This window comes from Myxococcus qinghaiensis (assembly GCF_024198215.1).
Lineage (GTDB): Bacteria > Myxococcota > Myxococcia > Myxococcales > Myxococcaceae > Myxococcus > Myxococcus qinghaiensis.
Genome location: NZ_JAKCFA010000003.1, coordinates 287,405 through 616,942, shown reverse-complemented (window position 1 = coordinate 616,942; position 329,538 = coordinate 287,405). Strand labels below are relative to the sequence as shown.

Annotated in this window: 280 protein-coding genes and 1 other RNA gene (1 of these 281 running past the window's edge); 171 read left to right on the top strand and 110 right to left on the bottom strand. The window is 69.3% G+C overall.

The features are described 5' to 3' along the window. Window positions 1-130 precede the first annotated feature (130 nt). Window positions 131-1,603 carry an SLC13 family permease gene (locus LZ199_RS07635; protein WP_253992974.1) on the bottom strand — a complete coding sequence of 491 codons (1,473 nt, stop codon included), beginning with the start codon at window positions 1,601-1,603 and terminating at the stop codon, window positions 131-133. 122 nt (window positions 1,604-1,725) lie between these two features. On the opposite strand from LZ199_RS07635, the gene ftsE reads away from it, so the two are divergent. From ftsE to LZ199_RS07590, 9 genes are all read left to right on the top strand, one after another. Further along, complete coding sequence (gene ftsE, locus LZ199_RS07630; RefSeq protein WP_163865347.1) at window positions 1,726-2,418, top strand: cell division ATP-binding protein FtsE; 693 nt, start codon at window positions 1,726-1,728, stop codon at window positions 2,416-2,418. After that, window positions 2,415-3,317, top strand: coding sequence for a cell division protein FtsX (locus tag LZ199_RS07625; RefSeq protein ID WP_253992973.1), 903 nt, complete (start codon window positions 2,415-2,417; stop codon window positions 3,315-3,317). Before ftsE ends, LZ199_RS07625 begins: the two co-directional genes overlap by 4 nt. Continuing rightward, complete coding sequence (locus LZ199_RS07620) at window positions 3,314-4,438, top strand: murein hydrolase activator EnvC family protein (RefSeq protein ID WP_253992972.1); 1,125 nt, start codon at window positions 3,314-3,316, stop codon at window positions 4,436-4,438. Before LZ199_RS07625 ends, LZ199_RS07620 begins: the two co-directional genes overlap by 4 nt. A 75-nt stretch (window positions 4,439-4,513) precedes the next feature. After that, window positions 4,514-5,374, top strand: a complete 861-nt coding sequence (locus tag LZ199_RS07615) for an alpha/beta fold hydrolase (RefSeq protein WP_253992971.1) — start codon at window positions 4,514-4,516, stop codon at window positions 5,372-5,374. A gap of 57 nt (window positions 5,375-5,431) precedes the next feature. After that, window positions 5,432-6,802 carry a S41 family peptidase gene (locus LZ199_RS07610; RefSeq protein WP_253992970.1) on the top strand — a complete coding sequence of 457 codons (1,371 nt, stop codon included), beginning with the start codon at window positions 5,432-5,434 and terminating at the stop codon, window positions 6,800-6,802. 92 nt (window positions 6,803-6,894) lie between these two features. Continuing rightward, complete coding sequence (locus LZ199_RS07605; RefSeq protein ID WP_407667175.1) at window positions 6,895-8,784, top strand: PEGA domain-containing protein; 1,890 nt, start codon at window positions 6,895-6,897, stop codon at window positions 8,782-8,784. Window positions 8,785-8,786: 2 nt separating this feature from the next. Continuing rightward, a complete protein-coding gene (locus LZ199_RS07600; protein WP_253992968.1) occupies window positions 8,787-9,086 on the top strand; it encodes a hypothetical protein in 300 nt (99 codons plus the stop codon). A 215-nt stretch (window positions 9,087-9,301) separates the two neighbouring features. Continuing rightward, window positions 9,302-10,282, top strand: a complete 981-nt coding sequence (locus LZ199_RS07595; protein WP_253992967.1) for a D-alanine--D-alanine ligase — start codon at window positions 9,302-9,304, stop codon at window positions 10,280-10,282. A gap of 327 nt (window positions 10,283-10,609) precedes the next feature. Beyond that, the gene (locus LZ199_RS07590) at window positions 10,610-12,133 is read left to right on the top strand and encodes a cellulose synthase family protein (RefSeq protein WP_253992966.1); all 1,524 of its coding nucleotides are present in this window, start codon (window positions 10,610-10,612) and stop codon (window positions 12,131-12,133) included. Between the two features lie 58 nt (window positions 12,134-12,191). On the opposite strand, the gene LZ199_RS07585 is transcribed toward LZ199_RS07590, so the two are convergent. Next, window positions 12,192-12,722, bottom strand: a complete 531-nt coding sequence (locus LZ199_RS07585) for a hypothetical protein (protein ID WP_253992965.1) — start codon at window positions 12,720-12,722, stop codon at window positions 12,192-12,194. 83 nt (window positions 12,723-12,805) lie between these two features. On the opposite strand from LZ199_RS07585, the gene LZ199_RS07580 reads away from it, so the two are divergent. After that, a complete protein-coding gene (locus LZ199_RS07580) occupies window positions 12,806-13,891 on the top strand; it encodes a PEGA domain-containing protein (RefSeq protein ID WP_253992964.1) in 1,086 nt (361 codons plus the stop codon). A 57-nt stretch (window positions 13,892-13,948) separates the two neighbouring features. On the opposite strand, the gene LZ199_RS07575 is transcribed toward LZ199_RS07580, so the two are convergent. After that, window positions 13,949-14,551 (bottom strand): hypothetical protein, encoded by a 603-nt coding sequence (locus LZ199_RS07575; RefSeq protein ID WP_253992963.1) that lies wholly within the window; start codon window positions 14,549-14,551, stop codon window positions 13,949-13,951. A gap of 52 nt (window positions 14,552-14,603) precedes the next feature. Here LZ199_RS07575 and LZ199_RS07570 point away from each other — a divergent pair, with 52 nt between their 5' ends. Beyond that, window positions 14,604-16,376, top strand: a complete 1,773-nt coding sequence (locus LZ199_RS07570; RefSeq protein WP_253992962.1) for a M1 family aminopeptidase — start codon at window positions 14,604-14,606, stop codon at window positions 16,374-16,376. A gap of 15 nt (window positions 16,377-16,391) precedes the next feature. On the opposite strand, the gene ftsY is transcribed toward LZ199_RS07570, so the two are convergent. After that, complete coding sequence (gene ftsY, locus LZ199_RS07565) at window positions 16,392-17,963, bottom strand: signal recognition particle-docking protein FtsY (RefSeq protein ID WP_253992961.1); 1,572 nt, start codon at window positions 17,961-17,963, stop codon at window positions 16,392-16,394. A 69-nt stretch (window positions 17,964-18,032) separates the two neighbouring features. Here ftsY and LZ199_RS07560 point away from each other — a divergent pair, with 69 nt between their 5' ends. Then, complete coding sequence (locus LZ199_RS07560) at window positions 18,033-18,587, top strand: hypothetical protein (RefSeq protein ID WP_253992960.1); 555 nt, start codon at window positions 18,033-18,035, stop codon at window positions 18,585-18,587. Window positions 18,588-18,608: 21 nt separating this feature from the next. On the opposite strand, the gene glsA is transcribed toward LZ199_RS07560, so the two are convergent. The 7 genes from glsA to LZ199_RS07525 all read right to left on the bottom strand — a co-directional run bounded on the left by glsA (window position 18,609) and on the right by LZ199_RS07525 (window position 26,043). Then, window positions 18,609-19,550 (bottom strand): glutaminase A, encoded by a 942-nt coding sequence (glsA, locus tag LZ199_RS07555; RefSeq protein ID WP_253992959.1) that lies wholly within the window; start codon window positions 19,548-19,550, stop codon window positions 18,609-18,611. Next, window positions 19,516-21,117 carry a putative glutamine/gamma-aminobutyrate antiporter GadC gene (gadC, locus tag LZ199_RS07550; RefSeq protein ID WP_253992958.1) on the bottom strand — a complete coding sequence of 534 codons (1,602 nt, stop codon included), beginning with the start codon at window positions 21,115-21,117 and terminating at the stop codon, window positions 19,516-19,518. The genes glsA and gadC overlap by 35 nt, the downstream gene beginning before the upstream one ends. 33 nt (window positions 21,118-21,150) lie before the next feature. After that, window positions 21,151-22,539: a DcaP family trimeric outer membrane transporter gene (locus LZ199_RS07545; RefSeq protein ID WP_253992957.1), complete on the bottom strand. Its 1,389-nt coding sequence runs from the start codon at window positions 22,537-22,539 to the stop codon at window positions 21,151-21,153. A gap of 143 nt (window positions 22,540-22,682) precedes the next feature. Beyond that, complete coding sequence (locus LZ199_RS07540) at window positions 22,683-24,011, bottom strand: APC family permease (RefSeq protein WP_253992956.1); 1,329 nt, start codon at window positions 24,009-24,011, stop codon at window positions 22,683-22,685. Window positions 24,012-24,229: 218 nt separating this feature from the next. After that, window positions 24,230-24,625, bottom strand: an RNA gene (gene rnpB, locus LZ199_RS07535) — RNase P RNA component class A. A gap of 52 nt (window positions 24,626-24,677) precedes the next feature. Next, window positions 24,678-25,304 (bottom strand): ribonuclease HI family protein, encoded by a 627-nt coding sequence (locus tag LZ199_RS07530; RefSeq protein ID WP_253992955.1) that lies wholly within the window; start codon window positions 25,302-25,304, stop codon window positions 24,678-24,680. Window positions 25,305-25,311: 7 nt separating this feature from the next. Further along, complete coding sequence (locus LZ199_RS07525) at window positions 25,312-26,043, bottom strand: zinc ribbon domain-containing protein (RefSeq protein ID WP_253992954.1); 732 nt, start codon at window positions 26,041-26,043, stop codon at window positions 25,312-25,314. 162 nt (window positions 26,044-26,205) lie between these two features. Between LZ199_RS07525 and LZ199_RS07520 the strand changes: the two genes are divergently transcribed. After that, entirely contained in the window at window positions 26,206-26,985 is a 780-nt protein-coding gene (locus LZ199_RS07520) for a cupredoxin domain-containing protein (protein ID WP_253992953.1), read from the top strand. A gap of 152 nt (window positions 26,986-27,137) precedes the next feature. After that, window positions 27,138-27,302 carry a hypothetical protein gene (locus LZ199_RS07515; protein WP_253992952.1) on the top strand — a complete coding sequence of 55 codons (165 nt, stop codon included), beginning with the start codon at window positions 27,138-27,140 and terminating at the stop codon, window positions 27,300-27,302. A 142-nt stretch (window positions 27,303-27,444) separates the two neighbouring features. Here the strand turns inward: LZ199_RS07515 and LZ199_RS07510 are convergent, their stop codons facing one another. Continuing rightward, window positions 27,445-27,738: an FYDLN acid domain-containing protein gene (locus LZ199_RS07510; protein ID WP_253992951.1), complete on the bottom strand. Its 294-nt coding sequence runs from the start codon at window positions 27,736-27,738 to the stop codon at window positions 27,445-27,447. 146 nt (window positions 27,739-27,884) lie between these two features. Here LZ199_RS07510 and LZ199_RS07505 point away from each other — a divergent pair, with 146 nt between their 5' ends. Continuing rightward, window positions 27,885-29,564 (top strand): AgmX/PglI C-terminal domain-containing protein, encoded by a 1,680-nt coding sequence (locus LZ199_RS07505; protein ID WP_253992950.1) that lies wholly within the window; start codon window positions 27,885-27,887, stop codon window positions 29,562-29,564. Window positions 29,565-29,945: 381 nt separating this feature from the next. On the opposite strand, the gene LZ199_RS07500 is transcribed toward LZ199_RS07505, so the two are convergent. The 3 genes from LZ199_RS07500 to LZ199_RS07490 are packed head-to-tail and all read right to left on the bottom strand — an operon-like array spanning window position 29,946 to window position 32,742. Beyond that, entirely contained in the window at window positions 29,946-30,200 is a 255-nt protein-coding gene (locus LZ199_RS07500) for a DUF3006 domain-containing protein (protein ID WP_253992949.1), read from the bottom strand. Beyond that, on the bottom strand, window positions 30,197-31,501 hold the full coding sequence (locus tag LZ199_RS07495) for a ComEC/Rec2 family competence protein (protein ID WP_253992948.1): 1,305 nt from the start codon (window positions 31,499-31,501) through the stop codon (window positions 30,197-30,199). Before LZ199_RS07495 ends, LZ199_RS07500 begins: the two co-directional genes overlap by 4 nt. After that, a complete protein-coding gene (locus LZ199_RS07490) occupies window positions 31,498-32,742 on the bottom strand; it encodes a ComEC/Rec2 family competence protein (protein ID WP_253992988.1) in 1,245 nt (414 codons plus the stop codon). Before LZ199_RS07490 ends, LZ199_RS07495 begins: the two co-directional genes overlap by 4 nt. Before the next feature lie 114 nt (window positions 32,743-32,856). Here LZ199_RS07490 and deoC point away from each other — a divergent pair, with 114 nt between their 5' ends. From deoC to LZ199_RS07470, 4 genes are all read left to right on the top strand, one after another. Beyond that, on the top strand, window positions 32,857-33,690 hold the full coding sequence (deoC, locus tag LZ199_RS07485) for a deoxyribose-phosphate aldolase (protein ID WP_253992947.1): 834 nt from the start codon (window positions 32,857-32,859) through the stop codon (window positions 33,688-33,690). A gap of 15 nt (window positions 33,691-33,705) precedes the next feature. Beyond that, on the top strand, window positions 33,706-34,098 hold the full coding sequence (locus LZ199_RS07480) for a TraR/DksA family transcriptional regulator (protein ID WP_253992946.1): 393 nt from the start codon (window positions 33,706-33,708) through the stop codon (window positions 34,096-34,098). Window positions 34,099-34,163: 65 nt separating this feature from the next. Beyond that, window positions 34,164-35,891, top strand: coding sequence for a phospho-sugar mutase (locus LZ199_RS07475; protein WP_253992945.1), 1,728 nt, complete (start codon window positions 34,164-34,166; stop codon window positions 35,889-35,891). A gap of 77 nt (window positions 35,892-35,968) precedes the next feature. Beyond that, window positions 35,969-36,607, top strand: coding sequence for a hypothetical protein (locus LZ199_RS07470; protein WP_253992944.1), 639 nt, complete (start codon window positions 35,969-35,971; stop codon window positions 36,605-36,607). A gap of 22 nt (window positions 36,608-36,629) precedes the next feature. Here the strand turns inward: LZ199_RS07470 and LZ199_RS07465 are convergent, their stop codons facing one another. The 5 genes from LZ199_RS07465 to LZ199_RS07445 form a co-directional block, all read right to left on the bottom strand. Beyond that, complete coding sequence (locus LZ199_RS07465) at window positions 36,630-37,712, bottom strand: sensor histidine kinase (RefSeq protein WP_253992943.1); 1,083 nt, start codon at window positions 37,710-37,712, stop codon at window positions 36,630-36,632. Window positions 37,713-38,132: 420 nt separating this feature from the next. Beyond that, on the bottom strand, window positions 38,133-39,062 hold the full coding sequence (locus LZ199_RS07460; protein ID WP_253992942.1) for an ABC transporter permease: 930 nt from the start codon (window positions 39,060-39,062) through the stop codon (window positions 38,133-38,135). Beyond that, window positions 39,055-40,200, bottom strand: a complete 1,146-nt coding sequence (locus tag LZ199_RS07455) for an ABC transporter permease (protein ID WP_253992941.1) — start codon at window positions 40,198-40,200, stop codon at window positions 39,055-39,057. Before LZ199_RS07455 ends, LZ199_RS07460 begins: the two co-directional genes overlap by 8 nt. Next, a complete protein-coding gene (locus LZ199_RS07450) occupies window positions 40,193-41,827 on the bottom strand; it encodes an ABC transporter ATP-binding protein (RefSeq protein WP_253992940.1) in 1,635 nt (544 codons plus the stop codon). The genes LZ199_RS07455 and LZ199_RS07450 overlap by 8 nt, the downstream gene beginning before the upstream one ends. A gap of 53 nt (window positions 41,828-41,880) precedes the next feature. Beyond that, window positions 41,881-43,074 carry a BMP family lipoprotein gene (locus LZ199_RS07445; RefSeq protein ID WP_253992939.1) on the bottom strand — a complete coding sequence of 398 codons (1,194 nt, stop codon included), beginning with the start codon at window positions 43,072-43,074 and terminating at the stop codon, window positions 41,881-41,883. A gap of 78 nt (window positions 43,075-43,152) precedes the next feature. On the opposite strand from LZ199_RS07445, the gene LZ199_RS07440 reads away from it, so the two are divergent. Next, window positions 43,153-44,457, top strand: coding sequence for a thymidine phosphorylase (locus tag LZ199_RS07440; RefSeq protein WP_253992938.1), 1,305 nt, complete (start codon window positions 43,153-43,155; stop codon window positions 44,455-44,457). Between the two features lie 337 nt (window positions 44,458-44,794). On the opposite strand, the gene LZ199_RS07435 is transcribed toward LZ199_RS07440, so the two are convergent. Beyond that, window positions 44,795-45,544, bottom strand: a complete 750-nt coding sequence (locus LZ199_RS07435; RefSeq protein ID WP_253992937.1) for an SDR family NAD(P)-dependent oxidoreductase — start codon at window positions 45,542-45,544, stop codon at window positions 44,795-44,797. Between the two features lie 163 nt (window positions 45,545-45,707). On the opposite strand from LZ199_RS07435, the gene LZ199_RS07430 reads away from it, so the two are divergent. The 6 genes from LZ199_RS07430 (at window position 45,708) to LZ199_RS07405 (ending at window position 49,355) form a co-directional block, all read left to right on the top strand. Further along, window positions 45,708-46,316 carry a TetR/AcrR family transcriptional regulator gene (locus LZ199_RS07430; protein ID WP_253992936.1) on the top strand — a complete coding sequence of 203 codons (609 nt, stop codon included), beginning with the start codon at window positions 45,708-45,710 and terminating at the stop codon, window positions 46,314-46,316. Window positions 46,317-46,414: 98 nt separating this feature from the next. Continuing rightward, window positions 46,415-46,825, top strand: a complete 411-nt coding sequence (locus LZ199_RS07425) for an SET domain-containing protein-lysine N-methyltransferase (protein ID WP_163865314.1) — start codon at window positions 46,415-46,417, stop codon at window positions 46,823-46,825. 165 nt (window positions 46,826-46,990) lie between these two features. After that, the gene (locus tag LZ199_RS07420; protein WP_253992935.1) at window positions 46,991-47,173 is read left to right on the top strand and encodes a hypothetical protein; all 183 of its coding nucleotides are present in this window, start codon (window positions 46,991-46,993) and stop codon (window positions 47,171-47,173) included. A 20-nt stretch (window positions 47,174-47,193) separates the two neighbouring features. Beyond that, entirely contained in the window at window positions 47,194-47,562 is a 369-nt protein-coding gene (locus LZ199_RS07415; RefSeq protein ID WP_253992934.1) for a PilZ domain-containing protein, read from the top strand. 31 nt (window positions 47,563-47,593) lie between these two features. Then, on the top strand, window positions 47,594-47,998 hold the full coding sequence (locus LZ199_RS07410; protein WP_253992933.1) for a cytidine deaminase: 405 nt from the start codon (window positions 47,594-47,596) through the stop codon (window positions 47,996-47,998). A 16-nt stretch (window positions 47,999-48,014) separates the two neighbouring features. Further along, complete coding sequence (locus LZ199_RS07405; protein ID WP_253992932.1) at window positions 48,015-49,355, top strand: 5'-deoxyadenosine deaminase; 1,341 nt, start codon at window positions 48,015-48,017, stop codon at window positions 49,353-49,355. Window positions 49,356-49,365: 10 nt separating this feature from the next. On the opposite strand, the gene LZ199_RS07400 is transcribed toward LZ199_RS07405, so the two are convergent. Next, entirely contained in the window at window positions 49,366-50,721 is a 1,356-nt protein-coding gene (locus tag LZ199_RS07400) for a sensor histidine kinase (RefSeq protein WP_253992931.1), read from the bottom strand. Between the two features lie 261 nt (window positions 50,722-50,982). Between LZ199_RS07400 and LZ199_RS07395 the strand changes: the two genes are divergently transcribed. The 3 genes from LZ199_RS07395 (at window position 50,983) to LZ199_RS07385 (ending at window position 53,800) form a co-directional block, all read left to right on the top strand. Further along, window positions 50,983-51,720 carry a PspA/IM30 family protein gene (locus LZ199_RS07395; protein ID WP_253992930.1) on the top strand — a complete coding sequence of 246 codons (738 nt, stop codon included), beginning with the start codon at window positions 50,983-50,985 and terminating at the stop codon, window positions 51,718-51,720. A gap of 48 nt (window positions 51,721-51,768) precedes the next feature. Further along, window positions 51,769-52,956, top strand: coding sequence for an ABC transporter substrate-binding protein (locus tag LZ199_RS07390; protein ID WP_253992929.1), 1,188 nt, complete (start codon window positions 51,769-51,771; stop codon window positions 52,954-52,956). A gap of 76 nt (window positions 52,957-53,032) precedes the next feature. Then, window positions 53,033-53,800 carry a hypothetical protein gene (locus tag LZ199_RS07385; RefSeq protein ID WP_253992987.1) on the top strand — a complete coding sequence of 256 codons (768 nt, stop codon included), beginning with the start codon at window positions 53,033-53,035 and terminating at the stop codon, window positions 53,798-53,800. A 35-nt stretch (window positions 53,801-53,835) separates the two neighbouring features. Here the strand turns inward: LZ199_RS07385 and LZ199_RS07380 are convergent, their stop codons facing one another. Beyond that, window positions 53,836-54,099 carry a hypothetical protein gene (locus tag LZ199_RS07380; protein WP_253992928.1) on the bottom strand — a complete coding sequence of 88 codons (264 nt, stop codon included), beginning with the start codon at window positions 54,097-54,099 and terminating at the stop codon, window positions 53,836-53,838. 287 nt (window positions 54,100-54,386) lie between these two features. On the opposite strand from LZ199_RS07380, the gene LZ199_RS07375 reads away from it, so the two are divergent. The 6 genes from LZ199_RS07375 (at window position 54,387) to LZ199_RS07350 (ending at window position 63,436) form a co-directional block, all read left to right on the top strand. Then, the gene (locus tag LZ199_RS07375; protein ID WP_253992927.1) at window positions 54,387-56,048 is read left to right on the top strand and encodes a hypothetical protein; all 1,662 of its coding nucleotides are present in this window, start codon (window positions 54,387-54,389) and stop codon (window positions 56,046-56,048) included. Further along, window positions 56,045-56,746 carry an ABC transporter ATP-binding protein gene (locus LZ199_RS07370; RefSeq protein ID WP_253992926.1) on the top strand — a complete coding sequence of 234 codons (702 nt, stop codon included), beginning with the start codon at window positions 56,045-56,047 and terminating at the stop codon, window positions 56,744-56,746. The genes LZ199_RS07375 and LZ199_RS07370 overlap by 4 nt, the downstream gene beginning before the upstream one ends. Continuing rightward, complete coding sequence (locus LZ199_RS07365; RefSeq protein ID WP_253992925.1) at window positions 56,743-58,026, top strand: ABC transporter permease; 1,284 nt, start codon at window positions 56,743-56,745, stop codon at window positions 58,024-58,026. The genes LZ199_RS07370 and LZ199_RS07365 overlap by 4 nt, the downstream gene beginning before the upstream one ends. Beyond that, window positions 58,023-58,835, top strand: a complete 813-nt coding sequence (locus LZ199_RS07360) for a hypothetical protein (protein WP_253992924.1) — start codon at window positions 58,023-58,025, stop codon at window positions 58,833-58,835. Before LZ199_RS07365 ends, LZ199_RS07360 begins: the two co-directional genes overlap by 4 nt. 121 nt (window positions 58,836-58,956) lie before the next feature. After that, window positions 58,957-61,593, top strand: a complete 2,637-nt coding sequence (locus tag LZ199_RS07355) for a serine/threonine protein kinase (RefSeq protein WP_253992923.1) — start codon at window positions 58,957-58,959, stop codon at window positions 61,591-61,593. A gap of 85 nt (window positions 61,594-61,678) precedes the next feature. Then, window positions 61,679-63,436 (top strand): ATP-binding protein, encoded by a 1,758-nt coding sequence (locus LZ199_RS07350; protein WP_253992922.1) that lies wholly within the window; start codon window positions 61,679-61,681, stop codon window positions 63,434-63,436. A 3-nt stretch (window positions 63,437-63,439) separates the two neighbouring features. Here LZ199_RS07350 and LZ199_RS07345 read toward each other — a convergent pair whose 3' ends face one another. The 4 genes from LZ199_RS07345 to LZ199_RS07330 form a co-directional block, all read right to left on the bottom strand. After that, window positions 63,440-64,597 (bottom strand): L,D-transpeptidase family protein, encoded by a 1,158-nt coding sequence (locus LZ199_RS07345; RefSeq protein ID WP_253992921.1) that lies wholly within the window; start codon window positions 64,595-64,597, stop codon window positions 63,440-63,442. A 162-nt stretch (window positions 64,598-64,759) separates the two neighbouring features. Continuing rightward, window positions 64,760-67,000, bottom strand: a complete 2,241-nt coding sequence (locus tag LZ199_RS07340) for a LysM peptidoglycan-binding domain-containing protein (protein WP_253992920.1) — start codon at window positions 66,998-67,000, stop codon at window positions 64,760-64,762. A gap of 141 nt (window positions 67,001-67,141) precedes the next feature. After that, on the bottom strand, window positions 67,142-68,725 hold the full coding sequence (locus LZ199_RS07335) for a multiheme c-type cytochrome (RefSeq protein WP_253992919.1): 1,584 nt from the start codon (window positions 68,723-68,725) through the stop codon (window positions 67,142-67,144). Window positions 68,726-68,730: 5 nt separating this feature from the next. Then, a complete protein-coding gene (locus LZ199_RS07330) occupies window positions 68,731-69,114 on the bottom strand; it encodes a response regulator (protein WP_163865298.1) in 384 nt (127 codons plus the stop codon). Between the two features lie 171 nt (window positions 69,115-69,285). Here LZ199_RS07330 and LZ199_RS07325 point away from each other — a divergent pair, with 171 nt between their 5' ends. The 7 genes from LZ199_RS07325 to LZ199_RS07295 all read left to right on the top strand — a co-directional run bounded on the left by LZ199_RS07325 (window position 69,286) and on the right by LZ199_RS07295 (window position 79,551). Then, window positions 69,286-70,950, top strand: coding sequence for a mechanosensitive ion channel family protein (locus LZ199_RS07325; RefSeq protein ID WP_253992918.1), 1,665 nt, complete (start codon window positions 69,286-69,288; stop codon window positions 70,948-70,950). A gap of 118 nt (window positions 70,951-71,068) precedes the next feature. After that, window positions 71,069-71,635, top strand: a complete 567-nt coding sequence (locus LZ199_RS07320) for a hypothetical protein (RefSeq protein ID WP_253992917.1) — start codon at window positions 71,069-71,071, stop codon at window positions 71,633-71,635. Between the two features lie 15 nt (window positions 71,636-71,650). Continuing rightward, window positions 71,651-72,478 (top strand): hypothetical protein, encoded by an 828-nt coding sequence (locus tag LZ199_RS07315; RefSeq protein ID WP_253992916.1) that lies wholly within the window; start codon window positions 71,651-71,653, stop codon window positions 72,476-72,478. A 14-nt stretch (window positions 72,479-72,492) separates the two neighbouring features. Then, on the top strand, window positions 72,493-73,101 hold the full coding sequence (gene lpoB, locus LZ199_RS07310; protein ID WP_253992915.1) for a penicillin-binding protein activator LpoB: 609 nt from the start codon (window positions 72,493-72,495) through the stop codon (window positions 73,099-73,101). Window positions 73,102-73,146: 45 nt separating this feature from the next. After that, the gene (locus LZ199_RS07305; protein ID WP_253992914.1) at window positions 73,147-74,403 is read left to right on the top strand and encodes a COG3014 family protein; all 1,257 of its coding nucleotides are present in this window, start codon (window positions 73,147-73,149) and stop codon (window positions 74,401-74,403) included. Between the two features lie 45 nt (window positions 74,404-74,448). Beyond that, the gene (locus tag LZ199_RS07300; RefSeq protein WP_253992913.1) at window positions 74,449-75,225 is read left to right on the top strand and encodes a ZIP family metal transporter; all 777 of its coding nucleotides are present in this window, start codon (window positions 74,449-74,451) and stop codon (window positions 75,223-75,225) included. Window positions 75,226-75,384: 159 nt separating this feature from the next. Then, complete coding sequence (locus tag LZ199_RS07295) at window positions 75,385-79,551, top strand: protein kinase domain-containing protein (protein WP_253992912.1); 4,167 nt, start codon at window positions 75,385-75,387, stop codon at window positions 79,549-79,551. A gap of 4 nt (window positions 79,552-79,555) precedes the next feature. Here LZ199_RS07295 and LZ199_RS07290 read toward each other — a convergent pair whose 3' ends face one another. Continuing rightward, entirely contained in the window at window positions 79,556-79,939 is a 384-nt protein-coding gene (locus LZ199_RS07290) for a response regulator (RefSeq protein WP_253992911.1), read from the bottom strand. 137 nt (window positions 79,940-80,076) lie between these two features. On the opposite strand from LZ199_RS07290, the gene LZ199_RS07285 reads away from it, so the two are divergent. From LZ199_RS07285 to LZ199_RS07270, 4 genes are all read left to right on the top strand, one after another. After that, the gene (locus tag LZ199_RS07285) at window positions 80,077-80,688 is read left to right on the top strand and encodes a sigma-70 family RNA polymerase sigma factor (protein ID WP_253992910.1); all 612 of its coding nucleotides are present in this window, start codon (window positions 80,077-80,079) and stop codon (window positions 80,686-80,688) included. Between the two features lie 137 nt (window positions 80,689-80,825). After that, complete coding sequence (locus tag LZ199_RS07280; RefSeq protein ID WP_253992909.1) at window positions 80,826-81,263, top strand: CBS domain-containing protein; 438 nt, start codon at window positions 80,826-80,828, stop codon at window positions 81,261-81,263. Window positions 81,264-81,279: 16 nt separating this feature from the next. Next, window positions 81,280-82,374 carry a lysylphosphatidylglycerol synthase transmembrane domain-containing protein gene (locus LZ199_RS07275; protein ID WP_253992908.1) on the top strand — a complete coding sequence of 365 codons (1,095 nt, stop codon included), beginning with the start codon at window positions 81,280-81,282 and terminating at the stop codon, window positions 82,372-82,374. Between the two features lie 74 nt (window positions 82,375-82,448). Continuing rightward, window positions 82,449-83,588 carry a class I SAM-dependent methyltransferase gene (locus tag LZ199_RS07270; RefSeq protein WP_407667173.1) on the top strand — a complete coding sequence of 380 codons (1,140 nt, stop codon included), beginning with the start codon at window positions 82,449-82,451 and terminating at the stop codon, window positions 83,586-83,588. Between the two features lie 73 nt (window positions 83,589-83,661). Here the strand turns inward: LZ199_RS07270 and LZ199_RS07265 are convergent, their stop codons facing one another. The 4 genes from LZ199_RS07265 to LZ199_RS07250 all read right to left on the bottom strand — a co-directional run bounded on the left by LZ199_RS07265 (window position 83,662) and on the right by LZ199_RS07250 (window position 90,425). Next, window positions 83,662-85,014 (bottom strand): TfuA-like protein, encoded by a 1,353-nt coding sequence (locus tag LZ199_RS07265; RefSeq protein ID WP_253992907.1) that lies wholly within the window; start codon window positions 85,012-85,014, stop codon window positions 83,662-83,664. Then, on the bottom strand, window positions 85,011-86,192 hold the full coding sequence (locus tag LZ199_RS07260; RefSeq protein ID WP_253992906.1) for a YcaO-like family protein: 1,182 nt from the start codon (window positions 86,190-86,192) through the stop codon (window positions 85,011-85,013). Before LZ199_RS07260 ends, LZ199_RS07265 begins: the two co-directional genes overlap by 4 nt. Before the next feature lie 83 nt (window positions 86,193-86,275). Next, window positions 86,276-86,935 (bottom strand): hypothetical protein, encoded by a 660-nt coding sequence (locus LZ199_RS07255; protein WP_253992905.1) that lies wholly within the window; start codon window positions 86,933-86,935, stop codon window positions 86,276-86,278. Window positions 86,936-87,002: 67 nt separating this feature from the next. Further along, window positions 87,003-90,425 carry a serine/threonine-protein kinase gene (locus tag LZ199_RS07250; protein WP_253992904.1) on the bottom strand — a complete coding sequence of 1,141 codons (3,423 nt, stop codon included), beginning with the start codon at window positions 90,423-90,425 and terminating at the stop codon, window positions 87,003-87,005. A 339-nt stretch (window positions 90,426-90,764) separates the two neighbouring features. On the opposite strand from LZ199_RS07250, the gene LZ199_RS07245 reads away from it, so the two are divergent. Both LZ199_RS07245 and LZ199_RS07240 read left to right on the top strand, forming a co-directional pair. Further along, the gene (locus LZ199_RS07245; RefSeq protein ID WP_323389308.1) at window positions 90,765-92,513 is read left to right on the top strand and encodes a sigma-54-dependent transcriptional regulator; all 1,749 of its coding nucleotides are present in this window, start codon (window positions 90,765-90,767) and stop codon (window positions 92,511-92,513) included. 82 nt (window positions 92,514-92,595) lie between these two features. Then, window positions 92,596-93,399, top strand: coding sequence for an SDR family NAD(P)-dependent oxidoreductase (locus LZ199_RS07240; RefSeq protein ID WP_253992903.1), 804 nt, complete (start codon window positions 92,596-92,598; stop codon window positions 93,397-93,399). Here LZ199_RS07240 and LZ199_RS07235 read toward each other — a convergent pair. The 5 genes from LZ199_RS07235 to LZ199_RS07215 form a co-directional block, all read right to left on the bottom strand. Beyond that, on the bottom strand, window positions 93,369-94,190 hold the full coding sequence (locus LZ199_RS07235; RefSeq protein WP_253992902.1) for a biliverdin-producing heme oxygenase: 822 nt from the start codon (window positions 94,188-94,190) through the stop codon (window positions 93,369-93,371). The two genes, LZ199_RS07240 and LZ199_RS07235, sit on opposite strands and share 31 nt — an antisense overlap. Beyond that, window positions 94,187-94,435 (bottom strand): hypothetical protein, encoded by a 249-nt coding sequence (locus tag LZ199_RS07230; RefSeq protein WP_253992901.1) that lies wholly within the window; start codon window positions 94,433-94,435, stop codon window positions 94,187-94,189. Before LZ199_RS07230 ends, LZ199_RS07235 begins: the two co-directional genes overlap by 4 nt. 94 nt (window positions 94,436-94,529) lie before the next feature. Then, entirely contained in the window at window positions 94,530-95,162 is a 633-nt protein-coding gene (locus LZ199_RS07225; RefSeq protein ID WP_253992900.1) for a GDYXXLXY domain-containing protein, read from the bottom strand. Then, window positions 95,162-96,268, bottom strand: a complete 1,107-nt coding sequence (locus tag LZ199_RS07220) for a DUF4401 domain-containing protein (RefSeq protein ID WP_253992899.1) — start codon at window positions 96,266-96,268, stop codon at window positions 95,162-95,164. Before LZ199_RS07220 ends, LZ199_RS07225 begins: the two co-directional genes overlap by 1 nt. A gap of 1 nt (window position 96,269) precedes the next feature. After that, complete coding sequence (locus tag LZ199_RS07215) at window positions 96,270-97,280, bottom strand: DUF2157 domain-containing protein (RefSeq protein WP_253992898.1); 1,011 nt, start codon at window positions 97,278-97,280, stop codon at window positions 96,270-96,272. A 134-nt stretch (window positions 97,281-97,414) separates the two neighbouring features. Here LZ199_RS07215 and LZ199_RS07210 point away from each other — a divergent pair, with 134 nt between their 5' ends. Genes LZ199_RS07210 through LZ199_RS07200 form a run of 3 tightly spaced genes read left to right on the top strand, consistent with a single transcriptional unit; the run spans window position 97,415 to window position 100,592 of the window. After that, window positions 97,415-98,245: a hypothetical protein gene (locus LZ199_RS07210; protein WP_253992897.1), complete on the top strand. Its 831-nt coding sequence runs from the start codon at window positions 97,415-97,417 to the stop codon at window positions 98,243-98,245. Then, window positions 98,242-99,159, top strand: a complete 918-nt coding sequence (locus tag LZ199_RS07205; protein WP_253992896.1) for a type VI immunity family protein — start codon at window positions 98,242-98,244, stop codon at window positions 99,157-99,159. Before LZ199_RS07210 ends, LZ199_RS07205 begins: the two co-directional genes overlap by 4 nt. Window positions 99,160-99,182: 23 nt before the next feature. Then, on the top strand, window positions 99,183-100,592 hold the full coding sequence (locus LZ199_RS07200; protein WP_253992895.1) for a M14 family metallopeptidase: 1,410 nt from the start codon (window positions 99,183-99,185) through the stop codon (window positions 100,590-100,592). Window positions 100,593-100,604: 12 nt separating this feature from the next. On the opposite strand, the gene LZ199_RS07195 is transcribed toward LZ199_RS07200, so the two are convergent. Beyond that, on the bottom strand, window positions 100,605-101,510 hold the full coding sequence (locus tag LZ199_RS07195; protein ID WP_253992894.1) for an alpha/beta fold hydrolase: 906 nt from the start codon (window positions 101,508-101,510) through the stop codon (window positions 100,605-100,607). Window positions 101,511-101,694: 184 nt separating this feature from the next. Here LZ199_RS07195 and LZ199_RS07190 point away from each other — a divergent pair, with 184 nt between their 5' ends. The 9 genes from LZ199_RS07190 (at window position 101,695) to LZ199_RS07150 (ending at window position 110,625) form a co-directional block, all read left to right on the top strand. Next, the gene (locus LZ199_RS07190) at window positions 101,695-102,684 is read left to right on the top strand and encodes an AAA family ATPase (protein WP_141648836.1); all 990 of its coding nucleotides are present in this window, start codon (window positions 101,695-101,697) and stop codon (window positions 102,682-102,684) included. An 18-nt stretch (window positions 102,685-102,702) separates the two neighbouring features. After that, complete coding sequence (locus tag LZ199_RS07185; protein WP_163865272.1) at window positions 102,703-103,584, top strand: DUF58 domain-containing protein; 882 nt, start codon at window positions 102,703-102,705, stop codon at window positions 103,582-103,584. Next, the gene (locus LZ199_RS07180) at window positions 103,581-104,579 is read left to right on the top strand and encodes a BatD family protein (RefSeq protein ID WP_253992893.1); all 999 of its coding nucleotides are present in this window, start codon (window positions 103,581-103,583) and stop codon (window positions 104,577-104,579) included. The genes LZ199_RS07185 and LZ199_RS07180 overlap by 4 nt, the downstream gene beginning before the upstream one ends. Then, on the top strand, window positions 104,554-105,564 hold the full coding sequence (locus LZ199_RS07175) for a vWA domain-containing protein (protein WP_253992892.1): 1,011 nt from the start codon (window positions 104,554-104,556) through the stop codon (window positions 105,562-105,564). The genes LZ199_RS07180 and LZ199_RS07175 overlap by 26 nt, the downstream gene beginning before the upstream one ends. Beyond that, a complete protein-coding gene (locus LZ199_RS07170) occupies window positions 105,561-106,619 on the top strand; it encodes a VWA domain-containing protein (protein WP_253992891.1) in 1,059 nt (352 codons plus the stop codon). Before LZ199_RS07175 ends, LZ199_RS07170 begins: the two co-directional genes overlap by 4 nt. After that, on the top strand, window positions 106,616-107,608 hold the full coding sequence (locus tag LZ199_RS07165; RefSeq protein WP_253992890.1) for a tetratricopeptide repeat protein: 993 nt from the start codon (window positions 106,616-106,618) through the stop codon (window positions 107,606-107,608). The genes LZ199_RS07170 and LZ199_RS07165 overlap by 4 nt, the downstream gene beginning before the upstream one ends. Further along, on the top strand, window positions 107,592-109,451 hold the full coding sequence (locus LZ199_RS07160; protein WP_253992889.1) for a BatD family protein: 1,860 nt from the start codon (window positions 107,592-107,594) through the stop codon (window positions 109,449-109,451). Before LZ199_RS07165 ends, LZ199_RS07160 begins: the two co-directional genes overlap by 17 nt. Next, complete coding sequence (locus tag LZ199_RS07155) at window positions 109,448-110,158, top strand: SH3 domain-containing protein (protein ID WP_253992888.1); 711 nt, start codon at window positions 109,448-109,450, stop codon at window positions 110,156-110,158. The genes LZ199_RS07160 and LZ199_RS07155 overlap by 4 nt, the downstream gene beginning before the upstream one ends. A gap of 98 nt (window positions 110,159-110,256) precedes the next feature. Then, a complete protein-coding gene (locus LZ199_RS07150; RefSeq protein ID WP_253992887.1) occupies window positions 110,257-110,625 on the top strand; it encodes an STAS domain-containing protein in 369 nt (122 codons plus the stop codon). A gap of 12 nt (window positions 110,626-110,637) precedes the next feature. Here the strand turns inward: LZ199_RS07150 and LZ199_RS07145 are convergent, their stop codons facing one another. Next, the gene (locus tag LZ199_RS07145) at window positions 110,638-112,089 is read right to left on the bottom strand and encodes a tetratricopeptide repeat protein (RefSeq protein WP_253992886.1); all 1,452 of its coding nucleotides are present in this window, start codon (window positions 112,087-112,089) and stop codon (window positions 110,638-110,640) included. Between the two features lie 370 nt (window positions 112,090-112,459). On the opposite strand from LZ199_RS07145, the gene LZ199_RS07140 reads away from it, so the two are divergent. Continuing rightward, complete coding sequence (locus LZ199_RS07140) at window positions 112,460-112,867, top strand: response regulator (protein ID WP_253992885.1); 408 nt, start codon at window positions 112,460-112,462, stop codon at window positions 112,865-112,867. 24 nt (window positions 112,868-112,891) lie between these two features. Here LZ199_RS07140 and LZ199_RS07135 read toward each other — a convergent pair whose 3' ends face one another. After that, window positions 112,892-113,218: a PilZ domain-containing protein gene (locus tag LZ199_RS07135; RefSeq protein WP_253992884.1), complete on the bottom strand. Its 327-nt coding sequence runs from the start codon at window positions 113,216-113,218 to the stop codon at window positions 112,892-112,894. 272 nt (window positions 113,219-113,490) lie between these two features. On the opposite strand from LZ199_RS07135, the gene LZ199_RS07130 reads away from it, so the two are divergent. From LZ199_RS07130 to LZ199_RS07080, 11 genes are all read left to right on the top strand, one after another. Beyond that, entirely contained in the window at window positions 113,491-113,922 is a 432-nt protein-coding gene (locus LZ199_RS07130) for a hypothetical protein (RefSeq protein WP_253992985.1), read from the top strand. A 17-nt stretch (window positions 113,923-113,939) separates the two neighbouring features. Next, entirely contained in the window at window positions 113,940-114,416 is a 477-nt protein-coding gene (locus tag LZ199_RS07125; protein ID WP_253992883.1) for an ATP-dependent helicase HrpB, read from the top strand. Window positions 114,417-114,429: 13 nt separating this feature from the next. Next, window positions 114,430-115,236 (top strand): flagellar M-ring protein FliF, encoded by an 807-nt coding sequence (locus tag LZ199_RS07120; protein ID WP_253992882.1) that lies wholly within the window; start codon window positions 114,430-114,432, stop codon window positions 115,234-115,236. Between the two features lie 319 nt (window positions 115,237-115,555). Continuing rightward, window positions 115,556-115,837 (top strand): hypothetical protein, encoded by a 282-nt coding sequence (locus LZ199_RS07115; RefSeq protein WP_253992881.1) that lies wholly within the window; start codon window positions 115,556-115,558, stop codon window positions 115,835-115,837. 148 nt (window positions 115,838-115,985) lie between these two features. After that, window positions 115,986-117,134: a FliM/FliN family flagellar motor switch protein gene (locus LZ199_RS07110; RefSeq protein ID WP_253992880.1), complete on the top strand. Its 1,149-nt coding sequence runs from the start codon at window positions 115,986-115,988 to the stop codon at window positions 117,132-117,134. Window positions 117,135-117,142: 8 nt separating this feature from the next. Beyond that, the gene (locus tag LZ199_RS07105; RefSeq protein WP_253992879.1) at window positions 117,143-117,556 is read left to right on the top strand and encodes a flagellar biosynthetic protein FliO; all 414 of its coding nucleotides are present in this window, start codon (window positions 117,143-117,145) and stop codon (window positions 117,554-117,556) included. A 14-nt stretch (window positions 117,557-117,570) separates the two neighbouring features. Further along, entirely contained in the window at window positions 117,571-118,275 is a 705-nt protein-coding gene (gene sctR, locus LZ199_RS07100) for a type III secretion system export apparatus subunit SctR (RefSeq protein WP_253992878.1), read from the top strand. A 4-nt stretch (window positions 118,276-118,279) separates the two neighbouring features. Then, window positions 118,280-118,549 carry a flagellar biosynthetic protein FliQ gene (locus LZ199_RS07095; protein ID WP_163865258.1) on the top strand — a complete coding sequence of 90 codons (270 nt, stop codon included), beginning with the start codon at window positions 118,280-118,282 and terminating at the stop codon, window positions 118,547-118,549. Next, the gene (locus LZ199_RS07090; RefSeq protein WP_253992877.1) at window positions 118,546-119,340 is read left to right on the top strand and encodes an EscT/YscT/HrcT family type III secretion system export apparatus protein; all 795 of its coding nucleotides are present in this window, start codon (window positions 118,546-118,548) and stop codon (window positions 119,338-119,340) included. Before LZ199_RS07095 ends, LZ199_RS07090 begins: the two co-directional genes overlap by 4 nt. Beyond that, the gene (locus LZ199_RS07085; RefSeq protein ID WP_253992876.1) at window positions 119,337-120,386 is read left to right on the top strand and encodes an EscU/YscU/HrcU family type III secretion system export apparatus switch protein; all 1,050 of its coding nucleotides are present in this window, start codon (window positions 119,337-119,339) and stop codon (window positions 120,384-120,386) included. Before LZ199_RS07090 ends, LZ199_RS07085 begins: the two co-directional genes overlap by 4 nt. Further along, the gene (locus LZ199_RS07080) at window positions 120,383-122,458 is read left to right on the top strand and encodes a flagellar biosynthesis protein FlhA (protein ID WP_253992875.1); all 2,076 of its coding nucleotides are present in this window, start codon (window positions 120,383-120,385) and stop codon (window positions 122,456-122,458) included. Before LZ199_RS07085 ends, LZ199_RS07080 begins: the two co-directional genes overlap by 4 nt. Window positions 122,459-122,464: 6 nt before the next feature. Here LZ199_RS07080 and LZ199_RS07075 read toward each other — a convergent pair whose 3' ends face one another. The 6 genes from LZ199_RS07075 to ligA form a co-directional block, all read right to left on the bottom strand. After that, window positions 122,465-122,815, bottom strand: coding sequence for an HU family DNA-binding protein (locus tag LZ199_RS07075; RefSeq protein ID WP_253992874.1), 351 nt, complete (start codon window positions 122,813-122,815; stop codon window positions 122,465-122,467). A 124-nt stretch (window positions 122,816-122,939) separates the two neighbouring features. Continuing rightward, entirely contained in the window at window positions 122,940-124,322 is a 1,383-nt protein-coding gene (locus LZ199_RS07070; RefSeq protein ID WP_253992873.1) for a YhjD/YihY/BrkB family envelope integrity protein, read from the bottom strand. 582 nt (window positions 124,323-124,904) lie between these two features. Next, on the bottom strand, window positions 124,905-127,769 hold the full coding sequence (locus tag LZ199_RS07065; RefSeq protein ID WP_253992872.1) for an Rne/Rng family ribonuclease: 2,865 nt from the start codon (window positions 127,767-127,769) through the stop codon (window positions 124,905-124,907). Window positions 127,770-128,322: 553 nt separating this feature from the next. Continuing rightward, entirely contained in the window at window positions 128,323-128,766 is a 444-nt protein-coding gene (locus LZ199_RS07060; protein ID WP_141645932.1) for a DUF3052 family protein, read from the bottom strand. After that, window positions 128,763-129,050 (bottom strand): acylphosphatase, encoded by a 288-nt coding sequence (locus LZ199_RS07055; protein ID WP_253992871.1) that lies wholly within the window; start codon window positions 129,048-129,050, stop codon window positions 128,763-128,765. The genes LZ199_RS07060 and LZ199_RS07055 overlap by 4 nt, the downstream gene beginning before the upstream one ends. 12 nt (window positions 129,051-129,062) lie before the next feature. Next, entirely contained in the window at window positions 129,063-131,087 is a 2,025-nt protein-coding gene (gene ligA / locus LZ199_RS07050) for an NAD-dependent DNA ligase LigA (protein WP_253992870.1), read from the bottom strand. 573 nt (window positions 131,088-131,660) lie between these two features. Between ligA and rho the strand changes: the two genes are divergently transcribed. Genes rho through LZ199_RS07035 form a run of 3 tightly spaced genes read left to right on the top strand, consistent with a single transcriptional unit; the run spans window position 131,661 to window position 134,186 of the window. Continuing rightward, window positions 131,661-133,286: a transcription termination factor Rho gene (rho, locus tag LZ199_RS07045; RefSeq protein WP_253992869.1), complete on the top strand. Its 1,626-nt coding sequence runs from the start codon at window positions 131,661-131,663 to the stop codon at window positions 133,284-133,286. A 23-nt stretch (window positions 133,287-133,309) separates the two neighbouring features. Next, entirely contained in the window at window positions 133,310-133,627 is a 318-nt protein-coding gene (locus LZ199_RS07040) for a hypothetical protein (RefSeq protein WP_253992868.1), read from the top strand. 58 nt (window positions 133,628-133,685) lie between these two features. Beyond that, a complete protein-coding gene (locus LZ199_RS07035; protein WP_253992867.1) occupies window positions 133,686-134,186 on the top strand; it encodes a tetratricopeptide repeat protein in 501 nt (166 codons plus the stop codon). 149 nt (window positions 134,187-134,335) lie between these two features. Here the strand turns inward: LZ199_RS07035 and LZ199_RS07030 are convergent, their stop codons facing one another. Beyond that, the gene (locus tag LZ199_RS07030; RefSeq protein ID WP_253992866.1) at window positions 134,336-135,571 is read right to left on the bottom strand and encodes an AI-2E family transporter; all 1,236 of its coding nucleotides are present in this window, start codon (window positions 135,569-135,571) and stop codon (window positions 134,336-134,338) included. Between the two features lie 220 nt (window positions 135,572-135,791). Between LZ199_RS07030 and LZ199_RS07025 the strand changes: the two genes are divergently transcribed. The 4 genes from LZ199_RS07025 (at window position 135,792) to LZ199_RS07010 (ending at window position 143,006) form a co-directional block, all read left to right on the top strand. Next, the gene (locus LZ199_RS07025; protein ID WP_253992865.1) at window positions 135,792-136,346 is read left to right on the top strand and encodes a GIY-YIG nuclease family protein; all 555 of its coding nucleotides are present in this window, start codon (window positions 135,792-135,794) and stop codon (window positions 136,344-136,346) included. A gap of 176 nt (window positions 136,347-136,522) precedes the next feature. Further along, entirely contained in the window at window positions 136,523-137,770 is a 1,248-nt protein-coding gene (locus LZ199_RS07020; RefSeq protein WP_253992864.1) for a DUF6361 family protein, read from the top strand. Then, window positions 137,767-139,563: a phospholipase D family protein gene (locus tag LZ199_RS07015; protein WP_253992863.1), complete on the top strand. Its 1,797-nt coding sequence runs from the start codon at window positions 137,767-137,769 to the stop codon at window positions 139,561-139,563. The genes LZ199_RS07020 and LZ199_RS07015 overlap by 4 nt, the downstream gene beginning before the upstream one ends. Then, complete coding sequence (locus LZ199_RS07010) at window positions 139,560-143,006, top strand: DEAD/DEAH box helicase family protein (protein WP_253992862.1); 3,447 nt, start codon at window positions 139,560-139,562, stop codon at window positions 143,004-143,006. Before LZ199_RS07015 ends, LZ199_RS07010 begins: the two co-directional genes overlap by 4 nt. Window positions 143,007-143,024: 18 nt before the next feature. Here LZ199_RS07010 and LZ199_RS07005 read toward each other — a convergent pair whose 3' ends face one another. The 4 genes from LZ199_RS07005 to LZ199_RS06990 all read right to left on the bottom strand — a co-directional run bounded on the left by LZ199_RS07005 (window position 143,025) and on the right by LZ199_RS06990 (window position 145,636). After that, window positions 143,025-143,483, bottom strand: a complete 459-nt coding sequence (locus LZ199_RS07005; RefSeq protein WP_253992861.1) for a hypothetical protein — start codon at window positions 143,481-143,483, stop codon at window positions 143,025-143,027. A 14-nt stretch (window positions 143,484-143,497) separates the two neighbouring features. Next, window positions 143,498-144,289 carry a lipase family alpha/beta hydrolase gene (locus tag LZ199_RS07000; RefSeq protein ID WP_253992860.1) on the bottom strand — a complete coding sequence of 264 codons (792 nt, stop codon included), beginning with the start codon at window positions 144,287-144,289 and terminating at the stop codon, window positions 143,498-143,500. 105 nt (window positions 144,290-144,394) lie between these two features. Further along, the gene (locus LZ199_RS06995; protein WP_253992859.1) at window positions 144,395-144,880 is read right to left on the bottom strand and encodes a hypothetical protein; all 486 of its coding nucleotides are present in this window, start codon (window positions 144,878-144,880) and stop codon (window positions 144,395-144,397) included. Between the two features lie 18 nt (window positions 144,881-144,898). Then, the gene (locus tag LZ199_RS06990) at window positions 144,899-145,636 is read right to left on the bottom strand and encodes a glutamine amidotransferase (protein WP_253992984.1); all 738 of its coding nucleotides are present in this window, start codon (window positions 145,634-145,636) and stop codon (window positions 144,899-144,901) included. Between the two features lie 106 nt (window positions 145,637-145,742). Here LZ199_RS06990 and LZ199_RS06985 point away from each other — a divergent pair, with 106 nt between their 5' ends. The 3 genes from LZ199_RS06985 to LZ199_RS06975 are packed head-to-tail and all read left to right on the top strand — an operon-like array spanning window position 145,743 to window position 149,939. Beyond that, a complete protein-coding gene (locus tag LZ199_RS06985) occupies window positions 145,743-147,233 on the top strand; it encodes an aldehyde dehydrogenase family protein (protein WP_163865242.1) in 1,491 nt (496 codons plus the stop codon). A 31-nt stretch (window positions 147,234-147,264) separates the two neighbouring features. Then, window positions 147,265-148,731, top strand: a complete 1,467-nt coding sequence (locus tag LZ199_RS06980; protein ID WP_253992858.1) for a glutamine synthetase family protein — start codon at window positions 147,265-147,267, stop codon at window positions 148,729-148,731. 23 nt (window positions 148,732-148,754) lie between these two features. Beyond that, a complete protein-coding gene (locus LZ199_RS06975) occupies window positions 148,755-149,939 on the top strand; it encodes an iron-containing alcohol dehydrogenase (RefSeq protein ID WP_253992857.1) in 1,185 nt (394 codons plus the stop codon). A gap of 49 nt (window positions 149,940-149,988) precedes the next feature. Here LZ199_RS06975 and LZ199_RS06970 read toward each other — a convergent pair whose 3' ends face one another. From LZ199_RS06970 to LZ199_RS06960, 3 genes are all read right to left on the bottom strand, one after another. Continuing rightward, window positions 149,989-150,585 (bottom strand): hypothetical protein, encoded by a 597-nt coding sequence (locus LZ199_RS06970; RefSeq protein ID WP_253992856.1) that lies wholly within the window; start codon window positions 150,583-150,585, stop codon window positions 149,989-149,991. A gap of 163 nt (window positions 150,586-150,748) precedes the next feature. Further along, the gene (locus tag LZ199_RS06965; RefSeq protein ID WP_253992855.1) at window positions 150,749-152,032 is read right to left on the bottom strand and encodes an Nramp family divalent metal transporter; all 1,284 of its coding nucleotides are present in this window, start codon (window positions 152,030-152,032) and stop codon (window positions 150,749-150,751) included. A gap of 304 nt (window positions 152,033-152,336) precedes the next feature. After that, entirely contained in the window at window positions 152,337-153,584 is a 1,248-nt protein-coding gene (locus tag LZ199_RS06960; RefSeq protein ID WP_407667172.1) for a macrolide family glycosyltransferase, read from the bottom strand. 78 nt (window positions 153,585-153,662) lie between these two features. On the opposite strand from LZ199_RS06960, the gene LZ199_RS06955 reads away from it, so the two are divergent. Beyond that, window positions 153,663-154,277, top strand: coding sequence for a TetR/AcrR family transcriptional regulator (locus tag LZ199_RS06955; protein WP_253992853.1), 615 nt, complete (start codon window positions 153,663-153,665; stop codon window positions 154,275-154,277). Window positions 154,278-154,284: 7 nt separating this feature from the next. On the opposite strand, the gene LZ199_RS06950 is transcribed toward LZ199_RS06955, so the two are convergent. Next, window positions 154,285-154,992, bottom strand: coding sequence for a hypothetical protein (locus LZ199_RS06950; RefSeq protein WP_253992852.1), 708 nt, complete (start codon window positions 154,990-154,992; stop codon window positions 154,285-154,287). Window positions 154,993-155,339: 347 nt separating this feature from the next. On the opposite strand from LZ199_RS06950, the gene LZ199_RS06945 reads away from it, so the two are divergent. Further along, the gene (locus tag LZ199_RS06945) at window positions 155,340-156,071 is read left to right on the top strand and encodes an HAD family hydrolase (RefSeq protein ID WP_253992851.1); all 732 of its coding nucleotides are present in this window, start codon (window positions 155,340-155,342) and stop codon (window positions 156,069-156,071) included. A gap of 30 nt (window positions 156,072-156,101) precedes the next feature. Here the strand turns inward: LZ199_RS06945 and LZ199_RS06940 are convergent, their stop codons facing one another. From LZ199_RS06940 to LZ199_RS06915, 6 genes are all read right to left on the bottom strand, one after another. Then, a complete protein-coding gene (locus LZ199_RS06940) occupies window positions 156,102-157,946 on the bottom strand; it encodes an ArnT family glycosyltransferase (protein WP_253992850.1) in 1,845 nt (614 codons plus the stop codon). After that, complete coding sequence (locus LZ199_RS06935; protein WP_253992849.1) at window positions 157,943-158,893, bottom strand: hypothetical protein; 951 nt, start codon at window positions 158,891-158,893, stop codon at window positions 157,943-157,945. The genes LZ199_RS06940 and LZ199_RS06935 overlap by 4 nt, the downstream gene beginning before the upstream one ends. Continuing rightward, a complete protein-coding gene (locus LZ199_RS06930) occupies window positions 158,880-159,392 on the bottom strand; it encodes a hypothetical protein (protein WP_253992848.1) in 513 nt (170 codons plus the stop codon). The genes LZ199_RS06935 and LZ199_RS06930 overlap by 14 nt, the downstream gene beginning before the upstream one ends. Window positions 159,393-159,465: 73 nt before the next feature. Beyond that, on the bottom strand, window positions 159,466-160,434 hold the full coding sequence (locus tag LZ199_RS06925; protein WP_253992847.1) for a CarD family transcriptional regulator: 969 nt from the start codon (window positions 160,432-160,434) through the stop codon (window positions 159,466-159,468). Between the two features lie 72 nt (window positions 160,435-160,506). After that, window positions 160,507-160,719, bottom strand: coding sequence for a hypothetical protein (locus tag LZ199_RS06920; protein WP_163865230.1), 213 nt, complete (start codon window positions 160,717-160,719; stop codon window positions 160,507-160,509). 88 nt (window positions 160,720-160,807) lie between these two features. Beyond that, on the bottom strand, window positions 160,808-163,138 hold the full coding sequence (locus LZ199_RS06915) for a protein kinase domain-containing protein (protein WP_253992846.1): 2,331 nt from the start codon (window positions 163,136-163,138) through the stop codon (window positions 160,808-160,810). A 236-nt stretch (window positions 163,139-163,374) separates the two neighbouring features. Between LZ199_RS06915 and LZ199_RS06910 the strand changes: the two genes are divergently transcribed. Together LZ199_RS06910 and LZ199_RS06905 are read left to right on the top strand one after the other, a co-directional pair. Beyond that, complete coding sequence (locus LZ199_RS06910; RefSeq protein WP_253992845.1) at window positions 163,375-164,262, top strand: phosphatase domain-containing protein; 888 nt, start codon at window positions 163,375-163,377, stop codon at window positions 164,260-164,262. A gap of 173 nt (window positions 164,263-164,435) precedes the next feature. Next, window positions 164,436-165,221, top strand: a complete 786-nt coding sequence (locus LZ199_RS06905; RefSeq protein ID WP_253992983.1) for a hypothetical protein — start codon at window positions 164,436-164,438, stop codon at window positions 165,219-165,221. A 4-nt stretch (window positions 165,222-165,225) separates the two neighbouring features. Here LZ199_RS06905 and LZ199_RS06900 read toward each other — a convergent pair whose 3' ends face one another. Next, on the bottom strand, window positions 165,226-166,539 hold the full coding sequence (locus LZ199_RS06900) for a hypothetical protein (protein ID WP_253992844.1): 1,314 nt from the start codon (window positions 166,537-166,539) through the stop codon (window positions 165,226-165,228). A 352-nt stretch (window positions 166,540-166,891) separates the two neighbouring features. After that, window positions 166,892-167,152 carry a hypothetical protein gene (locus LZ199_RS06895; RefSeq protein ID WP_253992843.1) on the bottom strand — a complete coding sequence of 87 codons (261 nt, stop codon included), beginning with the start codon at window positions 167,150-167,152 and terminating at the stop codon, window positions 166,892-166,894. A gap of 81 nt (window positions 167,153-167,233) precedes the next feature. Between LZ199_RS06895 and LZ199_RS06890 the strand changes: the two genes are divergently transcribed. After that, window positions 167,234-168,529, top strand: coding sequence for a hypothetical protein (locus LZ199_RS06890; RefSeq protein WP_253992842.1), 1,296 nt, complete (start codon window positions 167,234-167,236; stop codon window positions 168,527-168,529). Between the two features lie 223 nt (window positions 168,530-168,752). Next, a complete protein-coding gene (locus LZ199_RS06885) occupies window positions 168,753-170,555 on the top strand; it encodes an acyl-CoA dehydrogenase family protein (protein ID WP_253992841.1) in 1,803 nt (600 codons plus the stop codon). A gap of 12 nt (window positions 170,556-170,567) precedes the next feature. Here the strand turns inward: LZ199_RS06885 and LZ199_RS06880 are convergent, their stop codons facing one another. Further along, complete coding sequence (locus LZ199_RS06880; protein ID WP_253992840.1) at window positions 170,568-171,275, bottom strand: PilZ domain-containing protein; 708 nt, start codon at window positions 171,273-171,275, stop codon at window positions 170,568-170,570. Window positions 171,276-171,539: 264 nt separating this feature from the next. Between LZ199_RS06880 and mraZ the strand changes: the two genes are divergently transcribed. The 18 genes from mraZ (at window position 171,540) to ftsZ (ending at window position 198,858) form a co-directional block, all read left to right on the top strand. After that, window positions 171,540-171,992 carry a division/cell wall cluster transcriptional repressor MraZ gene (gene mraZ, locus LZ199_RS06875; RefSeq protein WP_141648205.1) on the top strand — a complete coding sequence of 151 codons (453 nt, stop codon included), beginning with the start codon at window positions 171,540-171,542 and terminating at the stop codon, window positions 171,990-171,992. Window positions 171,993-172,038: 46 nt separating this feature from the next. After that, entirely contained in the window at window positions 172,039-172,425 is a 387-nt protein-coding gene (locus LZ199_RS06870) for an STAS domain-containing protein (protein ID WP_253992839.1), read from the top strand. Window positions 172,426-172,429: 4 nt separating this feature from the next. Continuing rightward, window positions 172,430-173,344: a 16S rRNA (cytosine(1402)-N(4))-methyltransferase RsmH gene (gene rsmH, locus LZ199_RS06865; protein ID WP_253992838.1), complete on the top strand. Its 915-nt coding sequence runs from the start codon at window positions 172,430-172,432 to the stop codon at window positions 173,342-173,344. Continuing rightward, window positions 173,341-173,754: a cell division protein FtsL gene (gene ftsL, locus LZ199_RS06860; RefSeq protein ID WP_253992837.1), complete on the top strand. Its 414-nt coding sequence runs from the start codon at window positions 173,341-173,343 to the stop codon at window positions 173,752-173,754. Before rsmH ends, ftsL begins: the two co-directional genes overlap by 4 nt. Beyond that, window positions 173,751-175,769: a penicillin-binding protein gene (locus LZ199_RS06855; protein ID WP_253992836.1), complete on the top strand. Its 2,019-nt coding sequence runs from the start codon at window positions 173,751-173,753 to the stop codon at window positions 175,767-175,769. Before ftsL ends, LZ199_RS06855 begins: the two co-directional genes overlap by 4 nt. 51 nt (window positions 175,770-175,820) lie before the next feature. Beyond that, complete coding sequence (locus LZ199_RS06850) at window positions 175,821-177,344, top strand: UDP-N-acetylmuramoyl-L-alanyl-D-glutamate--2,6-diaminopimelate ligase (protein WP_253992835.1); 1,524 nt, start codon at window positions 175,821-175,823, stop codon at window positions 177,342-177,344. Between the two features lie 32 nt (window positions 177,345-177,376). Then, a complete protein-coding gene (locus LZ199_RS06845) occupies window positions 177,377-178,780 on the top strand; it encodes a UDP-N-acetylmuramoyl-tripeptide--D-alanyl-D-alanine ligase (RefSeq protein ID WP_253992834.1) in 1,404 nt (467 codons plus the stop codon). Continuing rightward, on the top strand, window positions 178,780-179,958 hold the full coding sequence (gene mraY / locus LZ199_RS06840; protein ID WP_141648328.1) for a phospho-N-acetylmuramoyl-pentapeptide-transferase: 1,179 nt from the start codon (window positions 178,780-178,782) through the stop codon (window positions 179,956-179,958). Before LZ199_RS06845 ends, mraY begins: the two co-directional genes overlap by 1 nt. 23 nt (window positions 179,959-179,981) lie before the next feature. Beyond that, entirely contained in the window at window positions 179,982-181,349 is a 1,368-nt protein-coding gene (murD, locus tag LZ199_RS06835; protein WP_253992833.1) for a UDP-N-acetylmuramoyl-L-alanine--D-glutamate ligase, read from the top strand. A gap of 4 nt (window positions 181,350-181,353) precedes the next feature. Beyond that, window positions 181,354-182,517, top strand: a complete 1,164-nt coding sequence (ftsW, locus tag LZ199_RS06830) for a putative lipid II flippase FtsW (RefSeq protein WP_253992832.1) — start codon at window positions 181,354-181,356, stop codon at window positions 182,515-182,517. Further along, window positions 182,514-183,659 (top strand): undecaprenyldiphospho-muramoylpentapeptide beta-N-acetylglucosaminyltransferase, encoded by a 1,146-nt coding sequence (murG, locus tag LZ199_RS06825; RefSeq protein WP_253992831.1) that lies wholly within the window; start codon window positions 182,514-182,516, stop codon window positions 183,657-183,659. The genes ftsW and murG overlap by 4 nt, the downstream gene beginning before the upstream one ends. After that, a complete protein-coding gene (murC, locus tag LZ199_RS06820) occupies window positions 183,656-185,074 on the top strand; it encodes a UDP-N-acetylmuramate--L-alanine ligase (protein ID WP_323389294.1) in 1,419 nt (472 codons plus the stop codon). The genes murG and murC overlap by 4 nt, the downstream gene beginning before the upstream one ends. A gap of 5 nt (window positions 185,075-185,079) precedes the next feature. Further along, window positions 185,080-186,015, top strand: a complete 936-nt coding sequence (gene murB / locus LZ199_RS06815; protein WP_253992830.1) for a UDP-N-acetylmuramate dehydrogenase — start codon at window positions 185,080-185,082, stop codon at window positions 186,013-186,015. After that, window positions 186,012-186,968: a D-alanine--D-alanine ligase gene (locus LZ199_RS06810; RefSeq protein WP_253992829.1), complete on the top strand. Its 957-nt coding sequence runs from the start codon at window positions 186,012-186,014 to the stop codon at window positions 186,966-186,968. Before murB ends, LZ199_RS06810 begins: the two co-directional genes overlap by 4 nt. Before the next feature lie 137 nt (window positions 186,969-187,105). Then, on the top strand, window positions 187,106-187,960 hold the full coding sequence (locus LZ199_RS06805; protein ID WP_253992828.1) for a cell division protein FtsQ/DivIB: 855 nt from the start codon (window positions 187,106-187,108) through the stop codon (window positions 187,958-187,960). 44 nt (window positions 187,961-188,004) lie between these two features. Then, entirely contained in the window at window positions 188,005-189,237 is a 1,233-nt protein-coding gene (gene ftsA / locus LZ199_RS06800) for a cell division protein FtsA (RefSeq protein WP_141648320.1), read from the top strand. A gap of 372 nt (window positions 189,238-189,609) precedes the next feature. Continuing rightward, complete coding sequence (agmC, locus tag LZ199_RS06795) at window positions 189,610-197,187, top strand: adventurous gliding motility protein AgmC (RefSeq protein WP_407667171.1); 7,578 nt, start codon at window positions 189,610-189,612, stop codon at window positions 197,185-197,187. Between the two features lie 438 nt (window positions 197,188-197,625). Then, window positions 197,626-198,858, top strand: coding sequence for a cell division protein FtsZ (ftsZ, locus tag LZ199_RS06790; protein WP_253992826.1), 1,233 nt, complete (start codon window positions 197,626-197,628; stop codon window positions 198,856-198,858). Window positions 198,859-198,882: 24 nt separating this feature from the next. Here ftsZ and LZ199_RS06785 read toward each other — a convergent pair whose 3' ends face one another. Beyond that, window positions 198,883-199,266, bottom strand: coding sequence for a hypothetical protein (locus LZ199_RS06785; protein ID WP_253992825.1), 384 nt, complete (start codon window positions 199,264-199,266; stop codon window positions 198,883-198,885). A 141-nt stretch (window positions 199,267-199,407) separates the two neighbouring features. Here LZ199_RS06785 and LZ199_RS06780 point away from each other — a divergent pair, with 141 nt between their 5' ends. Genes LZ199_RS06780 through LZ199_RS06770 form a run of 3 tightly spaced genes read left to right on the top strand, consistent with a single transcriptional unit; the run spans window position 199,408 to window position 201,787 of the window. Next, on the top strand, window positions 199,408-200,760 hold the full coding sequence (locus tag LZ199_RS06780) for an acetyl-CoA carboxylase biotin carboxylase subunit (protein WP_253992824.1): 1,353 nt from the start codon (window positions 199,408-199,410) through the stop codon (window positions 200,758-200,760). A gap of 44 nt (window positions 200,761-200,804) precedes the next feature. Continuing rightward, window positions 200,805-201,017, top strand: coding sequence for a biotin/lipoyl-binding carrier protein (locus LZ199_RS06775; RefSeq protein WP_141648351.1), 213 nt, complete (start codon window positions 200,805-200,807; stop codon window positions 201,015-201,017). Window positions 201,018-201,022: 5 nt separating this feature from the next. Continuing rightward, complete coding sequence (locus LZ199_RS06770) at window positions 201,023-201,787, top strand: enoyl-CoA hydratase/isomerase family protein (RefSeq protein WP_323389335.1); 765 nt, start codon at window positions 201,023-201,025, stop codon at window positions 201,785-201,787. Between the two features lie 30 nt (window positions 201,788-201,817). Here the strand turns inward: LZ199_RS06770 and LZ199_RS06765 are convergent, their stop codons facing one another. Beyond that, a complete protein-coding gene (locus LZ199_RS06765; RefSeq protein ID WP_141648350.1) occupies window positions 201,818-202,411 on the bottom strand; it encodes a response regulator in 594 nt (197 codons plus the stop codon). 82 nt (window positions 202,412-202,493) lie between these two features. After that, entirely contained in the window at window positions 202,494-204,326 is a 1,833-nt protein-coding gene (locus LZ199_RS06760) for an FHA domain-containing protein (protein WP_253992822.1), read from the bottom strand. Window positions 204,327-204,377: 51 nt separating this feature from the next. Here LZ199_RS06760 and LZ199_RS06755 point away from each other — a divergent pair, with 51 nt between their 5' ends. After that, window positions 204,378-206,036, top strand: a complete 1,659-nt coding sequence (locus tag LZ199_RS06755; protein WP_253992821.1) for a rhomboid family intramembrane serine protease — start codon at window positions 204,378-204,380, stop codon at window positions 206,034-206,036. An 18-nt stretch (window positions 206,037-206,054) separates the two neighbouring features. Here the strand turns inward: LZ199_RS06755 and LZ199_RS06750 are convergent, their stop codons facing one another. The 3 genes from LZ199_RS06750 to LZ199_RS06740 form a co-directional block, all read right to left on the bottom strand. Continuing rightward, on the bottom strand, window positions 206,055-207,053 hold the full coding sequence (locus LZ199_RS06750) for an RNA ligase family protein (RefSeq protein ID WP_253992820.1): 999 nt from the start codon (window positions 207,051-207,053) through the stop codon (window positions 206,055-206,057). Window positions 207,054-207,184: 131 nt separating this feature from the next. Further along, window positions 207,185-208,060 (bottom strand): hypothetical protein, encoded by an 876-nt coding sequence (locus tag LZ199_RS06745; RefSeq protein WP_253992819.1) that lies wholly within the window; start codon window positions 208,058-208,060, stop codon window positions 207,185-207,187. A gap of 2 nt (window positions 208,061-208,062) precedes the next feature. Beyond that, entirely contained in the window at window positions 208,063-209,322 is a 1,260-nt protein-coding gene (locus LZ199_RS06740) for a hypothetical protein (RefSeq protein ID WP_253992818.1), read from the bottom strand. Between the two features lie 237 nt (window positions 209,323-209,559). Here LZ199_RS06740 and LZ199_RS06735 point away from each other — a divergent pair, with 237 nt between their 5' ends. The 4 genes from LZ199_RS06735 to LZ199_RS06720 all read left to right on the top strand — a co-directional run bounded on the left by LZ199_RS06735 (window position 209,560) and on the right by LZ199_RS06720 (window position 214,863). Then, window positions 209,560-211,869, top strand: coding sequence for an ArnT family glycosyltransferase (locus LZ199_RS06735; RefSeq protein ID WP_253992817.1), 2,310 nt, complete (start codon window positions 209,560-209,562; stop codon window positions 211,867-211,869). Then, the gene (locus LZ199_RS06730; RefSeq protein ID WP_253992816.1) at window positions 211,866-212,783 is read left to right on the top strand and encodes an ABC transporter ATP-binding protein; all 918 of its coding nucleotides are present in this window, start codon (window positions 211,866-211,868) and stop codon (window positions 212,781-212,783) included. The genes LZ199_RS06735 and LZ199_RS06730 overlap by 4 nt, the downstream gene beginning before the upstream one ends. A gap of 2 nt (window positions 212,784-212,785) precedes the next feature. Continuing rightward, a complete protein-coding gene (locus LZ199_RS06725; RefSeq protein ID WP_253992815.1) occupies window positions 212,786-213,586 on the top strand; it encodes an ABC transporter permease subunit in 801 nt (266 codons plus the stop codon). Between the two features lie 230 nt (window positions 213,587-213,816). Further along, window positions 213,817-214,863 carry an SPFH domain-containing protein gene (locus LZ199_RS06720; RefSeq protein WP_163865199.1) on the top strand — a complete coding sequence of 349 codons (1,047 nt, stop codon included), beginning with the start codon at window positions 213,817-213,819 and terminating at the stop codon, window positions 214,861-214,863. A gap of 220 nt (window positions 214,864-215,083) precedes the next feature. Here LZ199_RS06720 and LZ199_RS06715 read toward each other — a convergent pair whose 3' ends face one another. Next, the gene (locus LZ199_RS06715; RefSeq protein WP_253992814.1) at window positions 215,084-216,859 is read right to left on the bottom strand and encodes a chromosome segregation protein SMC; all 1,776 of its coding nucleotides are present in this window, start codon (window positions 216,857-216,859) and stop codon (window positions 215,084-215,086) included. Window positions 216,860-216,889: 30 nt separating this feature from the next. Between LZ199_RS06715 and epmA the strand changes: the two genes are divergently transcribed. From epmA to LZ199_RS06700, 3 genes are read left to right on the top strand one after another with little or no spacing between them, the layout of a single operon-like run. Continuing rightward, on the top strand, window positions 216,890-217,894 hold the full coding sequence (gene epmA / locus LZ199_RS06710) for an EF-P lysine aminoacylase EpmA (RefSeq protein ID WP_253992813.1): 1,005 nt from the start codon (window positions 216,890-216,892) through the stop codon (window positions 217,892-217,894). Beyond that, the gene (locus LZ199_RS06705; protein WP_253992812.1) at window positions 217,891-218,634 is read left to right on the top strand and encodes a lysophospholipid acyltransferase family protein; all 744 of its coding nucleotides are present in this window, start codon (window positions 217,891-217,893) and stop codon (window positions 218,632-218,634) included. The genes epmA and LZ199_RS06705 overlap by 4 nt, the downstream gene beginning before the upstream one ends. Next, window positions 218,631-219,320 (top strand): inorganic pyrophosphatase, encoded by a 690-nt coding sequence (locus LZ199_RS06700; RefSeq protein WP_253992811.1) that lies wholly within the window; start codon window positions 218,631-218,633, stop codon window positions 219,318-219,320. The genes LZ199_RS06705 and LZ199_RS06700 overlap by 4 nt, the downstream gene beginning before the upstream one ends. A 60-nt stretch (window positions 219,321-219,380) precedes the next feature. Here LZ199_RS06700 and LZ199_RS06695 read toward each other — a convergent pair whose 3' ends face one another. After that, the gene (locus LZ199_RS06695) at window positions 219,381-220,451 is read right to left on the bottom strand and encodes a hypothetical protein (protein ID WP_253992810.1); all 1,071 of its coding nucleotides are present in this window, start codon (window positions 220,449-220,451) and stop codon (window positions 219,381-219,383) included. Window positions 220,452-220,573: 122 nt separating this feature from the next. Between LZ199_RS06695 and LZ199_RS06690 the strand changes: the two genes are divergently transcribed. Next, window positions 220,574-221,101, top strand: a complete 528-nt coding sequence (locus LZ199_RS06690) for a hypothetical protein (protein WP_253992809.1) — start codon at window positions 220,574-220,576, stop codon at window positions 221,099-221,101. A gap of 12 nt (window positions 221,102-221,113) precedes the next feature. Here the strand turns inward: LZ199_RS06690 and LZ199_RS06685 are convergent, their stop codons facing one another. Further along, window positions 221,114-222,916, bottom strand: coding sequence for a TonB C-terminal domain-containing protein (locus LZ199_RS06685; protein WP_253992808.1), 1,803 nt, complete (start codon window positions 222,914-222,916; stop codon window positions 221,114-221,116). 113 nt (window positions 222,917-223,029) lie between these two features. Here LZ199_RS06685 and LZ199_RS06680 point away from each other — a divergent pair, with 113 nt between their 5' ends. From LZ199_RS06680 to LZ199_RS06665, 4 genes are all read left to right on the top strand, one after another. Continuing rightward, window positions 223,030-224,475: a nicotinate phosphoribosyltransferase gene (locus LZ199_RS06680; RefSeq protein ID WP_253992807.1), complete on the top strand. Its 1,446-nt coding sequence runs from the start codon at window positions 223,030-223,032 to the stop codon at window positions 224,473-224,475. 24 nt (window positions 224,476-224,499) lie between these two features. Continuing rightward, window positions 224,500-225,471 (top strand): nicotinamidase, encoded by a 972-nt coding sequence (locus tag LZ199_RS06675; protein WP_253992806.1) that lies wholly within the window; start codon window positions 224,500-224,502, stop codon window positions 225,469-225,471. A 107-nt stretch (window positions 225,472-225,578) separates the two neighbouring features. After that, the gene (gene tssI, locus LZ199_RS06670; RefSeq protein ID WP_253992805.1) at window positions 225,579-228,059 is read left to right on the top strand and encodes a type VI secretion system Vgr family protein; all 2,481 of its coding nucleotides are present in this window, start codon (window positions 225,579-225,581) and stop codon (window positions 228,057-228,059) included. Between the two features lie 24 nt (window positions 228,060-228,083). After that, entirely contained in the window at window positions 228,084-230,996 is a 2,913-nt protein-coding gene (locus LZ199_RS06665) for a peptidoglycan-binding protein (RefSeq protein ID WP_253992804.1), read from the top strand. Window positions 230,997-231,020: 24 nt separating this feature from the next. Here the strand turns inward: LZ199_RS06665 and LZ199_RS06660 are convergent, their stop codons facing one another. From LZ199_RS06660 to LZ199_RS06645, 4 genes are all read right to left on the bottom strand, one after another. Beyond that, window positions 231,021-231,782 (bottom strand): hypothetical protein, encoded by a 762-nt coding sequence (locus LZ199_RS06660; protein ID WP_253992803.1) that lies wholly within the window; start codon window positions 231,780-231,782, stop codon window positions 231,021-231,023. Window positions 231,783-232,010: 228 nt separating this feature from the next. After that, window positions 232,011-233,129 carry a glycerate kinase gene (locus tag LZ199_RS06655; RefSeq protein WP_253992802.1) on the bottom strand — a complete coding sequence of 373 codons (1,119 nt, stop codon included), beginning with the start codon at window positions 233,127-233,129 and terminating at the stop codon, window positions 232,011-232,013. A 238-nt stretch (window positions 233,130-233,367) separates the two neighbouring features. After that, the gene (locus LZ199_RS06650) at window positions 233,368-233,865 is read right to left on the bottom strand and encodes a YkgJ family cysteine cluster protein (RefSeq protein ID WP_253992801.1); all 498 of its coding nucleotides are present in this window, start codon (window positions 233,863-233,865) and stop codon (window positions 233,368-233,370) included. 51 nt (window positions 233,866-233,916) lie between these two features. Then, complete coding sequence (locus LZ199_RS06645) at window positions 233,917-235,224, bottom strand: class I SAM-dependent rRNA methyltransferase (protein ID WP_253992800.1); 1,308 nt, start codon at window positions 235,222-235,224, stop codon at window positions 233,917-233,919. Window positions 235,225-235,254: 30 nt separating this feature from the next. Between LZ199_RS06645 and LZ199_RS06640 the strand changes: the two genes are divergently transcribed. Both LZ199_RS06640 and LZ199_RS06635 read left to right on the top strand, forming a co-directional pair. Next, on the top strand, window positions 235,255-235,791 hold the full coding sequence (locus tag LZ199_RS06640; RefSeq protein ID WP_253992799.1) for a hypothetical protein: 537 nt from the start codon (window positions 235,255-235,257) through the stop codon (window positions 235,789-235,791). A 77-nt stretch (window positions 235,792-235,868) separates the two neighbouring features. Beyond that, window positions 235,869-236,420 carry an FxsA family protein gene (locus tag LZ199_RS06635; protein ID WP_253992798.1) on the top strand — a complete coding sequence of 184 codons (552 nt, stop codon included), beginning with the start codon at window positions 235,869-235,871 and terminating at the stop codon, window positions 236,418-236,420. A 21-nt stretch (window positions 236,421-236,441) separates the two neighbouring features. On the opposite strand, the gene LZ199_RS06630 is transcribed toward LZ199_RS06635, so the two are convergent. After that, complete coding sequence (locus tag LZ199_RS06630) at window positions 236,442-237,548, bottom strand: acyltransferase family protein (protein ID WP_253992797.1); 1,107 nt, start codon at window positions 237,546-237,548, stop codon at window positions 236,442-236,444. A gap of 119 nt (window positions 237,549-237,667) precedes the next feature. On the opposite strand from LZ199_RS06630, the gene LZ199_RS06625 reads away from it, so the two are divergent. From LZ199_RS06625 to LZ199_RS06575, 11 genes are all read left to right on the top strand, one after another. Further along, window positions 237,668-238,537 carry a YfiM family protein gene (locus tag LZ199_RS06625; RefSeq protein ID WP_253992796.1) on the top strand — a complete coding sequence of 290 codons (870 nt, stop codon included), beginning with the start codon at window positions 237,668-237,670 and terminating at the stop codon, window positions 238,535-238,537. A gap of 185 nt (window positions 238,538-238,722) precedes the next feature. Beyond that, window positions 238,723-239,838, top strand: a complete 1,116-nt coding sequence (locus tag LZ199_RS06620; protein ID WP_253992795.1) for a cytochrome-c peroxidase — start codon at window positions 238,723-238,725, stop codon at window positions 239,836-239,838. Window positions 239,839-239,879: 41 nt separating this feature from the next. Then, the gene (locus tag LZ199_RS06615) at window positions 239,880-240,278 is read left to right on the top strand and encodes a hypothetical protein (RefSeq protein ID WP_253992794.1); all 399 of its coding nucleotides are present in this window, start codon (window positions 239,880-239,882) and stop codon (window positions 240,276-240,278) included. 265 nt (window positions 240,279-240,543) lie between these two features. After that, window positions 240,544-241,386, top strand: a complete 843-nt coding sequence (locus LZ199_RS06610; RefSeq protein WP_253992793.1) for a c-type cytochrome — start codon at window positions 240,544-240,546, stop codon at window positions 241,384-241,386. Then, complete coding sequence (locus tag LZ199_RS06605; RefSeq protein ID WP_253992792.1) at window positions 241,383-242,024, top strand: respiratory nitrate reductase subunit gamma; 642 nt, start codon at window positions 241,383-241,385, stop codon at window positions 242,022-242,024. Before LZ199_RS06610 ends, LZ199_RS06605 begins: the two co-directional genes overlap by 4 nt. Then, on the top strand, window positions 242,021-242,644 hold the full coding sequence (locus tag LZ199_RS06600) for a cytochrome c3 family protein (RefSeq protein WP_253992791.1): 624 nt from the start codon (window positions 242,021-242,023) through the stop codon (window positions 242,642-242,644). The genes LZ199_RS06605 and LZ199_RS06600 overlap by 4 nt, the downstream gene beginning before the upstream one ends. A 12-nt stretch (window positions 242,645-242,656) precedes the next feature. Further along, window positions 242,657-245,638, top strand: coding sequence for a TAT-variant-translocated molybdopterin oxidoreductase (locus LZ199_RS06595; RefSeq protein ID WP_253992790.1), 2,982 nt, complete (start codon window positions 242,657-242,659; stop codon window positions 245,636-245,638). Next, entirely contained in the window at window positions 245,635-247,119 is a 1,485-nt protein-coding gene (gene nrfD / locus LZ199_RS06590; protein ID WP_253992789.1) for an NrfD/PsrC family molybdoenzyme membrane anchor subunit, read from the top strand. The genes LZ199_RS06595 and nrfD overlap by 4 nt, the downstream gene beginning before the upstream one ends. Further along, entirely contained in the window at window positions 247,116-247,637 is a 522-nt protein-coding gene (locus LZ199_RS06585) for a DUF3341 domain-containing protein (protein WP_253992788.1), read from the top strand. The genes nrfD and LZ199_RS06585 overlap by 4 nt, the downstream gene beginning before the upstream one ends. Then, window positions 247,634-248,203 (top strand): c-type cytochrome, encoded by a 570-nt coding sequence (locus LZ199_RS06580; RefSeq protein WP_253992787.1) that lies wholly within the window; start codon window positions 247,634-247,636, stop codon window positions 248,201-248,203. The genes LZ199_RS06585 and LZ199_RS06580 overlap by 4 nt, the downstream gene beginning before the upstream one ends. Next, window positions 248,200-249,396, top strand: a complete 1,197-nt coding sequence (locus LZ199_RS06575) for a hypothetical protein (RefSeq protein WP_253992786.1) — start codon at window positions 248,200-248,202, stop codon at window positions 249,394-249,396. The genes LZ199_RS06580 and LZ199_RS06575 overlap by 4 nt, the downstream gene beginning before the upstream one ends. 672 nt (window positions 249,397-250,068) lie before the next feature. Here the strand turns inward: LZ199_RS06575 and LZ199_RS06570 are convergent. Next, entirely contained in the window at window positions 250,069-250,584 is a 516-nt protein-coding gene (locus LZ199_RS06570) for a hypothetical protein (RefSeq protein ID WP_253992785.1), read from the bottom strand. Between the two features lie 1,013 nt (window positions 250,585-251,597). Further along, a complete protein-coding gene (locus tag LZ199_RS06565; RefSeq protein WP_253992784.1) occupies window positions 251,598-252,083 on the bottom strand; it encodes a transposase in 486 nt (161 codons plus the stop codon). 398 nt (window positions 252,084-252,481) lie between these two features. On the opposite strand from LZ199_RS06565, the gene LZ199_RS06560 reads away from it, so the two are divergent. The 6 genes from LZ199_RS06560 to LZ199_RS06535 all read left to right on the top strand — a co-directional run bounded on the left by LZ199_RS06560 (window position 252,482) and on the right by LZ199_RS06535 (window position 259,754). Then, a complete protein-coding gene (locus LZ199_RS06560; RefSeq protein ID WP_253992783.1) occupies window positions 252,482-253,270 on the top strand; it encodes a hypothetical protein in 789 nt (262 codons plus the stop codon). Next, window positions 253,267-253,845, top strand: coding sequence for a hypothetical protein (locus tag LZ199_RS06555; RefSeq protein WP_253992782.1), 579 nt, complete (start codon window positions 253,267-253,269; stop codon window positions 253,843-253,845). The genes LZ199_RS06560 and LZ199_RS06555 overlap by 4 nt, the downstream gene beginning before the upstream one ends. 2 nt (window positions 253,846-253,847) lie before the next feature. Further along, the gene (locus tag LZ199_RS06550; protein WP_253992781.1) at window positions 253,848-257,249 is read left to right on the top strand and encodes a UvrD-helicase domain-containing protein; all 3,402 of its coding nucleotides are present in this window, start codon (window positions 253,848-253,850) and stop codon (window positions 257,247-257,249) included. Window positions 257,250-257,336: 87 nt separating this feature from the next. After that, window positions 257,337-258,092, top strand: coding sequence for a multiubiquitin domain-containing protein (locus tag LZ199_RS06545; protein WP_253992780.1), 756 nt, complete (start codon window positions 257,337-257,339; stop codon window positions 258,090-258,092). Beyond that, entirely contained in the window at window positions 258,067-259,242 is a 1,176-nt protein-coding gene (locus tag LZ199_RS06540) for a ThiF family adenylyltransferase (protein WP_253992779.1), read from the top strand. Before LZ199_RS06545 ends, LZ199_RS06540 begins: the two co-directional genes overlap by 26 nt. 29 nt (window positions 259,243-259,271) lie before the next feature. Then, window positions 259,272-259,754: a DUF6527 family protein gene (locus LZ199_RS06535; protein WP_253992778.1), complete on the top strand. Its 483-nt coding sequence runs from the start codon at window positions 259,272-259,274 to the stop codon at window positions 259,752-259,754. A 102-nt stretch (window positions 259,755-259,856) separates the two neighbouring features. On the opposite strand, the gene LZ199_RS06530 is transcribed toward LZ199_RS06535, so the two are convergent. Then, window positions 259,857-260,651, bottom strand: a complete 795-nt coding sequence (locus tag LZ199_RS06530; protein WP_253992777.1) for a hypothetical protein — start codon at window positions 260,649-260,651, stop codon at window positions 259,857-259,859. A gap of 298 nt (window positions 260,652-260,949) precedes the next feature. Here LZ199_RS06530 and LZ199_RS06525 point away from each other — a divergent pair, with 298 nt between their 5' ends. Further along, window positions 260,950-262,368: a hypothetical protein gene (locus LZ199_RS06525; protein WP_253992776.1), complete on the top strand. Its 1,419-nt coding sequence runs from the start codon at window positions 260,950-260,952 to the stop codon at window positions 262,366-262,368. Window positions 262,369-262,430: 62 nt separating this feature from the next. Here LZ199_RS06525 and LZ199_RS06520 read toward each other — a convergent pair whose 3' ends face one another. Continuing rightward, window positions 262,431-264,188, bottom strand: a complete 1,758-nt coding sequence (locus LZ199_RS06520; RefSeq protein WP_253992775.1) for an RCC1 domain-containing protein — start codon at window positions 264,186-264,188, stop codon at window positions 262,431-262,433. 88 nt (window positions 264,189-264,276) lie between these two features. Here LZ199_RS06520 and LZ199_RS06515 point away from each other — a divergent pair, with 88 nt between their 5' ends. Both LZ199_RS06515 and LZ199_RS06510 read left to right on the top strand, forming a co-directional pair. After that, complete coding sequence (locus LZ199_RS06515) at window positions 264,277-267,201, top strand: serine/threonine-protein kinase (protein ID WP_253992774.1); 2,925 nt, start codon at window positions 264,277-264,279, stop codon at window positions 267,199-267,201. 57 nt (window positions 267,202-267,258) lie between these two features. Beyond that, entirely contained in the window at window positions 267,259-268,095 is an 837-nt protein-coding gene (locus LZ199_RS06510) for a sigma-70 family RNA polymerase sigma factor (RefSeq protein WP_253992773.1), read from the top strand. Window positions 268,096-268,105: 10 nt separating this feature from the next. On the opposite strand, the gene LZ199_RS06505 is transcribed toward LZ199_RS06510, so the two are convergent. The 6 genes from LZ199_RS06505 to LZ199_RS06480 all read right to left on the bottom strand — a co-directional run bounded on the left by LZ199_RS06505 (window position 268,106) and on the right by LZ199_RS06480 (window position 276,139). Beyond that, window positions 268,106-269,638 carry a glycoside hydrolase family 5 protein gene (locus LZ199_RS06505; protein ID WP_253992772.1) on the bottom strand — a complete coding sequence of 511 codons (1,533 nt, stop codon included), beginning with the start codon at window positions 269,636-269,638 and terminating at the stop codon, window positions 268,106-268,108. Window positions 269,639-269,952: 314 nt separating this feature from the next. Beyond that, a complete protein-coding gene (locus tag LZ199_RS06500) occupies window positions 269,953-270,876 on the bottom strand; it encodes a hypothetical protein (RefSeq protein WP_256568871.1) in 924 nt (307 codons plus the stop codon). Between the two features lie 167 nt (window positions 270,877-271,043). Continuing rightward, window positions 271,044-271,667: a GNAT family N-acetyltransferase gene (locus tag LZ199_RS06495; protein ID WP_253992770.1), complete on the bottom strand. Its 624-nt coding sequence runs from the start codon at window positions 271,665-271,667 to the stop codon at window positions 271,044-271,046. Window positions 271,668-271,886: 219 nt separating this feature from the next. After that, complete coding sequence (locus LZ199_RS06490; RefSeq protein WP_253992769.1) at window positions 271,887-273,479, bottom strand: DUF1501 domain-containing protein; 1,593 nt, start codon at window positions 273,477-273,479, stop codon at window positions 271,887-271,889. 10 nt (window positions 273,480-273,489) lie between these two features. Beyond that, window positions 273,490-274,491: a hypothetical protein gene (locus LZ199_RS06485; RefSeq protein ID WP_253992768.1), complete on the bottom strand. Its 1,002-nt coding sequence runs from the start codon at window positions 274,489-274,491 to the stop codon at window positions 273,490-273,492. 1 nt (window position 274,492) lies between these two features. Continuing rightward, window positions 274,493-276,139 (bottom strand): hypothetical protein, encoded by a 1,647-nt coding sequence (locus LZ199_RS06480; protein WP_253992767.1) that lies wholly within the window; start codon window positions 276,137-276,139, stop codon window positions 274,493-274,495. Between the two features lie 853 nt (window positions 276,140-276,992). Between LZ199_RS06480 and LZ199_RS06475 the strand changes: the two genes are divergently transcribed. Beyond that, a complete protein-coding gene (locus LZ199_RS06475; protein ID WP_253992766.1) occupies window positions 276,993-277,328 on the top strand; it encodes a hypothetical protein in 336 nt (111 codons plus the stop codon). Between the two features lie 153 nt (window positions 277,329-277,481). Here LZ199_RS06475 and LZ199_RS06470 read toward each other — a convergent pair whose 3' ends face one another. Beyond that, a complete protein-coding gene (locus LZ199_RS06470; RefSeq protein ID WP_253992765.1) occupies window positions 277,482-278,108 on the bottom strand; it encodes a hypothetical protein in 627 nt (208 codons plus the stop codon). Between the two features lie 659 nt (window positions 278,109-278,767). Between LZ199_RS06470 and LZ199_RS06465 the strand changes: the two genes are divergently transcribed. From LZ199_RS06465 to LZ199_RS06440, 6 genes are all read left to right on the top strand, one after another. Then, window positions 278,768-280,045: a DUF4215 domain-containing protein gene (locus LZ199_RS06465; protein WP_253992764.1), complete on the top strand. Its 1,278-nt coding sequence runs from the start codon at window positions 278,768-278,770 to the stop codon at window positions 280,043-280,045. A 181-nt stretch (window positions 280,046-280,226) separates the two neighbouring features. Beyond that, window positions 280,227-281,408, top strand: a complete 1,182-nt coding sequence (locus LZ199_RS06460; protein WP_253992763.1) for a type III secretion system effector protein — start codon at window positions 280,227-280,229, stop codon at window positions 281,406-281,408. 337 nt (window positions 281,409-281,745) lie between these two features. Beyond that, on the top strand, window positions 281,746-282,246 hold the full coding sequence (locus LZ199_RS06455) for a hypothetical protein (RefSeq protein ID WP_253992762.1): 501 nt from the start codon (window positions 281,746-281,748) through the stop codon (window positions 282,244-282,246). Further along, on the top strand, window positions 282,243-283,349 hold the full coding sequence (locus tag LZ199_RS06450) for an oxidoreductase (RefSeq protein ID WP_253992761.1): 1,107 nt from the start codon (window positions 282,243-282,245) through the stop codon (window positions 283,347-283,349). Before LZ199_RS06455 ends, LZ199_RS06450 begins: the two co-directional genes overlap by 4 nt. A gap of 73 nt (window positions 283,350-283,422) precedes the next feature. After that, the gene (locus LZ199_RS06445; RefSeq protein ID WP_253992760.1) at window positions 283,423-284,166 is read left to right on the top strand and encodes a hypothetical protein; all 744 of its coding nucleotides are present in this window, start codon (window positions 283,423-283,425) and stop codon (window positions 284,164-284,166) included. Between the two features lie 133 nt (window positions 284,167-284,299). Then, window positions 284,300-285,598 (top strand): SEC-C metal-binding domain-containing protein, encoded by a 1,299-nt coding sequence (locus tag LZ199_RS06440; RefSeq protein WP_253992759.1) that lies wholly within the window; start codon window positions 284,300-284,302, stop codon window positions 285,596-285,598. Between the two features lie 45 nt (window positions 285,599-285,643). Here the strand turns inward: LZ199_RS06440 and LZ199_RS06435 are convergent, their stop codons facing one another. Continuing rightward, on the bottom strand, window positions 285,644-286,258 hold the full coding sequence (locus LZ199_RS06435; RefSeq protein WP_253992758.1) for a TetR/AcrR family transcriptional regulator: 615 nt from the start codon (window positions 286,256-286,258) through the stop codon (window positions 285,644-285,646). 172 nt (window positions 286,259-286,430) lie between these two features. On the opposite strand from LZ199_RS06435, the gene LZ199_RS06430 reads away from it, so the two are divergent. After that, window positions 286,431-287,663, top strand: a complete 1,233-nt coding sequence (locus LZ199_RS06430) for an acetyl-CoA C-acyltransferase (protein WP_253992757.1) — start codon at window positions 286,431-286,433, stop codon at window positions 287,661-287,663. 97 nt (window positions 287,664-287,760) lie between these two features. Here the strand turns inward: LZ199_RS06430 and LZ199_RS06425 are convergent, their stop codons facing one another. Beyond that, window positions 287,761-288,348, bottom strand: a complete 588-nt coding sequence (locus tag LZ199_RS06425; protein ID WP_253992756.1) for an SRPBCC family protein — start codon at window positions 288,346-288,348, stop codon at window positions 287,761-287,763. Window positions 288,349-288,727: 379 nt separating this feature from the next. On the opposite strand from LZ199_RS06425, the gene LZ199_RS06420 reads away from it, so the two are divergent. After that, window positions 288,728-289,144: a YciI family protein gene (locus tag LZ199_RS06420; protein WP_253992755.1), complete on the top strand. Its 417-nt coding sequence runs from the start codon at window positions 288,728-288,730 to the stop codon at window positions 289,142-289,144. A gap of 48 nt (window positions 289,145-289,192) precedes the next feature. Beyond that, window positions 289,193-290,008 carry a hypothetical protein gene (locus tag LZ199_RS06415; RefSeq protein ID WP_253992754.1) on the top strand — a complete coding sequence of 272 codons (816 nt, stop codon included), beginning with the start codon at window positions 289,193-289,195 and terminating at the stop codon, window positions 290,006-290,008. Window positions 290,009-290,034: 26 nt separating this feature from the next. Here the strand turns inward: LZ199_RS06415 and LZ199_RS06410 are convergent, their stop codons facing one another. The 3 genes from LZ199_RS06410 to LZ199_RS06400 form a co-directional block, all read right to left on the bottom strand. Then, window positions 290,035-290,571, bottom strand: coding sequence for a hypothetical protein (locus LZ199_RS06410; RefSeq protein WP_253992753.1), 537 nt, complete (start codon window positions 290,569-290,571; stop codon window positions 290,035-290,037). A gap of 162 nt (window positions 290,572-290,733) precedes the next feature. After that, on the bottom strand, window positions 290,734-292,539 hold the full coding sequence (locus LZ199_RS06405) for a DUF885 domain-containing protein (RefSeq protein ID WP_253992752.1): 1,806 nt from the start codon (window positions 292,537-292,539) through the stop codon (window positions 290,734-290,736). Between the two features lie 94 nt (window positions 292,540-292,633). Then, the gene (locus tag LZ199_RS06400; protein WP_253992751.1) at window positions 292,634-293,335 is read right to left on the bottom strand and encodes a sulfite exporter TauE/SafE family protein; all 702 of its coding nucleotides are present in this window, start codon (window positions 293,333-293,335) and stop codon (window positions 292,634-292,636) included. Between the two features lie 48 nt (window positions 293,336-293,383). Between LZ199_RS06400 and LZ199_RS06395 the strand changes: the two genes are divergently transcribed. The 8 genes from LZ199_RS06395 to LZ199_RS06360 all read left to right on the top strand — a co-directional run bounded on the left by LZ199_RS06395 (window position 293,384) and on the right by LZ199_RS06360 (window position 302,830). After that, on the top strand, window positions 293,384-295,969 hold the full coding sequence (locus LZ199_RS06395; RefSeq protein ID WP_253992750.1) for a heavy metal translocating P-type ATPase: 2,586 nt from the start codon (window positions 293,384-293,386) through the stop codon (window positions 295,967-295,969). Next, window positions 295,966-296,160, top strand: coding sequence for a cytochrome oxidase (locus LZ199_RS06390; protein WP_253992749.1), 195 nt, complete (start codon window positions 295,966-295,968; stop codon window positions 296,158-296,160). Before LZ199_RS06395 ends, LZ199_RS06390 begins: the two co-directional genes overlap by 4 nt. 4 nt (window positions 296,161-296,164) lie before the next feature. After that, complete coding sequence (gene ccoN / locus LZ199_RS06385) at window positions 296,165-298,531, top strand: cytochrome-c oxidase, cbb3-type subunit I (protein ID WP_253992748.1); 2,367 nt, start codon at window positions 296,165-296,167, stop codon at window positions 298,529-298,531. Continuing rightward, window positions 298,531-298,710 carry a cbb3-type cytochrome oxidase subunit 3 gene (locus LZ199_RS06380; protein ID WP_253992747.1) on the top strand — a complete coding sequence of 60 codons (180 nt, stop codon included), beginning with the start codon at window positions 298,531-298,533 and terminating at the stop codon, window positions 298,708-298,710. Before ccoN ends, LZ199_RS06380 begins: the two co-directional genes overlap by 1 nt. Further along, window positions 298,703-299,251 (top strand): cbb3-type cytochrome c oxidase N-terminal domain-containing protein, encoded by a 549-nt coding sequence (locus LZ199_RS06375; RefSeq protein ID WP_253992746.1) that lies wholly within the window; start codon window positions 298,703-298,705, stop codon window positions 299,249-299,251. The genes LZ199_RS06380 and LZ199_RS06375 overlap by 8 nt, the downstream gene beginning before the upstream one ends. Before the next feature lie 24 nt (window positions 299,252-299,275). After that, window positions 299,276-300,694 carry a cytochrome c oxidase accessory protein CcoG gene (ccoG, locus tag LZ199_RS06370; protein WP_253992745.1) on the top strand — a complete coding sequence of 473 codons (1,419 nt, stop codon included), beginning with the start codon at window positions 299,276-299,278 and terminating at the stop codon, window positions 300,692-300,694. A 116-nt stretch (window positions 300,695-300,810) separates the two neighbouring features. Continuing rightward, window positions 300,811-302,181 (top strand): oxygen-independent coproporphyrinogen III oxidase, encoded by a 1,371-nt coding sequence (gene hemN / locus LZ199_RS06365; protein ID WP_253992744.1) that lies wholly within the window; start codon window positions 300,811-300,813, stop codon window positions 302,179-302,181. Between the two features lie 106 nt (window positions 302,182-302,287). Next, window positions 302,288-302,830 (top strand): hypothetical protein, encoded by a 543-nt coding sequence (locus tag LZ199_RS06360; RefSeq protein WP_253992743.1) that lies wholly within the window; start codon window positions 302,288-302,290, stop codon window positions 302,828-302,830. Between the two features lie 82 nt (window positions 302,831-302,912). Here the strand turns inward: LZ199_RS06360 and LZ199_RS06355 are convergent, their stop codons facing one another. The 3 genes from LZ199_RS06355 to LZ199_RS06345 all read right to left on the bottom strand — a co-directional run bounded on the left by LZ199_RS06355 (window position 302,913) and on the right by LZ199_RS06345 (window position 305,190). Further along, entirely contained in the window at window positions 302,913-303,623 is a 711-nt protein-coding gene (locus LZ199_RS06355; protein ID WP_253992742.1) for a DUF4476 domain-containing protein, read from the bottom strand. A 94-nt stretch (window positions 303,624-303,717) separates the two neighbouring features. Beyond that, window positions 303,718-304,326 carry a 2,3-bisphosphoglycerate-dependent phosphoglycerate mutase gene (locus tag LZ199_RS06350; protein ID WP_253992741.1) on the bottom strand — a complete coding sequence of 203 codons (609 nt, stop codon included), beginning with the start codon at window positions 304,324-304,326 and terminating at the stop codon, window positions 303,718-303,720. 27 nt (window positions 304,327-304,353) lie between these two features. Beyond that, window positions 304,354-305,190 (bottom strand): helix-turn-helix domain-containing protein, encoded by an 837-nt coding sequence (locus tag LZ199_RS06345; protein WP_253992740.1) that lies wholly within the window; start codon window positions 305,188-305,190, stop codon window positions 304,354-304,356. Between the two features lie 82 nt (window positions 305,191-305,272). Between LZ199_RS06345 and LZ199_RS06340 the strand changes: the two genes are divergently transcribed. Further along, the gene (locus tag LZ199_RS06340; RefSeq protein ID WP_253992739.1) at window positions 305,273-306,175 is read left to right on the top strand and encodes an MBL fold metallo-hydrolase; all 903 of its coding nucleotides are present in this window, start codon (window positions 305,273-305,275) and stop codon (window positions 306,173-306,175) included. 82 nt (window positions 306,176-306,257) lie between these two features. On the opposite strand, the gene LZ199_RS06335 is transcribed toward LZ199_RS06340, so the two are convergent. Genes LZ199_RS06335 through LZ199_RS06325 form a run of 3 tightly spaced genes read right to left on the bottom strand, consistent with a single transcriptional unit; the run spans window position 306,258 to window position 308,808 of the window. Next, window positions 306,258-306,971, bottom strand: a complete 714-nt coding sequence (locus tag LZ199_RS06335) for an iron-containing redox enzyme family protein (RefSeq protein ID WP_253992738.1) — start codon at window positions 306,969-306,971, stop codon at window positions 306,258-306,260. Next, the gene (locus tag LZ199_RS06330) at window positions 306,941-307,861 is read right to left on the bottom strand and encodes a GNAT family N-acetyltransferase (RefSeq protein WP_253992737.1); all 921 of its coding nucleotides are present in this window, start codon (window positions 307,859-307,861) and stop codon (window positions 306,941-306,943) included. Before LZ199_RS06330 ends, LZ199_RS06335 begins: the two co-directional genes overlap by 31 nt. Beyond that, window positions 307,858-308,808 carry a DUF3419 family protein gene (locus LZ199_RS06325; protein ID WP_253992736.1) on the bottom strand — a complete coding sequence of 317 codons (951 nt, stop codon included), beginning with the start codon at window positions 308,806-308,808 and terminating at the stop codon, window positions 307,858-307,860. Before LZ199_RS06325 ends, LZ199_RS06330 begins: the two co-directional genes overlap by 4 nt. Window positions 308,809-308,883: 75 nt before the next feature. Between LZ199_RS06325 and LZ199_RS06320 the strand changes: the two genes are divergently transcribed. From LZ199_RS06320 to LZ199_RS06305, 4 genes are all read left to right on the top strand, one after another. Continuing rightward, the gene (locus LZ199_RS06320) at window positions 308,884-309,822 is read left to right on the top strand and encodes a fatty acid desaturase family protein (RefSeq protein WP_253992735.1); all 939 of its coding nucleotides are present in this window, start codon (window positions 308,884-308,886) and stop codon (window positions 309,820-309,822) included. Next, entirely contained in the window at window positions 309,815-310,714 is a 900-nt protein-coding gene (locus LZ199_RS06315; RefSeq protein ID WP_253992734.1) for a phosphatase PAP2 family protein, read from the top strand. Before LZ199_RS06320 ends, LZ199_RS06315 begins: the two co-directional genes overlap by 8 nt. 154 nt (window positions 310,715-310,868) lie before the next feature. Beyond that, on the top strand, window positions 310,869-311,258 hold the full coding sequence (locus tag LZ199_RS06310; protein ID WP_253992733.1) for a hypothetical protein: 390 nt from the start codon (window positions 310,869-310,871) through the stop codon (window positions 311,256-311,258). Between the two features lie 121 nt (window positions 311,259-311,379). Continuing rightward, window positions 311,380-312,993, top strand: a complete 1,614-nt coding sequence (locus tag LZ199_RS06305) for a flavin monoamine oxidase family protein (RefSeq protein ID WP_323389271.1) — start codon at window positions 311,380-311,382, stop codon at window positions 312,991-312,993. 91 nt (window positions 312,994-313,084) lie between these two features. On the opposite strand, the gene LZ199_RS06300 is transcribed toward LZ199_RS06305, so the two are convergent. From LZ199_RS06300 to LZ199_RS06290, 3 genes are all read right to left on the bottom strand, one after another. Then, window positions 313,085-313,825 carry a hypothetical protein gene (locus LZ199_RS06300; RefSeq protein WP_253992732.1) on the bottom strand — a complete coding sequence of 247 codons (741 nt, stop codon included), beginning with the start codon at window positions 313,823-313,825 and terminating at the stop codon, window positions 313,085-313,087. A gap of 121 nt (window positions 313,826-313,946) precedes the next feature. Continuing rightward, the gene (locus LZ199_RS06295; protein WP_253992731.1) at window positions 313,947-314,687 is read right to left on the bottom strand and encodes a hypothetical protein; all 741 of its coding nucleotides are present in this window, start codon (window positions 314,685-314,687) and stop codon (window positions 313,947-313,949) included. Window positions 314,688-314,804: 117 nt separating this feature from the next. Next, window positions 314,805-316,685: a Hint domain-containing protein gene (locus LZ199_RS06290; protein ID WP_253992730.1), complete on the bottom strand. Its 1,881-nt coding sequence runs from the start codon at window positions 316,683-316,685 to the stop codon at window positions 314,805-314,807. Window positions 316,686-316,940: 255 nt separating this feature from the next. Here LZ199_RS06290 and LZ199_RS06285 point away from each other — a divergent pair, with 255 nt between their 5' ends. Further along, the gene (locus LZ199_RS06285; protein WP_253992729.1) at window positions 316,941-317,858 is read left to right on the top strand and encodes an RluA family pseudouridine synthase; all 918 of its coding nucleotides are present in this window, start codon (window positions 316,941-316,943) and stop codon (window positions 317,856-317,858) included. 58 nt (window positions 317,859-317,916) lie between these two features. Here the strand turns inward: LZ199_RS06285 and LZ199_RS06280 are convergent, their stop codons facing one another. Next, window positions 317,917-318,402, bottom strand: a complete 486-nt coding sequence (locus LZ199_RS06280) for a hypothetical protein (protein ID WP_253992728.1) — start codon at window positions 318,400-318,402, stop codon at window positions 317,917-317,919. A gap of 184 nt (window positions 318,403-318,586) precedes the next feature. Between LZ199_RS06280 and LZ199_RS06275 the strand changes: the two genes are divergently transcribed. Further along, complete coding sequence (locus tag LZ199_RS06275; RefSeq protein ID WP_323389268.1) at window positions 318,587-319,243, top strand: cyclase family protein; 657 nt, start codon at window positions 318,587-318,589, stop codon at window positions 319,241-319,243. Between the two features lie 684 nt (window positions 319,244-319,927). Further along, window positions 319,928-321,319, top strand: coding sequence for a hypothetical protein (locus LZ199_RS06270; protein ID WP_253992727.1), 1,392 nt, complete (start codon window positions 319,928-319,930; stop codon window positions 321,317-321,319). Here the strand turns inward: LZ199_RS06270 and LZ199_RS06265 are convergent. The 6 genes from LZ199_RS06265 to LZ199_RS06240 form a co-directional block, all read right to left on the bottom strand. Beyond that, entirely contained in the window at window positions 321,273-322,358 is a 1,086-nt protein-coding gene (locus LZ199_RS06265; RefSeq protein WP_253992726.1) for a DUF3142 domain-containing protein, read from the bottom strand. The genes LZ199_RS06270 and LZ199_RS06265 overlap by 47 nt on opposite strands. Before the next feature lie 721 nt (window positions 322,359-323,079). Beyond that, a complete protein-coding gene (locus tag LZ199_RS06260) occupies window positions 323,080-323,724 on the bottom strand; it encodes a hypothetical protein (protein ID WP_253992725.1) in 645 nt (214 codons plus the stop codon). Between the two features lie 63 nt (window positions 323,725-323,787). Then, window positions 323,788-325,794, bottom strand: coding sequence for a YgiQ family radical SAM protein (locus tag LZ199_RS06255; protein WP_253992724.1), 2,007 nt, complete (start codon window positions 325,792-325,794; stop codon window positions 323,788-323,790). Window positions 325,795-326,120: 326 nt separating this feature from the next. Further along, window positions 326,121-327,032 carry a M48 family metallopeptidase gene (locus LZ199_RS06250; protein ID WP_253992723.1) on the bottom strand — a complete coding sequence of 304 codons (912 nt, stop codon included), beginning with the start codon at window positions 327,030-327,032 and terminating at the stop codon, window positions 326,121-326,123. A gap of 136 nt (window positions 327,033-327,168) precedes the next feature. Beyond that, window positions 327,169-327,894 (bottom strand): EcsC family protein, encoded by a 726-nt coding sequence (locus LZ199_RS06245; RefSeq protein ID WP_253992722.1) that lies wholly within the window; start codon window positions 327,892-327,894, stop codon window positions 327,169-327,171. 280 nt (window positions 327,895-328,174) lie between these two features. Continuing rightward, entirely contained in the window at window positions 328,175-328,312 is a 138-nt protein-coding gene (locus LZ199_RS06240) for a hypothetical protein (RefSeq protein WP_253992721.1), read from the bottom strand. A gap of 154 nt (window positions 328,313-328,466) precedes the next feature. Here LZ199_RS06240 and LZ199_RS06235 point away from each other — a divergent pair, with 154 nt between their 5' ends. Then, on the top strand, window positions 328,467-329,538 hold the beginning of the coding sequence (locus LZ199_RS06235) for an AAA family ATPase (RefSeq protein WP_256568890.1). 2,162 nt of this gene lie beyond the right edge of the window; only the first 1,072 of its 3,234 coding nucleotides appear in the window; its start codon is at window positions 328,467-328,469; the stop codon falls past the right edge of the window.

Here is a 329,538-nt window from a genome sequence, read left to right as displayed (position 1 = left end):
GGAGCCACCAACGCGGCGCCCTGGACGGCCTGAGCCAGCCCCATGTAGCGATCTCCAAGAGCGAGATCGCCACACCCTCAACCAGCTTGGTAGCCCCATGCAAGGGCTACCTAACTGATCAGCATTGCGACTAGGGCAGCACCCACGCCACCCAGGTCGCTCCGTACACCGTGAGCACCGCCGCGGCGAGCAGGTCCAGCAGCACTCCCACGCGCATCATCACCGGCAGGCGCACCACGCCGCTGCCGAAGACGATGGCGTTGGGCGGCGTGCCCGCGGGCAGCGCGAAGTCGCACGAGGCCGCGAAGGTGCTCACCGCCAGGAGGGGCCGCGAGGCGGGCAACACGTTGAGCATGACGTTCGTCGTGGCCGTGTTGGAGGCGATGGCCGACAGCAGGATGGTGGCGCTGGCGACGACGCCGTGCTGCACCAGGACTGGCAGCGACTCCAGGCCGGACAGGCGCGAGGTCATCCAGGAGGCCAGGCCACTGGCCTCGATTCCCGCCGCCAGCGCGAAGCCTCCGCCCAGCAGGAGCAGCGTGTCCCAGGGCACGCGCCGCAGGGCCGCCACGGACAGGCGCCCCAGCACGAGCAGCGTCACCGCGCCGACCATCGCCACCATGGCCTCGTAGTGCTTGCCTCCCAGCTTGAAGCCGTTGAAGGCGTGGGCCACGGGGCCGGCGAGCAGCGCGCGCAGCGGGTCGCCGAAAATCCACAGCATCGCGGCCACGAAGAAGACCAGGCCCACGGTGCGCTCGCCCCGGGAGAGGGGGCCCAGCTGGGCCAGCTCGCGGTGGATGACGTCCCCGCCCTGGCCGGGCCCCATCTTGTCGCGCCGGGCCCAGCGCCACAGCACCGCCCACGTCAGCGGCAGGAAGATGAGGACGAAGGGGAGGGCGGCCACCATGTACTCGACGAAGCCCACGTCGGTGCCCATCCGGCGCGACACCACGCCAGCGAAGACGGAGTTGGTGGGGCTGCCAATCTTGGTGCCGATGCCGCCGATGTTGGAGCCGTACGCGACGGCCAGCATGAGCGCCGCGCCGAAGTGCTCCAGGGGACGGCCTTCGGCGGTGCGCAGCTGGGCGAGCAGCGCCATGCCGATGGGCACCATCATCACCGCCGTGGCCGTGTTGGAAATCCAGAGCGACACGGCGGCGGTGGCCGCGAGCATGCCGAACAGCAGCCGCTCCGGCCCGGTGCCGACGGCGCGCATGATGAGCAGGGCGATTCTCCGGTGCAGTCCCCACTGCTCCATGCCCGCGCCCAGGGCCATGCCCCCCATGAAGAGGAAGATGTAGGGGTCCAGGAAGGGCAGGGTGGCGCGGCCCACCGCGACGGCGACGTTGTCCGTGTCGAAGACGCCCAGGAGCGGGAAGAGCGCCACCGGGAGCACCGCCGTCCACGCCATGGGGACGGCCTCGGTGAACCACCAGAGGGCCATCCACGCGGCGACGGCGGCCGCGGCGGCGGGGCGGTGGTCCAGGCCCGGCAGGGTGTGCAGCCCCGAGGGAACCCCGTAGATGAGCGCGGCGGCCACGGGTCCGGCGATGCGTCCCACCCACTGTCCCGTTGTCGCACGCCGCGCGGCCTGCTCGCTCATAAGGCGTGGCACCGTCGCACAGGTGGTGCCGAGGGTGGGAGGGGAAAGCCCGGCCTCCTTCCCGGCGTGCGTGGGTCGCCTCCGCCCGGGCGTGGTAGGTTGGCGCTCTCCCGCGTCGCGCCATGATTCAATTCTTCCACGTCTACAAGGCGTATCCCGGCGATCCGCCGGTGCTCTCGGACATCAACCTCAGTGTGGAGAAGGGCGAGTTCGTCTTCCTCACCGGCCCTTCCGGCGCGGGGAAGACGACGCTGCTCAAGCTCATCTTCTGCGCGGAGAAGGCCACCAAGGGGCAGATTCTGGTGGGGGGCCGCAACATCGCCCGCATCCGCGAGTCCGCCGTGCCCTACCTGCGCCGCAACATCGGCGTCGTGTTCCAGGACTTCAAGCTGCTGCCGCACCGGACGGTGGAGGACAACGTGTCCTTCACTCTGGACGTGCTGGGCGTGCCGCGCGCGGCGGCTCGCGACAAGGTGCGGCGGATGCTGAAGCTGGTGGGCCTGGAGCACAAGGCGAACTCGTTCCCCCTGCGCCTGTCGGGTGGAGAGCAGCAGCGCGTGGTGATTGCGCGCGCGCTCGTGAATGACCCCACCATCCTCCTGGCGGACGAGCCCACCGGCAACCTGGACCCGGCCCTCACCGTCGAAATCATGGACCTGCTCACCCAGGTGAACATCCGAGGCACCACGGTGGTGGTGGCCACGCACGACGCCACGCTGCTGGCGCGCTATCAGAAGCGCACGGTGCGGCTGGAGCGCGGGCAGATTGTCTCCGACGAGGACGGCGTCAAGGCGGCGCGACGGATGGTCGTATGAGCGCGCTGGCGAAGACGCGGTACTTCTGGCGCTCGGCGGCGGTGGGGCTCAAGCACTCCCCCTTCGTGCACTTCATCGCGGTGACGACCATCGCGATTGCCCTCTTCTCCGCGGGGCTCGCGCGGGGCAGCGCGCGGGTATTGGACAACCTGCTCGCGTCGCTGGGCGGCGAGGTCGAAGTCACGGTGTATCTGGCGCCGGAGCTGGGACAGGACGAGGCGCACGGCGTGCGCGCCCGCGTCGAGGAGCTCAGCAAGGGCCAGGTGACGCTGGTGCCGCCGGATGCCGCGCTCGAACGCCTTCGCACCGAGCTGGGCGACTTGGGCGAGGCCCTGGCGGAGCTGCCGGAGAACCCGTTGCCCGCGGCGCTGGAGCTGCGCGTTCCTCCGGAGCAGCGCACGCCCGAGGCGCTCCAGGCCCTGGCCAAGGAGCTGCGCGCGCTGCCGGGCGTATCCGGCGTGGACTACGGAGAGCAGGCGGTGGAGCGACTGACGGCCATCGCTCGGGCCCTGCGCTTCGGCTCGCTGGTGGCCTTCGTCGTCGTGCTGGGCGCCACCGTGGTCATCGTCGCGGCCACGCTCCAGCTCGCCATCTATTCGCGGCGCGAGGAGATTGAAATCCAGAAGCTCGTGGGTGCCACGGACCGCTTCGTCAAAGCGCCCTTCCTGTTGGAGGGGCTGCTCCAAGGACTGCTCGGCGCGGGCGTGGCGCTGCTCGGGCTGTGGGCCTTCGGTCGGCTGGTGGGGCCCACGCTGGGCTCGCTGTTCGCGTTCCTCCTGGGCCCGGGTGTGGCGGCGCCGTGGGTGGAGCCGCGATTGGTGATGGAGCTGGTGGGCGCGGGGTGCGGCCTGGGGCTGGGCGGCAGCTTCGTCGCGGTGGGGCGCTTCCTGCGCGTATGAGCCGGTCCTTCGCCCTCGCCCTGGTGCTGCTTCTGGCCAGCCTCCCCGCGCGTGCGCAGAAGCTGGAGGAGGCGGAGCAGTCCGCGCTGCGCGAGAAGCTCGCTGCTCAGCGCGCGACGCTGGCGCTCGTGGAGTCGAAGAAGCTCACGGTGCTCGAGGGCCTGGAGCTGATGGAGGAGATGGTCGCCTTCTCCCGTCGTCGCGTGAGGGCCCTGGACGCGGACCTCGCGGTGTTTCGCAAGCGCGTCATCCTGGCCGAGCGCGAGGAGGTGCTGCTGCGCGAGGCGCTGCGCGTGCAGCTTCGTCGCCTGTCTCCCCGGCTGCGTACGCTCTACCGCGTCATGCGTCGCCGGCCGCTGGAGGTGCTCCTGTCCGCCGAGGACTTCGCCGCGCTGGTGTGGCGGGCGCGCGCGCTGGAGGCGAGCATGTCGGGCGACTTGGACCTCTTGCGCGGCGTGCAGCGCGTGGCCCACCTGCAGCGCCAGTCCACGCTGGAGCTCAAGCGGCTCCAGTCGTCGCTGGCCGCGCGTGTCACCTTCCTCCAGGAGCAGGAGCGGCTGGCTCGCGCGCAGCATGAGGCGCTCGAGGAGGTGGTGGGCTCGCTCGCGGGAGAGGCGGAGCTGGCCCGCCGCGCGGTGAAGGAGCTGGAGCAGGCGGACGCGGAGCTGTCCCAGGTGGTGCGCGAGCTGAAGGAGGCCCCCGCCACGCACGGCTTCGGCGCCCTGCGCGGCAAGCTGCCGCAGCCCGCGCGCGGCATCATCGAGGTGGCCTTCGGCAAGGTGGTGAACCCGCGCTTCAACACCGTCACCGTGCAGAAGGGGCTCGACATCCGCGCGGCATCAGGGACGCCGGTCATCGCCGTGGCCGAGGGCACCGTCGTCTACGCGGGCTCGCTGCGGGGCTACGGCAACCTGCTCATCGTCGACCACGGCGACGGCTACCACACGCTCATGGCCCACCTGTCCTCCATCGCCGTGGAGCTGGGCGCCGCCGTGACGGCGGGCGAGATGGTGGGCGAGGTGGGGGACACGGGCTCGCTCAAGGGCTCGTACCTCTACTTCGAGGTCCGAAAGGCCGGGCAGGCCGTCGACCCGGCTCCCTGGCTGACCCCAACGCCATGACGCATTGCGGCGAAGTGGTCCACGGCTTGTTATCCTGAGGCAACGGACTCCAGCACGAGAGGAGCAGGCGGGCGCATGGACCTCATGGGCGGAATGCAGAAGGCGGTACGGCGCGTCCTGGTGGCGCGAGGTGTCCAGTCCTCGACAGTCGATGTCGGCGGGCAGTCGGTGCACTTCTACTCGCTGAAGGGGCAGGGGAAGGGGCCGCCGGTGGTGCTGGTGCACGGGCTGGGCGGCTCGGCCAACGGCTTCGGGCGGACCTTCTTCGGCCTGGCGAAGCGCTTCTCCCGCGTCGTCGCGCCAGACCTGCCGGGCCACGGCTTCTCCACCGAGTACTGCGGCGGACAGGTCTGCGTGCGCAACCAGTTCGAGGTGCTGCGCGCCTTCGTGGAGCAGGAGGTGAAGGAGCCGGCCTTCGTCGTCGGCAACTCGCTGGGCGGGGCGATGGCGGTGAGCCTGGCGTCCGAGTATCCCCAGTGGGTGCGCGCGCTGGTGCTGGTGGCGCCCGCGGGCGCGGAGCTGCCGGTGGAGGAGAGCACCGCGCTGCTCAACTCCTTCAAGGTGGGCACGCCCGCGGAGGCTCGCGCCTTCACCCGGCGACTGTTCCACCAGGCGCCGCTGCCGGCGCTGCTGCTGGCGACCGAGCTGCGCCGCTTCTATGACACACCCACCGTGAAGGCCCTCACCGCCGAGGCGATGACCTCCCGACTCAGCCTGGAGCCGGAGGCGGTGCGCAAGCTGTCCATGCCGGTGCTGTTCCTGTGGGGTGGCAGCGAGCGGTTGCTGCCGTCGCGCTCGCTGGACTGGTTCCGCGCCCACCTGCCCGCGCATGCGCAGGTGAGGGTGGTGCAGGGCTTCGGGCACGTGCCGCAGATGGAGCGTCCGGACGAGCTGGTGTCGCACCTGGTGCGCTTCGCGGATGCGTCGGGCCTCTGAGGGCCGGGTATAGACTGGGACGCCCCTTCGAGCTTCACCGCGAAAGGACGTACCGACGTGACGGGTCTCCACCAACCATGGCGCGCGGCGCTGGTCGCGCTGCTCCTCCTGTCCGGGCCCTCGGCCGCCGATGAGAAGAAGGGCGCGCCCGCCAACAGCGCGCGCGCGACGCGGGCGGAGAAGGACGACGCCACCTACCGCCAGCTGGAGACCTTCGCGCGCGTGCTGTCCTACGTGGAGAACAACTACGTGGAGGCGCCGGACCAGGAGCGGCTCGTCTACGGCGCCATCCAGGGGATGCTCGACACGTTGGACCCGCACACCGTCTTCATGCCGCCGGAGGTCTTCCGCGAGATGAAGATAGACACCTCCGGCGAGTGGGGCGGCCTGGGCATCGAAATCGCGCGCAAGAACGACCGCATCATCGTCGTGGCGCCCATCGACGACACGCCGGCGGCGCGCGCGGGAATCAAGGCGGGCGACGAGCTGGTGGGCATCGACGGAGAGAGCACGCGGGGCATGGACGTGGGGCGCGCCATGCAGAAGATGCGAGGCCCCGCCGGTGGACGCGTGCTCCTGAGCATCCTGCGGCACGGCTTCAGCGCCCCCCGCGAAATCGCCATCATCCGGGACCACATCCGCATCGTCTCCGTGGAGGGCGAGCTGTACGGCGGCATCGGCCACGTCAAGGTGAAGAACTTCCAGGAGCGCACGGACCAGTACCTGCGCAAGGAGCTGGACAGGCTGCGCGGCCTCAACGGCGGCAAGGAACTGCGCGGCCTGGTGTTGGACCTGCGCAACAACCCTGGCGGCCTGTTGGACCAGGCGGTGGCGATGAGCGACCGCTTCCTGCCGGGCAACCTGCCCATCGTCTCCACGCGGGGCAGGGATGGCCGCAACGCCACCGAGGAGCGCAGCAAGGACCGCGACACGGAGAAGAACTACCCCCTCGTCGTGCTGGTCAACGCGGGCAGCGCGTCGGCGTCCGAAATCGTGGCGGGCGCGCTCCAGGACCATGGCCGCGCCACCGTCCTGGGCACGCAGACGTTCGGCAAGGGCAGCGTCCAGACGGTCATCGAGCTGGAGGATGGCTCCGGCCTGAAGCTGACCATCGCCCGCTACTACACGCCCAAGGGCCGCAGCATCCAGGAGCGGGGAATCACCCCCGACTACGTCGTCCCGGACGAGCCCGGTGGCAAGCCGGGCCGCGAGACGCCGCGCGAGAAGGACCTCCAGCGCCACTTCCGCGCCGAGTCCACCGAGACGTCCGAGCCGCCGTCCTCCGCGCCTCGGGGCCTGCCGGAGAACCTGGCGCCGTGGGAGGCGACGGCGGCCCTCAAGGACTACCCGCTCAAGGTCTCGCTCGAGTATCTCAACGCGCTGACCACGACTTCGACACGGCCTCCGGCTCGCGCCGAGGGTCGTTGAGGACACCTTCCCCCTTGCTTTTCGGCGAGACCTCCGTTTGATGGCGGGCGGACAAAGGTGAACGAGTGATGCGACCTTCGAGCAAACGCGCGATGCACGCGGCCCTCAGCGGGTGGTTGGTGGGCATGCTGGCCGTGGGCCCCGCCGCCGCGCAGTCGAGCCTCCCCCTCCGACTGACTCCCCGAGCAGTACCCACCGCCTCACCGTCCTCCGTGACGGTGGTGGCCATCTCGCTGGATGCGACATCACGAACGGAGGCGGCGCGGCTGGCGTACTGGGCCGAGCAGTCGGTGGCGCGCTCCGGTCGACTGGACCTGGTGAGGCTCACCGACGCGCTGGATGCGCAGGGCAAGGCGGCGCGCGAGGCGAAGGCCGCCGAGGGCGCCGAGGCGATGAAGGCGGGCCAGACGGCCTACGACGAGCTGGACACGCAGAAGGCGCTCCAGCAGTTCGACGCGGCGGCTCGCGCGTTCGAAGCGAGTGACTTGTCGCGCAACTTCGGCGACCTGAGCCGCGCCCGGGTGATGAAGGCGGCCTCGCAGGTGGCCAACGGCGAGAGCACGGCGGCGCAGCTGGAGATTCGCGCGGTGCTGGCGGTGGACCCTCGCGCCCAGTTCTCGCCCAACTTCTTCCCGCCGGACGACATGGCCTTCGTGGACAAGGAGCGCAAGGCGGCGCTGGCCGGCTCCACGGGGACGCTGTCGGTGAGCACCGAGCCCGTGCCCGCGCAGGTGTACGTGGACGGCCAGTTCCGGGGCGTGTCTCCCGTCGAAATCAAGGGGCTGACGCCCGCGGACCACTTCGTGACGGTGATGGCGCCGGGCTTCGAGGTGGAGCAGCGCCGGGCGCGCGAGGGTGACACGAAGCTCACGCTGGCCCCCGCCGCGTCCATGCGCGCGCTGCAGACCATCACCGACCGCGTCGTGCGCAAGCCGGAAGGGTCGGAGCGGGACGTGGCCCTGCGGGAGCTGGGTGCGCTCGCGGGCGTGTCCCAGGTGCTGGCGCTGCTGGTGCGCGGCGGCACGGGCACCGCGCCGCTCCAGGTGACGGGCCTGCGGCTCGACGTCACGGACGGACACAACCTGGCCTACGCGGTGGGCGCGGTGCCCTCGGGCGAGGCCATGGCCACCGGCTCCGACGCGCTCCTGTCCTCCCTGGTGGGCGCGGACACGGCGCGGCTCGCCGGCAACAAGCCCGTCACCCACTTCTCGGGCGGCGGTGGCTCCAACCGCAAGACGATGGGCTACGTGCTCATGGCCACCGGCGTGGCGCTGCTCGCGGGTGGCATCTACTTCGGCATGGAGGCGTCCTCGAAGGAGGATGACTTCCGCCGCGCGCCGCAGACCAGTCCCCGCGCGCAGGACTTCAAGGACACGGGCAAGACGTACGCGCTCGTCGCGGACATCGGCCTGCTCACCGGCGTGGTCGCCGCGGGCCTGGGCGGCTGGTTCGCCTTCTCCGGCGGAGGCAGCAGCGGCGGTGACTCCAAGCCCGCCCCCGCCCCCACGCCCAAGAAGTCCCGGGCCACGCCGCCCCCGACGAAGAGCGACGGCAAGAGCGACTCCTTGAGCATGCCGCCGCCTCCCAAGGGCACCAGGCCCGTGGGCGAGTCCCTGCCCATGCCGCCTCCGCCGCCCCCGGCGAAGACGACGCCCGCGGCGCCTCCCGCGAAGACGACGCCCCCGGCCCCGGCGGCGAAGACGCCGCCTCCGGTGACCGAGCCCGTGGCGCCTCCTCCCGCGACGCGCACCCAGGACACGCGCCGCTCGAAGGACGACGAGGCCGCCCAGCGTGAAGAGGACCTGCGCAAGCGGCGTGAAGAGGTGGAGCGCCAGCGCCGCGAGCTGGAGGAGCGCCGCAAGCAGGAAGAGGCGGATGCGGAGGCCAAGCGCAAGCGCGACGAAGAGGAGCGGCGCAAGCGCGAGGAAGACGAGAAGAAGAAGCGGCCGTCCATCGACGAAGACGATCTCCGGAATTACTAGCCATGCGCCGTCCCCTTCGTTTCCTCATTCCCGTCGTGGCCCTGTCCCTGGGCCTGTCCGCGTGCAGCCTCCTCGTCGACTTCGACGAGGAGGGGCAGCCGTGCGACGACCGCAACCAGTGCCTCGAGGGCTTCGCCTGCGAGGACGACGTCTGCATCCGTGATGACTCCGCCATCCCGGACGCCGGCACGGGCACGGACTCCGGCACCGATTCGGGCACCCCCGGCCCGGGTCCGGTGGACGCGGGCCCCGTGGACGCAGGCCCGGTGGATGCGGGCCCCGTGGACTCGGGCCAGCCGTAGTCCTCGCCCGCGAGGGGCGGTAGTTCCTACAGCCCCTCGCTTCGCGTGGTCCGGTTGCCGCGCCGTGTCCTCGGAGACACGCCCGCCCGGCCGCCCCCCTGCCGACGCAAACCCCCGTCTCCACGGGGACTGTCGGGGCGAAGCCGGGGGGCTGCCCTCCCGGGAGGGGTTGGCATCCGTCGTGCTCTGTCGTGCGTCCAGGAGGTTTCATCGACATGGGCAAGCGCGTCGGAGTGCTGATGGGCGGGTGGGGCGAGGAGCGGGAGATTTCGCTCAAGACGGGAGAGGCCGTGGTCGCCGCCTTGGAGTCCCGCGGCCATCACGTGACTCGGGTGTTCGCGGGGCCGGGGTTGGACCGGGCGCTGCGCGCCGCGGAGCTGGACGTGGCCTTCATCGCGCTGCACGGGCGCATGGGCGAGGACGGCCGGGTGCAGGGCCTCCTGGAGCTCCTGGAGCTGCCGTACACCGGCTCGGGCGTGCTGGCCTCGGCGCTGGCGATGAACAAGCCCATGGCCAAGAAGCTCTTCCGCCTGCACAACCTGTCCACGCCCCAGGGCTACCGCATGGGCCGTGACGACGCCGGGCGCGCCCTGGAACTGCACGGCGATTTGGGCTTCCCCTGCGTCGTGAAGCCCGCGTGCGGGGGCTCGTCGGTGGGCCTGTCCATCGTCCACGCGCCGCAGTCGCTCGTCGAGGCGGTGGCCCAGGCGTGCCGCTTCGGCGGAGAGGCGCTGGTGGAGCGCTTCGTCCCCGGCCGCGAGGTGACGGTGGGCATTGTCGGCGACAAGGTGCTGGGCAGCTGCGAGGTGGCCACCCCGCGCGAGGGCTTCGACTTCGAGGCCAAGTACAAGGGAGGCTCCCGCTACTTCCTCCCGCCCCGCCTGTCCGCCACGCGCGTGGCCAACGTGGAGTCGCTGGCGCTCGCGGCGTACCGCGCACTGGGCTGCCGGGGCTACGGCCGCGTGGACCTCCTGTGCTCCGACACCGACAACGACGTCGTGCTGGAGGTCAACACGCTGCCCGGCTTCACCCCCACCAGCCTCCTGTCCAAGATTGCCGCCCATGCGGGCGTGGACTTCCCGGAGCTCGTCGAGCGCATCCTCACCCTGGCGACCCGGGACGAGGCGGGTGTCATGGACGCGCCCATTGTCGCCCCCGCTCCCACCGTGTCCGAGCCTCGCCGCGCGGTGAGCTGACCCCCCGGGTAGTACGGGCCCTGGCGCCGCCTCAGCCCCGGCGCCAACCCCTTGGATCTCCTCGAAATAGCGGTAACGCGAGGTGTCACCTTGGACCTGAACGGAACGTTCAAGGACCGGGAATAATTTGACACGCCCTTGACGCGTCCCTATTGTCCGGCGCCGATCAGTCCTGGATGGTTAAAGCCCTGTCTTTTCGGGCACATACGGGACGGGGGCTCAGCGGACCCAGCAGGCGGCGGTCGGCGTGAGACGGGATTCCGGAGCCGCCACGCAAGGAAGGACCGCGGGCCACGGGGGCTGCGCGGGAGGGGCTGAGCGTCACTGATGACCACCGTCGAGATCATCTTCCTGGGCGTCTATTTCAGCGTCCTGTGCGTGCTGGCGGTTTACGGCTCGCACCGGTACCGCATGGCGTTCCTGTATTACCGGCACAAGTTCAAGCTGCCGACGCCCAAGAGCCCTTTGAAGGAGCTTCCACGCGTCACCATCCAGCTTCCCATCTTCAACGAGATGTACGTGGTGGAGCGCCTGGTGGAGTCGGTGTGCCGCATCGACTATCCGCGTGACCTCCTGGAAATCCAGGTTCTTGACGACTCGACGGACGAGACGTGTGGCATTGCCCGGGCGTGCGTGGAGCGGCACCGGCAGAAGGGCCACGACATCGTCTACATCCACCGCGTCAACCGCGAGGGCTTCAAGGCGGGAGCGCTGGAGAGCGGCCTGAAGTCGGCGCGGGGCGAGTTCGTCGCCGTGTTCGACGCGGACTTCGTGCCGAGCCCGGACTTCCTGTTGCGCACGGTGCCGTTCTTCTCCGACGCGAAGGTGGGCATGGTGCAGGTGCGCTGGGGGCACCTCAACCGTGAGTTCTCCATCCTCACGCAGGCCCAGAGCATCTTCCTGGACGGCCACTTCATCATCGAGCACACGGCGCGCAACCGCTCCGGCTGCTTCTTCAACTTCAACGGCACCGCGGGCATCTGGCGCCGGGGCACCATCGCCGACGCGGGCGGGTGGCAGCACGACACGCTGACCGAGGACCTGGACCTGAGCTACCGCGCCCAGCTCAAGGGCTGGCAGTTCGTGTTCCTCCCGGAGGTCATCTCCCCGGCCGAAGTGCCGGTGGACATGAACGCCTTCAAGAGCCAGCAGCACCGCTGGGCCAAGGGCTCCATCCAGACGGCGAAGAAGCTGCTCCCCACCATCCTCAAGAGCGACCTGCCCCTGGCGGTGAAGCGCGAGGCCTTCTTCCACCTCACCAACAACATGGCCTACCTGTTGATGGTGCTGCTGTCGGTGTTGATGCCCATCAGCATGGTGGTGCGCTTCCAGCACGGCCTCTACGGCACGCTGTTCCTGGACCTGCCCTTCTTCGTCTCCGCGACGGCGAGCGTGTGCTTCTTCTACGTGGCCGCGCAGCGTGAGCGGGGCGTGACGGGCTGGGAGCGGGTGAAGTACCTGCCGTTCCTGATGAGCCTGGGCATCGGCCTGGCCATCAACAACGCCAAGGCGGTGGCGGAGGCGCTGCTCAACCAGCAGTCGGGCTTCGCCCGCACGCCGAAGACGGGCGCCGAGGGCAAGAAGGTCATCGCGGTGAAGAAGGCGTACCGCGGCAGCAAGACGCTGATGCCGGTGGTGGAGCTGCTGTTCGCGGCGTACTTCACCGGGGCGCTGTGGTTCGCCATCGACGCGCGCATCTACACGTCGCTGCCCTTCATCATCCTGTTCCAGGCGGGCTTCCTCTACGTCGGCATCTCCAGCCTGCTGCAGGGGCTGGCGGGCCGCGTGAAGCTCGCCGACGCCAGCCCCGCGGTGAATCCCGCCGAGGAGCAGGCCCGCCGCGCCGCCTGAGCGTGACTCGCGCCGCGCCCCTTCGTTTCGGGGCGCGGTGGCTGGAGTCGCTCTGGATTTAGAGACCCGCGTCCGGCGTGTCCCGCAGCAAGACCTGTCGCAGCCTCACCGGAGGCGGGCCGGAGCGGGAAGGCCGGCACCCCTCGTCGATGGACGTGCTGGCCACCGCGCGCAGCGTGAGGCCCGCGTCGTCACACGCCACCAGCTCCGTGGGGAACGCGACGGGGCAGGGGGCTCCCGAGCCGGTGAAGCCCGTGGCGCGCGTCTCGCCCACGAAACCTCCGGGCGTGCGCTCCAGGACGATGGACGCGGTGCTCGACTCGGAAGGCTCCGTGCCCGCATCGCCGTCCGCGCGGGCTCGCACGACGGCCAGGGACAGCGTCCCTCCATCATCCTCGCCGTGGTAGCGGAAGGCCGGGTTGTCGGCGTGGCGGTACTCGCCTGCCTGGCTGCTCTCGCATCCTGCCGGGACGCGGATGGGGGGCGCGGGTGGGGGACGCGTCTCCACGGTGGGCGGCGCCTTGGTGGGGCACGCCGTGAGGCAGAGGACACTGAAGCCGAGGGCCAGAGAGGGCAGGGCGCGGTGCATGGGGCGCGGATATTGGCTGAATGGACGGTTGGGGGGGACTTCGTTTGATTCCCCTTGGACGACTCTCTAACCTTCGGTCCGTCATGAGCATTCGACGCCTCGTCCTCTTTTCGCTGGTGGCCGTCCTCGCGGCTCCGTCTTCCGCGCTCGCGCAGGCCGACGACTTCCTGGCCCCCCTCACGCCGTCGAAGACGACGAAGGCGAAGCCGGCCAAGACGAAGGTGGTGAAGAAGAAGAAGGCGGCGGAGAAGGTGACGAAGAAGCCCGCGGCGCGCCCCAAGGCCACGGCGAAGGGCAGCAAGAAGAAGAACTTGCCGCCTCCCGATGACAGCATGCTGGCGCCCCTGGCCCCGGTGAAGACGGAGCTGGCGGTGGTCATCACCGGCACCGTCAAGGGCGCCAGGCTGACGCTGGATGGCCGCGACGCGGGGGTGCTCACGCCGACTCCCCTGACGCTGACGGTGACGCCGGGCGAGCACTCGCTGGTGGTCCGCAAGCCGGGCTACGAGGAGTACACGCGTCGGCTGGACGTGAAGGAGGGTTCGACAGCGGAGGTCAAGGTGTCGCTGGTCGCCACCATGGGCTTCGCGCGGGCGTTCGCGGACGTGGCCGGCACCGTGGTGCTGGTGGATGACATCGAGGTGGGCACGGTGCCGATGAGCGACATCCTGCTCAAGCCCGGCTCGCGTGAAATCGAGTTCCGCGCCCAGGGCTACAAGCCCCACGTCCACAACATCAACGTGCTGGCCGGGACGACCTACGAGCTGACCGGGCGGATGCGGCCCCTGGTGGACACGGGCGTGGCGAGCAACACGCCGCGCGTGGTGGACACGCCGCGTGCGCCGGTGCTGGACCCCTCGACGACGATGCCGGACGAGCCGAACCCCGCCCTGGCATTCGACAGCGAGTCGCCAGACGCTCAGGTGGAGGGCTCCAGCAAGCCCTGGTACGGCCGTTGGTACGTCTGGGCGGGTGTGGGCGCGGTGGTCGCCGCCGGTACCGTGGGCGCGGTGATGGCGACGCGGGACCCCACCATCAAGACGATTGATGACCCGAACACGATTTGCACCGGCGGGCGCTGCGACATCGTCTTCAGCAAGAACGGAAACCCGCGCTCCAAGGTGGGAGCAGGGGCCTACAGGCCCGTGGTCGGCGGGTTTCGCTTCTAGGCTTCGGTGGTCCAGGCCGCGCCCGGGCCGTTTCGGCGGGAGCGCGGCCTGTGGGGCTCATTCGCCGCGCAGGTCATCATCGACGGTGCGACTCCCGGGGGCGCTGAACACCAGGTAGACGTCCGACACGCGGCCCACGCCCCAGGAGTCCAGGATGGTGACGCGGACCCGGAAGGGCGTGGATTCCGGCAGCAGCTCGCTGACGTCAATCTCCCCGGGCTCGAAGCTGAAGGCGCGGCGGCCCAGGTTGTCGACCTGCTCATTGCCGATGTGGACGCTCTCGGTGAAGCCCATGACGGCGCGCCGCACCACCTTCTTGCCCTGTCCGTCGAGCACCTCCAGCAGCAGGAAGTTGTCCACGCTGAAGCCGAGCGTGCCCTTGGCGTCGCCATAGAGGCGCGCCCGCTGTCCGTTCCGACGCAGCTCCGCGGTTTCTCCGAAGGTGACGACGCGAGGGATGCGCTCGCCTTCGTCCGTATCGACCTCCACGTCATCACGCACCTTGTCGAAGGTCTCCGTCTCCTGGGGCGGCGTGTCGGCCACGAGGCGGACGGCGCGGGGCGCCGAGGAGTGGGAGGTGGTGGAGGCGGACGCGGGGACGTTCCGCGCACACGCCATCCACCCGAGGGCGGCGGCCAGGAGAAGCGTTCGAGAGTGCATGCCCAGGAAGGCTAGACGAGCCGTGGTGCCCCAGGTCAATTAGCATGCGCGCATGCGGACGCTCCTGACTGGCCTGCTGACGTGGTGCGTGCTCTTCGGGCCGTCGGCCCGAGGTGACGTCTCCCCGGAGGTGCAGTTGAGCCTCCAGCACCTGAAGCCCTCCGAGCGCGAGCGCGCGGCGAAGGCACTGGGCCCCCTGGAAGAGCTGCCCCGCTACCGGGTCCAGTTGGAGGTGGACCCCATCGCGCGCGAGGCGAAGGGGCGGGTGCAGGTGGAGGTGCTGGCCCGCGAGAAGCCCCTGACGGAGCTGTACCTCCGGGTGACGCCCAATGCCCAGGGCGGCAAGCGCGTGGTGTTGTCCGACGCGCGGCTGGGGCGCCAGCCCATCGTCCTGGAGCAGCCGGAGCCCACGCTGTATCGCTATCGCCTCACGGAGCCGGTGCCTCCGGGCGCGGCGGCGGTGCTGGATGTGGCCGTCCGGGCAGTGGTTCCCAAGGGGGAGAAGGCCTCGGGCACGCTTCTCGGCGGTGGTGGACAGGGGCCGAAGGGCGACCATGGGGCGTTCTCCGCCACGGCGGACTTCATGAGCCTGGTCGGAGTCGTCCCCCAGGTGCCTCCGCTCGACGACAAGGGGCAGCCCTGGGCGGGGCCGCAGGGCATTGGCGACCTGGCGTTGTACGCGCCGGCCCACGTGCTGGCGTCCATCACCGTCCCCTCCGGCTGGGTCGTGCACTCCACGGGCGCGGCGATGGGCGAGGTGCCCGAGCGTGACGGCCGTGTGCGCTTCGCCTTTGCCGCGGGCGCGGTGCGCGACTTCCCCATCCTCGTGTCCAAGGGCTACGAGGTGTCCACGGCCACGGTGAACGGCGTCACGGTGGAGAGCCACTACGCGGCGAAGAACAAGGAGGTGGGCGAGCGCGTGCTGAAGTACGCCTCGTCCGCGCTGGCGGAGTTCGAGAAGCGCCTGGGGCCGCTGCCGTACACGCACTTCCGGGTGGTGGAGGCGCCGCTGACCGGTGGGGCGGGCGGAATGGAGTTCCCCGGCCTCATCACCATCTCGAGCATGCTGTATCGCGGCGTGGTGGACCCGTTCGAACTGGTGGGCGGCCAGGTGGACGTGGAGCAGTTGAAGGAGGTGCTGGCGATGCTGGGGCCCGCGGGCTCCGCGCCCTTGTCGCAACTGAGTGGCTCGCTGGAGCGCACGCTGGAGTTCACCGTCGCGCACGAGGTGGCGCACCAGTACTTCGCGGGCCTGGTGGGCTCGGACCCCATCCACGCGCCCGTGGTGGACGAGTCGCTGGCCCAGTACGCCGCGCTCCTCTACATCGAGTGGAAGCACGGCAAGTCAGCGGCGGAGGCCCTCAAGCGCGAGCTGCTCGTGTCGCCGTACCACATGTACCGGCTGGCGGGCGGCGAGGACGCGCGGGCGGACCGTCCCACGGGCGCGTTCGACAACGAGACGGAATACGGGGCGCTGGTGTACGGCAAGGCGCCGCTGCTGCACCACGCGTCGCGCAAGCTGATGGGCGACACCGCGTTCTTCCAGGGCCTGCGCTCCTACGTGGACACGTACCGCTTCAAGTGGACGTGCAAGGAGTGCTTCACCAAGGAGCTGGCCAAGGCGAGCCCCGGGAATGCGAAGGCCTTGGAGAAGCTGCGCGTGCGCTGGTGGAACGAGGCCCGTGGTGACGATGACCTGGGCCTGCCCAGCCTGGACTCGGTGATGGGCACGCTGGGCGCCGGCGGCGGGATGGACATGGAGAGCCTGGACCCGCAGACGAAGGAGTTGCTGGAGACGATTCTGCCCTCGCTGCTGGGACAGTGAGGGCAGGGGGCTGCGTCAGTCGAAGAGGGCCTGGACGAACTCGCGCGGCTCGAAGCGGCGCAGGTCCGCGATTTTCTCCCCCACGCCGACCCATACGACGGGCAGCTTCAGCTCGTCGCAGATGCCGATGATGACGCCGCCCTTGGCGGTGCCGTCCAGCTTCGTCAGGGCAATCGCGGTGACGCCCACGGCCTCGTGGAACTGCTTGGCCTGCTGAATCGCGTTCTGCCCGTTGGTGGAGTCCAGCACGAGCAGCACCTCATGCGGCGTGCCGGGCATGGCCTTGTCCATGACGCGCTTGACCTTCTTCAGCTCCTCCATCAACGGAGCCTTGGTGTGGAGCCGGCCCGCCGTGTCGGCGATGACGACGTCGGCGCCCTCGGCCTGCGCCTTCCGGATGGCGTCGAAGATGACGGAGCCCGGGTCTCCGCCCTCGGCGCCCTTCACCAACTGCGCCTTCGCGCGCTCGGCCCACACGTCGAGCTGCTCGGTGGCGGCGGCGCGGAACGTGTCGCCCGCGGCCAGCACCACTTTCTTGCCCTCGCCCGTGAGCTTCGCCGCGAGCTTGCCGATGGTCGTCGTCTTCCCGGCGCCGTTGACGCCCACCACCATGACGACGTGCGGCGGGCCTCCGCCCTCCAGCGAGCGCGGCACCGGCAGGTCGACGATGCGGGCGACCTCCGTGCGGATGAGGTCCTTGATGCGATGGGAGTCACTCAGCTCGCTGCGCTTGAGCTTCTCGCGCGCCACCTCCACCAACTCGCTGGCCGTGCGCACGCCGATGTCCGCCGTGAAGAGAATCTCCTCCAGCTCCACCAGCACGGACTCGTCCACCTGGCGCTGCTGGCCGAACAGTCCGTTGAGGCGGGCCATGAAGCCCTGGCTCCGCGTCTTGTCCAGGCCCTGGGCCAGCGTGCGGCCCGCCTCGGCGTCCACCTTGGCGCGCGCCGCGGCCTCCTCGGCGCGACGGGCCTCCTCGATGACGGCGGCCTCCCGGGCGCGCTCGTCGTCCAGGAGCCGCTGGGCCTCGGTCTGCTCTCGCTTGCGCCGCTCACGGGCCTCCTCATCGGCGGCCTTCTTCGCGCGGTACTCGGCGCGCTTCTCCTCCTCCTCGCGCTCCTTGAGGACCCGGACCTGCTCCTCCAGCCGGGCCCGCTCGCCCGCGTCCGTGGTGGCCCTGGCCGCGCGAGCGGCCTCCTCGCGCTGACGGGCCAGCTCCTGGGCGCGGGCATGGGCCTCGTCCACCTCGCGCAGTCGGGCGGCCTCCTTCTCGGAGGGCGGCAGCTCCACGCGCAGCTCGGGCCGCTCGGCGGGCAGCGCGGGCTTCTGCTCCGGGATGGGGACGCCGGGCTTGCGGCCCGGCTCGGGGGCGCGCTTGCGGAAGAAGAGCTTCCGGGCGGCCAGCACCATCAGCAGGACGAAGAGGGCGGCTCCGCCAATGCCCACCGCGTCGCCCGTGGTGAGGCCGTCCGACGGAGGAACGCCCGTCCCCGGAGGCTGGGTGGTCTCTCCGCCCGGAGTCGGGGCGGGGGAGGGGGCGGGCGGCACCTGAGCGGTCAGGGCGTCGAGGGCATGGGGGGTCTTCATGTGCGCCGCTCCGCATACACCAACACGCCGGTGGATGCAGCGCCCGTGGCCGAGTAGAAACGCCCTGCCATGCGCCCCGAGCTCCCCACCGCCTTGTTGTCGGTCCTCCTGCTGGGAACTGCCTGCATCGTCGAGGCCCCGGGTGGAGCCAGCCCCGAGCAGCGGCGCGCCGCCACCGTCACCCAGGTTCCGCCTCTGTCCGTGCGCAACGGCGCCAACCTGGGCGGCAAGGTGGAGCTGGTGGCCGCCACCGTCCAGCCCGGGCGGCTGACGCCCGGGGAGCGGGCCCAGGTCACCGTCTACTTCAAGGTGCTCGACGCCCTGGACGCGGACTACCTCATCTTCGTCCACGTCGAAGACGCGGGCGGCCGCATGGAGCGGATGAACCTGGACCACATGCCCGCCGGCGGAATGTTGCCCACGTCACAGTGGAAGCCGGGCGAGACGGTGAAGGACGAGTTCTCCATCTATCTCCCCGCCGACGCCAACCCGAAGGCCCTCAACATCTGGCTGGGGCTCTGGGACCCGAAGACGGATGCCCGCCTGCCGCTGACCAACCGGGACGCGGTGCGCAACGACGGCAGGGACCGCATCCTCATCGCGCAGGTCCCCGTGGCGCAGTGACAGACGCGCCGCGTCGCGCTTTCAGCCCGCCAGGGGAGGCGCGAAGAGGTTGAGGCCGAGCACCTTCGAAAGGTGCTGGATGGCCCGCTGGCTCCTCACGCTGTTGCCGAAGCGGTCCAGCGGAGGGCTGAACGCGGCGATGGCGAGCCTGCCTGGGACGACGGCGAGGATTCCGCCACCCACGCCGCTCTTGGCTGGCAGGCCCACCTCGTATTGCCATGTGCCCGTGTTGTCATAGAGGCCGTTCATGGTCATCTCGGCGAGAATCCGAGGCACGTGCTCCGCCTTGACCGCGCGTCGCCGGGTGAGGGGGTTGAGGCCTCCCGCGGCGAGGGTGGCCCCCATCACCGCCAGGTCATACGTCGTCAGCCCCACCGAGCACTGGCGCGTGTAGACGTCCGTCGCCTCCATGGGGTCGCTGTAGAGGGTGTGGCTGCTGTCGAGCAGCCACGCGAGGGCGCGGTTGTGCTGATTGGTCGCCGACTCCGAGCGATAGACCTCGTCCATGACGGCGAGTTCGCGGCCCGCGAAGGCACACAGGGTGTCGTGAATCTTCGTCCAGCGCTGCGCCGCCGAGTCCGCGGGGACCAGGCTGACGGTGGCGATGGCCCCGGCGTTGACGAAGGGGTTGAGTGGCTTTCCGTCATGCACCACGAGCGCGTGGACGGAGGAGAAGGACTCGCCGGTGGGATTGTCGCCGACCTTCGCGAGGAGGACCTCCGAGCCCACCTCGTCGAGCGCCCGCGCGAGCGTGAACACCTTGGAGATGGACTCGATGGCGAACTCAGAGCGGGTGTCCCCGACCTCTGTCGCCTGTCCGTCCGCGGTGAGGACCACCAGGCCGAAGCGCTCGGGCTGGACGCGCGCGAGCACCGGGATGTAGCTGGCGTTCCGTCCCTCCTTCAGGTCCAGGTACCGCTGATGTGCTTCAGTGGTTGCCGCGCGGATGGTGGCCGGTGTCATCGGGCTGCCTCCTGTCGTGTGGAGTCGTGGGAGGCCAGGCCTCCTCGTCGTCTTGCGTCGGTTCCGCGCCAGGGTGGCCCGAGGCGCCGGGCTTCTCCCAATTGAAGGGGGCCAGGTCGCGCGCTCCCGCCGCCGAGCGCCAGTGGGCCTTGCGCCGTGCATAGAGGATGAGTGGGATGGCCACGAAGAGGACGTTGCCGCCGATGAGGATGAGCACGTACGTCGTCGGGCTGCCGACCTTGATTTGCGAGGGCGGGACGAAGCTGAGCACGAACGCGACGAGCGCCCCGATGAAGCCCGCTCCACCGATGACCCACATGCCCACTTCGCCGCCCGGTACCCGGTACGCGCGCTTCGTGTGCGGCTCGCTGGTGCGCAGGTAGATGGCCGCCGCGAACATCAGCATGTACATGATGAGGTAGAGCGTCGACGTGAGCTGGCTGAGGATTTGATACGCCGCCTGCACCGACGGCAGGATGACGAACATCAACGACAGGAAGGTGACCACCAGCCCCTGCACGATGAGGATGTGGCTGGGCGCGCCGTGCTGGTTCAGTCGCTGGAAGAACGGCGGCAGATAGCCTGCTCGGCCCACGACCCCCAGCGCCGCGGACGGGCCGGAGACCCACACCGTGACGCTGCCCAGCACCCCCAGGAAGAGGGCCGCTGCTATCACTGGTGACAGCCAGGCCAATCCAAATGTCGTGAAGAAGTCGCGGTACGAGACGAGCAGGCTCTGCGTCAGGTTTATCTGCGTCTTGGGGATGATGAAGCTGATGGCCAGCGTGCCGAGCACGAAGAGCACCACCGTCGTCACCGACGCGATGAGGATGGCGAGCGGATAGGTGCGCGAGGGGTTCTTCGCATCCACGACGTGGATGGCGTTCATCTCCATGCCCGCGTAGAACAGGAAGATGGACGCGGCGAGCACCAGGTTTCCGAACTGGCTGAAGTCGGGAATCACCTTGTCCCAGCCCAATTGAATCTGGAGCGGTCGTCCCGAGGCCAGGTAAGCGAGGCCGAACGCGATGAGCAGCAGGGCTGGGATGATGGTGCCGATGAGGCCCGCCCACTTGGAGATCTTCGAAGACGTCTTGAGTCCGCGCAGCGAGACGAACGTGGCCGCCCAGTACAGGGCCAGCACGATGACAATCGTGTAGAACTTGTTTCCGGAGAGCGACTTGTCCCACGTCTCGTTGGGGCCCACGAAGGCCAGCGCCACCGCGCCGTAGGTGAGCACCGTCGGGAACCAGATGGTCGACTCAATCCAGACCAGGAAGATGGCGAGGAAGCCCCACCGGGGACCGAAGGCCTCGCCGACCCAGCGGAACACGCCGCCCTTCTCGGGCCAGCCCGTGGCCAGCTCCGCCGCCACCAGCGACACCGGGATGAGGAAGAACACCGCGGCGAAGGTGTAATAGAAGAGGGAGGTCAGTCCGTATTCGGCTTCCGCGGGCAAGCCGCGCAGGCTGACGACGGCCGTGACGTTCATGATGGCCAGCGTGAGCACGCCCAGCTTGGGCGAAGCCCGAGCGGCATTGGTTGTTCTGGTGGTCCCTGACTCCATGGCGGCTTCCCTCGGTCCTGTTCGTGCGGTGTTTCAGTAGCGATACTGGAGGGTGAGCTGTCCTCTGACGGCCTGCCCGGACTGGCTGTCGATGGCGCGGTTGTAGCCCCACAGCCCCTCGACGCCGACCAGGACACCCTTCATGGGTCTGGCCACCAGGTTGAGGGACGCGTATTGCGACCGCCGGAAGCTCTTCGCATCGAGCGAGGCCTCGAAGTCCCGGTCCCAGAGCTTGAGCCACCCGTAGGTCGCCGTGGAGCTGAGCGTGTGGGTCCACGCGTAGGTGAAGCCCGCGTAGGCGCCGAGCAGGGGGATGGCCTTGAGGGCGCCCGCTGTATTCAGCGCGGCGTCGTACTGCGCGCCGCCCGTGTCGTTGAGGTACGCGCCCAGGCCCTGCCCGCCGGAGATGCCGGCGAGCAGCGTGTGCTTGTGGGAGAAGTGATAGGCGCCGGTCAGGTTGCCGCCGATGCCCAGCACCGTCTTGCTGTCCTTGCTGTCCCTGGACTGGATGCCCACCGCGCGCACCAGACCGGCGAGCTGCAGGTGGCCCCAACCTCCCTCACTGCGCCAGGCGACGACCCCGTCGGGGAGCATGTCGCGCGGCTCTCCCGCGGACGTGGGCACGTTGGAGCCGGGCTGCTCCAGGGCGACGTGGAGGGACATCCGTCGCTGCTTGTCGTGAGACAGCGAGTGGCTGTAGCGCGCCACGGCGTGCTTGGAGAAGACGAGCGCGTTGGGGCCCTCGAAGTCGAGGGTGTTCGGGTAGGCATCGACGTCCGCGAAGGTCGAATCTGTGAAGCCCGCGAGGACGCTCCCCAGCTGTGCGTAGGCGTAGTTCGGATGGAAGCCGAAGGCGGGCTTTCCCTGGGCGAAGCTCGTGTTGAAGAGCAGCCTCATCGGGCCCAGTTCCGTCTTGCCACGCATCTCCAGGGAGACGTCGGACGGGTTGGCGGTGGCCGTCGACTGGGCGCCCGGAGAGTGGAAGAAGGGCTGGCCGCGCACGGGGATGGCGGACGTGGTGAACCAGGTGGGCGTGCCCAGGAGCTTGGAGCTGACGATGAACGCGGTCGTGGCGCCGATGCCGAGCTTCAGGAAGACCTTCGTGGTTGGAATCCGGAAGTAGCCGGGCAGTGTGGTGTCGAACACCCCGTGGTCATGCCGTGGAGCGAAGGCCTGGGTGTTGTTGGGGCGCCCCAGGTCGAGGAAGGGCAACTGCGGGAGCGCCAGCTCCTCCCCGGGCGACAACAGCGCGGAGGACGTGTCCGTCCTTGCGTCCTGGCCCAGGGAGGACTCGGGTTGAGTGGAGCCTTCCGTGGAAGGCTCTTGGGCTTGGGCGTCCCAGGCGAGAGTGCTCAGCGTCGCCATCAGCACGATGGCGACGACGCGAACAGGAAATGGTTGGGAAGGGGCTGGGTCGGTCATTGGGTTCGTTGCCACCACTGCGAAGTGGCAGGAAACCTAGGGCCTTGCCGTAGCCTGTCATCCCATCCAGGAGGTCTTGCCCGACGTTGGAATGTTTGCTTTTTCCTCCACCTCCCCGAGCGGAAGTCGCGCGTGCGGGCTTGTCAGCGCGCGCGGGAGTGCGGCAGGCCGTGGTGCTGCGATTGGATGAGCCACTGGACGAGCGCGCTGCCCGCGACGGCGACCACGGTGAGGACGAGCGAGAGCGGCTGGGTCTTCGCGGAGCTGACGAGGAACGTGATGAGGACGACCCCCATCAGTGTCGCGCCCACGCCAACGACAGCGCGCGAGGCCCCCGCTGGGCGCGCGAGCTTCCAGCACGCGACGTGGACCGCCATGTAACAGATGAGAAAGGTCGCGCTGGCGACATTGGCGATGGCGCCGAGGCTCATGGTGTTGACCATCACCAGGATGGCGATGACGCCCCACATGAAGCCCTTCGTGCTCTTGCCCTTCATGGGCGTGCTGAAGGCCTGGGGGAGCTGGCCGGCGCGAGCCTGTGCGGACGACACGTTGAGGGCGGCGAAGAGCGTGGCGTTGATGGCCGACGCAGTGGCAAGCAAGGCCCCGAGCGCGACGACGGTGAATCCCGCGGAGCCAAGCACGGGCCGGGCAGCCTGGGCCACGGCGGTGTCCGCGTTACGGGCGAGCTCCGCGGGTGGTACCAGGGCCAGGACTGTCACGGCGAGCCCCACGTACAGCACGGTTACCACGCCGATCGCCAGGAAGATGGCCTGGGGAATGGTCTTCTTGGGATTGGCCACATCCGATGCGGCGTTGGCCATCATCCCGAAGCCCGAGTAGGCGAAGAAGCACAGCCCCACGCTCGAAACGAGGGCGGTGAGCCCGCCGTGGGAGTGCGTGTTCAGGTGCTGCGTCCCGCCCTGGGTCATGGAGTAGATGCCCACGGCGAGCAGGCCGCCCAGGATGGCGAGCTTGATGGACACGAGGGCGACCTCCGCCTTGCCCACCGCGCCCGAGCCGGCGGCATTCAGGACCGACAGCAGGATGACGATGGCCGAGCCGAAGAGGTTGAACCAGAGGTGTCCTCCGCTCGGGAGGAAGAGGCGGGTAGCGTAGGCTCCGAAGGTCTTGGCCACCATGGCGATGGTGATGGCCAGGGTGACGAGGTAGATGAGCGAGAGGGTCCCGGAAACGAGCCCTCGCCCGAAGCCTTCCTCGAAGAAGCGGGTGATGCCGCCAGAGCTTGGGTAGCGCGAGCCGAGCTTGGCGTAGGAGTAGCCGGACAAGAGGGTGACGACTCCCGCGAGCGCGAACGCGAGCCAGGTCCTCGGTCCGACGAGAAGCGCGGCTTGTCCTAGCAGCGCGAAGATACCGGCCCCCACCATGGAGCCGATTCCGAGCGAGCTGACCGCCCAGGTGCTCATTGTCGCCCGCCGGGCGGGCGGGCCCTTCGTTGATTGCTCTGCCATGGCGGTACCCTCGATGCCGGTGTTCCACCTGGCCCGTCCCCCCTCATGCGAGATGACGAGACGTGGGCCAGGAGAACTTGCGGGAAAATCAGGGGTATGGTGGGGGCGGTGTCCAGGGGCCACAAGACGAGCAGGGCTGCACAGCGGACCTCACGCCCACCTGGTCACCCGGACAGGGGGGATGGGGACGAGCGCGGCCTGGTGCTCACAGGGAAAAGCGCCGGAGTGGCCCTGTAAGCCGAGTTCTGTCCCCGTCCCTTTCGGAACGGGCGATGAACATTCATCTAGGGCCCTGGTTACCCAGGGGCCTCATCAGCGAGCAACCCGAACGCATGGGACGGGCAATCCCTGTCCCCCGGACAGCGGGGACGCGCTCCTATTGGCTCTTGCTCCAGGTGGGGTTTACCGTGCCGTCTGAGTCACCCCAGACGCGGTGCGCTCTTACCGCACCGTTTCACCCTTACCCGCCCCTTTCGGAACGGGCGGTCTGTTTTCTGTGGCACTTTCCTGCGAGTCGCCTCGACTGGCTGTTAGCCAGCACCCTGCCCTATGGAGCCCGGACTTTCCTCCCGCCACCCGTGACTGCGGTGACCGGCGTTCACCCGGACCACTCCGGCACCTGTCCCTTACAACAGCCTCGGGACAGCGGTCCACTCCAGGGGGGCGTTACATCCGCTCGTCGATGGCCCGGTTGCTCATCTCATCCGCCTCCGCGTTCTTCGCGCGGGGGATGTGGTGGAGCTTCACCTTGGAGAAGAGTGCCAGAAGCCGCCGCGCCTCCTCGAAGAGGGGCCTGAGCGTCATGCTCTTCACCTGGTACAGCCCGTCCAACTGGCGGATGAGCAGCTCGCTGTCGGCGTAGACGTCCACCTCGCGCGCGCCCATCGCCTTCGCGTGCTTCAGGCCCAGGAGCAGGCCCTGGTACTCGGCGGTGTTGTTCGTCTGCGTCCCGAGGAAGCGACCGAGCCGCGCCACCACGTGGCCCTCGGGGTCCGTCACCACCGCGCCCGCGCCCGCGGGGCCGGGGTTTCCTCTCGCGGCGCCGTCCGAATAGACGCGCACGCGAGGCAGGGGCTCAGAGGAGGGGAGCGGCTCCACCGCCCGGGAGGCGGGAGCCGAGCTCGCCGCCCCTCCGTCCCCGGCCCTCTCGGGAGGGCCCAGACGGGTGGCGGCTTCGTCGAGAAGCTGACCCAATCGCTCCCGCGTGAGTCCGCGGAAGGTGCGCACCGTCGACGAGAGCGGCTCCTCACGCGCGATGTGGCGGAGGATGTCGACGAGGGACGGTGCCGTCATCGGCGGCCTACTTCGCCGCCGCGGGTGTTTCCTCGAGGGCTTCCACCGCGTAGATGATGCGGTTGCAGGACGGGCAGATGTCCGTGCCCAGCGAGGTGCGCAGCTGGTTGTAGAGCTGCGGGGGCACGTTCATGTTGCAGCCCCGGCAAGTGCCCGCCACCACGCCGACCAGCGCGGGCAGCTTCTTCTTGCGGATGGACTCGTAGCGCCGCAGCAGGTTGGAGTCGACGGAGTTCGCCACGGCGGCGCGACTGCCCTCGAGCTTCTTCACCTGCTCCTCGGACTCGCCCAGCTTGCCGCGCAGCTCCGCCATTCGCGCCGAGAGGCCTTGCTGCTTCGTCCCGAAGTCGGCCTCCTTCCCCTTGAGGGCCTCGCGAGCCAGGCCGAGCTGTTTGATGAGCTCCACCTGCTCCTCGGCCATCGTCAGGTTGGCCTTCTTGGCGATATCGATTTCACGGGCCAGGGCGGAGTACTCGCGGGTGGAGCGCTGTTCGCTCAGCCGCGCCTCCCACTTCTTCACCTTGTCCTTCTCGTCCGTGATGTTCTGCTCGCGCTCCGCCTTCTGCCGCTCCATGTCAGTGACACGCGCGCGCTCAGCCTCGATAGCGCTGCGAGCCACACCCAGCTCGCGCTCCAACTCGGCAATCTGACGGGGGTGGACGTCCGCGGCCTTCCGGAGCGAAGCGACCTCCAGGTCCACATTCTGAAGCTCCGCCAGCGCCTTCAATTTCTCCCGCAAAGTTGCTGCCTCCCACAGAGCCGCACCGTGTACGGCCGCGCGCTCTTCTACCAACAAGGGTGATAAGGGTCCAACGCCCAAATGGACCATGAGTCATCCCCCGGGCCCTTGGATTGCTCCGCGCCATTTGAAAGAGCTTCACGCACCCGTTAGACCGGGCACGTGCTCCGCGCCACCTTTCATCGCCCGCTGCTCCTCCTCGCGCTCGTCTCCGCATGCCGCGAGACGCCTCCTCCCTCGGCCACCGACGCGCCCGTGGCGACGGCTCCCTCGCCCGCGCGCCCCGCCGCCGACGTGAAGTGGGGCACCATCGAGGGTCGCGTCCACCTCACGGGCACGCCTCCAGCCCCTACCTTGTCTCCCACCACCGGCACCGTCGTGTCCGTGTGCGGCGAGCAGGCGGAGGACCGCTCCCTCGTGGTCGGCTCGGCGGGGGAGCTTGCCCACACGGTGGTTTCCCTCAAGTCCGGCGCGGGGCTCCCCGCACCGACCCGTCCACCACCCGAGCCCGTGCTGGACCAGAAGAAGTGCGTCTACGAGCCGCCCGTCCTGGCCGCCCGGGCCGGCGGCTCCGTGACGCTGCGAAACTCTGATCCGCTCGTCCACAACGTGCGCGCCGCCTCTGGCTCCAACCGCTCCTTCTTCAACGTGGCCATGCCGCTGGAGGGGATGACGACGCGCAAGCCGCTCCCCGCCGAGCCGGGCCTCGTCCCCATCCGCTGCGATATCCACCCCTGGATGCGCGCGGTGGTTCGGACCTTCGACCACTTCTACTTCGCGACCACCAGCCCCGAGGGGCGCTTCAAGCTGGAGGTCCCGGAGGGCACCCACACCCTCGTCTTCTGGCACGAGCGGCTGCCCCCAGCCGAGCGGACGGTGACGGTCCGCGCCGGGGAAATCGCAGAAGTCGACCAATCCTGGGCGGTAGGCGACCTGAAGTAACGGGACTGCTCACGCCTGTAGCAAAAGGTTGAAAGATTTTCGGCGCTGCACGTTCTAGATGTCGAGGCGTGGGTGATCCGGATTTCATTTCCGCCCCGGTAGAAAAATTGCTACAGCACTGGCGAGCAACATCACGAGAGGGGGGCCGAGTCATGCAGCAGGCCAAGAAGCGGACGACTCTGACGAGCCAGGCACAGACGCACCAGGAGCCGACCCGCAAGGACATCCGTCCGGTGGGGATGCAGGAGATGGGACCTGGCCTCTACGAGCAGATCCGCCGCGCGATGATGGAGCTGTCGCTGGCGTCAGGGACTTGAGCGGAGCGCGGCCGGGCGCATCACGCTGAACGGAGCCTTGGCGGCGCCCCTCGACGGGCGCGCCTCGCTTCAAGGCCTCGCGGGTACGACCGAGGCGCAGGGACTCCCGGCAACCGCCAGGGAGTCCCCACCACCCCACGACTCAGGGTTCTTCTTCTTCGGTTTCCGCAGCCGCGGTCTCGTCGTCGTCGAACGAGTCGAGTTCTTCTTCCTCGTCCTCGCTCGCGGCGGCGGGCTCTTCGGGTTCAATCGGTTCGATGACCTTCGGGGCGGCGGCCAAGCGTCCGCGTCGTCCCTCGGGCTGGGGCTTGAGAGCAGGGCTTTCCCGCTGGTCCGCGCCGCACTTGGGGCACAGCGGGTCAGGCTTCTTCATGTCGTAGAACTTCGTCTGGCACTTGTAGCAGACGAACTTCGATCCGAGGTCCTTCGCCGGCATTCGCCACCTTCTGAATAAGGCCGAGAGAAGACAGAGGGCGGCTGCATAGTTGGCGCGCAAGACGGAGTCAACCGATGGTTTGCGCGGGAGATTTCTAGCGGTAGCATCCAGAACCCAGTCTCCCCCCAGTGAGCCGGACGCTCCCCTTGAACTTCACCTGCGACAATTGCCAGAAGCGGTACTCCATTGCGGACGAAAAAGTCCGCGGCAAGACGGTCAAGGTCCGCTGCAAGAACTGCCAGAACGTCATCACCGTTGAAGGACCCGCCGAAGAGGAGAGCACCCGCGTGGTGTCGCTCGCGGACGTGGAGCGGCTGCGAGCGCAAGAGCGCTCCCTGGCCGAGCCCGCCGCCGCGCCCGTCACCGCCGCGCCCGCCGTGGCCAAGGCGCCACCCGCCGCGCTTCAAACGCCCTGGGACGATGAGCCCACGCGTGCAGCACCCTTGCGGGCCACGGGTTCGCCCTGGTTCGTGATGGTGAAAAACAAGCAGGAGGGTCCCCTCGATGAGGGTGCGCTCCGGGAGCTCATCGCCACTGGCACCATCAGTGGCCGCAGCTTCTTCTGGCAGCAGGGCATGGCGGACTGGAAGCGCGGCGCGGATGTGCCGGAGCTCGCCGGGCTGTTCACCCCGCCGCCCGAGCCGGAGCCCCTGCCTCCACCGCCTCCGCCCGTGGCGGAGCCACCTCCTGCTGCACGTGCCCCGAAGAACGCGCCTGTTCGTCGGGAGCCGGAGCCCGAGCCGGAGCCGCAGCACTACTTCCCCGAGCCGGAGCCGCAGTACCCCCAGGAGCCGGAGCCCGAGCCGGAGCCCCAGCGCGCCTGGGTGCCCGAAGAGGACCCGGACACGACGTACTTCGGCGAGCCTGATCCACGGGGCCAGCAGCCCCAGGCCGCGGCACGACGGGGTGCGGCGCCCACCGCGGCCCCGCTGAACGAGCTGTTCTCCGACTTGGACCTCCCGGACAAGGGCGACCAGGACGACGTCCCGCAGGAGGATCCGCTGGCCTCGCTGGGCGGCGGTGACGAGGAGGAGCGTCAGCCTCGGGAGGACACGCGCCACTTCGCCAAGAAGGCGGGCGTCACCAAGCGCAACTCCGGCTGGAAGTACGCCGTCTTCGCGCTGTTGCTCATCATCGTCCCGCTGGGCGGTGCCTACGTGCTGTCGGAGTCGCTGGGTGTCATGCCGTTGCGCGTGACGACGGTGGACGCCTCGGGCACTCCGGTGGAGCAGTCCGTCTTCACCGGCGCGGGCATGGGCGCGCTGCGCGACAAGCTTCTGGGCAAGACGCCTCCGCCGGTGGTGCCTCAGCCTCCTCCCAAGGCGGCGCCCGAGCCGAAGGCCGCGCCGCCCGCGGAGCCTCCCACCGAGCCCAAGGCCGCCGAGCCTTCCGCGGGCGAGGGTGCCGCGGTGCCTGCTCCCTCCGAGGCGCAGGTCGCGGCCGTCTACAACGACGCGGAGAAGAAGGACGTCGCCCCGGAGGTTCGCGAGGGCGCGGACGTGGCCGCGGCGGATACGGAGGAGGTTGGCGGTCCTTCGGATGAGGAAGTGGAGCGCATCGTCGAGCAGACCCAGGTCTCGTTCCGCGACTGCGTGGAGCAGGAGCTGAAGCGCAACCCGTCCTTCAAGGGCGGGAAGGTGACGCTCACCGCCACGGTGGGGACGTCCGGCGCGGTGAAGGCCGCCACGTTCAGCCGCAAGGATTTGAACGGCTCCTCCAACGCGGTGGGCTCCTGCATCCGGGAGCGCGCCAAGCGCATGGTCTTCTCCAGCTTCTCGGGAGAGGACGTCGACCTGGAGATTCCGCTCGTCCTCTCCGGGCGGTAGTCGCGCTGGCCCCGGGCCTCTCCTCTCATCGAGGGGAGGCCTCGGGTTGAAGGCCCACGCAGCCGAGTGCGCGGGCCTCGGACTTCTCGCTTTGACGGGGGGAAGGCTTTGGGCTGGAGGTCCCGCATAGCTGCTGGCGATAGCCTCGCACGGGCCTCGGACCTCTCCCTCTCGTCGAGGGGAGGCTTGGGGATGGAGGTCTCGCACAGCCCCGGGAGATAGCCGCGTGCGCGGGCTTCGGACCTCTTCCTCTCGTCGAGGGGCGGATTCGGGCTGGAGGCCCGGGTCACCCCGGGCGATAGCTGTGCGCGTGGGCCCCGACCTCTCCCTCTCGTCGAGGGGAGGTCTCGGTCTGGGGCTCCGCGCAACCGGGGCCTCCGCTCAGAGGTCGAAGTCGCCCGGAGGTGGTTTCTTGCCTTGCATCGCCCGCTGACGCGCCAGGCGCACTTCCTCGCGCAGCGCCTCGGTGGCTTCGGCGTCGATGCTCATTGTCTCCAGGTTCAGCACGTCGCCTTCGCGCACGCCCGAGGGGAGTGACGAGAGGGGCCGCGTCACCTCGCGCCCGTCGACGATGAGCACCGCGACGTCGTCCTCGATGCGGTCCAACGTGGCCCGCGACATGGGTGCCTTCGTCATGGGTTGCAGTCCTGGGCAGGCTTGCGTCCGCTTTGGAGCGCTTCCTCGCGCGTCTTGTATTCGATGAGGTTCTCGTCGTGGATCTTCTTCGCCCCGTCGCAGTCCGGGAAGTGGAACTTATCGCGCTTGCGGCTGGCGACGTACTTGCCCTTGTACTTCTTCGAGCGGTCCGTGCGCCCCTCCGCCACGGGCGCGGGCGGCTCCGTCTTCGTCGTCTGGAGCGTCTCGACGGGCTGCACGTCCTCGGGAGGCGCAGGCGGGGGCGGGGCCTTCTTCTCGGGCAGGGGCTTGCCGGCCCAGTAGTTCGGCTCCGGCGTGGGACCCTGGCCCACGTGGGTGTAGCGCGTGTCGCTGGGCTTTCCCTGTGGCAGCCGCTGGGGCGTGACGACCAGCGACTTGCCATCGCTGACCACCTGCACTTCACCGTCGACGTCGGTGCGGAACACCTGGACGTGCGCGGCCTTCAATCGGTCCAGCGTGGCGGCGGCGGGCGCTCGGTGGTCGTTGTTGGCGCCGACGGAGATGACGGCGGCGCGCGCTCCCACGCGGGCAAGGAAGGGCGCGGTGGTGGCGCTCGCCAGCCCATGGGCCCCCACCTTGAGCAGGGTGGACTGGACGGGGACCTCGCGCGAGAGCAGGTACTCCTCCGTCTTCGCGAGCGCATCCCCGGCGAAGAGCACCGACGTCTCGCCGTAGGAGAGCCGCATGACGATGGAGTTGACCTCCGCGATGGCCGCCTCGGCGGAGCCGTCGAGGAGCGGCTCGGTGGGCGCCCGAGGCCAGAGGATGGTCAGCGAGACGCCGTCGCCCAGGTTGATGCGCTGCGGGGCATTGGGAGTGGACGTCGGCGGCGCGGGCGAGACGACCTGGATGCCACGCCCGCTGATGGCGGTGAGCAGGGTGTCGTAGTCGGGTGGTGCGCCGGGCAGCTGCGGCTCCATCAACTGGCGAGCGCCCACCCTGCGCAGCACGGCGTCCAGCGCGCCGTGATGGTCATTGTGCGGGTGGGTGAGGATGACCAGGTCCAACTGCTTGACGAGCAGCTCCGGGAGGCGATTCACCAGATGGCCCGCGGCGGTGGCGGGGCCTGAATCCACCAGCACCGTGTTGCCCTTGGGCGAGACGATGAGCGCGGCGTCTCCCTGGCCCACGTCGAAGAAGTAGACGTGCAGCTTCCCGTCGGGGGCGGTGCCGAAGTAGCGCCGGGCCTCCGAGGGGCGAGCGGTGGACGGGTCCGGGGATTCCTTGCAGGCCACCAGGGCCAGCAGGGTCCCCAGCAAGGCGAGATGGCGCGGGCTCATGGGTGGCAATCCTCGGCGGGGCGACGCTCGCGCAGGGCGGCTTCGCGGTTCAGGTAGAGCGTGCGTTCAGACTTGGAACGCTTCAGCGTGGAGCACGTCTCGCGGTGGAACACCTTGCTGTTCTTGAGTCCCACGTAGGGTCCGGAGCTCCCGGCGCTCGCGGCCGTGCCGCGCTCACCTGGAGGAGTGGGATCGGGCGAGGTGTCCCGGTCCTCGTTGCGAGGCTCCACGGAGGCGACCGTGCCTCGTTGCGTGCGGGAGGGATTGGGCACGACGGGGCCGAGCGCGATGGGGCCCGGCTTGAGGTTGCCGGGTACCACCAGCAGGGTGCCGGTGCCTCCGTTGCCCCGCAGCGTGACGCTGTGGCCGTCGCTGGCGGCGATGACTTCGCCATCCCGGTCCGTGCGCAGCACGTGGGCGCCGACGGCGTCGAGCCGCTCCAGCGTCTCGCGAGCGGGGTGGCCGTAGTCGTTCTTGGCGCCGACGGAGATGACGGCGGCCTGGGGCTTCGCCGCGGCGAGGAACGCGGCGGTGGAGGAGTGTCGTCCTCCGTGGTGGGCGACCTTCAGCACCGTGGCGGTGAGGTCGAGGGGGCGCTGGAGCAGGGCGGCCTCCGTGTCCGGCTCCGCGTCGCCGACGAGGAGGAAGGACGTCTTCCCATAGGTCAGCTTGGCGACGATGGAGTTGGAGTTGGCGTCCGAGCGCGTCCCCGTGAGGAATGGCTCCCGAGGCGCGCGCGGCCAGAGCACGGTGAGCGACACGCCTTCCCCCAGGCCGATGGTGAGCAGCGAGTCCGGGGTGGCGGGATTGGGCTCGGGGTTCATCACCTGGCCCACCGAGTCGCCGACGAAGCCGAGCAAATCCTTGTACGCCTCGCTGGGGTGGTTGAAGCCCGGGTCCATGAAGCGCTTCGCGCCGACGGCGCGCAGTGCTGCCGTGAGCCCGCCCAGGTGGTCCAGGTGCGGGTGGGTGAGGATGGCCAGGTCCAACGGCCCCGTCACCAGGGTGCGCAGGCGGGCGGCGAGTCGCTCCCGGGCCTCGGGAGGGCCGCCGTCGATGAGGACCGTCTTCCCGCTGGGGGAGATGATGAGCGCGGCGTCGCCCTGGCCCACGTCGAAGAAGTGGACCGTGAGCGGCTTGGTATCGGTGCTGAAGGTGAGAGAGGAGGGCGGGCTCGCGGCGATGCCTGGAAGCGCGGCGAGCAGGAGGGCGAGGAAGCTGGACAGCCGGAGACGGGACATCACGGTGCGGACTCTACCGCCACGTTCCCACCCTCGGCACCTCGGGTGCGAGCAGGAAACGCACGGGTCGCCCGAGCGCTTCCCGAGGACCTGGAAGTGGGCTAAGGGGCCGCCATGTCCGACTTCGAGGACCTCCTCAAGCACGTCGAGGAAATCGCCGACCAGGCTCGCCGCCGCCTTCAGGCGTGGACGGGCGCCCGGGAGGCCACCCCCACCGACGCCCGTCCCGACCCCTTCACCCGCCACGGCACGGGGCGCGTGGACATGGATTCCATCCGGTCCGCCGCGGACCTGGCGCCGTACATCGACCACACGCTGCTCAAGCCCGAGGCGCGCGAGGAAGACGTGGTGAAGGTGGCCGAGGAGGCGCGTCGGTACGGCTTCGCCACGGTCTGCGTGAACAGCTCGCACGTGGCCACCGTCGCCAAGGTGCTCGCAGGCTCCTCCACCGTGCCCATCGCCGTGGTGGGCTTCCCGCTGGGCGCGGCGCTGTCATCGGCCAAGGCGTTCGAGGCCCGTGAGGCCATCGCCGCCGGGGCGCGCGAAATCGACATGGTGGTCAACATCGGCGCGCTCAAGGCGAAGGACCACCTCGCCGTGTTCCTGGACATCGCCGCCGTGGTGGAGGCCAGCCGCCCGTTGCCGGTGAAGGTCATCCTGGAGACGTCGCTGCTCACGCGCGACGAGAAGGTCTTCGCCTGTCTGCTGTCGAGGTCCGCGGGCGCGGCGTTCGTGAAGACGTCCACCGGCTTCAGCTCGGGCGGTGCGACGGTGGAGGACGTGGAGTTGATGCGCACCGTGGTGGAGGGGGGCGTGGGCGTCAAGGCGTCCGGCGGCATCCGCTCCTCCGAGGACGCGATGACCATGCTGCGTGCGGGCGCCAATCGCCTGGGCGCCTCCGCGTCGGTGGCCATCGTCACCGGCCAGGTTTCCACCGCGAAGTATTGATTCGGCGGAGCCGACGTGAACGCGAAACAGCGAGATGAACTCAAGGCGCTGCTGCTGGCGCTGCATGCCGAGCTGACCGAGAAGACGCCCTCGAAAATCGAGCCCAACCGCACCGATGACGCGCGCATCGGCGGCGACGAGGACGAGCAGCCGCTCAACGAGATGATGCAGGCCATCGCCTCCAACCGGAACCGGAACATGGACGGCGTGCTGGCCCGCGTGCTCAAGGCGCTGGGCAAGCTGCGGGACGAGCCGGACTCCTTCGGTGAGTGCGAGGAGTGCGGGGACGAGATTCCGCTCGGGCGGCTGCGGGCCATGCCCTACGCGGAGCTGTGCGTGACGTGCCAGGGCGGCAAGGACGGCCCCAAGGGCCGCGCAACGCGTCGCAAGCTCACCGACTACAGCTGAAAATCCACTGGCGCCCGGGGCTGGTCTTCCGTGCGCGCCCAGATTGCACGAGGCTTCGAGGCTCCATGAACGACACCGGACTGAGAGAGCGGGCGGAGGCGTGGCGCCTGGCGGACCCGGACCCCACCACAGCCGAGGAACTGGCGAGGCTGCTCGCGCAAGGGGACCTCGCCGAACTGGCGGACCGCTTCGCCGGAGACCTGGAGTTCGGCACCGCGGGCCTTCGGGGCGTGCTGGGCGCGGGGCCCAACCGGATGAACCGCGCCGTGGTGCGCCGCACCACCGCGGGCCTGGCGCGCTACCTCAAGGAACACGTGCCGGACGCCGCCACCCGGGGCGTTGTCGTGGGCCGTGACGCGCGCAAGCTGAGCGCGGAGCTGGCCGAGGACACCGCCGCCGTGCTCGCCGCCGAGGGCATCCCCGCCCATGTCTTCTCGCCGCCGGTGCCCACGCCGCTCGCCGCGTTCGCCTGCCTCCACCTGAATGCCGCGGCGGCCATCATGGTGACGGCCAGCCACAATCCACCCGAGTACAACGGTTACAAGGTGTACTGGGGCAACGGCGCGCAAATCATCCCCCCGCATGACTCGGGCATCGCCTCCGCCATCGCCCGGGTGGAGCCCGCCAACCGCGTGCCGCTGCTGACGGTGGTCCAGGCGCGCGAGCAGGGCCTGTGGCGCGACATCCCGGACTCGCTGGGCGAGGACTACCTGCGCGCCATCCTCGGGTTGCGCGTGCACAAGAAGGGCTCAGACACGCTGTCCATCGTCTACACGGCGATGCACGGCGTGGGCGGCGTCTGGGCGGAGCGGGCGCTGCGCGACGCGGGCTTCCCGCGCTTCACGCCGGTGGCCGAGCAGCAGATGCCGGACGGGCGCTTCCCCACGGTGCGCTTCCCCAACCCGGAGGAGCCCGGCGCCATGGACCTGTCGCGCGCGACGGCCGAGCGCGTGAAGGCCGACCTGGTGCTGGCCAATGACCCGGACGCGGACCGGCTGGCCGTCATGGCCCGAGAGGCGGACGGCGGGCTGCGCATGCTCACCGGCAACGAGGTGGGCGTGCTGCTGGGCCACTATCTGCTGACGCAGGGGACGAAGCGGGGCCGTCCGTACGTCGTCACCACCATCGTCTCGTCGACGCAGCTGGGGGACATCGCCCGCTCGCTTGGCGCCGCCTATGACGAGGTGCTCACGGGCTTCAAGTGGATCGCCAACCGCGCGCTGGAGCGCGAGCGCTCCGAGGGCCTCCAGTTCGTCTTCGGCTACGAAGAAGCGCTGGGCTACACCGCCGGCACCGTGACGAGGGACAAGGACGGCGTCGGCGCGGCGCTCGTCATGGCGGACCTGGCCGCGTGGTGCGAGTCGCGCGGCACCACCGTGCTCGGCTACCTGGAGGAGATTCAGCGCCAGCACGGCCTCTACGTCGGCGCCCAGCGCAACGTCACGCTGCCCGGCGCGGCTGGCGCGCAGGTCATCCGGGGCATCATGGATGCCTTCCGCGCCCGGCCTCCTTCCCACGTCGGCACGGAGGCCGTCCGGGCCGTGCTGGACTACCAGCGCGGCGTCAATGGCCTGCCGCCGTCCAACGTCCTCGCGCTGGAGCTGGAGGGCGGTGGCCGCGTCACCCTGCGTCCGTCCGGCACCGAGCCGAAAATCAAATACTACTTCGAGCGCAAGGAGACGCCCACGGCCGGTGAGCCCCTGGCCCAGGCCCGCGCGCGCGCCGAGGCCCGGCTGGCCTCCTTCATCGAAGCCTTCATCGCGCTCGCACGTGAGCGTGGACAACCCACCTGAGTCCTGATTCACACCTCACCTCGCTCTTCGGCTTCCCCCTGGTCGCGCCTGGCGTGGCCCCCGTCGAAAGGATTCGTGTGAAGCGCCTCGTTCCTGGAGTCCTCCTCGCCTGCCTGTTGGCCCTTCCTGGCTCCGCGCTGGCGCGAGGGCAGGGCTGGTCCGTGCTCGCCGCCGACACGCTGGGGCGGGGCAACACCGCGTTCTCCGGGCAGATTGGCTGGCCGGGCCTCACGCTGGGCGTGCTCCATGGCACCTCGGAGCGCTTCGATATCGGCGGCAAGTTCAGCTTCAACTGGGGCCGCGAGGGCTGGGTGCGCCACACCGCGCCTGGCATCAAGCTGCAGGCGTGGATGCGGTGGGAGCTGGCCAAGACGAGCAAGGTCTCCTTCGCGCTCACCTTCCAGCCCGGGCCGCTCTTCTACTTCGACGACGGCGACACGGACGTGGGCCTGGCGCTGCCCGTGGCCTTCGTCGTGGGCATCCCCGTCACCAGCGCGCTGATGGTGAACGTGGGCATCGACATGCCCTTCCACGTCTACTTCGGGGAGAACATCGGCCCCGTCATCCCCATCCTGGTGGGCGGCGGGCTCGAGTACTTCATCGACAGCCGGCTGGCGGCCACCTTCAACCTGCGCATGGGGCCCGCGCTCATCCCCGACTGGGACGAGAGCGAGTTCGCCATGGAGGCCCTCTTCGGCATCGCCTACCGCTTCTAGAGCGGCGCGCCGGCTCGGGGGCCTACCAGGAGGACGTCTGCTCGGGCAGCTCCAGCGTGAAGGTGCTGCCCAGGTTGACGCGGCTCTGCACCGTCAGCTTGCCGCCCATGGACTCCACCAGGGCGCGCGCCACGGTGAGGCCCAGCCCGGCGCCCTTCTCCGGCGGCTTCGTCGTGTAGTAGGGCTCGAAGACGGCCTGCAGCTCGTCCTCGAAGATGCCGATGCCCGTGTCCTTGACGAAGAGGCGCGGGCCGAAGTCGCCGAACATGTCCGGCAGCTCCACGCCCACGTGGATGCGACGAGGACGGTCCATCACGTCCTCCACCGCCTCCGCCGCGTTGGCCAGCATCTCCACCACCACCTGCTCCAGCTGGCGGCGGTTGAAGACGACGGCGATGGGGTCCTCGGGCAGCACCACCGTCACCTCGGCCGTGCCCAGCCGGCCGTTGCCCCGCATGCGCTCCACGACGACGGGGACCAGCTCCCGCAAGTCGAAGCGCTGGATGTCCTTGGGGTTCGAGGGGCCGAGCGACAGGAGGTGCTGGCCGTACAGCCGCATCTGCTCGCCGGCGACGCCCAGCTTCTTGAGCTCCTCCACGTCCGGAGGCAGGCCCTGCATGGCGCGCTCGCGCACGTGCCCCAGCGCGCTCTGGAGGCCCTCGCCGATGTGGCCCAGGTTCTGGGCGACGTCCGCCGCCAGCGTGCCCACGCGCGCCAGCCGCTCCATCTCCACCCAGCGGGTGCGCGGGTCCAACAGCTCTTCGGCCCGCTGCCCACCGCGCTCGCGGTGCGCCTTGAGCTCCAGCAGCGTGTGCACGCGGACCTTGAGCTCCAGCGGGTCCAACGGCTCCGTCGTCAGCAGATCATCCACTCCGGCTTCCAGCACCTGTCGCCGCGTCTGGCGGTCCGCCCTGCGGGTGAGCATCAGCACCGGCACCGAGGGCGCACCCAGCTCCGTCAGGAGCCTTCGGTACGTCGCCAGCCCGTCCGTCCCCGGACGCTCCACGTCCAGCAGCACCAGGTCCGCGGCCTGACGGGCCGCCGGCCCACGTGCCGTGAGGACGTCGTAGCCCGCGGGGGCCAGGATGGAGCAGAGCCGCTCCATGCCTTCTGACTCCACGTCCACCGCCAACACGCGGGGTCTGTACGTTTCGGTCGTTCCCGTCGTATCGAGCATCACCCACCCCCGCCGTGTTGACCGGACCGACCGGGCCCGGGTTTCACAAGGAGTCCCTCCGGACCTTGCGTCAGATTGGATGAAGCCTCCCCCCGGTGGCCTGATTCCATTCCGGCGCGGTCCGACCTGGCCTCTATATGCGAGGCCTGTGCCGCCGTGCTTTCCGACGCCCTGTGTCTCAATCCCGGAGAAACCCGGAGTTCGTTTCAATAACCGCAGGGGGTTGGAGTGTCGTCTTTCTCCACCATTCGAACGAGGCGACGTTGGCCATCCGACACCTAGGGGTCACTTCTGACCAGGAATCATTCTATACCCGGGTATAGAATGACTCTAGTGAATCGGCTGACCTCAGCGGGACTCCTGCTCGTATGGGACGCCGAGTGAGGCCGGGGTGCTGTTGCGCTGGCCCTGGAAGGTGAGGACCAGGAGGGTCAGCAGGTAGGGCAGGGCGAGCAGGACGCCCTGGGGCACCACGTCCAGGAGGCCCGGGGCGCTGGAGGCCAGGCCGATTCGCAGCGCGTTGCCGAAGGCGAAGAAGGCCGCGGCGGCGAAGGCGCCCAGGGGTGTCCAGCGGCCGAACACCATGGCGGCCAGGGCCATGAAGCCCAGGCCCGCGGGCGTGTGTTGCTCGAAGCGGTCCAACACGGTGGTGGAGAGCACCGCGCCGCCCAGGCCCGCGAGCAGTCCTCCGCCCAGCACCGCGCCCCACCTCAATGCGGGAACGGAAAGACCCAGGGTGGCCACCGCGTGGGGTTTGTCGCCCACCGCGCGCAGGCGCAGGCCCAGGGGCGTGCGGGTCAGCATGCCCTGGAGCAGCAGGGGCAACAGCAGCGCGAGGTACGTGGGGGCCGCATGGCCGGAGAGCGCGCCCAGCAGGGGCACCGAGGCGAGCTCCGGCCAGTGGAGGGGCTGGAGCTGTTGGATGGGCGGCGTCCCGTTGGGCCCGAAGTGCGTCTCGAGCAGGAACGTCCCTCCGGCCAGGGCCACCAGGTTGAGGGCGATGCCGGAGACCACCTGGTCCGAGCGCCAGCGGATGCACAGGAAGCCATGCACCGCCGCCAGCGCCGCGCCCGCGAGCATGCCGATTCCGACGGCCGCGGGCGTGGGCATGACGAGCGCGGCCACCGCGGCGCAGAAGGCGCCCACGCGCATCATCCCCTCCACGCCCACGGCGACGACGCCCGCGCGCTCGGAGAGCACCGCGCCCAGGGCGGCGAAGACGAGCGCGGGGGCCGCGTCCAGCGTGGCGAACAGCAGCCGGTGGAGGATTTCAAGCATGGGGCACCTGCGCGGCGGGAGCGGGCGGCGCGGCCGTGGCGGGCTTCGGTGCGCTCCGACGGCGCAGCGCGGCCAGCCAGATGAGGCGTCCGGCCACGAAGAGCAGCGCGAGGCCCTGGATGAGCTCGGGGAAGCTCTTGTGCACGTCGAGCAGCTGCATGCGCGTGCCACCCGCGCGCAGCACGCCGAAGAAGAGGGCCGCGGCGCCCACGCCCAGCGGATGGTTGTTGCCGATGAGCGCGATGGCGATGCCGTCGAAGCCATAGGGCGCGCCCAGCGTGCCCGGGTAGCGGCCCTCGGTGCCCAGCACCAGCACCGCGCCGGCGAGCCCCGCCAGCGCTCCGGCCAGGGCCATGGCCAGCCCCGCGCGCCGTGCCACGGGGATGCCCGCGGCGCGCGCCGCCTCGTCACCCAGGCCCACCGCGCGCGTCTCGAAGCCGGAGCGGGTGCGCGTCAGCCACGCCCACACCGCCACGGCGGCGAGGGCGGCGATGACGAAGCCCAGGTTGAGGCGGGACATGTCTCCCAGCAGGCGCGGAAGCGTCGCGGTGGGGTGGATTTCGGCGGTGCCGGTGATGGACGCGCCGGCCTCGGCCACGCCGCGCAGGGGGCCCACGACGAGCCAGTTGTCCACCAGCCGCACCGCCACCCAGTTGAGCATGATGGTGGAGATGACCTCGTGCACGCCCCGGTAGAGCTTGAGCGCGCCGGCGATTCCCGCCCAGGCGCCTCCGGCCAGTGCGGCGGCGAGGAGCGCGGCCGGGATGTGCAGCGCGCCGGGCAGGGCCAGGTGCGCGCCCACCACCGCGGCCGCGAGCGCGCCGAGCAGCATCTGTCCCTGGGCGCCGATGTTGAACAGGCCCACCTTGAAGGCCACCGCCACGGACAGGCCGGTGAGGGTGAGCAGCGCGGCCTTCATCGCCGCTTCGCCCAGAGGCCGGGTGAGCACGGTGGCGGGGGCGCCGTCGAGGAAGCGGGGCCAATCACCCACGCCGCCCCAGAGCATCTGGAGATAGGCCGCCGTGGCGGTGGCCATGCCGTCCATGTCCCGGCTGAAGGCGATGAGCATCCAGCACACCAGGAGCGACAGCAGCACCGACAGCACCGAGGGCAGGGCCTGCCGTGTCCGCTCACCCATGGGCCTGCTCCGCACCGAGCATGCGACGTCCCAGCTCCCGCTCGTCGTACTCGGGCCGGGTGAACTGTCCCGTCACGCGGCCCTCGAAGAGCACGTAGACGCGGTCCGCCAGGGCCAGCACTTCTTCCAAGTCCAGTGACACCAACACCACTCCCGTACCCTGGGCTCGCGCCTCGCGCAGCCGCGCGTGCACCTGCGTCACCGCGCCGATGTCCAGGCCACGCGTGGGCTGCACCACCACGAGCAGGCGCGGACGGGCGTCCAACTCGCGCGCGACCACGACCTTCTGCTGGTTGCCTCCGGAGAGGGCCTGCAGGGGCAGTGTCGGCTCGGGCGGGCGCACGTCGTAGGCGGCGAGGAGCGCCTGGGCCCGCTCACGGCGGCCGGCGAAATCAATCCACATGCCCTTCGCGAAGGGCGGCCCGGAGTGGCGTCCGAGCGCGATGTTCTCCTCCACGCTGAGCGCCTTCACCACCGCGCGGCGCAGCCGGTCCTCTGGCACGTGGCCTACGCCGCGCGCCCGAGCTTCGGCGGGAGTGAGGCCCTTCAGGGGCCTTCCGAGCAGCGTGCCGCTCCCCGCCGTCAGCGAGCGCAGGCCGGTGAGCACTTCGGCCAGCTCGCGCTGCCCGTTGCCGTCGACACCGGCGATGCCGACGATTTCTCCCTCGCGCACCGTCAGGTCCACGCCGCGCAGAGCGGGACAACCGTTGTCGCCGAGTGCCTGGAGTCCTGTTGCTTCCAGCAGGAGGTCACCCGCGGGCTTCTCACCAACGCGGAGCGCTGGCCGTCCGTTGTCGCCGAGCGCCTGGAGTCCTGTCGCTTCGAGCAGGACGTCGCCGGGGGGCTTCTCACCGACGCGGAGCGCTGGCCGTGCGTTGTCCCCCTGTGCCGGGAACCCCACCGCTTCCAGCAGGGCCTCGCTGGCGAGCTTCTCCTCCGGCGTCGCCGCCGCGTTGCTCATCACGGCGCGCTGGCTCTCGCCCACCATGAGAGCGGCCAGCGCCGTCGCCGAGGTCTCCGAGGGCCGCACCTCCGCCACCAGCCGGCCGCGCCGCATCACTGCGATGCGGTCCGCGACGCCGAGCACTTCCTTCAGCTTGTGGCTGATGAGCACCACGGTGCGCCCCTGCGCGACCAGTCCGCGCATGACGCGGGCCAGCTCGTCGGCCTCCTGGGGCGTGAGGACCGCGGTGGGCTCGTCGAGGATGAGCACTCGGGCGCCCCGGTGCAGCGCCTTGACGATCTCCACCTTCTGCTGCGAGCCCACCGTGAGCGTGTCCACGCGGGCGCGCGGGTCCAACACGAAGCCGAAGCGCTCGCACGTGGCGGCGACTTCCTTGACGGCGCGCTCCCAGTCGAACAGCCCGCGGCGCGTGGGCTCTCGCCCGAGCACCACGTTCTCCGCCACCGTCAGCGTGGGCACGAGCATGAAGTGCTGGTGCACCATGCCAATGCCCAGGGCAATCGCGTCGCGGGGGCTCTTGAGGCGCACCGACTTGCCGCCCACGGACACTTCACCCGAGTCCGGATGATAGAGCCCGTAGAGGACGTTCATCAGGCTGGACTTGCCCGCGCCGTTCTCTCCCACCACCGCGAGCAGCTCCCCTTCGCGGATGTCGAGCGACACGTCGTCCAGCGCGTTGACGGCGCCGAACCGCTTCTGGATGTGTCGGAGGGAGATCAGGGCGCGGCGGCCTGGAAGGTGGCGAGGTCCGCCGGGACGGAAGGCACCTGGAGCTGTCCGGAGATGACGCGCTGGCGCAGCGCCTCCACCTTCTGGAGCGCCTCCGCCTTGCCGGGGAAGTCCACGCGCACCTCGGCCATGGCCACGGCGTTCTCCTTGAGGCCCAGCAGCAGCTCGGTGGCGGTGAACTTGCCGTCCACCAGGTCCTTCGCCGCCTGATACACGACCAGGTCCGTGTGCTTCAGCATGGAGGTGAGGATGGCCTCCGGCGCCACGTGCGACTGGTCCGAGTCCACGCCGATGGCGTACACGTTCTTGCCGGTGGCACGCGCCTCCTTCACCGCCTGGATGACGCCGATGCCGTCCGAGCCCGCCGCGTGGAAGATGACGTCCGCGCCCTTGGCGATGAGGTCCTGTGCCACCTGCTTGCCCGCGGCCATGTCGTTGAAGCTGCCCGTATAGACGGACATCAGGGCCTGGGCGGCCTCGGGCTTCGTCGTCTTCACGCCGGCGCGATAGCCGACCTCGAAGCGCTGGATGAGGGGCACCTCGATGCCGCCCACGAAGCCCACCTTGTTCGTCTTCGTGACGAGGCCCGCGAGCGCGCCCACGAGGAAGCTGCCCTCGTGCTCCTTGAAGAGGACGGTGCGCACGTTGGGCAGCCGCAGCGTCTTGCCCTGGGCGTCCAGCACCTGGCTGTCGATGAGCAGGAAGCGGGCCTGGGGGTTCTCCTGGGCCGACGTGCGCACGGCGTTGGCCAGCATGTAGCCGTTGCCGATGGTGAGCTGGGCGCCCCGGTCCACGAGGAGCTGGAGGTTGGGGATGTAGTCCTCCTGGGCCTTGCTCTGGAGGACGACGGGCTGGATGGGCAGCGGCTGGAGGGTGGCGGCGATGGAGGACAGGTGGCCGGGCAGGGACTTGCGCACGTCGTCCGGCGTGGCGTCCACGTACTTGCCGCCCTCGTAGCGCTTGCCGGCGGCCCACAGCTCCAGGCCGCGCAGCGCGGCGTCGTTGAACGAGTGGTCACCCCGGCCGCCCACGTCGATGACGAGGCCCACTGGGAGGGGCTTCTTCGCCTCCTGCTGAGCGGAGGCGGGGGCCGGAGCGCCGGAGGGGGGCGTCTCTTCCTTCTGCTTGGTACAGGCGCAGAGGAGCGCCGTGAGGGCGAGGACCTGAAGGCGAAGCGTCATGGCTGGCTATCTACCAGATGCGGCGGCGCCTTTCGCGGAAGTGCATGGGGGCCCGGGTTCCTGGTATGGGCAGTCCCCGTGCAACCCTACGAGCTCATCAAGTCGAAGCGGGACGGAGGCCGGCTGGAGCCGGCGGACATCCTCGCGTTCATCCAGGCGTATACGGCGGGGACGGTGGCGGACTACCAGATGGCGGCCATGTGCATGGCCATCTTCTTCCGGGGGCTGGACTCCCGGGAGCTGGGCGCCTGGGCGCGCGCCATGCTGGAGTCCGGCGAGGTGCTGGACCTGTCCGACACCCCGGCGGTGAAGGTGGACAAACACTCGACGGGTGGCGTGGGCGACAAGGTGTCGCTCAGCCTGGCCCCCCTGGCCGCCGCATGCGGGGTGCCGGTGCCGATGATTTCGGGCCGGGGCCTGGGCCACACGGGCGGGACGCTGGACAAGCTGGAGTCCATTCCGGGCTTCAATGTGAACCTGTCGACGGCCGAGTACCGCCGGCTGGTGCGCGAGGTCGGCTGCTGCCTGATTGGCCAGACGGCGCAGGTGGCACCCGCGGACAAGAAGCTCTACGCGCTGCGTGATGTGACGGCGACGGTGGACTGCATCCCGCTGATTGCGTCCTCCATCATGAGCAAGAAGCTGGCGGAGGGCATCGACGCGCTGGTGCTGGACGTGAAGGTGGGCAGCGGCGCGTTCATGAAGCGCGACGAGGATGCCCGCACGCTCGCCCGGACGATGATTGGCCTGGGCGCGGAGATGGGGCGCAAGGTCGTGGCGCTGCTGACGGACATGGACCAGCCGCTCGGGCGCAAGGTGGGCAACGCGCTGGAGGTGATGGAGGCGGTGGACATGCTCCGCGGCGAGGCCCCGGACGACTACACCGAAATCACCTACGCGCTGACGGCGGAGATGCTGGTGCTCGGCAAGAAGGCCGCCACCGTGGACGAGGCGCGCGAGAAGCTGCGCAAGTCCGTGGAGGACGGCAGCGCGCTGCGCAAGCTGAAGGAGATCGTCCTGTCGCAGGGGGGAGACCCGCGCTCCATCGACGACTACTCGCTGTTGCCCCAGGCGCGCTCCACGGTGGACGTTGTCGCGCCCCGGGATGGGTATGTGACGGGCATCGACACGGAGGGCGTGGGCCTGGCGGGCGTGGCGCTGGGCGCGGGCCGTCAGCGGGTGGACAGCAAGATCGACCCGGCCGTGGGCTTCACCCTCTTGAAGAAGACGGGCGAAGCGGTGACGAAGGGCGAGCCCGTGGTGCGCGTGCACTACAACGACGAGGCCCCCGTGGAGGGGGTGAAGGCCCGGCTGGTGGCCGCGTACCACTTCGGCGATGCCGCCCCCGCGCCCCGTCCGCTGGTGCGCGAGCGGGTGGAGTAGGGCGTTCCGACTGGGGCGGCACGCCGAGCGCGTGCTGGCCCCATGGGCGGCCCCAGGCTCCAGATGGCATTGAAGCCTCGGAGCCCATCGCGCGTGGGACTGTTCCGGTGGGCGCCTTGGTCCGTGGCAAGGCGCGAAGCGCGGGGGCCCGCCCTCCGAGGCTCCAGGGCCGGGCGGAACGGTGTCCGTCCATGCCGTGGGCCCGTGCGAGGAATACCTAAGTGGGTAGCCACAAGTTCCGAGACGGATGCGGGTGCCTTGCCTGCTTCCGCTCTGCCCTGGTTCGTTCAGGAACATTAGGCGACCTGCTTAGGTCTTCAGGGTGGTGGCGTGAACCTTACGCTCCGAGGCCTCCGTCGACGTCGATGACCGCGCCGGTGATGTACGCGGCGCCAGGGCTGGCGAGGAACGCGATGCTCGCGGCAATCTCCTCGGGGCGGGCGAAGCGTCCCAGGGCGATGGTCGAGTTGATGGCCGGTTTGATGGGCTCCAGCCCCACGGCCATGTCCGTGTCCGTGAAGCCGGGCTGCACCACGTTGATGGTGATGCCCCGGGGGCCCAAATCTCTCGCCGCGCCCTTGGTGTAGCCGACCACCGCGGACTTCGTCGCCGTGTAGTCCGCCATGCCGGCGAATCCCACGCGCGCGGCGAGCCCCGAGCCGACGGTGATGATGCGGCCTCCCTCGCCCATCACCTTCACCGCCTCGCGGATGGCGGTGATGACGCCGGTGACGTTGACGTGGTGCTGCCGCTCGAACGCCGCCAGGTCATTGCCAGGGTTGTCCACCGGGCCCTGCACTCCGATGCCCGCGTTGTTGACCAGGATGTCCAGCCGGCCGAAGCGCTGGGCGACGGCCTGGACGAGCGCCGTGACTTCCGTGGCCTGTCCCTGGTCCGCCTTGAACGCCGCCGCACGAACCCCCAGCGCCTCCAACTCCTTCACCAGCGCCTGAGCCTTGTCGGCCGCCGCCACGTAGCTGATGGCCACATCCGCACCGTCCTCCGCGAGCGCCCGCGCCGTCGCCGCGCCAATCCCCCGAGAGCCACCCGTCACCAACGCCACCTTCCCTGCGAGCTTCCTGGCCATGTCCATCCATCCTTGTGGTTGTGTACTCATCGGTATTTAATTGGGCGCACCCCAGGCGCGCCGAGCGCGGGTCCGCGCGGGCAGGGACCTGAGGATGTATACCGATTGGTATAGATGTAGAGCCGCTGGCCGGGAGCCGTCAAGGGGATTAGTATCGAACGGTATGAAACCGAAGACGGCAGCCGCCCAGGTGGGGCGTCCCCGGGGCTTCGACGTGGACGAGGCCTTGGACCGTGCGCTGCGCTTGTTCTGGCGGCAGGGGTACGAGGGCACCTCCCTGTCGGACCTGACGGAAGAGCTCGGCATCAACCGCCCCAGCCTCTATGCGGCGTTCGGCAACAAGGAGTCGCTGTTCCGCAAGGCGTTGGACAAGTACGTGGAGCGCCACCTGGTGCTCTACCACCAGGCGTTCGCGCTGCCGACGGCCCGCGCCGCGGTGGAACACCTGCTGCTCGGGCTGGCGGACGCGCAGACGCTTCCTCGCGGACCTCGGGGGTGCATCACCGTCCAGGGCGCGCTCGTGAGCGGGGCGGACGCTGTTCCCATCCAGAAGGAGCTCGCCGCTCGCAGGGCCGCGGGGGAGAAGGCCCTTCGCGACCGCCTGGAGCAGGGGCAGCGGGAAGGGGATGTGCCGGCCCATGTCGACTGCGCCGACCTCGCCCGCTACTTCACCACTGTCACCCAGGGCATGTCCGTCCAGGCCGCCACGGGCGCCAGTCGCGAGGAGCTGCGGCGCGTGGCCCGGACGGCGCTGTTCGCCTGGCCGGCCTGACGACGCAGGGGGCTCCAAGGCGCCTGGGGGCTTCGCTCGGTCCTTCACGTCCGCCCCGGAACGCGGCATCTTTCCGGTCCCAACGGCGGCAGGGACGCATGAACACGGGCGAAGCGCTGTATCTCCATCCGGGAGTGAAGGTCCGGCCCTGCGAGTGGGGCTTCGGCGTCTTCACCGATGAATTCATCAAGGCGGGCGAACTCATCGAGGAGTGTCGCTACCTCAAGATGCTGCAGAAGCACACGCGGCATCCCCCGCTCGACGACTACGTCTTCCAGATTCGCTGGGGCGAGCGCGAGCAGCAGCCCGCGGGGGACTGGGTCGCGCTCGTGCTGGGCTACGGCATGCTCTACAACCACGCGAAGGAGCCCACCGCCGCGTACTACCGAGCGGCGGACCGCGACATCTTCACCTTCTACGCCTTGCGGGACATCCACCCCGGCGAGCAGATCTTCATCAGCTACGGCGAGGAGTGGTGGGACACCCGGAACGAGGACGTCCCCCCTTGAGCCCTGGGGCGCACCCCGGGGCGTGAACGGGCCCTGGGCCGTCCGGGTTCGACGCGGGGCGGCAATGGGGCGCACTCCCGGTACAGGACATTCCCGGGGGAACGCGTCCGGGAGTCGAAATTCGGCGCCTCCCTGGCGGGTGGGCAAGCGTATGATGGGCGGCGGATGGTGCTTCATGAACACGTGACGGAGGCGGCCGTGGCCGTTCGCCGGGGGGCCTGGGAGCAGGAGCCGAGGGTGGGCTTCGACTTCCCGGACGATGCCCTGCTGGCGGGGCCGGGTGAGCCGCGCGCGTGGACTCGTGGGCGGGCCACCTCCCAGGCGCTTCCGACCGTGGTACGGGCATGAGCGTCAGGACTGGAACGGCGATGGCCGAGAGGAACAACTCGATGAGCGACAAGGCCGAGGACCGGCGCGACTCCCCCCGGATTCCCATGCGCCTGAAGGTGCGCCGGGCGGGCAGTACGGCGGACTTCGAGGCGCGGGATGGGGACCTGTCCCTGGGCGGCTGCGCCTGGAATGGCCCCGGACTGGAGGCGGGCGCGAAGGTGGAGGTGCGCTTCACGCTGCCCATCCTTCCCGATGAGGTGGAGGCCCGGGGCGAGGTGCTCCACGTGACGGACGGCCCGCAAGGCCCCGCCGCCCACGTGCGCTTCGAGGACCTGCCGGTGGAGGCGGAGCTGGCCATCGCCCGCCACCTGGACGACATGCGACTCAAGGGCGAACAACCTCGCTGAGGCCCACCCCGTCACCTCGGAAGGCGGCGACATGGCGGATGAGATTCCCTGGGAGCGGCTGTTCGAAGAGGCCACCCGGGTGCGCGAGCGGGCCCACGTGCCTTACTCCCGCTTCCCGGTGGGAGCGGCGATTCTGTACGCGGACGGCTCGGTGATGGCCGGCTGCAACGTGGAGAACGCCACCTATGGCCTCACCGTGTGCGCGGAGCGCAATGCCTTCGCCGCGGGCGTGGCGCAGGGCCGCTCCCAGCCCGTGGCGGTGGCCGTCGTGGCCAACACGGACACGCCCGTGCCTCCATGCGGCATGTGCCGGCAGGTGATGGCCGAGTTCGGTCCGCCGCAAATGCAGGTGCGCAGCCGCACCCCTCGTGGGGACGAGATGCGTTACTCCCTGGGCGAGCTGCTGCCGCACGCCTTCACCAAGGACTTCCTCTAAGAGAGCCTGAGCACCCGTGGATCTGCTTCTGACTGGCGGCACCGTGGTGACGATGAACCGCGAGCGCGAGGTGCTCGTGGGCGCGGACGTCCTCGTGCAGGACGGGCGCATCGCGAAGGTGGGCCGGGGCCTGAAGGCCCGTGGCACGCGACGGGTCATGGACATGGCGGGGAAGGTGGTGCTGCCGGGCCTCATCCATGGCCACCTGCACGCCTGTCAGACGCTGTTCCGGGGACGCGCGGATGGGATGGAGCTGCTCGACTGGCTCCGCGAGCGCATCTGGCCCTTCGAGGCCTCCCACGACGCGGCCTCCATGCGCGCGTCGGCGGACCTGACCTTCGCGGAGCTCATCCGCTCGGGCTCCACGGCCGCGCTCGACATGGGCAGCGTGCACCACTACGACGCCGTCTTCGAGTCCGCGCGGGACTCGGGCTTCCGGCTGGTGGGCGGCAAGGCGATGATGGACGCGGGCGCCAACGTGCCCGACGGGCTGCGCGAGTCCACCGCCGAGTCACTGGCCCATAGCCTGGCGCTGCTCGAGAAATGGCACGGCACGCACGAGGGCCGGCTGCGCTACGCCTTCGCGCCCCGCTTCGTGCTGTCCTGCACGCCGGAGCTGATGCGCGAGGTGGCGAAGCTGTCGCGTGAGCACAACGTGCGCATCCACACCCACGCCAGTGAGAACGCGAAGGAGACGGACGCGGTTCGCCAGTACTCGGGCGGCCGGGACAACGTCGACTTCTTCCACACGCTGGGGCTGACGGGGCGGCACGTGACGCTGGCCCACTGCGTGTGGCTGTCCGCGGAGGAGCAGGAGCTCATCCGCGAGACGAACACCGTGGTGTGTCACTGCCCCGGCTCCAACCTCAAGCTCGCCTCGGGCATCGCCAAGGTGCCGGAGCTGCTGGAGGCGGGCGTGACGGTGGCGCTGGGCGCGGATGGCGCGCCCTGCAACAACACGCTCGATATCTTCAACGAGATGCGGCTGGCGGCGGTGCTCCACAACCCGCGCGTGGGGCCTCGCGCGATGACGCCCATGCGCGTCTTGGAGATGGCCACGCTGAATGGCGCCCGGGCGCTGGGGCTGGAGGACGAGGTGGGCTCGCTCGAATCGGGCAAGCGCGCCGACATCACCGTGGTGGACGTGAGCGGCCTGCACTGTGGCCCGTCGTCCGAGGACGTCCTGGCGCCGCTGGTGCACTCCGCGCGCGGCAGCGACGTGACGCACGTCTTCATCGACGGCAAGCCGGTGTTGAAGGACGGCGTGCTCACCACGCTGGATGCGGCGTCGGTGATGGCGACCGCCCGCTCCAACGTCGAGCGCATCCTCCGCCGCCGGCAGCGCGCCCGCGGCTAAAGGCGGCGGGTCAGGCGGGCAGCCGCACCAGGAAGGACGTGGGCCAGTCCGGAACGTCCTCCACGGAGAGGCTGCCTCCGTGGGACTCCACGGCCAGCCGGGAGAAGTACAGCCCCAGGCCGTAGCCCCGGCGGTTGTCGCGCTCCTGGTCGCCCTGCACGTACTTGTCGAAGAGGCGCGCGCGCAGGTCCTCGGGAATCGGCGGGCCGTCGTTGCGCACCGCGAGCCACGGGCCTCGTGCGTCGGCGCCGCCCTCCAGCAGCACCCGGCCGCCGGTGGGCGCGTAGCGCAGCGCATTGGTGGCCAGGTTCTCCACCACGCGGAAGAGCAGCTCCTGGTCACCGTGCAGCGCCAGCGCCCGGGGCGAGACGACATCCAGGGTGAGCTTGCGGGCGCGGGCCACGTTCTCCAGCGAACCGCGCACCTCCTCCAGCAGCCGGCCCATGTCGAGCGGCACCTTGCGGGGCTCCAGCCGGCCCTGCTCCAGCCGCGTCACGTCCATCAAGTCGGTGAGCATCCGGTCCAGGCGCGCGGTGACGGCCAGGCCCGTGCGCGCGGACTCGAGGAGGTGGCCCTGGGGGAGCTCCTGCTCCATCCAGGCCAGCGTCATCGTCAAGGCCGACAGGGGCGAGCGCAGGTCATGGACGAGGAACTGCGTCAGCAGCTCCTTGTCGCGCTGGAGCGCCCGGAGCTCGTCGTTCTTCGCGTGCTCCTCGTCGAGCATCCTCGCGATGGTGCGCCGGGCCTCTTCCACTTCCTGGAAGCGGCGGGCCTCCAGGGCACTGTCCACTTCCACGCGGGTGAGGGCCCCCGCGAGCACGCGCAGCCGCCCGGTGCCGTAGTGCTTCACCGCGGCGACCATCATCAGGGTGACGACGGCGATGACCACGGCGCCCCAGCCCACGCCGGCCTCGCGCATCAGCGCCGCCTGGGCCACCGACGACAGCGCGGCGGTGCCGTAGACGACGGTAGGGCGCAGGGCGAGCCCGCTGAGCGTCACGACGAGGGCGAAGAGGCCCAGGCTGAAGCCCGCCACCCCGGCCGGGAAGGGGGAGATGGGGAGGGCCAGGTGCTGCAGGCCGTAGACGAGGGCGACGTCCACGGGGGACTGGACGATGCCCAGCCAGCTCGCCTCCGGGCGGTTCCTCACGACGAAGAGGATGGTGGCCACGCCGACATAAGGGGCCAGGAGGAGCGGGTAGGGGCTCCAGTCCTCGCCGCCGCTCAGCCACAGCGTCGTGGTGACGAGCAGGAAGAGCAGCGCGCCGACGAGGCGCACCGCCGCCCCCGTGCCCAGCACGCTTCGTCGCTGGGCGTCCACCGCTCGCGCCAGCGACTCATCGAAGGAGGAGTGGGTCCAACCCAACGCACTGTCCACGCGGGGAAGGTTTTCCCTGCTTCCCGGCGCCAGGGCAAGCCCCCGCTGGGGGAGGCCACTGGGGGACGGCTCGTGGGCTCCCTCTGGAGGCTTTCGAGCAGGGAGGTGCGATGGGACTTGTGGGTGGTCGGCAATCGCCTTAGGTGAGTTCGCGTAGCACTGATCAGAGGGGCGGATGCGGCTGCTTGCTCTTCCCTGAGTTCGTGTAAGGTGACTGCGAGTAGGTCTGGACGGAGGTAGACCGGCGACATGTGGGACAGACTCAAGAGGGCGTTGCGCAGCTTCGCGGGCTTCTTCGTCTCCTCCATCGAGGATCCGGAGCTCATTCTCGAGCAGAACATCCGTGACCTGAACGACCAGGTCCCGAAGATGAACGAGTCCATCGCCATGGTTCGGGCGAACGTGACGCTGCTGGAGAAGGAGAACAGCAAGTACAAGGACGACGTGCGCGGGCTGACGGCCAAGGTGAAGGCCGCCATCCAGGCCGGTCGTGACGACCTGGCGGCGCAGTACGCCACCAAGCTCCAGGTGGAGAAGGACGCGCTGGAGCGCAACGAGGCGCAGCTGGAGACGGCGCGGCTGGCGTATGAGAAGGCGCTGAACGTCAAGAAGGCGTTCATGCGGGAGAAGGACAAGAAGACGGCGGAGGCGATGACGGCCATCCGTGACGCGCGGCGCGCCAAGTGGCAGGCCAAGGTGGCCGACACGATGGAGTCCTTCACCGTCGCCGGCATCGACTCGACGCACGACGAGATGCTGCGCAAGGTGGAGGAGCGCACCGCCGTGAACGAGGCGCGCATGCAGATGGCGCTCGAGTCGGTGGACCACCAGTCCGCGCAGATTGAAGAAGAGGCCGAGAAGATCCAGGCCAACGAGCTGGTGAAGCAGTTCAAGATGGAGATGGGGCTGATGGAGAGCCCCGCCCCGGTGTCGGACGTCGGTGGACAGACGGGGAAGACCATCGGCAAGAAGGTCGGAGTCGAGTAGGCCCCGGCCGGTCGGCACGATGAAGGGAAGAGACCTGGGAACTGACGGATGAAGCTCCACCGTGGGCCAGGTCTCTTTCTCTTCTTGTTCCTGTGCGTGCTGGGCGCGAGCTGGGTGCTCGCGTCCCGCATGGGATATCTGGACACGCTCCAGGCGCGCTTCTTCCCCTCCGTGCGCGAGGCGGTGCGTCTGTCTCCCGGAGACTTTCCCGCGGGCGTGTCCGCGCCGGTGGCGGACGTGGCGTCCGTGCCGCTACGGCCGGTGCTCATCGGCTTCACGCCGCGAGGCTCGGCGGCGGGACTGCTCGTCGCGGCGGGCGGCGCGACGACGCTGGACAACCCGGCGGCCCCCCCCAACGCGGCGCAGGGCTTCCTGAAGACGGCCTATGCGCTGGATGCGCGGGCGGTGCTCTTCGGCCGCGAGGAGGAGCTGCGGCAGGCCCTGGCCATCGGCGCGGAGAACGGCGGCGTGGACATGGCCATGCTGTCGGTGGACCGGCTGGCGTCCTGGGCGCCAGGGCTGCGAGACGCGGCGCCGAGGACGATATTGCTGGCGGGGCGCAGCCGGGGGCAGGAGGCGCTCGCGGCGGTGGGCGTGACGGACCTGGCGAGCCTGCGAGGCAAGCGCGTAGGCGTCTACCCCTTCAGCTCCACGCACTACTTCGCGCTGTGGGTGCTGGCGCGTGCGGGGCTGCGGACGACGGACGTGCGCTGGGTGGACCTGCCCTCCACGCTGGACGCGGGCCGGGCGCTGCGCGAGGGCCGCGTGGACGCGGTGGTGGGGCTGTGGGGCGACGTGGAGCTGGCGGCGAAAGACAGGGGTGGGACGGTGCTCGCGACGACGGCGGACGCGCCGCACCTGGTGGCCACGGTGCTGGTGGCGCGGGGTGACTTCGCGGCGCGCTATCCGGACGCGGTGAGGCGGGTGCTGCGCGGGATGCTGGACGCGGGGCAGAGTGTGCTGAAGGACCCGACGGCGGGGGCTCGGATGCTGGGCGAGGTGGCGCCGTACCTGGGTGACCCGATTGAGGCCATCCGCAGCGCGCCGCCGGCGACACTGGCGGACAATCGAGCGTTCTTCGGCCTTTCCGGCGAGGCGCCGGTCACCTATGACGAGCTGTACCAGAGCGCCGCCGCGCTCTTCCAGAAGCTCAAGCAGGGACCCCAGGTGCCACTCGCGGAGGATACGAGGGACCTGGGAGCGTTGAAGTACGTGTCGGAGGCGCGCGGTCCCTGAAGCAAGTCGACCGGGCGCTGGGAAGGGGAGGTTGGACGTGGCGAAGAAGTCGCCGAACTACATCAAGGCCGCATTCATGCTGCCGGCCAACCTGGTGGGGTTGGGCACGGCGGCCGCCTCCGCCGCGCTGACGGGCGAGCCATTGCCCGCCTTGCTGGCGCTCGGGCTGGAGGGGCTGTACCTGGGCCTCTTCTCGTCGATGCCGCGCTTCCAGCGGGCCATCCGCTCGCGGGAGCAGACGGACCCGGAGGCCGCGCGCAAGGCGGTGGACTCGCTCCTGGCGGACCTGGCTCCGTCGCAGCGCGAGCACTACCAACAGCTCGTCGGGCTCAAGGAGAAGATTCTCGCCAACTACCGCAAGCTGCCGGGCGGCAAGGTGCTGGAGTCGGACAGCGAGCCTCGGCTGGACGCGTTGCTGACGTCGTTCCTGCGGCTCATCTCCACGCTGAATCAGTACCGCTCGTACCTCAACAGCTCCGACCGGGGGAATCTCGAGAAGGACGTGCGCGAGCTGGAGGAGGACGTGGCGCGCGAGACGAACCCCCGGTTGAAGGACGTGAAGCAGAACCGGGTGGACATCCTCCGCAAGCGGCTGGCGCGCTTCGAACAGGCGAGCGAGAGCAGGGAAGTGGTCAGCCACCAGCTCGCCGGCATCGAGGACATGATGCGGCTGACGCACGAGCAGTCGATTGCCATCCGGGACCCGGAAGTGGTGAACCGGCAGCTCACCATGCTGAGCGCGGAGGCCGAGGCCACCGACGAGTCCGTGCGGCAGATGGAGCAGTTCCTGGAGTTCACCGAGGAGACGCGCGGCCCGCTGCCGCATGGCTCGCGGGTGCGCTGACGCGTCGTCGCGGGAGGCTTCGCCCGGGTTGAGTCTCAGGGAGGCTGTTTGTCCCTTCCTCTGTCTCGCGAAGGCAGAAACTCCTTGAAGAGCTCTACGACTCCGCGCGGGCCCTCCGCCAAGAGGGTGATGACAGCCATGGTCACCATGAGAAGTCCCTGGCACGTGTAGATGCCCAGCCCTCCGCCGACGAAGAGGCCCACGAGGCTGACGGCGGGATGGATGCGCCACCCGAAGATGGCTCCGACGACGGCGCCCGCGAGGGCACCCAGAATCACTGTCAACTCGATGAGCGTCATGAGGCTCCACGGCGGGGATTGATGCCCCTCATGTTTCAAGCGCCGTGCCCTTGCTCCGCCGTGACGAGACTCCATGGAGGAGCCCATCTGGACCCGTCAGATTGGCAATGGCGCAGTGCCACTCGCTGACTAAATGGCCTCGGCTCGCCTTCCGGAGTCACGCTGGCGAGCCGGGCCTCTCCCGCGAAGTTGCCTGCCCATCATCCGGGTCCCTTGGCCGGGAGGCGGACGTACGCCCCGCACAGGAATACATTGACTCTCCGGCCCAGCCGTCCTGTCCTGCCGTCATGTTCCGCCGAGCCTGGCTTCCGACCCTCCTCCTCGTGCTCGCCGTCGCGGGCTGCTCACGCTGTGGCAAGGACGAGGGGCCCGTCGCGCCCACTGCCTCCGGCCCCGCGCGCTACCTTCCTCGCGATGCGCAAGCCTCCGTCGTCATCGCTGACTTGGGGGCGCTCGGAGAGAAGCTGGCGCGCTTCCAGAACCTGAAGGTCGCCTCCTTCGCCGCCCAGCTCCAGAGCTTCTCCTCGGCGGAGGGCTACGTGAATGCGGTGATGCGCCAGGTGGGCGTCGACCTGCGCAGCCGTCAGGCCCTGGAGGCCGCGGGCCTCGCTCCCGAGCGCGGCGCCGGAGCGGCCTTCCTCGGCGGCAATCGCGCCGTCTCCGTCGTGGGCGTCAAGGACGCGCAGAAGCTCGAGGAGACGTTCGCCGGCTTCGCGCGCACCCGACTTGGAGCCTCCGAGAAGAAGGAGGAGAGCGGCGCGGGCGGCAAGCTCGTCACCTTCAGCCGCCCGGGCTCCGCCGACGCGGCGCTGGGCCTGCTCTTCATCGACGGCGGACAGTTCGCCCTCCTGGGCGTGGGCCCCTCCGTCGCGGCGCTGCGCCCCCTGGCCAGTCAGACGGAGGACAAGTCGCTCGCGAAGGAGCCCATCCTGGCCGCCTCCCTCCAGCGCCTGCCGACGAAGCGAGACTTCCACGTGTTCCTCCCGGGCGGCACCGGCCTGCTGCTCCCCGCGGGCACCGTGCAGGGACTCACGTTGACCGGGCTCATCGACGAGCGCTCCGTCACCGTCCACGCGGACGCGCCGTGGCCGGACACGAAGGAGTCGCTGGCCGCGTTGGACCCGGTGACGGACGCGGCGGACCTGCGGGGCTTCCTGCCTCCGGACAGCTTCTTCGTGGCGCGGTTCCGGGGCGACCCGTCCCAGCTCGACGGCGTGTGGCCCTACCTCGTCGGCGACTACCTGACGCGCGCGGTGCAGAAGAGCGGGCTCGACGTGAAGGCGGAGGTGCTCGACAACTTCAAGCCGGGCACGGTGCTGGCCCTGTCGCTGTCGCCCAAGGTGCAGCTCGGCTCCGGCATGCCCGCGCTCGACTTGCGCCGCACCAACCCCTTCCGCTTCGTGAACCTCGTGGCCCTGTCGGACCTGGAGGATGCCGCGCGGACGCAGGCCCTCCTGGAGAAGCTGCCGCAGCTCTCCAGCGACTTCGGCGCCAAGGTGGAGGCCTCGGAGCTGAAGGGCGGCCAGCGCGTGTACCTCACGACGTATCGCGCGGGAGAGGGCGCCCACTTCGCGCTCGGTCCCAACGGCAAGCTGCTGGTGGCCTCGCCCCAGTCGCAGCTGGAGGCCTCGCTCGCCACCCTCGCGGCGAAGGCGGGTGAGGGACCCCTGTCCTCGGACCTGAAGGACGTGGGCCAGGACGCCGCTTTCAGCGCGGTGCTGGATTTGCGCCGGCTGGCGGACTCGGTGAAGAACCTGCCGTCGGAGGCCTGGGGCATTGGCGGCTTCGCCATCAAGGCCACCACCGTGCGCTGGCTGGAGGCCACCGATGACCTGCGCGCCGTGACGCTGTCCGTGTCGCGCAAGGAGCGCGCGCTCCAGGCGGAGATGTCCCTGCGCCTCACCCCCACCTCGCCGTCTTCCACCACCACCCAGCCGGCCACTCCGTGATTCACGCTCGAGACGTCACCAAGGAATATCTGGATGGAGATGGCACCCGGGTGCGGGTGCTCGATTCGATGTCCCTGGACGTGGAAGCCGGGGACTTCGTCGCCGTGGTGGGCCCGTCCGGCAGCGGCAAGTCCACGCTGCTGCACCTGTTGGGCGGCCTGGATGTCGACTACCGGGGCGAGGTGAAGGTGGGCGGGGTGACGCTCGGGGGCCTGAAGGACAAGGCCCTGGCGCGCTTCCGCAACACGCACGTGGGCTTCGTCTTCCAGTCCTTCCACCTCATCCCCAACCTGTCCGCGCTGGAGAACGTGCTGCTGCCCTCGTACTTCGGCCCGCGCACCTCGGATTCCGTCAAGCGCGCGGAGGCCCTGCTGGAGCGCGTGGGCCTGGGCGCGAAGAAGGACCGCGCCCCGGTGCGCCTGTCCGGTGGCGAGCGTCAGCGCGTGGCCATCGCCCGCGCCCTCTACGGCGGCCCCCGGCTGCTCCTGTGTGACGAGCCCACCGGCAACCTGGATGCGGCCACCGGTGACGGCGTCATCCAGCTCTTCCGCGAGCTGCACCGCGAGGGGCTCACCGTGCTCGCCGTCACGCACGAGGAGCGGATGAGCGTCGCCGCGCGGCGGGTGTTGCGGCTCAAGGAGGGCAAGCTCGTGGAGGAGCGCGCCACGGAGCGCGTGGCCCTGGGAGGTGCCCCGTGAGGCTGGACGCGCTGTCCCGACTGGTCCGACTGAGCCTCGCGCGCGAGCGCCGGGGCGCCTTCTTCTCCGCGTTCGGCGTGGCCATGGGCGTGGGCACGCTGGTGTTCTTCATCGGCCTGGGCCTGGGCGTGGGCCAGGTCATCCGCGAGAAGATCTTCCCCAACGACGCGCGCATGGTGGACGTGGTGCCCGCGGCGGTGTCGCTGGGCTCGCTCCTGGGCGGCGGCAAGCTGGACGCGGAGGCGGTGGAGCGCCTGCGCACGCTGCCCGGCGTGGAGGCGGCGCACCGGAAGATGAACGTGCGCGTGCCGGCGGTGACTCGCTACGACGGCGTCTTCTTCGGCACCAAGCTGCGCATGGGCATGGAGGTGCTGGCCATGGGCGTGGAGCCGTCGCTCGTGAAGGGCGACTCGCAGCTGGGCGAGTTCAAGGACCCGGGCGAGGGACAGCCGATTCCGGTGCTCGTCTCCACGCGGCTCCTGGAGCTGTACAACAAGACGTTCGCCCCGGCGCGCAAGCTGCCGCAGCTCTCCGCCAACATGATTGTCGGCTTCGGCTTCCCGGTGGAGTTCAACCGCTCCTACGTGTCGGCGAACTCCGCGTCGGGGCCCAGCCGCTCCGCGCAGACGCAGGTGGTGGGCGCGTCGGACCGGGCCATGTTCGCCGGAATCACCATTCCGCTGGAGACGGCGATGCGCATCAACCGCGAGGCGGGCGTGGACGCGGACACCTTCACCGGTGTCACCCTCGTCGCCACGGACCCGTCCAAGGTGCCCGCGCTGGTGGACGCCGTGAAGGCCATGGGCCTGGAAATCGACGACCAGGAGCGCCGCATGGCGGAGAACACGGGCGCGGCCGTCGCGCTCACGACCTCCGCGCTGGCGCTCCTGTCCATCCTCATCTGCATCCTGGCGGCGGTGAACATCGCCCACGCGCTGTCGGCCTCGGTGCGCGCGCGCGCCAAGGAGATTGGCGTGATGCAGGCGGTGGGCGCGTCGCGCTCGGACATCCGGGCCATCGTCCTGGCCGAGTCCGCCGTGGTGGGCCTGGCCGGCGGGGCCATTGGCACCGGGGTGGCGCTCCTCGCGTCCCTGGGCGTCAACCGCCTGGCCGCGGGCTACCTGCCCAACTTCCCGTTCAAGCCCGACAGCTTCTTCTCCTTCCCCTGGCCGGTGGTGCTGGGTGGGGTGGTGCTGGGACTCCTGGCCGCGCTGGCCGGGGCCTACTTCCCCAGCCGCCGCGCCGCCGCCACCGACCCCGCACGGACGCTCGCTGGATGACGCTCCCCTCCCGAAAGACGCTGCTGGGCAATGTGCTCAGCCTGGCCGCCATCGCCTGGATCTACGGAGGAGACCTGGCCGACGCGCTGCGCGCCCGGACCGCCGATGTCTCCGCCCTCGTGGAGCTGCCCTCACCCATCCGCCCCTCGGTGGTGCTGGCGCTGGCCGCCCTGGCGACGGTGGTCGCCGTCATGGGACTGGTGCAAGGCAAGGTCGAGGGCTTCAAGGGCTTCCGGCTCCTGCCCATCGTCCTCGTCGGCGCGCTCTTCGCGGACCTCGTGCTGGCGGAGAGCCGCATCCCCATCGACTCCACGGACATGGCGTCCATGAGCCTCCAGCGCTTCCACAAGCTGGCCCAGGCCCTGTCCACCCAGGACGCAGTGGCCGAGGACCCCCGCGTGCTCCAGCCCCTGCTGGAGGAGTTGGGGCGGCCGCCCTACCTGGTGCATGGGGAGCCGCTGACCGCCTACGCCCTCCAGGTCCGAAAGGACTGCGAGGGCCCGGTACGCGATGCCCCAGGCGTCCGTCCCGGGACGCTGTTGTACTGCGTCGCCCCCGAGCGCAAGGGCGCCTGGGTGACGCTGGTGGGCCTTGCCGCGGAGAAGCGCTTCGGGGCGCCGGAGCTGCTCTCCGCCGAGGGGAAGGTGCGCTTCCTGCTGGTCCAGCCCGCCATCGCCGAGGAGGACCCGCCCGAGCCGGGCACTGCGTTCCGGGATGCCCCGGCCGAGCCAAGCCCGGCGTTCCGGGATGCCCCGGCCCCCGCGGCCGAGGGCGGCACCGACGGAGGCACCTCCAGTCTTCAACCTTGAGAAAAATTGGCGCTGCTACGCGCCTGTTGCCTGCCTGCCTGGAGAGCGCGTGAGGGTCTCCGTGTGGTTGACCCTACAGAGGGGCGATCGCTAGGCTCCCATTGAACGGACCCTCCCCCACGTGACGACCTCTCAACCGAAGCGTCAGCCCATCCCATTTGGGAAGTACCTCCTACTGGACCGCGTCAACATCGGCGGCATGGCGGAGGTGTGGCGCGGCAAGCAGTTCGGCGCGAGCGGCTTCGAGCGGCTCGTGGCCATCAAGCGCATCCTGCCGAACATCGCGGAGGACGAAGAGTTCATCTCGATGTTCATCGATGAGGCGAAGATCAGCGTCCAGCTGAGCCACGCCAACATCGCGCAGATCTACGAGCTGGGGCAGATCGTCAGCAGCTACTTCATCTCGATGGAGTACATCCCCGGCAAGGACATGCGGGCCATCTTCGACCGCTGCCGGAAGAAGGGTGAGCCCGCGCCGGTGCCGCTGGTGGCCTTCTGCCTGTCCAAGATGTGCGAGGGCCTGGACTACGCCCACCGGAAGAAGGACGGGATGGGGCGGGACATGAACATCGTCCACCGCGACATCTCGCCGCAGAACGTCCTCATCTCCTTCGAGGGCGAGGTCAAGGTCATCGACTTCGGCATCGCCAAGGCGGCGGGCAAGGCGACCAAGACGCAGGCGGGCATCCTCAAGGGCAAGTTCGGCTACATGAGCCCGGAGCAGATCCGCGGCCTGCCGTTGGACCGGCGCTCGGACGTGTTCGCCATCGGCGTGTGTCTCTACGAGATGCTCACGGGCGAGCGGCTCTTCGTGGGCGACAGCGACTTCAGCGTGCTGGAGAAGGTGCGCAAGGCGGAGGTGCCGCCGCCGTCCACGTTCAACCGGCGAATCCCAGAGGCGCTGGAGAAGATTGTCATGCGCGCGCTCGCCAAGGACGTGGACGAGCGCTACCAGTACGCCAGCGAGCTGGGCGATGACCTGCAGCGCTTCCTCATCACCAGCGAGACCATCTTCGGCCGCAAGGACCTCATGCAGTACATGAAGTCCACCTTCGCGGAGGAAGTGGAGCGCGAGCGGCAGCGGCTGTCCGACTACGCCGACATCCGTCCTCCCGACGGCATGCTCGCCGCGCTGGAGGCGGCCACGGGCTTCAGCACGGGTGGCTCCGGCGGGATGATGGCCATGCCCGCGGCGGCTCCCTCGGCGCCGCCCCCGCAGGCGGTTCCCGTGGTGCAGCCGATGGGCGCGCCGCCCCGGTCCACCGCGACGATGGGCTCCGTGTCCCCCACCGGCGTGCGGCGCTCGCCCACGCTGGCCGCGCTGCCCCGGCTGACGGCGGCCACCGCCGCGCCCGCGCCGAAGGAGGACGAGGTCCAGGCCACGCAGCTGGTGTCCAGCGACCACGTCTTCGACGAGCGGCCGGAGCCGACGACCCAGCCGGGCGCCGCGGTGGGCCGCGCCGTCACTCCGCTGGAGTCGCGCAACCAGGTCCAGGAGGAGGACGAGGACGACGAGCCCACCACGGGCAAGACGGCGGTCCTCCCGCCGCAGGCGCCTCCTCGCAACAACTCCCTGCCGTCCATGCCCGTGCTGACGCCCGCGGGCGCGCCGGCCCGTCCTTCGGTGACGGTGCCCACGCTGATGCCCTCGGAGGTCGCCAACTCGGCGCCAGGACCGCGTGGCAGCCGTGGCGGTGGAGATGGGCTGCCCCGCATCGTCCGGGAAGGTCCCTCGCCGGACGTCTCCCAGGGGATTCCGCGCTCGGCGCTGCCGCCGGACGTCTCGCAGGGCGTCTCCCGCGCGGCGCTGGCGGAGGGGATGCAGGGCGGCCACTCGCGTCCGCCGCCCATGCTCGGCGCGGGGACTCCGCCACGGCCGCCTCCGGCTCGCCATGTCGAGCATGAGGACGACGACGAGCAGGAGGACCGGCCGACCGCCGCCGTGCCCGCGCTGGGCCGACGGGGCCTGGACAAGCGGGTGCTCTACGCGCTGGCCGGCGTGGCCGCGCTGCTGGTGCTCGGCCTCGTGGGGTGGATGGTGAGCCGGCCCGGGGTCGGCTACGTCATGCTGGACCTCCAGCGCGTGCCTCCCGAGGTGCGCGGCCGGATGCAGGTGACGTTGGACACCCAGCCCATCCCCGTGGAGGGCGCTGGCACCACGCTGTTGCGCGAGGTGACGGCCGGGCAGGTCATGGTCACGGTGAGCGCGGAGGGCTACAAGACCTTCACGCGGACCCTCCAGGTCAACAGCGGCAAGGGCGTGGAGCAGCTGGATATCGTCCTGGAGAGCCTGGTGCGCACCGCGTCACTGGTGCTCGTCACCCAGCCGTCGGATGCCCAGGTGAAGGTGGACGGCAAGGTCGTCCGAGCGCAGGGCGCCTCGGATGCGTTCATCAAGGGCGTCCCCATCTCCGGGCAGGAGTGGGTGGTGGAGATCAGCGCGCCGCAGCACAAGCCGGCGTCCAAGCGGGTGCCGCTGACGGGCGATGGCCCCTTCGAGGTGTCGCTGAAGCTGGAGCCCGTGGTGTCCAAGGTGTCGGTGAAGATCGACTCCAAGCCCGCGGGCGCCGTCATCTTCGCGAACGGCCAGGAGCTGGGCGAGACGCCGGCCACGGTGCTGGTGAATCCGAACGTGCGCCAGCTCACGCTGAAGCTGAAGTGCCACAACGACGCGGAGGTGGACGTGCCCGCGCCGGAGGCCGGAGAATCCATCGCCACGGCGACGGTTTCCCTCAAGCGTCAGCCCCGCTGCCGTTAGATTCCATGAAATCGAGCCCCGCTTCCCTCGTGGGAAGCGGGTGCGTCAGCTCCCCGTCCGGAGGAGCGACAGGAGGCGTGTGTCCGTGAGCAAGGTGCGCAAGGTTCACAAGGAAGATCCGCTGGCGGACCTCCCTCGTTGGGCGCAGCAACTGGCCCGCAAGTACTACACGAAGACGGTCAGCACCTTCCTGCTCTTCGGGGCGGTGAGGGACCTCCAGCCGCTCCAGTTGGAGGACGGCGGACGGGGCTTCGGCACGCTGAAGACCTTCCTCTCCGAGGAGCTGTTCGGCGGCAGGGACCACGTCCTCTTCTACGACCGCTCGTCGGGCATCCGCTCGGCCACGCCAGAGACGCAGAAGGACCTGGCGCGGACGATGGCCGGCTACGACGCGATGTACGGCACGGACTACTCGAAGGTGATGCCGAGAGACCCGGGTCGGGCGCTCCAGATTCTGGAGAACTTCCTGCGGATGCGGCTGAGCGAGGGGCGCTCGCTGGCGCTCATCATCGACTTCGCGGAGACGCTGGTGCCGGGCGGGGAGATTTCCCACCTGTCGTCCGAGGACCGCTTCGTGCTGGCCACGCTGGACAAGTGGGCGCATGACCCGCAGTTCCTCGCGGGCGACGTGTCCGTGGTGCTGCTGGCGGAGAACCTGGCGGACATCTCTCCGCGCATCTCCCGCAACCCCTACGTGGCGCCGATTGAGCTGCCGCTCCCCACCGAGGAGGAGCGGCTGGAGTACGTGCGCTACAAGCTGGAGGGCAAGCGGCTCCAGTCGCTGTCGGAAGTCCCGCTGGCGGGCCTGGCGAAGATGACGGCCGGCCTGTCGCGCATCAACCTGGACCGCGTGCTGACGGAGGCGCTGGAGCGGGAGATTCGCATCACCTCCGACCTGCTCAAGGAGAAGAAGAAGGAGATCATCCAGGCGGAGTGCCACGGCCTGCTGGAGTTCATCGAGCCCTCGCACACGCTGGACGCGGTGGCGGGACATGCCAAGGCGAAGCAGATGCTGCGGCAGGCGGCCTCCGCGCTGAAGAAGGGGCGCATTGAAGTCATGCCCATGGGCTACCTGCTGTCGGGCCCGGTGGGCACGGGCAAGACGTTCATGGTGAGCTGCTTCGCCGGGGAGATTGGAATCCCGGTGGTGAAGTTCCTGAACTTCCGCAGCCAGTGGCAGGGCGTCACCGAGGCGAACCTCGAGAAGATCTTCAACCTCCTCAAGGCGCTGTGGCCGGTGGCGGTGATGATTGACGAGGCGGACACCTTCCTCGGCAACCGTGACTCGGGCGGGGACTCCGGGACGAGCAGCCGCGTGTTCGGCTCGATTGCCTCCTTCATGGGCAACACGCAGTACCGCGGCAAGATTGTCTGGTTCCTGATGACGGCGCGGCCGGACCTGCTGCCCATCGACCTGAAGCGACAGGGTCGCGCGGAGGAGCACCTGGCGCTCTTCTATCCGCAGACGGACGCGGAGCGGGACGAGCTGTTCCAGGTCATGTCCAAGAAGACGGGCGTGTCCGTGGAGGGCATCGACTCCTTCTCCACGATGATTCCGGAGGGGATTCGAGCCTTCAGCGGCGCGGACATCGAGGCCGTCATGGTGCGCTCGAAGTTCCGCGCGCTGGCGGAGGGCCGCGAGTCCGTGGCGAAGGAGGACCTGGCCGCGGTGCTGGCGGACTTCGTGCCGCCCAGCTACCCGCTGGAAATCGAGCTCCAGAACCTCGTGGCCGTGCAGGAGTGCACCAGCCGGGAGCTGTTGCCGGAGGTCTACCGCTCGGTGGACCGCGACGCCATCACCCGCCGCGTGCGCGAGCTGAAGGCGCTGCTCGAGGAGGGGTAGCACTCAGGAGACCGGCACCAGGGCGCCGCCCAGGTGCGGGTCGTCCACGTGCTCCACGATGGCCACGCGGTCTCCCGCGGAGAGCGCGTCGTGGAGCACGACGATGGCCTCGTTCGAGTGACGGATGCAGCCACGGGACACGTCCCCACCGAGCAGGGCGGGGGCGTTGGTTCCGTGAAGCTCCTCGGCGGAGTGCCGCCCGTCGGCCCAGGACAAATCGAGGATGCGCGTGCCGAAGACGTGCCTGTCATTCCACAGGCGCGCCCCGGCTGCCTCGGCGGCGGCCTGGTCCAGTCGGGCTCGGACGACCTTGAGGCCCGCGCGCGTGGGTGTGGCGGTGGTGCCCGAGGCGTTCGGGAAGATGTCCAGGAGGCGCCCCTCGTTGTCGTAGAGGAACGTGCGGTGCTCGCGCAGCGCGACGACGACGCGCACGGGCTGGCCGTCGTAGACGGCGGGAGGAATCCCCTGGGACTGGCCCTTCAGGCCGGGCTCGGGAGCGAGCGCATCCAGGGCGCGCAGCGTGGCGGTGTCCAGCGTGCCCGTGGGTTTGAGGGTGGGAAAGTCGCGGCGCGCGTGCACCTGGAAGTTGCGCAGGGCGCGCACCGTCTGCGGGCCGAACTGTCCGTCCGCGCCGCCGTGGAGGGCGAAGCCCATGTTCAACAACGCCGTCTGCAGCGCGCGCGGGCCGTCACCTCGCGAACCCGAGCCGAGGACGACCTGGCCCGAGGCCACGTCTGCGAGCTGGGGCAGGCCGGTGAAGCGAGCGTTGGAGAGGGGAGGGGCGATGGGCACGGGCGGCCAGGAGGAGCTGCTCCAGCCACTCACGGAGGTGGGCTGCGCGGGAGCCGGACCGTCGCCCCGCGAGGTGGTGGGGCGCGTGGGTGGCCCGAGGGAGCTCGAAGCGGGCTCCAGCACGTTCGGCCCGGTGATGCCGTGGGCGAGCCTGTCGGCCTCAGGGCCGCGTTGAATCGTCCGTGTTTCGTGGGACGGGAGTCGCGAGACCTGGATGCGCGGTGCGGTCTCCAGGACGTTGTCGCGGGCTCGCGACGGAGGATGCGTGTGCGCCCAGCCGAAGCCTTCCTCACTCGGAAGCGCGACGTCCTGGGCGTCGAGTGGGAAGGGCAGGGTGAGCGAGTCGTTCCGCGAAATGGGCAAGGTCATCCCCCGCCCATTTGCAAATCACTCGCCCGACGGAGGGACGTCCGGAGACGCCCTCGCGCACAGGCTTACGGCGCGCTCAGCGAACGGGGGAGGTCATCCCCGTGCCGGTGTGCGGGACCTGCCCGAAGGCGGGACGGCCGGAGACGTCCTCGCGCAACAGGCTCACGGCGCGCTCAGCGAGAGCACCTTCCCCGTGGGGAGAGTGCGGTGGTCCTTGATGTTGTTCCACCGCATGATGTCCTCGACGGTGACGCCGTAGCGCTGCGCCACGGACCAGAGCGTCTCGCCCTCGGCCAGCGCGTGCACCTTGCTGCCCGGCTTCCCCGCGCTCGTGGCCACCTGCTTCGCCATCACCACCGTGCCCGCGCGCTCCTGGACCTGGGACGTCCCCTCGGGCCACACGTACACCAGCGAGCCCACCTGCAACGTGGGGTTGCGCCGCCGCAGGTTGTTCCACTTCTTCAGGTCATCCACCGACACGTTGAACTTCGTGGCGATGACCCAGAGGCTGTCGCCGGACTGCACGCCGTACGTCACGCGCTTGCGTCCATTGAGCGTCTCCGTCTTCACCGGGCCGGCGGCCACGGGTCCCTTCGGCGTTCCCGCGGGCACCTCGTCCTCGGGGCGGTGCACCACCACGCCGCTGCGGCGGGCCTGCGCCACCTTGCTCGCCAGCGCGCCGCCACCCGTGGGGCCCGCCTTGCTCGCCGGTACCGGAATCACCAGGTCCGTGCCGAGCTTCAACGTCCGCGCGCTCTTGAGCCGGTTCATCTGGAGGATGGCCTCCGACGCCGTGCCGTAGCGCTCCGCGATTTGCGACAGCGTGTCGCCCCGCTTCACGGTGTGCACCCGGAACGTCAGGCGCTCGGCCGGCGAGAGCTTCTTGAAGCCCTCCGCGAACCGGGGCGACGAGCCCGGGGGAAGCCGCAGCTTGTAGGGGTTCTTCGCGCTCGCCGGAGGCGTGCACCAGCGCTTTAGCTCCGGGTTCAGGTCCTGCACGTCCTGGATGTTCACCCCCGCCGCGCGCGCCACCACGTCCAGGTCCGTCGCGTCCGTCAGCTCCACCACGTCGAACTCGAGCGGCTGCTCGTAGTCGAACTCCTGCTCGGAGAAGCCGAACGCCGACGGGTTCTTCGCCACCAGCGCGGCGGCGATGAGCTTGGGCACGTAGTGCTTCGTCTCCTTCGCCAGGCCCTTCTCCTCCGACAGCACCCAGAAGTCGCGCGTGCCGTGGCGCTCCACCATGCGCCGCACGCGGTAGGAGCCGGTGTTGTAGCCCGCCCACGCCAGGTACCAGTGGCCCAGCTCCCGGTAGAGGTCCTTGAGGTACGTCGCCGCGGCGCCGGTCGCCTTGATGGGGTCCCTGCGCTCGTCCACCCAGAAGTCCTGCTTGAGCCCGTACTGTTTGCCGGTGCTGGAGATGAACTGCCACGGACCGGACGCGTGCGCCCACGAGTACGCGTGCGCGGAGAAGCCGCTTTCAATCATCGCCAGGTACACCGTGTCCCGGGGCAGGCCGTGCTTCTCCAAAATGGGCTGCATCACCGGCAGGTAGCGCGCGGAGCGGGACATCCACTTGCGGAACCAGCGCCGTCCGGGCCCCTGGAAGAACTGGATGTACTGCGCCACCAGCGGCTGCATCTCCACCGGGATGTCGTAGCGGTCCTGAATCAGCCCCACGTCGAACGCGGCCAGGTTGGTGATGAGCGGCAGCTGCTCCGGCGTGTCGTCCTCGCGGAAGGTGGGCTCCTCCAGCGCGTCCAACATGCGCATGCGCAGCGGGTTCGCGAGCCCCAGGCGACGCAGGGACTGCATCACCTCCGCGCTCGGCCGCGCCGCCGGGTCCAGCGTCGCGCCTTCCAGCGCGCGCAACTCCTCCAGCTCTGCGGACTCGGACTCCACCATCTCACGCGTCGCCTCGGGCTCATCGTCCGGGTCCTCCGCGTCCGCGCCGTTCGCTCCCGCGCGCTTGTCGTCAGCGTCGGGCCCGTCGCCATCCGCCTTGTCGTCTTCAGCCGCCCCATTGCCCGCAGTGGCGGCCTTGGCCTCGCCCGCACCCGAGGAGGCGGGCGCCTTCACCGTGTTGCCCGGAGCCGGCGTCACGGCGGTGCTCGCACCCGAAGGCGCGACGACCTGGGCCGTGGAGCCCACGGCAGGCGAGGAGGCGGAGCCCTCGGTCTTCGCGGCACCGGTGCTCGGAGGAGGCACGGGCTCGCTCTTCGTCACGGCGCCACCCGAAGTGGGCGGCGTATCCTTCACCACCGAAGGAGCGGTGGCCATGGCCCGTGTCTCCTCCGCGGCGAGCACGCGCATGCCGGGCGGCGGCGGGGGCATGGGCGGTGGCACTCCCCCCGAGTTGGGGAGCGAGGCCAGGTTCAGCACGAGCAGGCAGAGAGGCAGCATTTGGTCGCAGGAAGAGTGCGCCCAGAAGCAGGCGAAGGCCGAAGTATTCGCGCTTTTTCTTGACAGTCAAACTACGAGTCGCGCGGTATGGCTTATCTCTGCACGCTCCGTGGGTACGAGCGGCCAGGCGCTGACACGTGATTACGGTTTGACGGGCTTCGGTGCGTCCGCTGGCTTGCCCGGCGGCTGGGCGTCCACGGGCTTTCCGTGTCCCGGCCCCAGGATTCGCGGCAGGTACGTCGCGAAGTCGAAGTGGGGCGAGTTCTCCGGGTTGTGGCACGTGACGCACACGGCTTCACCGGGCGAGGCGATGATGTTGTCCGCGGTCGGCTCGTCCGAGTGCGCGGAGCCCGGGCCGTGGCAGCTCTCACAGCCCACGTCCTCGCGCCCGGCCACCTTGTCCAGGCGGCACACGCCTCCGGGCTGTTCCCAGCCCGTGACATGGCAACCCACGCAGTTGAGGTGGTGCTGCTTGCCCACTTCTTCCAACGTCTCCCAGGCGTGGTGGTGCTTGGACTTCTCCCACACCGGGAACGATTCCTCGTGGCACGAGCGGCACGGCTCGTTGCCGACGAAGGCCGACTGGCCCTTGGCGGGCACGGGGCAGTCCTGTCCGTGCTCCTTCGCCCACGCGAGGTTCAGCTTGCCGACCTCCGCGTCGTAGCGCGCCACCAGCGCCTGCGCGTCTGGCCGCGAGGGCAGCCCCGACTCCAGCGGCACGAAGCGCACCGTGAAGCCATTCACGTCCGGCGTTGACGCGGGCGGCGCCGTCACCAGCGCCTGCCTGCGCGCCACCAGCTCGTCGCGCTTGGCCTGCTTGAGCGCCTTGAGCTTCGGGTCGATGCCCGGGAGGTTGATGTCCTTGTCCAGGAGCGCGGTGCGCTGCTCCAGCGCGGCCACCTCGCGCTCCAGGTCGGCCTGGCCCTTCTGGAGCGTGAAGCGTCCCGGCTTTGGCGCGTAGCTCAGGTCCACGCGCACCAGCGAGCGGCCCTTGCTCTGCGGCGCGACGACGGGCACCGACGCCTTCACCAGCCGATTCTGCTCTCCGCTCATCTCCGTGGCGGAGCGCGTGGCCACCAGCACGTCCACCGCGAGCCCCGGCGTCTCCGCCGCCTTCTGCGCCTCTTCCAACGGCGCGTCCAAGAGCCCGAGCACGAAGTCCGCGCCTTCCGCGCGGGCCCTGGCGCTGGCCGCTACCAACTGGGCCGGCGAGTCCGCGGCGACGACGCCCACCTTGCGCGAGCCCGCCGGCAAGAGCTTCACCGCGCCGTCAGAGACCTCGGGCAGCCCCAGCCCCTGTCGGAAGTCCGGGCCGCGCGTGTCGTCCAGGGGACCTGTGGCGCGCACCGCCAGCCCCATCAGCCGCATGGCATCCGCCAGCGCCTTCGCCTTCAGCTCCTCCTGGGGAACCTGGCCGGGCTTGAGCGTGGTCTCACCGAAGAGGCTGTTGCCGCCGTCCACGTACAGCACGGGCAGGGTGCCCTGGCGCGCCTCGCGCACCTGGAAGGCCGCTCGGGCGATGCCGCCGCGCATGTTCTCGCTGCAGCCACAGGGGCCCAGGTAGCCGCGCGTGTCCGCGGAGACGAAGAGGATGGCACCGGGGGCCGACGTCGCGCTGACACCCGCCTCGGGCTCGGGCGGGTGGGGCGGCGGCTCCTTGCGCATGCATCCACCGAGCACCAGCACCAGGCCCCAGAGGGCGGCGAGGAGGACGGGGCGCCGCATGCGGTTCACCAGAGGATGCTCTGCACCAGTTCGTCGATCTTCTCGCCCATCGCCTCCAGCCCGTTCTCCTTCGACAGGAAGCCGTCGGCGCCGACCTGCTCGGCCAGCTTGGACAGCTCCACGTCGGGGAGGCTGGAGAACAGGACGATGGGGATGTCCTGGGTGCCGTACTCGTTCTTCAGCGTGCGGCAGATGTCGGTGCCCTTGGCCTCGGGCATGTGGATGTCCGTGAGGATGAGGTCCGGCCTCCACGTCTGGAGCGTCTTCTCGAACTCCATGAGCGTGGAGGTGGCGACGACCTCGTAGCCGCGTGCTTCCAGCACGGCCTTCTCCATGGCGAGCGTGATTTCGCTGTCGTCAATCAGGAGGATTCTTCGCTTCTCGGACACGTCGACCTTCCTTGGGCTCCGTTTCTATCCTACCCCCACCCGGCGCACCAACGCCTTTCCCGCGGGGTAAGACGGGGCGGTGTCGCGGACGTCCCCCTCCCGGTCGTCCGGCCGGGGGGGCGGGCCTGACTTCTTCCGGCAAAGCCACCGAAAAGGAGTATGGAGGGCGCCATGATGCACCGAGACCGCCGAGCCTGGACGGCCCTTCTCCTGGTGGGGAGTCTCCTCTGGACGCTGCCCGTCGCGGCGCTCAATTCGGGCCTGGAGCCACCCGCGTCCCCCGTGGACCGGCAGTCCCCCCATTCCACCACCCAGGGGTTCCTGGCCGCGGCCCACCGGGGGGACTACGCCACGGCGGCGCACTACCTGGACCTGGACTTCATCCCCCGCGCCCAGCAGCCCGAGCGGGGGGCCCAGCTGGCGCGCCGGCTCAAGTTCGTCCTGGACCGCAAGCTCTCCATCGACCTGTCCCTCTTGAGCAAGGCCCCGGAAGGGGACCCGGCCGATCCCCGCTTCGACCAGCTGGGCGTCATCCCCCTGGAAGGCGCCAACGTGTCCATCCGCGTCCAGCGGGTGGCCCAGGACGGCGGCCTGGTCTGGGTGTTCAGCGAGTCCACCGTGCGGATGGTGGACCCCCTCTTCGAGACGTACGGCCCCCGCGTGGCGGAGTGGCTGCCGCCGTTCTTCTTCTCCGGCACCGTGTTCGGCCTGGAGCCCTGGCAGTGGCTGGGCCTGCTCGTGACGCTGCTGGGCTCGGTGGGACTGGCCCTGCTCCTGGAGCGGCTGACGCTGGCGTTCGGGCTGAGGCTGGCGAAGTGGACGAACGTCACGCTGGATGACCAGCTGGTGGCGGCGGGACGGGGGCCTTTGCGGCTGCCGTACTTCGCCATCCTCCTGGCGGTCGGCACGGCCCTGCTGCTGCTGCCGCGCCCGGTGCAGACGCTGCTCAACCGGTTGAGCTACTCGCTCATCATCGTCGCGCTGGCGTGGTTCATCCTGCGCTTCCTGCGGGTGTTCGCCAACTTCGTGCAGAACCGCGTGTCGGGCGACATGCGCGACGCGGGACGGGCTCGCTCGCTGCGCACCCAGTTCGCGGTGCTGCGCGCCGTCTTCGAGGCGGCGACGTACGTGGTGGCCGCCGCGCTGCTCCTGATGCAGTTCGAGGTGGTGCGCAACGTGGGCGTGTCGCTGCTCGCGTCCGCCGGTATCGCCGGCATCGTCATCGGCCTCGCGGCGCAGAAGTCCATCGCCACGCTGCTCGCCGGCATCCAGCTCTCCATCACCCAGCCGGTGCGCATTGGCGACCAGGTGGTGGTGGAGACCGAGTTCGGCACCGTGGAGGAAATCACCCTCACGTACGTGGTGCTGCGCGTCTGGGACCAGCGCCGCATGGTCATCCCGATTACCTACTTCCTGGACAAGCCCTTCCAGAACTGGAGCAAGTCCAGCACGGAGATGCTCGGCGCCGTCACCCTCCAGGTGGACTACTCCACGGACGTGGACGCGGTGCGCGGGGAGCTGCGGCGCATCGTCGAGCAGGACGCCAAACACCTGTGGGACGGCCGGCTCCAGTCCGTCGTCGTGCTGGAGGCGCAGGACCGCACGCTCACCGTCCGCGCGCTCGTCAGCGCGGCCAACCCGGACAAGCTCTTCGATTTGCGCGCCCTCGTCCGTGAGCGCCTGGTCGCCTTCCTTCGGGCCCATCCCGAGTGGCTGCCCTTCACCCGCACCGAGTCCCGGCAGGCTCCCACGGCGGCACTGCCGCCCCCGGAGGCTCGGGACCCCCAGCCGGACGCCCCCCAGGATTCCCCGCCACCGGGCCCTCGCAGCTCCTGAGAGTCCGCGAGAGACGCAGGGGGCCCTTGCCTGCCGGGAAGGTGTTTTGAATATTGGGGCCGCCGCACCGTCGTTGCAGTTGGAATTTTCGCACCTACCGCATGTGGGAGTCTTCGAGATGAAGCGTCATTCCAGGTTGTGCGGAGCCCTTCTGTCGCTGGCCGTCGCGGCGCCGTTGACCGCCGCCGCGCAGGAACGGGGCCGCACGGATGGGCCCGAGGAATCCGAGTATGGCAAGGGCGGCTATTCCGGCTCGAACAGCCAGGGTGTGTCGCTGCAGCTCGACTGGGGCGCGGCCATCAACGACAGGGAGCCTCCCGAGGACGCGCCCTCCGGTCCTCCGCTGTACGTGGGCGCCACGCTGTCCTTGTGGGGCGCTGACTGGTTCTCGCTCGACGCGAGCGCCGCGTATGTCTTCGACGGTGGCCGCTTCATCGGCATGGTGGGCCCGCGCTTCCGCACGTGGGGCTGGCCGCTGGTGTTCACCGCGGGCCTGCGGGCCGGCGCCATCGTGATTCCGGAGGCCGAGGGCCTGCGCTTCGGCATCTCCCCGCAGCTGGGCGCAGAGGTGCTGATGGGCCACCGGGACAACATCCTCCTGGGGCTCAACTACAACCCGGACATCCCCATCGGCGGTGGCGGCGTGACGCACCGGCTGGGCATGTCCATCGGTTACAGGTTCTAGGAGAGGTCGCTCGCCATGATTGCCCAAGTGCTCGCAGCTGCCCTGACGTTGGCCGCCAGTCAGGCGCCCGTCGGTTTCTCCTCGAGTGGAGGCCCGCAGGTCGCCCTGCCTTTCCCCACGGGCACCACGCAGACCTACAACATCATCCAGTGGGACCCCAACCAGCTCCCGCGAATCTATGAGCGCTCGGACCAGCTTCCCCTCACGGACGACGAGCTGACCAAGCTGTCCCAGGCCGGCTTCGAGCCCGCGCAGCTGGTGAAGATGATTGAGGAGCGCCGCTGTGCGTGTGACGCCAGCGCGGACGGCCTCATCAAGCTGAAGAAGGCGGGCGTGGACAAGGCCGTGCTCTCGGCGGTGTCGCGCCACGGAATCGCGCCCAACCGGGAGCTGGACTTGCTGGTGACGATGGACTTCACCGGTGAGAGCCGCGTCGCGCGCGAGGCGTTCCTCTATTTCTTCGTCGACGACGGGGACCTCACCCGCGTCTTCAGCGCCAACATCACGGACCTGCTGCAGCGCCGCAACCGCCACGAGACGACGGTGGACCGCAGCGACATCCTCGTCGCGCGCACGGTGCGCCGCGTGCAGTTGTCGGGGCGGGTGCCGCTGAAGACGTACGGCAAGCACAACGTGCTGGTGGTCGCCAGCGCCAGCCCCACGCTCACCCATCCCTCTCAGCTCACGCCGCAGGAGCGGGCGAAGTCGCAGAGCTACACCTTCGACTATCCCCGCGCCTCGCTCATGAGCCTGTGCCGCCTGACGGCGGGTTACCGCCGAGACGCGGTGCTCAACTACAAGTGGAACTTCGAGGGCAGCCGCTTCGAATGCGAATGGAACTAGGAGTCATACGCACCATGAAGACCCATCGCCTCATCCTGACCGCCTGCCTTGTCTCCACGCTCGTCGCGTGCAGTGGCCCGCGCGCGTACACGCGCGGCTCATACGAAGACCCGAACGAAATCGAGATGCTGTCGGATCAGTTCAACGAGAACGACCTGCAGCTCATCGCCAAGAAGATGGCGGAGTCGCTGGCCACCTCGCCGCGCTTCTCCACGCCGCGTCCCGACGGCTCGCTGCCCATCGTCCTCGTGGGCAAGCTGAAGAACAGCACATCCGAGCACATCGACATGCGCTCGCTGGGCGACAAAATCCAGACGGCGCTCGCGCAGACGGGCCGCTTCGCCATGGTGGACCAGGCCGCGCGCCAGGACATCGCGGAGGAGTACGAGTACCAACAGTCGGGCTACGTGGACCCGAATGCCGCCAAGGGCCCGGGCGCGCAGGTCTCCGTCGACTTCATGATGACGGGCGATTTGGCCTCCATCATCCAGGAGGTCGGCCGCGACAAGCTCGTGTACTACAAGATGACGGCGAAGCTGAGCAACGTGCGCACCGGCCTCATCGAGTGGACGGACGAGAAGCAGATCCGCAAGAAGTTCGAGAAGCGCGGCGTCAGCTGGTAGCACGCTGATACCAGCCGCTGGCTCCACGCGAAGGCTCGACTGCTCATGACTCCTCCTCTCCGCCATCCGGCGCGCCCTCACGTGGGGGGCGTGCTCGTGCTGGCGAGCGTGCTGCTGCTGACGGGGTGCGCCGGTGACTACGTGGCGCGCACGCGAGGCGTCCGCGCGTCGTACCAGTCGGAGGACTATCCGGGCGCGCTGGCGCAGCTCGAGGCCGTGGAGAAGGAGGGCTCGGGGAAGGACACGCTGCTCGTGCTCCTGGACAAGGGCATGCTGCTGCACTCCGCGGGCAAGTGGACCGAGAGCAACGCGGTGCTGGAGGAGGCGGAGAAGCTCAGCGCGCAGCTCGACGGAGTCTCCGTCAGCGAGGAGGCGGGGGCACTCATCACCAACGAGCGTCAGCGGGCCTACCGGGGCGAGGACTTCGAGAAGCTGATGATCTCCGTCTTCCAGGCGCTCAACTACGCGGAGCTGGGGGACGACGAGGCGGCCATGGTGGAGGTGCGTCAGGTCAACGAGCGCCTCCAGAAGATGGTCACCGAGGAGAAGAAGCCGTACCAGCAGCTCGCGATTGCGCGCTACCTGGGCGGCGTCATCCGCGAGGACCAGCGCGACTGGGACTCGGCCTATATCGACTATGCGAAGGCGTACGAGCTGGAGCCCCGGCTGGGCTCGCTGGTGGAGCCGCTCCTCCGCCTGTCGAAGTACACCGGCCGCGATGACGTCTACGCGGCGCTGAAGGAGAAGTACCCGGAGGTGGCCCACCCGCCGCTCGGCCGCGACGAGTCCCAAGTCGTTGTCGTGGTGGAAGCGGGGCTGTCACCGGAGAAGCAGCCCGCGTCGCGCGACTATGGCAGCGGCGGCGGCAACCTCATCGAGGTGCCTGTCTACCGGGACCGGGGCAGTGCGCCGATGGTGCGCGTGAAGCTGGGAGACCAGGACGAGCGCGCGGTGACGGTGACGTCCCTGGCGGACGTCGCGCGGCTCCACCTGGACACCCGCATTGGAGGGATGCTCGCCAAGCAGCTCGCGGGCGCGGCGGTGAAGGCGGGCCTGGCGGCGGGCCTGGGCGCGGCGACGAAGAGCGAGGAGCTGGGCGTCCTGGCCTTCCTCCTGCTCAACGCCGGCAATGCCCCAGACCTGCGTTCCTGGCTTTCCTTGCCCGCGGAGTTCCAGGTGGCGCGCTTCCGGGTGCCGGCGGGGAGCCACACGGTGCGTGTGGAGGCGGGGGGACGGGTGACGGAGCACACGGTCGACGTCAAACCAGGCCGGGTGGGGCTGGTGGTGGTGCGGCGCTACTGAGTCAGCGGTTTTGTATCGGCGGTTTTGTTGTAGGGTGCGCGCCCCATGTCGGTCCTGGCCACGGTGGCCCTCTACTCCCTCATCGTCGTCGTCGGCGCGCTGTTGGGCGCGATGGTGGTGTTGTGGAACCAGCGGCCCACGCAACTGGTTCGCTTCCTCGCCTTCGCCGCGGGCGTGATGCTGGGCGCGGCCTTCTTCCACATGCTGCCGGAGGCGTACGAGGGCGGAGGCTGGTGGGCCTTCGCGCTGGTGCCCGGTGGCTTCGTGTTCCTGCTGGTGCTGGAGCGCTACCTCGTCGCGCACGCGGGTGAGGACCTGCCCGGAGACCACATGTCCGGCAGCGGGCGTCCTCCCGCGCAAGCCGGGCAGGTGCTGGGGCTCACCGCGTTCCTCGGCCTGTCCACGCACACGCTGTTCGACGGCATCGCCCTGGGCTCGGCGGTGGAGGAGGGCGTGGGGTTGATGGCGTTGATCGCCATCGTCGCGCACAAGGTGCCCTCCGCGCTGTCGCTCGCCTCCATCCTGAAGACGGAGGGGCGCTCGCGAAGCTCCATCCTCCTGCTCTCCGTGCTGTACGGGCTGATGGTGCCGGCGGGCGCGCTGCTGTACTTCGCCTTCGACGCGGTGCTGCGCTTCGAGAGCCTGGCGCCCAAGGCGCTGGCCTTCTCCGCGGGCACGTTCCTGTACATCGCCGTGTCCGACTTGCTGCCGCACGTGCACAGGCACGGCAAGGACCAGCCGGGCCGCAACGTGCTGGCGCTGTTCGTGGGCCTGGCGCTGATGTTCGGGCTGGCGCGGCTCATGGGGCATCCGGCGCACTGAGCCTGTTTGCTCGGGTGTCGAGCCTCGGCCGCGAAGTCTCCTCGTCACAAACCCTTCTCCGTCACAAACGCCGGCGCGTCGCCCTCTCTCTCTGGGAGGGGGAGCACCCGCCTGGGCTGACGGACGGGCGGGCGGTGGCCCCGACGGAGGGCCCGCGCGATGAGCACACCCAGAGGCATGGTGGAGGGGTCGGGAGCAGTCTCCCCGGAGGCGGCGAACTCGCCCACGCGCGCGGGCTCGGACTTCGAGGACGCGGTGCTGCAGGGGCTCATCCACGGGGGCGCCGCAAGTCCGGTGCCGCTCCTGGGAGACCGGCTGGGCGGACTGGACGGCCGTCGGTACGAGGTCCTGGGGCTTTTGGGCGGTGGTGGCATGGGGCAGGTGTTCCGCGCGGTGGACCACGAGCTGTGGCGCACGGTGGCGCTGAAGTTCCTCGCCGCGCACCGGGGGCTCGCCACGCCTTCGCTGCTGGCCGCGCTGCGCGAAGAGGCGCAGGCGATTGCCCGGCTGGACCACGAGAACATCGTCCGCATCCATGACGTGTCCGCGTGGAACACCGGCGCGCTGGCGCGAGGCGAGGAGGTGCCGCTGAGCGTGCCCTTCCTGGTGATGGAGTTCCTGGAGGGCGAGTCGCTGCAGCGCCTGCTGCGCCGGGAGCGGCCTGACCTGCGGCGCACGTTGGACTTGATGACGGACGTGGCGGCGGGGCTCGCGCATGCGCATGAGCGGCGCCTGGTGCATCGCGACCTCAAGCCCGCCAATGTCTTCGTGCTCGCGGATGGCAGGGCGAAGCTGCTCGACTTCGGCCTCGCGCGCTCACCGGCGGGGCCCGCCCTGGCGCCCGAGGCTGCTCGCGCCGGGACGCCCGCGTACATGGCGCCGGAGCAATGGCGGGGCGAGCCTCCGGACGCGCGCGCCGATGTGTGGGCCGCGGGTTTGTTGCTCTACGAGCTGCTCACCGGAGAGCACCCGCTGCCGCGCGCGAAGGCGCCGGAGCTGCGCCTGCACATCCCCACCGGACAGCCCATGCCCTCGGTGAGCCGGCGGTGTCCCGGGTTGCCGGAGGAGCTCGTGCGCCTGGTGGCTTCGGCGCTGGCGAAGGACCCGGCGGAGCGTCCCGCGAACGGAGGCGAGCTGCTGGAGCGGCTGCGCTGCCTGCGACGACTGCTGGGGCTGGACGCCACACCGGCCTCACGTTCGAGCGTCTCCGGTCGACGGCTGGTGACGCTGGTGTCGTGTCGGCTCGCGCAGGAGCGCGGCGGCATGGAGCGCCTGGACCCGGAGGATTGCAGCGAGCTGGAGGGCGCCTTCCACCAGGGCTGCACGCGCATCATCCACGAGCACGAGGGGGCGATGACGCTCGCGGTGGGCGCGGAGGTGCTCGCGTGCTTCGGCTTCCCCGTGGCGCGCGAGGGGGACTCGGAGCGAGCGGTGCGCGCGGCGCTGAAGCTTCAAGAAGTGCTGCCTGGTGAACTTGCGGGGCTGGGGCCTCCGGGCGTGGTGGTGAAGGTGGGGCTGCACACGGACCGCGTCGCGCTGGCGGATGCGTCGCCGCTGCTGCATGGCACCGCGCCTCCCATGCAGGGTGAAGCGCCGAAGGTGGCCTCGTGGCTGGCCGCGCAGGCCGGGCCGGACGCGGTGCTGCTCACGGAGGGCACGCATGCGCTGGTGCGAGGCCGCATCCGCACGCGCTCGCTGGGCGCCTGGGCCTTCGAGGGACTGTCGGGCACGTCGTGGCTGGATGTGCACGAGGCGCTGGGAGAGCGGCCCGGAGCGAGCCGCTTCGACCGGGCGCTCGTGGTCGGCGCGCTGTCACCGCTGGTGGGGCGCGAGCGGGAGCTCCAGCGCCTCACGACGTGGCGGGCGGAGGCGCTGGGAGGGCGCGGCGTGGGTGTCCTGCTGCGAGGGGAGGCGGGCATCGGCAAGTCGCGGCTCGTCCAGGAGCTGCATGACCGCGAGGCTCCGGGCACGAGCACCTGGGCGCGGTGTCAGTGCGGTGTGCGGGGAACGGGCAGCGCCTTCCACCCGCTCATCGACTGGCTCCAGCGCTTCCTGGGCTTCACGCGCGACGATGCGCCCGAGCGCAAGCTGGAGCGACTGGTGGAGCGCCTGGGCGTGCTGGGCGTGGACGTGGAGCTCTCGTGTCCGCTCGCCTCGTTCCTGTCGCTGCCCGTGCCGGAGGGCTCGCCCTTCCTTCACCTGTCCGGTGAGCGGCAGCGGGCCGCGATGATGAAGGCCCTGGTGGAGCTGTTCCGCCACGAGGACGTGCGCCGTCCCGTGGTGCTGGTGGTGGAGGACCTGCACTGGGCGGACCCCTCCACCCTCCAGTTCCTTGGCGTATTGCTGGAGCGACTGGAGGGGACGCGCCTGTGTGTGCTGCTCACCGGGCGCCCGGGCTTCGAGCATGCGTGGGGGCCGCGCGCGGCGCTCCATTCGCTGGATGTGGAGCCCCTGCCTCCAGAGGCCACCGCGGCCCTGGTGCGCGAAGTCGCGGGCCAGCGAGCCCTCGCTCCGAACACGGTGGCGCGGCTGGTGTCACGGACGGACGGAGTTCCTCTCTTCGTCGAGGAGCTGACGCGCGTGGTGGTGGAGCAGGAGGCCACGCGAGGGGACTCCGGCGAGACGCTCTCCGCCGTGCCCGCGGTGTTGCACGAGCTGCTCCTCGCGCGCCTGGACCAGCTGCCGCCTCGACAGCGCTCCCAGGTGCAGCTCGCGGCCACGCTGGGGCGCGAGTTCAACTACGAGACGCTGCGCGCGGTGTCCTTCCTCCAGGAAGACGAGCTGCAGCCGGAGCTGGAGCGACTGGAGCAGGCCGGGCTGCTCTTCCGCCAGGGCCAGCCGCCATGCACCACATACGCCTTCCGCCACGCGCTCATCCAGGAGGCGGCCTACCAGTCGCTCTTGCGCAGCACCCGCCAGCGCTACCACGGCCGCGTCGTCCAGGTGCTCTCCGAGCAGTTCCCCGAGGTGGTGGAGGAGCAGCCGGAGATGGTGGCCCATCACGCCACGCTGGCGGGGCTGACGCGGCAAGCGATGGAGCTCTGGCGGAGCGCGGGTCAGCTCGCGGGCGCGAAGTCGGCCTTCCCGGAAGCCATCAGCCACTACACGCGAGCGCTGGGACAGCTCGAGCTCCTGCCGCCCTCCCGAGAGCGGGATGAGTGCGACATGGTTCTGCACGTGGAGCTGGGACAGGCGCTGGTGGCCTCGAAGGGCTTCGGCACGCGAGAGGTGGAGGACGCCTTCACGCGAGCCGCCGCGCTGTGTGACCCGTCCCAGTGCATTCCGACGTCGCTCTTCTGGGGGCTGTGGAACATCGCGCTGGTGCGCGGCGATGGCGAGGGCATGGACCATCTCGCGGAGCTCTTCCGCTGTCAGGGCGACACGCACCTGGACCTGGAGGCGCGCGTGGTGTTGCACGGCGCGCTCAACAGCCAGGCGTTCTGGCGGGCGGACTACACGTCCTGTCGGAGCCATGGCCTGGAGGTGAAGGCGCTGCTGGGGCGGGAGGGCGTGGCGGAGCAGCTCGCGCAGATTCGCGGCGGGCGCCTGGGCCATGCCTCCGAGCAGTGCCTGCACGCGCTGATGTACCTGGCGGTGAGCGAGCTGGTGCTGGGCCACACCGACACCGCGCTCGCGACGCAGGCCCAGGCCTTCGCGCTCGCGGATTCCATGAACCATCCCTACGCCGTCGCCACGGTGTCCGTCTTCGGCGCGATGCTGGCGCTGGAGCGTGGAGACCCGGCGACGTTGCTGGAGGTGTCGGGGCGGGCCGTGGGCCTCTGTGTCGAGTACGGCTTTCCGTTGCCCCTGGTGGGGAGCATCTGCATGCACGGCCTCTCGCTGGCCTTCCTGGGCGACGTGGAGGGCGGCGTGGCGCGCATCCACGAGGGAATCGCGCTGATGACGGGGCTGGGGGCGACGCTGCTTCAGGGCGGGTGCCTGACGACGCTCGCTCGCGCGTACCTCGCGGGAGGGCGAATCGACGAGGGACTGGCCGCGGTGCGCGAGGCTCGGGTCCACGTGGAGGGGCGTGTGGCGCGTCACCACCTGGCGACGTTGCTGCGCGTGCAGGGACAGCTCCTGCTGCTACGAGGGGACGTGGGCGAGGCTCGCGAGTGCTTCCGACGCTCGCTCGCGGTGGCGCGTGACACCGGCGCTCGATTGCACGAGCTGGGGGCGGCCGTGGAGCTGGCGAGACTGGCGCGTCACACCGGCGAGGCGGCGGAGGCACGGGTGCTGCTGGAGTCGCTGAAGGAAGTCTTCTCTGGCAGCCAGGTGCTCGCGGATGCCTGGGCCGCGCGGGCGCTGCTGGCGGAGTGGGACTGACGCCTCACGCCGCGGAGGACAGCTCGGCGGACGGCGGGTCGCCGTGGGCGAGGCCCTGGGCGACACACCGCAGGAGCTCCGACAGCTCTCCGGACTTGCGCAGGAAGACCTCACCGGGCGCGCTGGGACGGCACTCCATGCTGCTGTGGACGATGCGCGGAATGCGGCACAGCCGCTCATCCGCGCGCAGCCGTCGGCACAGCTCCAGACCGCTCATCCCCGGCATCATCACGTCGGTGAGGATGAGGTCCGGCTTCAGCGACAGCGCGAGCGACAGGGCCATCTCGCCATCCGGCGCGGAGGCGACGTCGCAGCCCAGTTGTTCGAGAGCCTCGGTGTAGATTTCGAGGAGGGTCGAATCATCGTCGACGAGAAGGATGAGAGGCATGCGGGTGTCTCTGGGTGAGGCGGCCGTGCCGCTGTCCAATGAGATGGGGACGGGTCGGCATGGATGTGAATTCACTCGGACGCCGCGGCCGTCACGATGACGGTGGGCGCCATTCCATCCACCAGGAGGTGCGAGGAATGTCGCCAAAGGAGAGAGAAGCGTTGGAGCGGAGGATTCGCGAGCACTGCGGCCTGGGAGACACCGCGAGCGCGGTGGAGGTCGCCGTGGAGGGCTATGGCCCGGAGCTGCGCAGACTGCTGGTGACGCTGTTGAGGGAGCCGGAGCAGGCGCGAGAGGCCTTCAGCATCTTCTGCGAGAGCCTGGTGAGGGACTTGCCAGGCTTTCGGTGGGAGAGCTCGTTCAGGACGTGGGCGTATCGCGTGGCGCGCAATGTCGCGTACCGGATGTCCACCGCCTCCTCGCCACGCAGGGATAGGGGGGCGAGCCAGGAGCTGGTCGACCTCATGCACGTCGAGCGGTCAGGCACGGCGCCCTGGCTCCAGACGCCCGTGAAGGACCGCTTCCGCACCCTGCGCGCGAAGCTGGAGCCGGGTGAGCGCAACCTCCTGGTGCTGCGGGTGGACCGGCGGATGTCCTGGCTGGATGTCGCGCGTGAGCTGGATGGGACGCAGTCCTCCGAGGGGCTCCACAAGAAAGCGGCCGTCCTGCGGCAGCAGTTCAAGAGCCTGAAAGACAGGCTTCGCGAGCTCGCGCGAGATGAGCGTCTGATTTCCAGCGCCTCGGGGTAGGTGGGGACGCCGGCCCCCGCCCGCCTGTCCGCCGATGTGCTGCGCGAACCGGGGCGCGGGCGCACCCTGCAGAGGACTCGGCCCGAGCGGCGCATGGTGCGCGCGAGGCTCGTGGCTTGGGTGGAGGCAGTCTCATCATGCTCACCGTGGGCGACCTGATGACCCGTGATGTCGTCACGCTGGAGGAGACCGACAGCCTGAACCGCGTGGATGACCTGCTGACGCTCAATCACATCCGGCACCTGCCGGTGGTGCGCGAGGGCCGGTTGGTGGGGCTGGTGAGTCACCGCGACTTGCTTCGCGCGATGGCGCGCCAGTTCGCGACGCGGAACCTGGACCCCATCCCCGTCGCACGCATCATGTCGAGGGATGTGGAGATAGTGCGGCCGGACCTGCCGGTGCGCGACGCCATCTACAATCTGCTGGACCACCGCTTCGGCTGTCTGCCCGTGGTGGACCGGGACCGACGCCTGGTGGGAATCATCACCGAGGCCGACTTCATGCGCATGGCGGCGCGGCTGCTCGACTCCGCCGCGGCTCGCGCGGACGAATCGGCGGGAGCCGCTGCTCCTTGAGGGAGTGGGTGTGCTCATGCACGAGGGACACTCCGGCTCCGGTACCGAAGCCCCCTCCGCGTCGGCGGACGGCCCGTCGCGACGTCACAGCGTGTGGGGCTGGCTTCCAGGCGTGGTGTTGCTGGTGGCGCTCATCGTGTTCGTGGTGCTTCGCTTCGGGGAGGAGCGCCAGTTCGCCCTGATGTTGAAGCACGCCCGGCCGGAGTGGTTGCTGGCCGGCGCGGTGCTCCAGGTGTTCTCGTACCTCACGATGGCGGGCTGCTGGCTGGTGACGCTGCGCGCGGCGGGGGTGAAGGCCCCGTGGATGCGCACCGCGAGCCTGGCGCTGATGAAGCTCTCCTTCGACCAGCTCGTGCCCACGGCGGGCATCGGTGGCTCGGTGGTGGTGATGAAGGGGCTTCAGAAGGAGGGAGCCCCTCCCAGGGTGGCGACGGCGGCGCTGCTGGTGGACATGGTGTCCTTCTACGCGGCGCATGCCGTGGCCGTGGTCATCGCCATCCTCACCCTCTGGTTTCGTGCCCAACTGCATGCGGCCATCCTGGGCCTGGCCACGGCCTTCGCGGCGCTCGCGTGCGCGGTGCCGTTTGGAATCCTCTGGCTGACGCGGCATGGAGGCTGGCAGCCGCCGCGCTGGGCGCGTCGCATCCCCGGGCTCACGGGGCTGCTGGAGTCCATCTCCCAGGTGCCTCCCGAGCTGGTGCGGGACAAGTGGCTGCTGCTGCGCGCGGGCGCGTTGCAGTTCGCGACCTTCCTGCTGGATGCGCTCACGCTCTCGTGCATGTTCTTCGCGGCGGGGCACGCGGTGGACTTCCCGGATGTGTTCGCCGCGTTCATGCTTGCGACGCTGGTGATGACCTTGAGCATCATCCCGGGCGGCGTGGGGACGTTCGAGGCCACCGCGGTGGGGACGCTGAGTTCGCTGGGCGTGCCCGTGGAGGTGGGGCTCACGGCGGTGATGTTGCTGCGGGGCTTCACCCTGTGGCTGCCGCTGCCGCTGGGCGTGGTGTTGTTGAGACGGATGCTCGGGGTGCGGCTGCGTGACGCGATGTCGAGCCCCCGGTCCGAGTCAGCGGGCTCGCCAGCGGTGTCACCGGAACAGCGGACCGCGTGAGGGGATGACACGCTTTGACTTGGCTTTCGACGCGAGGGCCCTGAGGATGCGCGCGCCCGAGCGGGCACCCATCCATGGAAAAACGCACTGACTGGTACGAGCACCCGGAGTACTACGAGGCCATCTTCGGCACCGACACCGTGCGGGAGGCGGACTTCCTCCAGGCGCTCAGCGCGCGGCATGGCACGGGAGGCTCGCAGTGGTTGGAGCCTGCGTGTGGCGCGGGGCGCTTGGTGGCCGAGGCCGCCAGTCGCGGCATGAAGGTCGCGGGCTACGACATCTCCGAGGCGATGCTCGCGCATGCGCGCAAGCGGCTGACTCCGGCGGAGCGCCGACGGGTGAAGCTGGCCCCGTCGCGAATGGAGGAGTTCTTCGAGCCCGCGCTGGAGGGGAAGGTGGATGTCGCGCACAACCTGGTCTCCACCTTCCGGTACCTGGACAGCGAGGCGGCGGCGCTGGCGCACTTGAAGGGGACTCGGCGGCTGCTCAAGCCGAACGGTATCTATGTGCTGGGGTTCCACCTCACCGACTACTCGCGGAGCGTGCCCGAGCACGAGCGGTGGCTGGGGCGCGTGGGCAAGGACAAGGTCGTCTGCAACACGCACGAGGGCTTGCCGGACCGTGGCGCGCGCCGCTCGCCCATGCGCAACCGACTGCGAATCACGGGGCCTGGGAAGGACTGGCTCATCGAGACGACGTGGTTCTTCCGCACGTACGACGCGGCGCAGGCGGCCAGACTGTTCCGCAACGCGGGGCTGCGCGTGGTGGCCGCGTATGACTTCGACTACGACGTGAACTCACCCGTGGCACGCGGCAGTCGTCGGTTGGACCGGGTGTTCGTCCTGCAGCCGGAGCCGGGCGCGGTGGAGCAGGGGACTCCCACGAAGACGTCGGTACCGAAGGTCGTAGCGGCGAAGAAGCAGGCTGCGACGGAGAAGGCGACTTCGGTGCGGAAGGCCTCGGCGAAAAAGGCTGTGACGGAGAAGGCGACTTCGGTGCGGAAGGCCTCGGCGAAGAAGGCCGCGACAGAGAAGGTGACTTCGGTGCGGAAGGCCTCGGCGAAAAAGGCTGTGACGGAGAAGGCGACTTCGGTGCGGAAGGCCTCGGCGAAAAAGGCTGTGACGGAGAAGGCGACTTCGGTGCGGAGGGCCTCGGCGAAGAAGGCGAAGCTGGAGGCGGCACCGAAGAAGAAGCCGGCTCGGCAAAGAAGCTGACTCCTGCACGGGGCGGCCTGGTGAGGCCGCCTGCGTCGGAGTGAATGGCCCAGCACATGAGCTGGGCCGGGAGTCAGGCTGCCTCGCCAGCCTTCGCGAGCACGTAGCAGAGCTCGCGCAGCGCGGCCCGTCGCATGGAGTCCACGTCCGGGAAGCCTTCATCGCGCGCGGCCTGATGGAGTGGGCTCGGCACCATCCGCCCCTGGTGCTCCTCGAAGTACCAGGCCCACAGGGCGCCCTCGGTGATGCCCGCGTCCTCCAGGCGTGGCGCGGAGAGCCCCGCTTCCGCGAGGACCTGCTCCTTGTCTTGCGCCCGTTGAACCAGTGCGCCGTACTCGCCCGTCAAGCGCAGGTGGTCCGCCAGGTGGCGCAGCACGTCCGGCTCGAAGAGGGCCTCCACCCAGCGCACGTGCGACTCATCGCGCAGCAGGCGAGGGACGTCGTCGACGTACTGCTCCGACTTCCACCGCTCGAACGTTTCAGGGGTGAGCTGTCGCTCGTGCAGCAACGCCGCTTCTGTCGCGCGCAGATCTTCCGCCCCTGGCTCTCGCCCCAGCCGCCGCGCTTCCTCCACGGCGAGCGCGCGCGCCATGCTTGAGCGTCGTGCCTCCTTCAATCCGCCGCGCAGCCGCAGTTCATCGAGCAGCGCCTCGGAGGCCACGCCCTCCAGGGAACCCGCCGCGTAGCGCAACGGCTGTCTGCCCGCGCGCCTCCGTGCCTCCTCCCACGCGTCCGTGTGCTGGAAGGGGAAGCGCGTCTCCTTGGGTCCGAGTCCCGCCTCCATCCGCGCCCGAATCGTGCGCAGCAACGCCACCGCATCCGCGCGCTTCGCGTCCACGCGTCCCTCGGGCAGCCACGCCTTGAGCGCCTCCAGCTCCGCGCCAGGAAGTCCCTCGTGCGTGGCCCGGCTCAACACCGTGGGCCACACGCGCTCCACGTAGAAGAGGGACTTGGCCAGTCGCTCCAGCGCCGCGCGCGTGTCCTCACTCACCACCTGGGCGCTCTTCGCCGCCGCCAGCGTGGCGCGGACATTCACCATCGCCTCGGACAGCGGCCTGAAGTGGTCCTCGGCGCTGGCGTGCGCCACTGCCACCTCGTCATCGTCCTCCAGCACGCCGCGCTGGAAGTCCTCGAAGATGGCGCCGACGCCCTCCATGCCGAACGACACCAGCTCCGCGGCCCGCAGCGCGCCCATGCTCGCGGCGCCGAAGACATGGATGCCCTCCGACAAGGCCCAGAGGATCTCCTTGTGCCACACCGCGGGCACGTGCTCGAAGAAGCCGTCGATGATGCCGATGGCCGCCGGCTTCTCCAGCGTGGCCCGGTAGACATCTCCCTGCTGCACGGGCGGCAGGTACACCACATCCAGCTCCGCGCGGGCCTCTTCGGCTCGCAGCGTGGGACCCGTGAAGATGAACACCTTCATGTCCCGTCCCCTCGCATCACTCGCTGGGCGCGCGCGCCCGGGACGTAGCCCGGTGCCTCATGCGTGGGCTCCAGGCCCGGCACCACCACTCGCACCACGGGCAGCCCCAGCTCCGGCTTCGTCAGGTCCACCGCGACCACTTGAGTCACTCCCACCGCGAGCAGCTTCGCCAGCACCCACGCGAGGTCCTCTTCCAGCGTCTCCGCATCCTGATGAGGCGCGTCCTGGAAGCGACGCACCGGCGTCTCCTCTCGCAGCCGGGTCCGGAGCCGCTCCGCCGCGACGCCTTCCCGCGCGTCCTCGTACGCCTTGCGGTGCAAGTCATCCCGAGCCCCGCTGATGCGCGTGAGCCGACTCTGCGCCGCCTCCGTCAGCGCGCGCAGCAGCGCCACGCCGCGCGAAGGATGACAGCCCATGCCGCCCGCCACCGCGACGGGGCGCAAGGGCTCCGGCTCACGGTCGACGATGTAGCAGGTGAAGGCGGCCACTCCCACATCGCTGGTCGTCTCCCAGACCCCCACGGCTACACCGGCGCGCTCATAGGTCTCCAGCACCTCGCGGCACGCGGCGTCATCCACGGTGCCCAGGTCCAGCCGCGTGACGGCCTGACGCCGCTCACCTCGGGCGGACCAGAGCGCGGTGGCGTCACGCTCCACCACCTCGCACAGCCCATGGAGCGTCGCTTCGAGGAGGTGATTCCCCGAAGCCAGTCCATTGCTGCTCATGAGGAACGCGCCACTGCCGGTGGGAAGCGGCAGCGTGAAGTCGGTGTGCACCATGTCGAACGGCACCCACAAGGGGCCGTTGCCCAGCAGGTCCACGCCCTCCACCCAGAGCATGCGCCAGTTGGGATGGAACAGGCTCACCGACAGGCGCGGCAGCCCCGTCACGTCGACCACGGGCGAGCGGAAGCGCAGCTCGTTGTACGTGGCCAGCTTCAGCGGCAGCGAGATGTGCTCGGCGTGGTAGCCCTCCACGGACTCCATCACCCCGGACGCCTTCGCCGCCGCGAGCGTGAGGCCCTTGCCCTGCGACACGGCCAGCGAGCGCGCATTGGGCCGCGTCACCATGACGACGGGGATTCCAATCGTGTCCAACCCCGTGACGTTGGCGATGCGGGTGATGCCCATGACGGGCAGGAGCCGCTGCACACGCTCCAGGGTCTGCTCGGGCGACATCACCCGATGTGTTCCATGCCGGAACGGCTTGGGCGTCCCGGAGGAGGCAGAGGGGGTGGTGGAGTCGAGGGCGGCGGTGCGCATCAAGGTTGGCTGTCGGTGTTGGTGGAGGGACGTGTGGCGGGGTCCTGCTCCATCGGCCTGAGCAGCGCGCCCGGCTTGTAGCTGAGGAGGATGCTGTTGAGGTTGAGCAGGAAGCAGGTGATGGGCTCGGCCCTGGCGCCTCCTGGGCCCTCGTGGAAGCGGCCCTCCTGTGACACGGAGGGGTCCGCCTTCTCGGGGATGTTGGCCACGACGGCTTCGTTGTCGAGCAGCGGCTTGACGGAACAGCTCAGGCTTGGGCTGTCGATGGGAATCTTCTCCGCGTGCTGCCACTGCTCCGGCTTCACCCAGTAGAGGTTCCCATCGGGTGCGTAGATGAGGAGGTCCGCCTGGTCCACGGTGCAGTCCGCGCAAGCCTTGATGTCCGGGAACGTGCCGTCCTTGGACCTTGGCGTGGCGACGACGGACGAGGGCTTCGTGTTGGCCGTGACGCCGGAGACCTCCACGAGAGACGGGTCGGGCTGGTAGATGGCGATGGAGCTATCTCCGGAGTCGACCACGAAAGCCATCCGGTCCGTGACGTTCTCCAGGATTTTGGGGTTGTCCGTGGGAACGCCCCACACCGTGAGCTTCGTGGTGAAGCCCTCCAGGATGGTCACGCGGTCGGGCTTGAAGAAGAAATACGAGTACTTGCCTGCCATGCGCACCTCGGGAATGGGCCACGGGCCTTGAGCCCGTGACGAGAGAAGGAGCACGTCGGTCAATCCGTCACAGATAGCAGAGTCGCAGCGCTGACTCACACGCCTGTCGCAACATCGCCAGCGCGTCCTCCAGGCGCCGCTCGTCCTGGTGCTCCAGTGCCTTCGACAGCGGCTGGGAGAGCGCGTCGGGAAGCCGCTGCTGGTGGCTGGCGAGCAGCGCCCGGGCGTGCTCCAGGGCCTCGGGCAGTCGGCCCGCCTCCAGCTCCACGGAGAGCAGGGTCCAGCGCGCCAGCCACTGGAAGGGATACACGAGCGACAGGGGCTGCCACAGGCGCAGCGCCTCCGTGGCGGCTTCCCGCGCCAGCGCGGTGTCTCCGGCTCGCGAGGCCACCCAGGCCCGCTGGGCATGCGCCGCGCCCAGGTAGTCGGCCATGCCGGAGCGGGTGGCCAGCTCCAGGGTTCGCGTCGTCGTCTCGCTCGCGGCGGCCACCTGGCCTCGCAGCCGCAGGATGACGGTGAGGTAGCTGAGGCACCGCGTCTGCAACGTCACGTCTCCCAGGCGCTCGGCGCCCTTGAGCGCCTCTTCCATCCAGGACTGCGCCTCATCCAGGGCGCCATGGAAGAGCAACACCATGGCGACCACGCACCGGGCTCCCGCGTGCTCAGCGTCCCCCTCTGCCTCCAACGCGGCTTCCGCGTAGGCCCGGGCGTGGGCCACGGTCTCCGTCGATGCCTGGTAGCGTTCGCTGCGCAGTTGCATCTGTACCAGCGAGTTGAAGAAGCGCGCGCGCTGCAGGGGCGTGCCATGGGCCCGCATCACCGGGCGCACGCCCTCGACAAGGGCCCGCATCTCGTCGAGCTGGGCCAGCCAGTAGTGCACCGTGATTCGCTCGCCCTGCAGTTGCACCCACTCATGCCACCACGCGGCCTCACGCTGGCCGGGGGCGGAGGAGACGCTGTCGGGCATCGGGCCCAGCTCGACTTGAGCCCGGGCGTAGACGCGCAGCGCTTCCTCGTTCTGATGGTGCGTCTGCAAGGACTTGCCCACCTTCCGCAGCACGTTGGCGCGATGGACACGCTGGCTTTGCTCAATCCGTGCCAGGGCCTCCAGGAACGCCTGCCGTGCTTCGTCCTGTCGCCCGGTGAGCGCGAGCACCTCGCCCAATCCCTCCCAGACTGTGTCCAGCGCCAGCGTGCTCGCGTCCACGTCGGACGCGTCCGCGTTCCTGGCGGACGCCGCGGCCTCGCGGATGGCGGCCTCGTAGAAGGTGATTGCATCGCCGTTGGCGTACGCCGCGCGCGCCGAGTCACCCGCGCGCGAGAACCACACACTGGCTCGGCCCGGCACGCCCGCGCGAGACCAGTGGTGGGCGAGCCCCGCCGCATGAGGCGTCAGTCCCGTCGACGTGCCTGTCTGGCGCAGCTCCAACCCCTGGGCGCAGCGCAGATGCAGCACGCGGCGAGGCTCGGGGTCGATGCGCGCGTAGGCGACCTCGCGCAGCTTGTCGTGGACGAAGCGCAGTCGCCCGCCACCGGACTCCTCCAGCACCTGCCGACGGCGCAGCTCCTCCACCGCCTCCAGGCCCGCGCTCTCCGGCAGCGCGGCGGTGGCGAGCAGCAGCTCACCGTCCAGCTCGCGTCCCAGCACCGACGCCACCTCCGCCAGCACGCGGCCATCCGGGCCCAAATCGGACAGGCGTCGTTCGATGAGCTCGGCGATGCTGCCCGGCAGGGGCAGGGGACGGCTGCCCGCGCTGCCTCCGGCCTCGAAGAGCCACTCCCCAGAGGGCGCGCGAAAGAGCAGGCCGGCGTCGATGGCGGCGCGCAGGTACTCGGCGATGAAGAAGGGATTGCCGCTCGTCTCGCGCACCAGCGCGTCGACGAAGGGGCCGGGCACCTCGCGCAGCGCCAGCATGCCGCGCACCATCTTCCCCGCGCTGGTGGCATCCAGCCGGCCCACCTCCACGCTCACCGCGTCCGGCGCGCCCACCACCGCGCGCAGGGCCGCTCCCATCTCGTCCATCCGATACGTGCCGACGAGCAGCACGGGACGCGACGCCAGGTGTCGCGCGTCCAGCTCCAGCAGGAAGCTCAGCGTCAGCTCATCCGCCCACTGGAGGTCATCGAGCACCAGCAGCAACGGCTGCGCCTCCGCGAAGGCCCGCAGCGTCTCGCGCAGCGCCGCCAGCACGCGCGCGCGCGCCTCCGGAGCGGGCAGGGGCGCGGGCTCGGGTTGCTCGCGCTGGCCGGGGAGTTGAATCAGGGACGGCTCATACGCGGCGAGCACGCGGCCGCGCGGACCCAGCAGTCGCTCCGCTTCGGCGGCGCCTCGCTCGTTGCACCGGTCCGCCACCGCCAGCAGCAGCGGGCGCAGCGGATGGAGGGGCGAGGCATGCAGGTCCGCGCCGCCCATGGCCACCGGGACGCACTCGCCCGCCACCACCGTCATGCGCCGCCAGCCGGCCTCCGATGCCAGCTCCAGCGCCAGCCGCGTCTTGCCCGAGCCACTCTCTCCGCCGAGGAAGACGCGGCCTCCCTGGCCTCGCGCCGCCGCGTCCAGCGCCGCCGTCAGTCGCCCCAGCTCGCCTCCGCGCCCGGCCAGGTCCGGACGGTAGAGGTAGGCCGGCGTCCGGGGCATGGTGGTGGCGCCCTCGTCGCCTTCCTCCGCGCCCAGCGCCTCCAGCGCGGACGACACGTCCTCCGCGTAGCCCGGCCTGTCTTGGGGGCGCTTGGCGAGCAGCCGCAGCACCAGCACGTCCAGCTCCGCGGGCACCCCCTCCACTCGCAGCGATGGGGGGACCGGGGCCAGGTGCAGGTGCTGGTGGGGCAGCGGCCCCTCCCGGCCGGGGATGAAGGGTGGCCGGCCGGTGAGCTGCTCATAGAGGATGCAGCCCAGGGCGTAGAGGTCGGCGCGGGCATCCACGTAGTCGCCCCGGAGCTGCTCGGGCGCCATGTACGTGTCGCTCCCCACCACGGCGCCACTGACCTCCAGCGTCTCCCTTCCCCGCGAACCGCCGAACCGCGCGGCGATGCCGAAGTCCACCAGCACCGGCGTCCCATCAGGACGCAGGAAGACGTTCTCCGGCTTCAGATCTCGATGCACCAGGCCGTTGGCGTGGAGGAAGGACAGGGCCGAGCACAACCTCCGCGCCAGGGTGAGCGTTGCGTTCAACCGGGACGCAGCCAGTGGGCCGGGCGGGGGGGTGGAAGTGGCCCCCCGGAGCGTCTGTCCCCGGAGCAATTCCATGGCATACCAGGGCAGTCCCCCCGCCACGCCCTCCGCGACGATGCGTACGACTCCAGGGTGCCTGAGGCGTCGCAACGCATGGATTTCCCGACGGATGCTGGCCAGCGGCACCTCGGTGGCCGCACGCACCGTCTTGACGGCCACCGCCTCTCCGGACTCCGGATTCCACCCCCGGTAGACGACTCCCATGCCTCCCTGGCCGAGCACCTCGAGCAGCTCGTAGGGACCGATTTTCGCTCCCACGCCAGGCACCTCTGGGAGTCTCGCTGGCGCCGTCATAGAGGGGTTGAGCATAGCGACACCCCCTGGCACGTCCCATCTGCGTCGCGTCTGGACGCAGCTGCGTTCCACTTGGACGCGCTTTCGGGCCTCCAGCGCCCCCCTTCCACGTCAACCCCCTGAAAAGACATGGAACAGGGTGTTGGCATGAGTCACGCATGGTGCATTCGCGTGGCGCCGCGAGCAACCGGGCGCCCAGCCGTCAGCGAGTTCGGGAACGCGGAAGGAGGGGCCGCTCCTTCCGCGTTCTTCATCTCCGCTACACTGCCTCCTTCCGAAGCGGCCCTTGGCGGGTACTCTCGGATGGCACCGGACGGAGGCGAGTGGATGCACGAGGAGATGCCGCAGCTCATGAGCGCGCTGCGGGGGGCGAAGGATTTCGAGACGGCCGCGGCCACCACCCTGAAGCGCATGTTGGCCGTTGCCCAGGACGCTGTTGCGTCCAGTCGGTACGCAGCCCGCGCCCGAGTGCTCCGAGGAATCGTCCATTTGCGCCCCGGTGAGGCCTATCGTCGCCTCGCCGCGCTGGATGTGGGAGCCACTGAGATTACGGATGCGAGTGTGGGGACCCCGTTCTTCACCTCGGCCACGGCGTGGCGCGCTGTCGTCGAGCACCGCTGCGCGGTGTCCATCGACGTCAACGTGGGCACGGTGCAGCCGCACGCACCGGACGCGCCCGTGACGGGTGACCCGGGACTGGCGGGCTTCCACAGCAACGAGAGCCGCCAGCGCTTCCTGGGGCGCCATGCGACGCACGTCTGTGTGCTGCCGCTGCGCACGCCGGGCGGCAGCATCGAGGGGATGATCTCCCTGGAGGCCGACTGTCTGGCCGCGATGGGCCAGGAGTTCGTCTGGCGCGACGTCGGCGAGCAGCTCCAGTTGCTCGCGGACGTGGCCTCGCCGTACCTCGCGGGCCTGCCGCAGCGGCCCGTGGCCACGCCGGAGGTCGACGAGTATCTGCCCGTGGTGGGCCGCTCCATGGCGGAGCTGTTGCCCATCCTGCGCGTCTTCGCGTTGCAGGATGAGACCATCCTCATCAGCGGCGCGACGGGCGCGGGCAAGTCGCGGCTGGCGCGCTGGTGCCACGAGCGCTCCAACCGCCGCGCCAAGCCCTTCGAGACGTTGGACCTGGTGACGGTGCCCGAGGACCTCCAGATGGCGGAGCTCTTCGGCTGGAAGAAGGGCGCCTTCACCGGCGCGGTGAGGGACGCCCCCGGCAGCGTGGCGCGCGCGGATGGCGGCACGCTGTTCATCGACGAAATCGACAAGCTGTCGCTGAAGGCGCAAGCGGGCCTGCTGCACCTCTTGGAGTCGCGCAGCTACCGGCCGCTGGGCGAGGGCACCGGTGAGCGACAGGCGGACGTGCGCTTCATCATCGGCACCAACGCGGACCTGCACGCCGAGGTGCGCGCGGGCCGCTTCCGCGAGGACCTCTACTACCGCGTCAACGTGTTGCCGGTGCGCATGCCGGCCCTGCAGGAGCGCCAGGACGAGATTCCGCTCTGGGCCCAGTACATGGTGAACCGCCGCCACCGCGAGCGCTCACCCGAGGGCAACGCGCGGGTGACGCAGGACGCGGAGCGGCTGCTCGTGGGCAGCTCGTGGCCGGGCAACCTGCGGCAGCTCGACAACATCGTCCGCCGCGCCTACACGCTGGCCATGGTGGAGCACGCCGTCTCCGGTGGAGAGCTGGTGCTCCACGAGAAGCACGTCGCGCGGGCGCTCGACTACGAGCAGGCACCGGGGAGCAAGCCGTTGCCGGAGGCGCTGCGGGCCGCCGCGCAGGCGTTCGTCGCGGAGGCACGTCGTCGCAACGCGCCGTTGGACCTGGACCTCGCGGACGCGTTCCGCGGCCTGGTGCTGGGCATGGCCATCCGTCAGGTGGGCCGTGACGACGGCTTCAAGCTGCTCGGCCGCGAGAGCCTGGTGAAGAACCGCAACCACCACAAGGCGCTCAAGCGCGAGCTGGAGAAGGTGGAGGCGCTCTACAAGGCGCTCGGTGAGGAAAGCTCGCCCTTCGCGGACCTGCTCTCCGAGGACGAGGCGGCCTGAGTCCGGCCAGTGGCCCGCGGTACAATCCTCGTCGAGAGGAGCCGTTGCTAGCTTCCGGGTTCACGATGCCCGGGGGTGAACCGTGAAGCTCCTCTCGAACAGCGCCATCGTCACCGGTGGCGCGCAGGGAATCGGTCTGGGTGTCGCCTCGCGCCTCATGCGCGAGGGCACCAGCGTGCTGGTTTTCGGACGAACGGAGACGAAGGTGGCGGATGCCGCCGAGCGTCTCAATCGCGAGGCGGAGGGGCGTGCTCGCGCCGTGCCCTTCGCCGGCGACGTGTGTCGGGCGGAGGACGTCGCGCGCGCCCACGCGTTCGCCACTTCGCAACTGGGGCTGCCCGGCATCCTGGTGAACAACGCGGGCTCGCTCTCCCTGACGCTGCTCGTGGACCTGCCCGAGGAGGAGCTGGACCGCGTGCTCGCGGTGAACCTCAAGGGCCCCTTCCTGATGATGAAGACGTTCGCCCGCGCGCTCATCGCCGAGAAGCGGCCTGGCGCGGTGGTGAACATCTCCTCCGTCTGCCAGGAGGTGGTGACGGAGGGGTTCGCCCACTACTCCGCCTCCAAGGCCGCACTGGCTCAGTTGTCGCGGTCAGCCGCCGTGGAGCTGGGGCGCCATGGCATCCGCGTCAACGTCGTCGCGCCGGGCGCCACCCTCACGCCCGTGGCCGCCGCCTTCATCGAGGAGCCGTCGGTGCGCCGCGAGCTGCTCGCTCGCACCCCCCTGGGCCGCGCCCATGGGATGCCCGAGGACGTGGCCCGCGCCGTCGCCTTCCTGTGCTCCGAGGAGTCCTCCTGGGTGACGGGAGAGAGCCTCTTCGTGGACGGAGGCAGCCACTTGCGGGGCCTGCACAGCTACTGGGACACGCTGAATCCGCCCCGGTAGCCGCCGCTCGGAGCAGGCGCGATGCCCGTCGCGCCCCGCGCCAGCTCGTCACACACGAGCGCCTGGAGCCGGAAGGCCATGCGCGCCTCCTGGATGATTTCGCGCGCCTCGTCCTCCTCCAGCTCCAGCCCGTCGATGCGGGAGTGGAGCCGCACGCGAAACTCCGTCAGCTCCCCGGGCGTGGCCGCGCCGTGGAACAGGGTGCCGCGCGAGTCCTCCAGCTCGAAGGCCCGGGCGATGACGCGCGCGCGCTCCGGCGCCGCGAAGAAGTCCAGCACGCACCGCGCATAGACATGGGCCACGAGCAGGTGCGGCGCGTCCTCCGCCACCTCGCGCAGCCGCTCCGCGTGAAGGCGCGTCTCCACGCACGCGAAGGTCTCCGTGCGCGTCTCGCCGCAGAAGTAGGCCAGGTCCGCCTCCAGCGCGGTGGCCCGGCGCAGCTCCGGCATCAGCAACACGGGCGTCAGCGCGGTGCGCGCCACGCGCGGCAGCACGCTCTCGTACGTCGAGTAGAGCAGGTGGAGCTGGCGCAGGTAGCTGACGTAGTGCTGGGCCTGGACGAACTGGCCGTAGATGCCGTCCCAGGTGTCCACGAAGAGGGCCTGCGTGAAGACGGAGCGCTCGGCCTGCTCGTGGGCCCGCGCCGTGCCTTCCGCGAGCAACACGGACAGGGGCGCCGCCGTCACGCGGGGCGCATCCGGGGCGAGCGCCTCCGCCTCGCTCTCGTTCAAGCGCCGCACGCGCGCGGACTGCTCCGTCCGAGACACCCGCAGGGTGCCGGTGGCGCTCACTGCTTCCACCCGCCGAGCAGTGACGGCGCGGACTCGGAGTCGGACTCCTCGGCGTGCCTGCGCTCGGGCTCATCCAGGTTCTGTAGCGCCTCCGCCATCGTCAGGCCAATGGCGCGCAGCACTTCCTCCTCCACCCGAATCGTCACCGGCCCCAGGGCCAGATGGATGTGACCACAGGTGCAGCGCGTCACCTCGGCGCATGGCCCCCGCGCGAGCACCCTCTTGCCGCATCCCTGACCGAGCATCCCGTGTCTCCTTGATTTTGATTTTGATTATCGAAATCAACAAGATGATGCGCGAAACCCGGACGGGAGTCAATCCCGGGAGGTTCCGGTGGGGTTACGGCGTGTCGGTGGGAGACGGTGGCGTGTCGTTGGCGGGCGCCGCTTCAATTTCGGTGGGAGCCGCTTCCAGGTCGGTGGGCACCATTTCCATGTCGGTGGGAGACGGTGCCGTGTCGTCGGTGGGTGCCGCTACCGTGTCGGGCCCGGCGCCGAGCGGCTGGCGTTGCTCGTCCCTGAGTCCGACGAGGACGCTGGAGCCGTTGGCGGCGGCGCGCAGCTCGCCGTAGCGCGCCCGGGCGTAGCGGTCCGCGTGGCCTTCCTGGAAGAAGAAGGACTCGGCGCCCAGTCGTGTCCTGCCGTCGCGTCGGCGATAGCGCAGCTTGAACTCGCCGGGAGTGAGGGGCTGGTCGGGGCTGTCGATGCGCACGAAGCGGCCGACGCCGTGTTCATCCAGGTTGAGCACGAGCAGGCCGGAGCTGGGGCCGCTGGGGCCGTCGGCGTTGAGGGCGCGGCTGACGGCGTAGTCGAGCACCATGTAGTCGCCCTGCATCAGCGAGCGCGGGTCCCTGGGGGCCAGCTCCAGCAGCACCGTCTGCCCGGTGGCGAGGATGTGCTCCTTCTGGGCGACGAGACCCAACGGAACGAGGAGCGCGAGCGCGAGTCCGAGGAAGAAGAGCTTCGAGCGCATCAGTGTGCCTCCGCCGTCGTCGTGGGGGCCGTGGGGGGACGCCGCGAGAGGGCCTGGCGGAGCGCGAGGAAGACGAGGCCGCTGCCCGCCAGCGCGATGGCCTTGGCCAGCAGGGTGAGCCCCAGGTCGTAGTAGTACCAGCCGCCCGAGGCGAGCAGGAACGCGATGGCGATGCCGAGCAGGATGTTGCTGCGGCGGTGGAAGCCGAGCGTCAGCAGGCCCACGGCGGTGATGACGGCGGGCGTGTGAGGGGTGAGCAGGGCCGTCACGGTGAGCGCGGCGAAGACGGCGGCGCCCGCTCCGCCCGCGGGGTCCAGCTTCAGCTCCTTCATGACGCTCCACGCGGTGAAGAAGGTGATGGCGGTGAGGCCCAGGGTGAGGGCGGGGAGGGGCAGGGCCGCGCGCTCGAAGAACCAGGTGCCGACGACGTCGGGGATGCCTCGCGCGAGCAGCACCAGCGGGATTCCGCTCGCGAGCGCGAAGCCGACGGGGCCGACGAGGTCGCCGCGAGGGCCGGCCGTCAGGCGTGACTGGAAGAGGAAGAGGCCGTGCATGAGCGCCGCGCACGCGAGGATGCCCACGTCCAGGCCCACGCCGCCCAGTCCGTCCCAGAGGAGGAACAGCGCCGCGCCGCCCATGTTGAGCGTGGCGAGGAAGCGCAGGATGGGGTCGGGGAAGGTGAAGAGCAGCGCCGCGCAGACGATGAAGTGGGCGATGGCGGGGATGCTCTCGTCGCGGGCCAGCATGGCGACGCCGGTGGTGATGAGGCCCACGCCGGCCAGGGCGAGCGCGAGGGCGAGCTGTTCGAGGAACGCGCCCTGGCCCGAGCGTCGGAGGAAGGTGGCGCCGACGCCGAGCAGGACGCCGAGGACGAGGAAGGCGGCCTCTTCCTTGTAGAGGCCGGTGCAGCCGAAGAAGCTCAGCAGGAAGCCGGCGGCAATCCATGCGCCGAAGCCCGCGAGGGCTTTGACGAACCAGGGGGTGGCGGTGCTGGTGCGCTGGTGGACTTCCAGGGTGGCGAGCGCGCGGGCCTCGGCGTGTTCGTCGAGCTGACCTTCGCGTTGGAGTCCTTGGAGGACGTCTCGGAGGGAGGGACGCAGGGACATGTCAGGACTCCTCGGAGGCGCCGGTGGCGCGGGCCTCGGCGCGCAGCCAGCCGACGGCGAGCGCGACCTGACCGATGACGACGAAGGGAAGGATGAAGAGGGTGAGCTCGTCGGCATGCATGTCGGAGATGAGGATGCGGCCGACGGCGGTGGTGACGAGCGTCATCAGGCACAGCACACCGAGGGTGAGCAGGAACAGCTCGCCGCGAAGGTAGCGGTGGAGTGCGTAGTCGGCGGCGAAGGTCGCGAACAACAGGAGGAGGGCGACGACGGCGCCGGGGCCGACTTCGGAGGGGATGAGGATGAAGGCCTCCGCGGCGGCGAGGAGCGGGGCGATGGTCATCACCGCGAGCACGCGAGGCATCCACCGGTCCTGGAGCCAGGGGATGCGAAGGTTGGCGAAGTGTTCGTAGGTGGCCCAGGCGAAGCCGTTGAGGAGACCCAAGGCCACCGCGAGCCAGGTGATGAGCCGGTCCGAGTCTCCGAGGACCTGTTGTTGGAAGAGGATGAGGCCGGTGTTGGCGAGGACTGCGAGCAGCAGCCACAGGGGTGGGAAGCGCGACATGGCGACCCACGGGAGGATGAGGACGGCCCAGCCGACGAACAGCTCATACGGGTCCGCACCCGTCTGATAGGCCTGTCCGTAGACGGCGAGCAGCGCGCCGACGAGGACGGCGGAGGCGAGCAGGCAGAACTGGCCGGCGAGCTTGTCGCCGAGCTTGCGAGCGCCCAGCGCGGTGCCGGCGATGGCGGCGGCGATGAGGCCCATCTTGCCGAAGCGGTGCAGGGCGGCCCAGTTGTACGCGAAGAAGTAGATGACGCCGGAGAGCACCAGCAGCGAGCCGAGTGCCAGGAGCGTGGACGACACGAAGCGGCGCCACTCATCGGCGGGAGGCGAGGCGGTGGACAGGGAGAGCGCGCGCTCCAGGTTGGATGGAGGGATGACTCTGGCGTCCGTCAGCGCGCGGAGGCGCTCGGGTGTCGCATCGAGGTCGAGCAGGTCTTTCGGCACGGCCGGGCAGTGTAGCCAAGACGCGGTCGACGCGGGGGCCGCGCGGACGAAGGGGAGCCCAAGCAGGCGTGGTAGGTTGCCCGCGTCGCGAGCAGTCGAGGTCGGGTGGTGCCGTTCAAGAGGGAGCGGAGTCCATGTCCCAGGTCTCACGTGCCGCGCTTCGAGCCGTGACGTGGTGCATCTGCGTGCTGTTGGCCGGGTGCTCGACGACGGGCACGGGACGGCACGCACGGTCAGGTCGCTACGAGCAGACGGTGGACTCGGCGACGAACGCGTGTCTGCGAAATCCCGCTTGTTACACGCAAGTGGGAGAGGATGCAGTGTTGCCGTGGCTGTCGCGCGCTGCTTCGGTGGCGCGGACGGTGGTCGCGACGCTCCGGTTCCTGGAGGAGGCGGAACTGGCCCAGGTGGAGGCGGTGCTCATGGACTGTGCGAGGCAGGCCAACTTCGAGGTGAATGAACGGATGTTGGGGGAAGGGAAGAGGCCGACGCGGGAGTGGTGCGCGAAAGAGGCGCGGCGCGATGCCAGGAACAACGTGGTGACGTGGGCCATGGAAATGGGGAGCGCCAAGCACGAGGTCGCGCTGGAGTGCGCCCGAGCGCGATTGGGTGAGCGGTTCCCGGAGAACTTCAGCGTGGAGCCTCGTTACTACCCGGATGCGAGGACGGGGCTGCGACTGCTCGACCCGGACGAGGTGCGGCGCTGGCTCACGGATGGACTGTTCCATCTCCTCGCGGGCACTTTGGTTCCCGATGTCGTGATTCACGCGCAAGGGGACCCGCTGAAGGCGCAGACGGCCTATGACTTCAAGTTTCCCTGTGCGAGTCAGAGCGAACCTTTGTGGAGCCCCTATCCGAGGGGCGGTCCCCACTCGACGCAGGACCAGGGGGACGCCTACTTGAAGCTGCTGATGCTGCAAATGAAGCCGGCTCGTGTCTCTCCGGCATGGGGGATTTCACGATGAAACGCTCTCCTCGAATCCGCGCGCATCAAGACATCGAGGGCGAGGCCTTCATCGTCCTGCGAGACAGCGTGAGCATCACGTTCTATCTCCCGTGCGAACACGTCCTGATTTCCAATCGGGTCCGACATGCCTTGGACGTCTATCGCCGCGCAGTGGGAATGGACGCGTTGGACGAGTTCGACACCCAGGAGGGCGAATGGGACTATCTCGACGAAAAGGGCTGGGCGCGGGTTGATGAGTTGCTGGCGCGCCCCCACTCCTCGCGCGTTCATTTGAGAGGTCGCCGAGGAGATGAGCTGGCTTTTGGATTCACATACCTGGGCAAGTCACTGGAGGACCCGCTCGCACGGTCTTGGGGGCTCGTACCGACTTCCGCGGTGGAGTTCTGGCTGCCCACGGAGTTTCTGGAGACGCATGGACCCGAGCGGGTGCGCACCCTGGCACTGGAATTGGCGGAAGGGCTTCCATTCAACTCAGGCGAGGTCGGGCTCGCATTCCGGATGCGAGGATGGCTCCAGAGCAACACTCCACTGGTTCGTGCCGCTGCGGCTCGTTACCCTGGCATCAGTCTGTCTGGAATGGATGAACTCACCGACCGGTTGGGCAAGCGGATTCGTGGACCGGCCTGGCTTACATTCTTGGGTTCGCAGTTTCTGGACGAGCTGGGTGGGAGCTCAGGACTTCGTGACTGCTTGACGTCACAAAAGACCATGATGCGGGAGCTTGACGGTACTCGCGTCATGGTGTCCCTCGGCGAGGGGCCCGAGGCTGGAGACCTGGAGGCTGGAGACACACTGCCACACTACCGTGAGCTGGCACGCGTGCTGGAACCGTGGCTCTACAGGCACGAAGGTCCCTGGGGAAACCTCACCCCGGAAGAAATCCGTCGCTGGGAGCGCCGCTTCCTTGATTGACTCGCGACGGTAAGGACACCGCCATGCTCCACGTCGGACGCAGTCGCTACAGTCGCTTCGTCGCCCGCTGCTGCCTCATCGCCACCTGGAGTCTCGCCGGCGCCGTCCACGCCGCGCAGTCCGCCGCTCCCGCCATGTCCTCCTCTCCCTCCGTCACCATTCCCACACCCCAGGCGCTCGCGGCGCAGTGGGAACAGGTCCATTCAAAGGCGCTCCCAGTAGCGCCACTCGTCCAGCACCCCGACGTGGAGCAACACCTCAAGGCCCTCCAGGCCCGCGCTCCCGACCTCTTCCAATTGGAGGTCGCCGGACACTCGGTGGAGGGCCGCGCGCTCTACCACGTCACCCTGGGCACCGGCCCCCGTCACATCCTCCTCTGGTCGCAGATGCACGGCGACGAGCCCACCGCGACCACCGCGCTGCTGGACCTCTTCGAGTACCTCCGCACCCATCGCGAGGAACCCTGGGTCTCTCGACTGCTTTCCAGCCTCACCCTGCACGCAGTGCCCATGCTCAACCCCGACGGCGCCGAGCGCTTCCAGCGTCGCAACGCCCAGGGCATCGACATCAACCGGGATGCGCTCGCGCTCCAGACGCCCGAGGCCCGCACGCTCAAGTCCCTGCGCGACAAGCTCCAGCCCTCCGTCGGCTTCAACCTCCACAACCAGGGCTGGCGTCACGCCGTGGGTGACACCGGTCGTCCCGCCTCCATCTCCCTGCTCGCCCCCGCCTTCGACCGCGCCCGGAGCGACAACCCCGGACGCATCCTCGCGAAGAAGGTCTGCGCGGTGATTCGAGACGCCGTGGAGACGCTCGCGCCAGGGCAGGTGGGCCGCTACGACGACTCCTTCGAGGTGCGTGCCTTCGGCGACAACATGACGCTCTGGGGAACGCCCACCGTCCTCATCGAGACCGGCGCGTGGCTGTCCCTGCCGCCCGACGAGCCCCTCGTCCGCCTCAACTTCGTCGCGCTCGCCACGGCCCTCGATGCCCTCGCGAGTGGCCAGGCCGAAAAGGCCGACGTCGCCCGCTATGACTCCATCCCCGAGAACGAGAGCTCCGGCCTCGTCCACCTCCTGCTCAAGGGCGTCGGCATGTTCGGCGCGGACGGCAAGCCCTTCACGGGCGACGTGGGCATCGCCGTCAGTCGCGCTGTGCGAGGGCAGGGCAAGAAGCTCCAGCTCGCGCACGTCGGCAAGGTGGAGGAGCTGGGCGACCTGCGCATCCTCGGAGCGCTTGAGACCGTGGACGGCAAGGGACTCTTCGTCGTGCCGCTGACGGGCAAGGGCGCGAAGCCCGGGGACACGTACCGGCTCACGCGCCCTGCGAAGCAGTCCCTGTCCCTGGGCCAGCGCGCGGACCTGATGCTCCTGAAGCCGCTGGAGTCCTCCGACACCTACCGCATCGAGCGCGTCATCCGCTTCGACCCCTGAGCCGTCCGCGCGCTACGGCGCCTCCGCCTCCAGGAACGCCTTCAGCTCCGGGAGCACGCGCTCCGGACGCTCCTGGTGAGGACTGTGCGCCGCATCCACGCGCAGCAACCGGGCCCGAGGAAACCGCCGCACAGCCTCCTCGGCGAGCGACAGGGGCAGGACGTCCTCACGCTCACCCCAGATGAGCAGCACGGGCACCTTCACCTCCGCCAGTCGCTCCCTGTGGTGGAACACAGGCCCCGTCAGGGGCACCAGTCGATTGAAGGCCCGGGTCGCCGCGTCGCGCCCGCCCGGAGCAGACACCAGCTCGTACCCCAGCTCCCCGAGCCGCTGTCCCAGGGGCGTCGGCACCGGAGGCATCATCCGCGCCCAGGCCCAGGGACCCAGCGAGCGCGCGAGTCGCTCCGGCCCCGCGTGGAAGAAGACGCGCGCCTTGCGCTCCAACTCCGGACCCAACCCCATGCCGTCCACCAGCACCAGCCGCTCCACCGGCACGCGAGCCCGCAGCGCCAGCTCCAGCCCCACCAGCCCGCCCAGCGAGTGACCCACCACCGCCACCGGCCCGGGGGCGAGCTGCTCCAGCAGCGCCTCCACGGGGGCCGTGAAGAAGCGCACCCCCTCCTCGGCCGAGCGGACGGGCCCCTCGCCAGGAGACGACATCCCGAAGCCGGGCAGGTCCACCGCCAGCACCCGGTGTCCCCGCGCCAGGGCCGTCAGGTAAGCGAACCACGTGGAGGCCGCCCCACCGCGCCCATGGAGGAGCACCACCGTGGGGCCCTGTCCCCCCTCCAACACCCTCAGCGCGCCGCCTCCCGGCACCCAGTGCACCGTCGCCTTCACCCCGGGGGAGAGCTGAGCCAGGAGGCTGGCCTCCACCGGGCCCGCCGTGGGGGACTTCGCCAGGGGGGAGCCCTTCATGAGGGGCTCCGGGTCCCCACCAGGCGGCGCGGAGTGCTACAGAGGGTGGGGGGAGTGGGGGCCATGGGGTGGAGCCCTCCGGGGGGCCGGCTCGGAACTTACTGGAATGCCCGGCCTTTTGCGGTGTTGAGCCCGATACCCGGTCAACCCTAGGCTGCCCGCCGCCAGTCCTTACCGAGGCGTCATGAACACGGACATCCGCGCGCTAAACGAACGCGTGCAGCAGGAAAGCAGCTTCGTCGAGGTCCTCAACCAGGAAACCGGCAAGGTCATCGTCGGCCAGCGCTACATGCTGGAGCGCATCCTCATCGGCTTCTTGTGCAATGGCCACGTGCTGCTGGAAGGCGTGCCCGGTCTCGCCAAGACGCTCACCGTGCGCACCGTGGCGGACGCCCTCAGCGCCAGCTTCATGCGCATCCAGTTCACCCCGGACCTGCTGCCCGCCGACGTGGTGGGCACGATGATCTACAACCAGCAGGCGGCGAACTTCACCGTCCGCAAGGGCCCCATCTTCGCCAACATCGTCCTCGCCGACGAAATCAACCGCGCCCCCGCCAAGGTGCAGTCCGCCCTGCTGGAGGCCATGGCCGAGCGACAGGTGACGATTGGCGACCAGACCTTCGGGCTGCCCTCTCCCTTCCTCGTCCTCGCCACGCAGAACCCCATCGAGCAGGAGGGCACCTATCCGCTGCCCGAAGCGCAGGTGGACCGCTTCATGCTCAAGGTGAAGGTGGGCTACCCCACGCGCGACGAAGAGAAGGTCATCATGGACCGCATGTCCGGTGGCACGACTCCGCGCGCGCAGAAGGTCATCGCGGTGGAGCACCTCATCCGCGCCCGCGAGCTCGTCCACCAAATCTACATGGACGAGAAGGTGAAGGAGTACATCCTCAACGTGGTGTTCGCCACGCGCGAGCCCGGCAAGTACGGCCTCAAGGACCTGGCGGACTACATCCAGTTCGGCGCCTCTCCGCGCGCCACCATCTCCCTGGCGCAGGCCGCGCGCGCGCACGCCTTCCTGCGCCACCGCGGCTTCGTGACGCCCGAGGACGTCAAGGCCATCGCCTTCGACGTGCTCCGCCACCGCATCGCCATGACGTACGAGGCGGAGGCCGAGGACCTCACTCCGGAGAAAATCATCCAGCGCGTGTTTGATCGCGTCGAAGTTCCCTGACCGCCCGACGAGCGCCCCGTGCTGCCCAAGGACCTCATCCGCCGCATCCGCAAGCTGGAGATTCGCACCCGCAAGGTGGTCTCCGACATGCTCGCGGGCCAGTACCACTCGGTCTTCAAGGGCCGAGGCATGGCCTTCTCCGAGGTGCGGCAGTACCAGCCCGGGGATGAGATTCGCATCATCGACTGGAACGTCACCGCGCGCATGAATGAGGCCTACGTCAAGGTCTTCACCGAGGAGCGCGAGCTGACGGTGATGCTCCTGGTCGACGTGTCGGCCTCCAAGGAGTTCGGCTCGCGCGAGCGCACCAAGTCGGAAATCGCCGCGGAGGTCGCCGCGCAGATTGCCTTCAGCGCGATTGCGAACAACGACCGGGTGGGGCTCATCCTCTTCTCGGACCGGGTGGAGAAGGTGGTGCCGCCGCGCAAGGGTCGCACGCACGTGCTGCGCCTGGTGAGCGACATCCTCACCTTCCAGCCGGTGGGCAAGGGAACCAACCTGTCCACGGGCCTGACGTACCTGACGCAGGTGGCGAAGCGGAAGGCCGTCACCTTCCTCGTCTCCGACTTCCAGGCGCGCGACTACGAGAAGCCGCTGCGGCTGGTGGGGCGCAAGCACGACCTCGTCCCCGTAGTGGTGGAGGACCCGTTCGAGGAGGCCTTCCCGCGCCTGGGGCTGGTGGAGATGGAGGACCCCGAGACGGGGGCGCGCTTCGTCGTGGACACGAGCGACCCGGGCGTGCGCGGCCGCTATGCCCGGGCGATGCAGGGCGCGCGCGATGAGCGCCGCAAGCTCTTCAAGAAGCTGGAGCTGGACCACGTGGAGCTGCGCGCCGGAGATGACCACGGCAAGGCGCTCGCGCAGTTCTTCCGCGCGCGGGCCCGGAGGATGGCGGCATGAGCCGGTGGATGGCCCTGCTCGCGGTGCTGCTGTGCCTGGGGACACTTCCGTCGGGGGCCCAGGCCCAGCCGACTCCTCCCGGTGCGCCCGCGCATGAGGTGACGCAGCCCCTGGACGTGTCGGTGCGCGTGGACCCGCAGCAGGTCCGCATCGGCGAGCCATTCACGTACCACGTGGTGCTCACGCATCCGAAGGACCACCGCTACGAGCTGGCGGTGCCCAAGGAGACGGGCGACTTCGAGTTCCTGGACCAGACGCGCCAGCGTCATGACGGGGCGGACTCGGCCACCACGACGTTCGCCGTGCGCCTGTCCGCCTTCGCGCTGGGCACGGTGCAGGTGCCGCCGCTTGAGTTCGACGTGGCCACGCCGGAGGGGCCGCGTCACTACTCGCTGCCGGGCCGTCAGGTGGAGGTGGCCGCCACGCTGCCTCCCGACGCGGAGGGCAAGGGCGCGGACCTGTTCGACTTCCAGCCGCCGCAAGAGGTGCCCATCCGCTCGTGGCGGCTGGTGCTGACGCTGCTGGGCGTGCTCGCCGCGGGCCTCATGGCGTGGGCGCTGTGGCGCTGGTGGAAGAACCGCCCCACGCATGTGAATCTGCCGCCGCCCTTGCCGCTGGATGTGCGCACGCGCAAGGCGCTGGACTCGCTCAAGGCGGAGAACCTGCCGGGGCGCGGCCACGTGAAGGACTACTACTTCCGCCTGTCCGAAATCCTCCGAGGCTACCTGGGCGAGCGCTACGGCTTCGAGGCGCTGGAGTGCACCAGCACGGAGCTGATGGCCTCGCTGCGCAAGCTGTCGCCGCCCGGGCTCCCCGAGGACAAGCTGATGCGCTTCGTGTCCGAGTCGGACATGGTGAAGTACGCCCGGGCGGACTCCTCGCCCGAGAGCTGCCGAGACGCGCTGCTGTTCGGCTACGAACTCATCGACAAGACCTACGTTCCGCCCCCGCCGCCTCAGGCTCCCGCCAATGCCGCCGCTCCCCGCGTTCAATAACCCCGAGGCGCTCTGGGGACTGCTGCTCGTGCCGCTCCTGCTGGTGCAGGCCTGGCGGGAGCGTCGCAACCGCGCGCCCCTGCGCTTCTCCGCGGCGAACGTGTTCGCCCGAAGTGGCAAGGGCCTGCGCACGTACATGCTGCCGCTCCTGCCGCTCTTGCGCGCGGTGGCTGTCGCGGCGGCGGTGCTCGCCATCGCCCGGCCCCAGGTGCGCGACTCGCGCGTGCGGGACTTGTCGGTGGAGGGCATCGACATCGTGGTGGCGTTGGACCTGTCCACCTCCATGGAGGCGGGTGACTTCCGGCCGCAGAACCGCCTGCACGTCGCCAAGGAAGTGCTCAGCGAGTTCATCGCCAACCGGGTGAACGACCGCATCGGCCTGGTCGTCTTCGCGGGCGCGGCGTACACGCAGGCGCCGCTGACGCTGGACTACGGCGTGCTGAAGGAAGTCATCAAGCAGCTGCGCACCCGCGTGCTGGAGGACGGCACGGCCATTGGTGATGCGCTCGCCACGTCGCTCAACCGCCTGCGGAACTCGGAGGCGAAGAGCCGCGTCGTGGTGCTGATTACGGACGGCGACAACAACGCGGGGAAGCTGTCCCCCATGGACTCCGCGAACATGGCGCAGGCGCTCCATGTGCCCATCTACACCATCCTCGTGGGCAAGGGCGGCAAGGTGCCCTTCCCGCAGGGGACGGACCTGTTCGGCAACACCGTGTGGCGCGAGACGGAGATTCCCATCAACCCGGAGCTGATGCAGGACATCGCGGACCGCACGGGCGGCGAGTACTACCGCGCCACCGACCCCGAGGGACTGCGTCGGGGACTCCAGAAGGTGCTCGACTCGCTGGAGCGCTCCAAGCTGATGGAGGGTGGCGCGTCCGCGACGTACCGTGAGGAGTTCCATCCGTTCCTCCTGGCCGCCTTTGGTCTCGCCGCGCTGGAGCTTCTCCTGAGGGCCACTTTCCTGAGGGTCTTCCCGTGACGCCCGTGGAACCCTGGCGCTTCACCCTGCTCGGCTATCAGGCGGGAATCGCCCAGCCCGTGTTCCTGGGCCTCGTGCTGGTGGGCCTGTTGCTGGGGCTGCTCGCGCTGACGCTGTCGTTGCGGCGCCGCTCGCGGGTCCGCGCGGTGCTGCATGAGCGGCACGCCGAGCGCTTCACGCCGGGCATCTCCGTGTGGCGTCCGGCCACGCAGGGGAGCCTGTATGGCCTGGGGCTGGCGCTGTTCGGCTTCGCGCTGGCGCAGCCGCAGTGTGGCACCAAGAGCGAGCTGACGAAGCGGCGCGGCATCGACGTGGTGGTGGCGCTGGATGCGTCCAAGTCCATGCTCGCGCGCGACGTGCAGCCCAGCCGGCTGGAGCGCGCCAAGCTGGAGCTGACGACGCTCCTGGACGAGCTGAAGGGCGACCGCGTGGGCCTGGTCGTCTTCGCGGGGGATGCGTTCATCCAGTCGCCGCTGACGTCGGACTACTCGGCGGTGAAGCTGTTCCTGCGCGCGGTGGACCCGGAGGTCATGCCCCAGGGCGGCACCAACGTGGGCGCGGCGCTGCGACTCGCAAGCCAGGTGCTGGAGAACGCGGACCGCGGCTCGAAGGAGCGCGTGGTGGTGCTGCTGTCGGATGGCGAGGACCTGGTCGGCGAGGTGGGCGAGTCCACCGACGCGCTGAAGGAAGCGGGCGTCCAGGTGCTGGCGGTGGGCGTGGGCTCCGAGTCCGGCGAGCCCATCCCCGTCTACGACAGGCGCGGCGAGTTCGCGGACTACAAGAAGGATTCGGCGGGCGACACGGTGATTACGCGCCTGGACCGCGCGGGGTTGACGGCCATCGCGGAGGCCACGGGCGGGGCCTTCTTCTTCCAGCCGCGCGGCGTGGCGATGAGCCAGGTGGTGGAGCGCATCGACCAGATGCAGAAGAGCGAGCTCGAGAGTCGGGTGACGGTCCGCTACGACGAGCGCTTCCAGTCCTTCGCCATTCCCGGACTGGTGCTGCTCGCGCTGGGGATGATGTTGCTGCCGTCCACGCGCGGGAGGTCGTCATGAGCACGAACCTCGGGGCGCGGGTGCTGGTGTGCGTGGCGTGTCTCGTGCTGCCGCTGTCGGCGTTCGGCGCGGGTCCGCTGGAGAGAGATCATCCGTTGGTGCAGCAGGGCCGCGAGGCGTACCTGGCGGGCCGCTACGAGGAGGCGCTGAAGGCGTTCGAGGACGCGAAGAAGGAGCGTCCCAATGACCCGGCGGTGGACTTCAACCGGGGCGATGCACTGGCGAAGCTGGGCCGGGTGAAGGACGCGCAGGAGGTCTTCCGCGGTGTGACGGAGTCCAACCGTCCCGACCTGCGACAGAAGGCCTGGTACAACCTGGGCAACCTGGCCGCGACGACGGGCGACAGGGTGGAGGCGCTGAAGTCCTACCGACGCGCGCTGACCCTGGACCCGCAGGACATGCAGGCCCGGCACAACTACGAGGTGGTGCTGCGCAACCTTCCTCCGCCGCAGGACAACTCGGCGGATGGCGGCTCGGACGGGGGTGGCGACTCCGGCACGGATGGCGGGAAACCCGACGGCGGCGAGGACGGTGGCACCAAGGCGGACGGCGGCAGCCCCGTGGATGGCGGGGGCACCGACGGTGGCGAGGATGGTGGCTCGGACGGTGGTGCCGATGGCGGCGCTGACGGTGGCGCGGATGGCGGGGGAGATGGCGGCGCGGACGGTGGTGGGGACGGCGGCGCGGATGGTGGCGACGGCGGGCAGGAGGGTCCTCCGCAGAAGGGTGATGGCGGCAGCGACGGTGGCGCCGACGGCGGTGAGGATGACGGCGAGGGCGACCCGAAGGACGGCGGGACGGATGGGGGCAGCGAGTCGGAGGGTGACGCGGACGAGTCGCACTCGGATGGTGGAGTGAGTCCATCGGAGCTGGACCGGCAGGAAGCGGAGCGCCTGCTGGATGCGATGAAGCAGAACGAGAAGAATCTCCAGCTCTGGCGTTTCCAGCAGAAGAAGAAGCAGAGGAAGGCCAATGAGAAGGACTGGTAGCAGCGGCCCCGTGGCGGTGCTCGTCGGGCTGGCCCTGCTGGCCTCGTCGCCGGCGTGGGCGGCGGGCCTTGAGTTCTACCAGACGGTGAACCGCGAGGAGGTGGGCAGCGAGGACACCTTCCTGCTCACGGTGGTGACGGTGGATGCACCCGCCGACGCCAAGGTGAAGCTGCCGTCATCGGACGACTTCGAGGTCGTCAACAGCTCGCGCAGCACGCAGCGCTCCGTCTCCTGGTCTGGTGGAGGTCCCGCCAACATCCAGGACGTCACCAAGTACGTGCTGGTGATGCGGGCCAATCGCGCGGGGAAGCTGACGATTCCTCCGTCGGAGATGACGACGGGGGGCAAGACGCACCGCACGGAGTCCGTGCGCATCGACGTGAAGCCGGGGCGGCTGGGCCCGCCTCCCGCGCAAGCCGGGCGGCAGCGCCTGCCGGACCCGTTCTCCAACACGCCCTCGCGCCTGCCGGACCCGTTCGCGGACGAGCCGGAGGACGAGCCCACCATTCCCCGAGGAGACTCGGACCTGTTCCTGCGCTCGAGCCTGGACCGGGACGAAATCTTCGTGGGCGAGCAGGTGACGCTGTCGCTCTACATCTACTCGCGCGTGGACCTGTCCAGCGTGGACGCCGTCACCATGCCCAAGCTGGAGGGCTTCTGGACGGAGGAGGTGGAGAGCCCCACGCAGTTGTCGGGCGAGCAGAAGGTCGTCGACGGCGTGCCGTACCGCGCCTATCTGCTGCGTCGCCGCGCGCTCTTCCCGGTGAAGTCGGGCACGCTGAGCATCTCCCCGGCGGAGGCGGACATCACCACGGGCTTCCTCTTCGCGGGACACCGTGTGCACCGCGTGTCCAACGGGCTCAAGGTGAAGGTGGCGCCGCTGCCTCCCGGTGCGCCGCAGGGCATGTCCAACGCGAACGTGGGCCAGTGGCGGCTGTCGGTGGACGTGTCGCAGACGCGCGTGGAGTTGGGTCAGCCCGTCACGGTGAAGGTCATCCTGGAGGGCACGGGCAACGTGAAGAACGTCACCCCGCCGAAGCTCACGGGCCCCGCCGCGCTGAAAATCTATGACCCCACGACGACGGACAAGGTGACGCCGCAGCGCAACCGGGTGCAGGGCCGCCGCGTGGTGGAGTACCTGGTGATGCCCCAGCGCACGGGCACCTTCACGCTGCCGGGGTTGGAGTTTCCCTTCTTCGATGCGCGCACGCGCAAATACGAGGTCGCGAGCACGGACCCCATCACCGTCACGGTGGAGTCCGCGGCGGGCGGCACGGCGCCACCTCCCTCGACGTCCGCGCACGTGGCGGACTCCGCCAACGAGCAGAAGAACGTGCTGACGTCCGGTGGGCTGCGGCCGGTGCGCTACCAAGCGCGCTTCGTCGCGCCGTCCGAGCCGCTGTGGAAGCGCGGCTTCTTCGTGCCGCTGGTGCTGGCTCCGCTGGGGCTGCTGGCGGGCGCGGCGCTCCTGGGGGGCGTGCGGGGCCGCCTGGCGACGCGCACCGAAGCGGACAAGGGACGCCAGCAGGCGAAGGCCGCGCGCAAGCGACTGGCGGAGGCGGAGAAGCTGCGGGCCGGCGCGGACGCGGGGGCCTTCTACACCGAGGTGGAGAAGGCGCTGCACGGCTTCCTGGGCGCGCGCCTGGGCGGTCCGGTGATTGGCCTCACGCGCGAGGCGATTGGTGAGCGCATGACGGCGGCGGGCGTGGCGCAGGAGCGTCGCGCGCGGGTGCTGTACGTGCTGGAGGCCTGTGACTTGGGCCGCTATGGCGGTGGGGGTGATGCCGCCGCGCGACAGAAGGTGATGGATGCCGCGGTCGCGGCCATGGAGGGCTGGGCGTGAGCGAGTACTACTCACCGGAAGAGGCGCAGGACGTCTTCCTGAAAGCCAACGAGGCCTACGCGCGAGAGGACTACGCGGCGGCGCAAGCGGGCTACGAGAAGCTCCTCTCGCACGGCCATGGCGGCGCGGACGTCCTCTACAACCTGGGCACCACGCACCTGGCGCGGGGAGACCTGGGCCGGGCGGTGCTCTCGCTGGAGCAGGCCCGGAAGCAGGGCGGCCGCGCGCCGGACCTGGAGGCCAATCTGGCGGTGGCGCGCGCGCGTCAGGTGGACAAGGTGGTGGGCGCCACGGCGGAGGAGGAGTTCCTCCCGCGTGTGACGGCGGCTACCGAGGGCAGCGTGGTGGCGTGGACCTTCCTGGGCACCTGGGTGGGCGCGCTGCTGCTCCTGCTGGTGTGGCGGTGGCTGACGCCGGGCCGTCGCACGGGCGTGGGGGTGGTGGCCGCGCTGTTGTTCGCCGTGGCGGTGCCCTCGGGCGTGCTGCTGGCTGCGCACGCTTGGGTGGACGAGACGGTGCATGAGGCGGTGGTGCTGTCGCCCACGCTGGTGGCGCGGGAGCTGCCGCAGCCGAGCGCGCGCTCCATCTTCGAGGTGCATGCGGGCCTCAAGGTGCGGCTGCTGGAGGAGACCGGGCGCTTCGTGCGCATCCGTCTGCCCAACGGCCTGGAGGGCTGGGCCGAGCGCGAGGGCGTGGCGGAAATCTGAGCGTTCCGCCGCACCGTCACGAAACCTGGAAGCGCGCGCCCCGCCGGGAGTAGAGTGTCTTTAAGGAATAGCTTGTTTTCCTTGGAGGTCGTGGCCCCGTGTTCGAAGTAGAGGCCCTTGTCGGGAAGAACCGACTGGTGGTGCGCATCTGGGGAGACATCGCCAAGGAAGAAGCCCAGCGCGTCGGTGACGCGGCGGTGCGGGCCATTGACCGGCTGCATCCTCGGTTCGACCTGTTGTCGGACCTGAAGGGCGTGACGTCATTGGACCCGGAGGGCACGGTGCAGTTGCGGCGCATCATGGAGGCCGCGAAGGCCCGGGGGTTCGGTCGCGTGGTGCGGGTGGTGGGCCGCTCGCTGGATGCGGCGCTCGTGTTCGGGCGCACCAGTCGCGAGCTGGGCTACGACGCGCACCTGGCCTTCTCGCTGGAGGAGGCGGAGCGCCTGCTGGACAACGGCGCTCCTTGAGCGAAGGGCCGCTCAGCTCCGCTTGCCGGTGAGGCGGGCGAAGAGCCCGGGCTTGCCTCGGTCCTTGCGCTCAGCGGCGGAGGCCGCGGCCAGTCCGGCGACCTTCAGGAGGTTCTGCTGGAAGACGGTGTTGCCTGGCTCCAGCTCCACCGCGCGCTCCAGCAGCTTCGCCGCCCGGACGTAGTCCTTGCGCTGGTGGACGAGGATGAGGGCGAGCTTGCTGTGGAGCACGGCGGCCTCGGGGGCCTGGTCGATGGCCTTGGTGAGGACCTCGATGGCGCGGTCCACGTGGCCTCCCCGCTCCAGCCGCACCGCACGCTGGAGGAAGTCCTCCGTCGCCGACACGGGCACGGGCGCGTCCAGGGGCAGGGTGGGGCGCGCGGGGCGCGGGGCGCGCTCGGGCGCGGCGGGAGCGGCGGGCGCTGGGCTCGCCGTCGAGGGAAAGGGAGCGGCGGGCAGCGTGGGCGCCGAACTAGCGGTGAGGCGCGGGGCCGGTGCGGGACGCGGGGGCAGCGGCGGCACGGCGGGGGCCGTCACGGAGACTGGTGCGATGACGCGGGACGAGCCGCCCAACCCGTCAGGGCCTCCCCGCGTCGTCTGCGCGGGGCCGTTGCGCGAAGGGGTGGGCAAGGGCGGAGGGGCCTGTGGCGCCCTCGCGGGCGGCGCGGGCGTGCTGGGGTGGGTGACGTGCTCGGCGACATCGCCAGGCGGAGAGGGCTGACCGACGGCGGGCCGCATGTTGCGCGTCGGCTGCGGGCGTGACGCGGGCGGAGTGCTCGGGCGGGGCCGAGGGTCGGGCGTGGTGGCCCTGGGGGGGCGAGGCGCGGGTTGCGTGAGGGGCTCCTCGTCGCCGAGGGCCATCGGAGACAGCTCCTCGTCGCCGAGGGCCATGAGCATGGCGGGCCGCTCTCCCGTGAGCGTGGGGGCGTCCTCCTCCTGAAGGGTGGAGGGCTCCACGTCGTCGTCGAACCCGGGTGCCTCCGGGGTGAGGAACTCGCTGCCGTCCAACACGGGAAGCTCCTCCGTGCGGCTGCGCCGTGGCGGGCTGACAGGTGTGCGGTGCAGCTCCAGCACCCCCCGCTCCAGCAAGGCCTTGAGGACGACCTTCACCTCGATTTCAGGCAGCCGCGCCGCGAGCGCGAGCTGCGGGACGGCGTGAACTCCGTCGACGAAGGACGCGATGTGCGCCTCGAACGGGTGCAGGGGCTGCAACGCGATGTCCAGCCCGGCGCGCAGGTGCGGGACGGTGTTCGCATCCATGGGCACGGTGAAGCGCGCGGTGGCCAGGTCGTGCGCCGCGGCACGCTGGGGAGGAGGCCTGGGCACCTCCATGGTCCTGCTGCGCTGGGGCGGAGAGAGCAGGGCCCGGACGATGGTGGGCTCCGAGATGATGTACTCCCCGCTGGCCTGCTCCGGGTCCAGGAGCAACCCACAGTGCTCGCACTGGAAGTCGTCCCCTTCCACCGTCCCCCTGCACTCTGGACATTCTAGATTTGCGGCCATTTCAGACCCATCATAGCGCCCCAGGCCCCCCATCACCCGACGCCCCGGGGGGCGGGGTGGAGAGCAGGCCTGGGTGGGTGGTGCCGGGAGGGGAAGGCGGCTTCACCCCTCTGTCAGGCAGGCTGATGGGCGGGCGGGCGCGGAAGTCGGGCGTCCCAGTGGTCACGGGCTTACAGAGGGCCGATGCATGGTGCTCCACACAAATGTGGAGCGACCCTGGTGCGCGTGGTGTCGGCGGGGCTATACCGCGCGCGGCAGGTGGCACCGGCAGTGGGGGTGGCGCGCCCGCGAAGCTTTGTCCCTCTGAGGTCCAGAGTCGCGCCGGAGAAACATGGTTGGCATGTCCCAGGCACCCTTCCTCATCCTGCTCGTGGAGGACGAACCGGTCATCCGGGAGCTGGTGCGCTCGATGCTGAGCGACGGCACCGTGGAGGTGGTGTGCGCGGCCAACGGGCTGGAAGGGCTGAAGCTGGCGCGCAGCCGGAGCTTCAATCTCATCCTGATGGATGTCGTGTTGCCGCAGCTCGACGGCATCTCCGCGTGTCGCATCCTGAAGAGCGACCCCGTCACCGCGACGGTGCCGCTCTACATGCTCACGGCGAAGGCGAAGAAGTCGGACATGGAGAGCGCCACGCTGGCGGGCGCGGATGGCTACATCCACAAGCCCTTCCGAGGCGCGGAGCTGATGGCGCTGGTGGAGCGCCTGCGCCTGGCGCCGCCCCGCTCGGAGCAGGCCTGACGAGACGGGGAGGGACGTCCCCGCTCAGGGCAGGCGCGGGTGGAGGAAGCGCGCCAGGGCGATGAGGTCGTCCCAGTCGAGCTCGCCGAACTCCAGGGCCACGCCGTCCGCTTCGCGGCGGCGGATGGTGCAGGTGGTGACGATTTCCTTGTCGCCCGGCAAGGGCAGGCTCAGCGTGAGCTGACGTTGGGCGTCGCCGGGGTGCGCCAGCAGGAACAGGCCGGCCATGGAGACGTCTCGAGCGCGAGCCATGACGGCGCGTCCAGGCAGGAGCACCTTCACGGGAAGGGCCGCCTCGACGCGCGGGTGGAAGCGCTCGGCGATGGGGGGTCCGCCATTGGAAGTGTGCATCGGCTCGGCTCCTCACGACTGCGACAGGGTGCGACAACTCTGAGGCAGCTTGCGTGCGAGGCAAGTTTCCGTCCGTGTGGCTCCGTCCCATCGGCTGGACGCTCTTCCCGGGCCTGGGAGCTTCAGGCGCGCGCGTGTCGTGGCCAGGCGCGCGGGATTGCTTGGGTTTTCGGCTGGCACGTCGCCTGAACAGCCCCGCCGGCACCCGTTGCCGGAGGCAGCACTTGGAACCGAACCACCGCAGGCTTCAGTCCCTCAACATCACCGCCACGATGCCCCGGCAGACGCCGCGCAATGACTTCGGCACGGTGCTGGCGCACGCGGCGCATCAGGTGGTGAGCAAGGGGGCGGGAATCGTGGGCGGGATGATTCCGCAGGGGCCCATCCTGAGCGCGGCCGTCTCCAGCACGAAGATGGCCATCTCCTCGGTGGTGCCGATGGGGACGACCACGTCGGGAGGGTCCGCGTCGGCCGTGTCGACGTCGGCCGCGGGGGCCTCGCTGGGGACGCCGACGGGCAACGGGGACGCGTGGGACTTGCTGGAGGCGCAGAAGGCGCTCAGCGCGGACGGCCAGAAGTTCAACGCGGCCTATCTGCAGCTCCAGAACGAGATGCAGCGGGAGAGCCGTGAGCACAACGCCATCTCGAACATCATGAAGGTCCGTCACGACTCGGCGAAGGCCGCCATCAACAACATCCGCTGAGAGGGGCGCGGCGAGCCATGAGCGTGGACAAGGTGGGAGCAGTGGGCGGCGCGGGCCCGGCGTCGGTGGAGCCCGGCCGGGAGAGATTCGGCGAGGTGTTGGAAGGCGTCCGAGGGCCGGCGCGCGAGGCGACGCCGTCAGTGACGACAGAAGGCGCGGCGCGTCCGGCCGTCGAGGCCTCGCGTGGCGTGACGCGGGCCGAGGGGACGCAGGCGTCGGCGGGATGCGCGGAGGTGAAGCAGGGGACGCGAGTGGACTCCGTCCAGACGGCGCGAGAGCAGCAGGCCGCACAGGCCTTGGAGCGGGTGGGGCAGGCGCAGAAGCGGTTGGACCGCATCCTGGAGCTGGCGGAGTCGGGGCGTGACTTCACGCCCGGGGAGCTGCTCGCGTTGCAAGCCCAGGTCTATCGGGCGAGCCAGGAGCTCGACCTCGCTGGCAAGGTCGTCGAGAAGGCGACCGGTGGCGTCAAGCAGGTCCTCCAGACGCAGGTTTGAGGAGCGCGTGCACATGGCTTCGAGTGACCGACGCTGGCTTCTCTTCCTGTGTCTCCTGTTCGCCACCGCGTGCCGGGAGCGCATCCAGCACGGCCTGGATGAGCGACAGGCCAACGAGCTGCAATCCGTGCTCATCGAGCGCGGCCTCGATGCGCGCAAGGTGCCCGAGGGGGGCAAGAAGCCCTCCTGGGCCATCGAAGTCACCGGAGAACAGTCCTCGGATGCGGTGCGAGTGCTCGCCGAACTGGGGCTGCCGAGGCCGGCGGCGGAGGTCGGCTGCGACGTCTTTGGCGGCGGAGGCCTGGTGCGCACGCCGGTGGAAGAGGGGGTGTGCAGGGTGAGGGTGCTGGAGCGGGGGTTGGAGAAGACGCTCCAATCCGTGGAGGGGGTGCTGCTGGCGCGCGTCCACCTGATGGTGCCTCCCGTGCCCAGGCCCGGACAGGTCGCGGTGCCTTCCAAGGCGTCGGCGATGCTGCGCGTGACGCCGGGCAGTGTGGCGAGGGTGCGGCAGTCCTCGGACGTCTTGAAGGCGCTCCTGGCGGGAGGGGTGGAGGGGCTCTCCCCGGAGTCTGTATCGCTGCTCGTGGACGAAGTGGCCGTGAGGGTGGAGGTGGCTCCGGCGAGTGGCCTGTCGTCCCTGTCCAGGCTGCGGTGGTTGCTTGCGGTGCTGGGGGTGTTGGTGACGGGGCTGTCAGGAGCCTTGGTGTGGGTGACGCTGCGGATGCGCCACTATCGGGAGCAGCGCGTGGTGCCTCCCCCCGCGCCGCCAGTGCCCGCGCGTCCCGTGCTCTCGCCTGGAGCGGCTCGCAAGGTCGCCTGAGCAGGCAACGGAGGTTCTCATCATGGATGCGACACGTGTGGGCCGGGCCGCGCGCCTGGCGAGGAGCGGTGTGCCCGCTCCAGCGAGGGAGCTGGGACCTGCGCCAGGGGATGAGCAGCGACTTGTTCCTGTGGAGGAGCCGGTGCCTGTTCGGGCGGAGGAGGCTCCGTCTGTTCGAGCGCGGGTTCCACTGGCGGATCAGGCGACGACGATTCGACGTCAGCCTCCGAGTCTCCCGCTGGAACGCTATGCGCTGGTGACGTGGGTCCTGGGTCGAGAGCGGGCCGAGGAGCTTCTGGAGGGGTTGGGAACGGAGGCCTTGAAGCGAGCGAAAGCGCACCTGCGGCGCATCGTCGCGATGCCCTCGGCCCAGCGACAGGCGAAGGTCGCGAAGGAGTTCGGGGAGCGGAGCGACGCAGCGACACGGCTGAAGGCCTTGATGGACGAGGCGCCGGAGCCGCTTCGCAAGGAGGTGTTCCGGCGCCTCCCGCCCTATCACCGGACCCTGTTTCCCGGCCGGATGGAAGCGCCCGCGGACCCGTTGGCTCCTCCGCTGCTGGCCGCGCTCGCGGAGCGACTCATCCGGGAAGCCACGCGCTGACGTCCTCGCGTGTAGCCGTCCTGGCTCGCGTACCCGGCATCCCGCGTGCGGATGCCGATGCATCGCAAACCCGCGTCACCACGAGCGCGTCTCCTGGCGGGAGGCGTGCACGAGCGGGGTGTCACCTCTTGCCGCTCACGAACCTTCGATGAACCCCGATACCGAGCCCTCCCTGTCTCCTCCCATGCCTCGTCGACTGCGTCGGCTGGGGGCGCGCCGGTTGAGCCGAGCGCACCTCCTGCTTTCACGAAGGCCCCGTGTGGCCGGGCTCGGGCGCGAGGCTTTGGGCGATATCTGTGTGGCGTTGGCCCGGGAGCTGGGGTGTCCGGTGACAGCGGAAGCCCGGCTCTTGGATGCCGTGGTCTCGTCCGCGAGTGGGCTGGCGAGGCCCGCGGTCTTCATCCTGCTGGAGCTGTCGGCGGTGGGGGGCGTGGCCGTGCTGGAGTTGGAGCCCGCGCTGGCGGTCGCCGCGTTGGAGCGAATCGCCGGGTCGGGAGGCAGGTCCGGGGTGGTAACGGAGCTGGCGCGACTGGAAGAGGCGACGCTGGCGTACCTCGTGCTGGTGGCGCTCTCCGCCGTGCGCTCCAAGTCACCGCTGTATCCCGCCCTGGCGCCGCGTCTGTCCGCGATGACGATGCGGCGTGAAGACGTCGCGTTGCGCCTTCGGGGGCGACAGTCGCTGGTGGGTGTGGAGCTGGATGTGATGGTGGGGCAGGTGCGCGCGGGCGGACGGTTGTTGCTGCCTGCTTCCGTGCTTCAGGGCGTGGCTCAGGCGTTTCCCGTGGAGCGAGTCACGGACGTCGCCCCGCAGGTGCTCGCCGCGACGCTCAAGCTGAGGTGTCTCCTCGGGCAGACGCCGCTGTCGTCGCAGGCGATGGACGCGCTCGCGGTGGGAGACGTCGTGGTCTTCGAGGGCGTGCGTCGCGAGGACACGCGCCTCTTCGGCCCCGGGAGGCTGGTGGCCCGGGGCTTCTCTCTCTCGGGGACGTTTCAGCCCGAGGGTTTCTCGCTGACCCGCGCGCGTGTCCGCGCGCATTTCCAGGAGTCGAACATGGTGGTCGTGAATGAGCGGAGCGAGGGCATTCCCCCGCTCCCGGTGGACGTGGAAGTGGAGCTGACGCGGGTACTGGTCCCTCTCTCGGAGCTGGCGGCGTTGAGGCCGGGTGTCTTGCTTCCGCTGCACATCAACGCCAGCGAGCCGGTGTTGTTGCGCGTGGGAGACCGTGTGGTGGCGCGCGCCGAATTGGTGGACCTCGAGGGCGAGGTGGGTGCCCGTGTCCTGGCCCTGTTGCCGTGAGTGAGCCCATGCGCATTCCGAACGCTTCGCTCTCGCCCCGAGCGCGTCTCCAGGTCGCGACGCTGCTCGTCCTCGGGTTGGCCTTGCTGGGGCCCCTGGGCGGGGTGTCCGTGGTGTCCACGGCTCGATGGCTCCTGGTGCTGGCAGCACTCAGCGGCCTGGGCTGGTGGTGGTTTCGACGGGGCGCCTCGGGGGCACGCGTGGCGAGCGTGGAGCGGATGCAGGTCATCTCCCGAGCGGGGCTCTCTCCTCGCTGCGGCCTGGCGTTGGTGGAGGTCGAGGGACGGGGATTTCTCGTGGCCTTCGGAGATGCGTTCGCGGAAGTCCATGCGCTGCCCGAGCGGGAGGCGGAACCCGGGATTCTCGCTCAGGCACGTCGACCGCGTCCGGGGCGTGGGCTCCGCAAGGGAATGCAGTCATGACGGGGGGCTGGGGAATGCTCTCGCCGGTCCTGGCCGTGGCGTCGCAAGGCGCGCTCAGCCAGCAGTCCTACGCGGGAAGCCCGCTGTCGATGATGGGGATGTTGGCGATGATGTCCCTGTTGCCGTTCGCGGTGTTGATGCTGACGAGCTTCTCGAAAATCGCGGTGGTGTTGTCGCTGGCGCGCTCGGCGATGGGGACCCAGCAGGCGCCGCCCACGCTGGTGCTGACGGGGCTGGCGGCGGTGCTGACGGGCCACATCATGGCGTCGGTGATGGAGCGGACATACGACGCGGGGCAGCTCGCCTATCAGGAACTGGAGGCCGGCTCCGGCGTGAAGATTCTCGATGCAGCGGCCCGGGTGGCGGAACCGCTGCGGGCCTTTCTCGTGAAGCACGGGAGCCCCGAGGAGCGGGCTCGTTTCGTGGACCTGGCGCGGGAGCTTCGTCCCCCGGAGGAAATGGACGCGGTGAAGGAGACGGACCTCTTCGTCATCATTCCCGCCTTCGTCCTCACCGAATTGAAGGAGGCCTTCCAGATTGGCTTCCTCGTGTTCCTCCCGTTCCTGGTGCTCGACATGGTCATCGCCAACGTGTTGCTCGCGTTGGGGATGCAGACGCTGTCGCCCAGTCAGGTGAGTCTGCCTTTCAAGATTCTTCTCTTCGTGGCCGTGGATGGGTGGTCGCTGCTCGCGCGCGGCCTCATCCTCGGTTACCGGTGATGCGATGACCCAGGATGTGTTGTTGAGCCTGGGACGCGAGGCGTTGTTGTTGATGGTCCTCGCATCCTTGCCACCCATTGGCGCGAGCTTGGTGGTGGGCTTCCTTTCGAGTCTGTTCCAGGCGACGACGCAGCTCCAGGAGAGCACGTTGTCCGTGGTGCCGAAGCTGTGCGCGGCGGTGGTGGCATTGGTGCTCGCGGGGCCATGGATTGCCGCGCAGCTCACGCGATTCACCCACCAGCTCCTGATGCTCATCTCCGAGGTGTCGGCATGAATCTGGAATTGCTGCGCGCTCAACTGGAGACGCTGGGGCCTGATGCCGTCGCGGTGGCGCTGTGTGCCGCTCGGCTTCTGCCCGTGGCCTTTCTGTGTCCGCTGTTGGGGGGACAGGCCACGCCCACCCCGGTGCGACTGGGGTGGGTGTTGTCGCTGTCGCTCTTCTTGCGCGCGGAGGGAGGCGTTGGGACGGCGCAGCCTGTGACGTCGTCCTTGGAGTTGGGAGGTCTGGTGTTGCGCGAGCTGGCGTATGGCGTCTCGATGGGGCTGGTCGCGGCGCTTCCGTTTGATGCGGCGCGAATCGGCGGACGGTTCATCGACCTGCTTCGTGGGACGTCCGCCGAGGCGAGCCTGCCGCTCGCGGGGAGCCGGGAGTCGGCCACGGGCGAGGGGCTCTACCACCTGCTGGTGGGACTGGCGACGTCGGGGGCGGTGGCACCCCTGGTCCTGGGGGCACTGGTGCGTGGCTTTGGCGTGGTGAAGCTGGGGGCCTTCGTGCCCACGGAAGCGGCGACGTTGCACGTCGTCGTCCTCGCGGGTGGCGCACTGGCCACGGGGCTGGCGGTGGGGGCGCCGATGGCGGCGGCGATGCTGGCGGTGGACTGCTTCCTGGCCCTGGCCTCTCGCGCGGCGCCGCAGGTGAATCTTCAAGAACTGGGGGCTCCGCTGCGAATCCTGGGGGGCGGCGTGGTGCTGTGGCTGGGAATCGGGGTGCTGTGTGAGCGACTGCTGGCGGAGGTGCTCTCCTCGGAGGGGGCGCTCTCGTTGCTGGGGGCCCTGGCGCAATGAGTGGAGAGAAGACGGAGTTGCCGTCGGGCCGACGTCTGCGCGAGGCCCGACGCAAGGGGCAGATTCCCCGCAGCCGGTTGTTGTCCTCCAGCGCGGTGACCTTGGGCGGAGTGCTCGGCTTCGGCTCGGGAGCGGTCGGGATGTCCACTCGGCTCGAGGAGTGGACGTCGAGGTTGTTCCTGGAGCAGCAGCTCACGGGTGCCTTGGAAGAAGGACTCTGGATTTTCGTGCGCCTGAGCGCACCCGCGCTGGGGGGCGCATTCGCCGCGTCACTGGCGGTCTCCATGGCCACGGTGGGCTTCGAGATGGACCCGAGCCATATGTCGCCGAAGCTGGAGCGGGTCAGTCTCTCGTCGGGGCTGAAGCGTCTGTTCAGCGTGAAACCCGTGAAGGAGCTGGGCAAGGCGTTGGTGGTGGTGGCGGTGGTGGGAGGCCTCGTCTGGAGTGAGGTGGAGTCGGTCGGTCCGGACGCGCTGCGGACGGCCTGGCTGGCCGGGCGCGAGGGACTGCCACTCATGCTGGAGCAGCTCGTGGCGCTGATTCGCCGCGTGGCCTGGGTGCTCCTGGTGCTGGGCATCGGGGACTACGTGCTCGCCAGGAAGAGTCATTTGCGCGAGCTGATGATGAGTCGCGAAGAAGTGAAGCGTGAGCACAAGGAGAGTGAAGGGGACCCGCGCCACAAGGGGCAGCGAAGGGCCTTGCACCGTCAACTGGCGCAGGGCGGCCCGGCGCGCGGGGTGCAAAAAGCCACGGCGGTGGTGGTCAACCCGACGCACCTCGCGGTCGCCATCCGCTACGACGCTCGGGAGAGCGAGGCGCCCTACCTCGTGGCGAAAGCGCGAGAGGAAGACGCGCTGGCGCTGCGGGAGGAGGCCCAGCGGCTCGGGGTGCCGGTGGTGCGGGATATCCCGTTGGCGCGAAGCCTCATTCACTACGACATCGGGGAGCCCATTCCCGAAGAGCTGTACCAGGCCGCGGCGGTCGTCTTGCGCACGGCGATGGAGTCGCGGGACGCGGACGAAGCAGCACGGAGACAGACATCATGAAGGTGCTCGCGAAGTGGTTGATGAAGGTGCGCAGCTCGTCGGACCTCGTGCTGGCGGTGGCGATGGCCGTGGTGCTGGGAGCGCTCATCATTCCCCTGCCGGCGTGGCTGCTGGACGTGGGGTTGGCGGTGAACCTGGCGGTGGCTGTAGCCCTGCTGGTGGCGTCCCTGCGGGCCAAGGACGCGCTGAAGGTGACGTCCTTTCCTTCTCTGCTGTTGTTCACCACGCTGTTCCGGCTGGCGCTCAACGTCTCGTCCACGCGACTGGCGCTGGCGGAGGGGCACGCGGGCGACGTCATCCAGGCGTTTGGTGAGTTCGTCGTGCAGGGGGACTACGTGGTCGGTGGCGTGGTGTTCGCCATCCTCTCGTTGGTCCAGTTCCTGGTGGTGGCGAAGGGCGCTGAGCGCGTCGCGGAGGTGTCCGCCCGTTTCACCCTGGACGCGATGCCGGGCAAGCAGATGTCCATCGATGCGGACCTGCGCGCGGGGGCCATCGACCAGGCCCAGGCCCGGAAACGGCGGAGGGACCTGGAGCGGGAGTCGCAGATGTTCGGCGCCATGGATGGCGCGATGAAGTTCGTGAAGGGAGACGTCATCGCGGGCCTCGTCATCGTCGCGGTGAACCTGCTCGGCGGCTCGCTCATCGGCGTACTCCAAGGGGGGATGACGCTCTCCGAAGCCGCGTCGACCTTCGCGCTCATCGCCATCGGTGATGGCCTGGTCTCCCAGGTGCCCTCCCTGTGCATCACCGTCGCGGCGGGCCTCGTCGTCACCCGGGTCGCGTCCGAGCATGAGGACGACTCGCTGGGCTCCGAGATTGGTTCGCAGTTCTTCGGGGATGCCCGGACGCTCTGGGTGGTCGCGGGCCTGTGTGTCGCGCTCGCGCTGATGCCGGGCATGCCTCACCTGACCTTCCTGCTGTTGGCGGCGGGACTGGTCGGACTGGGGCGGGTCCTGAAGCGCGGTGTTCATCGAGGAGAGGCGGCGAAGGGGGCAGGCGCCGCGACAGGCTCCAAGGCAGGGGACTCGGAGAAGGAGGGCGCGGCTCCAGAGCGCACGGTGGTTCCGGTGGGCGTGTCTCCCCTTACGTTGGACCTCGCTCCGGACCTGACGGCGCTGGCCCAGGCGTCCGCTGGCGCCTTCGTCCACAAGACGTTGAACGCCGTGCGCGACGAGCTCTTCTTCGAGCTGGGGGTGCGCATCCCTGGCATCCGGGTGAGGACGCAGGCCGCATACCTGTCTCCTGGTGAGTACCGAATCCTGGTGGATGAAGTGCCAGCGGGAGGCGGACAGGTGCGCGTGGAGGGGCTCTATGCGCTGGCGCCTCCCGACGAGCTCGCATTCCTCCAGGTGAAGGCGGACCCGGCGGTGGAGCCCTCGACGGGAAGGACCATCAGCCACATTCCTGACGCCGGCCGGGGGCCGGTGGAGTTCGCTCAGGTCCAGGTCCTTCGTCCCGACGAACTGCTCGCGGACCATCTGCGAGGCGTGTTGCGGAGCCGGGCCGCGGACCTGCTGGGACTCCAGGATGTCCAGGCGCTGCTGGATGGCTTGGAGCCCCGCGCGCCAATGCTGGTGAAGGAGGCGCTGCAGAAAGTCCCCCTGCCGCTGCTGGCGGATGTGCTGCGAAAGCTCCTCCAGGAGGGAGTCAGCATTCGAGACCTGCGAGCCATCCTGGAGGCGCTCGTCTCACCCACCACGGAAGGCGACGCCGTCGCGCTCGCCGAACGTTGTCGCCAGGCCCTGCGCCGCTACCTCAGCCACAAGTTCGCGCCCACCGGGCCGCTGTACGCGTACCTCGTGGACCCGGAGGTGGAGGAAATCCTGCGGTCCACGGGTCCTCGGGGACCCGCGCCAGACCCGGAGCGCGTGGCGGAAATCCTGGAAGGCGTCCGACAGGTGGCCACCGGTGGAAAGGCCGTGCTGCTCACCGCGCCAGACGTCCGGCGGTCGCTGCGGAGGCTCTGCGAGGGGGCGTTTCCCGAAGTGGCCGTGCTCACCTATGGGGAGCTGGACGGGGCCCTTCAGATTCGGCCCATCGGCAGGCTTTCGCCCGTGCCGATGGGGTCCTGAATCGACTCAGAGGCCCGTGCCGGTGCTGCCGGGGCTCTTGGTCTCAGGGGAGGGCAAATCGCTCTGGGCCTGCTGGGGTGCGGGACGGTTGACCCTGTCGCGCAGCTCCTTGCCGGTGCGGAAGAGCAGGCCACGCTTGGGCTTCACCGGGATGACCTGACCCGTCTTCGGGTTGCGTCCCTGGTAGCCCTGGTAGTTCTTCACGTGGAAGGCGCCGAGACCGCGAATCTCGATGTTCTCACCGCGACACAGGGCATCCTTCATCGACTCGAAAATCGTCTCGATGGTGGCCTCAGCCTGCTTCTGCGTCACGCCTCGCTTGGCCACGAGGATGTTGATCAGATCGGACTTGAGCATCGGACGCTCCCGCAAACCCGGTGACCCCTTGGCGACAGGGCACTGTGGCCCGTGGTGAATCAGGAAAACATAACAGAACGCGCCGGCACTGCAAGCAGGGTGGACTCCCAACCACCTAGAAACTTTACGGATTTCCGCCTGCCGCCACCTTGGCGGGCGCCGAGGGGGGCGCTTCGGCCAGTCCAGGCCGCAGGGGCGCCACCAGGTCGGTCCACCGTGTCTGTCGCAGTCGCTCGACGCCGAGGCAGTCCGCCTCCTGGAAGAAGTGCTCGACCTGCTCGAAGCCCGAGGCTCGCGGTCCATCCCAGGTATCCGCGCCTCCAGAAATCATCACCCCGTGCACCGCGAGGGTGGTGTCGGCGAGGGTGAGAGAGGCCGGGTCCCTGGCGGGCCGCAGACCTCCCCGGCGCTGGCGCTCCAGGAGGCCGGCGGCTTCCATGCGGTCCACGACTTCGTGGACGAGCGACTCGGGGACCCGGAGCCGGGTCGCCAGCTCGCGAGGCGTGGGGGCCATGCCTCCGTCCACCCACGTCAGGGTGGTCTCCTGGGCGATGCGGGAGGCCACCAGCTCATGGGCGCGCGGGTGGGTGCCGAACGCGAAGAGCGAGTCCCGGAACGCGGTGTGCTCGACGGCGTAGGAGAGCCGGGCGCCAAAGAGCAGCAGCAGCCAGCTCACGTAGACCCACGCGAGGAAGAGGGGCAGGGCGCTCAGCGAGGCGTAGAGCAGGTTGTACTGGAAGCTGCGCGCGGCGAACTCGGCGTAGAGGGACTTGGCCACCATCCATCCGAGCCCCGCGACGAGCCCTCCCGCCAGGGCGGAGCGCACCCGGACGTGCGCGTAGGGCGTCCAGTAGTACAGCATCGTCAGGCCCACCACCGCGATGAGCGTGGTGCCCAGCGCGATGAATGCGCCGGGATACGGCAGGCTCTGCAGGACGCCGCGCACCGCCCGGGTTCCGGTGAAGGACGCGGCCAGGAAGATGGGACCCAGCAGCAACAGCCCGGCGTAGATGAGCAGGCGGATGCCCCACGGGCGCTGGCGCCGGATGCCCCACAGCTCATTCACCGCGCCGTCGATGTGGCGCAGCAGCGAACCGGCGGACAGGAGGATGGCCAGGAAGCCGATGCTGCCAATGGCCACCGAGTTGCCCTGGTCCAGCAGCCGGTTGAGCACCGCGGCGGACTTCTCCTGGACCCCCGGCGCGAGCAGCTCGCGGACGACGGAGCGCAGGCGCTCCTCGAAGCGGTCCTGGTGGAAGGCGTTCAGCAGCACCAGGCCCACCGTCAGCAGGGGCACCAGCGAGAACATGCTGATGTAGGTGAGGGCGGCGGCGCGAAGCCGGAGATTCTCTCCCCGAAACCCCTGCGTCACGGTGCTCGCGGCGAGCACCGTGTCCGTGGCGAAGCGGCCCAACGGCGTGCCTTCCACCGGAGCCCAGACGCGCAGGGCCCAGGCCCGCAGCCGGTCCCGGGTGGTTCTCAGCCACGAAAATGGAGACGGAGCCACGGCCAGCCTCAGGTGCGCCAGCCCGCGAAGGGACGAGCCCCTCGGTGGCAGGGGATGAAGAGGCTGAGGGAGGCTTCGAGCGGAGCGGAGCTGAGGGTCATCCGGGACTGAAGTGGGGCAGGGAAGCCGACGACGCTCCGCGACATGGAGCCGCAAGGCTAGCCAAACCCGAGCCTCCTGGGCCAGCCCACCCCCGGAACGCCGCTGTTCGGGGCACACCTCCCGACATCTCCGCCCGGCCCGGAGGGCGGGAGTGAGGTGAGAAGCCAGCACTGACTCGGCCCACGAATCGGAGCTGAGGGGGGGTGATGGTGGTGTCCTGGGGACGTCTCGACAGAGGACCTGACAGTCGTTCCGGGCTCGAACCTCGTTGCCCAGGCGCCGTGGGACCTTGCTGGCGGGAGTCCGCGCGCGAGCGTCTGGCTCTAGCGAACGGAGTCTCGAACTCGCCCCGGCTTCGAGCCTGGGGCAGGCCGCCCTCGTGTGAAAGAGGGCGGCTTCAAGCTCAGCCCCCGCCACTCAACGAGGCGGGGACTCGGTGGGATGGGGATGCGTTGGCATCACCCACCCCACCGGGGTGCATCAGGTCGTGCCGCCCGAGGGCTCCGAGCCGCCCTGGCCAGAAGAGGCCGGAGGCGTCGAGCTGCCACCGCCCTCGTTGCCGCCTCCACTTGATGAGCCCTGGCCACCACCGCCGCGCTCGCCACGGCGCTCGCCGCCACGGTCCGCACGCTCGCCGCGTTCTCCTCGGTCGCCGCGCTCGCCACCACCGCGTTCGCCGCGTTCGCCGCCACCGCGCTCGCCGCGCTGCTCGCCACCACCGCGCTCGCCGCGTTCGCCGCCACTGCGCTCGCCGCCGCGTTCACCGCGCTCACCACCACCACGCTCGCCGCGCTCGGCACCACCGCGCTCGCCACCACGGTCTGCACGCTCGCCACGCTGCTCACCGCCGCGCTCTCCTCGGTCGCCGCGCTCGCCACCACCGCGCTCACCGCCGCGCTCGGCACCACCGCGTTCACCACCCCGGTCTCCGCGAGGACGGTCTCCGCCGCGCTCCGGGCGTCGGCCACCACCGCCGCCACCGCCGCTGCCACCCCGGTCATCCCGCCGTTCACCGCCGCTACGGTCCCGGTCCCTGCCACCGCCTCGGCGGTTCTGGTCCTGGCGTCCGAAGCCGCCGCTGTCCGGCTTGCGATGCTGCATCGCCAGCTCGCCATCACCCGAGCCCGGCGATGAGGCCACCTTGTGCTCGGGCCCCGTGGCCGAGCGTCCATAGATGTCGTACTGCTCGCGGTGGTAGTTCTGCTGCGCCTTGACCTGGATGGACTTGTTGTAACGGTCCATCAGGTGCCGCAGCTCGTTGCGCTCCTCACCCTGGAGCAGGCGCGCCACTTCCGCGTTGCAGTTGATGACCAGCGTGGAGTCCTTGTAGCCCGGCGCCTCCCGGCGAATCTCCCGGAAGATTTCGTACGCCACCGTGGTGGCCGTCTTCACGAAGCCGTTGCCGTCGCAGTACGGGCAGTCCTCGTGCAGCACGCGGCCAATGGACTCGCGCACGCGCTTGCGCGTCATCTCCACGAGGCCCAGCTCGGAGATGCGCAGCACGTTCGTCTTCGCCTTGTCGCGGCCCAGCGCCTCCTGCAGCGACTTGAAGACCTTGTCCCGGTTCTGCGCCTTCTCCATGTCGATGAAGTCGCAGATGATGATGCCGCCGATGTTGCGCAGCCGGAGCTGGTAGACGATCTCCTTGGCCGCCTCGACGTTGATCTTGGTGATGGTCTCCTCGAGGCTCTTCTTGCCGACGTAGCGGCCCGAGTTGACGTCGATGGCGGTGAGCGCCTCGGCCTGGTCGATGATGAGGTAGCCGCCGCTCTTCAGCCACACCTTGCGCTGCGTGGCGCGCTGCAGCTCCTGCTCGATGCCGTACGCGTCGAAGACGGTGTCGTCACCCTCGTGCAGCGCCACCCTGTCCCGCAGCGCCGGGTCCTGCGCCGTCACGAAGCCGAGGATTCGCTCGTACTCCTCGCGGTCGTCGACGACGAGCTTCTCCACGTCGTGCGCGAACAAGTCACGCGTGGCGCGAAGGATGAGGTCCAGGTCCGGATGCAACAGGCCCGGTCCGCCCCGCTTCTCGTTCTTGCGGACGACCTGGTTCCACACCTCGATGAGGAACCGGATGTCGCTCTCCAGCTTCTCCTGCGGCACGTTCTCCGCCACCGTGCGCACGATGAAGCCCGTCCCGGGCGGACGCAGCCGGTCCACGATTTCACGCAGCCGCCGGCGCTCCTTCTCATTGGAGATGCGGCGGCTGATGCCCACGTGGTCCACCGTGGGCATGAACACGAGCTGACGGCCCGGAATCGAGATGTGCGAGGTGAGGCGCGCGCCCTTCGTGCCGATGGGGTCCTTGGAAATCTGGACCACGACCTCCTGGCCCACCTTCAGCAAGTCTTCAATCTTGTCCGTGCGGCGCTGCTTGACCTTCTCCTTGCCGCCCTCTTCGTGCTTGTCCCGGCGCTTCTCGTCGCCCTTGTGCCGGCCCTTGTCCTTGTCCTTCTCCCGGGCGCGCGGCTCACGCGCCTCCCGGGCCTCGCGCGGCGCACGGCGCTCGCCAGAGACCTCGGCCGGACGCGCGGCCACGGCCGACTCGTCGCCCGTCGGAGAGGGCATCAGCTCGCTCAGCGCGGTGGCCGCGTGCGGCGGCGGCTCGGGCGGCAGCATCGCCACGGCCAGCGCGGCGGCGGTGGCTTCGTCGGACAGGGGCGCGGCCTCGGCCGGAGCCTCGGACGGGCTCTCCGCCGCGGGGGCCTCGAGCACCGCGACGGCCACGGACGCCGTCTCCAGCGCGGGCGCCGCCGACTCGCCGGCGGACACGGTGACCTCCGTCACCTCCACCGACACGGACGCCTCGGCTACCGCCGTGGGAGCCTCGGCGGAAGGCTCGCCGCCCGGGGCGGGGGCCTCGGCGCCAGACGCCAGCTCGAGAGACGGGGCATTCGCCGCCAGCTCCAGGAGGGTGTCGCGCGGCAGGGACTCGGTGCGGTGGGCCTGGTCCTCACCCGCCAGCTCCGCGGCTTCCGCCTCCACGTCCACGACGTGGCTCGGACCCGCGTCCCGGGCCGCTTCTTCAGCGGCGTCGGCCTCGGACTCGGTGGGAACGTCGGGGGCGTCCTCGTGCTCTCCCTCCGTCAGCTCGAACTGGGCCCGGGCGAAGTCCGGGTCGTAGACGACATCGCTGACGTAGAGGAAAGCGGCCTTCTCCAGGCCGATGTCCACGAAGGCCGCCTGCATGCCGGGGAGCACCCGGACCACGCGGCCCTTGTAGATATTTCCGACGACGCCCTTGTCCTTCTTACGCTCGAGATAGAACTCCGCGATGTGCCCGTTCTCGACGAGCGCCACGCGGGTCTCCCGACCCGCGGCGTTGATGACGAGGATGCTGCTCATGGACGAATCCTGGACGCGCGCGCGGTAGGGCGGACCTCACCGGACGGGAGGCGGCAAGACGCCGCGCCTCCGAGCACGCTGCGAAGGGAGAGGCGGCCTCCGGTGGCACTCCAGTCAGGACGGCCTTCCCGGTCTGTCCGGGTACGGCTCGCATCACGCTGTCGAGGGCCAAGGGGACCACCGCCTGCTCCTCCGAATTTAGTCGCTCCGCTTTGCGACCGGCACCCTGCCGGGCGGAGCCTTGTCTTCAACCGCGTTCGAGGTCCTCCACCACGCGCGTGCCGCCCGCTCCTTCCTTCCACACCCGGTCGGTGCCCTTCAGTGGGCCACCTTGGGGGGGCGACTGGAGCCCCGGCGCAGCCGACGCGCCCGGAGGTATCCGGGAACGCAACCCGTCAAAAATTCACGACTGGGCGTGACCTTCGCCAATGCGGAGTGTCACACAAGCGCCCAGAAACACGGGGAGTTTTTCACGCCCCCGGCACACGTGTAAAGCCGAGAAACGGCATCCATCCACTGTCGGGCAGATGCCGGATGCCTCCCTGGCGGGTTCTCAGGCCTGGGCGGGGGCCTGCTTGCCGCCCGACGGCTTGTCCAATCGCCCGCGCGGCCGGCGCACCAGCCTCAGGCCCGTCCACGTCGAGTCGATGACGCAAATCTTGTTGTCGACCAGGCCGATATCCAGCGCCGCCTGGCGCACGAAGTCCTCGGAGAGGTTCGTCTTCACGCCCTCGCCGCCGGGCCAGCAGACCCAGATGCCCCCGGTCAGGGCCATGGCGCGCGCCAGCGCGGGCAGCCGCTGCACCAGCTCCTGGGCGTCCTGGGAGAAGAAGAGGATGACATCCAGGCCCGTCACCGCCGTAATCAGGAACTCCACCCCGTCCGGCAGCGGATTGAGCTTCTGCACGAAGCCGCGCGGCGGGTTGATGACGGAGACCTTGGAACCGGCCCGGATGCCCAGCATGGCCGGCAGGGATGCCAGCGCGTAGGGCGTCATGATGTGCGCTCCACGATGAAGTGACTGTACTCGCCGGTGGCCTCGGCGTCCGTGCGCGCGACGCTGTCGACTCGCGCCTGGGCCGGACCCCGGTGACACCAGCGGATGAATTCTTCCATCATTCCCGGCTCACCCTCCACCACCGCTTCCACGGAGCCGTCCGGGCGGTTGCGCACCCAGCCCACCAGGCCCAGGCGCGTGGCCTCCACACGGGCGCTCTCCCGGAAGAAGACGCCCTGCACCTTGCCCTGGATGCGCAGCGTGGTCCGCCGCGTGCCGCTCATGGACTGAAAGCCTCACCCTCTGGCGTCCGTCTGCAACAGCTGCAGGAACGCTTGCTCGTCCAGGATTCTTACCCCGAGTTCCTGGGCCTTCTTCAGCTTGCTGCCGGCATCGTCCCCGGCCACCACGAAATCGGTCTTGCGCGAGACACTTCCGGCCACCTTCCCACCCCGACGCTCCACCTCCTCCTTGGCCTGGTCCCGATTCATACCCGTCATCGAGCCGGTGAGCACCACCGTCTTTCCGACGAAGGGGCCGCCGGTGCTGACCTGAGGCGGGGCGGGGGAGACCCCGGCGTTGAGCAGGGCGAGGATGGCCTCCCGGTTCTGGGGCTCCTGGAAGAAGGCGTGGATGACCTGGGCCATGACGGGGCCCACGTCCTTGACCCGGCTGATGTCCTCCAAGGACGCCTTGAAGAGCTGGTGCACGTCCGGGAAGCCCTCGGCGAGCGCCTTGGCCGTCGCGTCGCCCACGTGGCGGATGCCCAGCGCGTAGAGGAAGCGGCGCTGGGTGGTGCCCTTGGAGTGCTCCAGGGACTCCAGCAGGTTGTCCGCGCTCTTGTCGCCCATGCGCTCCAGCGTCAGGAGCTTCTGCTTGGTGAGCGCGTACAGGTCCGCGAAGGTCTTCACCGTGCCGGTGGCCACCAGCTGCGCGGCCAGCTTGTCGCCCAGGCCCTCGATATCCATGGCGATGCGGCTGGCGAAGTGGCGGATCTTCTCCACCAGCTGCGCGGGGCAGGACGCGCCGGTGCAGCGGATGACCGCGCCGTCCTCGTCCTTCACCGCGGCGGCTCCGCAGACGGGGCAGTGCTTGGGGAACTCGAAGGGCTGGGAGCTCTCCGGGCGCTTGGAGAGCACCGTGGAGACAATCTCTGGAATCACGTCGCCCGCGCGGCGCACGAAGACGGTGTCGCCCTTGCGCACGTCCTTGCGGCGCAGCTCGTCCTCGTTGTGCAGCGTGGCGCGCGCCACCATGACGCCGCCCACCTTCACGGGCTTCAGGTGCGCCACGGGGGTGAGCGCGCCAGTGCGGCCCACCTGGATGCCGATATCGAGCACCTCCGTGGACTCCTCCTCCGGAGGGAACTTGTAGGCCACCGCCCAGCGGGGGCTCTTGGAGACCTGGCCCAGGCGCTTGCGCTGGTCCTCGTCATCCACCTTCACCACCATGCCGTCCACCTCGAAGGGCAGCTCATGGCGGCCCTTCAAGGAGGCGTCATAGGCCTGGCGCACGCCGTCGATGCCCTCCGCGCGCACGTAGCGGTTGATGGGCAGCCCCAGCGACTTCAGGTACTCCAGCTTCTCGATGTGGGACTTGAACGCGGGCACGCCCTCGGTGGGGACGCACTCGTAAAGATAGACGGAGAGGGGGCGCGCGGCCGTCTCCTTCGGGTCCAACTGGCGCAGGCTTCCGGCCGCCGCGTTGCGAGGGTTGGCGAAGAGCGGCTCACCTTCCTCCTCGCGCTTCTCGTTGAGCTTCTGGAAGTCCGCCTTGCGGATGAAGACCTCGCCGCGCACCTCCAGCACCGCGGGCACCTTCACGCCGTCCAGCGGGAACAGCTCCATGGGCAGGCTGCGGATGGTGCGCAGGTTGCCCGTGACGTCCTCGCCCGTGGTGCCGTCGCCGCGCGTGGCGCCCTGGACGAAGATGCCCTTCTCGAAGCGCAGGGCGATGGCGAGCCCGTCCAGCTTGGGCTCGCACACGTAGGTGACGGCAGGCTGGCCGAGCAGCTTGCGCACGCGCTCGTCGAACTCCACCAGGCCCTCGTCCTCGAAGAGGTTGGCGAGCGAGAGCATGGGGACGCGGTGGACCACCTGGCCGAACTCGTCGGCCGCCTTGCCGCCCACGCGCTGGGTGGGCGAGTCCGGCGTCTGCAGGGAGGGGTGCTGCTCCTCCAGCCCCTGCAGCTCGCGCATCAGCGTGTCGTACTGGATGTCGCTGATCTCCGGCGAGTCGAGCACGTAGTAGCGGTGGTTGTGGTGGGCCAGCTCACGACGGAGCTCGCGGGCTCGTGCTTCGGCGGTCTTGAAGTCGTCCACGGTGGGCGGTCCTTACCCCAAATCGCCCCCAGCGAGGGCGTGTCCAGTGCCGTGCAATCTAGAGCGTCCCCCCGACATCGCGTCGAGCCCGCTGTCGGACGTCGGACCGGGGGGTTCGCATACGCCCTGGGACGTAGGCTGGGAATCGCGCGGTGGGTGAGGGCGCGTCCCGAGTCGTGGTGCGGGGCTGCCCGGGACACCGGAGGCCCGGGCTCACGGACCGCGAAGCGACCTTCCGGGTCCTGGTCCCCGGGTCCGAAGTGTCCCTGGTGACGGTGGAAATGTCTGACGTCGGGCTCATGTTGCTCATGAGGAAGCGTCCGCGCCAAAGCCCCGCAAGATGCCTTGACAGGCCAGGAGGGGGTCAATAACGTCCCCGCGCGGTTCATTGGCGCAGGAGTTTCGACGGCGCCATCTCTTCCCCAAACCACCGGCCCGCGCCCGCGCAGTCCCGTTCAGGGATTCCGGTACGGCTGTCCTCCTGGAAGGTGCTTCCGAGGCCGCGCGGAATCTCCCCCGGCAATCGAGCGTCCGAGTCCTCGGGCACCCCACCAATCCCCAAGCGTTCCAGACATGCGCAAAGCCCGTACTTCGAGAGAGAAGGCCTCCGACGTCGTTGTTCCCGTCGAGGCCGACGACAAGCCCCGTCGCAAGCGCGCGGCGGCGAAGACCGCCGAAAGGGAAGATACCGAGAAGCCCTCCCGCACCCGTCGCCCCCGTCGCGACGAGGAAGTCAGCGCGGAGCCGGAGGCCGAGGTGAGCGCCGAGCCGCCCCGTCCGGTCCTGACCCCCATTTCCCGTCCCGTCCGCGACGACGACATCCAGGAGGCGCGTCTCTCCTCTGGAGAGGACGATTCGCCGGCGGCCACGCTGCCTCCCGCGCCGGAGGTCCCGGACGCGCCCGCAATCACGGAAGTCAGCCGCGACGGCGCGCCGATGCAGGTCATCAAGCTCAATGACCTGAAGCGGATGAAGATCACGGACCTGTCCAAGATGGCCCACGACGTGGGCATCGAGAACTACCAGGGTCTGAAGAAGCAGGACCTCATCTTCGCGCTGCTCGGCGGCATCGCCGACAAGCGCTTCGAGGTCCACGCCGAAGGCGTGATGGAGATGCTCAGCGACGGCTTCGGCTTCCTGCGCAGCTCCGACAGCGACTACCAGCCCAGCCCGGACGACATCTACGTGTCTCCGTCGCAGGTGCGCCGGTTCAACCTGCGCCCTGGCGACACGGTGACGGGCCCCATCCGCCAGCCCCGCGAGGGCGAGCGCTTCTTCGCGCTCCAGAAGGTGGACAAGGTCAACTTCACGGACCCGATGTCGGACGCGGCGCGCGAGCGCATCCTGTTCGACAACCTCACGCCGCTGTATCCGACGCGCAAGCTCAAGCTGGAGCACGAGTCGTCGGAGATGACCACGCGCATCATCGACATGTTCTGCCCCATCGGTCTGGGACAGCGCTGCCTCATCGTCGCGCCTCCGAAGGCCGGCAAGACGGTGCTGCTGCAGAACATCGCGCACGCCATCAGCCGCAACCACCCGGACGTGTACCTCATCGTGCTGCTCGTGGATGAGCGCCCGGAAGAAGTCACGGACATGGAGCGCAGCGTGCGGGGTGAAGTCGTGTCCTCCACCTTCGACGAGCCCGCCACGCGGCACGTGCAGGTGGCGGAGATGGTCATCGACAAGGCCAAGCGCCTGGTCGAGCAGAAGTACGACGTCTGCATCCTGCTCGACTCGATTACGCGTCTGGCGCGCGCCTACAACACGGTGGTGCCCGCGTCCGGAAAGATTCTCTCCGGCGGCGTGGACGCCAACGCGCTGCACAAGCCCAAGCGCTTCTTCGGCGCCGCGCGCAACATCGAGGAGGGCGGCTCGCTGACCATCATCGGCACCGCGCTCATCGACACCGGCAGCCGCATGGACGAAGTCATCTTCGAGGAGTTCAAGGGCACGGGTAACTCCGAAATCGTCCTGGACCGGAAGCTGATGGAGAAGCGCATCTTCCCGACGCTGGACATCAACAAATCCGGCACGCGCAAGGAGGAATTGCTCTTGTCTCCGGGCGACCTCGTGCGCATCACTGCGCTGCGCCAGGTGCTGCACCCGTTCACGCCCATCGACGCGATGGAGTTCGTGCTCAAGCACATGCGTCCGACGCCGACGAACGCTGACTTCCTCGGCTCGATGAACCGGTAGGTCCAACACCTCTCGGAGGGTCCATGTCCCGTTCCATGTTCGTCCGTCTGTTTCCCCTGCTCATCGGGGTGTCACTCGGAGGTGGACTGGGATGCGACGTGGACTCCCTGGGGCCGCCTGATGAAGACGCGCCCCCGGTGCTGTCGAACAAGACCTGCTACTCGGATGACGACTGTGTCGCCAACGCCTGTTGCGGGGATGGCACCGCGGTCACCCACGTGGACGAGGGCCCGAACTGTCGCGGTGTGAGGTGCACGGGCGAGTGCCCGGAAGGCTCCATCGACTGCGGGCGCTGCATCCCCTTCTGCCGTGGAGCCCGCTGCGACGCCGCCTGTCAGTGAGGTGACTTGCGCTGCCTCGTGGCTTTCGTGGCTCCACGGGGGCTGCGAAGCTGGGGCGGTGACGACGACCGAGCTGGAGTGGGAGCGGCGCATCGCGGAGCTGTGGGCCTCTTTCGATGGCCAGGCTCCGGGTGACTTTCTCGCACGTGTCGAGGCGCTGTCTGCGGAGCTGCCCGTGGGGCATCCGCGCGCGCTGTTCGAGCGGGCGTCGGCCCACGACTCGCTGGGGCAGGAGGCACAGGCCGCGCCGCTGTATCGACAGGCCCTGGCCTCGGGGCTGAGTGGCGGGCTTCGGCGCCAGGCCGTGATTCAGCTGGCCAGCACGCTGCGCAATCTGGGCGAAGTCGAGGAGAGTGTCGCGCTCCTCATGGCCGAGCGGGCCACCGGGTCCGACGCGCTTGATGATGCCGTGTCCGCGTTCCTCGCGCTGTCGCTCGTGGATGCGGGGCGCGAGAGGGAGGCGGTGGGGCTGGCTCTCGGGGCGCTGGCGCGTCACCTGCCTCGCTACAGCCGCTCGCTCGCGAACTACGCCAAGGCGCTTGGGGGCCGTGCTCCGTAGTCGTCTCGCGTGGGGGGGGGCGAAGGCACTTCCTCCTGCGCGGTGGACTCGAAGGGGCGCTCGTCGCGGATGAGCAGGCACGGGCCGTGTGTCGGGGTCCTCGCCTGTGTCTGGCTCGGGTCCACCCGGGCTCGTGCCTGCTGGAGCGCTCAGGCCGCTGGCGTCTGTTGTCCTGTGGTGGAGGACGGCTGCTCGGAAGCGGAGAGCGTCACCACCGACTGCGGCTGCGCCTTGAGGCGGGCGTAGTCGAAGCAGGCCACGAGGATGGCGGTGATGGGCACGGCGAAGAGCGCGCCCACGAGGCCGAAGAGGCGCTCTCCCGCGATGAGGGAGAAGGCGACGATGACCGGGTGGATGCGCGCGGCCTGTCCCATGATTTTGGGATTGAGGAAGTACGCCTCCACCGCGTGGATGCCGATGATCCACACCAGGATGGCCAGGCCCTTCTTGAAGCCGTCCGCCATCGCGATGAGGACGATGGGCACCGAGCTGAGGATGGTGCCGAAGATGGGGATGAGGCTGAAGAACGTGGCGATGGTGGCCAGCAGGAAGGCGAACTTCACGCCGAAGAGCAGCAGGCCCACGAAGGTCAGCGCGCCGTTGACGACGCAGATGGTGACCTGTCCGCGCACCACGCCGGACAGGGAGCGGTCGATGCGCTCGGCGAGCTGCTTCGCGTCGTGGGCGTACTCGGCGGGGACCAGGGTGCCGCAGTACCGACGGATGGCATGACCGTCGATGGAGAAGAAGGCCGCCACCATCAGCACGAAGAACAGCGTGAAGACGCCCGCGGCCACTCCCGCGATGATGCTGCGGGACACGCTGACGATGTCGCCCAGGTTCTCCTGCACCAGCGACGAGACGCGCTTCACCGCGTCACTCAGCAACTGCTCCAGGTCCAGCGCCAGGCTGAAGTGTCCGCCGCCCGCCGCGTCCGCGCCCTCCAGCGCCCGGTTGGAGAGGGCGACGGGGATGCCGTAGTCGCTGAGCCACGTCTCGCCGCGCTGGGCGAGCACCTGCACCTGCTCGGGCGTGAGCGTGTTGGCCAGCGCCATCGTGTCGCGGCTGACGCGGGCCATCTCGCGGTAGAGTTGTGGCACCAGGGCCACCAGGAAGAGGTACACGCCGACGAAGAAGCCCGCGTAGATGAGCAGGATGGCCGCCCAGTGGGGGACTTTGCGTCCGGCGACCTGCAGCCGGGTGATGCGCGCCACGAGCGGCTGCACCAGGTACGCGATGAGCGCCGCGCCCGCGAAGGGCATCACCACCGAGCGGAACGTCACCAGGGCCGCCGCCACGACGAGCCAGAGGGCTCCGAGGATGAGCAGGCGTTTGCGTCGGTCGGTGGTGGGAGTCGGAGTCGGGGTGTCCAGGGGCTGCAACATGCCTCGGGCTTACGGCAGCGCCCGCGCGCTGACAAGGCCCGGTGCCCCAGGTTCTCGTTTGCCCTCGGGGCCCGGGGCCTGCCCGTTCCGAGGCGGTGGAAAGTTCGAGGTCCCAGCTTTCCGAGGGATGGGGCCGCTCACGCCTGCTTGCTGCACCTGACTTCGAGCCCGGTTTTCAAGCAGACTTGAGGGAGTTTTCCGCTGGCTCAGGAGGGGCGTGGTGGCGGGCAAGACGATCAAGTTGTTCTTCGTGGATGGGGACCCCAGTGGTCTGCGGGTGGCGGACGTCATGAACTGGGCGGGTATCGCCCTGGCCATTCCCCGCAACCACCTCCCACAGTTCAAGGCACGCAAGGAGGCGGCGCGCCCGGGGGTGTACGTGCTGCTCGGGGATGACCCGGACGTGGTGGGGGAGGTTCGCGGCTACATCGGTGAGGCCGAAGCCCTCGGTCAGCGGCTCGCTCAGCATGCTCGGGACTCCGCGAAGGAGTGGTGGACGGAGGCGGTGGTCTTCACGTCGAAGGACGGCAACCTCACGAAGGCCCACGCGAAGCATCTGGAACTCGCGTTGCACAAGCTCGCCAGCGAAGCCGCTCGGGTCAATCTGACGAATGGCACTGCTCCTTCGGGCGCCGCGCTCCCCGAGTCGGACCTGGCTGACATGGAGGGCTTCCTCGAATACGTGCGGCTCACGCTTCCTCCGCTGTCGGGACGTGCGTGGCGGCTGCCGGATGGGACGAGCCTGGGCGCCGTTGAGGCCGCTGAACTCGAATAGCTGACGCGACCCACCCGGGGTGCGGCGCACCCCTTGGTGAAGTCCATGGCCTGCATTCCTTTCATCGCAGGGCCTCCGTTAGGCTTCGCGCAATGAGCGAGAGCAGGGAACCTCCACAAATGCATTCTCGAATCGCATGTCGAGACCGTGCGCATTCCATGGCGGGTCGCTGAGTCATGGGCGCGATTCAGGTCAGTTGGTTGGATTTGTCGTCGGAGCAGATGGCGGAAGCCCGAGCCCACCTCCAAGGCGCCAAGGACGAGGGCGTCGTCGACGAGCTGGGGTTCGGTGTCTTGCAGGGCGCCATCGCGGATGTGCTCTACCCGGGCGTCAACACCATCATGACCCGCGCGCGGTACTTCTATTTCATCCCCGCGCTTCTGGATCGACTGGAGCGGGACTTCTCGCGCGGTGATTTCGCGCGCAAGGCGCGTGAACGACAGGCCTCCCTGAGCCAGGTGCTCAAGGTGAGCGAACCCCTGCTGGGGAGTGGAGTCATTGGCCGCGACAGTGGCGCCGCGCTTCAACGCATGCCCTCCAACATCTACTGGACCGGCATGCGCAAGCTGGGCCTCTTCCTGCATCCCCTGTCGGAGTCCGCCTACCAACTTCAGGTCATGGAGGGGCGCCTCGCGCGAAAGGTCGTCAAGGACGACGACCACTCCGCTCACCCCGGCGGAGATGATGCGCCTTTCTGGGATGTGGCACGTCCTCCCCCTGAGTTCCTGGACGAAGACGGAAACGTTCTTGCGTCGACGACGTTCCAGCTCACCCGTCGGGAGGCGAAAGACCTCGCACGGCGGTTCACGCTTCAGCGAGAGGAGGCGCTGAATCACGGCTCCCTCCTGCCGGTGCTGATTGATGAGCCCAGCGGCGCCGACTTCGCATGGCCCTGGGATGTGCCCGTACCTGAGTCGGGGCTGGCCCGGCTCCTCGATGAAGCGAAGTGCTTGAGCGCCTTGGCCAGGGGCATGGGGCTTCTCTACGTGGCACTGCTGCTCGAGAAGCGCCAGTCGGAAGGACTCGAGGTCCCCGACCTCGACCTGCCCGAGTTCTGCGAGGAGTGGCTCGGCACCGTGCGCCCAGGCTTCGAAGCCTGGGACTTCACCGCGGCGATGGCCCATCCCGTCATCTGCCGGGGACGTCGTCCTCATGATGAGCGCGAACTGGGAGAGTTCCTCAAGCGTTGCCTGGGAGTGTCGAGCGGTGCCGCGCTCCTTCGCGACCCGGTCGCTCGTGATGTGGTGTCTCGACGCGAGCGCCGCATCAAACGCTACAAGTCACGACTGCAGTCGGTGAGGCAGCTCAAGGAATGGCGTCCCCCTACGTCCGCCGGGCTGGCGTCCCCCTATGAGCTGAGCTTCAGGCATCGCACCGGCAAGCAGATGGCGTGGGACATCCGTGAAGGGCTGGGGCGCTCATGACGCTCGACCCTCAACGGAGGCAGAACCTGCTGGCCTGGCTTCAGCCTCCCGCGGGCTACCGGCTCGAAGCGGGAGTTGGCACCGCTTTCAGTGCATCTCTCGATGTCGTCGCCGCCGCCGTGCTCGCGCTCGTCGGCGAGGACCACGAACCCGGCGCCGTCCCGGGAGTCTCGCTCGCGTATGCGGTCTCCCGGCTGCAGCGGCGCTTCCGGCTCTTCGTGAACCAGGGTGGTCTGCTCATCCCCTCCCAGGGTGGAAACAGGATGGCCGCGCTGTTTGACGGCTTCGTGCGTCCCGTGGTCCTCCCTGCCGGAGCTTTTCACCCCAAGGTCTGGGTGCTTCGCTTCCGCGCGCGCGAGACCCCGGAGATGCACGGCGCGGCTGACCGCTTCCGTGTCGTCTGTTCGAGTCGCAATCTCACCGACGCACGCTGTTGGGAGCTCGGTGCGATGCTGGAGGGAGAGCAGGCGCGGGCGGCAGGGGTGAAGGCCCTGGGCGGTGACCTGTCGGCGTTTTTCCGGCAACTGATCCGGATGGACTCCGAAGCGTCCCCGTCTGTGCGCGCGCTCTGTGACGTCCTGTCAGAGGTCCAGTTCGAAACGGACGAAAACGTGCGTCTGCGCTGGCAATGGCCTGGCGTCGCCCATGCTCGTTCTCTCATGCCGGAGCTTCCGGACGCTCCCGCTCGTGCGCTCGTCCTGTCTCCGTTCCTTCGCGCGTCGGTCATCACCCGGCTTGCTCGCGCCGGACAACTGACGCTGGTCTCCTCCCAGGGGGAGCTGGATGCGCTCCCCGACGCCGCTCACAAATCGCTGAAGCCCCACCGCGTCTTCGTGCTCGAGGACTTCGACGCCGAGGGCCCGTTGGGTGGAGACCTCCACGCGAAGCTCTATGCCTTCGAGGATGAGACGGCGTTCACCCTGCTTGGGTCCGCGAATGCCACGGGGCCTGGATGGGGAGAGGGGCCCATCACGAACGTGGAGGCGATGCTCCGCATGGAGCCCGGCCTTCCCCTGGCGCGGGTGCTGCGTGAAGTGGTGGAGGACAAGCGAGGGATTCACCCCTGGCTTCATGTGTACGAGCGCAGGTCCGTCCCGGAGGATGCGGATTCGCGGGCAAAGCTCCTGCTCGACCAGTTCGGACGCCTCGTGGGCTCGCTTCAGCTCAGCGCGACCTATGATGCGGAGGCACGTCGCCTGAGCCTGCGACTGGCGCAGCCGGAGCGACTCACGGACCTGCCAGATGGCCTGCGCTTGGAACTGGCCCCCTACGCGCTTGCGGGTTCGGGGCTGGCGTCAGCGTGGTGTGAAATCTCCGCTCAGGTGTCCGAGGTCCACTTCCCGGACGTGGACCTCACCCAGGTCGGGGCCTTCGTGCTCCTCAGGGCCTGTCACGTGGAGTCGGGCACGGAACGCGTCTTTGGATTGCAGGTCGTGGCGTCGGACCTGGCCCGGTTTCGCGAAGGTCGTGACGATGCACTGCTTCGCCAGGCGCTCTCGTCCGCCGAGCCCACGGCGCTGTTGTTGCGGTTGTTGGGACAAACCGGTTCGGGGTTGAGCGCTTCCTCTCGCGCGGGCTCGGGCAAGAAGGGTGGGGGCGCGGATTCATCCGCGTTGTTCGAAGTGATGTCCGTCGAAAGGGTGTTGGAGGCCTGTACGGACGACCCGGGGCGGGTGCTCGAGGTGGAGTCCTGTCTGCGCACCTTCGGCCCGCTGCTCGACCCGGCGTTCCTTCAGTTCTGGGAGCACTTCCGTCGAGCTTTCTCGGATGACCGACGCGAGGTGGAGACGTGAAGAAGCTGGCGCACTTCCAGGAGGCGGCGGTCGAGCGCATCTTCGAGCGGCTCACGGCCCGGGAGGGCTCGCGACGCTTCCTGCTCGCGGATGAGGTGGGGCTGGGGAAGACCATCATCGCCCGGGGCGTCATCGAGCGGTTTCTCGAGCGAAACCCGAACCTCAATGTCGTCTATCTCTGCTCCAACGCGGAGATTGGTGAGCAGAATCGGGAGAAGCTCGCACCGGGGGCTGCGAGAGCCGTGCGTCGTGTGACGGAGCTGGCGCGCACGCGGGGTGGTTCACGCGGAGGGCTGCGCCTCTACACGTTCACGCCCGGTACTTCATTGAGTGAAGGCACCGGCATGAAGTGGGAGCGGCAGCTGCTGCTCTATCTCCTGCACCGCACGCTTCGCTCCCCCGCGCACCTGGAGCGTTGGCGCGAATTCTTTCGCTGTGGGGCGCAGGGCGACGACTGGCAGCAGGAGACGCGCCCACGCGTGCTCGTCGAAGCGCATCGAGGCCAGGTTCCCCTCGAACTCCAGAGTCGGTTGAGGAACCGCTGGAGGTCCGAGCAGCTCGAGCTCGACGAGCTCGCCGACCTGGGGCGCTTCACGCTCGCGGACGTACTCGCGACCGAAGTGGAAAGGTTCAGGCGCGGGGGCGGTGACACCCTTGAGGGACGTCGACGCCGGAACGTGGTTGTCGCGCGCCTGCGGGGTGGGCTTCAGCGCGAGGCGCTCGCGTACCTCAAGCCGGACCTGCTCATCCTGGACGAGGTCCAGCGGTTCCGCGAGGTGCTGAAGATGGAGCACGACCCCTCGAGCGTCGCACGGCCCCTGTTCGAGCGCCGGGACTGTCCGACGCTGGTGCTGTCCGCGACACCCTATCGGCTCCTCACCCTGTCGCATGAAGAGACAGAGGGCGGGGGGCACTATGAGGACTTCCTCGACACCATCGCGTTCCTACAGCGGCTTAAGGCCGGTGAGCGGCCGGTCGCGCTTCAAGAGAAGCTGGGGCGGTTCGCCGAGCGGCTCGCTTCGGGCGCGTTCCTCAAAGGGCCGGACGATGAACTCCGCCGACACAAGGACGCGGTCCAGGAGGAGTTGCGGCAGGTCGTCAGTCGCACCGAACGCAACTGGTACATCGAAGGAGTCGCCAAGGGAGTGCAGGAGGTCCTTCCCGAGGCAGGCGCGGTAGAGGCGGAGGAGATTGCGGACTATCTGCGCCTGCGGCGCTTCCTGCTCGACAAGGCACAGTCTTCCTTCCACATCACCGACTATTGGAAGTCGGCTCCCGCGGTCCTGACCTTCCTCGATGCACGCTATGCCGTACAGCGGCACGCTCTCGAGGCGGCAGGGCTGACGCCGGGCCTCATCGTCCCCAGGCGCAAGCTCCACACCCTGACGGAGCGAAGCGGCCGCTTGCGCACGCTGGCCCGACGCGTGTTCGACCCGGCCCTGGGCCCTCCGAGCGACTACCTCTGGACGGCTCCCGCCTTTCGTTACTGGCGAGGGGGCCTGTTCGAGCAACATGAGGGGCCGCGCAAGTTCCTCGTCTTCTCGCACTGGCGCTTTGCTCCCAAGGCCCTCTCCATCCTGCTCAGCGCGCGGTTCGAGAAGGACCTCAAGGTTCCTGAAGATGCTCGTCCTCCGTTGCGCTTCGCGGAGGGCGCGCGAGGCGTCTTCACCGTCTGCCTCCCCTCGCCGACCCTCGCCAGGGCTGTCAATCTGGCGGAGCTCGCGGCGAAGGGGCCCTTGTCCGGACCTGAAGCGGTGCTCGTCCCCGCGCGGGAGGCGCTGCGAGAGCTTCTCTCGAAACACCAGGTAGAGGTCGCTGAGTCCGGGCCCCATCGGCTCTGGCAGGTGGTAGCGAGGCTGGAGTCCTCTGGGGCGGGGAGTCCCCGATTCCGTGAGGCGTTCGAGGGGCTCGGGTCCTTGGATGGAGAGGATGGGGAGGCGCTCGACTCGCTGGAAGGCATCCGCGATGAATTCATCGCCTGGATGGATGAGTCCGGTCCACTTCGCATCTCGGAGCGGACCTTTGAAAGGTTGGTGCACGCCGCGTGTTTTTCTCCGGCCGTCTCGCTCGCACGTGCGCTCGACAGCATCGGTCGACTGGACATGGCGCTCGATGCCGGGCTGCTGCGGTTGTGCTTCGGACCGCTTCGCCGGTACTTCAACCGGCCGCTGGTGCAGGCGGTCATCGACCGGGCTTCGGACGAGCGCTTCTATCCCGACCGGGTGCTGGCCTATGCGCAGCGAGGACACCTCCAGGCGGTCCTGGATGAGTATGTCTATCTGCTCGACGAGCAATCAGGGGACAAGCTGGACGACCTGCTCGGCGTGCTGGAGCGGGTGTTCACCCTCTCCCGGGGCTCCCCGACCATCAATGCGACGACGCGTCGTGGGCGCGATGGGCTGGAGCGCATCAGCAAAGACCCCGAGGTGGTGCCCACCCAGTTCGCGGTGGCGTTCGGAGACGAGCGCGGCGAGGACGAGGATGCAGGAGGCACGTCGCGGAAGACGTCGCTCCGAGTGGCGTTCAATTCACCGTTCTGGCCCTTCGTGCTGGCCACGACGTCGGTGGGCCAGGAGGGACTCGACTTTCATCTCTATTGTCAGGACATCGTTCACTGGAACCTGCCCTCGAATCCCGTAGACCTCGAGCAGCGAGAAGGGCGCATCAACCGGAGGAGTTCCCTCGCGGTGCGCCGAAGCATCGCCGGAGATTGGCCGCTGGAACGTGTCTGGGAGCGCGTGGGGTGGAGGAGGGAGGAGCGCAACGTATGGCTCCGGGTATTCAAGGCGGTCGAAGCCGCGGAGACGCCCGAACACAACCGGCATGGCCTGTTTCCCCATTGGATCTACGCCTCGCGCCGGCAAGCCCACCAGCCACTGCGTCGACACCTGGTGTTCCCCTCGGTGAGCGAGGATGCGGCGCGCTACTCCCGGCTCAAGGTGCAGTTGTCGCTCTATCGCCTCGTGTTCGGACAGCCCCGACAGGCCGACCTCTTGGAGCGGCTGAAAGGGCAGCTCGAGGAGGCCGATGCCGCCACGCGTGAGGAGCTGCTCAAGCATCTGCCGCGCTACATGATCAACCTCTCACCTGTCAGGCAGGAACAGGCGGAACGGCAGGCGGAAGCGGAGGTGTCGAGAATCCTCCAGCAAGGGGCGGGAGCGGTGCGGCAGCTCGTGACGTCGGTCCAGCAGATCGCGCACGAGCACTCCCTGGCCCTGTCTCCCGTGAGCCCCGAACTCGAAGAGTTGCTGAAGGTGGTTGCCGAAGAGGGAGGCCGGGTCTCGGAGCAGGCTGCCAGCGCGCGGTTGACGCACGCCCTCGTGGCCCTGGCATACCTCCGGAACCCCTATGATGCGGATTTCGACTTCCAGGGGGAGTTCGGGTTCCAGGACGATATCGAGGTCATCCGCAAGCGCCACCAGCAGATGCGCTCTTCGCGCTGAATCGACGAACCCGACTGCTCACGCCTGGGCGCCCTGGGCGAGCCGGAGCTTCGTCTCCAGCTTGTCCAGGCAGACCTGCATCTGCTTGCGCTTCACGCGGCCCTCGGTGGCTTCTCCCAGGGTCAGCATCTGCTCGGTGAGCCACCGGGCGAGGAACAGCAGGGCCAACCGGTCATCCGGCCCAAGCCCTCGCTCCAGGTAGCGCTTGTTGCGCATGTAGTCGTCGAACGCGTCCGTCTCGTGCGCCAGCTCCCACCGCGTCAGCCTCAACGCCTCCGTGTAGACGGCCGGCGCGGGACGCGGGCGCGGCTCGGTGAACAGGGGCGCGAAGTGGCCTCCCGTGTCCAGGTCCACCTCCTCCAGCGGCGGCGGCCACTTCTGGAGGTCCTGCGCGAGCAGCTTTGCCACCTCCTCCACGAAGTGGTCCATGAGCGGCACGGGCTTCAGGTCGAAGAGGCGGTCCCAGCGCGAGGGCATGTTCCCTCTCTACCTCAAGAGGCGGACGGCGACACCGCGCGCAGCTCCCGCGCGCACTCGCCATAGCCGGCGCTCAGCTCGCGTCGGATGACCTCGTAGACGGACCGCCGGGTGAGCAGCGCCCCGTGCCCCACGTTGGACAGCTCGTGGTTGAACACGTTCGGCTGGCCCTCCACGTCCAGCCGCGCCGACGCCCACGGCGTCACCTCGTCCACCTTCGAGTAGACCGACGTCAGCCGCACGTTCCTCGGAAACGCCCCGGTGCGCAGCTGCTTCAGAAACGGCGACACGGGCGTGAGCTGCCACATGCTGCGACTGAACCACCCGAGCGTCGCGCAGCCCAGGTACGCCAGCCGCGAGCCCTGGTGCGGCGTCCCCAGGGTGATGAGGTTCTGCACCCGCGCATCTCCGCCCAGGCGCTTCACGTAATACATCCCGATGAGGCCGCCCTTCGAGTGGCCGACGATGCTCAGCGGCCCCATGTGCGGATAGCGCGCGTACATGCGCTCCACCTTCTCCCGCACCTTCTGCGCCAGCGCGTCGATGCCACACGTGTTGTACCGGTCCAACGCACCGCCCAGGTGGATGGACCAGACGGAGTAGCCGTCACGCCGCAGCCGCTGCTCCAGCACCTCGAACACGCGGCGCGTGCTGAAGAAGCCGTAGAGCAACAGCACCGGCCGGGGGCACTGCGTGAAGTCCGTCTTCCGGACGATGTGGTGGGGCCTCGTGTCCAGGTGCAGACAGGCCGCGAGGTTTCGCAGCTGTCGTGTCCACCGGCGGTAGTGCGGAACGAGAGGATTCATGGCGCACTCGGTCGGCGCGCGGAGCGCCGTCCGGACACAACCTGTGAATCACGGCCTCGTTCCGCCGGGCTCGCGCGGGGGCCTCACCCCACGAACGCGTGCTGCTCAACGTCCGGCGTCGGACCTGCCCGGCCCAGCGTCCGGAAGTCCACCATCCACGGTGCCTCCGTCCGTCCCACCATCGCCCGTCCCCGTCACGCAGCACGTCGGCACCTTCGCGAAGTACAGCGCCGCCTGGGAGCAGAACGCTCGGATGTCGCGGCGGTGTGCCCCGCAGCCGGTGACGAAGCGGTCGCCCTCGCAGACGGGCTCGGGCGCCGTCGCGGGGTCACACGCCGTCAGGCTCCGCGCGCACACCGCCCGCGAGCGATAGAAGCGCGAGTCGCTCCGGTCCCCAGGAACGACGGCGCAGGTGGTGCCCTGGTCGCACTCCTGGAAGATGGCGCCGGTGGAGCAGGGGCCCACCGTGCAGGCCGTCTCGCAGTTGAGCGCCTCCGAGTCCTCACAGCGGGGAGCCTGGGAGCACGGGTCTCCGTCCGAGCAGGCGGAGACGAGGAGGGCGAGCAGGAGCGACGTCAGGATGCGCGGCAAGGGAGGCCTCGGCGGGGGTCAGGTGAAGCGCTCCAGGAAGTTCATCAGGATTCGCCGCCCAGCGGGAGTGGGTGCCAGGCCCGCGAGCAGCCTTGGCACCTGCTCACCGGGCGCGATTCCCCGCGCCACCGCCTCCTGCTCCAGTCCCTCGCGTCGCGCGTGGATGACGGCGCGCAGCGCGTCCGGCGCCGCCTCCGGGTGGAACTGCACGCCCCGGACCTTGGGACGGAAGGCGAGTGCCTGCGCGGCCGTGTTGGCGTTTCCCGCGAGCACCGTCGCGCCTTGGGGCACCTGGGCGACGATGTCCTCGTGCGTGGCCTGGGCGGCGAAGACCTCCGGCACGCCGTCGAACAGCGCGTCCCGACGCCCCTCCTCGGTGAGCCTCACCTCCACCGTGCCCGTCTCCCGGCCCAGCGGATTTCGCGCCACCTGTCCACCGTACGCCCGCGCGAGCAACTGATGACCAAAGCACACTCCCAACACCGGCGTGCCCTGCTCCCCGGCCTCCACCATGAAGTCCGCGACGCGCTCCATCCACGGCTCCAGCCGCGTCACTGACAGAGGAGAACCCGTCATCATCACCGCGTCGTACGCATGCGCGTCCCGTGGCAACGGGGCGTCGCGGTGCACCGGGAGGATGTCGAAGCGATGGCCCTCCAGTCCGATGGTGCCCAGGAACCACTGCTCGTAATCACCCACACTGAGGCGCACGGATTCGGCGGCCTCGCCGGCTTTCAGCAACAAGACGTTCTTCACCACCGCAGGTTGCCGCGTCTGGACGTCATTCCTACCCTGTCGTGCCACCTGTGTTCGCTCCTGGCCAATCTGTCTGGAACGCCCCCGTGCGCCCCGAGGAATCCCCATGCTAGACGCCCGCTCGCTCTCCCCCCGGCTGCCCGTCCTGCAACTGCTCATCGACGGGCAGGGCGTGGACCCCGTCGAAGGGGGTTTTCTCCCGGTGGTGAATCCCGCCACGGGTGAGAAGGTGTGCGACGTACCCAGCGCCACCGCCGCCGACGTGGACCGCGCGGTGAAAGCCGCCCGTCGCGCCTTCGAGTCCGGCCCGTGGAGCAAGATGTCCGCCCGCGAGCGCGGCAAGCTCATCCGCAAGCTCGCCGACCTGCTGTGGCAGCGCCGCGAGGAGTTCGCGCTCGTCGAGTCGCTCAACAACGGCAAGACGTTCCGCGACGCCGTCCGAGGCGACGTGGCCCCGGGCGCCGGCACGCTCGCGTACTTCGCGGACTGGGCGGACAAGATTCACGGCGAGGTGCTCCCGGTGGACGGCCCCTTCCACACCTACGTGCTCAAGGAGCCGGTGGGCGTGGTGGGCCTCATCGTCCCGTGGAACTACCCCACCTGCATCCTCTGCTGGAAGCTGGGGCCCGCGCTCGCCGCCGGCTGCACCGTGGTGGTGAAGCCCTCCGAGATGACGCCGCTGACGGCGATGAAGCTGGGCGCGCTCGCGCTCGAGGCGGGCTTCCCGCCCGGCGTCCTCAACGTCGTCACCGGCTACGGAGACCCCGCGGGCGAGGCGCTCGCGCGGCACCCGGACGTGGACAAGATTTCCTTCACCGGCTCCGGCCGCACCGCGCGCCGGCTGATGCAGGCGTCGGCGGGCAGCAACCTCAAGAAGCTGACGCTGGAGCTGGGCGGCAAGAGCCCCCAGGTCATCTTCTCCGACGCGGACCTGGAGCGCGCCGTGGAGGCGTGCTTCTGGGGCATCTTCGGCAACAAGGGGGAGACGTGCAACGCGGGCAGCCGCGTGCTCGTGCAGGAGGGCATCTACGACGACTTCGTGGGGAAGCTGGCCGAGCGCGCGCGCAAGCTGCGCGTCGGTGACCCGTTGGACCCGTCCACGGAGATGGGCGCGCAGGTGAGCCAGAAGCAGCTCGACACCATCCTCGGCTATGTCGAGAGCGGTCGTCAGCAGGGCGCGAAGCTTTTGGCCGGTGGTGAGCGCGACACGGAGAGCATCAAGGCGAAGGGCTACTTCATGCGGCCCACCATCTTCGGCGACGTGAAGCCGGACATGAAGATCGCCCAGGAGGAGATTTTCGGCCCGGTGCTCAGCTGCCTGCGCTTCCGCGATGACGCGCACGCGCTGGAGCTGGCCAACGGCACGCTCTACGGCCTGGCCGCCTCGCTGTGGACTCGCGACGTGGCGAAGGCGCACGCGCTGGCTCGCAAGGTGAAAAGCGGCGTGGTGTGGATCAACTGCTTCAACGAGTTCGACGATGCCGCGCCGTTCGGCGGCTACAAGGAGTCCGGCTGGGGCCGTGATTTGTCGCACCACGCGCTGGAAGGCTACCTCCAGTGCAAGGCGGTGTGGACGCGGCTGCCGACGGACACCTGAGCACTCCCTCACCCCAGGAAGGAAGGTCCCGATGCCGACCCGTCCCAAGGCGAAGGTTCTCACGCATCCGACCGTGGCCCGCCGGGCCCGCGCCAAGGAGCGCGGAGGCCCCGTGCGCGGCGGCGCCGTGCCCCGGGACTCGGGCGGCACCGACACGCTCAAGCGCTGGCTCGACGAAAACGGCGTGAAGAAGGTGAAGGTCGGCGCCATCGACATCGACGGTGTCTGGCGCGGCAAGTACATCTCCCTGGAGAAGTTCCTCAGCGCCGCCAAGGGTGGCCTGGGCTTCTGCGACGTCGTCTTCGGCTGGGACTTGGGCGACGAGCTGCTCGACAACACCCAGGTGACGGGCTGGCACACCGGCTACCCGGATGCGCACGCGACGGTGGATGTGACGACGGGGCGGGTGATTCCGTGGGAGCCCGACACCGCGGCCTTCCTGCTCGACTTCGTCAACCCGGACGGCACGCCCTTCGAGGCCAGTCCCCGGCAGCTGCTCCAGAAAATCGCCGCGCGCGCGAGGGAGCAGGGCTACCTGCCTCGCTTCGGCGCCGAGTACGAGTTCTTCATCTTCAAGGAGCAGCCGGACACGCTGAAGCAGAAGGGCTTCCAGGACCTCACGCCGCTGACGCCCGGCATGTTCGGCTACTCGTGGCTGCGCACGTCGCAGAACGCGCCGCTGGTGCACGCGCTCATCGACGGGTGCAACGGCTTCGGCCTCAACATCGAGGGCTTCCACACCGAGACGGGGCCCGGCGTCTTCGAGGCCGCCATCCGCTACGACGACGTGGAGCGCTCGGCGGACAAGGCGGCCCTCTTCAAGACGGTGGTGAAGGAGCTGTGCTCGCGCCAGGGCCTCACCGCGTGCTTCATGGCCAAGGTGAACGCGAAGCTGCCGGGGTGCTCGGGGCACGTGCACCAGTCCCTCTGGGACCTGAAGGGCGAGCACAACCTCTTCCACGAGGAAGGCGCGCCGCACGGCATGAGCCGCCTCATGCGCCACTACATCGGCGGGCAGATAGCGCTGATGCCGGAGCTGACGGCGCTCTACTGGCCCACCATCAACAGCTACAAGCGCAGCGTGGAGAACACCTGGGCGCCCACCACCGCGGCGTGGGGTCTGGAGAACCGCACCTGCGCCGTGCGCGTCATCGGTGAGAACGCCAAGGCGATGCGGATTGAGTACCGCCAGCTCGGCGCGGACATGAACGCGTACATCGGCATGGCCGTGAGCATGGCCGCGGGCCTGTGGGGCATCGAGAACGAAGTCGAGCCGCCGCCCGCGTGCAACTCCAACGCTTACGCGTCCCACGAGGCCGCGGCGCTGCCGCGCAACCTGAGGGACGCCGTGGCCCTGCTCAAGCAGAGCGAGCGCGCCCGGGAAATCCTGGGCGAGGGCTTCGTGGACCACTTCGTGCGCACGCGCGAGTGGGAGGTGCGCCAGTACGAGCGCGCCGTCACCAGCTGGGAGTTGGAGCGCTACCTGGAGCTCATCTGATGAGCCCGAGGGAGGAACCCGCGATGAAGCCGTTCGACATTCCCGCTGAGCCCCGTATCACCGAGATGGCGTGGCCCACCCGCATCGTCCTGGGCGCCGGCGCGCTCCAGCGACTGCCCGCCCAGGCTCAGCGCTTGAACATGAAGCGCCCGCTGCTGGTGACGGACGCGGGCGTGGTGAAGGCGGGGCTCGCCTCCCGCGTGCTTGAGGTGCTGAAGACGGCGGGCTTGGAGTGCGCCGTCTTCGACGGCGTGGAGCCCAACCCCACCGAGAAGGACGTCTTCGCGGGCCTGGAGACCTATCGCCACCACAAGTGCGACGGGCTCATCGCCCTGGGCGGCGGCAGCGCGCTGGACGCGGGCAAGCTGGTGCAGTTGCTCACCACCCACGAGCCTCCGCTCAGCCGCTACGACGACGCCAAGGGCGGCGACCAGTACGTGAAGGACGACCTGCCTCCGCTCATCGCCATCCCGACGACGGCGGGTACGGGCTCGGAGGTGGGCCGCTCCGGCGTGGTGACGCTGGCGGACACGGGGCGCAAGACGGTGATTTTCAGCCCGGCCCTGCTGCCTCGCGCCGCCATCGTCGACCCGGAGCTGACGCTGGGGCTTCCTCCCGGCGTCACCGCAGCCACGGGCATGGATGCCTTCACGCACTGCCTGGAGGCGTACCTGGCCAATGGCTTCCACCCGCTGGCGGACGCGGTGGCCATCGACGGCATCCAGCGCGTGAGTCGCTCGCTGGTGACGGCGGTGCGCGAGGGCAAGGACCTGGCGGCGCGCACGGACATGATGATTGCGGCGATGCAGGGCGCCATGGCCTTCCAGAAGGGCCTGGGCGCGTGCCACGCGCTGGCGCATGCGCTGACGCCCATCGCCGGCGTGCACCATGGCCTGGCCAACGCCGTCGTGCTGCCCGTGGTGATGGAGTTCAACCGCGCCTCCAGCACGACGCGGCTGGCGCGCGTGGCCGTGGCGATGGGCGACACCACCAACGCCCGGGAGGACGTGCTCGCGAGCAACGCCATCGACCGGGTGCGCAAGCTCAACGCGGCCATCGGCATCCCCGCGCGGCTTCGCGACGTGGGCGTCAAGGAAGAGGACCTGCCGAGAATCGCCGACAAGGCCTTCCTGGACGCCTCGCACCTGAGCAACCCGCGCAAGGTGACGGAGGCCGACCTGCTGGCCATGGCCCGCGAGGCCTGGTGACGCGGCTTCGTCCCGGGGGAGGCGAGCGCCTCCCTCGGGGATGACGGACTCAGGTGCCTTCGTCCGAGGCCGCCGGCAGTGCGCCGGTGGTGCCGCCGTCTCCGAGCACCGTGGCGCCCAGGTCCGTGTCGCTCGCGGAAGCAGGGCCCCCGTCGGTGACTTCGCCGTGCGAGCCCACCACCGCGCCGGTCATCTCCGCGGCGCCTTCCTCGGGCGAGAAGTCCAGCGTCTCCACGTAGACGCGTCCGGGCAGGCGCAGGTCCATCGCGTTGATGCGGTCCTGGCCGCGCAAGTCATAGAGCTGCTGCGCGACGGGGCCCGCGGGGATGCGGTCGTCGGAGAAGAAGATGTAGACCTTCACCTTTCCTTCCTGCGTGGGGACGCGGAAGCTGGTGTTGGCGACAGGCTTGTTCGAGTCGCAGCGGATGGAGCGGTTCTCCCGCGTCAGCGTGAGCTGGCGGATGACACCCTTCTGGGACACCGTGTAGAGCATGCAGTAGGGGAGCTGCCCGGCGGAGGGAATGACCTCCATCGTCGCGGGTCCCGTCTTGCGAATCTGCGCGCGTGTGGGCCGGTCGTCCTTGCCGCCGTTCTGACAACCCGCGCACAGCGCCGCCACCGTGAGCAACGTACTCCAGCGCTTCATGTGTCCCTCCTGAGGGGCGTGGAAGAACGACCGTCAGCACCGCTCAGCCTACTTCGAGCCTCGTGCTTCGGGGAGGCCATGCCGTCCGCTCGTGCACCCTCCAGCGGACGCAACGACCGCCAGTTCACATCCTCGCTCCCAGCTCGCCACCGTGCGTCCAAGCTCAAGGCCCGCGCAGCTTGCGCAGTGCGTCGAGTGCCTCCTGGAGACCGACGGCGAGGAAGAGGAGCAGGGTGGCGACGAGCGCGGCGTTGGTGAGCCAGCCATTGCGCAGGGCGCCCACCCAGGCGCGTCGGTTGTTCATCCACAGCAGGGTGGCGGCGAGCAGCGGCATGAACAGCGCGCCGACGATGGCGTAGGCGAGCTGCGCGCGCTGGAGCGGTGCCCAGAGCATGGGCAGCGGGACGATGGCGAGCGCCACCAGGTACAGCCGCCACGCGCGAGTCTTGCGCAGGTCCACGGCGGGCCCCGGCGTGCCCTTGCGGTGGATGCGCAGGAAGTCCGCGAAGAGGTAGGGGATGCCTTCCCAGACGCCCAGCAGGCTGGAGAAGACCGCGCCCCAGAAGCCCGCGAGGAACACCCAGTAGCCGGCGGGGCCGATGGCCGCCTCCAGTCGCGTGGCGAGCAGCGACGCCACCTTCAGGCCGCTGCCCTCCAGGCGCAGCGTCGAGCCGATGATGACCATGGCCGCGCCGAACATCCCCGTGAGCGCGTAGCCCACGGCGAGGTCCGCCTGACACGTCTTCAGGCCCTGAAATCCCTCGCGGCCCTTCTCTCGAATCCAGTAGCCATACGAGAGCATCGTCACCGTGCCGCCCACGCCACCCAGGAGGCCCAGCACCCACACGGTGCCCTTGTCGGGCAGGGAGGGAATCACGAGCCCGCGCGCGGCGGCGGCCCAGTCCGGTTGCGAACCCACGGCGGCGAAGAGGACCGCGCCGAACATCAGCGCGATGCAGGCCGCCATCAGCTTCTCGAAGAGGCGGAAACCCCCGAGCCCGACGAGCGCCAGCCCCACGAGCGAGTGGACCACGCCCCAGATGCGTCGTGACGTCTCCGGGTCTCCACCGAGGGGCCACAGCGCATCTCCCGCCGCGCCGCACGCGGAGATGAGCGCGCCGCCCGTGAAGAAGCTCCAGCCCAGCAGGTAGACGAAGAAGACGTTGCGCAGCCACGGGCCCAGCCGCGCCCAGCCCTCCAGCACGGTGGTGCCGGTGGCGAGCTGCCAGCGCGCGACGCCCTCGTTGAGGAAGCCCTTGAGCACCGAGCCCACGACGGCGGCCCAGAGGATGGCCACGCCCACCGCGGAGCCTCCCAGGCTGGCAGTGAGCAGGTCACCCGCGCCCACGCCCGTGGCGGCGACGAGGATGCCGGGCCCGAAGCGAGCCATCAGCCCGGGCCTGGTGGAGGCGACGGACTGCGCGGAGGAGGGAGCCGGGCTTTCCATGAGGCCCGAAAGGCTACCATCCCCAATCGAGCGACACGTCCACCAGACCCGTGCAGCCCAATAGAGGAAGGCTCGGGCCACCTACTGCACCGAGCCGGGCCTGAATCGTCTCCCAGTCGTCGACAAAGGACTGTCGCGCCGTCACATCTTGTCGCGAGAGGACCTGGGTGACTCCGGGCTCGGCCAGTTGGTTCCTGAGGAGATTGGCCTGCTGGTGGAGTTCTCGGCGATGTTCCCGTGGGACACCTCTGGCCCGGACTGCGCGGCCGGCGGGGCCGTGTGTTCGCACGGGGGCGCTCGCTCCTCAGTCGTGGGGAGGAAGTGCCTGCTCGATGAGGTCCGCGGCGCGCTTCACGCCTCCCTCGTCTCGCAGCTCGTCACGAATCGCGGCCACCCGTCGGGCGACGTTCGGGTCCGTGGTGATGCGGTGGAGCGCCTCGCGCAGCGCCTCCGCGGTGGCCTTCTCCGTGTCGAGTCGCACGCCGACACCGAGCTCGACGATGCGGTCCGCGTTGGTGAACTGGTCCGTGGCCTGGGGCACGGCAATCATGGGCGTGCCGCACCACAGGGCCTCCTGCGTGCTGCCCATGCCCGCGTGGGTGATGAAGGCGTCCGACTGCTTCACCACCGAGAGCTGCGGTATCCACGGGTGCACCTCGAAGTTGCGGGGAATCTCCCCGAGCTCCGCGCGCTCGACGTGCCGGCCGATGTTCAGCACCACGTGCCAGCCCGGCAGGTCTCCGAAGGCCGCCATGCAGTGGCGATAGAAGGCCGGCTGGTTCGTGAAGGTGGAGCCGAGCGAGATGAGCAGCACCTTCTCGACGCCCTCGGGGCGCTTCCACGTGCCCTGCAGGGGACGCTCGTCGAAGCAGGGGCCCACGAAGGTGTAGCGCTTCGTGTCCACGCGGTCCGCCTGCGGCTGCATCGCCCGGGGGATGAGCACGAGCGAGCGCGGTGGCAGCCCCACGAAGAGCGTGGACTCCGTCTCCGCCACTCCGCACTCCGCGAGCCACGACGAGAACCGCCGGTAGTACTCGGCGCCGCCGGGAGCCGCTCGCAGCGACTCCATCATCGGCGCCATCTCCTCGGTGTAGCCCTCCCACGCGACGAAGGTGGGTGAGAGCGAGATGGCCGGTCGCCCCCAGTTCTCCGCGAGGATGCGCGCGACATAGCCCGCGATGTCGTAGAGGAAGAGGTCCGGCTTGTCCTGCTCGTAGACGGCGCGGAGCCTCGGCAGCAGGGCGATGGCGTCGTCGAGGAACACGGAGAGCTGGCCGATGGTGTCCTCCGGCCAGCTCCGGTCCGCGACACCTTCGCGCGGCAGCGTGGACGGGTAGGGCACCAGCTCCGCCCCCGTCTCGACGATGCGCTCCGCGAAGGACGCATCATTCGCGTAGGTGACGCGGTGGCCTCGCGCCACCAGCTCCCGGATGACCTCCAGGCTCGGATTCACGTGGCCGTGGGCGGGAATGCTGACCATGGCGATATGGGCGCGACGACGCATGGCGTCCTCCTGAGGCAGGAATAGAGACGAGACGGACCGTCTCGTCATGGCCACCGTGGAGAGGCCGCGCGACATTGTCAAGACGAGACGTTGCGTGTCGTCGGAGTCCCGCTAGCGTACCGGGCGATGAGTGACGCGAAGAAGCCAGATGAGTCCCGGCGCAGCGGGCGTTCGCACCAGGCCATCCTGAAGGCGGTGGTGGAGCTGGTGGGAGAGATGGGCTACGCGCGGCTGACCATCGAGGCCATCGCGGCCCGGGCGGGCGTGGGCAAGCAGACCATCTACCGGTGGTGGCCCCACAAGGGCGCGCTGGTGCTGGATGCCTTCGCCGCGCTGGCGGGCGGAGTGGCGGCCCTGCCCGACACCGGAGACGTCTCGGTGGACCTGAAGGCGGTGCTGCGCGCCACCGTCGTCGAGCTGTGCGAGCCGCGCTTCGAGGTGCCCTCCCGCGCGCTCACCGCCGAGTCGCAGATGGACCCGGTGCTCGCCAAGCAGTTCGTGGACACGCTGCTGCGGCCGAACCTGGAGGTGACGAAGGAGCGGCTGCGGTCCGCGCAGCGGGCGGGACAGGTGGCGCGAGGCGTGGACCTGGACGTCGCCGTCGAGCTGCTGTTCGGTCCGCTGTTCCACCGCTGGCTGCTGCGCACCGCGCCGCTCACGCGCGAGTACGCGGACACGGTGGTGGACTACGCGCTGGCGGCCCTGCGCCCCCCGAGCCCATCGTCGGGGAGCGCGGGCTGACGCGCGCTCAGGGCATGTCGGGACTCATCCCCGGGCACTCGCCGGGCTTCATCTGGTCCGCCGTCTTGTGGACCTCGCTGCTCAGCTGCTTCTGCTTCGTCGGGTCCATCGCGGTGTAGACGATGATGACGCCATCCGGCGTGTCCTGGACGCTCGCGCTGGAGGGCATCGTCGGCGCGCCCGCCATGCCGGAGCCACCCATGCCGGTGTCGTCCAGGCCGTCCTGCTCCTCCAGCGGGCTGTCCCCCAGGTCCTCGCGCTGTGCCTCCTGCATGGGCGTCTCCTGCTGCGCGCGCTGGGTGCTCTCCGCCTGCTGGTGGAGCATGGCCCGGCTGCGCTGCTGAAGCTCCGCCACCTGCGTCGGCTCCGGCGTGCTGATGATGAGCGCCACGCCCTCGGGCACGTCCTGCGCCCGGGCCACCGCGCCCGTGACGGACATGGGGCAGTTGGCCTCGGAGACGCCCTTGTGGTGCTTGCCGTGGTGCTTGCCGTGGTGCTTGCCATCCGGCGGGGGAGGCTGCGGCCCCATGTCGGGAGGCACTGCCTCCGCGGTGGCCGGTGGCGACGGCGGGGTGGGCGGCGGCGGGGTGGGCGGCGGCTGGGTGCTGGCCTGTGGCTCGGCGCCCTGGGATTGCGAGCCCCGCTTGGAGCAGCCGATGGAGAAGCAGAGCGCCGCGGACACGGCGAGAATCGACGGAAGCTTGGACAGATGCATGTGGAAGTCCCCCCGGGGCGTGAGCCCTTCTCGCCGAAGGTGGGCGGGGGGCCGGGCGTCGGCAACGCGGCCGCATCCAGGGTCGCCCGGTGGCCCCGCCCGGGGGACGGTGGAGTCCATCCAGTGGGCGACGCGCCCGGACTGTTGGCGGCCGACGGCCAGGCTCAGCGGCGTGGCCTCGTGATGACTCGCCAACCCGGCGCGGGTGCTTCCTGCTCCCGCCGTTCATTGCCAGACATGAGGCCTTTCGAGCTGACATCCAAAACCATGGGCACCTTCGTCAAACCCCTGAGCGCGTGCCGCGGGCGCTTCTGGCCGGAAGCCTGGGTCGCCATGAAAGGTTTGATATGAGAAGGCTCGCGGTGCTCGACCTGGATGGGACGCTGACGCCAGACACCCTCGGCCTGCTGTTGGTGCGGGAAATGGTGGCGCGAGGCGCTTGTGAGGCCGAATTGGGGCAGGAGTTCGTGTCCATGGTGGCGCGACACCACGCCGGTGACCCGGATTTCTACACGACGCTGGCGGAGGTCTATCAGAGCCTGGGCCGCGTGGTCGCGGGGGTGGCGGTCCCCACCGTGGAGCGCACGGCGGAGGATGTCTGGGCTCAGGCCCGGGGTCGGCTGTTCGGCTTCGTGCGTCCACTCGTGAGGATGTTGAAGTCGAACGGATTCCTGGTGGCGCTGATCTCCGGTGGTCCCATCGAGCTGGTCCACCTGGTGGCCCACGAGCTGGGCATCGATGTCTATCGCGCCGCCGTCCTGGACATCCGGAACAGTCGCTACACCGGACGCGTGCTCCAGGGGCCGGGGCTGCTGGGAGGCAAGCCGAGCATCCTCCGGGAGCTGGAGGTGCTGCACCAGGTCTGTCTGTCGGGTTCATTCGCCATGGGCAACTCCGCCTCTGACGCGGAAGTCTTCCAACTGGTGGGGCTTCCCGTGGCCTTCGAGCCCACCCGGCAACTGGCGGGACTCGCGGCGCGCCATGGATGGCAGGTGGTGGACCGGCACGACGTGTTGCGAGTCCTTCCGGCCCTGCTCGCACGGGGCGCGGAAGGAGAGGACTCACACGCACCCCGGTGACGGGGACGGAGCCTCACGGGCCCGGGGTCTTCACCGTGACTCGGGCCGGACGTAGACGACCACCTGCGGCGTCTCGTCCAGGTACAGGCCCGTCGCCGGCGTGCGCGTGCCGAAGGCCTGCCACGTCTGGAACTCGTACTCGCGAAACTCCTGGTGGTACTGGTACGCGACGATGTCCGCGTCGAAGGGACTGCCCACCGCGCGCAAGTCGGGCCGGAGCATGCCGTTGCGCTGATAGTCGCGGAACGAGCCCCCGTGCACTTCATGAAGGAACAGCCGCGCGCCCGGCTTCGCGTGCTCGTTGATCCACGGCAGCACGCCGGTGACGTGGCTGGACCAGAACTGACGCTGCATGCCCAGCGTCGCCGCGCCCGCCGCGCCTCCCGCGAGCTCCGAGTAGGCCGCCGTCCCGTAGGGGAACACGCGCGCCGAGTACACCAGCGCGGGCGCCAGGAGCAGCGCGAACACGCCCGTCACCACCGCGACTCCTGGCAGTGAGGGCCAGCGCTCCTTGAGCCGCTCCACCAGCGCCCCACAGCCCCGCGACACCGCCTGTCCGGCGAGCAGTCCCAGGAACACCATGGACGGGAACCAGTGCTTCACCCCGCCGAAGTGGGGCACCTGGGGGTGGCTGATGATGAGGATGGACGTCACCGCGTTCGCCCCGACGAGCGCCTCCGCCATCGTCAGGGGCCGCACCCAGGCGCGCGTGCGCGCGAGCTGCCCCAGCACCACCCTCGCCGCCAGCGCGACGAAGCCCGTCACCATGGGCGCGAAGAGGCTGGTGGGCACCGTGAGCGCCGTCTTCACCAGCACGTAGGACAGGGGGAAGGGCGGCTCGCGCAAGAGCGTGCCCAGATAGAACCAGGCGTAGTGGTTGTGCTTGGCGTGGAACGCCAGGTACCACGCGGTGCGGTCCACCGGCTGGTGCCAGAGGTAGGGCCAGTGCAGGTAGAAGATGACGGGGCCGAGCACCGCCATCGCCGCCACCGGCACCAGCGCCCGCGTCACCGGCGCGCACACCTTCTCCAGCCCCTTGAGCGTCCACGCGCCGCCCGCCGCCAGGCTCACGAAGAGCAGCGTGTGGGGACTGAGCAGCAGGAACTTCTTCTGGAAGCCCTCGCCGCCGCCCAGCGACAGGACGAGGAGTCCGTAGAACACCGCCACCGCGGAGAACACGCCCACGAAGCGCAGGAGCCAGCCGCGCGCCTCGGGCTCACCCTCGCTCGCCGTCCACGCCCGCCACAGCGCGAAGGGCGTCAGCACGAAGGGCAGGAACAGCGCGTTGTGCTTGGTGGCCAGCGCCAGCCCGAAGGCCACGCCGCACGCGATTCCCCACCGCGTGTCCTCCAGCGCCCGCCAGAAGCAGTACACGACGAGCAGCCACAGCGCGGCCACGGGCAAGTCGAAGCACGCCAGCTCCGCGTTGAAGTACTGGCGCGGCACCAGCATGAAGGCGAGCGCGGCGAACAGTCCGGCGGTGCGTCCATACAGCGCGCTGCCGAACAGGAAGCTCAGCGCGGGCACCAGCGCCGCCAGGGCGAAGGCGGGCAGCCGGAACGCCGTGGCCGAGCGCATCCACCCCAGCGTGTCGTGGAAGAGCAGGTGGCTCAGCCCGAACAGCGTCTTCATCAGCGCGGGGTGCTCGTGGTTGTAGTCCCACGCGCGGACGATGGCCGCGTCCGTCAGCGCCTTCGCCGGCGAATGGAAGAGCTGCCGGAACCAACCGGCGTAACCCTCCGCCGCGGCGAAGTAGACGCTCTCGTCGCGCGTGTAGCCCACCGCGGACTCCGTCAGCCACAGCGCCACGAAGGCGAGCGCCCACAGCGCCCACGCCACGTATCTCTCATCCCGGGTGGCGGGCCTGCCCATCATCCCTTCACCCCCACCGCCGGCTCCACCGCCAGCACGTCCAGGCACACCGCGCGCCGGTCCGGATTCTGGGAGCGGACCCACACCTTCACCGTGCGCGCCTCGCCCGGAGGCAGGTGGACCTCCGACTTCTTCACGCCCTCCTGGCCCGGCGCTATCGCCACTTCCAGCAGTCGCGCGCCGCTGGCCGCGTCGTCCACGCCCAGCACGGCCGGCGTCAGCTGGGCGTCCCGGGGGAAGGCGTACTCGAAGATGATGCCGCCCTCCAGCCGCAGGCCCACGTCGCCGGGCACGCCGTCCAGCTCCGCGACCAGGCGCCGCGCCCCACCGGGAGCGGGCATCCAGAGGCAGCGGCGCGGCTCGTAGAGGATTTCGTGCCACTCCCGCGCGACGTACACGTTGCCCGGCCCCGGGCAGCGGTGCGCCGTGCCGTCGAAGGGACAGGGCTGGCGCGCGCCGTCGTCGGACTCCAGATAGACGCGCGCGCGAGAGACGAGGTCCGCGGCATTGAAGCGGCGGGGCCGGTGGCGACCGTTCTCGTAGAGGGCCAGCGACAGCGTGCCTTCGTGCGTGGCGGTTCCCACGGCGCGGCGCTCCGGCAGGAAGCTGGCGAGGAAGGCGTCCTCGTCCGAGCGCGGCAGCTCCGGCTGGCCCAGCACCCAGACGCGCGGATGGGCGGAGAGGTCATCCCGGTCCGAGCCCAGGTAGCCGTAGACGGGCAGCGACGGCGGGAGGAAGAGGCGGGCGCGCTCCGCCCACCAGGGGAACAGGAGGACGGCGTCACCGGGCCGGGCCTCCGCCTGGAGCCGCTCCGCCACCGCGCGGTAGCTCGCCTCGGAGGGGAGCTTGCCCGGCAGTCGCAGGTGGAAGAGCAGCGCCAGGAGCGCGACCAGCAAGAGGCCCCCCAGCTCCAGGAGGGGCAGCGCGCGTGCGGTGCTAGGACTTCGCAAGGCGAATCTTCTGCTCGCTCTTTTCGCGGCAGAAGGTGCAGAAGATGGGCTCGCCCGAGTTGAACGACGGCGTCCAGGGCGGGTACATCGAGCACCGCGGGTCCAGGCAGTGGTGCAGCTCCCAGAGGTGGCCGAGCTGGTGGAGCGCGTGGCGGGCCACGGGCTTGAAGCTGGTCTCCAAGTCCTTGTGAGGCTGCAGGGTGATGACGGCGCGGTCCTTGCCCTGGCGCGCGAAGCCCGGAGTGGGGGCGACGCCGCTGGGCAGCTCGCGCTCCTTCAGCTTGCGCGAGGTGAGCAGCAGCACCTTGTCATCCTGGTAGGCGCGAATGCCCTTCACCTGGTCCAGCAGCTTCTCGGCGTCGAGCGGCTCGCCGAGCCCGGGAGGAATCTCCGCGCTGCCGGAGTGCTCGCTGCCCACGCCGAACGCCGTGTAGAGCGTGCTCTTGAGCTTGGCGAGCGGCTTGTCGTCGAAGGGGTCCAGCGTCACGATGCGAATCACGGGGCGTCACCTCGGCGCAAAGGGCCCTCGGAGGGGGCCATGAGCACCGCCCCCGGGACTCGGGTGTCGACTGTCAGTCCTCGCCACCCTCGGCGGGCTTCGCCTTGGGCGGACGGCCACGCTTCTTGGGCGCGGCGGGCTCGGCGCCCTCCGCCTCGGGCGGCTTGGCCTTGGGCGGACGGCCGCGCTTCTTGGGCGCGGCGGGCTCGGCGCCAGCAGGAGGCGCCTCCGGCTTCGGCTTGGGCGGACGGCCGCGCTTCTTCGGAGCGGCGGGCTCGGCGCCCTCTGCCTCCGCGGGCTTGGCCTTGGGCGGACGGCCGCGCTTCTTCGGGGCGTCTTCGTCGGAGGACTTCTCCTCGGACTCGTCTTCGGAGCCCTCTTCGGAGTTCTCCTCCTCGGCGGGCTCGGCCGGCGGCTCCTCGTCGGAGGGCAGGTCCAGGTCTCCGTCGAGGCCAATCAGGTCGCCGTCCAGACCCAGGTCGTCTTCCTCTCCCCGCGCGAACTCGGCGGCGGTGCGCTTGGGGCGCTCGCGGCCGGGCGGGAAGAGGACGATGTCGATGGCGTCCTCGGCGTTGACCTCGGCGGTGCCGAGCGCGGCGGCGACCTCCGACACCAGCAGGTGCCGGGCATTGTCGTACAGCTCACGCTCCTTGGTCGGCAGGGGTCGCAGCTCGCTGAGGATCTGCAGGTCCTTGACGACTTCGGCCAGGCCCAGGATTCCGCCCTGGGTCATCCGCTCCAGGTTGGTGCGAGCGCGCTGTTTCCAGTCCAGGTCGGCCTTGTCACCGTCCGAGCGCAGGAAGGCGAAGACGCTCTTCACGTCCTCGGCATTGGCGACCTTGCGCACGCCGATGGCCACGACCTTGGCCTCGGGAACCATGACCACGGCGCCGTCTTCCTCCCGGCGCATCGTGACGAAGACGAGGCTCTGTCCCGCCACTACTTTCGTGTCGATGGCGGTGACGCGGCAGACACCCTGATTCGGATAGACGACCCGGTCGCCGACCGCCAGCTGGTTGAGTGACGCGGACCCTTCAGGCATGTCCCCCTCACGGGCAGATGGACGTCAAAGGAGGACCGGGCTTAGCACCGGTTCGCGTTCGACGCCACGAGATTACCGGTGAACCGACGCCGTGCGTTCGCCCGTTCGCTGTGCCTCCAAAAGGATGCCCAGAAGCTCCTTCTGCCGTGCGTCCAGCGCCGCCTCCACCTGCGCCTGCGTCGGCCCTGCTTCCGTGCTCCCTGGCCGCGCATCCACGCGACCGGACAGCCCCACCGTCCCCAGCACCACCGCACCTACGACGGCCACCGCCATCAGCTTCAACATGTTGAGCCCTCCTTGCCGCTCAGGGTAGGGGGAGGGCCCGGAGGATCAACTTTTCGGCGACAGGTCGCTGCACGGCTGTAGCACCCCGTCAACGCGTGGGGCGCTCGTTGCGCCGCTCGGGCTGAGAGGTGGGGATGACCTCCAGGAGCAGGGTGCCGGTGTTGTCCGCCAGGTTGTCATCCGGGAAGGCGAGCTGGAGCCAGGATGCTCCCCTCAGCCGCGACGGCTGCCCCACTTCCAGCAGCGCCAGGCCGCTGGGCGAGCCGTCGGGGCCCTGGTCCGTGCCCACCAGGCCGAGCACCCGGCCCACGGGGCCGCCGCCCAGGCCGCGCGTCCGAGCGGGCTCGGCGGTGTAGCGCAGCACCACTTCGTACGTGGTGCCCGGGTCCAGCGCATGGAGGACGAAGCGGTCCGCGCGCGAGAGCTTCACCGCGTGGTGGCGCGCGTCCAGGCGGAACGGCGGATGGGTGGGGCCGCCCAGCTCCCGCACGCGCACCTGGAGCCCGCCCCGGTTGTCCTCGCGCCGCGCGTCCAGCGCGAAGACATAGAGGACGGTGGCGTGGCGGATGAGCTGCTCGTCGGGGCCGAGCAGGCCGAAGGACTCGTGCGCGGGCAGCTCGCTGTCGCCCTCCAGGAAGTAGCCCGCGTGCTCCACGGCCATCGGTCCACCCAGGGACATCCGCCCCTCGGTGTGCACCAGATAGGTGCGAGCCGGGTCCAGCGCCACGCGCGCGGCGGACGTCAGCGGCACGCGGAAGGCGTGGCTCACGGCGGACAGGCGCAGGCCGCCCGGGGCCCAGTCCGCGTCCTGGAGCGGCGGTTCGTGAGGCGCCCTGTCCGCGGCGAGCGCGGCGGCTCCAGAGGTCGGAGTGTTCAGCCGTGGACGGAGCCGCGCGTGGACCGCGAGGGTGTTTCCCCGCTCGGCGCGCACCACCTGGCTCCACGGCACCATGCCGGGAATCTGGACCTCCAGCAGGTGCTCGCTGTCGGCGGGCAGGTGCGTGAGGAGGGCGGGCGTGACGGAGCCCAGCATGCGGCCATCCACCCGGATGGTGGCGCCGGGGGGCGAGGAGCTCAGCTCCACGGAGAAGGTGCCGTTGCGCCCCATGGCCATCACGAGGAGCGCCACACCCACGGCGGCCAGCACCGGCGCGCCCAGCACCACCGCGCGCGGCAGGCGGAAGCCGCCCGGAGGCCTGGGCGCGGGATGGGGCGGCTCGGTGGGGGCTTCGCTCTCCGGGACGGTGGCGGGCTCCGAGGGGCCGGGCACCGCGGGGATGGGCTGGGTGGTGCGCTCGCGGCGCCCCTCTCCCGGCGTCTGCGCGCGAGGGGCCGGGATGGACTCGGGCGGCGGAGGCAGGTCGAGCGGAGGCGGCTCGCGGACGGTGCGTCGGTCGGAGGGGGCGCGCGTCCACCGGGCCATCTGCGCGAGGAACTCGCGCGGCAGGAGCACGGGCCGTCCGTCCGCCACCAGCTCCGTCTCGAACAGGTAGCCCATGAAGTGGGCCAGCGCGCTGGAGGAGACGTCGGGCGTGGCGGTGTGCAGGTAGCGGGTGAGGGCCTCGGCGAAGGCCTCGGCGGTGGGGTAGCGCTGGTCTCGCTCCACGGCGAGGGCGGTGAGGAGGATGCGCTCCAGGGCCGGTGGGATGTCCGGGTCCAGCTCGCGGGGACGCGGAAAGTCGCCCAGGGCGATTTTGCGCATCACGTCCGGGATGGCGCCTTCGAAGGGCAGCCGCCCGCACAGCGTCTCGTACAGGAGCGTGCCCGCCGCGAAGATGTCCGCGCGCGCGTCCAGCTCCCGGCCCCGGGCCTGCTCCGGCGCGAAGTACGCGTACTTGCCCTTGGCCTCCGTCTCGTCGGACTCGTCGCTGGCGCCATGGCCCGCGAGCCGCGCCCGGGCGATGCCGAAGTCCACCAGCTTCACCTGGCCCTCGAAGCTCAGGAGCACGTTCTGCGGGCTGACGTCGCGGTGGATGATGTGCAGCGGCCGGCCGCGGTCATCCAGGCGGGTGTGGGCGTAGGCCAGCCCCTTGAGCACCTCCACCGTCACCAGCAGCGCCAGCGGTTGGGGTAGGGTGTAGAGCCCCTTCTCGCGGGCCCGTCGCAGCACCCGTGACAGCGGATGTCCGTCCACCCACTCCATCGCGATGAAGTACTGGCCGCCCACTTCGCCAAAGTCGAAGACCTGGGCGATGTTGCCGTGGCTCAGCCCCGCGGCGATGCGCGCCTCGTTGACGAACATGGAGACGAAGGCGCTCTTGTCCGCGTAGCCCGGGAGGATCTTCTTGATGACGACGGGCTTGGTGACCCCCGCCACCGCCGTCATCCGGGCGCGGTAGATCTCCGCCATGCCGCCCGTCGCGATGCGCTCGAGCAACGTGTACTTGCCGAAATCGAGCCCTTCGGACGGGTGCTCCACGTGTCTTCCGGCTCCTCTGGGCGCACCGGGCCGATGTGCCGCCCCTCCACGACTCCAACACGCCTCTCGAGACCCGCGCGAAGCTATCATCAGGGCTCTGGAAACGTTAACACGGGAAAATTCCGTTGACCATGCTTGCTCGGCTCTTTGTCCTGGGTGTTCTACTGGGGGGCTCCGACGTTCTGGCGGCTCCGGCGGTGTTGCTCGCGCCCGTGTTGGGATTGCCTGAGCGCGTCATGCTTCAGGGTCGCGTGCTGAAGGAGGCGCCCTCGGACGGAAGCTCGGCGCTGTCGCGAAACCTGCGGCGGCTGACGGCGCCCAACTGGGAGGGCGCGAAGGTGTCGGTGCGCTTCCAGGGTGTCACCGCCATCGTGACGAGCGGGCATGACGGAGGCTTCGAGGTGACCTTGATGCCGCCGGAGGGGAGCCGCTTCAAGGAGGGCGCCTCCGAAGCGGAGGCGTGGGTGGAGGGCGCCATCGCCAGTGCCCGGGTGGAGGTGCTGCCGGCGACGACGTCGCTGCTGGTAGTCTCCGACTTCGACGACACGGTGGCGGTGACGCAGGTGACGAAGCCGACGAAGCTGGTGCAGACCGCGTTGCTGAAGGACTCGGACACGCAGGAGGTGGTGCCGGGCATGGCCGCGCTCTACGGCTGCATGCGGGGGGGCGGGACGTCGTCGGCGTTCGCGCTGGTGAGCGGCTCGCCGGTGCAATACCTGCCTCGCGTGCGAGGATTCCTGGAGCGGCACCAGTTCCCCGCGGGTTTCGGCGTGTACCTGCGGGACCTGGGCCCTTCGTCGCTGTCCAACTACAAGCAGCCCATCATCCGCCGCCTGCTCACGCAGTTCTCGCAGCCCGTCGTGCTGGTGGGGGACTCGGGCGAGAAGGACCCGGAGGTCTACGCGCAGATTCGCGAGGAGTTCCCGGGGCGGGTGAAGGCCGTGTACATCCGCGACGCGGGCCGCGCGAAGGACACGAAGCGCTTCCAGGACATGGTGCTGTTCAAGGACGCGCGTGAAGCGGCGGAGCACGCCGTCGGCCTGGGGCTGGCGGACGCGGCCTGTGTTTCGAGCGCGCTGCCGAAGCCCGCGCTGCCTGCCACGGCGGGTCCGACGACTCCATGAGGTTCGTGCCGTACGGCCAGGCGGCTCGGGGCTGTGTGAGGCGTCAGTGGGTCGCGGGGGCTCGGGGCTGCGTGGGGCGTGGGTGGGGACCCGCGTGGTTTCGCCTCGTGGCCTCGTGGTGCCTCGATGCGCGGTGGCGAAGCGCGTCCCTGAGGCTTCGAGGCCTCGTGGTGCTGCTGTGTCTGCTGCTCGCGGCGGTGGGCTGTCGCGAGGAGAAGGCAGCGGAGCCGCTGCAATCGCTGAAGCCCGAGCCACTGCCCTCGCTCTCCACGGGGGCAAGCCGAGCGCCCGCGGATGGAGGGCCGAGCGCTCGTCGCGACGTGCCCGTGTATGGCGAGGCCCTTCCGTCCGATGCGCTGCGACTGTTGCTCGCGGGTGAGCAGGTTCGGCTCGGCGAGGAGTCGTTCGAGCCCGCGCGTCCGGAGTCCCTCGCGCGACTCGCAACGAGGGTGAAGGAGCGTGAAGTCCTGCTGGTGCCGGACGCCGACACGTTCCTGGCGCAGGTGTCCGAGCTGCTCGCGATGCTGCGAGACTCCGCGAAGGCGGTGTGGCTGGCGCATCCGGACGCGCCGGTGGCGTATCCGCTGGTCCTTCGCGACGAGGACGGTTTTCGCGCGTGGCTGTCTGAGGTGGCTCCGGGAAAGCTGCGCATCATCCAGCGCGCGGACGGCTTCGAGCTGAGCACCAGCGTGGGCAAGCTCCCCGGGCCTGATGCGAATGGCCCCTCAGTGCCGGTGCGCGAGGGGCGTCAGGACCTGGCGATGCTGCGGCACGGGCTGGGACTGCTCGAAGGACGCTTCAAGCAGTCCGAGGACATCTGCCTCGTCCCTTCGTTCGGCACCGAAGTCTCACAGGCCGCGCGGGCGCTCGGAGCCGTGTACACGGCCCCGAGCGAGCCCTTGTTCGACACGCTGTGCCTCGTCTTCCCGACGCCGCCTCGCGTCGGGGACGGGGGTTGACGCTTCAGGGCTCGAAGCCGAACAGGAAGAGGTCCGATACGCCGCTGGCGGTCCACGTCCGCGAGCCCACCTGGAGCGTGTCGTGGAAGAGACCGAGGACCGCGGCGCGGCCGTCCTTGGAGACGGCGACGGAGCCCTCGTCGAGCCCGGGAGAGCTGCGGTCCAGGCCGCTGGGGAAGCTCTGCACCCAGCGACGCTGGCCCTGGATGCGGTCGAACTTCGCGACGTAGACGTTGGCGGCGCTTGAGGGGTTGCCGGACAGCGGGCCCAGGATGCCCAGGTCCGAGCTGCCCGCCTGATAGCCCCCGACGACGGTGACGCCGTCGCGCTCGTCCATGGCGACGCTCTCGATGTCGAAGCCGAAGTTCCACGCCCAGCGCTCCTCGCCATCCAGCGTCCAGGCGGCGATGAACGCGTCCTGGTTGATGCCGAGGTTGCCGGTGGAGGTGTGGCTCTGTCCGGCGAAGGTGAAGGTGAAGGCGTACGTGCCGACCATCACCACGCGGTTGCCATGGGTGGCCAGGCCGAAGGCGAAGCCCAGCGCGCCGACCAGTCGCCGGCGCCAGCGCGGCTGTCCATCAGGTGAGAGCTTGACGAGGTAGGGCTCCGAGGAGGCCGTGGCCCCCTGCGCATCGCCAGCCACGAAGAAGTTGCCTTCGCTGTCGGCGATGGCGGTCCGGCTGAAGCTCTGGACGGCGTTGGCGTCGACGAAGCGCCACAGCCGGGTGCCCTCGGAGTTGTGCTTGAGGAAGGCGAGCCTGGGGCTGCCTTGTGACGTCACGGTGTAGCCAGCGATGCCGATGTTTCCGTCGCGGTCCATCGCGAGTCCCTGGACGAAGATGTCCGTGGTGGGGATGGGACGCAGCCAGAGCAGGCGGCCGGTAGCGTCGAGCTTCACCAACTGGAAGCCGTCGTCGAACAGGCTGCTGCCAGGACTGACGCCGATGGCCGTGACGAGGATGACGATGTTGCCCTGGGCATCCACCGCGTGACGAAAGCCATAGAGCCCGCTGATGACGCGGATGACAGTCGGCCTGCCTTGAGTGTCATGACGGATGAGCGCGAGGGCCCGGTCCGTCGGACCCCCCGGTGCCTGGATGGGGCCCGCACCCACGTCGATGCTTCCGGTGAAGTTGACGAAGGAGACGAAGCTCCCGTCCTTGCCGGAGACAACTTGTCCGGCCTCGTCCCCAGGGCCGCTGAGCTGATGGGCCCACGAAAGGCCTCCGGCGAAAGGCTCGGCGGCGGTCGCCCGCGCGCTGCCCGCGATGACGCCCACGACGCACAGCCACGACCACACCCGTGTTCCCATTCTCATGACATCCCCCATTCACAGGAGCTGGAGAGGGCTCCTGATTGAAGTGAGGACGCATGGGTAGACATTGTGAATGGCGAGGGCCCGAGCTGGCGCATGCGACTGTCCCGCGCGGCACAATCACGCCAGCGCGACAGCGGGGTAGCCGCATCCCCGCAGCGTTCTCCTTGAGGGGCGGTGTCCGCGAGCCGATGTCTTCGTGAACACGCGCCTGGCGCTGGTGGGGGGACGTCCCCGGTGGGGAACGAGCAACCAATCGAGGCTTCGGGTGCCATCGGAAGGGCGGTCCCTCGCGGACACCCGATGCGGGTAGAGCCACGCGAGGGGGGCGTGGGGGAAAGATGTCCGCTCCCGGTTACCTGAACGCCTTGCGGGAGGATTGCAGCGGGGCATCGCGAAGAGGAGCTTCATTCCAGGTGCCCTCCATCACCACCTCAATGACGCTTCTCCTGGGCACGACATCTTCGAAGAAGTCGAGGTGCTCGACATCTCGACAGCGGACCTGAAGGTCGACCCGGGCAACACGGCGCGACTTCGTCGCCATGCACCGGGAGCAGTGCCGCGCCGACCTGTTCGGCGCATCAACGGCGCGGGGGTGGACTTGTGCGTTCGCCATGTCCGACTCCGGCTCCGTCTTGAACTGGTGCAGTCCATTCGGACCGGGCTTGGGGCCCGGTCTCCTCGCGGAGGTCAATCCATGCGGAATCGGCCGATGTGGTGGTGTGGCGCGGTGGTGACGATGGCGGCCCTGGTGCCGACGGGGGCCCGGGCCTTCGCTGAAGACGTGTGCTACCCGTTGGGCACGGGGACGGTGCAGAACTGCACGAACCTGCCGTCGAGTTGTCCGCTCCGGGAGCCCGTGAGTGCCCGATGCCGGGCCGAGTCCCTGGCCGTGCTGACGAATGCCCCGTCCCAATTCAATGGGGGCCGGAGCGTCGTCCACTCGGACTCCACGTACCTCCTGGCGCGGGCGGTGGGCTTCTCCTTCTCCGATGCGTACTGGATTGCCGCCTACAACGAGGCCACGGACCTGGGCCAGTTCATCCCTCGGGACATCTATGGGGAGCCCGTCCCGGAGGCGGCGGCGCTGACCACCGTCGACATCAGCGGACTGGTGCGCACCAACCTCCAGACAGGCGGCGTCCTCTTCCACTACCTGTCGCCTCGAAGCGGGGGCTCCGCGGTGCCGTTCCCGGATGTGAACGGCCTCAAGCCGGAGGTCAACGACGCGGACACCGAGGGGATGCTCACGCACATCCGTGCCTGGGCGATGGAGGGCACGGGCACCACCGCGCCGTTGTGCACCGCGGGCCTGACCCTGCCGAGCCCAGGCGGGGACCTGTCCACGGGTCCGGCCTGCTACACGGACGACGATGGCGAGTCGGTGACGGTGCGAGGGCTCATCGGACTGATTGGCGTGGCGGAGTCGATTCCCTTCACGCTGGCCACGGGGACGCAGGTGCTGTCCGTGCCTTCCGACGGGAGCACGCCCGTGCTCTCCACGGGGTTCGATGAGTGGGTGGGTGGCACCTCGTCCCATGTGAAGGACGCGCGGCTCGGCATCTATCTGCACGCGCTGGGTGACCGCATCTCCCACCACGTCTGTACGGACCAGGCGGTGGTGGCGGGTCCCAATCCCATCGACGGCGGTTTCCGCGAGGACTTCATCGGCTACGAATGTGGCCAGGGGCTGCATTCCCTGCGGCACCTGTATGAGATTGGCGTCGATTACTCCAAGCTCAGCCCCAAGGACCGCACGACCATCGCCGCGCTCTCCGCCATCTATGACGAGCTGGTGATTTTCGCCCGCGCGAGGGGTGTGCTCCTCGACGTCGCGACGACGCCCGCCTACAAGGCCGCGTTGCTCGAAGGGCAGATGCTTCCCGCCCTCCAGACGAAGGACGTGATGTCCCGGCTCAACCAGCTCAGCGCCACCGCCTGTAGCCGAGGGTGGTCGCCCTTCCCGGGTTCACCGAGCTGCCGAGGGGACTGAGCCGTCACGGACAGCACTGGCACGGCGAGGCCGTTCCGCTCAGCGGAACGGTCGTGTGCCACCTCGGTGCTGCCTGGCGAAATCGCCGGGCTGAACCCGAGAGAAAAGGGCTGGCCTGCTCGCCACTCCTCCTATGATGCGGCGCTTCATAGCTTGCCAAGGATGGGCCGCGTCTCCGCTCGACGGAAAAGCGCGCCCCTCCGCGCATCTTGGGAGGACATCGATGGCCGCAGTGAACGAGCCCACCGCGTCGAAGGAAATTCCCACCGGAGGGGCCTTCCTCTTCCAGGAGGTCGGCACCTCCCGCTTCGTCACGCCGGAGACCTTCACCGAGGAGCAACGCCTCTTCTTCAGGACGGCGCTCCAGTTCAGCCGCGAGCAGGTGCTGCCCCAGGCCGCTCGAATCGAGCACAAGGACAACGCGCTGTTGCGCGAGCTGCTGCGGCACGCGGGAGAGCTGGGCCTGCTCAGCGTGGACATCCCCGAGGCCTACGGCGGCACCGGCCTGGACAAGACCACGTCGCTGTTGCTCGCGGAGGCGATGAGCCTCAACGGCTCCTGGTCCGTGACGTTCGGCGCGCACACGGGCATCGGCTCGCTGCCCATCGTCTGGTTCGGCAACGCGGCCCAGAAGGCGAAGTACCTGCCGAAGCTGGGCACCGGCGAGTGGGTGGCGGCGTACGCCCTCACCGAGCAGGGCAGCGGCAGTGACGCGCTGGGTGCGAAGACGAAGGCGGTGCGCTCGCCGGACGGCAAGCACTGGATTCTCAACGGCTCCAAGCTCTACATCACCAACGCGGCCTTCGCGGACGTCTTCGTGGTCTTCGCCAAGGTGGATGGCGACAAGTTCACCGGCTTCATCGTGGAGAAGGACACCCCGGGCCTCACGGTGGGGCCCGAGGAGCACAAGATGGGCATCCGTGGCTCGTCCACGTGCCCGCTCTACTTCGAGGACGCGCGAGTCCCGGCGGAGAACCTGCTGGGCGAGGTGGGCAAGGGCCACAAGATTGCCTTCAACATCCTCAACTACGGCCGCTTGAAGCTGGGCGCGGGCGTGCTCGGGGGCATGAAGCTCCAGCTCGGCAACGCGCTGCGCTTCGTGCAGGAGCGCAAGCAGTTCGGCACGCCCATCGTCCGCTTCCCGCTGTCGCGCGAGAAGCTGGCCCGCATGGCCGCGCTCATCTACGCGCTGGAGAGCATGACCTACCGCACCACGGGCCTGGTCGACGCGCGCCTTTCCGCCCGCGACAAGTCCGCCCCCGACTACGAGGGCCACTTGCTGGCCGCCGTGGAGGAGTACGCCATCGAGTCCTCCATCATGAAGGTCTATGGCTCGGAGGCCCTGGGCCACGTGGTGGACGACGCGGTGCAGCTGCACGGCGGCGCGGGCTACATCGAGGAGTACCCCGTCGAGCGCGCCTACCGCGACGCGCGCATCAACCGCATCTTCGAGGGCACCAACGAAATCAACCGCATGCTCATCACCGGCATGCTCCTCAAGCGCGCGGTGAAGGGCGACCTGCCGCTGTTCGCCGTGGCGGGCAACGTGGCGGAGGAGCTGGCGCGAGGCGAGAAGCCCCGGGCGCGGACGGACGACGCGCTGGCCCCGCAGGAGGTGGCCGCCGAGGTCGCCAAGCGCCTGGCCCTCCACGGCCTGCGCGTGGCGGCGGAGAAGTTCGGCCCGGAGCTGGAGCAGCACCAGGAGGTGCTCGCCGCGCTCTCCGACGTGGTGATGGACGCCTTCGCCCTGGACTCGCTGGTGACTCGCACCCGCCAGGCCGCGGCCGGTGGCGCGTTGGATCCGCTGCGGGTGGCGCTGGTGCGCCTGTTCGCGTTCGACAGCATCCCTCGCTCCTACGACAGGACGCGCCGCGCGCTGTGCGCGACGCTCCAGGGGGACGCGCTGGAGCAGGAGCTGAAGCGGCTGGCCACGCTGGACATCTTCACGCCCTACAACCCCGCGGAGCTGCGCGAGACGGTGGTGGCCGCCATCGAGTCCGCCGGCGGCTACCCCTTCACGGAGTAGCCCGAGACGTCGTCACGGCATCCGCGTCACGGCGTCCATGCCAAAGCTCACCCGCGCCTTCCAGGGCGCGGGGGGCAGTGACTCCAGCGCGAGCAGCGCGTCCAGCCGCTGCTGCATCGGGGCCCGAAGCCTGCCGAAGGTCGCGCCGAAGCCCGGCGTCGCCTCGGTGGCGTTCTTCCGGGGCACCGACGACGTCCACACCACCTCGCCGTGCAACAGCAGCGAGCCGCCCGTCAGGTCCATCTCCAGCAGGAAGGGCGTGCCCACGCGCACGTGGCGGGGCAGGGTGGGCGCCAGCACCTCCAGCCCCACGCCGCCGCGGGAGATATCCCGGACGAGGAACGTCGGAGACAGGGGCGCGGCCTCCAGCGCGCGCAGGTGCAGCGGGAGCCGGGGAAAGCGCCGCAGTCCCTCCTGCTCCTGGGCGGCGAAGATCCGCTGGAGCACGGCGTCCAGCGCGCTGCGGTCCTCGCTGGCCCCATAGCGCACGGTGACCAGGTAGTTGCGCTCCTCGCGGGGCTCCACCTGCACCACCTCGCCCAGCACCTCCACGGGGCGGGGCACACCTCCGGCATGCAGCTCGAAAGTGAAGCGGGTCCCCAGCGGGAGACTGCGACGCGTCTGGAGCGTGGCGCCACCTTGACCCACGCTGCGCGTGTATTCCCCCACCAGGGACTGCGGGCTCTTGTAGGCCACCTTCAGTCGCACGTTCGTGTTCACGCACCCGTCACTCTGCGCTCTTCCCGCAGGGAGCTCAAGTTTGCCCCCTCCCCACGGGTAGGGCGCCGCGACGCGCCAAACACCTGACCTTCCAGGTGTGACGGGTTGTCTGGATGTCGGGAACCCACTGGCGGCGTGTTCCAACCTGTTGCGCTTTCTTGACCCCCCCTGGGGGGCCGCGTATGAATGCCGCCCGGTAGTGGCAAGAAGTGGGAAGGAGTGGAGCTTCATCCCCTGAAGGGCTGAAAAGGTGGATCATCCCCCGTGTTCCGAGGCGTCTATGAGCACCAGATCGACGCGAAGGGGCGGACCAGCCTCCCGGCGAAGCTCCGGGAGACCTTGGTGGGGGCCTATGACGAGCGGCTCATCATCACCACGGCCCTGGACCGGTGCCTCCACGCCTACCCGGTGCGGGAGTGGGAGGCGCTCGAGGCGTCCCTCGCGCGGCGCAATCCGATGGAGCCCGGGGTGAAGACGCTGATGCGCCTGTACGTGGCCAGCGCTCAGGAGTGCCCGCTGGACAGGCTGGGGCGGCTGCTGATTCCGCCGTCGCTCAGGACGTACGCGGGGCTGGAGAAGGACGTGGTGTGGGCGGGGATGGTGAAGGTGATTGAACTTTGGAGCCGCGAGGGTTGGGCGAAGGCCCAGGAAGAGGCCCGGCAGGAAGCGGCCTCCGCGGACGTGATGAAGGTGCTTTCCGAGCTGCGGCACCAATAGCCGGAAAGTCGACAGAAGGTCGGAGTCCCGAGAGGGTGGCACGCGTATGAATCAGGTTCTGGAGGTGCGGCGGAGGGCGACGAGCGCGCTGGCGGGCGCCGACCGCGTGGAGACGCTCATGCTGGAGGGCGAGCTGAGCGAGCAGGACCTGCTGAAGCTGTGCGACGAGCTCACCCAGCGCATGCACCGGGGCGTGCGTCAGGTGGTGCTGGACCTGTCCGACGTGGGGCACCTCAACTACCGGGGCGTCAAGCCGCTGATGGCCCGCGCCGAGGCGTTCCGCCGCACGGGTGGGGACCTGAAGCTGTCCGGACTGTCGCCGTACCTGGCCGCCATCTTCCGGGCGGCGGGCGCGCACGACGCGTTTGAAATCTACCCGCACATGAACGACGCCCGCGCCGCGTTTTCACTCGCGCGGGCTCCCTTCGTCTGACCGCGTGGGGGACTTGGACTTCCAGCACCAGACCGTCCTTCTGCGTGAAGCGGTGGAACTGCTGCGAGCCGGAGCGGGCAAGGTGATCATCGACGGCACACTGGGGGGTGGTGGCCACACGGAGGCGCTCCTGGCACAGGGCGCGTCCGTGGTGGGCGTGGACCGCGACCCGGTGGCGCTCGCCGCCGCCTCCGCCCGCCTGGGGCCCAACCCCCGCTTCCAGGGCCGCGCCGGCAACTTCGCGGACCTGCCCCGCGTGGCCGCGGAGCTGCTCCCGGTGGACGGCGTGCTGGTGGACCTGGGCGTCTCCTCCCCGCAGCTCGACGTGGCCGAGCGCGGCTTCTCCTTCATGAAGGACGGCCCGCTGGACATGCGCATGGGCCCGGACGGCCCCACGGCCGCGGAGCTCATCGCGTCCACGGACGAGTCGGAGCTGGCGCTCATCCTCAAGGAGTACGGCGAGGAGCCCTTCGCCCGGCCCATCGCCCGCGAGCTCAAGCGCGCGCTGCCCACGCGCACGCTGGAGGCCGCCGAAGTCGTGAAGCGCGCGGTGCCTCGCAAGGCGTGGCCCACGCGGATCCACGTCGCCACCCGGACCTTCCAGGCGCTGCGCATGGCGGTGAACCAGGAACTGGAGGCGCTGGACTCGCTCCTGGCCGCGCTGCCCGCGCTGCTCAAGGTCGGCGGCCGCGCCGCGGTCATCTCCTTCCACTCGCTGGAGGACCGCAAGGTGAAGGAGGGCTTCCGCACGCTGGAGGGCCGCTGCACCTGTCCTCCGGGCATGCCCATCTGCGTCTGCTCCAGCGTGGGCGACTTCACCGTGGTGACGAAGAAGGCCGTGGCCGCCTCGGACGAAGAGATTTCGGCCAACCCCCGCTCTCGAAGCGCGCACCTGCGCGTGGTGGAGAAAGTGCGATGAGCAAGGCGTCGTCCTCCCAGCGTGGCTCCGTGTCGGTGACGGGGGTGCTGTTGCACCTGTTGCCCGCCGTCCTCCTGTTCTCCCTCTTCGCTGCCGTGGGCATGCTCCACGTCACCAGCCGGGTGATGGTGGTGGACATGGGCTACCGGCTGTCCCGCGCGGAGGCGGAGAGCCGCTCGCTCACGCGGGAGAATGACCGGCTCAAGCTGGAGCTGGCCACGCTCAAGGCGCCGGGTCGGCTGGAGCGCGTGGCGCGCGAGCAGCTGGGCATGACGATGCCCGCCGGTAGCGCGGTGGTGTCGCTGTCCGCGGAGAAGCCCGCGCGTAGCAGCGCCTCGGCTTCCGCTCCGTCCCCGTCGCAGGACAAGCCCGGCGTACGCGTGGCGGGCCGCGGAGGTTCGGGCCGGTGAGGGACTTCAAGGCGACACGGGCCCCGGAGTCCAACGCGAAGGGACTGAAGCTGCGCGTGCAGCTGCTGTTCAGCCTCTTCCTGTTGCTCCTGGGCGTCGCCTTCGGTCGCGCCGTGCAGCTCCAGGTCTTCGAGCAGGAGAAGCTGCGCGGAATGGCGCAGGACCAGTACGTCCGCCAGATTGAGATTCCCGCCCGCCGGGGCGACATCTTCGACCGGCGCGGCACGCCGCTCGCCCAGAGCGTGGAGGTGGACTCCATCTGGGTGGACCCCTCCATGCTGCCCGACGTGCGTCAGGCCGCGCGCTCGCTGGCCAAGGCGCTGAAGGTGGACCCGGACGAGCTGGGGGCCCGCCTGGCGCGCTCCAAGCGCTTCGCCTGGGTGAAGCGCCAGGCCAAGCCCCAGGAGGTCGCCGCGGTGAAGGCGCTGGGCCTGCCCGGCATGGGCTTCACCAAGGAGCCCAAGCGCTTCTATCCGCAGCGCGAGCTGGGCGCCCACGTCGTGGGCATGGTGGGCATGGACGGCAAGGGCCTGGAGGGCCTGGAGCTGGCCTTCGAGGACGAGCTGTCCGGGCAGAACTCCCGAATGTCGGGCTTCCGCGACGCCAAGGGCCGCAAGCTGCTGGTGCAGGGCGCGTTGGATCCGCTGGAGCGCCAGGGCGCCGCCGTCACGCTGACCCTGGACCGGCATCTCCAGTACGTCGCGGAGAAGTCCCTGGCCAAGGCGGTGGAGGAGGCCAAGGGCGTCGCCGGCATGGTGGTGGCCCTGGATCCGAAGACGGGGGAGATATTGGCGCTGGCCAACCACCCCCGCTTCAACCCCAACACCCCGGAGAGCATCACCCGCGGCACGGTGCGCAACCGGGGCGCGCTGGACACCTTCGAGCCCGGCTCCACCACCAAGCCCTTCGTGGTGGCCACGGCGCTGGAGGAGAAGGCCATCACCGAGGAGAGCGTCTTCTTCTGTGAGAACGGCGCCTGGCGCGTGGGCCGCCACACCATCAACGATACGCACCCCTACGGCTGGACGGCGCCCCGGGGCATCCTCCAGGTCTCCTCCAACATCTGCATGGCCAAGATCGCCCAGGTGCTGGGCCGCGAGAAGATGGTGGCCGGCTACCATGCCTTCGGCTTCGCCGAGCGCACGGGCCTGGCCCTTCCCGGCGAGGGCCGGGGGGTCATCCCCTTTCCCAAGGCGGAGGTCTCCCTGGCCACCCAGTCCTTCGGGCAGGGCATGACGGCCACCGCCGTGCAGATTGCCGCGGCCTATGGTGCGCTGGCCAACGATGGCGTGCTGATGCGGCCCTACCTCGTGACGAAGGTGGTGGACCCCGACGGGGTAGTGCTGCTTGAGAATCGCCCCACCGAGGTCCGCCGGGCGGTTTCCGCGAAGGTGGCCAATCAGGTGGTGAGCATGCTCGAAAGCGTGGTGGTCAAGGGAGGCACCGCGCCCAAGGCCGCCATGGAGGAGTACCGGGTCGCCGGCAAGACGGGAACGGCCCAGAAGGCGGATCCGGTGGCTCGGGGCTACTCGGACAAGCGGATTGCCTCCTTTGTCGGCATGGTGCCGGCCGAGGATCCGCGCATTGTCATCCTCGTGGTGGTGGACGAACCCAAGACAGACGTGTACGGGGGGCTCGTGGCTGCCCCTGCTTTCAAGGAAATTGCGACCGCTGCCATGGCCCACCTGGCCGTGCCCCCGTCTCGGACGGTGGCACCCGGGGTGGCCATGGCCGCCGCATCCCCCGTGCCTGTCGCGGCGAAGCCGGTGGCGAAGGCCACCGAGCCCGCTCGGCCGGCGTTGGAGGAGGCGGTTTCGGAGAGCCCTGAGCCCGGCACGGTGCGTGTGCCGGACGTCCAGGGTGCCGGAGGTCGCGAGGCCGTGGTGAAGCTGCTCGCCGCGGCTCTCGAGCCACAAGTACTGGGCAGTGGACGTGTGGTGTCTCAAACCCCCGCCGCCGGCTCGCTGGTGGAGAAGGGGGCCCGGGTGACGCTGGAGCTCGCGACGCGGCAATGAGGCCGCGCTCGTTCCAGGCCCCGCGCTTGCAATGCGTGTGAAGGGGAAGAGATGAAGCTGACGGATGTCCTCGCAGGGTGTGGTGCCGAGCAGACCTCGGGTGGTCGTTCCGCGGTCGACGTCACCGGTGTGACCCAGGACTCGCGGCATGTGAAGCCTGGCGACTTGTTCATCGCCATTCCCGGCACCAAGGAGGATGGTGCCCAGTTCATCGGGGAGGCCGTGTCACGCGGAGCCGTGGCGGTGGTCTCCGAGAAGCCAGTGCCCTCCTCGCAGGTGCCCTTCTTCAAGGTGGGCAGCGCGCGCAAGGCGCTGGCCCTCATCGCCGCGAACTTCCATGGGCGTCCGGCCGACAAGCTGACGTTGCTGGCTGTCACCGGCACCAATGGGAAGACGACGACGTCGTTCCTGCTGGAGGCAATGGGCGCGGCGGCCTACGTGTCCACGGGTGTCATCGGCACGTTGGGCTACAAGTTCGGGGGCAAGACGGTGGAGACGGCCAACACGACGCCGGATCCGCTGGAGTTGCACCGCATCTTCAAGGAGATGGTGGACGCGGGTGTGGAGACGGTGGTGATGGAGGTGTCAAGCCATGCGCTCGCGCAGGAGCGCGTGCACGGGTTGACCTTCAAGGCCGCGGGCTTCAGCAACTTGAGCCGCGACCACCTCGACTACCACAAGGACATGGAGGACTACTTCCAGGCCAAGCGGAAGCTCTTCGCGGAGAACCTGTCCGCCACGGGCGTGGCCGTGGTGAACGGCGACGACACGTACGCCAGCCGCATCTACAACGAGCAGCGCGGCCAGAAGCGCATGGCGTGGAAGTTCAGCCGCACCGGCAACGGTGAGATTTCGGCCTCGGACGTCACCTTCACGCTGGCCGGCATCACCGGCACGCTGAAGACGCCCTCGGGCGATATCTCCCTGAAGAGCAAGCTCTTGGGGCCCCACAACCTGGAGAACATCCTCCTGGCGGTGGGCATCGGCATCGGCGCGGGCTTCTCGCGCGCCGACGTGAAGGTCGGCATCGAGCGGATGACGCCGGTGGCCGGCCGCATGGAGCGCGTGGAGAACTACGGCCCCGCCGGGGCGCCCGCCGTGTTCGTGGACTACGCGCACACCGACGACGCGCTCAAGCGCGCGCTGGAGGCCGCGCGCGCCATGGCCAAGGGCCGCGTCATCACGGTCTTCGGCTGCGGAGGCGACCGTGACAAGGGCAAGCGTCCGCTGATGGGCGCGGTGGCGGCGGAGGCCGCGGACCTGACGGTCATCACCAGCGACAACCCGCGCACGGAGGACCCGGAGGAGATCATCAGCCAGGTGACGTCGGGCGTGGAGAAGGGCGGCCTGCGCCGCATCTCCGCGAACAAGGCGAAGTCGGGCGAGAAGGGCTACCTCGTGGAGGCGGACCGTCGCACCGCCATCGAGCAGGCCATTGCACTGGCGGGCGCGGACGACGTCGTCCTCATCGCGGGCAAGGGCCACGAGACCTACCAGCAGGTGGGCAAGGAGAAGCTCAGCTTCGATGACCGCCAGGCCGCCGCCAAGGCGCTGGCGAGCCGCACCGCCGGCTGAGAAGGCTCGCGGACGGGACGCCCCACACCCCTATGGCAGCTCGATTCAGCGACGAAGAGGTGGTGCAGGCGACGGGGGCGACCCGGCTCGGAAGTCCCGGGCCGGCCGCCTTCGAGGCCGTCTGCACCGACACGAGGGCACTCACCCCGGGGTGCCTCTTCGTGGCGCTGGTGGGTGAGCGCTTCGACGCCCACGGCTTCGTGGACGTCGCGGCGAAGGGTGGGGCGGCCGGCGCGGTGGTGGGGCGGGGCCGTGCCCTGCCCGCGCTACCGGAGGGCTTCACGCTCTACGAGGTCGACGACACGCTGATGGCGTTGGGGGCCCTGGGCCGCCACCACCGTCAGCGCTTCCGCATTCCCATCTGCGCGGTGGGCGGCTCCAACGGGAAGACGACCACCAAGGAGATGGTGGGCGCCATCCTCGCCACGCGCGGGCCGGCGCTGAAGACGGAGGGCAACTTCAACAACGAAGTCGGTGTCCCCCTGACGCTGTTCCGGCTGGAGCCCCAGCACGTGGCGGCGGTCATCGAGGTGGGGATGAACCGGCCTGGCGAAATCCAGCGGCTCACCCGGGTGGTGCGGCCGGACGCGGGGGTCATCACCGTCGTCCAACCCGAGCACCTGGAGGGGCTGGGCAGCCTGCAGGGCGTGGCGGACGCGGAAGGGGAGATGTTCCAGGAGATGGGACATGGGACCACGATTGTGGTCAACGCGGACGACGCGCTCATCCCCGCGCAGGCGGAGCGCAGTGAAGCGAACCGGCTGACCTTCGGCCGCGCGGACGGCTCGGACGTGCGGCTGGTGTCGGTGGAGACGAAGGGCCGCGACGGCATGGTGGCCACGGTGCGCCACCTGGGCCGGGAGTGGCCGGTGCGGCTGAACTTCATCGGGCCGCACAACGCGCAGAACGCGACGGCGGCCTTCGCGGTGGCGCTGGCGCTGGGCTACACGGCGGAGGAGTGTGTGAAGGGGCTGGAGGCGGCCAGGCCGTACGCGCGGCGCCTCAACGTGGTGGACGGACTGGGTGGCGTGACGGTGATTGACGACTGCTACAACGCGAACCCCGCCTCCATGGACGCGGCACTGGAGACGCTGGGCACGCTGGTGACGCCTGGGGGCCGCGCGGTGGCGGTGCTGGGCGACATGCTGGAGCTGGGCCCGGGCGAGTTCGAGGAGCACGCGCGGCTGGGCGGGCAGGTGGCGGGCAAGGCGGCGCTGGTGGCCTTCTTCGGCCCGCGCTCCAAAGAGGGTTTCAAGCACGCGGGGCTGGGTGAGTCCGCGGCGCATTTCACGGAGGTGGAGCCCCTGGTGGCGTGGTTGACGCCGAGGCTTCGCCCTCACGACGTGGTGCTGGTGAAGGCAAGCCGCGGAATGCGGCTGGAGCGGGTGGTGGCCGCATTGACGGGCACGACCGCGTCCTCCGGAGGAAACCACTAGTGCTGTATCTGCTCTACGAGCTCATCCAGAACACGGAAGCGGGGCGGGTTCTCAACTTCCTGCGCTACCCCACCTTCCGCATCATCGCCGCCGGGGTCTTCGCGCTCGTGCTGGGCATGCTGATTGGCCCGCGCCTCATCGCGAGGCTGCGGCTGAAGCAGCACGGACAGAGCAACGTCCGCGAGGACACGCCGGACTCGCACCAGAAGAAGAAGGGCACGCCCACCATGGGTGGCGCGCTCATCCTCATCTGCATCGCCGCGGGCACGCTGCTGTTCGCGGACCTGAAGAGCCGCGCCGTCTGGGTGGTGCTGCTGCTGACGTTCGGCTACGGCTTCATCGGCTTCCTGGATGACTGGCTCAAGCTGTCCAAGCGCAACTCCAAGGGCCTGGCGGGGCGCAAGAAGATGGTGCTGCAGACCGTCTTCTTCCTCATCGCCGTCTTTGGCTTGCTGACGACGTGGACGCAGCCGGACGGCTCATTCGGCCCCACGCTGCTCATCAACACGCGGCTGACGCTGCCGTTCATCCCGTCCCACTGGTTCAACCTGGACCTGGGCTGGTTCTACGTCGTCTTCGCGTGGATCGTCATCGTGGGCACGTCCAACGCGGTGAACCTCACCGACGGCCTGGACGGGCTCGCGATTGTCCCCACCATCGTCTCCGCGATTACCTTCGCGGTGCTCTGCTACGTCGCGGGCACCACGCTGAGCATCGCGGACTCGGTGACGGTGGGTGGCACGACGAAGCTGGTGGCCACGCCGCTGTGGCAGTACCTGGGCATCCTCCAGGTGCCGGGCGGCGCGGAGCTGGCCGTGTTCTGCGCGGCCATCGTCGGCGCGGGCATCTCGTTCCTCTGGTTCAACACGTATCCGGCCTCCGTGTTCATGGGGGACATCGGCTCGCTGGCGCTGGGTGGCGCCCTGGGCGGGCTGGCGGTGCTGTCCAAGAACGAGGTGGTGTCCGCCATCATCCACGGCATCTTCTTCGCGGAGGCGCTGAGCGTGATGATTCAGGTGGCCTCCTTCAAGATGACCGGCAAGCGCGTGTTCAAGATGGCGCCGGTGCACCACCACTTCGAGCTCAAGGGGCTGGCCGAGCCGAAGATCATCGTCCGTTTCTGGATCGTCTCCATCCTCTGTGGTGGCGTGGCGCTCCTGTCGCTCAAGCTGCGCTGATTCTCCCCAGGGGTGGAACATCCATGACGTTCGCGCTGTCCGGGCAGAAGGTGTTGGTGTACGGGCTGGCGAAGAGTGGCGTGGCGGCGCTGCGCCTCTTGTCCCAGCGGGGCGCGAGCGTGACGGCGCTGGATGCTCGCAGCGAGGACGCGCTGGGCGACGTAGCCCGCGAGGTGAAATCGCTGGGCGCCACGCTCGTCACCGACCCCGCGACGCCGGGCCTCTTGGAGTCGCAGGCGCTGGTGGTGGTGAGCCCGGGCGTGCCGCTGGCCCTGCCGGAGCTGCGCGCCGCCGCCGCCGCGGGCGTGCCCATCTGGGGCGAGGTGGAGCTGGCGTGGCGCTTCCTGGAGTCGGTGCCGCTGTTTGGAATCACGGGCACCAACGGCAAGAGCACCACCACGGCGCTCACCGGGGAGCTGTTCCTCCAGGGCAGGAAGCGCACCTTCGTCGGCGGCAACCTGGGCCGGCCCTTCAGCGAGGCCGCGCTGACGCCCGGTGACTGGGACGCGCTGGTGGTGGAGCTGTCCAGCTTCCAACTCGAGGGCATCCAGACGCTGCGCCCGCGCGGCGCCGCCATCCTCAACCTCACGGCGGACCACATCGACCGGTACGCGAATCATGGCGCGTACGGCGAGGCCAAGGCCCGCATCTTCCACCACCAGCGAGAGGGTGACTTCGCGGTGGTGAACGCGGACGACGCGGACGTGCTCGCGCTGGCGCGACAGTCGCGAGTGCCCGTGTACGGCTTCAGCCTCACCGGCAAGCCGGTGGTGGACGCGCCGAAGCTCGCGGGGCTGGCGGTGGCGGAGGAGGGCGGCTTCCGGCTGGACTTCCAGGGCGAGCGGTACCGGCTCAACAACCGCGCGCTGCGAGGGGCCCACAACGCGCAGAACGCGATGGCGGCGGCGCTGCTGGCGCGGCTGGGCGGCGTGTCGGCCGACGCGGTGCAAGTGGGGCTGGACAGCTACCCGGGCCTGCCGCACCGGCTGGAGAGCGTGCGGGTGCTGGACGGGGTGGAGTGGGTGAACGACTCGAAGGCCACGAACGTGGACTCGGTGCTCGTCGCGCTGCGCGCGTTCCAGGACGGGCTGTGGCTGATTGCCGGTGGCAAGGGCAAGGGCGCGCCGTACGCGCCCATGGTGGAGGCGGGGCGGGGCAAGGTGAAGGGCGTGCTGACCATCGGCGCGGACGCGGAGCTGCTCGCCCGGGCGTACGAGGGGCAGGCGGCGGTGCATGCGTGCGGCACGCTGGCGGCCGCGGTGGCGAAGGCGCGTGAGCTGTCGAAGGCGGGTGACACGGTGCTGCTGTCGCCCGCATGTGCGTCGTACGATCAGTTCAAGAACTTCGAGGACCGGGGCGACAGTTTCAAGCGCCTGGTCGGAGCGCTGTGACGGCATGAAGACCTCTCCTCCGTCGAATGCTCCCGTGCGGTTCGACCCCATCCTCCTGTGCGCCGTGCTCGGCCTCGTGACGATGGGCCTGGTGATGGTGTACTCGGCGAGCGCGGTGCTGGCGCAGGACAAGCTCGGCGACAGCCTCTACTTCTTCAAGCGACAGGTCACCGCGGCGGGTATCGGCCTGGTGGCGATGGCCGTGGCGATGAAGCTGGGCTGGCGCAAGCTGGCGCGCTGGGCGTATCCGCTGCTGCTCGCGGCGATTGTCCTGCTGGTGCTGGTGGCCATCCCCGGCATCGGCTCCACGGCGGGGGGCGCGCGGCGCTGGATCCGGCTGCCGGGCTTCAGCCTCCAGCCCGCCGAGGTCGCCAAGTTCGCGTGGGTCGTCTACCTGTCCTACTCGCTGGCGAAGAAGCGCGAGAAGGTGGCGACGTTCTCCGTGGGCTTCGTCCCGCACCTGGCGCTGTGCGGCATCCTGGTGATGCTTTGCATGCTCCAGCCCGACTTCGGCAGCAGCGTGCTGCTGGTGTTCATGCTGTTCGTGCTGCTGTTCGCCGCCGGCGCGAAGCTGAGCTACCTGGTCGGCTCCATCCTGCTCGCGCTGCCCATGGCCTACGTGGCCATTGCCTCCAGCCCGTACCGCATGAAGCGCATCCTGGCCTTCCTGGACCCGTGGGCGCACCGGCACGACGTGGGCTACCAGGTCGCCGAGTCCCTCATGTCCATCGGCTCCGGCGGCGTGGTGGGCCTGGGGCTGGGCGACGGGCGGCAGAAGCTCTTCTTCCTGCCGGAAGCGCACACCGACTTCATCTTCTCCATCCTCGGTGAGGAGACGGGGTTGATTGGCGTGGGCGTGCTCGTCTCGCTCTACGGCCTCGTCCTGTGGCGCGGCGTGCGCGCCAGCCTGGCGGCGGGAGAGACCTTCGGCACGTACCTGGGGCTGGGCTTCACCTCCATCATCGCCTTCCAGGCCACGGTGAACATGTGCGTGGCCATGGGGCTGCTGCCGACCAAGGGGCTGACGCTGCCGTTCGTCTCGTACGGCGGCACGTCGCTGGTAGTGCTGATGGGCGCGGCGGGCGTGCTCTTGTCGCTGAGCGCCAGTGCGCAGGGAGCGCCTCGGAGCGCGCGTGCGGGTTCGGACTTGAGGGAGGTGGCGGCGTGAAGGTGCTCATCGCGGGGGGCGGCACCGGGGGTCATCTCTTCCCGGGCATCGCCCTGGCGGAAGAGGTGGTGACGCGTCACCACGCCAACGAAGTCGTCTTCGTGGGGACGGAGCGGGGCCTGGAGGCGCGCGTCGTTCCGCGCGAGGGCTATCCGCTGGAGCTGGTGAAGGTGCAGGGCTTGAAGGGCAAGGGCTTCTTCTCGCTCATCAAGGCGCTCGTCGCGCTGCCGCTGGCCTTCATCGAGTCGTTCCGCATCCTCGCCCGGCAGAAGCCGGACGTGGTGGTGGGCGTGGGCGGCTACGCGAGCGGCCCCGTCGTCCTGGCCGCGTGGCTGATGGGCATCCCCACCGCCATCCAGGAGCAGAACGCGCTGCCGGGCCTCACCAACAAGCTGCTGGGCAAGGTGGTGCGCGTGGTCTTCATCGCCTTCGATGAAGCGCGGCGCTTCTTCCCGGAGAAGAAGGTGCAGCTCATCGGCAACCCCATCCGCCGCAAGCTGATGGACAACTACCTGCGCAGTCATGTGGCGCACGAGAACTTCTCGGTGCTCGTCTTCGGCGGCAGCCTGGGCGCGCGCGGCATCAACCAGCGGATGTTGGAGGCGCTCGACTCGCTGGGCGACTTGAAGGAAGGCCTGCGCTTCGTGCACCAGACGGGGAAGAACGACCTGGAGACGGTGCGCAAGGGCTACGCGGACAAGGGCTTCCACGCGGACGTGGTGGAGTTCATCGACGACATGTCGAGCGCGTACGCGATGGCGGACCTGGTCATCTGTCGCGCCGGTGCCACCACGCTGGCGGAGCTGACGGTGTGCAAGAAGGCGAGCATCCTGATTCCCTTCCCGCATGCCACGGATGACCACCAGACGGTGAACGCGCGGGCGCTGGTGGAGGCGGGCGCGGCGCTGATGTTCCAGGAGTCGGAGCTGACGGGGGCGAAGCTGGCGGAGACGCTGCGGGCGCTGAAGTCGGAGCCCGGGCGGCTCAAGGGCATGGAGAAGAAGGCGGCGCTGCTGGGCCGTCCCGAGGCGGCGAAGGAGCTGGCGGACGTGTGTGTGGACCTGATGGTGCAGACCTGGGGCCCCACGGGCCGCGAGCGTCCCACCCCCGAGGCGAAGACGGCACCCAGGAGCAAGTCGTGACGAAGAACAAGCCGCAGAGCCTCTTCAAGACGCGGCACGCCGCGCAGGTGCACTTCGTGGGCATCGGCGGCATCGGCATGAGCGGCATCGCCGAGGTGCTCCTCAACCTGGGCTACCGGGTGTCCGGCTCCGACTTGAAGGAGAGCGACATCACCCGGCGCCTGACGCGCATGGGCGCCACCATCTTCGAGGGCCACAAGGCGCAGAACCTCGTGCAGGCGGACGTGGTGGTGATTTCGTCCGCGGTGCGCAAGGACAACCCGGAGGTCGTCACCGCGCGCCAGCGGAAGATTCCCGTCATCCCTCGCGCGGAGATGCTCGCGGAGTTGATGCGGCTGAAGTACTCCGTCGCCGTCGCGGGCAGCCACGGCAAGACGACGACGACGTCCATGGTGGCCACGGTGCTGAGCGCGGCGGGCCTGGACCCGACAGCGGTGGTGGGCGGCAAGGTGAACGTGCTCGACTCCAACGCCAAGCTCGGCAAGAGCGAGCTGATGGTGGTGGAGGCGGACGAGAGCGACGGCAGCTTCCTCAAGCTGCACCCGTCCATCGCCATCGTCACGAACATCGACCCGGAGCACATGGACCACTACGGCTCGCTGGAGGTGCTCCAGACGGCCTTCGTGGAGTTCTGCAACCGGGTGCCCTTCTACGGCCTCAACGTGTTGTGCCTGGACAACCCCAACGTCCAGGCGCTCCTGCCGCGCATCGAGAAGCGCTTCGTCACCTACGGCAGCTCGCACATGGCGGACTACCGCCTGGAGAGCATCGCCCTGGACGGCTTCACGACGACGTTCCATGCGTTCCGCCGCGAGGAGGACCTGGGTGAGTTCCGCGTGCGCATGGTGGGCGCGCACAACGCCTTCAACGCGCTGGCCGTCATCGCCGTGGCGGAGGAGATGGATATCCCCCTGGAGACGGTGCGCACCGCGCTGGCCGAGTTCGGCGGCGTGCAGCGGCGCTTCACCGTGAAGGGCGAGGCCAAGGGCATCACCGTGGTGGACGACTACGCGCACCACCCCACGGAGGTGCTGGCCACGCTGGCGGGCGCCCGGCGCGCCTTCGGTCGCCGCGTGGTGGTGGCCTTCCAGCCGCACCGCTACACGCGCACGCACGACTTGCTGAAGGAGTTCACCACGTCGTTCAACGACGCGGACGTGCTCTTCGTCACCAACGTCTACGCGGCCGGCGAGGAGCCGATTCCCGGCGCCACCGGTGACGCGCTGGCGGAGGCCATCCGCGCGCACGGCCACCGCGACGTGACGTTCGTCCCCAAGCGCACGGACCTGCCGGCGGCGCTGCTTCCCCGGCTTCGCGAAGGGGACCTGGTGCTGACGCTCGGCGCGGGTGACATCACCCACGTGGGGCCCGACCTGCTCGGCCTGCTCGGCAACGCGGCTCCGGCGAAGGGCTAGCCGACATGGTGGAAGCGGGCGTGAAGACGGCGCTGGCGGCTCGCGTGGAGGGGCTGCCGGACTGCGAAGTGAAGGCCGGCGAGCCTCTGGCTCCGCTCATCAGCGTCCGGGTGGGCGGCGCGGCGGAGGCGCTGGTGCGTCCACGCACGCCCGATGCGCTCGTGGCCTTGCTGAAGCTCGCCAGGGACGAAGGCGCGCCCGTGAGCATCCTCGGCGGTGGCGCCAATACGCTGGTGGGCGACGGCGGCGTGGCGGGGGTCACGGTGAAGCTGCCCGGGGACCTCTTCCCTGAACTCATCGAGGTGGGGCCCGAGGACGGGCTCGTTACCTTGGGGGCGGGCGCGGCCATCGTGAAGCTCGTCAACGTGATGCGCGGCCAGGGACTGGTGGGCGCGGAGTTCCTCGCAGGCATCCCCGGGACGCTCGGTGGCGCGGTGGCGATGAACGCGGGCACCAAGAACGGCGAGGCGTTTCGCGTCATCGAAGCGGTGGAGGTCGCCTCGCCTGATGGGGTGGGGTGGCTGAAGAAGGCGCAGATACCGCATGCGTACCGGCACTCGGAGCTGCCGCCCGGGGGCGTGGTGACGCGGGTTCGCTTCCGGTTGCCCAAGGGCGATGTCGCGGCCTCCAAGGTCGCCATGGACGCGGACCTGGGCTACCGCAAGCGGACGCAGCCCTTGAGCCAGCCCAACTTCGGCAGCGTCTTCACCAATCCGCCCGGAGACCATGCCGGGCGGCTGATTGAGCTCGTGGGCCTCAAGGGGCACACGCTAGGGCGGGCGCAGATTTCGACGCTGCACGCCAACTGGATTGTCAACCTGGGCGGGGCCACCGCCCGGGACGTGCTGGGGCTCATCACGCTGATGCGGACGCGTGTACAAGAGCACTCCGGTGTCGACATGAAACCCGAAGTCAAACGCGTGGGAGAGTTCCTGCCATGACAGCGAATCGCGGCGCCTTCTCGAAGGACGAACTCAAGAACAAGCGCGTGGGGGTGCTGTACGGCGGCCTGTCGTCCGAGCGCGAGGTGTCCCTGCGCACCGGCGCCGCCGTGGCCGGCGCGCTGCGCTCGCTGGGCTACGACGTGGTGGACATCGACGTGGGCAAGGACCTGCCCGCGCGCCTAATCGCGGAGAAGGTGGACGTGGCGTGGCTGGCCGTGCATGGCCGCTACGGCGAGGACGGCAGCCTCCAGGGCCTGCTGGAGTCCATGTTCATCCCCTACACCGGCAGCGGCGTGCTCGCGTCGGCGATGGCCATGGACAAGGTCTACGCCAAGCTCGTCTTCATCGCGCAGGGCATCCCCACGCCGGCCTACCGCGCCTTCGCCGACGAGGCCTCCGCGCTGGCGGCGGGGGACTCGCTGGGGTTCGGCTTCCCGGTGGTGGTGAAGCCCAGCCGCGAGGGCAGCAGCGTGGGCGTGCACATCTGCAAGGCGCGCGCGGACTACGACGCCGCCGTGAAGGACGCCGCGAAGTATGCGGGCACCCTCCTGGTGGAGCAGTTCGTCAAGGGAAGAGAAGTGCAAGGTGGAGTGCTGGACGATGAGGCCCTGGGCGTCATCGAGGTCCGCGCCGCCCGCGAGTTCTACGACTACGATGCCAAGTACAAGGCGGGCACGGGAACGCAGTACCTCTTCCCCGCACCCCTGCCTCCGGATCAGTATGCGCGGGTCAACGAGGTGTGCCTGGGCGCGCACCGGGCCCTGGGCTGTGCGGGGGCATCGCGCTCGGACGTCATCGTCACGGACGGAGGCGATGTGTTCTTGCTGGAAACCAACACGCTGCCGGGCATGACGGCCACCAGCCTCCTGCCCAAGATTGCCGCGGGACGTGGTATCGACTTCCCGGCCCTGTGCGAGCGCCTGTTGCAAGGCGCATGTCTCAAGGCCTGAAACAGCCTTCCCCCTCTTGAATCCCCCTCGAAGTCCCGGCCCCTCGTGGGGTTGGGGCGCTACAGCGACGTCGCTGTAGCCAAAAACTGGCGTGGAGATCCATCCGCGCGCAGCATGGGTCCCAGCGTTCCCACACCATGGCCTTCGGTCGAAGCAAAAATCGCCGCCGTCAAGACACTGCCCAGCGAAATGAGGCCGTGAAGAGCGTCGTGCGCTCGCAGGGCCCGGGCGTGGTGAAGGTGGTGGCGCTGACGCTGGTGACGGGGCTGTTGGTGTGGGGCGGGGTGGAGCTGCGCCGGTGGGCGCTGGTGTCGCCCCGGTTCGAGCTGGCGGCGGTGTCCTTCTCCGGCCTGCAGCGCGCATCGCGCGTGGAGCTGCTGCGGCTGGCGGCTTTGACGAAGGGTCAGAACCTCTGGACGTTGGAGGTAGGGGCGTTGGAGCGGGCCATGCTCCAGCACCCGTGGGTGAAGAAGGTGGAGGTGACGCGGCGCTTCCCGAACCGCGTCTCAGTGGAGGTGTCCGAGCACGTCCCGGAGGCGCTGGCGGTGATGGGGGAGCTGTACGTGCTGGACGAAGAGGGCGAGCCCTTCAAGCGGGTGACGCCGGGGGACGGGCTGGATTTGCCGCTCGTCACCGGGGTGGACCGCGAGGGCTACGTGACGGACCCCGCCGTGGCGCGCCAGCGGTTCCAGGCGGCGCTCGAGGTGGCGCGGGCGTACGCGAAGGAGTCGCCGGGCAAGCCGGAGCGGCTGTCCGAGGTGCGGATGGATGGGCGGGACGTGACGCTGGTGGCCGCTTCCGGACAGGAAGTGCGCCTAGGCGAAGGGAATTCCGAGGTCAAGCTGCAGCGGTTGGGCCGTGTCCGGCGCGAACTGGGCGCCAGGGGGCTTGCAGCGGAGATCATTCACCTGGATAACCGGGCCCGGCCCGGTTGGGTGGCGGTGAAGCTTTCGAGCCCCGTGTCCGAGAGGAACGGGAGCGCGAGGCAGTAAGAGGACGCCCCTTTCACGAGAGTGGGGGGCCTGGGAGGGTTGTCATGGCGAAGCAGAAGTCGGGGGAGATTATTGTCGGCCTCGACATCGGCACGACGAAGATTTGCGCCATCGTCGGGGAGCTGACCGACAGCGGTATCGACATCATCGGTATCGGGACGCATCCGTCGAAGGGGTTGCGCAAGGGCGTGGTGGTGAACATCGAGGCGACCGTCTCCTCCATCCGCCGCGCGATTGAAGAGGCGGAGCTGATGGCGGGCGCGGAGATCTCCCACGTCTACACGGGCATCGCCGGTGGCCACATCAAGGGCTTCAACTCCCAAGGCATCGTGGCGGTGAAGGACAAGGAGGTCCGCGAGGCGGACATCGCGCGCGTCATCGACGCGGCGAAGGCGGTGGCCATCCCCCTGGACCGGGAGGTCATCCACGTCCTGCCCCAGGAGTTCATCATCGATGACCAGGGCGGCATCAAGGAGCCCCTGGGCATGGCGGGCGTGCGCCTGGAGGCCAAGGTGCACATCGTCACGGGCGCCGTCTCCAGCGCGCAGAACATCGTCAAGTGCGCGAACCGGACGGGCCTGAATGTCTCCGACATCGTCCTGCAGCCCTTGGCGAGCGCCGAGGCGGTGCTGGGCGAGGACGAGAAGGAGCTGGGCGTGTGCCTCGTCGACATCGGCGGCGGCACCACGGACATCGCCATCTTCTCCGGCGGCTCCATCGTCCACACGGCGGTGATTGCGCTGGGCGGCAACAACCTCACCAGCGACATCGCCATCGGCCTGCGCACGCCGGCCCACGAGGCCGAGCGCATCAAGCAGAAGTACGGCTGCGCGCTGGCGTCGCTCATCAACAAGGACGACACGCTGGAGGTGCCGAGCGTGGGCGGTCGTCAGCCTCGCGTCCTCGGGCGGCAGATTCTGTGCGAAATCCTGGAGCCGCGCGTGGAGGAGATCTTCCAGCTCGTGCACCGTGAGATTCAGAAGTGCGGCTACGAGGACCTGCTGGCCTCGGGCGTGGTGATTACCGGTGGCTCGACGTTGCTGGCGGGCATGCCGGAGCTGGCCGAGGAAGTGCTCGGGCTGCCGGTTCGCCGGGGCATGCCGCGCGGCATCGGCGGGTTGGTGGACGTGGTGAAGAGCCCCATGTACGCGACGGGCGTGGGCCTCGTGGTCTACGGCGCCAAGCACCTGGACCGGCGCATGTTCCGCATCCGCGAAGAGAACGTGTACAAGAAGGTGAAGGGCCGCATGCGCGAGTGGCTCGAGGAAATCTTCTAGCGCCAGGGGGACGCAGCCGCGTCCTGGCGTCACGCGAAGGGGCTCTCCGGAAGGAGGGCCCCTTTTGCTTTTGGCGGAGCGCGTCACGAATCGGCCTGACGCTGAGGGCCTGGGCTGACACGTCAACGAGGACCCGTCGCGCTGGGTTGACGAGTCAAGGCGAGCCCGCAGGGCCCCAGGAGGGTGGGTCATCCGGTCCGGTTTCCAGAATCTGGATCCGTGATTCGGATCCGCCGCTCTGTTTCAGAGGGGAGGGGCGAGGGAACCCCCCTGGGCAGAGGTAGGACCAGAAGTGGACGGAGGGTGGCTCCTGGATTGCTATGTGCGATCAGCGCCGCCCGGGCCCCACTTCACTCCGCGCGGCCCAGGCCTATGAAACCGAACCCACAAACTCCTACTTCGCTGGTCGAGTCGCGGCGCGTACGTGCTCGCTTGCCCGCCGTCGGCCTGCTGGCGCTCCTATGCGCCGCGCTGGTGGCCCCCGCCGCGCATGCCTCGGCCGATAACTTCCACCTGGGTGACGGCTCGGACGGTGCGCTCACCGTCAACGCGCCCGGCACCGTCGTCAACGCCTATGCGCGGGTGACGGCGGCGGTCACGGCCGGCCAGACTGGCGTCACGGTCAACTCGACGACGGGCTTCGCGGTGGGGGACTTGGTGCTGGTGTACCAGTCGGCGGGCCTCACGGCGCCGGCCTCGGGAAGCCAGACGCCCATCGACCTGAACGCGGCCGGCAACGAGGCGGTGGGTCGGTGGCAGTTCGGGCGCGTGAGTGCGCTGACGGCGACGCGCCTTACCTTCACCGCGCCGCTCACGGTGGCCTTCGCGGCCAACACCGGGACGCAGGCCATCCGCGTTCCCGAGTACTCCACTGTGACTGTCAACGCGGCGGGAAGCATTGTCGCCAAGCAGTGGGATGGATCCACGGGTGGCGTGCTCATCTTCCTGTCCACGGGGGCCGTGAACAACGCGGGCTCCATCTCCGCGACGAATACGGGCTTCCGCGGCGGCCTCTTCTGGAATGGCGATGGGGATGGCTGCACCGGCATCAACCAGAACCAGCCCGGTGGCGCGCAGAAGGGTGAGGGCGTGGTGTTGGCGAGTTACGACAACACCTTCCCGTTCACCGGGGGCACTGCGGGCTACGGCAACATCGCCAACGGCGCGGGCGGCGGCATCTGCCACAACTCGGGCGGTGGTGGTGGTGGTAGCGCGGGCGCGGGCGGCAAGGGGGGCCGGACGTGGAGTGGTGATACCATTCCCTCCCGTGACGTGGGTGGCCTGGGCGGCACGCGCATGGACTTCAGCGCGGTGGACAAGCTGCTCTTCGGTGGTGGCGGCGGCGCGGGTCACAGCAACGACGACTTTGGCGGCGGGGGTAGCGCCGCGGGTGGCATCGTGTTCATCCGCGCGGCCTCGCTGGCGGGCGCGGGGACGATTTCCTCCAATGGCGTGGCGGGAGAGAACGCTCGCGAAGAAGCCAACGACGCGGCGGGTGGTGGTGGCGCGGGTGGAACGCTCTATCTGCGCTTCACCGGCGCGCTGACCTGCGGCGCCAACCAGGTGTCGGCGCGCGGTGGCAACGGCGGTAGCACGACCTTCGCGGAGCACGGCACGGGTGGTGGTGGTGGTGGTGGTCGCATCCTGCTCCAGGGCGGCACCGTGAACTGCTCCCCCGCCGTCACGGGCGGCCTCCCCGGCACGCAGCCCACGGCGGGCGCTCCGGACGGCCTCACCTACGGCGCCATCGCGGGCAGCCCCGGTGTCGTCACCGTGCTGGCGGGCCCCTTCGTGACGCCGACGGCTCCGGTGGTCGTGACGCCGGCCAACGGCTCCACCACGGGCGTGCGTCCTCCCATCACCGGCACGGCGACCCCGAACTCCCAGGTCGTCATCTCCGTGGACGGCGCGGTGCTGGCCACCGTCACGGCGGATGCCGCGGGCAACTTCACGTACACGCCGGTCGTGGACCTGACGACGGGCGCGCACACGGTGAATGCCGTGTCCGTGCTGAACGGCGCGGTCAGCCCTGTCAGCAACACCAACACCTTCACGGTCGTGAACGCGCTGCCTCCGCCGGTCGTCGTCACTCCGGCGAACAACGCGGTGCTCACGACGTCGCCGACGCAAATCACCGGCACGGCGTCGGGCGGCGCCACGTCCGTGGTGCTCACGCTCAATGGCACGACGTACCCGGCCATCCCCGTGACGGGTGGTACCTGGACGTTCCCGATTCCCGTCGCGGTGCCGGACGGCGTCTACAACATCTCGGTCGTCTCGCAGGATGCGACGCGCACGAGCACGGCCACGACGTCCACCTTCACGGTGGACACGGCGACGACGGTGACTGTCACGACTCCGGCCGAAGGTGCGGTGCTGACCAACGGCGTGGTGACCTATTCGGGTACCGCGGAGCCGGGTGCCTCGGTGGCGGTGGTGGTGGATGGCGTCACGGTGGGCACGGTGACTGCGGCGGGGAACGGCAGCTGGTCGGTGCCGGTGGCGACGCCGCTGGCGGACGGGCCGCACTCGGTGACGGCGACGGCGACGGACACGAGTGGCAACACCGCGACGGACACCAACGCCTTCACGGTGGACACGGCGACGTCAGTGAGTGTCGCGACGCCAGCCGAGGGCGCGGTGCTGACGAACCCGGTGGTGACGTACTCGGGTACGGCCGAGCCGGGCGCCTCGGTGGTGGTGGTGGTGGATGGCGTCACGGTGGGCACGGTGACGGCGGCGGGGAACGGCAGCTGGTCGGTGCCGGTGGCCACGCCGCTGGCGGACGGGCCGCACTCGGTGACGGCCACTGCGACGGATACGAGCGGCAACACCGCGACGGATACGAACGCCTTCACGGTGGACACGGGCACGTTCGTGAGCGTGACGACGCCGGCCGAGGGTGCGGTGCTGACCAATGGCGTAGTGACGTACACGGGTACGGGTGAGCCGGGCGCCTCGGTGGTGGTGCGCGTCGATGGCGTCACGGTGGGCACGGTGACGGTGCCTGCGAACGGAATCTGGTCGGTGCCGGTGGCCGCGCCGCTGGCGGACGGGCCGCACTCGGTGACGGCGACGGCGACGGATGCCCTGAACAACACCGCGACGGACACGAACGCCTTCGTGGTGGACGCGACGACGTCGGTGAGCATCACCACGCCGGCGGACGGATCGACCACCAGCGACCCGGTCGTGACGTACTCGGGCACCGCTGAGCCGGGTGCCACCGTGGTGGTGGTGGTCGACGGCGTCACCGTGGACACGGTGACGGCGGGCCCTGGCGGCACCTGGTCCCTGCCGGTGGCGACGCCGCTGGGCGAGGGTCCTCACACGGTGACGGCCACGGCGACGGATACGAACGGCAACACCGCGACGGACACGAACACCTTCACGGTGGATTCGCAGACGTCGGTGAGCATCACCACGCCGGCGGATGGCGCGGTGCTGGATGACGGTGTGGTGACCTACTCGGGCACCGGCGAGCCGGGCGCCACCGTGACGGTGGTGGTGGACGGCGCGGAGGTCGGCACGGTGACGGTGCCCGCGAGCGGCAACTGGTCGGTGCCGGGCGTCTCCACGCTGGGTGACGGGCCGCACACGGTGACGGCCACGGCGACGGATACGAGTGGCAATACGGCGACGGACACGAACACCTTCACGGTGGACACGTCGACGAACGTGAGTATCACCTCGCCGGCGGATGGCTCGACGGTGGGCGACCCGATGGTGACGTACTCGGGTACGGCCGAGCCGGGTGCCACCGTGACGGTGGTGGTGGATGGCACGGAGGTCGGCACGGTGACGGTGCCCGCGAACGGCAACTGGTCGGTGCCGGGCATCTCGACGCTGGCCGAAGGCCCTCACACGGTGACGGCCACGGCGGAGGATGCGAGCGGCAATACGGCATCGGACACGAACACCTTCACGGTGAACACGTCGACGAACGTGAGCATCACCACGCCGGCGGATGGCTCGACGGTGAGCAACCCGGTGGTGACGTACTCGGGTACGGCGGAGCCGGGCGCCACGGTGACTGTCACGGTGGATGGCACGGTGGTGGGCACGGTGACGGCGGAGCTCGACGGCAGCTGGTCGGTGCCGGTGTCCACGACGCTGACGGACGGCCCGCACACGGTGTCGGCCACCGCCGACGATGGCGAGGGCAACACCGCCACGGACACGAACACCTTCACGGTGGACACGGCCACGACGGTGAGCATCACCACGCCCGCGGACGGCGCGGTGCTGACCGACGGAGTGGTGACGTACGTGGGGACCGCGGAGGCGGGCGCCACCGTGACTGTCACGGTGGATGGCGCCGTGGTCGGCACGGTGACGGCGGCCGCGAACGGCTCCTGGACCTTGCCGGTGGCCGCGACGCTGGCGGACGGGCCGCACACGGTGACGGCCTCGGCGGAAGACACCGAGGGCAACACCGCGACGGACACGAACAACTTCACGGTGGACGCGACGACGTCGGTGAGCATCACCACGCCGGCGGAGGGCTCCACGGTGACCAACCCGGTCGTGACGTACTCGGGTACGGCCGAGCCGGGCGCCACGGTGACGGTGGTGGTGGACGGCACCACGGTGGGCACGGCGACGGCGGGTGTCGACGGCACCTGGTCGGTGCCCGTGACGACGCCGCTGTTCGACGGGCCTCACACGGTGACGGCCACGGCGGAGGATGCGAATGGCAACACCGCCACGGACACGAACACCTTCACGGTGAACTCCGTGCCGGACACGCGCATCACCGCGAGCCCTCCGGTGAACACCTCCAGCACCGACGCGGAGTTCAGCTTCAACTCCGTCACGGGAGACCCGCGTGACACCTTCGAGTGCTCGCTCGACGGCGCGCCCTTCGCTCCCTGCACCAGCCCCATCAACTTCACGGGCCTGCCCGAGGGCACGCACACCTTCCAGGTGCGCGCGGTGGACGCGGACGGCGACGTGGACCCCACGCCCGCCAACTTCATCTGGTCCATCGGTCTGGACACGGACGGCGACGGCCTGACGGACACGGAGGAGATCGCCATCGGCACGGACCCGAACAACCCGGACACGGACGGCGACGGCGTGTCGGACGGCATCGAGGTGGAAGTGGGCGGGACGGATCCGCTCGACGACGACTCGGATGACGACGGTCTGATGGATGGCACCGAGGACAAGAACCACGACGGCATCGTCGACGCGGACGAGACCGACCCGAACGAGGCGGACACGGACGGCGACGGCATCCAGGACGGCACGGAGCTGGGCCTCACCCAGGGGGAGGGCTCGGACACCGACGCCACCGTCTTCATCCCCGATGCGGACCCGACCACCGTGACGAACCCCCTCAACCCGGACACGGACGGCGGCAGCGTGCGTGACGGCGTGGAGGACGCGAACCACAACGGCCGCATCGACCCGGGCGAGACGGACCCGAACCTGGCCGCGGACGACGTGGACTCCGACCTGGACGGCGTGAGCGACGAGCGCGAAATCGAGCTCGGCATGGACCCGCACGACGCCGACACCGACGACGATGGCGTGCCGGACGGCCAGGAGGCCCTCACCGACACGGATGGGGACGGCACCATCGACGCGTTGGATCCGGACAGCGACAACGACGGCATCAACGACGGTACCGAGCGCGGCGTGACGTGGGAGACGGCGCCTCCGGGCACCAACATCGACTCGCCGAACTTCGTGCCGGACCTGGATCCGAGCACCACCACCGACCCGAGGAACCCGGACACGGATGGTGACGGCCTGAACGACGGCCGTGAGGACGCGGACCACAACGGCCGCGTGGACGCCACGGAGACCAACCCGAACGACGCCGACACGGACGACGACGACCTGAGCGACGGCGTGGAGGTCCTGGGCTCCAACGCGACGAACCCCCTCGACCCGGACACCGACGCTGACGGCCTGAACGACGGCCGCGAGGACGCCAACCACAACGGCGGCCTCGACAACGGCGAGACGGACCCGAACAACCGCGACACCGACTTCGGTGGTGCGAGCGACGGGGAAGAGGTCAACGGAGGCACCAACCCGCTGGTCGGCGATGACGACTTCATCGTCGTGGGCCGTGGCTGCAGCACGGGCGGGGCGGGCACCTTCGCGCCGCTGGCGCTGCTGTTCCTGGCGCTGCCCCTGTTCGGTCGCCTCCGCCGCGTGGCGGGGCGCTCGTCGCGGGGCGTGGCGGCGGCCGTCACCGGAGGCCTGGCCCTCGCGGGGACACTCGCTGCCCAGCCTGCCCATGCGCAGGCGACGCGGCCGTCCCCCGTGTCGCAGTCCATCGACGTGCAGCGCTTCAAGCCGGGCCCGGGCGCCGAGGACATCCTCGGCATCCACAGCGCCCGCGTGCAGCGCCACCTGGGGTTGAACCTGGGCCTGTCGCTCAACTACGGGAGCAAGCCGCTCAACTTCCTGGACCCTCGCTCGGACCGGTTCATCACCGCGCTGGTGAGCCGTCAGCTGGGCATCGACCTGATGGGCGCGGTGGGTCTGTTCGACCGCTTCGAAATCGGCGTGATTCTGCCTGTGACGATTCAGGGCTCGGACCCGGCGCCGCAGGTGGACTCGTCCTTCTCCCAGGGCGTGGGCGGCGGTGGTATCGGCGACCTGCGCCTGGTTCCGAAGGCGCGCCTGGTTGATGGGGAGCGCTTCGGTCTGGCGCTGGTGGTGCCGGTGTCGCTGCCCACGGCGGGTGGCAACGACTTCCTCGGAAGCTCCGGGGTGGGCGTGCAGCCGAAGCTGGTGGCCGAGTACGGTGAGAAGGTCCGCTTCGCCGCCAACGTCGGCGTGGACATCCGCGAGAAGCAGGTGCTGCGCAACCTGACGGCGGGCAACGCGTTCACCTACGGCCTGGGCACGGAGATTCCCTTCACGCTGGGCCAGGTGCCGCTGGCGGCCGAGGCGACGGTGATTGGCGCCATCGGTCTGGACGAGCAGGACTCCGAAGAGAGCCCGCTGGAGCTGCTGGCCGCGCTGAAGTACCGCGCGGCGAGCGGTTTCACGGCGCACCTGGGCGGTGGACCGGGCCTCACCCGGGGCTACGGCACGCCGGGCTACCGGCTGCTGGCGGGCTTCGGCTACAGCCCTCCGCCCGAGCCGAAGAAGGCGGCGCCGCCTCCGCCCGTCGACACGGACGGCGACGGCCTCTACGACCCGGACGACCAGTGCCCCACGCAGCCCGAGGACAAGGACGGCTTCCAGGACGCGGATGGCTGCCCGGACCCGGACAATGACCAGGACGGCATCCTCGACGGCGACGACAAGTGCGTGAACGAGCCGGAGACGAAGAACGGCTTCCAGGACGAGGACGGCTGCCCGGACGAGGCTCCGCCCGTGGACACGGACGGCGACGGCCTCTTCGACCCGGACGACAAGTGCCCGAACCAGCCCGAGGACAAGGACGGCTTCCAGGATGAGGACGGCTGCCCCGACCCGGACAACGACAAGGACGGCATCCCGGACGTCGCGGACAAGTGCCCGCTGGAGCCGGAGGTCATCAACGGCGTGACGGACGAGGACGGTTGCCCCGACAAGGGCAAGGTGAAGGTCCAAGTGGATGGCGAGCGCATCCTCATCCTGGAGAAGGTCTACTTCGCCACGGGCAAGGACATCATCCTCCCGCGCTCCTTCCCGCTGCTGAAGCAGGTGGCCGCGGTGCTGCGCGCCAACCCGCAGGTGGAGCTGCTGCGGGTGGAGGGCCACACGGATGACCAGGGCAACGACGCGTCCAACCTGGACCTGTCCAAGCGCCGCGCCGCCAACGTGCGCGCCTTCCTGGTGAAGGAGGGCATCGACGCCGGTCGCCTGGAGTCGCAGGGCTACGGCGAGACGAAGCCCGTCGACAGCAACAAGACGGCGAAGGGCCGCGAGAACAACCGCCGCGTGGAGTTCAACATCGTCCGCATCGGCAAGGTGGAAGTGGAGCGCGTGGCCCCCTGATGTCGTCGCGCCGCCCCGGGCACCCACCGTGGTGCCCCGGGGCTGACAGCCGAAGTCGTTGACACCGAGGGTGGTTCCGGAAAGCGGAGCCACCCTCGGTTTTTTGCGCGAGGGCCGTCCGCCACCGGGAGTCGGAGGCGCGTGACGCTCCGTGAAGACCTTCCACGTGTGTCGTGGAACAGGGGGGAAAGGGGTGGCGGCGACGCGGAGAGACCTGCCAGGGTGCGCCGTCCGGCGCGAGTCAAGGGGCGAAGTGGACCCGCCACGCCGCGCTGCTTGCTTTCGGGGCTGCTGCGTAAGTCCGCGTCAGGACTCGGCGCCGTGCCATCCCGCTACATGTGCGTAGCGGAATACTTGCCAAAGATCCGGACTTGCTGATGATTGCGGAGGTTGGAGGCTTGCGCGCTGCACCGCGCGACGCCTGCCGAAAGGACCGCCATGGACCAGTTCGATCAGAACAAGCAGGCCGCCAAGATTCGGGTCGTCGGGGCGGGTGGGGCCGGCTGCAACGCGGTCAACACGATGATTCTGTCCAAGCTGGACCGCGTGGACTTCATCGCCGCCAACACCGATATCCAGGCGCTGGCCGCCAGCAAGGCGCCCACGCGGCTGCAGCTGGGCCAGACGCTGACCAAGGGCCTGGGCGCCGGCGCCAACCCGGAGATGGGTCGCGAGGCCGCGCTCGAGTCTCGAGACCAGATTGCCGCGGTGCTCGAGGGCGCCGACATGGTCTTCGTCACGGCGGGCATGGGCGGCGGCACCGGCACGGGCGCGGCGCCCATCATCGCCGACATCGCCAAGAGCCTGGGTTGCCTCACGGTGGGCGTCGTCACCAAGCCCTTCCTCTTCGAGGGCAACAAGCGCCGCAAGCAGGCCGAGCAGGGCATCGTCGAGCTCAAGGCCGCGGTGGACACGCTCATCACCATTCCGAACCAGCGCCTGCTGTCGCTCTCCAACGAGCCGATGCCGCTGCTGGAGACCTTCAAGCGCGCCGACGAGGTGCTGCTGAATGCCGTGCAGGGCATCAGCGACCTCATCCAGTACCACGGCTACATCAACGTCGACTTCGCCGACGTGAAGACCATCATGAGCGACAAGGGCCTGGCGCTCATGGGCACGGGCCACTCGTCCGGCGACAAGCGCGCGCTCACCGCCATGCAGCAGGCCATCTCCAGCCCGCTGCTGGAGGACGTCTCCATCGACGGCGCCACGGGCCTGCTCATCAACATCACCGGCGGCCGGGACATGACGCTCCAGGAGGTCAACGAGGCGTTGACCCTGGTCCACGACGCGGCGGACAGCGAGGCGGAGATCATCTTCGGCTCGCTCATCGACGACAACATTCAGGATGAGGTGAAGATCACCATCATCGCCACGGGCTTCGTGCACCGCGACGCGCCCAAGGTGCGCACGGTGACGCCGGTGGTTCAGGTCCCCCTGGCCAGGCCCGCGCAGCAGTCGGTGCTCATCCACAGCCACAACGCGCGCGAGGAAGTGGCCAGCCTGGTCCCCGCGAAGAGCGGCGCCTCCCGTCCGATGTCGACGGTGGACAACAGCAAGTCCGTCAGCAACCGGACGGCCGTGGTGAAGGACTCCGCGCTCCCGTTGGATGAGGACCAGTTCGACATCCCCACCTTCCTGCGCCGCCAGGGGCAGACCGAGCTCCCGTAGCAGCAGCGGGGCGGCGAGGAGGCTTTAGCGGGCGGGCAACCGCGCCACGCTGGCTTCATCGCGGCCGGCCAGCTTGTCCGCGCGGGTGAAGAGCGTATCCAGCTCCTCGTACAGCGCGTCGATGCGCTCCTGCTTGCGGGGCGCCGGAATCACGCCGCCACCGGCCAGCTCCTCCAGCCGGGCACTGGCGCGCTGCAGCAGCTGGAGCGCCTTGAGGAGCGACAGCCCTCGGCGCGTGCCTTCCTGGGTGAACAGCGTGCCGCTCTGGGTGAGGGCTTCGAGCGTGCCTCGGACGGTGCGGACGCGGTCCGACTGGCGGGTCCGGTAGAGGTCCAACCGACGCGCGCGGCGAGCGCCATGGAGGTCGACCACGCCAACGCCGGTGCCTGAGGAAGAGGTGGGCTTCACGGTGTGGCAAGGTACGTCATGCCTTTGTAGAGCCGCAAATTTACTGGACTGTAGGGACCTGTTGCACGCCTGCTCGCGCCCTTGTCAGGGAGGGGGGCGGGGGTTAGGTTCGCCGCCCTTCCGCACACGAGGGCATGTGCCATGTTCCAGAAGTTGCTCATCGCCAACCGGGGTGAAATCGCGCGTCGGATTGGCGCCGCGGCCCGGCAGATGGGGCTCAAGACGGTCGCCGTGTACTCGGACCCGGACGCGGAGCTGCCGTTCGTGAAGGAAGCGGACGAGGCCGTGCGCATCGGCCCCGCCGCAGCGAAGGACAGCTACCTGAGCATCCCGGCGATTCTGGAGGCCGCGAAGAAGACGGGCGCCCAGGCCGTGCACCCCGGCTACGGGTTTCTGTCCGAAAACGGAGACTTCGCCCAGGCGTGCAAGGACGCGGGGCTCATCTTCGTGGGTCCGCCGCCGGAGGCCATGGCGCGGATGAAGGACAAGAGCCAGGCGCGCAAGCTGGTGTCCGCGGCGGGCGTCCCGGTGGTGCCTGGCAGCGAGGGCCTGGTGCCGGATGTGGCCACCGCGCTGGCCGAGGCGGAGCGCATCGGCTACCCGGTGTTGTGCAAGGCTGCGGGCGGCGGCGGCGGCATCGGGATGGCGGCGGCGAACAACCCCGCGGAGCTGGAGAAGGTGTTCCGCCAGTGCACGGACCGGGCGAAGTCCGCCTTCGGCCGTGAGGGCGTGTACCTGGAGCGCTACTTCCCGGCGCCTCGCCACATCGAGGTGCAGATTCTGGGGGACCACCACGGCCACCTCATCCACTGCCTGGAGCGCGAGTGCTCCATCCAGCGGCGCCACCAGAAGGTGGTGGAGGAGGCGCCGTCCGTGCTGTTCGCGGACGGGAAGAACGCGGAGCTGTCCCAGAAGCTCTTCACGGCGGCGGTCACGGCGGCGAAGACGTTCGGCTACGCGAACGCGGGCACGGTGGAGTTCCTGTACTCGGACGGACAGGTCTACTTCATCGAGATGAACGCGCGGCTCCAGGTGGAGCACCCGGTGACGGAGCTGACCACGGGGCTGGACCTCATCGGCTGGCAGCTGCGCATCGCCGCGGGCGAGCACCTCACGGTGAAGCAGGAGGACGTGGTGCGGCGCGGGGCGGCGCTGGAGTTCCGCATCTACGCGGAGGACCCGGTGAAGTTCTTCCCGTCGCCCGGGCCGCTGAAGGTGTTCCAGCCCCCCACGGGCGAGGGCGTGCGGTTGGACGCCGGCTATGCCGAGGGCAACACCGTCACGCCGAACTACGACCCGCTCATCGCCAAGCTCATCATCTCTGGCGCCACGCGCGCGGAGGCGATTGAGCGCTCGGTGACGGCGCTCCAGTCGTTCCGCATCGAAGGCATCAAGACGAACATCCCGCTCCACCTGCGAATCGTTCAGGATGCGGCCTTCAAGGCCGGCGAGCTGGATACGCATTTCCTGGAGCATCACGCCAAGCCGGCGTAGTGGCAGGCTCCTGCTTCATCACACCCCTGCGGAGGAACGGACTCATGGCGGACGTTGCGGCGCATATCACTGGCACCGTGTGGAAGATCGAGGTGCAGGTCGGCCAGCAAGTCAAAGAGGGCGACACGCTGGTCATCCTCGAGTCCATGAAGATGGAGATGCCGGTGGAGACGACCGAGGCCGGCACCGTGAAGGAGATTCGGTGCAAGGAGGCTCAGTCCGTCAACGAGGGTGATGTCCTCGTGGTGCTCGGCTAGTCGTGGTGGAGCCCTCGGTGGAGGTGGAGGACCGCGAGGGCGGCGTACGGGTGTTGACGCTGTCCAACCCGGCCCGGCGCAACGCGCTGAATGACGCGATGCTGGCCCGGTTGGACGCGGCGCTGGAGCCCGCAGCGCACGTACGGGTGCTGCTGGTGCGGGGCGCGGGCGGCACCTTCTGCGCGGGCTATGACTTGACGCACCTGGGGCCACCGGGTGCGGATGGGCGCCTGCCGGATGACGCGCTGGTGGAGTGCCTGCTCAAGCTGGAGCACCACCCGGTGCCCAGCGTGGCGCTGGTGCAGGGCGCGGCGGTGGGCGCGGGCTTCGATTTAGCGGCCTCGTGCGACTTCCGGGTGGGCGCGCCGGACACCGTCTTCCTGATGCCCCCGGCGAAGCTGGGCATCGTCTACTCGCCGGAAGGCCTGGCTCGGGCGACGCGACTGGTGGGGCTGTCCCGGGCGAAGCAGCTCTTCCTCACGGCGCGCAAGCTGGATGCGCGTGAGGCGCTGGACTGGGGACTGCTCGACGTGTGCGAGGAGGACGCGGAGACGCGTGCCTTCGCGCTGTGCGCGACGCTGGCGGGGCATGCGCCTGGCGCGGTGTCGGGGATGAAGGAGTCGTTCGGGTTGCTGTCGCGGGCGCCATTGGGTGACGCGGAGCAGGCGAGGCTCAGAGCGCTTCGCGCGACGGCGTTTGGTAGCGAGGATGCGAAGGAAGGGCGTGCGGCCTTCCTGGAGAAGCGTCCGCCCCGCTTCACCGGCCGCTAGTCACGCGGCCGGCGAGGCGGTGTCGGGGCTTCAGGTGTCGCCGAACAGCTCGCCCATGCGCAGCTGCAGCGCCGAGGCAATCTTGTAGAGCGACGAGATGGACGCGGAGGACTCCGCGCGCTCAATCTGGGACAGCAGTGACACGGACAAGCCGGTGCGTCGCGCGAGCTGCTTGAGGGTGAGCTCTTGCGTCTTGCGCGCGTCGCGGATGGTGCGACCGATGGCGCGGTGCAGGTCCGCCTCCGGGTCCTGGGACAAGCCCTTCTTCTGAAGGGCGTTGCGGACCGCGGTGATGAACTGCTCCGGCTCCATGGGCTTCTTGACGTAGTCGGAAGCCTGGGCCTTGAGCGAAGCGACCGCCGTATCCACCGTGGGGTACGCGGTGGCGACGATGACGGCAACGTCCGTATCGTACTTGCGGATCAGCTCCAGCACCTCGGTCCCCGACATCTGCGGCATCATCATGTCGAGGATGACGAGGTGGAAATCGGAACCGCGGAGGATCTCCACCGTCTGGGTGGGGTCCGTCGTGGTCACGACCTCGTAGCCTTCGCGGGTCAGCACCAGCTTGAGGTAGTCGCAGTTGTCCTGCTCGTCATCAACCACCAGGATGCGAATCTGCACAGCGTCTCCTCGCTGCAGGTGAACTTCGTCGTGCTGGGGCTCGGGGAGGGGGGGCGAGCACGCACAGCCGATGGGGGATGGTTCAGCCTCCCTGGTTCTTCCTCTTCGCGCCTTCGTACTGGTCCAAGAGGTCTTGAACGCCCTTACGAGAAGGGTGATCTGGCGGGGCCAGGTTCAGGAACTTCCGGTAGTGCTTCGCCCCTTCGTCAACCCGATCGAGCCGCGCTTTGGCGACGCCCAACACGAGTTGGCACTCGGCGTTCTTCGGGTCTGCACTCGCGCACTTCTCGGCAACCGCCAGGGCTTCCTGGTATTTCTGAATTTTAATCAGTCCGCGAGCTTCGATGATGCGCTCGGTGGTCTGCGAATCGAGCTCGGCGGCGGCCGCCGCCGCAGCAGCTTCCTTGGCAGAAGTCTGCACCACTTCTGGAGGAGGCTTCGCCGCCGTCTTCGCGTCCTCGATTTCCTTCAGCTTCGCGTTGAGCTGACGCGTCAGCGACGCATGCCTCTCCGCATAGAGCTTGGTCTTCGCGCTCGCTTCGAGTGGTGCCACCGCACCCTCGGGCTTGCCGGAGTCCAGAGCTTCCTTGGCCACTTTGAGGTGGCCTTCGACGGCCTCCTCGGCGGTCACGATGTCCAAGAACTTCTGCGCCTTGGGAGGGAGATTTCCGGCAGCGTCGCGGGTCTGCTCCAGCGCTGCTGTGGCCGCATTGAGGTCTTGGGCCTTGAACGCCGCCTCGGCGGCAGCCATGTGCTGCTCGAAGGTCGGCTTCGGAGGCTCGGGCGGATTCGAAGGAGGCGTCTCGGTCCCGGGAACCTCAGGCGTCCCGGTCTGCGCCGTCGTCGGAACCTTGTTCTCGTCAGGCGGCTGCACGGGAGGCGCGGGCGGATTCTCGGGCGGGGGCTGCTGAATGGCCACTGGCTCCGTCGGAGGATTCGGAGTGACCGTGCCCAGTCCCTGCTGCTTGGACATCCAGAACGCGACGCCACCACCACCCAGCAGCAGGGCGATGAGCCCGGCCACCAGCGGCATCTTCGACATGCCGCCTTCGCTGGCGGGAGCGTCGGAGTCATCGCCGTCGCCGGCATCCCCGGCGGCCAGGAAGCGCAGCTTCACGTGGCCCAGCTCGACGATGTCGCCGCTGTTCAGGGTGGCCTGGGCGTAGCTCTCGCCGTTGACCGTCATCCCATTGGCGGACTGCATGTCGATGACGCGCCACTCACCCGTCGCCTCACGCACCAGCTTGGCGTGGGTCCGCGACAGCGAGCGATGGTCCAACGTGATGTCGTTGTCGTCCGTCCGCCCGATCCGCAGCTCCGTCCGGATGCACGCGAACTCCTGACCCCGCAGCTCGTCCGGGGTCAGCACCATCAGCCGGGGCGCATCCTTGCTATCGATGTCCTCCAGCTTCCGGGGCCGGTCGGCCTCCACATGATCCAACCGGATGATGGAGGTCGAGTTGCGGCGCTTGTCCGCGGAGGCTTGGGACGGGGGCGTGTGGTCGTGCTCGTCGCCGTCTCCAGGTGCCTCCTCCTCGCTCTCCGAGCGGTCAGGCTCCTCGGGCTCGGCCTCCTGCCGGCGTGTAGGTACCTTGGTGGTGATGGGGCCTACGGCATTGGCGGCGCCTTCGGCCTGGAGAGCCAGGTCGTAGTCGCCGATCTGGATCAGGTCGCCCTCACTGAGGGGCGACTGACCCGCGATACGCTCGCCGTTGATCCGGGTGCCGTTATAGCTACCCAGGTCCTCCACCACGACATGGCCGTTCAACCGCACCAGTCGTGCGTGACGTCGAGACACGTTACGTTCGGTCAGGCGGATGGTGTTTCCCTCCTGACGTCCGATGGTGATCTCGTCGCGCACGAAGGGAACAACGGTCTTGCGCCCCTCGTCGTCTTCGATGATGAGCTTCAGCACGGGTCCGATCCGCGTACAGTCATAGCAGAACGGCCTTTCAACGCACAAGTCATGCATCCCCCTCAAATGACAGGGCTTTCTCCCCAGGAGGGCGGGGAGCCGGGGTTGTTGTCCATCGGTCAATCGGCCGACCAAGGGAGCGCTCGTTCATTTCCCTGGGTCACCCTGGCCGTCGCGGGCCTCCTGGTGGCTGTCCACGGGGTCCTCGCCGCCCTGGGTCCTGTCGACGTGGATGCGTTGGTGCGCTGGGGCGCCAAGGCGGGCCCGCTGGTGCTGGAGGCGGGGCAGGTCTGGCGGCTCTTGTCTGCCAACCTGCTGCACCGGGACGCGCTGCACCTGGCGCTCAACGTCACCGTGCTGGTGGCGGCGGGCACGGCGCTGGAGCGGGCCTGCCGACGCGTCGACTATGTCGCGCTGTTGATCTCCACCGCGCTGACCACGATGGCGAGCTCGCTTGCCTGGTCTGGCGCGGTGAGCGTGGGTGCCTCTGGGCTCGTCTATGGATGCATGGGCGCGTTGCTCGTATTGGGCCGGCGTCACCGCTCTCGCTCGGGTTTCCGTGTGCGGTGGCTATCCGGAGAGAGCTCGATTCCAACAGTGCTCGTGTTCCTCTGGTTGGGCTGGACTTCGGTGGGCGTGGACAACGCCGGGCACCTGGGTGGACTGGTGGCTGGGTTGCTGACGGGAGCGTTCCTGGAGCCACGCGAGTCGGAGCGCTCCGTGCGGTCGGGCGTGGTGAGGCCGCTGGTGGGAGTGGGCGCGGCGCTGCTCGTGGCGGCGCTGGTGGTGATGGAGCGCTCCGGCTGGCGCGTGGAGCGGGATGACGGCTTCGGTGTCGCGGTGGCGCTGCCCGAAGGCTGGCGCGGCGAAGTGGACGGACAGGGGCGGCGCACGTTCTCCAATGGGTTGCCGGGACTGGGGCGCGCCACGTTCTCCGCGGAGGCCATCGAGGCCGGTGAGGCGGTGGATGGCCTGGCGCAGGCACGGCACTTCCATGAGGAGACGCTGCCGCTGGGAGTGCCCGGGCCCGAGGGCCGGACGCTGTCGGTGCAGGGGCCCTCGCGAACGCTGGTGGGTGGGCGTGTCGCGCAGCGGCTGCGCGCACAACTGGAGGGGCCTGATGGAGGGCGCCATCTGCTCGCCTTCTTCGTGCCTCGGGGGGAGTGGGTCTACCGCCTCGTCTTCACGTGGCCCGCGCAGTGGCCCGCCTATCAGGACGTCGTGGGACGGATGGTGGCGGAGCTGCGGTTCGACGAGCCCTCGGTGCTGCGCGAGGCGCGAGGTCGGGCGCTGTTGTCGCCCGGCGCGCCCGGGCCGCAGAGGGAGCTGGGCGCGGTGCTGCGACGGCTGGGGTTGTCGCGCGAGGCCGTCACACCGCTCGCGGAGGCGGTGCGCCTGTCACCCGCGCACGTGGGCGCTCGGGTGGAGCTGGCGCGCGCGCTGCTCGACACGGGGCGCGTGGAGGAAGGGTGTCACGCGGCGGACGAGGCCCAGGTCTACGGCCCGTCGGATACAGGAGCGCTGGAGGCGGGAGTGCGGTGCGAACTGGCCCGGGGTGCGCTGCCTCGGGCGCTGGAGCGCTTGGAAGAAGCGCGGCGCGTGGACCCGCAGGATGCGCGCCTGCGGGCCGCCGAGGCCGCGTTGAGGACGGTGCTTGAGGCGTCTCCGTCCTCCGTGCACCAGGAGACCTCGGGTCCAACGCCGCGCTGACGCGTTGGCTCCGAGGCTTCAGTCCTCATCCTTGAGGAGGAAGTCGTTGTTGATGACCTTGAACGACAGCCTGCCGCTCAGCGTGGGCGAGTGCCGCTCGACGAGCGGCCGGATGACGATGCCCTCCTTGCGGTTCTTCGTGCCCGGGTAGAGCCCCTGGGCGAGCTTCAAGTAGTGCTCAAGGCCGTGGTCGAACGTCCGGGCGGCCTCGCCCGTGACGACGTGCTCCACCGGCACCGTGCGCAGCCCATGCTTCGCGCAGAACGCGATGAAGTCCTCGTGGCCCAGGAACTGGCCCGTCCGGGTGTCGTGGACGCTGAACACGAACAGGTCCACCTCGGTGAGCCCCAGGCGGTTCTTCTGGATGCCGGGGCCGCACAACTCCCCCTGGATGGCGAAGCCCGGAGGCAGCGCGGTGTCCAGCGAGTACCGCTTCGCCACGGTCCACGCCCGGCTCGTTCCGGGTCGCAGCGACCAGTTCCGGGAGCACGCCACCAGCGGGCCGTCGAGCGGCCTGAAGAACGTCGCGGAGGTGCCGTCCATCTTCGTCGTCACGAAGAAGTCGTGGCCCCGAAGCTCGTCCAGCACGGCGAGCGCCGACTGCAGGCGGATTTCATCCGTCTTCGGCACTTCACCCGGGAAGGGCCCGGCCACGTCGCTGCCCTCGGGCGGCGTCGGCTCGTACTTCACGACGCCCAGGCTGTCGCGCACGTCCGTGCCCTCGGGAGGCACTTCGCCCTCCAGGATGGACGTGGGCAGCGCGAGTCCCTGGGACAGCACGCCCCTCAGTCGCGCGGTCTTCACGCGAAAGCTCCGGGCCCTGAGGAACTCCGCCCAGGGGGCGCCCTCGGGGAGCTGGCTGTCGATTTCGAAAAAGACGCACGCATCACCGGGGGCGAACTCGCCCTTCTTCACCACCACGTCCCAGCCCATCACCCGTGCCTTCAGGATGTTGTCGGCTCCGGGGATGTCCTCCAGGTGGTCGATGCGCTGAATCGAGACGAGCTTTCTCTCCATGACGACACCTCCTTCCTCGCCACCGGCGAGGGCCAGGGCTCCCCAGCGACGCCCTGGAGCCCCCCGGCTGACGGTGCCTCGATATCAGGAAACCTCCAGGCATGGAGCTTGGGGCTTTGGGCCCGGCGGACTCACCATCGCGCGCTGAAGGCCCGCACCACGAGGCCCACGCCGAGCGTCCACTCGTCACGGCGCATGAGGCCCGCGTCACCCAGGACGTAGCCTCCGGAGAGTCGCAGCGCCACGGGCTGGTCCGCCACGGCGAGGAACACGCGCTCCAGCGAGGCGTCGGCGCGGGCGCGGAAGTCCGTGCCGCCCTCGAGCCCGAAGGTCCACCCCGCGAGCCCCGACGCCCGCAGCGCCCACAGTCCATCATCGCTCTCCAGACTCAGGTCGAACATCAGCGAGGTGAAGGGCGACAGCGCGTGCTCGGTGGTTTCTCCCACGCGGCGCAGCGTGTGGCTCGCCACCGGGCCGAAGCCGAGCCAAGCGCGCCCCGTCTCCGAGCGCAGCGGGTCGATGAGGAGCCCCATGCGTCCCGTCTCCAAGGTCCACCCCGAGCCTTCCCACTCGCGCCGCTCCAGGCTCGCCGCGCGCAGCGCCACCGTCACGTCGAACGGGAAGGGGATGCGCACCGGGCGCGCGGTGGGAATCAGGATAAAGCCTTCCTCCAAATGGCGACGCAGCAGTCCGTCATAAGCAGTGAAGCCCCAGCCGCGCCGCTCTCCATCCCAGAGGTCCACGCCGAGGAGTCGGTGGTTGTTGAACCAGGGCGTGCCCTTGCTGCGGCTGGTGCGCCCGGTGCGGATGCGCACGCTCGAGTGCAGCGTCAGGCCCCCCACGCCGTCGCGCACCGTCGCGCCCGTGCCCAGCACCCAGCCGTCTCCCGGGTCGAAGCAGGTGGGGAACTGCTCGCCCCCTGCGTCCGTGGGGAGACACGGGTCCGATGACGGAGGGCCCGCGCTTGGCGCCGAGGCCAGGAGCAATGCGAGTCCAAGCGCGAGCACGGTCAATCCCGGGCCTTTTCGGCCATGGGCGCGGAGCGGCGCGCGGGGGCCCACAGCGAGAAGCGCAGGCCCGCGGAGGCGGACCACTCCCAGCGCTCCGGCAGGAAGGCAATGTCATTGCGCCACGTCCCGCGCGCATCCGCGACCAGGCTCAGCGGCTGGTCGTTGATGGCCAGCAGGATGAGCTCGTAGCCCGCGGAGAGCCTGAGCCGCTCGGGCCTGAGCGGACGGCCCTCCACCGCGCGCGACAGGAGGACCTTCTCCGCCTCCACGCCGAAGCGCAAATGGTGGAACCCATCCCTGTCCAGCGTCAGGTTGCCTTCGAGCGCCGCGCCGGGCACCAGCGTGGTGATGTCGTTCTCATAGTCGCGCTCCGCGGAGGGACCCGCGCGCACTCGCACGTACGACACCATGTCGCGTGAGTGCCACAGGTCCAGGGTGGCGTGCAGGGTGCCCCAGGTGAGGAACCCGCCTCGCACCTCTCCGCGCTCCAGGTCCTCCACATGCAGCGCCTCCAGCCACACGCCCAGGTTGATGCTGATGTCGTGGCGTCGCGGCTCGCCGAAGAAGGTCGTCACCCGGAAGAGCGGCTCATCGCGCTCGACGCTGAAGTCGTAGCGCATCATCGTGAAGTCGATGGAGGGCTCTCCGAGCGACAGCTCCGTCTCCAGGAAGTGCAGCCGATGCAGCCGCTTGCGCTCGGCCACCTCCAGCGCGATGCCGAAGTCCAGGCGCACGCGGTCCTCGCGCGCCTCGTCACCGGGCCACAGCGGGCTCCACGCGCCGCCCAACCAGACGCGCCGGTGCAAGTCGAAGTTGAACTGCATCACCCGACCGCGCTCATCGCGGTACCAACCCGGCGGCGCGTCGGCGATGGACGGCTCCAGCCGATACGTGAGCAGCTCCGCGTTCGGGACGGGCGCGCTCTCCTCCGGGACGCAAGCGCGGACCCGCTCCAGGAAGCGCTCCGTCTCCTGGCCGTCGGCATCGAGCTCGTAGCCTGGAGTGACGAGACACCTCCGCTGCTCGAAGTCGCACTGCGCGCGCCACAAGCCCGAGGGCACGGCCTGCGTGGGCGGCAACGTGAGGCACAACACGGGGCGCTCCGCGTCCTGGAAGGGCAGCGGGACCGCGGGTGGCTGGAGGAGGGGAGCAGCGACCTCAACGCGGGCGTCCTCAACGGGGGCGACCTCAGCGGGCGGACCGCCCTCGACCTGCCCCAGGAGCAGGGCACAACCCAACGTCACCGCTGATACGAGCATGGAGCCTCCGAAACTGGACGGGGGCGGGCAATACAAGGCCCGTGCCCCCGCTTCCCCAGCGGGCTCTCTCCATGTGGGCCTCCCACCTCCGTGCAGGCTCCTGCACAATGGCGCGCACGCTGCCTCACGCTGTGCCTCCAGAGGAGGTCGACCGGCGGGGGTGGCGGGGATATAAGGCCGCGTCCTGCCCGTGGTGCGCAGGCAACCGCCCGAAACGACTCAAGGAGCCCTTCACCCGTGGCGAGCGACGGCGAACAGCAGGAGCAGCAGCGAGAGCAGACCTTCGCCGAGGCCATTCTCGGCAAGGAGACCTTCTCCGCGCGGTGGATGCAGCGGTGGCTCGCGCTCTCCGCGACGACTCGGACGGTGTTGTCCACGGCCTTCTTCGCGGGGCTGCTCTTCCTCCCCTACCTGGGCGCGGTGGGGCTCTGGGACTGCTGGGAGACCCACTACGGCGAAGTGGCGCGGATGATGATCGTCCGCCGCGACTACCTGTATCCCTTCTGGGAGAACGCGTGGTTCTTCTCCAAGCCGCCGCTGACCATGTGGATGCAGGCGCTGGGCATGCAGGTGGTGGGCACGGTGCGCTCGGGAGGCCAGCTCGGGCTGTACACCGAGTGGGGCATGCGCGTGCCCTTCGTGGCGCTGAGCATCACCGCCGTGACGCTCCTGTCCCTGGCCGTCTCACGCGTGGTGAACCGCCGCGCGGGCCTGGCCACCGGCTTCGTGCTGGCCACCATGCCGCTGTACTTCCTGCTCACCCGGCAGACGGTGACGGACACGCCCTTCGTCACCACGTTCGTCTGCGCGATGGCGTGCGCGCTCATCGGCCAGCTGGATGACGCGACGAAGCACCGCGCCGCGTGGTGGTACGGCTTCTATTTCTTCGCGGGCCTGTCCACGCTGGCCAAGGGCCTGCTGGGCGTGGGCCTTCCCGCCGTCATCCTCGTCATCTACGCGGGCCTGGCCGTCATGCCCTGGGACGGGCCGAGCCTGGATGCGCACCTGCGCTGGCTGACGGACGGTGGCTTCCGCAAGGACGTGCGCGAGGGCCGCCAGCCCATGCCGGTGCTGTGGGCGCAGATGCACAAGATGCACCTGGGCACGGGCATCCTCGTCTTCTTCGCGGTGGCCGCGCCCTGGTACGTGGTGATGTCCCTCTTCAAGAGCGTGGACGACGAGGGCAAGCTCTTCTGGTACCGCTTCTTCGTCCACGACCACCTCAACCGCCTCACCGCGGGCGTGCACACCACCACGCCGGGTGGCACGTTCATCTACTTCATCGAGCAGGGCGGCTTCGGCATCTTCCCCTGGGTGGCCCTGCTGCCCGGCGCCTTCGCCATCGTCGCGAAGCTGAAGCTGCGCTCGGAGAAGAAGGCGGACCACCTGGCCATCATCGCCGTCGTGTGGGTGGCCTTCTCCTTCTGGCTCCTGGCCTCCAGCGCCACCAAGTTCCACCACTACGTCTTCCCCGTCCTGCCCGGCCTCGCGGTCCTCATCGCGCTCTTCATCGACCGGCTGTGGGAAGAGGGCATCTCCGCGCACGCGGTGAGCCTCATCTTCGGCCTGGTCCTCTTCGTGCTCGTCGGCAAGGACCTGGCGGAGAACCCGAAGAACTTCACCGACCTGTTCGTCTACAACTACGACCGGCCCTATCCGCAGGACCTGGTCACCAAGCCCATCGCGTTCTTCTCTCGCGCGCTGTGGACCGGCGACCTCGTCACGCTGGTGCTGCTCGCCTTCGGCGTCTACCTGTCGTTCGAGGCCTTCTCGCCCAAGTCGCGGGAGAAGGTGACGCCGGGCTCGCGCGCGGTGGCGCTGCTCATGCTGCTGGCGGGCGTAGCCACGCTGACCGCGGTGGCGTCCGGCGCGAAGGTGTCCGCGACGGGGCTGGTGGGCGTGGCGGTGGCGGTGGTGGGCGGCTTCCTCGGGTGGCAGTCCTTGCGTCCGAACACGGAAGGCCGCGTGTCGCTCCAGGCCCTGGCCGCGGTGCTCGCGCTGGCGGGCGTGGTGCTGGCGGTGCGCGGCTTCAAGAACCCCGCGGGGGACGACTCGCTGCTGCGCTCACTGTCGGAGCCCGTCAACATCAAGGGCGCGCTGGGCTTCGTCTTCGCGGTGGCGGGGGCCATGGCCGTCGTGGCCACGCTGATGCGGGCGCGGGTGATGCTGTTCGGCACCTTCTGGATGCTGGCCGCCGGCTTCGCCCTCTGGTTCAACTGGAACCACTGGGTGGACCTGTCCCACCACTGGACTCAGCGCGACCTCTTCTGGCGCTACTACTCGCAGCGTCAGGAGGGCGAGCCCATCGTCGCGTACCTGATGAACTGGCGCGGCGAGACGCTCTACTCCAGCAACACCGTGGAGCAGTACCGCAGCGGTGACTACAACGCGAAGCTGCGCACGCTCGTCGCGCGGCCCGGTCGCGAGTGGGTGCTCGCCGAGCAGAAGATGCTCAACTCGCTGCGCAGCGCGGTGGGCTCGGACAAGGTCGTCACCCCGGTGGACAAGGACATCAACAACAAGTTCGTCCTGGTGACCATCGATTGAGTGGCATCGACGTCCGGGGACTGGGCAAGCGCTTCGGCGAGCGCGTCGCCGTGGAGGGGCTCACCTTCCACGTGCGGCCCGGCGAGGTGTTCGGTCTGCTCGGCCCCAACGGCGCCGGGAAGACGACGACGGTGCGCATGCTCACCGGCCTGTTGAGTCCCACCGAGGGCGAGGCCGTGGTGTGGGGCCACCGCGTGGACCGCGACGGCGAGGGGCTGCGCAAGGTGGTGGGCCTGCTCACCGAACAGCCCGGCCTCTATGAGCGGCTCACCGCTCGGGAGAACCTGCGCTTCTTCATGAAGCTGCATGAGCTGGACGAGTCCAAGGCCTGGCCACGCACGCAGCACTACCTGGAGCGCTTCGGGCTGGGCGGCCGCGAGGAGGAGCCCGTGGGCGGCTTCTCCAAGGGCATGCGCCAGAAGCTCGCCATCGTCCGCACGCTGGTGCACGACCCGAGCGTCATCTTCCTGGACGAGCCCACCAGCGGCCTGGACCCGGAGTCCGCGCGCACGGTGCGCGACGCGGTGGCGGAGCTGGCGTCGGAGGGGCGCACGATTGTCCTCTGCTCGCACAACCTGGCGGAGGTGGAGCGGCTGTGTGAGCGCGTCGCGGTGGTGAAGCGGCGGCTGCTCCTGATGGGGCCGGTGCGGGAGCTGCGGCGCTCCGGACAGGCGCTGGACGTGCGGGTGGACGGTGAGGCGGAGCGCTTCCGCGTCGCGCTGGCGGCGCTGCCCTTCGCGCCCAACGTGCTGGCGGAGGGGATGCGGCTGCGCGTCATGCTGGAGGACGAGTCTCACGCGCCCGACGTGCTGGCGTGCCTGGTGGGCGCGGGCGCGCGCGTGCACAGCGCGGTGCCGGCGCAACGTCCGCTGGAAGAGGTTTACCTGGACCTGCTTCGTGAAGAGGGCGTCTAGCCATGGCCTTCCGTCCGCGTCGAGCCCTGGCCGTGTTCTGGAAGGACTTCCTGGACCTGCGCAAGAACGTGGGGCTGCTCGTCTCCATGGCGGTGCTGCCGGCCGTCATGGTGCTGGTGCCCATCGCCGTCGTGTGGACGTACGTCAACACGCCCAACAGCGCGGACCTGCGCAGCGTGGCGCAGTTCTATGACCCCACGCTGCCGTTGGGGGCCAGCGCGGCGCGCTTCCTCATCGACAAGACGCTCACCGACTGGTTCGGCCTGTTCCTCGTCATGCCCGTCTTCGTGCCCATCCTCATCGCCTCGCAGAGCGTCGCGGGCGAGAAGGAGCGGCGCACGCTGGAGCCGCTGCTCGCCTCGCCGGTGACGGCCGCGGAGCTGGTGGCGGGCAAGAGCCTGGCGGCGCTGGTGCCCGCGGTGGTGATTACCTGGGTGGCCTTCATCCTCTTCTGCGTGGGCGTGGACATCGTCGCGTGGCCCCTGGTGCAGGGGCCGCTGATGCCCAACGCCCTGTGGACCTTCGGCGTGCTGGTGATTGCCCCCCTGTTCGCCTTCTTCGGCAACGGCGTCGCCGTCCTCATCTCCGCCCGGGTGAGCGAGGCCCGCATGGCGCAGCAGATTTCCGCACTCGTCGTCCTGCCGCTCGTCGGCATGGTGGGCGGGCAGGTGGCTGGCATCCTGAAGGCCGGGCTGGGCTTCTACGCGCTTCAGGGCGCGGTGGTGCTGGTACTGGACGCGGTGCTCCTCGTCGCCAGCATCCGCCTGCTGGACCGCGAGCGCCTGGTCAGCCGCTGGGGCTGAGTTCCCTGGGGGCCTCCCAGCGGGGCTCCCACCCGTTCACCCCAGGCCGTCCCGAGGCCGCCCGGAGGGCGAGCGGCTAGGCAATGGCCAGTGAAACTGGCATCTTCCGGGGAGGGCTGACGGGCGGAAAGCGGGCACGCTTTCGTCGCGGACGCCATGTTCTTAGAGAGGGTCGGGTGGGGGCGCGGATTTGCCGGCCACCATGGCGGCCACGGAGGCGCTGACTAGCAATGGGTATCTTCGACACCATCAAGGGTGAGGCGAAGCGCAACTTCATCGCTCGCGCGGACACGGCGAAGGGGGAGATCATCTACAAGTATCCGGAGAACAACATCCGGATGCTCACCCAGCTGACCGTCGACGCGGACGAGGTCGCCCTCTTCGTCAAGGACGGCAAGGTCGAGGGCAAGCTGGGGCCCGGCCGCCACCAGCTCGACTCGAACAACATCCCGTTCCTGTCCGCGCTCCTGGAGAAGTTCACGGGCGGCAACCTCTTCGTCGCAGAGGTCTTCTTCGTCTCCGTGCGCGAGTTCGCGGGCGTGAAGTTCGGCGGGCCCATTGGCGACGCGCGAGATCCGGAGACGGGCCTGGGTATCGGCACCATGGTCTACGGCGACTTCTCCATCCGCGTGACGGACCCGGAGAAGCTCGTGGTGGGCCTGGTGGGCATGGGCCGCACCAGCAACGAGGAGCTGCTGGGCTGGTTCAAGAACCAGGTGCTCAAGGTCACCAAGGACCGCATCGCCGAGCTGCTGGTGAAGAAGCGCTGGCCGCTGCTCGACGTGACGAGCGGTGCGTACACCGAGGAGATTGAAACCGAGGTCATCAGTGGAATGAAGCCCCACGTGGACAGCTACGGGCTCACCGTGGTCCGCCTGGGCAACTTCCACGTCAGCATCAAGGAGGAGGACGAGGCGACGCTGAAGAAGCTGTCGAAGGACGTCGCCTACTCGCGGCTGGCCGGTGGCTTCCAGCAGTACGCGCAGGGCCAGGCGATGCTGGGCGCGGCCGAGGGCATGGCCAAGGGCGGTGACGGCAGCGGCTCCGGCAACGCGCTGGGCGGCATGGGCATGGGCATGGGCTTCGGCATGGCCCAGCAGTTCATGAACCAGCAGGGCCAGCAGCAGCGCCCGCAGGAGCCCGCGCAGCAGGCGGCTCCCGCCGACACGCGCAGCCCCGCGCAGCGCCTGAAGGAAATCAAGGAGCTGAAGGACGCGGGCGTCCTCTCCGACGAGGAGTACAACGCCAAGCGCGCGGAGCTGATGAAGCTCCTGTAGTCCCCGGGCTCCACGCCCCGACGTCAGGGCCTCCGTCCTCTTTGCGAGGGCGGGGGCCTTTTCGTTGGGGGCGCGCGCCGCAACGAGCCAATACCTCGCTCCCAACCCCTCCGAAGCCCGCGACTCCACCCACGCGCCCCAGTCCGCCCTTGACGCCGACCCCGCAGCAACCTCCGCTTCGGCCTCGTCGCCGGTAGGCCGGCGAGAGGACGGAGCGCGCTCAGCGGCCGTCGCCCGTGCCCGCCTTGGGCGGCAGCGTGGGGCCCTGCTGCGTCCCCTGCGGCGCGGTGAACCCCTCCAGCCCCGGAGGCGGCGCGGGCTGGGTGAAGCCCTCCAGACCGGGCGCCGCGGGGAGGATGCTGTCCTCCACGCCTTCAAGGTTCAGCCGGATGGGCACCTGAAGCGTGGTGCCCAGGCGCAAGAGCAGCACGTCGGGCTCGATTCCCTTCTCGCCGATGGCCTCGGCCACCTCTCGCGCGGACAGGCCGTTGCCCTTGGCCCACAGCGCCTTGAGGAACTCACCCGACTGCGGCGCATGCCACCACGCGGGGCCGAAGCGCGCCTTGAGCTGCGCCTGGAGCTGGCCCGCGAGGAACCACGCGCGGAAGCTGTCCGCGGACTGGAAGAAGTCCTCCTGGTCCACCAGGTAGCGCTCCGTGTCCTCGTCCGTCATCGGGATGTCGTCCGTGCGCGACATCACCTGCCGGTACAACTCCTTCGGGTCCACCTCCACGCGCCGGTGCAGCTCCAACTGGTACAGGAGCCGGCCCGCCGCGTGGCGGATGAGGTACAGCTTGTGCGCGCTGGAGGTGGCCAGGAACTGCGAGCGCTGGTCTCCACTGACGCCCGCGTGCTCCTCCAGCCACACCGGGTCCTCCAGCAGGTCCTCGAAGAGCGACGAGTACGCCTCGCCCACCGTGGGGTTGCCCAGCCGCGCCAGCTCGAAGCGCGTCTCCTTCGTGAAGGCCGAGTGCAGCGCGTGCCCGAACTCGTGCAGCACGCGCGCCTGATGCAGCACGCCCGAGCCCGGCTTGAAGGACAGCCTCACGTCGTCCGGCACTCGCACCGACAGCGCCAGGGGACGGTTGTTCTTTCGCGGCAAATCCCTCGCGTCGATTTGAACGTTCTTCAGCTCGGCGAGGTCCAGGCTCATCCCCGACAGGGTGCCATGCGCCTTGAGCAGGGACTCGCCCTTGGGGAAGGCGTCCTCCACCTCGCGCGAGCGGAACAGCCGGGGGATGTCCGCGCGGGTGATGTCCTTGAACGGCACGCCCAGTTCGCGCTGCGCCAGTCGCTCCATCACCAGCCGGTACGGCGCCTGCGTCGCCTGGAGAATCTCCTCCGCCAGCACGCTCAGCTTGCCCAGGTCCGCCTGTCGCAGCTCGCTGCCGAAGGCCTCGTACGAGGGGAAGCCCAGCGCCTTCACCAGCTCCTCCGCGCGCTCCTCCTTGCGGCGCAGCGTCTGGTTGAGCCGCTCCAACAGGGGCGTCACCGCCGCGTAGAGCGCCTTGCGCCGCGCCGCGCTCCGCTCGTTGGCCAAGAGCCGCTCCAAATCCCGGTAGCGCAGCTCCTTGCCGTCCAGGGTGAAGGTGAGGGAGGCCTCCAGGTTGGCGGACGCGTCGTTGTACTCGGCCAGCGCGTGCGACAGGTACTCGCCGGCGAAGTGCGAGTGCAGCGCGGTGAGGGCGCGCACCTCGCGCGGGTCCTGCGTGAGCTGCCGCAGCCGGTCCACCTTGCGGATGTTGTCGAGCGTGAAGAGGTCTTCCTGCCCCGCGTACGTCCCGGAGACGTCCACGTGGCGGCCCTCCGTCCAGAACACCCAGACGAGCCGGTGCTGCGCCTCCAGCAGCGTCTCCGCGCGAGAGGCCAGCGCGCGCACGTCCGTCGTCAGGCGCTGCTCCTCCGTGGGGGGCTGCCGGGAGTCCGCGGGAGGGCCCTTGGGGCAGGCGCTGAGGAGGCAGGCCAGGGCGAGGAGGAGGGGAATCCTTGGGTGCATGTCGGGCCTCATGTTACTTCCGCCTTGCCCATGCCCAATCTTTCTCAATGGCGGGCCGCCCGGGGACGCCAGGCCCTCTACTCCGCCCTTCGACGTTTCTTCGTCGCCCAGGGGTACCTGGAGGTGGAGACGCCCCTGCTCATCCCCACGCCCGGAATGGAGCCGCACATCAACGCCTTCGAGGCGGGCTTCATCCCCGAGACGGACGTCGGCACCGCTCGCACCCTCTATCTGCACACCAGCCCCGAGTACGCGATGAAGCGGCTGCTCGCCGACGGGGCGGGGCCCCTCTTCCAGCTCTGCAAGGTGTTCCGGAACGGCGAAGTCACTGCCACGCACAATCCGGAATTCACGATGCTGGAGTTCTACCGGCCCCAGGCGGACTACCACGCCATCATGAACGACTTGGAGGGCGCGCTCGCGGAGGCCGGGCGCTCCGCCACGGAGGGTGAGCCCGGCGCCGACCCGGCCTTCTTCACGCGCACGCCGTATGAGCGCCTCACGGTGCGCGACGCCGTGTTCAAGGCGACGGGCGTGGATATCCGCGTGCACTCGGACGGGCCCTCGCTCAAGCGCGCCGCCGAGGCCGCGGGCGTCCGGACGGGCGACGCCCAGAGCTTCGACGACGTCTTCTTCCACCTCTTCCTGCAGCGGGTGGAGACGGGCCTGGGCCACGAGCGGCCCACGTTCCTCATCGAGTACCCGGCGTCCATGGCGGCGCTCTCTCGCTTGAAGCCCGGGGATTCCGCCGTGGCGGAGCGGGTGGAGCTGTACGCGAAGGGCCTGGAGCTGGCGAACGGGTTCTCCGAGCTGACGGACGCGGCCGAACAGCGGGCGAGGCTCGTGGAGGAACAGGACCTCAGGCGCAAGCTGGGGCGTTCCGTGTATCCTCTGGACGAGCGGTTCCTTGACGCAGTAGGTCGAATGCCGCCCTCGGCGGGTATCGCCGTGGGGCTCGACAGAATCCTGATGCTGCTGCTCGGGGTCCAGCGCATCTCGGACGTGCTCTTGTTCCCCGCCCACGAGTTCGTGTGATTCGAGACATCGTCCGGACGGCGTTCGCGGGTGTTTCAGCAGTGGGCCTGACGGGGGTGTTCTCCTCGGTCATCTCCGCGTTGTCAGTGGGTGGCGCGCACGGGGAGGCGGACAAGGCCCTGCGGCTCTGGGCGCGGGGCGTGCTGGCGTCGGCGGGCGTGCGTCACGAGGCGGTGGGGCTGGAGCACATTCCCACGGAAGGGCACGTCGTCTTCGTGTGCAACCACCAGTCGCACTACGACGCGCCGCTGAACATGGCGTACGTGGAGACGCACACGCGCTTCGTGGCGAAGGCGGAGCTGTTCAAGATTCCGGTGTTCGGCGCGGCGCTGCGGCGGGCGGGCAACATCCCCGTGGCGCGCAGCGGCGGCAGCGAGGACCGGGCCCGACTGGAGGAGGCGGTGACGGCGCTGCGCGAGCGGGTGAGCGTGCTGTTCTACGCCGAGGGCACGCGCAGCGAGGATGGGCGGCTGCGGCCGTTCAAGAAGGGGGCCGCGACGCTCGCCATCCAGGCAGGCGTGCCGGTGGTGCCCATGGCGGTGTCGGGGACTCGGCTCATCCTTCCCAAGGGAGGACGGGCGGTGCAGTGGGGCCAGCGCGTGGCGCTGGTGGTGGGCAAGCCCATCCCCACGCAGGGCCTGACGATTGAAGACCGCGACGCGCTCACGCGCGAGCTGGAGGACGCGGTCGCGCAACTCTACTCCGAGGCGTGCAGGCGCTCGGGAGACGTACCCACATGAAGAAGTCAGCACCTCAGAAGTCGTTCGCGGCTCATCCCTGGCACGGCATCACCCCTGGGAACGAGTCTCCTGAAATCGTCACCGCCTATATCGAAATCGTCCCCACGGACGCGGTGAAGTACGAGCTGGACAAGGAGTCGGGCATCCTCAAGTTGGACCGGCCGCAGCGGTTCAGCAGCCAGTGCCCGACGCTGTACGGGTTCATTCCCCAGACGTACTGCGACGAGCTGGTGGCGAAGCGCTGCGCCGAGCGCACGGGTGTGAAGAACATCCAGGGCGACAGGGACCCCATCGACATCTGCGTGCTGACGGAGAAGGTCGTCAGCAACGGCAACCTGCTGGTGCGCGCGGTGCCCATCGGCGGCTTCCGGATGATCGACGGCAACGAGGCGGATGACAAAATCATCGCGGTGCTCGAGTCCGACCTGGTCTACGGAGAGCTGCAGCACATCGCCCAGCTTCCGCGTCCGCTGTTGGATCGCCTCAAGCACTACTTCCTCACCTACAAGCAGATTCCCGGTGAGGGAAAGCGCAGCGTCGAAATCGCGGAGGTCTACGACAGGCCGGAGGCGATGGAGGTCATCCGCCGCAGCATGAAGGACTATGACCGCGTCTACGGAGAGGCCACCTCGACGCCCGTGCGCAGCCGCACGCGGCGCCCCGCTCGGAAGTCTCGCGCGTCCTGACGCTTGAAGCCTGGCGCGGAGCGGGAGTGAGTCCTGCTCCGCGTCGTCAGGCGTTGTCGCTCAGGGCTGGTTCGGGTCCGTGCCGATGCCCTTGAACGGGTTGAAGGTGTACGTCGTCGAGAACTGCGACGACGGGCTGAAGTACCAGGCCGCGAGCTTCGCCGGGTCGTTCGCGATTTCGCCTCGGAGGATGGGGCCGTCGTTCTGGTCATCCCAGCCCCAGGGCGAGTTGGCGGAGTTGGAGCCGCAGTTGCCCGCGACGAGTCCGCAGCCGCCGCTCGTGTCTCCCCGGAACGTCCCGTACGAGGAGAACAGCGTGGTGAGCTCGCGACGCGGCCAGAGCCCCTCCGCGCCGTAGATGTCCACCAACTTGTAGCGCACGTCGGAGTCCGTGGCGGACGAGGGCTGCTCGGCGAGCGAGAGGGACGGGAAGTACTTCACGCCGTCACCGACGATGTCGTACGCGGGCCACGCCTTGAGGCCATGCCCCTTGGCTTCCTGCGCGGTGATGGGGTGGAGCTGTCCCTCGAACGAGACCAGCGACAGCGTGCCGTCGAGCGACTCCGAGCCGGAGCTGAGCGGACTGCCCGAGGGAACGAAGGAGAAGAAGTCCTTGTGCGCCACCGTCACCGCGCCCACGAGCGAGCCGTACTCGCTGCCGTCGCGCTGGACGACGAGCAGCACGCCCTCGCCGTCATTCTCATGCTCGGTGTCGAAGATGCTGTCGGACCAGTCACGCGGGTGGAAGAACGTGTAGAGCAGGTACCAGTGCGTGCTCGTCTCCACCACGGACTGATACGCGTGCGCGGACAGCACGCGTGAGCCGGTGTTGTCCCAGTTGTTCGTCCCGCTCCAGTCCCCGTCGAAGTCCACGCGGGTGAGGAAGTCGGACTTGCCGCTGAGCGAGTGCGAGCCCGTCACATCCACGTCCTGGTAGTGGATGGGCGCCCACCGCTTCGTGAGGGCCGCGCGCGCCGCCGTGGAGCCCACGCCGTTGAGCAGCGCCCGCTGCGCCTCTCCGAACGGGTCGTCTTCCGAGTAACCCTCGCCGCATCCCGGCAGCAACGCGAAGGTCAGCGCGACGACAGTGAGGACGAGGATATCGGAAACACGACGGAGGAGGGGCGCCACTCGGGCCTGCCTTTCAAGAGGCAGACACTCAATGCCATCCCGGATTATTTGTGAAGGCAGCACTACGTGAAAAACAAGTTAAGCCCGAGTGACCTGGTTGTTCCAGGGGGAGGTCCGTCGGGATGAGCATGCGTTCATGGTGGGTGCTGTCGATGCTGGGTCTGTCGTCGCTGGGTCTGTCGTCGCTCGCTGGGGCGGAGGTGCCCCAGGAAGGGGTGTCCTCGCGGCCCCCGGAGCGGCGGGCGAAGTCGTATGTCGATGCGGTGAGCTACTTCCAGTCGGAGGCGGAGTTCCAGGCGTGGTTCGAGCTCCGCGGTCGCTTGAATCAGAACTTCGACGACATCTGTGGCGACACGTTCTGCGAGGGGGATTACTCCAACATCGAGTCCATCGTCTTCCGCTGCTCGGTGGAGACTCGGACGGGTGTCGTCGGTCAGTGTCTCTGGGTGTTCGGCGGGAGCGCCGAGGACATTGATTCGCGCACGGGGGTCATCTCCACGCAGACGCGGACGTGGGCCTGCAAGAGTCCGTTGGCGCGCGGCACCACGATGGCGGCGTTGCTGACGGCGCTCGCGGGGCCGGAGCCGCTCTACGCCACGTTGCCGGGGACGCAGAAGACGCTCTACGACGGGCTGGTGGACTGCCTCTAGCCTGGCGAAGCGCTAGCGGAGCTCGACCAGGCGCACGCGCTTGTAGATGCGCTTGTCCAGGGGCAGGCGGGTGTCGATGAAGCCGAGGGCCTCATCGAATTCGAAGGTGAAGGTGGGGATGGGCGGGCTGATGGAGATGATCAGCTCGAACTCCCAGAGGCTGACGAGCCGCTCGCGGCTCCCCACGGCTTCGGCGGGTGGGGGAGGGAGCCTTTCCGCGGCGGCGCGCACGTCCTTCACGGCCTCCTGGTCGACCTCGGGCTGGTGGCTGGGGTCCACGAGCACGACGTCGAGCAGGCGACCGTGGCGGTCCTGGATGACGCGAATGAGAGCTCGGCGCGTGGAGCGGAAGCCCTCGCGCATCTTCTCGCGCAGCTCACTGCGCATGCGCAGGGCCGGGTCTCCCACGGTGCTGACCGGGCGGCGCTTGTCGTCCAGCGGCTGGTTGTTCGCGACGAACGCGCCCGAGGAGCCGTAGTTCGCGGCGCGCTCGCTCCAGGCGCGGCCATAGGCGCGGCTGCGCTCCATGCCCATGTCGAAGTAGCCCTGAAGGCCGTGCTCCTTCACGGAGCGGTCCGCGTCCCAGACGGCCACCAGCTTCTTGCCGAGCTGGCTGAAGTAGGGATGCACGAGCCCCCGGTCCACCTTGCCGCGTCCCACGCTCTCCGAGACGAGGTCCTCGACGAGCGCCTGAGGCGTGGGGGATTTGCGTGCGTCCCGGATGCCGACGTCCGGTGGCGGCGGGGTGGTGTCTCCACGACGCATCGGCAACGCCTGGGTCCGCGCGGCCAGGAGCAATCCCGAGCCGGGAGACTCCGTGAGGCGCGCGGTGTCCAAGGCTTGTGCCATGGCCTCGGGCGCGCGCGCGAAGTCCGCGAGCGCCGTGGAGGTGGCCGCTCGCGGGACATCTTCGGCCAGGCGCGGAGTCGCGCGGGGGAGGTCGCTCACGCGTGCTCGCTCCGTGGCGGCGGAGGCATCGGCCACGGCCAGCGGGCTGTCGGCAGGGCGAGGCGCCGTGATGACCGAGGCGTCGGCTCGCGGGCTGTCGGCAGGGCGAGGCGCCGTGATGACCGAGGCGTCGGCTCGCGGGCTGTCTGGCGGACGAGGCTCCGGGACAGTCGTGGCCTCGGCTCGCGAGCCGCGTGGCCGATGCGGCTCCGTGGCAGCCGAGGTGTCGGCCATGGCCAGCGGGCTGTCTGGCGGAGGTGACTCCGCGTTGACGGCGGACGCATCCGCTCGCGGGCTGTCGGGCGGATGCGGTGCGCGCGCGGTGGTGGAGGACGTCTCGGTCGATGCGTCGTGCTTCCTGTTCTCTCGCTCTGGCACTGCGGCCAGGGCTCCGGGCAGAGGGATGCCCGGTGGCGCTTGCTCATGAGTCTCCGCTCGCGGCGGAGCGGATGGGGCTGCCGCTTCGCGAGAGGGCCGCTCCGCGAGCGCGGGTTCGGGAGGAACCGACGCATCCTCGGGGCTCGGCTTGAGCTCCTTCGCCGTGCCGGCCTTGTCCGCCACGGGGATGCCGGGCGGGGGCTTGCTGGGGTCAGGCCATGCGTCGGCCCGGGCTTCGCTGGCCGGCTGGGGCACGGACGGTTCCGCGTCGCTCCCGGACCTGGGCGTCAGGCCGTCCTGCCGGGCGCGTTCAGGCGTGGACTGGGTAGCCGACGTCACCTCCACCCACTGCAATTCGGTGGGGCGAGTGGGAGGCGCGGGCGGGCGGGGCGCACGGGGCGGTCCATCGACGAGCAGCCACAGCAGCCCGTGCACGGCCACACTGGCGGCGAGCGCGGGAAGCAGGCGTCGGGAGGGGGCCGGCGACATGACGTCCCCTTTTAATCGCGTCGACAAGGCATGCCCGGGAAAGCGAGCCGGAAGGGTAGGAAACCCATCATGCCGCGCGTAGTCTCAAGAAACACCGGAGGAAGGCACCCAGGATGGCGACCTCGCTGCTCGCGACGGATGGCTACAAGTTCAGCATGGCGGAGGCCGGCTGGCCGTTGCGCCGGGAGACGTTCTATTACTCACACCGCAAGGGCGGTCTCCAGGTCATGCCGCTGGACCTCGCGGCCTACGTGCGTGCGCTCCTCCCCGAGCCCAAGGCCGAGGACTACGACTTTCTCGCGCGCTACGACTACGAGATGGGCGTGGGCTTCAAGGCGGCCATCCTCCGCAAGGAGAAGCTCTCCATCCGCGCCATCCCTCGCGGCTCGGTCTTCTTCCCGCGCGAGCCCATCCTCACCCTCACCGGCCCCTCCGCCCTCGTCTCCTGGGTGGAGCCGCTGCTGCTCCAGCTCAACTTCCGCATCCAGGTCGCCACCCAGGCCCTGATGGACCGGGACGTGCTGGCCCGCGCGCTCGCCCACGTCACCTGCGAGGAGCAGAAGGCCATCGCCCTGGAGACGCTCGACGCGGTGGGCGTCAAGCCGGTGCCCATCACCGTGGACTCGGAGGGGTATTCCAAGCGCGTGCGCGCCACCGTCCAGGAGCTCATCGACATCGTGGAGGACCCCGCGCGCATCTTCGAGGTGGGCCTGCGCGCGGCGACCTGTCTGGGACAGCACGACCTCGCCCTGCGTGCCTGCAAGGACGTGGGCGTGACCCGCACCAGCAACGTGGAGGGCGCGCGCTCGCTGGGGATGATGCCGGTGGGCACCATGGGGCATGAGCACATCCAGCGCTACGGCTCGGATGACGCCGCGTTCCGCGCCATGCGCGAGCGCCGTCCCCAGCGCTCCAGCTACCTGCTGGACACCTTCGACACGCTCACCTCGGGCATCCCCGCCGCCTTCCAGCTCATCCGCGAGGACCCGGGCTCCGGCGACTCCATCCGCTTCGACTCCGGCAACAAGAAGCTCCAGTACCTCTACGCCGTGACGCGCGCGCGCGACATGGGCATCAAGCCCGTCAACATCCTCGAGGACGGCCTGGACGCGGAGGCCACGCGCGAGTTCGAGGAGCTGCGACGACAGGTGGGCTGGGAGCCGGGCTCGCAGTTCTACGGCTACGGTGGCCACATCGTCGCTCGCACCATGGACTGCCCCTTCACGCGCGACAGGGTCGCCGCCATCTACAAGCTGTCGCAGACGGGCCCCCAGCCGGTGATGAAGTTCGGCAACGAGCTGGCCGAGGGCAAGCAGAGCATCCCCGGCACGCCTGTCCTCTTCCGCCGCCGTCACGGCTCCGGCCCCATTGGCCTCGTGGGCCAGGAAGGCGAGCCGGCGCCGGAGGGCTACTTCCCGCTCATGGAGGCCGAGCCGGAGACGCCCTCTCTCGTCGGCGCGCTGGAAGCGAGCGCGGAGCCCGCGAAGATTGCCCAGACTCCCGCCACGAAGGCGCTCGTCGAGGAGCTGACGCGGCGTCACTTCCCCAAGGGCCGCTGACTCGAATCACCTCAGGAGGACCCCATGTCCCTGCCCATCCCTGACTTCCACGAGGACGCTCGCGCGGGTCAGCTGTACCTGGAGCGCACCGCCGAGGTCGCCGACGAGGCCCGGCGCTACGTCGCCCGCCACGGCATCCGCCCCGCGCGCGAAGACAAGGTGCGCATCGCCGCCTTCGGCATCGACGTGCAGGTGGCCTTCTGCTCGCCCGGCGCCAGCCTCTTCGTCCCCGGCGCCGTCGAGGACACCCAGCGCACGCTGCGCTGGCTCTACTCGCACCTGGACCGGGTGACGGAGCTGGTGTTCTCGCTCGACACCCACCGCATCTTTCAAATCTTCCATCCCGCCTGGTGGAAGGACGCGCAAGGCCAGCACCCCGCGCCGATGACGCAAGTCTCCGCGGCGGATGTCCGCTCGGGCCGGTGGCGGGCCACGCGCTTTCCGGAGGAGAGCCTGGAGTACTGCGAGCGCCTGGAGGCGCAGGCGCGCTACGTGCTCACCATCTGGCCGTACCATGCGCTGCTCGGAGGCCTGAGCCACGCGCTGGTGCCGGCGTTCTACGAGGCCAGCGTGTTCCACGCGCTGGTGCGGGACACCGCGACGCACTTCGAGCTGAAGGGTGAGAACCCGCTGACGGAGAACTACTCCGTGCTCATGCCCGAGGTGACGGAGGTGAAGGGGCAGCGTGTGGGCGAATTCAACACGCGCCTCTTCGAGCGATTGATGACGTTTGATCGCCTCTACGTCTTCGGTCAGGCCAAGTCCCACTGCGTCCTGTCCACGCTGAGAGACCTCCGGGAGCACATCGAACGGACGGACCGCTCGAAGATGGGGCGGGTGCACATCCTCGTCGACGCGATGAGCCCCGTGCCCGCGCCACCCCTGGAGCCGCTTCCGCCCTCGCTGGACTTCCCCCGACTGGCCGATGAGGCCATCGAGGAGCTGCGGCGGGCAGGGATGCGGGTGGTGCGCACCACGGAGCCGCTGGACGTTTGAGCCGGACTTCCGGCGCGGGGCGTGCGCCGGGATTCACTCGGTGTGGTAGAATTCCGCCTCCGTCCCCGGCATGCCGTTGATGGCTTGCCGCTGGTGAAGGGGGAGTCATGTCACGACAGAGCTCACCGGCGTTCTCGCTGAAGGTCGGCCCTCATGGCCCGGACGGGCTGGGCGTGTCGGGCATCTCCGGCTCCGAGGGGCTCAGTCGCCTGTTCGACTTCCGCGTGGACTTCTTCACGGTGGAAGGCGAGCCGCTCGACGTCGCGGAGCTGGTGGGACAGGACGCGCTGGCGACGTTCTCGGTGCGGGACTTCTCCGCCCGACACGTGCACGGCTGGGTGCGCGAGGTGGAAGCCCTGGGGATGAAGACGGGGCGCCGGCGCTACCGGGCTCACGTGGTGCCGCGACTGTGGCGACTCACGCAGTCGCACAAGAGCCGCATCTTCCAGGAGAAGACAGTCCCCGACATCCTCAAGGCGGTGCTGAAGGAGAACGGCATCGAGATGCGCGCGGCCCTGTCGGCCAGCTACGCGCCGCGCGAGTACTGCGTGCAGTACCGCGAGTCGGACTTCGCCTTCATCAGCCGGCTGATGGAGTGGGAGGGCATCTTCTACTTCTTCGAGCACTCCGAGGACGGGCACACGCTGGTGCTGGGCGACAAGCCGAGCGCGCATGCACCGCTGCCGCAGGGCAAGGTGCTGCCGCTGCGTCCCAACGTGGGCAAGGCCGTGGTGGAGGAGGAGTATCTCTCCGCGCTGGAGGTGGTGCACCGGCTGCGTCCGGGCGCCGTGCACGTGAAGGACTACGACTTCGCGAAGCCCGCGCTGGACGTCTCCGGAAAGACGGAGGCGAAGGAGGGCGTCACGGCGCTGGAGCTGTACGACTATCCCGCCGGCTACGTGACACCTGGCGTGGGCAAGTCCACGGCGAGCGTGCGCGTGGAGGAGGCCACGTTGGGGGGCCGGACGCTCGCGGGTGACAGCGTGGCGCCTCGGCTGACGCCAGGGTTCCTCATGGAAGTGGCGCTGTCCGAGGACGACGTCTTCAAGGGGGAGTACCTCGTCACTGACGTGGTGCACTCGGGCCTCCAGCCGGACGTCACGGCGGGCAGCGAGTCGCTCCAGGGGCTCTACCGCAACCAGTTCCAGCTCATCCCCAAGGAAGTGCCCTTCCGGCCGCGTCGCAAGACGCCGCCCCCGCGCATCGCCGGCCTGCAGACGGCCACGGTGGTGGGGCCCTCCGGCGAGGAGATCCACACCGACGAGCACGGCCGCATCAAGGTCCAGTTCCACTGGGACCGCGAGGGCAAGCGGGACGAGCGGGCTTCCTGCTGGGTGCGCGTGGGGCAGCCGTGGGGTGGCCCGGCGTGGGGTGACGTGTGGCTGCCGCGCATCGGCCAGGAGGTGGTGATTCGCTTCCTGGAGGGTGACCCGGACCGACCGCTGGTGGCGGGCGCCGTCTACAACGGCTCCAACATGGCGCCGTACCCGCTGCCGGACGAGAAGACGAAGAGCACTCGCAAGAGCGCGTCGAGCCCCGGCAGCGACGGCTTCAACGAGGTGCGCGTCGAGGACTCCACGGGCGCGGAAGAGATTTTCACCCACGCGCAGAAGGACGAAGACCTGCTCACGGAGAACAACAAGGACCAGCAGGTGGGCGGGTACGAGGCGCTGCTGGTGAAGAAGGACCGCAAGCGCACGGTGGAGGGCTTCCAGACGTTGCTGGTGAAGAAGCACGACGTGTCGATGGTGGAGGGCAACCAGTCGCTGCTGGTGCAGAAGAACCGCGAGAGCACCACGCTCGGGAGCCACGACGAGGAGGTCGATGGCAACCAGGTGATGACGGTGGGCGGCAACCTCTTCGTGGATGTCTCCAAGGCCTCGTCGGAGATGGTGGGCGCGGCCAAGGTCACCACGATTGGCGGGGCGCTGGCGGTGTCCGTCGCGCTGGCGCTGAACGAGGCGACCGGTGGTGTGAAGTCGATTCAGGTGGGCGGCGCGCACGTCGAGAACGTCATGGGCCACCGCAGCGAGACGGTGGCGGAGAAGACGGAGCGGAAGATTGGCGCCAACTGGCAGACCGAGGTGAAGGGCGCCGCTACCGTGACGGTGGGCAAGGACCTGAAGGAAGAGGTGAAGGGCCTGTTCCAGATTCACATCAAGGAGGAGACGACCTTGATGGCCAAGACGTACTCGCTCAAGTCCGACAAGCTCTCCGTCATCGTCAACGGGAACCTGGCGTTGCAGGTGGAGAAGTCCGGCAACGTGAAGCTCATCGCCAAGACGCTCACGCTGGATGGCTCCGAGGTGAAGTTCAAGGGCTCCAAGGTGAAGATGGAGGCGGCGGGTTCGGCGCAGAGCGAGTCCATCAGCCTCAAGGAGATTGGAAAGCTGCCGCCGGCCGAGTCGGGCTCCATGCAGCTGAAGATGAAGAGCCGCAGCGGCGGGTCCGTGGAGGGGCGCGAGTTCGAGCTCAAGCTGCCGGATGGCGGTGTCCGCAAGGGCAAGCTGGACGCGCAGGGCGGCGCGAAGCTCGAAAAGCTTCCTGAAGGTGAGTCGGTTCTGTCGTTCCCGAAACCGCAGGGCTGATTCGCTGGAAGGACCCAACGCGCGATGAGCACACGGCACAAGGTCAAGCAGGGCGAGTGGCTGTCGAAGATTGCTCGGCAGTATGGGTTCGCCAAGTGGCAGGACCTCTGGGACCATCCGGACAACGCGCCGCTGCGCGCGAAGCGGGCGAATCCGTTCTGCCTCCAGCCGGGTGACGAGGTGGCCATCCCGGAGCTGCCGGGACTCAAGGTCTCCACGGGCTCCAGCTACAGCTTGCAGGGGGGAGATCCTCCGGACCGCATCCGGCTGGGCATGCGACGGGCGAACGCGCCGCTGGGGCTCAAGCGCTACGAGTTGAAGCTGGGCGACAAGTTCCTCAAGGGGACGCTCACCTTCCAGGGACTGCTGGACCAGCCGCTGCCTCCGGACGCGACGGAGGCCACGCTCAAGGTCTGGACCTCCGAGGAGCCCGAGCTGGCGTGTGAGTGGAAGTTGAAGCTGGGCCACCTGGACCCGCTGGACGCGCTCAGTGGCGTGCAGGCGCGACTGGCGAACCTGGGTTGGTACAACGGGCCCATCAACAACGAGCTGACGGACGCCACCCGCACGGCGCTGGCCAGCTTCCAGTTGGCGCAGTTCCTTCCGCCCACGGGTGAGCTGAGCAAGGAGACGCTCGAGACGCTGGAGGACCGGCACGAGCAGAACGGCGGCACGGAGGTCATGCCCCCGTCCTTCGGTTCGGATGAGGACGAGGAGGAGGAACTCCAGGAGGGTGGAGGCTCACCGGGTGGTGGCGAGGCCTCGGCGGGAGCGGGAGCAGCGCCTCCTCCGGCGACGGGCTCGGCGAGTGCGAGTCCGCAAGGTGGTGGGAGCACGGGCGGCTCGGCGAGTGGTACGGGCACGGGTGGCTCGGGCACCACGACAGGCGCGAGTACGCAGAGTGGTCCTGGCACGGGTGGCTCGGGCACGGGCACGACGACCGGCGCGACCACGCAGGGAACCACGGGCACGACTGCGCAGAGCAGTCCTGGCACGGGTGGCTCGGGCACCACGACCGCCGCGACCACGCAGGGAACGACGGGCACGGGCGGCTCGGGCACCACGACTGCCGCGACCACGCAGGGCGCCACGGGCACGGGTGGCTCAGGCTCCACGACCGCGGCGACCACGCAGGGCGCCACGGGCACGGGTGGCTCGGGCACCACGACCGCCCCGTCTCAGCAGACTGGCGGAGGCACGGCGACGGGGGGCACGGCTGCCACCACCACAGCGCAGCAGAGCGCCACGGCGGTGGACACGCACCGCTACGGTGGCTTCGTCCTCCAGCGCAGAGACCGTGACGACCAGCATCGCTGGGGTGGCGCGGTGCAGCCGGTCGCCCAGGGCAACAACGGCGCACCCACCCTGGTCGCTCCCGGCGCGGGCACCGCGGGCAATGCGCTCACGGCTCCCACGCACGTGCTCCGGCTCCAGCGCGACCTGCGCGAGCTGGGCTTCCTCATCGGCGGCACTCCGGACGGCGCCTTCGGCCTGAGCACCGAGTGGGCCGTGCGCGAGTTCCAGATCTACTCGAAGATGGAGAACGTCGCGCTGGAGGACACCGCCAACACGAGCACGAACTACGTGGAGCGGCTGTCCCAGGTGGCCAACTCCCAGGTCTATGACGGCGCGGTCAGCGGCGTCGTCAACGACGACACCGAGCAGCGCATCCGGCACTGGCTCACCCACCACTGGCGCTGCCCCGTCATCGTCCGGGCGATGAACGTGGCGAACGGCAACCCCACCACCGTCGTCCAGGACAACCTCTGGCGGCACAACGACTGCGTCAACACCGCGCCGCGCATCTACGTGCGGGACTTCTCCGGCTACTACACGCTGCCCACCGGCCGGAACGAGACGGACCTGCACGTGCTGGGCACGTACACCAACTACCCCAGCTACGGCGGGCCGGTGAGCATGCCCACCCGACACACGTGGGCGACGTCGGAGCTGCTGCCGGCCAACTTCGTGGGCGTGGCCAACTACAACTCGATGTCGGCCTCCCAGCGCTCCACGTACAAGGTGGTCCGCGCCGCCGCCGAGCAGGAGAACCTGGGGTACTTCGACTCGCTCAACGCCTACGACAACGCTTTCATCTCGCTGGGGCCGTGTCACTGGACGCTGGGCATCCTCTTCGCCGGAAGCGCCGAGCCCTCCGAGGGCGAGCTGTGCGGCTTCCTCTCCTATCTGCGCTCCAGCAACCAGACCGCCTTCGAGGAGGCCATCGAGTTCTTCGGCCTGCGCATCGACGAGGACTGGAACGCGGGGGCCGGCAATGGCGCCACGCTCTACAGCAGCGCCGGCAAGAAGTACGCGGGCTGGCCCGCGCAGCAGCGCGACGACGAGACGTGGGCGCGGATGGCGCAGACAGAGGCCGCGGGCAACTACTACAAGACGTATCACTGGTACTACCGTTTCCAGATGGCGGGACGGACCATCGAGGGCTTCCAGCGCGCCATGTGGAACGCGGCCCGCATCCGCCTGCGAGATATCCGCAACACGCCCTGGGGCACTGGCGTGGCCGACGTGGGTACCGGCGCCAACGCGCGTGCTCCGACCATCGGCGACGTGGCGACGTCCGAGAAGCTGATGGGCATCCTGCTGCGCTGGCACATCTTCCGCCCGGGCCATGTCGCCGGGCAGAACTCAGCGGGGCAGCGGCTGCGCAATGCCTTCACCGCCGCGAAGCAGGCGAACCCCACGCTCAACTGGACCCAGGCCCCCAACCTGTGGACCAACGCGCATGAGACTGCCCTCATCACCCACATCCTCGCGGAAGCGTCGAGCGTGAATGACTCGGTGGACAACGTGGCGAACTGGCCGGGCTGGCTGGGGGGCACCGTCCAGACGACGAACCCGCGCAACTACCAGTTGGTGCTGCCCGCGGGCACGACGCTGTTGTCGACGCGGAACTCGTTCAACTTCGACGTGCCCTGAGTCGCCGGGAGGAGGGGAGGCCCGTCAGGGCTTCTCCGTCTCCGTGGCCGCGTCCTGGTAGGTGTCACCCTGGAAGCGCATCGTCACGCGCTTCACCGTGGGCGCGTCGAGGGTGCCGCTCTTCTCCCGGTGCACCACGTCGCGCCAGCCCTGGGTGCGCGTGTCCAGGGGCTTCAACTCCAGCGTGTACTCGGGGCCCCAGACGGGGGCGTACCGGTCTCCGCTGCAGTGGACGTAGAGGGCCTGCATCGTGGCTCCATCGCTCCCCGCTTCGGTGGGGAAGATGACGTAGAGGTCCTGCTGGCCTCGGCCGTCCAGGTCCACCTCCGCCGCGCGCAGGGCCTTTCCGTAGCCGGGGTCCGGCTCCACCTGGACCGTGGGCTGCTTGCCCTTGCCCACCGTGGTGATGCGGAACGTCTCGTCACGTGAGCACGGGCCCGCCGAGGACGGCGCGGGGGTGGTGCTTCCCGGGCCCTGTGCCGTCGCGGGAGCCGTCGTGCCTCCCGAGCCCTGTGCCTTCGCGGGAGCCGTCGTGCCTCCCGAGCCCTGTGCTGTCGCGGAGGAAGGGCTTCCCGCTCCCTGTGCCGTCGTGCCTCCCGAGCCCTGCGCTGTCGCGGAGGAGGGGCTTCCCGCACCTTGTGCTGTCGCGGGTGGAGTCGTGCCCGTACCACCGGTGCCCTGTTCCGTCGTGGAGGGCGTCGCGCTCGAGCCAGTCGTGGCCGGTGCCTGGGCTATTCCCGTTGCGGACGCTCCGGTGGGGGCGGCCCCTTCTCGTGCCTGAGCCATGGGCTCCGAGGGAGCGGTGCGGAGTGAGCCCTCGGTGCAGGCGGTCGCAAGGCATGCTGCGGTAGCGGCGAGCAGGACGTGGCGCATGGGCGGGAAGTGTACCGCTCCCTCCCGTGAGAATGCAGAGCAGCGCAACCGGCCCTCGAGGGCTCCCGTGCGAGAGGCAGGGGAGAGGACTTCAGTCCCTCTGGATGCGCCGACGCGCGCGCCCACCCACGGCCAGGACTGTCAGCGACCGGACTTGAGTCGAGCCGCCGTCCAGCGCGCCACGGCTTCACGGAGCACATCCGCCGCCGAGGCCCCGGGACGCGCCTGGGTGCTCAAGTCCACCACCGTGTGGAACAAGTCCAGCTCCAGCCCCTCGTCGCGCTGCACCGAGCCGGCGAACAGCTCCACCGGCGTGCCGTGCTCGCGCGCCAGTCGCGCCAGTCCTCCCGGCCCCTTGCCCATGGACGTCTGCCGGTCGAAGCGCCCCTCGCCCGTGAGCACCACCTCCGCGAGCAACACGCGCCGCTCCAGCCCCAGCGCGCGCGACACCAGCTCATATCCGGGCACCAGCCGCGCACCCGCGAGCACCGTCAGTCCGAAGCCGAATCCTCCGGCCGCGCCCGTTCCCGGCCAGCCCGCCGCCAGGTCACCCACCACGCTCGCGAAGTGCGCCAGCGCCGCCTCCAGCGCCTCCACACCCTGCGCGTCCGCGCCCTTCTGCGGACTGAACAGGCGCGCGGCCCCATCCGCCCCCAGCAGCGGCGACGTGACATCCGTGGCGCCCATCAGCTCCACCTGCCCGAGCCTCGGGTGCCGTCCCGTCGAGTCCACCCGCGCGAGCGCCGGCAGCGCGCCGCCACCGGGCGGCAACGGGTCTCCCTTCGCATCCAGGAAGCGATAGCCCAGCGCCGCCAGCGCGCCCGAGCCTCCGTCCGTCGTGGCGCTGCCACCCAGGCCGACGATGAGCCGCTCGCAGCCCGTGTCCAGCGCGGCGCGAATCAGCTCTCCCGTGCCGTACGTGGAGGCGCGTCGCGCGTTGCCCGGACTCGGCTCCATCCGCGTCAGCCCGGACGCCGCCGCCATCTCCACCACCGCCGTGCGCCCATCCTCCAGCAAGGCCCAGGCGGCCTCCACCGGCTCGCCCAGCGGACCATGCACCCGGCACACGCGGCGCTCACCTCGCGTGCCCGACAGCAACGCGTCCACCGTGCCAGGTCCTCCGTCGGCGAGCGGCGCGACGTCCAGCACCACCTCCGGAGAAACCTCCCGCACGCCCCGGGCCATCGCCTCGGCGGCTTCCGTGGCCGTGAGGGTTCCCTTGTATTCCTGCGGCGCGACGAGCCAACGAGGAGCAATCACGGCCGGGACACCCGAGCTTTCATCGGGTGGCCTCGATGACCTGTCGCTCTGCTCGTCCGACCTCTCCGCAAGCCCACGCCTCCGCAGTCGATTGCCGGCGCAATCATTGCCCCGTCAGCGCACGAGTTCACGCTGATACATGCGCCCTTGTTTTCAAAACTCCTCGAATTGCCGCGTTGCCTTGACTCCAAGAGCCGGATTCAGTGCAGACCGGGGCGCTGCGGTACGAGAAGACCCGTCAGGGTGTCTGCCTCGACGCCGCTGACGTCAGGGATTCCGCGTGCCACTCCAGCAGCGGACGCGGCGCCTTGAGGGTGGCGTCCCTGCCCTGGGACACGCGCTCCAGTCGCTCCAGCAGCGCGCCCACCGTCTCCGCGGGCTGGCGCGAGGGCCCGCGGATGCGCTCGCAGAAGAAGGTGCGGCAGCCGAACGGGCGGTCCGCGTACACCGTGCAGCGCTTGCCCGCCGCATCCAGGTAGGGGCACCCGCCGTCCTCGCGAGGTGGGGGCAGGGGACGTCCCTTCGTCAACAATTCCCACTCGGGCAGCCACAGCCAGGGCTGACGTCCGGTGCGCGCCAGCTGGCAGCACTCGCCGCTCGCCGGACACGAGAAGGGGACGTAGGCCGTGTCCGCCTGTCGATAGATGGCGCGCACTTCCTTCAGTGCGCGCTCCTTCTCGCGAGTGCCCCCTGTCGCGGGGGCGTCCTCGCCTTCGTCCCAGTCCCGGGTCCGCATGGTCCGTGCCCTTGTCTCACGCCCCGGGCGCGCGGGTCGATGCGTGGCGCCTCACAACGCGCGCAGCACGTAACACTTCAAGTAGCGGGTTTCCCGCAGGTTGAGCAGCACGGGGTGGTCCTTGCCGGCGCCACGTCGCTCGATGATCTGCATGCGGCGGCGCGCATCCGCGGCGGCGGAGGCGAGCATGTCCTCGAAGGCCTGCTCGTCCACGTGGTACGTGCAGCTCGCGGTGATGAGGATGCCGCCGGGCCGCAACAGCTGCATGGCGCGGAGGTTGATCTCCTTGTAGCCGCGCACCGCGGCGGCGATGGCGTCCTTGTTCTTCGCGAAGGACGGCGGGTCCAGGACGATGGTGTCGAACTTGCGACCCTCGTCCACCGCGTCGCGCAGGAAGTCGAAGGCGTTGGCCACCACGACATTCAAGTTGGTGAGCTTGTTGGCGGCGGCGTTGTCGCGAAGCTGCGCCGCGGCCAGCTCCGAAATCTCCACCGCCGTCACGCTCTGCGCCCGCGTGGCCAGCTGGAGCGCGAAGCCGCCCACGTACGAGAAGCAGTCCAGCGCCTCGCCATGCGCGTACTGCGCGGCCACGACGTGGTTCTCCCGCTGGTCCAGGAACGCGCCCGTCTTCTGGCCCTCGAGCAGGTCCGCGCGCACGCGCACCAGCCCCTCGTCGAAGGAGACGGGGCCGGGCGCCTCGCCGCGCAGCATGCCCTTCTCCGGCGTCAGGCCCTCCAGGTGGCGCACGCTCACGTCCGAGCGGTTGACGATGCCCTTGGGCTTGAACTGCTCCTGCAGCAGGTCCGAGATGAGCGCCTTGCGCTGCTCCACGGCGGGCACCAGGAACTGGACGCTGAGGTAGTCGCCGTAGCGGTCCACCACGAGGCCCGGAATCCCGTCCGCCTCGCCGTGCATCAGCCGGTACGTCGTCTCACCCGGGAGCGCCTGGGTGCGCAGGGCCTGCGCGGCCAGCAGGCGCTGGCGGAAGAAGTCGTCGTCCACGGCGATGTCGTCGAAGCTGAGCCAGCGCAGGGAGATTTTCGACTGGCGCGAATAGAACGCCTTGCCGATGAACCAGCCGCGCCCGTCCACCACGCGCACCACCTCGCCACCGACGAGGCCCGGGTCGCCGTTGAGGTCGGCGCGATAAATCCACGGGTGCCCCGCCTGCCACCGGTCCACCCCCCGGCGCACCAGGGAGACCTGTGGCAGTCCGTCCGGGCCAATCTCGGGGGAGGTCCGGTCCGGGTGGACCTTCTCGGGGCGGTGGTGGGGACGGCCGCGGCCCGCGCCGTGGGGCGGAGAGGAGGGCCTGCCACCGCGTGGGGGGCCAGAAGGGGGCTTGGAAGAGGTGGGCATGGCGATTCGCGGCGTATACTCGCAACCCGCGTGAGATACGAGTTGCTCCTACAGACGATGACGCCGGGCACGCCCTACGAGGCGGCGCGGGTGGATGGCCTCCTCTCGGAGAAGCGGGTGACCGTCCGTCCGGATGGAAACCGCCTCTGGAACTTCCAGCACGGGGACGTGGAGGTGGGAGTGCTGCGCGAGGGCGGACGGGTGGTAGCCACCGAGCTGCGAATCCCCCTGGCCGAGCGCTCGGACCTGGTGCGCGAGGTGGTGGGCGAGGCCGTCAAGCTGGCCTCCAAGGCCGGAGCCCGGCTCGTGGACCCCCAGCTGGGCCGCTCGCTGGTGGCCTCCGATGAAGGCCTGGTGGCGGACCAGTACATGCGCACGGTGCGCTACGCGGGTGGAGCCTCCGGGGCGTCAACCGAGGCGATGGGCTCCGCCACGTACACGCCGCTGACGACGGAAGGGCCCAGGAGCTTTCAGCCGGGCGCGAAGTTCTTCCTCATCGCCATCGCCGCCTTCTTCTTCCTTTATCTGCTGGTGGACTCGATGTTGGGGAACCTCGGCGGCAGGTAGGCCAGACGGGCGGGGAGGCGCCGCCTTGCCCGTGGGGTTGTCCGGCACGAGGGAGCGCTCGGCGTTAGGTTGCGGGTGTGTTCAAGTACTTCCTGCTCGCGCTCATCGTTCCCTTCGTGGAGCTCTACCTGCTGGTCGTCATCGGCCGCGAGGTGGGCTTCATGCCGACGCTGGCCCTGGTGCTGCTGACGGGCGTGGTGGGCTCCTGGCTCGCCCGTCGTGAGGGGGGCAGGGTGATGCGCCGCTGGCGAGACGCCTTGGCCCGGGGGCAGGTCCCCGAGGAGGGCCTGTTCAGCGGCGCGCTGGTGATGCTCGGCGGCGTGCTGCTGGTGGTTCCCGGCGTCATCACCGACGTGGTGGGCCTGTCGCTGTTCTTGCCTCCCGTGCGGCGCTTCGTGACGGCGCGCCTGCGCCGGGCCGTGGAGCGCCGCATGCGCGACGGCTCGCTGCGCGTCACCACCCTGGGCGGCGTGGGCTTTCCCGAGCAGTTCCCTGGCGAGCCTGTCTCGCGGACTCCGTTCCCGGAGTCGTGGACGGAGGACGCGGCGAGCCCGTCCGCGCGCATGCGCTCCGGTGCGTCCACGTCAGAGGTGGACGCGGAGTTCACCGAGGACGAGCCGCGACACTGAGGCCGCGCGCGGCCCGGAGCCTCAGGCCCGAGGGCTCATCCGCGTGGAGCTGCTGAGGCTGGCGTTGAGCGTGGTGGAGCCCGCGCGCCAGGGACGGGCCTGGTCCAGCAGCCAGCGGCCGAGCCGCGCCACGCCCGCGCACGTCAGCAGCAGGGCCAGCCCCACGCCCGCCGCGGCGGGGACCCCGAGGATGGGGCCCACGCGGGCGGAGAGGCCGCCGATGTCCGCCCAGCCGTACACGATGGGCAGGTGCAGCACGTAGACCCACAGCGACAGCCGGCCTATCGGCGCCAGGAGCCCGCTGAGCCGGACGGGGGCCAGGTTCACCGCGCCCAGGACGAGGAGCCCCTGGCCGACGCGATAGGCCACCAGCCACGCGCTCGTGGGGCCCCAGTCGGCGGTCGTCAGGTGCGTGAGGCCGAGCATCCCCGCGCCCAGCGCGAGCAGCGCCAGCCCCTGCGGCCAGCCCGGCTTCAAGAGGTGCAGCGCATAGGCGGCGAAGGCGCCCGCGAAGAAGAAGCCCGCCCAGGGGAAGAAGGGGAAGCGGCTGCCTTCGGCGCTGCCCAGGAACTGCTGCACCGGCATGGGCAGCCCCACGCCCAGCCGCCACATCGTGACGCTGGCCAGCGGAATGGCCACGGCCAGGGTGAGCAGGACGAGCGGACGGCCTCCGCGCGCGGGCACGAGCGCGAGCAGCACCGAGCCCAACAACAGCGCGAAGCCGATGCACTGGAGCGCATCGAAGGCGAAGACGCGCGACAGCATGGCGTCCGTCCAGCCCAGGTCATGCACCGCCGGCCAGCCGGGCCAGTGCAGGAAGTAACCCAGGAACAACAGCAACAGCGACCGGCGGATGCGGCGACCGAGCGTGTCGCGGGCGGCGTTGGGCTTGGTCCCCAGGGCGGCGACCACGGCCCAGCCACTCACCAGGAGGAAGAGGGGCGCGGTGATTCCGCGAAAGCTCCAGTAGTGCTGCACCCAGGGCAGTTGGCGAGCCTCGGGTGAGAGCAGCGCGTCCAGCGTGTGCCCCAGCACCATGGCGAGGACAGCGAGGCCGCGAGCACCATCGAGCCCGGGGTGCCGGGTCGATTGCTGCTGGAAGGTGAACGAGGGACCGAGTCGTTTCACGCGACCTGGAGCATAGGACGACCCAGGGGCCGCGTCTCGAAAACGCACGACCGCGAGCCTCCGCTGCCACACTCCGGGCGGGCCACCTGGACGGTCCGTGGGGGGCTACATCCCTGCTCATGCAGACCTCCACCTTGCGCCTGCTCGCCCCGCTGCTGCTCGTGTCCTCCACGCCGACGCCCGCGAGGGCCGCGTCTGGAGATGAGTGGCTGGGCCCCGACAAGAAGAAGCACTTCGCGGCGTGCTTCGTCCTGGCGGGCGTGGGCTATGGCGCCGGGGCGCTGCTCTTCGAGCCCCCCGAGGCGCGGCTCTGGACGGGCGCCGGGCTGGCGCTCGGGGTGGGCGTGGGCAAGGAGCTGTACGACCTGGGGCGTGGGACGACCTTCTCGCTCAAGGACCTGGCGTGGGACGCGGCGGGGACGGCGACGGGGCTGGGCGTGGCGTGGCTCGTCGACCGGCTCCTCTTCGGACCTCCCTCCAGCGAGGCGTCCGCGACGTCGCCGCTACGACGGGATGTTCCGCTCGTCGTGTTCGTCCCTGGTGGGCTCGGAGGCGGGCTCGGGCGACAGGAGCTCCTCGTCGGGACGCGCGCGCGCTTCGATGAGTCGCAGCAGCTTCTCTCGCTCCATGAGCGGATCCACCGTCATCAAGGCGGTCCCTTGCTGCGGGGCTCCGCCGGTGACGAGCACGGTGACCTGACCTCGGGGGCACTGCCGCAAGCAGCCGGTGGGCATGACGCGGACGGTGTCGGAGAGCCCTCGCTCGCTCAGCGTGCGTTGGAGCCAGCGGGGCAGCTCGACTCCACCGGCCCTGGCGCCGCGGCGCATCAAGCACTTGCGGCAGACGAGCACGTCGACGTCCTCGCGCGTCTCGTCCGTCTCCCCAGCGCGTTCATCCCGCATCCATCCTCCTCGTCGTCTTCGGATCCAGGCACGTCGACCTCGCGGCACACCGCCGATGCGCCGCTGCGAGCCCGTCTTCAGAGGTAGCCGCTGGCCCGTGACCGCGCAGCCCAGGCCCGCATGTCCGTGGAGCAGGGGAGCGGAGGGGCGGCCGCCGGCGTCGAGGCTGATGGACGCTGGAAGGGGACGTGGGGTGCGTCATCAAGACGCAAGCAACATGGCGGGGCGGGACTGGTAGCGTGCCGGTCCGGTAAATGCCCCTGGAGTGTCTCATGTCGCGCAACCGGTTCCTGACGCTGCTCACGTTGACCTCGCTCGGCGCGGGTGGACTGACGGCGTGCGAGCGGCAGCAGGAGGTCGCATCGCCTCCCACGCCCCCGGTGGAGCAGGCCGCGCCGAAGCCGCGCGCGCCGAAGTTGCTGACGCCCGACCAGCTCGCGCACTTCTTCCGCCCGCTGCCTCCGGCGAAGGACGCGAAGCCCGCGCCCAAGGACACCGAGGCCCAGGTGTCGCTGGGCCGCATGCTCTTCTTCGAGCCGCGTCTGTCGAAGAACCACGATGTCTCCTGCAACACCTGCCACGGCCTGGACACCTACGGCGTGGACAACAAGGCGCTGTCGGACGGGCACCGGGGGCAGAGGGGCACGCGCAACTCGCCCACCGTCTACAACGCGGCGGGGCACATCGCGCAGTTCTGGGATGGCCGCGCGGACACGCTGGAGGCGCAGGCCACGGGCCCCATCCTGAACCCGGTGGAGATGGCCATGCCCGACGAGCGGCGCGTGGTGTCCACGCTCTCCTCCATTCCTGAGTACGTCACGCGCTTCCGCGAGGCGTTTCCTGGAGAGAAGAAGCCGGTGTCGCTGACGAACGCCGCGCGCGCCATCGCCGCCTTCGAGCGGGGCCTCACCACGACGTCTCGCTTCGACCGCTTCCTGGCGGGAGAGCACGCCGCGCTCACCGAGCCGGAGCTGCGCGGCCTCCAGCTCTTCGCCCTCACGGGCTGCACCACGTGCCACAACGGCCCGGCGGTGGGGGGCATGTCGTTCCAGAAGCTCGGCCTGTTGGAGGACTACCCGGGCCTGACGGACGCGGGGCGGTTCGACGCGACGAAGAACGAGGATGACCGGGGCAAGTTCCGGGTGCCCACGCTGCGGGACGTCGAGCGGACGGGGCCGTATCTGCACGACGGCAGCGTGAAGGACCTGCCGACGATGGTGCGGCTGATGGCGAAGCACCAGCTGGCGCGGACGCTGACGGACGGGGAGGTGGATGACCTGGTGGCCTTCCTCCGGAGCCTCACGGGCGAGCTGCCGCCCCGGGAGCGCATCGCCGCGCCGCCGCTTCCCCCCAGCACGAAGAAGACGCCCGAGCCGGATCCGTCTTGAAACGTGCGTCTCACCCCGTGCGTTGCTAAACCGCGAGCCCCATGGACCGAATGTTCTTCTACGCCCACTCAGGGCTTCGCTATCTGGTGCTGCTCGCGGGCGTGCTGGCCATCGCCTATTTCGCCTTCGGGCTCGCCACGAAGCGCCCGTTCGACAAGGGCGGCCGCATCCTCGGCGCCTCCTTCGCGGGGCTGCTGCACCTCCAGGTGCTGCTCGGCATCCTCGTGCTGGTGACGCGCTTCTACTACCCGGCCCTCATCGGCCACATCGTGCTGATGGTGCTGGCGGCCGTCGTCGCGCAGGTGCTGCTGTCGGTGAATCGCCGTCGTCCGCAGCCGGGCTACGCGCTGCCGCTGGCGGGCGTGGGGCTCGCCATCGTGTTCATCATCGGTGGCATCATGGCCATCGGCCGCGGCGTGTTCACCACCACCGCGATGTGAGCTGTGCCGCGCGGGTGGAGCCTCTCGCTCCCCGCGCGGCTTCGTGAGGGTTCCGCTGGAGGGCGCGTGTCGCTCCCAGCGTCCTCCGTCCCTGGCAAACGGTGCGTCCGCTCGTGCCGCGCGGCGCAAATGCTGCGCTCCCTTCGCATGATTTCCCGTGCTCCATGAGGCCGTGAGCCAGTGAGCTCCCTGGCCCCCTGGTTGCACTGAGGCCGCGTGTGCCGAGCAACGGGCTCGGCTTCCCCGCGAGGAGGGGCACGCAGCAATGCGGACACGTGTGCTGGGAGGACGGTCGCGTCAGGAGCGAACGCTCGTCCCCATCATTCCGCTCCTGGCCGTGCTGGCCGCGCCGTCCGCGCTGGCTCAAGCGTCTGGACAGGGCGCGCAGCTCTTCACCCAGCGCTGTGCGACCTGCCACTCGGTGGGCGAGGGCGACCGGATTGGTCCGGACCTGCACGGGGTGCTGGAGCGTCGCGACGAGGCGTGGCTCACCCGCTTCATCAAGAGCCCGGGCGCGCTCATCGACGCGGGAGACCCCGTCGCGGGCGAGCTGCTGACGAAGTTCAACGGCGTGCGCATGCCGGACCAGGCCCTGTCCGACGCGGAGCGCACCAGCCTCTTCGCCTTCTTCCGCGAGTGCACGCAGAAGGGGAAGGGCGGCTGCAAGCCCTCGCCCGCGGAGAAGATGGGCACGGACGCCACTCCGGAAGAAGTCGCGCGGGGCCGCAGCCTCTTCGAAGGCACCGAGCCACTCACGAACGGAGGCGCCGCCTGCATCAGCTGCCATGACGTGCGCGGCCTGGGCATCGCCGGTGGCGGCACGCTGGGCCCCAACCTCACCTTCGCCTTCGCGCGCATGGGAGAGAAGGGGATGCGGCCCGCGCTCGCGAAGCTGGAAGGGCCGATGATGGGCGCGCTGTACGCGAAGGCGCCGCTCGTCGAGGAGGAGCAGTACGCCCTCAAGGCCTATCTCGCGGACGCCTCGCGTGATGGCAGCCGTCCGCGCGCGGACCGGGACTTCTTCTACCTGGGCGTCGTCGGGCTGGTCGCGGCGCTGGGCTTCATCGGGGTGGTCTTCACCACGCCGTCCGCGCGAGGTCACTCGTGAGCGACTCCATCCTCTTCTCCTTCTTTCCGTACGTGGCGGCGGGCGTCGCGCTCGCGGGCATCATCCGCAGGCTGACGCTGCGGGAAGCACCCGCGCCGAACTCGCCCTGGACGCCCGCGGGTCGCGCCGTGCTCGCGGGAGCGGCTGTCGTCGCGTTCACCCACTTGCTGGGCCTCGCGGCGCCGCGTGCGATGCAGGCCTTCAACGCCTCGCCGTCCCGACTGTTCGCGCTGGAGTCGGTGAGCCTCATCGGCGCGCTGCTGCTGGGCTGGGGCCTGTGCTCCCTGACGCTGCGCCGCGCGCGGGAGAGACAGTGGGGCTCGGCGGTCGCCCTGGGGCTGGTGTTCGCCCATGTCCTCACGGGGGTGTACGTGGCGGTGTCGTTGCGCTGGAGCTCCGCCTGGTACGTGCACGTGACGGTGCCGTACCTGCGCTCGGTGCTGGCCGTCCAGCCGGACTCGACGCTGATTCAGAGCGCGCCGCTTGTCTTCCAGGTCCACCTGCTCGCGGGCTTCACCCTGCTGGGTCTGGCTCCCTTCTTCCGGATGAGCCGTGTGTCGGCGCCGGCGCGTTCGACCGAGCCTGTCGAGGCCGCCGAGCCTGGGCTGCTCGCCACGCCTCGCGAGGAGACGCCATGAGCCGCGCTTCCTTCCGGGCCCTGGGATACGCCGGTACGCTCGTCTCGCTGGGCCTGGGTGGCTGCAGCGGGCCGGTGAACAACCAGCAGGGCCACATGCCCGCGCAGCCGGTGGCCTTCTCGCACGCCGTGCACGCGGGCCAGTACGAGCTGGACTGTCAGTACTGTCACGTGGGCGCCGAGCGCAGCCGTCACGCGGGAGTGCCCTCCGCCAGCGTGTGCATGAACTGCCACACGCAGGTGAAGAAGGACTCGCCGGAGATTCAGAAGGTGGCGACCGCGGTGGCCGCGAATGCGCCCATCGAATGGGTGCGGGTCCACCGCCTGCCGGACCATGCCTTCTTCAACCACGCGAGCCACGTCACCGCGGGCCTGAAGTGCCAGACGTGCCACGGCCAGGTCCAGGAGATGGTGCGCGTGGAGCAGGCGGAGCCCATGACCATGGGCTGGTGCCTGGACTGTCACCGCAAGATGTCGACGGAGGCACTTGTCGCGCCGACGCCGTCCGCACCGCGCGCGGGAGAGCTGCTGGCCCTGACCTCCGGCACGCCCCTCCCCGAGCCTTCGAAATCCCCCCGCATCCTCCGGCCGCCCTCGGATTGCTCGGGCTGCCACCGCTGAGGACCTCTCGCCATGTCCGACCCCCTTCCCAAGTACTGGCAGAGCCTGGCCGAGCGGGCCACCGATGCCGCGTGGCTGGAGCCGTCGCGCGACGAGTTCGCCGAGGAGCTCCCGGTGGGCGTCGCCGCCACGCCGCCGGACGCGAGCAGCCGTCGCGACTTCTTCAAGCTGATGGGCCTGAGCGCCGCCGCGGCCATGGTGGCGTGTCAGCGCGCTCCGGTGCAGAAGCTCATCCCCTACGTGTCCCGACCGGACGAAGTCATTCCGGGCACCGCGCTCTGGTACGCCTCCACCTGCGAGGGCTGCTCGGCGCGCTGCGGTCTGTTGTTGAAGACGCGCGACGGACGTCCCATCAAGGTGGAGGGCAACGACGAGCACCCCGTGTCGCGCGGTGCCGTGTGCGCGGTGGGGCAGGCCTCCGTGCTCTCGCTCTACGACGCGAGCCGCGCCCGCTTCCCGTCACGCGACTGCCATCGAGTGTCCTGGACGGACCTGGACACAGAGGTGAAGGCCGGACTGCGCAAGGTGGCTGAGGCGGGCAAGGCCATCCGGCTGGTGCTGCCCTGGGTGATGGGGCCCACCGCCGAAGCCGGAGTGAAGCGCTTCCTCGCCGCGCACCCCCTGGCGCGCACCGTGCGCTACGAGCCGCTGGGCGAGCTCGCCGCGATAGGTGATGCATACCGACTCACGCACGGCGCGCGCGTGGTGCCCGACCACCGCTTCGACCGGGCCCAGGTCATCGCCAGCTTCGGCGCCGACTTCCTGGGCACGTGGGTGTCGCCGGTGGCCTTCACGCGCCAGTACACCGAGGCGCGCGACGCGGCGGGACGAAGGGCGATGGCGCGGCATTACCAGATTGAGCCGGTGATGACGCTCACCGGAGCCGCCGCCGACCGCCGCTTTGTCGTGGCCCCCTCCGAGGTGACGCTCGCCCTGGGCGACGTGGTGCGCCGCCTGGCGGTGAAGGCCGGGCGCACCGTGCCCGGACTGTCGGGCTTGCCGGCCTCGCGACTGGAGCCGGCCCACCTGGACGAGCTGGCCGACGCGCTGTGGTCACACCGCACGGAGTCGCTGGTGGTGTGCGGTGGCGATGAGGTGGCCGCGCAGGTGCTGGCCGCGACGGCGAACGTGTTGCTCGGCAACGAGGGCACCACGGTGCTGCCCACGGAGGGCGTGGAGCTGGACGAGCAGGCCCTGTCCTACGGCGAGCTGCTGACCGAGCTGGGCGCGGGTGGGGTGGGCGCGGTGCTCTTCCTCGGCGTCAATCCCGCCCATGCGGACCCGCGAGGAGCGGCGCTGGGGGCCCTTCTCAAGGGCGTGCCGCTCACCGTGGCGCTCAACGACCGGCTGGACGAGACGGCCATCTTGTCGAGGCTTCATGCCCCGGCCTCCACGCCGCTGGAGTCGTGGGGAGACGCGGAGCCGCGACGAGGCGTGCTCTCACTGCGCCAGCCCGCGGTGGCGCCGCTGCACGACACCCGGGACGCGGTGGAGTCGCTGCTGAAGTGGGCGGATTCCCCGGTGTCCCACCATGACTTCCTGCGAGCCCGCTGGGAGGCAGAGGTCTTCCCGCACGTCACGCAAGCAGGGACGTCCTTCGATGCCTTCTGGGACGACGCCGTCCGCCGAGGTGTCGTGACGCTGCCTCTGGCCCCCACGGCGCCGCTGTCCTTCCGCGAGGAGGGTCTGGCGAAGGTGCTGGGCGCGGTGGCCCGTCCATCCGTGGAGTGGGAGCTGGTGCTGTTCCCCTCGGTGGCGCTGCGTGACGGCGCCTCCGGTAACAACGCCTGGCTGCACGAGGTGCCGGACCCCATCACGAAGGCCACCTGGGGCAACCCCGCGCTCATCGCGCCTTCGCGGGCGAAGGAGCTGGGCCTGCGCGACGGAGACGTGGTGCAGGTGCGCGTGGGCGGCGAGTCGCTGTCCCTGCCCGTGCTGGTGCAGGCGGGGACGCACCCGTCCGCGCTGGGTGTCGCGGTGGGCTACGGCCGGACGAGGGTGGGGCGCATCGGCGACGGCGTGGGGACGAATGTCTTCCCGCTGGCGTCGGTGGTGGACGGGCGTGTGCGGCGCTCGGTGCCGGGGGCGACGGTGGTGGGCACGGGCGAGAAGCAGAAGCTGGCGCTCACGCAGACTCACTCGCGACTGGAGGGCCGGCCGCACGTGCGAGAGGCGGAGCTGGCCGCGTTCCTGGCGAACCCGCGCGCGGGCAACGAGGCGCACGGCGGGCACGGCGGCAACGGAGCGCACCCGCTCTCCATCTGGAGCGGCCATGAGTACAAGGGCCACCGGTGGGCGCTGGCGGTGGACCTGAGCGCGTGCACGGGCTGCTCGGCGTGCGTGGTGTCGTGCCAGGCGGAGAACAACATCCCCAGCGTGGGCCGCGAGGAGGTGCTGCGCCAGCGCGAGATGCACTGGATGCGCATCGACCGGTACTACCAGGGCGACGAGGCGAACCCTCGAGTCGTCCACCAGCCGATGATGTGCCAGCACTGTGAGAACGCGCCGTGCGAGACGGTGTGCCCGGTGCTCGCGACGGTGCACTCCAGCGAGGGGCTCAACCAGCAGGTCTACAACCGCTGCGTGGGCACGCGCTACTGCGCGAACAACTGCCCCACGAAGGTGCGCCGCTTCAACTGGTTCGACTATCCGCACGACGAGCCGCTGGAGCGGATGGTGCTCAACCCGGACGTGGTGGTGCGCAGCAGGGGCGTCATGGAGAAGTGCTCGCTCTGCGTGCAGCGCGTCCAGGAGGGCAAGGCGGCGGCGGCTCGCGAGGGCCGCGCGCTGAAGGACGGCGACATCCAGACGGCCTGTCAGCAGAGCTGCCCCGCGAAGGCCCTCCACTTCGGGGACGTGAATGACCCGAACAGCCGCGTGGCGAAGCTGGCGAAGGACGGGCGCGCGTTCCGGCTGCTGGAGGAGCTGAACATCGGGCCGTCCATCACCTACCTTACGAAGATCCGGAACACCGGGTCGGGAAGCGGAACATGAGCCAACAGCACCTGTCCCCGCTGCGCGTGCCGCTGGTCACCGAGCCGCGCACCCTGGGCCAGCTCACCGAGGAGATCTGCGCGCCCATGGAGCGAGCGCCCACGTGGAAGTGGTGGGTGGCGTTCGCGATGGCGGTGTCCGTGTTGGGCACGGGCGCGGGAATCGTCGCGTACCAGGTGGGCACCGGCATCGGCGTGTGGGGATTGAACAAGACCATCGGCTGGGCGTTCGACATCACCAACTTCGTGTTCTGGGTGGGCATCGGCCACGCGGGCACGCTCATCTCCGCCATCCTCTTCCTCTTCCGGCAGAAGTGGCGCACCAGCATCAACCGCGCGGCGGAGGCGATGACGCTGTTCGCCGTCATGTGCGCGGCGCTCTTCCCCGTCATCCACATGGGGCGGCCGTGGCTGGCCTTCTGGGTGCTGCCCTATCCCAATACGCGCGGCAGCTTGTGGGTGAACTTCCGCTCGCCGCTCTTGTGGGACGTGTTCGCCATCTCCACGTACTTCACGGTGTCGGCGGTGTTCTGGTACGTGGGGCTGCTTCCGGACCTGGCCACCGTGCGTGACAGGTTGAAGGCGGGCGTGAAGAAGGCCGTCTTCAAGGTGCTGTCGCTGGGGTGGACGGGCTCGCACCGGACGTGGAGCCGCTACGAGACGGTGTACCTGCTGCTCGCGGGCCTGGCGACGCCGCTGGTGCTCAGCGTGCACACCATCGTGTCGATGGACTTCGCCACGTCGGTGATTCCCGGGTGGCACACCACCATCTTCCCGCCGTACTTCGTGGCCGGCGCGGTGTTCAGCGGCTTCGCGATGGTGCTGACGCTGATGATCATCACCCGCGTGGTGCTGGGCTACGAGCACCTGATTACGCTGCGCCACCTGGAGAACATGACGAAGGTCATCATCGTCACCGGGGGCATCGTCTCGCTGGCATATGCGACGGAGTTCTTCATCGCCTGGTACTCGGGCAATCCGTACGAGCGCTTCGCGTTCATGAACCGCGCCTTCGGTCCCTACGCGTGGGCCTATTGGATCATGGTGACGTGCAACGTGGTGTCGCCGCACCTGTTCTGGTTCAAGAAGATTCGTACCTCGCCCGCGGCCATCTTCGCGCTGTCGTTGGTCATCAACGTGGGCATGTGGTTCGAGCGGTTCGTCATCATCGTCACCAGCCTGCACCGCGACTTCCTGCCCAGCAGTTGGTCCATGTACACGCCGACAATGGTGGAGGTGGGGACCTTCATCGGGACGTTTGGCCTCTTCTTCACCCTGTTCCTGCTCTTCGTGCGCGTGCTGCCCATCATCTCCATCGGTGAGGTGAAGAGCGTCCTGGGCTTCGCCAGGAGTCCTCACGCGCACGCCGAGGCGCATCCCCCAACGCAGCATGCCCCCGAGCGGGACGTGTCGGCTGAGCCCGCGTCGCCTCGGCTCCACCCGCCACTGGCCATCGCCACCCGGAAGGACGCCCCCGTATGAGCGCCCCGGTCCTCATCGGATATTTCGAGCACGAGGCGCAGGTCCTCGATGCCACCCGCGCGGTGCGAGAGGCGGGACATGACCTGCGCGATGTGTACACGCCGTATGCGGTGCACGGCCTGGATGCCGCGATGGGGCTCAAGCCCAGTCGGCTCACCTGGGTGTGCTTCGCGGCGGGACTCTTGGGCTGCACGCTGGCACTGTCGCTCCAGCTCTACACCAGCGTGGTGAGCTGGCCGCTCAACGTGGGAGGCAAGCCGTTCAACTCGTTTCCGGCGTTCATCCCGGTGACGTTCGAGCTGACGGTGTTGTTCGCCGCGCTGAGCACGGTGGCGGCGTTCCTGGTGAGGGCCCGGCTGTTTCCGGGGAACAAGCGCCAGACGTTGCCCCGCGTGACGGATGACCGGTTCGCCATCGTCATCGCGCCGCGCCAGTCCCCGGAGTCGCTGGAGGCGGCCGAGGACCTGCTGCGCCGTCATGGCGCGGTGGCCATGGACCTGAGGGAGGTGGCGCCGTGAGGAAGGTCTGGGTGGGACTGGCGGCGCTGGGGTTGGCTGTCGGCGGCTGCGAGCAGGACGAGACGCGGCCGAACTTCGAGTACGCGCCGGACATGGTGGCCTCGGTGCCCTATGACAGCTTCGCGCCCAACCCGAACACGGGGGATGGCAAGACGCTGCTGACTCCGGCGAAGGGCACGGTGCCGCGAGGTCACCTTCCGCTGCACCTGGCCGCGGGACCGGAGGCGGCCGAGCGCGCCGGGAGCGAGCTGCGCAATCCGTACCCCTCGTCGCCCGAGGTGGTGGCGCGAGGCCAGACGGCGTTCCAGCGCTACTGCGCGCCGTGCCATGGCTCGGGAGGGTTGGGGGATGGCCCGGTGACGGCGCGCTTCCCGATGCCGCCCTCGCTGCTGGCGGAGCACGCGGTGGAGCTTCCGGATGGACGCATCTTCCACATCATCACCCATGGGCAGGGACTGATGCCGGCCCATGGCTCGCAGGTGGCGCCGGAGGACCGGTGGAAGCTGGTCCACTATCTCCGCACGCTCCAGAACCCCGCGCGCACGGCGCGCAAGGAGACGCCATGAGCGCCCCCGTCGAAGCAGTCGCCACCGAGTCCCAGGGTGGCTTCGCCGTCTCACCTGTCTTCCATCGCGCCGCACAGGTGGCGGCGGGGGCGGGGTTGGGAGTGCTCGTGCTGGGGCTGGTGCAGGCTCCGGAGCGTGCGCTGACCAGCCTGCTGACGAGCGGCTTCTATTTCCTGTGCCTGGGATTGGGCGGCGCGGTTTTCCTGGCGCTGATGTACGTGGCGAACGCGGGGTGGTTCACCGTCTTCAAGCGAATCCCGGAGGCTTTCGCATCCTACGTGCCCTGGGGCGCGGCGACGATGTTGGCGCTGCTGCCGTTCGTCACGACGCTGTATCCCTGGGCGAAGCCTGGGGTGATGGAGACGGACCACCTCCTGCATGAGAAGGCGGCCTTCCTCAACGTTCCCTTCTTCGCGATTCGGATGGGGGTGATGTTGGCGGTGTGGGTGGGCTTCACGTGGATGTTGAGGCGCAACTCATTGCGACAGGACGTGGAGCGCGGGGAGACGTTGACCCGGAAGAACGTGACGGTGTCAGCGGTGTTCCTGGTGCTCTTCTCGCTGACCTTCTGTCTGGCGGCGTTCGACTGGCTGATGAGCCTGGAGCCGCACTGGTTCAGCACCATCTACGCGCTCTACAACGTGGCGGGGCTCTTGAGCTCCAGCGTGTGTGCCATCACCGTGGTGGCGGTGTTGCTGCACCGGGCAGGGGCGCTGCCTCGGCTCAACTCCAGCCATCTGCATGACCTGGGCAAGCTGATGTTCGGCTTCGCCACGCTGTGGGCCTACCTGTGGTTCTCGCAGTTCATGCTCATCTGGTACGCGAACATCCCGGAGGAGACGGTCTACTTCATCGCGCGGATGCACGGCGGGTGGGAGGTGCCGTTCTATGTGAATGTGGTGTTGAACTGGGCGCTGCCGTTCGTGTTGTTGCTGCCGCGTCCCGCGAAGATGAACCCGAACCACCTGCTGCGCGTGGCGGGGGTGCTGCTGGTGGGGCGCTGGTTGGATTTGCAGTTGATGGTTGCGCCCGCGCACCAGCCGGAGGGATTGACGGTGGGGGTGTATGAGGTGGCGGGGTTGGTGGGCGTGGGGGCACTGTTCACGCTGGCGGTGACTCGGGCGGTGAGGACGTCGCCGATGTTGCCTGTGGGAGACCCGTACCTGGTCGAGAGCCTGCACCACCACACCTGACGGACGACCCGAGAGAATCAAGTCCGTGGCCGTTGACCCCCCTGTGGGCCAGCGGCTCCTCCGGGCCCTCGGCCCTCGCGACCACGGCGGCGATGCCATCCGCACTTCCTCAGGCGGGTGGCATCGCTTTTTCAAGGGGCTAGAATCCCAGGGTGACCTGACTGTGCTGTCCCTGAGCAGTGCGCCGGCTCGGCGTGCGGCTCATGGGCTCAGCGTCACGTCCCTCACCTCCCGCTCTGCTCCCGCCCGCTACGCCCAAGAGGGCTTCTATTCTCTCTATGCTCCGCGAGGTCGTGCCCATGGCGAAGACCACGTCCGCGCGCGCCTCGGGCCGCGTGGGGTAGATGCGCGCGGACTCGCGGATGGGCCGGCGTGCACGGCCATACGCCGTGTGCCGTCCATCGCTTGGCGCTGGGGGGGCGGAGAGCACGAGTTCCGCCACACCGAAGTTCGCGGCCAGGCGCGCCACGGCGCAGAGGTTTGTCAGGGCCCTGGGGCTGATGCAGCACGACGCGCAGGTGGGGGGCGAGATCCATGGGCCACCTTACCCGTCACGTGTGGACCCATCTGGACATCCGCACGGGCGCGACTCCTCGGGCGTGAGTCGCGCCGCCCGCAGTCATGCGGCGCGGCCCGGGCATCAGCGGAGCCGCACCGCAGCCTCCTCAGCCATCAGCTGCCGGGAATGGCCTCCGCAGAGGGGGCCGGTGTCGCGACCGAGTTCGAAAAGGCCTTCTCGAACTCAGGGCTCGAAATCACCTTTCTCAAGAAGTCCTGGACCGACGGCATGAACGCCTGCGCCGTCAGCTGACAGGCATTGTCACCCATAAAGCTGCTCTTGTAGGTGCCCTTGTGCTCAATTAGATACGGAGCCTCGGCTCCAGCCGAGATCCGCGCCGCGAGCGTCCAAGCACCACTTGTTGAGCTGAAGTCGAGCATGCTCATCTTGGCGGAGACGGCGACCTTGCTTTTGTCTGAATAGACTCCCGCCATTCGGAGGTCATCCACGAGAGCTGCCTGGACATACTGCTCGAAGGTCTTCTCATCAGGAGGCATCACGGGTCCTGCTCCGCGACAGGTGATGCTCCGCTGCGGGACGTCCATCGCTTCGAAGGATGCCACCTTCATGCTCCCCTGAGGGTACTTCTGCTGAAGCGTTCGCAACGTCTGAACGTTCTCGGCGGACACGGAATACCGTGAGGCTACGTACGAAGGACACGCGGACAGCAAGGAGCCAATGGCAACAACCGCAATTCCTCTGGCAATTCGAATCAACAGACGTCCCCCTGAAGCGAGAAGACGCAAAATCTAGCACGATCGGACCCAGCGCCTATCCAACATCGCACAGTCCAACGAGACCCCATTCTCAGGCAGGAGGCGAAGGGACCCGGGTCCATAATCCCCCACTCCCAACCGCGCGGCGCTCGGGGAAGAACCCGCTGCCTGCTATAACGAGGGCTTCGTGAAGCGATGGAAGCCTCCAAGATACCGGCCTCCCCGAATCGGTAGCGGCTATCGGGCACCGAAGGCCTTCAAACGACCCAAGACCTTCAAATTCAAAGCGCCCAGGTTCAAAGCCCCCAAGACTCCTTCGCTGCGGCTCCCCCGGATTCGTTCCTTCCCAGTGGGACCGCTGCGCCCTCGGAATCACTGCGCGGCGTGCGCCTATTCCTGGTACCCACGCGGGAAAAACCTGTCTGCGGTTTGTCCTCGATGCAAGAGCAGTTCGGTCTTCATCCCACTACCCCCTCCGTTCAACCCAGGCTTGTTCCTGGCAACGGTCTGCCTTCCCCTGCTCCTGATGGTCGGATGGGCGCTTGTTCCAGACTGCCAGTCCAGCGATAGGGAGACACGTCACTCCGTGCCAGCCGCCAGAGCAGAGCCCGCGCCCGAGCTCGGGGCGCCTGCGACTCGACGCGTCGAGCTTACCCGTCGGTGCACGATCTGGAGGGAAGTGGGCGGCGTTTCAGTCGTCGTCAGGAAAGCGGCGAGCGGCGAGGTTCTTGAGTGGTCAGGCCACGGTGACACGATATGGCGGGTACAAGTGGAGGGCGGCGAGGGGTACATCAACAAACGCTGCGCGGTGCTCCAGGATTGAGAATGACCGCGTCGCCTACTCCACGTGCGGTGCCGGCCGGGCCAGCCAACAGCGCGCTCGCGGCGAACGCGGAGATGGCCGTCCAGTCATCATCCGCGTTCGTTTAGCGTGACGGCGAAAAGTAGAAGAAAATCAGCGGGGTAAAGGCAGTCGGGCAGGCAGGTGCGGTACACTCCCAGCCTACCGGGCGCACGTCTACACCGAACGGGAGCCAGAGGAGCGCCTCGCCCACCAGGTCCAGGTGCGCGGGCTTGCGCAGCTCCCGGCCGGCGAACTCGGGGGGCGGCCACTCCGGCAGCCGCGCCTTCTCGGCGAACAACTCGTTCTTCATCATCAACTCGCCCACCATGGCCTTGAGCTGCGGCACCTCGTCGTCCGCGGGCTCCGGCTCACGGCTCTTGAGGTTGGCCTTGGCTCCGGCCAAGAACTTCTCACGCCACTCGCTCAGCACCGCCGCGGTGACACCCAGCTCCCGGGACAGCGCGTCGAGTTCTTCGCCCTTGAGCAGTCGGAGTACCGCCTCCTTCTTCCGCTTCGCCGAGAACCGACCGCGCTCCGCCGTCCTGTCCTGCTTCTGCTGCTTCTTCACATCCACCTCACAAAGGGGAGGTTATTCCCCAGAGAGGTGTCTCAAGAAATCCTGGGGCGGAGGAGTGCCCTCCGCGCTGCCAATCCAGAGAGTCGCTCCTTCCAAAAACATCGCGGAGCATCGGCCAGTGTCCCATGCACCCCATCGGAAAGGCCAGGATGGCGAGGTCCAGCCGCATACCACCTGGGTGGTATTTTGCCTGTGGCGGCTCTTGAGTACGGTCAGTTGAATATGAGCGGACGTGTCATAGGTGCACACCCCGCTCCAGCAACGTGTCAGGTGCCGTCAGGGTCGAAATGAAGTTTCGGCCTGAGAAGAGGCTCGCCATTGAACGACTTCACGTTTTCCCTGCCTTTGAGCAGGTGTTCAGGTTTGTCCGTCGTTATGAGGGGTAATCGTTGGTAACTTCGCTCAGGAAAACCTTGGCAGCGGGAGTGTACTCCCGGAATCCTAAGATTCAGGCCAAACTGGTCGAACTGGAGGCGCTATCGAGAGACGAGCTGGTGGCCAGGGCTCGAATCTCACGTCGCGAGGACCCAGGCTATGTGCCGAGCGAGTGCCTGCTTTACTTCGTTCGAGCCGATCGGACACGTGAGCCCGACGCCGCCTCCGAGCAGTTCTACAGAATCTTGTTGGCGCGGGTCCTGCGCTGTCTCCCGAAGGCAGAAAACACAGACGGGAGCGGTGTGTCGTTGAGCAGGAGCAACATCAGGGAGAAGGTGCTCTTCCAGTTCGTCGAGTTGCTTGCCGCCGACCAGCAAACCTATTCAGAACGGCTCGACTTCTTCGAAGTGCGCTTCGACGGCGCGCTCGCGTGCCTGAAGCTCGACGCCAAGCGTCCGGCCTGGCGCGACGAGAAGCGCTCGGTTGCTCTCGAACTCGATGAGGAAACGGGCGAGCCTTCAATCGAGATTGAACGGGCGGCGGGCAGCTTCGACCCTTTCGCCGCCATGGAGAATGCCTCCGCCGCATACCAGTCGCGCCTCGATGCTGCGATTGAAGCCTTGCCGACAGCGCACAAGAGGGTCATCGAAATGCTTCGACAAGGCTTTCCCATCGATTCCAAGGAACCGGGCGCAATTACCATTTCTGGTACCTTGAAAAGGTCCGAGAAGACGATCAGAACGTATCGCGACAAGGCTTTTGCCAGCCTGCGTGCGATGCTATCCGAAGGAGACGAGCCATGACGTCCCACACTTCCCGACCATCGCGCGACGATGTGCTGAACGCCTTCTCGGTGGAGCCCGACCCGGGTCGGGAAACGCTCGAGCGCTACCTGCGCGACCATCCAGACCTCGCCCCCGAACTCGTTGACCTGTCCCGCGAGCTCTCCCGCGGTGTCTGTGAGGACGAGGAACCGCTGACACTGGAGGACGAGGCGCTGATTGACGCCGGATGGAGCCGTCGTCGGGGAGCTACTCCAAAATCCGTGAGCCCATTCAACGCTCTGTCGCTGGATGAGCTGCGTGACCTCGCGAAGCGCTTGGAGGTGCCGCGGCAGGTCATCACCGCCTTTCGGGAGCGCCGGGTGGACGTCGCCACGGTGCCGAGACGCTTTCTGACGAGCTTGGCAGTTGCGTTGAACAGCACGCTCGACCAGCTTGTCAGTACCCTCGGGCCGCAACACACGCCGGATCTGGCCCGGAGCTACAAGTCGAACACCAAACCGATAGTGGCGGCGCCCGTGAGCTTCGAGCGCCTGTTGATCGACGCGGGCGTGCCCGAGGAGCGGCGCGCCGGGTTGATGGCGGACGACAACTGACGATGGATGCGGTCGAATTGGGGCGGCAGGTGGCGGCCTCGCTGCATGCGCAGGCGGTCGCTGGAGGGCTCAATCCCTGGTGCCCCTACGAGTTCGCGGTGGCGGAAGCCAGGCGCCGGGGGCTCGACGTCGAGCCCACCGCCGCCGGGGCCGCCGTGCTGAATGGGGCGCGCGCCACGTTCATCCCCAGCGAAGGTCTCATTCTCCATGAGAACGTCGGGACGCCCTTCATGCGAGCGTTCCTGGTGGCTCACGAGCTGGGCCATGTGGAACTCGGGGATGACCCCGACACGGAACCGGTCCGGGAGATAGATCCCGCGCGCTCGGCGGAGCCCTCGCCGGTGGGCGTCGAGCGCGTGGTGGACTACGGCCGTCGACAGCGGCGCGAAGTACAGATGGATTTGTTCGCGCGCGAGTTCCTGCTTCCGCGCACCGTGGTGCGCAAGCTCCACCTCGAAGACGGGATGTCCGCTGCGGCCGTCGCGGAACGGCTCGGTGCGCCCTTCGACGTGGTGGCCCAGCAGTTCCTCGATGCGCTTCTCCTGCCGCCCATCCCTCCCAGGCACTTGGAAGAATGGATAGAGCGGCCGCTCAATCCGCTGCAGCGCGCCGCAGCCGCCCATCGCGGTGCTGCCTACCTGCTCGAAGCCGGCCCTGGCACCGGCAAGACCCAGACGCTCACCGGACGCGTCGAAGGGCTCCTGGCCGACGGCGCCGACCCCCGCCGGATTCTCCTGCTGACCTTCTCCAACAAGGCAGCCAGGGAGATGTCGGAGCGAATCGCCCGCAGGAACAAGGCGGCAGCGACGGCGATGTGGATCGGCACGTTCCATTCCTTTGGCCTGGACCTCATCCACCGCTTCCATGTCGAGTTGGGGCTCCCGAAGGAGCCACGTATGATGGACCGGACCGAGGCCGTGGAACTCCTCGAGCAGGAGTTTCCACGGCTCGGACTGGTGCACTACCGCAACCTCTACGACCCGACCCAGCATATCTCCGACATCCTGACGGCGATCTCCCGCGCCAAGGATGAGGTCGTGGACGAAGCGCGCTATGGCGCACTCGCCGAGCAGATGCTTCGCGACGCCCGGAGCCCCGAGGAACGGAAGGCGGCGGAGCGAGCGCTGGAGGTCGCTCGCGTCTATGCTGCCTACGAAGCCTTGAAGCGGCGGTCGCACCGAATTGACTTCGGTGACCTCGTGGCCCTGCCCGTGCGGCTCCTGCAAGGCAACCCCGTGATTCGCGCTCACCTGCGGGGCCAGTACGACCACGTCCTGGTGGACGAGTACCAGGATGTGAACCGAAGCAGTGTTCGTCTCCTGGCGTCCTTGCGCGGCTCCGGCGAGAACCTCTGGTGCGTGGGGGATGCGAAGCAGTCGATCTACCGCTTCCGCGGCGCGTCGTCATTCAACATGGCTCGCTTCGGAGCGGAGGACTTCGCCGGGGGCTCGCGCGGCCGGCTGAGGAGGAACTACCGTTCGGTCGAGGAGGTGGTGAGCGCGTTCTCCGCCTTCGCCGCGAGCATGAAGGCCGGCGACCCGGATGGCGGTCTGGAATCCAGCCGGGGCGCGGGTGGCAGCCGACCCGAACTGCGCACCGTCGACTCTGCGGAGCAGCAGACGGGGGCGCTGGCTGAATCAATCGAGGAGATGCGGCGTGAAGGCCACGCCTATCGCGACCAAGCCGTGCTCTGTACGGGCAACGAGACGTTGTCGACGCTGGCACGCGACCTCGAGCGCCTGGGCGTTCCCGTCCTGTTCCTCGGCAGTCTGTTCGAACGGCCGGAGGTCAAGGACCTGCTTTCCCTGCTGTCGCTCCTCACCGACCGCTGGGCCATGGGGCTCGTTCGAGTGGCCTGCTGGCCCGAGTTCACCATGTCGCTCACCGACGTCGTCGCAGTGTTCGACCATCTACGCCAAGCCAACGCGGTGCCCGGTGCATGGTTTCACGACCTTGGTGCGATAGCCGGGGTGTCCCAGGCCGGCCAGGCCGCACTCGAGGAAATGGCGAGGATGCTGCGCGACTTCGACCAGTCCGCGTCGCCATGGACCGTGCTCGCGAGCGTGTTGCTCGAACGGACGCGCATGGCTGCACGGCTGGCCAGTTCGTCCGATGTCTCCGATAGGACGCGTGGAATCGCAATCTGGCAGCTGATGAACTTCCTGCGCGTGCAGCCGTCTGGCTCCGGCCTACCCATTGTCCGCCTCCTCGACCGGGTGCGCAGGCTCGTTCGGCTGGGCGATGACCGCGACCTGAGGCAGCTGCCCGCTGCAGCGCATGGCCTCGATGCGGTGCGGCTCATGACCATCCATGGCGCGAAGGGGCTGGAGTTCCCGGTCGTGCATGTGCCGGGCCTCAATCAGGACACGCTGCCCCGAAAGCCGCCCCTGCCGCCGTGTCCTCCGCCGGAGGGCATGGTCGAAGGCGGGCAGGGCAGCGCTGCGGAGGTCTTCCGCGCGGGGCAGGCCGAAGAACAGGAGTGCTTGTTCTACGTGGCCATGTCGCGGGCGCGTGACCGGCTGTTTCTCTACGCCCCGACGAAGAAGTCCAATGGACATGCCCGGGCGTTGTCCCCCTTTCTCGACCGGCTGGGGGCGTCCCTGGGCCGCCGGAAGATGAGTCCCGCTCCGGAGATGTTGCTGCCGCCCGCGACGGGCGAGGTCGCGCTCAAGGTTCGCGGCCGGCTTCGCTTCAGCGAACAGCAGATTTCGCTCTATGGGCGCTGCCCGAGGCGCTTCTTCTACGCGCACGTCCTGCGGATCGGCGGCCGCAGGACGACGACGGCCTTCATGCAGATGCACGAGGCGGTCCGAACCGTCTATCAGGCCGTCGTTGCTGGCAACGGACCGATTCCAGAGGAGCGCGAGCTGGAGCAAGGCGTGATGGCCGCGTTCGACGCCCACGGTCTTACGGGGCACGGCTATGTCGACGACTTCAAGGCGGTCGCTCTTTCCATGCTCCGGTACTTCCTTTTGGTTCGTGCCGGGAGCAGCTCGGAGCCGCCGGCCGACCTCCTCCTGACCTTCGCCCAGGACGAAATCATCGTCTGGCCGGACGATGTGCTCGTGCGCCCGGATGGGGTCCGGACGTTTCGTCGAATCCGGACCGGGCACTTCAAGTCGGCCGAGACCACGGACGTGGGCGCCGCCGCCTTTCTTCTCGCCACCCAGCGGGTCTTCCCGGGGGCCGTTGTCGAGTTGGTCCATCTGGCCGACCAGACCTCGCGACCCCTGAGCCTGACGCCTCGGGAACTCCAGAGTCGTCAGGACAAACTCATCGAATTCTTGCAGGGGATTCGGCAAGGGCGCTTCCCTGCCGACCCGTCGGTGCACACGTGCCCGGGGTGCCCGGCCTTCTTCGTGTGTGGGCCGACCCCGGAGGGCACCCTCTCGAGAGAATTCTGACCGACATTACCGGTTGCCTGTCGTCGTGACGATTGAGCCTTCAGAGGGCCGGGAGTTACCCGGCTCCGCTTTGAGGACTCACCGAACATGATGAACGACGAACCTCTGGAGTACGAAGACGTAGGAGCCGCGCTGCGGGAGGGCCGGGCCCTCCGGCCCGCGCGGAGCTACCGCATCCTCGTCGCGCAGGGCGACCTCTCCTTCCGCCCCGTGGACGTGGCCGATCCCGTTCCCCTGGGACGGCAGATTCTCGCCAGCGCCGGACTGGACCCACGCGGGGGCTTCAGCCTCTTCGCCATCCTGGCCTCCGGGGACTTCGAGGACCTCCGCCTCGACGAGCCGTTCGACCTGCGCACGCGCGCGGCCGAGCGCTTCGTGGCCTTTCAGACCGACCGCGATTTCAAGCTGACGCTGGATGACGACCAGCTCGCGTGGGGCAAGCCGGCCATCAGCGGCGCCGCGCTCTACACGCTCGCGAAGGTGGGCAATGGCCAGGCGGTGTTCCTTGAGGTGCGCGGTGGGGAAGACCGGCTCATCTCGCCCCAGGACCTGATCGACCTCACGGCCCCGGGTATCGAGCGCTTCATCACCGGCCCCATGCCGGCCCGGACGTTCGAAATCATCGTGAACGCCCGGCCGCGCGTAGTGAACGACAAGCGGGTGACCTTCGAGCAGGTCGTCCAGCTGGCCTTCCCCGGCTCGCATGAGCCGAACGCCGCGTTCTCGATGACCTACCGCCACGCCGCCTCGAAGCCGCACGCCGGCGAGCTCGGCGCTGGGGGCTCCGTTGAAGTCAAAGAAAGGGGGACGATCTTCAATGTCACCAAGACTGTTCAGTCATAGTCCCGACTTGAAGCGGCTGCGCGACGAAGGTTACTTCGTGCAGCTCCAGGGGGGCTTCCTCATCATCCGTGAGGTGCCCTACGTCGATGCGCAGCGGCAGGTGCGGATGGGGTCGCTCATCTCCACCCTGAACATGGCGGGCGACGTCACTCGCCAGCCGGACACGCACGTTGTCTACTTCGATGGGAACTTCCCGTGTCAGCCCAACGGCACCCCCATTCAGGGGATTGCCAACCAGAGCGCTGACTTCAAGCTTGGGAACGGGGTGACCGCGAAGCACCTCTTTTCCAGCAAGCCTCCGAACGGCTACGCCGATTACTACGAAAAGATGAGAACGTACGCGAGCATCCTCTCGGGGCCTGCGTCCGTCCTGAAGCCAGGCGTCAGTCCCCGCATCTTCCGGATGCCGGAGGCCGAGGAGGACAGCGTCTTCAATTACACGGAGACCGCGTCGGACCGCGTGGGAATCGGCGCCCTGACCGAGCGCCTCTCGGCGGAGAAGGTGGCGGTCATCGGTCTCGGTGGCACTGGCTCCTATGTGCTCGACTTCGTCGCCAAGACGCCGGTCCGTGAAATCCGGCTGTTCGATGGCGACGAGTTCCTGCAGCACAATGCGTTTCGCGCACCGGGCGCGGCGTCCATCGAGGAGTTGCGTGAGGCGCCGAAGAAGGTCGACTATCTGAAGGCCATCTATTCGAGGATGCACCGGCGGATTGTTGCCCATGCGGTCCTGCTCGACGCGGGCAACATCCACCTTCTGGATGGAGTCTCCTTCGCGTTCGTCTGCGTGGATGCAGGGCCTGCCAAGCGGGTCATCGTGGGTCAGCTGGAGGCGCTCGGGGTGCCGTTCGTGGATGTTGGGATGGGCCTGGAGTTCGTCGATGGCTCCCTCGGCGGCATCCTGCGGGTGACGGCGAGCACGCCGCTCAAGCGCGACCACGTTCACAAGGGCCGCATCTCCTTCGAGGATGGCGGTGTGGACGACCTCTACTCCTCCAACATCCAGGTCGCCGACCTCAACGCGCTGAATGCGGTGCTGGCCGTCATCAAGTGGAAGAAGCTCCGCGGCTTCTACCGCGACCTCGAGCGTGAACACCACAGCACCTATACGACCGACGGCAACATGCTCCTGAACAGTGATTGCGAATGATGCGATACCCTCGTCTGGAGCATCGGTTCGTGCTGTACATCCCGGAGCGGATGGAACCGGGAATACTCTACGTTTCAATGGAGTATGGCACGGTCGCTCATCGTTGCTGCTGCGGCTGTGGCGAGGAAGTCGTGACGCCCTTGACGCCGACCGACTGGAAGCTGCTCTACGACGGCGAGACGATTTCGCTGAGGCCATCGGTTGGCAACTGGAACTTGGCGTGCCGTTCGCACTATGTGATCGACCATGGGCGAGTGATTGAGGCCGGCCCCTGGTCCGACGAGCGGATTGCGGCGGAGCGTCGTCGGGACAAGATCGCCAAGGAGCGTTACTACGGCCCGTCCAAGATGACCGAAGAGGCCGTGCCGGCTGCTGCTGTTCCGCCTGAAGTTGACCGAAGTCTGTATGCAAGGCTAGGGCGATGGCTGTCGAGGCTGTTGCATGCGCATAAGAGGGATGGGGGCCCTGTTGAGGGGGAGGGAGGGGGCAGGGGGGCCGAGGAGGGCCGCTGACGGGGCCGCCCGAGCGATGCTCCTGGCCGGTGGACAGGCCGCTTGAGCCCCTTGGGGCACACGCCTTCTCAGGCCGTGCCTCGGAGCTGCTCCGCCTTTGCTTCAGAGCCGGTCCTCGAATGCGGTCGAATCGAACGCCCCGCGTTTCGGCTTCTCGAGCCACGAGGGGTGAAAGAACAGCGCGACCTCCGCGTGGTAGGCTTTATACCCGTAGGGGTCATCGGGGTCGGTCTCGAGGTCGCGTCCCTTGAGCGCTTTCTTCCAGAACGGGCCGACCGGAATGCCCTCCTTCCGTTCCGGAATCGTCGCCAGAAAGACGATGCTGCTCGCCTCTTCTTGCGCCTCGTTCCCGAAGCTCGACGGGTCCATCGCGGCCCCCTCACCGAACCGCTCCAGCCGGGTGTAGATTCGCTGTTCCTTGTAGGCAACGCTTTCGATGCTCAGGAGCAGATGCCGCCCGAACAATTCGGGGCCGTATCTCCGCCCGATGGGCAGCGTTGCCTGGGGGTGTACGGCCATCAGCTCGACGCGCAGGTACCGGGAGAGGGGAGCGTCCTCCGGAGGCAGCAGCAAGGTCCCGAGCTTCCAGGCCTCACGGAGGTTGAAGAGGTTCACGTCCAGGCGTTGATCGAGGCGAGGACCGCGAAGTATCTGAATCGATTCGCGGAGATCCTCTCCGAACAAGGCGCCGTATGACTCGCACGCGCGCTCGAACAGCTCGGCGCGCCCCTTGGCGGACCGAAGCAGTTCAGATGCCTTCTTCGGCTCGAGGCCTTCGTCGATGAGGTCGACGAGGTCATTGAGAGCCTCCTTGGCGACGAGAATCTCGACGAGCTCGCCCGGGGTCGGCCCGCGTGGCTCATCGGCCACGACATGTCCTACGAAGAGCGTAGACATCCGAAAACCTCCTGGAGTTTCGCAGAGGCCCCACAGCCAAGCACGAGCATGCGCGACAGCGCCATCTACGAGCTCCGGCCAACGACACGGACCGACGAAGTGGCCCTCGCGCCTGGTCCGCCGCAAGACCTCGCAGTGTCTCACGGGCACCGTCTTCGACGCAGAGACCTCGCCGTCTCCTCATTCCAACTTCACCCGGACGAGGTCAATATGACCTGCCGCCCCGGGCGTTTCAGCGGTCGACGCGGCCGGGAGGCCCGAAATCAGTCTCCAGGATTCTTGGCTCATGGAGGAAGTGATGCGACGGCTTGGAATGATGCTGGGGCTCTTGGGGTGCGTGGGATGCGCCAGCGCCACGCGCGGTATCTCGGACCAGTACAACCCGGAGACGGGTCGGTACGAGAAGCCCACGCACGAAGTCGTCTATTCGGTGCCCGTCGAGGACGCGATGATGACGGCCCGGTACATCCTGGAGAAGAACCTCCTGGACGTGATGGAGAAGGAGGGAGGGCTGGAGATGTTCTCCTCCTTCATTCCGGACGTCATTCCTCCCGAGCGCTACTACATCCAGGGAGAGCGGCTCGGGCCCCGGCAGGCACTCGTTCGGGTTTTTCGCATCAGGTACACGCAGGAAGGGGGCTTCGCCCCCGCAGAGGCCTCCGGTCGGTCCAGCGGGCAGGCCTCCGTGCCGGATGCCTTCAGGAACATCCCTGGGCTGGAGGGCTATCGGCCGGCACACGGCTACCGCGACATGAGCATCGAGCAGAAACTCCTGGAGCGGCTGGAGATGGCTCCGGCGCTGGAGCTGGTGGGCGGCAATCCCCCCATTCCCATCCGCTCGGTGGTGATGGAGAATTGGGGCGAGGAGGACGAGGCCTCCGCCACCGCCCCCGCGTGTGGCGCGCCCGTGGAGGGCGCCTCGTCCCTGTTCTCGAAGGGAGGCGTCCTGCTCGTGGCGGACCCGCTGGGCACGCAGGAGGTGCCGTCCGTGGCGCTGCGGATGTCGTGCGAGGCCACGTCCACGTCCTTGCCGGTGACGCTGGCGCTGTCCATTCCCGTCTCCGAGCAACCGCTCCTGGAGCGCTACCTCGCCAGTGACGGCGGTTCAGGGGCCGTCCAGGAGCTCCTCGCGGGAAGCGCTTTCTGGCGCCGGGTCCACCAGGACGGGCGCAGCAGCCGCGCCATGCTGTGGCTCGTCGAACAGGCCCGCCGCTTGCGCGTCTCCGGCAAGGACGTGGCCGTGGCCGCCATCGACTCCGACAAGGCCCACGGCGATGAGCGCGAGGCGCAGATGGCCGAGAGTCTGATGAACGCTCGGTCGAAGCGCCCCCAGGCCTGGACGCTGGTGCTCACGGGCAGCGTCCACGCGCGCACCACGGCGGTGAGCTGGGATGGTGACCTGGAGCCCATGGGGGCTCGCGTGGCGCGCGTGCTGCCCTCGGTGCGAGCCCTGGACGTGGGCTTCCAGCGCGGCACCCAGTTCACCTGCCGCTACAGCGTCTGGGATGAGCAGGTGGAGTGCAACGTCTTCGGCATCAGCCCGACGCTGGAGGCGCGGCAGTCCTCCAAGCAGGCCGCGGGCGTGAACCTCTTCACCGCCCCGCGGCCTGACGGCTTCCACGGCAGGCTCTATCTGGGCGCGCTGACCGCATCGTTGCCCCCGCTCCAAGCTCCGCGCCAGGCCCCTCCCGTCGCCCCCGTGCCCGCCAGGAAGTGACCAGACGCGCAGCGGCGGTGGCCCCGAAGCGCGGGTGTGAGCGCGCTTCGGGGCGTGTCGTTTCAGTAGGGGACGTTGAGCTGTCCGGAGGTGTTGTCACCCCAGCACGTCAGCGCTCCCGAGGTGTCGAGCGCGCAGTTGTGGTGGTAGCCCGTGGCGACCTGCTTGAACGAGCCATAGGGAACGCTGAGCATCTCCGGGTACATGGACCAGTTGCCCCAGCACGCCACCTCGTTGTCTGTCTTCACGCCGCAGTGAGTCGCATACCCGGCGACGACCTGCTTGAATTGCCATGAAGGGTCGTCGAGCTGGCCGATGTCCTGGCCCCAGCACTCGACGGTGCCACTGCCGCGTCGTCCGCAGGTCGTCGTGTAGTTGGCGTTGACCTCCACGAAGGTGCCGGAGGGCGGGGTGGCCTGACCGGAGCCGTCATGGCCCCAGCAGGCCAGGGTGCCGTTGGTGCGCAGCGCGCACGAGTGGTAGCCGCCCGCGGACACCTGCGTGAAGAGCCCCGTCGGCGCGGTGCCATTCATCATGCCCCAGCAGGCGAGGGTGCCGACCGTCGTCACGCCGCAGCCGTGGGTGGTTCCCGCGCTGACGGACTTGAAGGGACCCGAGAAGAAGCTGGGGGACTGCCCGTACGCGTTGCTGCCCCAGCACCGGATGTGGCCGTCGGCGCCCAGGGCGCAGTTGAAGTCGAAGCCGGCGCTGACCTGCGTGAAGGGGCCCTGGACGAAGGCGGGAGCCTGGTTCGACGAGTTGTTGCCCCAGCACTGGACGTTGCCATCGGTGCGCAGCGCGCACGAGTGGTAGCCGCCCACGCTCACCGCGCTCCAGGCCGTCCCCCCGGAACACGAAGTTCCCTGGGAGACCCAGCCGTTGTCCTCGCAGGTGTACGACTGGAAGTCATTGAGGCACACGGGCTCGCCGCACGTGTCGATGGAGACGGGATTGCCATTCGCGTCGGTCCCGGTGCACGAGCACTCCTCGGGAGGCGCGCCGCAGGAGGTGCCCTGGGCGGTCCACCCCGTCGGTCCGCAGGCGTAGTGCTGGAAGTCGGAGCCGCAGACCTGCTCGCCGCAGACGTCCACCGTGACGGTGTGGCCCAGGTAGTCGGTGCCGGTGCACGAGCATTCGTCGCCCGGGTTGCCACAGGTGCCGCCCTCGGCGGACCAGCCGCCCGGCTGGCAGGAGTACCACTGGAAGTCGGCGCCGCAGACGGGCTCGTCACACGTGTGCGAGGTGACGGGGTTGCCCTGGTGGTCCACGCCGTTGGGGCAGTAGCAGACGGGCTCCGGAGGCCCGCACTCGTCACGCTCCCAGACCATGAAGTCGCGCAGGCCGATGGGGTCCTGGGCGGTCGGCCGCAGGACGTCCAGCTGGAAGGTGCAGTAGTCCGTGTTGCCGAGGAAGGAGGAGATGGACACCGACTCCCCCGCATTGAAGGTCCCGAGCAGCACGCCTCCGTTGTGGTCGCCGTCACACGAGTAGTTGCTGCCCGAAGTCTTGCCGGCACAGCCGTAGACGACGACGCGGGTCCCCGTGGCCGAGGGGTCATTGCAAACGCCGTCGGTCCAACCCGAGTAGCACACACCCTCGCACTGGGGTGTGGGGCTGAAGCCCGTGTAGCCCCAGGTGAGTGGAGCCGGGCTGCCGCAGAGGGCTGTCACATGGCCCGTGTTGGAGGCGTGACTGGTGGACGGAAGCAACAGCGTGGCCACGACGGCGGCGGTCAGGGCCAGGGTTGCGGCGAGTGGCGCGCTGGCCGCAGGCTCCGGATGGGCGGGGCGGGACGTGTAGCTCATTCGTTGGACGAACATGGGGTCTCCTGGGCTCATCGGTTCGAGCCTCATGGGGAGTGACAAGCCGCCCCGCCAGTCGTCGCAAAAAAGTGTGGAAGGGAGCGGGATGAGCAGTCGCGGGGAAGCGGTCGAGGGGCGCTGCCTGGGGGAGAACACCCTGGATGGGCTGAGTCGCGGGCTCTTGACGTCCGAGGAGCGTGAGGCCGCCGCGCGCCACCTTGACGGGTGCGACGACTGTCGGCGGCTGCTGGCCGCGCTGGGACAGGTGGTGAGCACCCCGGGCACGGCGACGCCCCGCCCGGACTCCGCCAGGGCGCCGCTGGAGGCCAGGCCGCGCCTGGTTTCGGGTGACAGGCTTGGTCGCTACACCGTGCTCCACCTGGTCGGCGCGGGCGGCATGGGCGTCGTCTACGCGGCGTATGACCCCGAGCTCGACCGCCGCGTCGCGCTGAAGCTGGTCCACGACGAGGTGCTGCCGGCGGACTCGCGCGAGGAGGCGGCCTCGCGGTTGCTCCGGGAGGCGCAGGCACTGGCCCGGCTCTCCCATCCGCACGTCATCACGGTGTTCGATGGGGGGCGCTTCGACGGGCAGGTCTTCCTGGCCATGGAGTTCATGGAGGGCGGCACGCTGGGGCAATGGTTGCGCGCGGCGCCCCGCTCCGCGGACGAAGTCCTCGCGATGTTCCTCGACGCCGGACGGGGGCTCGCGGCCGCCCATCGCGCCGGGCTCGTGCACCGCGACTTCAAGCCGGACAACGTCCTGGTGGGCCGGGATGGACGGGTGCGGGTGACGGACTTCGGGCTGGCGCGGATGGCACTCCCAGGCGAACCGCCACTCGGTGGCGCGGAGGTGGCTCCGCGCGCGCTGCCCGCTGGCGAGGAGGCCCGGACCCAGACGGGAGGGCGGCTCGGGACGCCGGTCTACATGGCGCCCGAGCTGTGGCGGGGCGCTCCGGCGGATGCGCGCAGCGATCAGTTCGCGTTCTGCGTGGCCTTCCACGAGGCGCTCCAAGGGGAGCGCCCCTTCACGGTGGAGCAGCTCGCGGGCGGAGCAGGGGGGCTCGAAGGACGCGAGCCTCCACGGGCCGGTCGCATCCCCCCTCACTGGCGACGGAGCCTGGCGCGCGGGCTGTCGGCCCGGCCCGAGGAGCGCTTCCCTTCCATGGCCGCGCTGCTCGACACCCTCGAGAGCGGACAGGCGTCGCGGCGCAAGCGTCGCCTCCGGGTGCTGGCGCTGCTGGGCGGGGTGGGGCTGCTGGCGGCGGGCTTCGGGCTCTTCGCAGGCAGGGAGCGCACCCAGGACGTGTGCGCGGGAGCGCGGGAGCGGCTCGCCGGAGCGTGGGACGAGGCTCGCAAGCGCGAGGTGCACGCCGCCTTCCTCGCGACGGGCTCGCCCCTGGCCCAGGCCGCCTGGTCGGGGACGGAGCTCCTGGTGGACCGCTATGCGAACGCGTGGGTCCAGATGCGCACCGACGCGTGTGAGGCCACGCATGTGCGCGGTGAGCAGTCCGGGGAGCTCCTGGACCTGCGCATGGCCTGCCTCGCGCAGCGCCGCGAGTCCCTGCGCGCGCTGTCCCAGGTGCTGGGCGCCGCGGACACGGGCATCGTGGAGAAGGCGGCGGAGGCGGCGGGGCAGCTGCCCTCGCTCGAAGGGTGTGCGTCGACGGAGGCCCTCACGGCGCCGCTGCGCCCGCCCCAGGACGCGGCGACCCGCGCGCGCATCGACCAGGTCCGCTCACGGCTCGCCGACGCGAAGGCGCTGCTGTCGGCGGGACGGTATGCGCCCAGCCTCGCGCTGACGGAGTCGGCCGTCGAAGCGTCGAGGGCCCTGGCCTACAAGCCACTCGAAGCCGAGGCGCTCCTGGCCCTCGGCCTCGCGCACGAGCGGCTCACGCAGACCCCCCCGGCGGAGAAGGCATTCGAGCGGGCCCTGGTGGCCGCGGAGGCGGGCGGACACGTGGAGGTCTCCGCCAGGACGGCCTGCATGCTGGCCCTGGTCCAGGGGCTGCACCAGCGCCGGCATGCGCAGGGACATTTCTGGGAGGAGTTCTGTGGGGCGCTGCTGGAGCGCCTCGGACCGGTGCCGGGGCTCACCGCGGAGCGGCTGTTCGTCCTGGGCAATCTCCTGAACGACGAGGGACACACGGCCGAGGCCCTCCCCGTCCTCGAAGAGGCGCTCGCGCTCCAGGAGCAGGTCCTGGGCCTCGAGCACCCCAATGTCGCCAGGACGCTGGGGCGGCTTGCTTTCGTGCTCGCGGCGCTCGAACGCCCCTCGGAGGCGCTCGCGCACGCGCAGCGGGCCCTGGCCATCCAGGAGAAGCTGCTGGGCCTTCATCATCCGCAGTGTGTGACGTCGCTGCACGCCATCGCGTTCGCCCTGTCGGTCGTCGGCGGACTCTCCGACGCACTTCCCCACGCGGCGCGGGCCCTGGCCATCGAGGAGCGGGCCTTCGGCCCGAAGCACCCGGCCATCCTGAAGTCGCTCATCATCCTCTCGAACGTCCAGAGCGAGGCCGCGGACGCCGTCCCGCTGCTGGAGCGAGCCCTGGTCATCCACCAGCAGTCCCCCCAGGGGGATGAGTCCGACAAGGTCTTCATCTTGAAGAACCTCGCCGTCAACCACGGCCTGCTCGGGCACGCGGCGGAGCAGCTCGATTATGCGCGTCAGGCGTTGGCCATCGAAGAGAAGGTCCTGGCCCCGGATGCCCCGGAGCTGGGGCACTCGTTCCTGTTGATGGGACAGGCGCATGTGCGGCTCGGTGCACCCGCCAAGGCCCTGCCGCTCCTGGAGCGCGCGCTGGCCATCGCGGAGTCACGTCCCCTCACGAGCGCGACGGCCAGCGGGCGCGAGGTGCGGGTGGAGCTTCGCCAGGTCCTGGCGGAGACCCTCTGGGCCCTGCGGCGCGAGCACGGGAGGGCGCGCTCCCTGGTGACGGGCGCGCTCGAGCTGGCGCGAGGAGGACGCGGCGAAGTCGTGAAGGAAGTCCCCGCGCTGGAGCGGTGGCTGTCCACGCATCCCCTCCCGAACTGAGGGTGCTATCCTCCGGGCCCGGGAGCGCTCTTCGAATCACTCTCCCGGGAAGAGGCCATGGCGGGTGGGCGAGACGCGATGGAGCGGGCGCTGGCGCGGCTGTTTCAGGACGGGCGAGAGGCCTGGCCGTCGCTGCCGCTCCCGGCCGAGGTATTCACCCGGCATGTCTTGCGCCACGTCCCCGAGCGGAGCAACCCCGAGGAATACCTCGCGGGGTTGCATGGCGCGGACCTCTACCTGGCCTGTGCCTGTACCGAAGGGGTTCGTGGCGCGGTCGCCGCGTTCCAGGCGAGCCACGGGGCCACGGCGCAAGCCGCGCTGCGCAGCCGGAACGTACCTCCGGATGCGCGCGATGAGTTGATGCAGGACTTCTGGGAGAAGGTTCTCGTCGGCCAGAAGGGCGCGAGGGCGAAGGTCGGCGACTACTCGGGGCGAGGGCCGCTCGGGGGCTGGGTTCGGGTGGCGGCGGTCCGCGCGGCGCTCAACTTCCTCGCGCAGAAGAAGATGGACCCGCTGCGGGTGGGCGAGCCCGTGGACGAGGTCCGCGAGCCCGCGACACCGGACCCGGAGCTCGCCTTCCTCAAGTCGCATTACCGGGACGAGGTCCATCGGGCGTTGAAGGACGCGCTGGCGGGGCTCGATGCGGATGAGCGCAACGTGCTGCGGTTGCACTTCCTGGACGGGCTGAGCACCGAGCGCATCGCCGCTGTCTACGGCGTCCATCGCGCCACGGTGGCGCGCTGGGTGTCGCGAGGCCGGGAGGCGCTCCTGAGAGGCACGCATCAGCTGCTCACGGAGCGGCTGCGCATCGGGAGGGGAGAGGTCGAGAGCCTCATCGGCATCGTCCAGAGTCAGCTCGGCCTCTCCCTGAGCAGCATCTTCCGGGCGGGGTGACCGCCCCTGCTCACAACGCGAGGAAGTTCGCGGTCAAGAAGGCGGCGTACCAGTTGATGGGCGTTCGCCCGTTGGAGGTGTAGTCCGCCGTATGGTTGTTGGTGGTGAGCTGCCAGGGGGCCAAATCCCACGGAGACCAACCCAGCCACACGTCGCTGTTGTTGTTCATGAACGTGAGCGCGTGGGTGATTTGGGCCTGTGCGTACGACTGCTGGGTCGGGATGCCCATCTCGGACAGGAACAGCTTCTTGCCGTGGGTCCTCGCCCACTGGGTGACGGCCGTGAGCTGAGCGCCGTAGGACGACTCATCGTTGCTGCCGTAGCCTTCGGGGTAATACGAGTGCATGTCGAAGGCGTAGTTGTTGGCGCTGTCGGTGATGGCCAGGGCCGCGACCGAGTCGAGCGGGCCTCCGCCCGGAGCCCAGGTGTGCCAGTGCCCCACGTCCGACGCGCGGGTGTTGGGGACCAGAATCAACTGGGTGGAACCCGTCGCGCGCACGGCGTTGATGACGGTCTGAATCCCGGAGAACCACGTGGTCGAGGTCATCGGGAGGTCATGCGGCTCGTTCATGAGGTTCAGGATGACCTTGGGGTTCGCCTTCACCAGGTTCGCGAGCTTCGTCCAGACGTCGGCGAGGTGGGCCACGGTCAGCGTCCCGTCTCCGATGATGCGTTGGACGTAGCTCCCCGTCTGGTTCCCAGCGCCATCGAACGCGCCCGTTGCATAGCGATTGTAGTTATGAAGGTCGAGCACGAGGGTGAAGCCCTGGGCCGTCGCCAGGTTGATGTAGTTCATCATGCCGTTCGAATAGGCGGTATTCAGCGGCCCATTGAGCGTGTGCTGAAGGCGCTCCCAGGAGATGGGCAGGCGAATCAGGTTGAAGCCCTTGCTCTTGTAGTACGCCAGCTCCGCGGAGATCTGCGTCGATGACGGCATCTCGTAATAGGTCTGGCCCGTCCAGCCATCCCAGTCGTTGCCGTACTCCATTCCGGCGCGGTTGATTCCGCGCCAGGCCACGCCCGTGGGATAGATCTTCCCCCGGCGGTTCTCCAGGGCGATGCCATCGACTTCGTAGGCCACCGCGGTGAGGCTCTGGAGCGTGAGCTTGTTGAAGGTCGTCAGGGCTCCCTTGAGCTCGCTCATCGGGATGGTGACGCGAGTCCATTCGCCCGCCCCCAGGGAGTCGAAGCTCGGGCTGGCGTAGGTGCCAATCGCGACGCCCGCGTTTCCATCAGTCCCCTCCTGACTCACGATGAGCTTGAGGTTCTTGATGGCCGCCAGATTGGCGGTGCCCGGATGGATGGCGAAGCTCACGTCCGTGTAGGTCGTCGTCGAGAGCGACTGCCCTTCAGCGCCCAACGCCAGGGCGCTGTCGGCGCCGGAGGTGACCCGCAGCGACGAAGCGCCGTAGGCCTTCGTGCTCGTCGTCGACGCAAGGGAGACGTTGCCCCAGCTGTAACCGGTATTCCAACCCGCCGTGACGGCATCGTCATACAGCACCGTCTGGTAGGAGGTGTTCAGCGCGGGCAGGAGCGACATCATGACGGTGCCCGACGCGGTTGCTTCCGTGAGCAGCTCGCTCGCGGTCAGGTCTGCTTCATCGCTCGACGGCGGCGCACATGCGGCGAAGAGGGTAAAGAGACTACCCAGAAGAACGTACAAACACTTCCGCGAAACCGGTGGTTGTCCCATTCGGGCCCCCTGGAGTTGGGGGAGTGATTTAACGACCCGTTCCCTGGCGTCAACTGCACCTTCCCCTCGATGACAACGATTGCTCCATATCGTGTTCAATTCGAGGAACGTATTCCTGTCGGTGTGTAAACCGCCAGCCGCGATGGTCCCGAAGCCCGCCTCAATCACACACAGTAGTACGTCGGCGCCAGCTCCAGGACGCGCTGCTCGGCCATGGGGGAGAGCGCGCGCAGGCGTGAGAGGAAGAGGGGCGCCTTCATCCCCATTCCGATGAACCCCCAGACATACGAACGCTCCTGGGACTCGGCCAGGTGCTGGTGTTCCTCCGGGGTGAACGCGCGCCCCACCGCCTTCTCCAGCGTCTGGAGATCCAACGCGAGCTGGGAGTTCAACGTCCCCCGCAACGCCTGGAGCAGCTCTGAGTACTCCGTGAGGGCTGCGTCCAGGGTGTCGGGCTCCCGGGCGAGGATCTTCTGCGCCTCCAGGAAGTCCAGCCGGGTGTGCTGCGCCTCTTCGAGCCAGTGGTGCTTGAGCAGGTCGCAGAACAGCGGATCCAACGTCTCGGTCTTGTTTCCCCGGATCGTCTCCAGATAGTGCTGCTGCGTCATCAGCTCCAGGTGCAGGTTGAAGATGAGCACCCCCAGGTTCGACTTCGCCATGATGGCCCGTGCCACTTCGACGTGGTTGTCGAGCAGGGCGGGGACGACCTTGAACCCCCGGGCGAACGCGCTGGTGAAGCGCGCGAAGAGTTGCTGGTGCTTCAGCTCCTCCTCAGTGAAGCGCAGGAGCGCGCGCATGTGCGTCGCGTTCCCGTGCAACTCCAGCCCGGCGCGCTGCGAGGCCAGGGCCACCGCGTACTCCTCCAGGAACAGGAACAGGTGCGCATAGCTGTTGGAGCGGATGTGATTCAGCATCAGCCGCTCCTCGGCGTCCAGGAAGGGAATGGCCTCCGCGCCCGTCAGCTCATTCGAGAGGAACCGACGGCTGAAATCCAGGACGGTGTCCTTGGGCAACAGCTCATCAAGACGCCAGGACACCTTCTCAGAACTCTGGATGCAAGATTGATATTCGGCGGTCTGATTGAGCATTTGAAAAGGAAACGATTCTTTCCATGGGAAGTCAAGCATTGGCGACATGGGAGGATTTGTCGCGTTTGGGGTTGGCGATGACACCTGCGCAGGGGGCTGAGCATCCTGCTCGTGCGTCGCGCCCGGACGCGTCGGGACGCCTCAAGGAGAAATCCAGACGACCTTCGCTACGTGGAACCAAGTCTCATGAGGATTTCGGCGACTCCCTCCGGGTGCTCCTGGGGCTCGCTGAGGACGGTGTGGAAACCACACCTCTCGAGGACGCGGATCGACGCGACGTTGTGGAGAGCGACCCACGCATGAAGCGGCCGGGCGGGCTCGACCCCGAGAAACTCTGAGAGGGCCCGGGTGGCGATGCCTTTGCCCCAGTGCTCGCGACCGATCCAATAGCCGACGAGTCGTGTGCCATCCTGCGACCAACTGCCGATGTTCCCGACGACCACGCCGTCCACGACGATGGTGCGGGAGATGTTTCCAGGGCGGAGGACGTTGGTGCGCCAGTGGGTCATGAACGCATCGCGCTCCCGCGATGAAAACGCGGCCATGCGCAGCGCTTCTGGGTCGCGCTGGTGCTCGAAGAAGATGGGAAGGTCCTCATCCGTGACGTTGCGGAGGATCATTCTGAAGTGGCTCCGTTCTGTCCGCGCCGCGAGGGAGTTCGCGACGCGGATGACCCGAAGGATTCTAGCTTCCCAGCCCGTGGCCGCATCACGGCAAGGTCGGGTGTAGCGCGCGGGCCTCACGCTGTGGTGGACACCCCCCGTCACGCCACGGCGCAGGCGCTTGGACACGTCCTCTCTGCCCGCTCGGAGCGCCCGCGCGAGCCCTCCATGGCATGTGACTTGCCAGTGGGCCGCGGATGCCCCATCGAAAGCTCCCCCCCTCAAGGGCTGGCCACCGCACGAGACGCGTGCGCGCTGCTGTGGCTCCTCGCTGCCAAGGAACGAGACGACCCAGCGGGGGAACTCCGACGCGGGCGCCCGTGAGGCACGCCCGCGTCACCGTCCCCCTCAGGTCCTCACGACACCATCGACGACGCCGAAGCCACCTGGGATGAAGAAGTCCTTCCCAGGCTGCAGTCCGTAGGTGTTGAGCACGGTCGCCGCGATGTCTTGCGACCGGGGCGCGCGCCGCACCCGCTCGCCGCCCTCCTCGATGAGGTCCACCGGCGCGCCCATGGGCGAGCCGTTCATCGTCTCGTCGTAGCCGCCCAGCATCTGGTTCCCCTGGATGCCGCCGCCCACGAGCAGGGCGCACGTCGCCGGGTGGTGGTCGCTCCCCGTCTTGGGGAACGTCCGCCCGAAGTCGCTGAAGACATAGACAAGCGTCTCGTCCAGCAGCGACTGGGAGGGATTCGAGCGGCTGGGCGTGAGGCTCATCTCCGCCACCATCCGCCCGATCATCTCGAAGGCGATGCGCAGGTGGCTGGCATGCACCGTCACCCCGTTGGCGGCGTGCGTGTCGAAGGCGGAGTTGTTGATGCTCGACGCGCGGAGCGTGACGGTGGACACCAGGTCCGACTTCAGGAGCTGGAGCGCGAAGCCGTACTCCCCCATCGACGTGCCCTGGCCGCACATATCCGCGTATCCGATGCACGCCCCCCACTCGGAGGGATACGCCGGGTCGGCCTTCAGCTTCTCCCAGGAGGGCGTGCCTGAGAGCACGGACAGGATGTCCCGGCGGATGGTGCGGCTGGCCCCCTTGTACGTGTCATAGAGCTGCTCCATGAGCGCATCCGTCCCCTGCGTGGAGACGCCGCGCTCGCGACGCAGCGTCTTGAGGAGGGCCGCGTCCACCACCGACGCCGGCACCGTCCCGGACAGCGACGAGCCGTCGAACGCGACGTCGGGTTGGTCCTGTCGCGCGCGCAGGCCCGCCCAAGCGTTCTCACGCCGGTCGGAGAGCGTGGGCTCCACCGCCGCGGCGTTGGACAGCCACGTCGGGTTGGCCAGCGCGGGCAACCCGAGCGCCACCGGCGCCGTCCCTCCCAGCGTGACGTTGGGCAACGGCCGGTCCGGGAAGCGCGAGGCCATGGCGTTGGCGACCACGGCCTGCACCGCCGGAGACCGGAAGGCCGCCCCCGCCACACCCGACATGCTGGCCACGATGCCGCTGGCATGCGCCGCCGTCCCCTGGTCCGCGCCCACCAGGAGCGCGCTCTTCTCCCACAGCTTGTACTTGGGATTCGCCCAGATGTAGCCATAGGGGCGGTAGACCTGCGTGTTGTTGACGACGGGGTTGTTTCCCATCGAGTCCGCCGGGTTCGCCCAGTTCCAGGTCACCGGAGCGCGCAGCTTGCGCACCGGCCCCGGCGCGTCCAGGTCCACCGGCGAGCGGTCCAGGTTCTCCACCTGGTTGGGATTGTAGCCGACCGGGTAGAGGCCCCCCGTCGCGCTCGGGATGAACTTCAGGATGCCCGCGCGCGACAGCGGCGCGAAGAACAACTCCCAATGCAGCCCACCATCCACCCAGATGGCGAGCATCTTCGAGGGGCGCCCGGAGTTCGACTGCGCCCTCGCCGAGGGGAGACCATACCGCGCCAGGAGGCCGACCTGCGCCGCGCCAAAGGCTGCTTGAAAGAGATTGCGACGTGAGAGCTTCATGCGGGCCTCATCAGTAGAAAATCCAGTGCGGGTGGCGGATGAAGTACGAGCAGGCGCCCACATAGGCGGGCTCGGTGTCGGTCGGCGTCGCGAGCGGCACGAAGACGTCCGTGTACAGCTCGTCCACCTGCGCGTCGGTGAGGCGCTCTCCCAGGAAGTGCAGCGACCAGCGCTTCAGCGTGGCCTTGACCTCGTCCGGGTTGGCCGAACGCGTGGCCCCCTTCGGGAACAACGCCGTGTTGTCCGGCATGGAGAGCGCGCGGCGGCACCAGCGCTGGGAGACCTGCGTCAGCGTGAGCACGAAGGTGGGCGACGGCGTCCGGTCCGGACTGACCTGGTACATCACCGAACCCCCGCCCAGCGCATAGAAGCGCGCGCCCGTGGCGTGCTGCCGGGGCGAGGGCGTGATGTCCGTGGGCTGGAGCGGGTAGTGGTCGTCGTCGCGCGGCTCCGCCATCTCGAAGCCGAACTCCTTCGCGGGGAAGAAGAAGTCGTCGTGCTTCAACCCGAGCTGCTGGTAGAGCGCGCGTTGCATCTGCGTGGCGCTCAGGCGGGTGATGCGGCGGGCCTGCGGGTCCGGCCGGGTGTCTCGCTGCTGGGCGCCGAGCCCGCGAATCCACGCGCGCACCTCGTCCACGGTGAGCTTCGCGGTGCCGTCCGCGACGAGCTGCGCGTAGGACTTCTCGCCGATGGGCATCTGCTTGAAGGCGCCCTTGGCGGTCCCCTCCAGCAGCCGCACCAGCTCGCTGTCGTCGGGGTTGGCCGTGTTCACCAGCCGGGTGTCGGCGACGAGCAGGCTCTGGAATGCGTCCGCCGACGCGAAGTAGCCACGCGCGCCCACCACGTGACACCCCTCGCAGTGGGGCCGCAGCCCCTCCATGACGCGCAGGGTCTCCGAGCTGGCCGGTGTGCCGCACACGGCCTGGGCCTGCTGACCCGTGTGAGAAGGCGTCGTGCCCGAGCCACAGGCCAGGACGCAGGAGAGGACGAGGAGGAATGCGAAGCGGTTCATGTCAGCGCCCCCTCTGGAAGAGGTCCGACTGCGTGAGTGCCTTGACGTACGGCCGGACCTTGCGTCCCGACGCGATGAAGCGCCCCACCTGGTCGTCCAGGTAGCCCGCCTCCCGCGTGGGGTCGATGTCCCGCCCCATCACCTGCGCGTGCAGGTGGCGCACGACGCAGCGGTCGAACGAACCCGAGGCGAGAATCATCTTGGCGAAGCCCAGCGGCCCCACCGTCCCGTCGCTCGTCTGGCCCAGCAGTGTGTGCTCCGGGGGGAGGAAGTCGATGAAGACGGCCTCCGGGTTCGCCTGGGCCTGGGCCTCGGTGACGGGCGTGAGCAGCGTGTCCGGCGAGTACCAGCGGTTCCAGTGGCTGAAGGGGTCGCCTTCGTACGGGTACGTGCCCTGGCGCCAATGGGCCGGCCAGTGCCACACCGAGCCGATGCCCGGCATCAGGTACGCCGCGCCGAAGCCCTCGAACCCGTAGTTCTTCTTCGCGTAGCGCTTGAAGTGGATGGCCGCCGGATCCAACCGCCGGTGGCAGTGCTGACACGGGCCCTCCGTCCCCGGGTCCCTCCGGTACTCGTTGAACGTCTGTCCCTGAGGTGGAGAGAGCACCTCGCACGCCAGGGTCTCCAGCGCGCGAGCCCCCCGCACGCGCTCGCGGGGATAGGCGTTGAGGAAGCCGAGGCTGGTGAGCATCCCCGCGGCGGGGATGCCCTTCATCGCTGCGGTCTGCGTGCGTGGGTCGTAGCGGTAGTCGCGCTCGGCCAGCAGGAAAGGAAGGCGGTCGGGCACGGAGTACTCGCGCCAGGCGAGCGGGTCGCCCGCGGAGTGCTCCGGGTCCACCGGCGCGCTGGAGAAGCGCGAGGGCCGCCACCAGGAGTCGTCGTCAAGGAGGGACGTCGCCCCGCCGAAGAGGCCCTGCATGACGTAGGCGGCCTGCAGGCGCGTGGGCCCCACGGAGTAGGCGCCGAGGATGAGGTCAGTCATCGGGCGGTCGTGCCAGCCGATGTGCGCGAACAGCCGCGCGGGCTCCTCGGCGACCAGTCGCCGCTGTCCCTGCGGGTTGTAGGGCACGTAGTTCTCCCAGCCCGCGTAGGACCCGACGTCCGCGTGGCAGCGCACGGCGTTGGGCCCACAGCCGCAGGTGCCGTCCGGCCCCGCGGTGAGGCAGGTGATGGTGACCGGGTTGCCGTTCACGGAACCCTGCCCCGTGGCGGACACGCTCGCGGCGAACCCCACCAGGACCGTCGTCGCGCCCGGCGCCCACCAGGACTCGATGGAGCGCTCGTCGGCGGGCGTCCCGTCCGGCCTCTGGCCCTGACAGGCCTTGTCGTCACCCCGGAAGTACCGCCAGGCCCCCGCCTTCGGGGTGTCGGCCGGGCACTGGACGACGGCGCGCTGCTGCTGCAGCCCGTACTCCGGCGCGTCGGCCGTCGGCGCGGCGGGCGGGATGTTGAACCAGTCGCGCGCCGTCTCGAACAGCGTCCGATAGAAGGTGGGGTCCTGGAGTGTGTGGTCCACGAAGGTCGCCACGAAGGCCCGCTGCGCGGCCTCGTCTCCCGCGGCCTCCAGTTGGGCGTACTCCGTCTCCGTCGGCACCTCGCCCTTCAGCGCCAGCGAGGCGCGCCGCAGCAGGCGCGTGGGCGCGAGCACGTCCGCGGGCGCTCCCGCGTCAGGGCTGGCCTCGGGAGGCTGCTCGATACAACCACCATCGGCTCGGGAATTGGGATGCGAGACGTCGCCGGAGCAGCCCAACCAGACGAGGAACGGCAATACCCACAGCAGGGAGCGCGCGCCACGCGCGGCGCCCTGACATGGGGGAGAACGCCTCCACCCTTCGGCGGAAGCCAACTGGAGACACGGGAGCATGCGCGGCCCTAGGCAAGCCACGTGCCATGCATCGACAATTCGAGCGCTCCAGCGGGGCGCGTGTCTCACCACGGTTCACGCGCCCGGTTTCAGGGGAACCCTCCCCACACATTGGGGCCCAGGCACCTCACACGGCTTCGCCGGACTCACCCGCAGCTGGCGAAGAACCTGTGACTGTCCACGGACCGCCGACGGTGGCGGGCTGGGCGGTGGCCGACGACTCCGCCTTCAACCCGACCCGGGGTTGGGGCTGGCAGGACGCGGTCGGTCTCCAGAGTCGAGGCGACCGCAAGGGCACCCAGGATCCTCGCCTCGCCAGCTTCGTGCTGACTATGGAATGGGCGTGAAGCTCATATCGAATAGCGCGATCGTGACAGGGGTTGCACAGGGTATCGGTGAGCGTCAAGGTAGATGTCGCGTGAGAGGGTTCATCCAATGCGCTTCATCTCCTGCACGTCCGGGGTGAGGTTCGGAGCGCGCCCGTGAATGGCGACCTGATGTCAAGCTTCTGGGCCGATGAGCAGCAGCCTTTTGATGCCTCCTGCCCGCCCTCGGAGGGTAGGCAAAAAGCCACCCTGGATGGCTTGGAACATCGCCTAACGTTGTCTTCGCAGTCCCCCTGCACCAGGAGACGTCCATGAAGTTCTTCTCGAAGTCCGTACTTGCCAGCTTCGCCGCTCTCACCCTTACGCCGCTGTCCGCGCTGGCCCTGCCGCCCGACTGTGATGTGAAGTGCACCGGGACTGCCAGGTGCTCCTCCATTTGTGCGAAGCCCTGGTCCTTCGAGGTCCTCACCTGCGGTGAGTGGCTGGAGGACTACGGGGACATCTACGGGGGCAGCTGCAACCCGAACTTCAGCCCCACGCTCGAAGAAGAGGCCGCATCCATGGCGCCCGACCGGGACTCCGCGGATGACTCGGCGTGGGACTGCCGCGAGACCGCGCAGTCGGCCTCTTCGTCCGAAGAGGGCTGACCCCCGGACGGCCCGCCCCTCCTCACGGGAAGAGGCGGGCCGTCCCCCGACTCGGCGGTGTGCAGGCGCCCGGCTGAAGCTCCGCGAGTTGTGTGCGTGGCCGCTGGCGCCACGGGCGCTCCTGAGCAGGTCCGTGGAGCGCGATGCTTCCGCTCAGCGGTTGAATGGCCGCTGCCAGCGCTCTTCGACGGTCCTCGAGAGGAGCTCCGCGAGCGCGAGCGAGCCGATCGCCTCGAGCGGGTTCGCCGCGGCCTCGAGCAGGTCGAGGACGGACTGGCCGGCGCGCGCCAGGTCGTTCAGGTCCTCGAGAGCGGCATTCACACGCAGCCCGGCGCCAACCCGCTCGGGATGCGCGACAGCATGCTCGCGGATCGCCTCGAAGTCGGCCGGCGAGAGCGCCCCCGACGCGCGTTGGAGCGCGTCGAGGAGCGCTGGGATGCCCCAGACGACAATCTCGGCGCGCGTGAGGTGCGTCGACACGACGATCTTGCGCACGAACAGGAATGACGAGTCGCGGGCCTCGACGAGCGACGGCAGAAAGAGGCTCATGCGCCCGAGGAGGCGGTTCACGCCGTGCGTCTTGAAGAGCAGCCGGTAGTTCGTCAGGTGCAGCATCCCGCCGAGTGCCTCTTTCTGCTTCATGCCCACGACCCCCATGAGCCGGTCGAACGCGAAGCGGCCGAGCCCGTGCTCCGAGGGTTTGATGACAAGGTTTGCGCCCTTGCTGAGGAGCAGCGCCTCGCCGGGCAGGAGGTCGTCGGGTGAGAGGGCCGGGTTCATGACCGCGCATCATGCTTCGAGCAGACAGACAGCGGAAGCGCGGGCCAGCGCATTGGCCGCATGGTTTTCTGACCAGCCCCTCCACTGACACGGTCTGGGATTGAGGCGACGAGGCGAGTCCGTGCCCCAGGCCTGCTTCGAGGGCGCATAGCGCGGCCTTCTCGTGGGACGCACGCCGCGATCGGCAGATAAGGAGGCGAGACGCAACGTGGGCAAGTGCCGGGTTGTGGACCCCTCCGGTCCAGTCGGGCTGGTTGGCGCCAGTGGGTTGCTGCGCTGCATTGTCCCATGGGGTGGGGCAGCATCAGGCATGTGCCTGCTGGATTTAAAGGGCTGCTGCGCCGGCTCCGCGTGCGGCTCATGGGCTCCCCGTCTACCCGTCAGCGTCCCTCACCTCCCGCTCTGCTCCCGCCTTCTCCCTCCAATCGCGCTCCTGTCCTTCCTATGCGCACATCATCCTCTTCGGCACGAAGCCGTGACGCGCGCCTCGGCGCGCCAATGCTTGTCATGAATGACCCCGGGTCCTTCGCGAACTCGGGGCGCGGGGCGTCTGTGTCTGGGATTGTCGCCCCGGCGGTGTCCCGAATAGCCTGTCAGTCCTCCTGGGGGCCGTGGGCCCATTCCGGGCTCCAGCCCGCCTCGGGGGGACGAGGGACTCGATGAAGCGCGGTGGAATCAGCTGGGGCTGGGCGGCGCTGGCATGCCTGCTGGGCGCCTGTGACGTCGAACAGCGGGTGGACGATGCGCCGCGGGAGGAGGTCTCCCGAGCGGGCCTGGACCCGCTGGAGCCGAACTACGCGGACGCGGTGGTCAGCGGAAGCACGTCGCCGTCGGTGCTGAACCCGGGCGCGGCGCTGGGCGCGCCGGACGGCGTCGCCGCGACGCTGCCGATGGACACCACGGCGAGCCTGATGCTGGACCTGGGCGAGGGGCAGGAGGCGACGGGGCTGCTGACCGTCTACTACCGGGGCCCGCGTGAGGTGGCGTCGCAGTCGACGGTGCTGTTCCTGGCGGTGGACGGCAGCCACCTGTACGGGAGCACGCTGTACGTGGTGCCTCGGGGAGAGGGCACCTTCACGTGGACCGTCTGGAACGGGCAGACCATCCCCTATCGCTATGTCGTCCTGCGGGGGCCGGCCGAGGCGCCGCTCCTGGTGGACGCGGTGCAGGGCCTGCGCGCCGTCGTCTGTGGCGACGGCGTCATCTACGGCGCCGAGGAGCGCTGTGACGACGGCAACCAGCTCTCCGGGGATGGCTGTAGCAGCATCTGCCGGGTGGAGCCCGGGTATGCCTGCTCGGGGCAGCCGAGCGTCTGCGCGGACGTGGACGAGTGCGCCAATGGCACGGACACCTGCGCGCCGGAGGAGGTCTGCGTCAACACCCAGGGAGGATTCCAGTGCCAGCCGCCCGCGTGCCTCCCGCCGAACATCGTCTGTGGCTCGGCCTGCGTGGACCCGCGCACCTCGAACGACCACTGCGGTGGCTGCGGCAATGTCTGTGGAGCGGGCTCGGCCTGTGAGGCGGGCGTGTGCGTGGACACCGCGCCGCTGCAAATCACCGCGACCTGGAGCCGGCCGGGAGACGCGGACCTCGCCGTGCTGACGCCCGGGGGACGGGTCATCGACTACTCGAATCGAGGGCCCGACGCGAACACCGAGTACGGCCAGTTCGACGTGGATGTCCAGGCCGGCACCGGCCCGGAGACCATCTTCTGGGCGGCGGGCCGGATTCCGCCGGTGGGCACCTACAGCATCTGCCTGGCCGCCATCGGCTTCGACCCTCCGCCCAGCCCCAGCAATCCGGTGGGCTACACCATCCGCGTGCGGCGCCCCAACCGGCCGGACTACGTCGTCACCGGCTCGCGCACCCAGGTCCCTTCGAGCTGGGGCTGCTATTTCGGGAGCCCCACCTACGCCACGTCGTTCGGGACCCCCTGAGGCTCGTCCCCAGGCTCCTGGAACCGCGTGGAGGCGTCGGGAAGTGTTTCCTCCCTGGACGCGCAAGCGTCCAGGAGTGACGCGTGAGGCGGGTCTGCCCGGAGGACGCGCGTCGGGCCTCGTGCGGGCACGACGCTGGTCTGGTGCTTGCAATTACTCGGGAAAAAACAGGAGAACCAGCATGCCCCTGCTTCCGAACCTCCTCACCAAGGCCCAGGTCATCGCGCTGACGCGCGCGATTCGCAATCGAATGGATGGCTCGATCGCTCGCGCCGACTTGTTCGGGACCATCGAGGACTTCTGGGCGGACTACCTGGAGATTCGGGGCGAGCGTTACCGCCGGCGGCAGGAGTTGCTCTGCCTCGTCGAGCACAGCGTCTATGAGTTCCTCACGGCGAACCCCCAGTTGGCGCGCTCCGGGGATGTCGGGCACGCGGTGTTCATCAACCTGCTCATGTTCCTGCAAGTCATCCAGACGGAGCACACGGCGGTCATCCAGGAGGTGATGCCGGAGCCTCAGGTCTACGCCATGGATGCCGACGACATGGTGACCGGCTTGGCCTGGCGGGCGCTCAAGGGGGGCAACGGGTCCATCGAGGTCCTCGACACCGACCATGTCGTCGCCCAGCCGATTCGTCAGGCGCCCCAGCGTATCGAGGGCTTCCGCGTGACGGTCCTGGCGGCCTTCGCGCGCATGGTGTCCACCGCGGGGGGCCGCAGCCTCGTCACCCAGCTCCTGGCGCAGGGCAAGAAGGTGAAGATCATTCCCAGGACCCGGTCCACCGTCCTGTCGGCGCAGGCCCTCCGTCAGGGGCTGCTCGAGCTCAACCGAAGGTATGGCATGCCCATCCCGGAGAACGCGTCCAGCGGAGACCTCGGCCCCGCCGTGACGGGGGTCTTCTCGGAGGCGGGGACGATTCAGGGCATGGCCCAGGCCATGGGCAGCGCGAAGGCCAACATCGACATCGTCACCGGAACCGAGCTCCCGAGGCTCCCGGACTCCGGCAGCGGCTCCATCATCGCCATCGACCCGAGAATCTCGGACGCGTCATTCGTCGCGTTCGACGGCCTGAAGAATCCCCTGGCCACGCCGCTGTTCCTGACCATCGCCCACGAGCTCATCCACGCCCTGCACAACGCCCATGGAACGTCCCGCGGCCAGTTCCCCCTGTGCGACTACAGCAACCGGGAAGAGTACGAGACCATCCGCGGGACGGGCCTCTCGGAGAACACCCTGCGCGCCGAGCACCGCCTGGGCGTCCGCTTCGGACACTCGGGCGAATTCGCCCAGGACCTTCTGCGCTACCTGCGGCTGCACCCGCAGGAGGTCATCGATGAGCGGCGCGCGCTGAAGTACGCCTGAGGTGACTCACGCGTCTGGAGCACCTCGTCCGTTCCGCTGCCGCCCCGCGTGAGGAAGTCCGCCATGGACACGCGGAGGCGCTTGTTGGCTTGCGTGAGGCCCTTTCCGGGATGAGCAAAGGCTCAGGCACAAGCGCCCAGGAAGCGGTCTCCGATGACCGAACGGCAGTGGTCACGTGGCGGGCACGCGGGAGGCCGATGGGCGGGATGGTCAGCGCGTGCCTGTTGAGGGCTGGTGTAGCCGGCAATGGATGGGCTCAGGGCGTCGCTTTTTCGAGAGAAGGAGAGCGCCTGAATCCCAGGTTGACCTGATGGTGGGATGCGCCGAACCTTGGGCCATGAATGCAGGAACCATCGGTCTTTGGGTTGGCCTCCTGGGGACCGTGGTTGCGGTCATTTCAGTGCTGTTCATGCATGTGCGCGATGCCGAGAAGCGGGACGACCTGGAGGCACTGCTCGCCCAGGGGCAGAGGCTGTCCGGTGTGTTGGCGCAGGTCGATGCCATTCCCACGCTCGACGGCCACCCTCGCCGCGTGTCCGCCGGGCGTCAGGCCGTGTTCGTGTTCGAACCGCCCAAGGGCCCTGTAAGGGTCGAGACGGGCGTGTTCGTTCCTCTGATCGCAATGCATCTATTCCAGGCGGGCGCGCGCTGCGAGGCCATTGTCGATACCAAGGACCCCTCGCGCCTGTGTGTCGTCTCGCTCCATGACCACTTCGGCAACGCGGAGACGGTCAAGATGCCTTCGTATCGTTTCGGCCAGGGTGCTCGGTCTGTGCCGACCCCCACGCCACACCGTGTGCGAAGGACATCCGGCGTGCTTCAATCCGCGTCCCCATGAGCGTGCCCGCCACCTCTCCCGCCCCCCTCCGCGTCGCCCTGTTGGGCTACGGCTTCGCGGGCAAGTCCTTCCACGCTCCGCTGCTGCGCACCGTGGAGGGACTGACGTTGAGCATGGTCTCATCCAGTCGGCCCGACGACGTCCATGCGGACCTGCCGGAGGTGACAGTGATTCCGTCCGCGCTCGACGCGGCCACGCACCCGGACGTGGACCTCGTCGTGGTGGCGACGCCGAACGAGACGCACGTCCCGCTCGCACAAGCCGCGCTCCGCGCCGGCAAGCACGTCGTCGTCGACAAGCCTTTCACCATCACCCTGGCCGAAGCGCGCGCACTGTCCTCGCTTGCCCGCGAGCAGGGCAGGGTGCTCTCGGTGTTCCACAACCGCCGCTGGGACAGTGACTTCCTCGCGCTGAAGGCCCTGCTCGTGGACGGCACCCTGGGCCGCGTCACCCACGTCGAGTCTCGGTTCGACCGCTTCCGTCCGGAGGTCCGCCAGCGCTGGCGCGAGCAGCCTGTCCCCGGGGCGGGCATCTGGTTCGACCTGGGTCCCCACCTCGTCGACCAGGTCCTTCAGCTGTTCGGCCTGCCCGACACCGTGGTGGGGATGCTCGCGGCTCACCGGGACGGCGCCGCCGTGGACGACTGGTGCCAGGTGACCCTCGTGTACCCCCAGCGTCATGTCCTCCTCCAGGCCTCGATGCTCATCGCCGGAGGAATGCCGCGCTTCGCGGTCCACGGCACCCGGGGCTCCTGGTTGAAGCACGGGATGGACTCGCAGGCGGACCGGCTCATCGCGGGCGAGCTTCCAGGTGCGGCGGACTGGGGCGAGGACGCCTCGCCTGGGCGGTTCCTGGTCGGAAGCTCCGGCGAAGCACGCACGACGGCGGCGCCCAGGGGCGACTATCGCTGCTACTACGCGGCAGTCCGCGATGCGGTGCGTGGCACGGGCCACAACCCCGTGACGCCGTTGCAAGCCGTGGCCGTGGCCGCCGTGCTGGAGGCCGCGCTCCAGTCATCACGAGAAGGCCGCGCATGCACGCTCGACCTCACCTCGGAGGAACGAAGCGCCTTCTCCGATGCTTGTGATTTGACGGGCAGTTGATGGGGCCTCGGCGCGGACCTGTTAGGTGAATTGCTCCTGCAATTCCGTGGGAGATGCACCGAAGGGGTCGTGAATGAGGGACGCGCTCGTGGTGGCTTCGACCGTGGTGGTCTCGATGGTCGCCTGTGGTGGAACACCTGGAGATGAGTCCCGAGAGGTCGCCGCACAGGGCTCCTGGACGGAAGTGGAGCGAGGCGTCTGGGAGCGGCCGAGGGTCGGCGGTGGCCGTGAGCGCGTCGGCTTTGGCGTCGAGGGACTCGAGTACGTGCTGCGGAAGACTCGCGCCGAGCGGGAGTCGCTGCTCAAGCACGCACCGCGCGCCTCGGCGGCTCGGCTCGACTCCAACGCTCGGAGCCTCCAGGACCTGGAGGCCCAGCTCCGCGAGGCCTCGGCTCCTGGGGGCTCTCTGCCTCTTCCGGTGTTGCCGCCCAAGGTCTCCAGCCCACCGGGTGGGGTCGCGAGCTTCGGCCTCGATTTCTGCGGGGGCGTCTTCGAGCCCGACGTCGTCTTCAACAACGCGCCTCATATGCTGGTCGGGGAGGTCACCGCGAAGGGCCGCTGGACGGAGCCCGCGCCCTATCCGCTCTACATCAAGACGCTGAACACCTATGTGTACGCGGAGGCCTTGGACATGGGGCCGGGCTCCTATGACGAGCGATACGGCCAGGCAGGCCCGTTCTCCGGCTCGTGCTGTGCGTACAATGAGACCTTCGGCGGCATTGCTCCGACCCAGATGGCGTACCTGCTGGGACGGGTCACCATCACCAGTACGAATGGTTGCTCGGACCAGCGGTTCTACGAGGCCTCGAGTTACTGAGCGGACGCACCGGGCGCGTAAGCGTCCACTGAACGGGGAGGGGTGTTGCCTGTTCGCCCCGACCCGTCCACCTCCTGCTACGGTGCGCGCCGGATTCCAACGCTCGCCCCTGCGAGCCGAGAGGCACATCTCCTTGAGCTCGAAGAAGCCCGGTCGCAATGACCCGTGTCCCTGTGGCAGTGGCAAGAAGTACAAGGTCTGCCACGCCGCCGAAGACCGCTCGCGCGCCGCGCCTCCCGCCGCTGTCTCCAGTCCGCTCGAAGAGGACTTCCGCGCCGCGATGGAGCTGCTCAAGAACCCGGACGTCGGCGACCTGTCCGCCGCGCTGGACCGGGTGGCCCGCCTGCTCGCGGAGTGGGGCCCCGTGCCCGGCCTGCGCTTCGACGCCGAGTCCTTCGACAAGCACGTGGGCGAGGCCCTGGCGCGCATCTCCGAGGACGAAGTCCTGGACGCGTCCAGCGCGCGCCGCGAGCTGTTGGTGAGCACGGTGAAGGCCCTCGCCACCAAGTCGTTCCTGGAGAAGCTGACGGCCACGCTGCATGGCCGTGCCGGAGAGCCGGGACGCTCCTCGGAGGAGCGGCGGGCCCTTCGCGCGGCCAGCCTGCTCGCCGCCGCGTCGAAGCGGGCGGGCAGGACGCGCATGGAGGACAACCCCATCCTCGACCTCGTGTTCGACGTCCAGTTCCGCGAGTGGAGCACCCACCACAAGGAGTGGATGGCGAAGTACGAGGCGCTGGCGAGCGGGATGGATGAGGCCTCGCTGTCGGAAGAGGCGCGCAAGGCGCTCCAGCAGGCCCGTGAGGGCGACGTGGATGCGCTGGTGGACTACGTGAAGGAAGACCCGGGGCTCGCCGAGCGCATCGCTCGCGAAGCCAAGGAGCGCGCCACCCGCGTCGAGCTGAAGATGCGCGAGCCGTCCACGCCGCCCGTGTTCGCTCCCGAGGAGGAGCTGTGGCTCACCTGCGTCCTCTGGGAGCCGATGCAGGCCCTCAAGGGACTGCCCCAGGATGCCGAGCCGACGGTGCGTCGCGAGGCGGTGACGGCGCTCCTGCGCGGTGTGAAGGGCGCGCTCGACGAGGAGTTCCTCACGGGGATGCTGGGGCGCATGCGCGAGAAGGCCCAGGACGCCTCGGTCGATGAGGCCCTGCGGGCCTGGTATGCGGACGCGGCCATCGCCTTCGAGGCCGAGCCCGCGCGCATGTCCCTGGCCGCGCTGCTCACCGCCAGGCAGGAGGCGGTGGGGCGCTCAGCGGAGGAGATGGTGGCGCTGGCCGACCTCAAGGCCCTCACCACCTGGACGCCGGAGAGCTTCGAGCCCTATCGAGAGCTCCTGCTCCAGATGGGGCTGCCCTCGGCGGCGGAGCGCATCCGCCGCTGCCAGGACTGGCTCCGCACCCATCCCGTGGAGCTGCGCGCCGCTCCAGCGGAGTGACATCGACGCGGCGAGGAGCCCGTTACCGGGCCTCGCCAACCCGCTTCACTGCGTCGACTTGCTGTCTCCCGGGGCCGACGACGTCTCCGCCGCCAGCACGGCGACGCGACGGGACGCCTTGAGCAGCTCGTCGGAGAGCGCCGTGCCCGCGGTCGCCTTGGCCAACGTCAGCGCGCCGACACACAGCGCGTACGTCGCCAGCGCCCGCTCCCTCGCACTGGCGCGCTCATCCGAGGGCAGGTGTCTGGCGAACGTCTCCACCGTCAGGTTCAGCTCGTGCGCCAGCGCCTCCTTCAGCTCCGCCTCCCCGCGCACCACATCGGACAGCACGGCGGGCAGCGGGCACACGGGGACCTCCGCGTCACGGTGGGCTCGCGAGAGGTAGCGTCGCACCAGGTGGCTCAGCCACTCCGCGCCTCGCAGGTCCTCCAGACCCTGCGGCCAGTCCACTCGCTGACGGCTCATGATGCGCTGGAGCGTCTCGATGAGCAGCGCCTGCTTCGAGCCGAAGTGCGCATAGAAGCCGCCCACCGTGAGGCCCGCGGCGCGCATCACCGTGTCCACGCTCGTCCCCAGGAAGCCCTTCTGGCGGAACAACCCTCCCGCCGCTTCCAGGATGCGCTCGTGCGTGGACTGCTTCTGCTCCGGGGGATGGGGCATCCGAATCTCACCTCGCTGTACACCATTATACACGTCATCGCGTCAGCCGCCGCCCCTTGTCGGGGACCGCCCGCCTGCCCGCCGCCTTCGCATTGCGACCATATTATGTGCGTAATATGGTTGCTTCACAGGGGTCGGGCGTGGAGCCACCCCGTGAATGGAGGGCTCGTCGATGGATGCCTACATCTTGGATGCGGTCCGTACTCCCCGTGCCCGGGCCAAGCCCGGCAAGGGCGCGCTCAGCGGGCTGCACCCGCAGGAGCTGCTGGCCCAGACGCTGAAGCAGCTTCCGCTGCGCACGGGCGTGGACGTCGCGGATATCGACGACGTGGTGGTGGGCGTCGTGTCGCAAATCGAGGCGCAGGGCGCGAACATCGCGCGCAACGCGGTGCTCGCCGCGGGGTGGCCCATCAGCATCCCGGGCTTCAGCCTCAATCGCTTCTGTGGCTCGGGCCTCCAGTCCCTGTCGCTGGCGGCCATGGGCGTGGCGTCCGGCGCCCAGCAGCTCGTCGTCGCGGGAGGCGTCGAGCAGATGAGCCGCTATGGCCTCAACGCGGACGGTGGTGGAACGGATGGCGGCAACGTCGACCTGCGTCGGCGCTTCTTCCAGGTGCCCCAGGGCATCTCCGCCGACCTCATCGCGACGCTGGAGGGTTTCACGCGGCAGGAACTGGATGCCTTCGGCCTGCGCTCGCAGCAGCTCGCCGTGCAGGCCCAGGCGGAGGAACGCTTCCAGCGCGGCCTGTTCCCCGTGAAGCACCCCCAGACGGGCGAGGTACTGCTCGCGGTGGATGACCATCCCCGAGCGGACACGACGGCGGAGAAGCTGGCCGCGCTCGCTCCGGCCTTCACCCAGCTGGGCGCTCGGGCCGAAGGGCCTGACGGCGAGACGCTGGATGAGCTGGCGCTGCGGGCCTATCCCCGTGCGGGCGCCGTGCGCCATCTGCACACGGCGGGCACGGCCAGTGGTATCGCGGACGGCGCGGGCGCCATCCTCGTGGCTTCGAAGGACTATGTGCGCGCGCATGGCTTGAAGCCGAGGGCGCGCGTGCGAGCCGTCTCCGCCGTGGGAAGCGACCCAGTCCTCATGCTGACAGGGCCGGCGCTCGCGGCGCGCAAGGCGCTGGACGCCGCGGGACTCAAGGCTCGCGACATCGATCTCTGGGAAATCAACGAGGCGTTCGCGGCGGTGGTGCTACAGACGGCGCGGGCGCTGGAGATTGATTTGAATCAGGTCAACGTCAACGGCGGCGCCATCGCCCTGGGCCACCCGCTGGGCGCGACGGGGAGCATTCTTGTAGGGACGGCCCTGGATGAGCTCGAGCGACGGGGGAAATCGCTGGCGCTGGTGACGCTGTGCACCAGTGGCGGGCAGGCGGTGGCGGCGATCCTCGAGCGCGGCTGAGCCGAACTGCCCAAGCAACATCATCAGCATCATCGTCAGTCTTCCCCAGGGGGACCCTGGGGCTCCGGTAGGTGGCGTCGAAGGAGTCCCAGGTCCTTCAGTGCGCGGGCGAGGCCGTGAGGGGCTCGGCCTGGGCGGACCGCGTGGACTTGGAGTCGACGGCGCGCGCGGCGGTCTCCAGGTCCGTCAGGCCCTTCTCGAGCTGCTTACCGATGAAGGACTCCATGAGGCCGAAGGCCATCATCCCCTTGCCCATGAAGGTGTTCGGACCGGACATGTTCCAGGTGACGCGCGTGCCCTTCCCGGACGGCTCGAGCACGAAGTTCGCCTGATTGACGGCGGCGAAGGGCTCGATGAACTCCAGGCGGATGTCGATGCGCTCACCCGGCTTGCTCTCCAGGATTTCCATCCGTCCCACGCCGATGTTCCTGTTCCCCTTGTACGCGTAGCGGGCGCCGACTCCCGCTGCGGGGCCCGAGTACTCGCGCTCCATGTTCGGGTCGACGTTCTCGTAGGGCGACCACTGGCGCCACAAGGAGAAGTTGTTGATGAGCGCGTAGACGGCGTCGGGTGACGCATCGAGTTGCCGCGTGCGGGTGGTGAGGAAGGTGTCAGGGCGGGTGGCGACGAAGGCAAGCACCCCGGCGATGAGCACAACGACAGCGATACCAATGAGCTTGGCCATGTGAATCACTCCTGGCTGGATGTTGGGAAAAAGAGAGGCCCCGGGGTCTCCGGTGAGCCTCCTCGCTGGGTTCGAATCCCGGCTTCAATTCGGCGACGAATGGGCTCCGGGAGGATCGACACGACCCCCGTTTTTGCCCTTCGCGGCAGCGCAACCTTTTGAAGTTCCAGGTGATTTCGCTCGCGGAGAAATGCCCGGATAATTCCAGGGCCGCGAGGGGCTTCCTGGTCGGACCGGGTCGCATACCCGGCGCATGGGTGGGGAAAGCCGGAGTGTCGAAGTCGTGATGTCTCGTTCGTCGCGTGGATGGAGCGACGGCTCGATTTCGAGCGGAACGGTGTCGGGGGCTTGGGTCGGACACCGATGAGGAGACGCGACGATGCGATTCATGCTGCTGCTGAAAGCCAGCCAGGATTCCGAGGTGGGCGCGCCCGCGGGCGAGGCGCTCATCACCGAGATGGACCGCTATAACGATGCGCTGGTGAGGGCAGGGGTCCTCCTGGACGGCGCGGGTCTGCATCCCAGTTCTCGGGGGGCGCGCATCGCCTTCTCGCAAGGCAAGCGGACGGTGACGACCGGGCCCTTCACCGCGACGAACGAGCTGATTGCCGGCTTCTGGATGATTCAGGTGAAGACGCCGGAGGAGGCGCTGGAGTGGGCGCGGCGCTGGCCGCACTCGCAGGGGAGCGCGGACTCGCAGATTGAGCTGCGACAGGTGTTCGAGCCGACGGACTTTCCCGAGCCGACGCAGGACGTCGTGGAGCGGGAGCCGCACGGGGTGCTCTCGCGGTCCTGAGTCGAAACGTGCTCCACTGAGGCGATTCGCGAAGGCCGAGGTGGGCACATGAAGGTGGTCGCACTCGTGGAGGCGCCGTCGGACATGCAGGCGGCGGCGATGGCCCTGGCGTCCGCGACGGGCATGGCGCCAGCGGAGGCGCGGATGCGCCTGGCGCCGGAGCCGCCCGCGTTGCTGGCGCGGCTGGAGCCGGCGGCGGCGGAGGCGCTGGTGACGTCGCTGCGGGGCGTGGGGTTGTCGGTGCTGGCGGTGGACGAGCGGGGACTCGGTCAGGGGCGGGTGGTGGCGCGCCGCGTGACGTTTGGCGAGGACACGGTGACCTTCACGCCGAGGGCAGGGGAGGCGCTGGAGCTGGCGTGGAGCGAAGTCGTCGCGGTCCTCCGGGCGGCGAGCTCGGTGCGCACGCAGAGCGAGCACAAGGAGCAGGCGAGCAAGCTGGACGTCGCCAAGGCCTACGGGCTGGCCATCGCCACGCACGGGCTGGTGATGCCCAAGACGGGCGCGAAGACGGTGCGGCAGGAGACGGAGGAGACGTCTCAGCTCATCTACGTCTTCGCGAAAGATGGCAGGAGCGCGGTGCTGAACGAGCACGGCATGGACTACTCGTGCCTGGGCGCCGCGATGCAGCCCTCACGCATCGCGAACATGACGATGCTCATGCGGATGTTGTGTGAGCGGGCGCCGGAGGCCTTCCACGACGAGCGCCTGCTGCGCCTGGGGCGGCGTGCGCTGCCCTTCGTGGTGGCGGACTCGACGCAGGCGACGGCGGGCGACGTGTCGGTGCGGCGGGCGAACACGCTCCAGGGGATGGAGGTGCTCGCCGAGGTGATGCGTCACGCCGTCGTCCAGGGGCTGCTGGGCTGACGGCGCGGCGCCTCACCGACTCCGGATTAGAGCAGGCTGACGATGTTCAGCGTGCTGGGCCCGCTGATTTGCGAGAGGCCCTCGGGGGTGTAGCAGGCATCCAGGTCCGTGTTGAGGAACTCGGTGGCGCGGACCACGCGCGCTCCGACGAACTTGCCCGCCGTCACCGAGCCGAAATGGACCAAGGTGGTCGAGATGGCGGAGAGCTGGACTGACACCCGGGTGGTGACCATGGTGGAGGTCTCCCCGGTGTTCCAGGTCACCGTCGCGGGTGACGTCCCCACCTCCAGCAGGCCCAGGCATGAGTAGGCAGGCCTGATGGCATTGGTGCTGTTGGAGGCGGTCGTCACGCCACCCGTCCCCGTGCAGAGTGAGTAGCTGGCGGTTCCGGTGATGCTCACGGTCTGGGGCGTACTGGTGAGCGCGGGCGAATAGCTGCTCGACACGGAGCCGACGCAGGTGACGAGGGTGAGCAGGGGCTGCTCCGTCTGCTCCAGTTCCGCCGCGGGCTCGTCCCCTGTGTCGACAGCTCCCCCGCAGCCCAGAACGAGGGCTGCGCTCATCGCGATGCTCCCAAAGACTTTCCGCGAACGTTGATACATGGCGACCTCCAGGATGTTGTCCCTGGAGGGTGCCTGTGCGTGCTCCTCGAAACCATTGCGTGGCCTGACAGGGTTCAAAGCCAGTCAGGAGCATTGGACGGAGGTGCAGCACCGTCGCCAGTGCTACTCCTGCGGGGCGGCCGCTGCGGGCCCCTCGCCGAGCAGCAACCGCCGGACGATGGGCACGGGCGGGTATCCATAAGACACCACCTCATCGTGGAAGCGCTGGAGGGAGAAGTCCTTGCCCCACTGCACCTTCGCGTCCTCGCGCAGCTCCATCAGCAGCTTCTTGCCCAGCGCGTACACGAGGTACGTGGGGTCCGACGTTCCCCGGCGGGCCTCGCGCTCCGCGTTCGTCTTCGTCATGAACGCCTCCTCCTCGAACAGCTTCACCGCCTGCTCGTACGTCATGCCGCGCGTGTGCAGGGACAGGCCCGCGACGTAGCGCGCCAGTCGCTGGAGGTAGAGCGCGAGCTGGTTGAGGCGCAGCTTGTCGGCGGAGGGACCCGAGCGCCCGCCGTAGCCCTCGTCGAGCATCATCTGCTCGGTGTACAGCCCCCAGCCCTCGGAGAACGAGCCCGAGCCCAGCAGGCGCCGCACCTTGGACTCCACCCGATTCGTCCAGAGGAACTGCACGTAGTGGCCCGGGTAGGCCTCGTGGATGGAGACGAGCGGCAGCGCATGGTGGTTGTAGAAGCTCATGTGCTGCTCGGTCTGCTCGGCGGTCCACGTCGGGTCCGGCGGCGTCACGTAGTAGTACGCCTCCGTGGCCTGCTTCTCGAACGGGCCGGGCGTGCTCATGCTCGCGAAGGACAGCGAGCGATTGAAGGACGGCGTCTCCGCCACCTGCGCGCGCACCTCGCTGGGCACGGTGATGATGCGCTCACGGATGAGGAACGCTCGAATCTCCTCCAGCGTCGCCGTGGTGCTGGACACCAGCTCCGCGGGGGTCGGGTGCTCCTTGCTCAGCTCCCGGTACACGTCCATGGGGGCCTTGCCCGGTCCCAGTCGTCCGGCCACCTCCTTGAACTGGGCCTGCGTGCGCTTCAGCTCCGCCTGCCCCCACGCGAGCAGCGAGTCGATGCTCTCCGTCACGCCCTCTTCGTAGAGCAGCTTCTTGCGATAGGTCTCCTCGCCAATCGCGTAGTTCCCCTGGGAGCGAGGCAGCAGGTCCTCCTTCAGGAACTGGATGTACGCGTCGATGGCCGCGAGGCAGCGCGCCTGCTCCTTCTGGAACGCCTCGTTCAGCGCGGCGTCCTTCACCGGCGCGAAGGCCTGGGGCAGCGTCTGGGCGTAGAGCGAGCGGGTGCCCTGGGCCTGCTGGAGGGCAATCTCCGTCCACAGCTTCGGGGGATTCTTCAGGGACGTCCGCGCGGCGGCGAACAGGTCCGGCACCTTCGTCATGCGGCTCACGGCCGAGCGCATGCGCTGCTCCAGCGGCGCGAAGTCCCGGTTGATGAGCTGGAACACCGCGACGGAGGCCTGGCTCAGGTACGTGTTGGGGTTGCGCTCCCACGAGCGGACCTCTTCGTGCTCCAGGATGCGCGAGCGGAAGTTGTTCTCGAGGATGTCGTAGTCAGCCCGGTCCAGCGGCGGCAGCGCGCTCCGGTCCACCGCCGTCGGCAGCGCGGCGAGCCGGCCCTTGAGGTACGCCAGGTGTGACGCGCGCTCCTCGGCGGTGAAGCCGCGCAGCTCGCCGTCATAGGTGTGGACGCCCGCGGAAGTGGCTGACAGCGGGAGGCGACGGAACTGCTCGTCGAAGTGAGCGTCCACGAAAGCGCGGAGCGCCACCTGGGCGGGTGTGAGCGCGGCCTGGGTGACGGTCGCGGACGGCGCTTCGCTTTGTGACGGTGGGCGCGAGGTGGTGCAGCTCGCGGATAGCAGCAGCAACGCGGCGAGAGTGCTCGAAGTGCGCGGCGCGGTCATCATTCCTCGGCGGGCGAGAGAGAGGGTGCCGGGAGCCTCGCCGATGCCACCGCGTGCGACAAGCGCACCCGACGCATGGCGAAGACGTCGAAGACGCTCAGTGGCAGTGAGGTGAGGTGTCGACCGCGCGGAAGACGAGCACCGCCGCCGCCACGAGCGGCATTGCCCGACGAAGCAGGAACTCCGCGAGCCAGGGTCGCTTGCTCCACAGCCCTGCCTGAAGTTGTGCGCCGAGCAGCGCCGGAAGTCCGCCCAGCGCGAAGGCCCCCATCACCACCGCGCCGCCACCGAACGAGCCGCTCGCGAGCGCCACGGTGAGCACGCCGTAGAGCAGGCCACATGGCAGCAAGGGCGTCACCGCACCCATTGCGCCCGCGCGACCCACCCACGAAAACTTTGCGCTCCCGCGCGAGAGGGCGCTCGCCAGTCGCGCGAGCCCGGGCAGGGGAGGCAGGCGCTTTCCCAGCTCCAGCGCGGACGCCACCAGCGCCGCCGCCATCAGCCACGGGAGATACGGACGCGTGGACACGGCGAGCGCGCGAGTCACGCCGCCACCGAGTGCGCCGAGTGCTCCGCCCACCAGCGCGTACGCCCCGAGGCGAGCACCCTGATAGGCGAAGAGTGCTCGGCGTCGCTCGGGCCCACGCATCGCAGGCAGCCCCGCGCAGGCGAGCGGCCCACACATCAGGAAGCAGTGCACGCTGCCCGTGAGCCCCACCGTGAGCGCACCGAGCGCGCCCGCGACCAGGGTCGGAGTCGGAGTCAGCGAGGCCAGCAGCAGCGGAACATCGGTGGGCATGAGCAGGTCCTTCGCAACAGGCATGCCGTTCGCAAGGTGACAGCTCGCATGCCCGACTCCGCGCAAACCCGGCCCGACGTGGCCTCCTGCCTCCACTGTGGCAGCCGCGTGCCGGAGGGCACGGCCTCGCGCGAGTTCTGCTGCGCGGGGTGCGAGGTGGTGCATGGCCTGCTGGTGTCGCAGGGGCTGACTCGCTACTACCAGCTCACGGGTGGGAAGACGGCGCCCGCGGCGGAGCCGGCACGAGGACGCGGTCTCGCGTGGCTGGAGCCGCTGGTGGCTCGCGCGGAGGCCGCGCCGGGTTCGCTGTGCTCGCTGGAGCTGGACGTCCAGGGCATCCACTGCGCCGCCTGTGTCTGGCTGATGAACGAGCTGTTCCGTCGACAGCCTGGAGGCGCGGGGCTCACCGTGGACCCCGCGCTGGGCAAGGCGCGCATGCAGTGGAGACGCGGGGCCTTCGACGTGGGCGGCTTCCTGCGGACGGTGGAGGGCTTCGGCTATCTCTTCGGCCCCAGCCGCAAGCGCCCCGCGCCCGCGAGCCTGGATTTGCCCATCCGCCTGGGTATCTGCGTGGCGCTCTCGATGAACGTGATGTTGTTCTCGGTGAGCTTCTACGTGGGGCTCACGCCCGAGGATGCGGAGGTCTTCCAGCTCTTCACGCGCCTGAGCCTGGCGCTGTCCACGCTCGTCGTCCTGGTGGGTGGGTGGCCGTTCTTCCGCTCGGCGTGGCAGGGACTTCGTCGAGGCGTGCCGCACCTGGACCTGCCCATCGCGCTGGGCATCCTCCTGGTGTTCGGCACCTCGCTGGTGCAGGCCCGGGGTGGACGCGGTGACCTCGCGTACTTCGATACCCTCAACACCTTCGTCACGCTGATGCTGGTGGGGCGCTGGCTCCAGCAGCGCGTCCTGGAGCGCAACCGCCGCTTCCTGCTGGAGGACGACGGCGCGGAGGGACTCTTCGTTCGTCGGCAGGAGGGCGAGCGGCTTGCCACCGTGCGAGTCACCCAGGTCGCCGAGGGGGATTTGCTCGTCATCGCGCCTGGGGACCTGGTGCCCGTGGAGGCGGAGTTGCTCGATGCGAGCGCGCGCGTCTCCACGGACTGGATGACGGGAGAGCCGGACGAGCGAGAGATGTCCGTGGGGGAGGCACTGCCCGCGGGCGCCTTCAATGCGGGACGCGAGGCGGTGCGCGCGAGGGCTCGACAGTCGTTTCAAGACTCGCCGCTCGTGGCGCTGCTGCGTCGCGCGCCAGACGGAGCAGGGCGGAGCGCGGGGCACACGCGCTTCTGGGAGGCCGTGTCGCGGCGGTGGGTGGTGACGGTGCTGGCCGTGTCGGCGCTGGGGCTCGTGGTGTGGTGGCCGTCGGGGCCCGACAAGGCGCTGGAGGTGGCGGTGGCCCTGCTGGTGGTGACGTGCCCGTGCGCCATCGGCATCGCCACGCCGCTGGCCTATGAGTGGGTGCAGGCTCGCTTGCGTCGCGAGGGCTTCTTCATCCGCGCGACGGACCTGCTGGACCGCCTTCCGCGCGTGCGTCAGGTGCTGTTCGACAAGACGGGGACGCTGACGCTCGGGCGGATGGAGCTGGCGGACCGGGCCTCGCTGGATGCGCTCTCCGTTGAAGAGCGCGATGTGGCCTTCAACCTGGCCGCGCGCAGCAACCATCCGGTGAGTCGCTGTCTCTCGGACGTCCTCTCGCGAACGGGCGCGCGCTTCGTTCCAGAGGCGCGGGTAACGGAGCATCCAGGCCAGGGCCTGGAGTGGATGCGGGACGGCGTGTCGTGGCGCCTGGGCCGCGCGGACTGGCGCCTGGTGCGAGCCAGCAGCTCGCCGACTTCCGTGGGGCATGGCCACGCCGCAGCGCCATTCAAGGCAGCGGACCCACTGCGAGCTGGCTATACGCCACGGCTCGAGGCGGCATCGCAAGCGAGTGCCACCCTTCCTGGCTCGGACAGCAGAACCCCGGTCCTGCCGTGCGCAGATGGCACCGACGGGCCTCGGGGCACCGTGCTCTTTCGTGACGGCGTCCCCCTGGCCGCGTTTCCATTGCGAGAGGCGCTCCGGCCGGACGCGCGGCGGGAGGTCCTCGCGCTCCAGGCAGAGGGCCATGCCGTGTGGCTCATCTCGGGGGATGCCCCCGAGCGGGTGAGGGCGCTAGCGGGCTCGCTGGGCGTGCCGCTGGAGCGCGCCCTGGGCGGACTTCGTCCGGAGGACAAGGCCTTCACCGTCTCGCGCCTTGGTGCGACGGACTCGCTGTACCTGGGCGACGGCGTCAACGACAGCCTCGCCTTCGAGCGGGCGCTCTGCGCCGGAACTCCCGCGATTGACCGACCGGTGATGCCGGGCAAGAGCGACTTCTTCCTGGTGGGGGAGGGGCTCTCCTCGCTGCGTGAGGCGCTGAAGCTGTCGCGTCACCTGCGGCACGTGGTGCGGCGGTTGGTGATGCTGGCCATCGGCTACAACGGGGTGGCTGTCGCCGTGTGCCTCGCGGGCTGGATGACGCCGCTGCGCGCCGCCGTGGCGATGCCGGCCACCAGCCTCGCCACCGTCCTGTTCACGCTCTGGAGCCTGTCCGCGCCCCGTGCTCCACGCAGCGGCCCGGCGCCCCTGGCGCGCCCCACGGAGGTGCCCGCATGAACGTCCTGGTGCTCCAGGTCTTCGTGAGCCTGATGCTCGTGGCCAGCTCGGTGCTGCTGTTCATCTACAGCATGCGTCACCGGGACCACGAGCAGGCGGACCGGCTCGCGCTCTTTCCGCTCGAGGAGGACAGCGTGGCTCGCCCCACCGCGTCTTCCGACGGGCCGTCGTCTTCGGCTTCCCAGGAGTGACTCCGTGCAACAACAGCGAATCGTCTACGACGACACCACGGTCCGCCGCTTCATCTTCGCGGCGGTGGTCTTCGGAATCGTGGGCATGGCGGTGGGGGCGCTGGTGGCCAGCCAGCTCGCGTGGTGGCAGGCCAATCTGGGCATCCCCTACCTGACGTACTCCCGGCTGCGGCCCCTGCACACCAACGCGGTCATCTTCGCGTTCGTGGGCAACATGATGTTCGCCGGCGTCTACTACTCCACGCAGCGCCTCTTGAAGGCGCGCATGGCGTCAGACCTGCTCTCCAATATCCACTTCTGGGGCTGGCAGCTCATCATCGTCGCGGCGGCCATCAGCCTGCCGTTGGGCATCACCACGTCCAAGGAGTACGCGGAGCTGGAGTGGCCCATCGACCTGGCCATCACCGTCATCTGGGTCGTCTTCGCCATCAACTTCTTCTGGACCCTGGCGAAGCGCAACGAGAAGAACCTCTACGTCGCCATCTGGTTCTACATCGCGACCATCATCACCGTGGCGGTGCTGCACATCGTCAACAGCCTGGCGCTGCCGCTGGACGGGCTCAAGAGCTACTCCGTCTTCTCCGGTGTGCAGGACGCGCTGGTGCAGTGGTGGTACGGCCACAACGCCGTCGCCTTCTTCCTGACCACGCCGATTCTCGGCATCATGTATTACTTCCTGCCCAAGGCGGCGGAGCGGCCGGTGTACTCGTACCGGCTCTCCATCATCCACTTCTGGGCCCTGGTCTTCATCTACATCTGGGCCGGTCCCCACCACCTGCTCTACACGGCGCTGCCCGACTGGGCGCAGTCGCTGGGCATGGTCTTCAGCGTCATGCTCTGGGCCCCGTCGTGGGGCGGAATGCTCAACGGCCTGCTCACGCTGAAGGGCGCGTGGCACAAGCTGCGCGATGACCCGGTCCTCAAGTTCTTCATCGCCGGCGTGACGTTCTACGGCATGGCGACATTCGAGGGGCCGCTCCTGTCCATCAAGACGGTGAGCGGGCTGGCGCACTACACGGACTGGATTGTCGGCCACGTGCACGGCGGCGCGCTGGGCTGGAACGGCTTCATGGCGGCCGGCATGTTCTACTGGCTGGTGCCCAGGCTGTACGGCACGAAGCTGCACTCCACCCGGTCGGCGGACGCGCACTTCTGGCTGGGGACGGTGGGCATCCTCCTCTACATCGTGTCCATGTGGATCAGCGGCATCAACCAGGGGTTGATGTGGCGCGCCACCCACGCGGACGGGACGCTGCTGTACCCGAACTTCGTGGAGACGCTGCTCGCCATCCGGCCCATGTACATCGTCCGCTTCGTCGGCGGCTCCATGTACCTGGTGGGCTTCTGCATGATGGCGTGGAACCTCTGGAAGACGGCGCGCGCAGGCAAGGCCGTCGACGGCGAGACCACCGTCGTCGTGGAAGAGGCCAAGGCTCCCGTGCCCACCGCGACGACGGCGCCCGCGCCGGGCTGGGTGCAGGTCGTCACCGGCCGTCCGCTCGTCTTCGCCATCGCCATCCTCACGGTGACGATGTTCCTGGGCTGGGCGAAGCCGGTGCGCGCGCTGGTGCTGATGGGTGCCATCATCGCGCTGGGCGAGCTGGCCTGGATTGTCACGCGCAAGGACCGCGAGGCGGGGCGGCCGTCCTGGTTCGCGCTCATCGAGGGACGCCCGCTGGCCTTCACCGTGCTGACGCTGGTGGCCATCCTGATTGGAGGCGTGGCGGAGCTGTTGCCCACCATCCTCATCCAGCAGGCGGTGCCCGCGCATGGCGAGGCGCAGAAGCCGTACTCCCCGCTGGAGCTCCAGGGGCGAGACCTCTACGTGCGCGAGGGCTGCTACACGTGCCACTCGCAGATGATTCGGCCCTTCGTGGCGGAGACGCAGCGCTACGGCGACGTGTCCCGCGCGGAGGAGTTCATCTACGACCATCCGTTCCAGTGGGGAAGCAAGCGCACCGGTCCGGACCTGCACCGCGTGGGGGGCCGGTATCCGAACCTCTGGCACTACACGCACATGATGGACCCCCGAGCCACGAGTCCCGGCTCGAACATGCCGTCCTATCCGTGGCTGGCGGAGAACCGCATCCGCGTGAAGGACGCGCCGAAGAAGCTGTCGCTGATGCAGAAGTTGGGCGTGCCGTACACCCACGCGGACGTGGACTCGGCCGAGGCACGGCAGAAGTCCCAGGGTGAGGCCATCGCCGCGGACCTGGCGACGCAGGGGGTCCAGGTGGCGTGGGACTCGGAGATGGTGGCCCTGGTCGCCTACCTCCAGCGCCTGGGCCGAGGTCCGCAGGACGTACCCACGCCGCCAGCAGATGTCGCGCCCACCGCGTCGGCCGCGGGAGGCCAGGAAGGAGGCCGCTGATGTACAAGCAATTCTACCAGGGGATGACGCTGGAGGAGCTTCCCCTCTTCGCGCTCGTCCTGTTCGTCGCCATCTTCCTGGGCGTCTGCGCGTGGGTGTTCGGAGCGCGCAGGAGCCAGGACTTCGACGCGCTCTCGCGGCTGCCATTGTCGGAGCGCGGGGAGGGCGGCCATGAGTGAGAAGTCGCTGGTCAAACACATCTATGACGGCATCGAGGAGCACGACAACAACCTGCCGAACTGGTGGTTGTTCATCCTGTGGACGACGCTCGTCTTCGGCGCGGGCTACTGGTTCTGGTACCACATCGCGGAGGCGGGGCCCGGCCAGCTGGGCGAGTACGCCGCGGAGTCCGCCGAGCATGCCCAGCGCATGGCCAGCAACACGCCCGCGTCGGATGACCTGCTGCTGAAGCTGGTGAAGGACCCGACGTCGCTGGAGGGCGGCAAGGCCGTGTTCCAGGCCAACTGCGCGGCCTGTCACGGCGCGCAGGGTCAGGGCCTCATCGGGCCCAACCTCACGGACGGCTTCTGGCTGCACGGTGGCGCTCCCATGGCCATCCACAAGGTGGTGGCCGAGGGTGCCGTGGCGAAGGGCATGCCCGCCTGGGAGCGGACGCTGGGCGCCGAGCGCGTCAAGGCCGTCACGGCGTACGTCCTGACGCTCAAGGGGACGAACACGGCCGGCGGAAAGGCGCCTCAGGGTGAGCCCGAGCAGCCGTAGCGCTCGGGCCACGAGGACTTCGACATGGCGATACCCCCGCGGCAGGAAGGCCCTCGCATCGACCAGCTCTCGTCCATCCACGCGGATGGCTCGCGGCGGGCGCTGCACCCGTCGGACGTGCGGGGCCGCTTCATCACCTGGCGCCGCGTGGCGTTCGGGGTGCTCATCGCCGTCTACGTGGCCCTGCCGCTGATAGAGGTGGGCGGACATCCCGCGGTGCACCTGGACGTGGCGGCGCGACGCTTCTTCCTCTTCGGCGCCACGTACAACGCGCAGGACTTCTGGCGGGTGCTCTTCCTGTGCACCGCGCTGGGGTTCGGCCTGCTGTTCGTCACCGCGTGGCTGGGCCGGGTGTGGTGCGGCTGGGCGTGTCCGCAGACGGTGTTCCTGGAGGGGCTCTATCGGCCGCTGGAGCGGCTCATCGACGGGCCTCGCGAGCGGCGGCTGCGCCAGGAGGGGACGTCGTGGACGGCGGGCCGGATGGCGCGCGCGGTGGTGAAGCATGGAGCCTACGTGGGCGTGTCGTTGCTCATCGCCCATGCGGCGCTCAGCCTCTTCGTGTCCGCCGGAGGCCTGGTGTCCATGGTGGCCCAGGGCCCCGCCGCGGCTCCGGTGGCGTTCACCTGGGCCATGGCCGTCACGGGCGCGCTGTACTTCAACTTCGCGTGGTTCCGTGAGCAGCTCTGCGTGGTGGTGTGCCCCTATGGGCGGCTCCAGTCGGCGATGCAGGATGGGGACTCGCTCATCGTCGGATACGACGCGCGACGAGGCGAGCCTCGGGGCCGGCTGCTGAAGGTCCTCCCCACGCAGCCCGCGCCGCCGAAGGGCGACTGCGTGGACTGCCTCAAGTGTGTCACCGCGTGCCCCACGGGCATCGACATCCGCAACGGCCTGCAGATGGAGTGTCTGGCCTGCGCGCAGTGCATCGACGCCTGTGACGAGGTGATGGACCGGGTGGGGCGCCCGCGTGGGCTCATCCGCTACGACTCGCTCAACGGCCTGGCGGGCGAGCCTCGCCGCACGTGGCGGCCCCGGCTGATGCTGTATGGGGCGCTGCTGCTCGCCTCCGTCGGTGGGCTCGTGTGGAGCGTGGCCAGACGCATCCCCTTCGAGGCGAACCTGCTGCGCTTCCAGGGCACGCCGTACCTCGTCGAGGCGGGGACGGTGCGCAACCAGTTCGAACTGCACCTGGTGAACAAGAACCCGGAGCCCTCCACGTTCTCCATCTCCGCGCGGGCTCCGGACTCCGCGCAGGTGGTGATACCGCAAGCAGAGGTGCGGCTCGCCTCCCTGGAGAGCTTCCGGGTGCCGTTGTTCATCCTCGTCCCGCAGGGGCGCGTGGAGCTTCCGTTCGTCTTCCTCGTCGAGGTGAGGGACTCCGCTTCCGGAGAGGTGATGCGGATGGAGGCACGTTTCCTCGGTCCGCCGTCGCCGCGTCGCTGAGGGAGCAGGCTCGCGAAAGTCCTGCGCGTGCCCCGGAGGTCCCCGCGAATCCTGCGGTGAGGTCTGGGGGCTCCGGGCGACGGGTGTGGCACGCGCCTTGGAATGAGACGTGGGGCATGGAAGCGCTGCCAGGTGTCCCCCGGCCCACGCCGGAGCTGCTGAGTCGGTACGATGTCTCCGGACCTCGCTACACGAGCTATCCCACCGCGCCGGAGTGGCGTCGGGACTTCGGGCCGGAGGCCCTGGAGGAGCGGTTGAGCCGCGCGGGGGCTCGGGACTCCGCCGAGCCGCTGTCGCTCTACGTCCACCTCCCGTTCTGTCACAGCCTCTGCTGGTACTGCGGCTGCAACGTGGTCATCAGCAAGGACTCGCGCGCGGCGGACCGGTACCTCGACCACCTGGTGATGGAGCTGGACCTGGTGACGGAGCGACTCGGCGCGCGTCGCTCGCTCTCTCAAATCCACTGGGGTGGCGGCACACCGACGTTCCTCACGGAGCCGCAGCTGGAGCGACTGTGGACCGATCTCACGCGGCGCTTCGTTCCGTTGCAGGACGCTGAAGTCGCCATCGAAGTGCACCCTTCCGTGACGACGGAGGGACAGCTCACGTTGCTGCGGCGACTGGGCTTCAACCGGCTGTCCATGGGGTTGCAGGACTTCGACCCGCGCGTGCAGGAGGTGACGAACCGGCTTCAGTCGCCCGAGCGGACGCGGGCCCTGCTGGAGCATGCGCGCGCTCTCGGCTTCACGGGCGTGAACTTCGACCTCATCTATGGGCTGCCCTACCAGACGCCTGAGACGTGGGCCCGGACGCTCGAGACGGTGCTGGAGATGCGGCCGGACCGGCTGGCCGTCTATTCCTTCGCCTTCATGCCGGAGGTGCTCAAGCACCAGCGACGGATGCCGGCCGAGGCGCTCCCCACCGCGCAGGTGAAGCTGGAGCTGTTCCGCTCGGCCTGCGCCGCGTTCGTGGGCGCGGGCTACCGGGCCATCGGCATGGACCACTTCGCGGTGCCGGAGGATGAGCTGGCGCGCGCGTTGTCCGAGCGTCGGCTGGGCCGCAACTTCCAGGGCTATACGGTGAAGGCGGCGTCGGACGTGGTGGCGCTGGGCAGCACGGGCATCAGCGACGTCGCCGGGGCCTATGCGCAGAATGTCCGGGCGCTGCCCGCCTACTACGAGCGTGTCTCACAAGGGCGACTGGCCACCGAGCGCGGCCTGCTGCTCACCGAGGATGACAGGAGGCGTCGCGCGGTCATCACCCAGCTCATGTGCAACGCCTGGGTGGACCTGGGCGAGGACGGCGTCCGCGACTTCGCGCCCGAGCTGGAGCGGCTGCGGCGCTTCGAAGAGGACGGGCTCGTGGTCCGCTCGGACACGCAGTTGGAGCTGACGGCCCTGGGCCGGCTGTTCGTGCGCAACGTGGCCATGGTGTTCGACGCCCACCTGTCGCGAGCCGAAAAGCCGCGCTTCTCCCGAACGGTGTAGCCACCCGGGCCACCGAGCAGGCAGGCCCCTCATGAGGCCGCTTCCCTGGCCTCCGCCCGAGGCAATGACCACTTCACCCGCAAGCCCTCGGGCGACGGAGGTGGTCATGGAGATGCGACAGTCGCATCCAGCTGTTCGACGGGGGCTGGGGGGGGCCTGCCTGCTCGCCTCGCTCCTGGTGGCCTCGGTGGCGAGCGCCGCGCCCAAGCCAGGTGAGGCTCTGCCGGAGCTGTCCTCGCAAGATTTGGAGGGCAAGACGCACCGGAGCCAGGAGTGGCGGGGGAAGCGCACGCTGCTGGTGGTGCTCACCGACAAGGACGGCGGCGAAGAGATGCGCCGCTGGTTCGACACGGCCGCGACCCAGGTGCCTGACTCCGTGCACCGGGCCTCCGTGCTCACCTTCAAAATCCCCTTCTTCGTCAGCGCGGACTCGGCGCGGGAGCGGGCGAAGAAGAAGGTGCCGGAGGAGTTCTGGTCCGACACCTGGCTCGACAAGAGCGGCGGTCTGGGCAAGTCACTGGGGCTGGCCTCCAGTCGCGAGCCCTATGCCATCGCGCTCGATGAGCGGGGGCAGGTGCTGGCCGTCGTGCACGGCGACGCGGACTCGCCGGAGGCCAAGGCCCTGATGAAGAAGCTGTCCGGACCGTAAGGCGTTCTGGCACCGGAAACACGAAGGGCGCCGCGGATGGATTCCCGCGACGCCCCGGTTCAACGTGCCTGCTCGTTCTTGCTCAGCGGCTGGACAGGATGTCCTGGGCGCGCTTCTTGTCGGCGGAGAACTGGAAGGCGTTGTAGAGCTGGTAGTTGTTCTCCGTGTCGAGGATGCGCGACTTCACGGCGCGCAGCACGTTGATCTTGTCGTCGTTGAAGGAGAAGCGCTCCATCAGCCGCATCACCTGGGAGACGAGCAGGTAGTTGCCCTGCAGGCCCGTGTTCAGGACACGGAGCTTGTCGTCGGTGAAGTTCTCGCGGGCGATGGCGTCATGCCAGCGCTGGAAGGAGCCATCCGCCATCGGACGAATCATCGGCTCCGGCGGCGGGGGCGGCGGACGCGGCATCACCGTGGCGAGCAGCGGGGCATCGGTGACCTGGCGCCGCACGGACTCCAGCTGCTCCTGCGCCTTGCGCACCTTGCTGCGGGTGTCCCGGTCGGCGCGGTCCTCGATGTCCTCCATCAGCCGCTCCAGGCGCTCCAGGCGCTGGGCCAGGTCCTCGCGGCTGACGACCACCAGGGTGCCGGTGCTGTTCGGCGGGACGAAGGGACCCGAGTTGTTGTGCCGCGGCGGCTCCGCCGGCTGCTGCGGCATCGGCCGGCCCGACGGAGGCGGGCGGAACTTCTCCATCGTCGCGTCGGGCGCCTGCTGCTTCTCGACCTGCGGGGAAGTCTGAGCGAAGGAGGTGGCGGAGGTCAGCAGGGCGACGGCGATTGCGAGGGCCTTCATCGGGGTGTCCTTGTTTGTGTACTCGACAGTTCTGACGGGCCGAGTCTCATGGCATTCAAAGCCCCCAGACGACAAGGGCCCCCTGTCTCATGTCTCAGGGGGAGGGGGTTCGTTTGGACAGCACGGACCCCTCGGCCGACAGCTCGTAGACGAGCGGAACGCCGGTCGCCAGCTCCAGCCCCACCACCTGCTCGCCGTTGAGCTGGTCCAGCTTCATGACGAGGGAGCGGTTCGAGTTGCCGTGGGCGACGACGAGGACGTTCTTCCCCAGCCGGAGGTCGCCGGAGATGGCGCGCTCGTAGAAGGGGAGCACGCGCCGGGCGGTCATCTCCAGCGACTCTCCGTTGGGGGGAGGCACGTCGTACGAGCGGCGCCACAGCTTCACCTGGGCCTCGCCGAAGCGCTGGGCGGCGTCCGCCTTGTTGAGGCCCTGGAGGTCGCCGTAGTTGCGCTCGTTGAGGGCGGCGTCGCGGATGATGGGCGGGCGTTGGCCCAGGGCCTCCAGGATGATGGCGAGCGTCTCCTGCGCGCGGGTGAGCGCGGAGGTGTAGGCGACGTCGAAGGTGATGCCCTGGAGCGCGCGCGCGGCGAGGCGGGCCTCCTCGCGGCCCTTCTCGGTGAGGGGCACGTCCACGAAGCCGGTGAAGCGGTTCTCATGGTTCCAGAGCGACTGACCGTGACGGACGAGGGCGAGCAGGGGCATGACCCTCCTGCTAGCGCAAGCCGGGCCTCACGGCCAAGGGGCGGCGCGCAGGAGGGCGACGGGGGTGACACCCGTCAGGCTCCGGAAGTCGGAGATGAGGTGGGCCTGGTCGTAGTAGCCGGTGGCGGCGGCGATGGCGCCCCAGTCCGGCGTGGCCGAGTGCTTGGAGGCCCGCATGGCGCGCTGGAAGCGGACGACCCGCGCGTAGACCTTGGGACCCAGGCCCACCACGTCATCGAAGGCGCGTCGGAGCTGTCGCTCGCTGACGCCCAGGCCCCGAGCCAGCTCACTGACGCGGGGCAGCTCCGGCGACTGGGAGATGGCGCGCACGGCGCGGCGGACGACGTGCGAGGAGGCGGGCTCGAACACGTCACCGCGACGCAGGCGCTCGGTGAGCGCCGTCTCCAGCACCTTCACCTTCTCGGCCACGGGCAGGCTGTCGTGCATTCGCTCCCGGAGCCTGGCTCCCTCCGCGCCCCACAGGGTGTCGAGGTTGACGACGCGGTTGGTGAGCTGCGCCATGGGCACGCCGAAGAAGGGGTAGGCGCCTCCGGCCTTGAAGCGCACGGCGATGGCCAGCGGCGGTACGTCCGTCCCGCCTTTCTGGAGCACGTGCAGGCGCGTGCCGATGACATACGCATCGCCTCGCGTGTCGGAGAGACGGACGATGAGCTCGGCCTCTCCGTCGGGGAGGCGGACGTAGGCGGGGCCCCGGTTCTCGTCCCGGGTGACGGCGCGAAAGCCCCGCACGAAGCCCGCGAGCGCGCCGTGGGATGCGACCTGGAGCGGCCTGGAAGTCACGAAGGAAGCATGCGGCACGCGAGGCACAGGTTCAATCGAGGGCACGCAAGCGGGAGGCGCCATGGCCGATTTCTCCAATCGGCGGGGAGGCCCCGTTTCTACCTTGGGACGCACACGACACCCCTGCTTCCCCCGAGGAACCTTCATGCGAGTCCATCACCTCAACTGCGGCACCCTGTGCCCCGCCGGCGGCGCGCGCTTCGTCCTGGGCGAGGGCGGCTTCTTCTCGCGGGCCCGGATGGTCTGCCACTGCCTGCTCATCGAGTCGGATGACGGCCTCGTGCTCGTCGACACGGGGCTGGGGCTCAAGGACATCGAGGACACGACGCGGCTGGGCTCGCGCTTCCTGCGTCGCAACTCGCCCCGGTTGGACCCGCGCGAGACGGCGGTCGCCCAGGTGGAGCGGCTGGGCTTCCGGCGTGAGGACGTGCGTCACATCATCCCCACGCACTTCGACCTGGACCACATCGGCGGGCTCGCGGATTTTCCCGGCGCGCAGGTGCATGTCTTCCGCGACGAGCATGCGGCGGCCATGGTGCCGACGCCGAAGAACGCGAAGTTCGGCTACCGGCCCGCGCAGTGGGCGCACCAGCCGTCGTGGAGGCACTACGCGGTGGAGGGGGAGCGGTGGTTCGGCTTCGACGCGGTCCGCGTGATTCCGGGGCTGTCCACGGAGGTGTTGCTGGTGCCGCTCGTGGGCCACACGCCCGGGCATTGTGGAGTCGCGGTGAAGACGGAGGGGAAGTGGCTGCTGCACGCGGGAGACGCCTACTTCGACCACAAGGAGCTGAACCTCCAGGCGCCTCGCAGTCCGCCGGGACTGGCGCTCTTCCAGCGGCTGCGCTCCACGGACAATGCGGCGCGCCTCGCCAACCAGGAGCGACTGCGGACGCTCGTGCGCGAGCACTCGGCTGACGTGAGCGTCTTCTCCGCGCACTGCGCCGTGGAACTGGAGCGCTACGCGGTGGCGCGGCCCGAGGCGGGGGAGCGAAGTGCTGTCGCGGCCCCGGGTTCGACGTCTGGAGGCTCGGGGAGTCGCGCTGCCTGAAGGCCCGGGTGTCAGGCCTGTCGGCGGCGACGGGCCCGAAGCCCGAAGGCTCGGGGAGTCGAGCTGCCTGAAGGCCCGGGTGTCAGGCCTGTCGGCGCCGACGGGCCCGGTACAAGTCCTCGTAGAGGCCGAGGAGGAGGTGGCCGCCCAGGAGGAGGCCCTGCTCGATGTCTCGCGCGGCCGAGGGTGACGCGTCGTACGGCGCGTCGAGCTGGCGGTAGAAGCCGTCCGCGTGCTCCTCGTCGAGCGTGGCGTGCGTGGGGTAGTGCACCACCTGGTCCGCGGTCAGCCAGCCCCGCGCGACGATGGCGCGCCCCAGCTCCAGGGAGATTCCGCTGAACAGGTCCTCGATGATGCCGAACACGGCGAGGCCGGTGTGCGGCGTCTCGAAGGCGGCGATGCCCGTCAGCGCGACGTTGAACTTGCGCACCTCCGGTCCGAAGGCTCCTTCGTGGAGCCGCTCGCCGGAGGCACCGAGCCGCTCCAACAGCACCTGGAACGTGTGCTCATGGCTGTGTGAGAGCGCGCCGCGCCCGTGCTCATCGAAGACGTTCTCCACCAGCGGCAGGCGAAGCTCGGGGCGGGGAAGGCGGCTGGCGAGCAGGGCCATGGGTCGCGAGAAGTGCGCCACCGCCGCGAAGAACTGCCGCTGCGTCTCCAGGAAGTCGCTCCGCTCGAACGAGCCGTCCTTCAGCGCGCGCAGGTACGGAGACGCCTCCAGGACGTTCCACTCGGCCTTCAGGCCGGCGATGTGCTGGCGCAGGTTCAGATTTCGGAGGAGGGAAGGTGCACCCATGCAGGCGTTCCCTTGAGGCGGGTCAGGTCGAGAGAATAGACGGTGCACACCGTGTCGGGGGAAATGCCCGCGCTCCGCAGCCAGTCGAGCTGCGCTTTCAAGCGCTCGTCGAGGGTGAAGCAGGCCAGCGCGTCCGGGTGGCCCGCGGCGAGTTCCTGCCCGCAGTCCCGCAGGTAGTGTCCCCATCCCCGCGTCCAGGCCGTGGGCGGCGCCGCGAGGTGGATGAGCGGCCAGGGACGTTGGGTCGAGCGGAGCTGGAGGTCCTTGCTCCCCGCCGTGGAGCACCAGCCAACTCCTTCGAGCTTCCGGGCAGGCGAGGGCCCGAGCAGCAGTCCGTCACCCGGAAGCTGCGTGGGCGCCCCCGCGAGGTCCAGCGCCGCGAGCCGGGCCGGGGGGACGAAGTAGAGCGCGAGCCGGCTCTCCGGCCGAGCCACGCGCAGCGGATTCCAGCCCCGAACCGTGTACATGACGTCGCCGCGCGAGCCCCGCATGGCGGCGCCGTACAGGAACCGGGTGCGGCGCAGCGCGGGGATGCGGAACAGGTGCGTGAGCCCCTGGAAGATGAGCCTGCGCGCCAGGCCCGTGCCGCGTGCGTGCGAGGCCACCTTGAGGTCGCAGATGTAGAACCCCTGGGCGGCGGTGTCGCCCCGAAGGACCTGCCGGGTGATTCCCGTCACGGAGCCGAGCAGCTCCTCACCGCGCAGGGCCAGCAGGAAGTACGCGTCCCCCAGGGAGGAGAAGAAGGGGTGGTACTCGGGGCCGTGGTCGATGAAGAAGTGGTCCGCGCCGTCGGCGATGGGGTACTGGATGCCCTGCTCGAGCTGGCGCAGCCGCTCCACGTAGGGACCGAGCGTGTCCGGCCGACACACCACATAGCGCACCCCGCTCATGGGGAGTCGGTCCGCCGGAAGCCGACCTCGATGCGCTCGTAGAACAGGCTGCGGTCCCGGGCCTGGAGCTCTTTGCCCAGCGCGTCGTCGAACACGAAGGCCGGGCTGAAGAAGCGGCGGAGGTCGCGCTGGTTGTTGAGCTGGCGAAGCAACACGGCGCAGCCGGGGCGGGCCTCGCGTGACAGCAGCGTGGCCCACTCGGAGACGAGCGTGTCGTCCGACCAGTCGAAGATGTTGGACAGCGAGACGACGTCGAAGCGTCCCAGGTCGGGCACGTCGGGGAGCGAGCCCTGCACCAGCGTGACGGGGAGCGGGGCTTCGGCGCGCAGGTACTCGGGACGGTCCTCCGGGCGGTAGGCGCCGAGCAGCACGTGCTGCAGGTAGGGATTGCGGTGGGCGTCCTCGCGTCGCAGCCCTCGCTCGAAGGTCGCCTGGAAGTAGCCGGGATAGGAGCCGGGCGTCGCGTGCTGTGTCGCCGCCGGGCCGAACATGGCGTGCAGGAACGGGTCCGCGAACGCGAGCTGGAAGGCCACCGGCCAGTAGGGCGAGGCGAACCAGCCATCGCGCAGCGTGGCCCGCTCGGCGGTGGACGTGGTGGGCTCGAAGAAGGTCGCCAGCTCGCGCGATGGGGCTACGAATTCTTCCAGGAAGTGGCGCAGGGTGCGGAACAGGCCCTCGAACTCACCGCGCTGGTTCAGCCCGAACTCCTCCATTCGCGCGGTGCCGAGGCTCGCGGCCTTCTCCCTCACGTGGGCGAGCTGCCTCGGGTTGAAGTCGAAGCCCACCAGCTCCAGGGAGGGGTTGTGCCAGGCCAGCGTCAGCAGCGTGCAGCCGCCCGACGCGACGGTGAGCAGCGCGCGTGCCCGGGTGCGCTCGATGAGTTCCTGCTCCAGCTCCGGGTCTTCACGGACGACGGCGAATTTCAGGCGGTGGGGCGTGGTGCTCAAGTCGTCGTCGGGGGCGAGGGTTGCTTCGGCGAGGGGGCGGATTGTAGGGCATGATGTCACCCACAGGAACAGCCCATGCCGACGCTCTCATCGTCCCTCACTCCCCAGCGGTTGCACGAGCTGGAGCAGGTCGACGCCCGCCATCTGCCTCGACTCGGCGTGTTCCTCGCGCTCTACGGCGTGGCGGCGTGGGGCGCCACGGTGCTCGCGCTGGAGGCCCTGGCGACTCCCCAGGTGTGGCTCGCGCGCGGGCTGCTCTATGTCGTCGCGGCGGCCTCGCTCCATGGCATCAGCCTCTTCACCCACGAGGCGGTGCACGGTGGGCTCTCCTCGCGGCCGTGGCTGAACCGGCTGGGCGGGATGGTGTGCGCGTGGCCCGTGCTGCAGAACTTCGCGGCCTACAAGGTGCTGCACCTGCGCCATCACAGGGACTTGGGCGGCGGGTTGGATCCGGACCACTACGCCAACTACACGGGGCGACGCTGGCTGGAGCTGGCGATGCACGTGGGCCGGTTGCTGCTCGGGTATCCCGCGTACATCACCCTGATTCCCATCCTGGGCTGGAAGCACGGGACGGCGCCCGAGAAGCGGTGGATTGCTTTCGAGGTGGCCATGGTCCTCGCGGGCATGGTGTTCGCGGGCGTCCTCGTGCCGTGGCCGGTGCTGCTGCATGCCTGGGTCATTCCCATGGTCATCATCAACACCCTGGTCAACATCCGGGGGATGAGCCAGCACACGTTCCTCACGGAGGGCAATCATCCGGTGCGTGGCTCGCGGACCATCCTCTCCAATCCGGTGACGCGGTTCTTCATGTGCAATGAGAACTACCACCTGGAGCACCACCTGTACCCGCGCGTGCCCTGGTACAACCTGCCGACGCTGCACCAGTCGCTGCGCCCCGAGTTGCTCGCGCAAGGCGCGCCCTTCATCCCGTCCTATTTCTTCTTCGTGCGGGGCGTGCTCAGTGGCGCCCTGATGCGAGAGGCCCGGCGAGTCCCCTCCGCGGATGTCTGAGCGCCCCTTCCTCCACGAAGCGCTGCTGGCGACCTTCGGAGTGCTGTTGTCGTGCGCGCTGCTGCTCGTGGCGGGAGCACGGTCCGCGAGCTTCCTCCAGGTGTCGGGCGCCACGGCCCTGTTCCTCTTCGTGGTGGCGGTGCTCGCGCGACTGGACGCCCATGCGCACGTCTTCAGGGTGCGGCTGCTGCTGGCCTATGTCGCGACGTTCTTCTTCTATGCGTCGGTGAAGACGACCATCCCCGCGCTGGGGCTGGAGACGCGGGACGCGTGGCTGTTCAGCCTGGACGCGCGGGTCTTCGGTGGCGGCACGCCGTCCGTCTGGTTCCAGCGGTGGAGCGCGCCCTGGGTGCATGACGCGTTCAGCGCGAGCTACCTCTCGTTCCACGTGTACCTGCACCTCGCGATGGCGTGGGCGCTGGTGGGGCCTCGGGAGCGAGCGGAGCGCTTCTTCAGCCACGTCTTCTCGGCCTACGTGCCAGGCATCGCGGGCTACTACCTGGTGCCCGCCATCGGCCCCGTAGCGGCGTATCCCGAGCTGTTCACCGTGCCCCTGGAGGGCGGTTGGCTGACGAGGCTGAACGCGGCTGTCGTCGCGAGCGGCTCGTCCACCTACGACCTCTTCCCGAGCCTGCACGTGTACATCACCCTGGTGTTGCTGAGGCATGACACGCGCGCTCATCCCTGTCGCTTCCGGGCACTGCTCCCCGTGGCGGCGGCGCTCATCCTCTCCACGTTGGTGCTGCGCTACCACTACGCGGTGGACCTGGTCGCCGGTGTCGTGTGGTTCATCGCCTTCAGTGTGGCGTATCCCCGCCTCCAGGCGCGGTGGGAGTCCTGGCGGCGCGGCCTTTCAGCGGACTCCCGGCCGGCGCTTCAGCCCCGTCCCTGAGTCGTCGCTTGCGTCGCGCTGTCACACGCCTGGCGAGGCGTTGACGAATTGTCTCGCGAAGGATGTCGGACGGCCCCGCAACCCCTTGGAATGTCGTGCGCGGTGGCTTGGAACGGCACGTGAAAAGGGAGGAAGGCAACAGGAGGAAGCCGCCATGGCCCGGTGCCGTCAGTCTCGTTCCCGCTCGTCTCCCGCCACCTTCACGTTCCTGGAGCGCAGCGCCCTTGGGGTGCTTCGACACGAAGTCCTGGAGCTCATCCTCGACTTCGGAATCCGCACCCGCGCCGCGGGCGTGACGCACGTCACCGTGCTGGAGCGCGACCTGCCCATGCAGCTTCAGGGCTCGTCGCTGGCGCGGCAGGCCCGGGGTTGGATTGTCCTGGTCAGTGACGAGGAGCGGCTCCTCACCTGTTATCGGCGCGGAGATGCAAGCGGCTTCATCCGCCGCAAGCCCAAGCATCGCCTCCATGGCGGACGGCCGCACCCCAACACGAGGACCCGTCGCGCGCGTGACAGACGGTCCACGGGCGCCAGGGCCGGGTAGGGGCGCACTGCTTCACAGTGGGCCTGTTCAATGACAGGCAGCGTGGTTTCCTGCGCTGCACGCGGAGGGTGTTTTCGGAAGGTGAGGAGGTGGCAGTTCACCTCGTCTTCTGGAGCACCGCATGGCCCGCACCCCACTCTTCGACCTGTTCCGACAAACCACCCGACGGGCGCTCGCCGCCGCCTCCGTGGGCGCACCTCCGCTCGAAGCCCGACGGGAAGTTCGGATGGACCGTCGCTCCGTGTTGAAGGGCGGCGCGGCGCTGGGCGTGGGGTGGGCGGTGGGAGCGGCGCGGGCACAGGAGGCACATCCGCCGACCTCGCTGCGCGTGGGCATCGTCGGGGCGGGGCTGGCGGGACTGGCGTGTGCCTATGAGCTCCGGCGTGCCGGTGTGCGGGCCACGGTGCATGAGGCCCGGGAGCGCGTCGGCGGCCGGGTGTTCTCCATGGGCGGGGCCTTCGGTGGACCGGTCATCTTCCCCGGGCAGGTGGTGGAGCGGGGCGGGGAGTTCATCGACTCGGGACACTCGACGATGCTGGGCTGTGCGCGCGAGTTCCACCTGGAGAAGGAAGACCTCCTGCGGGTGACGGGGGAGGTGTTCTACTTCTTCGGCGGACAGCTTCGCTCCGAGGCGGACATCCTGGAGGAATACTGTCCGCTCATCGCGGCCATCGCCCAGGACTTGAGCCGGCTCTCCGAAGCGCCCACGGCGGCCGAGCACACGGAGCTGGACCGCCGGTTCGACCTGATGGACCTGGTGACGTACCTGGAGGCCCGGAACGCGGGGCCCCTGGTGAAGGCCGCCATCATCGCCACGTATGAGGCCGAGTATGGCCGGGCGGCGGACGAGCTGAGCTGTCTCAACCTGCTCTTCCTGATTCGCACCGAGCAGTGTCGACGCTTCGAGCCGTATGGCGAGAGTGATGAGCGCTATCGCCTGCTCGGTGGCAATCAGCAGGTTCCTCGTGAGCTGGCGGCGCGGCTGCCAGGGCAGGTTCGACAGGGCGAGCGGCTGGAGTCGGTCCGGAAGACACCCGCGGGCGCGCTGGCGCTCACCCTGCGGCGAGGAAGCACGTCGTACACGGCCACGTATGACGCGGTGGTGCTCGCGGTGCCGTTCACCGTCCTGCGACGGGTGGAGCTGGAGGCGTCACTCGGCTTGCCGGCGTGGAAGACGCGCGTCATCCGCGAGCTGGGGTACGGCACCAACGCGAAGATGATGGTGGGATATCGCGGGCCCGTGTGGTGGGCGAGCGGGTGCAGCGGCGCGAGCTACTCGGACCTGATGAATCATCAGGCCACGTGGGAGACGAACCCGACGCGGGCGACGGCGAGCGAGGCGGTGTTGACGGACTTCGCCAGCGGGCCTCGCGGTGCGGGCATGGACCCGAGCAACGTGGCCGGTGAGGCCGAGCGCTTCGTGGCGGCGATGAACCGGGTGGTGCCAGGGACGGCGGGCGCGGTGAAGCGGGGCGTGGACCGGCGCATCGTCGCGCACCTGGCGCACTGGCCGAGCAACCCGAATGCGCTGGGCAGCTACACGGCGTATCGGCCGGGGCAGTTCACCTCGCTCGCGGGCACGGAGGGGACGCCCGTGGGCAATCTCTACTTCGCGGGCGAGCACACCAGCTCGTTCTACGAGGCCCAGGGCTACATGGAGGGCGCGGCGGCCACGGGGAAGAGCACCGCGGCGGCCATCCTGGCGACGGCGAGGGTGACGTCACAATCCTGGTGACAGGCTTGCGCGAGGCTCACCACTCCCGGAACGTCTCTCCGTGGAGTGGACCCGCCCTCGCGCATTCCCGAAGTCAGCAGGCGGGCGCGGACTACTGAGCGCAGTAGACGGCGCGCTCGAACTTGCCCGTCACCTCGACGATGGACGTGGCGCGAACCACGTACTCGCTGGCCCCGACGCGCGTGTCGGCATTGCACCAGTCATACGTGTAGCCCAGCCCCGTCCAGGGGTAGTGCGTGTTCTGCCAGAACCCGTAGCTGGAGGCGTAGTAGGCGTTGATCCAGTTCTTGTGCTCGGTGGTCGCCGTGGCGGGGAACTGAAGACCGCACGAGCCGTCGTCGATCTCCGAGTCCGGGCAGGGCCGGAACATGTCTCCGGGCTTCACCCACAGCTCGACGATGTAGCGCGCGTCGTCGCCCGTGGTCGCCGGGGGCAATCCCAGATACTGATTGACGCGTGAGACCAGCTTCTCCGAGGACACCGTCTTGCAGAACGTCTGGAGTTGCGGAGCGGGGGTGACCCAGACCTCGCGCGAGAGCGTGTTCTGGCCCAGCGTGTAGCCTTGAAAGGTGGTCCAGATGGCCATGCGCACGGCCGTCTTGTCCTCATTCCAGACAAGGTTCGAGTTGGACGGGCTGATGGCCCACAGCTGCGTGGAGACGTCCGCGCTCGTGGGCTCCGCCGCAAGGCGGACGGCCTCCGCATAGGTCTGTGCGTCGCACGAGAGCGGTACGGGGGCAGGGTCTTCCGTGTCGTCACCGCACGCGGCGAGGGACAGGAGCGCGGAGGCCGCGACGAAGCACCGCAGGGGGCGCGAGAAAGCGCTGAACATCAGGTCATCTCCAGGGGAGGTGGGTTTACGCGGATTGTAGAGGAAGCAGGGATGCGGGCCCCCTCAAAACGACGGCCCGCGACACGCGCCCACGGCGGGATTCCCTGCGCGAACCCTTGCCTCAGGTGCCGCCCCCGAACAGGCCGAGCTGCTCGACGTCGCCCATGGGCGCGACGGGGCTGTCGTCAGCGGGCAGCTCACGACGCACGGGCGCGGCGGGGACGGGTGTCGCGACCACGGGCGGCTCGGGCTCTCGCGGCGCTGGAGGAGGCGGCGGTGGGGCGGGCGTCGCGTACACCTCGGGACGCCAGATGCCATCCCGGGCCAGCCGCACGCGCTCGCGCAGCTCAGGCAACAGCTCCGGGTCCATGGGCGCGAGACGCTGGGCCGGGGCCGCCACGAGCGGCTCGAAGACCTGCACCTCCTCCAGCCACCACGCCACGGTGCCGCGACAGGAGGCACCCGGGGGCCACCACCAGGCGTCACGCCCGAAGGCCCGCGAGTCGTTGCCCACGGTGGACACCTCCGCGAGCCGAGCCATGGCGACATACGCGCCAGAGGGCAGCACGTCGCGGGTGGGGGATTCCAGGCCGTGGGCCCGACGCAGCCACTCCACGGCCTCCTCGTCGTACTCGCGGGTGGCGTAGAGGGCGAGCCAGCAGCCGAGCACGGCCTCGGGTGGGTGGAGCGGGTGGCGTCGCTCGGGGAATCCGGGACGCGCGGGCTCCACGTCGTGGACGAAGACGCTCCACATGCCGTGGTGCGTGAGCGCCCACGTCCACGGCCGGCTCAGGGAGAGATGGAACACTCCCATCCCCTTGCGCGTGTAGCGATAGGGGCCGGCGAGTGGGATGGAACTCATGGAGTCACACCCTACACGACGGACCCGACATGGTGCGCGAAGGAGGGCTCGCGACCGGAGCCCTCCAAGGTGAAGACCTCCGCTGGCCACGGCTCCAGCGGAGGCCCCTGCTTCACCTCACGGCGTGGCCGAGGCCCGGCGCGGCGAGTCCAGCTCGCGCTGCATGGTGTCGTCGCCCACGAGCAGCCCGTCCGCGAACATGGTGCGCTCGTTGGGGCTCAGCGACTCCAGCTCCTCGGCCGTGCCCAGCTTGAGGTTGTAGACCTTGCCGTCGTACGGCACGCGCTCGGTGGAGGTGATGGTCGCCGTGCCCGTCTGCGTGCGCACCGTGTCCTTCACCTGGACCTTCTCCGCGGCAACCACCAGCCCCGAGGACAGCAGCACCGGGTGCTTCTCCGTCAGCCGCACGTCATGGCCCTGGTCGTCGCGCAGCCGGACCAGCGGCTTGGGCTCGCGGCCGAAGATGAAGTCCTGCACCGTCAGCACCCGGCCCGCCGCGTTCGCCCGGACCTTGTCGCCCACGCGCAGCGTCTCGATGGGCGCCTGCTTCCCGTCCGCCATGGTGATGCGCGTGCCTTCCGCCATGCAGCTGTTGAGGACGTTGAGGTTGAAGGGGTTGGTCGGCAGCGCCGTGCTGGTGAAGGTCGTGGTCCGCGGAATCGCCGCGCCGGTGCCGCAAATCGCCTGCGCGTAGAGCGTCATCGACAGCACCACGGGCTCGTTGACGATGCGCTCCATGGTGCAGCCCGTGCCGCCGGAGGCGGTGGTGTTCTGCGAGACGTTGACCAGGCGCTGAATCGTCGTGGTGCGCGCGCCCACGGGGAAGGCGTCAGAGAGGTCCGCCAGCGTGGTGCACGTGCCGCCCGTGTCCGTCTTGATGAGGCGCAGCCGCGTCGTCATCGGGGACTTCTGCATCGCCTGGATGACGCAGTCCGCGGTCGCCGTCGCCCCCGCGTCGAAGGTGCCCTGCGTGGGGATGTAGATGTTGGTGTTGTCGAAGGTGGTGCCCGGCTGGAAGGGGAAGTAGGCCGCCGGGTCGCCCGTCCAGGGCGCGCCCGTCTTGCGCAGCGCCAGGCCCGTGGACTGGGTCGGGAAGGGCGCCAGGGTGCCGCTGGCGTTGGACACCATCGCGTAGTCGCAGTCCGCCCCGCCGCGCAGCTGGCAGGTGGTCAGGTTGATGTCGCTCCGAGGCCCCGGGCTCGCATAGCGCGGGTGGTCCAGGGTGAAGCTCGCGGGCGCGGCCACCAACGACGTCTCCAGGCTGGAGAAGGAGACGTGCTCCTCGCCCGTCTTGTCGTTGTGGGCCACCATCATCGACTCGACGATGACCTTGCGGTTGGGCTCCATCGACGGACGCACCGTCACCGTGGTGTCGTCGAACGTCTTGCCGTCGTTGTGCTCCTCGTTCGCGCTCTTGGCCAGCACCGTCAGCTTCTTGCCGGCCAGGTCGCTCTCATACACGGTGACATCCGTGAAGACGTGGGTCGACCCGCCCGCGCACGTGGCATAGGGGCTGATGATGAGCGCGGGAGGCGCTTCCTGGGGCGGCTGCTGCTGCACGCCCTTGTTGGCCTGCGCGCCCTTGCCACCGTCCACCGTGCGCGAGTCCGTCACGTGGAGGAAGTGGTCGCAGTTCCACTCGGTGGGCTTGGGCTGCGGATCTCCGCTCACGGCCTCCGCGCGGGCGACCTCCAGCGTCCTCAGCGCGCGCGCGAAGTCCTTGGCGGGCGCCTGCTGCCCATCGCCCCGGGCCCCTGCGACGGCCTCCTGGAGCCGGTGCCTGGCGTATTCGTAGTGGTCCTGGTCCGCCAGGTTCAGGTGGACGAAGTCCTCATGGGGCGTGCGCTGGTTGAAGTGCTCGACGACGGCGTCGTGCTGCTCTTCGACCGTCTTGGGCTTGGGCTGCGGTTTGACAACCCAGGGGCACCCCGGCAGCAAAGACAGGCATGTAGCAAGAATGGCGAGACGTCGCGTACGACGACCGTGAGTAAAATTCATGACTCCCCCTCTGAAGGGACTCGACCTGAGCCCGGATAAGCACTGTCATACGCTCCGTGTTGAAAAGTCAACGTTTGACATATGGCATTGCCTGCCGGTCAGGCTCGACCCGGCCTGTGACATCGTGCTGTCTGTGTCCCATGTGAAGGATTGTGTCTCCGAGCGGAGGGGCCTGGGCGTCCGGTGTTTCGTGGCCCCGGGACACGCGTCATGCGCACATTGACTCCGTGCGCCGCATGAGGGACGGGTGCGGACATGGCGCAGCAGAAAGTCCCAGTTCCCCACGAGGTCGCCGGAGAGCGGCTGGACAAGTTCGTCTCCAAGCACGTTCCCGGCTTCTCGCTGGAGCGCGCCCGGGCACTCATCGAAGCGGGCGGGGTGCGCATCCGGGGCAAGAAGTGTCAGCCCACGCGGAAGCTGTGGGGCGGAGAGGAGCTCGAAATCGAGCGGCCGGAGCCGCGCGCCTCGCCGCGTCCCGTCGTGGAGGGGCCCGTGCTGACGGTGCTTCATGACGACGCGGCGCTGGTCATCGTGGACAAGCCGCCGGGACTCGTCGTGGAGCCGGAGGGCCGCGCGGCCTCCGTCGTCGACCTGCTCGCCGCCCAGTGCCCTCCGTTCGACGTGGAGGGCCAGGCGCTGCCGGGCGTGGTGCACCGGTTGGACCGGGAGACGAGCGGCTGTCTGGCCTTCGCTCGCACCGACACCGCCGCCGCGGCGCTCCTGCGGGCCTTCCAGGAGAAGCAGGTGGACAAGCGCTACTGGACGCTCGTCCTGGGCAACCCTCCCGAGCAGGGCCGGCTGGAGGGTCCCTACGCGCGCCATCCGAACGATTCGCGCCGCTTCACCACGAAGGTGCCGTCCGCGCGCCGGGCGGCGCTGTCGTTCCAGGTGCGCGAGCGACTGGACGGGGCGGCGCTGCTGGAGGTGGACCTGGACACGGGGCGCACGCACCAGATTCGCGTGCAGCTCTCCGAGGCGGGCTTCCCGGTGCTGGGGGATTCACTCTACGGGACGGAGGCGGCGCGCGAGCACCCCGCGGCGAAGGCCCTGGGACGCCAGGCGCTCCATGCCTTCCGCCTGGAGCTGCCGAGTCTCCTGACGGGTCAGCCCGTGCGAGTCCAGGCGGAGCTGCCCGAGGACTTCCAGCGCGCGCTGGTCCTGCTGCGCCGCTGAGCGCGGGCGCGGGGCCGGACTCCACTCGAGGCGGTGGAGTCCGGCGGATGATGACTGACTACTTCGGGTCGACGACGAGGACCATCCAGCGGTCCGTGGAGTGGTCGATGCGCACGTTGGCGGCACCGGCCTCCTGGAGCTGCTGCACGATGCTCTCCAGGAAGGACAGGTGCTCCTTGGGCGCGTCCACGAAGACGTTCTTGGAGCCGGTGCCCTTGGCCTTCGGCTTCTTCGCGGGCTGGGCGCCGTTGAGCGACTCCGTCGTCGCGGTGGCCGCGGCCTTGAGCTGCGTGGCGGCGTCCTCCACCGTGGTCTCCGGCGCGCTCTCCACTTCGACCTCGGGCTCCTCGGCGGCGGGAGTGGCGGCCACTTCCTCCTCGGCCTCCGCGCGGAGCTGGTTGAAGGTCTTCAGGTTGATGGTCGACCCGAACTTCGCCTTGAAGGACTCCAGCGCATCCTTGCTGCTGATGTCCGGTTGCTGGCGGAAGAGGGTGAGCAGGAACGAATGGCGCTCCTGGGTCTGCTCCTGGGAAGTCCTCGGCATCGTCAAAACTCCTTCAGCCCTGGGAATGAAAGGCGGCGCAACCTAACCGACGCGGTTCCGGGAGGAAAGGTGGGGGTGGGAGAGGGAGGCGGTGACTCTCCTGGTCCCTCGGCGAGCGAGACGCCCCGTGCGCCTGCCCGCTCCTGGGCGCCAGTGGGACGCATCGTGCCCACCTTGGAGCGTCATGGAGACCGCTGCCGAGACGAACGGGGCCCCCGCGTGGGTGGACATCTCCGTGCCGCTGCGCGACGGGATGGTGCACTGGCCGGACAACCCCGAGGTGCGCATCACCCGGGTGCAGGAGCTGGAGCGCGGTGACGACGCCACCGTCTCCAACCTGTCCCTGGGCGCGCACACGGGGACCCACGTCGACGCGCCCGTGCACTTCGTCCAGGGCGCCGCGGGCGTGGATGCGCTGGCCTTCGACAGCCTGCTCGGCGTGGCGCGCGTGCTGGAGATTCGCGACGCGCGCGCCATCCGCGTGGAGGAGCTGAAGGGACACGCGATTCAGCCCGGAGAGCGCATCCTCTTCAAGACGGCCAACTCCTCGCGAGGCTGGGCCTCGAAGGCGTTCCTGCCGGACTTCGTGTACCTGTCCGTGGAGGGCGCGCGCTACCTGGCGGAGCGGAAGGTGCGCACGGTGGGCATCGACTACCTCTCCATCGGCAGTCCGGAGGAGGGCGTGCCCACCCACCAGGCCCTGCTGGGGGCGGACGTCTGCATCATCGAGGGGCTCGACCTGTCCGCGGTGGAAGCGGGCACGTACGACCTCGTCTGTCTGCCGCTGCGAATCGCGGGAGGAGACGGAGCCCCGGCGCGCGCCATCCTCCGGCGGCGCTGAGGCTTGAGCCCCGCGCCTCTTCAGGACTCCGCCACCTTGCGCCGGTGTCGCATGTAGAAGGCCGCGCCCAGCATCAGGGGGATGAACAGCGCGCCTCCCAGCAGCATCAGGCGGCGGCGCTTGCCCAGGTTGCTCTGCTCCTGCTGGGGCGCGGACCCTCTCGAAGTCCGGCTCGGGGCAAGACTCTCCGAAGGACCACCAGGGCTCGTCGATGCGCGCGCCCGTCTTCAAGTACGTCTGCCACAGCCGCTGGCGCCGGTCCGGCTCCGTGCGCGAGGCGAACCGTGCCGCGTGGCAGAGCATCATCGCGTACGCCTGACTGCGCGGGGGCAGGAGCGAGGCGCCGCGCTGGGCGAGGTCCGCCGCCGTGGAGCGGTAGTGGAAGCGCCACGGGTGTGGTGGAGCATGGGACTCCGCGCGCTTTTGTTCCTGTGCGCCGAGGAGGGGCAGGCGGCTCATGAACTCCCGGAACGGCTCCGCCGGGGGCGAGGACTCCTCCTGGCTGTCGTAGTCGCTCAGGTCGTAGTTGCCGTCCACCCAGCCCCAGTCCGGAGCCACCTCCGTCCCCAACAACTCCAGGCCGAGTCGGCGCGCGAGCAGCGCCGCTGCGTACAGCGCCTCCGCTTGTGTCACCGTGTCCTGGGCCTGGGCGCTCTGCTGGAGCGCCTCCGTGTACTTGCGCGCGTGCCCTTCCCAGGGCGTGCCCCGGAAGTGCTCCAGCGCTTCGGTGTGGCGTCCGGTACGCAAGAGGCGCCGCGCGAGCAGCAGGCGCAGCCGCAGCGAAAGGTCCGCCCCCTCGCCGACATCTTCGTCGTACCAGAGCTGCCCTATCTCGGGCTTGCAGCGCTCGTCTCCCGAGGGCGGGTGGGCTGCGACGAAGCGCTGGAGTTCGTCCACGGACAGCACCCGCTCCGCGACGTAGGCGAGGTCAGGCCAGGAGCAGCTCGCCAGCATCCGCTCGGCGGCCTGGGGGAAGTCACCTCGCGCGAGCGCGAGCACCCCGCGCTCACCTTCCACGCGGCAGCGGGGACGGCGCGGCACCATTCCCTCGCCCATCCAGTCCTCCGAGTCAGGAGTCCCACGCGCGGCCTCGGCGAGGTGGAGCTCCGCCGAGGCGGGGTCTCCCCGACGCAGCGCCAGCTTGCTCATCACCCACGCCGCCAGCGGGGTCTGCTCCCGCTCCGCGAAGCGCTCGGCCAGGTCGAAGCGGCCCGCGCGCCACGCTCCCGCCGCAAGTCGGTCCGCCCCCGCGAGGTCCTGCATCGACGCGAGCGCCTCCAGCACGGCGGTGACTCCGCCTTCCGACACATCCTCGGCCCAGTACGCCTCTTGTCCGCGCGTCCAGACGAAGGCGGCCATGAGCCGCTGCGCCACCGGGTCCTTCAGCGCGGCCTGGAGTCGGGCGGCATCGCGAGAGACGGCCCGGGCGACCAGCAGCAACGACGTCACCGCGTCGCCACTGCCATGCGCCGCCTGCTCCGCGTACAGCCGGATGGCGCCCGCGTCGTCTCCCGCGCGCAGCAGCCCGCGTGCCTGCTCTCCGAAGCTGGCGACGGCGAGCCCCAGCGGGTCGTCGAAGCCCTCGCGCGCGAGCTGCCGCGTGAGCTCGAAGCCCTGCTTCGCGTCCTGCTCGAAGCCCACGCCCGCGTTTCGCCCCAGCATGAACGCGGCGAAGGTGGAGTAGTGGCGACGCTCGGAGGCCGGCAGCGCGAGCACCTCCAGGAATCTGGCGCGGGCGGCCACCGCGTCTCCGCTGGAGAAGGCGCGAGCCCCCGCTTCGTACAGGCTTGTCTCCCGCGCCCCTCCGCCCGTGCGCGCGTCGACGGGCTCGTCCTGGTCCTCCAGCACCCGGAACGACTCCACGGGCTTGGGGACCAGCCTCGTGGCTTCGAGGGAGAAGGCGCCATCCGGCAGCTCTCCCAGCGTGCCGGCGCGGTCGACGAGGAGTCGGTGGGGAAAGTCCGGACCGCACGCGTCGGCGTCGCGCACGGGTGTCAGCAACATGAGGACGAGCAGGGAGGCCAGCAGACTACGGAGCCACAAGTGACACCTCGGTTCCCCGCACGAAGCCGATGACACGTCGCTCGCCAGCGCGCAGGCGGGGGGGCGTGCGCGCCACGAGAGAAGTCCCATGCGGGGCGTAGCCGCCCACGCCGTCGAGGACCTCCAGATTTCCAGAAAGGGTGAGGCGCGCGGGCGCCTGGGTGTCCACGTGGCCGGTGTTCTCGAGGACGATGTCGAGCGTACCGCCCCCCGCGTCCACCAGCCGGGGCGCCAGTCGTGGTGTCAGCGGCTCGCCGCGCACCACCGTGGTCAGCGTGGACAGGCTCCACGACTCCGCGTCGCCCGCGTGTCCGAGCCGGAACCAGACGAAGCCCTTCACGCCCTTCACCGGCTGCGCCCGCAGGGATGCGAGGAGACGGGAGACCTCATGGGGCTCGGAGGTGAGGAGCGTGCCGTCCTTCAGCCGCGCGCGGTACGTGGGCAGCGCGATTCGGAAGGGATGGGGCGTGGCCTTCGCCCATGCGTCGATGAAGCCGCGAGCCTCCTCGGGAGTGAAGAGCGTGGGGGCGCGCACCGCGTGCACCTGGACCACGAGGTCGTCGGGGATGGAGGTCAGCCGCTCCAGCACGGGCGAGGTGGCCCACGTGGGCAGCGCGGTGATGGACAGCTCCAGGTCTCCGAGCCCGCTTCGCTCGCGAGCGAGCCAGTCCGCGTAGGCGGGAAGGGAGGCCGTGGCGCAGTCGTGGTCTACCTCCACGCCTCGAACCCGCACGCCGAGCGCTTTCCAGTCACGGGCGAGGGTGGCGACCTCCTGGAGCGACACGCCGTCCAGTGGCGCCGTTCCATCCACGCGAAGCACGACGACCACCTCGCGCCCCGTCTTCGCGAGGGCGGGCACATCGACGGCGACATTCACGGGGGCTCGGGTGACGCCAGAGCGCTCCCGGGCCAGGACGCGCAGGGCGCCCAGCTCCGAGGGCAGTCGGGTGAGCGCGTGGCCGAGCTCCGGGCTCCAGTCCCGCTGCCACACGTAGACCTCGTGCCCCTGGGGCGGCGCGGGGGCGCGGGTGCAGCCGAGCAGCAGGCATAGCGCCATGCTCGCGAGGCTCACGAGGACTCTTGGCCAGGACGGATGCGGGGTGCTCATGCGCAGATGCTGAAGGGGCTCGCGCGGGTTGACAGTTGCGTGAGCCCGCGCAGCGACATGGTGCCACAACGGCGCGACACGGGCTGCTCAGCCGCGTGATGCACGGATGCCAGGCTTCCCAACCTTCGACCTTCAGGAGGAGCCCACACATGAAGAGACGGCTGGGGCTGCTGGTGGCCTTGGGGGCTTCGCTCCTGGGGCAGGGATGTGGTGGGGACGATGGCGACGAACCCAAGGACCCTTGTGTCTCTCGCGTCACGGGCGCGGTGACGGGGAGCGCTCTGTGTGGGGTGCCCTCGCTCACCCATCACTTCCGACACGGCGACTTCACCTTCTCCATGTCCACTCCGGAAGGGTCGCCGGTTTTCGTGGTCCTCGGCCTGGAGGCGCATGGACTTCCGTCGGTGGGCACATACACGGGCCGCTCGGAGCAGGTCCGCTGCAGCGGTCTGGTCCGGGAGGGCTCGAAGGACTGGAGTCCCTATGACTGGGATGAAGTCACGGGGGAGGTGCTGGAGGGCAGCTGCACCCTTACCCTCACCCAGGTGGAGCTCGTCAGCGAGACGCCCCACTTCAAGACGTACCGCTTCCGGGGCAGCGTGCGCGCACCTGCTCCCCCTGGAGTCCACGGACGCCACGGGTACGGTGTACCTGGAGGCCGACTTCGTCGTGGAGTGAGGGACTTTCAGCGCGCGCGCGCCCGAGCGGGCTCGGGCGGCCCTCCGTGGACGCAGTGCAACAGCGAGGGCGGGTCGAAGCAGGTGAATTGCTGGTCGACCAGCTTGCACACGCCCCGAGGCGTGCTGGCGCAGCGCGCCTCCGTGCGGGTGGCCTTGCAGTCGAAGCCGCAGGCGATGTCTTCCGACGCATTGACACACCAGGGCCTGGGCGTCGCCTCGGCGTACTCGTGGATGACGCTCTCCGGCGGATCCCAGCAGACGAGCTTCCCGAAGTGGGTGGTGCAGACGCCGTAGGGGGTGTTGTTGCAGGCCACCTCTCCGTTGGACAGGCGGCAGTTGAAGCCGCAGGCCACCTTGCCTCGGACGGACTTGCACTCGGGACTCACCGGGGTGCGGGGCGGGTGGTGGATGACCACCCGTGGCGGGTCCCAACAATAGACGCCTCCGTTGGTGACCTCGCACGTCCCGTAGGGCGTCTGGGCGCAGTCGAGGTCGGACGCGCTCGTCTTGCATTGAAAGCCGCACACCGTGCGCCCCCGGGAGGAGATGCACTCAGGGGAGGGCGGAGGTGGCGGGGGTGGTGGCTCCTCGACGACGCGGGGCTTGTGAGGCGCGGAGGCCAACAGCAGCAGGGCGAGCATGGGGAGCATGTCGCCCCCCGACGCGGCGCCGCGCGGTTTATTCAAAGCCCCGCGCGGTGCTTGTGCTGATTTTCAGCGCGGGCGGGAGCCCTGGCGCCCCGGACCCCGGGGGCCACTGGTGCGGGGCTGGGCGGAGGGGCGCGGCTCACGCGGTGCGTCGTCCGCGTCGCGCTCCTCGGTGCGCTGACGTCGAGCGGCCTCCGCGGGGGTCTCCGGCGGCACGAGCGCCTGCGGGCCCCGGCCAATGAGGTCCGCGCGGCCGGCCTGCTTCAGCGCCTCGCGCGCCAGGGGCCAGTGCTCGGGGTTCCAGTAGAGCAGGAGCGCCTTCTGGAGCCGCTTCTCGCGCAGGCCCTGGGCCGTGTAGACGGGCTCCATCTTCAGCGGGTCGATTCCGGTGAAGTACATGGCCGTGGCCATGGCCATGGGGGTGGGGATGAAGTCCTGCACCTGACGAGGCCGCTTCCCGTTCTTCTTCAGCCACAGCGCCAGCTCCACCATGTCTTCCAGCGTGGAGCCGGGGTGGCCGCTGATGAAGTAGGGGATGTCGTACTGCTCCTTGCCGGCCTCCTCGCTGGCGCAGGCGAACATGGCCTGGAAGCGCTCGAAGCTCTCGATGCCGGGCTTCTTCATCTTCTCCAGCACGCGCGGGGACACGTGCTCGGGCGCCACGGAGAGCTGTCCACCGACATGGTGCGCCGCCAGCTCCTTCACGTACTCGGGCGAGCGCTCCGCCAGGTCGTAGCGGACGCCGCTGGCGATGAAGACATGCTTGACGCCTTCTTCCTGGCGCACGTCCTTCATCAGGCTGATGAGCGGACCGTGGTCCGTCTGGAGGTTTTCACAGACGCCCGGATGCACGCAGGACAGCTTGCGGCAGCGCTTCTCGATGTCCTCGCTCTTGCACTTGAGCTTGTACATGTTGGCGGTGGGGCCGCCGAGGTCGGTGATTGTTCCTCGGAAGTCGCCCATGCGCCGCAGCGACCGGACCTCGCGCAGCACGCTCTCGGCGGAGCGGCTCTGGATGACGCGGCCTTCGTGCTCGGTGATGGAGCAGAAGGTGCAACCGCCGAAGCAGCCGCGCATGAGGACGATGGAGTGTTTCACCGTCTCGTATGCGGGGATGCCCTCGTCCTTGTAGATGGGGTGGGGGACGCGGTTGAAGGGCAAGTCGTACAGCTCGTCCATGGCCACGGTCTTCTCACCGGTGGCGGGGTTGCCCACGCCGTCCTCCAGCGGGAGCGCGGGCGCGTTCATGAAGATGGCGCGGTTGCCGTGGCGCTGCGCGAGGGGGCGCGCGTTGCCAGGGTTGGTCTCCATCTGGAAGTCGCGGCTCATGACCGCGAAGGCCTGCTTGTCGGCGACGACGGCCTCGTAGGGCGGCAGGACGACCGTCTTGCGGTCCGCGGCGCGTTTGGCCGGGTCGGCCTCGTGGACGCGCATCTGCTCGTCGTTGATGAGGTACGCGGTGCCGCGCACGTCGCGGATGTCTTCGATTCGCTCGCCGTTCCGCATGCGGTCGGCGACCTCCATGATGGGGCGCTCGCCCATGCCGAAGACGAGCAGGTCGGCCTTGGCGTCGAAGAGGATGGAGCGGCGGACCTTCTCGCTCCAGTAGTCGAAGTGGGCGATGCGGCGGAGGCTGGCTTCGATGCCGCCGAGGATGATGGGGACGTCGGGGTAGGCCTCGCGGCAGCGCTGGGCGTAGACGATGGTGGCGCGGTCCGGGCGGCAGTTGGTGCGCCCGCCGGGGCTGTACTGGTCCTCGGAGCGGTTCTTCTTCTGCGCCGTGAGCCGGTTGAGCATGGAGTCGAGGTTGCCGGCGGCGACCCCGAAGAACATGCGCGGAGGCCCCAGGACCTTGAAGGGCTCGGCCGAGTGCCAGTCAGGCTGGGGGATGATGCCCACCTTGAAGCCTCGGCCCTCCAGGAAGCGGGCGATGAGTACCGGGCCGAAGGCCGCGTGGTCCACATACGCGTCTCCCGTCACGATGATGATGTCGCACTGCTCCCAGCCACGCGCCTGCATGTCGGCGCGGGTCATGGGCAGAAAGGGATGGGCGTAGCGAGTCGGAAGGGCCATGGCGGTGGGGCGGCTGCTTCGGGGGCATCTCTCCTAAACACCCCCCGCGCCACGAAGCAAACAGGGCGGGAGCGGGGGTGTACACCCAAGAGGGCCGAAGGTCCTACCCCCCTGCCTGGTGGGCGATGGGGGAGGCGCTGCCGCTCCAGTCGTCCCGGCGTGTCCCGCGCGGCAGCCATGTGGTTTGGCTCGAAATCCAGGGCTCTGGAGGAGGAAGGCCAAGGGGCGGTTCCCGTTGGCCTCCCATGACACGTGTGCGACGCGGAGCCCGAGGCGGGGGCCGACACGCGGGCCGTGACGCTGGGGTCCGCGTGTCGGGAACGGCTTCATGCCACCGCGGAGCGCTTCACTCGCTCGTACTGGCCCGCGAGGATATCCAGGTAGTTGCCGTTCTCGACCCAGTCGAGCAGGTGCATGACCCGCCAGGCCACGAAGGGGTGACTGGAGTCCATGGTGAGGAGTGTCGCCAGCAGGCCGTCGAACCAGCTCGACTCTTCCATCCGGGCCAGCTCGCGCGCCTGTTGGACAAAAGGCGCCAGCTTCATCTTCGTCCGGTTCACGGTGCCGGGCCTGTTGCCGCCAGCAAGCCGCATCAACACCCCAATCGAGGCAGCCAGGTCCCGACAGCCCAGGAGCCCCGCGCGGTCAGCGGTCAGCTCCGAGCACCGCGCCCACTTGTAGAGGGCCTTCTGGAGCGGAAAGCTCAGCAGCTGCCCTACGCTCCCCAGGAGCCTGCTTCCTCCCGCGAGGACCGTCGCCACGGAACGGTAGAGCACGTGGTCCGCGTGCAGGTGCCCCAGCTCATGTGCAAGCACCGACACCACCTGGGCGTCATCCAGGTGGTCCAGCAGCGCCGCATGCACCATCACCGTCGGCTCCTCCACGCCGAAGGTGGCCGCGTTCGCATAGGGTGACTCGGTCAGGAACAGCGAGGGGGTGTAGGGGATGTCGAGCCGCCGCCGAGCCAGGTCCAGCAGCCCCGCCAGCTCCGGGAACTGGTCCTTCCCGCAGCGCACGGATGTGGAGAGGTTGACGAGCCGCATGCTTCGCTCGCCCAGGTGGGTGAGCAGCCAGCGCATCAGCGCGGGAAACCCCGGGAGGGCCTTGAGGGCCTGGAGCGTCGCCCGGTCCAGGGGATGCTCATAGGCCGTGGAGCTGAGGTTCGTCAGGGTCTCATCCGGCCTGAGGAACAATGCCTTGCCGCAGGCCCCGCATTCGCAGTGCGTGAGGTCCAACACCGCCGACGCAATCCCAACGCGGTTTCGCCGGCCACAGTGGCGACATTCAATCAGCCGGACAGGCGCTTCGGTGGTGTCTGGCCAGAGTGCCGCGACCAGCTCCGCGTGCGCCGCCGCATCCTTTGGCACCTGAGGCTCAGCCGGACTTGCGGACATTGGCATCCACCACGGAGTGAGGGTTGTTGGCGCTCTCGGGCGGGGCCAGCTCGCGACGCTTCTTCAGTTCTCGGACGCAGCGGTCTCCCACTCGCTGGGTGAGGACCTTGTTCATCGAGGAGCCCACGGCGATGCCCACCAGCGGTAGCGCGCGCAGCAAGCCCTTGGAGACGGACAGGAGCGCAAGCTTCGTCATCACGCTCACCAGCAGCTTGGACGCCTCGCGCGGTGCGTACTTCCAGAAGGCGACGCCCTGCGTCTCCGCGAGGTCCATCACCGCGTTGCGGTCCTTCTTCGCATCGTAGGTACTCACGGATGCGAGCAGGAAGGCGAGCTGCCGCTCGTCCTCCCGGGTGATGTCGAATCCGTGGAGGTGGCTGAGGACCAGTGCCATCTCCACTTCGAACTTGAGCATGAAGCACATGTCCGCGAGCGTTCCTCCCAGCGCCGCCACCAGGGTGCCAGCGCCTGGAATCAGCGCGGGCAGCGCCGCCAGTCCTCCGGAGATGGCGGTGCGGTTCGAGAAGTGGCGCACCACGGCGAGAGAGGCGTCGTCGCGAATCGCATCTTCGCTCGGAAGCTTCTTGTCGCGTGCCTTCGCCAGCTCCTGCTTCGCCATCAGGACGAGGCTGTCTGTGTCCGCGAGGATGCGTTCGACGGCGGTGAGGAGCTTGCGTCCCTGCTCCGGGTCCTCGACTTCTTTCATGGTGTCCCCCCAGTGGAAATGGCGGCCCGGCGCGTGGGCGTGGGGCCGTGAGGGGGACGCTGACGGACGCTCGTCTGGACTGTCAAGCCAAGCCGCGGTGAGTGCACAGTGACTCTGTCGGCGGACGCATTGACGGGGATCCACCTGTCCCCTACCTTCGCGCGCCCGTACCCGGCTTGGGGCCGAAGAGACCCGGGCCCGCCGCCATGACGCACCGGACGCACAACGAAGTCTCAGAAGGGCGCCCCGCGTCGCAAAAGGGAGACTCCGTCCGAGAGCTTCACGTCGAGTACGACGATGCTCCCGTCCCACCCCCGTCCTCGCGCTCCAGCGCCTCCACGCGCCCGCCCGCCCAAGCGGACTCGGCGGACGACGCACCCGCGACTCCCTCCACCGTTCCAGACCCGACGGAGGACATCCCCCGGTCACCCAATCCGCTGCTGGCCCTCTCCCGCACGAAAGGCCGGAGCCCCAAGCCCTCCGCGCCCCGCGCCGAGTCCGTTGCACCCGATGAGCCGACTTCCCGCGATGTGGCCGCCCCCTCCGACGTCACCCCGTCCGAGCGCGAGGTCATGCAGGCCGCCGTGGCGACCGGCAAACGTCGCGAGGCCTGGCGCCCACCCGCCTATCTCCCCGATGACCTGAGCGACGCGCTCCTGTCCGAGCGAAGCCAGTACCGCGCGAAGCTGCTCCAGGATGTCCGCCAGGTCAGCCTCCAGGGCCCCGGGGTCATCTCCCTGGTCCCCGTACCCGCCGCCGACCCGGACTGGTCCGGTGGCTCACTGCTCGGCTTCCTCGGCGAGGAGTGCGTCTTCGGCGGCGACGTCGTCCACCTCGACTTCGAGTCCGGCCGCGTCTTCGCCGCCCCCGAACACGGTGACGACGTGGACCGCCGCGCCCTCTCCGCCGACCGTTGGTGCTACCGGCCCTATGACTTCGCGGAGGCGCTCTGCACGGCCGCCTCGGCCTACGAGGAGCGGCAGCCCGCGCTTGTCCAGGCCCTGAGTCGCGCCAGCGGCGAGGAGCCCGCGGCCGAGGCCCGCCCCCAGCACGCGGAGCTCCTGCCCGCGGACCGCCTGTGGGCCCAGCCCTGGGGCTGTATCTGGGGCCCACCCGGCACCGGCAAGACGACGGCCATCGCGGACCTCATCGCCCGCGCCCTGCGCTCCTTTCCCGGTGAGCGCATCCTCGCCGTGGCTCCCACCAACCGCGCCGCGGACGAGCTCGTTCTGCGGGTCAGCGCGCTCCTGGAACGCGAGCCCATCCCCCTGCGCCCCCTGGCCCGCAGCATCTTCCGGGGCGGCACCGGCGCCGGTGACGCGCTCGCGAAGCTGCCCACCGTCACGCTCGAGGACACCAAGGGCGGCAAGCTGCGCGCGAGCATCGAGGAGCGCGAGCGCGAGCTGTACCTCCAGCGCGTGCGAGGCGGCCCCGCGCACGAGCTCGCCAAGCTCCAGGCGGAGCTGCGCGGCCTGCGCGGGAAGATGAAGGACCCCACGCTCAAGGAAGCGGAGAAGGGCGACTGTCCGCTCATGGTCCTCACCGTGCACCGCGCCCTGCGCCTGGTGTCGGAGCTGGAAGGCAAGAGCACCTTCGCGCGACTCGTCGTCGACGAGGCCGGCATGGTGACTCGCGCTGCCACCG

Bases quoted from the DNA above. Each gene is read 5' to 3' on its own strand.
- LZ199_RS07635 (WP_253992974.1), bottom strand. From the start codon at position 1,603: ATGAGCGAGCAGGCCGCGCGGCGTGCGACAACGGGACAGTGGGTGGGA.
- ftsE (WP_163865347.1), top strand. From the start codon at position 1,726: ATGATTCAATTCTTCCACGTCTACAAGGCGTATCCCGGCGATCCGCCG.
- LZ199_RS07625 (WP_253992973.1), top strand. From the start codon at position 2,415: ATGAGCGCGCTGGCGAAGACGCGGTACTTCTGGCGCTCGGCGGCGGTG.
- LZ199_RS07620 (WP_253992972.1), top strand. From the start codon at position 3,314: ATGAGCCGGTCCTTCGCCCTCGCCCTGGTGCTGCTTCTGGCCAGCCTC.
- LZ199_RS07615 (WP_253992971.1), top strand. From the start codon at position 4,514: ATGGACCTCATGGGCGGAATGCAGAAGGCGGTACGGCGCGTCCTGGTG.
- LZ199_RS07605 (WP_407667175.1), top strand. From the start codon at position 6,895: ATGCACGCGGCCCTCAGCGGGTGGTTGGTGGGCATGCTGGCCGTGGGC.
- LZ199_RS07600 (WP_253992968.1), top strand. From the start codon at position 8,787: ATGCGCCGTCCCCTTCGTTTCCTCATTCCCGTCGTGGCCCTGTCCCTG.
- LZ199_RS07595 (WP_253992967.1), top strand. From the start codon at position 9,302: ATGGGCAAGCGCGTCGGAGTGCTGATGGGCGGGTGGGGCGAGGAGCGG.
- LZ199_RS07590 (WP_253992966.1), top strand. From the start codon at position 10,610: ATGACCACCGTCGAGATCATCTTCCTGGGCGTCTATTTCAGCGTCCTG.
- LZ199_RS07585 (WP_253992965.1), bottom strand. From the start codon at position 12,722: ATGCACCGCGCCCTGCCCTCTCTGGCCCTCGGCTTCAGTGTCCTCTGC.
- LZ199_RS07580 (WP_253992964.1), top strand. From the start codon at position 12,806: ATGAGCATTCGACGCCTCGTCCTCTTTTCGCTGGTGGCCGTCCTCGCG.
- LZ199_RS07575 (WP_253992963.1), bottom strand. From the start codon at position 14,551: ATGCACTCTCGAACGCTTCTCCTGGCCGCCGCCCTCGGGTGGATGGCG.
- LZ199_RS07570 (WP_253992962.1), top strand. From the start codon at position 14,604: ATGCGGACGCTCCTGACTGGCCTGCTGACGTGGTGCGTGCTCTTCGGG.
- ftsY (WP_253992961.1), bottom strand. From the start codon at position 17,963: ATGAAGACCCCCCATGCCCTCGACGCCCTGACCGCTCAGGTGCCGCCC.
- LZ199_RS07560 (WP_253992960.1), top strand. From the start codon at position 18,033: ATGCGCCCCGAGCTCCCCACCGCCTTGTTGTCGGTCCTCCTGCTGGGA.
- glsA (WP_253992959.1), bottom strand. From the start codon at position 19,550: ATGACACCGGCCACCATCCGCGCGGCAACCACTGAAGCACATCAGCGG.
- gadC (WP_253992958.1), bottom strand. From the start codon at position 21,117: ATGGAGTCAGGGACCACCAGAACAACCAATGCCGCTCGGGCTTCGCCC.
- LZ199_RS07545 (WP_253992957.1), bottom strand. From the start codon at position 22,539: ATGACCGACCCAGCCCCTTCCCAACCATTTCCTGTTCGCGTCGTCGCC.
- LZ199_RS07540 (WP_253992956.1), bottom strand. From the start codon at position 24,011: ATGGCAGAGCAATCAACGAAGGGCCCGCCCGCCCGGCGGGCGACAATG.
- LZ199_RS07530 (WP_253992955.1), bottom strand. From the start codon at position 25,304: ATGACGGCACCGTCCCTCGTCGACATCCTCCGCCACATCGCGCGTGAG.
- LZ199_RS07515 (WP_253992952.1), top strand. From the start codon at position 27,138: ATGCAGCAGGCCAAGAAGCGGACGACTCTGACGAGCCAGGCACAGACG.
- LZ199_RS07510 (WP_253992951.1), bottom strand. From the start codon at position 27,738: ATGCCGGCGAAGGACCTCGGATCGAAGTTCGTCTGCTACAAGTGCCAG.
- LZ199_RS07500 (WP_253992949.1), bottom strand. From the start codon at position 30,200: ATGACGAAGGCACCCATGTCGCGGGCCACGTTGGACCGCATCGAGGAC.
- LZ199_RS07495 (WP_253992948.1), bottom strand. From the start codon at position 31,501: ATGAGCCCGCGCCATCTCGCCTTGCTGGGGACCCTGCTGGCCCTGGTG.
- LZ199_RS07490 (WP_253992988.1), bottom strand. From the start codon at position 32,742: ATGTCCCGTCTCCGGCTGTCCAGCTTCCTCGCCCTCCTGCTCGCCGCG.
- deoC (WP_253992947.1), top strand. From the start codon at position 32,857: ATGTCCGACTTCGAGGACCTCCTCAAGCACGTCGAGGAAATCGCCGAC.
- LZ199_RS07475 (WP_253992945.1), top strand. From the start codon at position 34,164: ATGAACGACACCGGACTGAGAGAGCGGGCGGAGGCGTGGCGCCTGGCG.
- LZ199_RS07465 (WP_253992943.1), bottom strand. From the start codon at position 37,712: ATGGAGCGGCTCTGCTCCATCCTGGCCCCCGCGGGCTACGACGTCCTC.
- LZ199_RS07460 (WP_253992942.1), bottom strand. From the start codon at position 39,062: ATGCTTGAAATCCTCCACCGGCTGCTGTTCGCCACGCTGGACGCGGCC.
- LZ199_RS07455 (WP_253992941.1), bottom strand. From the start codon at position 40,200: ATGGGTGAGCGGACACGGCAGGCCCTGCCCTCGGTGCTGTCGGTGCTG.
- LZ199_RS07445 (WP_253992939.1), bottom strand. From the start codon at position 43,074: ATGACGCTTCGCCTTCAGGTCCTCGCCCTCACGGCGCTCCTCTGCGCC.
- LZ199_RS07435 (WP_253992937.1), bottom strand. From the start codon at position 45,544: ATGGCCAGGAAGCTCGCAGGGAAGGTGGCGTTGGTGACGGGTGGCTCT.
- LZ199_RS07430 (WP_253992936.1), top strand. From the start codon at position 45,708: ATGAAACCGAAGACGGCAGCCGCCCAGGTGGGGCGTCCCCGGGGCTTC.
- LZ199_RS07425 (WP_163865314.1), top strand. From the start codon at position 46,415: ATGAACACGGGCGAAGCGCTGTATCTCCATCCGGGAGTGAAGGTCCGG.
- LZ199_RS07420 (WP_253992935.1), top strand. From the start codon at position 46,991: ATGGTGCTTCATGAACACGTGACGGAGGCGGCCGTGGCCGTTCGCCGG.
- LZ199_RS07415 (WP_253992934.1), top strand. From the start codon at position 47,194: ATGGCCGAGAGGAACAACTCGATGAGCGACAAGGCCGAGGACCGGCGC.
- LZ199_RS07410 (WP_253992933.1), top strand. From the start codon at position 47,594: ATGGCGGATGAGATTCCCTGGGAGCGGCTGTTCGAAGAGGCCACCCGG.
- LZ199_RS07395 (WP_253992930.1), top strand. From the start codon at position 50,983: ATGTGGGACAGACTCAAGAGGGCGTTGCGCAGCTTCGCGGGCTTCTTC.
- LZ199_RS07390 (WP_253992929.1), top strand. From the start codon at position 51,769: ATGAAGCTCCACCGTGGGCCAGGTCTCTTTCTCTTCTTGTTCCTGTGC.
- LZ199_RS07385 (WP_253992987.1), top strand. From the start codon at position 53,033: ATGCTGCCGGCCAACCTGGTGGGGTTGGGCACGGCGGCCGCCTCCGCC.
- LZ199_RS07380 (WP_253992928.1), bottom strand. From the start codon at position 54,099: ATGACGCTCATCGAGTTGACAGTGATTCTGGGTGCCCTCGCGGGCGCC.
- LZ199_RS07375 (WP_253992927.1), top strand. From the start codon at position 54,387: ATGTTCCGCCGAGCCTGGCTTCCGACCCTCCTCCTCGTGCTCGCCGTC.
- LZ199_RS07360 (WP_253992924.1), top strand. From the start codon at position 58,023: ATGACGCTCCCCTCCCGAAAGACGCTGCTGGGCAATGTGCTCAGCCTG.
- LZ199_RS07345 (WP_253992921.1), bottom strand. From the start codon at position 64,597: ATGACCTTGCCCATTTCGCGGAACGACTCGCTCACCCTGCCCTTCCCA.
- LZ199_RS07340 (WP_253992920.1), bottom strand. From the start codon at position 67,000: ATGCTGCCTCTCTGCCTGCTCGTGCTGAACCTGGCCTCGCTCCCCAAC.
- LZ199_RS07335 (WP_253992919.1), bottom strand. From the start codon at position 68,725: ATGCGGCGCCCCGTCCTCCTCGCCGCCCTCTGGGGCCTGGTGCTGGTG.
- LZ199_RS07325 (WP_253992918.1), top strand. From the start codon at position 69,286: ATGATGCACCGAGACCGCCGAGCCTGGACGGCCCTTCTCCTGGTGGGG.
- LZ199_RS07320 (WP_253992917.1), top strand. From the start codon at position 71,069: ATGAAGCGTCATTCCAGGTTGTGCGGAGCCCTTCTGTCGCTGGCCGTC.
- LZ199_RS07315 (WP_253992916.1), top strand. From the start codon at position 71,651: ATGATTGCCCAAGTGCTCGCAGCTGCCCTGACGTTGGCCGCCAGTCAG.
- lpoB (WP_253992915.1), top strand. From the start codon at position 72,493: ATGAAGACCCATCGCCTCATCCTGACCGCCTGCCTTGTCTCCACGCTC.
- LZ199_RS07305 (WP_253992914.1), top strand. From the start codon at position 73,147: ATGACTCCTCCTCTCCGCCATCCGGCGCGCCCTCACGTGGGGGGCGTG.
- LZ199_RS07300 (WP_253992913.1), top strand. From the start codon at position 74,449: ATGTCGGTCCTGGCCACGGTGGCCCTCTACTCCCTCATCGTCGTCGTC.
- LZ199_RS07295 (WP_253992912.1), top strand. From the start codon at position 75,385: ATGAGCACACCCAGAGGCATGGTGGAGGGGTCGGGAGCAGTCTCCCCG.
- LZ199_RS07290 (WP_253992911.1), bottom strand. From the start codon at position 79,939: ATGCCTCTCATCCTTCTCGTCGACGATGATTCGACCCTCCTCGAAATC.
- LZ199_RS07285 (WP_253992910.1), top strand. From the start codon at position 80,077: ATGTCGCCAAAGGAGAGAGAAGCGTTGGAGCGGAGGATTCGCGAGCAC.
- LZ199_RS07280 (WP_253992909.1), top strand. From the start codon at position 80,826: ATGCTCACCGTGGGCGACCTGATGACCCGTGATGTCGTCACGCTGGAG.
- LZ199_RS07275 (WP_253992908.1), top strand. From the start codon at position 81,280: ATGCACGAGGGACACTCCGGCTCCGGTACCGAAGCCCCCTCCGCGTCG.
- LZ199_RS07270 (WP_407667173.1), top strand. From the start codon at position 82,449: ATGGAAAAACGCACTGACTGGTACGAGCACCCGGAGTACTACGAGGCC.
- LZ199_RS07265 (WP_253992907.1), bottom strand. From the start codon at position 85,014: ATGAAGGTGTTCATCTTCACGGGTCCCACGCTGCGAGCCGAAGAGGCC.
- LZ199_RS07260 (WP_253992906.1), bottom strand. From the start codon at position 86,192: ATGTCGCCCGAGCAGACCCTGGAGCGTGTGCAGCGGCTCCTGCCCGTC.
- LZ199_RS07255 (WP_253992905.1), bottom strand. From the start codon at position 86,935: ATGGCAGGCAAGTACTCGTATTTCTTCTTCAAGCCCGACCGCGTGACC.
- LZ199_RS07245 (WP_323389308.1), top strand. From the start codon at position 90,765: ATGGCACCGGACGGAGGCGAGTGGATGCACGAGGAGATGCCGCAGCTC.
- LZ199_RS07230 (WP_253992901.1), bottom strand. From the start codon at position 94,435: ATGCTCGGTCAGGGATGCGGCAAGAGGGTGCTCGCGCGGGGGCCATGC.
- LZ199_RS07225 (WP_253992900.1), bottom strand. From the start codon at position 95,162: ATGCGCTCGAAGCTCTTCTTCCTCGGACTCGCGCTCGCGCTCCTCGTT.
- LZ199_RS07220 (WP_253992899.1), bottom strand. From the start codon at position 96,268: ATGTCCCTGCGTCCCTCCCTCCGAGACGTCCTCCAAGGACTCCAACGC.
- LZ199_RS07210 (WP_253992897.1), top strand. From the start codon at position 97,415: ATGTCCCAGGTCTCACGTGCCGCGCTTCGAGCCGTGACGTGGTGCATC.
- LZ199_RS07205 (WP_253992896.1), top strand. From the start codon at position 98,242: ATGAAACGCTCTCCTCGAATCCGCGCGCATCAAGACATCGAGGGCGAG.
- LZ199_RS07200 (WP_253992895.1), top strand. From the start codon at position 99,183: ATGCTCCACGTCGGACGCAGTCGCTACAGTCGCTTCGTCGCCCGCTGC.
- LZ199_RS07195 (WP_253992894.1), bottom strand. From the start codon at position 101,510: ATGAAGGGCTCCCCCCTGGCGAAGTCCCCCACGGCGGGCCCGGTGGAG.
- LZ199_RS07190 (WP_141648836.1), top strand. From the start codon at position 101,695: ATGAACACGGACATCCGCGCGCTAAACGAACGCGTGCAGCAGGAAAGC.
- LZ199_RS07180 (WP_253992893.1), top strand. From the start codon at position 103,581: ATGAGCCGGTGGATGGCCCTGCTCGCGGTGCTGCTGTGCCTGGGGACA.
- LZ199_RS07175 (WP_253992892.1), top strand. From the start codon at position 104,554: ATGCCGCCGCTCCCCGCGTTCAATAACCCCGAGGCGCTCTGGGGACTG.
- LZ199_RS07165 (WP_253992890.1), top strand. From the start codon at position 106,616: ATGAGCACGAACCTCGGGGCGCGGGTGCTGGTGTGCGTGGCGTGTCTC.
- LZ199_RS07160 (WP_253992889.1), top strand. From the start codon at position 107,592: ATGAGAAGGACTGGTAGCAGCGGCCCCGTGGCGGTGCTCGTCGGGCTG.
- LZ199_RS07140 (WP_253992885.1), top strand. From the start codon at position 112,460: ATGGTTGGCATGTCCCAGGCACCCTTCCTCATCCTGCTCGTGGAGGAC.
- LZ199_RS07135 (WP_253992884.1), bottom strand. From the start codon at position 113,218: ATGCACACTTCCAATGGCGGACCCCCCATCGCCGAGCGCTTCCACCCG.
- LZ199_RS07130 (WP_253992985.1), top strand. From the start codon at position 113,491: ATGCCCCGGCAGACGCCGCGCAATGACTTCGGCACGGTGCTGGCGCAC.
- LZ199_RS07125 (WP_253992883.1), top strand. From the start codon at position 113,940: ATGAGCGTGGACAAGGTGGGAGCAGTGGGCGGCGCGGGCCCGGCGTCG.
- LZ199_RS07120 (WP_253992882.1), top strand. From the start codon at position 114,430: ATGGCTTCGAGTGACCGACGCTGGCTTCTCTTCCTGTGTCTCCTGTTC.
- LZ199_RS07110 (WP_253992880.1), top strand. From the start codon at position 115,986: ATGAACCCCGATACCGAGCCCTCCCTGTCTCCTCCCATGCCTCGTCGA.
- LZ199_RS07105 (WP_253992879.1), top strand. From the start codon at position 117,143: ATGCGCATTCCGAACGCTTCGCTCTCGCCCCGAGCGCGTCTCCAGGTC.
- sctR (WP_253992878.1), top strand. From the start codon at position 117,571: ATGCTCTCGCCGGTCCTGGCCGTGGCGTCGCAAGGCGCGCTCAGCCAG.
- LZ199_RS07095 (WP_163865258.1), top strand. From the start codon at position 118,280: ATGACCCAGGATGTGTTGTTGAGCCTGGGACGCGAGGCGTTGTTGTTG.
- LZ199_RS07090 (WP_253992877.1), top strand. From the start codon at position 118,546: ATGAATCTGGAATTGCTGCGCGCTCAACTGGAGACGCTGGGGCCTGAT.
- LZ199_RS07085 (WP_253992876.1), top strand. From the start codon at position 119,337: ATGAGTGGAGAGAAGACGGAGTTGCCGTCGGGCCGACGTCTGCGCGAG.
- LZ199_RS07080 (WP_253992875.1), top strand. From the start codon at position 120,383: ATGAAGGTGCTCGCGAAGTGGTTGATGAAGGTGCGCAGCTCGTCGGAC.
- LZ199_RS07075 (WP_253992874.1), bottom strand. From the start codon at position 122,815: ATGCTCAAGTCCGATCTGATCAACATCCTCGTGGCCAAGCGAGGCGTG.
- LZ199_RS07065 (WP_253992872.1), bottom strand. From the start codon at position 127,769: ATGAGCAGCATCCTCGTCATCAACGCCGCGGGTCGGGAGACCCGCGTG.
- LZ199_RS07060 (WP_141645932.1), bottom strand. From the start codon at position 128,766: ATGACGCCCTACGCGCTGGCATCCCTGCCGGCCATGCTGGGCATCCGG.
- LZ199_RS07055 (WP_253992871.1), bottom strand. From the start codon at position 129,050: ATGAGCGGCACGCGGCGGACCACGCTGCGCATCCAGGGCAAGGTGCAG.
- rho (WP_253992869.1), top strand. From the start codon at position 131,661: ATGCGCAAAGCCCGTACTTCGAGAGAGAAGGCCTCCGACGTCGTTGTT.
- LZ199_RS07040 (WP_253992868.1), top strand. From the start codon at position 133,310: ATGTCCCGTTCCATGTTCGTCCGTCTGTTTCCCCTGCTCATCGGGGTG.
- LZ199_RS07030 (WP_253992866.1), bottom strand. From the start codon at position 135,571: ATGTTGCAGCCCCTGGACACCCCGACTCCGACTCCCACCACCGACCGA.
- LZ199_RS07020 (WP_253992864.1), top strand. From the start codon at position 136,523: ATGGGCGCGATTCAGGTCAGTTGGTTGGATTTGTCGTCGGAGCAGATG.
- LZ199_RS07015 (WP_253992863.1), top strand. From the start codon at position 137,767: ATGACGCTCGACCCTCAACGGAGGCAGAACCTGCTGGCCTGGCTTCAG.
- LZ199_RS07005 (WP_253992861.1), bottom strand. From the start codon at position 143,483: ATGCCCTCGCGCTGGGACCGCCTCTTCGACCTGAAGCCCGTGCCGCTC.
- LZ199_RS07000 (WP_253992860.1), bottom strand. From the start codon at position 144,289: ATGAATCCTCTCGTTCCGCACTACCGCCGGTGGACACGACAGCTGCGA.
- LZ199_RS06985 (WP_163865242.1), top strand. From the start codon at position 145,743: ATGCTAGACGCCCGCTCGCTCTCCCCCCGGCTGCCCGTCCTGCAACTG.
- LZ199_RS06980 (WP_253992858.1), top strand. From the start codon at position 147,265: ATGCCGACCCGTCCCAAGGCGAAGGTTCTCACGCATCCGACCGTGGCC.
- LZ199_RS06975 (WP_253992857.1), top strand. From the start codon at position 148,755: ATGAAGCCGTTCGACATTCCCGCTGAGCCCCGTATCACCGAGATGGCG.
- LZ199_RS06970 (WP_253992856.1), bottom strand. From the start codon at position 150,585: ATGAAGCGCTGGAGTACGTTGCTCACGGTGGCGGCGCTGTGCGCGGGT.
- LZ199_RS06965 (WP_253992855.1), bottom strand. From the start codon at position 152,032: ATGGAAAGCCCGGCTCCCTCCTCCGCGCAGTCCGTCGCCTCCACCAGG.
- LZ199_RS06960 (WP_407667172.1), bottom strand. From the start codon at position 153,584: ATGACGAGACGGTCCGTCTCGTCTCTATTCCTGCCTCAGGAGGACGCC.
- LZ199_RS06955 (WP_253992853.1), top strand. From the start codon at position 153,663: ATGAGTGACGCGAAGAAGCCAGATGAGTCCCGGCGCAGCGGGCGTTCG.
- LZ199_RS06950 (WP_253992852.1), bottom strand. From the start codon at position 154,992: ATGCATCTGTCCAAGCTTCCGTCGATTCTCGCCGTGTCCGCGGCGCTC.
- LZ199_RS06945 (WP_253992851.1), top strand. From the start codon at position 155,340: ATGAGAAGGCTCGCGGTGCTCGACCTGGATGGGACGCTGACGCCAGAC.
- LZ199_RS06940 (WP_253992850.1), bottom strand. From the start codon at position 157,946: ATGATGGGCAGGCCCGCCACCCGGGATGAGAGATACGTGGCGTGGGCG.
- LZ199_RS06925 (WP_253992847.1), bottom strand. From the start codon at position 160,434: ATGCCTGAAGGGTCCGCGTCACTCAACCAGCTGGCGGTCGGCGACCGG.
- LZ199_RS06920 (WP_163865230.1), bottom strand. From the start codon at position 160,719: ATGTTGAAGCTGATGGCGGTGGCCGTCGTAGGTGCGGTGGTGCTGGGG.
- LZ199_RS06910 (WP_253992845.1), top strand. From the start codon at position 163,375: ATGCTTCAGGGTCGCGTGCTGAAGGAGGCGCCCTCGGACGGAAGCTCG.
- LZ199_RS06900 (WP_253992844.1), bottom strand. From the start codon at position 166,539: ATGAGAATGGGAACACGGGTGTGGTCGTGGCTGTGCGTCGTGGGCGTC.
- LZ199_RS06895 (WP_253992843.1), bottom strand. From the start codon at position 167,152: ATGGCGAACGCACAAGTCCACCCCCGCGCCGTTGATGCGCCGAACAGG.
- LZ199_RS06890 (WP_253992842.1), top strand. From the start codon at position 167,234: ATGCGGAATCGGCCGATGTGGTGGTGTGGCGCGGTGGTGACGATGGCG.
- LZ199_RS06885 (WP_253992841.1), top strand. From the start codon at position 168,753: ATGGCCGCAGTGAACGAGCCCACCGCGTCGAAGGAAATTCCCACCGGA.
- LZ199_RS06870 (WP_253992839.1), top strand. From the start codon at position 172,039: ATGAATCAGGTTCTGGAGGTGCGGCGGAGGGCGACGAGCGCGCTGGCG.
- ftsL (WP_253992837.1), top strand. From the start codon at position 173,341: ATGAGCAAGGCGTCGTCCTCCCAGCGTGGCTCCGTGTCGGTGACGGGG.
- LZ199_RS06850 (WP_253992835.1), top strand. From the start codon at position 175,821: ATGAAGCTGACGGATGTCCTCGCAGGGTGTGGTGCCGAGCAGACCTCG.
- LZ199_RS06845 (WP_253992834.1), top strand. From the start codon at position 177,377: ATGGCAGCTCGATTCAGCGACGAAGAGGTGGTGCAGGCGACGGGGGCG.
- murD (WP_253992833.1), top strand. From the start codon at position 179,982: ATGACGTTCGCGCTGTCCGGGCAGAAGGTGTTGGTGTACGGGCTGGCG.
- ftsW (WP_253992832.1), top strand. From the start codon at position 181,354: ATGAAGACCTCTCCTCCGTCGAATGCTCCCGTGCGGTTCGACCCCATC.
- murB (WP_253992830.1), top strand. From the start codon at position 185,080: ATGGTGGAAGCGGGCGTGAAGACGGCGCTGGCGGCTCGCGTGGAGGGG.
- LZ199_RS06810 (WP_253992829.1), top strand. From the start codon at position 186,012: ATGACAGCGAATCGCGGCGCCTTCTCGAAGGACGAACTCAAGAACAAG.
- LZ199_RS06805 (WP_253992828.1), top strand. From the start codon at position 187,106: ATGGCCTTCGGTCGAAGCAAAAATCGCCGCCGTCAAGACACTGCCCAG.
- ftsA (WP_141648320.1), top strand. From the start codon at position 188,005: ATGGCGAAGCAGAAGTCGGGGGAGATTATTGTCGGCCTCGACATCGGC.
- agmC (WP_407667171.1), top strand. From the start codon at position 189,610: ATGAAACCGAACCCACAAACTCCTACTTCGCTGGTCGAGTCGCGGCGC.
- ftsZ (WP_253992826.1), top strand. From the start codon at position 197,626: ATGGACCAGTTCGATCAGAACAAGCAGGCCGCCAAGATTCGGGTCGTC.
- LZ199_RS06780 (WP_253992824.1), top strand. From the start codon at position 199,408: ATGTTCCAGAAGTTGCTCATCGCCAACCGGGGTGAAATCGCGCGTCGG.
- LZ199_RS06775 (WP_141648351.1), top strand. From the start codon at position 200,805: ATGGCGGACGTTGCGGCGCATATCACTGGCACCGTGTGGAAGATCGAG.
- LZ199_RS06755 (WP_253992821.1), top strand. From the start codon at position 204,378: ATGCATCCCCCTCAAATGACAGGGCTTTCTCCCCAGGAGGGCGGGGAG.
- LZ199_RS06750 (WP_253992820.1), bottom strand. From the start codon at position 207,053: ATGGAGAGAAAGCTCGTCTCGATTCAGCGCATCGACCACCTGGAGGAC.
- LZ199_RS06740 (WP_253992818.1), bottom strand. From the start codon at position 209,322: ATGCTCGTATCAGCGGTGACGTTGGGTTGTGCCCTGCTCCTGGGGCAG.
- LZ199_RS06725 (WP_253992815.1), top strand. From the start codon at position 212,786: ATGGCCTTCCGTCCGCGTCGAGCCCTGGCCGTGTTCTGGAAGGACTTC.
- LZ199_RS06720 (WP_163865199.1), top strand. From the start codon at position 213,817: ATGGGTATCTTCGACACCATCAAGGGTGAGGCGAAGCGCAACTTCATC.
- LZ199_RS06715 (WP_253992814.1), bottom strand. From the start codon at position 216,859: ATGCACCCAAGGATTCCCCTCCTCCTCGCCCTGGCCTGCCTCCTCAGC.
- epmA (WP_253992813.1), top strand. From the start codon at position 216,890: ATGCCCAATCTTTCTCAATGGCGGGCCGCCCGGGGACGCCAGGCCCTC.
- LZ199_RS06700 (WP_253992811.1), top strand. From the start codon at position 218,631: ATGAAGAAGTCAGCACCTCAGAAGTCGTTCGCGGCTCATCCCTGGCAC.
- LZ199_RS06690 (WP_253992809.1), top strand. From the start codon at position 220,574: ATGAGCATGCGTTCATGGTGGGTGCTGTCGATGCTGGGTCTGTCGTCG.
- LZ199_RS06685 (WP_253992808.1), bottom strand. From the start codon at position 222,916: ATGTCGCCGGCCCCCTCCCGACGCCTGCTTCCCGCGCTCGCCGCCAGT.
- LZ199_RS06680 (WP_253992807.1), top strand. From the start codon at position 223,030: ATGGCGACCTCGCTGCTCGCGACGGATGGCTACAAGTTCAGCATGGCG.
- LZ199_RS06675 (WP_253992806.1), top strand. From the start codon at position 224,500: ATGTCCCTGCCCATCCCTGACTTCCACGAGGACGCTCGCGCGGGTCAG.
- tssI (WP_253992805.1), top strand. From the start codon at position 225,579: ATGTCACGACAGAGCTCACCGGCGTTCTCGCTGAAGGTCGGCCCTCAT.
- LZ199_RS06665 (WP_253992804.1), top strand. From the start codon at position 228,084: ATGAGCACACGGCACAAGGTCAAGCAGGGCGAGTGGCTGTCGAAGATT.
- LZ199_RS06660 (WP_253992803.1), bottom strand. From the start codon at position 231,782: ATGGCTCAGGCACGAGAAGGGGCCGCCCCCACCGGAGCGTCCGCAACG.
- LZ199_RS06650 (WP_253992801.1), bottom strand. From the start codon at position 233,865: ATGCGGACCCGGGACTGGGACGAAGGCGAGGACGCCCCCGCGACAGGG.
- LZ199_RS06645 (WP_253992800.1), bottom strand. From the start codon at position 235,224: ATGCCCACCTCTTCCAAGCCCCCTTCTGGCCCCCCACGCGGTGGCAGG.
- LZ199_RS06625 (WP_253992796.1), top strand. From the start codon at position 237,668: ATGCAGACCTCCACCTTGCGCCTGCTCGCCCCGCTGCTGCTCGTGTCC.
- LZ199_RS06620 (WP_253992795.1), top strand. From the start codon at position 238,723: ATGTCGCGCAACCGGTTCCTGACGCTGCTCACGTTGACCTCGCTCGGC.
- LZ199_RS06615 (WP_253992794.1), top strand. From the start codon at position 239,880: ATGGACCGAATGTTCTTCTACGCCCACTCAGGGCTTCGCTATCTGGTG.
- LZ199_RS06610 (WP_253992793.1), top strand. From the start codon at position 240,544: ATGCGGACACGTGTGCTGGGAGGACGGTCGCGTCAGGAGCGAACGCTC.
- LZ199_RS06600 (WP_253992791.1), top strand. From the start codon at position 242,021: ATGAGCCGCGCTTCCTTCCGGGCCCTGGGATACGCCGGTACGCTCGTC.
- LZ199_RS06595 (WP_253992790.1), top strand. From the start codon at position 242,657: ATGTCCGACCCCCTTCCCAAGTACTGGCAGAGCCTGGCCGAGCGGGCC.
- nrfD (WP_253992789.1), top strand. From the start codon at position 245,635: ATGAGCCAACAGCACCTGTCCCCGCTGCGCGTGCCGCTGGTCACCGAG.
- LZ199_RS06585 (WP_253992788.1), top strand. From the start codon at position 247,116: ATGAGCGCCCCGGTCCTCATCGGATATTTCGAGCACGAGGCGCAGGTC.
- LZ199_RS06575 (WP_253992786.1), top strand. From the start codon at position 248,200: ATGAGCGCCCCCGTCGAAGCAGTCGCCACCGAGTCCCAGGGTGGCTTC.
- LZ199_RS06555 (WP_253992782.1), top strand. From the start codon at position 253,267: ATGACGTCCCACACTTCCCGACCATCGCGCGACGATGTGCTGAACGCC.
- LZ199_RS06550 (WP_253992781.1), top strand. From the start codon at position 253,848: ATGGATGCGGTCGAATTGGGGCGGCAGGTGGCGGCCTCGCTGCATGCG.
- LZ199_RS06545 (WP_253992780.1), top strand. From the start codon at position 257,337: ATGATGAACGACGAACCTCTGGAGTACGAAGACGTAGGAGCCGCGCTG.
- LZ199_RS06540 (WP_253992779.1), top strand. From the start codon at position 258,067: ATGTCACCAAGACTGTTCAGTCATAGTCCCGACTTGAAGCGGCTGCGC.
- LZ199_RS06530 (WP_253992777.1), bottom strand. From the start codon at position 260,651: ATGTCTACGCTCTTCGTAGGACATGTCGTGGCCGATGAGCCACGCGGG.
- LZ199_RS06525 (WP_253992776.1), top strand. From the start codon at position 260,950: ATGCGACGGCTTGGAATGATGCTGGGGCTCTTGGGGTGCGTGGGATGC.
- LZ199_RS06520 (WP_253992775.1), bottom strand. From the start codon at position 264,188: ATGTTCGTCCAACGAATGAGCTACACGTCCCGCCCCGCCCATCCGGAG.
- LZ199_RS06515 (WP_253992774.1), top strand. From the start codon at position 264,277: ATGAGCAGTCGCGGGGAAGCGGTCGAGGGGCGCTGCCTGGGGGAGAAC.
- LZ199_RS06510 (WP_253992773.1), top strand. From the start codon at position 267,259: ATGGCGGGTGGGCGAGACGCGATGGAGCGGGCGCTGGCGCGGCTGTTT.
- LZ199_RS06505 (WP_253992772.1), bottom strand. From the start codon at position 269,638: ATGATGTCGCTCCTGCCCGCGCTGAACACCTCCTACCAGACGGTGCTG.
- LZ199_RS06500 (WP_256568871.1), bottom strand. From the start codon at position 270,876: ATGCTCAATCAGACCGCCGAATATCAATCTTGCATCCAGAGTTCTGAG.
- LZ199_RS06490 (WP_253992769.1), bottom strand. From the start codon at position 273,479: ATGAAGCTCTCACGTCGCAATCTCTTTCAAGCAGCCTTTGGCGCGGCG.
- LZ199_RS06485 (WP_253992768.1), bottom strand. From the start codon at position 274,491: ATGAACCGCTTCGCATTCCTCCTCGTCCTCTCCTGCGTCCTGGCCTGT.
- LZ199_RS06475 (WP_253992766.1), top strand. From the start codon at position 276,993: ATGAAGTTCTTCTCGAAGTCCGTACTTGCCAGCTTCGCCGCTCTCACC.
- LZ199_RS06470 (WP_253992765.1), bottom strand. From the start codon at position 278,108: ATGAACCCGGCCCTCTCACCCGACGACCTCCTGCCCGGCGAGGCGCTG.
- LZ199_RS06465 (WP_253992764.1), top strand. From the start codon at position 278,768: ATGAAGCGCGGTGGAATCAGCTGGGGCTGGGCGGCGCTGGCATGCCTG.
- LZ199_RS06460 (WP_253992763.1), top strand. From the start codon at position 280,227: ATGCCCCTGCTTCCGAACCTCCTCACCAAGGCCCAGGTCATCGCGCTG.
- LZ199_RS06455 (WP_253992762.1), top strand. From the start codon at position 281,746: ATGAATGCAGGAACCATCGGTCTTTGGGTTGGCCTCCTGGGGACCGTG.
- LZ199_RS06450 (WP_253992761.1), top strand. From the start codon at position 282,243: ATGAGCGTGCCCGCCACCTCTCCCGCCCCCCTCCGCGTCGCCCTGTTG.
- LZ199_RS06445 (WP_253992760.1), top strand. From the start codon at position 283,423: ATGAGGGACGCGCTCGTGGTGGCTTCGACCGTGGTGGTCTCGATGGTC.
- LZ199_RS06435 (WP_253992758.1), bottom strand. From the start codon at position 286,258: ATGCCCCATCCCCCGGAGCAGAAGCAGTCCACGCACGAGCGCATCCTG.
- LZ199_RS06430 (WP_253992757.1), top strand. From the start codon at position 286,431: ATGGATGCCTACATCTTGGATGCGGTCCGTACTCCCCGTGCCCGGGCC.
- LZ199_RS06425 (WP_253992756.1), bottom strand. From the start codon at position 288,348: ATGGCCAAGCTCATTGGTATCGCTGTCGTTGTGCTCATCGCCGGGGTG.
- LZ199_RS06420 (WP_253992755.1), top strand. From the start codon at position 288,728: ATGCGATTCATGCTGCTGCTGAAAGCCAGCCAGGATTCCGAGGTGGGC.
- LZ199_RS06415 (WP_253992754.1), top strand. From the start codon at position 289,193: ATGAAGGTGGTCGCACTCGTGGAGGCGCCGTCGGACATGCAGGCGGCG.
- LZ199_RS06410 (WP_253992753.1), bottom strand. From the start codon at position 290,571: ATGAGCGCAGCCCTCGTTCTGGGCTGCGGGGGAGCTGTCGACACAGGG.
- LZ199_RS06405 (WP_253992752.1), bottom strand. From the start codon at position 292,539: ATGATGACCGCGCCGCGCACTTCGAGCACTCTCGCCGCGTTGCTGCTG.
- LZ199_RS06400 (WP_253992751.1), bottom strand. From the start codon at position 293,335: ATGCCCACCGATGTTCCGCTGCTGCTGGCCTCGCTGACTCCGACTCCG.
- LZ199_RS06395 (WP_253992750.1), top strand. From the start codon at position 293,384: ATGCCCGACTCCGCGCAAACCCGGCCCGACGTGGCCTCCTGCCTCCAC.
- LZ199_RS06390 (WP_253992749.1), top strand. From the start codon at position 295,966: ATGAACGTCCTGGTGCTCCAGGTCTTCGTGAGCCTGATGCTCGTGGCC.
- LZ199_RS06380 (WP_253992747.1), top strand. From the start codon at position 298,531: ATGTACAAGCAATTCTACCAGGGGATGACGCTGGAGGAGCTTCCCCTC.
- LZ199_RS06375 (WP_253992746.1), top strand. From the start codon at position 298,703: ATGAGTGAGAAGTCGCTGGTCAAACACATCTATGACGGCATCGAGGAG.
- ccoG (WP_253992745.1), top strand. From the start codon at position 299,276: ATGGCGATACCCCCGCGGCAGGAAGGCCCTCGCATCGACCAGCTCTCG.
- hemN (WP_253992744.1), top strand. From the start codon at position 300,811: ATGGAAGCGCTGCCAGGTGTCCCCCGGCCCACGCCGGAGCTGCTGAGT.
- LZ199_RS06360 (WP_253992743.1), top strand. From the start codon at position 302,288: ATGGAGATGCGACAGTCGCATCCAGCTGTTCGACGGGGGCTGGGGGGG.
- LZ199_RS06355 (WP_253992742.1), bottom strand. From the start codon at position 303,623: ATGAAGGCCCTCGCAATCGCCGTCGCCCTGCTGACCTCCGCCACCTCC.
- LZ199_RS06350 (WP_253992741.1), bottom strand. From the start codon at position 304,326: ATGCCCCTGCTCGCCCTCGTCCGTCACGGTCAGTCGCTCTGGAACCAT.
- LZ199_RS06345 (WP_253992740.1), bottom strand. From the start codon at position 305,190: ATGGCGCCTCCCGCTTGCGTGCCCTCGATTGAACCTGTGCCTCGCGTG.
- LZ199_RS06340 (WP_253992739.1), top strand. From the start codon at position 305,273: ATGCGAGTCCATCACCTCAACTGCGGCACCCTGTGCCCCGCCGGCGGC.
- LZ199_RS06335 (WP_253992738.1), bottom strand. From the start codon at position 306,971: ATGGGTGCACCTTCCCTCCTCCGAAATCTGAACCTGCGCCAGCACATC.
- LZ199_RS06330 (WP_253992737.1), bottom strand. From the start codon at position 307,861: ATGAGCGGGGTGCGCTATGTGGTGTGTCGGCCGGACACGCTCGGTCCC.
- LZ199_RS06320 (WP_253992735.1), top strand. From the start codon at position 308,884: ATGCCGACGCTCTCATCGTCCCTCACTCCCCAGCGGTTGCACGAGCTG.
- LZ199_RS06315 (WP_253992734.1), top strand. From the start codon at position 309,815: ATGTCTGAGCGCCCCTTCCTCCACGAAGCGCTGCTGGCGACCTTCGGA.
- LZ199_RS06310 (WP_253992733.1), top strand. From the start codon at position 310,869: ATGGCCCGGTGCCGTCAGTCTCGTTCCCGCTCGTCTCCCGCCACCTTC.
- LZ199_RS06305 (WP_323389271.1), top strand. From the start codon at position 311,380: ATGGCCCGCACCCCACTCTTCGACCTGTTCCGACAAACCACCCGACGG.
- LZ199_RS06300 (WP_253992732.1), bottom strand. From the start codon at position 313,825: ATGTTCAGCGCTTTCTCGCGCCCCCTGCGGTGCTTCGTCGCGGCCTCC.
- LZ199_RS06295 (WP_253992731.1), bottom strand. From the start codon at position 314,687: ATGAGTTCCATCCCACTCGCCGGCCCCTATCGCTACACGCGCAAGGGG.
- LZ199_RS06290 (WP_253992730.1), bottom strand. From the start codon at position 316,685: ATGAATTTTACTCACGGTCGTCGTACGCGACGTCTCGCCATTCTTGCT.
- LZ199_RS06285 (WP_253992729.1), top strand. From the start codon at position 316,941: ATGGCGCAGCAGAAAGTCCCAGTTCCCCACGAGGTCGCCGGAGAGCGG.
- LZ199_RS06280 (WP_253992728.1), bottom strand. From the start codon at position 318,402: ATGCCGAGGACTTCCCAGGAGCAGACCCAGGAGCGCCATTCGTTCCTG.
- LZ199_RS06275 (WP_323389268.1), top strand. From the start codon at position 318,587: ATGGAGACCGCTGCCGAGACGAACGGGGCCCCCGCGTGGGTGGACATC.
- LZ199_RS06260 (WP_253992725.1), bottom strand. From the start codon at position 323,724: ATGCTCCCCATGCTCGCCCTGCTGCTGTTGGCCTCCGCGCCTCACAAG.
- LZ199_RS06255 (WP_253992724.1), bottom strand. From the start codon at position 325,794: ATGGCCCTTCCGACTCGCTACGCCCATCCCTTTCTGCCCATGACCCGC.
- LZ199_RS06245 (WP_253992722.1), bottom strand. From the start codon at position 327,894: ATGAAAGAAGTCGAGGACCCGGAGCAGGGACGCAAGCTCCTCACCGCC.
- LZ199_RS06240 (WP_253992721.1), bottom strand. From the start codon at position 328,312: ATGTCCTCCGTCGGGTCTGGAACGGTGGAGGGAGTCGCGGGTGCGTCG.